The sequence below is a fragment of the Vibrio nitrifigilis genome, assembly GCF_015686695.1.
GTDB lineage: Bacteria > Pseudomonadota > Gammaproteobacteria > Enterobacterales > Vibrionaceae > Vibrio > Vibrio nitrifigilis.
Genome location: NZ_JADPMR010000001.1, coordinates 692,059 through 1,153,431 on the forward strand (window position 1 = coordinate 692,059; position 461,373 = coordinate 1,153,431).

382 protein-coding genes, 8 tRNA genes, 1 other RNA gene, 14 pseudogenes and 1 riboswitch (2 of these 406 cut by a window edge) are annotated in these 461,373 nt (G+C 42.3%); of the genes and pseudogenes, 235 read left to right on the forward strand and 170 right to left on the reverse strand.

Annotated elements, in window-relative coordinates:
- The 3 genes from I1A42_RS03180 to I1A42_RS03190 all read right to left on the reverse strand — a co-directional run.
- A protein-coding gene (locus tag I1A42_RS03180; protein WP_230389331.1) for an HD-GYP domain-containing protein crosses the window boundary here: on the reverse strand, positions 1-769 show its 5' portion. 632 nt of this gene lie to the left of the window's left edge; 769 of the gene's 1,401 nt are visible here — the first part of the coding sequence; the start codon lies at positions 767-769; its stop codon lies off the left edge, out of view.
- A gap of 304 nt (positions 770-1,073) precedes the next feature.
- Positions 1,074-1,493: a DoxX family protein gene (locus I1A42_RS03185; protein WP_161153455.1), complete on the reverse strand. Its 420-nt coding sequence runs from the start codon at positions 1,491-1,493 to the stop codon at positions 1,074-1,076.
- A gap of 124 nt (positions 1,494-1,617) precedes the next feature.
- Positions 1,618-2,508 (reverse strand): LysR family transcriptional regulator, encoded by an 891-nt coding sequence (locus I1A42_RS03190; RefSeq protein WP_196122624.1) that lies wholly within the window; start codon positions 2,506-2,508, stop codon positions 1,618-1,620.
- 147 nt (positions 2,509-2,655) lie between these two features.
- Between I1A42_RS03190 and I1A42_RS03195 the strand changes: the two genes are divergently transcribed.
- Positions 2,656-3,870: a multidrug effflux MFS transporter gene (locus I1A42_RS03195; protein ID WP_196122625.1), complete on the forward strand. Its 1,215-nt coding sequence runs from the start codon at positions 2,656-2,658 to the stop codon at positions 3,868-3,870.
- Positions 3,871-3,918: 48 nt separating this feature from the next.
- On the opposite strand, the gene I1A42_RS03200 is transcribed toward I1A42_RS03195, so the two are convergent.
- Complete coding sequence (locus tag I1A42_RS03200; RefSeq protein WP_196122626.1) at positions 3,919-5,169, reverse strand: glycosyl hydrolase; 1,251 nt, start codon at positions 5,167-5,169, stop codon at positions 3,919-3,921.
- A gap of 331 nt (positions 5,170-5,500) precedes the next feature.
- Between I1A42_RS03200 and I1A42_RS03205 the strand changes: the two genes are divergently transcribed.
- From I1A42_RS03205 to I1A42_RS03240, 8 genes and pseudogenes are all read left to right on the forward strand, one after another.
- Positions 5,501-5,591 (forward strand) — tRNA-Ser (locus I1A42_RS03205).
- A 271-nt stretch (positions 5,592-5,862) separates the two neighbouring features.
- Positions 5,863-6,843: pseudogene (locus tag I1A42_RS03210) on the forward strand (IS630 family transposase); the annotation flags it as partial.
- 462 nt (positions 6,844-7,305) lie between these two features.
- On the forward strand, positions 7,306-8,505 hold the full coding sequence (locus tag I1A42_RS03215; RefSeq protein WP_196122627.1) for an N-6 DNA methylase: 1,200 nt from the start codon (positions 7,306-7,308) through the stop codon (positions 8,503-8,505).
- A complete protein-coding gene (locus I1A42_RS03220) occupies positions 8,492-9,403 on the forward strand; it encodes a phosphoribosyltransferase-like protein (RefSeq protein ID WP_196122628.1) in 912 nt (303 codons plus the stop codon). Before I1A42_RS03215 ends, I1A42_RS03220 begins: the two co-directional genes overlap by 14 nt.
- The gene (locus I1A42_RS03225; protein ID WP_196122629.1) at positions 9,404-11,434 is read left to right on the forward strand and encodes an ORC-CDC6 family AAA ATPase; all 2,031 of its coding nucleotides are present in this window, start codon (positions 9,404-9,406) and stop codon (positions 11,432-11,434) included.
- Positions 11,431-12,381: a hypothetical protein gene (locus I1A42_RS03230; RefSeq protein WP_196122630.1), complete on the forward strand. Its 951-nt coding sequence runs from the start codon at positions 11,431-11,433 to the stop codon at positions 12,379-12,381. Before I1A42_RS03225 ends, I1A42_RS03230 begins: the two co-directional genes overlap by 4 nt.
- A gap of 492 nt (positions 12,382-12,873) precedes the next feature.
- Positions 12,874-14,742, forward strand: a complete 1,869-nt coding sequence (locus I1A42_RS03235) for a beta-glucoside-specific PTS transporter subunit IIABC (RefSeq protein ID WP_196122631.1) — start codon at positions 12,874-12,876, stop codon at positions 14,740-14,742.
- Positions 14,743-16,200: a glycoside hydrolase family 1 protein gene (locus I1A42_RS03240; RefSeq protein ID WP_196122632.1), complete on the forward strand. Its 1,458-nt coding sequence runs from the start codon at positions 14,743-14,745 to the stop codon at positions 16,198-16,200.
- A 13-nt stretch (positions 16,201-16,213) separates the two neighbouring features.
- Here I1A42_RS03240 and I1A42_RS03245 read toward each other — a convergent pair whose 3' ends face one another.
- From I1A42_RS03245 to I1A42_RS03285, 9 genes are all read right to left on the reverse strand, one after another.
- Positions 16,214-16,882 carry a tetratricopeptide repeat protein gene (locus I1A42_RS03245; RefSeq protein WP_196122633.1) on the reverse strand — a complete coding sequence of 223 codons (669 nt, stop codon included), beginning with the start codon at positions 16,880-16,882 and terminating at the stop codon, positions 16,214-16,216.
- Positions 16,883-17,030: 148 nt separating this feature from the next.
- The gene (gene aphA, locus I1A42_RS03250; RefSeq protein WP_196122634.1) at positions 17,031-17,741 is read right to left on the reverse strand and encodes an acid phosphatase AphA; all 711 of its coding nucleotides are present in this window, start codon (positions 17,739-17,741) and stop codon (positions 17,031-17,033) included.
- 199 nt (positions 17,742-17,940) lie between these two features.
- A complete protein-coding gene (locus I1A42_RS03255) occupies positions 17,941-18,405 on the reverse strand; it encodes a DMT family transporter (protein WP_196122635.1) in 465 nt (154 codons plus the stop codon).
- Between the two features lie 253 nt (positions 18,406-18,658).
- Entirely contained in the window at positions 18,659-18,949 is a 291-nt protein-coding gene (gene cowN, locus I1A42_RS03260) for a N(2)-fixation sustaining protein CowN (protein WP_161153464.1), read from the reverse strand.
- 137 nt (positions 18,950-19,086) lie between these two features.
- Positions 19,087-19,464: a DUF1360 domain-containing protein gene (locus I1A42_RS03265; protein WP_161153465.1), complete on the reverse strand. Its 378-nt coding sequence runs from the start codon at positions 19,462-19,464 to the stop codon at positions 19,087-19,089.
- Between the two features lie 71 nt (positions 19,465-19,535).
- Complete coding sequence (locus I1A42_RS03270; RefSeq protein WP_161153466.1) at positions 19,536-19,973, reverse strand: Rrf2 family transcriptional regulator; 438 nt, start codon at positions 19,971-19,973, stop codon at positions 19,536-19,538.
- A gap of 117 nt (positions 19,974-20,090) precedes the next feature.
- A tRNA-Pro gene (locus tag I1A42_RS03275) sits at positions 20,091-20,167 on the reverse strand.
- Between the two features lie 62 nt (positions 20,168-20,229).
- Positions 20,230-22,038: a DUF3413 domain-containing protein gene (locus I1A42_RS03280; protein WP_196122636.1), complete on the reverse strand. Its 1,809-nt coding sequence runs from the start codon at positions 22,036-22,038 to the stop codon at positions 20,230-20,232.
- A 36-nt stretch (positions 22,039-22,074) separates the two neighbouring features.
- Positions 22,075-22,290 (reverse strand): YejL family protein, encoded by a 216-nt coding sequence (locus tag I1A42_RS03285; protein WP_161153468.1) that lies wholly within the window; start codon positions 22,288-22,290, stop codon positions 22,075-22,077.
- Positions 22,291-22,374: 84 nt separating this feature from the next.
- Here I1A42_RS03285 and yejK point away from each other — a divergent pair, with 84 nt between their 5' ends.
- Complete coding sequence (gene yejK, locus I1A42_RS03290; RefSeq protein WP_161153469.1) at positions 22,375-23,376, forward strand: nucleoid-associated protein YejK; 1,002 nt, start codon at positions 22,375-22,377, stop codon at positions 23,374-23,376.
- Positions 23,377-23,440: 64 nt separating this feature from the next.
- Here yejK and nhaC read toward each other — a convergent pair whose 3' ends face one another.
- On the reverse strand, positions 23,441-24,898 hold the full coding sequence (gene nhaC, locus I1A42_RS03295; protein ID WP_161153470.1) for a Na+/H+ antiporter NhaC: 1,458 nt from the start codon (positions 24,896-24,898) through the stop codon (positions 23,441-23,443).
- Positions 24,899-25,318: 420 nt separating this feature from the next.
- Between nhaC and asd the strand changes: the two genes are divergently transcribed.
- Entirely contained in the window at positions 25,319-26,431 is a 1,113-nt protein-coding gene (gene asd / locus I1A42_RS03300) for an aspartate-semialdehyde dehydrogenase (RefSeq protein WP_196122637.1), read from the forward strand.
- Positions 26,432-26,655: 224 nt separating this feature from the next.
- Here the strand turns inward: asd and I1A42_RS03305 are convergent, their stop codons facing one another.
- Positions 26,656-27,294, reverse strand: a complete 639-nt coding sequence (locus tag I1A42_RS03305; protein ID WP_161153472.1) for a YchE family NAAT transporter — start codon at positions 27,292-27,294, stop codon at positions 26,656-26,658.
- 661 nt (positions 27,295-27,955) lie between these two features.
- On the opposite strand from I1A42_RS03305, the gene adhE reads away from it, so the two are divergent.
- The gene (gene adhE, locus I1A42_RS03310) at positions 27,956-30,712 is read left to right on the forward strand and encodes a bifunctional acetaldehyde-CoA/alcohol dehydrogenase (protein ID WP_161153473.1); all 2,757 of its coding nucleotides are present in this window, start codon (positions 27,956-27,958) and stop codon (positions 30,710-30,712) included.
- A gap of 173 nt (positions 30,713-30,885) precedes the next feature.
- Here adhE and I1A42_RS03315 read toward each other — a convergent pair whose 3' ends face one another.
- The 3 genes and pseudogenes from I1A42_RS03315 to I1A42_RS03325 all read right to left on the reverse strand — a co-directional run.
- Entirely contained in the window at positions 30,886-32,445 is a 1,560-nt protein-coding gene (locus I1A42_RS03315) for a SulP family inorganic anion transporter (RefSeq protein WP_161153474.1), read from the reverse strand.
- Positions 32,446-32,744: 299 nt separating this feature from the next.
- On the reverse strand, positions 32,745-35,873 hold the full coding sequence (gene rne / locus I1A42_RS03320) for a ribonuclease E (RefSeq protein ID WP_196122638.1): 3,129 nt from the start codon (positions 35,871-35,873) through the stop codon (positions 32,745-32,747).
- 732 nt (positions 35,874-36,605) lie between these two features.
- Positions 36,606-37,526 (reverse strand): annotated as a pseudogene (locus tag I1A42_RS03325) (ribonuclease E/G); the annotation flags it as partial.
- Between the two features lie 88 nt (positions 37,527-37,614).
- Here I1A42_RS03325 and I1A42_RS03330 point away from each other — a divergent pair.
- Both I1A42_RS03330 and rluC read left to right on the forward strand, forming a co-directional pair.
- Positions 37,615-37,809, forward strand: a complete 195-nt coding sequence (locus tag I1A42_RS03330) for a hypothetical protein (protein ID WP_196122639.1) — start codon at positions 37,615-37,617, stop codon at positions 37,807-37,809.
- Between the two features lie 80 nt (positions 37,810-37,889).
- Positions 37,890-38,843 carry a 23S rRNA pseudouridine(955/2504/2580) synthase RluC gene (gene rluC / locus I1A42_RS03335; RefSeq protein WP_196122640.1) on the forward strand — a complete coding sequence of 318 codons (954 nt, stop codon included), beginning with the start codon at positions 37,890-37,892 and terminating at the stop codon, positions 38,841-38,843.
- Between the two features lie 88 nt (positions 38,844-38,931).
- Here rluC and I1A42_RS03340 read toward each other — a convergent pair whose 3' ends face one another.
- The gene (locus I1A42_RS03340) at positions 38,932-39,513 is read right to left on the reverse strand and encodes a Maf family protein (protein ID WP_196122641.1); all 582 of its coding nucleotides are present in this window, start codon (positions 39,511-39,513) and stop codon (positions 38,932-38,934) included.
- Positions 39,514-39,660: 147 nt separating this feature from the next.
- On the opposite strand from I1A42_RS03340, the gene yceD reads away from it, so the two are divergent.
- From yceD to I1A42_RS03420, 16 genes are all read left to right on the forward strand, one after another.
- On the forward strand, positions 39,661-40,185 hold the full coding sequence (gene yceD / locus I1A42_RS03345; protein WP_161153479.1) for a 23S rRNA accumulation protein YceD: 525 nt from the start codon (positions 39,661-39,663) through the stop codon (positions 40,183-40,185).
- A gap of 36 nt (positions 40,186-40,221) precedes the next feature.
- Complete coding sequence (gene rpmF, locus I1A42_RS03350; RefSeq protein WP_021019534.1) at positions 40,222-40,392, forward strand: 50S ribosomal protein L32; 171 nt, start codon at positions 40,222-40,224, stop codon at positions 40,390-40,392.
- Positions 40,393-40,401: 9 nt separating this feature from the next.
- A complete protein-coding gene (gene plsX / locus I1A42_RS03355; protein WP_161153480.1) occupies positions 40,402-41,427 on the forward strand; it encodes a phosphate acyltransferase PlsX in 1,026 nt (341 codons plus the stop codon).
- A gap of 5 nt (positions 41,428-41,432) precedes the next feature.
- Positions 41,433-42,383 (forward strand): beta-ketoacyl-ACP synthase III, encoded by a 951-nt coding sequence (locus tag I1A42_RS03360; RefSeq protein ID WP_161153481.1) that lies wholly within the window; start codon positions 41,433-41,435, stop codon positions 42,381-42,383.
- Between the two features lie 68 nt (positions 42,384-42,451).
- Positions 42,452-43,375 (forward strand): ACP S-malonyltransferase, encoded by a 924-nt coding sequence (fabD, locus tag I1A42_RS03365; protein WP_196122642.1) that lies wholly within the window; start codon positions 42,452-42,454, stop codon positions 43,373-43,375.
- Positions 43,376-43,403: 28 nt separating this feature from the next.
- Positions 43,404-44,138 (forward strand): 3-oxoacyl-ACP reductase FabG, encoded by a 735-nt coding sequence (gene fabG / locus I1A42_RS03370; RefSeq protein ID WP_161153531.1) that lies wholly within the window; start codon positions 43,404-43,406, stop codon positions 44,136-44,138.
- Between the two features lie 232 nt (positions 44,139-44,370).
- On the forward strand, positions 44,371-44,604 hold the full coding sequence (gene acpP / locus I1A42_RS03375) for an acyl carrier protein (RefSeq protein ID WP_014204679.1): 234 nt from the start codon (positions 44,371-44,373) through the stop codon (positions 44,602-44,604).
- 91 nt (positions 44,605-44,695) lie between these two features.
- Positions 44,696-45,943, forward strand: coding sequence for a beta-ketoacyl-ACP synthase II (fabF, locus tag I1A42_RS03380; RefSeq protein WP_161153483.1), 1,248 nt, complete (start codon positions 44,696-44,698; stop codon positions 45,941-45,943).
- Between the two features lie 213 nt (positions 45,944-46,156).
- A complete protein-coding gene (gene pabC / locus I1A42_RS03385) occupies positions 46,157-46,963 on the forward strand; it encodes an aminodeoxychorismate lyase (RefSeq protein ID WP_196122643.1) in 807 nt (268 codons plus the stop codon).
- The gene (gene mltG, locus I1A42_RS03390) at positions 46,957-47,973 is read left to right on the forward strand and encodes an endolytic transglycosylase MltG (protein WP_196122644.1); all 1,017 of its coding nucleotides are present in this window, start codon (positions 46,957-46,959) and stop codon (positions 47,971-47,973) included. Before pabC ends, mltG begins: the two co-directional genes overlap by 7 nt.
- Entirely contained in the window at positions 47,970-48,596 is a 627-nt protein-coding gene (gene tmk / locus I1A42_RS03395; RefSeq protein WP_196122645.1) for a dTMP kinase, read from the forward strand. Before mltG ends, tmk begins: the two co-directional genes overlap by 4 nt.
- 10 nt (positions 48,597-48,606) lie before the next feature.
- Entirely contained in the window at positions 48,607-49,572 is a 966-nt protein-coding gene (locus tag I1A42_RS03400; protein ID WP_196122646.1) for a DNA polymerase III subunit delta', read from the forward strand.
- Complete coding sequence (locus I1A42_RS03405; RefSeq protein ID WP_196122647.1) at positions 49,563-50,435, forward strand: TatD family hydrolase; 873 nt, start codon at positions 49,563-49,565, stop codon at positions 50,433-50,435. The genes I1A42_RS03400 and I1A42_RS03405 overlap by 10 nt, the downstream gene beginning before the upstream one ends.
- Before the next feature lie 339 nt (positions 50,436-50,774).
- Entirely contained in the window at positions 50,775-52,400 is a 1,626-nt protein-coding gene (locus tag I1A42_RS03410; protein ID WP_161153489.1) for a PTS transporter subunit EIIC, read from the forward strand.
- Complete coding sequence (locus I1A42_RS03415) at positions 52,400-52,879, forward strand: RDD family protein (RefSeq protein ID WP_161153490.1); 480 nt, start codon at positions 52,400-52,402, stop codon at positions 52,877-52,879. Before I1A42_RS03410 ends, I1A42_RS03415 begins: the two co-directional genes overlap by 1 nt.
- Positions 52,880-53,093: 214 nt before the next feature.
- Positions 53,094-53,510, forward strand: coding sequence for a hypothetical protein (locus tag I1A42_RS03420; protein ID WP_196122648.1), 417 nt, complete (start codon positions 53,094-53,096; stop codon positions 53,508-53,510).
- Between the two features lie 70 nt (positions 53,511-53,580).
- Here I1A42_RS03420 and I1A42_RS03425 read toward each other — a convergent pair whose 3' ends face one another.
- Both I1A42_RS03425 and I1A42_RS03430 read right to left on the reverse strand, forming a co-directional pair.
- Positions 53,581-53,670, reverse strand: coding sequence for a MetS family NSS transporter small subunit (locus tag I1A42_RS03425; protein WP_161153492.1), 90 nt, complete (start codon positions 53,668-53,670; stop codon positions 53,581-53,583).
- Positions 53,667-55,133 carry a sodium-dependent transporter gene (locus I1A42_RS03430; protein WP_196122649.1) on the reverse strand — a complete coding sequence of 489 codons (1,467 nt, stop codon included), beginning with the start codon at positions 55,131-55,133 and terminating at the stop codon, positions 53,667-53,669. Before I1A42_RS03430 ends, I1A42_RS03425 begins: the two co-directional genes overlap by 4 nt.
- Before the next feature lie 704 nt (positions 55,134-55,837).
- On the opposite strand from I1A42_RS03430, the gene cydH reads away from it, so the two are divergent.
- The gene (cydH, locus tag I1A42_RS25265; RefSeq protein WP_161153532.1) at positions 55,838-55,927 is read left to right on the forward strand and encodes a cytochrome bd-I oxidase subunit CydH; all 90 of its coding nucleotides are present in this window, start codon (positions 55,838-55,840) and stop codon (positions 55,925-55,927) included.
- A gap of 18 nt (positions 55,928-55,945) precedes the next feature.
- The gene (locus tag I1A42_RS03440) at positions 55,946-57,145 is read left to right on the forward strand and encodes a patatin-like phospholipase family protein (RefSeq protein WP_196122651.1); all 1,200 of its coding nucleotides are present in this window, start codon (positions 55,946-55,948) and stop codon (positions 57,143-57,145) included.
- 62 nt (positions 57,146-57,207) lie between these two features.
- On the opposite strand, the gene pyk is transcribed toward I1A42_RS03440, so the two are convergent.
- Positions 57,208-58,653 (reverse strand): pyruvate kinase, encoded by a 1,446-nt coding sequence (gene pyk, locus I1A42_RS03445; protein ID WP_196122652.1) that lies wholly within the window; start codon positions 58,651-58,653, stop codon positions 57,208-57,210.
- 279 nt (positions 58,654-58,932) lie between these two features.
- On the opposite strand from pyk, the gene mlc reads away from it, so the two are divergent.
- Positions 58,933-60,150 (forward strand): sugar metabolism global transcriptional regulator Mlc, encoded by a 1,218-nt coding sequence (mlc, locus tag I1A42_RS03450; RefSeq protein WP_196122653.1) that lies wholly within the window; start codon positions 58,933-58,935, stop codon positions 60,148-60,150.
- A 97-nt stretch (positions 60,151-60,247) separates the two neighbouring features.
- Complete coding sequence (locus I1A42_RS03455; RefSeq protein WP_161153497.1) at positions 60,248-61,189, forward strand: chemotaxis protein CheV; 942 nt, start codon at positions 60,248-60,250, stop codon at positions 61,187-61,189.
- A 64-nt stretch (positions 61,190-61,253) separates the two neighbouring features.
- Here the strand turns inward: I1A42_RS03455 and I1A42_RS03460 are convergent, their stop codons facing one another.
- Genes I1A42_RS03460 through imuA form a run of 3 tightly spaced genes read right to left on the reverse strand, consistent with a single transcriptional unit; the run spans position 61,254 to position 66,412 of the window.
- Positions 61,254-64,325, reverse strand: a complete 3,072-nt coding sequence (locus I1A42_RS03460) for an error-prone DNA polymerase (protein WP_196122654.1) — start codon at positions 64,323-64,325, stop codon at positions 61,254-61,256.
- Between the two features lie 11 nt (positions 64,326-64,336).
- Complete coding sequence (locus tag I1A42_RS03465; RefSeq protein ID WP_196122655.1) at positions 64,337-65,734, reverse strand: Y-family DNA polymerase; 1,398 nt, start codon at positions 65,732-65,734, stop codon at positions 64,337-64,339.
- Positions 65,735-65,737: 3 nt separating this feature from the next.
- Entirely contained in the window at positions 65,738-66,412 is a 675-nt protein-coding gene (gene imuA / locus I1A42_RS03470; RefSeq protein ID WP_196122656.1) for a translesion DNA synthesis-associated protein ImuA, read from the reverse strand.
- A gap of 878 nt (positions 66,413-67,290) precedes the next feature.
- On the opposite strand from imuA, the gene I1A42_RS03475 reads away from it, so the two are divergent.
- Genes I1A42_RS03475 through I1A42_RS03485 form a run of 3 tightly spaced genes read left to right on the forward strand, consistent with a single transcriptional unit; the run spans position 67,291 to position 71,130 of the window.
- Positions 67,291-68,019 carry a gluconate 2-dehydrogenase subunit 3 family protein gene (locus tag I1A42_RS03475; RefSeq protein WP_196122657.1) on the forward strand — a complete coding sequence of 243 codons (729 nt, stop codon included), beginning with the start codon at positions 67,291-67,293 and terminating at the stop codon, positions 68,017-68,019.
- Between the two features lie 16 nt (positions 68,020-68,035).
- The gene (locus tag I1A42_RS03480) at positions 68,036-69,805 is read left to right on the forward strand and encodes a GMC family oxidoreductase (protein ID WP_196122658.1); all 1,770 of its coding nucleotides are present in this window, start codon (positions 68,036-68,038) and stop codon (positions 69,803-69,805) included.
- 5 nt (positions 69,806-69,810) lie between these two features.
- Positions 69,811-71,130, forward strand: a complete 1,320-nt coding sequence (locus I1A42_RS03485) for a c-type cytochrome (RefSeq protein ID WP_161153502.1) — start codon at positions 69,811-69,813, stop codon at positions 71,128-71,130.
- 124 nt (positions 71,131-71,254) lie between these two features.
- Here the strand turns inward: I1A42_RS03485 and gstA are convergent, their stop codons facing one another.
- Positions 71,255-71,857, reverse strand: coding sequence for a glutathione transferase GstA (gene gstA / locus I1A42_RS03490; RefSeq protein WP_196122659.1), 603 nt, complete (start codon positions 71,855-71,857; stop codon positions 71,255-71,257).
- Between the two features lie 127 nt (positions 71,858-71,984).
- Positions 71,985-72,728, reverse strand: a complete 744-nt coding sequence (locus tag I1A42_RS03495) for a YciK family oxidoreductase (protein WP_161153504.1) — start codon at positions 72,726-72,728, stop codon at positions 71,985-71,987.
- Between the two features lie 88 nt (positions 72,729-72,816).
- Here I1A42_RS03495 and sohB point away from each other — a divergent pair, with 88 nt between their 5' ends.
- Entirely contained in the window at positions 72,817-73,878 is a 1,062-nt protein-coding gene (sohB, locus tag I1A42_RS03500) for a protease SohB (RefSeq protein WP_196122660.1), read from the forward strand.
- A gap of 250 nt (positions 73,879-74,128) precedes the next feature.
- Positions 74,129-75,088, forward strand: a complete 960-nt coding sequence (locus I1A42_RS03505; protein ID WP_196122661.1) for a transposase — start codon at positions 74,129-74,131, stop codon at positions 75,086-75,088.
- A gap of 221 nt (positions 75,089-75,309) precedes the next feature.
- On the opposite strand, the gene fes is transcribed toward I1A42_RS03505, so the two are convergent.
- Together fes and rrtA are read right to left on the reverse strand one after the other, a co-directional pair.
- The gene (gene fes / locus I1A42_RS03510) at positions 75,310-76,626 is read right to left on the reverse strand and encodes an enterochelin esterase (protein WP_196122662.1); all 1,317 of its coding nucleotides are present in this window, start codon (positions 76,624-76,626) and stop codon (positions 75,310-75,312) included.
- A gap of 95 nt (positions 76,627-76,721) precedes the next feature.
- Positions 76,722-77,276, reverse strand: coding sequence for a rhombosortase (gene rrtA, locus I1A42_RS03515; RefSeq protein ID WP_196122663.1), 555 nt, complete (start codon positions 77,274-77,276; stop codon positions 76,722-76,724).
- A 3-nt stretch (positions 77,277-77,279) separates the two neighbouring features.
- Here rrtA and I1A42_RS03520 point away from each other — a divergent pair, with 3 nt between their 5' ends.
- Positions 77,280-77,888: a tRNA-uridine aminocarboxypropyltransferase gene (locus I1A42_RS03520; protein WP_196122664.1), complete on the forward strand. Its 609-nt coding sequence runs from the start codon at positions 77,280-77,282 to the stop codon at positions 77,886-77,888.
- Between the two features lie 4 nt (positions 77,889-77,892).
- On the opposite strand, the gene I1A42_RS03525 is transcribed toward I1A42_RS03520, so the two are convergent.
- The 3 genes from I1A42_RS03525 to I1A42_RS03535 form a co-directional block, all read right to left on the reverse strand.
- Positions 77,893-79,209 (reverse strand): anti-phage deoxyguanosine triphosphatase, encoded by a 1,317-nt coding sequence (locus tag I1A42_RS03525; protein WP_196122665.1) that lies wholly within the window; start codon positions 79,207-79,209, stop codon positions 77,893-77,895.
- 43 nt (positions 79,210-79,252) lie between these two features.
- Positions 79,253-79,837 (reverse strand): 5'-deoxynucleotidase, encoded by a 585-nt coding sequence (gene yfbR / locus I1A42_RS03530; RefSeq protein ID WP_196122666.1) that lies wholly within the window; start codon positions 79,835-79,837, stop codon positions 79,253-79,255.
- Positions 79,838-79,977: 140 nt separating this feature from the next.
- Positions 79,978-81,192 (reverse strand): pyridoxal phosphate-dependent aminotransferase, encoded by a 1,215-nt coding sequence (locus tag I1A42_RS03535; RefSeq protein ID WP_161153511.1) that lies wholly within the window; start codon positions 81,190-81,192, stop codon positions 79,978-79,980.
- 219 nt (positions 81,193-81,411) lie between these two features.
- On the opposite strand from I1A42_RS03535, the gene I1A42_RS03540 reads away from it, so the two are divergent.
- The 7 genes from I1A42_RS03540 to I1A42_RS03570 all read left to right on the forward strand — a co-directional run bounded on the left by I1A42_RS03540 (position 81,412) and on the right by I1A42_RS03570 (position 89,060).
- Positions 81,412-82,716: an isochorismate synthase gene (locus I1A42_RS03540; RefSeq protein WP_196122667.1), complete on the forward strand. Its 1,305-nt coding sequence runs from the start codon at positions 81,412-81,414 to the stop codon at positions 82,714-82,716.
- Positions 82,713-84,428, forward strand: a complete 1,716-nt coding sequence (gene menD / locus I1A42_RS03545) for a 2-succinyl-5-enolpyruvyl-6-hydroxy-3-cyclohexene-1-carboxylic-acid synthase (RefSeq protein ID WP_196122668.1) — start codon at positions 82,713-82,715, stop codon at positions 84,426-84,428. Before I1A42_RS03540 ends, menD begins: the two co-directional genes overlap by 4 nt.
- A gap of 3 nt (positions 84,429-84,431) precedes the next feature.
- On the forward strand, positions 84,432-85,217 hold the full coding sequence (gene menH / locus I1A42_RS03550; protein ID WP_196122669.1) for a 2-succinyl-6-hydroxy-2,4-cyclohexadiene-1-carboxylate synthase: 786 nt from the start codon (positions 84,432-84,434) through the stop codon (positions 85,215-85,217).
- A 45-nt stretch (positions 85,218-85,262) separates the two neighbouring features.
- Positions 85,263-86,129, forward strand: a complete 867-nt coding sequence (gene menB, locus I1A42_RS03555) for a 1,4-dihydroxy-2-naphthoyl-CoA synthase (protein ID WP_161153515.1) — start codon at positions 85,263-85,265, stop codon at positions 86,127-86,129.
- Between the two features lie 244 nt (positions 86,130-86,373).
- Positions 86,374-87,375 carry an o-succinylbenzoate synthase gene (menC, locus tag I1A42_RS03560; RefSeq protein WP_196122670.1) on the forward strand — a complete coding sequence of 334 codons (1,002 nt, stop codon included), beginning with the start codon at positions 86,374-86,376 and terminating at the stop codon, positions 87,373-87,375.
- Entirely contained in the window at positions 87,348-88,769 is a 1,422-nt protein-coding gene (gene menE / locus I1A42_RS03565) for an o-succinylbenzoate--CoA ligase (RefSeq protein WP_196122671.1), read from the forward strand. Before menC ends, menE begins: the two co-directional genes overlap by 28 nt.
- A 105-nt stretch (positions 88,770-88,874) precedes the next feature.
- Positions 88,875-89,060 (forward strand): hypothetical protein, encoded by a 186-nt coding sequence (locus I1A42_RS03570; protein WP_196122672.1) that lies wholly within the window; start codon positions 88,875-88,877, stop codon positions 89,058-89,060.
- On the opposite strand, the gene I1A42_RS03575 is transcribed toward I1A42_RS03570, so the two are convergent.
- The 3 genes from I1A42_RS03575 to I1A42_RS03585 form a co-directional block, all read right to left on the reverse strand.
- Positions 89,011-89,934: a YeiH family protein gene (locus I1A42_RS03575; RefSeq protein WP_196122673.1), complete on the reverse strand. Its 924-nt coding sequence runs from the start codon at positions 89,932-89,934 to the stop codon at positions 89,011-89,013. The genes I1A42_RS03570 and I1A42_RS03575 overlap by 50 nt on opposite strands.
- A gap of 418 nt (positions 89,935-90,352) precedes the next feature.
- Positions 90,353-92,221 (reverse strand): MFS transporter, encoded by a 1,869-nt coding sequence (locus tag I1A42_RS03580; RefSeq protein ID WP_196122674.1) that lies wholly within the window; start codon positions 92,219-92,221, stop codon positions 90,353-90,355.
- Positions 92,222-92,237: 16 nt separating this feature from the next.
- Positions 92,238-92,828, reverse strand: coding sequence for a TetR/AcrR family transcriptional regulator (locus tag I1A42_RS03585; protein WP_161153520.1), 591 nt, complete (start codon positions 92,826-92,828; stop codon positions 92,238-92,240).
- A 189-nt stretch (positions 92,829-93,017) separates the two neighbouring features.
- On the opposite strand from I1A42_RS03585, the gene I1A42_RS03590 reads away from it, so the two are divergent.
- On the forward strand, positions 93,018-93,881 hold the full coding sequence (locus tag I1A42_RS03590; protein WP_196122675.1) for a Tim44 domain-containing protein: 864 nt from the start codon (positions 93,018-93,020) through the stop codon (positions 93,879-93,881).
- Between the two features lie 73 nt (positions 93,882-93,954).
- On the opposite strand, the gene I1A42_RS03595 is transcribed toward I1A42_RS03590, so the two are convergent.
- Positions 93,955-95,256 (reverse strand): cation:proton antiporter, encoded by a 1,302-nt coding sequence (locus tag I1A42_RS03595; protein WP_161153522.1) that lies wholly within the window; start codon positions 95,254-95,256, stop codon positions 93,955-93,957.
- 413 nt (positions 95,257-95,669) lie between these two features.
- On the reverse strand, positions 95,670-96,188 hold the full coding sequence (locus tag I1A42_RS03600) for a copper resistance protein NlpE (RefSeq protein ID WP_196122676.1): 519 nt from the start codon (positions 96,186-96,188) through the stop codon (positions 95,670-95,672).
- A 469-nt stretch (positions 96,189-96,657) separates the two neighbouring features.
- Here I1A42_RS03600 and I1A42_RS03605 point away from each other — a divergent pair, with 469 nt between their 5' ends.
- Both I1A42_RS03605 and I1A42_RS03610 read left to right on the forward strand, forming a co-directional pair.
- Positions 96,658-97,116 carry an Lrp/AsnC family transcriptional regulator gene (locus I1A42_RS03605; RefSeq protein WP_196123770.1) on the forward strand — a complete coding sequence of 153 codons (459 nt, stop codon included), beginning with the start codon at positions 96,658-96,660 and terminating at the stop codon, positions 97,114-97,116.
- 240 nt (positions 97,117-97,356) lie between these two features.
- Positions 97,357-99,279: a methyl-accepting chemotaxis protein gene (locus I1A42_RS03610; protein ID WP_196122677.1), complete on the forward strand. Its 1,923-nt coding sequence runs from the start codon at positions 97,357-97,359 to the stop codon at positions 99,277-99,279.
- 533 nt (positions 99,280-99,812) lie between these two features.
- On the opposite strand, the gene tesB is transcribed toward I1A42_RS03610, so the two are convergent.
- Complete coding sequence (gene tesB / locus I1A42_RS03615; protein WP_196122678.1) at positions 99,813-100,676, reverse strand: acyl-CoA thioesterase II; 864 nt, start codon at positions 100,674-100,676, stop codon at positions 99,813-99,815.
- A gap of 65 nt (positions 100,677-100,741) precedes the next feature.
- Complete coding sequence (locus I1A42_RS03620; protein WP_196122679.1) at positions 100,742-101,053, reverse strand: MGMT family protein; 312 nt, start codon at positions 101,051-101,053, stop codon at positions 100,742-100,744.
- A gap of 53 nt (positions 101,054-101,106) precedes the next feature.
- Between I1A42_RS03620 and I1A42_RS03625 the strand changes: the two genes are divergently transcribed.
- From I1A42_RS03625 to I1A42_RS03650, 6 genes are all read left to right on the forward strand, one after another.
- On the forward strand, positions 101,107-101,856 hold the full coding sequence (locus I1A42_RS03625; protein ID WP_196122680.1) for a VP0952 family biofilm-associated protein: 750 nt from the start codon (positions 101,107-101,109) through the stop codon (positions 101,854-101,856).
- 145 nt (positions 101,857-102,001) lie between these two features.
- A complete protein-coding gene (locus tag I1A42_RS03630) occupies positions 102,002-103,975 on the forward strand; it encodes a GGDEF domain-containing protein (RefSeq protein WP_196122681.1) in 1,974 nt (657 codons plus the stop codon).
- A 164-nt stretch (positions 103,976-104,139) separates the two neighbouring features.
- An RNA gene (ffs, locus tag I1A42_RS03635) (signal recognition particle sRNA small type) lies at positions 104,140-104,236 on the forward strand.
- A 124-nt stretch (positions 104,237-104,360) separates the two neighbouring features.
- Positions 104,361-104,984 (forward strand): TnsA endonuclease N-terminal domain-containing protein, encoded by a 624-nt coding sequence (locus tag I1A42_RS03640; RefSeq protein ID WP_196122682.1) that lies wholly within the window; start codon positions 104,361-104,363, stop codon positions 104,982-104,984.
- 7 nt (positions 104,985-104,991) lie between these two features.
- Positions 104,992-106,899, forward strand: coding sequence for a Mu transposase C-terminal domain-containing protein (locus I1A42_RS03645; protein WP_196122683.1), 1,908 nt, complete (start codon positions 104,992-104,994; stop codon positions 106,897-106,899).
- Positions 106,896-107,882: a TniB family NTP-binding protein gene (locus tag I1A42_RS03650; protein ID WP_196122684.1), complete on the forward strand. Its 987-nt coding sequence runs from the start codon at positions 106,896-106,898 to the stop codon at positions 107,880-107,882. Before I1A42_RS03645 ends, I1A42_RS03650 begins: the two co-directional genes overlap by 4 nt.
- 3 nt (positions 107,883-107,885) lie before the next feature.
- Here I1A42_RS03650 and I1A42_RS03655 read toward each other — a convergent pair whose 3' ends face one another.
- Complete coding sequence (locus tag I1A42_RS03655) at positions 107,886-108,188, reverse strand: helix-turn-helix domain-containing protein (protein ID WP_196122685.1); 303 nt, start codon at positions 108,186-108,188, stop codon at positions 107,886-107,888.
- A 104-nt stretch (positions 108,189-108,292) separates the two neighbouring features.
- On the opposite strand from I1A42_RS03655, the gene I1A42_RS03660 reads away from it, so the two are divergent.
- The 9 genes and pseudogenes from I1A42_RS03660 (at position 108,293) to cas6f (ending at position 121,972) form a co-directional block, all read left to right on the forward strand.
- On the forward strand, positions 108,293-108,856 hold the full coding sequence (locus tag I1A42_RS03660) for a hypothetical protein (RefSeq protein ID WP_196122686.1): 564 nt from the start codon (positions 108,293-108,295) through the stop codon (positions 108,854-108,856).
- Entirely contained in the window at positions 108,850-110,229 is a 1,380-nt protein-coding gene (locus tag I1A42_RS03665) for a DEAD/DEAH box helicase (protein ID WP_196122687.1), read from the forward strand. Before I1A42_RS03660 ends, I1A42_RS03665 begins: the two co-directional genes overlap by 7 nt.
- A 243-nt stretch (positions 110,230-110,472) precedes the next feature.
- Positions 110,473-113,346, forward strand: a complete 2,874-nt coding sequence (rdrA, locus tag I1A42_RS03670) for an antiviral RADAR system adenosine triphosphatase RdrA (RefSeq protein WP_196122688.1) — start codon at positions 110,473-110,475, stop codon at positions 113,344-113,346.
- The gene (gene rdrB / locus I1A42_RS03675) at positions 113,346-116,063 is read left to right on the forward strand and encodes an antiviral RADAR system adenosine deaminase RdrB (protein ID WP_196122689.1); all 2,718 of its coding nucleotides are present in this window, start codon (positions 113,346-113,348) and stop codon (positions 116,061-116,063) included. The genes rdrA and rdrB overlap by 1 nt, the downstream gene beginning before the upstream one ends.
- A 23-nt stretch (positions 116,064-116,086) precedes the next feature.
- A complete protein-coding gene (rdrD, locus tag I1A42_RS03680; RefSeq protein WP_196122690.1) occupies positions 116,087-116,815 on the forward strand; it encodes an antiviral RADAR system accessory protein RdrD in 729 nt (242 codons plus the stop codon).
- A gap of 210 nt (positions 116,816-117,025) precedes the next feature.
- A complete protein-coding gene (locus I1A42_RS03685) occupies positions 117,026-118,237 on the forward strand; it encodes a TniQ family protein (RefSeq protein ID WP_196122691.1) in 1,212 nt (403 codons plus the stop codon).
- A gap of 3 nt (positions 118,238-118,240) precedes the next feature.
- On the forward strand, positions 118,241-120,331 hold the full coding sequence (locus I1A42_RS03690; protein WP_196122692.1) for a type I-F CRISPR-associated protein Csy2: 2,091 nt from the start codon (positions 118,241-118,243) through the stop codon (positions 120,329-120,331).
- Positions 120,332-120,337: 6 nt separating this feature from the next.
- Positions 120,338-121,367, forward strand: a pseudogene (csy3, locus tag I1A42_RS03695) (type I-F CRISPR-associated protein Csy3).
- 2 nt (positions 121,368-121,369) lie between these two features.
- Positions 121,370-121,972 (forward strand): type I-F CRISPR-associated endoribonuclease Cas6/Csy4, encoded by a 603-nt coding sequence (gene cas6f / locus I1A42_RS03700; protein WP_196122693.1) that lies wholly within the window; start codon positions 121,370-121,372, stop codon positions 121,970-121,972.
- Positions 121,973-122,096: 124 nt separating this feature from the next.
- Here the strand turns inward: cas6f and I1A42_RS03705 are convergent, their stop codons facing one another.
- The gene (locus I1A42_RS03705; protein WP_196122694.1) at positions 122,097-122,330 is read right to left on the reverse strand and encodes a hypothetical protein; all 234 of its coding nucleotides are present in this window, start codon (positions 122,328-122,330) and stop codon (positions 122,097-122,099) included.
- Positions 122,331-122,666: 336 nt separating this feature from the next.
- On the opposite strand from I1A42_RS03705, the gene katG reads away from it, so the two are divergent.
- The 14 genes and pseudogenes from katG (at position 122,667) to I1A42_RS25275 (ending at position 142,947) form a co-directional block, all read left to right on the forward strand.
- Positions 122,667-124,841, forward strand: a complete 2,175-nt coding sequence (gene katG, locus I1A42_RS03710) for a catalase/peroxidase HPI (RefSeq protein WP_196122695.1) — start codon at positions 122,667-122,669, stop codon at positions 124,839-124,841.
- Positions 124,842-125,235: 394 nt separating this feature from the next.
- Complete coding sequence (locus tag I1A42_RS03715; RefSeq protein ID WP_196122696.1) at positions 125,236-126,339, forward strand: HNH endonuclease; 1,104 nt, start codon at positions 125,236-125,238, stop codon at positions 126,337-126,339.
- Positions 126,340-126,435: 96 nt separating this feature from the next.
- Positions 126,436-126,777, forward strand: a complete 342-nt coding sequence (locus I1A42_RS03720) for a DUF6602 domain-containing protein (protein WP_196122697.1) — start codon at positions 126,436-126,438, stop codon at positions 126,775-126,777.
- Positions 126,778-126,893: 116 nt separating this feature from the next.
- Positions 126,894-127,124: a hypothetical protein gene (locus I1A42_RS03725; RefSeq protein ID WP_196122698.1), complete on the forward strand. Its 231-nt coding sequence runs from the start codon at positions 126,894-126,896 to the stop codon at positions 127,122-127,124.
- Between the two features lie 250 nt (positions 127,125-127,374).
- Complete coding sequence (locus I1A42_RS25135; RefSeq protein ID WP_329604797.1) at positions 127,375-129,756, forward strand: DUF4238 domain-containing protein; 2,382 nt, start codon at positions 127,375-127,377, stop codon at positions 129,754-129,756.
- Positions 129,757-130,474: 718 nt separating this feature from the next.
- Complete coding sequence (locus I1A42_RS03735; protein ID WP_161157188.1) at positions 130,475-130,993, forward strand: Hcp family type VI secretion system effector; 519 nt, start codon at positions 130,475-130,477, stop codon at positions 130,991-130,993.
- A 267-nt stretch (positions 130,994-131,260) separates the two neighbouring features.
- Positions 131,261-133,321, forward strand: coding sequence for a type VI secretion system tip protein TssI/VgrG (tssI, locus tag I1A42_RS03740; protein ID WP_196122699.1), 2,061 nt, complete (start codon positions 131,261-131,263; stop codon positions 133,319-133,321).
- Between the two features lie 2 nt (positions 133,322-133,323).
- Positions 133,324-133,620: pseudogene (locus I1A42_RS25270) on the forward strand (PAAR domain-containing protein); the annotation flags it as partial.
- Between the two features lie 382 nt (positions 133,621-134,002).
- A complete protein-coding gene (locus tag I1A42_RS03750; protein ID WP_329604798.1) occupies positions 134,003-134,911 on the forward strand; it encodes an ankyrin repeat domain-containing protein in 909 nt (302 codons plus the stop codon).
- Positions 134,908-135,891, forward strand: coding sequence for a DUF4123 domain-containing protein (locus tag I1A42_RS03755; RefSeq protein WP_196122701.1), 984 nt, complete (start codon positions 134,908-134,910; stop codon positions 135,889-135,891). The genes I1A42_RS03750 and I1A42_RS03755 overlap by 4 nt, the downstream gene beginning before the upstream one ends.
- Positions 135,888-136,799 carry a DUF4123 domain-containing protein gene (locus tag I1A42_RS03760; protein ID WP_196122702.1) on the forward strand — a complete coding sequence of 304 codons (912 nt, stop codon included), beginning with the start codon at positions 135,888-135,890 and terminating at the stop codon, positions 136,797-136,799. The genes I1A42_RS03755 and I1A42_RS03760 overlap by 4 nt, the downstream gene beginning before the upstream one ends.
- Positions 136,796-141,616: an RHS repeat-associated core domain-containing protein gene (locus I1A42_RS03765; RefSeq protein WP_196122703.1), complete on the forward strand. Its 4,821-nt coding sequence runs from the start codon at positions 136,796-136,798 to the stop codon at positions 141,614-141,616. The genes I1A42_RS03760 and I1A42_RS03765 overlap by 4 nt, the downstream gene beginning before the upstream one ends.
- Positions 141,606-142,169, forward strand: a complete 564-nt coding sequence (locus I1A42_RS03770) for a hypothetical protein (protein WP_196122704.1) — start codon at positions 141,606-141,608, stop codon at positions 142,167-142,169. Before I1A42_RS03765 ends, I1A42_RS03770 begins: the two co-directional genes overlap by 11 nt.
- A gap of 214 nt (positions 142,170-142,383) precedes the next feature.
- Positions 142,384-142,947: an RHS repeat protein gene (locus I1A42_RS25275; protein WP_196122705.1), complete on the forward strand. Its 564-nt coding sequence runs from the start codon at positions 142,384-142,386 to the stop codon at positions 142,945-142,947.
- A gap of 173 nt (positions 142,948-143,120) precedes the next feature.
- Here the strand turns inward: I1A42_RS25275 and I1A42_RS03785 are convergent.
- Positions 143,121-143,961 (reverse strand): annotated as a pseudogene (locus I1A42_RS03785) (hypothetical protein).
- A gap of 263 nt (positions 143,962-144,224) precedes the next feature.
- Between I1A42_RS03785 and I1A42_RS03790 the strand changes: the two are divergent.
- Positions 144,225-144,470 carry a hypothetical protein gene (locus I1A42_RS03790; RefSeq protein ID WP_196122706.1) on the forward strand — a complete coding sequence of 82 codons (246 nt, stop codon included), beginning with the start codon at positions 144,225-144,227 and terminating at the stop codon, positions 144,468-144,470.
- 274 nt (positions 144,471-144,744) lie between these two features.
- Here the strand turns inward: I1A42_RS03790 and I1A42_RS03795 are convergent, their stop codons facing one another.
- A complete protein-coding gene (locus I1A42_RS03795; protein ID WP_196122707.1) occupies positions 144,745-145,707 on the reverse strand; it encodes a transposase in 963 nt (320 codons plus the stop codon).
- 263 nt (positions 145,708-145,970) lie between these two features.
- On the opposite strand from I1A42_RS03795, the gene I1A42_RS03800 reads away from it, so the two are divergent.
- From I1A42_RS03800 to I1A42_RS03835, 8 genes are all read left to right on the forward strand, one after another.
- Positions 145,971-146,261 carry a hypothetical protein gene (locus tag I1A42_RS03800; RefSeq protein ID WP_196122708.1) on the forward strand — a complete coding sequence of 97 codons (291 nt, stop codon included), beginning with the start codon at positions 145,971-145,973 and terminating at the stop codon, positions 146,259-146,261.
- Positions 146,262-146,677: 416 nt separating this feature from the next.
- Positions 146,678-147,514 (forward strand): hypothetical protein, encoded by an 837-nt coding sequence (locus I1A42_RS03805; RefSeq protein WP_196122709.1) that lies wholly within the window; start codon positions 146,678-146,680, stop codon positions 147,512-147,514.
- A gap of 184 nt (positions 147,515-147,698) precedes the next feature.
- A complete protein-coding gene (locus tag I1A42_RS03810; RefSeq protein ID WP_196122710.1) occupies positions 147,699-147,839 on the forward strand; it encodes a hypothetical protein in 141 nt (46 codons plus the stop codon).
- Between the two features lie 159 nt (positions 147,840-147,998).
- Entirely contained in the window at positions 147,999-148,145 is a 147-nt protein-coding gene (tnpB, locus tag I1A42_RS03815; RefSeq protein WP_196122711.1) for an IS66 family insertion sequence element accessory protein TnpB, read from the forward strand.
- A gap of 145 nt (positions 148,146-148,290) precedes the next feature.
- Positions 148,291-148,650: a hypothetical protein gene (locus I1A42_RS03820; protein ID WP_196122712.1), complete on the forward strand. Its 360-nt coding sequence runs from the start codon at positions 148,291-148,293 to the stop codon at positions 148,648-148,650.
- Between the two features lie 416 nt (positions 148,651-149,066).
- A complete protein-coding gene (locus I1A42_RS03825) occupies positions 149,067-149,777 on the forward strand; it encodes a hypothetical protein (protein WP_196122713.1) in 711 nt (236 codons plus the stop codon).
- 183 nt (positions 149,778-149,960) lie between these two features.
- Entirely contained in the window at positions 149,961-152,804 is a 2,844-nt protein-coding gene (locus I1A42_RS03830) for an RHS repeat-associated core domain-containing protein (RefSeq protein ID WP_196122714.1), read from the forward strand.
- Positions 152,798-153,148: a DUF7716 domain-containing protein gene (locus I1A42_RS03835; RefSeq protein ID WP_196122715.1), complete on the forward strand. Its 351-nt coding sequence runs from the start codon at positions 152,798-152,800 to the stop codon at positions 153,146-153,148. The genes I1A42_RS03830 and I1A42_RS03835 overlap by 7 nt, the downstream gene beginning before the upstream one ends.
- A gap of 380 nt (positions 153,149-153,528) precedes the next feature.
- On the opposite strand, the gene I1A42_RS03840 is transcribed toward I1A42_RS03835, so the two are convergent.
- The gene (locus I1A42_RS03840; RefSeq protein ID WP_196122716.1) at positions 153,529-155,646 is read right to left on the reverse strand and encodes a diguanylate cyclase; all 2,118 of its coding nucleotides are present in this window, start codon (positions 155,644-155,646) and stop codon (positions 153,529-153,531) included.
- A gap of 359 nt (positions 155,647-156,005) precedes the next feature.
- Here I1A42_RS03840 and I1A42_RS03845 point away from each other — a divergent pair, with 359 nt between their 5' ends.
- A complete protein-coding gene (locus I1A42_RS03845) occupies positions 156,006-157,988 on the forward strand; it encodes a diguanylate cyclase (protein ID WP_196122717.1) in 1,983 nt (660 codons plus the stop codon).
- Between the two features lie 407 nt (positions 157,989-158,395).
- Positions 158,396-158,740, forward strand: coding sequence for a hypothetical protein (locus I1A42_RS03850; RefSeq protein WP_161157378.1), 345 nt, complete (start codon positions 158,396-158,398; stop codon positions 158,738-158,740).
- A 76-nt stretch (positions 158,741-158,816) separates the two neighbouring features.
- On the opposite strand, the gene I1A42_RS03855 is transcribed toward I1A42_RS03850, so the two are convergent.
- Positions 158,817-160,934 (reverse strand): TonB-dependent siderophore receptor, encoded by a 2,118-nt coding sequence (locus tag I1A42_RS03855; RefSeq protein ID WP_196122718.1) that lies wholly within the window; start codon positions 160,932-160,934, stop codon positions 158,817-158,819.
- 200 nt (positions 160,935-161,134) lie between these two features.
- Here I1A42_RS03855 and I1A42_RS03860 point away from each other — a divergent pair, with 200 nt between their 5' ends.
- From I1A42_RS03860 to I1A42_RS03885, 6 genes are all read left to right on the forward strand, one after another.
- Positions 161,135-162,025, forward strand: a complete 891-nt coding sequence (locus I1A42_RS03860; RefSeq protein WP_196122719.1) for a LysR family transcriptional regulator — start codon at positions 161,135-161,137, stop codon at positions 162,023-162,025.
- A gap of 394 nt (positions 162,026-162,419) precedes the next feature.
- A complete protein-coding gene (locus I1A42_RS03865) occupies positions 162,420-162,941 on the forward strand; it encodes a sugar dehydrogenase complex small subunit (protein ID WP_196122720.1) in 522 nt (173 codons plus the stop codon).
- Positions 162,941-164,524 carry a GMC family oxidoreductase gene (locus I1A42_RS03870; RefSeq protein ID WP_196122721.1) on the forward strand — a complete coding sequence of 528 codons (1,584 nt, stop codon included), beginning with the start codon at positions 162,941-162,943 and terminating at the stop codon, positions 164,522-164,524. Before I1A42_RS03865 ends, I1A42_RS03870 begins: the two co-directional genes overlap by 1 nt.
- 2 nt (positions 164,525-164,526) lie before the next feature.
- Complete coding sequence (locus I1A42_RS03875; protein WP_230389332.1) at positions 164,527-165,867, forward strand: cytochrome c; 1,341 nt, start codon at positions 164,527-164,529, stop codon at positions 165,865-165,867.
- 144 nt (positions 165,868-166,011) lie between these two features.
- Positions 166,012-166,872: an NAD(P)-dependent oxidoreductase gene (locus tag I1A42_RS03880; RefSeq protein WP_196122722.1), complete on the forward strand. Its 861-nt coding sequence runs from the start codon at positions 166,012-166,014 to the stop codon at positions 166,870-166,872.
- Between the two features lie 291 nt (positions 166,873-167,163).
- Positions 167,164-168,006 (forward strand): mechanosensitive ion channel family protein, encoded by an 843-nt coding sequence (locus I1A42_RS03885; protein ID WP_161157384.1) that lies wholly within the window; start codon positions 167,164-167,166, stop codon positions 168,004-168,006.
- A gap of 73 nt (positions 168,007-168,079) precedes the next feature.
- Here the strand turns inward: I1A42_RS03885 and I1A42_RS03890 are convergent, their stop codons facing one another.
- The gene (locus I1A42_RS03890) at positions 168,080-169,933 is read right to left on the reverse strand and encodes a hypothetical protein (RefSeq protein ID WP_196122723.1); all 1,854 of its coding nucleotides are present in this window, start codon (positions 169,931-169,933) and stop codon (positions 168,080-168,082) included.
- Positions 169,934-170,386: 453 nt separating this feature from the next.
- Between I1A42_RS03890 and I1A42_RS03895 the strand changes: the two genes are divergently transcribed.
- Positions 170,387-170,623 carry a hypothetical protein gene (locus I1A42_RS03895; protein WP_161157386.1) on the forward strand — a complete coding sequence of 79 codons (237 nt, stop codon included), beginning with the start codon at positions 170,387-170,389 and terminating at the stop codon, positions 170,621-170,623.
- A gap of 46 nt (positions 170,624-170,669) precedes the next feature.
- Here the strand turns inward: I1A42_RS03895 and I1A42_RS03900 are convergent, their stop codons facing one another.
- Both I1A42_RS03900 and I1A42_RS03905 read right to left on the reverse strand, forming a co-directional pair.
- Positions 170,670-172,256 (reverse strand): phosphoethanolamine transferase, encoded by a 1,587-nt coding sequence (locus tag I1A42_RS03900; RefSeq protein ID WP_196123774.1) that lies wholly within the window; start codon positions 172,254-172,256, stop codon positions 170,670-170,672.
- A gap of 224 nt (positions 172,257-172,480) precedes the next feature.
- Positions 172,481-173,689, reverse strand: a complete 1,209-nt coding sequence (locus tag I1A42_RS03905; RefSeq protein WP_161157387.1) for a glycosyltransferase family 9 protein — start codon at positions 173,687-173,689, stop codon at positions 172,481-172,483.
- 222 nt (positions 173,690-173,911) lie between these two features.
- On the opposite strand from I1A42_RS03905, the gene I1A42_RS03910 reads away from it, so the two are divergent.
- The gene (locus I1A42_RS03910; RefSeq protein ID WP_161157388.1) at positions 173,912-174,271 is read left to right on the forward strand and encodes a diacylglycerol kinase; all 360 of its coding nucleotides are present in this window, start codon (positions 173,912-173,914) and stop codon (positions 174,269-174,271) included.
- Between the two features lie 45 nt (positions 174,272-174,316).
- Here the strand turns inward: I1A42_RS03910 and I1A42_RS03915 are convergent, their stop codons facing one another.
- Entirely contained in the window at positions 174,317-174,631 is a 315-nt protein-coding gene (locus tag I1A42_RS03915) for a hypothetical protein (RefSeq protein ID WP_161157389.1), read from the reverse strand.
- A gap of 444 nt (positions 174,632-175,075) precedes the next feature.
- Between I1A42_RS03915 and I1A42_RS03920 the strand changes: the two genes are divergently transcribed.
- A complete protein-coding gene (locus I1A42_RS03920) occupies positions 175,076-175,744 on the forward strand; it encodes an OmpA family protein (RefSeq protein WP_161157390.1) in 669 nt (222 codons plus the stop codon).
- 101 nt (positions 175,745-175,845) lie between these two features.
- Here the strand turns inward: I1A42_RS03920 and I1A42_RS03925 are convergent, their stop codons facing one another.
- Together I1A42_RS03925 and I1A42_RS03930 are read right to left on the reverse strand one after the other, a co-directional pair.
- Complete coding sequence (locus I1A42_RS03925) at positions 175,846-176,175, reverse strand: hypothetical protein (RefSeq protein ID WP_161157391.1); 330 nt, start codon at positions 176,173-176,175, stop codon at positions 175,846-175,848.
- Positions 176,176-176,582: 407 nt separating this feature from the next.
- A complete protein-coding gene (locus tag I1A42_RS03930) occupies positions 176,583-178,232 on the reverse strand; it encodes a BCCT family transporter (protein ID WP_196122724.1) in 1,650 nt (549 codons plus the stop codon).
- A gap of 313 nt (positions 178,233-178,545) precedes the next feature.
- Between I1A42_RS03930 and I1A42_RS03935 the strand changes: the two genes are divergently transcribed.
- The 9 genes and pseudogenes from I1A42_RS03935 (at position 178,546) to I1A42_RS03975 (ending at position 192,024) form a co-directional block, all read left to right on the forward strand.
- Positions 178,546-179,418: a hypothetical protein gene (locus tag I1A42_RS03935; RefSeq protein ID WP_161157393.1), complete on the forward strand. Its 873-nt coding sequence runs from the start codon at positions 178,546-178,548 to the stop codon at positions 179,416-179,418.
- Between the two features lie 152 nt (positions 179,419-179,570).
- A complete protein-coding gene (locus I1A42_RS03940; protein ID WP_161157394.1) occupies positions 179,571-181,082 on the forward strand; it encodes an EAL domain-containing protein in 1,512 nt (503 codons plus the stop codon).
- 216 nt (positions 181,083-181,298) lie between these two features.
- Positions 181,299-185,381 (forward strand): PAS domain S-box protein, encoded by a 4,083-nt coding sequence (locus tag I1A42_RS03945; protein WP_196122725.1) that lies wholly within the window; start codon positions 181,299-181,301, stop codon positions 185,379-185,381.
- Positions 185,378-186,337 (forward strand): diguanylate cyclase domain-containing protein, encoded by a 960-nt coding sequence (locus I1A42_RS03950; protein ID WP_196122726.1) that lies wholly within the window; start codon positions 185,378-185,380, stop codon positions 186,335-186,337. Before I1A42_RS03945 ends, I1A42_RS03950 begins: the two co-directional genes overlap by 4 nt.
- 123 nt (positions 186,338-186,460) lie before the next feature.
- Positions 186,461-187,057: a hypothetical protein gene (locus tag I1A42_RS03955; RefSeq protein WP_161157397.1), complete on the forward strand. Its 597-nt coding sequence runs from the start codon at positions 186,461-186,463 to the stop codon at positions 187,055-187,057.
- 146 nt (positions 187,058-187,203) lie between these two features.
- A complete protein-coding gene (locus I1A42_RS03960) occupies positions 187,204-188,070 on the forward strand; it encodes an SDR family oxidoreductase (protein WP_161157398.1) in 867 nt (288 codons plus the stop codon).
- A gap of 112 nt (positions 188,071-188,182) precedes the next feature.
- Complete coding sequence (locus tag I1A42_RS03965) at positions 188,183-188,947, forward strand: ferredoxin--NADP reductase (RefSeq protein ID WP_161157399.1); 765 nt, start codon at positions 188,183-188,185, stop codon at positions 188,945-188,947.
- Between the two features lie 389 nt (positions 188,948-189,336).
- A pseudogene (locus I1A42_RS25280) lies at positions 189,337-191,030 on the forward strand (ABC-F family ATP-binding cassette domain-containing protein).
- A gap of 502 nt (positions 191,031-191,532) precedes the next feature.
- Positions 191,533-192,024 (forward strand): hypothetical protein, encoded by a 492-nt coding sequence (locus I1A42_RS03975; RefSeq protein WP_196122727.1) that lies wholly within the window; start codon positions 191,533-191,535, stop codon positions 192,022-192,024.
- Between the two features lie 66 nt (positions 192,025-192,090).
- Here the strand turns inward: I1A42_RS03975 and I1A42_RS03980 are convergent, their stop codons facing one another.
- Positions 192,091-193,332, reverse strand: coding sequence for a carboxylesterase family protein (locus I1A42_RS03980; protein ID WP_196122728.1), 1,242 nt, complete (start codon positions 193,330-193,332; stop codon positions 192,091-192,093).
- Positions 193,333-193,628: 296 nt separating this feature from the next.
- On the opposite strand from I1A42_RS03980, the gene I1A42_RS03985 reads away from it, so the two are divergent.
- On the forward strand, positions 193,629-193,982 hold the full coding sequence (locus tag I1A42_RS03985; protein WP_196122729.1) for a hypothetical protein: 354 nt from the start codon (positions 193,629-193,631) through the stop codon (positions 193,980-193,982).
- A gap of 72 nt (positions 193,983-194,054) precedes the next feature.
- On the opposite strand, the gene I1A42_RS03990 is transcribed toward I1A42_RS03985, so the two are convergent.
- The 9 genes and pseudogenes from I1A42_RS03990 to tsaA form a co-directional block, all read right to left on the reverse strand.
- Positions 194,055-195,158 (reverse strand): NADH:flavin oxidoreductase/NADH oxidase, encoded by a 1,104-nt coding sequence (locus tag I1A42_RS03990; protein WP_196122730.1) that lies wholly within the window; start codon positions 195,156-195,158, stop codon positions 194,055-194,057.
- A 240-nt stretch (positions 195,159-195,398) separates the two neighbouring features.
- Positions 195,399-196,315, reverse strand: a pseudogene (locus I1A42_RS25285) (malate:quinone oxidoreductase).
- Entirely contained in the window at positions 196,281-196,913 is a 633-nt protein-coding gene (locus I1A42_RS24990; RefSeq protein WP_268982042.1) for a malate:quinone oxidoreductase, read from the reverse strand. Before I1A42_RS24990 ends, I1A42_RS25285 begins: the two are co-directional and overlap by 35 nt.
- 540 nt (positions 196,914-197,453) lie before the next feature.
- Positions 197,454-197,966: a PepSY domain-containing protein gene (locus I1A42_RS04000; RefSeq protein ID WP_196122731.1), complete on the reverse strand. Its 513-nt coding sequence runs from the start codon at positions 197,964-197,966 to the stop codon at positions 197,454-197,456.
- A gap of 31 nt (positions 197,967-197,997) precedes the next feature.
- On the reverse strand, positions 197,998-198,153 hold the full coding sequence (locus tag I1A42_RS25290; RefSeq protein WP_196122732.1) for a PepSY domain-containing protein: 156 nt from the start codon (positions 198,151-198,153) through the stop codon (positions 197,998-198,000).
- A pseudogene (locus I1A42_RS04010) lies at positions 198,134-198,511 on the reverse strand (PepSY domain-containing protein); the annotation flags it as partial. The pseudogene I1A42_RS04010 and the gene I1A42_RS25290, both read right to left, overlap by 20 nt.
- Before the next feature lie 59 nt (positions 198,512-198,570).
- A pseudogene (locus I1A42_RS04015) lies at positions 198,571-198,907 on the reverse strand (DUF533 domain-containing protein); the annotation flags it as partial.
- Positions 198,908-199,125: 218 nt separating this feature from the next.
- Positions 199,126-200,842: pseudogene (locus I1A42_RS04020) on the reverse strand (proline--tRNA ligase).
- A 97-nt stretch (positions 200,843-200,939) separates the two neighbouring features.
- Positions 200,940-201,635 (reverse strand): tRNA (N6-threonylcarbamoyladenosine(37)-N6)-methyltransferase TrmO, encoded by a 696-nt coding sequence (gene tsaA, locus I1A42_RS04025; RefSeq protein ID WP_196122153.1) that lies wholly within the window; start codon positions 201,633-201,635, stop codon positions 200,940-200,942.
- Positions 201,636-201,777: 142 nt separating this feature from the next.
- On the opposite strand from tsaA, the gene I1A42_RS04030 reads away from it, so the two are divergent.
- Positions 201,778-202,023, forward strand: a complete 246-nt coding sequence (locus I1A42_RS04030; protein ID WP_161154988.1) for a type B 50S ribosomal protein L31 — start codon at positions 201,778-201,780, stop codon at positions 202,021-202,023.
- 191 nt (positions 202,024-202,214) lie between these two features.
- Positions 202,215-202,340: a type B 50S ribosomal protein L36 gene (ykgO, locus tag I1A42_RS04035; RefSeq protein WP_161154989.1), complete on the forward strand. Its 126-nt coding sequence runs from the start codon at positions 202,215-202,217 to the stop codon at positions 202,338-202,340.
- Positions 202,341-202,504: 164 nt separating this feature from the next.
- Here ykgO and I1A42_RS04040 read toward each other — a convergent pair whose 3' ends face one another.
- Together I1A42_RS04040 and I1A42_RS04045 are read right to left on the reverse strand one after the other, a co-directional pair.
- Positions 202,505-202,954, reverse strand: a complete 450-nt coding sequence (locus tag I1A42_RS04040; RefSeq protein ID WP_161154990.1) for a YaiI/YqxD family protein — start codon at positions 202,952-202,954, stop codon at positions 202,505-202,507.
- The gene (locus I1A42_RS04045; RefSeq protein ID WP_196122140.1) at positions 202,951-203,247 is read right to left on the reverse strand and encodes a hypothetical protein; all 297 of its coding nucleotides are present in this window, start codon (positions 203,245-203,247) and stop codon (positions 202,951-202,953) included. Before I1A42_RS04045 ends, I1A42_RS04040 begins: the two co-directional genes overlap by 4 nt.
- Before the next feature lie 977 nt (positions 203,248-204,224).
- On the opposite strand from I1A42_RS04045, the gene I1A42_RS04050 reads away from it, so the two are divergent.
- On the forward strand, positions 204,225-204,749 hold the full coding sequence (locus I1A42_RS04050) for a GNAT family N-acetyltransferase (protein ID WP_408063524.1): 525 nt from the start codon (positions 204,225-204,227) through the stop codon (positions 204,747-204,749).
- Here the strand turns inward: I1A42_RS04050 and I1A42_RS04055 are convergent.
- Positions 204,706-205,008, reverse strand: coding sequence for a DUF3301 domain-containing protein (locus tag I1A42_RS04055; protein ID WP_161154996.1), 303 nt, complete (start codon positions 205,006-205,008; stop codon positions 204,706-204,708). The genes I1A42_RS04050 and I1A42_RS04055 overlap by 44 nt on opposite strands.
- A gap of 10 nt (positions 205,009-205,018) precedes the next feature.
- Positions 205,019-206,056, reverse strand: coding sequence for a DUF3549 family protein (locus I1A42_RS04060; RefSeq protein ID WP_196122734.1), 1,038 nt, complete (start codon positions 206,054-206,056; stop codon positions 205,019-205,021).
- 142 nt (positions 206,057-206,198) lie between these two features.
- Between I1A42_RS04060 and I1A42_RS04065 the strand changes: the two genes are divergently transcribed.
- Entirely contained in the window at positions 206,199-206,513 is a 315-nt protein-coding gene (locus I1A42_RS04065) for a YqcC family protein (protein WP_196122735.1), read from the forward strand.
- Positions 206,513-207,238 (forward strand): tRNA pseudouridine(65) synthase TruC, encoded by a 726-nt coding sequence (truC, locus tag I1A42_RS04070; protein WP_196122736.1) that lies wholly within the window; start codon positions 206,513-206,515, stop codon positions 207,236-207,238. Before I1A42_RS04065 ends, truC begins: the two co-directional genes overlap by 1 nt.
- A 144-nt stretch (positions 207,239-207,382) precedes the next feature.
- On the opposite strand, the gene dxs is transcribed toward truC, so the two are convergent.
- The 3 genes from dxs to xseB are packed head-to-tail and all read right to left on the reverse strand — an operon-like array spanning position 207,383 to position 210,416.
- Positions 207,383-209,248, reverse strand: a complete 1,866-nt coding sequence (gene dxs, locus I1A42_RS04075; RefSeq protein ID WP_196122737.1) for a 1-deoxy-D-xylulose-5-phosphate synthase — start codon at positions 209,246-209,248, stop codon at positions 207,383-207,385.
- Between the two features lie 20 nt (positions 209,249-209,268).
- Positions 209,269-210,153, reverse strand: a complete 885-nt coding sequence (gene ispA, locus I1A42_RS04080; RefSeq protein WP_161155006.1) for a (2E,6E)-farnesyl diphosphate synthase — start codon at positions 210,151-210,153, stop codon at positions 209,269-209,271.
- A gap of 20 nt (positions 210,154-210,173) precedes the next feature.
- The gene (xseB, locus tag I1A42_RS04085) at positions 210,174-210,416 is read right to left on the reverse strand and encodes an exodeoxyribonuclease VII small subunit (RefSeq protein ID WP_161155147.1); all 243 of its coding nucleotides are present in this window, start codon (positions 210,414-210,416) and stop codon (positions 210,174-210,176) included.
- Between the two features lie 810 nt (positions 210,417-211,226).
- On the opposite strand from xseB, the gene pomA reads away from it, so the two are divergent.
- The 7 genes from pomA to rlmM all read left to right on the forward strand — a co-directional run bounded on the left by pomA (position 211,227) and on the right by rlmM (position 218,134).
- A complete protein-coding gene (gene pomA / locus I1A42_RS04090) occupies positions 211,227-211,991 on the forward strand; it encodes a flagellar motor protein PomA (protein WP_161155008.1) in 765 nt (254 codons plus the stop codon).
- Positions 211,992-212,005: 14 nt separating this feature from the next.
- Positions 212,006-212,998 carry a flagellar motor protein MotB gene (locus I1A42_RS04095; protein WP_161155010.1) on the forward strand — a complete coding sequence of 331 codons (993 nt, stop codon included), beginning with the start codon at positions 212,006-212,008 and terminating at the stop codon, positions 212,996-212,998.
- Positions 212,999-213,223: 225 nt separating this feature from the next.
- Positions 213,224-214,672: a tRNA uracil 4-sulfurtransferase ThiI gene (gene thiI / locus I1A42_RS04100; RefSeq protein WP_161155012.1), complete on the forward strand. Its 1,449-nt coding sequence runs from the start codon at positions 213,224-213,226 to the stop codon at positions 214,670-214,672.
- Between the two features lie 455 nt (positions 214,673-215,127).
- The gene (locus tag I1A42_RS04105) at positions 215,128-216,036 is read left to right on the forward strand and encodes a transcriptional regulator GcvA (RefSeq protein ID WP_161155014.1); all 909 of its coding nucleotides are present in this window, start codon (positions 215,128-215,130) and stop codon (positions 216,034-216,036) included.
- The gene (locus I1A42_RS04110; RefSeq protein WP_196122738.1) at positions 216,029-216,655 is read left to right on the forward strand and encodes an alpha/beta fold hydrolase; all 627 of its coding nucleotides are present in this window, start codon (positions 216,029-216,031) and stop codon (positions 216,653-216,655) included. Before I1A42_RS04105 ends, I1A42_RS04110 begins: the two co-directional genes overlap by 8 nt.
- The gene (locus I1A42_RS04115; RefSeq protein WP_196122739.1) at positions 216,645-217,046 is read left to right on the forward strand and encodes a DUF423 domain-containing protein; all 402 of its coding nucleotides are present in this window, start codon (positions 216,645-216,647) and stop codon (positions 217,044-217,046) included. The genes I1A42_RS04110 and I1A42_RS04115 overlap by 11 nt, the downstream gene beginning before the upstream one ends.
- On the forward strand, positions 217,043-218,134 hold the full coding sequence (gene rlmM / locus I1A42_RS04120; RefSeq protein WP_161155020.1) for a 23S rRNA (cytidine(2498)-2'-O)-methyltransferase RlmM: 1,092 nt from the start codon (positions 217,043-217,045) through the stop codon (positions 218,132-218,134). Before I1A42_RS04115 ends, rlmM begins: the two co-directional genes overlap by 4 nt.
- 64 nt (positions 218,135-218,198) lie before the next feature.
- On the opposite strand, the gene xni is transcribed toward rlmM, so the two are convergent.
- The 5 genes from xni to queF form a co-directional block, all read right to left on the reverse strand.
- Positions 218,199-218,984, reverse strand: coding sequence for a flap endonuclease Xni (xni, locus tag I1A42_RS04125; protein WP_161155022.1), 786 nt, complete (start codon positions 218,982-218,984; stop codon positions 218,199-218,201).
- Positions 218,985-219,073: 89 nt separating this feature from the next.
- Positions 219,074-220,432, reverse strand: a complete 1,359-nt coding sequence (ppnN, locus tag I1A42_RS04130) for a nucleotide 5'-monophosphate nucleosidase PpnN (RefSeq protein WP_196122740.1) — start codon at positions 220,430-220,432, stop codon at positions 219,074-219,076.
- A 372-nt stretch (positions 220,433-220,804) separates the two neighbouring features.
- Positions 220,805-222,103: a GGDEF domain-containing protein gene (locus I1A42_RS04135; protein ID WP_196122741.1), complete on the reverse strand. Its 1,299-nt coding sequence runs from the start codon at positions 222,101-222,103 to the stop codon at positions 220,805-220,807.
- A gap of 292 nt (positions 222,104-222,395) precedes the next feature.
- Positions 222,396-224,663 (reverse strand): tetratricopeptide repeat protein, encoded by a 2,268-nt coding sequence (locus tag I1A42_RS04140; protein WP_196122742.1) that lies wholly within the window; start codon positions 224,661-224,663, stop codon positions 222,396-222,398.
- A 15-nt stretch (positions 224,664-224,678) separates the two neighbouring features.
- Entirely contained in the window at positions 224,679-225,527 is an 849-nt protein-coding gene (queF, locus tag I1A42_RS04145; RefSeq protein ID WP_196122743.1) for an NADPH-dependent 7-cyano-7-deazaguanine reductase QueF, read from the reverse strand.
- Between the two features lie 96 nt (positions 225,528-225,623).
- Here queF and syd point away from each other — a divergent pair, with 96 nt between their 5' ends.
- On the forward strand, positions 225,624-226,169 hold the full coding sequence (gene syd / locus I1A42_RS04150; protein ID WP_230389333.1) for a SecY-interacting protein: 546 nt from the start codon (positions 225,624-225,626) through the stop codon (positions 226,167-226,169).
- Between the two features lies 1 nt (position 226,170).
- The gene (locus I1A42_RS04155; RefSeq protein WP_161155038.1) at positions 226,171-226,947 is read left to right on the forward strand and encodes a Zn-ribbon-containing protein; all 777 of its coding nucleotides are present in this window, start codon (positions 226,171-226,173) and stop codon (positions 226,945-226,947) included.
- Positions 226,948-227,182: 235 nt separating this feature from the next.
- Here I1A42_RS04155 and I1A42_RS04160 read toward each other — a convergent pair whose 3' ends face one another.
- Entirely contained in the window at positions 227,183-228,241 is a 1,059-nt protein-coding gene (locus I1A42_RS04160) for a potassium channel family protein (protein ID WP_196122745.1), read from the reverse strand.
- Between the two features lie 322 nt (positions 228,242-228,563).
- Between I1A42_RS04160 and I1A42_RS04165 the strand changes: the two genes are divergently transcribed.
- The 11 genes from I1A42_RS04165 to I1A42_RS04215 all read left to right on the forward strand — a co-directional run bounded on the left by I1A42_RS04165 (position 228,564) and on the right by I1A42_RS04215 (position 238,376).
- Positions 228,564-228,950 carry a DUF2170 family protein gene (locus tag I1A42_RS04165; protein ID WP_161155044.1) on the forward strand — a complete coding sequence of 129 codons (387 nt, stop codon included), beginning with the start codon at positions 228,564-228,566 and terminating at the stop codon, positions 228,948-228,950.
- A 17-nt stretch (positions 228,951-228,967) separates the two neighbouring features.
- Positions 228,968-229,654, forward strand: coding sequence for a PspA/IM30 family protein (locus I1A42_RS04170; RefSeq protein ID WP_196122746.1), 687 nt, complete (start codon positions 228,968-228,970; stop codon positions 229,652-229,654).
- Positions 229,655-229,682: 28 nt separating this feature from the next.
- Positions 229,683-230,336 (forward strand): DUF2491 family protein, encoded by a 654-nt coding sequence (locus tag I1A42_RS04175; protein ID WP_196122747.1) that lies wholly within the window; start codon positions 229,683-229,685, stop codon positions 230,334-230,336.
- Positions 230,337-230,774 (forward strand): DUF350 domain-containing protein, encoded by a 438-nt coding sequence (locus I1A42_RS04180; RefSeq protein WP_408063514.1) that lies wholly within the window; start codon positions 230,337-230,339, stop codon positions 230,772-230,774.
- A 10-nt stretch (positions 230,775-230,784) separates the two neighbouring features.
- The gene (locus tag I1A42_RS04185; RefSeq protein WP_196122748.1) at positions 230,785-231,699 is read left to right on the forward strand and encodes a DUF1190 domain-containing protein; all 915 of its coding nucleotides are present in this window, start codon (positions 230,785-230,787) and stop codon (positions 231,697-231,699) included.
- Positions 231,700-231,726: 27 nt separating this feature from the next.
- Positions 231,727-232,893: a glutathionylspermidine synthase family protein gene (locus I1A42_RS04190; RefSeq protein WP_161155052.1), complete on the forward strand. Its 1,167-nt coding sequence runs from the start codon at positions 231,727-231,729 to the stop codon at positions 232,891-232,893.
- Between the two features lie 627 nt (positions 232,894-233,520).
- Positions 233,521-233,970 carry a hypothetical protein gene (locus I1A42_RS04195; protein WP_196122749.1) on the forward strand — a complete coding sequence of 150 codons (450 nt, stop codon included), beginning with the start codon at positions 233,521-233,523 and terminating at the stop codon, positions 233,968-233,970.
- Between the two features lie 119 nt (positions 233,971-234,089).
- Entirely contained in the window at positions 234,090-234,593 is a 504-nt protein-coding gene (locus I1A42_RS04200; protein WP_196122750.1) for a DUF4145 domain-containing protein, read from the forward strand.
- Positions 234,594-234,709: 116 nt separating this feature from the next.
- Positions 234,710-236,032, forward strand: a complete 1,323-nt coding sequence (locus tag I1A42_RS04205) for a hypothetical protein (protein WP_196122751.1) — start codon at positions 234,710-234,712, stop codon at positions 236,030-236,032.
- A gap of 89 nt (positions 236,033-236,121) precedes the next feature.
- Positions 236,122-237,558: an SEFIR domain-containing protein gene (locus I1A42_RS04210; RefSeq protein ID WP_196122752.1), complete on the forward strand. Its 1,437-nt coding sequence runs from the start codon at positions 236,122-236,124 to the stop codon at positions 237,556-237,558.
- A 26-nt stretch (positions 237,559-237,584) separates the two neighbouring features.
- Entirely contained in the window at positions 237,585-238,376 is a 792-nt protein-coding gene (locus I1A42_RS04215; RefSeq protein WP_196122753.1) for a hypothetical protein, read from the forward strand.
- Between the two features lie 170 nt (positions 238,377-238,546).
- On the opposite strand, the gene I1A42_RS04220 is transcribed toward I1A42_RS04215, so the two are convergent.
- The 8 genes from I1A42_RS04220 to metN all read right to left on the reverse strand — a co-directional run bounded on the left by I1A42_RS04220 (position 238,547) and on the right by metN (position 246,896).
- Positions 238,547-239,005 carry a hypothetical protein gene (locus I1A42_RS04220; protein WP_196122754.1) on the reverse strand — a complete coding sequence of 153 codons (459 nt, stop codon included), beginning with the start codon at positions 239,003-239,005 and terminating at the stop codon, positions 238,547-238,549.
- Complete coding sequence (locus I1A42_RS25160; RefSeq protein ID WP_329604803.1) at positions 239,002-240,270, reverse strand: site-specific integrase; 1,269 nt, start codon at positions 240,268-240,270, stop codon at positions 239,002-239,004. Before I1A42_RS25160 ends, I1A42_RS04220 begins: the two co-directional genes overlap by 4 nt.
- Positions 240,249-241,055 carry a hypothetical protein gene (locus I1A42_RS25165; protein WP_329604804.1) on the reverse strand — a complete coding sequence of 269 codons (807 nt, stop codon included), beginning with the start codon at positions 241,053-241,055 and terminating at the stop codon, positions 240,249-240,251. The genes I1A42_RS25160 and I1A42_RS25165 overlap by 22 nt, the downstream gene beginning before the upstream one ends.
- Positions 241,055-242,800, reverse strand: a complete 1,746-nt coding sequence (locus I1A42_RS04230) for a hypothetical protein (protein ID WP_196122755.1) — start codon at positions 242,798-242,800, stop codon at positions 241,055-241,057. Before I1A42_RS04230 ends, I1A42_RS25165 begins: the two co-directional genes overlap by 1 nt.
- Complete coding sequence (locus I1A42_RS04235; protein ID WP_196122756.1) at positions 242,793-244,115, reverse strand: tyrosine-type recombinase/integrase; 1,323 nt, start codon at positions 244,113-244,115, stop codon at positions 242,793-242,795. The genes I1A42_RS04230 and I1A42_RS04235 overlap by 8 nt, the downstream gene beginning before the upstream one ends.
- Positions 244,116-244,307: 192 nt before the next feature.
- Positions 244,308-245,114, reverse strand: coding sequence for a MetQ/NlpA family lipoprotein (locus I1A42_RS04240; protein WP_161155055.1), 807 nt, complete (start codon positions 245,112-245,114; stop codon positions 244,308-244,310).
- An 83-nt stretch (positions 245,115-245,197) separates the two neighbouring features.
- The gene (locus tag I1A42_RS04245; RefSeq protein WP_161155057.1) at positions 245,198-245,872 is read right to left on the reverse strand and encodes a methionine ABC transporter permease; all 675 of its coding nucleotides are present in this window, start codon (positions 245,870-245,872) and stop codon (positions 245,198-245,200) included.
- The gene (gene metN / locus I1A42_RS04250) at positions 245,862-246,896 is read right to left on the reverse strand and encodes a methionine ABC transporter ATP-binding protein MetN (RefSeq protein WP_161155062.1); all 1,035 of its coding nucleotides are present in this window, start codon (positions 246,894-246,896) and stop codon (positions 245,862-245,864) included. Before metN ends, I1A42_RS04245 begins: the two co-directional genes overlap by 11 nt.
- A 545-nt stretch (positions 246,897-247,441) precedes the next feature.
- Here metN and gmhB point away from each other — a divergent pair.
- Positions 247,442-247,993, forward strand: coding sequence for a D-glycero-beta-D-manno-heptose 1,7-bisphosphate 7-phosphatase (gene gmhB / locus I1A42_RS04255; RefSeq protein ID WP_196122757.1), 552 nt, complete (start codon positions 247,442-247,444; stop codon positions 247,991-247,993).
- 135 nt (positions 247,994-248,128) lie between these two features.
- On the opposite strand, the gene I1A42_RS04260 is transcribed toward gmhB, so the two are convergent.
- The 5 genes from I1A42_RS04260 to I1A42_RS04280 form a co-directional block, all read right to left on the reverse strand.
- Positions 248,129-248,213, reverse strand: a tRNA-Tyr gene (locus tag I1A42_RS04260).
- 70 nt (positions 248,214-248,283) lie between these two features.
- Positions 248,284-248,368: transfer RNA gene (locus tag I1A42_RS04265), tRNA-Tyr, on the reverse strand.
- A gap of 69 nt (positions 248,369-248,437) precedes the next feature.
- Positions 248,438-248,522 (reverse strand) — tRNA-Tyr (locus I1A42_RS04270).
- A gap of 69 nt (positions 248,523-248,591) precedes the next feature.
- A tRNA-Tyr gene (locus tag I1A42_RS04275) sits at positions 248,592-248,676 on the reverse strand.
- A 272-nt stretch (positions 248,677-248,948) separates the two neighbouring features.
- Positions 248,949-249,548 carry a YitT family protein gene (locus tag I1A42_RS04280; RefSeq protein WP_161155066.1) on the reverse strand — a complete coding sequence of 200 codons (600 nt, stop codon included), beginning with the start codon at positions 249,546-249,548 and terminating at the stop codon, positions 248,949-248,951.
- A 444-nt stretch (positions 249,549-249,992) separates the two neighbouring features.
- Here I1A42_RS04280 and glyA point away from each other — a divergent pair, with 444 nt between their 5' ends.
- Positions 249,993-251,243 (forward strand): serine hydroxymethyltransferase, encoded by a 1,251-nt coding sequence (gene glyA / locus I1A42_RS04285; protein ID WP_161155070.1) that lies wholly within the window; start codon positions 249,993-249,995, stop codon positions 251,241-251,243.
- Positions 251,244-251,336: 93 nt separating this feature from the next.
- Here glyA and I1A42_RS04290 read toward each other — a convergent pair whose 3' ends face one another.
- The 13 genes from I1A42_RS04290 to leuS all read right to left on the reverse strand — a co-directional run bounded on the left by I1A42_RS04290 (position 251,337) and on the right by leuS (position 264,507).
- Positions 251,337-251,663, reverse strand: coding sequence for a hypothetical protein (locus I1A42_RS04290; protein ID WP_161155072.1), 327 nt, complete (start codon positions 251,661-251,663; stop codon positions 251,337-251,339).
- A 217-nt stretch (positions 251,664-251,880) separates the two neighbouring features.
- Positions 251,881-252,846, reverse strand: coding sequence for a lipoyl synthase (gene lipA / locus I1A42_RS04295; protein WP_196122758.1), 966 nt, complete (start codon positions 252,844-252,846; stop codon positions 251,881-251,883).
- Positions 252,839-253,492, reverse strand: coding sequence for a lipoyl(octanoyl) transferase LipB (gene lipB, locus I1A42_RS04300; RefSeq protein ID WP_161155077.1), 654 nt, complete (start codon positions 253,490-253,492; stop codon positions 252,839-252,841). Before lipB ends, lipA begins: the two co-directional genes overlap by 8 nt.
- Positions 253,493-253,688: 196 nt before the next feature.
- Complete coding sequence (gene ybeD / locus I1A42_RS04305; RefSeq protein ID WP_196122759.1) at positions 253,689-253,967, reverse strand: DUF493 family protein YbeD; 279 nt, start codon at positions 253,965-253,967, stop codon at positions 253,689-253,691.
- Positions 253,968-254,086: 119 nt separating this feature from the next.
- Complete coding sequence (locus tag I1A42_RS04310) at positions 254,087-255,265, reverse strand: serine hydrolase (protein ID WP_161155081.1); 1,179 nt, start codon at positions 255,263-255,265, stop codon at positions 254,087-254,089.
- Positions 255,266-255,357: 92 nt separating this feature from the next.
- Complete coding sequence (locus tag I1A42_RS04315) at positions 255,358-256,143, reverse strand: septal ring lytic transglycosylase RlpA family protein (RefSeq protein ID WP_161155083.1); 786 nt, start codon at positions 256,141-256,143, stop codon at positions 255,358-255,360.
- Positions 256,144-257,262: a rod shape-determining protein RodA gene (rodA, locus tag I1A42_RS04320; RefSeq protein WP_161155151.1), complete on the reverse strand. Its 1,119-nt coding sequence runs from the start codon at positions 257,260-257,262 to the stop codon at positions 256,144-256,146.
- A complete protein-coding gene (gene mrdA, locus I1A42_RS04325) occupies positions 257,262-259,145 on the reverse strand; it encodes a penicillin-binding protein 2 (protein WP_196122760.1) in 1,884 nt (627 codons plus the stop codon). Before mrdA ends, rodA begins: the two co-directional genes overlap by 1 nt.
- Before the next feature lie 6 nt (positions 259,146-259,151).
- A complete protein-coding gene (rlmH, locus tag I1A42_RS04330; protein ID WP_161155087.1) occupies positions 259,152-259,622 on the reverse strand; it encodes a 23S rRNA (pseudouridine(1915)-N(3))-methyltransferase RlmH in 471 nt (156 codons plus the stop codon).
- Between the two features lie 3 nt (positions 259,623-259,625).
- Complete coding sequence (gene rsfS, locus I1A42_RS04335; RefSeq protein WP_196122761.1) at positions 259,626-259,943, reverse strand: ribosome silencing factor; 318 nt, start codon at positions 259,941-259,943, stop codon at positions 259,626-259,628.
- Between the two features lie 131 nt (positions 259,944-260,074).
- The gene (gene holA, locus I1A42_RS04340) at positions 260,075-261,100 is read right to left on the reverse strand and encodes a DNA polymerase III subunit delta (RefSeq protein ID WP_196122762.1); all 1,026 of its coding nucleotides are present in this window, start codon (positions 261,098-261,100) and stop codon (positions 260,075-260,077) included.
- 21 nt (positions 261,101-261,121) lie between these two features.
- Entirely contained in the window at positions 261,122-261,757 is a 636-nt protein-coding gene (locus I1A42_RS04345; RefSeq protein WP_161155093.1) for an LPS-assembly lipoprotein LptE, read from the reverse strand.
- A 176-nt stretch (positions 261,758-261,933) separates the two neighbouring features.
- Complete coding sequence (leuS, locus tag I1A42_RS04350) at positions 261,934-264,507, reverse strand: leucine--tRNA ligase (RefSeq protein WP_161155095.1); 2,574 nt, start codon at positions 264,505-264,507, stop codon at positions 261,934-261,936.
- A gap of 122 nt (positions 264,508-264,629) precedes the next feature.
- On the opposite strand from leuS, the gene I1A42_RS04355 reads away from it, so the two are divergent.
- Positions 264,630-265,100, forward strand: coding sequence for a zinc ribbon-containing protein (locus I1A42_RS04355; protein WP_196122763.1), 471 nt, complete (start codon positions 264,630-264,632; stop codon positions 265,098-265,100).
- Between the two features lie 43 nt (positions 265,101-265,143).
- On the opposite strand, the gene lnt is transcribed toward I1A42_RS04355, so the two are convergent.
- The 5 genes from lnt to miaB form a co-directional block, all read right to left on the reverse strand.
- On the reverse strand, positions 265,144-266,703 hold the full coding sequence (gene lnt / locus I1A42_RS04360) for an apolipoprotein N-acyltransferase (RefSeq protein WP_161155100.1): 1,560 nt from the start codon (positions 266,701-266,703) through the stop codon (positions 265,144-265,146).
- Positions 266,704-266,743: 40 nt separating this feature from the next.
- Positions 266,744-267,619, reverse strand: a complete 876-nt coding sequence (gene corC / locus I1A42_RS04365; protein ID WP_161155102.1) for a CNNM family magnesium/cobalt transport protein CorC — start codon at positions 267,617-267,619, stop codon at positions 266,744-266,746.
- A gap of 253 nt (positions 267,620-267,872) precedes the next feature.
- Positions 267,873-268,337, reverse strand: a complete 465-nt coding sequence (ybeY, locus tag I1A42_RS04370; protein WP_161155104.1) for an rRNA maturation RNase YbeY — start codon at positions 268,335-268,337, stop codon at positions 267,873-267,875.
- Positions 268,338-268,339: 2 nt separating this feature from the next.
- Positions 268,340-269,446: a PhoH family protein gene (locus I1A42_RS04375; RefSeq protein ID WP_161155106.1), complete on the reverse strand. Its 1,107-nt coding sequence runs from the start codon at positions 269,444-269,446 to the stop codon at positions 268,340-268,342.
- A gap of 70 nt (positions 269,447-269,516) precedes the next feature.
- Positions 269,517-270,941: a tRNA (N6-isopentenyl adenosine(37)-C2)-methylthiotransferase MiaB gene (gene miaB, locus I1A42_RS04380; RefSeq protein ID WP_161155108.1), complete on the reverse strand. Its 1,425-nt coding sequence runs from the start codon at positions 270,939-270,941 to the stop codon at positions 269,517-269,519.
- 302 nt (positions 270,942-271,243) lie between these two features.
- On the opposite strand from miaB, the gene I1A42_RS04385 reads away from it, so the two are divergent.
- Positions 271,244-272,395 carry a 2-octaprenyl-3-methyl-6-methoxy-1,4-benzoquinol hydroxylase gene (locus I1A42_RS04385; protein ID WP_196122764.1) on the forward strand — a complete coding sequence of 384 codons (1,152 nt, stop codon included), beginning with the start codon at positions 271,244-271,246 and terminating at the stop codon, positions 272,393-272,395.
- 82 nt (positions 272,396-272,477) lie between these two features.
- Here the strand turns inward: I1A42_RS04385 and crr are convergent, their stop codons facing one another.
- The 5 genes from crr to cysZ all read right to left on the reverse strand — a co-directional run bounded on the left by crr (position 272,478) and on the right by cysZ (position 277,529).
- Positions 272,478-272,987 (reverse strand): PTS glucose transporter subunit IIA, encoded by a 510-nt coding sequence (gene crr, locus I1A42_RS04390; RefSeq protein ID WP_161155111.1) that lies wholly within the window; start codon positions 272,985-272,987, stop codon positions 272,478-272,480.
- 107 nt (positions 272,988-273,094) lie between these two features.
- Positions 273,095-274,819, reverse strand: a complete 1,725-nt coding sequence (gene ptsI / locus I1A42_RS04395) for a phosphoenolpyruvate-protein phosphotransferase PtsI (protein ID WP_161155113.1) — start codon at positions 274,817-274,819, stop codon at positions 273,095-273,097.
- Between the two features lie 134 nt (positions 274,820-274,953).
- The gene (locus tag I1A42_RS04400) at positions 274,954-275,211 is read right to left on the reverse strand and encodes an HPr family phosphocarrier protein (protein WP_196122765.1); all 258 of its coding nucleotides are present in this window, start codon (positions 275,209-275,211) and stop codon (positions 274,954-274,956) included.
- A gap of 297 nt (positions 275,212-275,508) precedes the next feature.
- Positions 275,509-276,474: a cysteine synthase A gene (gene cysK, locus I1A42_RS04405; RefSeq protein WP_196122766.1), complete on the reverse strand. Its 966-nt coding sequence runs from the start codon at positions 276,472-276,474 to the stop codon at positions 275,509-275,511.
- A 308-nt stretch (positions 276,475-276,782) separates the two neighbouring features.
- Positions 276,783-277,529, reverse strand: a complete 747-nt coding sequence (cysZ, locus tag I1A42_RS04410) for a sulfate transporter CysZ (protein ID WP_161155119.1) — start codon at positions 277,527-277,529, stop codon at positions 276,783-276,785.
- Positions 277,530-277,780: 251 nt separating this feature from the next.
- Between cysZ and zipA the strand changes: the two genes are divergently transcribed.
- The 3 genes from zipA to cueR all read left to right on the forward strand — a co-directional run bounded on the left by zipA (position 277,781) and on the right by cueR (position 281,432).
- A complete protein-coding gene (gene zipA / locus I1A42_RS04415; protein ID WP_196122767.1) occupies positions 277,781-278,647 on the forward strand; it encodes a cell division protein ZipA in 867 nt (288 codons plus the stop codon).
- A 76-nt stretch (positions 278,648-278,723) separates the two neighbouring features.
- Positions 278,724-280,748 (forward strand): NAD-dependent DNA ligase LigA, encoded by a 2,025-nt coding sequence (ligA, locus tag I1A42_RS04420; protein ID WP_161155123.1) that lies wholly within the window; start codon positions 278,724-278,726, stop codon positions 280,746-280,748.
- Positions 280,749-281,018: 270 nt separating this feature from the next.
- Positions 281,019-281,432 (forward strand): Cu(I)-responsive transcriptional regulator, encoded by a 414-nt coding sequence (gene cueR / locus I1A42_RS04425; RefSeq protein ID WP_161155153.1) that lies wholly within the window; start codon positions 281,019-281,021, stop codon positions 281,430-281,432.
- A gap of 32 nt (positions 281,433-281,464) precedes the next feature.
- Here cueR and I1A42_RS04430 read toward each other — a convergent pair whose 3' ends face one another.
- The 3 genes from I1A42_RS04430 to I1A42_RS04440 all read right to left on the reverse strand — a co-directional run bounded on the left by I1A42_RS04430 (position 281,465) and on the right by I1A42_RS04440 (position 284,393).
- On the reverse strand, positions 281,465-282,319 hold the full coding sequence (locus I1A42_RS04430; protein WP_161155125.1) for a co-chaperone YbbN: 855 nt from the start codon (positions 282,317-282,319) through the stop codon (positions 281,465-281,467).
- 308 nt (positions 282,320-282,627) lie between these two features.
- Positions 282,628-283,458, reverse strand: a complete 831-nt coding sequence (locus tag I1A42_RS04435; protein ID WP_196122768.1) for an SDR family oxidoreductase — start codon at positions 283,456-283,458, stop codon at positions 282,628-282,630.
- A 20-nt stretch (positions 283,459-283,478) separates the two neighbouring features.
- Complete coding sequence (locus tag I1A42_RS04440) at positions 283,479-284,393, reverse strand: TIGR01777 family oxidoreductase (RefSeq protein WP_196122769.1); 915 nt, start codon at positions 284,391-284,393, stop codon at positions 283,479-283,481.
- A 306-nt stretch (positions 284,394-284,699) separates the two neighbouring features.
- Between I1A42_RS04440 and yfcE the strand changes: the two genes are divergently transcribed.
- Entirely contained in the window at positions 284,700-285,248 is a 549-nt protein-coding gene (yfcE, locus tag I1A42_RS04445) for a phosphodiesterase (RefSeq protein WP_161155131.1), read from the forward strand.
- Between the two features lie 38 nt (positions 285,249-285,286).
- On the opposite strand, the gene I1A42_RS04450 is transcribed toward yfcE, so the two are convergent.
- The 3 genes from I1A42_RS04450 to I1A42_RS04460 form a co-directional block, all read right to left on the reverse strand.
- Positions 285,287-285,580 (reverse strand): SelT/SelW/SelH family protein, encoded by a 294-nt coding sequence (locus I1A42_RS04450; protein WP_196122770.1) that lies wholly within the window; start codon positions 285,578-285,580, stop codon positions 285,287-285,289.
- A gap of 90 nt (positions 285,581-285,670) precedes the next feature.
- The gene (locus I1A42_RS04455) at positions 285,671-286,186 is read right to left on the reverse strand and encodes a regulatory protein ToxS (protein ID WP_161155135.1); all 516 of its coding nucleotides are present in this window, start codon (positions 286,184-286,186) and stop codon (positions 285,671-285,673) included.
- A gap of 10 nt (positions 286,187-286,196) precedes the next feature.
- Positions 286,197-287,126: a transcriptional regulator gene (locus I1A42_RS04460; RefSeq protein WP_161155137.1), complete on the reverse strand. Its 930-nt coding sequence runs from the start codon at positions 287,124-287,126 to the stop codon at positions 286,197-286,199.
- A gap of 270 nt (positions 287,127-287,396) precedes the next feature.
- Between I1A42_RS04460 and htpG the strand changes: the two genes are divergently transcribed.
- The 3 genes from htpG (at position 287,397) to hemH (ending at position 291,364) form a co-directional block, all read left to right on the forward strand.
- On the forward strand, positions 287,397-289,298 hold the full coding sequence (htpG, locus tag I1A42_RS04465) for a molecular chaperone HtpG (RefSeq protein ID WP_161155139.1): 1,902 nt from the start codon (positions 287,397-287,399) through the stop codon (positions 289,296-289,298).
- Between the two features lie 260 nt (positions 289,299-289,558).
- Entirely contained in the window at positions 289,559-290,203 is a 645-nt protein-coding gene (gene adk / locus I1A42_RS04470) for an adenylate kinase (RefSeq protein WP_161155141.1), read from the forward strand.
- Between the two features lie 198 nt (positions 290,204-290,401).
- Positions 290,402-291,364, forward strand: coding sequence for a ferrochelatase (gene hemH / locus I1A42_RS04475; protein ID WP_161155143.1), 963 nt, complete (start codon positions 290,402-290,404; stop codon positions 291,362-291,364).
- A gap of 91 nt (positions 291,365-291,455) precedes the next feature.
- On the opposite strand, the gene dtpA is transcribed toward hemH, so the two are convergent.
- Positions 291,456-292,940, reverse strand: coding sequence for a dipeptide/tripeptide permease DtpA (gene dtpA, locus I1A42_RS04480; protein WP_161155145.1), 1,485 nt, complete (start codon positions 292,938-292,940; stop codon positions 291,456-291,458).
- A 429-nt stretch (positions 292,941-293,369) separates the two neighbouring features.
- Between dtpA and rfaH the strand changes: the two genes are divergently transcribed.
- Complete coding sequence (gene rfaH / locus I1A42_RS04485; RefSeq protein WP_161154776.1) at positions 293,370-293,867, forward strand: transcription/translation regulatory transformer protein RfaH; 498 nt, start codon at positions 293,370-293,372, stop codon at positions 293,865-293,867.
- A gap of 59 nt (positions 293,868-293,926) precedes the next feature.
- On the opposite strand, the gene asnB is transcribed toward rfaH, so the two are convergent.
- The 4 genes from asnB to nagA form a co-directional block, all read right to left on the reverse strand.
- On the reverse strand, positions 293,927-295,591 hold the full coding sequence (gene asnB, locus I1A42_RS04490) for an asparagine synthase B (RefSeq protein WP_161154778.1): 1,665 nt from the start codon (positions 295,589-295,591) through the stop codon (positions 293,927-293,929).
- A 309-nt stretch (positions 295,592-295,900) separates the two neighbouring features.
- Positions 295,901-297,496 (reverse strand): cation:proton antiporter family protein, encoded by a 1,596-nt coding sequence (locus I1A42_RS04495; protein ID WP_161154781.1) that lies wholly within the window; start codon positions 297,494-297,496, stop codon positions 295,901-295,903.
- A gap of 161 nt (positions 297,497-297,657) precedes the next feature.
- Positions 297,658-298,881 (reverse strand): DNA-binding transcriptional regulator NagC, encoded by a 1,224-nt coding sequence (nagC, locus tag I1A42_RS04500; RefSeq protein ID WP_196122771.1) that lies wholly within the window; start codon positions 298,879-298,881, stop codon positions 297,658-297,660.
- A gap of 2 nt (positions 298,882-298,883) precedes the next feature.
- Positions 298,884-300,023, reverse strand: a complete 1,140-nt coding sequence (nagA, locus tag I1A42_RS04505; RefSeq protein WP_196122772.1) for an N-acetylglucosamine-6-phosphate deacetylase — start codon at positions 300,021-300,023, stop codon at positions 298,884-298,886.
- 736 nt (positions 300,024-300,759) lie between these two features.
- Between nagA and nagE the strand changes: the two genes are divergently transcribed.
- The 10 genes and pseudogenes from nagE (at position 300,760) to purF (ending at position 315,568) form a co-directional block, all read left to right on the forward strand.
- The gene (gene nagE / locus I1A42_RS04510) at positions 300,760-302,346 is read left to right on the forward strand and encodes an N-acetylglucosamine-specific PTS transporter subunit IIBC (RefSeq protein WP_161154787.1); all 1,587 of its coding nucleotides are present in this window, start codon (positions 300,760-300,762) and stop codon (positions 302,344-302,346) included.
- A 262-nt stretch (positions 302,347-302,608) separates the two neighbouring features.
- Positions 302,609-304,279, forward strand: coding sequence for a glutamine--tRNA ligase (gene glnS, locus I1A42_RS04515; protein ID WP_161154789.1), 1,671 nt, complete (start codon positions 302,609-302,611; stop codon positions 304,277-304,279).
- A gap of 235 nt (positions 304,280-304,514) precedes the next feature.
- Complete coding sequence (locus tag I1A42_RS04520) at positions 304,515-309,575, forward strand: FimV/HubP family polar landmark protein (RefSeq protein WP_196122773.1); 5,061 nt, start codon at positions 304,515-304,517, stop codon at positions 309,573-309,575.
- A gap of 102 nt (positions 309,576-309,677) precedes the next feature.
- Complete coding sequence (gene truA, locus I1A42_RS04525; RefSeq protein ID WP_161154795.1) at positions 309,678-310,475, forward strand: tRNA pseudouridine(38-40) synthase TruA; 798 nt, start codon at positions 309,678-309,680, stop codon at positions 310,473-310,475.
- A 168-nt stretch (positions 310,476-310,643) separates the two neighbouring features.
- Positions 310,644-311,570 (forward strand): acetyl-CoA carboxylase, carboxyltransferase subunit beta, encoded by a 927-nt coding sequence (gene accD, locus I1A42_RS04530; RefSeq protein ID WP_161154797.1) that lies wholly within the window; start codon positions 310,644-310,646, stop codon positions 311,568-311,570.
- Positions 311,571-311,613: 43 nt separating this feature from the next.
- Entirely contained in the window at positions 311,614-312,891 is a 1,278-nt protein-coding gene (gene folC, locus I1A42_RS04535) for a bifunctional tetrahydrofolate synthase/dihydrofolate synthase (RefSeq protein ID WP_196122774.1), read from the forward strand.
- Positions 312,892-313,111, forward strand: a pseudogene (locus I1A42_RS25295) (cell division protein DedD); the annotation flags it as partial.
- Positions 313,112-313,230: 119 nt separating this feature from the next.
- Positions 313,231-313,467, forward strand: a pseudogene (locus tag I1A42_RS25300) (SPOR domain-containing protein); the annotation flags it as partial.
- A gap of 61 nt (positions 313,468-313,528) precedes the next feature.
- Positions 313,529-314,020, forward strand: coding sequence for a CvpA family protein (locus I1A42_RS04545; protein WP_161154803.1), 492 nt, complete (start codon positions 313,529-313,531; stop codon positions 314,018-314,020).
- Between the two features lie 33 nt (positions 314,021-314,053).
- Entirely contained in the window at positions 314,054-315,568 is a 1,515-nt protein-coding gene (gene purF / locus I1A42_RS04550) for an amidophosphoribosyltransferase (RefSeq protein WP_196122776.1), read from the forward strand.
- A 141-nt stretch (positions 315,569-315,709) separates the two neighbouring features.
- Here purF and I1A42_RS04555 read toward each other — a convergent pair whose 3' ends face one another.
- Together I1A42_RS04555 and rnt are read right to left on the reverse strand one after the other, a co-directional pair.
- The gene (locus tag I1A42_RS04555; protein WP_196122777.1) at positions 315,710-317,035 is read right to left on the reverse strand and encodes a Na+/H+ antiporter family protein; all 1,326 of its coding nucleotides are present in this window, start codon (positions 317,033-317,035) and stop codon (positions 315,710-315,712) included.
- A 113-nt stretch (positions 317,036-317,148) separates the two neighbouring features.
- Positions 317,149-317,802 (reverse strand): ribonuclease T, encoded by a 654-nt coding sequence (gene rnt, locus I1A42_RS04560; RefSeq protein ID WP_161154809.1) that lies wholly within the window; start codon positions 317,800-317,802, stop codon positions 317,149-317,151.
- Between the two features lie 406 nt (positions 317,803-318,208).
- Between rnt and motY the strand changes: the two are divergent.
- Positions 318,209-319,030 (forward strand): annotated as a pseudogene (gene motY, locus I1A42_RS04565) (flagellar protein MotY); the annotation flags it as partial.
- A 64-nt stretch (positions 319,031-319,094) separates the two neighbouring features.
- Here the strand turns inward: motY and I1A42_RS04570 are convergent.
- From I1A42_RS04570 to I1A42_RS04615, 10 genes are all read right to left on the reverse strand, one after another.
- On the reverse strand, positions 319,095-319,532 hold the full coding sequence (locus tag I1A42_RS04570) for a DUF2753 family protein (RefSeq protein ID WP_161154813.1): 438 nt from the start codon (positions 319,530-319,532) through the stop codon (positions 319,095-319,097).
- A 190-nt stretch (positions 319,533-319,722) separates the two neighbouring features.
- Positions 319,723-320,139, reverse strand: coding sequence for a lactoylglutathione lyase (gene gloA / locus I1A42_RS04575; protein WP_161154815.1), 417 nt, complete (start codon positions 320,137-320,139; stop codon positions 319,723-319,725).
- A gap of 9 nt (positions 320,140-320,148) precedes the next feature.
- Positions 320,149-320,790 carry an endonuclease III gene (nth, locus tag I1A42_RS04580; protein ID WP_161154817.1) on the reverse strand — a complete coding sequence of 214 codons (642 nt, stop codon included), beginning with the start codon at positions 320,788-320,790 and terminating at the stop codon, positions 320,149-320,151.
- 124 nt (positions 320,791-320,914) lie between these two features.
- Positions 320,915-321,610, reverse strand: coding sequence for an electron transport complex subunit E (locus I1A42_RS04585; RefSeq protein WP_196122778.1), 696 nt, complete (start codon positions 321,608-321,610; stop codon positions 320,915-320,917).
- Position 321,611: 1 nt separating this feature from the next.
- Positions 321,612-322,244 (reverse strand): electron transport complex subunit RsxG, encoded by a 633-nt coding sequence (gene rsxG, locus I1A42_RS04590; RefSeq protein WP_161154821.1) that lies wholly within the window; start codon positions 322,242-322,244, stop codon positions 321,612-321,614.
- Positions 322,245-322,252: 8 nt separating this feature from the next.
- A complete protein-coding gene (gene rsxD, locus I1A42_RS04595; RefSeq protein WP_161154823.1) occupies positions 322,253-323,299 on the reverse strand; it encodes an electron transport complex subunit RsxD in 1,047 nt (348 codons plus the stop codon).
- Positions 323,299-325,983 carry an electron transport complex subunit RsxC gene (gene rsxC / locus I1A42_RS04600; RefSeq protein ID WP_196122779.1) on the reverse strand — a complete coding sequence of 895 codons (2,685 nt, stop codon included), beginning with the start codon at positions 325,981-325,983 and terminating at the stop codon, positions 323,299-323,301. The genes rsxD and rsxC overlap by 1 nt, the downstream gene beginning before the upstream one ends.
- An 8-nt stretch (positions 325,984-325,991) precedes the next feature.
- Positions 325,992-326,576, reverse strand: a complete 585-nt coding sequence (gene rsxB / locus I1A42_RS04605) for an electron transport complex subunit RsxB (protein ID WP_161154827.1) — start codon at positions 326,574-326,576, stop codon at positions 325,992-325,994.
- Positions 326,576-327,157, reverse strand: coding sequence for an electron transport complex subunit RsxA (rsxA, locus tag I1A42_RS04610; protein WP_161154964.1), 582 nt, complete (start codon positions 327,155-327,157; stop codon positions 326,576-326,578). The genes rsxB and rsxA overlap by 1 nt, the downstream gene beginning before the upstream one ends.
- A 461-nt stretch (positions 327,158-327,618) precedes the next feature.
- Positions 327,619-327,694: transfer RNA gene (locus tag I1A42_RS04615), tRNA-Asn, on the reverse strand.
- A gap of 686 nt (positions 327,695-328,380) precedes the next feature.
- On the opposite strand from I1A42_RS04615, the gene uvrB reads away from it, so the two are divergent.
- The 3 genes from uvrB to luxU all read left to right on the forward strand — a co-directional run bounded on the left by uvrB (position 328,381) and on the right by luxU (position 332,448).
- A complete protein-coding gene (gene uvrB / locus I1A42_RS04620) occupies positions 328,381-330,411 on the forward strand; it encodes an excinuclease ABC subunit UvrB (RefSeq protein ID WP_196122780.1) in 2,031 nt (676 codons plus the stop codon).
- Positions 330,412-330,693: 282 nt separating this feature from the next.
- Positions 330,694-332,103, forward strand: a complete 1,410-nt coding sequence (gene luxO, locus I1A42_RS04625) for a quorum-sensing sigma-54 dependent transcriptional regulator LuxO (protein ID WP_196122781.1) — start codon at positions 330,694-330,696, stop codon at positions 332,101-332,103.
- Positions 332,104-332,109: 6 nt separating this feature from the next.
- On the forward strand, positions 332,110-332,448 hold the full coding sequence (gene luxU / locus I1A42_RS04630; RefSeq protein WP_196122782.1) for a quorum-sensing phosphorelay protein LuxU: 339 nt from the start codon (positions 332,110-332,112) through the stop codon (positions 332,446-332,448).
- On the opposite strand, the gene I1A42_RS04635 is transcribed toward luxU, so the two are convergent.
- A complete protein-coding gene (locus I1A42_RS04635) occupies positions 332,440-333,327 on the reverse strand; it encodes a YvcK family protein (protein ID WP_196122783.1) in 888 nt (295 codons plus the stop codon). The two genes, luxU and I1A42_RS04635, sit on opposite strands and share 9 nt — an antisense overlap.
- A gap of 179 nt (positions 333,328-333,506) precedes the next feature.
- Positions 333,507-333,646, forward strand: a riboswitch (molybdenum cofactor riboswitch).
- Between I1A42_RS04635 and moaA the strand changes: the two genes are divergently transcribed.
- From moaA to udp, 8 genes are all read left to right on the forward strand, one after another.
- Complete coding sequence (gene moaA, locus I1A42_RS04640) at positions 333,635-334,624, forward strand: GTP 3',8-cyclase MoaA (RefSeq protein ID WP_161154837.1); 990 nt, start codon at positions 333,635-333,637, stop codon at positions 334,622-334,624. (Overlaps the previous riboswitch by 12 nt.)
- 71 nt (positions 334,625-334,695) lie before the next feature.
- The gene (gene moaB, locus I1A42_RS04645; protein ID WP_161154839.1) at positions 334,696-335,202 is read left to right on the forward strand and encodes a molybdenum cofactor biosynthesis protein B; all 507 of its coding nucleotides are present in this window, start codon (positions 334,696-334,698) and stop codon (positions 335,200-335,202) included.
- An 11-nt stretch (positions 335,203-335,213) separates the two neighbouring features.
- Positions 335,214-335,693, forward strand: coding sequence for a cyclic pyranopterin monophosphate synthase MoaC (gene moaC, locus I1A42_RS04650; protein ID WP_161154841.1), 480 nt, complete (start codon positions 335,214-335,216; stop codon positions 335,691-335,693).
- Entirely contained in the window at positions 335,690-335,935 is a 246-nt protein-coding gene (gene moaD / locus I1A42_RS04655) for a molybdopterin synthase sulfur carrier subunit (RefSeq protein ID WP_196122784.1), read from the forward strand. Before moaC ends, moaD begins: the two co-directional genes overlap by 4 nt.
- 1 nt (position 335,936) lies before the next feature.
- The gene (moaE, locus tag I1A42_RS04660; protein ID WP_196122785.1) at positions 335,937-336,389 is read left to right on the forward strand and encodes a molybdopterin synthase catalytic subunit MoaE; all 453 of its coding nucleotides are present in this window, start codon (positions 335,937-335,939) and stop codon (positions 336,387-336,389) included.
- A gap of 302 nt (positions 336,390-336,691) precedes the next feature.
- On the forward strand, positions 336,692-337,108 hold the full coding sequence (locus I1A42_RS04665; RefSeq protein ID WP_161154847.1) for a CBS domain-containing protein: 417 nt from the start codon (positions 336,692-336,694) through the stop codon (positions 337,106-337,108).
- Positions 337,109-337,510: 402 nt separating this feature from the next.
- Positions 337,511-339,814, forward strand: coding sequence for a zinc/cadmium/mercury/lead-transporting ATPase (locus I1A42_RS04670; protein ID WP_196122786.1), 2,304 nt, complete (start codon positions 337,511-337,513; stop codon positions 339,812-339,814).
- A 227-nt stretch (positions 339,815-340,041) separates the two neighbouring features.
- Complete coding sequence (gene udp, locus I1A42_RS04675; protein ID WP_196122787.1) at positions 340,042-340,803, forward strand: uridine phosphorylase; 762 nt, start codon at positions 340,042-340,044, stop codon at positions 340,801-340,803.
- A 50-nt stretch (positions 340,804-340,853) separates the two neighbouring features.
- Here the strand turns inward: udp and I1A42_RS04680 are convergent, their stop codons facing one another.
- Both I1A42_RS04680 and metG read right to left on the reverse strand, forming a co-directional pair.
- Entirely contained in the window at positions 340,854-341,660 is an 807-nt protein-coding gene (locus I1A42_RS04680) for a hypothetical protein (protein WP_161154853.1), read from the reverse strand.
- A 304-nt stretch (positions 341,661-341,964) separates the two neighbouring features.
- On the reverse strand, positions 341,965-344,016 hold the full coding sequence (gene metG / locus I1A42_RS04685; protein ID WP_196122788.1) for a methionine--tRNA ligase: 2,052 nt from the start codon (positions 344,014-344,016) through the stop codon (positions 341,965-341,967).
- A 155-nt stretch (positions 344,017-344,171) separates the two neighbouring features.
- On the opposite strand from metG, the gene apbC reads away from it, so the two are divergent.
- The 3 genes from apbC (at position 344,172) to I1A42_RS04700 (ending at position 348,340) form a co-directional block, all read left to right on the forward strand.
- Entirely contained in the window at positions 344,172-345,245 is a 1,074-nt protein-coding gene (gene apbC, locus I1A42_RS04690) for an iron-sulfur cluster carrier protein ApbC (RefSeq protein WP_196122789.1), read from the forward strand.
- A 186-nt stretch (positions 345,246-345,431) separates the two neighbouring features.
- Positions 345,432-346,073: a uridine kinase gene (udk, locus tag I1A42_RS04695; protein WP_161154859.1), complete on the forward strand. Its 642-nt coding sequence runs from the start codon at positions 345,432-345,434 to the stop codon at positions 346,071-346,073.
- Positions 346,074-346,198: 125 nt separating this feature from the next.
- Positions 346,199-348,340 (forward strand): AsmA family protein, encoded by a 2,142-nt coding sequence (locus tag I1A42_RS04700; RefSeq protein WP_196122790.1) that lies wholly within the window; start codon positions 346,199-346,201, stop codon positions 348,338-348,340.
- Positions 348,341-348,391: 51 nt separating this feature from the next.
- Here I1A42_RS04700 and I1A42_RS04705 read toward each other — a convergent pair whose 3' ends face one another.
- Genes I1A42_RS04705 through I1A42_RS04720 form a run of 4 tightly spaced genes read right to left on the reverse strand, consistent with a single transcriptional unit; the run spans position 348,392 to position 351,589 of the window.
- Entirely contained in the window at positions 348,392-349,111 is a 720-nt protein-coding gene (locus I1A42_RS04705) for a DUF554 domain-containing protein (RefSeq protein ID WP_161154863.1), read from the reverse strand.
- 12 nt (positions 349,112-349,123) lie between these two features.
- Positions 349,124-350,626, reverse strand: a complete 1,503-nt coding sequence (locus I1A42_RS04710; protein WP_161154865.1) for a UbiD family decarboxylase — start codon at positions 350,624-350,626, stop codon at positions 349,124-349,126.
- 31 nt (positions 350,627-350,657) lie between these two features.
- Positions 350,658-351,020 carry a prenylated flavin chaperone LpdD gene (gene lpdD, locus I1A42_RS04715; RefSeq protein ID WP_196122791.1) on the reverse strand — a complete coding sequence of 121 codons (363 nt, stop codon included), beginning with the start codon at positions 351,018-351,020 and terminating at the stop codon, positions 350,658-350,660.
- Positions 351,017-351,589, reverse strand: coding sequence for a UbiX family flavin prenyltransferase (locus I1A42_RS04720; protein ID WP_196122792.1), 573 nt, complete (start codon positions 351,587-351,589; stop codon positions 351,017-351,019). Before I1A42_RS04720 ends, lpdD begins: the two co-directional genes overlap by 4 nt.
- A gap of 66 nt (positions 351,590-351,655) precedes the next feature.
- Between I1A42_RS04720 and I1A42_RS04725 the strand changes: the two genes are divergently transcribed.
- Positions 351,656-352,552, forward strand: coding sequence for a LysR family transcriptional regulator (locus tag I1A42_RS04725; protein ID WP_196122793.1), 897 nt, complete (start codon positions 351,656-351,658; stop codon positions 352,550-352,552).
- A gap of 39 nt (positions 352,553-352,591) precedes the next feature.
- On the opposite strand, the gene I1A42_RS04730 is transcribed toward I1A42_RS04725, so the two are convergent.
- Entirely contained in the window at positions 352,592-354,370 is a 1,779-nt protein-coding gene (locus I1A42_RS04730; protein WP_161154873.1) for a tannase/feruloyl esterase family alpha/beta hydrolase, read from the reverse strand.
- Between the two features lie 105 nt (positions 354,371-354,475).
- Here I1A42_RS04730 and I1A42_RS04735 point away from each other — a divergent pair, with 105 nt between their 5' ends.
- Positions 354,476-355,279, forward strand: a complete 804-nt coding sequence (locus I1A42_RS04735) for a MerR family transcriptional regulator (RefSeq protein ID WP_161154875.1) — start codon at positions 354,476-354,478, stop codon at positions 355,277-355,279.
- A 154-nt stretch (positions 355,280-355,433) separates the two neighbouring features.
- A complete protein-coding gene (locus tag I1A42_RS04740; RefSeq protein ID WP_196122794.1) occupies positions 355,434-356,246 on the forward strand; it encodes a recombinase family protein in 813 nt (270 codons plus the stop codon).
- 102 nt (positions 356,247-356,348) lie between these two features.
- Here the strand turns inward: I1A42_RS04740 and cobO are convergent, their stop codons facing one another.
- Complete coding sequence (gene cobO, locus I1A42_RS04745; protein ID WP_161154879.1) at positions 356,349-356,954, reverse strand: cob(I)yrinic acid a,c-diamide adenosyltransferase; 606 nt, start codon at positions 356,952-356,954, stop codon at positions 356,349-356,351.
- Between the two features lie 378 nt (positions 356,955-357,332).
- Between cobO and I1A42_RS04750 the strand changes: the two genes are divergently transcribed.
- Positions 357,333-358,478, forward strand: a complete 1,146-nt coding sequence (locus I1A42_RS04750; RefSeq protein ID WP_161154881.1) for a pectate lyase family protein — start codon at positions 357,333-357,335, stop codon at positions 358,476-358,478.
- 116 nt (positions 358,479-358,594) lie between these two features.
- Positions 358,595-359,068: a low molecular weight protein-tyrosine-phosphatase gene (locus I1A42_RS04755; RefSeq protein WP_161154883.1), complete on the forward strand. Its 474-nt coding sequence runs from the start codon at positions 358,595-358,597 to the stop codon at positions 359,066-359,068.
- 638 nt (positions 359,069-359,706) lie between these two features.
- Here the strand turns inward: I1A42_RS04755 and I1A42_RS04760 are convergent.
- Positions 359,707-360,981 (reverse strand): outer membrane protein transport protein, encoded by a 1,275-nt coding sequence (locus I1A42_RS04760; RefSeq protein WP_196122795.1) that lies wholly within the window; start codon positions 360,979-360,981, stop codon positions 359,707-359,709.
- Positions 360,982-361,865: 884 nt separating this feature from the next.
- Between I1A42_RS04760 and fadI the strand changes: the two genes are divergently transcribed.
- The 3 genes from fadI to I1A42_RS04775 all read left to right on the forward strand — a co-directional run bounded on the left by fadI (position 361,866) and on the right by I1A42_RS04775 (position 366,155).
- Positions 361,866-363,173, forward strand: a complete 1,308-nt coding sequence (gene fadI, locus I1A42_RS04765; protein WP_196122796.1) for an acetyl-CoA C-acyltransferase FadI — start codon at positions 361,866-361,868, stop codon at positions 363,171-363,173.
- Entirely contained in the window at positions 363,173-365,290 is a 2,118-nt protein-coding gene (gene fadJ, locus I1A42_RS04770; protein WP_161154889.1) for a fatty acid oxidation complex subunit alpha FadJ, read from the forward strand. The genes fadI and fadJ overlap by 1 nt, the downstream gene beginning before the upstream one ends.
- A gap of 316 nt (positions 365,291-365,606) precedes the next feature.
- Positions 365,607-366,155: an NAD(P)H nitroreductase gene (locus I1A42_RS04775; RefSeq protein WP_161154891.1), complete on the forward strand. Its 549-nt coding sequence runs from the start codon at positions 365,607-365,609 to the stop codon at positions 366,153-366,155.
- 54 nt (positions 366,156-366,209) lie between these two features.
- Here the strand turns inward: I1A42_RS04775 and I1A42_RS04780 are convergent, their stop codons facing one another.
- Positions 366,210-367,085, reverse strand: a complete 876-nt coding sequence (locus I1A42_RS04780; protein ID WP_161154893.1) for a LysR family transcriptional regulator — start codon at positions 367,083-367,085, stop codon at positions 366,210-366,212.
- A gap of 241 nt (positions 367,086-367,326) precedes the next feature.
- Between I1A42_RS04780 and I1A42_RS04785 the strand changes: the two genes are divergently transcribed.
- From I1A42_RS04785 to recR, 6 genes are all read left to right on the forward strand, one after another.
- On the forward strand, positions 367,327-368,448 hold the full coding sequence (locus tag I1A42_RS04785; protein ID WP_161154895.1) for a response regulator: 1,122 nt from the start codon (positions 367,327-367,329) through the stop codon (positions 368,446-368,448).
- Positions 368,449-368,537: 89 nt separating this feature from the next.
- Positions 368,538-368,945 carry a YbaN family protein gene (locus I1A42_RS04790; RefSeq protein ID WP_161154897.1) on the forward strand — a complete coding sequence of 136 codons (408 nt, stop codon included), beginning with the start codon at positions 368,538-368,540 and terminating at the stop codon, positions 368,943-368,945.
- Positions 368,946-369,088: 143 nt separating this feature from the next.
- On the forward strand, positions 369,089-369,634 hold the full coding sequence (apt, locus tag I1A42_RS04795) for an adenine phosphoribosyltransferase (protein ID WP_161154899.1): 546 nt from the start codon (positions 369,089-369,091) through the stop codon (positions 369,632-369,634).
- 21 nt (positions 369,635-369,655) lie between these two features.
- Positions 369,656-371,731, forward strand: coding sequence for a DNA polymerase III subunit gamma/tau (gene dnaX / locus I1A42_RS04800; protein WP_196122797.1), 2,076 nt, complete (start codon positions 369,656-369,658; stop codon positions 371,729-371,731).
- A gap of 75 nt (positions 371,732-371,806) precedes the next feature.
- The gene (locus I1A42_RS04805; RefSeq protein WP_161154903.1) at positions 371,807-372,139 is read left to right on the forward strand and encodes a YbaB/EbfC family nucleoid-associated protein; all 333 of its coding nucleotides are present in this window, start codon (positions 371,807-371,809) and stop codon (positions 372,137-372,139) included.
- Between the two features lie 19 nt (positions 372,140-372,158).
- Positions 372,159-372,761: a recombination mediator RecR gene (gene recR, locus I1A42_RS04810; RefSeq protein WP_161154905.1), complete on the forward strand. Its 603-nt coding sequence runs from the start codon at positions 372,159-372,161 to the stop codon at positions 372,759-372,761.
- Between the two features lie 44 nt (positions 372,762-372,805).
- On the opposite strand, the gene I1A42_RS04815 is transcribed toward recR, so the two are convergent.
- Positions 372,806-373,054: a YkgJ family cysteine cluster protein gene (locus tag I1A42_RS04815; RefSeq protein ID WP_161154907.1), complete on the reverse strand. Its 249-nt coding sequence runs from the start codon at positions 373,052-373,054 to the stop codon at positions 372,806-372,808.
- A 213-nt stretch (positions 373,055-373,267) separates the two neighbouring features.
- On the opposite strand from I1A42_RS04815, the gene I1A42_RS04820 reads away from it, so the two are divergent.
- The 5 genes from I1A42_RS04820 to I1A42_RS04840 are packed head-to-tail and all read left to right on the forward strand — an operon-like array spanning position 373,268 to position 379,675.
- Positions 373,268-373,720, forward strand: a complete 453-nt coding sequence (locus I1A42_RS04820) for a YcgN family cysteine cluster protein (protein WP_196122798.1) — start codon at positions 373,268-373,270, stop codon at positions 373,718-373,720.
- Between the two features lie 56 nt (positions 373,721-373,776).
- Entirely contained in the window at positions 373,777-375,372 is a 1,596-nt protein-coding gene (locus I1A42_RS04825) for a tyrosine-type recombinase/integrase (RefSeq protein ID WP_196122799.1), read from the forward strand.
- On the forward strand, positions 375,369-377,231 hold the full coding sequence (locus I1A42_RS04830; protein ID WP_196122800.1) for a hypothetical protein: 1,863 nt from the start codon (positions 375,369-375,371) through the stop codon (positions 377,229-377,231). The genes I1A42_RS04825 and I1A42_RS04830 overlap by 4 nt, the downstream gene beginning before the upstream one ends.
- Positions 377,232-377,234: 3 nt before the next feature.
- Positions 377,235-379,217, forward strand: coding sequence for a site-specific integrase (locus I1A42_RS04835; RefSeq protein WP_196122801.1), 1,983 nt, complete (start codon positions 377,235-377,237; stop codon positions 379,215-379,217).
- Entirely contained in the window at positions 379,214-379,675 is a 462-nt protein-coding gene (locus I1A42_RS04840) for a hypothetical protein (RefSeq protein ID WP_196122802.1), read from the forward strand. The genes I1A42_RS04835 and I1A42_RS04840 overlap by 4 nt, the downstream gene beginning before the upstream one ends.
- Positions 379,676-379,861: 186 nt before the next feature.
- Here I1A42_RS04840 and I1A42_RS04845 read toward each other — a convergent pair whose 3' ends face one another.
- Positions 379,862-380,179, reverse strand: a complete 318-nt coding sequence (locus tag I1A42_RS04845) for a helix-turn-helix domain-containing protein (protein WP_196122803.1) — start codon at positions 380,177-380,179, stop codon at positions 379,862-379,864.
- A 104-nt stretch (positions 380,180-380,283) separates the two neighbouring features.
- Between I1A42_RS04845 and I1A42_RS04850 the strand changes: the two genes are divergently transcribed.
- The 5 genes from I1A42_RS04850 to I1A42_RS04870 all read left to right on the forward strand — a co-directional run bounded on the left by I1A42_RS04850 (position 380,284) and on the right by I1A42_RS04870 (position 383,391).
- Entirely contained in the window at positions 380,284-380,829 is a 546-nt protein-coding gene (locus I1A42_RS04850; protein ID WP_196122804.1) for a hypothetical protein, read from the forward strand.
- Between the two features lies 1 nt (position 380,830).
- Complete coding sequence (locus I1A42_RS04855; RefSeq protein ID WP_196122805.1) at positions 380,831-382,207, forward strand: DEAD/DEAH box helicase; 1,377 nt, start codon at positions 380,831-380,833, stop codon at positions 382,205-382,207.
- 45 nt (positions 382,208-382,252) lie between these two features.
- Positions 382,253-382,558: a hypothetical protein gene (locus tag I1A42_RS04860; RefSeq protein ID WP_196122806.1), complete on the forward strand. Its 306-nt coding sequence runs from the start codon at positions 382,253-382,255 to the stop codon at positions 382,556-382,558.
- A 142-nt stretch (positions 382,559-382,700) separates the two neighbouring features.
- Positions 382,701-383,069, forward strand: coding sequence for a hypothetical protein (locus I1A42_RS04865; protein ID WP_230389335.1), 369 nt, complete (start codon positions 382,701-382,703; stop codon positions 383,067-383,069).
- A gap of 16 nt (positions 383,070-383,085) precedes the next feature.
- Positions 383,086-383,391: a hypothetical protein gene (locus I1A42_RS04870; RefSeq protein WP_196122807.1), complete on the forward strand. Its 306-nt coding sequence runs from the start codon at positions 383,086-383,088 to the stop codon at positions 383,389-383,391.
- 42 nt (positions 383,392-383,433) lie between these two features.
- On the opposite strand, the gene I1A42_RS04875 is transcribed toward I1A42_RS04870, so the two are convergent.
- On the reverse strand, positions 383,434-383,730 hold the full coding sequence (locus I1A42_RS04875) for a cyclic-phosphate processing receiver domain-containing protein (RefSeq protein ID WP_196122808.1): 297 nt from the start codon (positions 383,728-383,730) through the stop codon (positions 383,434-383,436).
- A gap of 357 nt (positions 383,731-384,087) precedes the next feature.
- On the opposite strand from I1A42_RS04875, the gene I1A42_RS04880 reads away from it, so the two are divergent.
- From I1A42_RS04880 to I1A42_RS04890, 3 genes are all read left to right on the forward strand, one after another.
- Complete coding sequence (locus I1A42_RS04880; protein WP_196122809.1) at positions 384,088-385,842, forward strand: hypothetical protein; 1,755 nt, start codon at positions 384,088-384,090, stop codon at positions 385,840-385,842.
- Positions 385,843-385,949: 107 nt separating this feature from the next.
- Complete coding sequence (locus I1A42_RS04885; RefSeq protein ID WP_196122810.1) at positions 385,950-386,678, forward strand: hypothetical protein; 729 nt, start codon at positions 385,950-385,952, stop codon at positions 386,676-386,678.
- A gap of 371 nt (positions 386,679-387,049) precedes the next feature.
- Positions 387,050-393,127, forward strand: a complete 6,078-nt coding sequence (locus I1A42_RS04890) for an ATP-binding protein (RefSeq protein ID WP_196122811.1) — start codon at positions 387,050-387,052, stop codon at positions 393,125-393,127.
- Between the two features lie 594 nt (positions 393,128-393,721).
- Here the strand turns inward: I1A42_RS04890 and I1A42_RS04895 are convergent.
- The 4 genes from I1A42_RS04895 to gap all read right to left on the reverse strand — a co-directional run bounded on the left by I1A42_RS04895 (position 393,722) and on the right by gap (position 397,548).
- On the reverse strand, positions 393,722-394,111 hold the full coding sequence (locus I1A42_RS04895; RefSeq protein WP_161154911.1) for a hypothetical protein: 390 nt from the start codon (positions 394,109-394,111) through the stop codon (positions 393,722-393,724).
- 294 nt (positions 394,112-394,405) lie between these two features.
- The gene (gene rlmA, locus I1A42_RS04900) at positions 394,406-395,227 is read right to left on the reverse strand and encodes a 23S rRNA (guanine(745)-N(1))-methyltransferase (protein ID WP_161154913.1); all 822 of its coding nucleotides are present in this window, start codon (positions 395,225-395,227) and stop codon (positions 394,406-394,408) included.
- A gap of 102 nt (positions 395,228-395,329) precedes the next feature.
- Positions 395,330-396,214: a D-hexose-6-phosphate mutarotase gene (locus tag I1A42_RS04905; RefSeq protein WP_161154915.1), complete on the reverse strand. Its 885-nt coding sequence runs from the start codon at positions 396,212-396,214 to the stop codon at positions 395,330-395,332.
- A 338-nt stretch (positions 396,215-396,552) separates the two neighbouring features.
- Positions 396,553-397,548 (reverse strand): type I glyceraldehyde-3-phosphate dehydrogenase, encoded by a 996-nt coding sequence (gene gap / locus I1A42_RS04910; RefSeq protein WP_196122812.1) that lies wholly within the window; start codon positions 397,546-397,548, stop codon positions 396,553-396,555.
- A gap of 334 nt (positions 397,549-397,882) precedes the next feature.
- Between gap and msrB the strand changes: the two genes are divergently transcribed.
- Complete coding sequence (gene msrB / locus I1A42_RS04915) at positions 397,883-398,290, forward strand: peptide-methionine (R)-S-oxide reductase MsrB (RefSeq protein ID WP_196122813.1); 408 nt, start codon at positions 397,883-397,885, stop codon at positions 398,288-398,290.
- 92 nt (positions 398,291-398,382) lie between these two features.
- Here the strand turns inward: msrB and I1A42_RS04920 are convergent, their stop codons facing one another.
- Positions 398,383-399,228, reverse strand: a complete 846-nt coding sequence (locus I1A42_RS04920) for a DUF2989 domain-containing protein (protein WP_161154921.1) — start codon at positions 399,226-399,228, stop codon at positions 398,383-398,385.
- 123 nt (positions 399,229-399,351) lie between these two features.
- Here I1A42_RS04920 and I1A42_RS04925 point away from each other — a divergent pair, with 123 nt between their 5' ends.
- Positions 399,352-399,633, forward strand: a complete 282-nt coding sequence (locus I1A42_RS04925) for a YeaC family protein (protein WP_161154923.1) — start codon at positions 399,352-399,354, stop codon at positions 399,631-399,633.
- A 91-nt stretch (positions 399,634-399,724) separates the two neighbouring features.
- On the opposite strand, the gene ansA is transcribed toward I1A42_RS04925, so the two are convergent.
- The 3 genes from ansA to purU form a co-directional block, all read right to left on the reverse strand.
- The gene (ansA, locus tag I1A42_RS04930; protein WP_196122814.1) at positions 399,725-400,738 is read right to left on the reverse strand and encodes an asparaginase; all 1,014 of its coding nucleotides are present in this window, start codon (positions 400,736-400,738) and stop codon (positions 399,725-399,727) included.
- 159 nt (positions 400,739-400,897) lie between these two features.
- Positions 400,898-402,751, reverse strand: a complete 1,854-nt coding sequence (gene sppA, locus I1A42_RS04935) for a signal peptide peptidase SppA (protein WP_196122815.1) — start codon at positions 402,749-402,751, stop codon at positions 400,898-400,900.
- 557 nt (positions 402,752-403,308) lie between these two features.
- Entirely contained in the window at positions 403,309-404,142 is an 834-nt protein-coding gene (purU, locus tag I1A42_RS04940) for a formyltetrahydrofolate deformylase (protein WP_196122816.1), read from the reverse strand.
- A 231-nt stretch (positions 404,143-404,373) separates the two neighbouring features.
- Here purU and I1A42_RS04945 point away from each other — a divergent pair, with 231 nt between their 5' ends.
- The 9 genes from I1A42_RS04945 (at position 404,374) to I1A42_RS04985 (ending at position 414,251) form a co-directional block, all read left to right on the forward strand.
- Complete coding sequence (locus I1A42_RS04945; RefSeq protein WP_161154931.1) at positions 404,374-404,583, forward strand: hypothetical protein; 210 nt, start codon at positions 404,374-404,376, stop codon at positions 404,581-404,583.
- A 139-nt stretch (positions 404,584-404,722) separates the two neighbouring features.
- Complete coding sequence (locus I1A42_RS04950) at positions 404,723-406,651, forward strand: ATP-dependent DNA helicase (RefSeq protein ID WP_161154933.1); 1,929 nt, start codon at positions 404,723-404,725, stop codon at positions 406,649-406,651.
- Positions 406,652-406,659: 8 nt separating this feature from the next.
- Complete coding sequence (gene tsaB, locus I1A42_RS04955; RefSeq protein ID WP_196122817.1) at positions 406,660-407,361, forward strand: tRNA (adenosine(37)-N6)-threonylcarbamoyltransferase complex dimerization subunit type 1 TsaB; 702 nt, start codon at positions 406,660-406,662, stop codon at positions 407,359-407,361.
- A 50-nt stretch (positions 407,362-407,411) separates the two neighbouring features.
- Positions 407,412-407,711 (forward strand): chromosome partitioning protein ParA, encoded by a 300-nt coding sequence (locus tag I1A42_RS04960; RefSeq protein ID WP_161154937.1) that lies wholly within the window; start codon positions 407,412-407,414, stop codon positions 407,709-407,711.
- Positions 407,712-407,740: 29 nt separating this feature from the next.
- Positions 407,741-408,298, forward strand: a complete 558-nt coding sequence (locus tag I1A42_RS04965; protein WP_161154939.1) for a Slp family lipoprotein — start codon at positions 407,741-407,743, stop codon at positions 408,296-408,298.
- Entirely contained in the window at positions 408,298-409,209 is a 912-nt protein-coding gene (locus I1A42_RS04970; protein ID WP_161154941.1) for an alpha/beta fold hydrolase, read from the forward strand. The genes I1A42_RS04965 and I1A42_RS04970 overlap by 1 nt, the downstream gene beginning before the upstream one ends.
- A 144-nt stretch (positions 409,210-409,353) precedes the next feature.
- Positions 409,354-411,042 (forward strand): long-chain-fatty-acid--CoA ligase FadD, encoded by a 1,689-nt coding sequence (fadD, locus tag I1A42_RS04975; RefSeq protein WP_161154943.1) that lies wholly within the window; start codon positions 409,354-409,356, stop codon positions 411,040-411,042.
- Positions 411,043-411,197: 155 nt separating this feature from the next.
- Entirely contained in the window at positions 411,198-412,322 is a 1,125-nt protein-coding gene (rnd, locus tag I1A42_RS04980) for a ribonuclease D (RefSeq protein ID WP_196122818.1), read from the forward strand.
- 81 nt (positions 412,323-412,403) lie between these two features.
- Positions 412,404-414,251: a M3 family metallopeptidase gene (locus tag I1A42_RS04985; protein WP_196122819.1), complete on the forward strand. Its 1,848-nt coding sequence runs from the start codon at positions 412,404-412,406 to the stop codon at positions 414,249-414,251.
- A 62-nt stretch (positions 414,252-414,313) separates the two neighbouring features.
- On the opposite strand, the gene minE is transcribed toward I1A42_RS04985, so the two are convergent.
- Genes minE through minC form a run of 3 tightly spaced genes read right to left on the reverse strand, consistent with a single transcriptional unit; the run spans position 414,314 to position 416,080 of the window.
- Positions 414,314-414,577: a cell division topological specificity factor MinE gene (minE, locus tag I1A42_RS04990; protein ID WP_161154949.1), complete on the reverse strand. Its 264-nt coding sequence runs from the start codon at positions 414,575-414,577 to the stop codon at positions 414,314-414,316.
- Positions 414,578-414,583: 6 nt separating this feature from the next.
- Complete coding sequence (minD, locus tag I1A42_RS04995; RefSeq protein ID WP_161154951.1) at positions 414,584-415,396, reverse strand: septum site-determining protein MinD; 813 nt, start codon at positions 415,394-415,396, stop codon at positions 414,584-414,586.
- Between the two features lie 21 nt (positions 415,397-415,417).
- A complete protein-coding gene (gene minC, locus I1A42_RS05000) occupies positions 415,418-416,080 on the reverse strand; it encodes a septum site-determining protein MinC (RefSeq protein ID WP_161154953.1) in 663 nt (220 codons plus the stop codon).
- A gap of 201 nt (positions 416,081-416,281) precedes the next feature.
- Between minC and I1A42_RS05005 the strand changes: the two genes are divergently transcribed.
- Together I1A42_RS05005 and I1A42_RS05010 are read left to right on the forward strand one after the other, a co-directional pair.
- On the forward strand, positions 416,282-416,584 hold the full coding sequence (locus I1A42_RS05005; protein WP_161154955.1) for a YcgL domain-containing protein: 303 nt from the start codon (positions 416,282-416,284) through the stop codon (positions 416,582-416,584).
- 24 nt (positions 416,585-416,608) lie between these two features.
- Complete coding sequence (locus tag I1A42_RS05010) at positions 416,609-417,580, forward strand: lytic murein transglycosylase (protein WP_196122820.1); 972 nt, start codon at positions 416,609-416,611, stop codon at positions 417,578-417,580.
- Positions 417,581-417,655: 75 nt separating this feature from the next.
- On the opposite strand, the gene folD is transcribed toward I1A42_RS05010, so the two are convergent.
- Complete coding sequence (gene folD / locus I1A42_RS05015; RefSeq protein ID WP_161154959.1) at positions 417,656-418,516, reverse strand: bifunctional methylenetetrahydrofolate dehydrogenase/methenyltetrahydrofolate cyclohydrolase FolD; 861 nt, start codon at positions 418,514-418,516, stop codon at positions 417,656-417,658.
- 202 nt (positions 418,517-418,718) lie between these two features.
- Between folD and I1A42_RS05020 the strand changes: the two genes are divergently transcribed.
- From I1A42_RS05020 to I1A42_RS05035, 4 genes are all read left to right on the forward strand, one after another.
- Positions 418,719-418,795 (forward strand) — tRNA-Arg (locus I1A42_RS05020).
- A 558-nt stretch (positions 418,796-419,353) separates the two neighbouring features.
- Positions 419,354-419,536, forward strand: a complete 183-nt coding sequence (locus I1A42_RS05025) for a DUF2986 domain-containing protein (protein ID WP_196122821.1) — start codon at positions 419,354-419,356, stop codon at positions 419,534-419,536.
- Between the two features lie 197 nt (positions 419,537-419,733).
- A complete protein-coding gene (locus tag I1A42_RS05030) occupies positions 419,734-420,327 on the forward strand; it encodes a TetR/AcrR family transcriptional regulator (RefSeq protein ID WP_161154159.1) in 594 nt (197 codons plus the stop codon).
- Between the two features lie 199 nt (positions 420,328-420,526).
- A complete protein-coding gene (locus I1A42_RS05035; RefSeq protein ID WP_196122822.1) occupies positions 420,527-420,883 on the forward strand; it encodes a hypothetical protein in 357 nt (118 codons plus the stop codon).
- Here I1A42_RS05035 and I1A42_RS05040 read toward each other — a convergent pair.
- On the reverse strand, positions 420,877-421,446 hold the full coding sequence (locus I1A42_RS05040; RefSeq protein WP_161154157.1) for a TetR/AcrR family transcriptional regulator: 570 nt from the start codon (positions 421,444-421,446) through the stop codon (positions 420,877-420,879). The genes I1A42_RS05035 and I1A42_RS05040 overlap by 7 nt on opposite strands.
- A 125-nt stretch (positions 421,447-421,571) precedes the next feature.
- On the opposite strand from I1A42_RS05040, the gene I1A42_RS05045 reads away from it, so the two are divergent.
- Positions 421,572-422,033 (forward strand): HPP family protein, encoded by a 462-nt coding sequence (locus tag I1A42_RS05045; protein WP_196122823.1) that lies wholly within the window; start codon positions 421,572-421,574, stop codon positions 422,031-422,033.
- Positions 422,034-422,097: 64 nt separating this feature from the next.
- Here the strand turns inward: I1A42_RS05045 and I1A42_RS05050 are convergent.
- The 3 genes and pseudogenes from I1A42_RS05050 to I1A42_RS05060 form a co-directional block, all read right to left on the reverse strand.
- A pseudogene (locus tag I1A42_RS05050) lies at positions 422,098-423,561 on the reverse strand (sodium:solute symporter family protein).
- A complete protein-coding gene (locus tag I1A42_RS05055) occupies positions 423,558-423,770 on the reverse strand; it encodes a DUF3311 domain-containing protein (RefSeq protein ID WP_202436366.1) in 213 nt (70 codons plus the stop codon). Before I1A42_RS05055 ends, I1A42_RS05050 begins: the two are co-directional and overlap by 4 nt.
- Before the next feature lie 41 nt (positions 423,771-423,811).
- On the reverse strand, positions 423,812-424,993 hold the full coding sequence (locus I1A42_RS05060) for a M20 aminoacylase family protein (protein ID WP_196122824.1): 1,182 nt from the start codon (positions 424,991-424,993) through the stop codon (positions 423,812-423,814).
- A 155-nt stretch (positions 424,994-425,148) separates the two neighbouring features.
- On the opposite strand from I1A42_RS05060, the gene I1A42_RS05065 reads away from it, so the two are divergent.
- The 7 genes from I1A42_RS05065 to I1A42_RS05095 all read left to right on the forward strand — a co-directional run bounded on the left by I1A42_RS05065 (position 425,149) and on the right by I1A42_RS05095 (position 436,052).
- On the forward strand, positions 425,149-426,051 hold the full coding sequence (locus tag I1A42_RS05065) for a LysR family transcriptional regulator (RefSeq protein ID WP_196122825.1): 903 nt from the start codon (positions 425,149-425,151) through the stop codon (positions 426,049-426,051).
- Between the two features lie 482 nt (positions 426,052-426,533).
- The gene (locus I1A42_RS05070; protein ID WP_196122826.1) at positions 426,534-427,787 is read left to right on the forward strand and encodes an MFS transporter; all 1,254 of its coding nucleotides are present in this window, start codon (positions 426,534-426,536) and stop codon (positions 427,785-427,787) included.
- A gap of 564 nt (positions 427,788-428,351) precedes the next feature.
- Positions 428,352-429,668: a CitMHS family transporter gene (locus tag I1A42_RS05075; protein ID WP_161154151.1), complete on the forward strand. Its 1,317-nt coding sequence runs from the start codon at positions 428,352-428,354 to the stop codon at positions 429,666-429,668.
- A gap of 584 nt (positions 429,669-430,252) precedes the next feature.
- Entirely contained in the window at positions 430,253-431,644 is a 1,392-nt protein-coding gene (locus I1A42_RS05080; protein ID WP_161154150.1) for an MFS transporter, read from the forward strand.
- Positions 431,645-431,656: 12 nt separating this feature from the next.
- On the forward strand, positions 431,657-432,592 hold the full coding sequence (locus I1A42_RS05085; RefSeq protein ID WP_161154149.1) for a glycoside hydrolase family 43 protein: 936 nt from the start codon (positions 431,657-431,659) through the stop codon (positions 432,590-432,592).
- 429 nt (positions 432,593-433,021) lie between these two features.
- Positions 433,022-433,273, forward strand: a complete 252-nt coding sequence (locus tag I1A42_RS05090; protein ID WP_161154148.1) for a hypothetical protein — start codon at positions 433,022-433,024, stop codon at positions 433,271-433,273.
- 13 nt (positions 433,274-433,286) lie between these two features.
- A complete protein-coding gene (locus tag I1A42_RS05095) occupies positions 433,287-436,052 on the forward strand; it encodes a beta-glucosidase (RefSeq protein ID WP_196122827.1) in 2,766 nt (921 codons plus the stop codon).
- 91 nt (positions 436,053-436,143) lie between these two features.
- Here I1A42_RS05095 and I1A42_RS05100 read toward each other — a convergent pair whose 3' ends face one another.
- A complete protein-coding gene (locus tag I1A42_RS05100; protein WP_161154146.1) occupies positions 436,144-436,764 on the reverse strand; it encodes a LysE family translocator in 621 nt (206 codons plus the stop codon).
- A 183-nt stretch (positions 436,765-436,947) separates the two neighbouring features.
- On the opposite strand from I1A42_RS05100, the gene grxB reads away from it, so the two are divergent.
- Positions 436,948-437,586: a glutaredoxin 2 gene (gene grxB / locus I1A42_RS05105; RefSeq protein ID WP_196122828.1), complete on the forward strand. Its 639-nt coding sequence runs from the start codon at positions 436,948-436,950 to the stop codon at positions 437,584-437,586.
- A 125-nt stretch (positions 437,587-437,711) separates the two neighbouring features.
- On the opposite strand, the gene I1A42_RS05110 is transcribed toward grxB, so the two are convergent.
- The 4 genes from I1A42_RS05110 to I1A42_RS05125 all read right to left on the reverse strand — a co-directional run bounded on the left by I1A42_RS05110 (position 437,712) and on the right by I1A42_RS05125 (position 443,775).
- Positions 437,712-439,631 carry a putative bifunctional diguanylate cyclase/phosphodiesterase gene (locus I1A42_RS05110; protein WP_196122829.1) on the reverse strand — a complete coding sequence of 640 codons (1,920 nt, stop codon included), beginning with the start codon at positions 439,629-439,631 and terminating at the stop codon, positions 437,712-437,714.
- 24 nt (positions 439,632-439,655) lie between these two features.
- Positions 439,656-440,141: a molybdopterin-dependent oxidoreductase gene (locus I1A42_RS05115; protein ID WP_161154143.1), complete on the reverse strand. Its 486-nt coding sequence runs from the start codon at positions 440,139-440,141 to the stop codon at positions 439,656-439,658.
- A gap of 590 nt (positions 440,142-440,731) precedes the next feature.
- Positions 440,732-442,273, reverse strand: a complete 1,542-nt coding sequence (locus I1A42_RS05120; RefSeq protein ID WP_161154142.1) for a bifunctional GNAT family N-acetyltransferase/carbon-nitrogen hydrolase family protein — start codon at positions 442,271-442,273, stop codon at positions 440,732-440,734.
- A 134-nt stretch (positions 442,274-442,407) separates the two neighbouring features.
- The gene (locus tag I1A42_RS05125; RefSeq protein WP_196122830.1) at positions 442,408-443,775 is read right to left on the reverse strand and encodes an L-serine ammonia-lyase; all 1,368 of its coding nucleotides are present in this window, start codon (positions 443,773-443,775) and stop codon (positions 442,408-442,410) included.
- Positions 443,776-443,943: 168 nt separating this feature from the next.
- Here I1A42_RS05125 and I1A42_RS05130 point away from each other — a divergent pair, with 168 nt between their 5' ends.
- The 4 genes from I1A42_RS05130 (at position 443,944) to I1A42_RS05145 (ending at position 448,767) form a co-directional block, all read left to right on the forward strand.
- Positions 443,944-445,410, forward strand: coding sequence for a protein adenylyltransferase SelO (locus I1A42_RS05130; RefSeq protein ID WP_196122831.1), 1,467 nt, complete (start codon positions 443,944-443,946; stop codon positions 445,408-445,410).
- A 245-nt stretch (positions 445,411-445,655) separates the two neighbouring features.
- Positions 445,656-446,654: a TRAP transporter substrate-binding protein gene (locus I1A42_RS05135; RefSeq protein ID WP_161154139.1), complete on the forward strand. Its 999-nt coding sequence runs from the start codon at positions 445,656-445,658 to the stop codon at positions 446,652-446,654.
- A gap of 70 nt (positions 446,655-446,724) precedes the next feature.
- Entirely contained in the window at positions 446,725-447,402 is a 678-nt protein-coding gene (locus tag I1A42_RS05140) for a TRAP transporter small permease (RefSeq protein WP_161154138.1), read from the forward strand.
- A 3-nt stretch (positions 447,403-447,405) separates the two neighbouring features.
- Positions 447,406-448,767 carry a TRAP transporter large permease gene (locus I1A42_RS05145; protein WP_196122832.1) on the forward strand — a complete coding sequence of 454 codons (1,362 nt, stop codon included), beginning with the start codon at positions 447,406-447,408 and terminating at the stop codon, positions 448,765-448,767.
- Positions 448,768-448,828: 61 nt separating this feature from the next.
- Here I1A42_RS05145 and I1A42_RS05150 read toward each other — a convergent pair whose 3' ends face one another.
- Both I1A42_RS05150 and I1A42_RS05155 read right to left on the reverse strand, forming a co-directional pair.
- Complete coding sequence (locus I1A42_RS05150; protein ID WP_196122833.1) at positions 448,829-450,172, reverse strand: sigma-54-dependent transcriptional regulator; 1,344 nt, start codon at positions 450,170-450,172, stop codon at positions 448,829-448,831.
- Entirely contained in the window at positions 450,165-451,991 is a 1,827-nt protein-coding gene (locus I1A42_RS05155; RefSeq protein ID WP_161154135.1) for a sensor histidine kinase, read from the reverse strand. Before I1A42_RS05155 ends, I1A42_RS05150 begins: the two co-directional genes overlap by 8 nt.
- A 572-nt stretch (positions 451,992-452,563) precedes the next feature.
- On the opposite strand from I1A42_RS05155, the gene tig reads away from it, so the two are divergent.
- From tig to I1A42_RS05190, 7 genes are all read left to right on the forward strand, one after another.
- Positions 452,564-453,868, forward strand: a complete 1,305-nt coding sequence (tig, locus tag I1A42_RS05160) for a trigger factor (RefSeq protein WP_196122834.1) — start codon at positions 452,564-452,566, stop codon at positions 453,866-453,868.
- Positions 453,869-453,973: 105 nt separating this feature from the next.
- On the forward strand, positions 453,974-454,600 hold the full coding sequence (clpP, locus tag I1A42_RS05165) for an ATP-dependent Clp endopeptidase proteolytic subunit ClpP (RefSeq protein WP_161154133.1): 627 nt from the start codon (positions 453,974-453,976) through the stop codon (positions 454,598-454,600).
- Between the two features lie 118 nt (positions 454,601-454,718).
- Entirely contained in the window at positions 454,719-455,999 is a 1,281-nt protein-coding gene (gene clpX / locus I1A42_RS05170) for an ATP-dependent protease ATP-binding subunit ClpX (protein ID WP_161154132.1), read from the forward strand.
- 119 nt (positions 456,000-456,118) lie between these two features.
- Positions 456,119-458,470 carry an endopeptidase La gene (lon, locus tag I1A42_RS05175; protein ID WP_196122835.1) on the forward strand — a complete coding sequence of 784 codons (2,352 nt, stop codon included), beginning with the start codon at positions 456,119-456,121 and terminating at the stop codon, positions 458,468-458,470.
- A gap of 198 nt (positions 458,471-458,668) precedes the next feature.
- The gene (locus I1A42_RS05180) at positions 458,669-458,941 is read left to right on the forward strand and encodes an HU family DNA-binding protein (RefSeq protein ID WP_161154130.1); all 273 of its coding nucleotides are present in this window, start codon (positions 458,669-458,671) and stop codon (positions 458,939-458,941) included.
- Between the two features lie 148 nt (positions 458,942-459,089).
- Positions 459,090-460,940 (forward strand): peptidylprolyl isomerase, encoded by a 1,851-nt coding sequence (ppiD, locus tag I1A42_RS05185; RefSeq protein WP_196122836.1) that lies wholly within the window; start codon positions 459,090-459,092, stop codon positions 460,938-460,940.
- 142 nt (positions 460,941-461,082) lie between these two features.
- A protein-coding gene (locus I1A42_RS05190) for a ComEA family DNA-binding protein (protein ID WP_196122837.1) crosses the window boundary here: on the forward strand, positions 461,083-461,373 show its 5' portion. 6 nt of this gene lie beyond the right edge of the window; 291 of the gene's 297 nt are visible here — the first part of the coding sequence; its start codon is at positions 461,083-461,085; its stop codon lies beyond the right edge, outside the window.

The following is a 461,373-nucleotide window of genomic DNA, read 5'->3' on the forward strand; positions in this document are numbered from 1 at the left end:
TCGCTTGAGCTGGCGACATAGACAGTACGAAAGGGGTGATCGAAGATGACTTGAGCGCAGCAGTAAAAGAGGATGTTTCTTTTAGTTGTCTACATAAAGCGACGAGGTGGGGATCTAACCAGGCTCCGGAACGATTTTCTACTTCCTCAAATGCAGCATTTAAATCGTGTTCACTTTGAAATACATCCATGACTTGCGCAAGCAAGGCAATTCGAGAAAATAGCGGAATATGTTCGCCTTCCAAACCATTGGGTTTCCCTGACCCATCCCAGTGTTCATCTAAATATTGTATCCCCTGAGCGACTTGTTCACTAAACCCCAATTCTCTAGCGACTTCAGCGCCTTGGGTACAGCGAGTTTGAATGAGTTCTTGAGCGTAATCCGATCCATTTTTTAATATATCAATCGTTGTTGAGATACGCTTGCGCCAATTTTCGCCAGAGCCTGCGTTTTTAATCACAAAATTAATGGCACTGGTTAGGCTGGTACCCACTGTTTTATAACGATGTTTAAACGTTCGATCATCGGTTGCATAGAGCTCACAGATGCGGGCGGCATTACTGCTACAACCCGCATCTTTGAGTAATAAGACGAAATATAAATCATACTGATCTGATAACGACAAGTGTAATAATTGTCCAATATTCATCCCTATCCAACAACAGCGCATACAGTGTTCTGGAGGCTGGCCTTCCGTCATATCTAGGGCAATGGTCAGCGATGAAATAAGCTCAGCGAGCGGCATATTGTGAGAGGTGAGTGCAGACATAGTCTTTGGCCGATATGGTGTAAATAACCTTATAAGTATAGTTGTTATTGTTTTTTACACAGGAATAACCGACGACTGATTTGGAAGTGATTTTCGAGCGTCTGGTTAAGTATGCAAATGTAACAAAAGTATTGAGTCTGGGTATTTTTGCCAGAATGCCATGGGATGACTACTGATCACTAGGCTTAAAGCGAAATAGCCAGTAAAAAGGATAAAGCAGACATAAAAATACCTCCGCAATGAGTAGCAACAATAATCACGGAGGTCATTTGAGTGTATGTATTTTAGTGACTAGGTATATCGATTAATCTGGTTTTACTGCGTATTTACCAGAGCCAAGAAATGCAACGGCAATACCTGCGAAAAGATAAACTGCAATATCTTCAACTATCCAACCACCCACTTTTGATAGCGTGAAGAAATCGCCCAAATGCACTAATCCGATAACCACAACACTCGTGCCAACAATCAATACCGCGCCAATACGGCTGTACCAACCTAAGATCATCATTAGGGGAGCCAAAATTTCACCGATAAATACCGAATAGGCGAACCAAGCGGGCAGTCCAAGATCAACAAATAGACCTTCAATAAATCCGGTACCATGCATCGCTTTATGGATGCCATGAAGTAGCATCATAGCCCCAAAACCGACACGTAAAATGAATTTTGCTGCATCTGGGTGGCTTAGCCATTGATTGGTTTTTTCAACGAGAGCATTCATCGCCATTCCTCAATTCAGTGAATGATAACTGTTAATAATAAAACGTATTTTTAATATAAATTATGTTTCATTGCTCACATAATGATTAACCGATTCAACAATAGCTTACGTGATAAATTTGATATCAATAAGATTCCATTAATGCATGGATATGGTCAATAAAAGTGTTCAAAGATGGTCGATGTATTGCTTTGGGATGAGCAAGCGATATTTCGATACACGCATCCACATGATGCAGTGGTTTAAAGATCAATCCTGGCTGATGAAGCGTTTTACTCAAGATGTCGGGGACTATTGAGATACCCATGCCACTGCCGACTAATGCTAAGACTGACATAATGTTCGATTCACGGCTGATAATGTTCGGTTCGTAATTCGCTAACTGTCTAATTGCAGCGGCACCGTCATCTCGATGAGAGCTGGAATAAGTAATAAAAGACTCATGTTTAAGAGCTTGCATCGTTAATTGGTGACGCTCAGACAAAGGATGATTGGCCGGCATTGCGACACAAGGTGGCCATTGTGACAGTGCGGTTGTGTGAATGGTATCGGGTACTGTGAGTGAGTAAGTGGTCAGAAAACCTGCGTCGATATCTCCACTGGCAAGTTGCTCAAGTTGAGTAAATGGATCGAGTTCTTTAAGGTGCAATTCAATATAAGGTTTGCTTTGGCGAAATGATTGCACAAATTGGCCTAATAACCCTGAATAGGTGACGCTACCTGAATAACCGACGGTTAATCTGCCAGTATCACCGGCAAATACACTTTTGGCAACGAGCTCTGCCCGAGAAGCATGCTCAAGCGCTAATTTTGCTTCAATTAAAAATTTCTCTCCTGCTTCAGTAAGCGTCACGCTGCGACTGGTACGTTTAAATAAATCGCCGCCAAGATTTTTCTCTAGTGCTTTGATTTGAATACTCAGTGCAGGTTGGGCGATATGCAATTTATTCGCAGCTCTACCAAAATGAAGCTCTTGAGCCACCGTAACAAAATAGCGTAAATGACGAAGTTCCATTGTTTATCTTTTATATATCAATTGATGGTTAATTATATATTGGTATTTATCAGTTGGGGTGAATAAAATGTGACTCGTGGCATAAAAAATACGCATCAATGGCGAGTCACACTTCTCGTGTTTTTTGACATTTTAGAAGGGTAATATATGACGGATACACACACGATGGCATCGGCTGGGGGAGAAACGAAGTCTCGAGCTATGCTGACATGGATATTAGGGGCATTATCGATCTTTGCCCCTTTTTCTACTGACATGTATTTATCTGGATTTAACTTAATGGCGAGCGATTTTGATACGTCAATGTCGCAAGTACAATTGAGCTTATCGACCTTTTTCGTTGGCATGGCTATCGGCCAATTACTGTATGGGCCTTTAATCGATCGATATGGTCGACGTGTGCCGCTCTTAGGTGGTGTTGCTTTATTCATTGTGACGTCTTTGGCGATTTTGTATGTTCCGAATATTGAAGGCTTGATTGGATTGCGTTTTTTCCAAGCAATTGGCGGCTGTTCAGGTATGGTCATTAGCCGGGCGATTATTCAAGATTTGTTTGATGAGCAAGAAGCGGCGAAGGCTTTATCACTCATGATGGTCGTACAAACCGTGGGGCCGATTACCGCTCCTGTAATTGGTGCTTACCTGTTAGTGTTTGGTGGATGGAAGGCCGTATTCACCTTTTTAGTCGCATTTGGTGTGATCTGCTGGTTGATTACCGCTAAATGGGTCCCAGAATCTTTACCAGTAGAACGCCGGCAGAAGCAAAATATCGGTGAAATGATGACGGTGTTTAAACGCTTTCTTTGCGATTGGCGTTTTATGTCGCCAACTCTAGCCGGAAGCTTTTCCAATTCTGTTATGTTTTGCTTTATCACCGGATCGCCATTTGTACTGATGCAATTATTTGGTATGGGGCGAGAAACTTACGGTTGGATGTTTAGTGGAACCGCTGCTGGTATGGTGATTACCAGCCAAGCGAACCGAATGTTATTAAAACGCTTTACGCCTAAATTATTGTTTACAGCATCGATTATTATTTCTTTAGTTGCTAGTGTCGCGTTAGTCCTAGTCAGAAATACCGATCAGCTTTGGTTATTCATGATTCCACTGTTTGTTTGTGTGTCTATGGTGCCAATGGTTTGTGCCAACTCCATTGCCATTGCCATGTCCGTAAGCGGCAGAGATGCAGGTTCGGCATCGTCATTAGTTGGGGTATGTCAATTTGCCTTTGCGGGTGCAATCAGTGCGATTGTCGGCGCGTTGCATAATGGGACTTCTCTACCAATGTGTGGCATGATTTTGGTCTGTACGGTACTGGCTTTTGTGGTGAACTATCTGGGTCACAAAGCACCAGCCAAATAAATTCACTTAACAGAGGGGAAGGGTAATTAAGCCCTCCCCGTCGTTATTTTACTCAAATTTAAACCAGTCAAACCCAGGTTGTCCGCTGGTGGACTTGATAGTGATGGTATGAGTCCCTGAGCTCAAATAAAGCGAAGTGGTTGCTGTCTCCCAAAAGTAAACGCCGCCAGTATTGGGCAAAAACAGACTTTGTGAGCTGTCACTATCCACTTGAATTCTAATTTGAGCGTTACTGGAAGCGGCATAGCTGACGCTCATGGAATAGGTTTTATCACTACTGGATTGAACCTGATAAGTCATGGTTTGTTCTGTTTCGTCTTGGTCGGAAAATAGTTGAACGACCGGGTTCCCATCACTATCTGTTGTTGCCCTGTGGTGCATTCCCGTCATGGTATAAGCATGTTCTGCCTGCAATGTCCCAGGTAGTTGAGCATAGTAATTACTTCCTGGAATCCCTTTATATAAAGATCCTAATGCACTCCATGAGCCGTAATCTGAACCTAAGATATCGACATAGGGTGATGCACTGGCCCCGCCACTGGTACGCCCGATAAACCAAGCGTAGCGGAATACATAATCTTGTTGTTCCATCCAACGTACCGTATCAGCCATGTAATCCATTTGGTTTTCTAACGTTTCATTACCACTATCACTGTAATTCCACTCAGTCACCCAAACTGGCTTATTGTATCGGGTATTAAACTTTTTTACGTATTCTTTAAACGAAGCAGTCGTCGCCATGTAGCTATGCACTGCAATATAGTCGACACGACAATCGCTGCAGTCGTCAAAAAAAGCATCAAGATATTCATAAGGGCTACCATCGTTATCTGTTCCCGGTATATCGACATCTCCTGGACTGTAATTGACTGCTGGTGCGACGAGTTTTAAATCAAAATCGTCCGCAATGGATTCTAGGGTAGGCCAAGCATCGGCTGCTTCTTGTGGGGTTAAGTTTGCTTGATCAGTAAAGTTAGGCTCGTTAAAGGCTAAAAGGTACTTTACTTCTGGGTGGTTCGTTAAATAGCTACGTAGTGCATCTTCATCAAAATTGGCATTGAAGGCCATAGGAACGTATTCAACACCATATTGGGTGTAATCATCACCCACGGTATCTTCGGGCTCTGCTGACCAGTTATACCACCAAGCAATATGCCCGCTCATGGCCGCGAGATCGGCGGCTTGGGTATTGGCGTAGGCGAGTCCACGTTTGTCGCTAATAGTATCGGCAAAGGCGCTTGATGAGAAAAGACCGACCAAAAAGCTGCAATATAAGAGAGGAGTTGTACGAAAAAACATTGAGTGAGTTACCTATAGTCAAAGGAATAAAAAAAGTGGGGCACTTTTGCATAACTCGTAAACTTTAGGTAAAGCGATAGTGATGTGTGCGTTAGAAGTCGCTAAATTAACTCTAATTTGGAATGCAGTTAAAATTTATGTGGCAAAGGCTACTCGGCTATATCTACGTTATTGTCGTAAAATTGTTGAGTATTCCTGTACTTAATGTAAAAAACAGCATTAAAAGTGAACAGAACGAAAAAAAACTCAAAATTACGCACATTATTTCAGCAAACGGACCTAATAGGGGTTTACAAGTTTTATTACCCCGTATAATATGCGCCTCAACAACGGAGAGATGGCTGAGTGGTCGAAAGCACCGGTCTTGAAAACCGGCAACCGTTAATAGCGGTTCTAGGGTTCAAATCCCTATCTCTCCGCCACATTCGAAAAGCCCGCTGAGAAATCAGCGGGCTTTTTTCGTTTTCTACAGCTTATTTATCAATATCTAATATTCCCCCCAAAAAAATTTCGGTAAGACATTTTTTGTTTTCGTCTTCGCTCTTTTAGTCGCTACCATCCAGATTGTCTGAATGCCGACGGCAGAATGCCTGTTTCCCCAAAGATAGAAGAAATGTTGCCTTTGCTGTGATCCTGTTCTGAACTTAGGTTTTTAAGAAAAATGAATGGGTTACTACCAATTACATTAATTTTATGAATCATGATTTTCACAGTCTAATTAAATCGACTTCGAATGCTCGGTTGCGTATTCGATACCCCCGCTCTCGCACATTTCTTTGAAGGGGAAAGCAGAACTGAAATCGCTCAGTTTCTTAAAGTCAGTAGAACAAGTGTCAATAAAGGGGTTAAATCTTATCTTGATTCTGGATTGGAAGGCCTCCAAGAAAAAGCTTATACTGGTCGTCCTCATCGGTTGTCTCAACAACAATTAAACCAACTTAAAAAATTCGCTACAGATACAGCGATTAAAGATAACGGCGGTCGCCTCCAAGCAAAAGACATCGCTAGTTATATTGCACAAAATGTTGGCATTCAATATCGACAGGCGAATATCTATCGTATCCTTCATGGTATCGGATTGAGTTGGATCACCACCCGCTCTAAACATTCCAAGCTGTCACTGTTACCCAAAAAAACCTAAAAAATTCCAAATCGAAACGATCCTTAAGATCCCCGGACATGTCGCTTTATCGGATGTACTGGTGTGGTTCCAATATGACGCTCGGTTTGGTCAACGCAATACGACAACTAGAATTTGGACAGAAAAGGGAAGTCGACCTAGGGCCATTCAGTAACAACAATTTGAATATGCTTATCTATACGGCGCTATTTGTACCAACACAGGAGAAGGCGAAGCGATAGTCTCACCCGTCAATAATATGGAAGCGATGAGGGAACATTTAAAGCTTATTTCTGATGCCACTCCAGTAGGAAAATATTCAGTTATCGTTATGGAAAGTTATCTTGTTAAAGAGTATTTCAACTGAACGATTATCCATATTCCACTCTATTAACCAGAGCTGAATCCAATAGAACAAGTATGGAATTGGCTAACCGATGTTTTGATAGTTACGAAGATATTGTTGATAGTGTTTGTGGTGCTTGGCATCGTTTTTCAGAGAACAAAAATAGAGTCATTGCATGTGCTCTAGAAGCTGGGCAAAGTTGACCACTAAATTAATGTTATTGGTATTACAAAAAGCGGCTGATGGCGTATCTCAAACCAGAATTTGTACGTCTAAACCACTACTTGCGTTTGGTTATATTTAAATATCACAAATTTAGTTTGTTAACTAATTGAGCGCTCAGATGATGCGATAGAGCCCCATTTTAAAGTAACATTTGAGAAGACGATTTAGGATCTACGTTTCTCATTTCCGGACTACTGATGGTCTATTATATTATTACATCGTATGTTTTTAGTTCTAACTGAACAAGCTTTTTAAATCATGCTAGAATTTTATCGACTAACTGAAATTATGTATTCATAGTAAGTAAGCGGGTAATAATCCTACTTGCTAGTCTAAATGAATCTTGCTCCGAAATGAGTTTAAGTTGTATTATCAACAGCCGCCATAATGTGGCACGAAGTCAAATATACCAGACTAAATGTCAGAAGCATAATATGATAAGCACATGAATTCCAATGCTATAGTGAAAAAAGAACAACGAGATGAACATGAGCAATTCTATACAAGTAGAGAACTTGGACGATTGCTGCTTTCTCATCTACCAGACAAAACTTGGCTCAAAAATGAGCTGAGCGTCTTGGATTTGTGTATGGGACAAGGAGCGCTTTTAGAATGTGTATCGGAAATTGCTCCTCAAGCTTTACTTTCTGGTATCGATATAGATCAACTCAATGTTGATGCAGTAAATGTAAACTCACAGCTTGATATTAACACACTATGTATTGATGCAACCACCCCTGAACTGAGTAAGTTATACGCGAAAAAATCCTTTGATATTATCGTTGGAAATCCACCCTTCAAACTAATTCGTAATGATGATCATATAAAAGCTGAGCTGGGGAGTATTGGCTATTATTCTTCATCAAAATATATAGAAGCAGAAATATACTTCTTGCTATATGGCCTTAAACTTTTAAGAGATGGTGGTTACTTAGCCTATATTTTACCTGACGGAATATTTACAAAGCTATCACTAAAGTCGCTTCGAAAATTTCTAGTTAGTAAATTTTGTATTCATTCCATTATGGAAATTGAACCTAAATCCTTCGAGGGAACTGAAGCAAGAACTCATTTGTTAGTCATAAAAAAAAGTAATCCTGATAAATCACTAGTTTCGTTGTTTAAGGCTAACCGCTCAACACAGGTAATCTCTAAATCCGAGTTTGAGAATAGAGGTGATTACTCTTACTATAGAAAGGCTTATCCTTTAAAAATGAAAACATTAGAAAGCCTCGGTGCTAAAATTTTTCGGGGTAGGAATACAAAGAAAATGCTTTTAAACATGGAAGTTAATAACTACATCCATACGAGTAACATTAGCCATTTGGGTTCTACTTTAAGAACTACACTCTGTGCTAACGATAAATTGGTTGCTATCAAAGGCGATATTATAATTGCGCGTGTTGGCACCCGATGTCTAGGTAAATTTGGTATGGTAGAATCTGGAGAGTTTTTTGTATCTGACTGTGTTTTTATCGTTAGATGCGAAAATATCTATTACCAAAAACTAATCTTGAATACACTTTCATCCCCTTTTGGTAAAAGCTGGATTGATTCAGTTTCTAAGGGGGTTGGGGCAAGACACATAACAACTAAAGATTTATACCAATTACCGATTATTGTAGAAAAAAATGAAAATACCTGAAAAACACGAGCAAATATATGATTATGCTGTAAACGTTACTAAACAGCTGATAAGGTTTAATTATTGGGATAGACTAGAAATTTCAGATCTCAATGCTTGGTTAGATAATTTTGAAAGTGACGAAGAAAAATATTTTGCCTCAGGGATTTTGTTATCTATTATATATAGAAGCAATAAATCTATAAATACCTTTGGTGCTAATATTATCCAAATAAAACTTCCCAATATTTTAAAAAAATATGATATCTATAGTATAGAATGTATTGAATCTTGGGAGGAAGACCTAAAAAAGGGACAAACTAATAAACTACCAATAAGATTTTCGGCAATTGAAGGCATTGATGGTAAGCCAGGTAAAAGTGGGTCTGCATTATATAGAGCAATATGTAATAAATACTTTCACTCTCGTCTCGGTATCTTATGTAATGAAGTATCAACAAAATTGAAAAGTGACGATAACTTTAAAGTTCTTGTTTTGTTTGATGACATTCTTGGCACAGGAACACAATTCAGAAATTATATTGATAAATTTAATATTGATAATCTGGGAATTAAAATAATATACTTCCCTTTTGCTGCATATCAACAAAGCATTGATTCAATACATGAAGATTATAAAAATATTATAGTTTGCCCTGTTGAAGTTTTAACAGAGAGTGAATCATTATTTTCTGAAGATAATTTGGCTTTTTTTAATAAATTTCATAGAGAAAACACTAGTGAAGAGCTTAAAGAATTTTATTTAAAAATGTGTAAGAAAAAAAACATTAAAACGAAAGATACTCTTGGGTTTGGAGAATTAGCACTTACATATTTTTTTAGCAACTCCGTTCCAAATAATAATATTGCAGCATTATGGTATGATAGTGAAACATGGACTCAATTGGTAGGAAGATAGATGGAAAAGAAATTATCTGACGTTGTATCAAAAAATCGCGCGGAAGAGTTCCCTGATGATCTCTGGGGCCAATATGTTCTACCTTTAGAATATGAAGCTGCAAACCTGCATAAGTTGACAAAGGGTGCTGTTATAGAAGGAGGTAGAGGCTCGGGAAAAACAATGTTCTTGAAGTATCATTGTCACGAGACGATGTTTAGTCAGCTGAGAGTGGAGTTACCGGATTATATTACTAATCATATAGGTATTTATTGGAAACCCGATACTTCATTTACTCAGATGATTAGAGATGAATGGTTAGACGAAACGTGGAGTTCAGCATTTAATACATATGCATCTCTATGTATAGTGATTGAGTTTTGTAAGCTCTGCAATAGTATAGCTAATTCTAATCTGTCAAACCAACGTATAAAAGACGGAATTAAAAAGGTTAAAATACCTAAAATGCTAGCTGAGGATATTAGCGTCGATCACATAGAACTAATAAGGTTAGAATCAGAAATAAAGTCTTGTTTATATAGATTGACTAACTGGATTAATCTGCCAAATACAAAAAATCCTCCTTATAATCTTGCGCTAAAATCCGTGATTAGTTTAGTCAGTGATGCTATAAGAAGCGTTGATGAAGCACTGAATGATACAACTTTTCATATTTTAATTGATGAATTTGAAAATTTATCATTCGATCAACAAAAAATAATAAACACTTATTTGAAACACAGTGAGAAATCTTTAATTTTTAGTATTGCATATAAAAAGAATGCTAAGGTCAGTAATGAAACTTTAAGCCAAGAAAAAATAGTAGATAGAAATGATTTTAGGCGTATAGACTTAGAATCTATTTACTTGAACGATTTAAATCCTAAATCTTATGAAGTTCTCGCTGCTGAAATATTAGCATTAAAATTATTTGAAGCTAATTGTTCATCTAGTAGTGAAAATGATGAAATAATACAAAACTATTCTAATCCTGATTTTTTGACTATACGGAAAGACACTATATACCAAAGTAGGTTGAAAAATAGTGTTAAATCACTATTTGAAAGTATGAGTCTTACTGAAGTTAGTAACCTCATCCTTTCAGATAAAGTTCTACTAAATAAACTGAAAACTACTTTAGTATTAGAAGGGTTGAAAAAACACAAGGACCACTCTTTTTCAGAACTTGATTTTATTGATGCAAGTTACCCAGAAGCTAGTATAGTAAATGGGGCAATTTTAAATCGTAGCTCTACTGATTTGGTTGCATTGAAAAATGATTTTGAGAATTATAAATCAGGTAGCAATGATACCCCCTATAAAGGTTGGATAAGCAATAATTTATACGGCGTAATCTTATATATATATAATACATTACCACAAAGAGAATGTCCTTTATATGTGGGGTTTAACCAGTTTATTTTGATGTCTAGAGGTAACTTAAGGTACTTTTTAGAGTTATGTTACCAAACTTTCATCAGAGCAGAAGTACAAAGTGAAGTCACAGAAACTTCAAGTGCTATTAATGTCGATATTCAAGGAAAAGCTACCAAAGCTACAAGTACTGCACAACTAGAGAAAATAGAGGAACTTGGCTCAAATGGAATTCACTTAAAAAGGCTAGCAAAAAGACTGGGAAGCTTGTTTTCGTTATCCCAAAAAAGAAAATCTCAAAGTGAATCAGAAGTTAATCACTTTACAATAGCGTTATCTGATATTTCTCTATTAAATGATGATACAAAGAAACTTTTAAACGAAGCGTTGGTTTGGTCAGTTCTATTTCAAGCTAGAGGAACAAAAGCTAAATCAAATAATGATATAGAAATGATAGATTATATACTCCACCCTGTACTATCTTGTCATTTCGGTATTAGTCCTAGGAAGAAAAGAAAGTTGAAGTTTAATGTTGAACAAATTGAAACTATTTGTTATGGAAAAGAATCAGATTTTAGCGATCTAAAAAATAAGTTTAATAAGCAATGGGGGTTAGATAGCAAAAAATCAGTAGATAATGAATCAAACAATAAAAATGGGCAGTATTCATTATTATGATTAAAATAAAAAATATTAATGAGCATTGCACTCTCGATGATTTATCAATTTCTCAGCATGATGTTGTTTTTCACGGAAGAGAAGTCGACATAAGAACGAAGGAAATACTGGATAAGATTAATAACGAATGCCGTGATATTGCTTTCTCTGTGAAGTATAACAAAGATACTTTTCGTTTAAAAATTGGAAATGAAGATGTAAGTCCCAGAAAGCTTGAAGAGTTCTTTTCCACAAAGATGTACAACTCGGTTTTCATCGAAGCAACTTCATTGGATTTGCCAGAAATAATTTACATATTTTCTGGAATTACTTTATCGAAGTCTTTTTGCAATATCACTATTTCCTATTTAGAGCCTGATGATTACCAACGTTCGACAAATACTAGTGATAGTCAACAGTCAGGAATTCAAGAACAGGAATTCAACCTTAGTGATAATCAGGGTAATTTCGGATATTTACCTTTGTTTGCTGTAAACAACTCGCAGATGGAAAAGTCAACTCTCGTGACAACTTTGGGATTTGAAAGTAGTAGACTTGGGCAACTACTTGCTCAAGACGACGGCTATGCGTATGAAAGGATAGAAGCTTATGTCGGCCTTCCTGCTTATAAACCTGGTTGGGAGAACCGTTCTATTTACAAACATATGAGATATTTATCACCAGATTCAGCGGAGTTAAAACTATTTCCTGCATGTAATCCATATGAATTTACCAAACAACTCTGCAAGCTTACTAGAAGAGGACAAAAGAAGCAGCTAGTTTTTGCTCCAATGGGAACAAAGCCAGCTGTAATAGCAATATCTACTTTTTTGGTAAATGAGTGCTTGGGACAAGATGAAAATTCTAAATTTGGTGCTCTCTATGATTTCCCTGAGAAGTCCCAAAATCGTAGCTCTGGAGTAGGTAAAATATATTCCTATAACCTTGAGTCAAAGAGCAACGAGTAATCAAATGAAAGAATACAATCAACGAGTGTTCAAGTATTTAACACATGGTTTTCGTTTTCTATAGCTTATTTATCAATATTTAAGATTTGCCCTAAACTTCGGTAAGACATTTTTTGTTTTCGTATTCGCTCTTTTAGTCGCTACCATCCAGATTGTCTGAATTCCGACGGCAGAATGCCTGTTTCCCCAAAGATAGAAGAAATGTTGCCTTTGCTGTGATCCTGTTCTGAACTTAGGTTTTTAAGAAAAATGAAAGGGTTAAATTGTGAAGAAGGCTGTTATTAGTCGAGATGGGATGTGAACTTTGTATCACTTTGATGCGATAGCTATTGTGTTAAGAAACCGGTTGCAATATTTCTTTATCTAAAGCGATAGCTAAGTTGCTAGAAAGGGCGTGTTACTGGTCAGCAGGCAAAAACCCAATATTACAGGTCATTTCTATGGGCCGTAATGTTGGGTTTTTTTGTATACAACAGCGCACAGGGTGATGGTATGAACTACAAAATAACCGCAGATAACATTCTGCAATGCGTAGGTGGTAAAGAAAATATCGCACATTTAACCCATTGTTCGACAAGGGTCAGGTTGAGTCTAGTTGATGATGACATCGTTGATTACGAAGCACTTGGACATGTTGATGGCGTAATTGGTGTTCGGCGTAATGTGCAATGCCAAATTATCATTGGTAATGAAGTGGTCGAAGTGTATGAGGCGCTTGCTGAGCTGGTGGGAATAGATGTTCAAAGTACTCATCAGCCTAAATCGAAACAATCTTGGGGTGCCTTTATTCTTGATTTTGTCATCAGTATTTTTCAGCCATTGGTGCCAGCTATCGCCGGTGGTGGGGTTTTAAAATCCATATTAATGCTGTTGGCAGTATTGGGGTTAGCGGATAAAAATTCGAATACGTTTCAGGTTCTTGATCTTGTTGGCACCGCTCCTCTGTACTTTCTCCCCCTATTGGTGGCAGCAACAACGGCAACCAAACTTAAAGTGAATATGCTGGTGGCTATCTCGACAGTGAGTGCGCTGCTCCTACCGAATATGAGTCAGTTACTTTCTTCTGGCATTACTCTAGGCCATTTGCCGGTGCAGCCTATTGCTTACGCATCTCAAGTTTTTCCGGCCATTCTATGTGTTCTGTTTTATGCGTTAATCGAAAAGCGCATTACTCAATATTCACCTAAAGCAATCCGCATCTTCTTTGTGCCGATGGTTTCGATGGCGATAACCGTGCCCGTGACTTTATTGTTACTTGGTCCTATTGGTTATTATGCTGGGGAACTAATGGCAACCGTTATTTTATTTCTGTTTGCTAAACTGGGGTTTGTTGCTACCGCGTTATTAGCGGCGATTTTGCCTTTTATGATTGCAGCGGGAATGCATAAAGCTTTAATCCCTTATGCAGTCGCCAGTTTTACGCAAATCGGTAAAGAACTCCTTTATCTGCCAGCTTCTTTAGCTCATAACATTTCCCAATCAGGTGCCAGTTTTGCTGTGGCCTTAAAAACCAAAGATTCTGCTCTACGTTCTACTGCAATTTCTGCAGGTATCTCAGCATTTTTCGGGATTACTGAACCTGCCATCTATGGGGTAACACTGATTCGTAAGCAGGTGTTGTACAGTGTTATGTTAGGCGGCGCAGTGGGCGGAGCATTCATTGGCTTCACTGCAATTGAAGCATTTGCATTGGTTGGGCCTGGCATAGCAAGTATTACAATGTTCACCTCTCCCGATAATGCGATGAATCTGGTTTATGCCTTAATCGCTATTCCTATCTCATTTTTCACTGCTTTTGCTGGTGTACTCATCATGTGGCGAGAATCTTCTGGTGAAGCAGAAAATCAAGATCCTAATTCTAAATCAACGCATGCGACGCCCGCTGGAACTGAGCAACATACTTACTCTTTTTGGGCGCCAGTTATCGGGAAAGTGATTCCTCTTGAAGACGTTAAAGATGAGGTCTTTGCCAGCAAAATGGTAGGGGACGGAATTGCAGTGATTCCAACCGAGGGCGTGTTGTATGCCCCGATTGATGGCGAGATTTCAAGTGTGTATGAAACGGGGCATGCCATCAATATGATGAGTGCAAATGGGGCAGAGCTGCTGTTTCATATTGGTATTAATACGGTGGAGCTAGAGGGAAAATTCTTTTCGGTAAAAGTGAAGCCAGGTGATGAGGTTAACGCGGGTGATGAATTAGTCCGGTTCGATTTAGAAGCAATCGTCAAAGCGGGTTACGACCCGACAGTGATGGCTATCGTAGCTAATTACGAACACTTTCAAATTGAACCGGTGGCGGTACAAAAACAGGCCGTCGATAAAAATCAAACCCTATTTATGATAGAGGAGCTAGTTTAAATGAGTAATAAACGCTTTCCGGATGGATTTTTATGGGGCGGTGCTATCGCTGCAAACCAAGCTGAAGGGGCTTGGAATGAAGGTGGTAAGGGGTTATCTGTTGCTGATGTTGCCATGTTTAAAGCGAACGTCGATGTGAAGGATTACGCTAAGCATGTCGCGATAAACACTCAAACCATTGCTGCTGCTATGCAAGATGAGAGTGATGCCGACTACCCTAAACGTCGTGGTATCGATTTTTATCACCGTTACGCAGAAGATATCGCCCTGTTTGGTGAGATGGGGTTTAAAGCATTACGACTTTCTATTGCGTGGTCACGTTTGTTTCCAACGGGTGAAGAAGCTCAGCCCAATATGGAAGGGGTTCAGTTCTACATTAATGTGTTCAAGGAAATGAAAAAACACAATATAGAGCCCATCGTCACTTTGTCACACTATGAAATGCCGCTAGCACTTAGCGTTAAGTACAACGGGTGGGTTGACCGTCAGGTGATTGATTGTTTTGTGCGTTTTTCTAATGCATGTTTTGATTACTTTAAGTCTTATGTGAAGTATTGGCTAACGTTTAATGAAGTAGACAGTATCTGCCGCCATCCTTTCACTACGGCAGGCATTATTCCTGACAAACTGACGCTAGGAAAAGAAAAGCAAGAGATCTATCAGGCGCTCCATCATCAACTGGTGGCATCGGCCATGGTGACGAGAGATTGCCATGAGAAAATCCCTGAAAGTATGGTCGGATGCATGTTGACTAAATTGACGACCTATCCACACACCTGCCATCCGAAAGATGTTGAACTGACACTATTAAAAAATCTGGATAACTATTTTTACGCTGATGTACAAGTATTTGGTGAATATCCGCCGCTGACTTTAAGCCGCTGGCAACGAGAAGGCATTAAGGTTGAAATGACTCAAGCTGATTGTGACGTGTTAAAAGCGCATACCGTAGATTACGTTACGTTTAGCTACTATATGTCGATGACAGAATCGGCAAGCGATGATGTAGAACGTGCCCCAGGAAATACCATCATCGGGGTTAAAAACCCGTATCTGGATGAAACAGAGTGGGGATGGCAGATTGACCCGGTCGGTTTGAAAATTTCGTTGCTTGAACTGTACGACCGTTATCGTAAGCCGCTAATGGTGGTGGAAAATGGGATGGGAGCAAAAGATACTGTTGAGAATGGCAACATTCATGATCCATATCGTATCAAGTATTTCAAAGAACATTTTGAGCAGATGCGTGAAGCGATCAATATGGGCGTTGATTGTATTGGCTATACCTGTTGGGGACCGATTGATATCGTGAGTGCTTCGACTTCTCAAATGTCGAAACGTTATGGCTTTATCTATGTGGATCAAGATGATTTTGGCCAAGGTTCACTGGAACGTATGCGGAAAGATTCGTTCTATTGGTATCAAGATGTCATCAACACCAATGGAGAAAGCTTGTAATTATGTGATGAAACTAGTGGCCTTGAAGCTTATTTAGCAGCGTTTCGATGTCTTTCTTTCGCCCAGCGTTGGTAACGGGATAATCGGGGTCACTGGGATAAGTCAGCGTTTTTTTGAGAACGATGATCGCTTGCTGCTTTTCTCCTTGCTCGGCAAGAAAGTCAGCATAAAAATAATTGGTGGTACTATTGTAGGGATTCAGTTTTAAGCCCTCTTCCAAGAGTGTTTTCGCTTTGTCATCATTCCCAAAACTGATCGGCCAGCCGGGTGCTCGGTAATATAATGCGCCTAGGGTCACATAAGGAGCGCCATGCATTGCGTGCGGGTGCTTCTTGATCACCTCTTCCAAAATTCCTTTTGCTTCTTTGATCAAACCTAATGCTTTTGTAACGCCGGATACTCCCGCTAAAGAGGCGATATTAATCGCAAGTAACGTATTGACATTGGGATTATCGGGCGCTTTCTTTGCTGCTTCACGCAGTTGAGTGATCAGTGCTGAAAAACACCCTGCCTGCTGTTTCTTTTCGGTGACTTGGTATTGGCACTTTGCCCACTGGATTTCATAGGTATAGGTAGCGCTAACCTGATGAGCTGGCGCTGCTTGGCTGGTGGTGGCGAAGCCAATGAAGATTAGGTTCAAAAGTGCAAATAGACCAATAACGCGAACAAAAGAGAGCAACATGGAGATACCTTATCCTTGATAACCAATATCGAGTTTTTAATGATCACATAAAGAGAATGACAAAGTGATGACCACAGTGTTGAGCATAGCAAAAGAGCAAGGTTTACCTTGCTCTTAATTTGATATTCCTGCGAATAACGACGAGAAATTAATATTGAGAATCTTTCAGAATGCGTTCGCCGTAGATACCGTTTTTAGGAATAGGTTTGTAACTAGAGTTCGCTGAGCGCATAACACGAATCCCTTCCGCGCCGGCTTTACGAGCAGAGATGATATCGCCATCGGCATCGCCATAGTAAATTTTGATGTTATTGGCTTTGATGTACTGCGTTTTCATATATTTAGTGTGGCTAGAGCCAGAGAAAATAACGTCGTGCATATTTTTTATGTGGAACGTTTTTTTCAGGTAGTCAGTCGTGAAGTGACATTTCGACGGAGTACGTGCTGTAATGAAATAGATATCGTCACCACGTTCTTGGTGCATCGCAATGATTTTTTTCGCAATCTCTTTTGGCATACTGAACGCATCCCAACCACAGTTTGCCTTGTCCCAGAATTTTTGGTTACTTAGGTAAGAATAACCGCCGGGAGAAAATTCTTGTTGGCCACGGTAAAAGACGGGGGAACTAAATAGCGTTGTATCATCAACGTCTAGGCCAACAGCAATATGTTCTTTACCTTTTAGCTCATTTTTTATGTCGTCGACTGTGACCATTTTTAGATCTTTAGGGATACCATTATTGACTAATTCGATGGTTGAATAGCCTTTATGTGTGCCTGGTGTTTTTGGGTCAGCATTAGCCCCGGTACTAACCAAAGCACTAACGAGTAATGAAGTAACAAGAAGTGTTTTTTGCACCTGATTATCCTTAATATATAGCGAGTGTGACTTAATCTACATTAAAGACTGGATGCTATGTTGAGTTCCATAGAATGTCTGTGATCTATAGCTAACTATACTTAAGTTATTGAAATATGATGAGACCTAATCAAATGACGTCAAGATTCAGCTTATTGAGGCTGTTTGGCTATCATAAGGATTAATTGATTTATTCCGATTATGCTTTAAAAAATCGATCGCCAAACATGAATAATGCCAAACCTGTTAGCATGACGGCGAGCCCCGCGTATTTCCACCAATAGACTGGCCGGATCGGCATTTGAATTAAGCCAAAACTGTCGATCAACATTCCTGATATCAGTTGACCGATGATAAATAAAAACATGGCGTTAGTTATACCGATGCGGGGGGCTAAAAAAATACTGGTAAATACGGCTGCAGCACCAAAGAAGCCACCGGTCCAACGCCACCAAGGCTGTTGCGTTAATTGATTCGCCATACCAGACCATTGCACTTGGGTGGAAACTAAAATACCTAAGCAAAGCGAGCCAATACAGAAGGAGATAAACGCTGCCATCAATGGTTGATGGTTTACTCCTGTACTCAAACGGCTGTTGACGGCGGCTTGAATTGCTAAACCAAATCCACTGGCAAGTGCCATTACAAAATACAGCCAATTCATAATTCCCCCTAGAGGTTGACTTATTATTTTCGATACATCAATCGAGTCGTGCGTGAGATTTTAAGTAAGGTGCTGATTTGTAATTATAGACACTGAAGTATCTGAGTAGACAAGTAGGGGGAGCGGATAAAATAGTCAGAGACAGTGTGGTGCCAATAGCAAAGCGAATGAGAAGCTTAGTGGTCGCAAATTGGTGTCATTATTACTGGCTCTGACTTTCTAAGAATAGCGATTTGTTGATAATGTTACAAAATCAACAGCATTCTTGTTCGATCTTGTACAACAGATCCAAAGCTGGTTGATCCTCACATTGCTTAAAGTATTCAAACAGCATATTAAGTTGGTTCCCAATGAAATGCAGATTGTCGTGTCCTCTCTGATGTTGCTGGTTACGTTTGTCGCTAAAGTATGTGTGCCAACGGTCATCGCCTAATTGGTTGTTTAGATTACTTTCTAGCATACCAATTAATAGGTCGGCATTTTGGTTACATTTAATTCCTTCAAATGACACATAGCGGTCTACGGTATTGTCTGATTTTTCCATCTTATACTTCCTTTTTATGTAAAACCGTTCGTATAGGAACTCTTTCTATTGCAAACCTAATACCAACTTTCTAAAAAAGAAAAGCGAGCAATAAGCTCGCTGATAAAAATGCGTTGAGATGAATTCAGTTAGAAAGGTTACTGCTCTTTAGCCGCTGCCATCTCTTGTTCGCGTGTTTTCTTAGCCATCGCAGTGAGAAAGACTTTAAAGAGGATGCCACTGAAGTAGCCACTCAATGTTACGGCGAAAAATATGGACACAATGCAATCTATCCATAGGTAGTCGCTGGTGATGATTCGTGGTTGATAGATGAGAACTCCAAGAATGACGACCCAATGGCTCATGCAATAAAAGCAGCGGAATAAATAACTGATCATATGACCGCATTTACTTGCAAGCTCGCGAATCGGAACAAAAAGTTCGGTTTGGGTAATGGTGATAGAAATACTCGCTGAAGCAAGTGCAAGTACGATACATACCCAAAGTGCATGCAGTGATTCGGTAAAGAGTGCCATTATTGTGCCTTATTGATTTCATGTAACTTGATAAGTTACATGAAAAATTGATGTAGATCAATTTCGATCAACTATTGAATAGCAGCACAATAACGTTGGATAAAGTCATCATTTAAATTGGCCAAGCTGATCGTTTTAAATCGTTCTAAGATCAGATTCTTAGCTTGTTGCAATGTGTCGTCGAGTGAGTGATTGACGGTTTGTTCTACAACACAATTAGGTTCATGCTGTTCAAAGCCAATAGCGAATAATTGAGGACTACCCACTGCGTGGTAAATATCAAGTAGTGTTATTGTTGAAAAGTCACAGGCAATTGACCAACCACCGCCATGCCCCTTTTCTGAGCTAACGTAACCGGACTTTCTTAGCCCTGCCATGGTGCGACGAATGACCGCTGCGTTGGTATTTAACATGGCAGCTATCTGATCAGATGTCATTGGATGATCGGGTTGGCGTGCAAGGTGCAGCAAGATGTGGAGAACACGAGAGAGGCGACTATCGGTACGCATGAATAGGATCTTGTTTACTGAGGATATGATCACTGAGAATAACAGCCTGTGATCGTTTGTCTAGGGAGTCACGTTTAGATAGTAAAAAAGAGAGCCGAAGCTCTCTTTTTAGGTGTATGGTCGGACTGAGAGGATTTGAACCTCCGACCCCCGACACCCCATGACGGTGCGCTACCAAGCTGCGCTACAGTCCGATGAAAACACTCTAATCAACTTTAAGTTGAGCGTCAAGCTAAACCATATCTAAGAGTATGATTTAATTATCCTTTGCATAAAAGCGTTGTAGCTCTGTTAGGCCTTGTAATAATACTGGCAAGGTCGGGCTTTCATGCTTAATCCGATGGTAATGTTTATCGTATAACTTAAAGTTACCGAATTTGTCGACTACGGTTGTTTTATCACCAGTAATGAGTGCCAGTTCTCGTTCATCACCAGCTAGAATCCATTTTCGTTTTGTCTCATCAAATAAACTACGACCGCTACTAAAATCACTTGGGTTAGAAGAAACACCCATCAGGTCTTGTAAAATAGTGACGGAAAAGTCTAAGTGACTTGAACGATGTTTGAATTGTGCCGCCAATTTCCCCGGCCAGTGAATGACCATCGGTACTTTTATTTGGTATTGGCTGTAGTTACTGTTCGAGCCCCAACTGTTGGTGTTTGTTTCATCAAACTCCATACCATGATTTGAGGTGATAACGACAACGGTATCTTTTAGTAGAGCCATCGCTTGGAGTTTATCCAGCACTTTACCCAGTTCAGCATCCGCAGCTTGAACGGAGTGTTTGTAATCGGCTAACAGGCGTTTTTGTGTAGACTGCTCTGATGAATCACCATTACTAAAATCTTTAAAGTTTTCGACAGAGGTGAGCTCCATATAGCTAAACCAGTGATGAGAGCCTTGTTCAGTCGCCCACTGCGCCCAACGATTTATCGTTTGTATGTCTGGGTTGATCCCTTGTTTGAATGGCGTTCTTACCATAGGAAGCCCACGGAACATGGTCTCTTCGTATAAGGTGTCATCAAAGTTAGTGCCACTAAACAAACCGAAGTGATATTTGTGTTCTTTTAGCACATTAAGCATGACTGGCGACGCTCCTTGAGCAGTAATGCTGCTCGCGTAGCTGCTTGGTAGCCCGTAGAACAAACCAAATAAGCCAAACATGTCGTTACTAGAACTATAGTGGTCAAGAAAATTGAGATTATTTTGGGCAAATGCATAAGTGTTTGGCATATCTTGCTCATTCAATGCATCAGCACGCAAATTATTGACACTTATCACTAATACATTGAGTTCATTCGCTCGACGACCAAATTCAATTTTCTCAAGAGGGTAGTTCACTAAATCAACATTGTGTTGATTCTCTTCAAGACGTTTCAAGTACTCGTCGCGATCCAATAAACCATGCTTTTCCATAAAGGATTTAGCGGTCATTGGGTAAGACAACGGGAAGTTCGATTTTTGGCTGGTGACTGGCGTATAAAAATACGCATCAGACCAAACATAGATTAAATGGCTTGCAATAAAACAGACAAAAAAGACGGCCGCCATTGGGCGACCAATCCTTTTATGGGATAGTTTACGCTGTTTACGCCAAACCCATTCCGAAAGGCCGAGCTCTAAAAGGAAGATCAATGGCAACACCACGAAGAGGTGTTGCAAATCAGCACTGATACTGCTGGTTTCGTCGCTAAATAATAGCTCCCATACAACCGGAGTTAGGTGCAGATTAATAATCTGATAGGCTTGAGTATCCACTAACAGTACTGTGAGTCCAAAGGTGGAAAAACAGACTGCGAAAAAGCGGAATACTGCGCGTGACGGAATAATAAAGGTCAGCGGAAACAGAATCAGCAAATATAAAGCGAAAACCAAGAAACCAAAATGACCCACCCAGGAAACAGACAAATAGAGCTGCCCTAAAAAGGTATCAGGCCATGGTGATTGGGCAATATAACGCGTACCTATCAGCATCGCTGCAATGATATTGAAGAAGGCAAACCAGTGCCCCCAACCGACTAAACGTGATACTCGTTCGCCGTATGTGTTTCCGCTATCTACCATGTGATGTTCTGTTATTTATCCGTTTTTATGATGAACTCAATCTTCTAAAGATGACACCAAAGCTTGTGCGAATTTCTCTGCAATGGCTTTACGCTGCGCAGCCGCGACGTTCTGATTGATAACATTTGTGGCAATGTTGCCCGCGACCATCAAGGTTAACTCTGATGATGCTTGATGTTTTTCAAGAACAGCAGCAATTTCAGTCAAAATTGTTTCAACTTTTTCGTCACTATATTTCGATGTAATAGGCATAAATACTCTGATGATGATAGTAAAAGCGGCTTATGATAACCTACTATGCCTTACAACTGAAACCACAACGATGATAATTTCACTATGAGTCTGCACCTTTCTAATGTCATTTTGCATCAATTGCGTAAAAATGATAACGACGAGCTTGTCGTAAACTTTAGAGCACAAGCCCTTGATAATGATAACTCAACTGAGAACCTAGTGGCTGAATTGCATCGAGTTTTTAATGCAAAAGCAGGTAAAGGTTTTGGTTCTTTCCAATCTGACAGCGATTTTGAACTGTGGTTGCAAGAACTACGTCAGGGAACTCGCAATTTTTACGATTTCTCACAAATTAGCGCTCAGCGCCTAAAAGATGAACTATCTAAGTATCCATTTGCCGATGAAGGTATTTTGGTGATGGCTGAATATCAATCATTGGCGACAGATTACTTGTTTATTGGTCTTCTTCCTATGCACCAAAGCCTTAAAGTAACCGAAAGGCTTGATATCAGTGCAACCGACTACTTAGATATTAGCAAAATGGACATTGCTGCGCGTATAGATATTTCGAGTTATGAGACAGATAAAGAGTCAAACCGTTATCTAGCGTATATCAAAGGACGAGTTGGACGTAAGGTAGCGGACTTTTTCCTCGACTTTTTGCAAGCCGAAGTGGGCCTAGATACGAAACAGCAAAATCAGGTGTTAATGCAGGCCGTCGAAGATTTTTGTACCGATTCTCAACTGGAAAAGAGTGAAGCAATTAGTTACAAAAAACAGGTCTACGATTACTGTAATGAGCAGATTAAATCAGGTGATGAGATTGAAATTAAGGAATTGTCTGGTGAATTAGAGCCGACAACCGAAGGTACTAGCTTTCTAGATTTTACTCAGCAGCATGGTTATGAATTGGAAGAGAGCTTCCCCGGCGATCGAAGCACAGTACGTAAGTTAACGAAATACGTCGGTGCTGGTGGTGGTTTAAATATCAGTTTTGATAGTTTATTGATGGGCGAACGAGTGTTTTATGATCCAGAAACGGATACTTTAACGATTAAAGGTACGCCACCTAATTTACGTGACCAATTAACTCGTAATAAATAACGTTATACACATAAATAAAAAAGAGCGCGGTGCGCTCTTTTTTAATATTGGTTACTAATGTCGTTTATGCAGGTGTATTTTCTGAGGCCAGCACACTGTCATCATCACTACTTTGTGTTGCTTGTTTGGAATCAGTCGTCACCGGTTGGCATGGGTTAACAAACCAGCCCATATAAGAACAGACAATGGTAATAATGATACAAACAAAGCTTAACCACATGTAGGGGGCATAGGAGAGGGTTGCGACGCCTAAGATACTTGCCATATAAATACCGTTATCGCTCCATGGCACCATCCCTGAAGTTAATGTGCCGCCAAATTCTGCGTTACGCGATAGGTTCTGGCGTTCATACCCGAGGCGATCGTAATTTTTCGCACAGATTTTTGGTGTGAGGATCAGTGATACATACATGGCTGAGCCAAACACATTACCCAAGAAAGCGGTTGCGATCGTACTGACTGATAAAGAACCGGCACTTTGGACTCGATGCTCGAACAGTTTTGCGACGGTTTCCAGCACGCCTACTTTATCGAGTAACCCACCAAAACCTAAACCGAATACAATAACAGCGACCGAACCTAGCATGGATGACATTCCGCCGCGGTTTAAGATTGAATCAATGAACTCGACGCCAGAATGAATGCTAAATGGTGCCCATGCTGTTCTGAAAGCTTGCAAAAAGTCGACATCTTGGATCATGACTGCCCAAACAATACCGAGTAGCGAGCCGAAGCTAATAACAGGGAAAGAAGGCATCCTTAGCGCGAGTAAACCCAACACAATGACGACAGGTACAAATGAGTAGGGAGTAATGTAGAACTGATCTTCCATGGCATGCATCACGCCTTGTACTTGCGACATGTCTACTTGGCCGGAGTAGTGGAAGCCAAACAGCGTAAACATAATGGCGGTAATAATATAGCTGATAGTTGCAATCGGTAACATGCCACGGATATGTTTTACGACTTCTACGTTAGACATGGTAGAAGCCAAAATGACAGAATCAGATAATGGTGACATTTTATCGCCAAAGTAGCATCCAGAAAGCACAGCCCCTGCAGTAATAGCGGATGGCACTCCCAACCCTTGACCTATCCCCATCATAGCGATACCAGCCGTGCCGGCTGCACCCCAAGATGTACCTGTTGCTAAAGCGGTTAGTGAACAGATGATCATGGTGGCAAGAAGGAAAATAGACGGGTGAATGGCCTTTAATCCATAGTAGATAATCGTGGGTACGATACCACCAGAAATCCATGTGCCGACCAAGGCCCCTACAGCTAAAAGAATTAAAACAGCACCTAGGCCGTTTGATATGCCGTTTAATGCTGCTTTTTCTAAGTCTTGGTACTTATGACCAAGGCGAATTCCAAGAGTGATAATAATAAACCAGCCAATATACAGTGCGAGCTGAATTGGCAGATCCAATTTTGCGGTAAACGAAAATGCGAGTAGCAAAAATAAACCCAGTGATACCACTACCTGTAGCACGCTAGGTAAACGTTTTGGGGCCAGTGCCATTATAAATGCCTCTTGCGAATGGTTATGCTATTGGATGAACAGTAAAGCCGATTAAAACAAGCCGACACTCTACAGTAGTTGAATAAATATATCGAGTTTTGGCTTATAAAATGTAGATTACACTACGAAAATCGATTACTTACGACATGAAATGTTGTTTATTTGGGGTTGTTTTAAAATAAAGTGTTATGAGCTGTAAGCTCTCTGTAAACAAGTAGGAATCCATCCATGTGTTAGAGGGACATGCGTTTTAAACCGACCGATTTTGGACTTTTTGCCTAGTTGAGCTGGTTTACGGCAGAAATCATGTTCGTCGGATAGAAAAAGTTTGGGATTTTATCAAGAAACCCTTGAGATTTTATGCTGAACCACTTATAGATGGGGGTAAGTTTTTTAGGAGATAACACGGAGAGTGCAAGAATGAGAGTTGGTCTAGTTGGTTGGCGCGGTATGGTTGGTTCGGTACTGATGCAACGTATGGTAGAAGAAGGCGATTTCAATTTTATTGAAGCCGTCTTTTTTAGTACTTCGCAAATCGGTATTGCTGCGCCAAACTTCGGTAAAGAAGCGGGCACACTACAAGATGCCTTTGATATCGAAAGCCTTAAAAAATTAGATGTAGTCGTCACCTGTCAAGGTGGTAGCTACACAGAAAAAGTGTACCCAGAGCTTCGCAAAGCTGGCTGGAAAGGCTATTGGATTGATGCAGCATCAACATTACGTATGGTTGATGATTCGATTATCACGTTGGATCCTGTGAACTTAAAACAAATTCAAGCAGGTATTCATGGTGGTACTAAAACCTTTGTAGGCGGTAACTGTACGGTAAGCTTAATGCTCATGGGCTTAGGTGGTCTATTTGAGCGTGGTTTGGTTGAATGGATGAGCGCCATGACCTATCAAGCAGCTTCAGGTGCTGGCGCAAAAAATATGCGCGAACTCATTTCTCAAATGGGCGTGATTGCTGATTCTGTAAGTTCTGAGCTGGCGAATCCATCAAGTTCTATTCTAGATATCGACCGCAAAGTTTCTGAAACAATGCGTTCTCCTAGTTTCCCAACTGATCAATTTGGTGTACCTCTAGCGGGTTCATTGATTCCTTGGATCGATGTGAAACGTGAAAACGGTCAAAGTAAAGAAGAGTGGAAAGCAGCCGCAGAAGCTAACAAAATTTTAGGCATTCAAGATTCACCAGTGCCAATTGATGGAACTTGTGTACGTATAGGTTCTATGCGTTGTCACTCTCAGGCGTTAACCATCAAGCTAAAACAGAATGTGCCGCTGGATGAAATTGAAGAGATGATTGCTTCTCACAATGAATGGGTGAAAGTGATTCCAAACGATCGCGATATTACCGCACAAGAACTGTCTCCAGCAAAAGTGACTGGTACGCTTTCTGTTCCTGTTGGCCGTCTACGTAAAATGAGTATGGGTGATGATTTCTTGAATGCCTTTACTGTCGGTGACCAATTATTGTGGGGGGCGGCTGAACCTTTACGTCGTACTCTACGTATTATTCTGGCTGAAAAGTAAGCGTGTTCTAACGATCGGGGTTACTTACCTATAGAGCAGCCGACAAGGTTTAGTGAATAGGGAAGGGAGACAACAGCGAAACGCTGGTTTGCAGTGCTTCATGTTGAAAGTAATACCGTCATAGCGAGCAGCTCACTGACAATGCCAGTGCATGTTTATCTCCGAATCTGCACCAACAAAAGCGCCCAGTTAGGCGCTTTTTTCGATCATGAGTTATATAGGATTTAACCTAACCCCGGTAATAAGCTACGCAGACCGTTCGTAATAAACTCAATGCCTAAAGATCCAAGAATCAACCCCATAATACGTGTGATGACGTTAATGCCTGTTTGTCCGAGTAGTTTGACGATATATGGCGCCGAGCGAAACAATAACCAACTAGCAAAGCAGAATAGGCAAATGGTTATGCTGATACCTATGGTATCCCATGTGCTAGGGTAGCGTGCGCCATAGACAATTGTAGAACTGATCGCTCCGGGGCCTGCCATTAATGGCATTGCGAGTGGAACGACACCGACTTGCTCACGGCTTATGTACTCATTTTTTTCTTGTTTGTTCTGTTTATCTTCACCTAACTTACCGCTCATCATTGAGAAAGCAATGCTAATCAGCAGTAAACCGCCAGCAACCCTGAAAGAGTCAAGAGAGATACTAAACATATCAAGTAGCATCTGACCGCCGAGTAGAGAGCAAATTAGAATAACCCCAACAGAAATATTGGCAGTGCGAGCCGTTTTAAGGCGCTCTTCCTGTTCCATATGACTGGTAAGAGAAACAAACACGGGCATGATGCCAACAGGGTTCACTGCGGCCACCAGACCGAGAAAAAATTGCAAAAAAATGGCGAACTCAACACTGTTCATTAGGTCATCTCATTAAACGATTAAAAATCGTATGGCAATTGACTCATGATGAGCCAGAAAGGATACGAATGAAAATTGGCCGCTAATGTAAGGCAAAATATCGGTAACGACGAATGAAAAAAATTATGGTCGATTTTTGTCCACGCATTACAAAAAATAATAGGAAAAGACAATAATGCTGTTCAGTCGTGGTGGAGCAAGGCATGAAGTCTATCTAAGTTATGCGTTTGTTATCAAATTGACTGCATTATGTAGATATATTGGTTGACCTTAAATCAGTTGCAGTGTTTATATGTATACTACTAGTAGCACATTTGTTGTGTGTGGCGGTTGTTCCCATGTAGCAGAATGAAATTTTTTTACATAAAGGTGTAATTTTATTATTAGTTGTTGCTAAATTGCACATTAATGTGATTTTCTTCTAAAAATAAATTCTATTAATTTTCAAAGACTTATATATTTTTTACGCTGTAAATAAAATTTGTGTGTTTTTAATTTGAGGAACTGATCTGAGTCAATTTTTTTCAAAAGATGAAATATTATACTCAAGCCATGAAAGCAATTTACTAAGTATGTAGTCGTTTAAGTTGTTGAAATTCATGTGTTACTAGGGCGAATACTTACTAAAAAGTTTTTATATTTTAAATTTAGGAGATTCATTATGCCTGTAACTAACTTGGCAGAACTCGATGCTCTTGTGGCTCGCGTGAAAAATGCACAAGCGGAGTTTGCAACTTACTCTCAGGAGCAAGTCGATAAGATATTCCGTGCCGCATCACTCGCTGCAAACCAAGCTCGGATTCCATTAGCACAGCAAGCGGTTGAAGAGTCAGGAATGGGGATTGTTGAAGACAAAGTTATTAAAAACCACTTTGCTTCAGAATATATTTACAACAAGTACAAAGATGAAAAAACGTGTGGTGTTCTAGAAGTCGATGACAGCATGGGCACTATGACTATCGCAGAACCGGTTGGTATTATTTGCGGTATTGTTCCAACCACTAACCCAACATCTACAGCGATCTTTAAATCGCTCATCTCACTAAAAACTCGTAACGCTATTATCTTTTCACCTCACCCACGTGCTAAACACTCGACTAATGATGCGGCAAAATTGGTTCTTGATGCAGCTGTTGCTGCTGGTGCGCCAAAAGATATTATTGGTTGGATTGATGAGCCTTCAGTTGAACTGTCTAACGCACTGATGCGCCATGATGATATTGCCTTGATTTTGGCAACGGGTGGCCCAGGTATGGTGAAAGCTGCATACTCTTCTGGTAAACCTGCCATCGGTGTTGGTGCTGGTAACGTACCGGTTGTGATTGATGAAACCGCAGATATCAAACGTGCAGTGGCTTCAGTGCTCATGTCAAAAACCTTTGATAATGGTGTGGTTTGCGCATCTGAACAAGCCGTCATCGTTGTTGATGATGTATATGAAGAAGTAAAACAACGTTTTGCGACTCACAAAGCTTATGTGTTAAGTAAAGATGAAGCAGCTAAAGTGCGCGGCACATTACTTATCGATGGTGCACTTAATGCGAAAATCGTTGGTCAACCAGCAACTAAAATAGCAGAGATGGCCGGTGTTACGGTTCCATCTGATACTAAAGTGCTTATCGGTGAAGGTTTACACGGAAAAGTAACGACAGAAGATGCTTTTGCTCACGAAAAGCTTTCTCCAACGTTAGGTATGTTCCGTGCAACCAATTTTGAAGATGCTGTCGAACAAGCTATTCATATGGTTGAAATCGGTGGTATCGGGCATACCTCAGGTCTATATACCAATCAAGATAAGAACCAAGATCGTATCTTGTACTTTGGTAACAAGCTAAAAACATCTCGTATTTTGATTAATATTCCAACGACTCACGGTGGTATCGGTGATTTGTACAACTTCAATGTTGCACCATCATTGACACTAGGTTGTGGTTCTTGGGGTGGTAACTCGATTTCTGAAAACGTAGGACCTAAACACTTAATCAACAAAAAAATCGTCGCAAAGCGGGCAGAGAACATGCTGTGGCATAAACTTCCAAAATCCGTGTACTTCCGTCGCGGTAGCTTGCCAGTCGCTCTGGGTGACTTGGAAGGTAAAAAACGTGCATTCCTTGTGACCGACCGTTTCCTATTTAACAACGGTTACGCTGACGAAATTGTCGAGCTATTAAAAGCTCAAGGTATGGAAGTACAAACGTTCTACGAAGTAGAAGCCGATCCAACACTGTCTATTGTGAAGAAAGGTGCAGACCAAATGCACAGCTTCAAACCTGATGTGATTTTGGCTCTTGGTGGTGGTTCACCAATGGATGCAGCTAAAATTATGTGGGTTATGTATGAACACCCTGAAACTGAGTTTGAAGAACTTGCGATGCGCTTTATGGATATTCGTAAACGTATCTACAAATTCCCTAAAATGGGTCAAAAAGCAGAATTGGTTTGTATCACTACCACGTCAGGTACTGGTTCAGAAGTTACCCCATTTGCGGTTGTGACTGATGATGAAACAGGTGCTAAATACCCATTAGCAGACTACGAATTGACCCCTAACATGGCCATTGTTGATGCGAATTTAGTGATGAATATGCCTAAATCGTTAACTGCGTTTGGTGGTTACGATGCGGTGGTTCACGCATTAGAAGCCTATGTTTCTGTGATGGCGAGTGAATACTCTGATGGTCAAGCACTACAAGCTCTTAAACTATTGAAAGAGTACTTACCATCTAGTTATAAAAATGGTGCTAATGACCCAATTGCTCGTGAACGCGTGCATAATGCCGCAACTATCGCGGGGATTGCCTTCGCTAACGCATTCTTGGGTGTATGTCACTCAATGGCTCATAAATTAGGTGCCGAATTCCATATTGCGCATGGTTTAGCGAACGCGCTTCTAATGGAAAACGTGGTTCGTTACAACGCGAATGATAACCCAACTAAACAAACAGCGTTCTCGCAATACGACCGTCCTCAAGCACGTCGTCGTTATGCAGAAGTCGCTGAGCATCTTGGTCTAGCAAAACCTGGTGACCATACTGCAGAGAAAATACAAGCACTACTATCTTGGTTAAATGAGTTGAAAGTTGAATTGGATATTCCAATGTCGATTCAGGCGGCTGGCGTTAATGAAGCTGATTTCTTAGCAAAATTAAATGAGTTAGCGGTTGAAGCGTTCGACGACCAATGTACAGGTGCTAACCCTCGCTACCCATTGATTAGCGAGCTTAAAGAAGTTCTTCTTGCGTCTTACTACGGTAAAGCTTATGTAGAAGGTGAAACTTTTGAAGGAACAACTGTCATCAAGAAAAAAGCTGACCAAGTGGAAGCCGTAAAACGCGCCCACGAAGCAGCAAAGGCAGAAGAAGCCTCTAAAAGCAAACCAGCAAAAGCTGGATCTAAAAAGGCGAGAGAAGAAGCTTAAGCAACAGCTCTAACGTTCAAATATCTTTAACTCAAAGCTCTACATATGTAGAGCTTTTTTTGTGCATCAAGTAACCAAGTATTTACAAGGACAGGCAAAGTAACAATAAGATCTAATGTTATGAATGCACAAACAAAAACGCTCTTCATAATGAAGAGCGTTTAATAAGTCAATTAGTCTGCTAAGACGTTGGTCACGACTTTATACGTTGGGTCTTGTTGAACATCAATTTCAACCAAGCTGCCCGCCTTTTTAAGCAACTTATGACAATCTTGGCTTAGATGACGTAAATGAACAGTTTTACCCAGTGCTGCGTAACGGCCTGCAACTGTTTCTATCGCATCAATCGCTGAGTGGTCTACGACACGTGACTGTGCAAAATCGATAATGATGTCTTCAGGATCGTTTTGTGCATCGAATAACTCCATAAAGTTCGCTGCTGAGCTAAAGAAAATAGGGCCATTGATTAAGTATTCTTTAGTACCTGTGTCAGTTGTTTTAGTCACTGCGTGAATTTGTTTGGCATGTTGCCAAGCAAACATCAGTGCACACGCAACAATACCTACACCGACCGCAATTGCTAAATCAGTAAAGACGGTCACCACTGTAACCAGCAAGATCAGGAAGAAATCTTGTTTCGGTACGCGGCGTGCAAGTTTAAAGGTTGCCCATTCAAATGTGCCGATAACCACCATAAACATAACGCCAACCAGCGCGGCTAATGGAATCATTTCGATAAGAGATGATGTGAACAAGATAAAGATCAGTAAGCCAACAGCAGCGGTAATACCCGATAAGCGACCACGACCACCTGAGTTTGTGTTGATCATAGATTGACCGATCATGGCACAGCCACCCATAGCCCCAAACACTGAACAACTGATATTAGCAATGCCTTGGCCAATACATTCACGATTAGACTTACCGCGAGTATTGGTCATTTCATCGATGACCGATAAGGTCAGTAATGACTCAATCAAACCAACTGCAGCCAGAATGACCGAGTAAGGTAGAACAATCTTCAATGTTTCCCAAGTATACGGAACCTGCGGTAGAGCAAAGGTCGGTAAATCACCTGCTAAGGTTGCACTATCGTTACCTGCCATAGAGCGTAAGAAATCGACAACAGTTCGAGTATCTAGGTGGAATACTTGAACTAAAACCGTGACAACGATAATAGCGGCGAGTGAAGATGGCACCGCTTTAGTGAATTTCGGTAAAAAGTGGATGATCGCCATAGTCAAAGCAACCAGCGCGAGCATGATCCACATTTTATCTTGTGGCAACCAATCCATGACACCCTGTGCATTAGGCATTTTGAATTGGGCTAATTGGGCAAGGAAAATGATAATCGCTAGACCATTAACGAAGCCAATCATCACGGGGGTTGGTACGATTCGAATGAATTTACCCAATTTAAAGATGCCTGCGAGAACTTGAAGTACTCCCGCTAAGAAGACGGCAACAAACAGATATTGAACACCGTGATCTGCCACTAAAGCGACCATTACCACAGCCATAGAGCCAGTTGCGCCAGAAATCATGCCTGGACGACCACCAAAAATTGATGTCATTAGGCCTACTAGGAATGCGGCATATAAGCCGACCATTGGGTCGACACCAGCAACAAATGAAAAGGCAACGGCTTCAGGAACGAGGGCGAGTGCCACTGTGATTCCTGAAAGCACATCGTTTTTCACCGAGTGCGTTGAAAACTTCGGAAATTCAAACATGTCTATTGCTTACTTATTTTTAAAGGTGCTAGGTAACCAAATCAAGTGGATATGAGGTTATTCACTTAAGTGTAGACGATATCAACCCTGTGGGGGGATAGCAGTTGTTCTACGTAACGATTGGTATTGTGAACGGGGAATGCTACAGAAATGTTGCCAAGAGTTCAATATACAAGCAGTGGATTAACGCTTGTAAGTACAAGAAAGTGGCAAAGTATACCTAAGTAACCTTAAAAAGCTTAAAAAAAAGAGGCCACCATAAAGGTGGCCTCTGAGTTCTTTTCACCAAGTTACGTTAATTAGTAACCTTGAGGTTTGGTCATTTCAGCGCTAGCTTTTGAGCGAGCCGCTTGACTACCTGCACCGATAGAGTGGTAACGTTCACTTCTAAACGGTGCAGCCACAACAGTGATATCTTTCACTTCATGTGTGCCTGCTGCTTTAGTCATTGCTGACGATGCATGGCCTTTGTGATTCCAAACTACAGTACCACTGCTTTGAGATGGTGCCTCATCGCTGTCGACTGTAACTGTGCCCATTTCTACCTCAGTAGATTGAGCCTCTTCCACAACGTTTGCTTGCTCAGTCACTGGCGCTTCAATAGCTGATGCTACTGCTACTTCAGTTTCATCTACAGCTGGGGCTTCAACGTGACCTGACTCTTCGATAGTATCGACTAAAATCGGTGACTCTTCAACAATTGGTGCAACTTGTGATTCTTCCACGACAGGTGTCTGTACAGGTTGTTCCGTTACTGCTGGCTGTGGTTCACGACGAACAATCACTTTACCCATTGCCATTTCAGGACAAGCAAACCCGCCGAGCGAAGCAACGTCTACTGGTTTAGTTTCCATTGCTGGTGTTTCTGCTGGTTTTTGTCTAGTTTCTGGCTTAGTGATGCCATAACTTGGCATCACTTTACCCATCGCCATTTCTGGTGACGCTACACCACCTTTACGTAGGCGGAATGGGTTAGGGCGACGATCGCGACCGCGACGACGGCGTTGACCACTTGCGCGTAGATGACGAGGAGAGCGACGATTACGGCGTTGTTTAGGCTTGTCCTCAGATTCTACTTCAGAGCTTGCATCTTGGACGGGTTGTTCAACAACACTTGCAGGTGATGCTTCAGCCACTGTTTCAACCGGAGTAATAACATCTTCAACCGGAGTAATAACATCCATGACCTCTTCAGGCTCTTGGCTGTTCTTACGCACTTGTTTCGTTAGCTTACGGCGTTGACGACGTTCTTTAACCTTAGCTGCTTTCGTATCGTTTTGTTTATCTTGGCTAGCATTGTCTTTTGCCGCTTCGCCTTTCGCTTGTTCCGCTAATTGACGGCCTTGCTCTTGCAGTTTGCTGTCTTTTGCATCCTCATGAGCTTTGTTGTCATCGCGTTTGTTATTACGACGATCTTGCTTAGGCTTACGATCTTGACGCTGCTTGCGATTGTTATTGCTGTTGTTATTGCTGTCTTTTTCTGCGTTCGCATTGTCTTTGTTATTGCGATTATCGCTGCTCTTCTCGTTTACATCATTAGCGTTGCGATTGTTACGCTTGTTTTTGTCACGATTGTTACGGCGACGATCGTTATTGCGATCGCGACGAGGCTGGCGCTGCTTTTGTTCTGAGTTTTGTGTCTGCTCAGGTTCAACACTTTCAACACTTTTCGCTTCGGTCTTTTCAGCAGGTGCTTCTTCAGCAGAGAAGAAACTTGCCAATGCTTTCATAAAGCGACTAAACAAGCTTGGTTTAGCAGGCGCTGTTTCTTTAGGTGCTGCCGGTTTTTCAGCAGGCTTAGTTGCTGTAGTTGGCTCAGAAGGTGTTCCGAATCCTTTTAGCATTGGCTCTTCAATGCGTTTTGGTTTCAGTTCAGTGTCTGTTGTTTCCAAGCCTTCTGCTTCTTTCATGCTTTCCAGTTTCTTAGGAATCAAGTAAGACAGCAGTTTTTGTTCTTCACCCTCACGGATACGGATCACTTCAAAATGCGGAGTTTCCATATCAGAGGTAGGAACGATAGTAATCTTAACTTCTTGGTTGCGTTCAATGTGGTTAACAGAACGACGCTTTTCATTCAACAAGTAAGAGGCAATCGATACTGGAACGACAGCAAGAACTTGTGCTGTGTTGTCTTTTAGTGCTTCTTCTTCGATAAGACGTAAGACAGACAGAGCCAAAGATTCGTTGTCACGAATTACACCCGTACCGTTACAGCGCGGACAAATATGGTGACTTGCTTCAGCTAGAGAAGGGCTCAAGCGCTGGCGAGACATCTCTAAGAGGCCGAAACGAGAAATACGACCGATTTGAACGCGAGCACGATCCATGCGAACCGCTTCACGTAGACGACTTTCTACTTCACGTTGATGGCGTACTGGCGTCATATCGATAAAGTCGATAACAACCAAACCACCTAAATCACGTAGACGAAGTTGACGGGCAATTTCATCTGCTGCTTCTAGGTTGGTATTAAGTGCGGTTTCTTCAATATCGCCACCTTTGGTTGCGCGAGCAGAGTTGATATCGATAGAGGTTAGAGCTTCTGTAGGGTCAATAACGATTGAACCACCAGAAGGCAAGCGCACTTCACGTTGGAAAGCTGATTCGATTTGGCTTTCAATTTGGTAATGACTGAATAGTGGCACGTCACCATCGTATTTTTTAACTCGACTAACAAAGTCAGGGCGAACGACGTTGATGTGTTCCATTACTCGATCAAAGATCGTTTGGCTATCAATTAAGATTTCACCAATATCACGACGTAAATAGTCACGAATAGCGCGAACTACCACGTTGCTTTCTTGGTGAATAAGGAAGGGTGCAGGTTTGGATTCTGCCGCTTCTTTTACACGACTCCAAAGGTTGAGCATGTAGGATAAATCGCCCTGCAGTTCTTCAGCACTTTTACCGACACCCGCTGTACGAACAATTAAGCCCATACCTTGAGGTGTTTCTAGTGTTGATAATGCTGCTTTTAGAGCTGTACGCTCTTCACCTTCGATACGGCGAGAGATACCGCCTGCACGAGGGTTATTTGGCATTAATACTAGGTAGCTACCTGCTAGTGAGATAAAGGTAGTTAATGCTGCCCCTTTGCTGCCACGCTCTTCCTTTTCTACTTGGACAATGACTTCTTGGCCTTCTTTAAGCACTTCTTTAATGCTTGGACGACCTTGGTAGGTATATCCGTTTGGAAAGTATTCGCGGGCTATTTCTTTGAGGGGAAGGAAACCATGTCGTTCTGCACCGTAATCAACAAAAGCAGCTTCCAGACTTGGCTCAATACGGGTGATTCGTCCTTTATATATATTTGCTTTTTTCGATTCATGACCGGGACTTTCGATATCCAAATCGAAAAGTCGCTGGCCATCAACCAACGCGACACGCATCTCTTCTTTTTGAGTTGCGTTTATTAACATTCTTTTCATTGAAAAAATCTCGTTATCTTTATCTTTCGTTTTGATTTTCGTTCTTACTGCTGTGATTCGCTTTCAAGGTGCCTGATCCCATGGCTTATATGTACAGCCTCCCGGCTGGAAGGGATGCTCTAAGGGCACATCAGTTACCACAGACACATTGGTGCCTGTGATCCGCATCGTATGGCGGAGGATACTCAACATGAAAAGGCGATGAGTAGAGCAGTAAGAGGACGTTAACCAACCGTGTCTTACGCCACATGCTGCACATTGATTTCGGCCAACTACTCATTAACATTGCGCACAGTTGAAACACACAAAGTAAACTATAAGGCGTTTAACTATGGACAGGTGTGAACTATAGCAGTGACTGTGTAACACAGCAATCTGCTTTATTCGAAAGGACACAAAATTTTGCTTTCTGGCCCAAAAATGAGGTGCAGAGCGGGATTGAGTACAAAAAATACACATAAAAAGAGAGGGTTTTTTGTGCGGTTTTATCGTACATAATTCTGCTTTGGCGATTGGAGTTGTTGTCATTTTCTCCACTCTCAGTGCAGATTTTTAAAAAACAGTCATTTTTATACCCAAATGACCTCAAGGTGTTGTTTCAGTGAGAATGCATTTGCCCTTAGGCAAAGTACTGATTTAAAAATCAGTAACTCATCCTAGGGCGAGTATATCTAGTCACCGTAACGATAGTTTTTTGAGTAACACATTGAGAAATCCCCCCAAATTTCTAGGCTGAGCAGGTTTGGTCTCGATAGAAGTTAATGTTTCATCGGGAGCTACAATTGTTGGGTCTTCTGCTGGTAAATGGTTTCTTTGTTGTAGCTCTAATTCAATCTGGTTCGCAATTTCAAAATGGCTGAATAGTGACTCTTCACCATTGTATGATTTTACGCGATCGGTAAATTTAGGGTAAACCGAATTAACGTGCTCTAGCACACGTTCATAGATGGTGTCGCTGTCGATAAGAATTTCATCAATATCATGATGCAAATAGTCGCGAATCGCACGGTTCAATACGTTACTTTCTTGGTGAATTAAAAATGGTGCACTGTTTGAATCAGCTGCGTTTTTGATGTCTGCCCAGTGGTTGAGTATCACATTAAGGTCCCACTTTAGATCTTCGCCATTTCTTCTTATGCCTGCATTACGAACGATAAGACCCATACCCAGTGGAAGTTCCAGTGTGCTTAGTGCTGCTTTTAGTTTAATACGTTCATCACCTTCAATGCGGCGAGAAATTCCGCCAGCACGAGGGTTATTTGGCATTAATACTAGGTAGCTACCTGCAAGTGAGATAAAGGTGGTTAATGCTGCGCCTTCGCTGCCACGCTCTTCCTTTTCTACTTGGACAATGACTTCTTGGCCTTCTTTAAGTACTTCTTTAATGCTTGGGCGGCCTTGGTAGGTATATCCGGCTAGAAAGTATTCGCGGGCAACTTCTTTGAGGGGGAGAAAGCCATGTCGTTCAGCGCCATAATCAACAAAAGCAGCTTCTATACTTGACTCTATACGGGTGATTCGTCCTTTATAGATATTGGCTTTTTTCGATTCATGACCGGGGCGTTCGATGTCCAACTTGATGAGTTGCTGATCGTCTATTAGAGCGACATGGATTTCTTTTGTTTGAGTGGTATGTATTAATAGTCTTTTCATCGAAAAATCTCATTATCACCTTTTGTTGTCAGTTATCGGCTCATTAGCCATACCAAACTGAATGATTTTTAGTCTTCTGCAGGAAGCGATGAACTATAGCAATGACAATAATCCTCGCCAATTGGCTTTAGATTTGAGGTGTGAAATTTTGCGTCTTGTTCCCAAAAATGGCGAACTGAGCCAACTAAAGTATGAATATCAATTGGACACAGATGGTGTGTTGATGTTTTTTCAGCGTTTAAGCCGTTCTAACAAGAATATTGCTGTTATTTTTACCGTTTGAGACAGGAATAAACGTAAAAGCTCGCTTTTTGATAAACACCCAAATAGGTTTTTGGCTGAATTAAGGTTAAAATAGCTGCCATGAGTGAAATTAAAACACAAGTCCAGTTCGTTGATATTGACGAAGACATGGCTGGTCAACGTATAGATAATTTCTTACGTAACCAATTAAAAAGTATTCCTAAAAGCATGGTGTATCGCATCTTGCGTAAGGGCGAAGTGCGCGTTAATAAAAAGCGAGTGAAAGCAGAATATAAAATTGCAGCTGGTGACGTTGTACGTATTCCTCCGGTTACGATACAAGAACAAGATGTGAATGCGCCTGCTCCAGTTAGCACTAAACTCAATAAAGTGGCTGAACTTGAAGACCGTATTATTTATGAAGATGATCATATGCTCATCTTGAATAAACCATCAGGTACTGCGGTTCATGGAGGAAGTGGGCTAAAATTTGGCGCGATAGAGGCGTTGCGGGCGCTGCGTCCTCAGGCTCGTTTTCTTGAATTAGTGCATCGTATTGACCGAGATACATCAGGTATTTTGTTGGTCGCTAAAAAGCGTTCTGCACTACGTCACCTTCAAGCTCAGTTTCGTGAAAAGACCGTGCATAAGTATTACTTTGCATTGGTGATGGGGCAGTGGAAGAATAACTGTAAATCAGTTAACGCACCGCTTTTGAAAAACGAAGTGAACAGTATTGTACGTGTTAACCCTAAAGGAAAACCTTCAGAAACACGTTTCAAGATTCTAGAAAAATTCAAAGAAGCGACGTTGGTGCAAGCAAGCCCGATTACTGGCAGAACTCACCAAATTCGCGTGCATACTCAGTATATGGGGCATCCTATTGCGTGGGATGACCGTTACGGAGATCCTCGTTTTGATGCCTACACGGCTCAATTTGGTATTCAGCGTCTATTTCTCCATGCGGCGAATATTCAATTTACTCATCCGGGTAGTAATGAACGTGTTGAAATACATGCGCCTTTAGAAAGACGATTAGAAAAAGCATTGGAGCAAATGCGTAAAGATCGTTGAGCCAAGGTTTGAGTTGCAGGTTTATTGATTAAGAAGGCTTAGTTAACGTAAGCCTTCTTTTTTGACAGCTACTAATCGCTCATAATCATTAGATGGCACGTAAGCCTTGCTTTTCTAACATGCTGATAAGAGTGATGAGAGGTAGACCGATAAGGCTATTGGGGTCTTTCCCTTCAAGCTTTTCGAAAAGAGCGATGCCTAACCCTTCACTTTTAAAGCTGCCCGCACATTGTAGAGGTTGTTCTTTACGAACATAATTTTCGGCCATTTCACGGGTCAGTTCGCGAAAGTGAACATTAAACGCCTCACAGGTCGATTCTGTTTCGCCTGTCTGTGTGTTATGAACCGCCAGCCCGGTATAAAAAGTGATGCATTGGCCACTTTGACTCAATAACTGTTCTACCGCTTTTTCCTCTGTATGAGGTTTACCGACGATTTGCTCGTTAATCACACATACTTGATCACTGCCAATGACAAGGCTTGGACAATTAATGGCACAAGATTGTGCTTTAGTGATCGCCAAACGTGTTACAAGTTCTTGAGCGCTTTCATTTGTGAAAGGCGTTTCGTCACAGTTTGGTTTTGCTGTGATAAAAGGAATTGCGAGTTTTTCAAGCAATTGTTGGCGAAAAACCGAGGTAGAGGCTAAAACAAGTTGGTAATTCTGCATTTTAATTTACAATGTTCGTAGGTTTTGTAGCAGCATATCTTATTCACTATTGCTGTTCATAACTATCGACGTGAAAAGGGAAAAAAAAGTAACTTTTTTGCCTTTTTCTTTGACTAAACTTGTTTAGGAAGATAATATTCGCGCCCTATGCAAAAGGTAAAAATACCGCGAACGGTTGATCCGGGCAAAGCGGCTCAGAAACGACTTGATTACGATGGCATCATCCAAGTCAGTCTTTTCAAGCGCTTAGCTGAATCAGTCGAAGGCGTAAAACGCGACGCTCAAGTAACATTGTCATTTGGGTTGGATGAACAGCGACTCGTTGTTATCTCTGGTAAAGCTAACATCGAAGTTGATTTAGAGTGTCAACGCTGTAACGAGGTTTTCGCATATGAATGCGATGTCGAGTTTACTTATACACCGTATTACAGTGAAAAAAGTGAACAAGACGCACCGGAAGAGTATGATTTGGTAGATCTTAACGAATACGGTGAAGTGGACCTTATACAGTTAGTTGAAGACGAGTTCATCTTAAACTTACCCCAAGTTGCAATGCACGATGAGTCAGAATGTAGCGTTGAATCAGACAACTTGGTGTTTGGTGAACTTCCGAAAGAAGTTGCGGAAGAAAAGCCGAATCCATTCGATGTTTTAAAAAGTTTGAAGAAATAATCGCTTCAAACGTTACTTAACATAGGAGTAGGGTCAATGGCCGTACAACAAAACCGTAAAACACGTTCTAAGCGTGGCATGCGTCGTTCACACGATGCGCTAACTACAGCTGCTCTATCTGTAGACGCGACTTCAGGTGAAACTCACCTACGTCACAACGTGACTGCTGACGGTTACTACCGTGGCAAAAAGGTTATCAACAAGTAAGGTTGACCTTTGCTTTATTTAACCGTTGCACTTGATGCAATGGGCGGTGATTTCGGTCCCCGTGTCACAGTGCCTGCCGCCGTGCAGGCACTGTCGCATTTCCCGGAGCTGAAAGTGTCTCTTGTAGGCGACCAGTCACAAATTGCCCACCAACTATCTCTACTAGGTTGCAAGCCAAATTCTCGTTTGAGTATTGTGCATAGCGACCGAGTTATTTCTAACTCAGAGAAACCTTCTTTAGCACTTCGTCATAGCGTTGGGACATCCATGGGAATTACCGTGGATCTTGTTGCGAATGGCAAAGCAGACGCTTGTGTAAGTGCTGGCAACACCGGAGCTTTGATGGCTCTCTCCCGTTTTAGACTAAAATTGTTACCAGGCATTGATAGGCCGGCACTTGTGTCAGCGTTACCAACGGCAAGTGGTAAAAAAACGTGGATGCTAGACTTAGGCGCGAATGTGTCGAGTGATGCAGATTCATTGTTTCAATTTGCAGTAATGGGAGCAGCGTTAGCAGAAGAACATTTAGGCCGTCCCCCGCGCGTGGCAATATTAAATATTGGCGCTGAGGAAATAAAAGGCAATGATCTTGTCAAACGTTGTGCAGAGATGCTTAATCAAACTCAAGCAGTGAATTACATTGGTTATATTGAAAGTAATCAATTACTTCTCGATGTTGCAGATGTTATTGTTAGCGATGGCTTTGTCGGTAATGTATGCCTTAAGGCATGCGAAGGCACAGCACAACTCTTTATTGATAAGCTTAAAGATAGATTTTTAGCTTCATCCATAAAGGGTTGGATTGCTCGAAAACTGTTTTCGGATTTATTTACAGAACTAAAAACGTTGAACCCCGACCAGTATAACGGTGCAAGTTTGTTAGGATTGCGCGGCATTGTCATAAAAAGTCATGGAAGAGCAGATGTATCCGCTTGCGTTAATGCAATTTCTGAGGCGGTACACGAAATCAAACGACAAGTACCCAGCCGGATAAGCGATCGTTTGGAAGCGGTTTTACTCGAGAGGCATTATTAGTCTTCATGTATAGCAAAATATTAGGTACAGGCAGCTACCTGCCATCTCAGGTTCGTACGAATGCGGACTTGGAGAAAATGGTAGATACAAGTGATGAGTGGATTGTCACTCGCACCGGAATCCGTGAGCGCCGTATTTCTGCTGAAAACGAAACAGTGGCAGATATGGCAACCATTGCTGCGCGTAATGCGATAGAAATGGCTGGTATCGATAAAAACGATATCGATATGATCATTGTCGGTACGACTAGTGGTAGCCATAACTTCCCATCATCTGCTTGTCAGGTTCAGGGGCAATTAGGTATCAAAGGTTGTCCAGCATTTGATATTGCTGCAGCGTGTTCAGGCTTTATTTATGCGTTATCTATCGCAGATCAACATATTAAATCAGGTATGTGTAAAAACGTACTTGTGATCGGTGCTGATGCATTGTCAAAAACCTGCGATCCGACAGACCGTTCTACTATCATTCTATTTGGTGATGCAGCGGGTGCAGTAGTACTTGGTGCAAGTGAAGAGCCTGGTATCATCTCAACGCATATTAATGCGGATGGTGCATTCGGTGATTTATTAAGCCTTGAATCTCCAGAACGTGGTGGTGAAGCTGATAAATGGCTACACATGGTCGGTAATGAAGTATTTAAAGTCGCAGTGACTCAATTGTCTCGTTTAGTGAAAAACACACTAGCGGCTAATAATATGGACAAGTCAGAGTTGGATTGGTTGGTTCCGCATCAAGCGAACCTTCGTATCATTTCTGCGACAGCAAAGAAATTATCAATGTCACTAGATCAAGTGGTTGTGACACTAGATCGCCATGGTAATACATCAGCAGCAACTGTCCCGACTGCTCTCGATGAAGCGGTTCGTGACGGACGAATTCAACGCGGTCAAACGTTGCTTCTTGAAGCATTTGGCGGCGGCTTCACTTGGGGCTCTGCCCTCGTTAAGTTCTAGTTAGACATTCGATTATAAGAGGCCAATTTGTGCTTCTTATAGTCATTCTTATTGAAAGGAAAAAAACAATGAGCAAGTTTGCTATCGTCTTTCCAGGTCAAGGTTCTCAAGCGGTTGGAATGCTATCTGATCTTGGTGAACAGTATGATGTCGTAAAACAAACATTTGCTGAAGCATCTGAAGCGCTAGGCTACGATCTATGGGCTTTAGTGCAAGATGGCCCTGCTGAAGATCTAAACCAAACTTTCCGCACACAGCCTGCATTATTAGCATCATCAGTGGCTATTTGGCGTGTATGGCAAGAACAAGGTTTAGAACAGCCTGAAGTTTTTGCAGGTCACAGCCTAGGTGAATATTCTGCGCTTGTTTGTGCTGGAGTTATCGACTTTAAAGAAGCGATTAAGTTAGTTGCTCTACGTGGTGAACTAATGCAAGCTGCGGTTCCTGCAGGAACTGGCGCAATGTACGCTATCATCGGTCTAGGTGATGACGAAATCGCGAAAGCATGTGAAGAAGCTGCACAAGGTGAAGTGGTTTCTCCAGTTAACTTTAATTCTCCTGGTCAAGTCGTTATCGCTGGTCAAAAAGCAGCAGTAGAACGTGCAGGTGCTTTGTGTAAAGAAGCGGGCGCTAAACGTGCTCTTCCTCTTCCTGTTTCAGTACCTTCGCACTGTGCTCTAATGAAACCAGCAGCGGATAAACTTGCTGAAGCATTAAAAGAGATTGAATTTAACGCACCGCAAATCCCTGTTATTAACAATGTGGATGTAGCGGCTGAAACTGCACCAGAAAAAATTAAAGATGCGCTTGTTCGTCAACTTTACAGCCCAGTTCGTTGGACTGAAGGCGTACAAAAAATGCATGAGCAAGGCGTTGAAAAATTATTCGAAGTTGGTCCAGGTAAAGTTCTTACTGGTCTAACGAAACGTATTGTTAAAGCCCTTGACGCAGCCGCCGTGAATACTGTGGCTTCACTTGAAGCGGTTAAGTAAAGAGTAGGATATAAACATGAGTAATTTCATGAGCCTTGAAGGTAAAGTTGCCCTAGTTACTGGCGCTAGCCGTGGTATCGGTCGTGCGATCGCTGAGCATCTTGTTGCTCGCGGTGCGACCGTTGTTGGTACTGCAACTAGTGACAATGGTGCTGAAGCAATCAGTGCTTATCTAGGCGACAATGGTAAAGGTCTGGCACTTAACGTAACAGACGTTGCTTCTATCGAAGCTGTATTAAAAAGCATTAACGATGAGTTCGGTGCGGTCGACATTCTTGTCAATAACGCGGGTATTACTCGTGATAACCTATTGATGCGAATGAAAGATGATGAGTGGACAGACATTCTAGACACTAACCTAACATCGATCTTCCGTCTATCTAAAGCAGTGCTACGTGGCATGATGAAAAAACGCCACGGTCGTATTATCAACATCGGTTCGGTTGTTGGTACTATGGGCAACGCGGGTCAAACTAACTACGCTGCAGCAAAAGCTGGCGTGATTGGTTTCACTAAGTCAATGGCACGCGAAGTTGCATCTCGTGGCGTAACAGTGAATACTGTGGCTCCTGGTTTTATCGAAACAGATATGACTAAAGCGCTAAACGATGAACAACGTGCTGCTACACTTGCACAAGTTCCTGCGGGTCGTCTGGGCGATCCTAGTGAAATTGCTTCAGCGGTTGCTTTTTTAGCATCTAACGAAGCGGGGTACATTACTGGCGAAACATTGCACGTTAACGGCGGAATGTACATGGTTTGATACCATTTCTTACTGAGTCGGATATAAACTTGTGTTAGAATTCCGTCTCTTTAAGAAGATTGAAAGTTATTTGGACATAATCTGTGCATGATAACTCTCAATATTGGTATGAATTTCGGTTAAAATCGTCAAAATTGTGGTTTGACCAGCAAGGTCCCCCTTGCAACTTTCCCTAGTTCTAATAAACTACGGAATCATCGCATTAGGCGAAATCTGTAAAGGAAAAGAAAAAATGAGCAACATCGAAGAACGCGTAAAGAAAATCATTGTTGAACAGCTAGGTGTAGACGAAGCAGAAGTTAAAAACGAAGCTTCTTTCGTTGAAGATCTAGGTGCTGATTCTCTAGACACTGTAGAGCTAGTTATGGCTCTAGAAGAGGAATTCGACACTGAGATTCCTGATGAAGAAGCAGAGAAAATCACTACTGTTCAAGCTGCGATCGACTACGTTAACAGCGCTCAGTAATATCTCTCCCCAGGCGGCCCTCTGGCCGCCTGAGTTTTTTATAACTCATCTATACCTCTCATAGAATTTTTCAATTCCGGAGAATATGATCGTGTCCAAGCGTCGTGTCGTTGTCACTGGCATGGGTATGTTGTCACCGGTAGGCAACACAGTAGAATCTTCTTGGAAAGCCCTGCTAGCTGGTCAAAGTGGTATCGAAAATATCGAACACTTTGATACTACTAATTTTTCAACTCGTTTCGCAGGTTTAGTTAATGATTTTAACTGCGAAGAGTACATGTCTAAAAAAGATGCTCGTAAAATGGATTTATTTATCCAATACGGTATCGCTGCGGGTATTCAAGCTTTAGACGATTCTGGTCTAGAAATCACCCCAGAATTTGCGCCACGTATCGGTGTGGCAATTGGTTCTGGTATTGGTGGTTTGGATCTTATCGAGAAAGGCCATACCGCTTTAGTGGAAAAAGGCCCACGTAAAGTAAGCCCATTCTTTGTTCCTTCAACTATTGTCAATATGGTTGCGGGTAACCTTTCTATTATGCGTGGTCTGCGCGGTCCAAATATCGCGATTTCTACTGCATGTACAACTGGCCTACATAACATCGGCCATGCTGCACGTATGATTGCTTACGGTGATGCAGAAGCGATGGTGGCAGGTGGTGCTGAAAAAGCATCTACACCTCTAGGTATGGCTGGCTTTGGTGCTGCAAAAGCGCTTTCTACTCGTAACGATGAGCCACAAAAAGCTTCTCGTCCATGGGATAAAGACCGTGATGGTTTTGTTCTGGGCGACGGCGCTGGCATTATGGTTCTAGAAGAGTATGAACATGCAAAAGCTCGTGGTGCGAAGATTTACGCTGAACTTGTTGGCTTCGGTATGTCTGGTGATGCTTATCATATGACTTCACCTAGTGCTGATGGGTCTGGCGGCGCGCTAGCGATGTCTGCGGCTATCCGTGATGCAGGTTTAGACGGTGCTCAAATCGGTTACGTGAATGCTCACGGTACATCAACTCCAGCGGGTGATGTGGCTGAAGTGAAAGGTATTAAATTGGCATTAGGTGAAGAAGGGTCGAAAAGCGTTCTTGTTTCTTCAACTAAGTCTATGACTGGTCACTTATTGGGTGCTGCAGGCTCTGTAGAGTCAATCATCACTATTATGTCGCTTGTTGATCAAATCGTTCCACCAACCATTAACCTGGACAACCCAGAAGAAGGTTTGGATATTGATTTGGTTCCTAACACTGCACGTAAAGTGGAAGGCATGGAGTACGCAATGTGTAACTCATTTGGTTTCGGTGGTACTAACGGTTCACTGATTTTCAAACGCGTACAATAAACCAATAGTATTAATTGGTTTAAGTCTACCTTATCTATATGATGAATTGAGACTTGAGTTAGAACGGCTTGATGCATAGCATTAAGCCGTTCGTTTTTCTGGTCTATAACATTTTAACCCGCATCAAGTTATAAGATGGTAGGCTTTTCATTCTACTTATAATGATTAGATAATTAATAGATTGGGTATAACGACTGTAAGCAAGGATGAGTCATGGTTTGGGTAAATGGCAAAGTGAGCGAACATGTCGCCGTAGGTGACCGCTCTTTCCAATATGGTGATGGATGTTTCACTACTATCCTGACTTGTCATGGTCAGATCCAGCGTTGGGAATTGCATTTAGAGCGGATGCGCTCATGCATCGATGCGTTGGGAATGACTCAACCTGATTGGACTCTCATCGAGCAATGGTTAGCAATGGCCATTTTACCAGATGCTAAAGCCGGCCTAAAATTGCACGTTAGCCGCGGTAGCGGTGGGCGTGGCTACAGTCCTGCTCAAGTTAGCCATCCCAATGTTACTATTAGCAACTTTGCATTTCCTGAGCACTACATTCAATGGCAACAGTCAGGGATAACGCTTGGGATCTGCCAAAAAAAAATGGGGTTAAATCCTTTACTCGCAGGTCATAAACACAACAATAGGCTCGAGCAAGTATTGCTGAAAGCTGAGATGGAACAGCACGGCTTTAGCGATGGGATCTGTGTTGATCTTCGCGACTATATTGTTGAAACAACAATGGCAAACGTATTTTGGTTCAGTAATAGGCAGTTATTTACTCCTGATTTGACGATGGCAGGAGTAGCCGGTACGGCACGAAAAACTGTGTTAGAACTTTGTTCGAAACTAGAAGTTGATGTTCATATTGGGCATTATACTCTGCAAGATATAAAACACGCTGAAGAGGTGTTTGTGTCGAATGCGATTATGGGAATTGTTCCAGTTTGCCAGATTGGTGAACAAGAGTATTCAATAGGAAATCAAACACGACGTCTTCAGGAGAATTTTCATTCGTGCTAAAGAAACTCGCCATTATTGCTATCGCTCTCATTATTGTTATGACGGGTGGTTATCTCTTTATCAATTCAAAAGTGACGCAGTATCTGCAACAACCTCTGGTGATTCAAGATGCTAAGGTCATTACTATTCCTTCTGGCGCGAATATTAATCGTGCGCTCTCCATTTTGCAGAAGCATCAGTGGATTCACACCAGCTTTTCTGAACGTTTTGTGCGAAGGGTTAGGCCCGATCTGGTCAATATCAAAGCTGGCACTTATCAGCTCACGCCGAAGATGTCTCTGACTGATGCTTTACAGGTATTTAACTCTGGTAAAGAGCACCAATTTGCGATTACTTTCGTCGAAGGAAGTCGTTTTTCGGAGTGGCGACAAATACTAGACAATACCCCATATCTCAAACATACGATTAAAGATGAGAGCGAAGCCGATATCGCTAAGTCTTTAAATATCGAGCACGATAAGCTCGAAGGTTTATTTCTCGCCGAAACATATCACTTTACCGCAGGTGAAAGCGACTTAGATATTTTACGTCGTGCGCATAAAAAGCTTATGGCCTACTTAGATAGCGAATGGCAGAAAAAAAATAAAGATTTACCGCTTAAGTCACCTTACGAAGCATTAATTCTCGCCTCGATCATCGAAAAAGAGACCGCTATTGAGAGTGAACGTGAGAGGATCGCTTCGGTATTTGTCAATCGCCTGAATAAACACATGCGCTTACAAACGGACCCAACTGTCATTTATGGCATGGGAGATCATTACCAAGGTAATATACGTCGCCAGGATTTACGCCATAAAACACCATACAATACGTACGTTATTTATGGGCTGCCACCAACGCCAATCGCCATGGTGGGTAAAAATGCAGTGAATGCCGCTTTGCATCCAGAAGATTCAGATTATCTCTATTTTGTCGCTAGTGGTAATGGCGGACATGTTTTCTCGAAAACTTTAAACGAACACAATCGCGCAGTACGCGCTTACTTAAGATATCTTAGAAGTCACAAATGAACGGTAAATTTATAGTCATTGAAGGTCTTGAAGGGGCCGGTAAAAGCACGGCAATCGAGGCAGTCCTTGCGACCTTAACAGCGCATAATATTGATAATTTGGTTCGTACTCGTGAGCCTGGTGGTACGGTATTGGCCGAAAAAATGCGTGCTTTAGTAAAAGAAGAGCATGAAGGTGAAACGCTTCAAGATATGACGGAGCTATTGCTCATGTACGCTGCGCGCGTGCAATTGGTTGAAAACGTGATTAAGCCAGCTTTAGCGCAAGGGGCGTGGGTAGTCGGCGATCGTCATGATCTTTCATCACAAGCTTATCAAGGTGGTGGTCGTCAGATCAGTACCGAGACGATGGACAGTTTAAAGCGTACGACTTTAGGTGACTTTAAGCCTGATTTTACGTTGTACCTTGATATTGATCCTCGAGTCGGATTAGAGCGTGCCCGTGGGCGTGGTGAGTTAGATAGAATTGAAAAAATGGACATCAGTTTCTTTGAACGTACTCGAGCACGCTACCAAGTATTAGCCGCTCAAGACGATTCTATTGTTACGATCAACGCTGAACAATCGATTGAACAGGTCGCAGCTGATATTCGTAGAGCACTAGAAAACTGGTTAAAGGAATAAGGTTAGGCGTATGTCTTCGTTATACCCTTGGTTAGCTGAACCTTGGCAACAGTGGCAGCAGAGGTTAGACGACGGTACTTTTGCTCATGCGACATTAATACTAAGTCAGCAGGGGATGGGGGCCTTTCAGTTAGCGGAGCAGTTTGCGCGCGCTCTGATGTGCACGACCTATACCAGCGAGCCATGTGGATTTTGCCATGGATGTGGGCTGATGAATTCAGGCAGCCATCCTGACTACCACGTGGTTCGCCCTGAAAAAGAAGGGAAGGCGATTACTGTTGATCAGATAAGACAGTGTAACCGGTGGGCGCAGGAGTCTTCGCAGCTTTCTGGCTATCGCATTATTGTGATTGAGCCTGCTGAGGCTATGAATGAGTCGGCAGCAAATGCCTTGCTTAAAACTTTGGAAGAGCCTCCTGAAAAGTGCGTGTTTGTTTTATTGACTCACCAAGCTAATCATTTGTTGCCAACAATAGTCAGCCGTTGTCAAAAATTAATTATCCAGACACCAGCTGCGCAGAATGTGAGTGATTGGGTCGGCACGACACTTAACCAAGCCATTCCACCATTTGCGGCACATTTACATGATAACTCCCCATTGCTTACCAAAGCATTTATAGAAGAGGGAGGAGTCAAGCAATATAACGCAGTAGAGCAAAGTTTTATCAGTTCTCTTGCTGGTGATATGAGTGCCGCTTTAGAATGTGCAAAATTGATCGCTCAATCACCCACCAGACATTTAAGCTGGTTATGGTATTTACTCAGTGACGCACAGAAGGTTCAGTTTGCTGTCAGCCAACCTGCGCAATTGCCGGGGGCTCAAGCTGTCTCTGAACTCCTGAGCTACAATGTGTTGTACCAACAAAGCCATAAGCTACTTGAAATGATGGAGCAATTGCGAGTCTTTAGTGGTTTAAATGCAGAACTTCTTATTACTAACTGGCTATTTAATATTAACGAGGAAACATGTTTGTAGATTCTCACTGTCATCTCGACAAGCTCGATTACGACGAGTTACATACTGGTATTGACGATGTCTTAAATAAAGCGGCAGAAGTGAACGTTAATGAGTTTCTATCAGTCAACTGTACGTTAGATAGCTTCTCTGAAATGTTGGAATTGATTGAGCCACATAAAAATGTACACGCGTCATGTGGAGTGCATCCTCTCGATGTTGAAAGCGAATTTTCGCTCGATATTTTTCGTCGTTATGCTCAGCATCCGCGAGTTGTGGCGATTGGTGAAACAGGATTAGATTACCATTACAAACCTGAAACAGCCGATTTGCAGAAATTGCGCTTTAAGCAGCAAGTTGAATTGGCCGTGGAGCTTAATAAGCCACTAATTATTCATACCCGTAATGCCCGACAAGATACATTGGACATTTTACGCGCAGGTGGGGCAGAGCGCTGTGGTGGTGTTATTCACTGTTTTACCGAAGATTTGGCATTTGCTGAAGCGGCGATGGAACTTGGGTTTTACATTTCAATTTCTGGTATTGTGACATTTCGCCAAGCTGATGAATTAAAAGAAGTGGTTAAACAGTTGCCACTTGAGCGTTTGCTTATTGAAACAGATTCTCCTTATCTTGCGCCCGTACCGCATCGTGGTAAACAAAATCAACCGGCTTATGTCGTTGAGGTTGCGGCTTATATTGCGCAATTGAAAGGAATTTCTGTTGCGCAAGTGGCTGAAACTACAACGAAAAACTTCAAAACGCTTTTTTTTGCGTTAGAAAATTATGTTGCGTTAAAAGGGAGCCGTCGCTCCCTTTTTTGCTATAAAACTGGTTTTATAGTGTGGTGTATGTGTTTATTCAACAAACTGTTCAATGCGTAAGCAATTAAACTCCATGGATAAATTTGCTGGACGAAAAAGCTTGTCTACGTCATTTCTTTGTATCGCGAAATTATTACTTTTAAGTAAAAAATAACAGAAAAACAAATGGTTAGATTTACATTTGATTGATTGTTAGCCGTTGCTTATTGTGATCTGTTTATTACTTTGCAACTAAATTTCGTTACTCGCTGGAAAGTTTGAGGCTCATCAAGATATATTTAGAGCCGGAAAATATAATGCATCATGCAGTTACATTTCCTTGGGGACTAACACTATGGCTACGGGGGTGTGCCGTTAGAACCCAAACTATTCTAATAACTCAATCAGGAGCATAAATCTATGAAAGGTTTCTTTAGTAAACTTTCTCAAGCAATCATGCTACCGATAGCTTTGCTTCCAGCTGCCGGTATTATGTTGGGAATCGGTGGTAGTTTCACCAACCCAACCATGGTTGAAGCTTACCAAATCTCAATTTTGCAAGACGGCACTGCGCTAAACAGTTTCTTACAAGTTATGACAGCCGCAGGTAACATCGTTTTTGCTAACTTGCCTGTAATGTTCGCACTGGCTATCGCGATTGGTTTCGCGCGCGCAGAAAAAGGTGCAGCAGCATTGGCAGCATTGATTTCATACCTAGTAATGAACGTTGCTATCGCGAAAACATTGGTTGTTGGTGGGATGATCGACTCAGCATCAAACACTGTTATTCTGATGGGCAGCAATTATTCGGGTATCCTTGCTGATGTTCTAGGCATTCACAACACACTAAGTATGGGTGTGTTTGGTGGTTTGATTGCCGGTGCTGTTACTGTTGTTCTACACAACCGTTACCACGATGCAAAACTACCTGATTACCTAGGTTTCTTCGGCGGCGCACGTTACGTTCCAATCATCAGTGCATTTGCTGCATTGTTCTACGGTATCGTTTTAACCTTTATCTGGCCATTCTTCGGTGCTGCATTTGGTGCTATCGGTGTTGCTCTAGGTGATCTTCGTGCTTCTGGTCTTGGTTACATTGCATCTTTCATCTTCGGTATCATTGAACGTTCATTGATCCCTGTTGGTCTTCACCACGTATTCTACTTGCCACTATGGCAAACAGAAATCGGCGGTACTGCTCATATTGCTGGTGAAGTTGTAAAAGGTACTCAAAACATCTTCTTCGCTTCTCTAGCGTCTGGCGATTTCTCACAATTCTCTTCTACTAACTTCATGACTGGTAAATTCCCATTCATGATGTTTGGTCTTCCAGCAGCTGCTTACGCAATGTACACACTTGTTGACCCAGAAAACCGCAAAGCAGCGGGTGGTCTATTGTTCTCTGTTGCGTTAACTGCATTCTTGACTGGTATTACAGAGCCAATTGAATTTACATTCTTGTTCTTGTCACCAGCTCTATACTACTTCTTACACGTGCCATTGGCAGGTATTTCATTCCTATTAATGGACCTTCTAGGTGTTAAAGTAGGTATGACATTCTCTGGCGGTTTTATCGATTTCTCCCTATTCGGTATTCTTCCAGGTGTAACTGGTGTTAATAACCACTGGTACTACATTATTGCCGTGGGTATTGTTTACGCGTTCGTTTACTTCTTCTTGTTCCGTTGGTACATCGTTAAATTCGATGTTAAAACTCCAGGTCGTAAAGGTAGTGCAGTAGCGGTGGTATCTAAACAAGATTACCGTGATGCAAAAGCCGGTGGTTCTGCTGGCGGCGATGACGGTAAAGCTGAAGCAATGATCGATGCTCTAGGTGGCAAAGATAACATTGTTGACGTTGATGCTTGTATCACTCGTCTACGTATTACAGTTAAAGACGCAGGTCTAGTAAAAGAAAATGATTACTGGACAACTCAGCTAGGTGCTCGTGGTTTGGTTAAAGTGGGTGAAACTGGTATCCAAGCTATTTACGGTGCACAAGCAGCAACTTACAAAGCACAGATTAACTCTAAACTTGGTAAGTAATGAGCGTTAAAGAGAAATTTAAACGCACAGGGGCATTCGTTATTGATTTTTCAATCGTCAAAATGTTTGCCCAAGTTCTCATCGGTGGCGTGTATTACGCCATCATGGGCGTTAGCTTAAGGCATCCACAGGCGTCAGGGTTACTGTCGTCTTATGGAGAAGCCGCTTTACCAATTTTGCTTGCTATCTGTGTGTTTATTCTCATTATTTTTATTGGTATGTATTTGGGGTATCACTGGGTGTGTTACCGTTATTTAGGTAACTCCCTAGCGCGCTTTTTTATGAGAGTGAATGTGGTATCCAGAGCGGATGGCAAACCTGTCGATAAAAAGACGTATTTTGAACGTGAGTTTTATAAGATTGCACTGTGTGTTTGTACTATTGGTATTTATGCCTTGTATAGTGCAGCTCAACTCTATGCTTTTGAACGTTCGCCTTATCATGATAATCGTTACTCAACACGCGTTGATGTAGATTAACCAAATACCATAGTGATACTAAAGCCAGCACCGAGTGCTGGCTTTTTCTTTTTTATCTATGTGCAATGTCATTCGCTTTAACTTGTCTGTCCTTATAAATACGTTTGGGTATAAATACGAGGACAGGTTTTTGGATTCCCATTACTTATTACTGACAAAATAATCATTGATGAAAGTTAGAGTTCTCCTAGGTTTTAATCCGTTGGAAATAAGAATGAAAAAACTAGCCATTTTATCGTTAAGCCTATTAGGTGCCTCTATGTCGACTTATGCAGCGCAAGAGTCTGGACCTAAACTAGCAGTGGGTATGGCGATTGACCAACAGCTTAGTGCAGTCCTTTCTATTGAAGATACTTACCGTTTTACATTAGGGAATAGGGGAGCGGCGGCTGACTATCTATTTAAGCGTGGCCGCTTTGATGACCCACAAATTCCTGTTACTTGGTATGTAGGCGCTGGTGGCTGGACACATTGGGATCATGATGATTATGGTGTTCGCGCTCCGATTGGTTTGAACTGGGCGGCAAACAAGCATATTGATGTGTATGGTGAAGTGCAGCCTGAAGTCGATTTACACTCAGGTCCAGATTTGCAGTTGGGTGCGGCCGTGGGTGTTACTTACCGTTTCTAATCCATGATCGATGGATATAAAAAAACCGATACGACATCGTATCGGTTTTTCTGTACAAGAAATTTGTAATTTATTTCATCGCTTTGCGAATACAGATGGCGGCACCGCCCCAAGTAATTCCCAACCCGATAACTAACATTATGATTGCGCCTGTGGTCATGCTTGAACTCCTTTATCTTTACTCGATACGTTGATAGCCACGCCGATTACAAATAGTACGGCGATCATTACCCAGCCTAGAGTTAGGTCGTAGCCGCCGTAACCAACAGTAAGTAATGTGTTTAGCTTAGTCACGATAATCACGGCAAGGATCGCTGGTGAAATGAAGCGTAGGCAGACATCAAACCAGAAGCCAATGTGGAAATCTGAATGTTGGTTTGTGTATTCACGTGATTCAGCAATACTCATCATCCAAGTCATTAGAATCAATTCAACTAGACAACTTGCGATAATACCAATGTTATTTGCGAAGTGATCGACAAGGTCAAGTAGTAGTAGGCCACCATTAGTTGCAAATGCCATTGATAGGACAAAACCGACACCAACCACAACGTTTGCTGCTTTTCGACGACTCCAATGCAGCTTATCGATGATTGCTGATGTTACTGCTTCAAGTAGAGAAATGTGGGAGCTTAGACCCGCGACAACTAAAGCAAAGAAGAACAGCGGACCAAGGATGTAAGGCATTGGTAGTAAGTTGATTGCTTCAGGTACCGTGACAAATGCCAGACCTACGCCTGCAGATACCACATCGGTAATGGGTTTACCTTGTGAAGTCGCCATATAACCTAAAACTGAGAAGATCATTATGCCAGATACGATTGAGAAACCACAGTTAAGTAGCACTGTCATGAACGCATTATTACTAATATCTGATTTTTCAGGTAGGTAGCTTGAGTAAGCTAACATGATTGAGAATCCGATACTTAGAGTAAAGAAGATTTGACCATAGGCTGCTGCCCATACTTTAACGTCCCAGATTTTGCTGAAATCTGGTTGGAACATATAGTTCACACCTTCTAATGCGCCAGGAAGCGTAATCATACGAGCGATGAGCGCAAGAACCATGATAAATAGAACTGGCATCATGATTTTTGATGCACGTTCAATCCCCGCTTTTACACCGCCAGCAATAGCGGAATAAGTGATCGCCCATGCAATCAACATCGCAGCCGCAATCCCCCATTGAATACTACCTAAATTGGTCGGAGAATTATCTCCTAGGTGTAGATAGCTCTTAAAGAAATATGCGTTTGTATCTGCGCCCCAACTTTGAGTGAACGACATCCCAAAGTACGAAATTGCCCAGCCGATAACCGCTACGTAGTAAATTGCGATAACAGCAGCCACACCTACTTGGAACCAGCCTAACCATTCGAATTTAGAACTGATTGCTTTAAGTGTTTTTGGGGCGCTACCACGGTGTCTTTGACCCATACTAAATTCAAGGATCATGAAAGGAATACCCGCGGTGATCATCGCGAATAGATAAGGGATAAAGAATGCCCCACCGCCATTTTCATAGGCCATATATGGAAAACGCCAAATGTTGCCTAGTCCGACTGCGGACCCAACCGCGGCCATAATAAATCCAACACGGGATCCCCATTGTTCGCGCTTCATTGTTGACTCCTTACAACTCTGAGTTATGAAGCATCTCTTGTGACTAGTTCTGCTTAAATATTGAAATTAAGAGTTTTAGTTCCAATCTTAGCAAAAAGTTGGTTATAAATTTTGTTAACCAGTCGAGAGCTTAGAATATTATGCTAAAAATTATGATGTGTGTTTGCGAATTCTGAAATATTCAGCTGCGCATTAGCTTCGAGACTACAATTTAATCCTAACTAAGGCAATAGAATATAAGTGAAAGGAAATGTGCCTTAATTGGTATTTAATGCGATATTTACAGTTGTTATTTGGTGTTAAATACCAAATGTAATCCATATATATAGTTGTAAGTTCTGTAAAATGTTTAATTGATAATGAATTAACCTTTAATTTTATTTGGTGCTAATGACTGATTTTTACTCAAAATACAGAGCTTATGACCTAAATCAAAAACTTGTTTTGTAAATACCAATACTGTTTTCCTGCTTGGAGCAAATACGTTGTGATTTTAGTCGCTTTGCCGAATAACAAGACACTACATTAACGCTATCTATTGCTATGCTATTAATGTAGTGGTTGTGATGGTCATCGATACCAATAGTGTGATCGGATGATGATGTCAAAGGTGAAGAGATTGTTTAAAATTACGGCACAGGGTAACAACAGAATATAAATTCTGTCCGTCTATTTGCTTTCTACTTAACTATTTGGAGAATATGATGAACTACGACCTTAAGTTTTCTTTGATTGTTACTTTGATTGCATTTGTCGTTTTTATCGGCAGCGGGTTGATTGCAATCGCACACTAGCCTGAAGGAGTTCTGCTGATGGGACGTAATAGTGGAACGGTTTCTGATACAACGGTAAATATTGATGAACAACGTTTATCTAAATTTATCGGCGGTAAAAGCGCTTTAGTCGCACAGGGGGGAGGTCAACGTGGAATTTTCACTGCGGGAGTCTTTGATGCGTTTCTCCTCTCTAATTTTGATCCTTACAATGAATATTTTGGTACCTCAGCAGGTGCATTAAACCTGTGTCCTTTCCTTTGTCGTCAACACGGCTTAAGTAAATCTTTTATTTGTGAATTAACGACAGATCCTTCTTTTTTCCATTTTTTTAGTTATATCAGGCGTAAACAATACCTTAATTTGGATTGGGCGCTGGATCAGATATTGGATTATCCATATAAGTTAGACGTCGATATGGGGCGTCAAGTTCTTGGTAATCAACGTAAAGCTTTTGCTGCTGTTACATCAACAACGAGCCTTAATGATCATTACTTCCCCATGTTACACGACAATTGGCGTGAGGTTCTGACTGCAACTTGCGCTATTCCGGGTTTGTATCCTGGTTTTGCATCGGTTGGGGGGGAGTTATACATGGATGGTGGGGTTTCTGCCGCCATCCCTGTTCAGGAGGCGTGGCGTCGAAGCTCTCGCTTTATTACGGTGGTTCGAACTGAATGTGTGAATGACAGTTTAGAGCAGCAATTGAAGCGTGATGTTCATCATCAAGAAGTGACTTGGTTTAAAGACTCTCTTAACAATATTCAATTACAGTGGCAAAACAAACTGCAGAGTTGGAAAAACGATTGGGGGTCATTTCTTCAAGAGAAGCAGACCAGAGCACAGCAAGCGAATGCGTTGGATATTATGAACGGCGGACGCTGGTTTTTTGGTGCTGGTGATATCTATCGTATGGGACATTTGCTTGGTCAGAAATTTGATTCTGGTTTTGCTGATATGTTGATGGTTCACTATCAGACGTATTCACTAACGCGCGAGTTTTTACAATCTCCCCCTGATGATGTCTTTATTGTACAAATTGCCCCTCAAGAGCCACTGAAATCGGGATCATTAATGAGTAAAAAAGAGGACTTACTCCATGATTACCGTTTAGGGTTGCAGGCAGGATTTCGTTTCATTGAATCTTATCAGCGTGCTGTACATATTTGGTCAACTCGGACTATCTATGAACAGCTTGGCATTGATGAAGAACCAGCCCCTGATACCGATTCTGCCTAAAGTCTGTTGGAATCGTTAAACAGCGAGACGTTAGTCGTCTCGCTGTTGTGAAGCATTGCTCGTTATAGAACAGGTAAAATACGCATGGTGTTAGTGGATCCTTCAACATCCATAATGTCACCTTGAGTAATAATCACTAAATCACCAAATTCTAGTAGCTTATGCTCTTTAAGTGATTCTAACGCCGCCTGGGCTACCTCATGGCCTTCTCGACCTTTACTATCAAAGTAGAGTGGAGTCACTCCGCGATAAAGGGCGCAGCGATTAAGGGCGATATCATTTTTCGATAAAGCAAATATTGGAAAATGCGTATTTAAGCGCGATGTCATCAGAGCCGTTCTGCCTGATTCTGTAAAAATGACCATGGCTTGCACCCCTTCAAGGTGGTTAGCCGCATAGATTGTCGACATGGCAATGGCTTCTTCTTCTGTCGCAAAAACCCCTGAAATCCGATAGTTCTGTTTATCTGATTCAATCATCTTCTCGGCGCCAACGCATACCGCTGCCATGGCCTGAACGGTTTCTAATGGGTATTTACCTGCTGCTGTTTCACCGGAGAGCATCACCGCATCAGTCCCATCAAGAACGGCGTTTGCGACATCCATTACTTCAGCTCGGGTTGGCATTGGGTTCGCAATCATTGATTCCATCATTTGTGTTGCCGTGATAACGACACGATTAAGGGCTTGGGCTCGATTGATGAGCTTTTTCTGAACCGCAATAAGTTCAGGATCGCCGATTTCGACACCCAGATCGCCACGTGCGACCATAATGACATCGGAGGCGCGAATAATATCGTCAATATTGTCGTCGGTAGCCACCGTTTCTGCCCGTTCGACTTTTGCGACCATACGCGTAATTAGCCCAGCATCTCTCGCTAGACGGCGGGCATACTTCATATCTTCGCCGTTACGCGGAAATGACACAGCAAGGTAATCTACTTTGATTTCTGCTGCTAGTAAGATGTCGCGCTTATCTTTTTCTGTAAGCGCATCGGCGGATAGCCCACCGCCTTTTTTATTAATGCCTTTGTTATTGGAAAGAGGGCCGCCGACGGTGACTTGAGTAAAGACTTTGCTCTCCTCAACCGAGATGACTTGCAATTGTACTCGGCCGTCGTCTAACAGCAAAATATCGTCACGGCGTACATCTTGTGGGAGTTTTTTATAATCTATCCCAACGGCTTGTTGATTTCCGGTGCCAGGAAGCATTTCAGCATCTAAAATAAAACGGTCGCCTTCTTGTAGTAGAATACTTCCTTCAGCAAAGGTGGATACGCGAATTTTAGGTCCCTGTAAATCGCCTAGTATGGCAACTGTTCTGCCTAATGATGCGGCGATTTCCCGAACTTTTTGTGCACGTAATTTATGATCGTCAGCACTGCCGTGAGAAAAGTTCATGCGTACGACATTCACTCCCGCGCGAATAATGGATTCCAATACACCGCTCTTATCGGTTGATGGGCCTAGCGTTGTCACTATTTTGGTTCTTCTTTGAATGGATGACATACCGTTTCTCCTGCACTTAACTCAGAGGCATAATATTGATGTAGTCCTTAGCTAAAGTTTGGAAGTGATTGAAAAATTTACCAGTATCAGAGCCAAAATTTATGGCGTAAATTCCCATTTATTTTTGTGTCGGTATACGATTTATTACGCTAACTATTTGACTAAACGCGCAAACTTCTATTTCTATACGTGATGGTTGTCACGTGGAGCTATCAAATCGCTTCACAATTAGTTTGCAAAGTAAAAAAATTAGCGTGTTGTTTTTTTCTGGAGTGTGTCATGTACATGGCCCAACCCGGTCACATTGATCATATTAAGCAGATCAATGCTGGCCGAGTGTATAAACTCATAGACCAAAAGGGTCCTATTTCTCGTATTGATTTATCAAAAACGAGTGAGCTTGCTCCCGCGAGTATTACTAAAATTACTCGCGAGCTTATTGATGCCCATTTAGTGCATGAGACCACTGTTCAAGAAGCGATTTCTCGAGGCCGACCAGCCATTGGTTTGCAAACGAATAACGAGGGATGGCAATTCTTATCTCTGCGTTTAGGCCTTGGTTATTTAGTGTTAGCCCTGCATGAGTTGGGGGGCGAAGTGCTGGTGGATAATAAAATAGATATCCACGAAATTGATCAAGATGATCTTTTAGAACGGCTGCTATTTGAAATCAAAGACTTTTTCCAAACGTATTCGGCCATGGTTGATCGCGTTACCAGCATTGCTATCACTTTGCCCGGGCGAGTTAATTCAGAGCAGGGGATTGTGCTCACAATGCCCCATTATCATGTGAAGAATTTGCCTCTTGGTGAGGAAATCTATCGCGCAACTGGTTTACCTGTTTTTCTAGCGAATGATACTCGTGCGTGGGCGTTGGCTGAAAAGTTATTTGGTCATGCACAAGATGTTGAAAATTCAGTTTTAATTTCTATTAACCATGGAGTCGAAGCTGGGATTATTCTTGATGGTCGGGTGCTACAAGGTCGCCATGGTAATATTGGTGATCTTAGCCATGTACAAACTCAAGCTCATGGTGGTGTGTGTGAATGTGGTAATGTGGGGTGTTTGCAAACGGTCGCCAGTGCAGAGGCTATTTGTGCGGAAGCGTTACGGCGTTTAAATGACGGCGAATCCTCTTCACTTAACCCTAGTCATGCGATGTCGATCGATGCGATCGCATTAGCAGCAGCCGATGGCGATCCGCTATCATGTGAATTGATTGAAAAGCTTGGTCATGATCTTGGTGCTGCGATCTCGATCATTGTTAATTTGTTCAATCCTGAAAAAGTGCTGATTGGTGGTGCAATCAACTTAGCAAAAAACGTCCTTTACCCTGCTATGCAACAATGTATTCGTGAACAGAGCTATCCTGATTATCAACAAGAGCTACACTTGATAGAGTCTCGTTTCTATAAGCAAGCCACTATGCCTGGTGCAGCCCTTATAAAACAAGCACTTTACGACGGATTGTTATTGATGAAAGTTGTTGAAGGGTAAGGTTCCTTTCTATTGATCAATTTATTCTTTAGTGACATTTACAAATTGGTTAACTGACTATAATGTTATGTAAGTCTATTCATTTCTGGGAATCCTTATGTCAGGTGTGTTAAATACCGTTGATGCTCGTACGAACCTTGTGGGCGAGAACCGACTAGAGTTGTTACTCTTTAGTCTTAATAGTTCCCAAGTGTTTGCTATTAACGTGTTTAAAGTTAAAGAAGTCATTCAAGTTCCGGTTCTAACTAAGATGCCTGGTTCTCACTCTCATATTACTGGAGTTGCGTCACTTCGTGGTGAAGCCGTGCCAGTGATTGATTTGCGACAAGCGATTGGATTCCCAGAAAGTCGTCTAGAAAAACCAGAACAGAATTTGATCATCACGGAATATAACCGTTCGGTACAAGGATTCTTAGTTGGGCAAGTGCGTAATATTATTAATACCACTTGGACCGAGATTCAACCGCCGCCAAGAACGTCAGGGCGTTCTAATTATTTGACAGCGATTACGCAAGTTAAAGAGAACGAGAAATCTCATATTGTAGAGATCATTGATGTTGAAAAAGTGTTGGCGGAAATCATTGATTACGATGTATCTATCTCTGAAGAAGTGTTAGATAGAGATTTATTGACCGAAATGGACGGTCGTCGCGTTTTGATTGTGGACGACTCAACTACGGCACGTAATCAGGTGAAAGGAACGTTATCTCAACTTGGTCTTCAAATCATTGAGTGCCGCGATGGTATGGAAGCTCTTAACTTGCTCAAACGTTGGTGTGATGAAGGTAAGAACATCAATGATGAGCTGTTGATGATGATTACTGATGCTGAGATGCCTGAAATGGATGGTTATCGCCTGACTTATGAAGTTCGCCAAGACCCACGTATGAAGGATTTACATATTGCTTTGAATACTTCATTGAGCGGCAGTTTCAATGAAGCCATGGTACAGAAAGTAGGGTGTAACCGCTTTATCTCAAAATTCCAGCCTGACATGTTGGTTGAAATTGCTCAGGAACGGCTGAAAGAGTTGCTGTAACTTTTTATACCGATGTAGTTTTGTAGGAAAGGCGCACAAATTATGTGCGCCTTTTTATTTACTGTCAGTGAAAGTCTCGTGAAGGGGCTTGGAGTGTGTGAAGTTGAGGTGTTAAATCGATTAATCGTCCAGCAATCACATGGCAGACGCTGCCTTGTTTTTCCAAAATACCTTTCACCATGAGAATCTTAGCGTTGAGATAGGCTTCTTTTTGTGCCCGTGCAGTCGCTCCCCAAACCACAACATTGATATTGCCCGTGTCATCTTCCAAAGTAAAAAAAGTCACCCCTCCAGCCGTTCCCGGCGATTGCCTACCAGTGACAACACCTACTACAGTGACTAACGATTGATGCTCTTTATGGATGAGATCTTGCTGACGAACAAAACGTCCAAGTAATCCTGCTTTTTCTAGTAAAGGAATCGGATGGTGCTCTAAAGAAAGTCCTAGCGCGGCATAATCTTCAATTAAGTTGTCACTGTCGCTGGGCGGAGCGGTATAGTTTGGCGCAGGTTCATGTACATCGCGAAACAAGGGGAGGTCACTTAACGTATCCATCATTTCCCAGCGTGTTGCATAGCGGTTGTTCGCCAGACTATGCATGGCATTAGCAGATGCGAGCGCTTCTATGTCTTTGCGGTTCAGCCCTAAAGATTTTATCGTGTTGATATGTTGATATCCTGATTTAGGACGACTGTCGAGCAGTGTGGTCGCGCCTTGAAGGCTTAAACCACGCACTAAACGTAACCCCAGTTGGATTGCCTGTCCTTGTAAATGAGGAACGATGGTGTGATCGTATTGAGAGTGATTAACACAGACGGGCAATATGGTTAATTGGTGGCGCTGAGCATCTTGGATTAACTGTGAAGGGCTATAGAATCCCATTGGCAGGCTATTCAGAAGGGCGGTATAAAATGCTTCTGGGTAGTAGTATTTAAGCCAAGCCGAGCAGTAGGCTAATACTGCAAACGAAGCCGAATGACTTTCGGGGAAGCCATATTCACCAAACCCACAAATCTGGTCATATAAGGTTTGTGCAAACTCATGGCTATAGCCGCGAGACTCCATTCCTTTGATCAGTTTATCCTTAAATTTTGCGAGTTCTCCTGTTTTCTTCCACGACGCCATAGCACGACGTAGTTGGTCTGCTTCGCCACCACTAAATCCCGCCGCCACCATCGCTAACTTAATGACTTGCTCTTGAAATATTGGTACACCCATCGTGCGCTCAAGTACTGAACGTACCTCTTCTGAAGGGTAAGTGATCGCTTCTAAACCATCACGTCGTTTTAGATATGGGTGAACCATATCACCTTGAATTGGACCTGGACGGACAATTGCGATCTGTACAACGAGATCGTAATAGCAGGCTGGCTTGAGGCGTGGCAGCATACTCATCTGAGCGCGTGATTCAATCTGAAAAACACCCACGGTATCCGCTTGTTGAATCATGTGATAGACATTCATGTCATCTTGCAGGCATGTAATATCAGCAATGCTAAGGTGCCTGTTATAGTGATGAGCGACTAAATCGAAACATTTGCGAATTGCAGTGAGCATGCCTAGTGCTAACACATCGACTTTCAGCAACCCTAAACTTTCAATATCATCTTTATCCCATTGAATAATGGTGCGGTTTTCCATGGCTGCATTTTCAATTGCCACCATTTCATAAAGGGGACCTGCAGAGATGACAAATCCGCCCACATGTTGCGAAAGATGGCGAGGAAATCCTAAGATCTCATTGACCAAAGAGATAAATTGTTCACCTTGCAAAGAATCTGGTTGTAGGCCTAATTCAACAATCTGTGCTTGCCACCCTTTTGCACGGTCACGACGATTGATTTTTTTTATAAAAAACTCTAATTGAGACTCTTCAATACCTAACGCTTTTCCTACATCGCGCACCGCACTTTTAAAACGATAAGAAATAACAGTCGCAGCAATGGCGGCTCTTTCTCGGCCATATTTGTTATACAAATATTGAATTACTTCCTCGCGACGTTCATGTTCAAAATCAACATCAATATCGGGCGGTTCGTTGCGTTCTTTACTAATGAAACGTTCAAAGAGTACCGATATCTGTCTTGGGTCAACGGATGTGATGTCTAAACAGTAACAAACGACGGAGTTAGCTGCGGAGCCTCGTCCTTGATAAAGAATCTTTTGCTGCTTGGCGAAGCTCACCATATCGTGAATGGTAAGAAAGTAATAGGGGTAGTTGAGCTCTTCAATGAGTGAGAGCTCCTTATCAATAGTGGCCTGAATATCATTAGGGACAGCATTAGGAAAACGGCGAGCTTTTCCTTTGCTGACTAGATGACGGAGATAGTTCATTGCCGTATAGCCATCAGGTACGAGTTCACTAGGGTATTCGTAGCGTAAGCTATCGAGCTGAAATTGGCAGCGCTCGGCAATCGCAATACTTTCTTGTCGCCATGCTTGAGGAAATAGCTTCGCTAATTTATTTTCACTGCGTAATGCTCGTTCTGTATTGGTCAACAGGCTGCCCTGAATATTTCGCAGTGCTTGATTTTTTTTGATGGCTGTTAAGACATGTTGTAACGGCAAGCGTGTCGCATTATGCATAAGAACACCACCACAGGCGGTGATGGGAAGAAGCAGTTGCTGTGCAAGTTGCTGACAATACTCGATATATTGATGTTCATTTTCTTCAAGATGGCGCTGTACACCAATCCATAAGCGGTCTTGATGATGCTTTTTGAGCCAAACTCCCCAATGTTGATCTCTCTTTTGCTGTTGTGGGATCCATAAAAAGAGACAGTGCTGAGCGGACATCAAATCCCATTCTGAAAGTTGATAATGACCTTTTTCACTGCGGCGGCGAGCGTTAGTGATAATGCGGCATAATTCTGCATAAGCAGGTCGAGTTGGACAAAGTAAGACAACTTGGCACTCATCATTAAGCCAAAATAGGCTACCAATAATCAGTTTAATGGTGAGCTGATGTTCTTTAATGGCAGTATAAGCACGAACGACGCCAGCCACAGAACACTCATCAGTGATTGCCAGCGAATGGTAGTGGAGAAAATCTGCCTGAATCACCAGTTCTTCCACGTGGGAGGCACCGGTGAGAAATGAGAAGTTACTCTGACAAAAGAGTTCAGCATAAGCCATAAGTCATTATCCTAGCTAAATATACCGTGAACGAACCAATGTTGCTCTGGGGTACGAAATACCCATAACCAGCGACCATCCGCTGATTGAGCAATAAAATAGTCGCGAGTGATCGCTTCTCCATCCCACCATCCTGTTGCGATGCGTTCAGGACCATGGATAAGTGTTATTTTGTCATTGAGAGGTTGTGGAACAGGGTAAAGCAAGCTCGGTCTGAGCCGGTTAGCCTGAATGGTATGTGAAATAGGTTGAGTTGGGTCGAGATATTCCGTTGTCTTCTCTGGTCTCGGATCTTGGCTTATGTAAGGAGCCACTACATGCTGTTTACCTAACTTAGCTTGTAGGGTACCAATCAAATCCAACGCACTTTGTTGCCCCTGTATTCCACGAAAAAGATCATGGCTGTCTTGAGCCTGAGAACCTGACCGCTTGACCTTTAATGTTAACGCTAAGACAGGATGATTCAGATTAAGCGATTCTAATGTTAATCGACACAGCTGCATCCAGCGTATTGCTTGATCATCGCCTCGTGCTGATGAGAAAACGATGGTTTCTTGCTGTTGGTCACGTTGGGTCAGAGTAAGCTCTAGCTCATAGGCCACTTGATTACGTAAGCGTAGATATGGCTCCAACTGGTTTAACAAACGCTGTAAGGGTTTTTCTAACCATGAGATGCGTTCGATTTCGTAAAGTAAATCAATATGTGCTTGAAACTGAACTTGTGGATGATAAAAGCACAATGGATGGTGAAATTGTCCAAGAAGGCGTCCCACATAGTTCACTAAGTCAATATTAAATCGCCGTGCAATGTCTTGCATCGGTAAGACAAGTAAAGCACCAAGGGTCTTAATTCCGACTCGATGTAATTTTTCAATATCTTGAGTCGCCAATTCAGTTGCAGTAAGCGGGTAGGTTTTTATTTGTTTCAGTAATTGTGCTTTGTCGCAGGTTAATTGGTTTGCACCTGATTTGGCTAATAACATCGCACTAAGTGGTGAAAATCCCACAGCATAATGATAGCGAACATCAAACTGGTTCAAATGTGAAGAAATCGCCTGCCAGTAATGATCAAAGCCTGCATATAGACTCAGCATATTGGAGACTTTAAGCAGTAAACCTTGTGGGGGAAATAGTACGATGTCAGATGTCACCAAATAAAGCCACTGAGCTAAGCTTTCTAAAGTGTGAGTTTCGCCTTGATGGTCGTAATTGACCACCTGCAAATCACGGCACAAGGTCGCAGCACCAGCTAATCCCATTCCTAGCTTAATTCCATGGTTTAGAGCGACGGTGTTTGCTTGTACAACATGGTGATCTTGACCTGTAACCAAGATAATAGGCTGCTTTTCGTGAGTGAATAACGTATCCAACTGTAAATGCGAAAAATGCAGATAAAGCCATATTTGCATTGTTCACCCCTGTTTGCGGATTGGAAAAGGCACCACGACAGATGTGCTTTTTGGTACCGTTAAATTCTGCCAGTAATGATCAAAGCTGACTAAAAAGGGTTCGGCAGGCCAGCCACCTTTGCGTTTAGTAATTGAAATGGTGATGCCTTCATCATTCGCTTTAAGCCGCATACTCAAGGTGACGGGTAACGAAAATAGAGGTTTCGTAACTGAGCGAAATAAAAATTGTAGGCATTGGCCTGTTTCACTCGCGACTTGTAATCTGCGAGCTTGATGTACCTCTATCTCATCCTGCCATAATAATACGTGTGCACAGGCGCCGCTTTTTAGACATTGCTCGGCAGCCCATAGCGCTTCTTTGCTGCTGGTTGGAGTTAAGATCAAGATCTTATCAATAGGCATTCCTGCATGGTGGAATGCTTCTGCAGATACGTTTCCTGGTGGATTAATGAGCACTGTTAAACGTTCACTATCCTGACTTAAATAAGGCAGCAATAAACGTATTTCACCAATACCAACTGGAGTTTTGAGTTCCACGACACCTTGAGTTGGAAATCCTCCGCCCAACTGCTGATCGAGTTCCGGATAGCCGGAAGTTTGGCATTCACATTCGAGACTTGTCTCGCTGCCCCGCCAAAGCCAGTGTTTATTTTTTAGATGTTCAATAAGTTCATACATAATGCGATACCTGTATATATGTACAGTATATTTCGCATGGGAAAACATTCAAGAAAAATTTAAGGCGCTACCGGTAATCATCCTTACTTATCTTGTCTGTCCTAATAAAATCACATGAGCCTTAATATGTCGGTCCAATAATCGTCATGTGTCTGTCCTGTTAATAATGACAATAACTATGTGTGAAAAATGAACAGAACACTGCATTATCAATATGATTTATCAAACCATGAATGAATCATTGATAGCTGAAAGTTTTTATTTACATTTATTTAACCAGAAAGGCATAAATTGAAAGAAAAAAGCAGGTATATCATGTACGTCAGTTGCTGTTTATTTTACCGGTGATAGCTGTATCTTGTTGAAGGTGAAGTAAAAATGACACATGGGTAGGGGAAATGTTTGATAATGTGAGTATTCTTTGTATTATGAACTTAGTTAACTATCAATTTTCTACAAATGTTACGTGCTAGAAACGTGTTGTTGCATAACAGTGAAGTAAAAATACACATTTTGTGATTAAAAGATAAGCTGTTGAAAAAAATCAGTTTGATAATCAAATTATATTGTTGTGCTTATTTTTTAACTGTAAAAAACTATCACTAAGGGGTTAACAAGATGTTGTTATTTAGTACCTGTAGTGTATTTTATTAAGGAGTTGTAGTATTTCGTTACAACTCCTTTTTCTCACAGCGTCCTTGAGACTTATGCCTGTCAGAGGTCTGACTGTGATTTCTGTTTTATCCTACGTATCACTTTCTGTGACGTTAGCGATAGTTAGCTATCTTTTGTGGTGTTGGTTAACACTAACATTGATAAACGACGAGCATAATATCATGGGAAAAGGTTAGGTAATTCTCCCTGTAAAGGATAATCATATGGATAGAAGACACGCGCTTAAGTTTTTAGGCCGCGCTGCATCTGCACTGGCTATTGCGCCACATGTTGTTAATGCGAAAGAAATGCATGGGGTGCCACTAGAAACAGCAATGAATGCTGACCATTTGCCTCAGCCTGCGCAAGCTGGATGGCAAGTATTGACGGATCCGAAAGACCGTGCAGCACTTTCGGCAATTTTTGACCGTATCATTCCTGCGGATCAATATGGCCCATCTGCAACAGAAGCGGGTTGTATCGAGTTTCTTGATGACCAGCTTGCTGGTGATTATGGCTCAGGTAAAGCGCTTTATTTAGAAGGTCCAATGGACCGTAAAAATGAAGAAATGCTGATGGGTAAGCCGCAGTTCTTAGCAACGCCTAAAGAACGTTATATGACCGGTATCAAAGCTCTAGAACAATACTCTCAATCTCATTTTGGCAGTTCTTTAGATGCTTTGTCTCCAGATAATATGGATCAGTTCTTATTGAACCTAGAAGCTGGAAAAATTGATTTAGGTAAAGACGTTGATGGTAAGGCTCTATTTGAGCTGATGATCCAAAACGCACGTGAAGGGTACTTATCTGATCCGCTTTATGGCGGTAACCGCAATATGGCGGGTTGGAAGATGATTGGCTTCCCAGGTGCTCGTTATGATTACCGTCCTTACTTAAGCCGTCCAGGCGAAAATCTAGAACTAATTCCAGTAAGTTTAATCCCGAACGATTAAACCGGAGCAAATAATAATGGCAATAGAAAGAGCAAAAGCCGATGTCGTGATCTGTGGTTTGGGGTGGTCTGGTTCGATCATCGCAGAAGAGCTGACACGAGCTGGCCTAAATGTCGTGGCAATTGAACGTGGCGCATGGCGCGATACGTCGACGGATTTCCCACCAGCTGTCGACCCTGATGAATTACGTTGGCAGACTCGTCGTGCAATGACTCAGCCAATGAGTGTTGAAACAACGACTTTCCGTAATAATCCAAAACAAGATGCAGCACCAGTACGAAACTGGTCAGCGTACCAATTTGGTTGGAACGTTGGTGGTGCTGGTACCCACTGGGCAGGCATGTCTTGGCGTTTCACTCCTTGGGACTTCGAAGTCGCAACCAAAACTCGTGAACGTTACGGTAAAGATAAAGCGAAAGGCCTACAGGTACAAGACTGGGGCGTGACTTACGACGAAATGGAACCTTACTACGACCGCTTTGAACGTATTGCTGGTACGTCTGGTAAAGCTGGTAACATTAAGGGTGAAAAAATCCCAGGTGGTAACGTATTCGAAGGTCCTCGTTCTCGCGATTATCCAACTCCGCCATTGCAAGACACAAACTGGACAGCGAAATATCGTAAGCTGACTACTGATCTGGGCTACCACCCATTTAGTGTTCCTGCTGGTAACCTTTCTCAGTCTTATGTAAACCCACTAGGGGTTTCTATGGGACCTTGTACTTACTGTGGTTTCTGTGATTTCCACGGCTGTGGTAACTTCTCTAAATCGTCACCTCAAGCATGTATTTTACCTGCATTGATGCGTCGTAAGAACTTCACGCTATTAAGTGAAACAGAAGTACTTCATGCTGTGAAACACAAAGACGGTAAAACAGTAAAAGGTGTTAAATTCATTACACGTGATGGTAAAGAAGGCTTCCAGCCTGCTGATATCGTGTGTATCACCGCTTACCAAATGGATAACGTTCGTCTAATGCTTCTTTCTGGCGTAGGTGAACAGTATGATCCTCGCACTGGTAAAGGAACGATTGGTCGTAACTACAGCTACCAAACGTGTTCAAGTGTGACGGGTTTCTTCGATAATGAATACATGAACCCATTCATCGGTGCAGGTGCTCTTGCGGTGCAAATCGATGACTTCAACGGTGACAACTTCGACCACAGTAACGTCGATTTCATCGGTGGTGCCGGTATCATGGCGTTCAACACCAATGGTCGCCCAATTCAAAATGCGGATGGCATCCGTCCAGGTACTCGTCGTTGGGGTACTGAATGGAAGAAAGCCTTCTCTCGTGATTACCAAAACGCAGCGACGCTATTCTGTCAGGGCACTTCAATGCCAACGAAGAATGCTTTCCTTGATTTAGATCCTCGTTATAAAGATCGTCACGGTCAGCCACTGCTTCGTGTAACTTTCGATTGGAATAAAAACGACCAACGTATGTCTAAATACATGACAGAACGTGCGGTTGAACTCATGAAGAAAGCGGGTGGTAAAGATCTGATGATCGATAACCAAGCCGAAGCTAGCTGGAACCCATACAAACAACACAGTTCACACACTATCGGTGGTGCTGTGATGGGCGCAGATCCAACAACATCTGCATTGAACCCATACTTACAAAGCTGGGATGCGCATAACCTATTTGTTGTAGGTGCTTCTGCATTCCCTAACAACGGTGGTTATAACCCAACATTGACCGTAGGTGCACTATCTGTTCGTGCTGCTCGTGCGATTCATCAAACCTACATTAACAATCCTGGTCAGTTAGTGAGAGGTTAAGGACGATGAGTACGAAAAAAGGAAAAATCATTCGCATTATCGTGCTACTCGTCGTTATCGTAGCGATTGTAGCTGGTTGGATGCTATGGAAAACGTTTGATCTGTCTCGTTCCGATGCGGCTGACGACACAGTAAAACTTTCTGAATTTAAAACAGATGATACTGCGGCGATTAAGCGTGGTGAATATATCATGCGCCTTGGTGACTGTTCTGCTTGTCACACTGAAGGTCATGGTGAAATGGCGGGTGGTTACGATATCGAAACTCCGTTCGGTTCACTATATAGCTCAAACATTACACCCGATCCAGAAACTGGTATTGGTAATATGACTGAGCGCGATTTCTTCAATGCGGTACGTCAAGGTATTGGTTCACATGGATTCTTATATCCTGCAATGCCTTACACTGCATACGTGAAATTCACTGACCAAGATATGCATGACCTATGGGCTTACTTCTCAACAGTGAAACCTGTGAAAAACGACATTGAAGAAACGAAAGATATGCCTTTCCCATTCAACGTTCGCCTATCATTGGCTGGCTGGGATATGTTGTTCTTCGACAATACTGGTTTTACTGAAGATAAAGCAAAAGGTGATGAATATAATCGTGGTAAATACCTTGTTGATGGCGGCGGTCACTGTTCTGCGTGTCACAACCCACGTAACTTCATCGGTGCAGAAATTAAGAGTAAGTATCTGCAAGGTGGTAACTTAGGTACATGGTATGCACCAGATTTAACGCCAAATCCACATAATGGTATTAGTGAAATGAGCGTTGATGGTATTGCTGAATACCTAAAAACAGGCTCAAACGGTATTGCTGTTGCATCAGGCCCTATGGCAGAAGCTGTTCAGCACTCTACTCAATACTTCACTGATAGTGATTTGAAAGCGATTGGCGTATATCTAAAAGCGTTACCAGCGTCTGAAGGTGGTAAAACTTATCCTAAACTGGATGTGACTAAACGAGCAGGCCTCGACTACGAGGTAAACTGTTCAGCATGTCACGGCCTAGAAGGTGAAGGTATTACTGGTATGGTTCCTGCGTTTGCAAAAAATAAAACGATTGCAGCGGAAGATCCAACAAACCTTATCCATGCAATGCTAAAAGGTACTCGTGCACCGTTTACACATGTACGTACTACTGCAGCAGGCATGCCATCATTTGCTTGGAAAATGAACGACAAAGAAATTGCTGACGTTCTAAACTATGTTCGTAACTCTTGGGGTAATACCGCAAAAGAGATTACGCCTGACCAAGTAGCAGAGATGCGTAAGACTGTTGGCGCTCGAGATAAAATGGCGACACCACTACAGAAATAATCATGTGGTGAGCTAACTCTAGCTTGAAATATAAAAAGGTCGAACTGTATTCAGTTCGACCTTTTTTATTGCACTCATCATAAGGGCGGTTAACGATGTGATAACCACTGGTGGTGGCTAAATGTTAGATTAACCCTTCTGCTTTTAGTGCTGCTTGAGCGGCTGGACGCTCTGCAATACGAGCTGCAAATGCTTGCAGTGTAGGCCAAGGAGAAAGATCAAATTTCACAAAGCCTGCCCAGTTTAAAACGGTAAACAAGTAAGCATCAGCGATAGAAAATTGATTATTGAACAAGTAATCGTTATTTCCTAGAGTGTCAGCAATCCAAGTTAAACGTTTGTTGAGCAGTGTTTCAGTGCTGGCACGGGCATCCGCCGATTGTTTAGGATTGAACATCGAGCCCATTGGTTTGTGAATTTCAGTAGAGATGAACACCATTAAGCTTTGTAACTGATAACGTGCTTCACCAGAGGATGGAACAAGATTCGCTGCTGGTTTTAGATCGGCGATGTATTGTGAAATCACCAATCCTTCAGTTAGAAGATCACCATTGTCTAATTGCAGAGCCGGTACATAACCTTTGCTGTTGATCGCTAGATAATCTTCGCCAGTCGCTGTTTTTTTCTCTTTAAGATCGACTTGAACAAGTTCAAAGGGGAGACCTAGCTCTTCTAATACGATATGTGGAGCGACAGAACAGGCTCCTGGGGTGAAATACAGTTTCATAATGAGACGCTTCCTTGTTGGCTAATTGCTTGATAACAAGCATTAGTGAAGAGTCTTAGTCTAAACACCACATTAGAACAAACAAGTACTTACCTTTTAGTAAGTACCTGTATGCATATTCATGTTTTTAGCGCTTGGGTTGCGCATCGATGCATTGACCGTGTATCGCCTGTCCTTCTGGAGCCATCAGATATACATACAATGGAATAATATCTTGCGGGGTTTTTAGCGTATTGGGATCTTCTGCCGGAAAAGCAGAGGCGCGCATGTCTGTACGAGTGCCACCCGGGTTAATCGCATTAACACGGACCGATGTATTGCTTAATTCATCCGCCAAAATCTGCATCATACCTTCTGTGGCAAATTTAGAGATGGAGTAAGAGCCCCAATAAGCACGACCTTCATGGCCCACTGTAGAACTGGTAAAGACTAAACGTGCGTCCTTGGATTGACGTAGCAGAGGCAATAAAGCTTGAGTCATCAAAAACTGGGCTTTGACATTCACTTGCATGACATCATCAAAGGTCGCTTCTGCGATTTGTTCTAATGGGCACAATTCACCGAGTAAGCCTGCATTGTGTAAAACACCATCTAATTGGCCAAATTGCTCTTCGATGGTGGATACCATTGCATGATAATGTTGCGATGTTGCACCTTTTAAATCGAGAGGAATGAGCGCAGGTTTTGGGTATCCTGCGGTTTCTATTTCATCGTAAGTTTGTTCTAATTTAGCCACGGTACGGCCAAGTAAAATGACTGTCGCCCCATGTGCGGCATAGCTTAGCGCGGCTTGTTTACCAATACCATCACCAGCACCTGTGACAAGGATGACTTTACCTTTTAAAGTATCGGGAGAGACGGAATAATCCATATGTGACTCCTAATTGTTAGAATTTCGTTTCAGTCTGGGTGACAAGATGGTTACAATACACTAATTCGCATTAAAGAGGATATGAACATTGGAATTTTTGATGGACTATGGTCTGTTTCTGGCCAAGATAGCGACGATTGTTGTTGCTATTGTTGTGTTGTTAGTCATCGTCAAATCCGTCGGTGGAAAACATCATAGTGCGAAAGGGGAATTAGTTGTTACTAACTTAACCGAAAAGCATAAACACACTGTTGAAGAGTTAGAGCACCATTTGCATGACGATGCATTTTTAAAAGCACGTCATAAAGCTGAAAAGAAAGCTGAAAAAGAGAAAAATAAAGCTCGAGAGAAAGACGTTAAAAAATCAGCGAAAGCGGGTGAATTAGTTTCTACTCGTGCTCCTTATGTTTTTGTCTTGGAATTTAATGGCAGTATCGATGCAAAAGAAGTTGGCGCTTTGCGTGAAGAAATCACAGGTATCTTAGCGGTTGCGCAAGAGGGTGATGAAGTGCTGCTGCGCTTAGAATCAGGTGGTGGCATGGTTCATGGCTATGGTTTGGCTGCGTCTCAATTAGATCGCATTAAAAACGCGGGTCTAACACTGACTATCTCAGTAGATAAAATTGCGGCAAGCGGTGGCTACATGATGGCATGTATCGCTGATAAAATCGTTTCTGCGCCCTTTGCTATTGTGGGATCAATTGGTGTGGTTGCACAGCTACCAAACTTCAACAAGTTGTTGAAAAAACATGATATTGAGTACGAACAGCTTACTGCAGGTGAGTATAAACGTACCTTAACTATGTTTGGTGAAAACACCGATAAAGCGCGCGATAAATTCAAACAAGAACTGGAAGAAACGCATGTTCTTTTTAAAGACTTTATCCGTACTCACCGCCCTGAACTAGAGCTTGATAAAGTGGCAACGGGTGAACACTGGTTTGGTACTCAAGCATTAGAGCTTGGTCTAGTCGATGAAATCAAAACATCAGACGACTTAGTGGTAGATGCCTGCAAAGATAAAACCGTTCTTGCGGTGCAATATGTGCAGAAGAAAAAGCTCACTGATAAAATTTCTGGTGTTGCTGGTGAAGCTGCCGACAGCGTATTTCTGAAACTTCTAAATCGCGGTCAACGCCCAATCGTATAATACCTTCCAAGCCCTGCCCAGCAGGGCTTTTTACTGCCCATTTTTTATCAGGACAGACACATTACTGCCGCTCTTTTTAGTAAGGACAGTCAACATAAGTTGCGGCCTGTTACCATTCTCATTTGCAAGGACAGACAAATTAATTTCGTCTGGTCTTTTTGAATTCTCTCGCAGTTTTATCGCTCACAAGGCAATAGGTTCAGTTTTTGATGTAAAACATTGATATCCCCTTTTATCAAGGATATTGATTATGACAACCGCCCGAAAACATACTGTGGATCTTAATGTTACACCTTATTATCACTGTGTTTCTCGCTGCGTTCGTCGCTCATATCTTTGCGGCTTCGATGAGTTTTCTTGCAAAAGTTATGAGCATAGAAGGGCATGGGTTGAACAACGTATCTTACTACTAGCCACAATCTACTGTATTGATGTCTGCGCTTATGCTGTGATGAGTAATCATTACCATTTGGTTGTTCATGTGAACAGAGAAAAAGCACAGCACCTTTCTGATCATGAGGTTATTGAACGTTGGGGAAAAATTCATAGCTTACACCCTCTGACCGTCAGATATCTGTCTGGGGAACTGATGACGAAATCAGAGAAGAGAGCGGCACAAAAGTTGGTTAATCAGTGGCGAGAACGTTTGTATTCATTGAGTTGGATGATGAAAGATCTCAACATGGATATTGCCAAGCAGGCCAATGTCGAAGATGGTTGTACCGGGCATTTTTGGGAAGGACGATTTAAGTCTCAAGCTTTATTAGATGAGCAAGCATTATTGGCAGCTATGACTTACGTCGATTTAAACCCTGTGCGAGCGAAAATCGCGCCAACACCAGAAATGTCCAATCATACATCAATTAAATATAGACTTGATTCAATGGCACTTCATCAGGCTAAACCAAACGAATTATTTCCTTTTTCTGGCAATGAACACCAAGAGAAAAATCAAGGTATTCCGTTTAATTTCAATGAGTATTTGGAATTACTTGATTGTGTTGGTAGGCAACATCGAGATGATGAGAGAGGGAAAATTGATAACACTATGCCCAATATTATGCGGCGAATTCATACCGACAAAAACACATTCTTATCGATATGTTCAGCAATAGAAGGAAAACGTACTCAGTGGGTTGGATCTCAACATCAACTCAAGCAAGCTAAAGCCCATCTCAAACAGCATCGAATCCACGGAATCTGTTTATAACATCTTCTCTTCGGTGGTTAACTTCTCACTGACATACCACTTCTTCACAACTCGAACCAGATATAAACAAGAAAGTACGTTGAGTTGCTCATGTACCTCAATAAGAAAATGACAATTAACGCTCTTACTTGCTTAATTTATCATGACTGTCCGAATAGGAGCTTATTACTAACTTGACTGTCCTTGTAATAAGCCCTTCAAAATAGCTAATCAGTCAGTAATTAATCTGTGTGTCCTGATAACACGTAATGTAGCCCTTGCATTAATCCACCACGCCAACAGAGGCGTTCATGACCGCCGTCGTAGACAACGTATTTAGTGTGTGATTGACCATGTTGAAGTAGGGCATCGGCAACCTGTTTGTTGAGTTCTACCATACGTTTTTCACGTAACCCAACGTCAAGATAAGAGCGAATCACGGCCTTTTTATCGAGTTCATTTTCAATAAAATCAACAAACTTCGCATCTAACTCTGGTAATGATTCATCTTTGGATGTTTGGCGAATTTGTTGGCGATGAGGCCACCAAAATGACCCTGATGAGCTCACTACGCAACCGAAGCGATGAGGCCAATTTAGCGCAGCATACATTGATGTTAAACCACCATAACTTTGCCCAGCAACCACTGTTTTTAGCGGGTCTTTCGTTACTGAATAGTAAGTGTCCACTATCGGCAAAAGCTCTTGCTGAATCGCCTGCCAAAACGCTGGATTGCAGGGAAGATCTTCACCTCGATGGCGTGGGTTGATAGCATCAATCATGACATAGACTGCTGGGGGTAAGTACCCACTATGCGTATTGTCATCTAGGGCTGAGAATATCGGCAACTCTTCTGCCCAAAAATCCCCATCTTGAAGAATAACCAAAGGAATATCTGATGTTCCTTCTGGTGCTGTGCTGTATAGCCAAACGCGGCGAGATTTTTTCATGATCTCGGAGTGCCAGTTGAACGTTTCTAAATGTGTCTGTCCTCGTAATTGGCCGCCGCTTTGGTCGAAAGGTTGCCAGCCGGGTTGAGAAGGCGCGTCAGGCATCGAGTAAGGGGAAAATTCTTGGCCCCATGGGCAATGGGGAAGGTTGCGTTTTTGTAATGGGTCAACAACGGCGAATTGGTGCATGGTCGTCAATAGCCAGCGGCGATGCTGCTGTTTTTGTTCTGCTAAGGGGCCTTGATACGTAGGCTGTAATCCTAACTCAGAAACAGGAACTATTGCGTAAGCACCACGCCATGCATGAGGTAGCTGACAACAAAAATAATAAAGGTCAGTCTCTTTATAACGAGTAAATGTATCAGGATTAAAGCTGTGGTGATCGGTAATACCATGGATATCGACATACACGGCTGCAACATCGTAATCGACTGTGTTACGCCAAATAAAGCAGGCCTCAGATAAATCTTCCGTCATCTTCACCAATAGTGGTGTCCCAATTTCAGCAGCAGTTTGCCACCATTGTTCTGATGCAATAGGTAGCGAATTGAGCTCTGGATATTGAGCAATAAAAGTCGGTAAATCTGAAGAGGCTTGGCTAAGTTGCATGAATCTGTCCTTACCACGGATAGCTCGTTAATGACTTGGCAAAGGTTAATCAATTCAGAAAGATAAAGCTAGAATAATAATTATTATCAATTGTATCATTTGATTTCACGATGATTTTGATACCACCACAGAACCATACTAATCAGGCATCCACCACAAAGACCGATGAGGTGTGCTTGTATCGCGACTTGGGCTCCGATGAGTCTAGCGGTTTCTTCTGGAGCTCCGAATGTTTGCTCCCACATCACTTTAGCAATGGCACCAAAGAATAATAACCAGCTTGACTTGCGTCCTTCTAAGGCTTCTTTTAGCGCTAAACTGACGAACAATCCGTGCAATGTACCAGATAGCCCCACATACCAAGTAAGGGAGGTAAAGAGGAGTAAGGTTCCGACAATGAGGCTAATACTGATCAATAGAACCGCAAGTCTCTTGGCTGAGGGCTTGAAAATAAAGCCAATGAGCCATAAAGCTGCTAAATTCATTCCAAGGTGAGCAAAGTTGGTATGAACGAAGTTTCCTGTTAGGATGCGCCACCACTGGCCGTGCTCAATCGCAGGTAGTGTCCACACCGTGAAGTGAGCCAGTGGCTCATATTGAAGCCCTAGGCAAACAAAACTGATTAACAGCAGTAATAGGTAAAGATTCACATTATGTCCCGATATTGTTCCCAGTGTGGTAAAGCACTTAAAGTCTGTATTTGCTCATCAATTGAGTCGATTCAAACGGATGTTGAGCTTATCATTCTTCAGCATCCGACAGAAGAACATCGTCCTATGGGATCGGCGCGGATTCTATCGCTCTCGTTGCCGAACAGTCAGTGCTTTGTTGGGGAAGATTTTCGTGAGCATCATGAGTTACAGCAACTGTTGAATGAAGATGGCGTGGATCATTATGTGCTTTATCCCAGCGATGTGTCTGTTGTCGCCACTGAGATTATGTCTGTAAGTGGAGACACTAAAAAAACACGTGTCATTTTGCTTGATGGCACGTGGAAAAAAGCATTTAAGATGTGGCAAATTAACACTCAGCTACATCATTTACCCTGTTTGCATTTACCGAAAGAGTTATCAGGCAATTACCGGATTCGTAAGGCGCCGAGTGAGAATGCTCTATCGACAGTAGAAGCGGGATATCATGTTCTTTCGTTGATTGAGCCAGAACGAGATTTCACTCCTTTAGTGCGTGCATTTGAACAAATGATTGATACGCAGATACGCCACATGCCGCCGGGTGTATTTGAACGTAACTATTTGCAGTAATGACCTAACAACTAAACAGCTCTTGGTGTAGACGCTGCGCGTAGCCGTCGGTCATGGCGGCAATGTAATCGCACAATACGCGCATGCCATCGCTGTTGGCTGCCTCTGCTTCCAACCATTTTTCTCTAGTGGCGTCTGGAAGAAGACGCTCTGGGTCAGCACTAAGCGCTTCAAAGAGATCCATGATCATTTGTTGCCCCTTGTATTCAAAGCGTTGTACTTGGGGAATATGGATCACATATTGATTGACGAATTTTTTTAATACCTCAAGGGCGTAGGCCATTTCTGGCGCGAGATAAGCGTTATAAGCGAGCAGTGGATTTGTGAATTCACCCGCGACTTCTTCTACGCTAATACTCGTCAGTAAGGCATTAACAATTCCACCTATCGCATCTTTACGAATGTAATGTTTACCAGAAAAAAGCATATTGGTGAGTTCATCAATTTGGCTGGCAAACCAACTTTCGGGATAGTGACTCAGTGCCAAGTGAGCACTTTCATCCCATTGTGATCGAGTGACCATACCGAGAACGATGGCGTCTTCGAGATCATGGACACCATAGGCAATATCATCGGCAAGTTCCATTATCGAGCAATCGAGTGATTTGTACTGAGTCTTTCGGTGTTCGTAAGGTGAGTTAGGCGCTTCGCGCATCGTGCCTAATCGCTGTTTATCGTCCGCAGAGAGAGGCTCGCATACCCAATCAAATAACGCTTTATCACAGTCATATAACCCTTTAGCGGGCATCCAATCTCGTGCTTTTAATTGACGGGGATTAGTGACTGCTTCGGCTTGTTTTTCAGCGCGAGTTTCACTCAATAGCGCAGGGTATTTTAATAAACCTAACAGCGTGCGCCGGGCTAAATTCATCCCGTGATGTTCAGTATAAGGCTCAAGGCTGGTTACGATCCGAAAAGTTTGTGCATTACCTTCAAATCCACCATGCTCACGCATCATAAAATTTAATGCAATCTCACCACCGTGACCGAAAGGGGGATGCCCAATATCGTGAGCAAGACACAGCGAATCAATCAAGCTATCGGATGGCATTAGCGGGCGAAACTCAGGCTGCTTATTTTTAAGCTGCGCCACAATACCTGTGCCTATTTGAGCAACCTCGAGTGAATGAGTTAAACGAGTACGGTGGAAGTCGTTCAGGTTGGTGCCGTGAACCTGAGTTTTGGCCTGTAAGCGGCGAAAGGCAGCAGAATGTAAGACTCGGGCGCGATCACGCTGAAATGGGCTGCGATGATCATTACGTCGAATCTTATGTTCGTCGTTATTGCGTTCTTGCCAGCGTTCATCAATTGAAAAAGGCATAAAACCTCCTTTTGCCGCAGATATTATTCGAATTTACAACTGGTTAACTTATTTCGTCCAGTGTTAATTCAAAACTTGGGGCGAATGTGTGGAGAAAATAGTCCATTTCTTCGGTATAACGCTCTTTCAGCGTGACATCGAGGCGTTTTTTCGCCAAGGCATATTCTTGGTTACCCGCGCTAAGTTCTTCCAAACATTTCAAATAGGCACATAAGCAATCGGCTTGTTTTACGACCGCTGCTTCAATGGGATCGGCTGCTTCGGCTAACAAAAAGGGGGTAAAATCTTCTTGAAGCTCTTCTGGAAGCATGGCTAAGAGACGTCTTTCTGCCGCAGACTCGATCTTTTTATATTCTTTAGCAATCTCAGGATTGTAGTACTTGACTGGGGTAGGGAGGTCACCAGTGAGCACTTCACTGCTGTCATGATACATGGCTTTAATTGCGATTCTTTCTGGATTGAGATTACCGCCAAATTTTTTATTTTTAATGACCGCAAGTGCATGAGCGACAAAAGCGACTTGCAGACTGTGTTCGGAAATATTTTCGCTGGAGACAGAACGCATCAATGGCCAGCGTTGAATCAATTTCATACGAGCAAGGTGAGCAAAAAAATGGCTCTCTTTCATAGCGATTTGACATCCTTTATAAAACACATAGGCACAGTGTACAAAAGACGAACGTATACACCAACCTCAGTATTGAAGAACTGACCATAAAAAACGGGCGTTAAGCCCGTTTAGAAATTTCAATCAATTGCCAGCAATGATTATTGACGATAAGTGCTTAAGAAACGCTCGAATCGGCTGATGGCAACTTCTAATGTCTCGACATAAGGTAGGGTGACGATACGCACGTGATCAGGTTCTGGCCAGTTAAAACCGGTACCTTGTACCAACAGAACTTTTTCCTGAATTAAGAAATCTTGCACCAGTTTTTGGTCGTCTTTGATGTTAAATTTCTTTTTGTCCAATTTAGGGAATAAATACATAGCCCCTTTCGGTTTGACACAGGAAACCCCCGGGATCTGATTGATCATTTCCCATGCTCGGTCGCGTTGCTCTAGCAAACGGCCGCCAGGGAGGATCAGTTCATTAATGCTTTGGTAGCCACCCAGCGCGGTTTGAATCGCGTGTTGCATCGGTACGTTGGCACATAGACGCATTGACGACAGAATATCAAGACCAGCCACATAACCTTTGGCAAGGTGTTTTGGTCCGGTTAAAAACATCCAGCCCGCTCGGAAACCACAAACGCGGTAAGCTTTAGAAAGTCCGTTAAATGTTGCTACAAGTACGTCGTCTGTTAGTGACGCGACGGAAGTATGCGTCGCACCATCATAGAGAATCTTGTCGTAGATTTCGTCGGCAAAAATAATAAGATTGTTTTGTCGAGCGACCTCGATGACCTCTAATAGAAAGTCACGAGAGTAGACCGCACCGGTTGGGTTATTCGGGTTGATAAGGACGATACCACGAGTTTTTTTCGAGATTTTCTTCTTAATATCATCAATATCTGGCATCCAATCTGCTTGTTCATCACAGATGTAATGCACAGCGTTACCGCCAGCCAAAGAGGTTGCTGCAGTCCAAAGAGGATAATCAGGTGCAGGAACAAGCATTTCATCGCCATTATTAAGCAGTGCTTGCATTGCCATCACAATCAATTCAGATACACCATTGCCCACATAAACGTCTTCTACATCGAGATTACGCAGACCTTTTTTCTGGTAGTGCTGAACGACTGCTTTACGCGCTGAGTAAATACCTTTGGAATCACAGTAGCCTTGTGAGGTCGGTAAGTTGCGAATAACGTCAACCAGGATTTCATCAGGGGCATCGAAGCCGAATGGGGCGGGATTTCCGATATTTAGCTTCAGAATTTTATTCCCCTCTTCCTCCATGCGCTTAGCATGTTTGAGTACTGGACCCCTAATGTCGTAGCAGACATTATCGAGTTTTGACGACATCTCGATATTTTGCATTGTCTTAATCCTGATTGTGAAATTTTTGTATTACCAACCTACACTAAATAGCTATTTTTTAGAATAAAAATCTGAAAAATTATTGTTATTGATAAGTAACCAAAATTGAGCTGGAACAATCAAGGGGGAAAAAGATGTTGTACAACCTTGATTTAAGTGTGCTCTCTCAATAGAGTAGCTCAACTGAAACACCGAATCCCTTGTTCTCCCGAGGTTGCTTTGCCTAACTTTCACCAATTTATTCATCAGCTAATTACCCGTATTCAGCAAGCGAAAGAATATGATGTTCGTATTGAACTGCCTTTAGATACTGCCCCTGAATGGTCATTGATTGATTGGCTTGATGCTCAGCCTATTTACCCGAAATTTTATTGGCAGTCACGCGACGCTAGTGAAGAGGTGGTAGCATTAGGAGCATTGGCAACATTTACTGAGCCAACGCCAGCCTATGCGATTTTGGGAGAGCAGCAACGAGTATGGGGTGGCCGTTCATTTGATGGGCGCACTAATAAAAATCGCCGTTGCATGTCAGCCCTCTTCTTTTTGCCACAGATTGAAGTGATCCGTCGGCAAAATGGGTGGTTCTTGGCTGCTAATATCAATCATGACGTTGAAAAGGTTATTCAGTCACTACAAAGTTTAGTGATGAAGGACATTGAGCAGCAGAAAATTAATACTGAGATTGTTGATGTCACGCATTCTCCAACCGAAGCACAATGGGCGTCTTTAATTGATGATGTGCTTTGCGGTATCGATAAAAATGCGTTTAAGAAAGTCGTATTAGCGCGTGAAACTCGTTTAGCCTTGTCTAACCATCTAAGTGCAGCTCAGTTATTGAACGCCAGCAAAGCGGCGAATCACCATAGTTTTCACTTTATGTTGGTGTTGGACGATAAACACAGCTTTATGGGGTCGACACCTGAACGTTTATATCAACGTTCAGACAATCAACTCTATACCGAAGCGTTAGCCGGTACGATTGGCCGCGGTCAAGATCGGACAGAAGACGAGCAGTTATCGACTTGGTTGTTAAATGATGAAAAGAACGTAAATGAAAACCAATATGTAGTGGATGATATCGTCGATCGCATTACGCCATTAGCGAATAAGATTGAGGTGGAAGAGCAAGTCTCATTGGTGAAATTACGCAAAGTTCAACATTTACGTCGTAAAATCGCCGCCACACTCAACACTGATATGCAGGCACAATTGCTTGACGCATTGCAACCAACGGCAGCTGTTGCTGGCTTACCACGTAAAGAAGCGTATGATTTTATTTTAGAAAAAGAGCCGTTTATTCGCGGTTGGTATGCAGGCTCTATGGGGTATTTTAGCCTAGATAGTGCCGAGTTTTGTGTCGCGATACGCAGCGCTTTGGTATTAGAGAATGAAGTTCGCCTATTCGCTGGGGCGGGTATTGTTCCTGGATCGATCGCTGAGCATGAATGGCAAGAATTAAACAAAAAAATGTCTACATTAAAAAGTCTTATTGAGCAAAGTCAGCCGCTAGAGGTGGCAGTATGAGCCACGATCAAGCGGTACTTAACCGAATTTGGAGCCGAACTCTTTTAGCCGAGTTCGCGCGTTTAGGAGTCAAGCATGTATGCGCTGCTCCTGGATCACGTTCTACGCCACTAACATTAGAGGCCGACCAAAATAGCCAATTTACTCTGCATACTCACTTTGATGAGCGTGGACTGGGTTTTATGGCGCTGGGGCTAGCAAAGGCAAGCCAAGAGCCGGTCATTGTTATTGTGACCTCAGGAACTGCTGTAGCGAACTTATTGCCTGCGATTGCTGAGTCGAAATTAACCGGTGAGCAACTGATCATTTTGAGTTCGGATCGACCGGTTGAGCTGGTGGATTGCGGAGCTAATCAAGCAATTAACCAAGTCGGCATTTACTCGTCGCATGTGAATCATAGCTTAAACTTACCGTCACCGAATACTCAGGTGCCTTTGGCCTGGTTGTTAACCTCGATTGATAATGCTTATTTTCAGCAGCAACAAACGGGTGGCAGTATCCATATCAACTGCCCATATCCAGAGCCGCTTTACTCAAATGGTAGCGATGATCTTTACCAAGATTATTTAGCGCCGCTGCAAGATTGGACTCAATCATCCGCCCCATACTGTGAACGTTATGTTGATAATGCATTGATGGTTCCACAAACCTTGCCTTGGTTAGAGAAAAAAGGTGTCGTTATTATTGGTGCTGTCGAATTGAACGAAGCGCAAGCCGCTAAGCAATTTGCTGATGAATTAGGTTGGCCTTGCTTGTGCGATCCACAATCAGGGGTTGGATCTGAATGGGCTTTTTTCGATATTTGGTTGCAAAATCAGTGTGCTACAGACAAACTAAGCGAATGTGAGCATGTTGTGCAATTTGGTGCACGTATTGTGTCTAAGCGATTGAATCAATGGCTCAGTCAACAGGTGCAGTCACATAAAGTGGGTTACGATTATATTTCGAGCCAAGCTGAACGCCAAAATCAAACGCATCTGCCACAGCATCATTGGGTGTGTGACATTGCTCAGTGGGTTGAGCAGCGGTTGAACCAACGCTCCCTATTTGAGCATCAGAATGCAGGGTGGGGCGATGAGCTTAAACGTTATTCAATGCACTGTCGTGAACTCTCAGCTTTACATCTAAATAGTGACAAAGTAAGCGAAGTGGCTATCGCACTAGATTTAAACCGTAAGCATACTTCACATACGCTCTTTTTAGGTAATAGCTTGGTGATTCGCCTAGCCGATATGTTCAGTGATTTACCAGGGTTACCTGTTTATGCTAACCGTGGCGCTTCAGGGATCGATGGCTTGGTCGCTACAGCAGCCGGTGTGCAGCGAGCGACGCAACAGCCGCTCTTAATGCTTATTGGTGATACGTCATTATTGTATGATCTTAATTCACTCGCGATGATGCGTCATACTCAGCAACCAACGGTTATCGTTGTCACTAATAATGACGGTGGCGCTATTTTTGATTTGTTGCCTGTACCAGCAGAAAAACGGCAAAAATTATATCAAATGCCACATGGTATGGATTTCTCTTATGCTGCGGCGCAGTTTGGTTTAGCTTACTTGTGTCCAGAAACCGTTACCGCTTATCAAACTGCAGTCGATACCCACTTAAGTTCAGGGCGCGGTACGTTACTGATTGAAATAAAGAGCCAACCAGAAGAAGCATCGCAACATATCAAGCAGTTGGTTGGTCAAATTAAACAGTTAGGATAATTCATGCTCAGTAGCCGCTGTTCTCAGACATCTTTTTCATCGCAACAACCGGTATTGGTCTTTTTGCATGGTTTACTCGGCAGTGGCTCTGATTGGCAACCGGTATTGGAACACATTGATTTACCATGGATAACGGTTGATCTGCCGGGGCATGGACTTAGTCAATCGGTCTCTTGTTCAGGATTTGAGGATTGTTGCACGATGGTCGCTCAGGTTGTAATGGCACAGCTAGGGAGTGAGACGCCATGCTACATCGTTGGCTATTCATTAGGGGCGCGAATCGCCATGGTAGCAGCTGCAAGCGGCGCTTTTTCAGAGCTTAACGTTAAAGGTTGGCTCATCGAAGGCGGCAATTTTGGCCTTATTGATGAAGAGGCCAAACAGACTCGTTGGGTGAATGATACGAACTGGGCGACGCGTTTTGAGCAAGAGCCTCTTGAACAGGTTTTAAGCGATTGGTATCAGCAACCGGTGTTTAGTTCGCTAAACCATGAGCAAAGACAAATAATGATCACAAAACGTAGTGATAATCTTGGTAACAAGGTAGCAGAAATGTTGCGTGCAACGTCTTTAGCGAAGCAGCCTTATCTGTTATCAACCTTAAAGACGCTCACTTTACCTATGCATTATCTCTGCGGGGAGCGCGATGCTAAGTTTCGCCAACTTGCTCAACAAAGTGGTTTGCAATACAGCCAAATAGCGCAGGCGGGACATAATGTTCATCAGGAGCAGCCTTTGGCATATGCTGCTGAACTTCAACAATTTATTCGTCAACATTGTGGCAGTTAATTTTATTGAGCGATAATGTTGGCCACAACAACAATGGGAATCACCATGGCTAAAACGGTAGGCATTTCAGAAGAAGAGCTTTACGCACCAGTTGTTTGGAAAGACTGTAGCGCAAGCTACGAAGATATTCACTACGAAAAATCAGAAGATGGTATTGCACGTATCACCATTGCGCGTCCGCAAGTGCGTAACGCGTTCCGCCCTCAAACAGTGAAAGAGATGATCAATGCATTGGCCGATGCTCGTTACGATGAAGCTGTTGGCGTGATCATTCTGACGGGTCTTGGCGAAGATGCATTCTGTTCTGGCGGTGATCAGAAAATCCGTGGTGATTACGGCGGTTACAAAGATGAAACAGGGACTCACCACCTGAACGTATTGGACTTTCAACGTCAAATCCGCACTTGTCCAAAACCTGTTATTGCTCAAGTGGCTGGTTGGGCTGTTGGTGGCGGCCACGTACTGCACATGATGTGTGATCTTACGATTGCTGCTGAAAACGCTCAATTTGGTCAGACTGGCCCTAAAGTTGGCTCATTTGACGGCGGTTGGGGGGCATCTTACATGGCTCGTATCGTTGGCCAAAAGAAAGCACGTGAAATCTGGTTCCTTTGCCGTTTCTACGATGCTCAAGAAGCATTGGATATGGGTCTAGTGAATACGGTTGTGCCGCTTGCTGATCTGGAAAAAGAAACCGTTCGTTGGTGTCGTGAAGTGCTACAACACAGCCCAATGGCACTACGTTGTCTAAAAGCGGCATTGAACGCAGACTGTGACGGTCAAGCAGGGCTTCAAGAGTTGGCAGGTAACGCAACTATGCTGTTCTACATGACTGACGAAGGTCAAGAAGGTCGCAACTCGTTTAACGAAAAACGTCGCCCAGACTTCAGCAAATTCCCTCGTAACCCATAGAGAGAATTGACCTCATTATTTAAATGGGGCTGCAATGACGGTGGGGAAGCCTTGTCCCCACTGTTTTATCAAGTGATGATATGTCGCTGAGTTAGACCAAGGTGTCATTTACGCCAGCTCATCGACATCTCATTATTTAAGGCAAGCAGCCGTTAGTTAATCGCTGCTGTCTCGCATTAAGTATTTGATTCGTAATTTACTCGTACTTAATGAACTTTGACTTACCCAATGTATTAGGATTGATATGCGCAGCGCAAAACTGTATCGCTACACCCTGCCAATGGACAGTGGTGTGATTCTTCGTGACAACAGACTAAAAGAACGTGAAGGTTTCATTGTTGAATTATGCGAGCAGGGGAATATTGGCCGCGGTGAGATCGCGCCATTACCCGGCTTTAGCCAAGAAGGCGTTGAAGAAGCAGGAGCATTAGCGAAGGAACAGCTCGAACTTTGGCTACAAGGGGAAGCACTCGATTATGATGCTTTGTTCCCATCTGTTGCTTTTGGGCTTTCTATGGCAGAGCTCGAACTCGCGGGTGAATTGCCAGTAGAAGGTAATTACCAAGCTGCGCCTTTATGTACTGGCGATCCTGATGATCTTCTTCCTGCATTAAATGCAATGACAGGTGAGAAAGTGGCAAAAGTGAAGGTGGGGCTTTACGAACCTATCCGAGATGGAATGTTGGTGAATTTATTCTTAGAGTCGATGCCTGATCTTAAGTTACGTTTAGACGCCAATCGCTCCTGGACCAAAGAAAAAGCAGAAAAATTTGCTCAATATATTGCGCCGTCAATGCGCCATCGCATCACGTTTCTTGAAGAGCCGTGTCGTTCTCCTTCTGATAGTATCTCGTTTGCGATTGATACGGGGATTTCTATCGCTTGGGATGAAACGCTGCAAGAATCTGTGCGTAACCCTGAGTTTCGTTTGGGGGATTTGATGGGCGGTAAGGCGATTATTATTAAGCCAACGTTAATAGGCTCAATACAGCGTTGTATCTCCTTGATCAACACGGCAAAAGAAGCAAAACTGCAAACCGTGATCAGCTCCAGTATTGAATCAAGCCTCGGATTAAATCAACTTGCCCGTTTAGCTCATTGGCAACTGCCTAACGAAGTACCTGGATTGGATACAATCGGGTTGTTTGCTGAACAGTTAGAAGTGCCATGGCCGGGTTGTTCCTTACCTGTGGCCGAGTTAAATAGTCAAACTATCGTATGGCAAGCGGAGTCTCAGTCGCTATGACGCCTTGGCAACAGTGGTGTCAGCAAGCGCCAAATCGAGTTGCACTGCAAAGTTCAGAGCAAACACTAACTTGGCAAATGCTGTGCGATCAGGTAAATCAGTACGCTTCACAGTTAACGGCTCAGGGAATTCGTTCTGGCGATGTTTTAACTATCGTCGGTAAGAACCATCCTTCAACTCTGATGATATTTTTAGCGGCTCACCAAGTTGGCGCGATCTGCGCGCTGACGATGCCGCAACCCGTTGCCCAACTGCAGCCTAAACTGGATACCTTATATAAAGCAGGCCAATCAGCATGGGTATGGTTAGCACCTTCTGCGCAAGTATCTCGTGAAGAAATCGTGGCTTTAGAACGTGATGTGTCGGTCATCGAATTAGTTGCAAAAGATAAGAGGGATGATCCAGAAGATCATTACGATATCAATAACCTAGCAAGTCTGATTTTTACCTCAGGTTCCACAGGAACTCCTAAAGCTGTGGCGCATAATCACCAGCAGCATTTTGCTTCTGCTCAGGGATTATTAGAGTGGTTTACCTTCTCTGAACAGGACAGTTGGTTACTTAGCTTGCCTATGTATCATGTTTCGGGCTTATCGATCATTTATCGGTGGTTAGCGGCAGGGGCGTGCTTAAAACTTGGTAATGGCGATTTACTCTCTGATATTCATGGAGTGAGCCACGCCTCTCTGGTTCCAGTGCAGTTAAAGCGGCTTCTCGACAGTCGTCAACCTTTGACATTAACCCATGTGCTATTAGGGGGAAGTCATATTCCTCAAGAGCTTGGTATGCGAGCGGCGCAGCTCGGTATTGAAACTTGGCTGGGCTATGGCATGACAGAAGCTGCGTCGACAGTGACTGCTCGTAAAGTAGAAAGTGGTGAAGGTGTCGGCCGTATTATTCCTAATCGTGCACTTGAAGTTCGAGGAGAACGCATTTTTATTGGTGGTCAGACGCTAGCCTCGGGTTACTACCGTCAGGGATATCTGGTGTCTATCACAGACGATTTGGGCTGGTTTGACAGTAAAGATCTCGGTTATTGGCAAGGGGAAGAATTAGTGGTCATCGGACGTGCAGATAATCTATTTATATCAGGTGGAGAGAATATTCACTGTGAAGAAATAGAAGCCGTATTAAATGCACATCCGCACGTTCAGACAGCAATGGTCGTTCCTGTTAAGGATGATGAATACGGACATCGCCCCGTTGCTGTATTGCAAGGTTGCGAAACCATAGACAAAGCAAGCTGGGATCACTGGTGCCAAGAGAAACTAGAGAAATTTAAATGGCCAATTGTGTATTACGTGATGCCGGAAGTATTGACTCAAACGGGGATTAAAGTGTCTCGCAAAGCCCTGAGTCAGTGGGTTGATGAGCAACGCCACACCAATTCTTAGACTCTTTTTAAAGAAAAGTTATGAGATAGATGAAAACAGAATTTTCTCTTCTTATAACCTCAACGCATAATAATCCTAGATATCAGTGAATTTAGGATAAAGACTGTGTTAGCGAAAATTCTGTTAGTTGTTACGATTGTTCTTCAATTAGTTGTAGCCATCACACAGCAAGGATGGCTACGTTCCGTGTCTGAGCTCTCTGCATTCCTGCTGGTGGCGACTTTGGCTTATCTATTCCAAATTAAAGCGGGTGAGTTAAAAGCCAAGCAAGAGACGAGCAAGATATTGTAATCCACAATGATACGCCGAAGATAAATGGCTTAGGGCCAGATTGTTTAAGGCGACCAATCGATATACCACATCCAATTAAGTACAAGCACACCACCAATAGTTGTTTCGATACCATAAAAATTCCATGGTAAAAAACTTGCCACTGTGGCAGGAGATCGGTAATCGCTATCGCCAAGCAATAAAACAAAATGAAGTAAGGGATCGTGATTTTTTTCGATTCACTACGAAATAAAAAAGCACTAAAGAAAGCCACAGGAATGATCCATAAGGCTCGCGCCAGTTTGAGCGTTGTTGCTGTTTTCAGCGCTTCAGTCCCATAGGCCGACGCAGCACCAACGACTGATGATGTGTCATGAATCGCAATCGCAGCCCATGTCCCAAAAGTTTGTTGGTTAAGTCCGACTAAATGCCCAATCATCGGAAAGACAAACAGCGCCACCGAATTTAAAACGAATACAGTCCCTAGCGCTAAGCCTATTTGGTCATCATCTGCCTCAATAGCTGGGGCTACCGCTGCTATCGCACTCCCACCACAAATTGCCGTACCGGATGCAATTAGGTGTCCTGTTTTACTATTTAGTCCAATGACTTTTGCCACCATCGATCCAATCACTAACGTACCGATAATTGTGAAAATAACGATGCCAATGCCATGGCTGGTCACGCTTAAGGCTTGCTGGAGCGGAATACCAAACCCCAATCCGATGATGGAGTAAGAAAGCAGCTTCTTGGTCATTTTAGTAATGGCAAGTCCTTCTGGAATTAACCCCAGTGAGGAGATAAAAAAACCAAGCACGAGAGCAGTAGGAGACGTCAATACGGGAGTAAGACAGAGTAAAAGCCCTGCCCAAAAGAGAATATGCTTAAGTTTCATAAATCAGGCCAAAAAGTAATAACGAGTGAGACGCCATTGTAACGTAAGTCACACTGTCAAAAAGTCTTAATGTTTTGAACAAGTGTTCAGTAAAATTGAACGAAAAGGTAAAAGCAACGTATTACAAAGTGTTACCTTAATTTAACAGGACAGACAACATAAAAAGGAGGAGTTTTAAAAGGACAGGCAATGTACGAGACACTTCTTTCGTTATTTTTTACCAGGACAGACAGTTTAATTAGATAGCTTAATCAGGGCGAAGTAGAACGATGACAGTATTAATCATTCATAGTTACGGTGAGTGATTAGGGCTGGCTGGGGGAAGGAAATAACCGAAGTGACTATTCAAGATAAAAAGATTACAGAGTGAGGGCAGTGGTGTCACAAGCGCTCACTCATTTTGCATCAATCTTTTTGTTTATTCTGCCGCGCCGCGCAAATTAGTGAGGGCAAGTTGAAGCTTCTCGATATTGGCGTGTTCTGGCGCGATAGGTTCACCAACTTCTATGGCAACTTTTGCTAACCAGCATGAAGGCACACCTTTACAGGCTCGTCCTTTGTACCGGCTAAAATAACTCCCCCATAGCCCTTTTAAAGCGATCGGGATGACTGGTGCCTTACAACGGCTCAGAATGATATCTAATCCGCGCATGAAGGGTTGTATGTTTCCATCTGGTGTGAGGCGACCTTCTGGAAATATACAGACGAGTTCACCATTTTTTAAAGCTTGTTCTACTTCGCCAAATGCGCGGCGAATGGTGCTTCCACGGCGTGCATTAATTGGAATCACGCCAGCCCGACGTAGGAATCCAGCAACAACAGGGAAGTTCGCATAATCTTCTTCCATCACAAAACGAATAAGGCGATTTGAGGCTGCACTGAGAAGTAATGCGTCCATATAACTGACATGGTTACAAATTAATAAAGCACCGCCTTCTTGCGGAAGCTGTTCTAGATTCTTTTCTCGCACTCGGTAGAGGGTTCTCGTCATCAACCAGACAAATAACCGCGTTACATGCACAGGAAACTGATACAACAGAGCGATGGAAACAATAAGATTAAAAATGGCCAATAAGCCGAACAGTTGTGGGATAGAAAGGTGAATAAGGCTTAATGCGACGATCCCTAAAATGGCGCTTAATACCATAAATAGTGAATTGTAGATGTTGAGGGCTGCAATCACTTGAGCACGCTCGTTTACTTTGGCTTTTTGTTGCATTAAAGCATAGAGAGGCACAATAAACATTCCTCCGCTCATCCCGAGTAGAAATAGATATCCAAAGGTAGGCCATAACACGCTAGCGCTAACAAAACGGGTGAAGTTTGCGTAATTAGGTAAGGCCTCCGGAATCTGTGTGGCAAAAAGATAGCCAAATAAAGTGATCGCAAAACCGCTAAGAGGAATCAACCCAAGTTCGATACGATGCTTGGTTAATCGATCATACAGCAAAGATCCTAAAGCGATACCCACTGAGAATAATGCGAGTAAAAATGAAACGGCGGTCTCACTGCCATGCAGATATTGGTGGGTAAAGTTTGGAAATTGGGTTAGATAGGAAGCCCCTAAAAACCAAAACCAGCTTATGGCTAAAATGGCGCGATAAATGGTGCGATTACTTTTCGCAATCGCAAGGGTACGCTTAGTGTGGGCAATAGGTCGCCAACGAAAACGCAGTTCAGGTGCACTGGCTGGTGCTTGAGGAATCCAGCGGCTAGCCAAATAACCCAGAAAGGCAAATATGACGACGGCTCCAGCGGCTATCTCTGCGGAGAAATCAAGCGAGGCGATGATCCCTGCACCAATCGTACCTAATAAAATCGCCATAAATGTCCCTGTCTCGACGAGCGCATTTCCTGGAACTAATTCACTTGGCTTTAATTGCTGAGGGAGCAAGGCATATTTTACTGGACCAAAGATGGCTGATTGAGTACCCATCAAAAAAAGAATCAGTAATAATACGCCATAACTGTGGGTCACAAATCCAATGGCTCCCAATAGCATTATCGCTATTTCCAATAGTTTGACTTTACGGATAAAGGCGGACTTTTCATATTTGTCTGCAAGGAGCCCTGCTGAGGCAGAAAAAAGAAAAAAAGGGAGAATGAATAAGCCAGCAGCAAGATTAATAAATAAGTTACTTGAAACGGGGAGTGATTCTGCACCAGCAAAGGCAACAAAAAGCAGTAACACGTTTTTAAAAATATTATCGTTAAAAGCTCCGAAAAACTGGGTGACAAAATAAGGGAAGAAGCGCCGTTGAAATAGCAGTGAAGAAGATTTTGTCATGCCAGTTCCTTTGGGCTTACCAGTTAGTCAGATAGTGGGACAATAAATTTTCTATCAATTCTTTACCGTCGATCGGCTCTGCAGCGAAAAATTTGTCGTCGACGCTGAGTAGAGTGATGCCGTGAACGCCTGACCATAATACGCGGCTTGCTTGTAATACCTCGTAATCTGTCCGTTGGGGGGCAATCACTTTAAGTAATGTCTCCAGCATAGTTGTCATATTATCGATGCGGTCTTGTTGCCATTCTGGCAATACTTCACCATTCATATTGTGCTCAAAGATGAGCTGCCAACGAAATGGGTTAGCTTGAGCAAAATCGTGATAACAATAAGCTAATTGATATAGAGCCTGTTCCGGATCTTTACATTGGCTTACTACATCTTTCGCTTGAGTGGAAAGGTTATCCAGTGTCTTCGCTACCACATGCAATAGTAACAAATTGTAATTGCCAAACACGTTGACAAGCGTACTAGGAACATAACCAATCATGCCTGCAATCTTGCGTAAGCTAAGATCGTGATAGGAATGCTCTTCTAAAAAGCCATTTACGGCGTCGAGGGTCAGATTAATCAACTCTTCCCTTGTATGATCGTTTCTTCTTGCCATGCGAAATAGTAAAATTATGTACAATGTTCAATATTTTAATGGTGTGCTACCTGAGCGTCAACATATCTGCCTGCAATATTCTGATACAAGTCCATAACATGAAAAGATTTTCATGTTTACTCAGAGCCGCTATCATTTCATTGTTAGAAAAAGTCTGGTTTGAGCCAGTTCATTTAAAAAAGGAAGTCTATGAAACGTTTTTTCTCATTCGTTGCTCTACTGATGGTATCCGTGATGGTTGTTCCTCACGTGGATGCCAAGAAGTTTGGTGGCGGCGGTTCGTTTGGTAAAAGTTTCAAAACTGCACCATCACCGAAATATTCAAACAACAGCACAACAACTAAAAATAAAACAGCAGCAACCCCTAATAATAATCGTAAAGGTTTAATGGGTGGCTTACTTGGTGGTTTATTAGCTGGCGGTCTGTTAGCAGCTTTCTTTGGCGGGGCCTTTGAAGGTATCCAATTTATGGATATTTTAATTATTGGTCTTATTGCGTTCTTCATTTTCCGTTTACTGCGTGGAGTCTTGGCTTCTAAGCAAGCAAGTATGAACCAGCAGCAACCGGCATTTGGCGGCGCGAATCGTAACCAGTATGAACAGCCAAATGTGCATAATTTCGAACAGCCACAAAATGCGGGTGGATTCGGTACTCAAGCACACAGCGATGTGCCACATAATTATCCCCCAGGTTTTGATCAAGCAGGTTTTGTTAACGGTGCTCGTGAGCATTACCGCGTGATACAAGGCGCATGGAACTTCAATCAGCTTGACAAGATTCATGAGTATGTTTCAGAAAGCTTATTTGAAGATTTAAAAAATGAACGAGCGAAGCTTCATGGTGAGCAGCATACCGATGTGATGTATGTTGACGCGGAAATCGTACGCTGTGATTACGATGCGCAAAAAGCGCAGCTAAGTTTACAGTTCTCGGGACGTTACCGCGATGCCGTTGAAGGTGTTGAAGAAGATATTGAAGACATCTGGCACTTAGAGCGCGATTTAACCGTGCCAAATGCACCTTGGTTAATTGTTGGTATTCAAAACAGTTAACAATTGATGTGATAAAAGAAAGGCCCAGTCTTTGACTGGGCCTTATTATTTTGCAGCAATTAAAAGAGTCAATTTAAGCGTGAGACTCTTTGGTTGTTGCTGATTGTGCGTCAATTTTCTTTGCTTTTGAGATCATGGGTGTAATGGTTGAACCTTGCACAATGATAGAGAACAGTACAACGGCATAAGTCATTAATACGATAATCTCTTTTAGTTCAACATGAGCAAATGGCGTTTGGATACCTGAAGGTATTGCCATCGCCATTGCGAGAGCTAAACCACCGCGTAAGCCACCCCATGTTAAAATTTTCACGGATTCTGAGTTGTAACTCCGGAAACGATTAAAACAAACATAGGAAAGGCGAACACTAAGAAAACGACCGCAAAGAACCAAAGGAATAGCAATCATAACGGCGACAAGGTCGACTCTGTGGAAAGTAAATGTCACCATAATTAGGCCGATAAGTAGGAACAAAATCGCATTTAAGAATTCATCCGCTAATTCCCAAAAGTGACTTAATTGGAAAGATTCTTCTTCAGTCATGATAGTGCGGGTGATATTACCGACAATAATGCCTGCCACAACCATCGCTAGGGGGCCGGATACGCCTATATGTTCCGCCATGACATAACCTGCTGTAGGAACTAGCATGGTTAAAATAATACGCATTAAGCTATCGTGAGCTGTTTTAATCAAGAAGTGGAATAGAGCACCTAACACTGCACCAAAGAGTACACCGCCAATAGCTTCGTGAGCGAAAAGTTCAATAGTGCCACCAATGGTCGGCGTATCCGAACTAAAAGCAATTTGGAAAATAGTGACGAATACGACGAGGCCAACACCGTCATTAAATAATGACTCCCCTTCAATCTGAGTCGAGATTCGTTGTGGCGCTTTCATTTTCTTGACTATCGCAAGTACAGCAATTGGGTCGGTTGGTGAGATTAATGCACCAAATAGGCAGCAATAGATAAAATCAATGTTGATACCTATTTCACCAAAGATAAACCAAAGAGCGCCACCGATAAAGAAAGTAGAGAATAGTGTGCCCGCTAATGCAAGAAATGCAATTTCGAACTTTTGGTCTTTTAGGTGGTTAAGGTTGATGTTTAACGCGCCGCCAAACAGTAAGAAACCAAGAACGCCTTTTAATAGAAAATCGTCAAATTGAATGTTATTCAACATATTAACGATAGGTTGTTCATTTCCAACCGAAAGTAACCCTGTGTAACTCAGTGTTAGAAGCACAGCAGAAATAAGAACTGACCAACCAGTGATTGCGATCGTAGTTTGGAATCGACCGAATCGATGGTTTATCAAGGAGATGATGATAGCGACAGCGGCAATCATACAAACTGTGTCATAGACAGACATAGAAAGGTTCCTTGTGAAGTACGTTAAGAGAGTTCTCTCAACATCTATGAAAAGGAAATAAGGCCTACTTCGGGTGAGAGAGCTAGAGGACGGCTAATCTTGCCGAAAAAAAGGTAATTTTGCTATGGTTGGATGGGTAAAAAAGGTACGTTTTCCGGTTAAATAAGCAAAAAAAAACTAAAATCTAATTTTTATATACTTAGTAGTTATGTAAAAATTATTTTTGATAATTTAAATTCATAAAGTGCACTGTCTCAATTTACATGCTGTGATCCTGACCAATAAGAATAGTGTTTAATATTGATAAATTAGAAAACGCTGACATTAGCCAGCGTTTTTGTTATGAATAAGCGCATGTATTCACTAATAATGAATGTATTAATAAACATTCAACTTATTGTGCTATTTGATGCTTATTTTTTATGTAGCTCGTATTGAGCGGCCATATCACCAGAAACTTTATTGCCTGCTGCATCTAGCTTAATGAGCGTGCCATCTTCGATAGCATATTGCTCTGGTTTTCCTTTCCCGTTATCTAAGCTTAATGTAGTCCCTTCTGGAGACCAAGCAAACTTACCTTCGGTCTTTTTATCTTTACCATCAATCTGTTGAGTCATGGTAAAGGTTTGATCTTCATTTAAAGTGATTGTGGTATCCACATTTTTACCATCAGCACCAGGTAGTGAACCTTGGTAACTTCCTTGCCAATCTAGATCACTTGTTTTTTTCTGTAGGGGATCAACAGCCGTAGGGGCAGAGCTAGTTGGCTCATTAACATTTGGTGAAATATCACCAGATGCCGCAGGTGAAGCGTTTTGTTCAACAGCAGCTGATGGTTGTTGGTCTGCTTTAGGTTCAGTTTTATCTGAATTGCCATCACAACCAGCCAAAATTACAGTTAATACACTCAATGCCAAAATCGACTTTTTCATCGTTTAATCCTTTCTCTGTTTGAAATACAAACGGATGTGTTGTTGTTTTGTGGAATGCATTATCCTGCAAACGAATGTTAGGAGAGTCAGGTGGTAGTCATCCTTTCAACAGCGGCTGTAAGAAGGTTGTCAGTGATGTGTTAAGACCTCAACCTAAGATTTACATAGCGATAAAATTCCATATTTATCAGCGTATTAATGCCTGTTGGTCTATAAACCTGCGAGCTATTCAAATTTGTTGCTTTTTTAATGGTCGTTAAGAAGCAGATGAACAGGCTGGATACTCACACATAGATTGGAAAATCCGGACTAGATAGATGTTTTATTACGCCAAAAATAACAAGGTAGTTGTTCAATTACTTGTTTATGATAGTTTGGAGAATATTTTTCTATATCCCAATAACTTTAAGACTCAGGATTCAGAACTTAATCTTGTGGTTACTAGGGTATATAACCGATGAGTCAGATGATGGAATTAGATAGAACAGATCGACACCTATTGTCGTTATTGCAAAGTAACAGCAATTTATCACTGAGCGAGTTAGCAGAAGCTGTAAACCTAACCACAACTCCTTGCTGGAAGCGATTGAAGAAGCTTGAAGAGAGTGGGGTTATTAAGAAACAGGTCGCTTTATTGGATGCAGATAAATTGAACTTGTCATTTATAGCTTTTGTGATGGTTAAAACGAATGACCACTCACATGAGTGGTATCAAAACTTTGTCCGCGCTGTTGAAGAGTTTCCTGAGGTAATGGAGTTCTATCGCATGGCGGGTGAGTATGATTACATGATGAAAGTCATTACAAAAGATATGAATAAATTTGATCTTTTTTATAAAAAACTTGTTAATAGCATCGATGGAATAAATAATGTTACCTCAACATTTTCAATGGAGTCATTAAAATATACAACGGAGCTCCCTATTTAATATATTTTGATCTAAACATATAAATATCTGATGGTTGTATTAATTGTTGTTATATTGATAAGGTATAAATACATTTATTAATAAAACTATTTGTTATTTTAAATTATTTTGTATTAGTTTATTCGTTGTATATAATGGCCGGCCATTGTGTCAGGTTGTTTATTCGCACGGATTACAATTCTTCCTTGTCCTCTTCATCAGCTCGGCATAATTCCTCTAATTATAATTAAGGTTTAAAGTATGTCGTTCATTATTTCTTGGTTCGAGAATCGTTCGGTAGGCTACAAGCTAGGTGTAGGGTTTGGTTTAGTCCTTATTCTTACTGTGGTGGTTGCGCTGGCCGGAGATTATAGCCTTCATATTGTAAAACAGCGCGGAAAAAAAGTATCCGCAGCACTAAGTATGAATCTTTTACTATCACAAGCTAAATTAAATTTTAATGACTATGTGATGAAAGATAGTGATAAAAACAAGCAAGCAACGTTAGATATCTTAGCTAAGTTGAAAAGTGAATTAGTGAATGAACGTCAACTATACGTTGATCAAGAGGACCTTGATGAATTCGACCAGTCAATAAAAAATACCGATGTATTGGTTAATAATATCTATTTGCAAATTAAAAAGCTCAATGAAAAAAATAAATTAAAGCAAGATATTGATAGAAGTTATGTTAGTGGTGTGAAAGATGTCAAAGCGGCGTTTGAAGCTATATCTGCAAATGATAAAGCATTCACGAATAGTGAAATAGAACAAATCCGAACAATACTTTTTGACCTAAGCAGATATTTAAGCGAAACGGCTATTTTTGCTCATACGTCAGAGAAAATTGACATTAGCAGCACACTTTTATTAGGTGAAAAAATTCAAGGGTTAATTAACGCTTTACCGAGTAGTGCGTTAAGCCTGTTCACTAATGACGGTATGAAATCACAGATAGTTGCTTATCAAGAAAAAGTGCGCCGATTCGATAAACTCAATAGTGATTATCAAGTGGCATCGAAGGCAGTAGAGGATAAAGGGGGGCAAATATTTTCTAGTCTAGGTCGTTTAATCGATAGCCAGAATAAAAAAACGGAACTTGATGGAACCAAAGCGATAGTGACCTCATCTGTTGTCACGGCTATTGCTGTGATTCTCGGTGCTATTGCTGCTTGGATTATTTGGCATATGATCACCAAGCCATTAAATGAGACAGTAAAAATTGCCCGCCGTATTGCCGATGGTGATTTGACTCATACAGTATCGACAAAACGTAAAGATGAATTGGGACAGCTGCAAAGCACCATCGGGCATATGACTGAAATGTTGAACGGGCTAATCAGTGAAATTTCTACTTTATCGGGTGAATTAAGTGCTGCCACATCGCAGTTCTCTAAATCTTCCAAAGATAATTCAGCACGTATGCAGAATCAGCAAAAAGAGAGTGAACAAGTCGCAACCGCGATGAATCAAATGAGTGCAACAGTCGCTGAAGTAGCAAAATATGCAGAGCAAGCTTCGCATGCGACACAAGAAGCAAGCACGATTGTATTTGATGGCCATGAAATGGTGAACGATACCACGCGTCAAATGCGCTCTTTGGCTGAAAACGTCGAACGCAGTACTTTGTCTATGCATGAACTAAAACAGCAAAGTGATGATGTGGGTAAAATATTGGATGTGATTAACGGCGTGGCTGAGCAAACTAACTTGTTGGCGCTGAATGCCGCGATTGAGGCCGCTCGGGCGGGGGAATCAGGTCGAGGGTTTGCCGTTGTGGCTGATGAAGTGCGCAATTTAGCGAGTCGAACTCACCACTCAATTCAAGAAATCGAAACCTTAATTGGTCGCTTGCAAGTCGGCGCGGATGAATCGTTACGTTCAATGGAAGAAAGCCAGCAATTCTCGCAAGTGACTATCTCTCGTGCTCAAGAATTACAACAAGCGTTTGAGCAAATTAGCGAAACAATTAAACGAGTGGAAGACATGAGCACTCAGATTGCGACCTCATCAGAAGAACAGAGCCTAGTATCGGATGATATCAGCCGCAGTATGGAACGAGTGAATGAGATCACTCAGCAAGTTGCGGAAGAGGCGCTAGAAGGTGAGCGCGGTATGGATTCATTGTTAAATCGTACACAAGATTTACACGCGTTAACGGCGCGATTCAGTATTTCTGCTTAGTTCTAATATGCAAGCCCGCAATAATATCCCCAAATGACCTCAAGATGCAGGATTCAGAGCTTCATCAACGAGCCCAGGTCAAGCTCAATCACGGCAGGAATGGTTATTCCCTTTCAACGTGATTGAGCGCAGAAATAGGTTTGTTGATGAGCTCCCGAAAGGCGAGTTTTATTCGCTCCTAGGCTGTGTTACTGATTTTCAACGTAGAATGACTATGTCTTCAAATCAGTGCCTTGCCTAAGAGCGAAACCATTCTCGCTGAAACAGCATCTTGAGGTTACTTGGGTATAATAGCGGGCCTTTTATATCCAAATTAACTAAACAATGGTTTAGCCAAAAATCCAAGCGATTAGAAAAACGACAACCAGTAAACCAGCAAATACTTTCAGTAATGGGCCGATTTCCGGAGTACCGCCTGCTGGTGGTTTGTTACAGCAGCTCATATCTCTTCCTCCTTAAGTTTGTCACTGAATTCACTATAAAGCTTCCCCTTAGGGAAAGGTAAAGAGGTATAAGAGAACTTTTTTATCGAATTACGTTTGCTTAAATCTCATCACGCCTTCTTGAACCGCAGAAGCGACTAAGGTGCCGTCTTGGCGATAAATCTCTCCACGAACAAGTCCCCGCCCATTTGAGGCAGTTGGGCTATCAATAGCAAACAGTAGCCATTCGTCCATTTTGAAAGGGCGATGGTACCAAATAGAATGATCGATTGTTGCCACCTGAAATTTTGGGGTCAGCAGTGAAACACCGTGTGGCTGTAGCGCTGTGACTAAAAAGCCCCAGTCAGATGCGTATCCGAGTAAATATTGGTGAATTAACTGGTCGTCGGGTAATTCACCCGTTGCGCGAATCCAAAGATACTGTTTAGGCGCCATTTTTTCTGGCTTAATTGGATTTACGATATTCACAGGCCGCACTTCAATTGGGCGTTCACCACAAAATGTTGTTTTAAGTGGCTCGGGTAATAAGTGGGCAATCTGCGAGGCGATATCGCGTTCAGACGCTAAACTCTCCGGTTCAGGTACTTCAGGCATTGCAGATTGATGTTCAAACCCTTCACTGATCTCTTGATACGATGCGGTTAGATAGAAAATAGGGCGATCATTTTGCATCGCTTTCACACGTCGAGTACTGAAGCTTCTTCCGTCACGCAGGCGCTCAACATCGTAATAGATAGGTTTGGATATATCACCTGGGTAGAGGAAATAGCTATGGAAGGAGTGAACGGTGCGAGTATTCTCTACCGTGTAACGTGCCGCTGACAATGCTTGGCCGATCACTTGACCGCCGTAAACCTGGGGCAAACCGAGATTTTCACTTTGACCTACGTAGGTGCCATTTTCGTGTGGCGTTAACTTCAGTAAGTCCAACAATTCTGAAAGGGCTTGGCTCATGAATAAGGAAATTCCTTTAAACTAACATTGTTAAACAGTACGTCACTCTATGCGATTTAAGCAAGTTAATCCTGATTTGGATCCCAGCGAAATCGCTTCAATGATATTTTTCCATCTGGCGAAACGTCGACCCCTTCTGCTAGAAGTTTCTCACGTTGACGTAAGAGATCGTCCCCTTTTAGAGAGATTCTCCCTTGGCTATTTACAACTCGGTACCATGGCAAAGTCGAGCCAACTGGTAAGTTAGACAAGGCTTTACCGACTTGTCGAGCATAACCGGGAAAGCCCGCCATTCGGGCAACCTCACCATAAGTGGTTATACTACCTTCGGGTATTCTCGCTATAACATAGAAGATATGTGCAAAAAATTGATCCATACTAAAAAAGTCCTACTACGATTATTTACCAAGGAAAGGTACAGGGGATCAAAATGGTATTTTCTATTCTTCAATTTGGAATGACAACCTTATTGGCGATTGTTTGTGCGAGAGCGATGGGGTTAAGCGGTAATGACATACCGTTTATTTCGTTATTGATTCCGGCTTTGTGGGTTTTACCACGAGGTGGAATATCAGGATTTGTTTTATTGGCATCGATGGCAGCGTATGGAATGACGCTCGCTTATCAACCCGCGTCTTTATCAGTGAGTGTTTGGGTGTTATTCCCACTGCTGATGGTTGCGTTTTCACCGCGCAGCAATATTGGCGTCATTGCTTGTTGTGCGCTAATTACCATAACGCTTGAAGTGGGGATTATGGTGACTCAATCGGCTGGGAAACTAGGCGGCACACCTTGGGTTACCGTGGTTCAATTGGTTTCTGTTTCGCTCATGTGGTGGGCTGCGCGCAGTTGGAAACCTAGAAAAGGTCACAGTTGGTGGACGCTTCTTTTAGTCGTACCTCTGTGGATGGCAGGCTTGGAATATTCCGCGCTCTTGTCATTAACAGTGGTGGGTATTATGGCTTCTATGGAAACGATTCGTTCAACATTTAAAGATACGGAATTTTGTTGGCACACGTTATTGTGTTGGACGTTACCTTCGGTTGGGTTTGCAACATTTGTACTATCTCCCGATTTAGACGTACCCAATCCCGTGTTTGTGGTTTGGATGTGCTTACTGGTTACCGCATGGATGACAGATTATATTTTGCGAAGTAATGAAGAACAGATGGAACAATAAACAAAATACATTGTTGCGTGAAATCGATTTCTTGCAAATAAGTGTAAAAAATTAATGATATGGGCGTGTTTAGTTTAGGTATTGCTGAGATGTTTCTATATAATGCATTCACAATATACTGATAACAAAATAAACAACAACGTCCATGCATTATAAACTGATCCTTAGCGGTTGGTTGCTTGTACTTTTGTGTTCGTTCCAAGTACACGCCGATATTACGCCTAATCAAAAAAGTTACACCGTTGCTTCTCAATCTGATGATGTCGTTGCGCGCATTATGTTCGACGCAATAGCCCATCAGTTTAATCTTGATATTCGCTTCAAAACGTACACCAGTTTTGAAGCGATGCTGCATTCTGTTCAGGTTGGAGACAGTGATTTTGCTGCGAATGTGACATTCACGCAGCAGCGCGCGAAAGTATTCGACTTTTCTAGCCCAACTAACATTGACTATACCTATTTGTTTAGCCGCGAGTTTCGTCCGTTAGAGACGATGAAAAGCATAGCTGTGCCTGAAAAATCTGTCTATGACGAACGTTTAAAATCAACATTTCCATTTATACATATCAAATACTTCCATGGCATATTTGAAGCGCAGAAGTTATTAAATTCTGGCAGTGTTGATGGTGTAATTGGTCCGATAAATAGCCTCAAGCCAATGTTAAAACACGGCTACAGTGCGCAATTAGTGAATAAAGAACTTCATGTTCAACCTGTGTCGATTATCGCGACCAAAGGTAAACATCAAGAAATGTTAAAAGTGATGGAGCATTTCCTTTATTCTTCGGAGTCTCAAGAAATATTGCGTCATACCGTGCGTAATTATCAGTTTGAATTACGCCGAAAAGCACTGCGTCAAGCTGTTAATGAAAGTGGTTTGGATTTACAGCTGCCACTTAAAGTTAAGTTTGAAAATTTACCACAGTATGCCACTTATCATAGTAACGGTAATGTCGAAGGTATCAGTGCTGATGTCGTCATGAAGGCGTGTGATGTGCTGCTGATAAGGTGTGAAATCATTAGTAAACCATCAGAAAGTTGGGCAAGTATGTTCAACGATCTACGTAATAATAAAATCGATATATTGGCGCCTATTACCGTTTCGCAGCAGCGTAAAAGCATCGTGAATTTTAGCGATAGTTATTATCATCCTAAGGCATTACTGATTAAGCGCGAAGGATATAAAGAAGGTACATATAAAGATATTTCTGAACTGATCTCTGAACGTATCGGAGTCATCAAAGAAGATTATTTTGAGGAAATGTTGCATCAAATGTTGCCTCATAAATCTTTGGTGCGTTTTACCTCTCAGAAAAAACAGATCCAAGCGCTGCTTGATGGCGATGTTGATTATATCGTTTTAACTGAGGCGAACTTTTCTGAAGTGCTGCGTGAATCACCGAAAATATTGCCACTAGAAGTGGATAAATTAATCGGTCAATTTAGCCAGTTTGATATTGCTGTCGGTTTTACTAAAAATGACAGAGGCGCTAAATTATCGAAACTGTTTTCACAAGCAATTCAAATTATCGATACCTCTAGAATTGTTGCCAAATACGATTTTCGACCGGATTGGCGTTCTAATCTTGCACTGCAAAAACATTACCAAAAAAATGATCAAATAAATTTAGTAATGGTGGTTATTTTACTTATTGTTACGGGGTATTTGATTCAGCGCCAATTCATCATGGATTCCTTAACAAAATTACGTAACCGTAATAGTTTGTGTCGCCGTTTTGCAAAAGGTGTTTCTAAAGATATCAGTATTGTTTATGTTGAAATTGAGCAATTTAAGAAAATTAATGAGACATATGGTTTTGAAGTGGGTGATAAGGTACTGAAAGAACTGGCTAAAAGGATGAAGAAAAATTGGCCAGGTCACTGTTACCGGTTTAGCGGTGATGAATTTGTTGCAGTCGATGTTATTAGTCCTGATAACGTGAACACTTTTATAGAACGCATTGAGAACTTTATTTATGTTGATTCAGAACGAGAGCAAAGTTTTCCTGTGACGTTGTCTCTGGGAGCGTCGTTTAGCCGCAAGAAAACGATACCACTAAAAGAAGTCTTAGGGGAAATATACGCTGATATGGCTCAAGGGTGGTCGGGCAATCACTAAATATCACGATTGGCGTTGGTATTTTCAGCGGGTTGTTTAAATGCTAAGCATTTGAATCGCAAACCCTGTAAATTCTTTGTGATAGGGTTGCATTCAGTCATGGGATGATTGATAATCCTCATCACTCTTCGGTAACCGAAAAATACTGAAGTGACCTATGGAGGCTCTGGTCCTCCCGCAACACTAGTTCGTAAACCTGGTCAGGTCCGGAAGGAAGCAGCCACAGCGAATGACGTGTGTGCCGGGATGTGGCTGGGGCCTCCACCCATTTTGGTGTCGCTGAAAGCATAAAGTGTCCAATTAAAAGCATAAGCTGTCCTTTTAAAACTCATAAAGTGTCCTAAACTTAATTTGGTTGTTTTATTACAACGTTAAGGGACAAGTTATGTACGTTCGAAATCTCCGCAAACCATCTGCAACAAAAAATGTGTACAAGTTTTCGAGTTCTAAAAACCGAAGTGTCATTTTGTGTGAAAGTTCTTTAGAACGAGATTGTTGTTACCATCTCGAATACTCAAAGGACGTTATTTCATTCCAATCACAACCCGAAGGCTTCTATTATTCTTCAGGTAACAAACGTTGTCCCTATACTCCTGATTTTCTCGTCCGAAACCAAGATGGTTCAGAGTATTACCTTGAAGTCAAACCTCTCGCTAAAACCTTTTCTGAAGATTTCAAACGTTCCTTCGCTCTAAAGCGTATCGCAGCACAGCATCAAGGAAAACCATTGGTATTAGTCACAGATAAGCAGATACGTAATGGAGTGTATCTAGAAAACCTTAACTTAATACATCGATATAGTGGGCTAGTGGATTTCAGCTTGTCCTCAACAAAAATTGTTGAGGAGTTGAGTGTTGCAGGAAGAATGTGTATTCGTTCGCTGGCGTATAACCTGAAACTATCGATTGGTGAAGTGATAGCAGTCGTCTTTCGTTTAATTGGATTAGGCAGAGTTAATGTGCCTTTAGATTCTGCAATTAATGAGATGTCTGTGATCTCGGTGAATTGAAATGGTCATGCCTTTTGATGATGAGTTTGAATCCATAACAGATGATACTCAGGCCGAATATGATGCATCTTCTGAGGCTAAGCTAGCTCGAAAACAATACCAACCACTTGATTCAGTTACTATTCATGAACGAGACCTGTCATCTTTTTCTGAAGAACAGAAAAATAAGGCATTGGAGCGATACAAACTTATTTCTGCTGTCGCTAAAGAGATATCTGGTGGTTGGACACCTAAAAATATTAACCCTTTAATTGATAAATACAGTCCCAACTTATCGATCAAACGGCCAAGTTACAAATCAGTTATTCGTTGGTATAAATCCTTTTGTGAGAACGATGGAAACATTGTGTGTTTAGTTGATCACAATCACTCAAAAGGAAATAGAACCAAACGTATTATTGATGATGAAGCTTTTTTTGTTGAAGCCACTGAACGTTTCCTTGATGCAAAAAGACCCAACTATTCACAAGCATATCAGTTTTACTGCGACAGAATCGAAATTGAAAACAGCAATATTATCTCCGGTCAAATATCCAAAGTTAGTTATCAGGCGTTTAAAGAAAGATTGAAAAAACTTCCTCCTTATGAAGTTGCATTAAAACGATTTGGTCAAAATTATGCGAACAAGCTTTTCAACTATTACCAATCATCGGTTCCAACCTCAAGAATATTGGAACGTGTAGAGATAGACCATACACCACTCGATCTAATCCTTCTTGATGATGACTTACTGATACCTTTAGGTCGAGCCTATTTGACGTTACTGGTCGATGTGTTTAGTGGCTGTATTATTGGTTTCCATCTTGGTTTCAATCCCCCTAGCTATGTATCTGTTGCTAAAGCGATCATCCATTCAGTAAAAAGCAAAGACTATGTTCATGATTTGAATATTGAGCTCACTAATGACTGGTTATGCCACGGGAAAATGGAAACACTGGTTGTTGATAATGGAGCTGAGTTCTGGTCAAAAAGCGTAGATCAAGCCTGTATGGAAGCTGGAATACACGTTGAGTATTGTAAAGTGGGGCAACCGTGGGAAAAGCCTCGGGTTGAAAGGAAATTTTTAGAAATTATTCAGGGAATTGTTGGATGGGTTCCGGGAAAAACTTTTTCGAATATATTGGAAAAAGATCGGTATGACCCACAAAAAGACGCCGTAATGCGGTTTAGTAGTTTTGTTGAAGAGCTACACCGTTGGATTATTGATGTTCATAATGCCTCCCCTGATTCTCGGAATACGAAGATTCCCAATTACCATTGGAAAAAGAGTGAAGAAGCCTTGCCACCTGCGGCGCTCAGTGACCGAGATGAAAAGCAGTTTCGAATCATTATGGGAGTTATTCATGAAGGCGTTGTGACAACTAAAGGTATAAAATATAAGCACTTAATGTATGACAATGTGGCGTTAGAACAATATCGGAAGCAGTACCCACAAACAAAAGAGTCTCGTAAAAAAACTATAAAAATTGACCCCGATGATCTGTCTAGCATATTCGTTTATCTGGAGGAAATCGGAGGATACATCGAAGTTCCCTGCAAATATGATCCTTTGGGATACACAAAGAATCTGTCACTAAGTGAGCATGTTCGCATAACTAAAATACATCGTGATTTTATAAAAGGCCAAGTGGATTCTTTATCATTAGCGAAAGCTCGGCAAGCACTTCATGAACGTATTAAAACGGAGCAAGAGCACCTTTCTTTAATGTCGGTTGAGAGTCGAGCAAAAAAAGCCAAACATGGTAAGAAAATGGCAGCTCTTTCAGGTATATCAAATGAGCAACCTATGTCCATACAGAATGCTTTAGAAAACAAGAATAAGCCGTTAGATGAAAACCTTGACGAGCCTACTCCTGTGGACAATCTCAAATCGCTCTGGAATAAACGTAAAGCGATGAAAAGGTCTAAAGAATGAATCTATCTGGTGAACAAAAAATTGTTGTCGATGAATTACTAACTCAATACCACAATTCATTCGTTATTTATCCAGATGTGCAACAGATATTCGATGGCCTTGATTGGATTGTACGTCGTAGTCAATTTGGCAATTTTACGCCATCGATGCTTATAACTGGTGGCACTGGGGCAGGTAAAACATCACTCATTAACTATTATCTAAAACACCATTTTAATGATAATGAAGTCTTGGTGACTCGTGTCAGACCGAGCTTTATCGAAACATTGATTTGGGCGATTGATAAGTTAGGTCTTCCTCATAATACCCGTTCGAAAGGTTCTGAAATTGGCTTACAGGATTATTTCATTAACAGTGTTAAAAAATCCAATCTTAAGCTCTTAGTTATCGAAGAAGCTCAAGAATTATTTGAGTGTGCTACTACCAAAGAAAGACAAAAAATTCGTGACCGGCTCAAAATGATCAGTGATGAATGCCGGTTACCTATCGTGTTTATAGGAATTCCGACTGCTAAACTTATCTTGGAAGACTCTCAGTGGGATAGACGAATTATGGTCAAAAGAGAATTACCATATATTCGAATCACATCCGCATCATCAGTAGACGTATACATCGATTTACTTGAAGAGCTCGAAAAGCAACTTCCAATTCCAGTTGAACCGGAACTTTCGGATATGGATACAGCGATGAGATTACTAGCAGCGACCAAAGGTATGCTTGGAGCTATTAAAGAGTTAGTTGGTTATGCATTAGAACTCGCTTTACTAGCAGGTAAATCAGCAGTGACCAATGAAGACTTTGTATTGGCATTCGAAACAATTAATGGCCCTGATGTTCTTAATCCATTTACAACCAATATCGATAACCTATTGATACCGCAGGTTATAGAGTACGAAGGATTTATCATTGACCCTGAAAGTGGGGAAATCAAATTTACTAAACAGCTATTTCAAGATATGCCGTTAGCGGCGCTATTAGGGTAACCCTTACCTAGACTCAATCAATTTTTCTAATAGTTCCTGTTTCTCCTCTGCACTCAGCTTATCAATCAAGCACGCAAGTTCAGCAGACATCTCATCCTTACAGAAAAAGTAGTTCAGGGGCACATCGAGCTCTTCTGCCATTCGGGTTAATGTACCAATATCGGGTACATGGCGACCTTTTTCGTAATGGTTCATTCGACCGCTTGCTGAACTTTCTTCCATACCAATTCTTACACCCAAATCTTTTTGGGTGATCTTGGCTTTTTTACGTGCTGCTTTGAGCCTCGCTGGGATTGGGTTTTCCACTTAGACATTCTTTTCAGTACCTATAGATAACTTAGATTGTCTAAGTTTTACTTATTTTTGTATACTTAGCAATCCTAAGTTTTTAAGTGCTAAAGATAGTCGTGATGAACAAAACACCGAAGTTATTAAAACCGATGTATAACCTTTTGATTGAAAAGAACATGGATAGCTTTTCTATCCTTCAAGCTAGGGATGAATTATTAAAATCGACGGATCGGTTTAGTGACGAAACCGAAGCAAGAAAGTTCGTTCATAGGCAAGTTCATCATTTAGCTTCAAAAGGATATTTGGTCATACTGGGAACGGGTAGGCAAAAGCGGTTTAAGAAGACTGAGTTGTTCCACAAAACAGACTTTTCAGTGAGATCTGAACAATCTAAACCTAAGTCAGTTAGAATCAAGCATGAATCAAATGAGCCGCCAACTAAGAGACTTGATGACCATATTGTTCTGATCAAAGAACGTAACCAATATCAAGGCGAGTTAGCTATTTCGTTAGCTGAAGCGGAAGAGTACAAAGCTTTACTGGGACGCTTTCCTGATCGTTCAACACTCCTATTTCCACTGCATTCGGCAGCTAAAGAGAAAGCAGCGACCATCTTAGGAAAGATGAACGCAGTTAATGCGTTAATTGCATCGATTGAGCAAGATGGAACCTCAACGTGTTAAGAGAGTGGCAAGAAGGCTGCGTTAAAGCGGCTATCGAAAAATACCAATCTGGACAACGACATTTTTTGTGTCAGGCGACACCTGGTGCTGGTAAAACGGTCATGGCAGCTGAATTGGCAAAAGCACTAATTGATATGGGCAACGTTGATCTGGTTTTATGTTTTTCTCCATCGATTTCTGTTGCAGAAAACATGAGGTCTACTTTCTCTTGGAAGCTGGATTGCCAATTTAGCGGTAGCTTAGGTGAGATGGGCTGCTCTTATACTTACCAAAGCCTCAAATATCAATCCGATGGATTTTGGAAAACCATTCGCAAGTATCGTGTGTTGGCAGTGTTTGATGAGATACACCATTGTGCTGCTGATGAAGATGGTCGAAGTAATTCATGGGGTGAACAAATCGTCTCTAAACTTCAGCATGAAGCAGAGTATACCTTGGCCTTGACGGGAACACCATGGAGGTCTGATAAAGCTTCAATTGCTTTGGCAAGCTACACCAATCCTGAAGGGCAGATTATTTGTGACTATCAGTACAGCTTGCGAGAAGCCATACACGAGAAAGTGTGTCGAGTCCCTAAACTGGTTTTGGTCGATAACGACAATCTAACTATAACAGAAGGGGCTCAGCGAAAGTCATTTTCTTCTATCGTTGAAATGCTTAAACAATCTCGTAGCTCATATCAGGACATCATTCAGAATGAGCAGGCATTGGGTTACTTAATTTCTTTAGGTTGCCAGCGTTTAGCCACGATTAGGCAAGTTAATAAAAATGCGGGAGGGTTGATTGTTGCTGCATCTGTTAAACATGCACAGAAGATACAAAGCATGTTAGTGAACCGTTTTAAACAGACGGCAACGATAGTGACTTATCAGCACGATAACCCACTTCAAACGATAGATCATTTTCGTGAAAGCGACTGCCAATGGATTGTTAGCGTTGGAATGATCAGTGAAGGTACGGATATTCCTAGGCTGCAAGTCTGTTGTCATCTCAGCGCAGTAAAAACCGAGCTCTATTTTCGTCAGGTACTCGGCCGAATTTTGCGAACTAATGGAGAGCAAGAACAAGAAGCATGGCTCTATACGTTTGCAGAAGAATCATTAGTGGGTTTTGCTGAGCGTATCGAGCAAGACATTCCAGAAACTTGCCAGTTTATTAACTTAGCTGAAGTTGAAAACAACAATACTGAAGTCGAATTTGCTGTTAGTTCACCAGGAATATCATCGGGTGGAATGTCTACAGCATCAAGTCGATCGACGTTCTCTTGGGAGCTCTTTGGGAATGGGGAAGAACTTGGTGACTCCCATCTTTCGCAACAAGAATATGTGCTCATGGGAACGTTTAAACAGAGAGTGATTGCTGCGTTTAGTTGATGATTATCGGGCAATGAGCAGGAAATGAGAAATAACCTAATCTTTCCTTATCAGCAGCTTAAGATTACTACCTAAGCGAGATTTCCTATAAATAAGTGGCTCCGAAGTTATTTGTTGGTAATCACTTCGCGTAAGTGTTTGTTTATGCAAAACCAGTCACATGATACTAAGTGCGCTTTGTGCTTATCGTGATAGAATGAATTAACATTTCCTATATAAAAATCAGCTAGCTAGGTGCAATTTATGAGCCAGAACAAGCTATACATCCCCCTCAATGCCGGTGAGTCTGCAGTCTTGCCAGAAGCAAACACCCTGCTTCCTCGTAAAGAGGTTTACGAGCCGTTGGCAAAGTTGATTATTGAAGCGGTAGAGAAGGTAGATGCCGCTCATGGCAGATCACTGAATGAACTGAGAGAACACAGTGCTATCTCGATAGACGGAGCTCGCGGGACTGGCAAGACCGCTGTACTGGTCAACTTAAAGAGCTATCTTAAAGAGCAGGACGTCTTGAAAAATGTCCATATCCTCGAACCAGTAGACCCGACCCTACTGGAGGACTGTGACTCACTGTTTCTCCATATTATTGTCGCGGCAGTACTGCACGACAAAGACGTTAAAGAGGCTCAAAGAAAAGACCCGAACAAAGTCCGCTGTCTTAACCTAGCGCTTGAGAAACTCGCTCAATCTCTGGAGGCTGTAGAAACTCAGAAAGAGCGTCACGGGATGGACAAGGTGCGCGCGATGTACAGCAATGAAAATCTAGCCGACTGTGTGCAAGATTTCTTCCGTGAAGTGTTGAGTTTGTTGGAGAAAAAACTATTAATTTTGCCTATTGATGATGTTGATACTTCGTTGAATCGTGCTTTTGAAAACCTCGAAATTGTACGCCGTTATCTAGCCACCCCTTATGTGTTACCTATCGTCTGTGGCGACCGTGAACTATACAACGATGTGACCTGGCGTGATTTCCATGGACGGCTGACGAACGATTCTAAGCATTTGTCTGAAGCTGCCTATGAAAGGGCTGTAGAGTTAGCCTCAGAGTATCAGCGCAAAATTCTTCCATTCCCACGACGTTTGACCATGCCGCCAGTTAGCAATTATTGGCAACAGAGCAATATCTACTTGGGTGATAATGAAATAAACGAAGTGATGCCATTACGTAATTTTATTGCTTGGTTGGAAATATTTCTGTCCGGTCCAGTGAATGGCCTAGGCGATAGTCAATTGTCATTGCCGATTCCATCGATGCGCGCGCTAACCCAGTTACTAAATCAATGTCAGGGTCTGATTCCTACGTTGCCAAATATCATCAAAATGGGCGTCTCTGCCTTGGCTGTAAAACGAGCATGGCAAATGCCGAACGTCCCTTTAAAAGCGATTGAAGAATTTGAAAAGGAATATTTGAAACGACATAAGGACGAGAAGCGTGAATATGGTTCTGCATATGCCCAGTTTGCTGAACTAGCCAAGACATCACCTACTTCAAATTCAGATATAAGTGAGGAAAATGTCGATCACGTTGCATGGGTATCAAGTTTAGAAAAACACTTCAAGTATGAATCTACGGGGGGCGCTGCATATCTAGTTTTACTGGCAAAGCGGCATTGGCAGCAATGGCAAAATGCAGCCGTGGGGCAACCTAGTTGTAGTGTTTTTGACACGCCATTATTCCAACCGCGTATGCATGGTAATGTGAGCTACCAACATTTTGAACGAAATCATAACTTGTCTGATTGGCAAGATTTGCTTAGCAAAAAACTGCCGAATGTATGGTTTCGCGACTTGTTAGGAGTTAAAACTATCCTGCAATACCCGCTAGCTGAGGTGGGGTGTAACATTAATGGCGATTTGCAAAAGCAGCTTACTAACAGTCGTAAAGTAGATAATAAGGACTGGCTGGTTGCGCTTGGCAAGATCCCAGAGGGATTATCTTCAAGTGAACAACTCTCTCGTAATGCCGGTTTATTATTGAATTTGCTGGCAGAGTATTATTTCTATACTCCAACGAGTCGTACTTTTGTACTGAATATTGGACGTATTTTCGAACTAATTATTACTAGCCTACTTGGTCAAGTGAGGTTGGTCGACTTGCAGCGTATCCTTTACTCAGCTCCATTCTTCTCTGCTAAATCACAAGCACAAGATATTGCTAATTCAGGTCAGAACGGTATTAATGAAGAAGACGATATTTTCGAGGAAGGTCTTGAAGACAATACCGTAACTCCTATTGACAAAGCACTTAGTCAACTGGTGGTGGCAATTTCAAATTGGCGTAAAGAACATGCAATTGAGCTATTAAACCCATCGCCTTGGTTGATCTATAAGGTCTTCGAAAAGGTTTACTCTATGGTTTCTGATAATGGTAATCATGGGAATGGAGAAAGTGATTTGGCAGTGGTTTTGAACAAGGCAGGTCTGGTGTTTTATGCAACCTGGTCGGCATTTGGCAGCTTTGAGAAAGGTCGTCTGTTTGGTTTGCCTGAACTGGTTACAAGTGATGCGTTGCGTAAAGCGACCAATTTTGAGCAGCAGAACCATTTTAAAATGAATATTGGTCATCTTGCTCCATATGATGGGCATATTCGTAGTAGAGGAAAGTCTAAAGGTTCAAATGAAAGCGATATTGATAAAGAGAAAGCAAACCTTGCCAATAGCCGTTGTGAATTTGGAGACAAAACCAGAACAATTACTAATGCTTTGGCTTATCACCCATTGAGAACGTTGATCGATGAAGTAATGGGCTTGATTGATGCACAAAATAAGGAAAAACAGCCTGAAGATAATTCTAAAGGTAAAGCGGAAAACAAGAATGCTGATTGGCATTACATGTTGGAAGAATTGGAACTTTCCAAGAGAACAAGGGCTAAAAAGACTATCAAGGAGGCTGCTGAGACTAAGTCGAAAGACAAGCGTGATCAAATTCTGAAATATATGCAGCAAAGCTATAGTGATCATGATAGTACTGCTATGTTTACAGAAATTTGCACAGAGCTGGACAAAATCGAATCATCAAAGCTGTTGAATCACGAGTCTACTGTTGACTCTGGGGTGGCAAATGGGGTAGGTGGGGCCGAACAACAGTCATCTACAGATCCAAAGCAGGATAATGAGTAATGCTCCAGCGTTCCCTAACTGAACACGCTGCTGAGTGTTTTTTCGGTGATGAAAGATTGTCCGCTCGACTGTGGCAGCTATTGCAGCATCCTGCTGAAGGTTTGGATTCAGATCGTTGGCAATTGTTGCAGGATGATTTTTACCATTTACTGGTTGAAGGGGTGGAGACACGTTATCCACGTGAACACCGTTTGACCGATGTGCGCCAACTTATGGACCATTTAGTCGATGGTCATTTGCTACTGACTCCAGTCCTGCCTTGGCTGGACGAATTACAGCAGCGGCTGATGCAGCGCAATGGTGATTTACTCTGTTATCGCGAGAGAGAAGTTCAGGCCTATGTACGTCTCGCTGCAGGAATTGACCCGACGCTATTAGCTGGTTGGCACTTAGCTCAATGGCTTAATGAGATGCCGTTACTTCAGGCGCATGATATTCGACGCGTTGTATCGGCCCAACCCCCCTTTTTCTCGCCACAGAGCAAATCATCACTGCCATTCGCTGAGGGTCATGTACATTTTTGGGGTGTTACCGCTGATAGTGTGATTCTTGATGATTATTTGTTTGAAGATAGTGAGTTGATATTGGGTGAAAAGTCAACTCTGTGGCAGAAAGAACAACGTGACAGTCTGCAACCACTGTTGAAACGTGCGCGGAAATTGCTGATACTCTTGTTGGAACCTAATCAACAGCAGTGCTCTCAGGAAGATGGGCTGCAACATTGGGCTCGGCTAAATATTGCTATGCAAGAGTCCAATCATAAGCCAGACTGGAATTTGCTGTCTGCCAGTTCTCATGCTGCAAGCGTAGGTAGTGCAGATTGGTTGATAGGTCAGTTCGCAACGGCTATGGGGCTTGGCGAGTCTAATCGCTGGCTATGGCTAAATTTCTATCTTTGTAAGCGTTATATTGAGTTTGATACCCATCCGGATCAACGCGCAGCTATCTTGTGTTTTTGGCAAACGGTAAATCAGCTACGCCGAAGTTTGATCATGGACGGGCAAGGGTTAACTCGTTTTGCTGAACGTTCTTTTAATTCAGTACTGCAACGTCACTCAAAAGGTCATGATAATATCCGCCGAGTGTGGCCTGCTAAGGCTGATGTTGCGGAGATCAAGTCTGGACCGATGGCATTCAAACCTAAGTTAGTTGGTGAAATTGCTCGTGGTTTGATTTCGACTTCTGACTTATCCCTACCAAAACCGCCTTATATCTTTGGTGAGTCTGATATTCAGCTCGATATGCAGGCTTTGGCCACAATGCAGGCTCTAGAACGTTGGCAATTTTGTGGTCATTTCTCGCGCTCGCAGGCGCACAAACAAAACCAGCGCCCTAGACCGGACTGCAAAAGGCTGTGGCAAGAAGCTGAAAAACTGGTACGCAACTTAGAAAGTACTTCTGGTTGGAATGCTTCCGAGTTTATGGGGGGAAAACTGAATCCGAATTTCCATTTTCAGCCTGCTAGATGGTTTCGTGGGCTGGATGTGGCAGGAGATGAAAATGCTTTAAAAATCGAGTGGTTTGCGCCTGTACTTCGATGGCTACGCTGTGGCTTTAAATCACGGCCAGATGGTGAGCGAGCAAGTTCAGGATTTCATCTAAGCATTCATGCTGGAGAGGATTACGCTCATCCAGCGTCAGGTATGCGCCATATTGATGAGACAGTACGTTTTTGTGAAATGCGAGAGGGTGACCGATTAGGTCACGCGCTGGCACTTGGCATCATGCCAAAACAGTGGGCTGCACGGCAGGGCGAAATGATGCTGCCTCTGGATGAACATCTGGATAATCTTGTGTGGCTCTGGCATCACGCAAGTATCTTGAGTGGTGTTTTGCCATTGGCACAGCAAGTATTACCGCTGTTCGAACGACGCATTGCGCATTTCTGGCATAAGTCGTATTGGTGGCAGGTACCGGATTGGATGGAAGCCACAGACGACAATGAGAACCAGTCTAAAAATCAAGCTGAAGTTTCTGATATACCGTCTTTGAGGAACGCAACGCCGGGAGATTTGTATCAGGCTTGGTGGCTGAGGCGTAATTGCCATTATCGCCTGAAATCCTTGAGTGGTTCTTGGCCGATAGATTCCAGAGAATTGTATGCCTTGCCTGATCATCTAGAATTGAGCGAGTGTCACACACTAGCAAGTCGGCTATATCACGCTCGCCATACTTGGTTGAGTAATGTAAAAGAAGTGCCTTTAGTGATTGTGCGTATGGGCGATGAAGCTGCTGCTAATAGAGGATTTCATACGAAGAGCTCTGGCCGTAAGAATAATGAAAACATTTTGGAAGATGTCGATACTCCAGCCGAGCTGGATTTTATGCATGCGCTACAAGACTGGCTTCTAACGGAGTACGATAAGCTTGGGCTTATTATTGAAGCCAACCCGACCTCCAATGTCTATATTGCACGATTAAAATCCTACGCCGAACACCCGATTTTTCGTTGGTGCCCGCCAGACGAATCAGTATTAGAGCCAGGAAAACCGGCTAACCTTTATGGAATGCGCCGAGGCCCAGTACGCGTACTAATAAATACCGACGATCCCGGCATTATGCCAACGACATTGAGAACTGAGTTTCTGTTGCTCAGAGAGGCATCAATAGATTTAGGCATTGGCCGAACTGTCGCGGAACGCTGGCTAGAAGAGCTTAGAATATTTGGTATTGAGCAATTTCAAAGAAACCACTTACCTGTTTTTGAAACTATCTGACCTCATAAGGAGATCTTTAGTAAATGCAACCAGAAGACATTAAAACACTCACAAGCTTTGACGACATTATCAAATTGATGGATGAGGAATCGACTTATCTAAAAAAGAAATCACAAGAAACTGAGTGGCAACGTTATGTTTCGCGCCGTATTCCTGTATACGCCGGAATAGTCACGGTGCTTTTCCTTATCAGCTTGCTGATGACAACAATAAAAGCAGTATCACCGGAGCAGATGGACCAATTTCTTGCTAAGTTAAGTCTATTCACGCTAAGTCCATTCACGCTATCGTGGTATGGAGTCTTAGTACTAGTAGTATCAATTTCCATCATTATTTGGTCCACTTATAGCAAACGGACCCGTCATAAAGAATTAAAAATTGTCCTGTGGTCTCTAGTGCTAAAGGTGATCACTATAGGTTTGTTTTACTGTGTAATTATTTTCGAAAATAAAGCGCACTCGTTTATTAGTGGGATTGTTCTATTTGGTACTGTTACACTTTCAGTTATGTTGGCAGATCGCACATTCGGCTATACTCGTCGATATGAGCGTTATGATTTTTTTAGTCAGCAAGCTGAAGCTCTTGCAATAAAGTTTGCGTCTTTGAAAGCAATATCTAAAAGTTCTTTTGACGAACAGCATTTAAACGAATGCTTAGCGTTTTATGAGCAGTTACGCCTCAGTAAATACAAAGATACAGTCTCAGACTCTTTTTACCTGCTAAGTCAGATTGAAAAGAAAGTGGCTGGATAAGCAAGCTAGAACCCAAAAATACAAGAGCATCATCAATTATGGTGCTCTTTTTGATCATTGAACTAAGCAAATACATTATGTCATGACACAATTCTGTTTTTATCACCTATGTGCGAGAAGTAAAATTGTGACACTATTCAAACTAACTCCTTGATTTTTCCTGCTCATAGTTAATACTAAAACTTAGATATTCTAAGTTTTAGGTTGACAATGGACACGGAAATCGAACTTTACAGAGATGAATCACTCGAGAGCTTTTTGCTGCGGTTGAGTAAGTATCGCGGCTATGAGCGGTTTGCTCATTTTGCTGAAGATATTTGGCATGATACTCTGTTGCAGCATGATGCTACTCCCGGTGCTTTCCCGTTTGAACTGAGTCGAATTAATCTCTTTAAAGCTCAAACAACCAGCCAGATGCGGGTTCGTGTTCTACTTGATTTAGAAAAGCAATTTAGTCTAGATAATTTTGGCATTTTGCGGCTAGCGTTAGCCAATTCTAAAGCACTATTTTCACCAGAAAAAAAAGCCCTTCATCGTGCTGGTATTGACTACCCCTATGTTTTCTTGCGTAAAAATAGTACTCCCATTTGCCCTGAGTGTTTGAAAGAAGCTCCCTATATTCGGCAGCTATGGCACTTCATGCCTTATCAGGTTTGCCATAAGCACCAATGTAAACTTGTCCATCAATGTCCCCAATGTGGAAAAACAATTTCTTATCAACAATCCGAACTGATTGAGTCTTGTGAGTGTGGATATAGGTTCACAGCGTATGAAGCGGAAAAGCCGGAACAGTCTGCGCTGATAGTGGCTCAATGGCTGGCGGGTTCGCAGGCCTCACAGTTAGGTTTACTCAGCCATAAACTATCGCTATCGAGTAGGTTTGGCTTTTTGCTTTGGTACGTTAATCGCTTCGGGGATACACAAGATATTTCCTTTGATGATTTCGTTAATTGTTGTGAGACATGGCCTCAACGTCTTAATGAAGACCTAGATAGCATCGTTCATAAAGCCGACTTAATAAGAACGTTGCCTTGGAATAAAGCGTATTTTAGAGAGGTGTTTGGAGAATTACTCAAAGAGTGCTGTCGCTTGCCCTACCGTGAGTTAAGCAAGAATCCTGTGTTACTTGCCGTTGTGCAATATTTCACTTCATTAGTTAGCCATTATCCTCGATCCAAGTCATCCAACATTGCCGATATCCTTGTTAGCCCACTAGAAGCCGCCGCATTACTCTCTTGCACATCTGAAGAGATTATTCACCTCTATCAATTTGGTGAGCTTAAAGCACAAATCAAACCCAAATTACACAGTAAACTGGAGAACCATCAATCCGTTTTTACACTTCGCAGCATTATCGAATTCAAATTGGCGAAGATGACTAGTGAAGAAGATGGAGCAGTTAACTTTCTACCAGAGTGGTAAGTTATGAGAACATTGCAGGACCTTATCAAATTAGAAGATCCAAAGTTGCGCTTTAGCCAACTGAAAAAGTCGTTTATGCCTTATACCGCTCCGATTCAGATTGATGGGGATGAAAGGCAAGCTCTCACTGTATTGCTCAACCTGTCTTTGAGTACTCCAACGTGCAAGGATTGCCTCGACATGGATAGGGCCATGAAGTACTTCTCCGACGAGAAAAATCTGCAAACTGCGGAAGAGGAAGTTAAATGGTATCACACGCATAATCTTAAATTTCCAGATTGCCGCGTAGCAAACCAACGCATATTGGCTACACCGATACCTAGTAATGAAGTAACGTTAACCAGCCAGTCGTTATTACCTCAATTGGGTTGGGCTCATAATTCTGCAAAGTATAAACACACCATCTGGCTACTGAATAACTTTGTTTGGCGGGGAAGTAATGCGAATGTGCTTAATCTCATCCGTAATCAAAATGAATTATGGTCAGAGCTTTTGGTTGAGATGGGTTTGTCATTAGAGAAACAAGAGCAACTGCGAGCCATTTGTGAACGAAGTTTACCGGAAAGTGAATTGCCTACGGAAATAAGTCAGTTTAGTAAACAAGTTCGTTTTCCATGGCGAGGTGAGTACCTATCTATAACACCAGTAGTCAGTCATGCAATGCAGCAACAACTGGAAGTTCTTGCTAGAGACAAGCATTCCTCGTTTCGGTTTAAAACAATGAACTATCCCAACCCTGCTAGTATTGGCAATCTATGTGGTGCTCTTGGGGGGCACGTCAATGTGCTGAACTATCCTATCGGTGTTCGTAAAGACTCACAGCGGACATTATTGGTAAGTAGGGAAAAATCACAACACTACTTTGATGACTACCAGTTAACATCGAAAAAGACTGGCTTTGTTTTGGCTCATCTTATTGGTTTTGAGAAGCTTGATGATCGAAAAGCTCAAAAGCATGTTAGGAAATATCAGCTTAAGATCATTCGACGGCAGATAGCACGCTGGTTACTTCCTCTGATTGAATTAAGAGAGCAATTAGAGACAGAATCGTACCGACATTCCATGGATATTGCTGATCCGCTGGTAAAACAATTTCTAACCATTCCAGAGGCACAATTTAAGGAACTAGCATCAGAGCTTAATCAGAGAGTGCATCTGAGTTTACAAAGCAATCGCTTTTCATCGCGCTTTGCCTATCACCCGAAGTTGATGAGAGTGCTTAAAATCGAGCTGAATTGGGTGCTAAAACAACTTAGCCGACCAGAATCTGAACTCACGCACACAACAGAACAAAGAGAGCAGTATATTTATTTGTCATCAATGCGCGTTTTTGATGCAAATGCTAGAAGTTGCCCTTATTTGATGGGATCGCCATCGTTAACGGTATTTTGGGGCTTTGTTCATCGATATCAACGTGATTTCCAAGAATTATTGTTTGAGGATGATGAGAATGTGAGTTTTGATGAATTTGCTGTTTTTATACGTGATGAGGTAATGCAAACGACAGCAAAGTTAACCGAACCCAGTGTATTGGCGAAGAAGCGTGAAATATCACCAGTGAAACGCACAACTATTATTCGAGATGAGTATGCAGACCTTGAATTTGACTTGGTGATTAAAGTCAGCACCGGCGGTCGACTGTCAGATTACATTAATCAGTTAAAGGCGGCGCTCCCTAATAATTTCGCCGGTGGTGCATTATTTCAACCTGATATTGAACGGGGAGTAAGTTGGTTAAAGACGTTTGGTTCGACCTCTGAACTCCTTCATATAGTCAAAGGGCTATCAGGTTCTGGAACTTGGTTAGTGCCACATTCGGACCAGCCTGAAAGCTTAGAAACGTTGGAAAAACTGTTATCTAATGATGATACTCTCTTGCCTGTTTCAAATGGCTTTCATTTTCTGGAGTTACCCAAGCTAAGGGATAATTCCCTAACAGCACAGCATGCCTTTGCTGAAAACAATATTGGTATAGCAAAGCGAATTAGCCCCATCGAAATTAGACTTGGGGCACGGAATGCTTTTATTGAACGTTGCTTTTGGGCTCTAGAATCAACAGAAAGTACTATCCTTATAAAAAATAAAAGGAAATAGTACATCATGAAACTATGTAGTCAGTTGAATTACGTGCGTTCATTATCTTCTGGGAAAGCCTATTTCTATTATCTTGAAAATGAACGTCTAAGGCCTCTTAAAGTAGACCTAACCCATATTAGGGGGGCCAAATCGGCTTATTCATTAGCTTTTACGGGCGATTTCAAACCTAATAATTTAGCTCCGCAAGACTTAGCACACGCTCATCCCCAGTTTGTCGAGGAGTGTTACGTTCCTCCTGGAGTGAACGAAATTTATTGTTCATTTTCTCTTAGGATTCGAGCTAATTCATTAGCACCAGAAGTATGTTCGGATGCTGAAATACGAGACATTCTCCATCGACTTGCCGAAAGTTATCAGCGTTTGGGTGGGTATCGAGAACTAGCAAGGCGTTATGCAACGAATTTGTTGATGGGAACTTGGTTGTGGCGTAATCGTGAATGCAGAAATATTTCGATTGAGGTGAAAACAGAACAGCAACAATGGCAGATTGATGATATTCGGTATTTGGAATGGTGATTGGGAAGGCGATGCTGCAGTAGCACTGAATGGGTTGAGTGAATATCTTAGTAAAGCCTTATCGGACAAAACTCATTATTTCAATATGGATGTAAGAGCAAAACTGACTGTTGGATGGGGGGATGAAATTTATCCGAGTCAGGAGTTTATTGATGTCAAAGTGGTTGGTCAGCCAAGTAAACAGTTAGCCAAAGTTCTTATTGACGGTGAAGAGTCGGTGTCATTCCATGCTCAAAAGGTAGGTGCAGCCATTCAGTTAATTGATGATTGGTGGGCGGATGATGCCGATAAACCATTAAGAGTAAACGAATATGGTGCGGATAAAGAATATGTCATTGCGCGTCGACACGTGGTTGATAAACGGGACTTTTATTCTTTAATCATAAGAACAGAGGAGTTTCTCGAGGTTATGAATACCAGTGGTGAAATTCCCAATGACGTTCATTTTATTATGGCTGTTCTAGTAAAAGGTGGAGTATTCAGCGGCTCGAGTAAAAAGAAGAATAAGGATGAGTAACAATGAAGAGATATTACTTTTCGATTCGATTTTTACCTGAAAGAGCTGATTATGAGTTTTTAGCCGGACGTTGCATTTCAACGATGCATGGCTTTTTATCACAAGAACGAAATCATTCGTTTAAGAATAGTGTTGGTGTAGCATTTCCTCGTTGGAATGAGAAAAATATTGGTGATCTCATCATGTTTGTTTCTGAACATGAAAATATCCTTACAGGTCTTTGTTACCAACCATACTTTTCAACCATGATGAACGAAGGGTTGTTCGATGTATCACCAATAGCGCTAATCCCCAAAGATGTGATAGACGCTCGGTTTGTATACAACAAAACCATTCAGAAAATGTTTAATGGCTCTAAAAAGAGACGAATTAAAAGAGCATTAGCAAGGGCTGAAGCTCAAGGAACAGGCTACGTTCCCAAACCGGCTGAAGAGCGTGAGTTTAAGCCTTTTCACTGTATACCCATAGACAGTCATTCAACAGGACAACAATTTATTCTTCATATTCAGAGACAATTTACCAATGCAGTAGGTGATGAAAATCAGTTCAATAGTTACGGCTTTGCTTCCAACGAGCGTTGGACAGGTACAGTGCCTATATTTTGATTTTGACCTTATTTTTAGAGCAGATATTTATTCTTTTAAAATTCATAAAGTTATAACGTGACCAAAAAATAAGGGTATATTAGCTAGATTGTGACGAATAGCAAACTAATCAGAGCGTTAGCGTCTAAGGTTTATAGTGAACCGACGGATAGGCGGCTAAGAATAACAGGCTTTGAGGATAGTAAAGTAAATCTGTGTGAACCGCCGGATAGGCGGCTAAGAATAGGTCAGGAAGAAAGCAACCTAAAATCGCTGGGCTAGCGGAAACTAAGCCAAAAAATAAAAATGCGGTTACTTTTGTAGCCGCATTTTTTTGTGATTGATAAAGAACTATCAGCGTAAAAACATCAGTCGTCATTCAAACTCGTTTTTGCCCCTAAATGAGTTTCAACCTTTCAATTGCTAGCTTCAGCGAGTTACACTTTTACTTACAATTTCTAATATTAGTAATAACGAACTAATCGAACGTCTAAACTGTTTCAGCAAAAAAGTTCCGTATCAGGAGTTCGGTCAAATTTCGATCCGACTACTATAGTGTGTTGGTGTCTACAAATAACAAATATTTTCAGTCTATTCTTACAACTAGCATTAAGCTAATTGTTGTAAAGTTCAATAAATAACCATGGATTTAGTTTTATATCAATTAGATGTTAAATTTGTTAATTAAATCGTTCTTCGTAGAAAGGAGACCATAATGACTAATAAAGATAATCCGTCATCAGGAAAATGTCCGGTGATGCATGGCGGTATGACTTCAACAGGTTCCACGGTAATGGATTGGTGGCCTAATGCTCTAAACCTAGACATTCTTCATCAACATGACAAGAAAACAAACCCTCTTGGTGAAGATTTCAACTACCGTGAGGAACTGAAAAAGCTTGATGTAGAAGCTTTAAAGAAAGACTTAAAAGAACTGATGACAGATAGCCAAGAGTGGTGGCCAGCAGACTGGGGTCACTACGGCGGCCTGATGATCCGTATGGCTTGGCACTCTGCGGGTAGCTACCGTACTGCGGATGGTCGTGGTGGTGCTTCTACCGGTAACCAACGCTTCGCTCCACTAAACTCTTGGCCTGATAACGTCAACCTAGATAAAGCGCGTCGTCTACTATGGCCTATCAAGAAAAAATACGGCAATAAAATCAGCTGGGCTGATTTGATGATTCTTGCGGGTAATATGGCGTATGAATCAATGGGCTTAAAAACTTTCGGTTTTGCATTCGGTCGTGAAGACATCTGGCACCCAGAGAAAGACATTTACTGGGGTTCTGAAAAAGAGTGGTTAGCACCATCTGGTGGTGAAGGTAGCCGTTACTCTGGTGAGCGTGATCTGGAAAACCCTCTTGCAGCTGTAATGATGGGCTTAATCTACGTAAACCCAGAAGGTGTAGATGGTACCCCTGACCCACTAAAAACTGCCGCAGATATGCGTGTAACATTTGCCCGCATGGCAATGAATGATGAAGAAACCGTAGCACTAACTGCCGGTGGTCACACTGTAGGTAAGACTCACGGTAATGGTGATGCTGCTGAGCTTGGTGCTGACCCTGAAGCGGCTGAAATTGAAGAGCAAGGTCTTGGCTGGAACAACCATACGTCTCGCGGTATTGGTCGTAATACGGTATCCAGTGGCTTGGAAGGTGCATGGACAACTCATCCAACCAAATGGGATAACGGTTTCTTCAAAATGTTGCTTGAGCATGAGTGGGAACTGAAGAAAAGTCCGGCTGGTGCATGGCAATGGGAACCAGTAGATATCGCAGAAGAAGATAAGCCTGTTGATGTTGAAGATCCATCAATCCGTCATAACCCTATGATGACAGATGCAGATATGGCGCTAAAAGTTGATCCTGAATACCGTAAGATCTCAGAACGTTTCTACCAAGATCCCGGTTACTTTGATGATGTGTTTGCTCAAGCATGGTTTAAACTTACACACCGTGATTTAGGCCCTAAAGCAAACTACGTTGGTCCAGATGTACCAGCAGAAGATTTGATTTGGCAAGATCCAGTGCCAGCGGGTACAACAGGTTACGATGTTGAAGCAGTTAAAACGAAAATTGCAGCAACAGACCTAACGATTTCTGAGCTTGTATCAACAGCATGGGATAGTGCACGTACCTTCCGTGGTTCTGACCTACGTGGTGGTGCAAACGGTGCTCGCATCCGCTTAGTTCCACAAAACGCATGGGAAGGTAATGAACCCGAGCGTTTGGCTCGAGTGCTTGCAGAGTTAACTAAGGTTGCTGAAGAGTTCGGTATTAGCATTGCTGATACTATCGTTCTTGCGGGTAACGTAGGTATCGAGAACGCGGTGAAAGCAGCAGGTTACGACTTTGAAGTGCCTTTCGCTGCGGGTCGTGGTGATGCAACGGCAGAGCAGACTGACGCAGAGTCATTTGATGTTCTTGAGCCTGTTGCTGATGGCTTCCGTAACTGGCAGAAGAAGCACTACACAGTGACTCCTGAAGAGATGTTACTAGACCGTGCTCAATTACTAGGTTTGACAGCTCCAGAGATGACTGTGCTAATTGGTGGTATGCGTGTGTTAGGTACTAACCACGGTGGCAGCAAGCACGGTGTGTTTACTGACCGCGTAGGAACGTTGACCAATGACTTCTTCGTGAACCTAACGGACATGGCTTTCACCTGGAAACCAACAGGTCGTAACTCTTACGATATCTGTGACCGTAAGACGGGCGAGGCGAAGTTCACTGCAACTCGTGCTGATCTGGTATTTGGTTCAAACTCTATCTTGCGCTCTTACGCTGAAGTGTACGCTCAAGATGATAACCAAGAGAAGTTTGTAAAAGACTTCATCGCAGCCTGGACTAAAGTGATGAACGCGGATCGTTTTGACTTAATCTAATACGATTAAATCAATATGAAGAATGAAAGCTCCTGCCATTGGCAGGAGTTTTTTTATTGTCAGACACTACAGAAGATGAGGAACTTGAAAGGCTAGCTGCATTGGTTGAGGAGTATGAGGAAAAACACTTCCCCATTTAAGAACTGTAACGCACTTTTGCCCCAAATTGTGCCAGCCTAAGATTTGGGACACATTTCTTTTGTCATCATTTGACCTATTTATTCTAATATCTAAACATGTAGTTAGTTTTGTGTGGGATGTCATACTGATACTGTCTTCACTTTGAATTTTGAGTTTGTTTTTTAATCAAGAAAAACAATATGATAAGTGAATTTGTTCGGTATTTCCCTCTACACTTATATGGAATGAGATACTGTTATGTTTCTGGAGGAATATGAGCAACAGGGATAATTTTACACCTTCGGTTAAGAAAACAATGGCCGAAAGAGTTGCGTGGAGATGTAGTTTCCCTAATTGTGGAGTAATTACTGTCGGGCCGAAAATGGGAGATGACTCTAAGTCAATGAATCTTGGTGAGGCTGCTCATATCCATGCAGCATCGCCAGATGGGCCCCGCTATGATGCAACGATGTCCTCTGTTCAAAGAAAAGCTATTCAGAATGGAATTTGGATGTGCCGTAGTCATGCAACATTTATAGATGCGGATTTTACTGAATTTTCAGCTGAAACTCTTCGATTGTGGAAAGCGCAAGCAGAAGAGCATGCATATAATAATCTGAAGTACCAAGAGCGATATGTTTTTGAAGACAACAGCACCTTAATAGCCATTGGTTTTAAAATCATTATAAATGGGCATTGGGAATCGGCTGCTCAAAATGAATGGCGATTCAAGCTGGACTCGTTTCTAAAAGGCTCAAGAAATGAATTGGATAATTATATTTCAAATTTATCTTCGATAAAGACAGAAGATAAATTTGTTCTTGTTGAATCTCAAGGAGATGCTAGAAAAATAAAAGAGCCAATTGAAATCATTTATGGAGAGGATGGAAAGATTTCACTCGTCATAAAAGTAGAGAATAAGTATGAACCCATAGATCCAAACTTATCAGGTTGTGATTTGGCAATTGGGGATGATGGCGATATCAGTTTCGAAAATGGCGATCTGAAAATGGTTTCCGGCATGGATGCCGCGATTCAACATCTAACTGTTGCAACGGGTACTGTATATGGTGAGTGGTGGGGAGACCCTACTGTGGGGTCATTTGTTTCAGAATACTACCGTGATTATCATGAAGACTTAGAGACTTTATCCAAGTTGATTAAGCTCGAATTTATAAGGCTATCGTTGATACCAACACCCGATGATGAAAATAACCCAGACTCTAGGCCGGCTTTGGGGTTTGTAAATAGATTTGAAAGGGTAACAATCAAGTCTCCTCTGTTAGTCGATCATAAACTAAGTGTAGACGTTGAGTTAGAGTGGGGTAATCATGAAAAGTGGGCTGGGAACGTACCAATATGGATTAACGAAACATAAAAAACGCATGTTGACGGACTGGTTTTCCGCTTAGCTCCAAACCAGCCGCAAATGCGGGCGTTAGGCTAATCATGAAATTCGAGATATAGGTAACTAATGAGTAATTTATTCAAAGAAAAATTAGAAAATTTGCATAGTGCTTTAATGAGTACACACAAAGATACCATTGGTTATACGTCTCCTGTACTTGGCGCTGAAAGAGAGATTGTAACTAAGCAACTTTTGTCACATATTCTACCTCCGTCCTACAGAGTTGGCTCTGGTGCAATTATCGATGAAGATAATCGAAATACAGGGCATGTTGATGCAATCATCGAGCAGCCTTTCTCGCTGAGCTTTCCAGTAGCTTCGGAAGCTAACAGACTGTATGTTGCGGGTGCAGTAGGTGCTGCTTTTGAAATAAAGTCAGACTTATACAACCAAAAAAAGAAGCCCTAGATAAAGTTAAAGAAATCAAAAAAATTCAGAGGTATGCTGTCACTGGCAGTGAGTTTGTTATGAATAGCACTTTGCGTATACCAACTTTCATAGTTTCGTTTAAAGGTTATAGCAAAATGTCTTCATTAACGGATCATTTCATCAAACCAACAGATTTTAGCTATCCTGACGGCGTTTTTGTTATAGAAAGTGAGTTATTTTATGGTCGCTCTGCGGCAGGGAATTGGTACGAAGGGTCTGGGAAATCACAGTCAATGTTGGCATTTATTTCTTGTGTAACTGAATCGTTAAAGGTGTCTAACCAGCAACGGTTCTCTTTATCAAATTATTTTTCACTACTGGACTAGCCGTACGTTTAAGGTTTCAAGCCACTTTTTCTTATGTGAACTAATGCCACCACGTCATTTAATCCAAGAAGCTTTTGCCCCAAGGCGTTCTAGCCGAGGTATCATTATGGCGTGATTAAGTCGTGTTATACCCTAATATAAGTAATGTGACGTACTTTGAGTAACTAAATTGTTTGTCCGCTTCCGATAACCAAATTATTGCGATACGCTACCCATATGTATGAAGATGCTTTGATATGATGGCGATAAAGTGACTAAAACAAGAGATAACCATTTTGTGCCGCAATGGCACCAAAAAGGCTTTATGGATGAGCGAGATAATCAGCTTTGCCATTTAATGCGCCGAGACCTTGACCTGAAGAATGGTGAAACCAAAACGGTCTATTCCAAGAAATGGCAAACTTCCGCTCAACGTTTCTATAAAAAAGATCTCTATTCAACATTTTGGGGAACAGAAGTTAATGATGAGATCGAACAAAAACTCTTTGGTCCTATTGATGACAATGGCTCTATAGCTATTCGTGCATTCCTAACTGACGACCAATCTCAATGGCATCAGAATTTTCAGAATCTATTCATTTATCTTGATGCTCAAAAGCTAAGAACACCAAAAGGTTTAGACTGGATTCAGAGTAAATACCCAGAACTAACTCAGCTACAACTCATGATGGAAATGCAATCTCTGCGGTCTATGCACTGTACTTTCTGGGCTGAAGGTGTACGGGAACTAGTATCTGCTGAGAATTCTGACGTTAAGTTTATAGTGTCAGACCATCCAGTGACAATTTACAACTATGCCTGCTCTCCAGATTCTGAGTTGTGTGGATACCCTAGTGATCCTGATATTTCCTTAAAGGGGTCGCAAACCATATTTCCTTTAGATAAGAATCGATGTTTGATTCTGACGAACCTTGAATATGCTCAGGACCCAGATAACGTAAATCCGCTTCAGCAACGAACCAATGCCACCCGTATTCGTCAAAGCATGGTCAACACCATTGAGTTTATCAACTCTCGTAAATTAACCTCAGACGAAGTGAGCAAAATTAACTACGTTATTAAAAATAGAGCTCAATCATCAGTTGCAGCAGGCAAAGAGGAATGGCTATACCCTGAAAATGATTTAACTTGTGATTGGGCTGATATAAGGCACATCCTGTTGCCTCCATCTGGTGAACTGTACAGATATGGTGGTGAAATGTTTGCCAAGTTTGAAGATGGATCCGTTCACTATCAGGATGCATTTGGCCGGATTACACCTCCAAATGATTACCTGAACAAGAATATCGACGAAGCTCAGATTGGTCGAAATTCCCTTTGTGGTTGTGGTAGTGGCCGAAAGTACAAGAATTGTTGTCGTAACGTTCCTGTAGACCTGCGCGCTACTTGGGATGTCGCAAGTATTCGTGAGCGAAATCTAGCATTTTGCAACTGTATTCGTAATGTTCTTGGTTTAGATAGCGGTAAAACATGGTTGGATGTCAGGCGCGAACTATCTGACGATCAGATATCCAAAATCTACGGTTTCTATTCATCCTTGTGGCCTCGTGAAACTGATATTTACTCGCTGCTTCCCAAGCCCGATGGAAAATTTAGAGGGCTGTATACAGGCCCATTAGACGTGCGGGTGATTGGTGCTCATGCATTACCGTTGGCGTCTGCATTTGACGAATTTTTGATAGAAACACCAATAACCAATCCTAACAATATCAGGCCAGAATTTAGCCCAACAGAATCACCAAGCAAGTATAAATATCAAGCATTAAAGGATTTTTTATTCATGCTTGAGATAGAGCCGTTTATTGGGCTCGGCCTAGTTAACCTTATTCCCAATCCAAGCGAATTTGACCTCAGTCTAATGAGAGCCATGATGGACATGGCTAGAGATCGGGCTCGTCCAGACGAGATAATCTGCGAGCAAGATCGGCGACTATACCTTTGTCTGTCAACTGAAGACTTGCTAAATTCAATAGCGATGATGCCTAGAGGCGCGAAAATCCAAGTGCTAATGCATCAGTTTGGGTTAACTGAAGAAATGGCAACAGAGAGCATTTCCGAATTAGAACTCCATGCAGAGGCTTCACCACTGATGATGTTGCAACAGATGAATGCTGGAGAAGGAGGGCAGTTCATGCAGTTTAGAATGGGGCCAAATTATGAAATGGCACTGTTTGTTGCACAGGTAACAGGTTCAGTAATAATCACAGACAGTAATTCGAGATGGCGAGAATTAGTTTCAGCACAACACAGGGAGCAGGGAGTAATAAACTATCCATGGTTCGATGCTTTGAGTCAATTAAGCTCAATTCCTATCGATTACCAGTTCCTAGAAACGTTTCAGAAATCTCAACGTCACTTCGCTATAGCCAGAAATCTTATACAGACGGCAGATCGTATGGTCTTGGGCGACGATCGTGATGTAGCTAAATTGACTCGATTAGCTGGTCAGGCTAGAGAGCTTGTTGACCAACTCGAACAAGTTAACGATCAGTTAGTGACCAGTTCATTCAAAGTACTCTGCCCAGAGGGTGGATTCTATGACACTAATGTTCAACGGTTATTGGCTCAGTCTGGATGTCTGAGATATGACAATCGAGTCAGGTCGATTTACGGTATTGGTCTTCCAGAATAAACTATATTAAGAGCCGACAGCTAATTCGGGTAAGTACAGAACTGTACCACCTATGCTAGACACGCCTTTAGGAGACTTTCCATACCTGAAATAATTCACAATTTGCTAAATTAGCAAAGTTACTAAAACAGTTTTGTCCAGAAATCAGTTACAGACACGTTGTTCATGTCTGTAAATCTATATGTAATTTTCCTACATTCACTATCACTTGAAATTACACTACTTCAAAATGGGACAACTTATGCTTTCAATTTGGGACACGTTATGGTTTCAGGGTGTTGTTAACTAATTGATTGTAGGTAGGGTAGTAGGACACTATATGCTTTCAGCGACATTTGGCTCCGTAAAAATTCCCCTTTCTTTTTCACATAGTTAGTTTAGTACACTCTGTCAGATCTGTCTTTAATCTCCATATCTTCTATTAAATTTTTCATGATGGTGATTCGCGTTATTTCTTGTCATTCGAGTGAGTACCCATACTCTTTATTATCTGATTATCCTTGCCGGTTAAGATCACCAATAACAGCATTAGATCCCGACGACCAAAAAAATGGTCGTTTCAAGCAATAAGTTGCCTAATAAAACCAAAAATTGCCCTACTAGTTCCTTTATTAATATAACCCATTGATTTTATTGTGCATAAAAATGGCACTGCAATTGCTTTAGTAGATATAGCGCATTATTTAGCGTCCCAACTACTTATTGAAAGGAATTTGCAATGCCAACTCCATGTTATATCTCTATCGAAGGTCAAACCCAAGGTCTTATCACTGCAGGCGCATGTACTGCAGATTCAATCGGTGACTCTTATGTTGAAGGTCACGAAGATGAAATGTTGGTTCAAGAGTTTGACCACAGTGTAACTGTACCGACTGATCCTCAATCTGGTCAGCCTTCTGGTCAACGTGTACACAAAGCATTTAAATTCACTGTGTCATTAAATAAAGCGGTTCCTCTACTTTATAACGCACTGGCATCGGGTGAAAAAATGTCTTCTGTGACATTAAAGTGGTACCGCACTTCTATTGAAGGTAAGCAAGAAAACTTCTTCACAACGACTTTGGAAAACGCATCAATTGTTGATATCCGTTGTGAAATGCCACACTGCCAAGATCCAACAAAATCTGATTTCACACAAAACCTAACTGTGTCTTTGACTTACCGTCAAATCACTTGGGATCACGTGAACGCAGGTACTTCTGGTTCTGACGACTGGCGTAAGCCTGTTGAAGCGTAATTCGCTTTAAAAGATAAATATCTATCTAGATAGCATGATAAAAGCGCCAGTAATATTGGCGCTTTTATCGTCTTTATGAGCGTAAGTTTGTGATTTTGCTTCCGAAATAGAAAGCATTAGCGAAATTCTCAAACGCCGTTTGTGGTGGGCAAACATTTCTTTTAAAGCCAAACGATAGTGTAAACCCGATAAGGCGTTATTGCCGAGTTTATGGGGTTTAGATTATTAAAATATAGCACAACCAATTTGGTTAGGGGTAAGCATTCAATGGCAACATTAGGTTATACATTTACCGTCGATGGTCAGGACGATGATGCATTACTTGTCACTCGTTATGAGGGGCAAGAATCTATTTCTGACTCGATCACACAATCGGGATCACCTTGCTTTGGTTTCCGTTACCAATTGGAGTTAGCGAGTCGCAATACCAGCCTTAAAGCGGAAAACATTGTCGACAAAGCCGGCTTATTGACAGTATGGCTTAATGGAGAACCCGTTCAATATGTGCACGGTATTGTGCGTTCTTTTACGTTGGGTGATATCGGCCATAACCACACCTTTTATAAATTGACGCTGGTGTCAGCGTTAGAACGATTATCTCTCCGTCGTAACAGTCGTATTTTTCAAACGAAAACGGTTCAAGACATCATTTCAACGTTACTCGATGAAATGAAAATTACCGATTATTCATTCTCTTTGAAACGTACTTTATCGCAGCGAGAGTTTTGTGTTCAGTATCGTGAAAGTGACTTGGAGTTTATGCATCGTCTCGCGGCAGAAGAAGGGATTGTGTATTACATCAAACATGAAAAAGGTAAACATACCGTGATGTTTACCGATGATACTTCCAAGTTGAAAAAGTCAGTTGAAGTGCCATACAACGTACTCTCAGGTGGTGCGACTGATACCCCTTATATCTCAGCGCTTGAAGTGGATTACCAAAGCGAATCAAGCAGTGTTGTCATGCAAGATTACAGCTTTAAAAAACCGACATACGGTTTTTTGCAGGAGCAAAAGGGGCAGAATCTCGATCATCAGCAAACGATGTATGAGCATTTTGATTTTCCTGGGCGCTATAAAGACGATACGTCAGGTAAAGCCTTTAGCGAATTTCGCATGGAATATCTGCGCCGTAATGTGATTTTAGGCAAAGGATTATCGAACGAACCTGCTTTACAAGCCGGCGTGAAATTCGCACTCACCGATCATTTGCAAGATTCGATGAACAGTGAATGGCTGGTGACGGTAATCACCCACCAAGGGACACAACCTCAAGCATTGGAAGAGGAAGCAGGGAGTGGCGGCACCACTTATTCCAACCAATTCCAATGTGTTCCGGGCAAAACGTTATGGCGAGCCGCTCCTCAGCCGAAACCGCAGGTTGATGGCCCGATGATAGCTAAGGTGGTTGGCCCATCAGGAGAAGAAATCTTTTGTGATAAAGATGGCCGCGTGAAAGTGCATTTCCCATGGGATAGAGAAAGCCAACAAAATGAAAAGAGCTCGTGTTGGGTGCGTGTTTCTCAAGGCTGGGCCGGCGGACAATACGGCTTTATTGCGATTCCTCGCATCGGCCATGAAGTGATCGTGTCATTTTTACATGGCGATCCAGACCAACCCATTATTACTGGGCGTACTTATCATGCCACTAACGTCGCTCCTTATTTATTACCCAATCATAAAACGCGCACAGTACTGAAAACTCAGACCCATAAAGGTGATGGGTCAAATGAAATTCGTTTTGAAGATGAATCCAGTATTGAGCAAATTTATATTCACGCACAAAAAGACCAAGATATTGTGACCAACAATATTCATCGCGAGTCAGTGGGCGTTGATCAACACACCCGCATTGGGCGCCATAAATACGAGATGATTACAGAAAATGAACATCGTCTGGTTGGCAAAAATGTCACCGAAGAATATGGCCAAGACCACCACCAAAAAGTGGGGAGAAATATTGTGCAGCGCGTGTTGGGGAAAGTCAGTCGTTATATTACTGGCGGGGTGATCAATAAGATTGATGGCAGTTCTGTTACCCAAGTGGCCGCTTCTGAAGAGAAAGAAATCGGCGCAAATCAAAGAATTAAAGTGAGTAACGAAAGTTATCTCAATGCGAAAACAGTGGTGTTAGAAGCCAATAGCTCACTGACCATAAAAGGGCCGGGCGGTTTTGTGAAAATCGATAGTGCGGGCGTGACGATCTCTGGAACCAAAGTGAAAATCAACGAAGGTGGCTCTCCTGATACAGGAACAGCGCCGACTATGGTCACGCCAGATGATACAGATAAACCGCAAGAACCAGATAAACCGGATCAAAGGGGTTAAATATGCCTAAAGCAGCAAGGCTTGGCGATACTGCGGGGGGGCACGGTTGTTTTCCACCAACCGCCATTATTGCCGGTAGTTCCGATGTATCGATTAATGGTAAACCGGCTGCTCGAAAGGGGGATGCCGCTCTATTGCACTCTTGCCCGTGTCCTTATGTGGTTCATGGTGTGCATGGACGAACGATCAATGCTGGCTCTTCAACGGTGTCGATTAACGGTAAACCCGCGGCCCGCGTGGGGGATGCGATTGATTGTGGTGGTTCGGTTGCTTCTGGTTCGGGTGACGTTTTAATTGGTGACACGCCCTACAGTTCTACAACGCAATCATGCGGTGAAGGCGCGGCGCAAGAGCAATCTACATTCTTAAAGATATTGCCATTGGCCGAACCCATATCAGCGGTCTGGAATAGTCCTGTATTCTCTTCCGATATGTTCAGTGACCTGATTCAGGAACAATTAACGAGTACGGCAGTGGATTTAGCGGTAGATAACACCTTGTCAAAATCAGCTTCAACGTCAGCAAGTTCTAGCAAGTTAACCAGCAGTTCGAGTAACAAAGCTAGTTCGACATCTTCTACGTCAAAAATGTGAGAGTAGAAAGTGCAGCCATTTCCACTTGTTAATCGCTTAAAGAACTCAAAGTGGGCGATTTGCACCAATTAGCAAGTGAGGTGAAGCAGTGATTAAGTGGGTAATTGTTGCTGTTATCGTGATGGCACTGACCATAGTTGTTGGCGGAGTAGTTAAAAAAATGAGTAATAAAATCAACCCGAAAGATCTATTTTCTGGCCCCATGCTAGAGGTGGCGCAAGCCGTTAATAGTCAGGATATTGAAAAAATAAAGCAGCTCGCATCGCAACTGGATGATATTAATGCACGGGGTGAGCATGGAGTCACATTATTAGTTTATGCGGTTATTGCCAATAAATTGGATGCAATTAAGGTGTTGATGGAGCTGGGCAGTGATCCTTCTATTGACATTCCCGAACAAGGTAATGCGGGTTACATTTCTATGTGGCACCCTGATGCAAAGGCGTTAGAGGTGCTATTGCAATCAGGCATGGATCCTAATTTAAACGAAGAAGGAGATCCGCTGATATTTCATAGTCATAATATCGATGAATCGAACTCATTGCCGGTGTTGGTGCAATACGGAGCGGACGTGAACGCTCTTAATGAAAAAGGAGAAACTCCGATATTCGGTATGCTATCGGTTCAATTTAAAAATGCTTTGTACTTACTCGACCATGGCGCTGACGGTCATTATGTTACCTCAGCAGGAATATCGGTAGCTTATAGTGTGGAGTTCGAATTAGAGCATATAGATCCTAACTCAGAAGCTTACCAGACGATGTTACAGATTAAGGAAAAACTAATATCTCAAGGTGTTAAGTTTCCAGCCCTTTCTCCATGGGGAGAGCGCTTTGTTCGCGATATTGTTTTCTGTAAGGAGCCTTCAGGGGATTACCCACGTAGTGAATGCAAAATAGAAGGGGTGAATCCTTTTGTAAAAGAGCCTTCGGATGAGATCAAACGCCAAGATGAGGCAATTTTGAAAGAACGCTACGGTATAGAGCATCAGTTTTGAACCAATTCCCACTTGTTGAACCACATCCAAATCCGCTATTCCCTGTGCTCGATAACGCTGCGGGGAAATTGGTGTATTTGTTGTTTGAGCAAGCGCTCTTTCCCGCTGCCAAAGAATTCTGGGACACCATGCAATATCGAGATGATGTGCAGTGGTGCTCGTTAGTCGCTGGGACACCTCTGGCTTATTTGGAAAAGGTGGCTCCCATTTTAATCTCAGTCACTGATGGTAATCCCGGAGAAACATTGTATTACTGGCTGTGTGAAAATGAAGATTTAGTAGAGCGTTTGGGTTTTGTGGGGGTATTTGATGGTTCATTTGAATCGCTCGCTCAACATTGGCAGCAGTGGGTTTATTTTATCAGTGCTAACGACAAGACCATGATGCTGCGCTTTTATGACGAAAAAGTGCTGCCTCGTTGGTTTGAGATATTAACACCAGCGCAAAAGCTGGATTTTATTGGTCAGCATGAGGCAGTTTACTATCCGATCCGAGAAGACGGCGTTATCCGGTTGCGTGAGTGTGAAATTAAGCAAGGCGCTGTCAAACGTGATGAGCTTAGTGAAGAAGATGCTGCGAGTTTTCCGATTACTCTGACTCAAGAGCAGCATGACCAATTTTATTATCCCGAACAGCTTGAAAGAATCATTGATCAAACCTATCGCAAAATTGCCCCTAACTCGGCGTGGATCTTATCTAGAGATAAGGTGGCAGAGCAATTCTACGAGGGAATGGAGATAGCCACCCAGCGATATCGAGATGTTTCCAAGTTGGATGCTCAGACCTTTGCGTTATATCGCTTTTATATTGCTGACCGTTTCTATGAACACCCGCTATTTCAGCAAATGTTAGGCCATTTCACACTGCGCAAAGCGATCGGTAAATTTTATGAAAAAGTGCAGGCTGGTGAGGTTGAGCTTGAAGACTACCGAACCGAATTTTGGTTAGGCATTGAAGGCGAGGCGAGATTATTACCATGAACGAACATCTAAATGGTACCGCTCTCGTCGCGATGGGAGACTGGAAGAAAGACCTGCAACAGCCGGGATGGTTTATTATCGCGGATGCTGCGATAAACAGTAACGTACGCAGTTTGGTCGCCGATGACAGAGCTATCGAACAACGCCTTTATTGGGGAAAAATGGGAGAGCAACATGCCTCCATTTCTCCCTACTTATTGCCAATGCCTGAGTGGCAATGGTTGAGTGACAATATTACCGCCATACCCCATTGGGGCGTAGCCGTGCAGCTTCATGAGTCTTTCCATTCTTATAAGCTTGATGAACAAATTCGGTTGGTGATGCAGCATTTTCGCGCATGGACATTGGTTGAGCTGCCAAATCAAGACACCGTCATTTTGCGATTAACTGATTGGGATATTTTTAACGTGTTGTGGAACGCGACACCAAATGAACGCCTTCCTGATCTGCAAGGGCCACTTAAAACGATCGGATATTGGTCAACTGGGGATGACAATGCAATGGTGCGCCATTGTGATTTCCCACTCTCTAGCACACCAATGGTGATGCCTAATCGCTTAGATGACACTCAATATCAAGCTTTAAGCTGGTGGAATGAACGTAAGATCTTCCAACAGTATCAGGATCACCTCTTTCAGCAGCACAAAATTACCCATGACTGGGACCAAGATGCTTGGCAAACCTTTATTCAAACCCATGTGGAACAGGCGCGCCAGTTGGGTTTTCAACAACAGGCTGAAGTCGCCACTTTTTTAAGCCTAACGGTGCTATTAGGCGACACATTTTATCTCGCCCCTTGGGCGCAACCCATTTTGCAATCGCCCCAATTTGTGGGCAATGAAAGCCGCATGGATCGCTTAGTCGCAGAGGCGGTCAACCATATCGATGAGGAATCAACACCATCATGAGTGACAGTAAAAAGGCCGAATTGTTGTCTAGTGCAGAGGCCGCGAAACAAAACTTTTCTACTGACAATGTCCTTGATGGCGGTTGTGTGGAATGTGGGTGTGAAATTTTTATTCGTTATCACTATGACAATGATAAGCCCATTGGGAATGCTTCTTTTGTTCTAACCGATAGCAATAAAACGGAAATTTCCGGACAAACTGATGCTAATGGGATGTGCAAAGTCACTAACATGGGCTGTGGTGGTTACGAATTGTTGCTTGGGGAAGGGAGTGATGAATTCAAGCCAACGTCAGTGGCTGAAAATAACCCTGTCATCCAAAAGAACCCTCAATATGCAGCACTCGCTGGTGAATATTTTGCGCTCTTTACCTTACTGCGTAAGGCGGGATGTTTGGTTTACGATGCGGATGATAGCAGCAATAGCCATGTTGATGTCGATCGCGATACTTGGAATGTGCCTGATAAGTATGAAAAAGCCTACGACCGTTTCTGGAAACTGTATTACAAGATAAACCAAGGCCCGACAGAACTGCGCATAGCGGTCAACAAAATGCACTGTAGTTTGGCTGGGGAATTAGCGGGTCATGCTCAAGATAACAGTGCGATTTTGCTATTCTGTCAAATTGCTTTGGGGTTTGTCCCTGTCGTTGGGCAAGCCATGGATCTTTACGATCTAGGCGACTGGGGTTGGCGAACCTATGAAGGAAAAAATCTCGATACTTGGCACTGGGCTGAAGGTGCTTTGGTGTTGATTGGTTTTATTCCGGGCCTTGGTGATGCGACCAAAAAAACCGGCAAAGCGATCATTAACGCCTTAAAAAAATCCGATTCACGGTCGATTCAGTTTGCTATCAAAGTCCTGCGCGGGTTATCAAACGGCAATATCGTTAAGTACTTAAAAGGGTTAGCTAGCACATTAAAAGAATACGCTAAAAAAGCACTCAGTCTGCTGGATCAAATTATTGATGGCTTAAAGAAAGTCGTCAACGAAAGTGACAGTTGGATCGTCAAACTCGCTGCGGGTGCTTTTGAAGGCATCATTAAAGCGATGGAAACGCTTGAGAAAAAAATCGATCAAATGATCAACTGGCTTATCAAGCAAGTGGAAAAATTCATTGGGAAAGTGACCACGCGAATTACCGGAACGAGTGCGCCGAAAAAAACATTGAAAGATGCTCAGCAACTCAATGCTGGTAAGGCGGACTTAACCCATGGCGATGGTAGTGCACAAGCGTCCAGAGAAGCTAAGGTTACAGAAAGTGAATCGGCAGCAAGCACCAATACACATGAATGCACTGGAACGGAACCTATCGATTTAAACACGGGTAAAATGCTAGAAACTCGTACCGATTTCACCGTCGATGGTCTAATGCCTCTCTCGATGACTCGTTATTACCAGTCGACAGGTAAACGCGAAGCAGGATTGCTGGGACGTTTGTGGCGCACCAATTGGGATATTAGCTTAGAGATTAATGGTGAAGAAGCGGAATGGGTCGATTATGATCATAGTCGAGCACTGTTCCCACTGCCTAGCGCAAATGAACCAGCACTTTCTATACGCAAACCCGGTTGGGTTCTGCAGCGTGATGGGTTTGATTTCACCCTAACCAATGTGTCTGGCCTGCAATATCGGTTTGGGTATGCATTGGGCAATACCCTTAAACTGAGCAAAATTACCGACGGGTTTGGTCATGAAACCGAATTCGTTTACGACCGCGGTACACTAAAAGGTGTGTTGTTGGCCGATGGTCGCTATGTCAAAGTCGCGACCCAGCACCGCCGAATTGAATCGGTGACCTTGTGTGATGCAAATGGTGAGCCTTTAGAAACATTGGCGACGTACGATTACGATGCGTATGGCAGTCTATTACAAGTGCGCGCAGGCCCCGGCTGTAACTTTGATTATCAATACGACAAACAAGGTTACCTCATTCGCTGGGATGACTTAGCGCATACCTGGGTTGAGCACGATTTTGACGAACAAGGGCGGGCGATTGCGACACGCTGCTCGGGCGATTTTTGGTGGGATAAAGTGCGCTATGATGATGAGCGCCATATCACCTACCATAACGATGCGTTGGGCGGAGTGGTGCAATACCATCTGGATGAGCGAAACCGAGCTATAAAAGTAGTGGCTGCCGATGGCGCTGAAACCTTGCAAGAGTGGCAAGGCGAGTTGCTTTCAGCCATCGTCAATCCACTTGGAGAGCGCACGGAATACACTTACGATGCGTTAGGTAACCTTACTTCGGTCACATTGCCTTCAGGCATTGCTCACCAATATCAATACAATGATGTTGGGCAGCTAACAGCTTATATTAATCCATTGGGCGCTAGTTGGGCGTTAGAGTACCACGCAGCAGGCACTCTCAAATCGGTAACCGACCCGGATGGTCATCAATGGCATTATGAATACAATGAGCACGGTTTACGCACGTTAAGTCAAGGCCCTGATGGGCTTGCGGTTCGTTATGATTATGACGACTTTGGTCGCTTAGTGCAGTTACGCCCAGAGATGGGTGAAGCGGTGAGTTTTGCTTATGACACGTTAGGCCGCTTAGAAGCGCGCACTATCGCCAATCAAACCCGTCGCTGGCGCTATGAAGATGCGCAGCGCATGCCAAGCCAAGTGTGGTATGAAGATGGTACCCACGCCAGCTTTAAATACGACATTGAAGGCAACCTTATTAAGGTAACGGATGCGCTGGGTAATGCATCAACCTTTACTTATGGGGCGTTTGATAAACTGCTCTCGGCGACGGACCCAATGGGGTCGGTCACCCAGTATCATTACAACCCGATGGCGGAGTTTGCTGGGGTCACCAACAGCCAAGGTCGCCAGTGGCGTTATGAGTTTGATGCCTGTGGTCGCATTCATACCGAGCGCCATTACGATGGACGTCAAGAGCGTTACCAATATGATTTGGCAGGGCGTTTGGTGCAACACACCAAACCCGACCAACACGCCTTAACCTACCTCTATAACCAAGATGGGCAGTTAACCGAAAACCACACCTTCGACCCACAGGGTGAACGCACCAGTCGCACTTGGTATGAGTATGACGATGCCGGGCGTTTAATCAGTGCGGAAAACGGCGATATTGACGTGGTGATGCAATACAGCTTGGGTGGCCAACTGTTGCAAGAGAGCCTAGGTGGCGTGCCGCTGACTCACCATTATGATAAAGCGGGCTATCGCGAACAACTGACCGGCACTCACACTCCACGCCAATACCAATGGCAACAAGGTCAGTTAGCTGGGCTGCAAGTGGGTAACCACCAAGCGTTACAGTTTAACTACACCCCCATGGGGTTAGAGCAGCAACGTTTAAATGGTCAAGGTTTTCACTTGCATCACGATTGGGATGAGAAAGGGCGATTACAAGCGCAGCGCTTAGGCACGCAAACTATCACGGGGATGCCACAAGCATTACGGGAATACCACTACGATAACCTCGACCGTTTAGTGGGCATTGATGATAACCACTGGGGCAGTGAACGCTTTGAGCTTAACCGCAATGGCCAAATTACCCAACGCACCTTTACGCCACACAAGGGCAGCCTACGCCAGTTTGTGACCTTGTTTGGTTACGACAGCGAACTGAACTTAAATGAAACGGCCAGCGCAACACAATACACCGATAATGTGGTGCCAATTAGCCAAGCGATACTGACCAAAGAAGCACGCCACTACGATAATGCAGGGCGAGTGGTGCAAGTAGGGCGCTTTACCTACCATTACGATGAGTGTGGTCGGGCAATACAGAAAGTAGAACGCAAAGAGGGCTTTCGCCCGCAAGCGACCCGCTTTACGTGGGATGAGCATGACCGCTTAACCCGGATTGAACTGCCTAATGGTGAACGCTGGCGCTACCGCTACGATGCCTTTGGTCGACGAGTTGCCAAAGAGTGTGAACAAGGCGCACAAGCCAGCCACCAAGTGCACTATCTTTACGATGGCGCGCAAGTGATTCAGCAAACGCTGAAAACGGCCAATGGTGAAGCCTTACAAAGCACAGAATACATATATGAACCGGGTTCGTTTAGACCGGTTGCGCAAGTCGATACCAACCATACGCTCGCTATTGAAAAACTGCATTACGTGGTGACCGACCACGCTGGCACCCCTCGGGAGCTGTGCGCGGAAGACGGTGATATTGTGTGGCGTGGTGAGCAAGGCTTATGGCATCGCCATACTCAGACATTACAAAGTAATGTGAAGCGGCTATTTGAAGATGCAGCCAACGACCCAGTACACTGTGATCTGCGTTATCAAGGTCAGCTTGAAGATAAAGAATCTGGGCTTTACTATAACCTAAACCGTTATTACGATGCGGACAGCGGCCAATACCTCAGCTCAGACCCAATAGGTATGCTGGGCGGCTTGCGACCTCAAGCGTATGTGCATAACCCAATGGAATGGGTGGATCCGTTGGGGTTATATTCTTTATTAAAACATTCTGGTATGGGGCATCATTTATTACCAAGATCAGTAGCGAAAAAATTAGCTTTAGATGATTTTTCACACAATAAAGCTATTGCTTGGTATCCCAATAGAGTCGCAGGAAGCGATGACTTACATAAGCAACTTCACAGACTATTGATCAATGAAGGTGTCCCATTTCATGGCAGTAAATTTGAAGGCTCTGTTAAAGATTTTTTTCAGCGAGCAAGAAAAGCATATTCAGGTATAAGTGAAAAAGGATTCTTAAAAATTCCTTATACAGATGAAATAATTAAGAGAAATGTAACACCAATAGAAGCGTTGAACATAATTGAAAAACATATATTAGAGGCACCTAAGCATGAACACTAACGTATTATCCCTTTCAGATTATGGTTTTTTCTTGATTTCACCAGAAAAAATGAAACAATTTTTGAAAGAAAAAAGGATTCGAGGTAAGAAAATATTAACAAAGCTAAATGAACATAATGATCTATATTTAGAATCGTTGAAGTTTGGGGCATGGTTGCCAATAGTGGAAGTTGATGCGATTGATTATACAATGATATTCAATCGTGATGAGTGTGTAGAAAACTGGGCAGTAGTTTGTGAAGTAGGTGAGTTTAATTTGTCTGTTGGAAGTGATAATGAAATTTGGTTAGGTAGTTTAATTAGCTTAGATAAATGGGATGCTAATAACTTTAAAGTAGAAGATGATGTTATATCATATTCTACCTTTTCAGGTGAGGTTTTAAATAAATTTATTAGGTATAGAATTAAAGAAGGTGAATATAAAGTTAAAATATCATCCTTAAAAAGAAGCAGGTCCGATGAGTATGGATTTTATTTTGATTTTAAAGAGGTTGATTTCTTTGATTGCATTATAGACCCACGCGATGAAAATTATGATTTTAATATCAAATAATATTATTAAGGTGTCTTTTACTGTAAGGAGTGTATTTGTTTTAAAATTGATGGAGGAAGTATATATTGTAGAATAAAATTTAATTCATTTTAGCTTGCATCATTGCGTTTAAATAGCAGATATTTTATTTATGAAAGTATCTGCCATCGTCAATCCACTTGGATAGCGCACGGAATACACTTACGATGCGTTAGGTAACCTTACTTCGGTCACATTGCCTTCAGGGATTGCTCACCAATATCTATACAATGATGCTGGGCAGCTAACAGCTTATGTTAATCCATTGGGCGCCAGTTGGGCGTTAGAGTACCACGCAGCAGGCACTCTCAAATCGGTAACCGACCCGGATGGTCATCAATGGCATTATGAATACAATGAGCACGGTTTACGCACGTTAAGTCAAGGCCCTGATGGGCTTGCGGTTCGTTATGATTATGACGACTTTGGTCGCTTAGTGCAGTTACGCCCAGAGATGGGTGAAGCGGTGAGTTTTGCTTATGACACGTTAGGCCGCTTAGAAGCGCGCACTATCGCCAATCAAACCCGTCGCTGGCGCTATGAAGATGCGCAGCGCATGCCAAGCCAAGTGTGGTATGAAGATGGTACCCACGCCAGCTTTAAATACGACATTGAAGGCAACCTTATTAAGGTAACGGATGCGCTGGGTAATGCATCAACCTTTACTTATGGGGCGTTTGATAAACTGCTCTCGGCGACGGACCCAATGGGGTCGGTCACCCAGTATCACTACCAATTTAAATGGGACACACACCGTTAAATATTGTTGTGTTAAAGGTTCTAACTCAAAGAGCCTGCAGGTAAAGTAATGCAAAGCCTATTCAGGCATGAATGTAAGTATTGATATCGGTTAGGTTGTTGTTGTTTTGAATAGAAAGGTGATTATAGGTGTAGTGAAAAAGCAGAATATGCTGTCGCAGTCTGTTCTATTTATTAAGAAATCGTCAGACCCAGCATTCTTTTTCTACCGAGCTTAGCTTTGGCATTTTGGAGTTCTATGGTTGAACCAACCCAAGCTCTGGGCTTCTTCTCTAGTTCAGTACATAGCGTTAAACACTCTTGTTGGGATAGGGAGAGCCGTTCGAGTATGATTGGCATGCGGTTATTGATATGCCCGCGCTTATCGTCTCTTATTTGCCTTCCTACCCAATCGAGCTTGTATCGAAGTGTGATCGGATTGTTCAGGTGAGTCAGCCATTTTTGCTCTCATAGGATTGAGATCGACATAAGCCATGGCGGAAAGCAGCGCTTTTTCGTCTAATAAGGCTTGAGATTTAAATCGCCCTTCCCAAAAACGGCCAGTGCATTGGTCTTCTTTATTAGCTTGCACGGCAATGTCATAGTTAAGCTCTCTCATAAACCAACTTAGGGAATACAAGCGGTGACGCCAAGTCTTAATCAGTTGGCTGCAAGTGTGTGATTCGGCTTTGGACGAGATTTGGTTTGCCAGCCAACGTTGAATAATGTTAGGGGTTTGATGTTCACTGCACCATCGTTCAACGATTTCGAGGTCTGAAAGGGAGAGAGCGGTTTCTTTATCAATCAATGCCACGAGGTGGTAATGATTACTTATAATGGCGTAAGAACAAATCCGAATACAATAGACGGAAGTGAGAGCCAGCATCCGTTCTTCAACCCAAGCCCTGCGGTGTTCGTAAGACTTGCCGGTGACACCATCTTTGCCACAGAGGAAAGAGCGGCGTACACAACGCGAAACACAGTGATAGTAAGGTGTCACTTCAGGGCAAATGAGTTGAGATCTGGCCGTTGTCATATGTTGTCTCGGGCAATATAAGAGTTATCAATTATGATGAATTTACGATAGATACGATATAAAACGAGCGACAACTTACGACTGAAATCAAAGAAATATCGGGTAACTAGAGTGGTTTAGTGAACCCATGTTAAGATGTGTGTCCAAATTAAATTTAATCTTTGACTGGGCGGTTAAATTTCATCGGGTTAGGAATAACCATTATCCAACAGATAGGGACGGTATGGTATAATACCGTTTTTGTGTCCGATCATATAAAATGGATGAAAGAATCTTCCTGGGGAAAAGATAGTAAAAATTTATCTTATCAGGAAAGTAAATATGAATTAGCAAGTATAACGTCATTACCATTCATTCAAATAGAAGATAAAGTTAATGACAAAGATAGATCATTAAATATAATTTTCCCAGCATTAACTAAGGATGAAGTAGAAAAGGGTAATATAAAAATAGGGTTTTATATAAAAGATGTCAAATGGCGAGATTATACTGAATTATTTCTTATGTAAAGTATACTTAATGTTTCAACTAATGGAGTGTCTCTATCCTATGAAATAAATAATAATGATATTGAAATTTAAATGGGACACACACCGTTAAATATTGTTGTGTTAAAGGTTCTACCTCAAAGAGCCTGCCGGTAAAGTAATGGAAAGCCTATTCAGGTATGAATGTAAGTATTGATATCGGTTAGGTCGTTGTTGTTTTGAGTAGAAAGGTGATTATAGTTGCAGTGAAAAACAGGATATGTTGTCGCAGTCTATAGGTTGGTTGTTCTATTTATTAAGAAATCGTCAGACCTAGCATTCTTTTTCTACCGAGCTTAGCTTTGGCATTTTGGAGTTCTATGGTTGAACCAACCCAAGCTCTGGGCTTCTTCTCTAGTTCAGTACATAGTGTTAAACACTCTTGTTGGGATAAGGAGAGCCGTTCGAGTATGACTGGCATGCGGTTATTGATATGCCCGCGCTTATCGTCTCTTATTTGCCTTCCTACCCAATCGACTAACTCAATATAATCCATCAAACGAAATGGGATCCCCTGATGCTTATCTTGGTGTTCATGTCCCATAAAGTTAGCGAGCGATGGCGTGTGGGTTTCGCCACGTTCTAAGCTACCCAATCGAGCTTGTATCGAAGTGTGATCGGATTGTTCAGGTGAGTCAGCCATTTTTGCTCTTATAGGATTGAGATCGACATAAGCCATGGCGGAAAGCAGCGCTTTTTCGTCTAATAAGGCTTGAGATTTAAATCGCCCTTCCCAGAAACGGCCAGTGCATTGGTCTTCTTTATTAGCTTGCACGGCAATGTCATAGTTAAGCTCTCTCATAAACCAACTCAGGGAATACAAGCGGTGACGCCAAGTTTTAATCAGTTGGCTGCAAGTGTGTGATTCGGCTTTGGAGGAGATTTGGTTTGCCAGCCAACGTTGAATAATGTTGGGGGTTTGATGTTCAGTGCACCATCGTTCAACGACTTCTAGGTCTGAAAGGGAGAGAGCGGCTTCTTTATCAATCAATGCCACGAGGTGGTAATGATTACTCATAATGGCGTAAGAACAAATCCGAATACAATAGACGGAAGTGAGAGCCAGCATACGTTGTTCAACCCAAGCCCTGCGGTGTTCGTAAGACTTGCCGGTGACACCATCTTTGCCACAGAGGAAAGAGCGGCGTACACAACGCGAAACACAGTGATAGTAAGGTGTCACTTCAGGACAAATGAGTTGAGATCTGGCCGTTGTCATATGTTGTCTCGGGCAATATAAGAGTTATCAATCATGATGAATTTACGATAGATACGATATAAAACGAGCGACAACTTACGACTGAAATCAAAAAAATATCGGGTAACTAGAGTGGTTTAGTGAACCCATGTTAAGGTGTGTGTCCAAATTAAATTTAATCTTTGACTGGGCGGTTAAATTTCATCGGGTTAGGAATAACCATTATCCAACAAATAGGAACGGTATGGTATAATACGGTTTTCGTATCCGATCATATAAAATGGATGAAAGAATCTTCCTGGGGAAAGGATAGCAAAAATTTATCGTATCAGGAAAGTAAATATGAGTTAGCATGTATAACATCACTACCTTTTATTCAAATGGAAGATAAGATTAATAGAAAAAATAGATTGTTAAATATAAATTTCCCAGCCCTAACTAAGGATGAGGTAGAAAAGGGGAATGTAAAAATAGGTTTTTATATAAAAGATGTTAAATGGCGAGATTATACTGAACTATTTCTTATGCAAAGTATACTTAATGTCTCAACTAATGTAGTGTCTCATATCCTATGAGATAAATAATAATGATATTGAAAAAATTGATAAGTATGAGATAGCTATTGAGTATCTTCCCATTCCTGGTAGGAAAAAGAAAAAAGTATATTTCCAATTAGGTAATGGTTCAGATGGTTCAATTGTTAAAGATAATGATTTTTCTGAACTTGAATATAAAGAAATAACGTTAAAGAAAATTGATTTCGTAGATATGGTGAAATCATAATGTCATATGATTATAAAGGTATTTATTCTGGATCTATAAAAAAACAGCAACTGGAGAGTCCTTGTTTTTTTCCCCTAAGCCTATCCCTTCAACATCTATTAAAAAAGGAGAGTTAGGTAATCAGCCAGAAGTATTAATGATTAATGATACTGTTATGGATATTGGTTCACCCTAAAACGGAGCTGTATTACAAGCTAGAATTTCAGCTATGCTAACTTCCCTGATGTTTTTAGTATTTGTTTTTATTATATTATTTATATCATTTTTATCGATGGCTAGAGAAAACTATAACTACAACTATTATTATTATATAACTAAGTCATTTAGAGAATATCCCAATGGATTGATTTTTTCTTTTATATGCTTAATTTTATTTGTTTGGGCGTTTCTATTTAAATCTGCATTTTGGGATAAGCGTAAGTCTCTACCTGTAAGATTTAATAGACAGAAACGTGAAGTGGCATTTTATACAAAAAAATCATTAGATCCGATTATCGTTCCTTGGGAAGACGTAATTTGTTGGGGGAGTTCGGACAAATTATTCACTGGCAGCGCTGTCGGTTCGTTAGCTATGTTTGGTTTGGCTTTCATGAAAGAAGACTCGGATCAATATTGGACCATCAAAATGCCAGTGCCACTTATGATGTCTGCGCAGAGACGTTGGGAAACAATTCGCTGCTTTATGGATGAGTCACCTAAATACTGGCCTAAAGTCGGTACCGAAGAAACGAGAGAAACCTACTATCAAGAGAAGACAGAGTTCTTTAATTCTGTCGAGTTTAAATTTTCTAAATCTAAAAAGATTAAAACCTTCTGGTTTCATTTTTATAGAATAATAACATGGGGTAAGTTTCCATTTTGGTTCGCGGAAATTGATAACAAAATATCAACTCCAAAACATGCAAAAGTGGTTGAGGAGTGGTCTAAGCCTATTCCTGAGTCTGAGTGGGCGAAACCTAGCCAAGAGTTAATCGATCTAAGAGAAAAAGCACTTAAGCATTATCAAAATGGTGGCTCATTCTATGATTTGGATTTAGGTCGATAGTATATAAAATTCCTTTTAAAATGAAATAAAAGCCATCTTGAATGATTATATTTAAGATGGTTTTTTTTAAATTTCAAAATTAAATGTTCGGTGTCAACTATTTTGAAAAACACCGCAAACACCACATCCTAATGTGGCTTTACATACTCAATGATCACATCTCGAGTCCCAAAGGACATGTGATATGAATAAACGACGCATCGAGCAAGAATGGCTTTCTCTGATTGAGCAATGCGAATCCAGTTCGCTCACGCGATCAGCCTTTTGTACAACACAATATCAGTTTATCAACGTTTCATGCCAAGCGGCAAAAGCTGAGCATTAACCCATCCCCAAATCAGAGTGGTTTTGTTAAGGCCGAAGTCATTGAAAAACACGTGTCGTAAGGTGACACAGACGCTGGTCGTCAACATGACTTTAATGGTGTATTACATCGCCCTCAAGGCACGTCGCGGTGGATTGGCGCCTTGTAATGAAATGCAAGATGAGCGCACCAGTTGCGTATTTATACCGCGGGTTTGTCGATTTTAGAAATTCTATTAATGGTCTGGCGCTGTTAATTGAATCGGAAATCGAACTTGAGCTGGTCTCGGGGGATTGTCTCTCTTATACCAATAAACAACGCGATTAAAAAATTAACTGGGACACACACCCTTAAATTTTGGGATGAAAATGATTGGGTTCGGCCTAAAGGTCATCGACTACCTTGTAATGGTTCATGGAGTGGTACTCCAGGTCACTCTACTTTTACGCCACATAACCCTAGAGAGCTGGGATTGAAAGATGGAGATACTATAGAATTTTATCAAGGGTATCCAGATTTTGCGCCATACTCCAAAGGAAATATAAGAGTCAAAGGTTTGGACGGTGGTAAAAACGATATGGACAAGATATATGCTGCTATAGCTAAAGAAGAGGGTTTTATCACTGCACGAGGAGCACTTGATAAAAAAGCCGCAAAAGACTTTTTGAAAAATCGTGGACTAATAGCTCATCATGATCCATTTGACCATGAAAATGTGCTGTATGTACCAGGTAAATTACATGGTTGGTCTGGAAAATATAATGGTGTACGACATATGGGAAGTGCATCAATGATGAGAAATGGAATATTGGCAGTGGAAAGAAAACGATGAGAAAATATACATTGTTTTGTGATAGACCTATTTTTCTACCTGAAGTCCAATTGGAAAAGATAAAAATGGATTCGACTCTGATTTATAAAGATAGTAAAATTATTTTTAAATGGGATGATTTAATTATAAATATTTATTAAAGTACCGAACTGGATGTTATTGAAAAAATGTAAGATATATTTCAGATATTGTGATTAGGAAGTTATATTTTAATAAATTTAAACATAATTCTGAATTGTTTAGAAAAATAAAGAATACGAAAATTATTTTAGGTATTGAAATTATTCCTGATGTTGATTGGAGAGCTGATGATATAATTTCAACTATTGCTTTTAATACAAATTCCTTATTGCTTTCTGGTGATTCTGTTTTTGATAATAATATGATTCTTATCATATAATATAGCGAGTTTTAAAATGGAAAATTTAAGTTTAATAATTGATGTTCTAAAAGAAAATTTAAAAAGATATGGTAGGAATGTTTTTTATTTTCCTATTAATGAATTGTCTCCTTTTGACGAAGGTGTCGTTGAAGATTTCTATTTAGATAATGAGGTAGATTATATCGATTCTGATAAAGGTTTTGTTTTCATAGGAAGTAATATATTTGGTTCAGGTGTATGTGTTTCAATAAAAAATAATGATTTTGGGCATGTTTACTATTATGACAATGAATATCGAGCATCTTGGGATAATGAGCAATTTGAAAGGTTCGGAAATAAAAACGAAAAAATAAATAATTATATAAAAAATAGAAGTAAATTAAATAATAAATCTGGATTTGATGACTATTATTATATTGCTGATTCTTTGAGTGAGTTTTTTCAACTTTGCAAAATATATGAAGGTGATAATTCTTCGACAATAGATGATGAATCAGATGAATCTATATATGAAGCTATCGAAAATTGTGATATTAATTATTTAGGTGAATTTTTAAAGGCTAATCCTAGATGGAAGTCAAAATTTGATTTCACATTAGCTGAAATTGCTTCATCTACTGGCAAGTTGGATACGTTAAAATATCTTTTAGAACAAGGAGCTTCACCAGGTAGGTGTTTAAAATTTGCAAGGAATAATAATAAGTTAGATATTGTAGATTATTTAACTTCTATTGGTATTGAATAATAATTAGAAAAATTTAAATGGGACACACACCATTAATTAAATAGTAACTTTGATTATCAATACGACAAACAAGGTTACCTCATTCGCTGGGATGACTTAGCGCATACCTGGGTTGAGCACGATTTTGACGAACAAGGGCGGGCGATTGCGACACGCTGCTCGGGCGATTTTTGGTGGGATAAAGTGCGCTATGATGATGAGCGCCATATCACCTACCATAACGATGCGTTGGGCGGAGTGGTGCAATACCATCTGGATGAGCGAAACCGAGCTATAAAAGTAGTGGCTGCCGATGGCGCTGAAACCTTGCAAGAGTGGCAAGGCGAGTTGCTTTCAGCCATCGTCAATCCACTTGGAGAGCGCACGGAATACACTTACGATGCGTTAGGTAACCTTACTTCGGTCACATTGCCTTCAGGCATTGCTCACCAATATCAATACAATGATGTTGGGCAGCTAACAGCTTATATTAATCCATTGGGCGCTAGTTGGGCGTTAGAGTACCACGCAGCAGGCACTCTCAAATCGGTAACCGACCCGGATGGTCATCAATGGCATTATGAATACAATGAGCACGGTTTACGCACGTTAAGTCAAGGCCCTGATGGGCTTGCGGTTCGTTATGATTATGACGACTTTGGTCGCTTAGTGCAGTTACGCCCAGAGATGGGTGAAGCGGTGAGTTTTGCTTATGACACGTTAGGCCGCTTAGAAGCGCGCACTATCGCCAATCAAACCCGTCGCTGGCGCTATGAAGATGCGCAGCGCATGCCAAGCCAAGTGTGGTATGAAGATGGTACCCACGCCAGCTTTAAATACGACATTGAAGGCAACCTTATTAAGGTAACGGATGCGCTGGGTAATGCATCAACCTTTACTTATGGGGCGTTTGATAAACTGCTCTCGGCGACGGACCCAATGGGGTCGGTCACCCAGTATCATTACAACCCGATGGCGGAGTTTGCTGGGGTCACCAACAGCCAAGGTCGCCAGTGGCGTTATGAGTTTGATGCCTGTGGTCGCATTCATACCGAGCGCCATTACGATGGACGTCAAGAGCGTTACCAATATGATTTGGCAGGGCGTTTGGTGCAACACACCAAACCCGACCAACACGCCTTAACCTACCTCTATAACCAAGATGGGCAGTTAACCGAAAACCACACCTTCGACCCACAGGGTGAACGCACCAGTCGCACTTGGTATGAGTATGACGATGCCGGGCGTTTAATCAGTGCGGAAAACGGCGATATTGACGTGGTGATGCAATACAGCTTGGGTGGCCAACTGTTGCAAGAGAGCCTAGGTGGCGTGCCGCTGACTCACCATTATGATAAAGCGGGCTATCGCGAACAACTGACCGGCACTCACACTCCACGCCAATACCAATGGCAACAAGGTCAGTTAGCTGGGCTGCAAGTGGGTAACCACCAAGCGTTACAGTTTAACTACACCCCCATGGGGTTAGAGCAGCAACGTTTAAATGGTCAAGGTTTTCACTTGCATCACGATTGGGATGAGAAAGGGCGATTACAAGCGCAGCGCTTAGGCACGCAAACTATCACAGGGATGCCAAAAGCGTTACGAGAATACCACTACGATAACCTTGACCGCTTAGTGGGCATTGATGATAGCCACTGGGGCAGTGAACGGTTTGAGCTTAACCGTAATGGCCAAATTACCCAACGCACCTTTACGCCACACAAGGGCAGCCAACGCCAATTTGTGACCTTGTTTGGTTACGACAGTGAACTGAACTTAAATGAAACGGCCAGTGCCACACAATACACCGATAATGTGGTGCCGATTAGCCAAGCGATATTGACCAAAGAAGCACGCCACTACGATAACGCAGGGCGAGTGGTGCAAGTAGGGCGCTTTACCTACCACTATGATGAGTGTGGTCGGGCAATACAGAAAGTAGAACGCAAAGAGGGCTTTCGCCCGCAAGCAACCCGCTTCACATGGGATGAGCATGACCGCTTAACCCGGATTGAACTGCCTAATGGTGAACGCTGGCGCTACCGCTACGATGCCTTTGGGCGACGAGTCGCCAAAGAGTGTGAACAAGGCGCTCAATCTAGCCACCAAGTGCACTATCTTTATGATGGCGCGCAGGTGATTCAGCAAACGCTGAAAACGGCTAATGGTGAAGCCTTACAAAGCACAGAATATATATACGAACCGGGCTCGTTTAGACCGGTCGCGCAAGTCGATACCAACCATACGCTCGCTATCGAAAAACTGCATTACGTAGTGACCGACCACGCTGGTACGCCTCGGGAGCTGTGCGCAGAAGACGGTGATATTGTGTGGCGCGGTGAACAAAGCTTATGGCATCGCCATACCCAAACATTACAAAGTAATGTGAAGCGATTATTTGAAGATGCGGCCAACGACCCAGTGCACTGTGACCTGCGTTATCAAGGTCAGCTTGAAGATAAAGAATCCGGGCTTTACTATAACCTAAACCGTTATTACGATGCGGACAGCGGCCAATACCTCAGCTCAGACCCAATAGGCATGCTGGGCGGCTTGCGACCTCAGGCGTATGTGCATAATCCAATGGAATGGGTGGATCCGTTGGGGTTGGCTAATCGTCCTAATAATGGGAAATATCATATTTTCTTTGATCATCAAGTAGATCCTTCTAATAGATACGCTAGTGATTCCATTCAATTCAGAGCGGCAAATAAGGAATTATTATCACAATTAGAAACTGATGCTGCATTTCGTAGAGATATTCTAGGTAGATATCCAGAATTATATGATTGGATTAACTCTCCGGATTCAAAAAGACTGGCTCGTAGCCCAACAGGGCTAACATGGCATCATCATGAAGAGACTAATCGACTTGTTTTAGTTGATAGAGCGGACCATGCTTCTAACCATGCTTTATATCATCCCACAGGAAAAGGTGGTCGGGATATGTGGGGTGGCGGTAAGCTTGGTAGAACAGGTAAGCTTGACAAAGTTACTGGTGAGAAACTTACAGAACAAAGTACAAAAAGGAAAAAATCATGTTAGTTAATAAAATGCAAGCATATTCTTTTGAAGAAATTATACAAATATTATTAGCTTCTGATGATATTAGTTTTATGGATTCTCTATGCTTTTATACTCGTGATGCTGATGACGAGATTTCCAGACTAACAAAAGTGTTTTTGGATGATTATCCTGATGAAGATGATGATGGAGACGATTTGTTTTCTGATTTTGTTTTAGATAATGATCTCGAATTGTTTTTTTACGGTGAGCAGTTTATTGATGTGATTACCAATTTGAAGGAGCAAGGAAAAACACTAAATGTAGACCTTATTATTTCTGCATGCAATTATTATTTGGAAAATGATTCTTTTTTGGATGTTTGAAAAAAGAATCAGCACAGGTTAAAAACTATAGTGTTAGGCCTTTAATATTGCTTATGTCTAGCCGTATGATTGATCAATAAATTAGAGTCAATCTAATCGCATTACTTTTTTGAATGGCAGTTATTTTTATTATGAAAATAACTGCCATTTTTGTTTTCTTTTTAAGCACTATTAAGACAATTCTGGTTGTCATACTCAACTGCTTGGAACCCACGCTCCCTGACAATACCAACAGTAAAAAGGGCAGTTACCCATGCTACAGGCGTTCAATCATGCAGCAATGAAAAAATATCACCATCAGTCAGATGTCTCGATTCTTTACTATTCAAGCTAATACCGAATTGAAATGATATAGGGTAGGATCTTAATTTATTAAACAGCTATAACATTGACATCACACGGTTTCTGCCTTGCTCTTTTGCCACATAGAGAGCTGCGTCAGCTCGTTTGAACACGTCGTCGATATCGATGTCTTCCACCTTAAATAAGGTCACACCGAAAGAACTGGTGATGTGCCCAACATTGTTAAAGTGATATGTTGCAATTAAATGCCTTAGTCGCTCGGCTAATTCAATCGCGGCATTTAAATTAATGCTTGGGCATACGATGAGAAACTCTTCGCCTCCCCAGCGGCCTATACAATCGGAGGTTCGACAATTATTTTTGAGAATATGACTAATACTTCTCAATACGTCATCGCCAGTTAAATGACCAAAGTTATCATTAATTGATTTGAAATGGTCAATATCTAGAATAATGATCGCTGATTGTTGTTTGTATATTTTAGCTCGTTCAATTTCCGCTTTCGCCACTTCATCAAGGTGAGTTCGGTTGTATAAATCCGTTAATGGATCCGTGTGAGCTAGATACTCAGCTCGTTTTTTATCGGTAATTTCTTGGCTTATTTCTGAATAGCCAATTTTGACATTAGACTCATCAAATATTGGGCTGTAGTGAGATTTTAACCAATATTCTCGCCCTTGTTTGCTGCGGTTTTTTACTTCGCCAGACCATGATTTATCTGCATTTAAGTTCAACCATAAGGTATCATAATAGGATTTAGGCGTGTCAGGGTGTGCAACTAAGCGATGTTTGTGGCCGATTAGTTCCTCTTTGGTATATCCGGTTAAGCGGCAAAAGGCGAGGGAGACTTCGGTAATAATGCCATTAAGATCCGTCGTTGAAGATATGATGTTGTTATCAATCAGTTTTAAATAGCGTCCTTTTTCATTCTCCATTCGGCACCTATCGGTAATATCTAAGTTAGTGCCAATTAACATGATGTTCTCACCATGATCATCAAAGAAAGGTTTCGCTGTCGCTTGAATGGTGCGAATAGAGCCGTTAGAAATTTTGATAGAAAATGTGGTTTGGAAATTGTGATTGTTTCTAATGGCACTTTCTAGTTCAGAGACAGCTCGCTCTCGATCAGTATCAATCAGCTTTTCTCGCCAATCATCAAAACTCAAAACATTGTCTACGTCGTAAATGGCAAACATTTTTTCATCCCAAACCATGTCTCCATTCGCCGGGTTCCATTGCCAAATTCCCATATTGGCGGATTGTGCGGCAATTTTTAACTTCATCGCAGAAAGTTCTCGCTCTCTTTTCATCTTGTTGAGTGAGGTGACATCTTTAACGGTCGCATAGATCATCTGTTCGTTATCAAGCTGAATGAGCCGAGCACTGATGAGCGCATCATAGGTAGAACCATCTTGCCGTAAATGTTTGGTTTCAAATAAAGTGATGTTGTCCTCAGAGAGTTCGTCGAGTAAGTTATCAAGCTCAGAAGGGGACAATTTACAATCCCAGTCCAAAATCTTTAGTTGTTTCATACGTTCATAAGGGTATCCCAACATCTGAGAAGCCATCTCGCTAAATAAGCGAATGTTCCCATTCATATCAATTATTTGAACTCCATCTGGAGAGAGTTCAATCAAACGCTGAAAGGTTTTCTTGCTTTTTAATAGCTGAGATTCGTTAGCCTTTAGCTTTTTTAGAGTGGGTAAAAAAATCGCAATAAACTCGATTAGAACAGTACATAAGGTGCCAAAGACTATCCAAAGCTCACGTTGTTGAACTTTGAAAGTAAGGTCTTGCGCCTTGTTTTGAATTGCACTAACCGCCACATCTAATTTACCAAGTAACTTAGAGGAATGACTTGCTATTTCTTTTACATAACTGGCCTGTTCGGAAATGTCCGGGACTGTAGATGCGAGCGTAATATAGTTTTTAACACTCTGATCGATTGAGTAGGGAGGAGAATAATAGATATCAAGAATATCGCTATCGTGGATCTGCGCCAAAAGATACTCGTGGTTTTTTAAGAGGTCGTTAATTGAATCTTGTTTTTGTTGTAACAAACGAGCACGTTCATCTCCTTCAGTATGAACTAACAAGGTAGTGCTTAAAGCGATTTTTTGAGACAGCATTCTTTGTTTGCCACTGGTATTAATCATCTCAGACAGTTGGTATTGCCTATCAATTTGGTCACGCACCGTCACGTAGCCTAATACAACCCAGCCGGTAAGGGATATTAATATCAATGTGTAAAAGGAGGACACGCGATTCAAAACTAGCCCTTTGAATGAAAGAGTTATGTAATAATCATAGTCAAAACTAGGTATCAAGCTTTGTTTTTGTCGATCCAAAATTCATTTTTGTGGAGAGCGTTATCAAATCGGTCAGCAGACATGTTTTGATAGATTTGAACAGATTTTCATAAGGTTAATTTGCTTAACCATTCTCAAAAGTGGAGCAAAATACAGGATTATGCGCTTTTGGATCAGGATTGCTAGGGATATAGACTAATATTTTATGAGGATAAAATATTGGTGAAAAAGAAAGGACATAAGTCTTGAAGCATAAGCTTTATAATCGTTTCTCACTTTTTCTACTTAGCTATTTGACCTTATCTCTTATCGTAGGTTTGCTTTCAATATCTTACTATCGTATTGATGGTGAACATCAGATGAGGCTAGTAGAAAAACAAGAAGATGCCTCAGTCGCATTGCAGCAAGTCATCATCAATAGTGAAATGAAATCGATTATCTCTGACCTTATTTCATTGTCGAATGTTCCCTATCCAGTAGGGCGTCAAAGTGCTTACAGTGAGGATATGCTCCTTGTTAAGCAATTTTTCTTGCGCCTCATCCAACAAAATAGCCACTACCAGAGTATTAAATTTATTGATTTGAATGGTAACCCCATGACGCAGGGAGCTATCAGCGAGTTTGGTGTACCAGTATTTAATTTTATTTCGAATGTGACTCTCGATACAGCAGTTGAGCGTCAACTATTTGATAAAACAATTAATTTGTCTCGTTCTCATCTCTATATATCCGCGATTTCGTTTCTCTCATTTGATAAAAGAACCAACAGAAGACCTGCCGCTATCACTCAATTTGCTACTCCGGTATTTACTCGCGCAGGTCTGAAAAGTGGTGTGGTTGTGATAAGTATTTTTATGTCAGATGTGTTTAAACAATTATCTGAAGTTGATGTACACGGTGTAGGGCGCCATATTTTTGCGGATGCTCAGGGAGTGGTGATTGTTTCTCAAAATAAAGGGGAAAATTGGCGTTTCAATCTAGCTGAAGGAGAACGAACATCAATAGCAGATAGGTATCCGCTCAGTAGTGATTACATACTTAATAATGATAAGGGCCAGAAGCTAACAACAGAAGGATTAATTAGCTTTGTTACATTACGACCTTTTGAAAAAAATATGTCGATTAGCTCTGATTCTTTTGATGGACGGGCCAAAAATACCAGCGAGTATATATGGAAAGCCGTTAGTTTCATTCCGGCAGCTTCACTAGAAAAACTGGTGCACCCAAACGCCAAGCTCTACGTGTTAGCCAATGTTATATTACTGATCGTGATGGCTGTGATTAGTGCCGTTATCGCTGAAATAAGCGTTAAGCGCATACATATTGCGCAGCGATTGAAAGAAGAGCGGCAAAACTTCAAGGCCATAGCCGATTTCACCTACGATTGGGAAACATGGAAAACACCAGATGGTAGTTATAACTATGTTTCACCATCGTGTGAACGTATTTCTGGTTACTGCGCAGAAGATTTTATTGAGCATCCTGAGTTATTTTTTCAGATTATTCACTCTTCCGATCGGCCAAAAGTGAAATCGGCAATCCGAGCATCTGAACAGCAGCGAGAATTTGTCCATGTCGATTTTCGTATTCTTAGACGTGATGGCACTGAGAGGTGGATAAGCCATACAGGAAAGCCTGTATTTAACAAAGAACAACAATTCTTAGGGTGGCGTGCAAGTAATTCGGATATCACTGAAAGGAAGCATTTTGAGCTGCAAATGTCTGAACTAGCGATGCATGATCAACTCACCGGATTACCTAATCGAAAACTGCTTTATGAGCACTGTCAGCATATTTTGGCCCAGGCTATTCGAGAAAGTCATAAGGTAGCACTACTGTTCATCGATTTAGATAACTTTAAATCGGTGAATGATATTTTAGGGCATGCCATCGGTGATGAATTTCTGCAACAGGTAGCGAATGCTATGAAAGACAATATTAGAGCTGAAGACATCGTATCAAGGGTTGGGGGGGATGAATTTATTGCTGTGTTCCCTAGAATAGACAATCTTGCTGTTGCGAAAGAGTTGGCGAACAAGTTGAAAATGAGCATTAACGAATTAGCTCAATCAATTGACATAGAGGGAGAAAAAGTGAGTGCAAGTATTGGTATTGCGTTGTTTCCTGATCAAGCTACGACAATTGAAGAGATGGTGATTGTTGCAGATAAAAACATGTATAAGGCGAAGCGAGGGGGGAAAAATGCAGTATGTACGTCTGGTCAATAGTCCAAAACTGGTTATTGTCGATGTTGTCTACCAAATCCTAATCTTGCTTACATCGAAAATAGCCCTTTGCTCACTTCCAAACAAGTAATCCACTTTAATTCTCAGTAGGTTATCGTCATCAAGTTGTTCCCCCGTTTGATGGGGAAACTCTATCTTGTCTAGGTATATTCTCTGTGATGTACAAACTATCGAAAATAAAAGTGTGATTGTGCCTCGATATTTAAGATACGTACCGTAAAGATTCGAAATTCCCGAAGGTCTTATTAAGTGATTGGTCACATAATAGAACGAAGATTTCCTCAAAATATGAGGAGTGTGAATCAATATTCAATTACTGAGTTGTTATTCACTTAGACTCGATAACGAAATAAGCAGTATTAACGTTCTAACTGATAGAGGGCGTCGATATGTTAAACCACATTAATCGAGAAAAAATTTCGATAAAAGAACCAGTTAAACTAAATCCTATGGTGTTTGATTGGGCAACGTTTATTGCTTTCACCATCACTTTTTGCATTATGGAATTGGCCACTCCACTGACCAGTAATTTAGGGGATGGAATGCTCTTTTTTATGGTCGGTGTTTTAGTCAGTTCATACGGTATTTTGCCACTATTTGAGAATGCTCAAAGGCAGTATCCTCGACAATCTGTCCTTTGGTTGATCTGCGATATCGTGGTTATCGTAGGGGTGACCTTTGGGGCCTATTATCTCTGTTTTTCTCATTACAACATTCTTGATTTTATGATGTAAAAAAAGTGATCCAACGAACGTGGATCACTGAGTTGTAAAATGAATTTAGAGTGTACTTGTAACTTGTACTTTGTACTTAAAAGTTATGTTGTACGCTCAGTGTAAAATTCATCGGGTCGCCGTAGTTGTAGCCATCGGCGTAAACAGAGCTGTAATATGTTTTATCAAACAAGTTGTTGATATTAAGTTGGATATTCGTTTTTTTCGTAATATCGTAACGGCTCATTAAGTTGACGACTGCGTAGTTAGACTGCTCGGTACGATTACCGCTGGTATCATCTTGGTAGATTTTGCTTTGCCAGTTTACGCTCCCGCCCACGGTCAGTTCAGGTAATAGAGAAACAAAGTTGTAGGTGGTAAATACCTTAAATTGTTTTTTAGGGTAGGTGGTACTTACATCATCGCCATTGGTATCATGTGCTTTATATTGAGTATAACCAGCGCTGATTTTTAAGCCCTCAGTAATCTGACCTGTTGCTTCTAACTCAAAGCCTTTACTCGTCATATCTTTTTCTTCGTAGATGTAATTGCCGCTTGAAGTATAGCTTCCTGTGGCTTCGGCATAGTTATCTTGCTCAGTTCTAAATAGCGCAATTGTCGTGTGCAATGTGTTATCTAATAATGCACTTTTTAGACCTACTTCGTAGTTATGACCTTCTAGAGGTGAAACTAGGTTATCGTCGGCGTCGTATTTATCTTGAGGGCTAAATATCTCTGCGTAGCTGACATAAGCACGATGTTGTGGGGTGATATCGTAAAGTAATCCAGTGTAAGGGGTAACTTTACCATCTTTACCATAGTCAGATGTTCCCAAACCATCTCGGTTCCAGTTTGATACACGACCACCAATAATCCATTTTAAATCTTCAGTGAGGTGGAAGCGCGCTGCAGCGTAGAAACCAAATTCACGGGTTGTGTAGTCTGCCGTCAGGGATGGATTGGCAAATGTTGTTGCATAATCGCCGTCATAATCGTACAGGCTTTGACCAAATTCAGAGCCGCTCGCACCGTAACCGTAATAACGTTTTAAGGTTTGTTCGCTGTAGAGCAGGCCAGTTACAAACTCGTGAGTCTGTCCTAGCAACTGGAAATCGCCATTTAACTGCATATCATAACTATCGATGTTATTTTCTGAACGACTTTTTAGTGCATAAGTCCCTAATGAGGCGCCTTCATCAGAGGTATCAACAATACCGCCGACATAGAGAAGTTGGCTATGTTGCTTATATTGGGTGTGGTTATAATCAGCTTTAAACAGCCAACCGTTATCTAAGTGGTGTTCTAAGTTAGTAAAGTAATAGGTTGAATCCGTATTGTAGTAACTCCAATTTGCCGCCATTGATTTTGAGCGGCTCCAATCAATTTTGTTACCATCTGAGTCAAAAGCGTTGAGTCCACCCCAAGTTGCACCTGGCGCATTATTGTTTTGCATACCAGCACCAACGCGGATCAGAGTATCCTCGGTTATATCGGCATCGACAACACCATACAGCACGCTGGTTTCTTTACTGTAGCGGTCCATAAAGGAATTGTTTTTATGATATTTAGCAACAACGCGGCCGCGAACTGTACCTTCTTCATTTAATCCATTCGATAAATCGGTACTCAGTTCACGCTGATCCCAACTTCCGGTTTTTACGTTCACGTAGCCAGTGAAGTCTGAGCTATCAGCATGCTTTCGCGAAAAGTTGATGGCAGCGGCAGGGTTGCCGGCGCCAGTCATTAAACCGGTTGCCCCACGCACAACTTCAATACGGTTGTAGGTAGAAAGATCAATAATGGATTGACCAATTGAACCACCGAGATCGCCTAGTGGTTGCGGCACGCTATCGACCATATAGTTACTGACTTCAAAACCACGAGAAATAAAGGTGTTTCGCTCAGTATCGGCAGGAATCGTCGATAGACCAATGGAGTTATCAACGACATCTTTGATGTTATTTAAGTTTTGATCTTGTATGCGCTGCTCTGTCATTACGCTAACGGATTGTGGAATCTCATTATCTCGTAACCCTAAACCGACGGCACTATCGACCGGTTCATCTGCAGTATATTGACCAGTGACGACGATGGTATCTTGGGCCTTATCGTCATTACTTGGGGTTGAATCATTGGCAAGGGCATACTGATTCATCGATACTGTAGTTACGATGCTTAAACACAACCCTTTGATAATTATTTTATTTTTATTCATGATGCACGTCTTTATTTTTAATTTTTACGTTTGTTAAAGGTGAATACCACTGCGAATTCATTAGAAATACGATTTATTTCAGGGGGGAGGTGAATTCTTATATAATGGAGCATTCTACTTGGAAGATGATAATGCTTCCTATTTGTAATTAATGTAATTGATAAATAGTTATCAACCGATGCCGTTTTGGAAGTGCCCTGATGGAATTACGCCACCTAAAATATTTTTTGGCTGTTGCTGAAACTCAAAATATTCGTCTCGCTGCGAAAAAAGTGCATGTTACACAACCGGCGATATCAAAAAAAATCAAAGAGCTAGAGACAGAATTAGGTGTACAGTTATTTGATCGCTTACCCAAGGGGTTATCGTTAAATAAAGCTGGCGAGACTTATCAGAAAAGGCTAGGACCAATTATGGTACAGATTGCCGAAGCGAATGCGAAAGTGCGACAGTTTGCGAATACGGAATATGGCTCGTTAGGGCTTGGTGCTCCTGATTTTTTAATGTGGGGAGGCGAAGTGACACAAGTGATGAATCAATTTCGTAGCAGTAACGATAAAGTGGAACTGGAGATGTTTTCTGACAGCCCCGCGGTATTGCTCAAACGCCTAGAACTTGATCAAATTGATGGTACATTTATTTATTCATTCAGCCCACTTCCTAGTGAATATGAGGCCAAAGAAGTGGCACGTGATCGGTTAGTTCTCGCTTATCCAGTCAGTTGGAGCAGTAAGGTCTCTTCATCCATGAGTATCGATGATCTTAACCAACTACCAGCCGTGCGTTTTGCCAGAAGTGCGGATCCGCAATATTTTGAGTGGCAGGAAATGGTGTTGCATCAGCTAGGTTGGCTACCTAGTAACGTTCAATGGGCGCATGGTGAAGGAACTATGTTGGGATTAGTGGCGGCACAAGCCGGTATTGCGTTGGTGAATGAACGACATGCTTCACGGCCTTCTCCATTGGTTGAGTTTATGCCATTAGATAATCTCACCAAGACAATCACGCTCAATTTTGTTTATAAAAAATCGGCTGACAATCCAGCTCTTAACACATTTTTAACGTTATTGCTGGCTCATCATTCCAATTAGATTTTTTATACTGCCTAGTGGTGCCGTTTAAATAATAGCGGCATACTACCTCTGATCTATTCTCTTATTATAAAGATTTCCTTAATATTTTTATATTAAAGTATTGATATTAAGATGCTTTTTAATAATATCAGCTTGTTTATTTTTATCTGTTATAATATTCATTATAGGTATGATTACGTAGCTAATATTATTGATAAAATTTATAAGTTGTTGTTTTCGATTACTATTTATACAGTTGATAAGTTTATTTGTCACAAACATTAACATTTAGGTGGTTTTGCTATACCATTTAATAACTCGTTAACAAAAAGTGACAATAATTAATGTGATGTAATTATTGTTAACTTACTTTTTGATGACCATTTTTAACATTAAAGTGTCAGAGTGAGCTATGTATAACAAAAAATCTCCGGCGTTGAGTGACTTACAAGTCGCGAGACGTAAGGTGCTAAAAGGTGCGGCTTCGTTAGGCGTTGTATCTTTAGTCTCTGCTGTTCCTGTGAAAGTAATAGCAAGCCCCTTGAATGTGACCCACGATAATGTGTTCGTCACTGTGTCTAAAATATTAACGGGTCGTAGCGACCTATTACCTATTCTTCATGATCGTTTTTATGAAGCGTTAAGTCACCAAATTCCACAATTTGATTCAGATCTAAATGCGTTAGCGAAGGAGCTCGCAGCGCTGACACCAACGAAAATTGAATCCTCTTTAACACCACATTCTTTAACCACAGCCAAAGCTATTCTCTCTGCTTGGTATACAGGTATTGTTGGTCAAGGCGTGAATGCCAAAGTGATTACGTATCGGCATGCTCTGGAATTTGAAGCTGTAGATGATGTATTGCAGATTCGTTCTTATTGTCCAAATAAACCTGGCTACTGGGCCGCTAAACCTGTGGAGAAAAAAGCATAATGACCACGATTAAAAAAGCCGATTACGTTATTGTGGGTTCCGGTGTTGCTGGTGGCCTAGTTGCCAACGAATTGGCGCGCGCAGGTAAAGATGTTCTGATTTTGGAGGCAGGGCCTCGCTATACCCGAGGTGAAATTGTTGAGCGTTTTCGTAATCAGCCCAATAAGATGGACTTCATGGCGCCGTACCCATCAACGCCATATGCGCCTCACCCTGAAATGAATCCAGATAACGGTTACTTGATCCAAAAAGGTGAGCAAGCTTACGATGCACAATATATTCGTGCTGTCGGGGGAACAACCTGGCACTGGGCGGCATCTGCTTGGCGTTTTATTCCTAGTGATTTTAAATTGAAATCCATATATGGCGTAGGGCGTGATTGGCCTTTGGAATATAAAGACTTAGAGTCTTGGTATCAGCGAGCAGAAGAAGAGCTCGGCGTTTGGGGGCCAAGTGATGAGGAGTTAGGTTCACCACGTTCTAAACCTTACCCAATGTCACCATTACCTATTTCGTACAACGAAAAAACGATCAAAGACCGATTAAACAATAATGGCTTCTATGTTGTTACCGAGCCTGTTGCTCGTAACAGCCGTCCTTATGATGATCGACCAACATGTTGTGGTAACAATAATTGCATGCCAATTTGTCCAATTGGGGCGATGTATAACGGCATTACTCATGTGGAGAAAGCCGAAGCGGCTGGTGCTCGGATTATCGATAAGGCTGTGGTCTATAAGATAGAAAAAGGCGCGGATAACCGTATTGTAGCTGTGCATTATAAAACGCCCGAAGGTGAATCGGTAAAAGTAGAAGGTAAGTACTTTGTGTTGGCTGCGAACGGCATTGAAACACCAAAACTCATGTTAATGTCTGATGTGGGTAATAGCTCAGATATGGTTGGTCGAAATCTGATGGACCACCCCGGAACAGGCATCCGCTTTTTTGCTAATGAAAAGCTGTGGCCTGGCCGTGGCGCTCAAGAAATGACGTCTATTATTGGCTGGCGTGACGGTGACTTTCGTTCTGAGTATGCTGGTAAGAAAATTCATTTATCCAATTTATCGCGTACGGATCAAATGACCCAAGAGATCCTAGCGGAAGATACGTTCTTGATTGGTTCACATCTTGATGGAGAAATCCGCGACCGAGCTTCGCGTTACGTGCAATTTGACAGTTTTCATGAGCTGTTACCACATCCAGAAAACCGTATTATTCCAAGCAGTAATGGTAAAGACGCATTAGGGATCGCTAAGCCGGAGTTTTATTATGCCATTGACGATTACGTAAAACGCAGCGCGGTGCATACTCGAGAAGCTTATACCAAAATTGCTAAGTTAATGGGCGCTACAGACGTTCAATATAGTGATTCATTTGCTAACAACCAACATATTTGTGGCACAGTCATTATGGGTGATGACCCCAAAGATAGCGTTGTAGATAAAAACTGTCGTACTCATGATCACCACAACCTGTTTATTGCCAGCTCTGGCACTATGCCAACTGTCGGCACGGTCAACTGTACCTTAACGATTGCAGCATTATCACTACGTATTGCTGATACGCTAATGAAGGAGGCATGATCATGAAAGTAAAACACTATTTAATGATTGTGGTTCTTTTGGGATTAGCAGTCGTGGCCGCGATTGTTTCTGGTGTTTTGGCACCTAAAACGGTAAATCCACCTAAGATTGAACAACTCAGCACTACCGAGGTGCCGAAGGGAATGTCTCGCGGTGAGTACATCGCTAAAATGTCTGATTGTACCGCGTGTCATACGACGCAAACAGATAAGCCATTTGCAGGTGGGTTGGCCATGCCATTACCCATGGGTACTCTGTATTCCACTAACATCACTCCAGATAAAGAGACTGGGATTGGTCGTTACACATTGGCGGATTTTCGTCGCGTTCTTCGTGAAGGGATTCGTAAAGATGGCAGTCGCCTTTACCCAGCGATGCCTTATACGGAATACACTAAGTTATCCGATGCCGATATCGAATCTTTATATGATTACTTTATGAACCAAATTAAACCGGTGCATCAAGCAAATAGAGAGAATGATATTCCGGCTGTTATGTCGATGCGCTGGCCACTGGCTTTGTGGAATTGGATGTTCCATAAACAAGGGGCATATCGAGTGAAACCTGATGAAAGTGCGCAGTGGAATCGCGGTGCTTATTTAGTGCAGGGGGCAACCCACTGCGGTACTTGCCATACACCACGAGGTTTGGCAATGCAGTCGTTAGCTAGCGATGAGACAGAGCATTCATTTCTTGCGGGATCAGATCTGGGTGGTTGGCACGCGTTTAACATCACCAGTGATGAGACGGCTGGCATTGGTAAGTGGAGTCAGGCTGAAATCGTACAATATTTAAAAACTGGCTCTGTACCGGGTAAGGCACAAGCCGCCGGTCCAATGGCAGAAGCGGTTGAGCATAGTTTTCAGTATCTTACGGATAGTGATCTCAACTCTATTGCGACGTACCTGCGATCAGTCACGCCATTTAATGATGACAAAAATAAACCGTCACGATTTGAACAAGGTCAGCCGGTTTCTCAAGATCTGAAACTGCGCGGTGTTCCTGTTGATGTTGCGAGTAAAAAAATGCCAGGAGCTTCACTTTACATGGGCAACTGTAGTGTATGCCATGATGCTGATGGTAGCGGCTCACCGGATGGTTATTATCCATCGCTTTACCATAATAGCGTCATCGGTAGCGAACATACTGGCAACTTAATTCAGGTTATTTTGCATGGCGTCAAGCGTCACACTGCTTCTGGTGATGTAATGATGCCAGCGTTTGGTCAACACTTAAGTGATAAAGAAGTGGCAACACTAGTGAATTTCTTAACCAAAACGTATGGAGCAAAAGACGCCAATATCTCAGCATCCGATGTGAAGGCTCTGAGAGTGAGTGAATAACACTTAATAAAAGTATTTTATAACGCCAAAGTGAGGTCATATGACCTCACTTTTTTATAAGTACGTAATCAAGCATAATGGTACCAATTTCGACGATTCAGCCATGGATATAGGCTGAGACACAATCACAATAAGGAGTAAATCATGGCAAGTTTTGGATTTTTGGGCCTAGGTATTATGGGCAAAGCCATGGCTATAAATTTGGTAAAAGCGGGATTTGACATCACTGTTTGGAATCGTAATCCAGAAAAATGTGCAGAGCTTATCGCTTTAGGGGCTAAACATGGCGATTCGCCTAAAGAAGTCGCCGCTACCTGTGATATCACATTTGCTATGGTTTCCGATCCAGCGGCAGCTTTGGCGATTTGTCAGGGTGAAGATGGTGTTGCCGCTGGTATTGGTAATCAACGCGGTTATGTTGATATGTCGACAGTGGACGCCGCAACCTCACAAGAGATTGGCAACGCTGTGACTCAAGCTGGAGGTCGCTTTTTAGAAGCGCCTGTATCGGGAACGAAAAAACCGGCTCAAGATGGTACCTTAGTTATCTTAGCGGCAGGTGATCAATCTTTGTATCAACAAGCGGTGCCCGCTTTTGAAGTGATGGGGAAAATGTCGCCGTATCTTGGCGAAGTGGGCCAAGGTGCCAACATGAAGTTGGTTGTGAATATGATGATGGGGGGCATGCTGAGTATTTTTAGTGAAGGTATGTCGCTTGGGATGAAATCTGGATTAGAGGGTGAAAAAATCTTAGAAGTATTAAGCGCTGGTGCCATGGCCAACCCTATGTTTTCCATCAAAGGGGCGATGATGCTTGCAGAGGATTACACGACAAGTTTCCCATTAAAACATATGCAAAAAGATTTGCGTTTAGCTGTTGAGTTAGGAGATAAATTAGCCCAGCCGATGCCAACAGCGGCAGCAACTAATGAGGCATTTAAACTGGCTCGCAAAGAGGGGTATGCTGACGAAGATATTGCTGCGCTGTATAAAGTTGTGAAATAAGCGCGCATCGTCGTTGCCCAGTATTACTTAATAAGCTCAAGTTTTTTACTTGAGCTTTTTTGTGCGTGTTAATCACTCACTCACCCTTTTAGTGTGTTGTGCAGAACCTGTCAGTCCTAATATTAAAGATATTGATAAATATAATGTTTATCCTTAATAAAGATATGGTGTTTATCGGTTGTTACATCAGCTATGCTTAATATTCACGAAACATTAAATTCTTTCATTTGCAGTGATATTTCGCCGAAGAGGAACAATGAAAGCCGTTAATTTTCGGTTTTTGGAGTATATATGGACGCAATTATTAATTTTTATTCCACACATCAGATTATCATCATGGATACTCTGAAAAACTTGCTGCTTGCAGTCATGGTGCTCGTCTTATCCATCGTGATTTCTAAGCTAATACGCAAAGCTGTCTTTGCTAGTATCATGAAAATCAGCAACAGTGATGAAATCGTGTCACGCCTATTTTCGAAAGTGACCTCGTATGCCATTTATTTAATCGCGATTGTGATCATTTTGGATTTGTTTGGGGTGAACACAACGAGTTTAGTGGCATTGGTCGGTGCGACAGGTTTAGCGATTGGTTTAGCGTTGAAAGACACCCTAAGTAATATCGCTGCAGGGATTATGCTGTTGATCCTTAAGCCGATCAAAAAGGGCGAATTCGTTGAGTTTAGCGGTTTGTCTGGCAGCGTAAAAGATATCGGTTTGTTTACGACGATTCTGGAAACCGGCGATGGTTTATTTATTTCTAGTCCAAACCGGATTGTATGGGGCGCGACGATCAAAAACTACAGCCGTAACAGCCGTCGCCGTATGGATATTACGGTCGGCATTTCTTATGATGATTCAATTGAAGTGGGGCTCAATGTGCTCAAGGAGCTGGCCTTAAGCCACGAAGCAGTATTACAAGATCCCGCACCTAAGGTACTCGTGCAGATGTTGGCTGATAGCTCAGTGAATCTTCAGTTACGAGCATGGTGTCCGATCGATACCTACTGGGATACATATTGGAGTATTCAACGTCAAATTAAGCCTAAGATCGAAGAAGCGGGGTTAAGTATTCCTTATCCACAGCGTGATCTACACCTTACGGTGACTAATAAAGATGGGATGCCATCATTGTAAGAACACGGTAATTAAGCCTTAAATGAAAGCGCTACTTCGTTTTGAAGTGGCGCTTTTCGTTGAAGAACAGTCATCAGCTTTGTGGCGAGTTTGTTGACGGCGCCGATGACAATGGCTGCTGAGCAGTGTCTTGAGTGGTTTGAGGTGTAGATTCTTCCTCTTCATCCGATGGACCATCTGTCACACGCATGGCACAGAATGCAATCACAAAATACGCAAATGTAAGCGCAATGGCGGTGTAGAAGTAATCTTGTTGCATGGTTTTCAATGCTTCACCACTCGGTGCTAAGCACACTAAACGCACGGCTAAAACGACCATAAAGATTAAGATGGCACCAGCACCGACCAGTAATACCTTGGCGATATTTGCCGTATGAGCATCTGATGGGTCTTCCTCTTCATCGTCACTGTTCGCGTTTTCTGCAAGGCGTTTTTGCTCAAAATTAATCAATACTTGTTCTTTCTCTTCTTGACGCATTTCATGTGTAGGCCACGAGTCTTTTGCGCCCATGAAGCTTGCAGCAATAGGATACAGAATTAAGGCGATTAAATATTCGGGCAAGAATATGTAGTAAAAGCTGATTGCCTTAGTCACAACCATCGTAACTGCAAAGGCTAAAGCAATCCCCCACGCTAAAAGGGCGGCAAGGTTGAGTTTTTGCCCCAAATAGCGTGACCAGTAGCGAGTTAATCCAAGTTTGGGTAGTAGGTAATGTTCTGCAATGGTTATTGCGCCAACTGGACTGAGCAAAATAGCGCCATAAACAGTTAACGGCATCACCGATTGTGCAACGAATGGGAAACAAGCTGCAGCAGCAATGACAATGCCGATAATCGCTGTGACTTTACTGCGTGTCATGGATGGCATCAGTGCACTTGCAGCAAGGCCTGCACGGTATAAACAGGCATTCGCGGTGGTCCAGCCTGCGCAGATAACCGCCAGTAACCCCACATAACCGAGAGTGGCGAATGCAACATCAGCGGAGTCGAGATTAATGAGTGATTTACCGACTAATACCGCTGCACCTGCGCCCATTAGACCAGCTGAAATCCAGCCAATATAGTGACCTAGGAACATACCGATACTCGAAAATACCCCATACCATTTACGATGTGCAAAACGGAAGGTCGCCATATCGATTAGACCTAAATGCACCATTGCACCATTTGCCCAAGCAAAGGCGGCCACTTCCCAAGTCGATATACCGGGCTTGCCTTCTGGTGTTGTTCCAGTCCAGATAGAGTCACGAGCAACAGAAAGAAAATCGGAAAAACTCGATACTTCTGTGCTGCCATGAACATGCATCGCTAAGGTTGGAAGTGCGATGGCTGCACCGCAGATAAAGCAGGTGAGCATCCAAGGTGAGCAGATAGTGGCAAAGTTCGCCATTGCCTCAAAACCTCGCGCAGCAACAATCACCACAACGGCACTGAGCAAGAGGGTGACGATAATAAAGGCAATCGACGTTGGGTAGGCTTCTAATTGCACTGGCAAATCGAGAGCAAAGCGCACAGCATAAGCTGAGACGGTAATCATGGCGGCTGCGAGTGAACCATAGAAGAGCAGAATGGCACTGTTATAAATTTTGCTGAAGTGCGATCCAGTGATTTGTTCTAAATAACTAAACAGAGATCGCCGGGTTTCAACGGCAATGGGGGTTGTCACAATCATCCAACTGGCAACGGCAAGTAGATTACCAATTAAAAGGCCTAGTAACAGTTCCTTAGTTCCGACCCCCATGGTGACAAAGGTGACACCAATGACAAATTCAGTGGCAGCGATATGCTCTCCGCCAAATAAACCAGCGAAGTAACGCCAGCCCTTAACATGACGAGCTGCTGGGGGAATCGCGTTGCGCAGATAGCGACGCTTATGTTTGGGTAATTGTGGACCAGGTTGGTGATGTATTCGTTGTTGCTGACTCATTGATGCAGACTCCAAAAAAATGAGGTCGTAGCGTTCTACCTGCTATTCGTAATAGACGGAAGAGCTGGGTATTAAGTTAGGTACGTAGATACCGATGCGATACGACAAATCCTACTTTTATCGGGGTGCTGCTTCGGAAAGCTTAGAGGCTTTTCTCGTTACAGCTGATTACATATCAATCATAGACTTATTCAAAATAAGACATCTTTTTTAACATATCAATAGATATAAAGTTAAAAAGGAGCGTTGCCAGTTAACAAAAAAATTCATTATGAACAGTATCTTTGTGATGAGGACTGCATAAATATAGCAGAGCACGGACTATTTGTGAGACTGAGTCACGACCCAAGATAATGTCACTATACTGTCATTATCTCATTGTAGGGTGTGCCCGAAACAAGTTGTGGCATTGTACTAAACGCAATGCATTAGTCGTTTTTGGTGAAGGACGTTATGGCTAGAAAAATAGCAGATGCTGATAAAGAAATTATAAAATTACTCCAAAATCAGGGCTTAATAAGACAAGAAGCAGAAGCAGTATTAAAACGTGAAGTGTACCAACTAAGACCAGATGAAATTGCGATGGTCAAAAATTACGCCACCCACTTTGGTATTGCGAATCAAGATAAGTATATTCAGGAAATTTTGGAATTACGGCGCGAATTATTGTTAACTCGATTAGAGCCATAGATGACGCAAGCCGCAACCATTTAAATAGTTGAGGCTTGCTGATTTCTTATGCGTGACACTTCGCAGTTATATCAAGCTGTTTGTTATCTGCACTGGTCTGAATACCATATAGGCCGAGTAGAGAATGAAATAAATTATCGTGGGAGAGATTCTGAGTTGTCGCTAAGTTCTCTAAACACGATTTATTAATGTGTTTTTGCTGCGCATAGTTTTGTGGTATCCACACTAGCCATGGAACATGAGTTTGCTCAACAGGCGCGATTGAATATGGAGTGCCGTGCAAGTACAGGCCATTTTCGCCAAGCGATTCTCCGTGATCGGAAATGTAGGTCATCATCACATTGTACTGTTTAGAGGCTTGTTTCAGTTGTTCAATAACTTGCGATAGCACGTAGTCGGTATAAACCAACGTATTGTCATAGACGTTCTTAATCTCTTTATCGCTGCAATTTTCTATATCGCTACGGTCACATGCCGGTTGGAAAGGGGCATGACTTTTCGGGTAACGTTGCCAGTAGGTGGGACCGTGACTACCAATAGTATGTAACACCAGTAATTTGTTTTTCGTGTCTTTGTTGATGAAGGTTTGTGCTTTTTTCAGCATGACCTCATCAAAACAAGTACTGCCGTTGCAATCGACATCTTTTAAAGAACCATCAATTCTCTGGTGAGGAAGATTATCCGCAACGCCTTTTGAACCCCCATCATTATCAAACCACATCAGTTCTACGCCAGCATGATTCATTACATTGAGTACGTTATCTTGGCTTCTGGCGCGTTCTTTATCGTAATTATCTCGGTTTAGGTTGGAGAACATACAAGGAACGGAAAGAGCTGTGTAGGTTCCGCATGATGACACATGTTTAAAAGAGATTAGCCCCATATCTTTGGTATAAGGATCGGTGTTACGTTGATAACCGTTTTGCGCAAAGTTCATCGCACGAGCAGTCTCACCAAGCACAACCACCATTAATGTCGGCTTACCATTGGCACTAGGCATTAACTTCGCATCTTCACCTTGGGGCTTATAAGGGTAGGTTTTGGCAAAATACGTTTTATCAAAGTAACGGACACCATTATAAATATGAGCAGGAATGATCATTTTATTCAGATATTTATTGTTACGTCCTACGGATGCGTAATTTTTGTAGTTGGTCGCCGCAATTAACAGGATTCCGACGATAGCAAGAACAACCAAGCCAACACGTGTGATGGCCGCTTTTTTCCATGAAGGCTGAGGTTTGATTTTCACTAAAAAAACCAGAACGGTGGGGATAAGCCCCAGTATCAACATATAGCCAACAGAAGCGCTATTGAGATAAAACGCAGCTTCAGAGCTGTTAGTCTCAAATATACTTTCCATCATGGAACTATCAAATAATGTATGAAAGCTCATTTGGGCGTAAAGCGCTGCTGCCGACGTCAAAATCACGAACGCCATAAAGGGTTTAAAAAAGTATGGGATTGCAAAGACAGAAAAAATAATTGTAAAGCAAAAAATTAGGAACAGCGGCGCGGTGTAAGGGAACGACACGTCACTAACACTATGGCTTAATTCGAAAATTTTTTTTATCACCGGGTAATTCATTACCGTGCCAAAATAGAGTGCGAGGAGCACGATGAGCGATGGCATAGTCAGAGATATTCTTGGAATGCGAGTAACATTGATGTTCATCTATGTCATAACCTTTTTGATACTAGACAAGTTGAACTCAGTGTATTGAGCAAACCTTAAGATTGACTTAATACTTAGGGGACTTTCCCGTTATTTTAGTTGATTCGCTATCCTCAAGCGGCAGGTCTTTTTCGCCATTAAAAAAGGGCATGAGAATGCAGACTCATGCCCAACGCTTTTGTTCACCATGGCATAGATGAAATAGAAGCTTTAATTGGGGGCGACGTGGTCGTGTTGAGCGGATTCAGATCTTTTTCGCTCGCAATCGGCTCGGAAAAAGAGGAAACGGTTTGTGATTGAGTGGTGTCTTGTTTCACTCGCACAATATGATTTAAGACCAATTTAGGATCGAACGCTGCGATATCTGAAACAGTTAAACCGCGAGAACCGAGTAGACCATAGGTGGCAGGATCTGTATGTGAATAGAGCCCGATACAGGTTGCGCCAGCGCTATCCGCAAGATGCAAAGGCCCAGTATCGCAACTGATAAAACCGTCGACATGATAAAAAAATGCACTGAGTTCTCGAAGATCGGTTGAACGACAGTGACAGATATCGCCTTCTAATGGCTGACTAATTTCAGGGCCAAGTATTTCGACCCATGTGATCGGGTGAGCAGAAGTGCGATTGCAGCGTTCAATGATGGTTAGCCATTGCTCATCACTTAGACGTTTTTCTCCTCTAGCGCCGCGAAAAAACGCGATACAAAGTGATGATTTATCGACAATTGCAGCGCGAACGGATAACCCCAGTTCTAGTTCATTATCATTTAAGCCAAGGTGGTGATCTAGTGGGCAAAGAGGGATAGACCACATTTGAGCTAATAAACTCAATGGTTGCAAGGCTGCGTGACGATACAGAGTACTTTTGGGATACGTGTGCGTAAAACCGAATTGATAATGGCGGTGTTTAAAGGAGACTTTATTTACAGAACGGATAAACGCACATGTGAATGCATCTTGCGCAGATCCACATGGCATCAAGCACAAATCAAAACTTTGTTTTTTTAAACTCAATAGTTGGCGTAGAGATCTGAATGCACTACGAAATTTAAGATGAGTAAAGTAAAAATTATCCACTCCACAGTCTTGAAGCAGATCCTGTTGCCACTCATTTTTGCTTACTAAAGTAATGTTCGCCTCTGGCAATATTTCTCTGAGTTGTTTGAGAAATGGAATCAAAAAAACAGTATTTCCCAAACGGCTATTGTTTCTGACCACAACGACGCTTTTTACTGCAGCAGGTTTGATCAACATGGCGTGAGAAGGTTGAGCAAAAAAATAGCTCGTCATCTTACTTAATAGCGATAGCATCGTCTTTTTTCGTTGCTTATCAAAGCGACGTAACACGGTTTTAAAAGTCAAAAATGAGTCGAGGTTTAATTTATACATACTGCAAGCTCTTTGCTATGTGTCTAAGGCATCGATATTAGATACTGAGAGTTAAGATTTACTTAAGAGAGTGATCAAATGAAAATTTTTGGTCGATTTCCTAGTATTTAATAAACGCTATGATTATTAAGAGTTTCTTAAGTAATACTGTGTAATTTATCCATCCATCTTCGCTTAGCAGAGCGTGAACAATATTGAGCATAAAATTAAGGGTTGCTCGTAATGAAACCAGGAAATACAGGGATTAAACGAGTCGTAAAAGCGGCGTATTTTTCTTATTTAGGAATAAAAGCTGCTTGGGTACATGAAGCGGCATTTCGTCAGGAGTCTCTGGCGTTTGTGGTGTGCACTATTATTGCGTTGATGACGAATGAATCAGTGACGTATAAGATCTTGATGGTTGGTGTTATGGTCTTGGTGTTGATCGTTGAATTACTGAACTCAGCAGTTGAAGCGGCTATCGATAGAATAGGACCTGAGCATCATGAGTTAAGCGGTCGTGCGAAAGATTTAGGTTCAGCTGCGGTGTTGATATCCATTTTATTCGCGATGGGTGTTTGGGGAGCGATTTTACTGGCGTAAAACTATCAATGTAACGCTCAAGTATGATTGAGCGTTAGTTTGACGTCATTTAATGTGGATCATTTGATAAATGGACGCGAGTGTCTTTTTCAGCTCTTCTTTAAGTTGCGTTTGATAACATGGATTACATTGAGTTTGTGCAATTAAATAGAGCAATTGAACGTAATCTTCATAAAGTTCAATGAGTGTTTGTTGGGTTTTACCATTGCGTTTCTGACAAGCAGAATCGATATCACTTGCATCAATTTTATATACCATATCAGGTACATAGCCGTTAGTAATATGTAAAACAATCTTACGGCTTAAGCTCGGATAGTCTTTGGCTACTTTTGGTAGTGCGATGTTTTGCATGATTCCCATCTTTGTCTCCCAACTACGCTTTCCATTGTTATGGATATCAACTTCAACTGAGTATGAGCTTAACGCCTTATTCTTAAGGTTTACTTAAATTTCGTTACTGCGGGCAACTTTTTGCTCGGTATGCATGGCATTATAGAGATATTTGCACATTTTCAGAGTAAAGATATGTATCTAAATATGTAAGCTTATTGATGCAAGGAGATATTAGGCACTTGCGCCGATGTTAACGGAATCTTATAAATGATATTGCAATTGTATGACTTTGTTTTCTATCATTTACTTATTCTATGTTTGGTGCCTAAATGGTGATCAAACTACATGTATATTTTCAACGTAGAATGACTCTATCTTTAAATCAGAGCTGTGCCTAAGAGCAAATACATTCTCGCAGCAACAGCCGCTTAAGGTCATTTGGGTATAGATACACATTAAATAGGATAAACAATGAAAAAATGGGCAATGTTGTTAATTGCAACAGTCACACTTGCTGGTTGTGAAGCCACCCAGCGGCAGAATGCAACAACAGGTGAAAATGAGACAAACTCTACCACTAAAGGTGCCGTGGTTGGCGCTGTTGTGGGTGCATTAACAGGCTTAGCAACGGGCGGTAATGCGACGGAACGTCGTCAGCACGCGTTAATCGGTGCAACTGGTGGTGCTGCAGTTGGCGCTGGCGTCGGTTACTACTTTGATCGTCAAGAAGCCCAATTGCGCAAATCTTTACTTGATTCAGGTGTTCAAGTTCAACGTGTCAACGATAGCCAGATTAAATTGGTCATGCAAAATGGTATTGGCTTTAATAGTGACTCTTACCACTTAGATTCAAGTATTTATAAATCATTGAACGGTGTAGCTAAAGTGTTAGTGGAGTATCCGAAAACCCGCTTGCGAATTAATGGTTATACCGATAGCACTGGCAGCCAATCTTATAACCAATCTTTATCTGAGCGTCGTGCAAATTCGGTCCGTGAATACCTGATTAATCAAAATGTTTCGCCTCAGCGTATCGGTATTTATGGTCATGGTGAGAATGCACCGTTATGCAGTAATGCTACAGCTCAAGGGCGAAAGTGTAATCGTCGAGTTGAAATTCAAATCACGCCAAATCAATAAATTTATGATGAGCACGCCCACGAACTTTGTATTCGTGGGCAAACGATCGTTGTCACCATGGATAATGAGGTGATAACAGAGAGTAACATGCTAAAAGACACCTAGAGAAAGTGGTGTTGCGCGCACTGACCAGTTGGACACTTAAGTAGTAACTCATAACCCATTTCGAAGTTAATGTTTTCAATACGAGCGAGTAGTCGTTGCAATTTAGGTAATGTCATATCCGAACGATGAGGAAAATTAGGAATAGCGTCTGATTTTAGCAACTTAAAAAAGTCATACTCTAAATCGGTTTCGTCATATTCACCCGACTGGCATTTCCTACAAATAGTTTGTTTATTTTTGGATGTAATGACTTCTAGCATTAAGAGTGTTGCGAACTTCTCACGAGCCTTTTCTACAGATGAGCTTTTTTTTCGCAAAGATATCATAGCGGACTCCTTAGCCAGTGGAGACCATTATGATCAATAAACATTATTTTCATGATATTACCGACGTTGTTTGTTCTCTACTATTCCTCATGGTTATAAATCACGAGTGATATAGAAAACAGATTGTTATATGTTTGGCTTTTTGATTGACTCTAAACATAGAGATATTTATGAAATCTAAGCCATATTGGAGTGTTTTATACGGTAACACAAAAATAATTCTGAAACAGTCAATATTGAGTGGTGATGGGACAAAAAATGTCTGGTCGGATCATGTTTTAGCAAATATTAATACAATGATTGTGTGGCTTATTAAGGTCTAAGGGACAATAATGCACAACAAAAATGGCCTATTCAAAACAGAATAGGCCATTTTTTGTCCGGGATGTCACTGATAAATGAGTCTGCTATGGTTTATTGGCTCTAGGTTCACTCATTAGACCTTTAATGAGTGACACGGTGGCGACCAACAATACAATCGTAAATGGAAAACCAGTGGCAACAGCCATCGATTGAGCAGCTGTTAGCCCCCCTCCGAGCATTAAGGCAATGGCGACCAAACCTTCAAACGTACACCAGAAAACTCGTTGTGGAGTTGGCGCATCCACTTTACCACCTGCAGCAATCGTATCGATAACCAAAGACCCTGAGTCTGAAGAGGTGATAAAGAACACCACTACCAAAACAATACCGACAAAAGATGTGATGGCATGCCAAGGCATGACCTCTAGCATTGAGAACAGTTTCAATGATAGCTCTGCGTTTTTGACCGCATCATAGCCATCATTGACATACTGGCTAATTGCTGTACCACCAAATGCAGTCATCCAGAACACACACACAATGGATGGGACGATCAATACGCAAGTAATAAACTCACGGACAGTACGGCCACGGGAAACTCGAGCGATAAACATGCCCACAAATGGTGACCATGAAATCCACCATGCCCAATAGAAGGCCGTCCACCCTTGCGAATAGTTAACGTCTTGACGCTCAAATGGCATCGATAGTGCAGGAATATATTCAACATAGTTAACGATATTGTTAACAAAGCCACTTAAAATGTCCCAGGTCGGGCCGACAATGACAATAAACATCAGCAACACTGCAGCCAAGAGCATGTTAACTTCAGACAGCAGTTTGACCCCACTGTCTAAGCCCGCTAATACTGAGGTGAGGGCCATGGCGGTGATACAAATGATAAGTACTATTTTGGTGGTATCGGTTAATGGGATATCAAATAAGAAGTTCAATCCAGTCGCCGCTTGCGAGGCGCCATAACCCAGTGAAGTTGCGAGCCCAAATACGGTCGCGACTACGGCTAAAATATCAATAATGTGACCAGTCCAGCCCCAAACCCTTTCACCAAACAGCGGGTAGAAAACCGAACGCATCGTAAGTGGCAGCCCTTTGTTAAAGGAGAATATTGCCAAGCCTAACGCTAATAATGCATAGATTGCCCACGGGTGTAATGCCCAATGGTAGATGGTTGCAGCCATGCCTAATGCTTCCGCTGCTTTGGTGTCGCCCAATGCTCCACCTAAAGGAGCCCAATCGGTTCGGACGCCATTTTCTACCGTTGTTCCGGCTAAGGCAGTGCTAAAGTGAGACATGGGTTCAGACACACCAAAGAACACCAATCCAATCCCCATCCCTGCAGCAAACAGCATGGCTAGCCAACCTGAATAGGAATAATCAGGAGTAGCATCGGTGCCACCAATGCGGACGCTTCCGAGCGGCGAGACAATCAGGCCTAAACAGACAATGACAAAAATGTTACCCGATAAAAGGAAGAACCAATCTAAGTGAGTGACTAACCAACCTTTTAGTGATGTAAAAATAGGTTCGACTTGCTCGCGAAATATCAATGTGGCAAACACGAAAATAACGATAGCAAGTCCTGAAATAGCAAAGACGCGGTTATGAATATCAAGCCCAAAGGGGCCAACAGACACCACCACATTATCTTGTCCCACGGTGTAATCGGTATCGATAGGGTTTGCTTTCCCACTTGGTTCTGGGATGCCACCATTATCGTTATTATCACTACTCATGAATTATTGCCCCTCTAAACAAATAATTAACAGAATTAAGAGTAGATGAGGACTCACTGTTTTTGTATTTTTTATACTGTAACGATGAACGAAATTGAGAAACTAGTTAGTTTGATCGAAAAATTTATGCAAATGATATCGAACAATATTTGGGCGTGGTCTAGGATTACTCTACCAAGTGGTACTTAAAAATAAGCCACAGATATCCCAATGACCTCAACAAATAGCACCTTGAGGTTACTTGGTTATACATTAACAAGGTCAGTTATCTATTGTTAGTCGCTTGAATTAAGCATGGAGACTGGACCTGTTTATGAATGAGCCTTTAGCAAACGGTATTGTTACATTGTCAGGTTTTTCTGCAGTAATGAACCCTGTCGGTGTCGAGTTTGACGGTAAAACTTGGGTGAGACGCGTATTATCAAGCGTTTTTAGTAACTTAGAACAACCTAGTTACTGTATCATTATCGACCGAACCGCTTCATTTAAAACCCTGTTGATTGATCAAATTAATCAACTCACCCAGTTTATTGTCCGCTTGCAGCAAAACGCGCAACAAAATAAAACGGCTGATCGCTATTTGCAAGAAAACACCGATTACCTAATAGGGTTATTGGTGTGTCATTTTGGTCTCGACTTTCTGCCCCATCCACACACGGATCTTAATGGTCTTAACATCAATTTAGAGCAATTACTGACTCAAGTGCACAGCAGTGCGGAACAAAGCCAAGATAAAGAGTGGTGTGAACGGATACAGGTGGTTTTTCGCTTGAGTTCGGGACAAGAAAGTCTCAAGCAGTATGTGTTGTTACCTGCCGATAATGCCTCGCAAGTTATCCAACGCTCTCTATTAACATACCAGCGCTATTTAGGGAAAGTGCAGCACTTCTGTCCGGTCTGTAATTTAATGTCGCAAATTCATTTTTTAATTGAAAGTCTCGACATGAAATCTGGACAGAAAAGCGTGACGGATGAACAGGTGAGAGACACGATTGAAATTATTATTGCGGTGATCATGATTGTTTCAGATTCCTTGCCTCGCTTTGAGCAACTTGACCATGCGATACGTTTGACCGTCAATTTAGATTGGATCGGGCAAAAAGTGGATGAGTTAATCGCTGAAGATGCGTTTGATTATCGAGCTAAACACGCTCGTTTTATGGCATATCTCCATAATGAGAATTGAGAATAAATTACTCCAAAGTAGCATGGGGCAATGCCACGAAGATGACTACATTGGAGAGCAGTTTAACGTTAGTGTTCAGCGTGAAAACTTAGAATTAAGAGTTTATATGTCGGTCATTTCACTTTATGTTGGGCCAGTAGGATAGCAGTTGTATGACAACACGATATCAATCTAGACGACTATTTAAAGCACGAATGGCGACTTACTTCGTGTATATAGTATTGGTCGCACTGTCTACTATCTTAGCCTATCAGGTGATGAGAAAAGATATTGAACGCCAAGTTAAACATAATATCAGTAATATTATTCAGCACATTGATTCCGTATTAGAACACGTAGATGAAGCCGCTCGTTATATCGGCCATTATTCGAACGTTCCCTGTTCTGGTGTACAAAGAATGATGACGATTAGAACGTTAAGCATTCCTAGTGGACTTTCGATGGAAGTAAAATGGAAAGATGGCTATTGCAACACTATTGATGGATTCAGCACGTTTCCTATCCACCCACAAAATACCGCGTCTTTGTTTGTCGATAAAGGCTTTATATCGACCAAAGCGCTCTATTATCGCATTGGAGATACGACTGCCGAACTCAATATCTATTACGTGTTAGACCAGCTCCAAATTCAACCAGACTATGTTCATTTTCATCTCGTAGCCGATGGGTTGGAATTACCTGCGAGTGATTTGGGGCAGGAAGGTATTGTTGATGGGATTAGTGTCAGATCCTCTTCTTATTCCTATGCCATCCATACCGATTATCAATGGACATTAATGATTTCGACTATAGCAACTGAGCTACTGCTAACGCTGCTGTTTTCAATCCTTGTGCCAGCCTTGATCTGTTATCAATTTTATAAATTTATTAGTCAGCCCAAATATCTGGCAAGAGAGTTACGCCATGCGATCAAACTAGGGCAACTCAAAGCCTATGTTCAACCTGTTGTGACTCATGATGGTAAGTTGAAAGGGGGCGAGGTGTTAGTTCGGTGGCATCATCCTAAAAAGGGGGTGATTGGCCCGTACGAATTTATTGATTTGCTGGAAAAAGCCCAATTAGCCTCAGGGTTATGTCATTCGTTATTTTCACAAGTGAGTGAACAGCTTAAAGGTTGTCTTGAACATATTGCGAATCCTTTGCATTTGTCATTTAACTTGTGTGGTCAGCAATTATTAAATCGCCGTATTGTTGATGACGCCCTGAGTTTTTATCGTGAGGTGCATAACCCTAACATTAAGCTTATTTTAGAGCTGACTGAGCGTGAACAGATTTTTGAAGATGAAAGAGTTAGAGATATCTATAACGATTTATACCGAGCGGGAGTTCGTTTTTCGATTGATGACTTTGGTACAGGTCACTCTAGTTTGATTTATTTGCAAATGTTTAAAATCAGTTATATCAAAATTGATAAACAATTTATCGATTTAATCGGCAAAGATACAACGTCAAATAATATCGTTAACAACTTGCTCGATTTATCTCGACGTTTAGAAATTCCCACCATTGCTGAGGGTATCGAGAACCAACAACAGAAAGAATACTTAGAAAAAAATGGCGTGGATTATTATCAGGGCTATTTGTTCAGTAAACCCATTGTCTTGAATGAATTTATTCAACAGTGGCTGTTAAACAGTGATAAAAAGTTTGTCTCTGAGCCTTAGATCTATTTTGTTGATCAGTAATTGCGATGTAGGTGGAGAATTACCGTCTACACTAATTAAATACCCTTCGGCATCGGTGTTGCTTTAAGCGCGACCTTTGGGTGGTACATCGAAAAATGTTAAGTACTTACGAGGCTCTCTTTATTATCAATTAGCTGGGATTTATTAACATATTTAGGGAGCGTCGATTTATTTTATTGATCATGCAGGAGTTATATGGAAGGCATCTCTGCAACTCAGTTTAAGTCAGCTGGTTCATTCTATTCCCGGTATCGTTTGGCATTGATCGTCTTTCTGGTAGGAATAATCGCTACTATTGTTGTTAATCAACTAATTATGTCTTCTAATCAAAACCACATTAAAGAATCGGTTGATGAGAAATTTGATCAGTTATATGCATCAGTCTCTGAACGCTTTAGCTTGTATCGCTATGGTTTGATGGAAGCACGCACTGCTATTTTGTCTGGTGGTGGTGTGGATGTAACGCGTGCAGAAATAAATCAGTTTGGTACCACATTAAACCTTGATGAATTTTTCCCTGGAGCGAGGGGGTTTGGTTTTATTCGACGAGTACCTCGCAATGAGGTAAAAGCATTTCTAGCGAAAGCAAAATCAGACGGTAAACCCAATTTCAAAATCAATCAATATGCTCCTAATTTTGGTGATTCGTATATTGTGCAATATATGGAACCTGAGTTTTATGAGGTGAATGCTGAAGCAATTGGTTTTGATATTGCGTCGGAGCCCAAACGGCGTAAAACGGCCAATAAAGCACTGATCGAAGGGAAAACGCAAATCACACCGCCGATCCGTCTTATTACTAACCCAGGTGGGCAAATTGATTCTCTACTCATTCTACTGCCACTTTATAAAGGTGGGGTGATTCCATTAAACAAAGAGCAGCGTTTAGAGAAAGGGTTTGGTTGGATTAGCGCGCCATTGAACTTGTCTAACGTGTTGAAAGATATCATCCCCCATCCAGAAAAGTTGATATTTTCGATTACTGACGTTACTGAGGCGCCCGATGCCGAGCCTTTTTACAGTAATAGTAAGGGGAAAGGCGATTATCGTCAGGAGAAAGAGTTAGACATAATGGGCAGAAACTGGCGTTTGGAGTTGTCGGTTACACCCGCCTATATTTCCAGCTTACACCTTCACTCTCCTGCCGCGACTTTAAGTATCGGGTTGGCAATGAGTATTCTCTTAGCATTAGTCGTTGGCATGTTCACCACTCAGCGAGCTAATCGTTCTCGTCTTATCCATGAGCAAACAAAATTACATGCCATCGTAGAAAGCTCAGCCGATGGCATTATTGGCAAAACATTGGAGGGGAGAATTATTAGCTGGAACGCAGGAGCAGAAAAGATATTTGGTTATAAGCGAGAAGAGGCCATAGGGAGACTGCTAAAAGAGTTAGTGATACCTGAACGGTTGCAATATGAAGAAGATGATATTTTAAGTCGGATCACTAACGGTGAAACCATCGCTGCTTTTGAAAGTATTCGACATCGTAAGGATGGCGCTGAATTTCCTGTTTCTGCCACGGTATCTCCAATTTTGAACTTTAAGGGGGAAGTCGTTGGTGCCGCAAAAACCGTGCGTGATATCTCAATGCAAAAGGCGGCTGAAAACAAAATTCGCGAGCTCAATGCCAACCTAGAACAGCAAGTTGCCCAACGCACCGCAGAGTTAGAAGAGCTCAATGTCTTACTGTCTAATGTTCTTTCTGCCGCCTACGAATACGCGATTGTGGCTACTGATACGACCGGTCTGATTAAGCTTTTTAATCATGGTGCAGAGTTGATGTTGGGGCTGAAAGCGGAAGATGTTGTGGATAAGGAATACCCGGTCATCTTCCATGATATAGAAGAGGTGAAAGAACGAGGTGAGGAATTATCTCGTATTCATGGTCGTCCGATTGAAGGTATCGATGTCTTTTTAACCAAGGCAAAAGAGAATCGCTCGGAATCCTCGGAATGGACCTACATTGACTCAGATGGGCACCGGTTCCCGATTAATTTGGTTGTCAGTGCTATGCGTGATAATCAAGGAGATATTGTCGGTTATTTGGGGATTGCTGCTGATATTACTGAGCAGAAGAAAGCCGAACAGGCATTAAAGGATGCGAAGGAGTCTGCAGATGCGGCGAACCAAGCAAAATCCATGTTTTTGGCCAATATGAGCCATGAAATTCGCACCCCGATGAATGCGGTTTTGGGCATGCTGCAACTCTTACTCAAAACGTCATTGAGTCAAAAACAGTATGATTTTGCGTCAAAAGCAAAAATGGCTGCCACCTCTTTGCTTAGTCTACTTAACGATATTCTTGACTATTCCAAAATTGAATCTGGCAAACTTGAGTTAGACCCGCATCCCTTTAATTTTAACGGATTAATGGAACATTTGGCTGTGGTGATGTCTGGAAATTTACGAGACAAATCCATTGAACTTTTGTTCGATTTAGATGAAACCGTACCGTATCACCTCATTGGAGATGAATTACGATTACAACAGGTTTTGCTCAATTTAATTAGTAATGCGATTAAATTTACGGACGTGGGTGAAGTTGTTGTTAACACGCGGTTACACGCCTACCAAAATGGTCAAGCAACGATTCGAATTGGGATTCGTGATAGTGGTATTGGTATTAGCCCTGAACAGCAACAGAAAATTTTTGAAGGGTTTACGCAAGCAGAAGCGTCAATCACTCGGCGTTATGGCGGTACAGGCCTTGGCCTGGTTATTTGTCGGCGCTTATTAGATCTAATGGGAGCAGACTTAAAATTAGAAAGTCGTTTGGGTGAGGGGAGTGAGTTCTACTTTACCGTGACACTTCCTGTTAATAACAACATACATTGGCAACCTGAGTTGTTTGAAAATGCACCGAAGATTTTGGTCGTCGATGATAATGAGGTCGCCAGAATGATGGCAGCGGATACGCTGGTTCGGCTATGCGCGAGGGTGGAGTCTGTCACGTCGGGTAAAGAGGCGTTTGATGCGATTAAGCGTGCGGTACAGAAAAACGATCCTTTTGCGTGTGTGTTGCTGGATTGGTTAATGCCTGATTTGAATGGTGTTGATGTTGCTAAACATATTCACGCTTTTATGGAGCCTCACCCACCAAAGATTATATTGATTAGTGCAGCGAGTCAGGGGGATTTGCCTGTTGTAGAAGAAGGGACCCCATTTAACCTAGTGTTGGCAAAACCGGTAACGCCACATCAGCTGTTTACTAGCGTGCTTGATGTCTTAGAAAATCGCGCTCTTGCAAGTGCGGATATAGAATCTGAAGAGCAAGCTGAGCCATTGCCGTTATCCGGATTGAACATCTTATTGGTGGAAGACAATACCTTTAATCAAGAAGTTGCGACTGAATTACTCGAAAGTGCTGGTGCACAAGTGTATTTGGCAGGGGATGGTAAAAAAGGCATCGATATATTATTTGCCAATCACTGTCACTTTGATTTGGTGCTGATGGACATGCAAATGCCCAATATGGATGGATTAACGGCAACCCGAAAAATTCGCGAACATGAGGAATATCAGCAATTGCCTATAGTGGCGATGACCGCGAATGTGAGTCCGGAAGATCGTGAAGCTTGTTTCAACGCAGGTATGAATGATCATTTGGGTAAACCACTTGATTTCACCACAGTGATTCATGTTATTGAAAAAAATATTGGCCTGCAGAGAGACGGAGTGACAAAAGCGCCTCAAGGTATGAGTTCAATTGATGCAGTGATCCAGAGATTTGGTGGAAATGAAGCGCTGTATCGCTCTATTTTAAACCGATTTATGGAATCATTTGATGAGTTGGTGGTTGAGTTACAAGAGCAGATAGAGCATCGCCAATGGCAGCATGTGATGGCGAGTATACATACGATAAAAGGTTCGGCGGGAACCGCAGGATTAGACAAACTGTACCGATTTATCATCGATATAGAAAAGCAAGCGAAACAGTTAGATTTAGACCAGAACGGGAGGTCACTTTTCAACGTGGATTTTGCGGATTCTCTCCTCAAAATGGCACAGGATGAACATTCGATGTTGGCGGCATTACTTGGTGATGAACAAGAACAACGACACACTCATGAAGAAGAACCGTTGGATGTGGCCCTATTATTGGATGAATTAGAAAATAATTTAGCAATGAACAATATGAATGCTCTATCTTTAGTTGATACGCTCAGTCAGCAGTACCCGAATAATAAGCATATCAGTGCGCTACACAAGGCGGTTGATGATTTAGATTTTGTGCAAGCACAGGCTTATATTGGGCCGGTAAGGGAGAGTTTATGAAACGTCTCGAGTTTCTCGAACAATTTAGGCACGATAAGCGCAGACCGGTTTTGTTGATCGTTGATGATCAGCCCATCAACATTAGAGCGCTAAACGAAATATTTAAAGATGAGTTCGATGTGGTTATGGCCACCAGTGGCGGACAAGCCATTGAGCAAGCAAGGGCGCAGCAACCAGATATTATCTTACTCGATATCGTAATGCCTGAAATGGACGGCTATGAGGTCTGTCGGTTACTCAATCAAGATCCATTAACTCTGGATATTCCAATTATATTTGTGACGGCCGAAACGGAAGATAACGTCGAGGCTCATGGCTTTGAAGTGGGGGCGGTGGATTTCATTACCAAACCTTTTAACCCACTGATTGTGCGAGCTCGAGTCATGACCCACCTGACGCTTAAGCTGCAAATGGACATCATGCGAGATATGGTATTGATTGATGGCCTAACGGGCTTAGCCAATCGGCGCCGTTTCGATCAGGCATTAAAAGGTGATTGGAACCTATGTCAAAGAGAGCATAAGCCGCTTGCTTTGCTGATGGTGGATGTTGATTATTTCAAACGTTATAACGATACCTATGGGCATATTGCTGGGGACGAATGTCTGAAATTGGTAGGAAAAGCGTTGCAGTCATCAGTGCGTCGCACGTCAGATATTTGTTGTCGTTACGGCGGCGAAGAATTTTGCTGCCTATTGCCATTTACTGATGAAGAAGGGGCAACTATCTGCGCGAATAATATTTTACAAGCAGTCCGAGATTTGAATATTGAACATGAATCTTCCGACGCAGCCAAGGTGGTTACAGTGAGTATCGGACAAGCGTTTGTCGTGCCTAGTGCTGCCATAACCGCAGAACAATTACTCTTGTATGCCGATCAAGCACTATACGTCAGTAAGCAACATGGTCGTAATCGCACGTCGATATTTTGTGAAACGGAAACGAAAGATAATTAAGCGCGGTTATTGACGAAATATTCTGCGATTGAACATTCCAATTAGCATTTTTACCTAGATATTACCTTCTACAGTCCCTTATTTGCTAAGTTTATTGGGTAAGTATGAATAAGGACTAGCCCGGTGAAAACTCCACTATTGATTGTATCGATGCTATTTGCTCAACCAAGTGGTGCGAATCAAACTCCGATCGATCAACTTCACTTCCAAGATGCAAAGCTCGAACAGTGCGTATCTTATATGGCGAAAGAGGCACATGTCAGCAGTGCTGATCAATTAGAATATCTCCAATGCGCATTTAAAGGTGCATTGTCATTAAAAGGTATCCAACAGTTACCCGCATTAAAATCTCTCGTGCTAAGTGGTGGTGAAATTAAGGACTTAGGCGCTATCAATCGAATCACTAGCTTGCGGGATATGCTATTGAATGATGTCTATGTAAGTAATTTTTCATCGTTGAATAATAAAGATCTCGATGTAGTACTTAGCCGAGTCTCTACGCGAAATTGGCAACAGCTTAGCCGCGTTCATGTGAGTACTATTTCAATCAAGTCTCCAGGTCAATGCAATCAATATAAGTCACTCGCAAATAACGAAAAAGTAGTGCTTGCACCACGAGGCACAAGTGATAAAAGAATTTCAGTTGGTATGCAACAGGTATATAACGGCAGTAAAAATGTCTTTATCTCTCTCGATTGTGATTCTAATGATTTGAATTAAGATCAAAGAATAAAGTTGCATATTTTTTCGACGCCCGCTAGATTGAGATATTGAAAAGTTGGTTTGCACACATCGTGCTGCACTCAAGGAAACGTTGTGACTTACTAGGAAGACGAGTCACTATTGATGGATCATGAGGTAACACCATGGCAAAGACGGTTTTACTGGCAGGTGCCACAGGCTATTTAGGCAGCTATGTAGCAAGAGAGCTACAAGAGCGTAACTTTCAACTTAGGGCATTAGTTCGCGATGTAGAAAAACTTCAGCAGAAGGGACTGAATCCTGATCAACTTTACGTGGGAGAAGTCACTGAGCTGAATACCATCAGTGGGTGTTGTGATGGCGTTGATACGGTAATCTCCACCATTGGCATTACTCGCCAAAATGATGGCTTAAGCTATATGGATGTAGACTTTCAAGCCAATTTAAATTTATTGCAGGAAGCAAAAAGAAGTGGGGTGCGTAAATTTATTTATGTTTCCGTGCTTGATGGAGATAAGTTGCGCAAAGTATCTGTATGCGCAGCCAAAGAAAAGTTTGTTGATGAACTGAAAAACTCGGGACTAGAGTATTCAGTGATTCGCCCGAACGGATTGTTTTGTGATTTAGATGATCTTTATCATATGGCGGAAAATGGCCGGGTGTTTTTGTTTGATGGCGGTCAGTTAAAGTCTAACCCAATCCATGGTGCCGATATGGCGCAAATTTGTGTCGATGCCATAGATGCGCCTCGCATGCATATTACTGCTGGTGGCCCGGATCAAATGACCCATAAAGAGATCGCTGAATTGGCGTTTAAATACGCAGGTAAAGAGCCACGTATTACTTATATTCCAAGCTGGTCTCGTGGCATGTTATTGGGAATGTCACGCTTTTTTACCAGTCGCTCCACATATGGTCCATTGGAGTTTTTTATGACGGTCATGTCTAGAGACATGTTAGCACCACCGAAAGGGCAACACCGCTTAGAAGAATACTATCGACATATGCATCATAGTCAGCCCAGCAAATAGATCGAATAGGTAGCCGAGCTTAAGCTCGGCTTTTTTCTATACGCTAACCACTGATTTGAGATACGTCTTTAGCCGTGTTAGCCTAAATTGTCACCATATGAGGAGGTTTAATATGCATCCACATAGTTTAGTGGCCGGGAAAGTGACCCACCGTATTGACTGGACTGAAAACGAATTTTCACTGACAATTCAAGCGCCTGTGGCCCCATATATTGCAGGGCAGTTCACCAAACTGGGTTTATGTAATCAGCAAGGAGAGTGGGTTCGTCGCGCCTACTCAATCGTCAATCCTCCCTCTCGCCCTCATCCTTCTACTGCGCAAGTGGAATTCTTAATTATTACCGTTCCTGACGGTGAACTATCCAATAAACTGTATGGACTTAATATTGGCGACACGGTTTATGTCGGTGAAAAGCCGTCTGGATTTATGACAGCAGAAGAAATCCGTCCAGACGCTCAAGAGCTATGGTTGATAGCAACAGGGACTGGAATTGGCCCTTACTTAGCCATGCTAGAGGATCATTTAATGCCGTATCAAAACATCGTGTTAGTTCATGCAGTGCGTAAGCAAAAAGAATTGGTTTATCGCGATCATATTCATCAGTTGCAGGAACGTTATGCGGGGCGTTTACACTACATACCCATTGTCTCACGAGAAAAAGTAGACGGAGCTTTAAGCGGCCGCATTCCCGCACTCATTGAATCTGGTGTTCTAGAAACAACGGCCGGGTTAACTATCGAAGGGGACAAAAGCTTTATTTATTTGTGCGGTAACCCTGACATGATCCGTGACACCAACCGAGTGTTAAAGAATAGAGGTTTGCGTAAGCATTTACGTCGTAAACCTGGTCATTTTAGTTACGAAAATTATTGGTAGTGAGTGAGTCATTTAAAAAGAGAGCGTGAGATGAATCTGATTGGGTCGACCAGTTGCGCTTCTTGAACGCTGTTCGTCGATTAGGCTCTGACCTCTGTATCTTGAGGTCACTTATGTATATACTTGATTTACCGATAGTAATGAAAAATAAGGAGGCGTTCTGTATGTTATTGTGGACTCGTAAAATTAATCCACACTTTTATGGCACTAAATGTCGCTCAAGAGTTTGTAATATCGCGCTGCGATAATCTCAGCTTGAGCGAAAATGTCATGATCATTTATCCTATTTCGTCTAGAAATTAGCCCATAGAGTTCCTTTCCCTCGAGCTCAGAGAATTATTGTCAGCAAATGACAACGGGCGCTTACGCCTAAAATTCTTGAGTTTATTATGAGTACCTATTTAACCACCCAACAATTAACTGTTTGTTATTCCCATGCACCGCTGTTTAATGATCTTTGCGTCACTATCTCGCAAGGAGAAAAGATTGGTCTGATTGGCCATAATGGTTGCGGTAAAAGTACCTTGATCAAAGTATTAAGTGGTCGCCAAGAAGCAACTCTAGGTCAGGTTTCAGTGTCACAACGTTGCTTATTGGGATATGTAGAACAATCTTTACCTGCAAACCTTCTACAAAGTACAGTATTAGAAGCGTTACAAGAACGTTTATTAGCGACTGACCACTGGCAAGCTGAGTGTCTATTAGCGGATTTAGGTTTTGCCGAAGCCGAGTATCAACGTACTGTAAACCAACTTAGCGGTGGACAGCAAATACGTTTACTACTGGCAAGGGCTGTGATTACAAAGCCAGATTTATTGTTACTTGATGAACCAAGTAACCATTTAGATCTTCCCTCGATGTTGTGGTTAGAATCATTTTTATCCCAATGGAAGGGCAGTTTTGTCTTGGTTTCACACGACGATGTGTTGTTAGACAAGGTGACTAATTCCACTTGGATTATGCGTGATTCCTCGCTGTATTATTATGATTTACCCTGCTCACAAGCAAGAGAACAGTTAGCTGCCAAGGATTGCGCGGACGAACAACGTTTTGCTAGTGAACAGCAAGAGATTGAGCGCCTTGATCAAAGTGCAAAACGGTTAGCTCAATGGGGTAAAACCTACGATAACGAAGATTTAGCTCGAAAAGCAAAAACCATGCAACGGCGTAAAAACGCGTTTAATCGAGCAGCAAACTGAGTTAAGTGATGGTACGCCGTGGATATTATCGTTAAAGGGTAATGCTTTGCCCGCGAATCGTTTAGTTGAATTTTCTACGTGGAATGTTTGTGTTGAGCAGAGCTGTATTCCACTGTTTGTCGCTCCTTTTATGCAGGTTAAAAGTGGTGATCGGATTGCTATCATGGGCGCAAATGGTTGCGGAAAATCAACGCTATTACGTCATTTATATCAGCACTATCAACAACCCATGATTGATGAGGTCAGCCTGCATGACCAATGTCGGATTGGTTATTATGATCAATCGTTACAGCAAGGTGAGTAGTGAGGCGTCATTAAATAACGCTCTACGACCATTTGCGAATGTCAGTGATGATGGTGCGTAAGCAAGCGCTGATTAATGCGGGTTTTACTTATGAACGACACCAGCAAATGGTCAGTGAATTAAGTGGCGGTGAACGAGCGAGATTGTTGTTTACAGGATTGTCGTTGGCTCAATATCATCTTCTCATGCTTGATGACCGACTAACCACCTTGATTTAGAGGGTAAAGAACAACTTGCCGATACCTTATCGCATTTTGCCGGTGGTGTTTTGTTGGTCAGTCATGATCGCCGACTTATTGAAACCTGTTGTACTCGGTTCTGGGTTATTGTTGATTAACAAGTTATGTGAATATTTGGACGTTAACGAAGCTTATTCCCACCTAGATACAGCGGTTAAACCGTCCAGTAAGCCTAGTGAATCGCACGATCACATAAGTCAGACTGACTATGAACTCGTTGATGAAGAAGCACTTCTGGTACGTTTAGGTTGAATTAGAACAGCGATTAGCCGATGACTTAAAAACGGAAACCACGTCATCAAAAAGTGCGAAACCAGCAACGCTGGCAAGAAGAAATTTGAACAAATCGTCAATAAAATCCGTTAAACTAGCGCCCCGAGGCCATTCCTTGGGGCCTATTTTTGTTCGTAACGTGCGACTAAATTTGTTCTAGTACTCAAGTTATGGATAATAGACCGCTTAGGTAGAAAAACCTTATGTTTACTGACAACAATATCGTTGTTTAATACTAATAAGCTGGGTTTTTCAATTGGATTTGTTAGAGTGTGTCCCCATATAACGTAGAAGGTCTTCATTTAGAGGCTGAACTCTCTTATTGATCTGATTAATGATATTTTTATGTATTAATCACCAATGTGTTGGACACTGATAAGCCCTCTATAGTCGAAGTTGTAGCGAATAAGTGATTGCTCAATGCAATGGCCTTTCGTTGCCACTCCCACTGTAATGGGAAAAACAGTCAAATTAAATTGCTGACTTCTGATTTAACGCATTGTCGCTATATCCAAAGCAATTTAAATTGTTGGACGAACTATTTAAAGAATTTTAAGGTTGGAATGATTGATGTCTGATGTATCAACAAACGTAGCCGATACCGCGCCTGTAATGCAAACCGTGTTAGACACGTTAAATTCCGGCTGGGGGTATTCAATTGGCGGTATCATTTTAGTGATTGCTGCTGGTTATTTTGTGGTGAAAAAACTGAATACACCACGTTTTGTTATTGCGCAAATTCGCCGCCGTAACATGAAAGAGATGAAAAAGCTTGGTACTACTGAAAATACCGAAGCAATGGTCGATTTAGATAAGCTGCTCGATTCTGTAGAAGCTTACGCGACTAAACAAGGTATGAGCGGTAATGATATGGCGAAACTATTAACGCCACTTCAGCAAGTTAGCCAAAAGAAATCGGCAACGAGTTTCTATCACTCTATGGCTCACATCGCAAAAAATATTGGCGATACTGGCCTAGCTAACACACTGACGCAAAAATCTAAGCAAGTGAAAGCAAGTTCACCTTTAATGGCTGGCTTGTTAAAACGCGCTGGCGTTTAATTCTAGTCAGTACTAGTAATTCATAAAAAAGAGCCTCAATCTGATTGCGGCTCTTTTTTATTCAATTTATGGACGGCGCTGTGCATAAACCCAATTAATAATCCGGGCATTATCCAGTGTTGGTACCCAAGAAAAATGATTATAAGGTGTGTTATAAGCATGCATAATGTCATCACTATATAAGGTGATATGGATGTTTTTCGCCCCTTTACGTTTCAAAATATCGTACATCATCGTCGAGGTGTAACGTGTACAGATATGATCGTTGAGAGCATGCGCGAACCACATTGGTACTGAGGTAATATCGCTGTCAGAAAGTGCGTTTTCCATTTCCTGATAGCTTGATTCATATTCAGCTTGGCTCAAACGTAACGCATTTGGGCCCGCATTAAATTTGTATGCTAAATCATAACGATCTGACAATGGGACGATCGTATCTTTTGGTGCAATCACCAGCGCGGCAGCAAACAGTTTTGGATATTGCATGATGAAGCGTAAAGCTGCGCCACCGCCAGAAGATGCTCCTGAAATATAAACGCGGTTTGGTGTGACTTCACCACTCTTAATAAGAGTTTGGATGAGTTCATACTTTGCTGTGTTATAACGCTGCATTTGTTCAAATTGGTCGGGAACATCAGCAATACCAAAACTGTAATTTTCTGGATATTGAACCGACAAAACCGCTGTTTTTTCGTGGTGCTCTATCCAAGTGGTGGCACCGCGATTCGCTTCTAAGTTAGCACGTGGATAAGACGATTTGAGCACTTCACCTCCACCATGTTCCCACACCATAAGCGGAGTCGGTGATTGACTATTGGGTAGGTAGAGCCAATATGAAAGTGTTGTACCATCTTTTGCTGTAAAGGTGTGGTGTTTGAATTCATCAACAGTACGAATCTTAGTGTAATAGTTCAATTGAGAAGTGCTAAGAGCCTTAACGGAACTGTCGATTTGGAGACGCTCCAAGTTTTGTGTATCAAAGTCTGATAAACCGATCGTAAGATTTTTCCCATGGACTTTAACACTTGTCACCTTGATGGCTTTGGATACCGTCGATGGAGTGTCATTTGTGGCACTAAAGATAGCATGGACGATAAAGCGCATTCCTTCGAAATGATTTATATTGACCGGGTGTTGGAATTCATAGGTTAAACTATCTAAGCGTTTACCAAAGTCACCAATATACATATTGGCGTTGACTTGCTGTATCGCTAATTCATCGGATGATGGGGTGGCCTTATTATTCGTTTGGACACAACCAGTTAGAACTAAACTGATTCCTAGAATGATGGATAAAATACGTAACATTGAGGTGTCTCATGGGTGTTGATGAGCATTAACATAAGATGAAACTGATAAAATTATAATAACTGCTTGTTTAATCAAACATTAATGTTCAATTTAATTACTTAAATTTAAAGTTGATCATACTCTTTTCTGACGTGAATAACTTCCACTTTTTTTCAAAATGCTGTCATAATTGCCCACAGTTTTATTCATTTATAAGTGATCTATATCATACTTTGGCAACTTGAATTTAGACTGTCATAAACCACTGCTATGCTCAAAATATGAGTTTAACTTTCACTGTTTTGGGAGTTGCTATGACAGTTTTAGCTGCGGTTTCGATGAGTATTGGCTGGTTAATGGGTAGTAAGAAAAAGCAGGCAAGTTTTGCCGTTTCTTCTATCAGAAGTAAAATAATCAGTTGTTTACGAACTCGTGATTTTTCATCACCGAGTCACCGTATCACATTGCTAGAGCTGGAAAGTCTACAAGATGTATTGTCACACAAACAATATTACAAAGTAGCGTCCATGTTTGAAGAGTATATTGTTTTATTGCGTTTGTCTGAATATAAAACCGAGCAGAAAAAGGGATTTAGGTCTCGTTGTGGTCAGCCCTACCAACAGCTGTTGAAAAACAGCCTTTGCCAGATTTATCGTCAGCTCAACTAGTCAATGGTTGGGTTGTTTCATAGATAAAAAGACTCTCAGTAACCTGAGAGTCTTGTCCTAAGAATCCATTAATTAGCGTGTCAGTAGCTCTTTTAATCCATGAGGCTGACAGCGTAAGTATTGTGGGCTCACCGAAATGGTCGCGCCTAATTCTGCCGCCGCATGCCATGGCCAACGTGGGTCATACAAAATACCACGAGCTAAGCCTATCGCGTCGGCTTTATCTTCTACAAGAATCTGTTCTGCTTGCTTCGCATCAGTGATAAGACCAACGGCAATGACCGGCATTTCAACTGCTGCTTTAATTTGCTCGGAGAAGGGGACTTGGTAGTTCGGGCCAACCTGGATTTGCTGATGCTCAGTTAAACCACCGCTAGATACGTGAATATAGTGACAACCGCGTTTATCCAATGCTTTTGCCAACTCGATGCTTTGTTCCACATCCCAACCGTTGTCTGCCCAGTCTGTGGCACTAATACGAATACCCACCATAAACTCTTCAGGTACTGCTGATTTAATCGCATCAAATACGGCCAATGTTAAACGCATCCGATTTTCGAGGGAGCCGCCAAATTCATCATTACGTTGGTTACTAATTGGAGATAGGAATTGATGCAATAAATAGCCATGAGCAGCATGAATTTCAACGCCTTTAAAACCAGCAGCTAGAGCGCGTTTTGCACCCGCAACAAACTGATTAATGATGGTATCAATTTCGTCGGTGTTTAATGCTCTAGGCGTTGGATCTGTTGCCGCGAAAGGAACAGCGCTTGGCGCTACTGTTTGCCAGCCATTTTCATCTGTTGGTGCGATAGGCGCGCCATTGTTGTTCCATGGCTTGTCTGTTGACGCTTTACGACCACCAGCATGGGCGAGTTGCATTACGAGCGGGGTTGAGGAGTAGCGGCCGACATTTTCCACGACATGCTGCCATGCCGTTTGGCATTCTTCGTTCCAAATGCCTGCGTCTGCGTAGGATATCCGTCCTTCAGGAGCAACGGCGCTGGCTTCAACAATAAGCAATCCTGCACCGGATTGGGCAAGAGTTCCGTAGTGTTGCTCATGCCATGGTCTTACGACTCCGTTTTCAGCAGAGTACATACACATAGGTGCAATGATGATTCGGTTATTGGCTGTCAGTGGGCCAAATGAGATAGGTGTGAATAGCTGAGCCACGTCGCCTCCTTATAGAGATTTTGTGAGTAGCCACAGAGAGTCGTAAGAAACCGTAACTCTGTGTAAGTTGTTAAGGAAGATATGGGGATAAAATTAGAAGAATAAAGGGGGAGATGATTGCCAATTTAATGATAGAAAAACCTACCATTGCCACTAAGTATGATTAACCCCAAATACTATTGATATGGTTTATACCCAAGTAACAAGGTTACTTGGGTATAAGGTATAGAAAGCTAGGCTTTAAGCGTATTGAATATGGCTGTCAGGTTGCGCTTCAGATGGTTGTTCTTCTGCAGTATCAAGCTCGCCAAGATGGTGCTCTAATCCAAGTACCTCACTGGTTTGGCGTAGAACTTGTTGGTTGAGTTCTGGATCATCATGCAAGGAACGACCAAATGATGGAATCATTTCTTGGATCTTGCTTTGCCATGAATCACTTGCCATCTGTTCACCAAAACATTGCTGAAGCAAATTAAGCATAATCGCAGCAGAAGTCGATGCGCCAGGTGATGCGCCGAGCAACGCGGTTAAACTACCATCGCTAGAACTTACTAACTCGGTACCTAAACGTAGTTGGCCACCTTTCCCAGGCTCTTTTTTAATGATTTGTACGCGTTGACCTGCTTGGCATAGTGTCCAATCATTGGCTTTAGCTTGTGGGAAAAAGTCACACAGTGCTTGTGACGATCAGCATCGCTTTGACGTAGTTGCCCAACTAAGTATTTGACTAAGTTGAAATTATGTACGCCAACTTGAGCCATGGGAACCATGTTGTATGGCGTTAATGATTTGAACAGGTCGGTCAGAGAACCATTTTTAAGGAACTTGCTGGAAAAGCTCGCGAAGGGCCCAAACAACAACATACGCTTGCCATCAATAACTCGAGTATCAATATGTGGTACGGACATTGGTGGTGCGCCAACAGAAGCTTTGCCGTAGACTTTCGCGCTGTGTGCTTGCACAACGTCAGGATTCGTTGTGACTAAAAATTGTCCGCCAACTGGAAATCCTGCGTAATTTTTCGCTTCAGGAATGCCAGATTTTTGTAGTAGGCGTAATGAAGCGCCGCCGGCACCAATGAAGACATGTTTGGCTTTAACTATGCGAACTTGGTTATGTTGGTTACCATCCGCAACGGCTATCGACCATGAGCACATCTGCTAAACGTTCAATATCGCGAACTTCGTGATTGAGATGTAAGTTAAAGCCAGCACTATCTTTTAGTTGGGTGATCATTTGGCGAGTGAGTTCACCGAAGTTTACATCAGTGCCGATGCGCATACGAGTCGCAGCGATGGTTTGCTTTGGATCGCGCCCAGCCATCACTTCTGGAATCCATGAAGCAATTTGTTCTGGATCTTCAGAGTAAGCCATACCATCAAAAAGTGGGCTACGGTGAAGTGCTTGATAACGCTTGCGTAAAAAGTTCACATTATCGTCGCCCCAAACGAAGCTCATGTGTGGGACACTGGTGATAAATTCAGATGGATTATTCAGCCAACCTTGCTCGGTTAAATAGGCCCAAAATTGACGAGATATTTGGAATTGTTCATAAATAGCGATGGCTTTATCAATATTGATCTGACCATCTTTCTGTTCAGGGGTGTAGTTAGCCTCAGCCAACGCAGAATGACCAGTACCAGCGTTATTCCAGCCGTTTGAACTTTCGAGAGCAACATCGCCTAGTCGTTCGAATAATTCAATTTTCCAATTAGGTTCTAATTGTTTTAACAAAGTTCCTAAGGTTGCGCTCATTATGCCGCCACCGATAAGAACTACGCTGCCAGCTCGTCTTCCTTTGCGTCAGAATCTTGCTGGTTCAATCCATTATGACAGTTACATTTTTCATTGGGGATTACATCTCTTCACTTGCTAATGTTCGAATTAAACCTGTCCGCTACTTTTTTTGTCCAAACTTACCGTAAGACACACGTCAAAAAGCGATGCAATAATCAATCGCTAAATATAATGATGTTCAACTATGAAAACCGCCGGATGTTGTTTCGGAGGAAGTAAGAGCATCGAGTCTGTGTTTCATGTGGGTAAATTCACTGCTGCTTTTTGTCTACGTCAAAATTTGCTGCAGGAAACTTCAAGTCAATATACCACCATCAAAACCAGTAACAAGTGGTTACGAATTTATTAATGCTGTTTACATTGACACACACCACAAATGCGATATTTATCACTTATGTCTTAACATAAGAAAAGGCACTTAATGTGCCTTTTTTTTGTCACAGCTCATGATATTAAACTAGCTCAGCCCTAACAGACGTTAACTGCCACCGAATAACATCAAAAACACAAAATAAAATCACGCTGATTCCAAGCACTGGAAGTGCCAAACTTAATACCAAAGTTGTTAACGCAATCAGACACTTTATTGGTATTGAAAGTGGAGCCCAAGCTTGACGTAATGGTGTAAAACCATTGCCGGCTTGTGGTCGTTTTTTTTTCCACCACATGGCGTAGCCGAAAAACGATAATACAGCAAAGAGAAATGCCAAACAGAGCCAAAATGATCTGATTTATCAGGCCAAAAAGAACGCCCATATGGGCATCGATACCCCAGCGAATTAGCTTGGCGACTAGAGGGAATTTCTCAAACTCGGCATGGCTGATCACTGACAAATTTTGTGGATTAATTGCGACTGAATCGACTTGTGTTGGCCAACGACGATCAATCTCTTTTACCATCCATGCTTGGTTCTTTTGGTAGGCTGGAACGATCTCAATTTTATTGGCATCAATACCAAAATGTCGCGCTGTTGCCTGTATTTCATCAAACTTTTCCGTTTGAATCGTCACTGGTACGGCTTTAGCCTGTGGGATGTGACGGCTAGGAGTAGGAGTTACCCAACCGATGGTGTGACGCCATTGGGCGCATATTAGCGCCGGCCCATTTAGACCAAGTTAATCCCGTTGCAGAAAAGAACAGGAGTCCAAGGCTTATCCATATACCGATTCGGCTGTGATTATGACGATGACCGGGCATAGGTGTTGAACTTAGTGCGACGTTTGGGGGCCTTCTGTCGCCACCACAAGATAATGCCACCCAATGCGGCTATCCACATCCAAGAGGCTGCTAATTCACTGTAATACCTTCCGACATCACCAAGCAATAAATCTTTGTGCATAAAATCAATGGCAATTCGCAGCGGCAATACACCACTTGTACCATAACTGGCTAACGTTCCACGTATTTCAAGCGATACGGGATCAACAAACACGGTACGGGCTCGATATTTTGTTAACGTAGGGTCACGAAAGAGTACTCGTGTGGTATCTCCGGGCTGAGGCGCCGGACGAACAGACTTAATAGTTAATGGTTTATCAAGCGACTGCAGTGCTGCATTGACTTGTGTGCTAAGTGGGTTGAACCTTGCCTTGAGCTGGGCGGCGGTTAATTCATGATGACAGCCTTGAGGATGATCAGCTCATGTCGAGGGTTGTGCTCATCAAAAGTAATCGTTGGGTTCGGTATTTTTTGTTTAGCTTGATAGTCGTTGTAAACTTTATAGGCCAGAGCGCCTAAAGCTGCCGCACCACCGACTTTTAATGCAGTACTCCCCATTTTTTGGTCTTTTTTGAGCCAAGTAATGCACCAACCAAGCCACCACTGGCTGCGCCTAGACCAAAGGTTTTTAATTGATTTGTATCGGTTTTATGACTGAGTTCAGCCGCTTTTGCTTTCCTTGTTTAACAAGATCTGAATTGAGTGCCTGATTAAGAAGACTTTTTAAATCCATAGTTCACCTCATGCCATACATGCTATATCAAACAATAGGTTTGATTTAATGTCAGTAATATAGCAATTGGAGCCTGAACCTAGGATTAATGAGGGGGTTAGGTTTGTATGTTAAGAGGCTCAGCTGTGGAGAAGAGGGTGACACCATTGGGTTAGGTGATATGTATAAAAAAGGGCCGGAAACTCCCAGCCCTTTATCAGTATGGCGTTAAAAGATTATTACGCCAATTGAGCTTTAATGTGCTCAACGATATCAGTCATTGCGATTGGTGTTTTATCACCAGTGCGACGATTTTTGTATTCGAAGTTACCTTCATCCATACTGCGATCGCCAATGACGATAGTGTGAGGTACACCAATCAATTCCATGTCTGAGAACATCACACCTGGACGTTCTTTACGGTCATCAAACAGCACATCAACACCAAGATCTTTCAGTTCTTGATACAGTTTTTCTGCAGCTTCTTTTACGCGCTCAGATTTGTGCATGTTCATTGGTACGATAGCCACTTGGAATGGCGCGATAGCGTCAGGCCAAATGATGCCGTATTTATCGTTATTTTGCTCGATAGCAGATGCAACCACACGGGAAACACCGATACCGTAACACCCCATTTCTAGGATAACGTTTTTGCCATCAGGACCAAGCACGCCACAGTTCATTTTCTCAGAGTAGTTTTTACCTAGCTGGAAGATGTGACCGACTTCGATACCACGTTTTAGCATCAGTGTGCCTTTACCGCATGGGCTAGGATCACCTTCTACCAACGTTACGTAGGTCTGCTACTTTGCCTAGCTCAACGTCGCGACCCCAGTTAATACCGAAGTAGTGCTTACCGTCGATGTTTGCGCCAGCGCCAAAATCGCTCATTACTGCAACAGTGCGGTCAACAATCACTGGTAGTTCTAGGCCTACAGGGCCAAGAGAACCTGGGCCTGCACCGATTAGAGCGCGGATTTCTGCTTCTTCAGCCATTTCTAGCGGAGATGCGACTTCTTCTAAGTGCTCAGCTTTGATTTCATTTAATTCATGGTCGCCACGAATTATCAACGCTACGATCGGTGCGTCGATTGCGTCAGATGCCTTAACAAACAGAGTTTTCACTGTTTTTTCAATCGGTAGGCCGTGTTGTTCTACCAACTCTGCAATGGTTTTCGCGTTTGGAGTTTCAACTAGCGTCATCTCTTGAGTCGGTGCTGCTGCTTCTGCTGCAGGAGCTACTGCTTCTGCTTTTTCAAGGTTTGCTGCGTAGTCTGACTCAGTTGAGAAGGCGATAAGATCTTCACCGCTTTCTGCTAGCACGTGGAATTCTTGTGAACCATTACCTCCGATAGCACCGCTATCTGCTAATACTGGACGGTAATCAAGACCCATACGATCGAACGCATTACAGTAAGCGGTATGCATAGCATCGTAAGATTTTTGTAGGCCTTCTTTGTCAATATCAAAACTGTAGGCATCCATCATGCAGAATTCACGTGCACGCATCACACCAAAACGTGGGCGGCGTTCATCACGGAATTTAGTTTGGATTTGGTACAAGTTCAGCGGAAGTTGTTTGTAAGAACTCACTTCATTACGAACAAGGTGAGTGATCACTTCTTCTGCTGTTGGGCTGAGTACAAAAGGACGAGTGTGACGGTCAGTAAAGCGTAATAGCTCTGGCCCCATCTTTTCAGAACGTCCAGTTTCTTCCCACAGTTCAAACGGCTGCACTACGGGCATTAACGTTTCGATTGCCCCGGCATTGTCGATTTCTTCACGAACAATTGTTTCGACTTTACGCAGTACGCGCAGACCAGTAGGTAGCCAAGTATAAAGACCTGAAGCTAACTTACGGATCATACCTGCACGCAACATAAGCTGGTGGCTTACGATTTCTGCGTCGTTTGGAGTCTCCTTCAGAGTAGAAAGAAGATAATTACTGGTACGCATTTATGGTATCCGTTCATCAAAGTTGAGGGGATTTATCGTGTTACTAGCGACGATAAATGGGTTATTAGCCGCTAATAATATCAGTCAAATGCTTTTGTCAAAAGGGGTCAATCGCAGTAACTGTTACTAAGTTGTCCTGAACGGTGAATTTCACATTTAAATCGAACAAATTTACTGCATATTCTTTACTGTCAGGTTTGTTTTTCTTATAAGCGGGGCGCGGGTCTTGCGCCAGTACTTGTTCAATAACTTGCTGCTCTTGTACACCGTTAGTTCGAGCCAAAATAGACAGCGTTGCTTCGTTACTCCAGGCCACACTGATCGTATTTGGCTGTTGTGAAGCGTAACCGCCAATGGCTTCTGGAATGGAATCCGAGTAGGGAATATATGGTTTGATATCGACAATTGGGGTGTTGTCGACCAAATCGACACTGCCTACTTCGATGTAATATTGATTGCCTTCTTTTATTACCCCTTTAAGTTCGACTGCCGACATACCAATGCCATTGGGGCGGAATGTTGCTCTTGAGGCAAGTACTCCAATTCTTTCATTACCACCTAATCGAGGCGGGCGAACGGTTGGCTTCCATCCTGCAGCTAAATTTTGATCAAATAAAAATAAAAGCCATAAATGACTAAATTGTTCAAGTCCACGCACTGCTTCTGCGCAGTTAAGTTCATCAACCAAACGGATGCGAGCGGTTGCTGCTGGCACTAACCGCGGCTGACGAGGAACAGCAAACTTCTCTTTGTAAGGGCTTTCAACGAAAGCTATGGGGTGTACTTCGAACATATGATCGATCATCAATATAGAAATGCCAGAAAAAATATCACAATTTTTTTAATAAATCCCTTGCAATCAATTGAGAGTTGTTGATAATGCTTATCACTTAATATGTTATAACATAACAATTTGAAACGCAGATGAGGATACCATGAAAGAAGGCATTCATCCGGAATACCGTAAAGTTGTATTTCACGATACCAGCATTGATCATTACTTTGTTGTGGGTTCTACAGTACAAACTAAAGAAACGATTGAGTATGAAGGTGAAACTTACCCATATGTGACTATTGAGGTGTCTTCTGAATCACACCCATTCTTCACTGGTAAACAACGTGTTGCTCAACAACAAGGCCGTGTTGCGAAATTCAAAAAACGTTTTGGTCAATTTAGTTAAGAGTGACGTGCTATCCCTTAGTTATCCTTTGATAGTGATGTCGATTTAGCGAATTTGGCATGCGCTTTGGGATAGGACGAATTACTGCTTTTGCTGCGCTGTAAAGAATGCAGAAGAGCGAAGTGTATCTGAAGTTGAAGATAAATTTTGGGCTGTGCAACGCTAGCGCAGCTAAATTTTAGGAGATCACAATGAAAGTCGTAAAATCATTAAAAAGTGCTAAAAATCGTCACCCAGATTGCCAAATCGTAAAACGTCGTGGTCGTATGTACGTTATCTGCAAAACGAATCCACGTTTTAAAGCAGTGCAACGTTAATTCCAATATGACTGCTGACTATGAATCGACTCGAAGACCTGATTCATGATCGGCTTTTTGCAATACTTGCTAATGCCATAACAAGCCCAAAAATAGCCCTACAACAAGACGTTGTAGGGCTATTTTATGTAAATACGATCTGTTTTAAATTTACAGCTTGTAGATTACCGTTTGGCTTTCGCCAGAAAACGATCGAGTTGATTGGCAAATTCTCGACGATCGGTTTGTGACAGGCCTGCAGGTCCCCCTGTTTGAATGCCGCTCGAGCGTAATGTATCCATAAAATCGCGCATGTTTAAACGAGCGCCAATCGTTTCTTTCGTGTAGAGCTCTCCTCGAGGGTTAAGTGCATGAGCACCTTTGGCGAGGACTTCCGCTGCTAACGGAATATCAGCTGTGATAATTAAATCACCAGATTCACAACGTTGCACAATTTCATTATCAGCCACATCAAACCCACTTTGTACTTGTAGGCGGTGGATGTTTTGTCTTTGCGGTAACGGGATTGCATGATTGGCTACGAACGTACAGTCGATACCTGTTCGCTCTGCGGCACGGATTAACGTGTCACGGATAACTTTTGGACACGCGTCTGCATCGACCCAAATATTCATTCTTTGTTTCCTGATAATTGTGCTTCTAATGCGATGACACGTTGGGTTAAGTCTTGGACTTGTTGCTCGAGTTGGGTGATTTTTTCTTCAGCCGTTTTTTCTATTTGCGCCGCAATTTCGACTTTGGGAATTCGGGCTGCGCTTTTCCAAGATTTTATAGCGGAGATAATTGCAGGTATTGGCACTGAACTACTAAGACGAGCTTTTACTAAAGCAACCGTAGGGGTTTTTCCCTGCGCTTCAATACTAGAAAAAATCTGTTTAAGCTCATCGGAGATATCTTTTGTGAGCATAATGGTTCCCTTTGATGTAATTTTGCGGCCAGCGTAGCCAAAACTCTAGCTGTTATTCTAACGGTGAAGCCTCATAATCCCAAATAACTTCGGTAGTTCGTGAGGTGTGCACAGGTTTTTAATATGAGTGAAACGAATGGCTTAGAGCAAAAGAGGTATTTACTTGTAAGAGATCTCTCACATGTGTTGTAAGAAAAATCATTTTTAAATAGGGTAATTTAACTGAATATTACTTTAACTATATGATTTTATTTGTTTAATATCTACTTAATAAAACTGACACAGAATTTTGTGCTCTGAGTCCATTGTTTTAAATACTCAGAGCGGTAGATTGAACGGGTCGGAAGGATACTGACAAGGATAAATTGCTACGGAACAGTGGCGGCTTTGGGATGAAGCATCGATAACAGGAATTGTCGTAGCAAGGAAGTATTAGGACTCAGTACGGATACTTTCAATCAACATGGATAAGTTGATTGCAGGGATGAGCATGGACACACCTAAGGATTAGCGGAGTACCATCAGGATGATGGCAAGGACACCGCTCAAGGAACAAGTGATGTGCGCGATTCCGGATTGAGGTCGCAGTATGGATGCAAAGGACACCGCTAGGAAGGCGATGGATGGATATGGCAAAGGGCAATGCCGCTATTATGGATGATGCATGGAGCTTTTTTGTGGCCGGACTGCTGCGAGTGAGAATCAAGCCCCGATACTTTTGTGTCGGGGCTTTTCTTGGTTTGTGTTTAGCTAAAGGCAATGGGTATTAGCCCCGTTAACTGCTGGTTTTTTGATCTAGCTGCCTTTCATATGCACTAAGAAAGACGACAATATAAGCACCGATTGATTAAAACAATGATGAAAGCGATAACGCTGTGGTCGGTGACTTCTAATGATGTGACTCCCCAGGTCAGTGGATGACAGGGAGATCGCTCAAACTTAAAGAACATTTGTATCAACAAGGATAGTCCGTGACTATAGTGACACGCAGGACGCTATTAGTGCCCTATACCGACGCATTAGAATCTGAATTTTTAATGCTAAATTGTTGCGCCAAAAACCGAGCGCAAATGAATGGCCCTAAAACCGTTGCTTCTGCTCGACGTTTATTTAAAACGGTATTACACGATCCTGACATGCATTCTATGGCCGTTTTAGATAACTATAACCGTGAATACATGGGGCATGTTGTCATTGAAACTGACCGTAACGGTGACGCGGAGTTATCTTACCTCTTTGATAAAGCGTATTGGGGAAATGGTTATGCTTCGGAAGCCCTTAAAGCTTACTTTCCCCATATTTGTAAACAGTTAGCACTATCAATGGTGGTTGCAAAGGTAAATATTGGGCATGAGCCAAGCATTGCTATCCTTAACAAGCTAGGTTTTAAGCTGCAAGGTAAAGAAGAAAATGAATTCGGCCCTTATTATCGTTTCGAGTGGCATCAACGACCTGTGGTTAAGGAAGATGATGAGGTGGCAAGTGAAATTTTTGGGCTCTGAATCCTTGCATGACTAACTGACCTTGGTAGCAATCGTCTCCAAGGGCGGAAAACTCAAACCAGTAAACGGTATGCCAACGCCACTCTCCTTGTGGCGTTTTTAAATGATGACGACCAAATGAGACGCTCACTAGTTGTAAATTGAGTTGGTCGCATTGGCGTTTAATGACATGTTTAGCGATTTCTGCCTGACGACGTTGTTGCCAAAATGCGTAAGAGAAAAGGCATACCAGCAGTATCCCCAGCAGATAATCATTCATTCCTAATCTCTCAACTTTTGGTATTACGCTGCAATTCCATCAGCGCCTGTGTGAGCTCTGGTGATGGGCTTGCATGCAATAGTGGCAGGATCACCATTCGCAGTTGAGGGAGCATCACTAAATCAGCGAACAACTGGTTGAATAGGGCTTGATTCCCTGTTTGTGCTAAACGCAGCAAGAAACGTTGTGCTCGGCCGCTATCAGCGAGTACATGCCATGAACGTCCCGCGATACCGATCAAAATTTCCTGATGGCTTAATTGCTCTGAACTTAAAAGTTTATCGACAATGTCTGTCAGATGTTTTTCAGGAGCGCCAGCTAATGCTCTCACTAAGGCGGAAAGTAAAAACAGATCGGGCTTATCACTGACGATCTCTTTATTCGCCATTTCAACGATTCGATCAGCTAATTTTTCAGGAAGATCAATGTGTTCTAACGCACCAAGTAAGGCATAAAGTGGCTGGGTTGGTAAATGCGCGATGGCCTTACGCAGTAATACGCCATTCTGTTCTTGTCCGATATGAGTACAGATATCAGTGATACCTTGTAGCCCAACTGTTTGCCAGTTATCCCATCCTAATCCACCTTTGAAGTAGTGCTGGGCATGCTCATAATATTGACTGCATGGCAGGGCTAAGTGAGAACGAATTAGGCTATGAAAGAGCGCCATTTTATCTTCATGGGGTTTGAAGGTGTATGGGTTGTTAGTCAGTTTTTGTTGCTGTTCTTCACTTAACTCATTCGTGAGCCGAGAGCCCATAGCCTCTAATACATATTGAATAAATTGGGTGACGTGAGATTGCTGTAATAAACCGCGTTCGTCTAATTCAAATTTTAAAAACCAGATCCAAGGTTGATTCGCTTCGTTCCAATAAGCAATGGCAATTTGCGCACTGCGCTGCACCGGATATGGATAAGGTTGAGACCCTTGTTCAACTTGGTGAAATTGTTCATTGGGAATAACTTGGATACGTCGACCGAGGTCGAAAACTTTATAATGATTGCCACTGGTTTGCAGTAGCTGACTTAATGTTGCGATGTTGTCCATGATACTCAATGGTCCGGAATGTCTTATCTAAGGCAATGGTAACCTATACTGAGGTCAGAATAAAATGTTCTCCAGTGATTGCATTTAAAGGTAAATTGAATACTATCGGGCACGATAGAAAAACAAACACCTTAGGACAGGAATGAGTAGATCTGTAGAAAGTTTGGTTACCATGCTAGAAGAGCTGGAATATGAATTACGTCGTATAGGCTTGTGGCAAACCCAAGTACCAAATATGGCGGCACTACAAAGTGAACAGCCATTTGCCCTAGACACGCTAGAGCCTCATGAGTGGTTACAATGGATCTTTATTCCTCAAATGCTTCGTTTGTTAGAACACGATCAGGTTCCGAGTGGTTTTGCTATTACTCCGTATTTTGAGCAGGTGTGGTCTGGTAAATATGAATACCGAGCTATTCTACGGGTATTAATGTGTATCGATGAAGTGGGGCAATAATGTTAGAAATCATTTATCAAGATGAACATTTTGTTGCCGTAAATAAACCGGCAGGAATGCTAGTACATCGCTCATGGTTAGATAAACATGAGACGCAATTTGTGATGCAGACATTGCGAGATCAAATTGGTCAACATGTATTTCCTATTCATCGTTTAGACCGACCAACATCAGGGGTTTTGCTGTTTGCCTTATCGAGTGAAGTGGCGCGAGATGTTATGCCAATGTTTGCTAATCACGATATTGAGAAAACCTATCATGCGGTCGTTCGAGGTTGGCTAAAAGAAGAAGGGGTGCTTGATTATCCTTTGAAAGAAGAACTGGATAAAATTGCTGATAAAAAGGCAAAGCAGGATAAAGAACCGCAAGAAGCCATCACTCACTATCGGCCCATTGCACAAGTGGAGGTTCCACACTCCACTGGGCGTTTCCCGACGACACGCTACGGAATGGTTGAACTCAAACCTAAAACTGGTCGTAAACATCAATTGCGTCGCCACCTAGCCCACCTTAGACATCCGATTGTCGGTGATACTAACCATGGGGAAGGGCGGCATAACCGCTTATATCGTGATCATTATGATTCACATCGCTTGCTATTACACGCTAGCCATATGAGTTTCAAACATCCTTATTCAAAACAAATCATAGAGTTACGAGCTGAGTTTGATGAGGTTTGGCATCGATTGTTTGGTGAATTTTCCTGGACGCATCCGCACCGTTAACTGATGGACATACCCAAAAATGGCCGCAGGATGAAGCGCTTGATAAGCGATGACAGGTCAGTTCATACGCTATTGATATCGATACAGAGATAAAAAATGCTCAGCCTTAGCTGAGCATTTTTTGTATTCAATACAACCGAAGTTCTATTTAGCTAGATAATCACGAATGGATTTTTCGATACCAGCGCCATCAAGGTCTAACTCTGCATGCAGCTCTTGCTGAGTTCCCTGGGCAATGAAGCGATCCGGTAAACCAATGTTTAGTACTGGTTTTAGCAGTTTCTCTTGCATCAGAAATTCGTTCACACCAGCACCGGCACCGCCTGCGATAGTATTTTCTTCTACAGTGACCAAAACATCATGTTCAGCGGCTAATTGACGAATTAATGCTTCATCTAATGGTTTTACAAAACGCATATCAGCAACGGTCGCATTTAATGTTTCTGCAGCTTCTAGAACACTTGGTAAGAAGGTACCAAAGTTAAGAATCGCCACTTTTTCTCCACTGCGCACCATGCGGCCTTTACCAATGTCGAGAGCGGTAAATTGAGTCTCAATTTCTGCACCCATACCACTGCCACGAGGGTAGCGCACCGCACAAGGACCTTGATGTTGATGACCGGTATACAGCATCTGACGACATTCATTTTCGTCTGCTGGAGTCATGATGGTCATATTAGGGATACAGCGCATAAAGCTAAGATCGAACGCACCTTGGTGGGTTTGGCCGTCTGCACCCACGAGGCCTGCGCGGTCAATTGCAAACATGACCGGTAAGTTCATGATTGCAACATCATGGATAAGTTGATCATAGCCACGTTGCAAGAACGTCGAATAGATAGCAACGATGGGGTGATAACCACCAATAGCCATCCCTGTCGCTAGCGTCACTGCATGCTGCTCTGCAATAGCCACATCAAAGTATTGTTCTGGGTATTCTTTGGAAAAACGAACCATCCCTGAGCCTTCGCGCATTGCTGGTGTAATAGCAAGCAGTTTTGGATCTTGCGCTGCCATATCACATAAGAAATCGCCAAAAATGTTCGAAAACGTTGGCTGGGTCGATTTACTTTTCGGCAGGCTATCCGTATTTGGGTCAAATTTAGGGACGCCGTGATAACCAATCGGATCTTTCTCGGCTGGTTCGTAACCTTTCCCTTTTTTGGTCATGACATGCAGGAACTGAGCGCCTTTCAAATCGCGCATATTTTTGAGGGTTTTAATCAGTTCTAGAACATCGTGACCATCAACAGGGCCAATATAGTTAAATCCCAGCTCTTCAAATAAAGTGCCCGGTACTACCATACCTTTAAGGTGTTCTTCGGTGCGACGAACAAGCTCTTTGATTGGCGGAATTCCGGAAAGCACCTTCTTACCGCCTTCTCGAATAGACGTATAGAAGTTACCGGATAACAATTGAGCAAGGTGGTTGTTTAATGCGCCAACGTTTTCCGAGATCGACATCTCGTTGTCGTTCAAAATCACTAGCATATCAGGGTTGATACCACCGGCATGGTTCATGGCTTCAAATGCCATACCCGCCGTAATCGCCCCATCACCAATCACGCTAACAACTTTACGTCCTTCACCTTCTTTCTCTGCTGCAACGGCCATACCAAGTGCAGCACTGATAGACGTTGATGAGTGACCCACTGACAGCGTATCGTATTCGCTTTCTTCACGCCAAGGGAAAGGATGTAAACCGCCTTTTTGGCGGATAGTACCCATCTGTTCACGACGGCCAGTCAAGATTTTATGCGGGTACGCTTGATGGCCAACATCCCAAATTAACTGATCATTAGGAGTATCGTACACATAGTGAAGTGCCACGGTTAATTCGACGGTACCTAATCCGGAAGCCAAGTGACCACTGGATTGACTGACTGAATTAAGCAAAAATGTTCGTAGCTCATCGCACAACTGAGGCAGAACCTCCTTTGGCAGGCTACGTAAATCATCCGGAGTGTTAACAAGTGCTAACGTCGGATATTTAGAGATATCTAGAGTCATAGTTATGCGCGCTGATTGTGTTAGTTTTTGCGCTCGATAACGTATCGTGCGAACGCTTCGAGATACTCTGTGTCATAGGGAATTGCTTCTAATGCTTGAAGCGCTTCTTGCAACAGAGTTTGCGCTTTATCTATTGCACCTTCGAGCCCTAAAAGAGCCGGGTAAGTGCTTTTATGTAATTGTTGATCTGAGCCTTGTGGCTTTCCTAGTGTTTGTGTATCACTAATAATGTCGAGGATGTCGTCCTGAACTTGGAAAGCAAGTCCCACTGCGTCAGCATATCGATCAAGTTGAGGGAGAACCTCAAGACCTTTTTCGCCAGCAGCCATCGCACCAAGGCGAATAGCGCAACGCATTAGCGCACCAGTTTTATTGCGGTGGATATGTTCCAATTCTTGTAAACCAACCGAGCGATTCTCTGCCGCTAAATCCAGTGCTTGGCCAAGGCACATACCTTGCGCACCAGACGCTTGAGCTAAGGCCTGAATCATTTTCACTCGATTTTTTTCACCATTTAGGGATAAAGCGCCTTCAGATAAAATGGTGAACGCCAGAGTTTGCAGAGCATCTCCGGTTAAAATGGCTGTCGCTTCATCAAACTTAATATGGCAAGTGGCTTGGCCGCGACGCAATTCGTCATCGTCCATTGCTGGTAAATCATCATGAATCAGAGAGTAAGCATGGATACACTCTATGGCTGACGCTGGTGTATCGAGATCGTCTAACTCACAATTGAGCATCTGACCCGTGATATAAACCAAAAATGGGCGAGCACGTTTCCCTCCCAAAAGCAGTCCATAACGCATTGCCTGAATTAGGCTTTGGTTCTGATCTGGTAAATGGTTTAACCATAAATCAAGCTGTTGATTGTTTCTTTTCTGTAAAGAGGTTAAGGCCTCATTCATAGAGCTCTTTTCATCCATCATCATTCTTGCGAGTCGGCAAAATCACTCAGTGGTGCTTCATCACTATTACTAAGCAGAATACTGACACGTTGCTCTGCTTCATCAAGTTTAGTTTGTCCTGAACGTGCGAGGGCGATGCCTCGTTCAAACTTTTTCAGAGCATCGTCCAGAGGAAGTTCACCATTTTCTAGCTGCTCAACCAGAGTGTCGAGTTCGGTTATGGTTTCTTCAAAGGACATATTTTCCGGTTTTTTACTCGCCATAATGATTTTACCTTGAGAAAGATGCACGAAAGTTACCTTAGGGATTACCTACGGTCAAATTTAACCAAATAATTTTGTCACAAATAAACAAACTCTGTTAGCACTTAACGTGAAAAAATGCCTAAGTTGTTTAACAGACATAATGATGCAACATGGTGAATTGCAATATTTGTAAGCGAAAATTAGTTAGAGTGTTTAAAGAGTGACCTATCTGATTGAGTTGCAGAGCATTCTATCATGTTTTCAGGTGACACCGGTGCGTAGTTATGCAACGATTTATTGGTTAATCTATTGAGCTTTAACGTTAATACTTAAATTGTCAGCTTATCTTATATGTACGATGCTGTGTGTGAATTTACGATAGAAATGAGATTACTGAACGGTGTTCACAAACCCTTATCATTAACACGGGCATCAGGTTCATTTATCTATAGTTTTCTTAAAGAGCATCGTAATGTGGCATGAATGGAACTGTACTAAGAGCGAATACATTCTCGTTGAAACAGTATCTTGAGGTTATTTGGGTATATATTAAATTTAACGTATCGCATGTTTCGGTTATCAAGGTGCGCTTCTATACTGCGTAGCTAATTTTTTACATAGAATGACGATGTCTTCAAATCAGATTTTTACCTCAGAGTGAATACTTTCTCTTTGAACCCAAATTCTTGGGCTGACTTGGGTAGATAAGGTGAGAAAATCTGCATTTTACATTGCACTATATATAATTAACTCAAGGATTTGATAATCTTGCCGATAACGTTGAGTAAACACTTAAACGCGAATAAACAGTAGCATGAGGAGTGCTTCGTGGATTTAGCAACGCTAATAGGCCTTATTGGTGGCTTGGCTTTCGTAACAATGGCGATGATTTTGGGCGGCAGCATTATGATGTTCGTCGACGTCACCTCGATTTTGATCGTAGTTGGTGGGTCTATCTTCGTTGTTATGATGAAATTTACCATGGGGCAGTTTTTTGGTGCCGCAAAAATTGCGGGCAAAGCTTTCATGTTTAAGGCAGATGAGCCTGAAGATTTAATCGCCAAAGTGGTTGAAATGGCCGATGCTGCTCGTAAAGGGGGGTTCCTTGCCCTTGAAGAAATGGAAATTACCAACTCTTTTATGCAAAAAGGGATTGATTTACTTGTCGATGGCCATGATGCCGATGTCGTTCGAGCCACACTGCAAAAAGATATTGCACTGACCACTGAACGTCATGAAACTGGCGGCAATGTGTTCCGCGCGTTTGGTGATGTAACGCCAGCAATGGGGATGATCGGTACACTCGTAGGTTTGGTGGCAATGCTATCTAACATGGACGACCCTAAATCGATTGGCCCTGCGATGGCAGTCGCCTTGTTAACCACGCTGTATGGTGCTGTGTTGTCTAACATGGTGTTTTTCCCAATTGCGGATAAGTTAGCATTACGTCGTGATCAAGAAACGTTGAATCGTCGTTTGATTATGGATGGAGTGCTGGCTATTCAAGACGGTCAAAATCCTCGAGTTATTGATAGCTACCTGAAAAACTACCTCAATGAAGGTAAACGTGTGTTAGATGTTGATAACGAATAGTGGAATAAGTAGATATGGATGACGAAGAAAAATGTAAATGTCCGCCCCCCGGTTTACCTTTATGGATGGGAACATTTGCGGACTTAATGTCATTGCTGATGTGCTTCTTCGTACTGCTCCTTTCGTTCTCAGAAATGGACGTGCTGAAGTTTAAGCAAATTGCTGGCTCAATGAAATTTGCCTTTGGTGTGCAAAATAAACTGGAAGTGAAAGATATCCCAAAAGGGACCAGTATCATTGCGCAAGAATTCCGTCCAGGTCGTCCAGAACCTACACCTATCGATGTTATTATGCAGCAAACCATCGATATCACTCAGCAAACCCTAGAGTTCCAAGAAGGTGAATCGGATCGTGCTGGTGGTAGTCAGCGTGATGCAGGTAAACTCGATGGGGGACAATCGCCTGAAACTTCAACGGAAATGAACCAGAATACGGAATCGGTTCAACAGCAACAGCAATCTGAAGCGATGTCGGAAGAAGATGTTGATTCAACCGTTGAGAAGATTCGTAAAGCACTTCAGCGAGAAATCGCGGAAGGGGCCATTGAAGTTGAAAATCTTGGCCAACAAATTGTTATCCGCATTAAAGAGAAAGGGGCTTTCCCTGCAAGCTCGGCATTTTTACAGCCGAAATTCCGCCCATTGGTTCGCCAAATTGCTGAGTTAGTCAAAGATGTTCCGGGTAAGATTCGAATTACAGGGCATACCGATAACCAACCGATAGATTCGGAACTGTATCGTTCACTATGGGATCTGTCTGCTCAACGCGCGGTTTCAGTGGCACAGGAAATGGAAAAAGTGAAAGGCTTTAACCATGATCGCTTGCAAGTTCGTGGTTTAGCCGATACCGATCCATTGGTTCCCAATGATACACCTGAACATCGTGCGGAAAACCGTCGGGTTGAAATCAGCATTATGCAAGGTGAACCTCTATATAGTGATGAAGTGCCATCCATTCCCGGAGATGGGGGCGCTGGGCAAAATGCGCCAGCAACACCGAATCAATAATTCTGGTTATTGAACCCTTGTATACAAAGCGAGCTATGGCTCGCTTTGTTATTTTTAGTGAGTAATTTACTTACTCAAGCGCCTTAATCACAGCCATTTAGGCATAAAGCTTTTGACGCTATTCGAGATCGTGTATAATCCCGCCCCCTTAGCGGTGACGCTTGAGTCCTCGATTACTGAAATACTCTGCGTACCTGATGTCTAACTGAGATTGCGAATACACCTATGAAATTTATTGTTAAGCCTCATCCAGAAATTTATGTTAAAAGTGAATCAGTTCGTAAGCGTTTCACTAAGATTCTAGAAAGCAATATTCGCATCATTGTTAAGCGCAGAACGGAGTCTGTTTCGGTATTTAACCGTCGAGATCATATTGAAGTGGCCGCTGAAAGTGATGAATATTTCAACGAAGTATTGGAGATTTTGACCCATACTCCGGGCATTCACCATATCCTTGAAGTGAAACAATCGACTTTTACCGATTTGCATAATATCTACGAACAGGTTCTTGAGCACAGCAAAGATAAAATCGTAAATAAGACCTTTGCGGTACGGGCTAAACGTCGTGGTAAGCACGATTTTACCTCCATTGAACTTGAGCGTTATGTTGGTGGTGGTTTAAACCAAGCGGTAGAAAGTGCGAGTGTTAAACTGAAAAAGCCAGATGTGACTATCAATATTGAAGTTCGCGATGAGCTGTTGAATCAAGTTGATGCCCGTCATAAAGGGTTAGGTGGCTTCCCTCTTGGTACGCAAGAAGATGTATTAAGTTTGATCTCGGGTGGTTTCGACTCAGGTGTATCGAGCTACTTACATATTAAACGCGGTTCAAAAGTTCACTACTGCTTCTTTAATTTAGGTGGGCCTGCTCACGAGATTGGTGTGAAGCAAGTAGCACACTATCTTTGGAATAAATATGGTTCATCTGCCAAAGTGCGCTTTATTGCGATTGACTTTGAACCTGTTGTCGCTGAAATCTTGGAAAAAGTCGATGACGGCCAAATGGGTGTGGTGCTAAAACGCATGTTCATGCGTGCTGCTGGAATGGTGGCTGAAAAGTTCGGCATTCAAGCTTTAGTGACCGGTGAAGCGTTAGGTCAGGTATCGAGCCAAACCTTAACGAACTTACGTCATATCGATGGCGTAACCGATTCTTTGATTCTTCGCCCACTGATTAACTGGGATAAAGAAGATATCATTAATCTAGCGCGTGATATCGGCACGGAAGATTTTGCGAAAACCATGCCTGAATATTGTGGCGTGATTTCTCGTAAACCAACTGTAAAAGCGGTGAAAGAGAAATTAGAGAAAGAAGAAGCGAAATTTGATTTCGGTATTCTTGATCAAGTGGTTTACGACGCTCGTCAGATGGATATTCGTGATATTGCTAAAGAGAGTGAAGAAGCTGCTCCAGAAGTGGAATTAGTTTCTGCCGTGCAAGATCAAGCCGTCGTTCTTGATATTCGTAGCCCTGATGAGGAAGATGAACAGCCGCTAGAAATTGAGGGTGTTGAAGTTACCCATATCCCATTCTACAAACTGTCGACTAAGTTTGGTGATTTGGATCAGTCTAAAACTTACTTGCTGTATTGCCACCGTGGTGTCATGAGCCGTTTACAAGCGCTGTATCTAAAAGAGCAAGGGTTTGAAAACGTGAAGGTGTATCGCCCTTAATCGATAGAAATAATTCATCTATCACAAAAATTCAAACGTCACTGACATTATGCAGTGGCGTTTTTTTATGTCGGTAAAAGGGTATGTAGTAGGTGAATTATCAATAATGGATTGATAGATTATTGTGATGATTTTAATCTAATCTATTGAAATTTAGATAAAAAAACACCGCCCTGTTAGGCGGTGAAAATAAATTTGACAGACAGGTCAAAAAATAAATACAGGAAGTAAGTTCTGCACAGGGGATAACTGTACAAAACTGGATGGTAGAAACTACCTAACTCGAAATTCGAGTTTGCAAACACAACATCGCAACAAAAACCAATTGATTCAAAAAGAACCAAGCCGTTCAGGTTTTCGTTGCGGGGTGAAATATAGATTTTCTCTGGCTCGTTAGCAACGGACAATTTATAATGTTTCAGATAAGAAAAACTAATCCATGATAGAGCAAGCTAATGTCTAGAAGATTACCGCCACTGAATTCGCTCAAAGTGTTTGAAGCCGCCGCTCGACATTTAAGTTTTACCCGCGCAGCAGAAGAGCTGTTTGTGACTCAAGCGGCAGTGAGTCATCAAATTAAAGCGTTGGAAGAATTCCTTGGTTTAAAACTCTTTCGCCGCCGTAATCGCTCTTTGCTGTTAACAGAAGAAGGGCAAAGTTATTTTTCGGATATTAAAGATATTTTTACCTCTATCGCAGAAGCAACGGACAAGCTATTAGAGCGGTCTGAAAAAGGGGCGTTGACTATCAGTTTGCCACCAAGTTTTGCTATCCAGTGGTTGGTTCCTCGTCTATCGGATTTTAACCAGCAGGAGCCAGATATTGATGTTCGAATAAAGGCAGTAGATTTAGATGAAGGTTCATTAACCGATGATGTTGATGTTGCCATTTACTATGGACGTGGCAATTGGCCGGGCTTGCGTTCGGATCTTTTGTATCAAGAATATTTAATTCCTTTGTGTTCACCCACGTTATTACTTGGTAATAAGCCATTGGATAAATTGGCAGATTTAGCTAATCATACCTTGCTCCATGATACCTCTCGTCATTATTGGAAACAGTTTGTGAAAGATAATCACTTAGAAGGGGTGAATGTGAATCATGGCCCCATTTTTAGCCACACGACTATGGTGCTACAGGCGGCAGCTCACGGTCAGGGCATTGCATTAGGTAATAACGTATTGGCTCAGCCTGAGATGGAAGCCGGTCGCTTGATTGCGCCATTTGATGAAATATTGATGACCCCTAATGCTTTCTATGTCGTGTGTGATGAGAAACAAGCCGACATGGCGAGAGTAGCGACTTTTCGCGACTGGATGATTAAAAAAGCCCGAAGTGAGCAAGAGGAGATGTTAGATGAGTAATGAATGGCAAATGAATGGTGAGCCAGAGGCTCCCCTGTTTATATTTGCTCATGGAGCTGGCGCAGGAATGAATCACGAATTCATGGAAAATGTTGCGTTAGGATTAGTCGATAAGGGCATTCGTGTCTTACGGTTCAATTTTCCATATATGATTAAACGCGCTGAAGATGGAAACAAACGTCCGCCAGATCGTGCACCAAAGTTATTGGCTGCATTTGAAGACTGGATTGATAAGTTTGCCGATGAGAAGGTGGTCATAGGTGGTAAGTCGATGGGAGGACGTATGGCCTCTCATCTGGCAGAACATCCTAAGGTTGCTGCAATTGCGTGTTTAGGGTTTCCTTTTCATCCTCCGGGCAAGCCGGAAAATTTTAAAGGCGAACATTTAGCGACAATCACTAAACCTTGCCTTATTTTACAAGGTGAGCGAGATACCTTTGGCAAACGTGAGGAGTTCGCCGATTTTACGTTTAGCGATAAGGTGCATTATGAGTTTCTGCCTGATGGTGACCATAGCTTTAAACCTCGTAAAGCATCGGGTTTTACCGAGCAAGGTAATATTGCACTTGCTGTAGAAAAATTAAGTCAGTTCATTTTTGAGGTGTACGATGCAAGCTAAATCTTTACTCGCGATTGGTGGGATATTTTCAGGATTAGGCGTTGTTTTGGGGGCGTTTGCTGCCCACGGATTGAAGAGCATCGTTACCCCAAAAATGGACGCAGTTTTTCAAGTGGGCGTACATTACCAATTTATTCATGCAGCGGCGATTTTGCTGGTAGGCGTGCTGATGTTATTGCCTAACTTTAGTGCCGCGGCGCAAAAAAATTTCAGTCGTGCGGCGATTTGCTTTATCATCGGCATCTTTTGTTTTAGTGGTAGTTTGTATGCCCTTGCCTTAACCGGTGTGAAGTGGATTGGCCCGATTACTCCTTTGGGCGGATTACTGTTTATTCTAGGTTGGGTATTCTTTGTGGTAGCAGCGCTAAAAAGTAATGAGGTGAATTCGTGAAACAAGTCATGCTCTATTGTCGCTCTGGTTTTGAAAAAGAGTGTGCGGGAGAGATTCAAGATAAAGCGACGCAGTTGGAAGTATTTGGTTTCCCGCGGTTAAAAAGTAATAGCGGCTTTGTTTTATTTGAGTGCTACCAAGATGGCGATGCTGAAAAGCTGATTCGCCAAATCGATTTCCAAGCGCTGATTTTTGCTCGTCAAATGTTTGCTGTAGCGGCAGAGTGGCAAGATCTACCAAAAGAAGACCGTATCTCACCTATGTTAGCTGATCTGGCTGATGTAGAGTCTTTACCGCGTTGTGGTGAGCTTCGTATCGAAACACCAGATACGAATGAAGCCAAAGAGTTATTGAAGTTTTGTCGCAAGTTTACTGTGCCACTTCGTCAAGCGATGCGTGGTAAAGGTTTATTGCACAAAACAGAAAGCAATAAAAAGCCAGTTATGCACGTGTGCTTTGTTGCGCCTGGTCACTGCTTTGCCGGTTTCTCTTATCCAGGAAATAACTCGCAGTTCTTTATGGGGATTCCGCGTCTGAAGTTCCCTGCGGATGCACCTAGCCGTTCAACGTTGAAACTGGAAGAAGCATTTCATGTTTTCATTCCTCGTGACGAATGGGAAGAGCGCTTGGCGCCCGGTATGTGGGCGGTCGATTTAGGTGCTTGTCCGGGAGGATGGACTTATCAACTCGTCAAACGTTCGATGTTCGTTCATGCGATTGATAACGGTATGATGGCCGATAGCTTGATGGAAACAGGGCAAGTTCATCACCATATGGTTGATGGGTTTAAATTTGAACCTCCGCGTAAGAATGTTACTTGGATTGTGTGCGACATGATCGAGAAGCCATCGCGAGTTGCTCAGTTAATGGGAGAATGGCTTATTTCTGGCTGGGCGAAAGAAGCTATCTTTAACCTTAAGTTGCCAATGAAAGGTCGTTACGACGAAGTGTTAGATGATATTGAGAACTTGAAGGTTTTCTTGAAAGAAAATGATGTGAAATTCCGTCTTCAAGCGAAACATCTTTACCATGATCGTGAAGAGATTACGGTTGCGGTACAAGTGTTATCGAATATTTCGCCACACTAATTAAGAATGAATAAAGAAAGGGCGCCGCAGTGACTGAGGCGCTCTTTTTATTTCTACTCGGTGGTTATGCTTGTTCGTTATCCGCTGGGTTAAAACGAATATCTTGCAGGTTAAATCCAAGCTCGATATCGGTTTTAAGCTTTGAAACCTGACGGCAAATACGTGCCATTTCTATATGTTCATCCAACTTTTTACGATATTTTTTTGGGAGTTCTTCACTGGCATAGGCACTTTCGATATCTGGAAATTGGGTTAAGATCTCTTTGGCGGCTTTAGGACCAATTCCCGGTACGCCAGGTACTTGGCTTGAGCTTACCCCGGTTAATCCCCAGTAGTCTGCAAGCTGCTCAGGTTTAACGCCAAATTCATCGGCAATAAACGGGGCATCTAACCAGCGTTGCTGAAAGTAATCTCTGATTTGTAGTGTAGGAGAAAGAATTTGGCAGTAACCTTTATCGGTAGAAATGATGGTCACTTTTTCTTGATGAGCAGCCACTTTTGTCGCTAGTGTCGCAACCAGATCATCAGCCTCATCTCCGCTAGAAAGCAGTGAATCAACGCCTAATTCCCACCATGCATCTTGAATGGACTCCAGTCCTTGTTGTAGTGGTTCAGGCATCGGTTTTCTTCCTGCTTTATACTCGGGTAGGAGTTCCGCGCGCCAACCTCTATCTTGTAAGTGATGATCAAATACCGCAATGATATGGGTAGGATCTGATTCGTTGATGATACGAGTGAGTGTTTTACTGGTGGTATCGATTGTGCGGGCAATATCCGTCGGATCCGTTTGGACCGCGTGATTGCGACGAATAAGGTTGAGAGCATCGATAATAACCAGATGAATAGACATAATAAATAAACAATAAGGGCTGATAAGCCCTTATTGTAATGATATTAAATGGAATTACTACCAGGGATAGTGGTTAGACATCTCAGGTATTATTGCACGATTTTATAGCAGGGTTCGTAGGCACTTCCTCCAGGAAGCTTCATACGATTTTGCGCAACAAAATCTTTGAGTAATGTATCCATTTTTTTCATTAATGATGGTTCTCCATGGATTTCAAATGGGCCATGTTGTTCAATTTCGGCAATCCCTTCGGATTTAACATTACCTGCAACAATGCCAGAAAATGCACGCCGTAAGTTAGCGGCTAACTCCTGCGGGGCCTGGTTAAGGTGCAAGTCCAAATTGGCCATATTTTCATGGGTCGGTTCAAATGGCATTTGGAATTCAGGAGCGATCTTTAATGACCAGTTAAAGCTGTATGCATCTTCCATATCTTTACGATGTTGACGAACCATAGGCATGGATTTTTTCATGATACGAGCTGCTTCTGCGGGATCGCCAATTACAATTTTATACAGTTTTTGGGCATCTTGGCCTAATGTATCGCCAACAAATTGATCGATAGAACGGAAGTAAGCTTCACTCTCTTTCGGCCCTGTCAGTATGATAGGCAATGGTTGTTCTGAATTATCAGGATGCATCATTATACCTAAGATGTAGAGCAACTCTTCAGCAGTGCCCGGCCCCCCAGGGAAGATAATAATGCCATGGCCCAAGCGAACAAAGGCTTCCAGACGTTTTTCAATATCTGGCATGATGATTAATTCATTCACAATCGGGTTTGGTGGCTCAGCCGCAATAATTGATGGTTCGGTTAGGCCGATATAACGTTGGTCGGCATAGCGCTGCTTTGCATGACCGATAGCTGCGCCTTTCATCGGGCCTTCCATCGCACCAGGGCCGCAACCAGTACAAACATTGAGTTCGCGCAATCCGAGCTCGTTGCCCACTTCACGAGTGTACTGGTACTCAATGTCGTTAATAGAATGTCCGCCCCAACATACCACTAGATTTGGAGTTAAGCCTGGAATCAGTGCGCCTGCATTACGTAAAATGGCAAAGACTAAGTTAGTGAGGTAAGTGGTATCTGAATTATCGGCATTCGGACCACTTTGCAATTGCATATTGACGTAAACAATATCGCGTAGCACAGAAAAAAGGTGCTCTTGAATGCCGGTAATGATTTGACCATCAACAAAAGCATGTTCTGGTGGGTTAACCAGTTCTAGTTTTATGCCTCGTTCGCGGCGCATAACGTTGATGTCGAAGTTTTTATATTTATCAAGCAGCTCTTTTGAGTTATCGGTGTGGCTACCTGAATTAAGAACAGCGAGGCTGCAATTACGGTACAGTTGGTACAGTTCGCTAGTCGCTGTATTTTTAAGTTGTTCTACTTCCAGCTGCGATAACAAATCCATACTGCCTGCAGGGCTGACTTGTGTAATCATACTGGCCTCCTTACTACGAGGAAAATAAAACCACTTCTGTGTTAGCCGCTTTGAGCGCTCAGAAATGGAAGTGGTCGGTTAATTAAAGCTCAATATGTCCAATAAAGAAATGTGACCGTCGGTTACGCCTAAATCTTTGTTGGTTAGAAAGTGGATTAAATATAGCGAATATCACTTATTCAATCACTTAGCTCGTATAGTTAACAATCTAGTGTGCATTTTTAGTGATCGGGAATCGTTCATTTATCAGGATGTGAGAGGGCGCACGTTATTCTTGCTAAATCGCTGGTTTTTTGTACACGGTGTGTTTAGGCGGGGTTATGCGAAAAAACCAGCATTGAATGTGCAAAGTGATTTGAGAGTAGGAGTCTCTTATGTCCAAGCTAATTGATTAGAGCCAAAGTTCTTTATTTCTGTTAATGATTTTCCGAGTTGATCGAGCAAAATATCAGGAGTGTCAGCATCTTGGAATGCAGAACATGCAACGCTTACTGTGATTTGTAAACTACGGTCGCGAAACTTAAATGGTAATAACGCGATGTTACGTTGGATTTTTTGTATCAACACAAGTGCTTCTTTATCTGAATGATTGGGCAGAATTAGGCTAAATTCTTCTCCACCGAAGCGTGCTAACACATCGTTTTGTTTCAACTCTTTATTGATGGTACGAGTGATTATTTTTAATGCCTTATCACCCGCACTATAGCCAAAATGTTCATTCACCTGTTTAAAATTATCAATGTCGATTAAGGCAATACGCAGGCTATGTTGATTACGAATCCAGCGGCGATACTCAATTTCTAACTGATCGTTAAATGCATTGCGATTTAATGTATTGGTTAACGGGTCCATTAACAGTCGTTGAGCTTGGTCTGCTAGACGACGACGATATTCTTGCGTGCTATCACTCAACGCTTCTATTTGTCTTTGTGAATATTGAATTTGTTCAACTAACAATTGTTCTCTGCGTTGGGCTTGCTCAAGTTGATCGGTTAGGCTGGCCAGCTCGCTTATCAAGGGAGTCATACGAGTTTGTAAAGATGAAAAGTCTTTATCGTTTACTAATGATTGCTGACTGCGGTGTACGACACTTTTCAGACTTTTTTTGAGTGCTTGTCGATGTATCAGATCCGATTGGCTTTGCTGTGCGACTTGTTCGGTTCCGTGGCGCAATTTCTGCAATGATTCATTCGTTTGATCAAGAAAACGTTCCGAGCTTTTCCGTTCACTTTCGGTACCTAATACCACCAATTGAAGTACCTGAAGTGTGAGTTCTAGTAATGCGCTCGCACTCACACCAAGTAGCAATTTGGCACGGATGTCGACTAAAAGATCGCCATATTCCCCTTCAAAATCCAGTTCAGTAATGACATGTTGTAGCTCCTTATTCAGGCTCTTTAGCTGTTCACTACTGGCCTCATATCCCACTATTTCTTGGATAGTGCTTTCACGATTTGAGGTTAGGATCTTAATTGTAATGTCATAAAGATTGAGTAACTGGCATGCTTTTTCTGTATCTGAACTTTGATGAGTTGACGCAAAACTCAGCAAGTTATGCAAGTCACGTTTTATACGTTCTGGGAGGTTAGGAACTCGGAGTAAACAATCACTACTGCGCTTTAGCTGAACCGCTAATTTAGTAGGGGACTCTGTTGTAGAGCTGTACTGCATGACCAAGTTTCCTGAAACAGTTCAAACGGCATACTTGCAAGTCAACGTTAAGACTGCAAGTATGCAAAGAAGAGGATGAGATGGGCGTTGTGCTTACTTAATAATATCTAACGATCGTACGATTTTCGGTGAAAATGTGTGGGGTAAGCCGACTTAATGGGTGGCTTATCTAAGCATCAACTTGAAATCAAAAGAAAAGAAACAACGCTATTCATAAAAGTAATGATATCAAATAATAATGGTTTACGACAAGGAACATCTCCATTATTAGTACGATATACGCTTTGTCGATTTATCCTTCTTTAAGTAATTTTCTTAAGGTCTCTTCATTCTTGTAAGAGGATTGAATTTTCACCAAACCTTGGTTAATCGCATACTTACAGGAGCGTCGAATATTATTCGAAGCAAAACTTGCCGCGGGTGCGTTATCAATCGCTTTGAAATATACCCATTGGCTCGTATCTTCAAGGAGGCTTAAACCGCGCGCCAGATCAGTGGCCATCAGCAAAATATCTAAAAGCTCTTTATCATCAATGGCGGTATAAGCTCGTGGTAAGAATGGGTAATCAGCTACACCAACCCGAATATTGCGATTTAAGTGGCGATGAGGTTCGAATTCATCTATCCATGCTTGAAACTGCTCGAACATCTCTTCTGGTGGACGGTTGCGATCAGTATTGGTTTCAATATAAAGAAGGTTCGAGTCTGAAAAATGATAGATGCGTTGATCATCATTGAGTTTGGATTTTAAAAATGCGCCAAAAGCATGTTCTAATTCTAAACCGACGATATATCCGTGTTGCAGATACATATTGCGCATAAACGGAATATCAATCATGACAAAACGTAGCCGGTCATTGAGCGGTTCGTTAATTAATTCACCAATATGCCACTCTTCAAAACTGCGGCTGCTTTTCTCTAATGATGTAGCCAAACGAGCGTTAAGCATGCGCAAGTTACGTAAGCGCGAGCGTGAATGGGTAAACAGGTTGCTGTTTAGTTCCTCAATCTCATCTTTTTGGCGCTGAATGACATAACCGCGGCGCAGTAGTAACAAGAAAAACAGGGCAGAGGTAATAAAGAGACCAAACGCTATTTTTTGGAACTTACTGTATTCTTGTTTCAGTTTTTTCAGCTGCTGTTCTTGTCCTGCCATATGCAGTGTTTGCTCGACGAACTCTTTCTGCTGACGAAATGCATCTTCACTGATTCGGTTAAGCTTTTCTTGTCTTAACTGAGATAAGTGGTTGTGGTATTTCATATTTTGTAATGCGAGTGCGTATTGCTCTGATTGCTCATAGCCTTGAGACAGTAAAAGGTAAGCTTGTTCTTCCAGCGCTTTGTTACCCAATGCTCGGCTTATTTGTAACCCTTTAATCGCGTATTTGATGACATCATCAGTTTGTTTCTGATGAAACGCCAGACCGGCATTGAGCAAGGCTACTTTTGCTTTTAATAGTGGGATATCACTATAACTTAGGAGCTCTTCAGCACGTTTAAGATATTGGTCGGCTAATGGGTAGTTGTACAACTGCAAATAGGTTGAGGCTAGGGATAGACGTGTTTCGATGACATCGGCAATATCACTGTTGCTGGTTTCATGATCGATCACATTGAAGTAATGAACTAAAGCAAGGTTGAATTTACTTTGCAGAAAGTAGGTGTCTCCCATGCGTTTCAGCACTTTCGCTAACAGCGGTGATTTGTCGTATTTACCATAGAAATCAGCTGCCTGAGAGAGGTGAACTAACGCTTTATCGAGCACTTGTCGTTCGAAAAATAGCCGCCCTAATAGCGCATTGGTTTTGGCTAACATTGCACCCGAATCACTTTCGATTGAATCCCAATACGATTTTAACAATTCGGAAAGCGCTAAATTGTATCTTTCATGGTTTAAGTAATGTTGGCCGACTAATAGGTGATAGTCGATGTTTACACGTGTGGATTTAGCAATGTTTAAATAGGATTTTGCTTGATCAAATAATTTGTCAGCAATGGAAGTTTGGTCAGCTTTAGACGCGACTTCTGCCCGTAACATAGTCAGTTTGTAGTTAACACCAGCGGCGAGTTGGTCAGAGTTTTTGATCTGTTTAAATTGTTTCTCGATCTTATCAATTCGTTCATTGGCATTTGCTGCACTTTCATCATCGAGCCAATGCAGCTTTGCTTGCAACAGTTTGACGTCTAAATGCAGATAGGGAAGTTGATAGTCATGGGTCATTTTTTCCGCATGATCGAGTGTGTCGTATGCTGTGAGGGTATTACCTAAATTAAATTCCGCTTGTGCGAGCAATTGTAATGCGTCAACCGTACTCCCAGGTGTTCTGATTCGTGTATCAGTTTCATCTCTTGCGATGGTATTCGGTGCTTTTTCTGCTTTATCGGTTAAGCGGCGGTTTTGCAAATACTCGCTGGTCAGCTTTTTTGCTTGAGCAGGACTGATATCAATCAATCCTGCGGCTTCATTGAGAGAGGGCGCGGAATAAATGGTCGCGTAGGCTCCACAAGAAAACCATATCAGAAGCAACGTAAAACAAGATTGCCAGCGAGTAAAAGTCATTATGTAATCAGTCCTTTATTGACGAGCTAGACGTTGAGTATTAGCGGGAGTTGCCGTTTCTGTTGAGCGGAATGGGTTGATATCCAGCCCTCCACGACGAGTATAACGAGCATATACCGTCAGTTTGCTTGGCTGACAGAAGCGCATGATATCGGTGAAAATACGTTCTACGCATTGCTCATGAAATTCGTTATGTTCACGAAAAGAAACAATGTAACGCAATAGTGCTTCACGGTCTATTTGCTTGCCGGTGTACTCTATTTCAACACTGCCCCAATCTGGTTGACTGGTAATCAAGCAGTTCGATTTCAATAAATGGCTATGTAATGTTTCGGTAACCGAATCACCGGCTAATGTTGCGCCTTCTAACAATGAGGTGTCGAATTGATAATCGTTGATCTCAATGTCTTGTTCATCGATGCAATCACCGCGCATGGTGGCGATAGGTTGAGCGGTAAAATGTTCAACAGGCATGATTTCAACAGTAACGTTTTCACCGGCACATGCTGATAAATCATTGATCAAAGTGGTTTGTACTTCGTTCCAATCAGCAAAGCGAGTTTGGTTAAAGCTGTTCAGATATAACTTAAACGACTTAGATTCGATCAGATTCGCACTAGTAGCAGGAATAGCAACGTGCCCAAGCGCAACTTGAGGCAGTCCACGTTGGTTTAACCAAGAAAGCTCATACAATGTCCAAATATCACATCCCTGAAATGGAAGAGCCTCACCTAGATGTAGATCATCACGGTTTAGACTCCGCGGGACGGGTTGTAATAGAGTTACATCGTATTGAGTCGCGTACGCGGTTTTTTTCCCAAGTGTTAGACCAGCTAACTCTTTTGCATCTGAATATTTGCTCATTTTTTACTGTTAATTCGATTAGAATACTGAGAATTTTACGCAATCCCTGCGCGTGTGTCATTAACGAGTAGAGGACAAATAACAATGGAGAAGAATATGTCGTCAGCAGATTCGGCTTTATTTTCGTTGAGCCAACGATTTGTTGAGCTATGCCAACAACAAACTGGCCACTTACCACAAGATAATGATTTGGTAGGTTTACCTTCTCCCTGTATTGAAGAAACCACCGATCATAGCGTGTATTGGTTACCTGTTGTGCGCGACTCTCAGGCTGATTTTTCTAATATAGAAGAGGCAATAGAGCTGACGTTACATCCTGATATTGCTTTGTTTTATGGAAGTCAATATAGCGCAGATATCCCCGCTCAGTGGAATAATAACGCGTTGACTTTGTTGCAAGTATGGAGCGATGACGATTTCATTCGGTTACAAGAAAACATTCTTGGACATTTAGTCATGCAAAGGCGTTTGAAACAAAAACCGACGGTATTTATTGCTACGACCGATGATGAAATGCAGGTTGTTTCAATCTGTAATATAAGTGGTGAAGTTATTTTAGAAACGTTGGGAAGTAAAGAACGTCAAGTATTAGCGCCAACGCTGGTGGAATTTTTGACCCAAGTAAATCCTGTGGTGTATTGATATGTATGTAGTAGAGCTTGAATTTGAGTGTTTTGACAACACGACCATTAGTGCCGTTGAAAAATCGATTAATGGCTTGATGGAAGCGTTACGCTTTAATGGCCAGATCCTTGGACGTGAATTTCCTGTTGTTATGGGGGAAGGGGAGTTTTTTGTTCGCGTCGTCTGCCCAGAAAAAGAGAGCTTACATCCTCGTAATCACTCCGATTATGTTCATGTCTGCCTTGAACGATTGAATGATGCTTGCTTACTCGCACCAAAAGTTCGTTTATTAGGCCGAGATATGAATTCAGAGCAAGCTGCTGAGAATATGGCTCCCAGTTGGCAAGTGCTATATACCACTTATGTGCATACTTGTTCACCATTGCGTAGCGGTGAAAACTTATTGCCGATCCCTCTTTACCGCAATAAGCCGACGTTTAATGGTGACCATAAGTCTGTTGTGAAATGGCAAACGGAATGGCAGGCGTGTGATGAAATCCAAATGGCGGGCAGTTGCAAGGCAGAGCATGCTGCGCTGCATGAAATCTGTGATGTAGATAGTGACTTGTTTATTCGTGGTTGGGATATTCGTGGGCGCATTGAGTATTTAACTAAGGTGCCAACGTACTACTATCAGTATCGTGTCGGCGGCAAAAGTTTAGCGGAAGAAAAATCACGCCGTTGCCCTAAATGTGGTGGGGAATGGTTGCTTGATGAACCGCTTCATGACATTTTTCATTTCAAATGCGACAAGTGCCGGATTGTTTCTAATATATCTTGGGATCATTTGAAATAGAGTTCGAGTAAGAGCGAACAAGAGCAAATGGGTTGGCTGGAAGCCAACCCATTATTTCCAAGTAACCTCAAGATGCGATTTCAGTGAGAATGTATTCGCTCTTGTTCAATGCAAAGATGTGCGGATAGAGTGATTCTATGTTGAAAGGGGATGACCATTCTTTCCGTGATAGAGCTTGACCTAGGTGTATTGATGATGCACTCACTCCTGCATCTTGAGAACATTTGGGTATAGGCTATCTACACTGCCAGTCGAGTTGCTTCGAATGTAAGCGCTCACTTGCAATATAATGTAGATACATTCCCGAGGTAACCAGAGTTTCTGGTGCTGGATTCAGCACCACATCATCACCTGATTGCATGTGAGCAATGGCAATGAGCATCGCATTATAGTGTTCTTTAAAGTAGCGAGAAATCTCTGCAACAGATACAGGTTCTATATCTGGTACTTTGAGTGTGTATTGAGTTGCGCCAATATTTGGGCTCAATAACTGGTTTAGTACACGTGACGCACCTGGGTCTTGCATTGAACGTGCTAATAATTCTGCAGCTCGGTTAGTGCTACATTCGATATTTTTGTAGTGTTTATCCAAAAGAGCGGCTTTAGCTGCATCGTTGAAGTAAGCGACAATGTGGCACTCGTCTTTCACTTGGTTTGCTATACTCAACGCCGTAGTTAATGTTCGTTCATCATTTTGATCATAGATAATAACTCGATTGGCTGTATTTAAAGCTAAGCGCTGCTGCTCGCTACTATCTGCAAAACTGCTCACGACAGCAAAGTCGACTTCTTTATATTCTTGTAAAGGGTGGAGCATAGTTTCATCTTCAACAGCGAGTATGATGCGGCCATTTTCGCGTTTTTTATCTGCCAAAATGCAATCCACGAGCGTTTTGGTGTGAGGAACATGCCAGCCGATGATAATCACGTGTTGTTGATAGTGAGCGAAATCTTTCATACCTTTTATATTCCTTTCAATAAAATCTCTAATTTGGCTTGATATTTTTGCAAGAACTACACCAAATAATGCAATGCTAACCGGCATTTGATACCAAGCTAAAAACTGTTGTCCTGCTGTGGTTATTGGTGAGTAATCACCATAACCAACTGTTGAGCCAGTCACATTCATAAAGTAAAAAAAGCGAGGTATTTGAGTTAGCTCGTTTTCTCCTAATGCATTGAATGTTAACCAGCAGATTCCATAGTGAAAGAGTGTCGTAACCAATATTCCTAGCCATGTAACACGCTGCAAATGTAATGCAACGAGTACCGATATGCGTTTGAGTATGTGCATGTATCTATCACCTATTTTTGGTGTTTTTATTTTTCTCTCCCAGAGGTTAATCGAGTATCAATTGCTATCGTATAACCTAAATTTAGGGAACCTTTGCCAACGCAGCGAAGTGTACATGAAAGTGAAAAAGAGGCTCCACTCCCTTATCGAAGTATCCCCAACATGGTGTACTATTTGGAACACACCTCTAGGTTTTACCTGCTGCCATTTTTAATTTTAGACGTAGAATTGCCTTAGTTTCGGTTAACGAATATTATCCGAAAAAAATATTAAAAAGTGATTTATCACACGTTAACGTCAACGGCTAAAAAGAGAGATATTAATGAATATCGAATTGATCAAGAGTAGCTTGTCTGAAGCTTACCCAACATGGAATATTAGCGACAATGATTCATGTTTAGTTATTACTAATCATGATGGTATTACTGCTTACTTAGCAGTGTCTGGTAGTCAAATAGTTGTAGAAACTCTACTATTTCCAGTGAGTAAAGTTAGCGATAAAACTGCATTGAACACATATATCCTTCAAACGCATAAAATTATTCCATTAACAACAGTTGGTTTATCTGAAGTTGATAGTGAATGGTATTATTCAGCGTTTGGTACTTTATCTTCCCAATCAAAATTAGAAAGTGTCCAGATTGAAGTGGAAACATTATTTAATAATGTTGCTGAGCTGATCGGTATGTATGAAGAGTTTTTAATTTAATTGAGAAGGTAACCACAATGTCTGTATTTAAAAAATTATTTTCTGCCTTTAAAGGCGGTATTAATGATGCTGCTGAATCAGTAGTAGATGCAAATCAATTACGTATTCTAGAACAGGAAATTCGCGAAGTTCGTTCTGCTATTCGTGATGCTGATGAAAGTTTGGTATCAATTATGGCTAAGCGTAAAATAGCGGAGAAGAAAGTTTCTGATATTCAATTAAGCATTACTCAATATGAGCAAAATGCTTTGTCAGCAAGTGAAAAGGGTCACCAAGATCTTGCGCTTGAATGTGCTCAGCGAGTCGTTGAACTTACCCAAGAAAAAGATGTTGAGCAGTCTCAGCTCGATGTTTTTCTGCAAGCAGAAAATAAGCTTCGTACCAACGTATCATCGTCCAAATCTAAATTGAAACAACTAGAACAACAGTTGGATTTAGTCAAAGCGACGGGTCAGGTACAAAAAGCCCAAGCCGCTACAAATGCTTCCGTTTATGGAGCCTCCTCAAAAACCTCAACAGCACTGGATTCATTAAATAGAATCAAGGAATTACAATCACAGAAGCAAGCTGAATTGGAAGCTCAAGAAGAGCTACATGACGCTGAGTCTGGTCAAGATTTAGATAAGAAACTGGCAGATGCCGGTATCAATGGCGAACGTTTGGATGCGCAATCTGAACTTGAGCGAATTCTCGGTAAAAAGTAACCAATGATCTGACAGTTGAGGTATTGTGATGAGCTTTTTTAAAGCCTTATCTGGTCTCTTCTCCGGTGATGATAAACAAGACAAGCAACAGGCAAGTATCCCTGAGGTACTTGGCTTACGTCTTGGTGGTGCAATTGAGCTAGATAGTTTAATGCTCAAACTCAATGAAGAGTTCTATACCTTTACGGGGGCTGCAACCATTCAGTTTATTCAGGCTGTCGGAGTCGTAGAATTAGGTGAAAATACACGTTTAGTTCGTTATTACACTGATGACGAAGGGTATATTCAAATTCTACAAGAAGGTAAAAGTGATGCTGGAGTTATTGAAGTTAGCTTATGGTATTTTTTTGATACGAAAGTCGTGGATTATGAACCGGCTTGGAATGAATTATTACAACAAGAACTTATAAATACATCGGCTCAATTAGATGGTGAGACGTTTAATAAATATTGGCAAGATACAAGGCCGGTATTTATGAAGGAAACGACATATAGGCAAAGTGCTGATTTAAATACGACTGATCAGTTCGCCATGCTTTATTCAAGACCTTTAGCTAATGGGCAACATGAAGAACTATTACTCGTGGCAGAAGAAAGGCTCATTAATAAAAATTTTGAACGGTCTTTCGTACGTTCAACAGGTATTCAATTAAAACAAACAGATTTTAAAGCGGTGGCTTAAATGATTGAACTAGCAAGTGAGAAAATGGCAATGGATACATTTATTCATGGCTTAACAAATTTTGGTGCTTATTTCGCTCTATCAATTCTATTTTTAGTGGTTTTTAAAGTTATTTATCTATTTGTTACTCCATACGATGAGTGGAAACTCATTAAAGATAACAAAAATATTGCAGCCGGAATTGCACTCGGTGGCGCAATTATTGGTTATTCAATTGCTATTGCGGGGGCGGCAAGTAACTCTGTGGGGTTAACCGACTTTGCACTTTGGGGGCTAGTCGCTTTAGTTGCTCAAATTTTAGGTTTTACTGTTTTACGTCTGATTGTGATGCCTAAATTGGTTCAACGTATCGAATCTAATGAAGTCGCGGCTGCAACTATTGTTGCTTCTGTCTCTATTGCTATCGGTTTGATGAACTCAGCATGTATGAGTTATTAAGGAGATAGTGATGACAGAGCATAAAATTAAACGCAGCCATAGGACGAGCTTTCCTGCAAAGAAAAAGCAATTGGCCTATTTTGCCATTCCATCCGTCGCTATGGTTGCCCTTACCGGGTGTGGTCCTGAAAAGCCTAAGTTCTCCATTTTTGATGATGAGCAAGCTTGTAAAGATACTAAAGCCGTAAATGCTGCTGAATGTGAAGCGGCTTATCAGAAAGCGGTCAAAGAAGCACAGCGCACGGCGGAGAAATTTTATAAGCAACAAAGTTGTGAAATAAAATATGGCGTAAAAAACTGTATTGCGACTGCTGACGATAAAGGGTTTATGCCTAAAATGTCGTCCTTTATTTATACCCATATTGATAGTGATGAGGTCGCTGAATATTTTGGATTTTCTCCTTACTGGGAACATATTTATGCTCAGCCGCTTTTTTCTGAGGTCAATGAATATCAGCAAGATGCACCAAAGCAATTAGTATTGGCTAATGGTGATGCAATTGGGTTAGACCAAGATACAAAATCACTAAAATATGCACTGCCAAAAGATTACCTTAAACGGTTTCCTACGGTAAAACTGGGAGAAGTTCTGGTCAGCTATAACGGTCAACAAGATGTGGTGTCCGTACAAAAAGATGATCAGCATACTGGCAATATGTTTAATACATTTGCGGCGGGCTATTTAGTTAGCCGAATTATCGATCATCATCGTTATCGTCAGCGCGATCGTGACCGTGATAATGATTATTACACAACGTCCTCTTCATCTTCTTGGGGGGGAGGAAGCAGTTCCAGTTCTCACTATTCGAAATCAAGTAGCAGCTATAAGTCGAGCTCTTCTTATTCTTCTAAATCTAGTTATTCAACCAGCTCTCGTGGTGGGTGGGGCTCGACATCGTCAAGTCGCTCATCTTGGGGTGGGTAATCGGTCTTTGCAAGAGAGGAATTGAATATGTTTCAAATTGCTACCGCACCAAGATTTGATTGGAAGGAAACAGCTAGGCAGTATGGTTTTGGCTTTCATACCATTGATGGCGAACCTTATTGGACTGAAGATCATTACTATCAATTTAGTTTACAACAGATTGAGAATGATCTTGAAGATCCAACAGAAGAGCTTCATCAAATGAGTTTGAAAGCGGTTGAACGTGTGGTGAATAGCGATGAATTACTCCGTAAGTTTCAAATTCCTGAATTGATGTGGCCTTTAGTTCGCCGTTCATGGCAGCGTCGCGAACCTTCTTTGTATAGCCGGTTGGATTTTGCTTATGATGGAAAATCACCAGCAAAGTTGTTGGAGTTTAATAGTGATACACCTACGTCGGTATTCGAACTTGGCTTATTTAGTTGGGTATGGTTAGAGCAAAAAGTTGATCGGGGTGAAGTGCCTCGCCATGCTGACCAGTTTAATTTGTTGCAAGATCTACTGGTAGCGCGCTTTCGCCAGTTTAAAACAGAACTAAAAGATAATGTGCTGCACTTTTGTTGCTGTAAAGATACAGATGAGGACCGGGGTACGGTTCAGTACTTGCAAGATTGTGCAGAGGAGGCTGGCTTAGAAACTGCATTTGTGTATGTTGAGGATATTGGCATTAGCACTTGTGGCCAGCACTTTACTGATTTAAACGATAAATCGATTGATGCGATGTTCAAACTTTATCCTTGGGAATTTATGTTACGCGAGGAATTTAGTCAGTATCTACATACGGCTGAGGTACAGTGGTTTGAACCTTTATGGAAGTGTATTACTTCGAATAAGGCGTTGTTGCCGTTATTGTGGGACATGTTTCCTAATCATCCTAACCTACTTGAGGCGTATTTTGAGGATGACCCAAGAGCTAAACACATGACTCATTACGTACGAAAGCCGATATTTAGTCGAGAGGGCAGTAATGTTTCGATTCATTTTGGCGATGAAATGGTAGAGGAAGTCGCTGGGCCTTATGGTGAAGAAGGCTATATTGTTCAGGCTTATCATTCGTTACCGAGGTTTAATGAGCATCATGTATTAATCGGCAGCTGGCTGGTGGATGATAAAGCAGCTGGAATTACGATTCGTGAGGATATTGGACGTATCACCAAGGATACCTCATTATTTGTTCCTCACATTATTGGATAATATTGCCTATGACTTCCAATATGCAGGATTCAGAGTTTTATCAATGAGTTTGGATAAGCTTAATCACGAAAAGGAATGGCCATTCCCTATCAACGTGGTATGACTTGGATATTAAAAGACATAAATTAGGTAATAAAAAAGGTTAGCAAGTGCTAACAGTTTACCACGACAGGTCGATTCTGAAATAAATCTGGAAAGGTATGTGTGATAAGGCTTCTCAGCCATTTCAAGAAAAACAGTAGTTTTTGACTATTTTCCCTAAAACTCGAATTTTTAGAATACCAATTTCCAGATAATTTGTCACTTCCCAAAAGGCGAGGCTCAAGGTATGGTGGGCTGATGGATAGCGCCACCAAACTCATTTATGCCCCAAAATCGTTTAACACGAGCTTCTTGACCACGTTCTCATGTCAGTTCTTGACCTACTTTCCCTAATAGCAGATTATGAACCCAGTTGTTTAAGTGCAACTATACAGACATATTCTGTAATTTATGAGAGGAAAGATAAGACCTATAGAACAGTATATTGTTGCTATGGTGTCGAATTTCCTAAAAATATTATAAAGACAATGTCTGCTGAAAAGACACTGTTAGGCTAATAATCACATCTTGAAGTTCAGAGGGCTTATGGCTGATATTGTTGAAGAAATGGATATATATTATGAGACCCTCAATGAACGCCCAGATCTTGGATGGTTCCTACAGGGGCACATGGTTGTTGAGTTCATGCTTAGAAAGCGCTTGAGTGAACGGAACCCTGAACTTGCACATCAGCTAAGAAAGGCTAGCTTTTTTAGTATTCTCAAAGCAGCTCTCAATAACGATATAGTTAGTCAAATTGCATATGACGTACTTAGCCAAATAAACAGCATTAGAAACAAATACGCACATGAACTTAGCTATCGTCCTACATTAGAAGAATGGATAGGCCTGTGGTCTTCAGCTCAAAATGCGTTTTCTGATATGACGGATGGCATCGAACAGGGCTTAGCAGAATTAGAGTCTGTTCAAAGGCTTGAGGACGCGAATAGATTTAGCTTAAATGAACTTTTTGTTCAAATCTGTCATGACATTTAAGGCATTAGCCTGACAAAGCAAATCAATGGACGCTTAACGCTTGGGTGTTTGTGGTTTAAAGGTTTTTTTGTTGCGGCATTGGTGTTAGCGCCACTGTTTGCGGCGTTAGGAGTAAAAGAATGACTGATACTTGGGAAGGACGAGTCCGCCCAAAAATTGAGCATGTTACTTCATTATTTGAAAATGAAGTATTAGGTGCATTTATGTCTGGTCACCTAGTTCTTGAATCAATACTTGTTCTGATGCTCGAGTCTAACCCCAAAGACTGTGATAACGGGCGTTATTTTGAGTGGAGCTTTCGAAGGAAAGTTGATGCTTCTGAAGCTAGAGGAATTATTGATCAGCACACAGCAGAGTTTTTGCGTGGCGTGAATAACATTCGAAATCGTTTGGCTCACAAACTTGATATACCTATAACTTTTGATGAAGCCTTTGAGTTAGCCGAATTAGCTGCTGCCGGTGGTATCGATTTTTCTGATAGCACTATCTACTTGGACCGAGAAAAATCAGAGCAGTGGTATGGTATTGAGGGCATAGTTCAGGAAGTATTTCAGAATGCGGCTCAAGACCTATTGTTTCTTTTGGATGATGACAGATTCATTAACGACTTTGTCAGCCAGTAAAACTCCATACAAGTCGCAGCAATTGACAAAAATACATGTCACGAATTTTGGTACCCAGAATATAGCGCCATATATTTTTGCAACTGTGCTCATTCGTTAAATACCCAAGGAAGCTCGTGGATATTCTAAATAATCGAGAAATTGCAATTGCGTTATGGCTTCTGGTCATTTCGATTTACATTATTTCTTCATCGAAAATGGCAGAAGTCAGAAATGCCTTCAAAGGCGTCCTAGCAGCTTTATTTGTTAGACAAATAATGACGGTTCTGTGTTTGATGGTTACTTACATGGCAATTGTTATTTACTGGCTTTCTGAGTTGGAACTATGGAATTTAGAACAGCTAAAAAATACTGTTTTTTGGTGCGTATCTGTTGGTTTCATGTCGCTATATAAGCTTGAACAAATCAAACAAAATAAACGTTTTTTCAAGTACTCAGTTTTAGATAACTTGAAACTACTAGCGATTCTTCAATTTGTCGTTGGTGTATACACTTTCTCTCTTTCAGTCGAGGTTCTGCTAGTTCCTGTTTTAGCATTATTGGGAGCTATGATAGCGATTGCTGAAACCGACAAAAAACATCATCAGGTAAAGCTTATTCTAGGATATTGCCTATCCTCTTTCGGGGTAGTCTTAATCGTTTACACTTTATACATGTTAATGACCGATTTTAGTGAGTTTGGGAAAGAAAAAACAGCATACGACTTCTTTGTTCCACCATTGCTGACATTCTGTTACTTACCATTCGTTTTCTTTATGTTGGTTTATTCAACATATGAGCAAGCCTTTCTTCGTCTAAGGTTTTCAATAAAGAGTCGGTTCCATAGAGCTATGGCTAAAATCTATGCATTTATATTGTTTAATGTTCGGCTCAGTCTAGTTGAGCGGTGGTCATTTCAAGTCGCCCAAGCAAACATAGAATCACACTCGGATCTGATTGATACCTTTAAATATATATTTAAAGTGAGATATTCTGAGAAAAATCCAAAAGAAGTACCAAAAGAGCAAGGTTGGAGCCCTTTCAAAGCCAAAGAATTTCTCGTAAACGAAGGGTTGAGTACTGGATTCTACAATAGATCTTTCGAAGAAGAATGGTTTGCATCATCCCCTATGAAAGAATTTGGCGATGGTATTATCCCTGATAATATCGCTTATTATGTTGAAGGTTCTGAAGACGTTGCAAAAGTACTGAAGCTTAAAGTGAACGTGAATGACTCTTCCAGAACCTATCAGGCATGTGAAAAGTTAGAAGCGATGGCAGAAGCTTTGAGTATCTCTAGTTTAAGTCGACCTTTATCCGATGAGATGAAAAGTGCTATTTCCAGTTGCAATTCATATTCTGAGAAAGTTGAGGATAAAACAATCGCCTTGGTTGTAGAGCATTGGCTAAATCATCAGTTGAATGGGTTTGATCTCAAACTCCTGATATCAAGTATTTAACAAAGCGCTGCTACGGAAAATTTACTCGCTGGCGCTCCCAAATTTTCACAGAGCGCGGCGTTATGCTCTAATCGCAGGAGGTAAGATTAGTGGAACATCCAAAATTATTCATTTCGTATTGCTGGTCAACTCCAGAACACGAGCAGTGGGTTATCGATATAGCAACGGAGCTCACTGATTCAGGTGTACATGTGATTTTAGATAAATGGGATTTAAAAGAAGGTCATGATGCATTTGCATTTATGGAAAAGATGGTCACAGATCCATCTGTTAAAAAGGTAGTGATGATTTGTGATGAGTCTTACGCTTCTCGTGCTGATGGGCGTTCTGGTGGTGTGGGTACAGAGACTCAAATTATTTCTCGTGAGGTTTATGAGGATCAAGAACAAGATAAGTTTGTCGCGATTATTCCGAGCCGTGATGAAAATGGGCATGCTTTCCTTCCTGCTTATTATAAATCGAGGATTTATATTGATCTTAGTGAACCTGATAAGTATTCCGAGAACTTTGAAAGACTTCTTCGCTGGATCTATGACAAGCCTCTATACACTCGACCTGAAATAGGGACCCCCCCAGTTTTTCTAGAAGAGACAGACGCAGTTTCTTTAGGTACATCAACTACTCAAAAACGAGCTTTATCAGCTATTAAAGAGGGGAAATCTTTTGCGTCAGGAGCACTCGACGAGTATTTGCAAACATTTTCTTCAAATCTTGAGCGGTTTAGAATAACTGAAGTTCAAAGTGAATTTGATGATTCTGTTGTAAAAAATATCGATAATTTTTTGCCTTTTCGTAATGAATATATATCAATAATTCTTTCAATTTCTCAATATTCTGCAACTGAGGAAAATATTCACAAAATCCATCGATTTTTTGAATCTTTGCTTCCATACATGGATAAGCCTAGCGACGTTACCTCATGGAAAGACACTGATTTTGATAATTTTAAGTTTATTATCCATGAGTTGTTCTTATACACAGTTGCCATACTTCTTAAAAATGAATTATTCGGACTAACTGGTAAGTTATTATCTCAGCAGTACTATATAGAGGGTAAAGTCCAATATGGGCAATCAGCAATGTGCGGGTATTACGTATTTAGAGAGTATATAAAATCTTTAGAACATAGAAACAAACGATTAAAACTAAACCGTTTGTCGGTTCATGCAGATTTACTTAAGGAACGTGTAAAAGGTTCCGGATTAGATTTTAAGCATTTGATGCAGGCTGATTTTTTGTTGTTCATTCGGGCTGATTTGCATAAGGACAACTATTACACTGACTGGTTTCCAGATACGCTTTTATATTTGGGACATTTTAATAATTCATTTGAAATATTTGCTAGGTCTTCATCTTCAGCATATTTTGAGAAAGTTAAAGAGGCTTTAGGCATAAGCGATATTAGTAAATTAAGTGATTTGTTGGAAGACTATGCAAAACATCCTCAAAATCTACCACGTTGGCTACATCATTCGTTTAGTCCCAAAGCTTTACTTGGTTATGAGCACTTATCAACACGAGCATAACATTAGGCGAATAGAGTAAGTTGATTATGAATGATGTTTCTTTAGCTATTGCTAGAAATATGTTTCATCTGCAAATTCATGAAGCAGATGGTCAAAGATTTGAGGATCTTTTCTCAAAAATAATGGGCTATAAAAGCCGTGATTTTCAACCTGTAAAGCCACATGGGAACATTGGTGACCGTAAAAATGATGGTTGGATACAAAGTGAAAATACTTATTTCCAAGTTTATGCCCCTTCAAATATTGAAAAAAGCATCAACGATGCAGTAAATAAACTTGAAACTGACCTTGAGGGGTTACTCAAACAATGGAATGAGTTATGTCCTGTTAAAAATTTTTACTTTGTATTAAATGACAAGTACAAAGGTGCTCCTCCTCAGTTGCAACAAAAAATGCTTTCTTTAAAGTCAAAATTTGGGTTGGAAAAAACAGGTGTTTTGGTTGCTAAAGATCTTGAATTTGACCTTTTTGATTTACGCAGTGACATTATTCTCTCTGTTGTTGGCCATTTGCCACATATAAACAATGAGGAGTATATGTTTGTTTCTGGTTTCACTTGTTTTATTACTGCGTGGATAGATTTCGAGAAAGTTGGTCGTAAAAAGCTACAGCAAATAGCAACAACTACAAATAGACGCCCAATAGTTGGTAAATTTTTAATAAAAGAGCTTAATACACTGGGTTTGGTAAGTACCAATGATGCTGATTTTCTGGGTCAAATGGCAGATAAGCGAAATCGTTTAGTTCATGGTGATTCGTTAGATATACCTAAAAAATCTGATATTGATGACTTGGTAGCAATAACAGAGCGCCTATAAAATTAGCCATATAAACGTCTAAGACCTCAACATACTTTTCCTAATCTGACAGAAACGATTTAGAACAATAGTTCTAGCTCATTTCTGTCCAAAAGTGAGCTAGGGAAGAAATGGCAGTCGTGTGGAGTGTTTGGTAGCCTACATCAATATAATAGTGGGCTACTGGTGGATTACTTGATTGGCACGACCTGACTTCTTTTCTGCCTAGAAAGCTCCTCCCGAAGCTCTGCATTTTCATGCTCCAACTCATCCACACGAGTTAACGCCTGAACTAGCTTATCATTCAAGTGATGCTGCGCAGCCGCAAATAAGGCTAACTTCTCTCGCTCCGTCTCATACTTAGCCTTGTAGTTATCCTTGATACGCTTTTGCTCTTTGAGCTTAGTGCGCACGGTCTGGATCTCTGGCCGGATTATTTCACCGTTGCCTGCCGCGATTTCAACTTTAGTCTGTTTAACCTTATCAACAAACTCGGGGTAGTAATAGCCACTGCCGTTGCCCAGGTTCGCTTCCTCCTCAACAGCGCGTACACTGAGCTTGCGATGGGCAGGGATACGCTTAGGCTTACCCTGTTTAATGCGTTCTAGAGCCCCTTCAAGCGCTAGTAATGTGTTTTCGCTCTTACTCATGAGTTCGCTACCTTTAAGTCAGGTTCGAAAGGGGTAAATGGCAGTTCAAAATCAGCCATCACTATCTCTGCGGCTCTTACTTGGGTGATGTAGTGGCTACGCTCACTCACCGAAATATCTTCGTCGGATTCCATGTAAGCAACCAAACTGTTGTGCTTTTTCTGCCACCACCGAGCTTGTTCCTCATCAATGATGCTGCTGCCTGAGCCGCAATCGACACAGAATTGAGGCATGACCACACCATCCATATCGCAATTGTATCCATTTTTACAATAGCTATGAGTCGAGCCATGCAGGGTGAGCTTACCATCCTTGACGGCTTTGTAGATGACATCCCACGAACTGTAGATGGTTGGGACATCTCCTCGCATTTGCATGATCGCTTTGCCATGTGAGCCTGATAATTTTTCATTAGAGTGCCACTGTTTGAAGATTTTATTTGCCGTGGTTTCAGCGTTAATGTCCTCAAGCATGGACTGGATTTTTTCATCCACAACAAGGCTTCGATAACTGGCTAGCTTGCCACCGTTGGTGTACCACTCGGTCATAGCAAGATATAGGTGCTTGAACTGCTGTTTGAGAGCGACCATTGTGCCAAAACGGTTCTTAATACAATAGAATGCCAAAGAGCGCCTAAATTGGTGTGTAGTCATGTGCCAAGGCTTACCGACTAGGACATACTTTTTAACCCTCCCATGTGATTGAGGGTTAGAATCTAGGCATTCTTGGTAGTCTTCCTCTGTCACAATAAAATTGAATTTCTTGCAGAATATCTGAAGACGTGCATGCCAGAATGAGATTAATGTGGGTGGTTTAGAGCGAACTGACTGGTTAACCCAAAGAGTGTTTGTGTACTTTTTATCTGGATAGGTAACTTCTTGTCGCCACCTTTCAGTTAGCGTTGTCATGAGTTCAATTGCGATCTTAGATGAACTGGCTGTTACCCATGTTTCTCGTTTTTCACCCAACTTAAAGGTGTGTGATTGGAGCATATGATACTCACGACCTTCAAAAGTATCCTTGTAATAGCTATTTGGCGTGAGCTTATCTAACTCTGAATCACGCATACCACTAAAACCGCCACACACGATGTAGCTTGCATTGATTAACTGCTCTCGATATCGCTTAAATTCCGAGCTATTGGCAAGTGGTATGTTCGGCAGTTTTTGTGCAAGAGGCGAAATAATATCACTTGGGTTTCGAGGTTTGTTTTCACGTATATAAGCAGCACGTATATTTTTATTTATTTCGCCATTAGCCGACATAAAGGGGAAGCTTTCACCACTCGCCACCTTTTCATTGAGGCGTCGATAACCTTCACGGTGTTCTCTTGAAGTTCACTCTCGACTTGAGCAATTAGCTTCCTATTAGGGTGTGCTTCCTCAATCAGTTCAATCGCTTTGCCATAAATAGCATCGCACAAACGCTCTGGAATGGTCAGTGTTTGTTGTGCCTCTAACTGAATTAATCTTCTAGCAACAACGTCGGGCTTTAAAGGTCCAAGAAACTCATGCTTAACTTTATGCCACGCTGTATCTCTAATGATTGAATTGATAGAGACAACACATGACCTTATTGAAGATTGAGAGTATGGTTTTTCAACCAAATACCCTTCAAAGTTAGTCCAATTTGATGATTTCGAAAGAGCACTTATAGAATCAAAGCCTTGCTCTACCAAATGACTGTAAAGCATGCTCGTATATTTGAGCCTTGAAAGTATACTACTAAACTTCAAAGCCTTACGCTGTTTTGGACCTTTATTGAATAACCAACCGTAGGTAAAAAGTTTCAACTCTCGCTGTAAGTCTTTATTGTTATTGAATTGATTGAAATTAAGAGTGTTCTTATGCTCACTTTTGTTTCGTGAAAACGCAAAGCAATACCAAGCGCTATCACCGAAGTAGGCTGTTACCTTGCCTGATTCATCCTTGCAGACAACAACCTTATCAAGCTCATCAAAACGTTCTTCATGATAGAGCGTGACCACATCGGCTTCTTCTACTTTATGCTGCTCTGGGAACCTATCTAAATATAAGTGCTGATCTAGCATTACACGCTCTCCTGTTGACGATTAGGGATTAAGAAAAGAATGGATTCAGGCTCATTCCACTCTGGGTGAAGCCCTTCATCATTTAGTTTTTCTTCAGCTTGTTTTAAGATTTTAGAATTGATCTCGGGAAGAATTTTAGAATCTATAAACACTATGACTTGTTCAAAATTCTTGCGGTAATGGTGAGCATCCAAATGTAGGTACAGCGACTCTTCAATGCACGCCCTAAATGACAGCAAGCACCAAATATCCGCAACGGATTGAACGATAACTTGATAAGGACAACCAAAACACGCCAATAAATCTGCACAAGCCAATCGCTCTCCATCCTTAGCTAACCCATGCTTCAGCGCCTTTTTGGTGTGCTTTTCTGACTTACTACCAAAAGGGTCACTACAACTGCCACCATTAGATGTGCGGCTGAGATTTGGTATTTCAATCGCATTCTCTTTTTCAATCACAAGCACATCAATACCAAGGTTTTCTTGTGCTTCCTTGGGGGATACGCCTTGTTTTATTTGTTCTTCAAGAATGGAGAAAGTGTCTTGCAGCATCCCATTGTTACTGTGTTTATTGCCTTCACTGTAACTCTTTTTTCGAGTATTGGATGTATTCCCAAGCATGATGTTATTTACGATTTCCCCCTGATGATAAGTGGTTAATCGTGCGCCTGTTTCACGAAAACGACTTATCATAGGACGTAATCGTCGCCCCGTTTGATCGTTGAAAGTGAAGTACCTTTCCACCCAACGTGTAAGGAAAGTATTTAAGGTATTCCTTTTGAGAGGCTGTACTTTTTTCATGGCAATAGTTTGCAGTAGTAGGGCATCTTCCCCAGTAGAAATTAATCGTGAAGCCTCAAGTAAATTATCAAAAAAGTCCATCGAATATTTTGGGATTTCTAGTTCGTGTTCACCCATTTCAACGCGAATGGTTTTAAACGCTCTTCGTTTAAATGCTGGCATCGTATACCATACCTCACCAATGGTGGTTGAAGCGTTCTCTGGTTGCTTTAACTTGAACAAATCACTTGTGTTTGCGTAGGTGTAATACCCCATTAGATATGTAGCAGCGGACATCATCTTGGAGATAGCTGCACATAATTTGTATTCACATCCTTTCCAGTGAAAGGTCATGGTTGGTATGTTCCGATACGCCTGAATATGTTTCTCAGGATTATCTATAAACTGTTGATGCGTTTGCTTAAATAATGCTCTCAAAAAAGGGAGTATTTGCTTTAAGTCACTTCGAGTGTAGGCTTCAAAAGGTTCGGCATCATCATTATATCGCGTAGCAATATTATCAAAATACGAGTGGGGTAAATCTAGATATTGAGTAAAGATGACCTGCAATAATGCGTGGCTTGTTCTATAGGTTGAGTTTTTGATTTGCCCTAGCATGACACGCTCATCTTCAAAATTCATATAGCCTTCGATTGATGATTGAGTAAAGGTTTCAACATCCCTCTTGTCACACCACCGAATGTATTGAGATAACTTTACGAAATAGCCGTATAGCTTTTCATGGCTACCACCTTCCTCGATAATTTCGTCATATCGAGCTTTTATTTGATGAATAAAGTCTTTCCTATCGGCATCTTTAAACTTTTTACTTTTCTTTAAATCTTCAGTAGATGGAAGGTTTTTTATCAATAAACGATTAAAATCAACTAGTTTTTTACCGTCTATCGTCAACTGAATACACAAGTCGGGATTCCACTTAGGACGGTGCGTGACGTTACTCATTCTCACCCTCCCAAACTTCATGCATGATACTGTCTAATATGCCAAATTTAACCTTGAAGACTTCTTTACGTTTGAGGTAGCGCAAATATTTCAAAGTGGTTGATTCGTTTTTATGTCCCATCCACCCCATAAGTAGCTCCATGCATTCCACGACAGGTAAGCCAGCCTCAAGAAGGTCATTGAGGCGATATGTGGCATACGTTGAACGAAAATCATGAAAACGATGTTCAAAAGCTGGGGTCGTTTGTTTGATTGTCGCTCTTAGCTCCCTCCACCTAGCTTCAATGGACTTAGGTGATACAGGGTTGCCTTGCTCACTCACAAACAAGGGTTCATGATTTAAGCAAAACTCTAGTGCTTCAACGGTTTCGTAGCTTAATCCCTTTGCTGATTCTTCTAGGTTATCGAGCTTGGTATTTAGCTTGATAACTCGTTTCAAACGTCGCTCAGAAGTACGATAAACGTCTAGTTTGTCGAGCAAAGTCTTCGATATTTCAATCGTCCTCTCTTTGCTGTATTTCGTTTGAACACCATTTCGTTGAGGTGAAACCGCTATCTCATAACGATGCACAGATTCAGTAAGTGGTTTTGCAATATTGAGAGCATCAAGTGTTAGTGTGGCAACCTCTTGAATTCGGAGTCCAGTATCAATGGAGATTAAAATTTGAAGCCCTAGTTCTTCGGATGCTACAGGTAGATAGGTGGTCAGTGTCGATAACGCATCCTGACTTAATGGCGTTAAGGGGCGAATGTTTTTGCTGTCACTGTCTCGTGGTACTTTGATTCTTAAATCACTAGTTTCAATGATGGAGTTTGGAGCAATATGAGCCAGCATATCGGTTCGCTTAATTGATATGAACTCCATTCTAAAGGGCGCTTCTTTCTCATTTTTAATCTTTAGATAACCATCATGCATCAACCACTTATAGTAATTAACTACTTGGTTCATACGTACACTTGCTGTGGAATGAGCAAGCTTTCCCTTTTTTATTAACTTCAATAAATGGGATCGAAATAAGTAAGTTGGCTTTAAACGCTTAACTGGTGGGAACATATCCCATTGAAGGTTTTCATCCTCAAGAAACTGATAGTAGTCCTTTAAAGCTTGAGCGCAGGGTTGTAAGTCTATCGCTTTCTTGATTGCCTTTTGATAGAAGAAGTAGCTATTGGCTTGGTGATTAAATTCACCATGTTCGGAATAAAGCGTTGGCAGTGAACCAATGTTATCAGTGGTAGGTGTAACAGAACATTGCCCATTACTTATAGAGAGATTTGTTTCTTTAAAAACATCACTAGATCTGATTAAAAACGCCATAAAATCCTCACGGAAAACACTGGCTATACATACAGCATAGCCAGCAATGAATTATTTTCCAGATTTATTTATGTGTGTAAGATGCTTTTCCTACATCGACCTGTCATAGTAACCTTTTTTACTATTTGGCAGAAGCGATTTGGGAAACAACAAGTCGCTTGTGGCACCTTAATTCCTGTCAGGGAAATAGGATTACCAACCTTTAACGATACCGCCAAATGCTTTTTGCGCAGCTTGGTAAACTTCGTCAGTTTGGTAAGCTTTCACAAATGTTTTTACGTTTTTATTGTTCACGTTGTCTTGACGAGCAACGATTAGGTTCACATATGGTGAATCTTTGTCTTCAACGAAAATACCATCTTTGTTCGGTGTTAGGTTGATAGAACTTGCAAACGTGTTGTTGATGATTGCTACAGTTACATCGTCTAATGAACGAGGAAGTTGTGACGCGTCTAGCTCAACAATTTCAAGGTTTTTAGGGTTTGATACGATATCACGAGTAGTCGCGTTAAGATCTGCGCCATCGCGTAGCTTGATCAGACCTTGTTTTTCTAGCAGCATTAAAGAACGACCTAGGTTGGTTGGATCGTTAGGTACTGCAATACGGTCACCGTCTTTGATTTCAGAAACAGATTTGATTTTGTTTGAGTAACCAGCAATTGGATAAACAAATGTGTTACCTGCAATCGCTAGTTTATAACCACGGCTTTCCATTTGTTGATCTAGGTATGGTTTGTGTTGGAATGCATTCGCATCAATTGAACCATCGGCTAGAGCCGCATTAGGTGTTACGTAGTCGGTAAAAGTAACCAGTTCAACATCTAAGTTGTATTTTTCTTTGGCGATTTTCTTCGCTACTTCAGCAACTTGTGCTTCAGCACCCGCGATAACCCCAACTTTAATTTTGTTTTGGTCTGCTGTTTTGTCGCCACAACCGGATAGCACAAGTGTAGATGCTACTGCTGCGACTGCTAATAAAGCTTTAACGCTAAATTTCATTCCTGTTCTCCTGTTAAGATTTTTATTTTTAACTTTATACTTATTTTATACCTGAGCATGAGTCATGCTCAGGCTTTTTAATATTATCGATGATCTACTCGGTGTACTAAGGCATCACCGATTGACTGAATGATTTGCACTAAGATAATCAATAGCACCACAGTCACCGCCATAATAACGACATCGTAACGGTAGAAACCGTAGCGAATTGCAACGTCACCAAGGCCACCGCCGCCCACTGTTCCCGCCATTGCTGAATAGCTCACTAATGTGACTAGCGTTACAGTTACGGTGTTAACAATTGTCGGTAGTGCTTCAGGGATCAGTACCTTACGAATAATTTGAAGTGGGCTTGCTCCCATTGATTGTGCCGCTTCAATCAGACCTGCGGGTACTTCCATCATTGCCCCTTCAATTAAGCGAGCAACAAATGGAATTGCACCGATGGTCAGAGGGACAATCGCTGCGGTGGTGCCGATAAAGGTACCGACAACCATTTTAGTGACAGGAATAATCGCTACCATTAAAACCAAGAATGGCACTGAGCGACCAATGTTTACAATTGCGCCTAACACGTTGTTTAGTGCAGGGTTAGAAAGTAGACCACCCTTTTTAGTCGTGTGTAAAACGACACCAAGTGGAATGCCAACAGCAAAGCCAACAATCCCTGATACCGCTACCATATAAATTGTTTGCCATGTTGCTTTTAAAATCAGGTCACTGTTGAGTGATACCCATGATGCTAGTTCATGAAACATAACCAAGTACCTCAACTTTTACTTTGTTGTCGCGAATGTATTGAATAGCAGCTTGGGTGTCAGCCGGCTGGCCAAGAATTTCTGCTACCATCATGCCGAATTTAACCCCGCCTGCGTAATCTAAATCTGAGTTTAGAATGCTGACATCAATATTAAATTCGCGAGATACTTGTGAGACGACTGGCGCGTCAACACTTGCGCCGGTGAACTCAAGTCGAACCAATGGGTGTGTTCCTTCAACTTGTTGTTCTTTCAAGCGGTTTTCATAATCTTCTGGAATAGAAAGATCCAGTGTCGAGCGAATGAATTCGTGTGCAAGTTCTGTTTTCGGATATGCAAAGATATCGCCTACAGTGCCTTTTTCTACCAATTCACCACCACCGATGATTGCCACTTCGTGACAGATGCTTTTAACCACATCCATTTCGTGTGTGATCAAGAGCATCGTAATATTAAGGCGGCGGTTAATTTCTTTTAATAGTTCTAAAATTGATTGAGTGGTTGCAGGGTCTAGCGCACTGGTTGCTTCATCACAAAGTAAAACTTTAGGATCTGAGGCCAGTGCACGTGCAATCGCCACACGCTGTTTTTGACCACCACTTAAATTCGCAGGGTAGGTATCTTTTTTATCCGCCAAACCGACAAGATCAAGCAACTGAGAGACTTTCTCTTGGATGTGGTTGTCATCTTTTCCTGCAAGCTCAAGAGGTAATGCAATATTAGCAAATACGGTACGAGAAGCGAGTAGGTTGAAGTGTTGGAATATCATGCCGATATTGCGACGAGCGTGTGAAAGCTCTTTTGATGATAGCTGAGTTAAATCTGTACCATCTACGACAACAGAACCAGAGGTTGGACGCTCTAGCATATTCACACAACGGATCAGTGTACTTTTCCCTGCACCTGAAGAGCCGATTACACCAAAGATAGTGCCTTGTGGTATTTGAAGGTCAATATTCTTAAGAGCATGAATTTCCTTTTCACCCTGGTAGAATACCTTGTTGACATTAGTTATTTGAATCATTCGAAAACCTGTGCAGGGAAATACTTAAGTTACCCCATTTTTTCTGTAGTCTTTTCGACCCACAGAGTAATGTATTTGTGACTTCTATTATGGATGATGATGCTATGGTTTCTGACCTTTCAAGTCAATAGATATTTTTACGTCTAGACGTCTAAATAGTGAAAATGTCAGAACTGAATGGAATGAGATATTGATGAAAGCAATAAGTTATCTTTATAACCCCAAATAACCTTGATATGCAGGATTCAAAGCTCAATCAACGGATATAGATCAAGCCCTATCACGGAAGGAATGAGCATTGTGTTTTCGTGTGATTGTCTACCTCAAGATTCCAATATCATCCTCGTGTAGGAATAGTTTTATCGTTTAAGAATGACTATGAATTATCTAACATTGGATTTTTTGATGCTATTCTGAAATCTGTATCTTGATGCTACTTGAGTATAGAATACCTCTATTCACATGCATTCATCTCTATTCGTTATCTCAGCGCTGGCGCTTGAGATTAATCGGTAGTTTAACACAGCTCGTAAGTGAGAGTAATTTTGGCTAAACCTGCGGTATTTTTGGACCGTGATGGCGTGATTAACGTCGATCATGGTTACGTACATGATGAACACGATTTTGAGTTTATCGATGGAGTTTTTGAAGCTACAAAAGCTTTGCAAGATATGGGCTACCTTCTTGTGTTAGTGACTAATCAGGCAGGTATTGCACGTGGATTGTATAGTGAAGATCGCTTTCTTTCACTGACGCAGTGGATGGATTGGAACTTCGAAGATCATGGTGTCGAGTTTGATGGTATCTATTATTGTCCACATCATCTTGAACATGGGATTGGAGAGTATAAGCAAGATTGTGATTGTCGGAAACCAAAACCAGGCATGTTTATTGATGCGCGTAATTTCCTAAAAATAGACATGGAAAACTCGGTTATGGTTGGTGATAAAGCTGAAGATTTGATGGCAGCAGAAGCGGCAGGAGTCGGAACTAAAATTTTAGTTCGTACCGGAAAGCCTGTGACTGAGAAAGGTGAAGCGCTGGCATCGATAGTATTGGATAGTATTGCGGATGTGCCTGCGTATTTGAAAAAATAGCCATGACGTACGTCATCATTATAAAAAGGTTGCGAATGCAGCCTTTTTTGTTGGCTATGTATGGGCAAATAAATCACTGTTATAAGTTAAGTGCGAAAATGCAAAAAGCCAGCTCAATGAGCTGGCTTTCTAATATGGTGGAGGGGGACGGATTCGAACCATCGAAGGCGGAGCCGGCAGATTTACAGTCTGCTCCCTTTGGCCACTCGGGAACCCCTCCAGGGGATTTTTATACTTAATTGAGGTTTTCCCAACACATTCAATCAAGTGTTTCTCATAAGAGAAGAATATGGTGGAGGGGGACGGATTCGAACCATCGAAGGCGGAGCCGGCAGATTTACAGTCTGCTCCCTTTGGCCACTCGGGAACCCCTCCAGGGCTTTTTATACTTAATTGAGGTTTTCCCAACACGTTCAATCAAGTGTTTCTCATAAGAGAAGAATATGGTGGAGGGGGACGGATTCGAACCATCGAAGGCGGAGCCGGCAGATTTACAGTCTGCTCCCTTTGGCCACTCGGGAACCCCTCCAGGGCTTTTTATACTTAATTGAGGTTTTCCCAACACGTTCAATCAAGTGTTTCTCATAAGAGAAGAATATGGTGGAGGGGGACGGATTCGAACCATCGAAGGCGGAGCCGGCAGATTTACAGTCTGCTCCCTTTGGCCACTCGGGAACCCCTCCAGGGTATTTTTATACTTAAGTGATGTTTTCCCAACTCATCCCTCAAGTGCGGAGCGCATCATAGCAAACTCTTTGAAGCTGTAAACCCTTTTTTTATGATTTTGAATTGAATGCTGGCTTTTTGGGCAAAGATGCCAGTTATTCGCCATTTTTATGGTTTTTTATCTCCAAGAGTTTGTTTTGTCGAAGATTGAAGTCAACTGGCTCTAATGAGGTTATTGGGTTATACGCAAGTAACCTCAAGATGCTGTTTCAGCGAGATGTATTTGCTCTTAGCGGTAATTAACGGTGTAGCGGGTGGGTTTATGGTTCATTGCGAGAACGCTATTGACAACAATTGCGCCAAATACAGAGAGTACAAGTAACCAGACAGGAACATAGAAGTATGAAATGAGTAATATTGAACAGTCAATAAACACCTGTGTTTTACCCACTGAAATGCCCCATTTGTCCTGAATCGCCAAACACATCACATTAAATCCACCTAGACTTGAACGATGGCGAAATAAAATCAACATGCCAATCCCCATTAGTAACCCACCAGCAAATGCACAATAAACATCATTGATTTGATCAAGATGAATAATATGGTGAAGTTGGTCTGTAAAAATTGACACTAATGCGCCGGATACCACGCTATTGATGGCGAATGCTTTACCAAAACGTTTCCACGCTAAAAAGTAAAAAGGCACATTTGTGACAAAATACAATGTGCCGAAACTGATAGGGATAAGTTTTGCCAACAGCAAAGATAAGCCAGCGGTGCCGCCTGTGAGTAAATGGGCGGCTTGAAGAAAGAAAACGCCTTGCGCTGTGATTATCGAGCCTGTAAGCATTGCTATAGCGTCTTCTTTAAGTGTGTGTTTTTCCATAAATGTGTTGTAGTCCTGCAGTGGCTCTGTGTGATCACACAGTAAAAATCTGAGATTTGATGAGATAAGAGGCGATACTAATAAAAAGATACTTTTTCCGGTAGATAGTGAGGGGAAATTAAGGTACATCTATGTAACGGCCAATTTACAGGGCGTAAAGTGGTAAGTTGACAGTCAGAAGAGACACAAAGAAGAAGGTGCACGGTATTGAGTGAGCCCTTGCTGATTAATGTTGATAGTAAGCCTTTCTGCCTATTTACAAGGTTTATGAAACGATTTGTCACTCATTATGAAAAAACTGCATAATAAATTGTGTAAATTGTGCTTTATGATGAAGATCAATTTATGTAAAATGCGCGCCATTACGGTGACGAAAACGTTTGCGTTTAGTCGTTGTGCGGTTTTTTCCCTAAAATTTCAGTTAATCTGAGTCAGGAGATACAGATGCTTAAGCGTGATATGAACATCGCTGATTACGATCCGGAGCTATACGCTGCCATCCAGGAAGAAACTCTTCGTCAGGAAGAACACATTGAACTTATTGCTTCTGAAAACTACACAAGTCCACGTGTAATGGAAGCACAAGGCTCTCAGCTAACTAACAAGTACGCAGAGGGTTACCCTGGCAAGCGTTACTACGGCGGTTGTGAGTATGTTGATAAAGCAGAAGCATTGGCTATTGACCGTGCTTGTAAACTGTTCGGTTGTGAATACGCAAACGTACAGCCACACTCAGGTTCTCAAGCAAACAGCGCAGTGTATATGGCGTTGTTGAACCCTGGCGACACCGTTCTAGGCATGAGCCTAGCACACGGTGGTCACTTAACTCACGGTTCACCAGTTAACTTTTCTGGCAAACACTACAATGTGATTCCTTACGGCATCGATTCTGATGGTCAAATCGACTACGATGAAATGGAAGCGCTAGCACTACAACACAAACCTAAGATGATTATTGGTGGTTTCTCTGCTTATTCTCAAGTTGTAGATTGGAAACGCATGCGTGAAATCGCAGACAAAGTAGATGCTTACCTGTTTGTTGATATGGCACACGTTGCCGGCCTAATTGCTGCTGGTGTATACCCAAGCCCAATTCCATTTGCTGACGTTGTAACAACGACAACTCACAAAACATTGGCAGGTCCTCGTGGTGGTCTTATCCTTTCTAACGCAGGTGAAGATCTGTACAAGAAACTAAATTCTGCAGTGTTCCCTGGTGGTCAAGGTGGTCCTTTGATGCACGTTATCGCTGCAAAAGCGGTTGCTTTCAAAGAAGCAATGGAGCCAGAATTTAAAGCCTATCAAGAACGTGTTGTAGAAAACGCTAAAGCGATGGTTGCTCAATTCCAAGAGCGTGGCTACAAAATCGTATCTAACAGTACTGAAAACCACCTGTTCCTTGTTGATCTGATCGATAAAGACATCACTGGTAAAGAGGCTGATGCGGCTCTTGGCGCTGCTAACATTACAGTTAACAAAAACTCTGTACCAAACGATCCACGTAGCCCATTCGTAACGTCTGGTATTCGCGTTGGTACTCCATCAATTACTCGTCGCGGCTTCAATGCTGAAGATGCAAAAGAGTTAGCAAACTGGATGTGTGATGTACTTGATAGCATCAATGATCAATCTGTTATTGATGCAACAAAACAGAAAGTTTTAGAAATCTGTAAACGTCTTCCTGTTTACGCTTAATTTCTATACTTAAGTTATAAAACAAAGGGCCCGCATTAATATGCGGGCCCTTTTTGTCTGTTTGTAAGCGATTAACTGTAGTGTTGCTCTATGTTATTTTGCAACACTAAGCAATGCACCTGATTTACATTGGAACATATAGTAGTTACTGCTTTCAGAAAATTTTCCAAGCCCTTCGCCAGAACAATAATCCGCGTTGATATCACGCATGGTATCAAGAGTTTGTTCGCTTTGAAGTGAGAACTTAGATCCATCAGCACACACGATACGAACTCGGCCGTCATCACTAACTGAATAGATTTTGACGTCAGTATTACAGAGCTCGAACGACGCTTCTTGGAAGTTATCTCGTTGCTCGTTCGATGCACATCCCGCCAACACTCCTGTAATAATTAGAGCCAAGAGTCCAAATTTATTCATGATGAAATCCTTTACGTTGTTACGTGTACCGAACCGATGATAAGAAATCATCGTTGCTCCTATGATTTTTACCCGGTCGCGGTTAATTAATATCTACATTTTAGTATAAGCCAACGCCAGCGTATAAAACTTGTTCGAGAGCTGCAAGTAGTGAATGCCGATAAATGAAAAAAGCCGATATGGATTCCATATCGGCTTTAGTACTCAGGAGTATGAATTATTTAACTTCCATACCTTGAGCTTGGAGATCTGCATGGTAAGAAGAACGTACGAACGGGCCGCAAGCTGCATGAGTGAAGCCTAACTCTAATGCAACTTTTTTGAGTTCTTCGAATTCTTCTGGTGGCACATAGCGAGCCACTGGTAGATGGTGGCGACTTGGTGCTAGATATTGACCGAGAGTCAGCATTGTCACGCCATGAGAGCGTAGATCTTTGAGTACTTCAATGATTTCTTCTTTGGTTTCGCCCAGCCCCATCATCAAACCTGATTTAGTTGGAATGTCTGGATGCTGTTCTTTGAATTTACGTAGAAGTTCTAGTGACCATTTATAGTTTGCACCTGGACGAGCCTTACGATATAGACGTGGGGCAGTTTCTAAGTTGTGGTTGAATACATCTGGCGGATTGTCTTTCATTAACTCAAGCGCAGTATCCATACGACCACGAAAATCAGGTACGAGTGTCTCAATACGAATTTCTGGGTTAAGAGCGCGAATTTCACGGTTACAGTCTGCAAAGTGTTGTGCGCCACCATCACGAAGGTCATCGCGGTCAACAGAGGTGATCACCACATACTTCAACTTCATATCTTTGATGGTTTGTGCCAATTTTTGTGGTTCATTAGCTTCTGGTGCAACAGGGCGACCATGGGCAACGTCACAGAACGGACAACGACGGGTACAGATAGCACCTAAAATCATGAAGGTAGCAGTACCATGATTAAAACATTCGGCGAGGTTAGGGCAAGAGGCTTCTTCACAAACAGAGTGAAGGTTGTTCTTGCGCATCGCTGATTTTATGTCTTTGATACGTTGACTATCAGAAGGCAGCTTGATTTTCATCCACTCAGGTTTACGTAGAACCTCAGTTTGTTCTTCAGGCATGTTCTTAACTGGAATCAGTGCCATTTTGTCGGCATCGCGGTATTTAACACCACGTTCCATCTGAATTGGTTTACTCATGATTATAGGCTTCTGTGCTGATTTCGACTTTCTCGTAGCCTAGCAGGCTAACAAGTTCTTTGACTAGTATATGCTCGACATGTTCAATGTCGGTTGGTCCCTTTAAATCGCTCACTTGAACCATTTCCATTCCCGCATAGCCACATGGGTTAATACGTAGAAACGGCGATAAATCCATATTGACGTTGAGTGCCAACCCATGGAAAGAACAGCCTTTACGAATACGTAGGCCGAGTGAACAAATTTTTCTCCCGTCGACGTAAACGCCAGGAGCATCAGGTTTCGCTGCTGAGTCAATCTGATAGTGTTTAAGCGTGTTGATCACGAGTGTTTCTATATCGGTGACTAATTCGCGAACCCCAAGTTTTTTACGACGTAGGTTAATTAAAAAGTAGACGACGAGTTGACCGGGGCCATGGTAGGTGACTTGTCCGCCGCGATCACTCTGAACAACGGGAATATCCCCCGTATTCAATAAGTGTTCAGGTTTTCCCGCTTGGCCTTGGGTGAATACAGGGTTGTGCTCCACTAGCCAGATTTCATCCCGGGTTTCTGAATCGCGTTGATCAGTAAAGTCATGCATTGCTTGCCAGACCGGTTGGTAATCCCGGCGGCCTAAATGCCTGACGACCAGTTCACTGTCCATTATTACGTCCATCGGTCTTATATAAAGTTTTTGGATTATAAACTTCTTAGATGCTTTGAACTACTTTTTATAGCGTTTTTTTTAACACTTGTGAAACGTGTTGTTTTTAACTGTCTGATAAAAAAGGGAAAAGCAGCTTTCGCTGCTTTAAAAAAAAGTTTACTCATTTCAAATAAAATTGAAAATGATTGGGCGTTTATAGTACTAAGCGTACGATTTCGATATCGCCTAACTCTTTATAAAGGGTTTCTACTTGCTCGATAGATGTTGCTGTAATCGTTACCGAAACTGAATGGTAGTTACCTTTGCCGCTTGGCTTTACTCGAGGGCTGTAGTCACCTGGAGCATGGCGTTGAATGACTTCTAATACCAGTTCAGGTAGTTCTGGTTTCGCATGGCCCATGACTTTGTATGTAAATGAGCAAGGGAACTCGAGAAGGTCTTTCAATTTTGCATCAGAGTTGAGTGTCAACATAAGGAAACTCCAAGGTTTACTAATAATAGAAGCGGTGCAGAATAGTACAGCCAATTGATGTGGATCTCAAGTCAACAAAAAAGCCGCGTTAGCGGCTTTTTTAAAGACGATGAGAGCCTTTAGAATAAGCCTTTGAACAATAGAACAATGTAGTCCCAAAGACGGCTGAAAATGCCACCTTGGTTAACATCTTCTAAAGCCATTAAAGGATATTGAGCAACATCTTTACCATCAACTTGGTAGAAGAGTTTACCTACTACGTCACCTTTTTTGATTGGCGCTTTTAGCTGTTTATCCAGCACAAAGTTTGCCGTCAGATCTTTAGCTTGTCCGCGAGGTAAAGTGACATAAGTATCTTCATTGACACCTAGAGCAACTTTGTCTTTATCGCCCATCCAGATGCGTTCTTTAACAAATGTTTGGCCTTTCTTATGTGGCTCAACAGTCTCAAAGAAACGGAAGCCGTATCCTAGTAGTTTTTTACTTTCTGCTTTACGTGCATTAGAGCTCTTTGTACCCATTACAACAGAAATAAGGCGCATTTTACCTTCGTACGCTGATGTCACCAGGTTGTAGCCTGCATGGCTAGTGTGGCCTGTTTTGATGCCATCGACGTTCATACTTTTATCCCACAGTAGGCCGTTACGGTTGTACTGTGTGATACCGTTGTAGGTAAATTTCTTATCTGAGTAGATTTTATACTCTTCAGGAACGTCACGAATTAACGCTTGCGCAAGTACTGCTAAATCGTGTGGTGTAGTGTACAAGTTAGGGTTATCAAGCCCGTGTACGTTAGCATAATGAGTGTCTTTCATGCCTAGCGTATTCGCCCAAGCATTCATAAGATCGACAAATGCATCGGTAGAGCCAGCGATGTGTTCTGCCATAGCCACACAAGCATCGTTACCTGAATCAATAATAATGCCTTTGTTTAGTTCTCCCACTTTTACAGTGGTACCAACTTCGATAAACATTTTTGAAGATTCTGGGAAGTTTTTCGCCCAAGCATTGCGACTGATGACAACGTCGTCATCACGGCTAATGTTACCGCGCTTAATCTCTTGACCGATAACGTAGCTCGTCATCATTTTTGTCAAACTAGCTGGCGGTAGTTTCTCGTTCATGTTTTTTTGAGCAAGAATTTTACCGGAATGGTAATCCATCAAAATGTAGCCATTTGCTGCAATTTGAGGTGCATCTGGTACAACAACTGGAGAGGCAGCCACTGCTGAACCCGAGAAACTTGCTGATAGCGCAACAGAAGACGCTAAAACAGTATTTAAAATCGCTTTTTTCATGGTGAGTTTGACTTTTTTACTTAATTATCCGTTATCTTATCAGAAATGATGCCTTAAAACAGACCCTGTCACTTCTGATCCGATCCAGTGTATCAATGCGAATGGATGTGCTTTCTAACGAATGCTGTCTCATAGCCGAGAGATTTTACTCGTTCAAGGCTTTGTTGCGTCAGAGTATAGTCAACAAACGGACCTAAAAAGACACGGTGGTTACTTTCTTTGCTATCAACAAAAGTACGCACTGATAAGCTTTGACTTAGTTTTTGCGCTAAAGTTCGCGCATTTTTTTCATTTTGTGTCGATGCCACTTGTACGTAGTACTTATGGCCTGCATCTGATGGTTCTTTACTCTTTGATTTTCCTGGAGTAATGACCTCAATTTTTACATTGGCTGTACCTGTTTGCAGCACACCTAATTTATAAGCTGCCGCATAACTTAAATCAATAATCCGCCCTGTATGGAATGGTCCCCGATCATTGACCCGAACAATAGCCGTTTTGTCGTTATCGGTATTGGTCACTTTCACATAGCTTGGTAAAGGCAGTGTTTTGTGGGCTGCTGTCATCGAATACATATCGTAAATTTCACCATTCGACGTTAAATGTCCGTGGAATTTTTTACCGTACCAAGATGCTTTGCCTGTTTCAGTATACCCTTCAGTATTTTTTATAATATGGTAAGTTTTACCACCAAGTGTATAGTCCTTATTACCACCAAGACTATAAGGCTCATTTTGTGGATGAGCATCCTCCACATGATCTACAGAGATGGGCGCATTTGGCGCCACATCATTATCAATCGAGTATCGTCCAGACGAACTACAGCCGGCCAGTAGCAAAGCTAACATGGCCGAGAATGGCAACAGTAACTTTGTCATTTAGTTCGCCTTTGAAAATGCTTTTCTGTGAGTGTGTATTGACATTAAAATCCCAAATCCTGCAAGTAGTGTCACCATAGAGGTACCACCATAGCTGATTAATGGCAGAGGAACGCCAACAACAGGTAAAATTCCACTCACCATGCCAATATTAACAAACACATAAACAAAAAAGCTTAACGTTATGCTCCCTGCCATCATACGACCAAATGCAGTTTGTGAGTTGGTAGCTAAATATAATCCGCGTCCAATCACAAATAGATAAACAGAAAGTAATACCAACACACCAATCAGTCCCCATTCTTCTGCAATCACTGCGAAAATGAAGTCAGTATGTCTCTCTGGTAAAAATTCTAGTTGAGATTGCGTGCCATGCAACCATCCTTTTCCAAGTAACCCGCCAGAACCAATCGCAATTTTACTTTGAATAATGTGATAGCCCGCACCTAACGGATCGGACTCTGGATTAAATAATGTCCTAACTCGCGTTTTTTGGTAATCGTGCATCAGGAAAAACCACAGCACAGGGATAAAGGCGCCGACAGCAACACAAGCCGCGATAATGTATTTCCAGCTAATACCAGCGAGGAAAATAACAAACACGCCAGAAGCAGCGATCAATATAGAGGTACCAAGGTCCGGTTGTTTTGCTATCAGAATGGTCGGAACGAATACCATCGCGAGCGATAGAACCAATGTACGAAAGTCTGGCGGTAGCTGACGATGACCAATAAAACGCGCCACCATCAGCGGTACTGCTAATTTTAGTAGCTCTGAAGGTTGAAAACGGACAAAGCCCAAGTTCAGCCAACGCTGAGCACCTTTAGATATTTCACCAAACAGCAGAACACCAACGAGAAGGATAACCCCAACAAAAAAGAGTAGAGGAGCCATTCGTTCATAGGTGCGTGGAGGAATCTGAGCAATGCCGATCATGATGCCAAGCGCGAGTAGCATACGCATTGCTTGGCGTTCCATCATTGCCATGTTCTGCCCACTAGCGCTGTACATAATGACCAGACCAAAAAACATCAGTAACATCACTGCAAGAAGCAGTGGTAAATCAATATGAATACGCTGGAAAAATGAGCGGTTCTCTTGAGTAGGATCGATATTCATCATTTGTCGCTCTTTCCTTTACCAAGTAGCATATAGTCAAAGATTTTACGCGCCACAGGTGCACCATGACTCGACCCGCCCCCCGCGTTTTCTAATACAATAGTCACGATTGCTTTTGGATTTTTTACAGGTGCAAATGAAATAAACAAAGCGTGGTCTCGTAAGTGCTCGGCCAGTTCTGCTGCATTGTATTTTTGACCCTCCGCTAAACCAAAGACCTGAGCCGTACCTGATTTACCTCCACTGGTATAAGGTGCACCATGGAATGCGCGGCGAGCGGTACCACGAGGACCGTTGTTCACCAAATACATACCGTGCAGTGCGATGTCCCAGTATTTTTCCGGTACATTTTTTATAGGGGGATAGGTCACGATCTCCGCATCGCGTCGAGTAGAAAATGCGTCACCATTATTGATGGTCGAACGGAGTAAGTGAGGTGCGATGACTTCGCCATGATGTACGAGCACCGACAACGCTTTAGCCAATTGAAGCGGAGTTGCTGTCCAGTAACCTTGCCCGATACCAACAGGGATAGTATCACCCTGGTACCAAGGCTGATGGAATTTTGCATGTTTCCATTCTCTGGTTGGCATATTGGCTTTACTTTCTTCATAGATATCAATACCGGTATAATCGCCAAAACCAAATTTCTTCATCCAAGTCGAAATACGGTCAATACCCATCTCGTATGCAACGTGATAGAAGAAAGTATCGACAGACTCTTCTAAGGCTTTGGTGACATTTACTTTGCCATGTCCCCAACGTAACCAGTCGCGGAAAGGGCGAGTGTTCGAGTTAGGAATTTTCCAATAGCCGGGGTCGTTACGGGTATACGTTGGTGTAATAACACCTTCGGTCAATGCCGACACTGCCATAAACGGTTTCACTGTGGAACCCGGAGGGTAGATACCTAATGTACTGCGGTTAACAAGAGGTCGATCTTTATCATTCAGCAATTTAGCGTACGCTTTTCCTGAAATACCATGAACAAATGCATTCGGGTCATAACTTGGACTGGATACCATAGCAAGAACACCGTTGTCTTTAGGATCGAGCACAATGGCTGAGCCGCGACGTCCGTCTAATAACTTGCTGACATACAGTTGTAAGTTGATATCGATGTTTAACACGATATCTTTCCCTGGAATTGGCGGTACGTACTTCAAGGTACGAATAATGCGCCCTCGACTGTTCACTTCTACTTCTTGATAACCGGCCGTACCATGTAGGACATCCTCGTAATATTTTTCAATACCTAATTTACCGATGTCCCTCGTTGCTTGATAGTTAGCGGTTTTTCCTTCGCGCTCTAAGCGTGACATGTCTTTATCGTTGATACGAGACACATAGCCTAAAACGTGGGTGAGAACGGAACCATAAGGGTAGTAACGTTTCAAAGCTGCAGTGACTTGCACGCCAGGAAATTTGTATTGATTGACTGAGAATTTAGCGACTTGCTCATCAGTTAGCTGAGAAAGTAGTTGGACCGAATCAAAGCGACGTGTACGCCGGCGCTCTTTTTGAAACTCATCAATATCGTCTTGGGTAATGGGCAGTATTGTCTGTAAACGCTTGAGGGTATCGTCCATATTTTTCACCTTTTCAGGGGTGATTTCTAGACTGAATACAGGGCGATTTTCTGCGAGTAGTTTACCATTTCGATCATAAATTAATCCGCGGTTAGGAGAGATTGGGACTATTTTGATTCGGTTATCATTGGAACGGGTTTTATAATCTTGGTATTGATTGACTTGGATATTGTACAAATTACCAATCAATACAATAACTAATAGAATAATGCCAACAAAGGATACTACCGCACGGCTACGAAATAGCCGTGCTTCTGCTAAGTAATCTCGAATTGGGCTACGTTTGCGTAACATCTATGCCTATTCTCGATGGTAAGGGTGATTGGCGGTTATGCTCCACGCTCGATACAGGCTTTCAGCCATCACCACCCGAACGAGTGGGTGAGGGAGCGTTAACGGCGATAAAGACCAAGATTGGTCTGCGGCTTGTTTACATGCTGGAGCAAGTCCTTCTGGACCACCAATTAAGATAGAGACATCGCGTCCATCTAATTTCCAACTTTCCAGTTGACCAGCCAATTGCTCGGTATCCCAACGTTTTCCGGGAATATCGAGCGTAACAATACGGTTGCCTTTTGGCACAGCCGCTAGCATGGCTTCGCCTTCTTTTTGCAAAATTCTTGCAATATCGGCATTCTTGCCTCGTTTACCGGCTGAAACTTCAATGAGATCGAGCGGCATATCGTGGGGAAAGCGACGTTTATACTCTTGAAAGCCTTCCTCTACCCACTTGGGCATTTTAGTTCCAACAGCGATTAATTGAATCTTCAACGCTTAGCTCCAGAGCTTTTCTAACTGGTACATCTCGCGTTGTTCTTCCTGCATCACATGGATCATTGTGGTGCCCAAATCAACAACTACCCATTCTCCCTCGGTTTCACCTTCAATACCAAGCAGATCTAGGCCTGATTTACGAGCTTCACTGGCCACATGGTCGGCAATGGAAGCTACGTGGCGTTTAGAGGTGCCAGTACAAATGATCATAAAATCTGTGATACTAGATTTACCTTGCACATCAATAGTAATGATGTCTTGTGCTTTCATATCATCTGCTTTATCAGCAAGGAATGCGGTTAATTCTTCGCGTTGCAAGTAACTATCCTCTGAAATTTATCGTTGTTCTAAGTAAAAAGAGCGTCGGAGTATACCATACCGATCACTGTATTTATCCGTACGATATTACGTGTTAGGGACATCGTAGCGTATTGAGTCAGTCTTTACTCTTACAGTGGTAACGGTATGTTTGCATCAGTATGACAACACTCAAGGGTGATTTGTTGCAATAAAGGCCAAACAGGTTGCTCATATTGAGTTTTTGTCAATATTTCGCATTGGGCAAGTAATTGCACCAAATGGCGCAGTTTTTTTGTGGAAAGACGCTTTAATGCTGCAGCGTACAGGGGGCGTTTATTTTGCCAGATACGAAATTTTTCCATCACAGAGCCTAAGGGCATTGTCGTTAAAGCTTGCTGCATTTGAACTAATTGCATCAGCTCTTTTTGAATGGTTCGAATCAGGATTATAGGTTCCATATCTTCCGCTTGTAACTGGCGTAAAACGCGTTGTGCACGTTTCTCTTTTCCTTCCAGTAAAGAATCAGTCCAATGAAAAGCGGTGTAGTGGTTATTACGACTTAATGCTTCCTCTAGGCGAATCATCGTGATTTGTCCGTCTGGATAGAGCAACACGAGTTTTTCTAAACTCTGAACGAGGGCAAATAGATTCCCTTCATGCCAATGGGCTAACATTTGCACAGCTTCAGTATCAGGAGTCAGCCCAATCTGTCGGCAGCGAGTGATTACGAATTGTGGTAAGCGACTAATATCTGGAGTTAAACAGTTAACCAAGCAACCTTGATTTGCTATCGCTTTACACCAAGCCGAGTTCTCTTGTGCCTTCGTCAGCCTGCCACCAATAATCACTAACATCACATCAGGATTAAGGCTTTCGACGAGCGTTTTAATTTCTTTACCTATTGCCGCATTGATTCCTGCTTCCGGTAAAGTTAGCTCGATAAGCTGACGATTTGAAAATAAGCTCATTGACTGACAACAGTCGTAGACCTCATTCCAATCTAGACTTGCATCAACGGCAAACCGATGTTTTTCTTCAAACCCTAGGGTAAGAGCTGCTTTTTCAATCGCAATCCGTGATTCATCTAACAGCAGCGGCTCGTTGCCGAAGACCAAATAGCTCGGCAACAGCTGCTTGTTTAATAAATCCGCTAACTTATCTGCGTATATTCTCATGACCAATCAAAGTGCTCAGTCTTAGTCGACAGAATCAGAGTTAGAAAGATCACTGCCTAACTCTTGCTGTTTTTTCTGTTCTTGCTGCTGTTCATGCAGCTCCTTGGTTGTGATCTTATTACCGTCTTTATCCAAATTCATAGTGCCTGCTTCGATGTTCGCTTTTAAGCGTGCCATTTGACGGATAATTTGGCTTGCTGCGAGGTGGCGCATTTCATCTTCAAGTTTGTCTTGTTCGACCGATTTTGCCAATGCACTGAGTGGGTTATCCAAATAGCTTCGTGTCACACTGGTGGTAAAGGTTCTATCACCAATATCAGGGATAGTAACTCGATAACTCGCGGAAAAGGTTAGCTCAATTTCTGCTGCACGAGTGCTTTGATAAAGGGACAGCGTACGATCACTCAGACTTTCACTTAACAGGTGAAGGTTCGGTATATTTTCTGCTGGTGGCACTATGTTAATGTCATTCATACGCAACTGACGAGTGATAATACGCGTAAAGTCGCTGTACTGGTCATAACTGGTAAATGACATCGTATCTAGAGCTTCAGGAACATCATAATCACCACGAAGGTGAAAGCCACAAGCACTCAAAAGAGTGGCAAGAAAAAAGACCAAAGAAAATTTAATTGGAGAAAACTGTGTTAAGCGCATTGGTTATCTATTCTCTATTATCGAAAGACTTAGGTTAATTCACCCAAAGGGAAAACTAACGTAAGGCTTTGCCGTCGTATAACGCCTTAGCTCAGACGCAGGAAAAGTTGCCGCAAGCGGCAACTTTAGTCATGAAGTCTGTCAATGTAAAACCGCAGACCTTAGTGTGTAATCACTTAGTTTGCAACGATATTCAATAGCTTACCAGGAACGTAAATGACTTTACGTACTGTTTTGCCATCTGTGAATTTCTTCACGTTTTCATCATTCAAACCAAGCTCTTCCACTTGTTCTTTTGGCGCATCAGCTGCCACGGTGATTTTACTGCGAAGTTTACCGTTCACTTGAAGGATGATCAGTTTTTCATCTTCAACCAATGCAGCTTCATCGAACGTTGGCCATTGAGCATGGTCTGCATCTTGCTCACCTAGCGCTTCCCACATTTCGAAACAAATGTGTGGAGTAATAGGGTAAAGCATGCGAACGATAGCTTTTAGTGCTTCGTCCATGATGGCACGATCCTGACCTTCCGCCAATGGCGCTTTAGTCAGTTTGTTCATCAGTTCCATGATTGCAGCGATTGCAGTGTTAAATGTTTGACGACGTTCAATATCGTCTGTCACTTTTGCGATCGTTTTATGTACTTCGCGGCGCAGTGCTTTTTGATCTGTCGTTAGAGTTGCAGCATCAAGCGCAGGTACTTCACCGTGTTGAATGTGCTCATTAACCAGTTTCCATACACGACGAAGGAAGCGGTTAGCGCCTTCAACACCAGATTCTTGCCATTCTAAAGTCATGTCGGCTGGAGACGCGAACATCATGAATAAGCGCACGGTATCGGCACCGTACTTATCAACCATTTCTTGTGGGTCAATACCGTTGTTTTTAGACTTAGACATTTTGATCATGCCTGAGTGTTCAACGTCACGGCCAGTGCTGTCTTTCGCTGATGTGATGTGGCCTTTACCGTCACGCTCAACTGTCACGTGAGTAGGTGCAACCCACTCTGTGCCACCTTTCTCGTTCTCGTAAGAGAATGCATCAGCCAATACCATGCCTTGACATAGTAGACGCTTGAACGGTTCATCAGAGGTTACGTAACCGGCATCACGCAGCAATTTGTGGAAGAAGCGAGAGTACAGTAGGTGCATACATGCGTGTTCGATCCCACCCACGTATTGATCGGCTGGTAACCAGTAGTTTGCTTTTTCTGGATCTAAAATGTCATCCGCTTGTGGAGAACAGTAGCGCGCGTAATACCAAGAGGATTCCATAAAGGTATCAAAGGTATCTGTTTCACGTAATGCTGGTTCGCCGTTAAAGGTGGTTTTTGCCCATTCTTTATCGGCTTTAATTGGACTAGTTACACCGTCCATTACCACATCTTCTGGAAGAATGACTGGTAGTTGGTCTGCGGGTACTGGATGAACTTGGCCGTCTTCAGTGGTTACCATTGGGATTGGTGCACCCCAGTAACGCTGACGAGAAACACCCCAGTCACGTAGACGGAAGTTAACGGTCTTCTTACCTTTTCCTTCGGCTTCTAGTCTTGCTGAGATAGCATCAAATGCTGCTTGGAATTCAAGACCGTCGAATTCACCTGAATCAAACAGTACGCCTTTCTCGGTGTATGCTTCTTCAGAGATATTGAGTTCGCTGCCGTCAGCAGGGCTGATTACAGGAATGATATCTAGACCGTACTTAGTCGCGAACTCGTAGTCACGTTGGTCGTGCGCAGGTACTGCCATTACAGCGCCTGTACCGTAATCCATTAGTACGAAGTTAGCGACGTAAACAGGAACCTCACGGCCGTTCAATGGGTGAATAGCAGTAAGGCCAGTCGCCATACCTTTCTTCTCCATTGTTGCCATTTCAGCTTCTGCTACTTTGTTGTTCTTACACTCTTCAATGAAAGCTGCTAGCTCAGGGTTTGTTTTCGCTGCTTCTGCTGCTAGAGGGTGGCCTGCTGCGATACCAACATAAGTCACACCCATTAGCGTGTCTGGGCGAGTCGTGTACACTTCTAGGTCTGCTTGACCTTTCACTTCAAACTTAAGCTCTACGCCTTCAGAGCGACCAATCCAGTTACGCTGCATGGTTTTAACCATTTCTGGCCAGCCATCTAGCTTGTCTAAGTCATCGATCAGTTCTTGAGCGTACTCAGTAATTTTGATAAACCACTGAGGGATTTCTTTTTGCTCCACGATTGCGCCTGAACGCCAACCGCGACCATCAACAACTTGCTCGTTCGCAAGAACTGTCTGGTCAACTGGGTCCCAGTTAACCGTTGACATCTTCTTGTAAACGAGACCTTTTTCGTAAAGCTTAGTGAAGAACTCTTGCTCCCAGCGGTAGTACTCAGGACGACAAGTGGCGAATTCGCGGTTCCAGTCATAACCAAAGCCCAATGATTTAAGCTGGTTTTTCATGTATTCGATGTTTTCGTATGTCCATGGTGCAGGCGCTGTATTGTTTTTCACAGCTGCGTTTTCTGCTGGTAGACCGAAAGCGTCCCAGCCAATTGGCTGCATGACGTTTTTACCTTGTAGGCGCTGGAAGCGTGAGATTACGTCACCGATGGTGTAGTTACGCACGTGACCCATGTGGAGTCGACCACTTGGGTATGGGAACATTGAGAGACAATAGAATTTTTCTTTGTTAGGGTCTTCAGTAGCAGCGAACGTTTCGTTGCTATCCCAGTGCTGTTGAACTTTTTGTTCAATATCTTGCGGGTTATATTGATCTTGCATCGATGATATCCGGTTATCTTGGAATTTGTGAGTTCAATTAGAACTGATACTAATAGATCGTCATAGAATACCTAAAGGTTGACAGCACAACAATAGCCAATCCACTTTGATGGGGGTGACTTATGCCAAAACAGAAACAAGGTTACGAAGCTTTACTCGAAGAAGTCATTGAAACGCTGAAAAAGAGTCCTGATGAAATTTCCAAGATATTGGATAAATCAGAGCAAGTTGTCAGTGCCGCCAATAACTTAACCAAAGATGAGTTAGCATTAATTTCTGAATATGTTAAAGCAGACCTCAAAGAGTTCTCAGATTCTTTTGAAGAGAGCAAAAATGGGCCTTTTTATCTCACAATTACTAATTCTATATGGCAAGGGTTAATGGACATTACCGATAAAACCAAGCTTGAGTGGTTAGAGTTAGGTAAAGAACTTGAACAGCAAGGTGTGTATCAGGTGGGAGATATGATCGGGTTAGGGGTTTTAGTCTGTGAAAAATGTGGGCATAAAACGGAATATATCCATCCCACAGAGGTCATCCCATGTCCGAAATGTGGCCACCAAAGTTTTCATCGTCAGCCGTTAACACCCTAAATAAAAAACCGCAAACTGATGTTTGCGGTTTTATTATGAAACGTTAAACGTCGTTTTGTTCCGTCTTCTCAAGTGACATTGAGTGGTTGGGTGGCGTCTTTTGGCGTCGCCAAGCCCATATCAGACTGATCACTAACCATAAATATAATGGCCATGAGCCCATGACATAATAGGGTGTTTCACCTTCAGTAGGGTGAATATCTGCTCTTAATACACCAGTTTCAAATTGTGGAATGGTGTAGGTCATGTTGCCCAGATAATCGGTGATCGCGGTGACGCCATTGTTTGTCGAACGAATCACAGGCTTGCCCAATTCTAGCGCTCGCATTCGCGCAATTTCCATATGTTGTAATGGACCAATTGAGTGGCCAAACCAAGCGTCATTAGACTGTGTGAGAATAAAATCAGTGGTGTCATTGACGTTTGCGCGGATTTGATCGCCAAAAATAATTTCGTAACACAGCGCTGGGGCAAAAGAGAAGCCATGAGCAATAATATTTGGCTGAATATATCGACCTGCGCTAAACGATGACATGGGGAGATTAAATAATGGCGCAATAGGACGAAGCAGGCTTTCAAACGGGACAAATTCACCAAATGGAAGCAAATGGTGTTTGTGGTAACGAGCGCTCACATCGTAATGATAGCCATCTCCTGGAGTATCCCCTAAGGTAAGAACACTATTATAAAAACGTTTGTGGTCATCGATGTTAATAACGCCGGTAATTATACTGCTGTTATGAATACGAGCAGCGTGGTCAAGATTGGTTAGGAAAGTACCAACCTGAGATTCAATCGCTGGAATCGCCGCTTCCGGCCAGATGATGATATCTGCGTCCCAATTTTGTCGGGTTAAATCGACGTATTTCATCAAAGTTGGCCAACGCTCTCCGGGTAGCCATTTTTTGGCTTGATCGATGTTACCTTGAATAAGCGCAATTTTAGCTACGCGATCAGTGTCTGGGGTTACCCAGTGAGCCGATTTTAACCCATACCCGGTGGCGAGTATGATGAGTGGAATAAGGGCGTAATTCCAATTGCGTTTTAGCCACATATAACAGAACGCAGCTGAGCATATTAAAGTAAGTAAAGTGAGTAACTTAACCCCACCTATTGGCGCAAAATAAGCCAGTGGACTGTTGATTTGGCTGTATCCTAGCCATAACCAAGGGAAGCCAGTAAAAACCCAACCTCGTAACCAATCACAAATTAGCCACAGTGTGGGGGCCGCGAGGAAAAATCGGGTTTGATCGGTATGAGGAAAAAAGCGGTTTAATGCCCAACCAAATAGTGCGGGGTAGAACGCGAGATAAGCGACCAGTAAACTCATCAAAATAATGGTGGCGATCTCTGGCATACCACCAAAGCTGTCAATGCTGACGTGAACCCAGCTTATGCCAGTACCAAATTGACCGAGTCCCCAGCAGAACCCGATCCATCCAGCTTGCTTACGAGATTGATTCTGAAATAACAATAAGAGCAGTAATGGCGAAAGAATGGCTAAGGGCCAAAAATCATAAGGGGCGAAAGCGAGGGTGGTTAAAGCGCCAATAAAAGCGGCCGCAATGGGCCGCTTAAGGCGATGAGTTACAATTTTAATCATCTGCAATTTTCTGAAACTCTACATTTATCAGAGTGGGAAGTTACTCTTCAGTTGCTTCAGCCTGTGCCTCTGTATCAGGAATCGTAACATGAAGCTGCACGACACGGCGGTTATCAGCTGAGGTGACTTTAAAGGTGTATTGACCTATTTCAACAACTTCACCGCGATCGGGTAAGTGCCCAAATGCAGTAGTCACGAGGCCACCAATGGTATCGACTTCGTTATCGTTAAAGTTGGTATTGAAGGTTTCATTAAAATCTTCAATGGTGGTCAATGCTTTAACAGCGTAGGTGTGTTTACTAAGTTTCCGAATTTCAGATTGGTCGTCATCGTCAAACTCATCTTCAATATCACCAACAATTTCTTCGAGAACGTCCTCGATTGTGACAAGGCCAGAAACACCACCGAACTCATCTACGACAATCGCCATGTGATATCGTTCCTCACGGAACTCTTTTAAAAGACGATCGACTCGTTTACTTTCGGGTACAACGACCGCTGGGCGGATAACTTCTTCGATGTTGAAAGGAGAGCTACTTGAGCCCAAGTATTTTAGTAAGTCCTTCGCGAGCAAAATGCCTTCTACGTGATCTTTATCTTCGCTAATGATTGGATAGCGAGAGTGCTGTGCATCAGTGATGAGTGCGACTAGAGCATCTAGGTCATCATTACGATCCACTGTCACCATTTGGGAACGTGGGATCATGATATCGCGAACACGCATTTCAGAGATTTCCATGACACCTTCTAACATATCTCTGGTGTCATGATCGATTAGGTCATTGATTTCAGAATCACGGATGACATCCACTAACTCTTGGCGATCTTTAGGATCACCTTGAAATAGTTGACCTAAGCGCTCAAAGAAGGACTTTCTACTCGGACCTTCAGAACTTTGCGAATTATCTTCGTTCATTGTTTCTCAGTTAAATTATGCTATCAGACGTGTGATAGCTCACATGCTATACCCAAATAACTTCACCAATCAGTATCAAATAAGTGTTTGAGTACTACTATGGCCAGCGCCATATAAAGTCATTTGGGTATACACCTAAATACGCTAGGGGAAAGGTGGCACATCACTAAACAGAGTCTGTTATTGCAATGTACCGCACCTTGGTATCCTGCTAACGGAAAAAGGTAAGCAATAAACTTAAACCTTGCGGTGTTTATTCTTTTTCAGCAGCATAAGGATCTTCGTATCCCATGCTTTGCATGATTTCCGCTTCGAGTGACTCCATGATTTCCGCTTCATCATCCTCGATATGGTCATAACCTAGCAGATGAAGACTACCATGTACAACCATATGAGCCCAGTGTGAGGCAAGGGGCGTATTTTGCTCTTTTGCTTCACGCTCAACAACTTGACGACAAATCACCAAATCACCCAGCAAATCAATCTCCATCCCCGGTGGTGCTTCAAATGGAAAAGAAAGCACATTGGTTGGACGATCTTTACCACGATAGTCGAAATTAAGCTGATGACTTTCCTGCTCATCCACAATCCGGATGGTGACTTCTGCTTGCTCTTGAAAACGATTAACAGCCTCAGTTAACCAGCGAGAAAAATCGGCTTGTGAAGGTAAGTCTGCATCACTTTGACTCGCAATTTGTAAATCTAGCTCGATACTCATGATTACTCGCCAGATTCCTGAATTGCAGTGCGCAGAGCTGCGATTTCAGCTTTTTGTTGCTCGAGCTTTTTCACTTCACGCTCTTCACGGCGGCGCTGTTCGTACTCTTTACGTTCTTTTTGATCTTGAGCTTCCCATTTTTCGTACGCATTGACAATGCGGGCAACCACTGGGTGGCGTACTACATCATCGGCTTGGAAAAAGTTAAAGCTGATTTCATCCACGTCGTTCAATACTTCGATTGCATGACGTAAGCCTGAACGAGCACCACGAGGCAAGTCGATTTGAGTCACATCGCCAGTAATGACAGCACGTGAGTTAAAACCAACGCGAGTTAGGAACATTTTCATTTGTTCCACTGTGGTGTTTTGGCTTTCATCCAAAATAATAAACGCATCATTGAGAGTACGACCACGCATATAAGCAAGAGGCGCAACTTCGATGACGTTACGTTCAATGAGCTTTTCTACACGCTCAAAGCCCATCATCTCAAATAGGGCATCGTATAGAGGGCGTAAATAAGGGTCGACTTTCTGGCTTAAGTCACCGGGTAAGAAACCCAGTTTTTCACCCGCTTCAACAGCAGGACGCGTCAGTAGAATTCGGCGTACTTCTTGGCGTTCAAGTGCATCAACTGCTGCTGCAACAGCCAAGTAGGTTTTACCCGTACCCGCAGGGCCAATACCAAAGCTAATGTCATGAGTGACCATGTTCATTAGGTAATGCGCTTGGTTTGGTGTACGAGGTTTAATTACACCTTTCTTCGTTTTAACAAACACTTCTTTGCCGTGCTCGATAGACGACTCAACGTTTTGTTCGAGTACACCGTGCTCTTTAATCGCTAGGTGAATCTGTTCCGGCTCTATATCCGGAATCTCACCTCGTACGGGGGCCGTGTCAACATATAATGTTTTGATGATATCCAGCGCAGCAGCTGTCGTATGAGGTTTACCGACAATTGTGAAAAGGTTGCTACGGTGGTTAATTTCGACACCTAAGCGGCGCTCGATATGTTTGATGTTGTCGTCGAAAGGACCGCACAGACTTGCCAGGCGGCGGTTATCAGAAGGTTCGAGATTGATCTCTACAGTAACGATTTTATTGCTCAAATTAGCCTCTCAGTTTGTCATTCAAGAATGCCCGATTACGACCGGGCACCTAATGACAGTTTATACGAGCTTAAGGAGTAAAAGTAGCAACTCCTAGCTCATCTTCGCGACGAGTCTTCGCCATCATTTCTGATGGAGAAGTTACAACACGAAGGTCCATCTCTTTTTCAGTACGAATTAATTCACCGCGCAATGAGTTAGGGAAGACATCAACGATGTTTACATCGACAAATTGGCCAATAAGGTCAGCTGAGCCTTCAAAGTTCACAACTCGGTTGTTTTCAGTACGACCGCGAAGTTCCATTAGGTTCTTCTTCGATGGGCCTTCTACCAAAATGCGTTGCTCGGTGCCTAGCATCTGACGTGAGTAACGCATTGCTTGACTGTTGATCTGCTGTTGCAGTTCATACAGACGTTCTTTTTTCACTTGCTCAGTTAAATCACAAGGGTAATCCGCGGCTGGAGTACCTGGACGTGGTGAGAAAATGAAGCTAAAGCTCATATCAAAATCGACATCGCGGATCAGTTTCATGGTGTCCTGGAAGTCTTTATCAGATTCGCCAGGGAATGCCACGATAAAGTCGGAACTGATTTGGATGTCAGGACGAGCTTTGCGTAGTTTACGAATAATCGATTTGTATTCGATTGCGGTATGTGGGCGTTTCATCATAGTCAAAATACGGTCACTGCCACTTTGAACTGGCAAGTGCAAGAAGCTTACAAGCTCAGGCGTATCTTCATATACTGCAATGATATCGTCCGTAAATTCTAGTGGGTGGCTTGTGGTAAAGCGAATACGGTCGATACCGTCAATCGATGCCACTAGGCGCAGTAGCTCTGCAAACGAGCAGATACCGCCATCAAACATTGGGCCACGGTAAGCGTTTACGTTTTGGCCCAGAAGGTTAACTTCACGTACACCTTGTTCCGCTAGTTGCGCAATTTCGTACAACACATCATCCATTGGACGGCTGACTTCTTCACCGCGTGTATAAGGAACGACGCAGTAAGTGCAGTATTTTGAACAACCTTCCATAATGGAGACGAAAGCAGTTGGCCCCTCAGCGCGAGGTTCTGGTAAGCGGTCAAACTTTTCAATCTCAGGGAAAGAAATATCCATGATCGGAGCATGATCGTCACGTGATTGTTTGATCATCTCTGGTAGGCGGTGTAGCGTTTGTGGACCAAAGATAACGTCAACGAACGGTGCGCGTTCACGGATGTGATCGCCTTCCTGAGTTGCAACACAACCACCGACGCCGATAACGACACCCGGTTTTTTATCTTTTAGTGTTTTCCAGCGACCTAATTGGTGGAACACTTTTTCCTGCGCTTTCTCACGAATAGAACAGGTGTTCAATAGTAGGACGTCTGCTTCCTCAGGTTCTTCTGTTAGCTCATAGCCATTCGCAGCGTTAAGCAGGTCGGCCATTTTAGACGAATCGTATTCGTTCATCTGGCAGCCCCAAGTTTTTATTAGCAGTTTCTTACTCATCTCACTTTCGCTCGTTTAATAGTTCATCTGTTTGATTATACCTAAGCCACCTCTATTTGAAGAATAGCAGGAGGAAGAGGCTTAGGTATCGCTTATTTTTACGCCACCCCAAGGTGAGTAAGCGGCGTATTGTACTTCTTTCAAAAGGCACTGACTAGTCATGACACGAAATCTATTAAAAGCATTGTCATATCTGGGTTTTACCCATTGCAAAAGCAAGGTTTTTTTACAAAATAATTCGCAATAATTGATGGGCTACGTACAATACCCACAGAGATGGTTTTGGTTAAGAAATAGGACATATGAAGACATTTGACGTAGTAATAATCGGTGGCGGCATGGTCGGAGCTGCACTTGCTCTTGGTTGGGCGAAACAAGGGCATACGGTCGCGCTGGTAGAAGGGCACTCTCCTCAAAAATTTGCGCCAGAGCAACCGATGGACGTCAGAATTTCCGCTATTTCAAAAACATCTGTTGATTTGCTAAACCAACTTGGCGCATGGGAAGCGATTAAAGCGATGCGTGTTTGCCCTTATCGAGGTTTAGAAACGTGGGAACATCCTGATTGTCGTACACGATTCCACAGTGATGACCTTGGTATTGATCTACTGGGTTATATGGTAGAAAACCGGGTTATTCAGCTTGGATTATGGGCTCAATTTGCACAGCACCCGAATCTCACTCTATTTTGCCCTGAACGGTTAGATTCAATTACTGGTGATGAACGGAAACGCATCACTCTTGAATCCGGTGAAGTGTTAGAAGCTGATTGGGTTGTTGGTGCCGATGGTGCCAACTCCAAGGTTCGTCAATGTGCTCATATCGGAGTGACCGTTTGGGATTATCGCCAACACTGTATGTTGATTAATGTTGAAACCGCAAAGGCTCAACAAGACGTCACTTGGCAACAATTTTTTCCAAGTGGACCTCGCTCTTTCTTACCTCTTAATGGTCACCAAGGCTCGCTAGTTTGGTATGACTCACCAGCAAGAATTCGACAGCTTTCTTCACAGACACCAAATCAGTTACGTGAGGAAATACTGGCTCATTTTCCCGCTGAGCTTGGTGATATAAAGGTTCTTGATAAAGGGAGCTTCCCACTTACTCGTCGTCATGCTCAGAAATATGTGAGTCATGGTTGTGTGTTAGTTGGGGATTCTGCTCATACAATTAACCCATTAGCAGGGCAGGGGGTTAATCTGGGCTTTAAAGATGTGGCAGTGCTGTTAGAAGAAACAGCAAAAGGGTCAGCCCTTACTTTATCTCAATTCCAAGGTTACGAACGCCGTCGTCGCCCAGATAATCTACTCATGCAATCGGGAATGGATTTCTTTTACAAGACGTTCAGTAACGAATTACCGCCACTGAGAGCTGCACGGAATGCATTATTGAAAGTTGCGGAAAATGCTGGACCTATTAAAAAGCAGGTATTGCGTTACGCGTTAGGTCTCTAGGCTACTGTGAATTTGAGTAAAAAAGTACCACAAAAAAACGCTGCGAAAGGCAGCGTTTTTAATGCATGTTAACTAAAAAAACTTATTTAGTTACACGTAGTACTGGTGTTTCACCAACAGTGACAGAACCAGAAAGTTTGTTCAACTCTTTGATTTCATCCATGTTAGAGATAACGACAGGTGTTAGCGTTGATTTTGCTTTTTCTTGAAGAAGAGCAAGATCAAATTCGATAACAGTATCACCAGCTTTTACGCTTTGGCCTTCTTCAGCGATGCGTTTGAAGCCTTCGCCTTTCAGTTCAACAGTGTCGATACCGAAGTGAACGAATAGTTCTACGCCATCGTCAGACTCGATTGAGAAAGCGTGGTTAGTTTCAAAAATTTTGCCGATAGTACCGTTAACAGGAGCTACCATCTTGTCACCAGAAGGTTTGATAGCGATACCGTCACCAACGATTTTTTCAGCGAACACGACATCTGGCACATCTTCAATGTTTACGATTTCACCAGAAAGTGGCGCAATAATTTCGATTGCACCTGCGTCAGCGCTGTCGTCAGAGACTAGCTTTTTAAGTTTGTCAAACAGACCCATTGTGTCATGCTCCTAACGTTTAAAAATATTTCTGTCGAAGTATAGTATACCAATCGAGGACATTAGACGACTACTTTTAATCGTCTAATGTATTGGTGTCACTTCAATTATTTGATTTTTTCGGCAATGAATTTTTGCACGCAAGCGTCAATTTCTGCTGCTGTTGCCAGTGTTAGAGCTTCATCAGCCATTGCTTTTACTTCAGCGAAGTTTGTGTTGCGAATTACTTTCTTCACTTTCGGAATTGAGATGCCGCTCATAGAGAACTCATCTAGACCCATACCCAGAAGTAGTAGAGTTGCACGTTCGTCACCTGCTAACTCACCACACATACCAGTCCATTTACCTTCTGCGTGAGATGCGTCAATCACTTGCTTGATCACATTAAGCACTGAAGGTGACAGCGGGTTGTATAGGTGTGAAATCATTTCGTTACCACGGTCAACTGCCAATGTGTATTGTGTTAAGTCGTTGGTACCGATTGAGAAGAATGACACTTCTTTTGCAAGGTGGTGAGCAATTGCTGCAGCAGCAGGAGTCTCAACCATTACACCGATTTCAATGTTTTCATCGAAAGCGTAACCTTCGCTGCGAAGTTCAGCTTTGTATTCTTCTAGGGCTGCTTTAAGTTCGCGGATCTCTTCAACAGAGATAATCATTGGGAACATGATGCGTAACTTACCGTGAGCCGATGCGCGTAGAATACCACGTAGCTGAGCACGTAGAATTTCACGACGTTCAAGGCTGATACGGATAGCGCGCCAACCCAAGAATGGGTTCATTTCTTTAGGCAGATCCATGTATGGTAGGTCTTTATCACCACCGATATCCATAGTACGGATAATCACGGATTGACCAGTCATTGACTCTGCAACTTCTTTATAGGCTTCGTATTGCTCTTGTTCTGTAGGGAAAGCATCACGATCCATAAATAGGAATTCAGTACGGTACAGACCAACGCCTTCGCCACCGTTGCGTTTGATACCGTCACAGTCTTTTACAGTACCAATGTTACCGCATAGCTCAACAGTGCGGCCGTCGGTAGTTTCTGCTGGAAGGTCTTTTAATTTCGCTAACTCTTCTTTTTCAGCTAGGAAAGATTGCTGTACACTTTTCGCGTCAGCAAGTTCAGCGTCTGATGGGTTAACAATGATTTTGTTATTCATTGCATCAAGGATCAGAGTATCGCCGCTTTTTACTTTCGCTGTGATGTCGTTAGTACCTACAATCGCTGGAAGTTCTAATGAACGTGCCATGATTGAAGTATGAGACGTACGACCACCGATATCACAAGCAAAACCTAGAACGTAATCTAGGTTGATTTGAGCTGTTTCAGATGGAGTGAGATCGTATGCAACAAGAATGACTTCTTCGCTGATATCGCTAAGAGAAATGATGTTGATACCCAGTGCGTTTTTCACGAAACGAGTACCGATATCACGGATGTCTGTTGCGCGTTCTTTTAGGTATTCGTCGTCTAGTGATTCAAGAGCAGAAGCTTGTTCTTCAATGACGGTATGGATTGCGTTGTCTGCGTGAAGTTTTTCTTCTTTGATAAGAGTAAGAATTTCTTCTTCTAACTCTTCATCTTCCAGCAACATGATGTGGCCTTCGAAGATTGCTTCTTTTTCCTCACCGAATGTCTCAAGTGCTTTTTGTTTAACAACTTCAAGCTGTTGTGCTGACTTGTTACGAGCGTCGTAAAAACGTTGAACTTCAGCGTCTACTTGGTCATCGGAGATATGAGTGGTGTTGAGGACAATGTCATCTTCTTGAAGTAGTAATGCTTTACCAATAGCAATACCAGGAGATGCTAGGATGCCTGAAATCATAGCCTTACCTTAAACTGGTCATCTGTAAACATGAAATGGAGGTATGACTACTGTCAGATATTCAGTATTGTCATACCTAATTTCTAACAAAGCCATTTTGCACGCGCAAAATGGCTTGAATAGAAATGATCTGATTAGTGAAGTTGGTCCATAAGAGCAACTAGGTGATCAACCGCTTCTTGAGCTTGTGCACCTTCAGCTGAAATAGTCACTAAAGTACCTTTAACAAGGCCTAGTGTTTGCAGTTTGAAAAGGCTTTTTGCACTAGCGCTTTTACCATTTGAAGTTACAGTGATGTCCGCGTCAAAAGCTTTAGCTTCTTTTACGAATTGTGCTGCTGGACGAGTGTGAAGACCGTTTTCTGCAGTAATTTCTACTTGCTTCTCGTACATGTGATATACCCCAATTAAATTATTTTTTTGTAAGATTGTTAATCGTTCTTACTTTACCTTGATAGAGAAAAATTCGCCATAGTGGCGTACATTTTCCTGTCACAGTAATGAGAATGATTATTTCTATGCGAGCGCTGTGCCTATAGTGGTCTTGGGCGATCGCGGGACAAACTTGTACGCCTCTTTATTTTGAAGCGAAAAATAAAACACGCTCGATATTACCAAAGGTCAAGCTAGAATCAACAAAAAAGCCCCTAATAGGGGCTTTTTTCAATCAAAATTTGATTTCACTACATATTACTGTTGATTCTCTTTCTCAGAGAAAAGGCCTGCAAATAGCGCTGTAGATAGGTAACGTTCGCCAGAGCTTGGAAGGATAGCAACGATAGTTTTATCTTTGTATTCAGGTAGTTCTGCTAGGCGGTTTGCCGCAATAACTGCTGCACCTGATGAAATCCCAGCAAGAATGCCTTCTTCTTCCATTAGACGACGAGCCATTGCGATCGCATCGTCTGAAGGGATAGTCTCTACACGGTCGATGATTTCTAAATCTAAGTTTTCAGGAATGAAACCAGCGCCGATACCTTGGATTTTGTGTGGTCCTGGTTTGATTTCTTCACCAGCAAGAGCTTGAGTGATTACTGGTGATTCTGCTGGTTCAACCGCTACTGAAGTAATCTCTTTACCTTGTTTTTTAAGGAAACGAGAAGTACCAGTCAATGTGCCGCCTGTACCTACACCTGCAACAAATACGTCTACTTTACCTTCAGTCGCTTCCCAAATTTCTGGCCCCGTTGTTTTTTCATGAATAGCAGGGTTCGCTGGGTTGTTAAATTGTTGTAGCATCAAGTATTTTTCTGGGTTGCTTGCGACAATTTCTTCTGCCTTGCTGATGGCTGCTTTCATACCGCCAGCTGCTGGAGTCAATTCAAGATTTGCGCCTAGTGCTTTTAGTAGCTTACGACGTTCAAGGCTCATTGACTCAGGCATAGTTAGCGTTAATTTGTAACCACGAGCGGCAGCAACGAAGGCGAGAGCAATACCTGTGTTACCACTTGTTGGTTCAACAAGTTCAACACCAGCTTTCAGTTTTCCTGATTTTTCTGCATCCCAAATCATGTTAGCGCCGATACGGCATTTAACACTGAAACTAGGGTTACGAGATTCTACTTTGACCAGAACATTGCCTTTGCTAACTTTATTTAGGCGAACGAGTGGTGTGTTACCAATAGTGAGTGAGTTGTCTTCGTAGATTTTGCTCATTGTGATGTTCCTTCATTTCGCACGGGTTCGTGTCGATATCTGTATATCGAAGTGAATATGTGAAAAGCATATTCACTTCACCAATAAGGTAAAAGAACTAAAAAGTTATATGATATATATCCAAATTCCATATGAAACGCTAATGTTAATGAATTAGCTTGTATGGTGAATTTATATATCTAACAATAAGTTACTTATTAATTTCCTGGCCACAATATCCCCTGTATTACACATTCGCAATACTGTTGGGTTATCACGCAGACTCTCTTTTTGTTACTGCTTGAACAAAACAACCTGCTGGAACTAGGCTATTTTGTTTTATGTTGATGCTGGAATTCCGCTACCCACATCGCTGTTGCACCACATACCGCAACGGGAACCACAAAAAGGTTAACGATGGGAATCGTCGTTAAAACTGAAACGATAATTCCAAAGCCATAGGCTTTACCTTGTTTTTGTTTCAAATCATTTCGCATCGCATGAAAGTCTATTTTGTGATTATCAAATGGGTAATCACAATATTGGATAGCGAGAGTCCAAGCTGTAAAAATAAACCAAGCGATTGGGCCTATCGTTTGTCCCAATGCGGGAATAAGCATTAAGATAAACAAGCCAAGTGCTTTGGGGACGACATAAACAAGTTTACGCCATTCTCGACTCATCACCCGTGGAATGTCTTTAATAACATCCAATACCCCATCATCGTTGGGCTTGCTTTGAGTAAGCTTTATTTCTACTTTTTCTGCGAGTAGTCCATTGAAAGGTGCCGCAATAAAGTTGGCTAACGTACTGAAGAAATATGAAAACGTGGCTAAGATCGTAATAACTAATAGCGGCCAAAGTAGATAGCTTAACCAGGACAAAAAGTCAGGCAGCTGTTGCATCCACTGATCAATCCAAACACCAAGATGGTCAAATAGAAAATAGAGCGCCCCTCCAACTAAGATTATATTAGCGAGCAGTGGTAATATGACAAAGCGTCGGATATCCGGAGCAAAGGCAAGCTCTAGTCCAAAGAAAAAGTAGCCAAAGCCTGAACGTTGTTTTGGTTGCATTTATATCTTCCGATTAGCGAATTACTCAATTTTGAGCTGTTATTGTATGGCATCTAACCCATAGATACATAAAAGTTGTGCAAAAATCACCACTTCCCTTTAACTTCTAACATTAAGTTGTTCTAAATAGGGGGGGAGTTTTGGTAAAGTATTCCAATACACTGACTGATAAGCCTATCTTGGTCAACGAAGTTCAACAACAGGCGCAGAGCTCAGCAGAACATCAAAAATCGAGAAACTGAGAGTTAAAAATGCAGGAATTGCGATTCGTACTCATAATTGTTGGCGGGCTAGCGATAGCCGCTTTGCTATTTCACGGTCTTTGGACCTCAAAAAAAGAAGGAAAGTCCAAATTTGGTGAAAGGCCGTTACGTAAAATAGACGTAGACCAAGATGAATCGTCTTCAGTAAAGGAAGGCGAGGAAGACGAACGAGAGATCAACTTTGCTGGTGAGTCTTCGAATGCGGATGATGACCCGCTGATTGGATCATTTAACGCGGATAGATCAGACGCTGATGTCGATGCTGAACCAGTGGTATTTAATTCACTTGAAGAAGACGATAACACGGCAACTGAGGATGTTATCCAAGAACATCATGAGCAAACAGAGCCTAAAGCATTTGATGAACCTTTGGTTTCTCCACTCGCAGCAGAAGAGCCGGTTATCGAGCCTGAACCAGAAGAAGAGCAACTTGAAGTCTTAGTTTTAAATGTGCATTGTGCGGGCAATGAACCGTTTGTGGGCACGAAGCTATTTGATAGTATGCAACAAAATGGCTTGTTGTATGGCGAGATGAATATTTTTCATCGTCATGCGGATCTGTCTGGTACAGGGAAAGTGCTCTTTAGCGTCGCGAATATGATGCAGCCTGGTACATTAGAGCATGATGATCCGGACACCTTTACCACCAAAGGTATTTCATTTTTTATGACCCTGCCGTGTTTTGGTGAACCGGAGCAAAACTTTAAGCTTATGCTCAAAACCGCTCAGCAAATCGCGGATGATATGGGTGGTAATGTACTCGATGATGCTCGTAACCTAATGACGCCAAATCGCTTAGAAGTTTATCGCCAGCAGATTCGTGATTTTAAAAGTAAAACTTCGGCTAAGGGATAGTACTCTCTAGCTAATCGACCTTTTATTAAGGCTCCGTGTCGGGAGCCTTTTTTCATCATTCGAGAGAATAATAACGATGCAGAATGTAGAGCAACGACTACAAGAATTACGCGAGACCCTGAATTATCATGCTGTCCGTTATTACGTAGAAGACGATCCTAGTATCCCAGATGCGGAATACGACCGCTTAATGCGTGAACTGCTTAATATCGAGCAAGAACACCCGGAGCTAATTACTCCTGATTCTCCTAGTCAACGTGTTGGCGGTGCTCCATTATCGGGTTTTGAATCGGTGACTCATGATATTCCGATGCTGTCATTAGATAACGTCTTTGATGACGATGAACTTGACGCTTTCTTTCGTCGCATGGGAGAAAGAGTGCCAGCAGTCAAAGAAAGCCGAATTTGTTGTGAGCCAAAACTTGATGGGTTAGCGGTAAGCCTTCTTTACGAAAATGGAGTGTTAGTTCGCGCGGCGACTCGTGGTGATGGGGCGACGGGGGAAAATATCACCGAAAATGTCCGTACCATCAAATCGATTCCGCTCAAACTAAGTGGATCGGGTTGGCCAACTCGTATTGAAGTTCGCGGCGAAGTCTTTATGCCTAAAGCTGGCTTTAATCGTTTAAATGAAGAAGCGATTAAGCGGGGGGAAAAAACCTTTGTTAACCCTCGTAATGCTGCCGCTGGGAGTTTACGTCAACTAGACTCGCGTATTACAGCAAAGCGTCCACTGGCATTTTATGCTTATAGCGTGGGTGTCATTGAAGGGGGTGAACTCGTTGATAGTCACTATGAACGCTTTTTACAGCTGAAAGGCTGGGGGCTGCCAATGAGCCCAGAAACCAAACGAGTCAATAATGCGGAAGAGGTAAAAGCATTTTATCAAGACATTATGGTGCGTCGTCCCGATCTCCCTTATGAGATTGATGGCGTCGTTATCAAAGTGGATGATATCGATATTCAAGAGCAGCTTGGGTTTGTAGCACGAGCTCCTCGCTGGGCTATTGCTTATAAGTTCCCGGCTCAAGAAGAGATGACTCGTTTGAATGATGTGGAGTTTCAAGTGGGGCGTACGGGGGCCATTACTCCTGTTGCCAAGCTCGAACCTGTATTTGTCGGTGGAGTGACCGTCAGTAATGCAACACTACATAATGCGGATGAGATTGCGCGTCTTGGTGTGATGATTGGTGATACAGTAATTATTCGTCGCGCAGGGGACGTTATTCCACAGGTTGTATCAGTCGTTGAAGAGCGCCGTCCGGAAGATGCAAAAGCGATTGTGTTCCCTACAGGGTGTCCAGTGTGTGGTTCTGAAGTAGAGCGGGTTGAGGGTGAAGCGGTAGCCCGTTGTACTGGTGGGTTAGTCTGTCAGGCGCAACGTAAAGAAGCTTTAAAGCATTTTGTCTCTCGTAAAGCGCTCGATGTGGATGGTTTAGGCGACAAAGTGATCGAACAATTGGTCGATAAAGAGATGGTACATACGCCAGCTGAGCTGTTTAAATTATCCGCAGGGCAACTGACCATCTTAGAGCGAATGGGACCTAAATCGGCACAAAATGTCGTCGATGCATTAGAGAAAGCAAAAGCAACAACGCTACCTCGTTTTTTGTATTCATTAGGTATTCGCGAAGTGGGTGAAGCAACAGCACTTAACCTAGCCCAGCATTTTTTGACGTTAGAAGCCGTCATGGAGGCTAATGTTGAACAACTCGTTGCTGTTCCTGATGTTGGTAATATTGTGGCGAACCATGTGCAGACTTTCTTTGAGCAAGAGAATAATCAGAAGGTTATTGCACAGTTACGAGAATATGGTGTGCATTGGCCAGATATTGCTGCCAAAGACGAACAAGCAGAAGCCTCTCAACCATTGGCGGGTAAGACTGTGGTACTTACTGGAAGTTTATCGCAGATGACTCGTAGTGACGCTAAAGCGGCTCTACAATCTATGGGAGCGAAAGTCACTGGCAGTGTATCGAAGAATACGGATATCTTGTTTGCCGGTGAAGCTGCGGGTTCTAAATTGGCAAAAGCGCAAGAGTTAGGTGTAGAAGTGAAAACAGAACAAGACTTATTAGATTTGTTTAACGCTAATTCCTAAAATCTCTATATTCAACTTGTTGTTAATCAAAACCTCGCGAAATAGCGGGGTTTTTTGTTTGAGTATTTGGTAATTTTTATTAATTATCTGATCATTCGTGCTGAATAAAATCACCAATAATGGCGTTAGAGTTTTTATCATCAGCATGACTATTACTGTTATTTTTCCTTGTTTTTGATGATTTATGCTAAGCAATAATATGATTACATCATCAGTAGAATTGGTATAAATTGGGTCGAGTTTAATGAATGAAAGAGGGCGCTCAGGATGATGAATATCAGTGAAGTGGCAAAGAAAACAGGTTTAACCGCTAAATCTATCCGTTTGTATGAAGATAAAGGGTTAATTAAACCGCCATTACGTTCTGATAACGGTTATCGTACCTATCAGCAAACTCACATCGATGATTTATTGCTTATTGCACGTTGTAAGCGGGTTGGGTTCAGCTTGGATGAGTGTAAAGCAATGATTAACTTAGCTAATGATCCACAACGTCAAAGTATGGCGGTAAAAGAACGTGCGCAGCAAAAATTAGAGCAAGTCACGAAAAAATTACAAGAGTTACAGTTAGTACAGCAACAATTGCAAGAGTGGGTTAACGAGTGTCCAGGAGATGAAAATAGTGAATGCCCGATTATTGAAGATTTAAAAGGGCATTGTTGTCACTGTAACACTGAGTCGTAAATCGCTCAGTGTTACATGGATAAGTGAAATACTTAGTAAAGTAATGAATAAAGTTTGCGACGATATTGACTTGCTAATGCGTTGCCCTGACCAAGGGCGTTGAGAATATCCATAAAGGTCTTTTTCATATCACCATCTTGAGTGTTAAGGTCTTTTTTCAAGAATGACCACAATAGGTCTAATGCTTCTTCATCACGTGATACTTCATGATATTGTGTCGCTAATTCACTGGCAATTGCTGCATCCCCGGGATTAGCTTGGTAGGACTGTTCTAACGCTTGTAACTCAGGGCTGTTAGACGCTTGTTGGTGAAGTTCAAGCTTGGCACATAAACTTTTGTAATACCCGTCTTGGTATTCAAGTGGAATCGCTTTTAATAAAGACTCTGCTGCGTCAAATTGTTGAGTCTCTAGGTAACAATCAGCCAGAGCCAATTTAACCTCGCCCTTTTTCTGCCAATCTTCTGCTACGTTCAGTAACAAAGGCAAGGCTTGAGCATGTTTTTGCTCTTGTATTAGGGTTAAGGCTTCTTGCACATTGCGCTCATCCTGACTTGGCAAGTGACGAGATAACATCGCTTCAATTGCTTCGAGTGGTTGAGGGCCACCAAGACCATCAACAGGTTGACCTTGAATAAAAACAGCAATGGTTGGTAGTGCTTGGATACCAAACTGACCAGCGATCGCTTGTTCCTCTTGACAATTTAGCTGTGCTAATTTGAATGCACCATTATATTTCTGCACTAATTGCTGCATTTGTGGCAGCATTTGCACACTTTCCTCACTCATTGGTGCCCAGAAGTAAAACACGATTGGGCTCGCCATCGAGCTCTCTAAAACGTCACGAAAGTTGGTTTGGTTTACTTCAATAATGTGTGGTGATTGCATGGTGAATCCTTATAACTCGGCAGAATGCGGAACCTATCGATTAGATGGGGTTAAGTTAGCAGAATTCAAGGTAAAGTGAGTAATCTCTTTTAGCTGTGAGGGGAAAATATCCGGATCTTGTGATGCAATAAGATCCGGAATCCGATGGCTATGGCGCTAGAATACGATAAATAATATTACCGCGACGAAGACACCAAGCCAGTTCCATTGATTGAGAGACATAATGGCGTTTCTACTCACACAGCTAATCAAGCATAGGATTAGCATTGTGCGGTGGAAATGTGACCAATTAATGACAACTTTATCGTTTAAGAGGATTTAAGCAAAATTTTGTCGATTGTCCTTCCCGGAAGTAGACGTTTTAATATTGCAATCACTTTGGTTGGCGTGGTAATTCGATAGCGTAATTTAGGTTTTGGTGATTCTAAAGCATGAATAAGAGGGGCTAAGCATGCTTGTGCTGGTAGTGCGTATTTATTACGAGATTGAGACCGAGATAGGCGATCGATTTGGCTTTGATACTGCTCTTTATGAATACTGGACTCAATATCAATCCATTGTTTAAACGCCGCTAAAGAGTTGGCTCTAAATTGAGTTTCTATCGCCCCTGGTTCGATAATGCACACATGGATACCTGTTCCAGCAAGTTCAAGCCTTAGTGTGTCACTCCAGCCTTCAATCGCAAATTTTGAGCTGTTATAAGCGCCTCGATATTTCATGGCGGCAAAGCCCAGCACTGAGCTGTTTTGGACAATGCGGCCATAGCCAAGTTGGCGAAAGTGAGGAATAAGTTGTGTGGTTAAGTGATGCCAACCAAATACATTGGTGTTGAACTGTTCTCTAAGGCCTGCGGTAGAAAGATCTTCTAATGCACCGGCTAAGCCAAAAGCGCCATTGTTGAACAGAGCGCTAAGTTTATTATCTGTGAGCTCTAAAGCCTGTTTGACGCCAGAATCAATACTTTTTTCATCGGCTAAGTCTAAATGAATACAAGTGAGGCCTTCGGCAATTAACCGTTCTACATCACTTTGCTTGCGACATGAAGCAATCACCTTGTAACCTCGTTGATGCAATGCATGAGCAGCCATGTAGCCAATGCCTGTTGAGCAGCCTGTAATGAGAATGGCGTGAGTTGTCATGGTGAAGATCCTATAGAAAATTAATGGTGATGATGCAGTAAGTTACTCAAAGCGGGTTCTATTCGGGAAAAATGAAATTGAAAACCGGCATCGATCAAACGTCTTGGCTTTGCGCCTAGGCTATCAAGAAGAAGTTCGGAAGATTCCCCCATCAGTAACTTAATTAACCATTTGGGAGTAAATAATAAACGTGGTCGCCCTAACGTGTGGGCAAGTGTTTTACTAAATTCTTTATTACTAACAGGATTAGGGGCTGTAATGTTAAATGCGCCATGAGCATATTCACATTCAAGAAGATAAACGATGGCCCTAGCCATATCGACCATATGTATCCACGGAAGTAACTGTTTGCCATTACCAATAGGGCCACCTAACCCGAGTTGATAAGGCAGCAGCATTTTTTTCATTGCACCGCCGTCCATTGAAAGCACAACCCCAGTTCGTAAAAGAATCACTCGGGTGTTGTCACTTTTCGCGTTTAAGGCGATTTTTTCCCAATTAGCACAGACATAGTGAGAGAATCGTTCGCTATGAACTTCCACACGTTCATCAAAACGACTGGCTTGATGATCACCATAGTAACCGACAGCTGAACCACTTATAAAAACGCGAGGCGGATTGCTGCTAGCTTGAATCAAGGAAACGAGCTGTTGAGTGATGGACCAGCGACTATCGCATATCCGTTTTTTTTGTTGTTTGGTCCAGCGCTTATCTGCAATAGGTTCTCCCGCCAGATTAATAACAGCATCAAAGTCATCAAGCGTTGAAAGTTCATCTAAAGAGCGGATGAAATTGAGATTGGAGTTACTAATGTGAGCCAGTTTTTGCCTAGCCTGATAAATGTTTCGCGTTAATACCACCAAATGATGGGTCATGATAAGCTTTATCAGTTCCCTACCGATGAGTCCCGTTCCACCGGTAATTAAAATTTTCATTATGCCTCCCTAAGTGAATTGAAATGGTGGTTGATGACTATTCATACTTACTGAGTAAGGTTAGCCCTGCCTATATCCTAAAAGATAGAAAAAGTGCGCGAAGCGTATAAGAAAGTTTAATTATAACAACCCTCAAGCGATTTGGGTGTGTGCTGAGTGTGAGTTCTTGATATGACCACTTATATTAAAGCTTATGATAATCATAAGCTTCTGCCAATATTTGTCTTGTCTTCGTTTACTAGGGTCTCTAGGTGACGATTTAGCACTAAATACGTACAATGCGGATAAATCACAACGAGGTAAACTATGAAATTATTTTTTGCATCTGATCTACACGGTTCTTTGCCCGCAACAGAGAAAACTATTGCTGCGTTTTTACAGTCAGGAGCTGAAACTTTGGTCTTACTTGGTGATGTGCTAAATCATGGCCCACGTAATCCGGTTCCTGAAGGGTATAATCCACCAGCTGTTGCTGAGCGATTAAATGAGTATGCCGACCGTATTATAGCCGTTCGTGGCAACTGCGACAGTGAAGTAGACCAGATGTTACTCTCTTTCCCTATGATGAGTGATTTTGCTTGGGTTCTGTTGGAGTCAGGGCAACGATTATTTCTTACTCACGGACATTTATATAACCAAAATAAACTGCCACCACTACGTGAAAATGACGTTGTTGCTCATGGACATACTCATATCCCGGTGGCGGAAAAAATAGAGTCACAATTTATTTTTAATCCCGGTTCTGTCACTTTTCCACGTAATGAGTTTGCAGCAAGCTACGGAATTTTAGATGGTACTGAACTGTCGGTGATGAGTTTTAATGGGGATGTAATTAAACAGACTCAGATAGCCTGAGCACTGATTTTGAGAGGGATGAGTGCTCCCTCTCATTACTATGCTTCTGGCGGGGTGGTTCGGTCTGCGTGGCCTAGATCTCGTTCAGGATCTATCTCGTCCCGTACCTTCTGTTTTAGTATTTTTGCTTCAGGAAATCCGCCATCTTTTTTTCTTTCCCAGATAGACTTTCCATTACAAAAAATTTCGAAATGACCGCCGGTATCGGGATGTAAAGAAACACTATCGAGTTCTTCACTGAAGGTATGCAGTAACTCTTGAGCCATCCAACTAGCTCGAAGCATCCAATTGCATTGACGGCAATAGTAAATTTCAATCTTAGCTTTCGTCATATTTGCTCCTTAGATAGATAATAGAAAGGGTAGCTGAGCTACCCTTTCTATTATCAGCAGTATATTTGCTGGATATTGGTGCCATCTTAATCAGTTACTAAACAAAAGTTGAGAACCATGATTAAGACTGGTCAGTAACAGCGTCTTGTCATTGACAATATCGATACGACGGCTTTGCTCGGCATCCATTTTAAAAAATTGCGTTATGAGTTTCAGCTGATCTTTAGAAAAATCACGGCTGTGGCTCGTAGAAACGTCTTTAAACTGTTTCGGAGTAACGAGTAGATAGTTGTCGCTCATATCCCACTCTCCCGTCTCTGAAATGTTAACGACACTATCCGGTTTTTCTGGGCTATCTTCGGCGGAATAGAGTTTCATAACAGAAACACGAATGTAGGTACCGTTCGGTAAATATTTCATGTTTGATGTAACATCGACGAGGGTTAATGGACCCACTGAACGGTCAGGTTCAAGCTTGGTTAAGATGCGAGATTGCCATTCACGAGACGACAGCAATTGTTCAACTTTCAAGTCACTATAAAGGTAAAGCCAAAGAGAAAATAGGACTGAAATGGACAAAATAATCGTTGCTAATTTTTTAGTCATACCCCACCACTTATCGGCAAATCTTCGTGAGATCGCTCTGGTTGGCCAAAATTCGCACGGTAAAGTTATCGTCGGAGTCTTCTGGAACATGTATGTAGTTCAGAACTAAAACGTTATCTTGCCCGGCTGTAGCGATGATTTTGGTGGCTTTTGACGAATCCGTATGTCTTTTCGTGTATGAGTCAATACACAGTTTTATAGAAGGTAGCCACTCTGATAAATCAGGTTGGTTAGTTGCTGTCGTTACTTCAATACCGTTATAAGAGGTTAAGTCGCGAAATTTAGAAGGGGTTGGTCCCATTCCGATTAAAACGACAATTGGTAATAAAATAGCGAAAACAATCATAACCTTGGTCAATAAATCGCTGCGTTTAGATTTTTTTTGATTTACTGAGGTTTGATTTTCATCATTTTGTAAACTAGTTGAACTAACCTCAATCGCAGTGTCTGGTTCTGTAACGTTTGCATCATGGTGAATCTCGACATCTTGAGAGTCTGGCAGTGACTCTTTTACTGATGTGGTTTCTTCAACGTCTACAGGCTCTGCTTTATCGTGGGTGTCTATGTCATCTAGGGGTAATTCAGTCAGCTCTTCATTGATAATATTAACATTACAGATGAGCTGATACCCGCGTTTTGGCACCGTTTTGACAAATTGAGGTGATTTGGTTGAGTCTTTTAGATTTTTTCGAAGGGTAGAAATAGCTTGAGTCAAGCTTGAATCATCCACTTCAAAACCTTGTTCCCGCCAAACAAAATCATGTAGCTCATTTCGAGTTACTACTTCATTTGGACGTTGCGACAGCATTAGTAAAATACGACTTTCATTGCTACCTAAGCGTACAATTTCATCGTCAGCTTCTTTATCAACTAATGAGTTACTCGTGGGATCAAAGGAAAATCTATCATCAAGAATAAACTTTGGACCAATGTTACTCATCGATATCTTCTTTTATAAGTATTAGATTTTTTGACTTTTTACCTTTAGGTATCTTCCATGTCAATGAGTTAAGAGAGAGTTAAGATTCTAGCATTATTTTATCTTCCTTGATAAAAACTCTGCTAAGCATAAACAAAACAAATGCAAAAAACATTGTTTTTATGCGCTTTGACCTTGAATTTACATTTACTGTCCTCATCTATTTAGCAAAGTTTGACCGAACATTTCACAGTGAGTGAAATGCAATTGTTTTGATGTAATGGAGCGGATATGAGCGAAACTGCTACAACAAATAAAGAAACACGTGGTTTTCAATCAGAAGTAAAACAATTACTTCATTTGATGATTCACTCTTTGTATTCCAACAAAGAAATTTTTCTACGTGAACTTATTTCTAACGCGTCTGATGCGGCAGATAAGCTGCGTTTTCAGGCCCTGTCAGATCCAGAATTGTATCAAGGCGATGCTGATTTAGGCGTTAAACTCTCATTTGATGCCGAGGCAAATACCATCACTGTTTCAGATAACGGTGTCGGTATGACCCGTGATGACGTGATCGAAAATCTAGGTACAATCGCGAAATCAGGTACTGCAGAATTCTTTTCTAAACTTTCTGAACAGCAAACTAAAGATTCACAGTTAATCGGTCAGTTTGGTGTTGGTTTCTACTCTGCATTCATTGTTGCTGATGCAGTAACGGTTCGTACTCGCGCTGCGGGTGTGGCAACCGAAGAGGCTGTGCAGTGGTATTCAAAAGGCGAAGGCGAGTATACCATTGAAACTGTTGATAAAGAATCCCGTGGCACGGATATTATCCTACATCTCCGTGAAGAGGGTAAAGAGTTTCTATCGGAATGGCGTTTACGTGATGTGATTTCCAAATATTCAGATCACATTAGCATTCCAGTTTATCTTCAAGTCGCAGAAAAAGATGAAGAAGGTAAAGAAACGGGTAAGACTAATTGGGAACAAGTTAACAAGGCGCAAGCGCTTTGGACTCGCAACAAATCTGACGTAACAGATGATGAGTATAAAGAGTTTTATAAACATGTTACCCATGACTTTGCTGAGCCACTTGTATGGGCACATAACCGAGTTGAAGGTAAAAATGATTACACCAGCTTGTTATACATTCCATCCAAAGCGCCTTGGGATATGTTTAACCGTGACCACAAACACGGCCTTAAGCTGTATGTTCAACGCGTGTTTATTATGGATGACGCAGCGCAGTTTATGCCGTCATACCTACGTTTCGTGCGTGGCTTGATTGATTCGAACGACTTACCATTGAACGTATCTCGCGAAATTTTACAAGATAATAAAGTGACTCACTCATTACGTAGTGCGTTAACTAAACGTGTCCTTAAGATGCTAGAAAGCTTAGCGAAAAACGATGCGGAAAAATATCAATCATTCTGGAAAGAATTTGGCCTCGTACTAAAAGAAGGCCCAGCGGAAGACATGTCTAATAAAGAGAAAGTGGCAGGTCTATTGCGCTTCTCTTCAACCAATGAAGACTCTTCAGAGCAGAATGTATCGCTTGCTGATTACGTTTCTCGTATGAAAGAGGGTCAAGATAAGATTTATTACTTGACTGCAGACAGTTACAGCGCTGCAAAAAACAGCCCACACTTGGAGCAATTCAAGTCAAAAGGGTTGGAAGTCGTACTGATGTACGATCGCATCGATGAGTGGTTGATGAACTACTTGACTGAATTTGATGGCAAACAGTTCCAATCAATCACTAAGGCTGGTCTGGATCTGAGTCAGTTTGAAGATGAGCAAGAAAAAGAGAAACACAAAGAGACAGAAGAAGAGTTTAAGTCTGTTGTTGAACGTGTGAAATCTTACTTGGGCGAGCGTGTGAAAGACGTTCGTACTACTTTCAAATTGGCATCGACGCCAGCTGTTGTTGTGACCGATGATTTTGAAATGGGTACGCAAATGGCCAAATTGTTGGAAGCAGCAGGTCAAGCTGCTCCTGATGTGAAATATATTCTTGAGATCAATCCTGAACATACCATGGTGACACGTATGGCTGATGAGCCAGACGAAGAAGCATTTGGTCGTTGGGTTGAGGTACTACTTGGGCAGGCTATGTTAGCTGAACGTGGCTCAATGGAAGATCCATCTCAGTTCTTGACGGCGGTAAACCAACTATTAATTAAATAGTCGGTTTATAAACTTATCGAGGCTCGCCCAACAGCGAGCCTTTCTTTTCTCTATAACGAGGCAGTTTGCAGTAATAACGATGTGATTGGACGTCTGTAATGAGAAAAGTTGTGATAGAATGCCCGACTTGAATGTGAATAATATCGCGTGTATTTTTACACGCCGTTTAGGGATTGATTTCCTTATACCGAAACTTTCCGTTATTACGTAACAGGCTGTGAGCTTCGGTATAACTATTAAGTTTATTAAGAGGATTTAACATGCGCATCATTCTTTTAGGTGCTCCAGGTGCTGGTAAAGGCACGCAAGCTCAATTCATCCAAGAGAAATACGGTATTCCACAAATTTCTACTGGTGATATGCTACGTGCTGCAATTAAGGCAGGTACTGAGCTTGGTAAAAAAGCAAAATCTGTTATTGATGCAGGTCAGCTTGTTTCTGACGATATCATTCTAGGCTTGATCAAAGAGCGTATCGCTCAAGATGATTGTGAAAAAGGGTTCCTACTAGACGGTTTCCCTCGCACAATCCCTCAAGCTGATGGCCTAAAAGAGCTTGGCGTTAATGTAGATTACGTTATTGAATTTGATGTTGCTGATGATGTAATTGTTGAGCGCATGGCTGGTCGTCGTGCTCACCTTGCTTCTGGTCGTACTTACCATGTAGTGTACAACCCACCTAAAGAAGAAGGTAAAGATGACGTAACAGGTGAACCTCTTGTTGTTCGTGATGACGACAAAGAAGAAACTGTACGTGCACGCCTTAACGTGTACCACACTCAAACTGCACCTCTTATCGAATACTACGGTAAAGAAGCTGCGGCAGGTAACACTAAGTACCTAAAATTTGACGGTACTAAAGCGGTTGAAGAAGTGAGTGCTGACATCGAGAAAGCTCTGTCTTAATCACCCCAAAATGTGATTAATTTGTTATAGTTAGAAGCGGCCAGTCGGTCGCTTTTTTTATGGTTTGTTGATTAGATCGCCACCCGTTAAAAAATAGAGCGTGCCTATAGTAACAATCGTTGATTTCACCTTGAGCTCTTCGCTAAGTAATGGTGAGATAGAGGTATTATGTTCTCTGTTTGTAAATAGAAGGATACCATGCAAAATAATAAAAAAGTGGGCATTTTGTTAGCTAACTTGGGAACCCCAGAGGCTCCTACAGCACCTGCAGTAAAGCGGTTTCTTGGTGAATTTCTGCATGATAAACGCGTTGTTGATTTAACTCGCTGGGTATGGTGTCCAGTTTTACATGGCATTATTTTACCGATTCGATCGCCCAAAGTAGCAAAGTTATATCAGTCTATTTGGATGGATGATGGTTCTCCTCTGCTGGTGTATTCTAAACGCCAACAAGAAAAATTAGCCAATGCATTGTCACTGCCAGTTGAGCTGGGCATGACTTACGGGGAACCTAGTTTAAATACAGGGGTACAGGCATTACTTGCTCAAGGTGTGGAACGAATCATCGTTCTTCCTTTATATCCTCAGTACTCAGCAACAACAACGGCAGCTGTGTTTGATGGTTTAGCTAAAGTATGCAAAACGATGCCAGTAGTACCTGAGCTGGTGTTTATTAATCACTATCATGATCATCCTGGTTACATTAAAGCGCTAGCGGATAAAGTTCGGAGCTCTTGGCAGCAAAATGGACAAGGCGAGAAGTTGGTCTGTTCTTATCATGGCATTCCTAAGCGCTATGCAGATAATGGTGATATTTATCCTCAGCACTGCATACAGACGACCGAGCTACTGCGCCAAGAATTAGGTCTTGAGGCTGACCAAATAATGATGACGTATCAGTCTCAGTTTGGCAAAGAAGAGTGGTTACAGCCATATACTGATAAGACATTGGCGTCTTTACCTGAGCAAGGTGTTCGACGAGTCGATATCATTTCACCTGCGTTTTCAGTAGATTGTTTAGAGACACTGGAAGAATTAAAAGTCGAGAACCGCCATATATTCGAACAAGCAGGTGGGACAGATTTTCATTATGTTGAATGTTTAAACGACAGTGACTTACATATAGAAATGATGAAAGCGTTAATTGAAGCTAACCAGTAATAAACCTCAATAGTCGCTCTGAACATTGCTTTGTTGCTAATAAAAAACCTCGTGAGATTCACGAGGTTTTTTTGTTCATGAGATGAACGGATTAGGCTTCTGCTGGTTGAGCTACAGAAGCACTCTCACCACGACTCACCTTCGTTAGTTTTGGTGCAATGATGAAAGTGATGACAGCAATTGCGGCAGTGGTGTAGCCGATTTTACCAAATACATCGCCATAGATAACAAGCGATTGGTTTGCGTCAGTAATGTTCGATGGTACAGAAGTTAAACTTGCTACCCAGCCTGCGATAACGGCTGCTGTGGCTGATGTTAAGAACCACATACCCATTGCGAAGCCCATCATACGCTGAGGGACTAATTGGGCAACCATGGCTAGGCCAAGACCTGAAACCAACAGTTCACCAATCGATTGGAATAGGTAACTTAATACCAACCAGTTTGAGCTGATGATACCTTGACTATTAGCGAAACCTGCACCCCAAGATAGAACAAGGAATGAAAGCGCACATAATGCCATACCAATAGCAAATTTAAATGGCATAGACAGGCTATCGCCTAATTTTCCGTAAATAATTGCTAGTATCGGACTAGCAATCATAATCCAAAACGGGTTAAGTGCTTGGAACTGTTCAGGTTCGGCACTAAAGCCAAATAGATCATGGCTTACGTTATGAATAGCGAAGAAGTTCAGTGACGTCGGCATTTGGAAGTAAAGAACGAAGAACACAATGCCTTGAAGCATAAGTATAAATGCGACAAACATTTTTTGGCGCTCAATACCAGTCATGCTTAATGCTTCTTTAAAGTAGAAGAATAGAATCGCCAGCCCAGCAATGACTAAAATGCCATGCGCAAGGAATAGGTTTTGTAATAAGTAGCTGCAAATGAAGCTCGCAATCACGGAGCCTACAATGACCATCAGCATTTTACTTTTGTTCACAGGCGCGAGATCGGCAGGAGAGCCCACTGATTTTAACATTTTCAAGTAAGCTAAGAAGATAACAACGGTAATTGCTAGGCCGATTGCACTCACACCAAACGCCATGCCGTAGCCTGCTTTTTCAGCAATAATTGGTGTTAGAATCATAGAGATCAATGAACCGATATTGATGGCCATGTAGTACATAGTGAACGCACCATCTAGTCGAGGGTCGTTTTCATCGTACACTTTTGCTAGCAAGCTTGATGGGTTCGCTTTGAACAAGCCATTACCGACAGTGATAAAGCCCATTGCGATAAAGATGAGGGTTGAACCACCAATATGTTGGCTTGTGGTTGATACACCTAATAGTGCGTAACCCACCATAAGAATAATCGCACCGAGTGTAATGGCTCGTTTCGTTCCAATGACTTTATCACCTAACCACCCACCGGCAGCAACAAAACCGTAGATCAGTGCCGAAAAAGCACCAAATAGCACGAATGAAGTTGATTCATCCATGCCTAAAATTTTCACTAAGTAAACCGTTAGGATGGCTTGCATCCCATAGAAACCAAAGCGTTCCCAAAATTCTATTGAAAAAATCAAATAGAACGACTTAGGTTGCTTGAAAGTGTTCAAGTCAGACATCTGGAAGTTCCTGTATAGAATCCGCTGGCGCGGAGTGTGTTATGCATCTGTTTGGATCGGACTCAAAAGAAGTGATCCTAAAAGGAGTAAGTTAATTACTACTATATTTGTCTATATTTAAAGACTTTTATTCGGATTGTACGTATACAGGTTGAAATAATTAATCGCAACTATGTAATTTTGTAGAATATAAAACTAATTAAGAAATTTTATAAAATTCAATTGCTTATCAATTATGTGATTATTTTTCACCCATCGAAAACTAAAGTTTCATTTATGGAATAAAAGGCAGTATTAGTGATGTTTGTCTCAAAATTGAGTGACGAGGGGGTTGTCTGTCTGCCTCAAAGGTATTAGCGGGGGGAAGAGATTTCAACTGGCATAGGATATGTTAGGATGGGTGAAAAAATACAATAGAGTGGCTAGATTATGAAACGTTGGTACTTATTATATTGTAAGCGGGGTGAGCAGCCGCGCGCGAAGCTTCATCTGGAAAACCAAGGGGTAGAATGTTACTACCCAGAAGTCGTGGTTGAAAAGATAGTGCGCAATAAGCGTCAAGAAGTCACTGAACCTTTATTTCCATCATATGTGTTCGTCAATTTTGATTATGAAGTAGGCCCTAGTTTTACTTCAGTGCGTTCAACTCGAGGCGTTGTCGATTTTATTCGGTTTGGTCCTTTACCCAAAGAAATTAATTCAACATTAATTTCAGAGTTAAAGATGCTCGAACAGAATGATCTTCACGTTCAGAATACATTACCAGAGAAAGGGCAGATACTCGAAATTACAGGCGGTCAATTTGCGGGTATTGATGCTATTTATCAAGAGCCTGATGGGGAAACTCGATCAATTTTACTGGTTAAAATGATTAACCAAAATGTAGAGATCAGTGTCGATAATAAAAATCTCGCAATGGGCGGTTAAATTAGATTAAAAAAAAGGTGCCATTTGGCACCTTTTTATATCTGTAGCGCGAATCAAGCTTAGTAAGCTTCTTGGTGAACGTTTTTGACAGCACGGCCTGATGGGTCGAGGTTGTTTTTGAACGATTCATCCCACTCGATGGCTTTCGCTGAAGAACAAGCAACCGATGGGCCACCAGGTACACAATGCGCTGCTGATTCTAGAGGGAAAAGCTCTTCAAAAATTTCACGATACAAGTAGCCTTCTTTAGTGGTTGGCGTGTTGTAAGGGAAACGGTATTGAGCAGTTTCCATTTGTTGATCTGAAATTTTCTCTGCTGCTTTTTCTTTCAGAGTATCAATCCAGTTGTAGCCCACGCCATCAGAGAATTGTTCTTTTTGGCGCCATGCAATGGATTCTGGTAGGTAATGTTCGAAACATTCACGCAGAATGTGTTTTTCCATTTTACCGTTACCACACATCTTATCTTTAGGGTTTAAGCGCATCGCTACATCAATAAACTCTTTATCTAAGAAAGGTACGCGTCCTTCAACTCCCCATGCTGCCAGAGATTTGTTGGCACGAGCGCAATCGAATAAGTTCAGTGCGAGTAGCTTACGTACTGTTTCTTCATGGAATTCTTTAGCGTTTGGCGCTTTGTGGAAGTATAAGTACCCCCCAAATATTTCGTCTGCACCTTCACCTGACAATACCATTTTTATCCCCATTGCCTTGATCTTACGACCCATTAAGAACATAGGAGTTGATGCACGAATGGTAGTGACATCATAAGTTTCGATGTGATAAATCACATCACGAATCGCATCAAGGCCTTCTTGAATGGTATACGTCATTTCGTGGTGCACGGTACCGATTTGATCGGCAACTTCGCGTGCGGCTTTAAGATCCGGAGCGCCTTCAAGGCCGATTGCAAATGAGTGCAGTTGTGGCCACCACGCTGCTGATTTTTCATCATCTTCAATGCGCATTGCAGCAAAACGTTTTGCAACGGCAGATGTGATTGAAGAATCCAAACCGCCTGAAAGTAAGACACCGTATGGTACATCGGTCATTAATTGACGTTTTACCGCTGCTTCAAGAGCTTCAGTTAACTCTTCTTTTGAAGTGACATTGTCTTTCACATTGTCATATTCAAACCAGTCGCGTTCATAGTAGCGTAGTGGTTCTTTATCGCCTGAACGATAAAATGAACCTGGAGGAAACTCACTAATAGATTTACAAACTGGAGTCAGTGCTTTCATTTCTGAAGCTACATAGTAGTTACCATGCTCGTCATGGCCTTGGTATAGAGGAATAATGCCAATATGATCGCGACCAACAAGAAACTCATCTTTTTCTTCATCATAAAGAACAAAAGCAAAGATACCGTTAAGCTCCTCAAGTAGATCCGCCCCTTTATCACGGTAAAGAGCCAAGATGACTTCACAGTCTGATTCCGTCTGAAAATCATACGTATCTGCATAGCGAGCACGGATTTCTTTGTGGTTATAAATTTCCCCATTCACGGCAAGGATCAGTTTTCTATCAGGACTGTAAATAGGTTGAGCTCCGCTATTTAAGCCCACGATCGCTAAACGCTCATGAGCGAGTATAGCGTGATCTGATGCATAAATACCTGACCAATCTGGTCCACGGTGACGAAGTTTTTTAGACATTTCTAACGCGACAGGGCGCAATGGAGCTGCGTCACTTTTAATGTCTAGAATGCCAAAGATAGAACACATACGACTTCCTTACTTGAATAGGTTTTAATCCGATGTCTTCAATTTGCCACTTTGACTAAAAAAAGCAACCAATAATTGGGTAAATAATTATATAAAAGCGCTTAAGGTGAATTAAATTTAATTTAATGGCTAAATATGTGAATGGTGTCTATGTTAAGGTGAAAAAACTAGCGATATCGTCATTAAAATGTCGTTTTAAACTCATTATTAATGGTTTTATCGTTATGATTTTTAAACAAAATATTTTCTTTTAATTATTGTACACGTATACCTCCAACAGGCGTTGAAGGTTAAAGATAACCGGTGAGGTTATTTAGTACTGGAAGGTTCGAATTTAGGTTTAAGTTGTTGGCAAACATGACGAGCGAACCCTGTTCCGGCTTCACTGTAGATGTTGAAAGCCGCATGAGCACCGCTATTAAGCATATCTTCTTTTTGGTCGTTATATTCTGCAATCGCGGCAATCTGCCCATTAAAGTTGTTTTGCTGCAAAAGATCTAAAGCCACTTTATTACCTTGATTATGCGGCATAGCAAGTAAAATAAGCTTTACTCTATCTTTATCGAGTATGCGTTCCCAAAAATCTGGGTCAGTTGCATCACCATTAATGACATTTCTCCCTTCTTCTCGTTGTTGAGCAACCGATTCTTCCTTGAGTTCAATACCCAGACAAATATTACCGTGCCTTGAATAGAGTTCATCATAAGCACCTGTTCCAATACGGCCCATCCCTAAGATGAGCACTTGTGCATTACCCGGGTTAATGAGTTTGTCTTTCGGATTGAGTGTTTCCGCAAGTTGTGGTTTTAACCAATGAGATGCTCTTCTGTACAACTCATGACCTTTTTTACCAATCGGAGCGGCGACAATAAAGGAAATAGGTACCGCAATAGCGATGGTGACTAATATGTCTCCAGGTAACCAACCCTGATGATAGGCTAAGCCACCCACAATCAGCCCGAACTCACTGTAATTAAATAAACTTAATGAAGCGAGCAATGTCGTTCTGACTCTAAAGTGGAATCGATTTAATACCCAAAAATAGAGCACGCCTTTCAGCGGCAAAAGCACAATAAGCACAAGCGCTAACAACAATCCGGTTAGTGTTGGTTGGGCTGATAAACCGATGTTTAGGAAAAAGCAGACTAAAAAAAGCTCTTTTAAATTGAAGAGTGACTTAGATAACTCAGAAGCCTTACTGTGATCAGATAACAGCATACCTAAAATAATGGCACCTAAATCTGGCTTTAAACCGACAATTTGGAATAGCCCTGCGCCCATGACGAGCGCAAAGAAAATGCCAAATAAAACCAACATTTCTCCGTGCCCAACCCAATCTAAAAGCTTGTAAAACACTGGGCGAATAAAAGGTAATAAAAACAACGCAACTGCATACCAGTGTGGTAGTTTCCCGGTCGATGCAGAAAGGAATATGACCGCAAAGATATCTTGCATTACCAAAATACCAATTGCGAGAGTGCCGTAGATGGCATTCATTTCGCCTTTTTCCTGTAATGATTTTACCGCGAATACAGTGCTGGAAAAGGATAGGGCAAAGCCAATAATAAGCAGTTGAGGGATTCCCAAGCCAGACAAACTGTGCAACCCCAAATACTGCAGAGCTAAAAGAGCAGCCGCAAACATTAAGGTGCACAAGAGGTTATGTAATGTGGCCCCTGCCCATACTTCTTTGGCTAGCAGGGTTTTAATATCCAGCTTTAGGCCTATAGAGAAGAGTAGTAACGTTACCCCTAAATCTGCCAGAGTAGTAATCATTTGGTTCGATTCATAACCAAAATAATGAAGGATAAATCCGGTAACTAAAAAGCCGACTAGAGGAGGTAAGTGGCACTTTAGGGCCACAAAACCGGCTAAAAAGGCACAGGAAATAAATATAAGATCCATAATAGTGTCTGTAATATTGGTAGTGTTTGCTAACTACTTGGGATAACGAGAGCTCACGTATATAGATAATAGCTTAGTGGACTAGTGGAAGTGGATGTTTAACAAGATAAATTTGCTCTCCGTGATGAAGAGCAAATTTACATTATTTTATGCCTTCTAACTTAGATCGTCTCTTCTTCAAGCAATTTTTGCAGCAGTTCGCCGTTTAACATCGCTCGTTTGATTAGGGCAAATGCGCTCAATGTTGGTTGATGGTCTAGCTGGGATGCGACTATTGGTAGGTTGGCATTAAAAGCACCTAGTGATTGGGTAAGAACATTGCGCTCGATCGCTGGGAAAAGAACCGAAGAGGCTTGAGTTATTTGCCCTGCAATAATTATTTTTTGCGGGTTAAATAAGTTGACTGTAATTGCCACGGCTTTCCCTATGTAATTGCCAACACGCGTTAGTGACTCCATTGCTAACGTATCACCTTGCTTGGCATGCTCACAGACGGCTTCAATGGTAATGGTCTCTTCTTGCGTAAGTGACGAAGGATACCCTTGAGCCAGTAAATGTTTAATATGGGCAAGAATGGCTGGGTTAGTTGCTATGGTCTCAAGGCAGCCAAAGTTCCCACATTGGCAACGTTCACCAAGCGGATCCACTTGGATATGACCAATTTCACCCACATTCCGGTTATGGCCAAGAAATACTTGCCCATTAACAATGATACCTGCACCTGTGCCGCGATGAACGCTAATTAATATCGAATCTTGACAGTCTTGACTGGTACCAAAATAGTGCTCAGCTAGAGCCATTCCCCGGACGTCATTACCCACGAAACACTCAACGTGAAAGTGATTTTTAATGGTATCTCCGATGGTCATGGTATCGATATCAACATGGGGCATATATTCAACAACGCCACTTTCTGGGTTCACTAGCCCGGGTAATGCAACCCCAATTGCAATAAGCTGTTTGATCTGAGTTTGTTGTTGGCTAATAAAAAACTCAATGAATTGGATAAGGCCCTCTACCAGTTGGAATTGGTCGGTATAGGGAAAGTCTTGACTCAGACTGGATAGCTGCTTGCCACTGAGATCGTATAAACCAATCTCAATATAATCACGACCAAGTCTAACCGCGATAGAGTGGAAAAGAGTGACTTCTGTTTTCAAAGAAATCGCTCTGCGTCCACCCGTTGACGCTTGCTGCGCCACTTCTTTGATTAGACCGCGCTCTAATAGCTGGCGAGTAATCTTAGTGACGCTGGCAGGGGCTAATTGACTTACGTCTGCTACTTGAATTCGAGAAATAGGCCCATGTTGATCGATTAAGCGATATACCGCCGCGCTATTTAATTGTTTTACCAGATCTACGTTGCCTATTTGTCCGCCATTCATGCCTAGTTCTGCTCGTATTGTCCATTAACAATTGTCGCTTTGACTGTGAAGTCTCGATCGAAAATCGCTAGATTTGCCACCATGCCAGGTTTAATTTGGCCAAGCTTGTGATCTAAGCCAATGGCTCTAGCTGGATAAAGTGTGGCCATTCTGAGCGCTTCGTCTAAAGCGATACCTACATGCTCTACTGCATTTTCAATGGCTTTCATCATCGTTAACGCAGAGCCGCCAAGTGTGCCATGTTCATCAACACACTTACCATCTCGGTAATATACTTTTTTGCCCACAAAAATAAAGTAATCCATTTCAGCGCCTGCAGGAGCTGTGGCATCGGTCACTAATATCAACTTGTCTTGCTTGATTTTTTTTGCAATACGGATGTTGGCAAAGTCGACGTGAAAGCCATCAGCAATAATGCCAGTGTAGACATCTGGTGAGTCATAAACCGCGCCGACAGCGCCAGGTTCACGGCCAACAATTGAAGACATCGCGTTAAATAAGTGAGTCGCAAATGTCATACCGGACGCAAAACCTTCACGTGCTTGTTGGTAAGTGCAGTTGGTATGACCAAGGGAAACCACAATATTGGCGTTGGCTAACTGAGTGATATGTTGGTGATCGTTCACTTCTGGAGCCATGGTTACTTGTGCAATAACATCACTGTTTTTGCATAGGTAATCCACCATTTCTTGATTCGATGAACGAACATAATCAATATTGTGGATGCCTTTCTTTTCTGGGTTTAGGTAAGGTCCTTCCATATGCAGGCCTAATACTTGATTCGGCTTCGCTGACATATAACGGCGTGTGGTTTCAACCGCTTGACGCATATCCTCATCAGGAGAAGTGATGAAGGTGGGTAAAAAGCTGGTACATCCAGATTTCAGATTCGCTTTATGCATGATATCGAGAGCACTTTCAGAGATATCATCGTTAAACATGACCCCGCCACAACCATTAAGCTGTAAATCGATGAAGCCAGGGGAAACAATAGCACCTTCAAGATCAATTGTTTGGACATCTTCAGGTAGTTGTTGTTCAGGTACAATATTAGTGATCACATCGTTGTTTATAATCACTGCATAACCTTCTAATCTATCTTGCCCGGTATAAACAATGCCGTTGGTAAGTGCGTACTTCATTTGTTAATCCTTCATTTCTATATCTTAATCGACACAGAAAAAGCCTAGCTTTTTTATAGCCGGACTTTTACATACGTTGTGCCGTTATACCCAAAGCATCTCTGTCTAAATTTGCGTCATTTTTAACGCTATTTGGTGTTAACTGGCGCCAAACCCAGCTGGAAATGACTTGGGTATAAATGTTAATCGGAGGCTTTACCTTTTAGTTCCCTATAGGGGAGCTTAAATGACAATTATCCAATATAAATTGTTTAACTGTGAAAAGAATCAAAATATTTTTACTTTAGAATTCAATAAAATATAAAAAATCTAATCACTGACTGTCGTTATGGACACTTTTGTTTAATAGCGAAATAACTTTCAGTGTCACTGAGAAGTAATGAATAGCCGAGTAATCAATACCTGACTTCCAGTTTACAACTTGCCATTAAGTTACCGTAACTTGACGGTATTTTACTCGGTAATGGATTTTTTATTCATCAAGTTCAAATTTAGTATAGCGTAAAATATTGATATTTTATAATGTAAAATAAGTTATGACATAGTCTTCTTTTTTATGAGAATTTAATCAAATTAAAGTGATAGGTATCACATTTAAAAGGGTGGGTGGTTTGCTCGGTATGTTGTTCTGCTTACACTGAACCAACTAAATTGAATGACTAAAATAAGTTATAAGTTACACAAAAAGATGCGTGACAGCATTAAAGATACGGAAATCTAACTGGAGAGAAAATAAGTGAATATACTTGGATATGCACAAAAGCTCGGGAAGGCATTGATGCTGCCTATCGCGACTTTGCCTGTTGCGGCTTTATTACTTCGGCTTGGTCAAGGTGATTTGCTCGACATTCCTTTCATGGCGAACGCTGGTGGCGCCATTTTTGATCACCTTCCACTTTTATTTGGGCTCGGTATTGCCGTTGGTTTATCGGTAGATGGTGCTGGCGCTGCGGGTATTGCGGGCGCTGTTGCCTACTTTGTGGTAACGGCTACGGCAAAAACGATAGACGACTCTATCAATATGTCATTCTTCGGCGGTATATTCGCGGGGATCATTGCGGGCCACTCTTACAACGCTTTTTATAAAACATCTTTACCGCAATGGTTAGCGTTTTTCGCTGGTAAGCGCCTGGTGCCTATTATGGCGGGACTGTTCTCTTTAATTGCTGGTGCAATTTTAGGTGTGATTTGGCCTCCTATCCAAGGTGGCTTGGATGCATTAGCTCATGCTATTTCCTCATCGGGCTCTATTGGTCAATTTGCTTATGGGGTGTTAAATCGTGCACTGATTCCAGTTGGTTTACACCATGTTCTTAATTCATACTTTTGGTTTGGTATGGGGTCATGTCAAGAAGTGGTTGTGCATGGTGCGCATGCCGCAGCGAAAGCATTACCTTCATTGACCAAACTGTGTGTTGATCCAAGTATCGCGAAATCTTTGGTTGTTGGCGATATGCACACATTCCAATTTAAAAATGTAGTGACACCTGAAGTAACCGCTGTTGTTGACCGGGTGACAGACATTGTAAAAACCGGGGATCTAAATCGCTTCTTTGGTGGAGATTTAAGTGCTGGTACTTACATGAATGGTTTCTTCCCTGTGATGATGTTTGGTTTGCCTGGCGCTGCATTTGCGATGTACCTAGCCGCGCCAAAAGAAAAACGTACGGAAGTGGGGGGCATATTATTTTCTGTTGCGTTCTGTGCTTTTCTAACCGGTATCACTGAACCATTGGAATTCCTATTCGTATTTTTAGCACCGGCTCTTTATGCGATCCATGCTGTCTTTACGGGGTTATCTTTAGTCATTGCTAATATGTTTGGTACGCTAGACGGTTTTGGTTTCTCTGCCGGCTTACTTGATTTCGCTCTGAACTGGGGACTAGCAACCAAACCATTTACTTTATTGCTGATTGGTATTGCTTTCTTCTTCTTGTATTTCTTTACGTTCAGCTTCGCGATTCGCTTCTTTAATTTGAAATCACCTGGTCGAGAGGAAGATCCGTCAGCAGCACCATCTCCCGCAGATAAAGGTCACGTTCCTGCTACAGACAATGGCATACTTGCCAAGCAGTATTTAAAGGCATTAGGTGGTCACGCTAACTTAGCAAATATTGATGCATGTATTACACGGTTACGTTTAACGGTGAATGATACTTCAGTGATTGATGAAAAAACGTTGAAACATCTTGGTGCCATGGGCGTAGTCAAATTAGGCGAAAATAACTTGCAGGTTATTCTGGGGCCGTTGGCAGAAATTATCGCTGGAGAGATGAACACGATCTCGCCAGATGAAGACTTATCCGATGTGACATTGCCATAAACGGCAATCAAGCATACTATGCTGCCCTCCCTAGTGGAGGGCTTTTTTGTAAAACAAAGTGGTTTATTTCAACGAATAGCGCTTTGAAAAGCAACAAACCATAAATAATCATAAGAAAAGCCATGCTTTTTATTGTGCATTACTTAATAATTGTGGATCATTAACCATAATAGTTTCTGTAGTGGTGGTGAAATAAACTGAAACCGCCATAAATCACAGAGAACTTTGTCTGACAATACTAAATAAACTTGAGGTGCTATAGATGAGTGAAGCTGAGGCTCGTCCATCGAACTTCATTCGCCAAATCATCGATAAAGATTTAGCGGATGGTAAACACACTAGCGTGCATACTCGTTTCCCACCGGAACCAAACGGTTATCTACACATTGGGCACGCAAAATCTATCTGTTTGAACTTTGGTATTGCTCAGGACTATCAGGGACAGTGTAACTTACGTTTTGATGACACTAACCCAGAGAAAGAAGATCTCGAATACGTTGAGTCGATTAAGAAAGATGTAGGCTGGTTAGGCTTTCAATGGTCAGGGGATATCCATTATTCTTCTGATTACTTTGATAAGCTATACGAATATGCAATCGAACTGATTAACAAAGGCTTAGCGTATGTCGAAGAGCTAAGTCCTGAGCAGATTCGTGAATACCGCGGCACATTGACTGCACCGGGTAAACACAGTCCATACCGTGACCGCAGTGTGGAAGAAAACCTAGCATTGTTTGAAAAAATGCGTGCTGGTGGTTTTGCTGAAGGTACGGCATGTCTACGTGCAAAAATTGATATGTCTTCATCATTTATGGTGTTGCGCGATCCTGTTATCTATCGTGTGCGCTTCGCAACTCACCATCAAACTGGTGATAAATGGTGCATTTATCCAATGTACGACTTCACGCACTGTATTTCTGATGCGTTAGAAGGGATTACTCATTCATTATGTACGCTTGAATTCCAAGACAACCGTCGTTTGTACGACTGGGTATTGGACCACATCGATATTGATTGTCACCCTCGTCAATACGAATTCAGTCGTCTGAATCTTGAATACACGGTAATGTCTAAGCGTAAGCTAAACCAACTTGTAACCGAAAAATTGGTTCAAGGTTGGGATGACCCTCGTATGCCGACTATTTCAGGTCTGCGTCGCCGTGGTTTTACTGCTGCATCTATTCGTGAATTCTGTAAACGTATTGGTGTGACTAAACAAGACAATATGATTGAATTCAGTTCACTTGAGTCTTGTATTCGTGACGATTTAAATGAAAATGCACCTCGTGCAATGGCCGTACTAGATCCTGTTAAAATTGTGATCGAAAACTACGACGCCGATAAAGTAGAAGTATTAAACCTGCCGAATCATCCAAACAAGCCTGAAATGGGCGAACGTGAGGTTCCGTTTACTCGTGAAGTTTGGATCGAGCGTGAAGATTTCCGTGAAGAAGCAAACAAGAAGTACAAGCGTTTGGTTCTTGGTAAAGAAGTTCGTCTTCGTGGTGCTTATGTGATTAAAGCTGAACGCATTGAAAAAGACGACGCTGGAAATATTACGACTATCTACTGTACTTACGATTCAGAAACATTAGGCGCGAATCCATCTGATGGCCGTAAGGTTAAAGGCGTTATTCACTGGGTATCTGTCGGTGAAGGTGTACCGGCAGAATTCCGTTTATACGACCGCTTGTTTACAGTGCCAAATCCAGGTGCTGCCGATGACTTTGCTGCGACCATCAATCCCGAATCATTAGTGAAACAGCAGGGCTTTGTTGAACCAAGCCTGGTATCTGCTGAAGCTGAATTTGGTTACCAATTTGAACGTATTGGTTATTTCTGCGCTGATAACAAAGATTCTAAGCCAGAGGCTTTAATCTTTAACCGTACTGTTGGCCTGCGTGATACTTGGGCCAAGATTGAAGCAAAATAACTTGTTGCAGTAAGAAAATGTTAAAGCCAGCGTCTCCGCTGGCTTTATTTTTTTCACAAGATTAATTAACCTTTTTGCAGGGAAAACAAAGGAGATAAGGAAAATTGTGTGAGATTTATGCGATTATTAGCCGTACCACACATTTTTTGGGTTTGTCCCTATAGTTTTGTCCCGCATTTCCGATATATTTAACAGATCTGTTTTTAATTTTTCCAAGCACATAGCTGAGCCTTATATGCGTCAATTTTTTAAGCGTTTGCTACTCCCTGTTGCAATAGCAGTCGCGACTCAGACTTCATTGGTCAGTGCTGAGGGGATTCGTCTTATTGGCCCGAGTGGTCAAGTTCAATCGTCGCCTCAATATAACACCGAAGTCCTTCGTAATTCGCAAACTACGGCGGGTGAAACACAACCGGCTAAATTTTTTGGCCCGACTAGTGAGCAAGATACTCTCTGGTCTATTGCGTCTCGTCTGCGACCTTCCAATACTGTTTCGGTTCAGCAAACGCTGTTGGCGATTTATCGTTTAAATCCTCAAGCATTTGAAAATCAAAATATTCATAGTTTGCTACCTGGTAGCACCTTACGGATTCCATCTTTAGCTCAGGTGCGCAGTGCAACGACGGCTGAAGCCATACGCATAATGAAAGCGCATCAAGCTCGTTTGGATGCGCAAAAAGCACAACAGACGACAAAAGCACCAGTAGCCAATCAAAACGCTGCGCCAGCAAATAATGAATCGCAAACCAATAAGTCAGCTACCACGGCTAATCCAACGCAAACACCAGCAAAAGCTTCTGACATTGAACAACAAATAACCTCATCAAAGAGCGAGGTTATGGCTCTTGAAGAGAAAAATCACCATCTTCGTTTGCAAGTGTCACAACTTCAAACCGAGATGGATACGCTAAAGAATCAGCTGTCCGATGAAGGGCGTATTCGTCAAGAAATAGAAAAAGCCTTACAGGAAAAACGAGTTCAGCAAGAAGAAGCGGCTCGAATGAAAAAGTCAGGTTTGGACGAATTGGTTGAAAACCCATGGTTAGTTGGGGCTCTAGCTCTCATTCCTGGACTTTTAATCGCGTTATTGGTTGTTTGGTTGTTGGGCCGTAAACGTAAAGATGAACCAGAAGAGCAAGTCGTACCAGAACAAGCCATTGTTGCTGAAGAGCCTATCACGCTAGGTGATGAACCTCTTGATATGGATGATGATGAGCTCAAACTGGATGAAGATCTGTTTGGTGAGTCGAGCAGCGATGAAGAGATTCTTTTCGATGATGAATCATTATCAGAAGAAGATGATAAATCAGCAGAAGATGACCTCTTTGCTGAAATGGCCGATGATGATATGGATTTCGATCTCGGGGACGAAGATGGTGAAGATCTGTTCGCGGGAATTGGCGATGATGGTGATCTCGATGCAGATCTCGCCAGCGACGGTGGAGATGAAGCACTCGGTTTAGATGAAATGCAAGATGCTTTAGATAAAGCATCAGAGCTGAGCGATGATGATCTGTTCGATTTGTCCAGTGATGATGATGGTTCAATCTCGCAAGATGATATTGAAGCATTGTTAGCTGAAGGAGATGATGAAGACCTCGCCGGTGATGAGCTTGATCAGTCGTTACTTGATGAACTACTTGCGAGTGGTGAAAGTGATCCTACTGATGAAACCGTTGACTTTGATTCCATGGTCGATGAAGACTCGCCATCGGCAGATGAGCTCGATTTAGGTCTAGATGGTGATCTTGATTTGAGTGACAGTGTTGCATCTGACGAGGAGTTGGATGAACTGTTTAACAATATCGAAGCTCAAGCTGACATAGAAACTTTAGAAGCGCAGGCAACTGAAGCAGAGGCATCTGATGATGATTTGCTTGATGATATGTTAGAGCCATCAAGCGATGAAACGACAAAAGAAAACAATTCGGTTATTGATGAAAATAGTGCAGCTCTACTCGATGAATTGCTGCAAGAGCCAACAGAAACTGATGAAGATGCAGACTTATTGTCACGTCTTGAATCAAGTGACGAGATGTTGGATGAGTTGCTCAATGACGGGGAAGAAGCAGAAGATGTTTTCGACCTGAGTGATAACAGTACCGAATTACTTGATGAGTTATTGGATGAAGGGCCATCTCAAATCGGTATTGATGATTTGGTTGAGGATCCTGAAGTTGAGGAGTTAAATTCTGAGGAGAATTCAGAAGATGATGGCACTGAATTGTTCGATGAGTTACTGGAGATAGAGCAACAAGCAGCATCCGACGAACCATTCGATAGTGAACATTTCATTGATGATCTAATCAGTAACGTCCCAGAAAAAGATCCTTTAATGGAAGACTTTGCTGAGGAGCAATCCGATGATAATCCAGTTGAAAATAGTTTTGACTTTGAACCTGAGATAGAAGGAAGCTCTGAAGAGCCAGAGCCAGAGCCAGAGCCAGAGCCAGAGCCAGAGCCAGAGCCAGAGCCAGAGCCAGAGCCAGAGCCAGAGCCAGAGCCAGAGCCAGAGCCAGAGCCAGAGCCAGAGCCAAATGAATTCGGTGTTCCTCAAGATGATGATTGGTTAATCGAAGAACCTGAGCAACAGGATGATGGCGAAGATAGTAGAGTGTTTGACTTGGCCGAGGAAGAATTGCCTGAGAGAACAGAGTCTGATCCTGAATCTCATGCACATTCTGAAGAAGCGCATAGTGAACAACTTGACACAGTTCAGCCAAACATTGAATTAGATGAACAGACTCCAGCAATTGATGAAGTTGCTGCAACGGAAAGTGAATCTGTATTAGCTCAACAGCAAGCCGATGAAGACCAATTAACCGATCAGGAATCGGAGGTGTCTGCTGGTGACGTAAGCGAACCTGAGGAAGAATCTGTAGCAGAAACTTTAGCTACAGAGGATGTTGCTCCTATCACTGAAGCGGTTGGGGAACAAGAGGTTACTGAAGACGATGCGTTAGCGGCAATTGAAGAGCCTGAGGTTACCGCAGAAGCGCCAACGCAAGCAGAGACTGATGATGAATTCGCTCTGGACGATTTCGACCTTGGCGATGACGAGCTTCCTGAATTCACTGAAGACGATGCGTTAGCTGCTGTTGATGAGCCAGAGGCTCCGATTGAAGAGCCTGAGGTTACCGCAGAAGCAGAGGCTGATGATGAATTCGCGCTGGACGATTTCGACCTTGGCGATGGCGAGCTTCCTGAATTCACTGAAGACGATGCGTTAGCTGCTGTTGATGAGCCAGAGGCTCCGATTAAAGAGCCTGAGGTTACTGCAGAAGAACCAACGCAAGCAGAGGCTGATGATGAATTCGCGCTGGACGATTTTGACCTTGGCGATGAAGAGCTTCCTGAATTCACAGAAGACGATGCGTTAGCTACTGTTGATGAGCCAGAGGCTCCGATTGAAGAGCCTGAGGTTACCGCAGAAACGCCAACGCAAGCAGAGGCTGATGATGAATTCGCGCTGGACGATTTCGACCTTGGCGATGAAGAGCTTCCTGAATTCACTGAAGACGATGCGTTAGCTGCTGTTGATGAGCCAGAGGCTCCGATTGAAGAACCTGAGGTTACCGCAGAAGAACCAACGCAAGCAGAGGCTAATGATGAATTCGCGCTGGATGATTTCGACCTTGGCGATGAAGAGCTTCCTGAATTCACTGAAGACGATGCGTTAGCTGCTGTTGATGAGCCAGAGGCTCCGATTGAAGAGCCTGAGGTTACCGCAGAAGAACCAACGCAAACAGAGGCTGATGATGAATTCGCGCTGGACGATTTCGACCTTGGCGATGGAGAGCTTCCTGAATTCACTGAAGACGATGCGTTAGCTGCTGTTGATGAGCCAGAGGCTCCGATTAAAGAGCCTGAGGTTACTGCAGAAGAACCAACGCAAGCAGAGGCTGATGATGAATTCGCGCTGGACGATTTTGACCTTGGCGATGAAGAGCTTCCTGAATTCACAGAAGACGATGCGTTAGCTACTGTTGATGAGCCAGAGGCTCCGATTGAAGAGCCTGAGGTTACCGCAGAAACGCCAACGCAAGCAGAGGCTGATGATGAATTCGCGCTGGACGATTTCGACCTTGGCGATGAAGAGCTTCCTGAATTCACAGAAGACGATGCGTTAGCTGCTGTTGATGAGCCAGAGGCTCCGATTAAAGAGCCTGAGGTTACCGCAGAAGAACCAACGCAAGCAGAGGCTGATGATGAATTCGCGCTGGACGATTTTGACCTTGGCGACGATGAGCTTCCAGAGTTCACAGAAGACGATGCGTTAGCTGCTGTTGATGAGCCAGAGGCTCCGATTGAAGAGCCTGAGGTTAGCGCAGAAGCGCCAACGCAAGCAGAGGCTGATGATGAATTCGCGCTGGATGATTTCGACCTTGGCGATGAAGAGCTTCCCGAATTTACTGAAGAAGACGCTTTAGCAAATGCTGAAGAGCCGACCAGAGAAGAACCTCAAGCCACAGCAGCAGAATTTGATGAATTTGATCTCGGTGATGACGCGTTACCCGAATACACAGAGGAAGATGCCTTAGCTGAATTTACTCCACCGGAAGAGCGATTAGATTCGGATGGGGAGTTTTTAGCAGAGGATGACACTAGGTTAGAAAAAGGGACGGGTGAAGAACCAAAAACAAATGCGGAAGATTTATCAAATTTAACCGATGGGTATGAAGAGCAATCATTATCCAATTGGTTAGATGAATCGGATAGCGAGCAAGACGGTTTTGACTTTGATACCCCAATAGATGCCCTAACCATAGATAGTGCCGGTATGGATATCGACGCTATGTTAGAAATGGGAGGGGAAGATTGGAATGGTTTCAACTTAACACCAGAGCAACAAGCTGATATATCGGATGATGTTCCGGATGAAGAAGCGGCTGTTTGGCAGTCTGATATTCAAAATCAAACGGCGGATGTTGTTGAAGAAAACTGGGGTCAACAAGACGAAATTGATGATATTGAACCCAACAATAAGAAGTTCATGACAATTGATGAGCTGATGGCTCAAGTAGAAGGTGATGAAGACGGTTTCAATCCAGATGAAGAAGATTTAAAACTGGACGTCGGTTTGAATGAATTTCCAGATGTCATCGGTGATATTTCCGATGTTGATGTTGATCTTAATGCTGCCGCTGCAGGTAAACTAGATTTAGCTAAAATGTACGTCGAAATGAATGACAGTAAGAGTGCAATTAAGCTATTAGAAGAGGCGATTGTTGATGGTGATGATAATATCCGTCAGCAAGCCAAATTGCTTATTGATAAGCTAAATGGTCGAGCATAGGACATAAAAGGCAGGGAAATCCTGCCTTTTATGCGTACAAATTAGAAATTCTAATCAATTGATATTATACTTCTCGCCCCCATTTTTAATGAGAAGAACATCATGAGAATTGCTTTAGGTATTGAGTATGATGGTGCTCAGTACTATGGTTGGCAACGACAACGAGAAGTACCCAGCGTCCAAGAGCATTTGGAAAAAGCGCTAAGCGTTATTGCTAATCACCCTGTTGAGGTGCAATGTGCGGGACGCACAGATGCCGGTGTTCACGGAACAGGGCAAGTTGTCCACTTTGATACCTCAGCAGAGCGCAAAATGGTAGCTTGGACGATGGGGGCCAATGCTAATATGCCAAAGAATATTGCGGTACGTTGGGCTAAAGCTGTGCCTGAAGAGTTTCATGCTCGTTTCAGTGCTACGGCGCGCAGGTATCGTTATATCATCTATAATCATGCGTATCGTCCAGCGATTTTAAATCAGGGCGTGAGTCATTATCACGGTGATTTAGATGAAGAAAAAATGCAGATAGCAGGACAATATCTGTTAGGTGAAAATGATTTCACATCGTTTCGAGCCGCACACTGTCAGTCACGTAGCCCATGGCGTAATGTGATGCATTTAAATGTGACTAGGAAAGGACATTTTGTTGTTGTGGATATTAAAGCGAATGCTTTTGTACACCACATGGTTCGTAATATCGTTGGCAGCTTAATTGCTGTCGGACGAGGTGAGCAACCACCCGAATGGATTCAGTGGTTACTTCAAGCTAAAGACCGTAACTTGGCTGGTGCAACAGCAAAAGCTGAAGGTCTCTACTTAGTTGAAGTGGATTATCCACAAGAGTTTAATTTGCCTAAAGTTCCTGTTGGACCTTTATTTTTACCTGATGAGTTACTCGGTTAAGTTTTAGGCAATAAACTCCCCAAAGTCATGCGTGTGCCCTGTGTGAAAAATAGGTACAACCAGTTTTTTGTGCACAGTTAGGCGGTTATGTGGTTTAATCCTCACGCATTAATATTCGATTTGTATCTTTCGCGATGGCGCGGGAGAGTAGAAAGAAAAAGGTCTTCCATGAGTTGGCTCGAAAAGATTTTAGACAAAACCCATATCGTAAGTTCTCGCAAAGCAAATATCCCAGAAGGGGTATGGACGAAATGTACCTCATGTGAGCAGGTATTGTATTACGCGGAATTAGAACGAAATCTAGAAGTTTGTCCTAAGTGTAATCACCATATGCGTATGACCGCTCGTCGTCGCTTAGAAACCTTCTTGGATGAAGATAATCGTTACGAAATTGCTGCAGAACTTGAACCACAAGACAAACTGAAATTTAAAGATCAGAAACGTTATAAAGAACGTATCGCAGCAGCACAGAAGAAAAGTGGTGAGAAAGACGCTTTAATCGCGATGAAAGGTGAAGTGATGACGGTGCCAGTTGTGGCATGTGCTTTTGAATTCTCTTTCATGGGCGGCTCGATGGGCTCGGTAGTAGGTGCGCGTTTTGTTCAGGCAGTTAATGAAGCTATTGAGCATAACTGTGGTTTAGTTTGTTTCTCTGCAAGCGGCGGTGCTCGTATGCAGGAAGCGCTAATGTCACTGATGCAGATGGCGAAAACCAGTGCGGCTTTAGAACGTCTATCGCAAAAAGGTTTGCCATTTATTTCTGTTTTGACTGACCCAACCATGGGTGGTGTATCTGCAAGTCTAGCGATGCTAGGGGACATCAATATTGGTGAACCGAAAGCTCTTATTGGATTTGCAGGTCGTCGAGTTATTGAACAAACAGTACGTGAAGATCTACCAGAAGGTTTCCAACGTAGTGAATTCCTGCTTGAGCATGGTGCTATCGATATGATCGTTGATCGTCGTGATATGCGTGATCGAGTGTCTGGTTTACTCGCAAAAATGACTGGTCAAGAATCACCTTTTGCTCATCAAGTAGAAGAAGAGCAAAATGATGAATCATATTCTGTACCAGAAGCAGATAAAAAAGGGTAAAGTAGTCACTAACTAAACCAACGCAAACATGGTTATACGTTAGATGAAACAAAACCTAATTCCACAAGCCACATCTCCTCTTACGGTGTGGCTTGATTATTTAACTCATATTCACACTTCTGCTATCGAGCTTGGTCTTGAACGCGTCTCTGCAGTGGCTGAAAAAGCCAGATTGACCAAACCTGCTCCTACAGTTATCACCGTTGCTGGTACTAATGGCAAAGGCTCCACCTGTGCTTTAATGGAAGCTATTTTACTTGATGCTGGCTATAAAGTAGGTGTTTACAATTCCCCTCATCTTATTCGCTACAACGAACGTGTGCGTGTAAACGGTCAAGAGCTTGCAGATGAAAAACATACTGCGGCTTTTGCATATATCGAAGAACAACGCGGAGATGTTTCGCTCAGTTTCTTTGAATACGGCACATTGGCTGCCTTAAGAATATTTCAGACCGAAAAAGTGGATGTTGTATTACTTGAAGTGGGACTCGGTGGGCGCTTAGATGCGACAAATGTCGTTGATCACGATGTTTCTGTGATCACTAGCCTGGCTATCGATCATGTTGATTGGCTAGGGGATGACATCAATGTCATTGGCTATGAAAAGGCCGGGATTTTCCGCGGTGGCAAGCCTGCGATTTGCGGCCAGCCCACTCCTCCTGCCACTGTAGCGGCTCATGCTGATGATATCAAAGCAGATTTCTACCAAGTTGGCATCCAGTTTGATTATGAAAAAACGTCGGATACAAGTTGGCGTTGGCATAGTGGCAGTTTTGATCTCGATGATTTACCGTTACCTTCGTTACCATTGCCGAACGCTGCCACATCGTTGATGGCATTAGGTAAATCTGGGCTAGAGATTACCGATATCAATATCACGAATGGATTAAAAAACGCCCAACTGGCTGGTCGAATGCAACAAATCCACAGTTCACCCGTGATTTTGCTGGATGTGGCTCATAACCCACACTCCGCTGGATACCTTGTCAGTCAACTTGAGTCACGTTTAAAAGGGCAAAAAGTTCATTTAGTTGTCGGTATGCTGCATGATAAAGATATCAAATCAACGATGGGAATTTTGGCTCCTGTAGTGGACTCTTGGTATCCGGCTTCTTTGCATGGACCTCGTGCCGCGACTGCAGATGAGCTTTGCAGTTACATACAGCCATTTACCAGTCAAACATTAGTTGAATATCCAACACCAGTGCAGGCTTTTGAAGCAGCGTTGACACAAGTTTCGGACGAGGATGTCATAGTCGTCGCCGGTTCATTCCACACAGTTGGTGAAGTGTTGGAGCATTGGCAAACTAAAGGAGTATAAATGGCGAGCAAGTTTCAAAGCCGTTTGGTAGGTACTATTGTTTTAGTCGCAGTTGGCGTTATTGTCTTACCTGACGTCCTTGATGGGCAAAAGACACACTATAAAGAAGATGTAGCGAGTATCCCTATTAAACCAGAGCTGGATAGTAATTCTGAGCAGTTCGAGGTATTGGACCCTGTTGAAGATAAAGCCGAACTTCCTAAATCTCCTGTTACTGTCACCGAACAGAGTAACGTAGATAAAGGCAAATCGGTGAATGCATCTCAGCCGAAGAAGAGTGATCAGGTGAAAACCGTTGTTACTCAATCTGCGAATAACCCAGACGATGCTCAGTTTAAAGATAATGCCTGGCTCATCCAGTTAATGGCGTTGAAAAATGCTGATAACGCTCAGAAGGTGGTTGCTGACCTACAAAAACGTGGTTATCAAGCACACACGAAAAAGGAAAACGGATTTACTCGGGTAATCATTGGGCCTGATGTTTCAAAGAGTAAGTTAGAGCAGCAGCTTGATGAATTAGAGAAAATTACCGGTGCAAAAGGTCAATTGCTCAAATTTAAGCCGCTAAACCCATAAGAAAACGTTTGCGTCGCGCATTTTTCTGTTAAAATGCGCCCAAACTTAAGATGTAGAATTCATGAATTGGTTAGATATTGTCATTTTAAGTGTGATCGGCTTGTCTGCGCTGATCAGTTTGGTACGTGGCTTTGCTAGGGAAGCATTGTCGTTAGTGATTTGGTTTGGAGCGTTTTATATCGCTTCTCAGTATTACGCAAAATTGGCAGTATACTTTACCAATATCAAAGATGAGGTATTCCGCAACGGCGCAGCGATAGCTGCATTGTTTGTCGCTACACTTATCGTCGGAGCCATCGTCAACTACGTAATATCGCAGTTGGTGCAAAAAACAGGTTTGTCCGGTACGGATCGGATCCTTGGCGTTGTATTTGGCGCCTTAAGAGGCGTACTTATTGTCGCTGCAGCCTTGTTTTTTTTAGATGCGTTCACCGCGTTTCCGGACTCAGAGTGGTGGAAAAACTCGCAATTGGTTCCTGAATTTAGTCGAATCATTTCGCCGTTTTTCGAACACTTGCAAGCAACATCAAGTTTTCTTTCTGGCGCACATTAGCGCCAGTTATCGTCGCAAATCGAGGATTAGCACATGTGTGGTATTGTAGGAATCGTGGGCACAACGCCTGTAAACCAGTCTATTTATGACGCGCTAACGGTATTACAGCATCGTGGCCAAGATGCCGCGGGTATTTGTACCATAGAAAGCAATCGTTTTCGTCTGCGTAAGGCGAATGGGTTAGTGAAAGATGTCTTTGAAGCAAGACATATGCAACGTCTCCAAGGCACTGTCGGTATCGGCCATGTTCGTTACCCAACTGCAGGTAGCTCAAGCGCTTCAGAAGCTCAGCCTTTCTATGTTAACTCTCCTTTCGGTATTACTCTGGCTCACAATGGTAACTTGACTAACGCAAGTGAAGTTCGCCAGCGAGTTTATGATAAAGACCGTCGTCACGTTAATACGACTTCAGATTCTGAAGTGTTATTGAATGTATTAGCTCATGAAATTGATACAGTTCGTGGCACCGTAAATGAAGATGACGTGTTCCGTGCTGTTGCTAATGTTCACCGTACTATTAAAGGTGCTTACGCTGTTGTTGCAATGATCATCGGTCATGGTTTGATTGCTTTCCGTGACCCACATGGTATTCGCCCACTTTGCTTAGGTAAACGTGAAGTCGCTGGTCGTACAGAGTACATGGTTGCCTCTGAATCAGTAGCATTAGATGCGGTCGGTTTTGATTTTGTTCGTGATGTTGCTCCAGGCGAAGCGGTATACGCAACATTTGATGGTAAGCTATACACGAAACAATGTGCTGATAATCCGACGCTAAACCCATGTATTTTTGAATTCGTTTATTTTGCTCGTCCTGATTCATTTATCGACAAGATCTCTGTGTACAGTGCTCGTGTTGAAATGGGTAATAAATTGGGTGAACGGATTAAAAATGAATACTCTGATCTTGATATTGATGTCGTAATTCCTATCCCAGAAACATCAAATGATATCGCTTTACGCATTGCCCAAGCCATTAATATTCCATACCGTCAGGGGTTTGTGAAAAACCGTTATGTTGGCCGTACTTTTATTATGCCAGGGCAGCAACAACGTAAAAAATCGGTACGTCGTAAATTGAACGCTATCCGTTCTGAGTTTAAAGGCAAAAACGTATTATTAGTGGATGATTCCATTGTACGCGGTACCACATCAGAACAGATCATCGAAATGGCGCGTGATGCAGGTGCAAATAAAGTGTATATGGTATCTGCGGCTCCAGAAATTCGTTTCCCTAACGTTTATGGTATCGATATGCCAAGCGTTAATGAATTGATAGCGCATGGTCGTGACAACGAAGCGATTTGTAAGCAAATTGGCGCAGATGCATTAATTTTCCAAACGTTAGATGATTTAGTGAACGCTGTCGGTTGTGGTAACCCTGATATTACTCAGTTTGAAACATCAGTCTTCAATGGTGAGTATGTCACAGGAGATATCGATCAAAACTATCTTGAGTATCTTGAGTCAATGCGCAACGATGATGCGAAGCTACAACGCGAAATCCAACAAGATTTAGCAAACTTAGAGTTGCATAACGAAGGTGCGTAAGGTGTAAACCGAATTAACTTCTTGAAAGGGCTTCCACGAGGAAGCCTTTTTTATATCGGTTGCAGTGGTACGAGCATAAAAAAACAGCGTTAATTAACGCTGCTTTTGAGGTCATTTGGGTATAAACGATGAGCTTAACAACTATAAAACCATAGCAGCTATCCAGCCGAAGATGATCAATGGGATATTATAGTGAACAAAAGTGGGAACCACGGTTTCCCATATGTGCTCATGCTGGCCATCAATATTTAAACCCGACGTTGGGCCTAAGGTAGAATCGGAAGCTGGTGAACCCGCATCCCCCAACGCTGCTGCAGTACCTACCAGAGCAATGGTCGCCATTGGTGAAAAGCCAAAAGCGAGAGCGAGAGGTACGTAGATGGTTGCGATGATTGGAATGGTTGAAAATGATGAACCAATACCCATAGTTACAAGTAGACCGACAACCAACATCAATAGCGCAGCTAGAGGACGGTTATCGCCAATACTCGTTGATAATGCCTGAACTAATGATTCAACGCCACCAGACTGTTTCATTACCGCTGCGAATCCCGCTGCTGCAATCATGATAAACCCGATCATTGCCATCATATGTACACCTTGGGTGAATACATCATGAGTTTCTTTCCATGCGATAACACCACCAAAGGTGAAAACCATGAAGCCGGCTAGGGCACCAATAATCATAGACCCTGTTGCTAATTGAACTGCAAGCGCCGCAATAATACCGATAATAGCAACGACAATATGTTTTTTATTTAACGTAACATGTTTTTGCTCAGTAGACGTATAGTGCGTTTCTTTATATTCACGAGGTTTACGGTAACTAAAGAATATGGCGACTAAAAGACCGAATACCATTCCCGCACCTGGTAACAGCATTGCTGTTGGAACTTGTGCAGCCGTTACGTGAGCTAGGCCGTTATCGTGTAGGTTTTTGAGCAGAATGTTATTTAAGAAAATGCCACCGAAGCCGATAGGCAGGATCATATAAGGTGTGATTAAGCCAAAAGTGAGTACACAAGCAATTAAACGGCGATCGAGTTTAAGTTTTGCAAAAACGCCAAGTAATGGTGGAATTAAAATTGGGATAAAGGCGATATGAACAGGAATAACATTTTGAGACGAAATTGCCATCAAAAGTAGGGCAACAAGAACTAAGTATTTTAGGCCAATAGTTGCAGCGCCGTGCTCTTTGCCATGTAATTTCTTAATGACGTATTGAGCAAGTAAATCAGTAATTCCCGAGCGCGAGATAGCGACAGCAAAGGTCCCTAACATAGCGTAACTTAGAGCAATAGTGGCACCGCCACCTAAGCCACTTTCAAAGGCAGCGACAGCATCGGTAAGGCTCATACCCGAGACCAAACCGCCGACGATGGCACTAAAAGTAAGTGCAACGACGACATTGATGCGCATCAATGCTAGAAGTAGCATGATACAGACAGAAATAACGACAGGATTCATTTTATTCTCGAACAGTTGTGCTTCAACTATGCAAAATGTACTCAAATACACTTAAAGTCCCACTGATTGAATGAGGACAAAAATGTTCAGAGCCATTTCAACTAGATAATTATTTAATTTTTTTCATCATCACTAATTAATGGCCAGCCACCGAGTGCTTTCCATTTATTAACGATACCGCAAAAGAGCTGTGCAGTTTGCTCAGTATCATACAACGCAGAATGAGCCTCTTTATTATCGAAGTCCATTCCTGCGGTACGACACGCTTTTGCTAACACAGTTTGCCCATAGGCAAGGCCAGCTAAGGTGGCTGTATCAAAGGTAGCAAAAGGATGGAAAGGTACCCGTTTAAGCTTACAACGCTCATTGGCTGCCATAACAAAACCGTGATCAAATGCTGCGTTATGTGCCACGATGATTGCTCGGCTGCAATCGGCATCTTTTTGCTCTTTACGCACTTGTTTGTAGATTTCTTTAAGCGCGTAATCTTCACTTACTGCCCCACGCAGTGGGCTAAAAGGATCGTGGATACCGTTAAATTCAAGAGCGGCAGGCTCCAAATTAGATCCTTCGAAAGGTTCAACATGAAAGTGAATGGTTGAGGCTGGATGGAGATCGCCATGTTCGTCCATGCGAAGTGTAACAGCACAGATTTCTAACAAGGCGTCGGTTTTGGCATTAAACCCCGCAGTTTCTACATCGATAACCACTGGAAAATAGCCACGAAAGCGTTTTTTCAGGGTTAGAGCTTCATCGGTATTATTCATGTTTACCCTAGTGTGTGTGACAGGGGCAGCATTATTGCAGATTATGCTGATAAAAAAAATCCGCATGGCTATTTTGAGTGTAATTTCTGCTTTTTTATTGGCTAAACATACTAGAAATATTTATATAACTAGATATTAAATCTGGAATGTTAGGGTTTGGTGGTTATGACACTAATAATTCTTTCTCAAAGGTAATAGATTCTAGTGTGGGTTAAAAATGTACGCATGTTGGGTGAGATACGATGAATTGGCGAGATTTTTGCATCCTTATTGTCATAGCGAGCGCAGTGGCAACTGTTGTCTCATCATTACCGCGTTGTATTAAGAGAAAAGCTTTATGAATAAATGGGTTGTGTCAGGTTTAATGACCGTCGGAATGATGACGTCGTTAGCGGCATATGGGTTCGAAAAACACTATGTGGCAAAACCAGAACAGTCTAAATGGGAACTCAAAACGAATACTCCGCTTGAGTGCCGCTTAGTGCACCCCATTCCAAACTATGGTGATGCCGAATTTTCCTCTCATGCGGGTAAGAAAATTAATCTAGATTTTGAATTAAAGATGTTACGTCCTATGGGGGCAACACGAGATGTAAGTTTAGTCTCTATGCCTCCGGCTTGGCGCCCAGGAGAAAGTGCTGAGCGCATGACAACCCTAAAATTCTTTAAACAGTTTGATGGCTACGTCGGTGGGCAAACCGCTTGGACTATGTTAAGTGAATTAGAGCAGGGGCGTTATCCTACATTCAGCTACTCAGACTGGCAAAGTGGTGATAAACGTATTGAAGTTGGGCTATCTTCGGTGTTGTTCCAGGCGCAATACAATGCGTTTAGTGATTGCCTGTCAAAATTACTACCCTACAGTTTTGAAGACATTTCATTCACTATCTTGCACTATGATCCGGGCAATAACGTTGAGTTAAATAAAGCATCACAGAGACGTTTGGCGCAAATAGCTAATTACATTAAGTACAACAATAATATCGATTTAGTCTTGGTTTCGACTTATACGGATTCCGCAGAAACGAAAAACGTTAGCCAAGATTTATCTGATAAACGTGCTGAATCATTACGTAAGTATTTTGAGTCATTGGGATTGCCGCAAGATCGTATCCGTGTAGAAGGTTACGGTAAACGTCGTCCTATTGCCGATAATGCGTCGCCGATTGGTAAAGCGAAAAACCGTCGGGTTGTGATATCGTTGGGCCGTACAGATATGTACTATTAACCGATGCTTTTCTGATTAGTCGCAGGATAAAAGGTGAGTATCACCTTTTATCCTAAGTTCTGAGCTAGTTCAAACGGAATTTAGCTATTAAATTGCACGTCGATGCGCTATCTACATCTTTGACCAGTTGGGCTAATTTAGGATTAGGGTGGCGTTTCATAAATTCTACCAGCGCTTTTTTACAGCAGCCGAGTGAATCAATAAATGCTTCACAGGTCCGATTCTGGCATTGAGGGATTAAGGTAAATACCCGTTCAGACGCCAATTCGAGATATTTTAATTCGTATTGGTCATCACCCACCTGACGCCAAAAATCAGCCATATTATGGCAGGAGATAACCGAAATCATTAAGCGTTCTTCGAGCTCAATTTCTTCTACATCAGCTAGGCGTTCACTAAGAGTTAACGCTTGCTGGTAATGTAAAATACTGCGGATATGATCGGTTTCTTGCATCGCATTATCAGCGAGTAACGTATGTTTTTCCCACTCTTTAATTGTCATGAGTTAACTCTCCATTAGACTCAATATCTCAAAGATTAAATGATAATTATTTTCAAGTAAACCATTACTGATAGATTAAAATGTTTCTTTCATGCCGTTTTAGTTATAAAAAAACCGCTCAAAATAAGCGGTTTTTCAATAAGTTACTGATTATGCATTGAATCTATTCAGGCTAAGCCATACTGGCGTGTTAGCCTTCTAGGCCTGAATTAGCCTGGGAATTTTGAATTAATTCGATTTTGTATCCGTCTGGGTCTTCAACAAATGCGATGTGTGTGCTGCCACCTTTAACAGGGCCTGCTTCACGGGTTACTTTTCCGCCAGCGGCTTTAATGGCATCACAAGTTGCGTAAATATCGTCAACACCAATCGCAATATGACCATAAGCGTTACCTAGGTCATAGCTTTCAACTCCCCAGTTATAGGTCAGTTCGATAACGGCAGTTTCTGATTCTTCGCCATAGCCGAGAAAAGCGAGAGTATACTTATATTCGGTATTTTCGTTTTTGCGGAGTAACTTCATACCCATGATGTTGGTATAAAATTCGATCGAGGTGTCGAGGTTACCAACGCGTAACATAGTATGTAGGATGCGATTGTTTGACATTTGGAGCTCCTATTCTTCAGGGTAGACTTTATCTTTAAATTCACACAAATCCTCAATAATGCAGCTACCACAGCGAGGCTTGCGCGCAACGCATGTGTAGCGACCATGGAGGATTAGCCAATGGTGAACATCCAGTTTGAATTCTTTAGGCACGACTTTCAGCAGCTTTTCTTCCACATCATCTACGGTTTTTCCCATCGCAAACTTAGTCCGATTTGAAACACGGTAAATGTGAGTGTCAACAGCGATAGTCGGCCAACCAAATGCAGTGTTGAGCACGACATTTGCAGTTTTTCGCCCTACACCGGGCAATGCTTCAAGCGCTTCGCGGTTTTCTGGAACTTCGCCGTTGTGCTTATCAATCAAAATACGGCAGGTTTTGATGACGTTTTCTGCCTTTGAGTTAAATAAGCCAATTGTTTTGATGTATTCTTTCACACCGTCAACGCCTAACTCCAGTATCGTTTGTGGAGTATTGGCTATTTTATATAATTTATCTGTTGCTTTATTCACGCTCACATCAGTTGCTTGAGCGGACAATAATACGGCAATTAGAAGTTCGAATGGTGAATTCCAATGCAACTCTGTTTGTGGATGGGGATTGTTTTCCCGCAGTCGTTCAAGAATTTCTCTTCTTTTGGTGTTGTTCATTTGGCTGCTTCCAGTGTTGAGTGTTCGCTAGTCTATAAGCGCCCATTCCTTTGATTATTTTGATTTTATAATAATTTTAAAAGCGCCGACGATCATGTGCCAGCGCTTTTATAGCCAAAATTGGTTAGGCATTGGTAACGCGAGCGCGTTCGATTTCAGGTTTACTTTCTTGAGGGTGGCGTTGAGCCATTTTTTTATCTAGTACATTTTTAGCGGCAATAAGAAAACCGACTCCAAAAAATGCCCCAGGCGGTAATAATGCCAGTAAGAAACTGCTATCAAAGTGGAAAACTTCGATACGGAGTACTTTGGCCCAGTCACCTAATAACAGATCGGCACCATCGAATAACGTTCCGTTGCCAATAATTTCACGTAAGGACCCCAAAACCATTAGCACTGTAGTCATACCTAGCCCCATCCAAAAACCATCTAAGGCCGATGGCAGAACAGCATTTTTAGAGGCAAATGCTTCTGCGCGACCAATGATGATGCAGTTGGTGACGATCAAGGGGATGAATATGCCTAACGATAGGTAGAGTCCGTAAGCATAGGCATTCATTAATAGTTGTACGCATGTCACCAAGGAGGCGATGATCATGACAAAAACGGGAATACGCACATCTTTTGGTACGTAGTCACGAACTAATGAAACCACGACATTCGAACTGACTAGAACGAGCATAGTCGCAAGGCCGAGCCCTAACGCATTCGTGATTGTTGATGATACCGCCAGTAGAGGACACAATCCTAACAACTGGACTAAGGCAGGGTTGTTATCCCACATGCCATTTTTCATCAATAGTTTGTTTTCACTGTTCATATTATTTCACCTCGCAATGATGCGCTGCGCTGTAGAGTTCGTCACGATGCTGATTGACGTATTCTACAGTGTTACGTACAGCCTTGACGACAGCCCTTGGGGTTATAGTCGCACCAGTAAACTGATCAAATTCTCCGCCATCTTTACGCACTTTCCAAGTGTCATAATTCTCTTTTGTCACTTGTTTCCCCGTGAATCCGAGAATCCAATCGGTGACACGAATATCTATTTTATCACCGAGTCCGGGGGTTTCTTGTTGAGACAATACACGAGTACCGGTTATCACGCCTTGGTAATTGATACCGACAATAATCTTTATAGCTCCGCTGTAACCATCGGGAGCGATAGATTCAATCGCAACTGCGCTTGGTTTTCCATCGAGAGTCCCAATATAAGCGGGCATGGCATCTGTCGTCCCCAATAACGCTTGATTGGTGACATAAGTGCAGGTGTTCGCTAGTGGATTATCATGCAAATGTTTCGGTACCACTTGATTCAAAATAGAAAGTAATTGTGCCTTTTCTTGCGCTTTAATTTGTCCGGTGGTCAGGTAATTCGTTAAAGCGACGATACCTGTCGTAATACAAGCGAAGATGGCAAGAATGGCACCATTTTTTCGTATTGCGTTAAACATAATTATCCTTAGTGACCGTAGGCGCGAGGTTTAGTGTAGTAATCGATCAGTGGCACACTCATATTAGCAAGTAGTACAGCGAAAGCCACGCCGTCAGGAAATCCACCCCAGCTACGAATAATGACCACCATAGCGCCAATAAATGCGCCATAAATCAAACGGCCTTTATTGGTTGTTGATGCTGTCACTGGGTCAGTCGCAATAAAGAAGGCGCCAAGCATGGTTGCTCCAGACAATAAATGGATGATAGGAGAAGCGGTTGCTCCTCCTGTCGCTAAGGTGCATACCAATGCCGTTACCAATAATCCACCTAAATACGCCACTGGAATATGCCAGTTGATTACTCGAAGACGGAGCAATATTAATCCACCAAGCAAATAGGCGAGGTTGACCCATTCCCAACCAACCCCTGCAATACCATTAAATTGTGGTTTACTCATGATTTGTGGCAACGTTTCGCCAGCTTTCACGAACGTTTTAATGGTATCTAATGGTGTTGCCATTGTGGCACCATCTATTCCTGAACGTATTTGCTGCAGTGACAGCCCATCAATGGTATATCCAGTGAAAATGAGCGACGCTGAATCATGAAAAGAAACGGCTTCTGGTGCTAGCGGTAATGGAGCCATCCAGCTTGTCATTTGCACTGGGAATGAGATAAGCAGGACCACATAGCCAACCATGGCAGGGTTAAATGGATTTTGACCAAGGCCGCCGTAGAGTTGCTTACTGATCAAAATGGCAAATAGCAAGCCGATCACGATGATCCACCAAGGTGACATTGGAGGAATGGCAACGGCAAGTAACCAGGCTGTAACCAGTGCGCTGTAATCACCGATCGTTCTTTTAATTGGGCGGTGACGTAACTTCATTACACCGGCTTCGATTGAGAGCGCAACGATAATGCCGAACACTAATTGAATCAGCGTACCCCAACCAAAAAAGTATGTTTGTGCAATCAAACCCGGAACCGCACAGAGTGCGACCCATTTCATTATGTCTGATGTACTACGCTTCACATGAGTATGTGGTGAACTAGCTATAAAAAAGGCCACTAGTTGTTCTCCTCAGAATCATTCATGTCATTTTGCTCTTTTTGTACTTTACGCGCTTTGGCTCGGGCGATTGCAGCAGCAACGGCGGCTTTTTTGGGATCGTCTTGTCCAGACGTGTCATGTTCCTTAATGGATGCACGTTCTTGTTCCACCTTACGTGCCTTAGCTTTAGCCACAGCGGATGCTACTGCAGCGGTTTTTTCTTCTGCAGCGGTATCAGTCGTGTCTTCTGCAGATTCTGCTGCTATCTCATTCTCCCGGGCAGCTTTACGTGCTTTAGCACGAGCAATAGCGGCAGCCACAGCGGCTTTTTTCGGATCTGGCTCAGTATCGGCCTCGACTGATTCAGAGTCTGGCTGCACATCTGTTGCTTCAGCTTGTTGAGCGGCTTTGCGCGCTTTAGCGCGAGCAATCGCGGCAGCTACAGCGGCTTTTTTCGGATCTTGTGCAGCGTCAGGTTCGACTGATTCAGAGTCTGGGTGGACATCCGTTGATTCAGCTTGTTGAGCGGCTTTGCGTGCTTTAGCACGAGCAATCGCGGCAGTTACAGCGGCTTTTTTCGGATCTTGTGCAGCGTCAGGTTCGACTGATTCAGAGTCTGGCTGGACATCTGTTGCTTCAGCTTGTTGAGCGGCTTTGCGTGCTTTAGCACGAGCAATCGCGGCAGCCACAGCGGCTTTTTTCGGATCTTGCGCAGTGTCGGTCTCGACTGATTCAGAGTCTGGCTGGACATCTGTTGCTTCAGTTTGTTGAGCGGCTTTGCGCGCTTTAGCGCGAGCAATAGCGGCAGCCACAGCAGCTTTTTTCGGATCTTGCGCAGTGTCGGTCTCGACTGATTCAGAGTCTGGCTGCACATCTGTTGGTTCAGCTTGTTGAGCGGCTTTGCGTGCTTTAGCGCGAGCAATGGCAGCGGCAACCGCGTCCTTTTTACCATTGGAATCAGATTCTTCTTGCTGTGCAGGTTGTTCTTGGGCTGCTTTTGCTTTACGTTCTCTGGCTTGACGTTTACGCTCTTCACGTAATTTTGTCATTTCACTGTTATCAGGTTGCTCGGCACCATTTTGCATTGCTTCAGCCTGTTTAGCTTTTGCTTTTGCAATAGCAGCGGCAACCGCTGGTTTTACCTGAGGTTCATTGGCAGCTTGAGATTTCTGCGCTTTAACACGAGCAATCGCAGCCGCAACCGCATCATCACCTCCGCTAGATTTTGTCATTTCTGCTCGGCGGTTTTCGGCGGCTTTCTTAAAGCGATTTTCTCTTTCTGCTTTATCTCGCTCCATTCGTGCTTTTTTCTCTTCAAAGCGCTGTTTAGCCCGCTCTGCAGCTTCAGCTTCGATACGACGCGTCCGAATTTCCGCTTTAGCTTGTCGGTAGTATTGCACTAATGGAATGTCACTTGGACATACATAGGCACAAGCACCACACTCAATACAATCTTTTAAGTCAAGAGATTCACATTTCTCATACTCTTCTGCTTTGGCATGCCAATAAAGCTGCTGTGGGAGTAGAGAGGCAGGGCAGGCGTCGGCACAAGCACTACAGCGAATACAGGCTAGCTCTTCCTTGGCCGGAGAAATTTCTCGGCGAGTCGGTGCCAAAATACAGTTTGCAATTTTGGTAATTGGCACTTGAGCATGCGGCAGAGTAAAGCCCATGAGAGGGCCACCCATAATTAATCGAGGTAGCTTTTTATCTTCTTTGTACCCAAACTCATCTAACAAAGATTGGATTGGTGTGCCCAATAATGCCCAAACATTTTGCGGACGTTTAAAAGCTTTTCCGGTGAGGGTCACGACACGGCGAATGAGCGGTTCACCATCAATGATTGCGCGTTTAATCGCTTGAATCGTACCCACGTTCATGACCATCTGGCCAATATCCGATGAACGACCACCACTTGGCACTTCAAGGTTGGTTAGGATTTTAATGAGCTGTTTCGCACCGCCTGACGGGTATTTGGTAGGGACGACACGTATTACGATATTGTCGAAACCTTGAGCGGCTTTTTCTAATGCGGCCACCGCTTGAGGTTTGTTGTCCTCAATACCAATAATGGTCAACTTAGGTGCCAAAATATGCTCAACAATCTGAATACCAGAGATGATTTCATCTGCGTATTCACGCATTAAAGCGTCGTCGGCAGTAATGTAAGGTTCGCACTCAGCAGCATTAACAATCAATATGTCAATTTTGGATTGGCCCGATTCGATTTTTCGTGCCGTTGGAAATCCTGCGCCACCCATACCGGAAATACCGGCTTTACGCACCAGTTCAATTAAATCGAGTGGTGATTGATCGCGGTAATTAGGCTGAGGAAATAATTCAGTCCACTGCTCTGCAAAATCGGGTTGAATAACAATACAAGGCTCTGCTAACCCTGACGGATGAGCTACTGTGCGTGGTTCTATCGCAGTAATGATTCCTGAAGTCGGCGCGTGTACCGGTACTGTAAACGCAGTATTGCATCTGGTCAGAGGTTGACCTTTCAATACTTTCATGCCCGGTTCGACAAGTAAATCTCCGGCTCGCCCAATATGTTGCTTGAGTGGCAAGATCAACTCATCTGGAATTTTAGCTTCTGTTAGCGGTGTTTTTGTCGATTGTTTTTTATTCTCAGGTGGATGAATGCCTCCGGGAAAATCCCAGATTTTACCTGATTTAATTTGTTCGATTAATGACAACATACCCACCCTTACTTCACACTGCTCTGAGCGTGAGACTCAGTTTCGGTAACATTAACAACTGGAATCGCATTAAGCTGCCACTTCCAAGTATCGGGAGTCGCTTCAATGGGAATCATTTCGATGCAGTCGGTTGGACACGGAGCGACACAAAGATCGCAACCGGTACACTCGTCTTTGATAACGGTATGAACCGCTTTCGTGCCGCCAACAATCGCATCAACGGGGCAGGCTTGAATGCATTTTGTACAGCCGATACACATGTCTTCATGAATAAAAGCAACTTTTTTGACGTCTTCTAACTCATGGGCTGATTCTTGAACTTCCACGCCCATGAGGTCGGCCAGTTTTTCAATTGTGGCTTGACCACCAGGAGGGCACTTATTGATATTGTCACCATTGGCAATCGCCTCTGCATAAGGTCGGCAACCAGGATAACCACATTGGCCACATTGAGTTTGTGGCAAAATGGCATCAATTTGATCGACAATTGGATCCGCTTCAACTTTGAAGCGTACAGAAGCAAAACCGAGAATGGCACCAAATATGGCGGCAAGTACAGCAAGAGCTAATACCGCGATTAGTATTGTACTCATTACAGTTTCACCAGTCCGGTAAAGCCCATAAAGGCAAGTGACATTAACCCGGCTGTAATCATCGCAATAGATGCCCCTTTGAATGGAGCGGGAACGTCGGCAACGTTAATCCTTTCTCGCATCGATGCGAATAAGATCAGTACCAGAGAAAATCCTACAGCAGCGCCGAAACCATAGATAATCGATTCAACGAAGTTATGATTTTCATTGACATTGAGCAGAGCAACACCGAGAACCGCGCAGTTGGTGGTAATGAGTGGGAGAAAGATCCCTAGTAAGCGATAAAGCGTTGGACTCGTTTTGTGGACCACCATTTCTGTAAATTGCACGACAACTGCAATTACCAATATAAAGCTCATCGTCCGTAGGTAATCGATACCCAGTGGTCGTAAGATGTATGTCTCAACAAGATATGAACACACTGAAGCTAAGGTCAGGACAAACGTTGTTGCCAACCCCATACCAATCGCTGTTTCCAGCTTTTTCGACACGCCCATGAAAGGGCACAAGCCCAAGAATTTTACCAGTACAAAGTTGTTAACCAGTACAGTGCCAATTAACAACAACACATATTCGGTCATAGTTATTTTTGATTGATATTTTGATCTCGGCATTATCATGCTTTGTGAAGCCAATAACAACCAAGGAAAGTTAAGGTTTTAGGTATCTGAGTAAAAACTACACATTAAAGCCATGATAAGTGTGCAGATATTGAGAAAAAACAACACTTACTGATATAACACAAAAAAAGTACTGGCAATGAATAGGACTCAAAGGAGTCTCATAGCCATATTAAATATGTGGTTTTGGCAGTTTGGTTTTATTTCTATAAAGAATCGATGTGGGTAAGCAATCCCACATGAGTGTGAGTTTTACTCTCATGCTTAAAGTCTAACACATGGCGCCAATAAAAACCGTCAAATTGTGGTTTTACTCAATAGACACTATATCCAAGTAACGAATAAAACTCGCCCCTTGGGGCCCAGGTTACATTGCGGTAAATACAAAAAAGCCCAATCAAAAGATTGGGCTTTCTTAAATTTGGCTCCCCCTGCAAGACTTGAACTTGCGACATACGGATTAACAGTCCGCCGTTCTACCGACTGAACTAAGGGGGAATTGCTTAATGCGGAGCGCATCTTATCGACCAGTAAGTTAAGTGTCAAGCACTTAGCATTGAAAAAATGAAAGTTTTTCTAAACAAAAAAGCTTTACTTTTCTGTAAGCCTTATCCTGATTGAGCTAGATTTAGTTATCCACTAAATTTGTGGATAAGTGTGTGAATTAAATCTTAGTAATTATGTTTTTCTCAACAAGCGGTGTAAGTTATAACATTTCATGATGTTATTTTTATTGTTTAAGTGATTGTTTTTATGTTTAAAAATTAATTTATAAACAGAATTTTCTTTGTTGTATAAAAGCTCATTATAATGTCATGAAAATGTTAATTTTAGAAAAACTGGGGAAAAGCCGTGGATTAAATGTTGGGAGTTTTGAAGGGGAGTCCCGAGCGGGGCAGGGATAATAACAGAGTGAAGTAGAGGTTTCTACCCTCATGGTAATCTTTTTGTCGCTTTAACCATATTTTATGGGAGTGCAATGCATGATAAAGGCTTAACCGCCTTGTCCTTGACCAGTGAACATATAGAACGACACAGTATTGAAATCATTTGGACTACTGATTAAAGATAGACAACTTGTTGAGTATTGCAACGATGGGTTACGTTAAATAGTAACTTCTACTTGCCATAATAAAGGCCATACAGCGACAATAGATAAAGATAAATTAGAGAATGAGGACGTCATGAATAAGGTATTTGAGTTGGTATCTGACTATCAACCATCAGGCGATCAACCTGATGCAATCCAATCTCTTATTGAAGGAATTGATTCTGGCTTAGCACATCAAACTCTACTTGGTGTTACTGGCTCGGGAAAAACGTTTACCTTAGCCAATGTGATTGCTCAATCTCATCGGCCCGCTATTTTGTTAGCACCGAATAAAACGCTTGCTGCGCAGTTATATGGTGAAATGAAGAGTTTTTTTCCAAATAATGCGGTCGAGTATTTCGTTTCTTACTACGATTATTACCAGCCAGAGGCTTATGTGCCAACCACGGACACATTTATTGAAAAAGATGCCTCTGTTAACGCTCATATCGAACAAATGCGTCTTTCCGCAACTAAAGCTCTATTAGAGCGAAAAGATGCGATTATTGTCGCGTCGGTATCTGCTATTTATGGTTTGGGCGATCCTGATTCTTATTTGAAAATGATGCTGCATTTGCGTCGTGGTGATGTCATCAATCAACGAGACATGCTGCGTCGTTTAGCCGAACTACAATATTCGCGTAACGATGTGGGTTTTGAACGTGGTCAGTTCCGAGTTCGTGGTGAAGTTATTGATATATTCCCTGCTGAATCAGAGCAAGAAGCCGTCAGAGTTGAGATGTTTGACGATGAAGTCGACTGTATCAGCTTATTTGATCCGTTAACCGGCGTTGTTAACCAGAAAGATCTGCCGCGCTTTACCATCTACCCTAAAACTCACTACGTAACCCCTCGTGATCGTATTCTCGAAGCCATAGAAAAGATCAAAGTCGAACTTGAGTCACGTAAAAAATATTTATTAGACAATAATAAGCTACTAGAAGAGCAGCGTATTAGCCAACGTACTCAGTTTGATATTGAAATGATGAACGAACTAGGTTTTTGCTCTGGTATTGAAAACTACTCTCGCTATCTTAGCGGGAGAGCAGAGGGTGAGCCGCCACCAACCTTGTTTGATTATCTTCCTCATGATGGATTATTGATTATCGATGAGTCGCACGTCACCGTGCCACAGATAGGTGCGATGTATAAAGGTGACCGTTCAAGAAAAGAAACCTTAGTTGAGTATGGATTTCGTCTTCCTTCTGCTTTAGATAATCGTCCTTTGAAGTTTGAAGAGTTTGAAGCTTTAGCTCCACAGACTATTTTTGTTTCTGCCACTCCTGGTCATTATGAACTAGAAAAATCTGGTGGTGATGTTGTTGATCAGGTTGTGAGACCGACCGGCTTGCTTGATCCTGAACTTGAAGTTCGCCCAGTTGCAACGCAAGTGGATGATTTGCTCTCTGAGATTCGTATTAGGGCTGCAAAACAAGAGCGGGTACTAGTTACGACATTAACGAAGCGTATGGCAGAAGATTTGACAGAATATCTTCATGAACATGACGTAAAAGTGCGTTATTTGCACTCAGATATTGATACGGTAGAACGTGTTGAAATTATCCGTGATTTACGCCTTGGTGAGTTTGACGTTTTAGTTGGAATTAACTTATTACGAGAAGGCTTAGATATGCCAGAGGTGTCTTTGGTGGCTATTCTTGATGCAGATAAAGAAGGGTTTTTGCGTTCTGAACGTTCGCTAATTCAGACTATAGGGCGCGCAGCACGTAATATCAAAGGTAAAGCCATCCTCTATGGAGATTCGATTACTAAATCGATGAAAAAAGCGATGGATGAAACCAATCGTCGTCGCATTAAGCAGCAAGAATATAATGAGCAAAATGGTATTACCCCACAGGCTCTCAAACGCAATATCAAAGATATTATGGAATTGGGTGACGTGACTAAGTCTCGTAAGCAAAAATCTCAACGCCCAGTCCCATTAAACAAAGTTGCGGAGGAATCTGGAAGCTATGGCTCATTAACGCCTCAAGAGCTGGAAAAAGAAATTCAAAAACTCGAAACTAAGATGTACAAACATGCTCAAGACCTTGAATTTGAACTGGCTGCTCAAGTTCGTGATCAAATAGAACAGCTGCGTGCACAATTTATTGTGAACAGTTAGTACATTGAAATTTAGATAAAAAAATAGCCAATAGAAACACTCTATTGGCTGTAATACTGTGAACATATAATTCACTAACAACGTCAGTTGGCTAGGTGACCCGTTAGGGTCATAGTTAATAAAGCATATACCATGCCAACTTTTAAATTGGATTAAAGTCCCTAAATCCAATACTTTTTGGCTATATTTGGTCAAAAATGCATTTGAAATTTGCAAAATGCAATTCCTAATGCGATTATTATAAGCAAAATGCGAATAAGACATTCATGACTAGGCTAGGTTATGCAATTAGATTACCCAATTCAGAAAGCAAAATACTTGCTTATGGTTGAGGATACAGCATCAGTTGCGGCTTTATACCGTTCTTACTTATTACCGTTAGAGATTGATATTAACGTGGTGGGAACGGGTAAAGAGGCTATTGAGAGTATCGCTCAGCGAGAACCCGATCTCATTCTACTTGATTTACGTCTACCCGATATGACAGGGATGGATGTACTGCATGCTGTTAAACAGAAGCACCCTGACGTGCCTGTTGTCTTTATGACGGCCCACGGCTCAATCGATACGGCTGTGGAAGCAATGCGCCATGGCGCACAAGATTTCCTTATTAAGCCATGTGAAGCTGACCGTTTGCGTGTCACTGTGAATAATGCGATTCGCAAGGCAAGCAAACTTAAAAATGAAACCGATGACCCTGGCAATCAAAACTATCAGGGATTCATTGGTAGTAGCCAAAATATGCAAGCGGTTTATCGAACCATTGACTCTGCGGCCACAAGTAAAGCCAGTATTTTTATCACTGGTGAAAGTGGTACAGGTAAAGAAGTCTGTGCTGAAGCTGTACACGCAGCAAGCAAACGTGGTGATAAACCTTTTATTGCTATCAACTGTGCCGCAATTCCTAAAGACCTGATTGAAAGTGAACTATTTGGTCACGTAAAAGGGGCATTTACTGGCGCGGCGACTGATCGCCAAGGTGCTGCAGAGTTAGCGGATGGCGGTACACTCTTCCTTGATGAATTATGTGAAATGGATTTGGACTTACAGACCAAATTGTTGCGTTTTATTCAAACCGGTACATTTCAAAAAGTCGGTTCATCCAAAATGAAAAGCGTTGATGTCCGTTTTGTCTGCGCGACCAACCGTGATCCCTGGAAAGAAGTTCAAGAAGGCCGCTTTCGTGAAGATTTATATTACCGCCTTTATGTAATCCCTTTGCATTTACCCCCTCTACGAGAGCGGGGCGATGACGTCATTGAAATTGCTTACTCTTTACTTGGTTTCATGTCTAAGGAAGAAGGGAAAAGTTTTGTGCGGTTATCTGCCGATGTTGTGGAGCGTTTTAAACATTATGAATGGCCTGGTAATGTTCGCCAATTACAAAACGTATTGCGCAATGTTGTGGTACTCAATGAAGGTCGTGAGATAACAATCAATATGTTGCCGCCTCCATTGAATCAGCCTATCGAGCCAAGACCGAATGTTACCCTTTCGGCAAATTCAGACGCGACTTTTTCAGTGCACGATATTTTCCCTCTGTGGTTGACGGAAAAGCAGGCAATTGAAAAAGCGATTGAAGCGTGTGATGGCAATATTCCCAAAGCGGCAGGTTATTTAGATGTCAGTCCTTCTACTATTTATCGGAAATTGCAGAGTTGGAATGACAAGGTTAAAGAAAAGGAAAAGTAAGTATCTATGGAGCTGATGAATCAACATAAAATCGATGGGCTAGCTCAAGAGATAGGTCAAGAAAATGTCCCAGTCTTACTTGAGATTTTTCTAGGTGAATTGACCGGTTATCAGCAGCAGTTAACTGATGTAAGTCAGGCCGATAAACAAGAATGCCTCAAAGATATTAGCCATGCGTTGAAAAGTAGCGCAGCGAGTTTTGGCGCTGATAAACTCTGCGCTAAAGCAATTGAAATTGATGGGATGGTGAAATTGGCGTTAGAGTTTGACGTCAACGCTGAAACGGAAAATATCATAGCACTGATGGAAGAAACACATCAGTGCTATGAGCAGCTCTTACCTTAACTGCTCTTCGATTGCCAACTGAAGTTTTGCTCGATCGTGTCGCCATACTCGATTGGGCGAAGCTAGCTCTTTTGTGACACAATTCCAACGATCCGCTAACTCTGGGTGAGGTTGTTCGCCCAAAACGACATCAATTTGGCGTGCGTGACATGAACGCTCGCACCATTCTAGTTTTTGCTTTAACGACATTCGACTTGCGGGACCAAATTCAGGCGATAAGTTCTCGATGAACAAGAGTTTCGCACTAGCGTTCGTGGCAATAGCATTAGCGAGTTCGGGCAGCAATAAAGGTGGCATTACACTGGTTAAGAAACTACCAGGCCCAAGAATGATTGAATCAGCGTCTAAAATGGCCTGGGTGGCCTCTTTTGTCGCTGGCACTTCCGGTTCAAGGTCGAGCCGGATCAAGTCGCCTGTCATTTCATCAACGTTTGTTTCGCCGGTGACTTTTTCTCCTTTTGTGGAGAGTGCGGTTAGGTCGGAAGGGTGCTCTGACATGGGCAGAATATTCACATCAACCTTTAGCATGTTGCGGATCAAATTGATGGCTTCTAATGGACGGACAGATAGGTTATCCAGTGCTGTTAGCATCAGGTTTCCTAAATTGTGACCATTTAACTCTCCTGAACCTTTAAAGCGATATTCAAACATCATTGAGCTAATTGACGGTTCAGTAATCAATTGATTGATACAGTTGCGCATGTCGCCCCAAGCAATCCCGCCTTGGCATGAACGGATGCGACCTGTTGAGCCACCGTTATCGGTTGTGGTAACGATGCCTGTTGCATTAGGACCAAAATTTTTGAGTGCGGCGAGCACGCGTCCTAGGCCATGACCACCACCGATAGCGACTACTTTGTGACTAGTATGTAAGTCCATTGATTCTTCTTGGTTAACGAAGTTAAAAACAGCATTAGATTATTTTAACACCCCATGGGCTTTATAAAGAAAATCACACGGAAAGCAATATTTTTTGTCCTAGAGGGTGGAAAGACATACAAATATTAAGTATTTTAGCCCACATGCTGCTGAGTGTACGACTGTTCATGTTATGCACTCAGTTGCCATAGCTCCGAGCTTTGCTACCTAAGTCTAATCGTGGATAAGGTGGTAAAGCCAAGTGGCAATAATGCCACGAGGGCGTGATCAGAAATGATGAGGCCTCCCGTGTTTGGAAAGGTGTTTCGTGGCGCAACAATTTCATGATAATTATGAGCGTAAGTTCTATTACTTGCGCTTGTCTGTTACAGATGTCTGTAACTTTAAATGTACTTACTGCTTACCTGATGGTTATAAGCCTTCGGGGAGTCGTAACTCGTCTTTTTTAACGCTACCAGAGATAAAGCGTGTGGTTAGTGCGTTCGCTGCAAGTGGAACGTCTAAAGTACGTATTACTGGTGGTGAACCTAGCTTACGTAAAGATTTTACCGATATCATTGCAACGACAGCGCAAACGTCAGGTATTGAGAAAGTCGCGACGACGACCAACGGCTACCGAATGGAGAAGCACGTTGGTGAGTGGCGTGAGGCTGGGTTAACACATATCAATGTCAGCGTGGATAGTTTGGATCCGCGCATGTTTCATCAAATCACCGGACAAAATCGTTTCCATCAAGTCATGGCAGGAATTGACCGTGCATTTGAAGTAGGGTACGAGCAGGTCAAAGTTAACGTTGTATTGATGAAAAACCTCAATTACCAAGAATTGCCCCGTTTTCTTGATTGGATCAAACATCGGTCTATTCAGTTACGTTTTATCGAATTAATGCAAACTGGTGAAATGGATGACTTATTTCAAAATCATCATGTTTCGGGTACGTCGATTCGTAATCATTTGATTGCTAACGGATGGCTGTTAAAAGCCAAAGAGAAAAATGATGGTCCTGCCCAAGTGTATGTGCATCCTGATTACCAAGGTGAAATAGGGTTAATCATGCCTTATGAAAAGCATTTCTGCGAAACATGTAACCGACTACGTATCTCAGCATTGGGTAAATTGCATCTCTGCTTGTTTGGAGAAGAGGGCGTAGAGTTACGCGATCTTTTACAGACCGAAGACCAACAACCAGAGCTTATCGCACGTATTCAAGCGCATTTAAGAACAAAATCTGTTAGTCATTTTTTACACGATGGTCATACAGGCATGACGCCTCATTTGGCATCGATCGGCGGCTAACTCGCTCCAATTAACTGGTAAGCCAGCATGCGATAGGCTTGCCTTACATTTTATGCATTAGAGGTGAACTTATGGGTCACGCAGCAAGTGAATTTAAACCAGCAAATATTGCAGTGCTAACTGTTTCTGATACTCGTACTGAAGAAAATGATACGTCAGGTCACTACTTTGTTGAGCAGTTAAAAGAAGCGGGCCATCACTTGGCCGATAAGAAAATCGTGATTGACGATATGTACCAAATTCGTGCGATTTTGTCGCAGTGGATTGCCGATGAAAATGTTCAAGCGGTACTGATTACTGGTGGAACGGGTTTTACATCCCGAGATAGCACTCCGGAAGCTGTAAAACCTTTGTTTGATAAAGAAGTTGAAGGCTTTGGTGAACTGTTCCGTATGGTCTCTTATGAAGAAATTGGTACGTCAACGATTCAGTCACGTGCTGTTGCTGGATTTGCCAACCATACTGTGATTTTTGCTATGCCAGGTTCGACCGGTGCGTGTCGTACAGGTTGGACTAAAATCATTAAAGATCAATTGGATGCTACACACCGTCCATGTAATTTTATGCCACATCTGTAAGAGGTTACACCATGTCTGAGTTAACTCATATTAACGCTGCCGGTGAAGCCAATATGGTGGACGTCTCTGCAAAAGCGGAGACAGTACGTGAAGCTCGAGCAGAAGCCTATGTACAAATGTCTGCAGAGACATTAAATATGATCGTTTCTGGTCAGCATCATAAAGGTGATGTCTTCGCCACGGCTAGAATCGCTGGGATTCAAGCTGCGAAGAAAACATGGGATTTGATCCCTCTTTGCCATCCATTGCTGCTTTCTAAAGTTGAAGTGCAACTCGAAGCTCTAGTCGCTGAAAATAAAGTACGTATTGAATCTGTATGTAAATTGGCGGGTAAAACAGGGGTTGAGATGGAAGCTCTAACGGCAGCGTCAGTGGCCGCGTTGACTATCTATGACATGTGTAAAGCGGTGCAAAAAGACATGGTGATTGAGCACGTTCGGTTACTTGAAAAAACCGGTGGTAAGTCTGGACACTTTAAGGCGCACTCATGATAAACGTTTTATTTTTTGCCCAAACCCGCGAATTGATTGGCCTCGATTCAGTTACTGTAGAGCAACCATTCTCGACCGTTGATGAGTTGCGCGCTTATTTGGCGAGTCAACCTGGAAAATGGGAATTGGCCCTTGAGAGTGGTAAGTTGCTAGCGGCAGTTAATCAATCAATTGTTCCCATGGAATATTCGCTCAACGATGGTGATGAGGTCGCTTTCTTTCCACCTGTAACCGGAGGTTAATATGGACCTCAAAATCTCTGTTCAGCAAGAAGATTTTTCTTTGGCACAAGAATATGAACATCTTGCTTTAGGCACTGATGCTGGTGCCGTTGTCACTTTTGTCGGCAAAGTACGCGATATGAATTTGGGTGATAATGTTCAAGGCTTACATCTTGAACATTACCCAGGCATGACCGAAAAATCATTGACCTCAATAGCGGAACAGGCCGCTGAGCGTTGGCCAATACTTCGTGCGACGATCATTCATCGCATTGGTGATTTAGATATTGGTGATCAAATCGTTTTGGTAGGCGTTTCTAGCTCTCATCGAAGTGCTTCTTTTGCGGCTAGCGAATTTATAATGGACTACTTAAAAACAGAAGCGCCATTTTGGAAAAAAGAGCGAACCACGACAGATAATCGTTGGATTGACTCTCGCGAATCGGATAAAAAATCGGCTGAGCGTTGGAAGTAAAGCCATTTTGTAACGAATTATGAATAGAGAAAATCTATAGCACGATTTTTATGTAATAGTGAATCAGGCATATGCCTGCATAACCGATAAAAATTATTGTTAATGATTTTCTCTACTTACCCCTTTCTGATTAGTTAACCCCACTATTTTTCTCATTTCTAAACCTCTCATGACTGTTAGTCTTGAGCATCATAGGGTTCTCCTTTTGCAATAATTGGCTTTTTCTATTTAGTAATTTATCAAAAGTGGTTAACACTTAGGGAAAGAGCAACATACCGTTGCCGGTTGAGGAGAGTGCCAATATGGATTCCATTCAAGTTAGAGATTATATGACGCTGCATCCGGTTACCTTTACCCCGGAAATGCCTTTGACGGCCGCATTGGCAAAGTTGTTGCGTTCTGACAACCACGGTGGTCCGGTCATTGACGATAAGGAGCATGTTATTGGGTTTATTTCAGAGCAAGATTTATTGGATAAGTTGGTGAAGGCCAGCTATTTTTGTCATGATTCTCATGTAGTTGGTGAGTGTATGCGTGATGAAGTGTTGACGGTTTCTCCTGATATGACGATTATCGAATTGGCCGATCTAATGCAAGTGGGTAAACCCAAAGCGTATCCAGTCGTCGATAACGGAAAATTGTTGGGAATGATTTCACGCAGTGAAGTATTAAAAGCTTTAGGGAAAAATCTCGCATCCTGTTTCCAGCACCCTGTTTAATCATGGGGAATAACTTATCTAGCTATACGCAAGTAACCTCAAGATGCTGTTTCAGCGAGAATGTATTCGCTCTTAGGCAAGGCACTGATTTGAAGACATAGTCATTCTACGTTAAAAATCAGTAACACAGCCTAGGAGCGAATAAAACTCGCCCTTTGGGAGCTCATCAACAAACCTATTTCTGTGCTCAATCACGTTGAAAGGGAATGACCATTCCTGCCTTGATTGAGCTTGATCTAGGCTCGTTGATGAAGCTCTGAATCCTGCATCTTGAGGTCATTTGGGTATATTAAGCTCCTTTTTTACTTCTTTTCAATGTGATTGGGCCATATAAATAGCTTGACCTTAGAGTTAACTCCAAGCTGTATGCTTTAGGGAGTTAATTGATAAGGAGACTTATTTATGTGTTCTAAACATTCAGAATGTTGCTCTACTAAACATAGCCAACCTGCGCAGCGAAATGACTCATGCTGCCACTCTTCACCTAAGATACTATCGATTCGTCCTATGGGGACATCTAGTAGTGAATCTCATGTTGGCGCGACTTGCTCTACGGATTCCTTAGCAGGGGATAGTGGAGGCGACGAAGACCCTGTCCGGCATCTGGGAAAATATCAATCGAGTTGGCGTGTGGTGGGGATGGACTGTCCTTCTTGTGCAAGAAAAGTAGAAACTGCTGTTAATCAATTAACCGATATCATCTCTGCCAAGGTAGTTTTTAGCACTGAGAAGTTAGTTGTCGAGTACAACCAGCCAGCAACAGAGCAAGCCATTGAAAGCGTCGTCCAACGCACTGGTTACGATGTTCATAACTTAAATCAAGCCACTCACTCGCATAAGTCTGAGAATACGCCTTGGTATCGTCAGCGCGATACACAACAAATCATAGTGATAGGCATTGGTATTTTATTTGGTGCTTTAATAGGAAACTGGCATAGAGAATTAGGACAGTGGGTTGATGTTATCGTTTGTATCGCGGGGTTATTGCCGATAGCAAAAAGTGCGTTGAGAGGTGCGCAATCGGGTTCTCCGTTTACGATAGAAACACTGATGACAGTAGCATGCCTCGGTGCTTTATATCTCGGTGCATACACAGAAGCTGCGATGGTTATTTTTCTCTTCTTAATAGGGGAACGTCTTGAAGGACTTGCAGCAGAAAAGGCTCGTAGTGGTGTTCAATCTTTAATGAAATTATTGCCAGAACAAGCAACAAAAATTATCGATGGGCAACGCATTAACGTAGATGTGGCAAGTTTAAACCTTGGTGATGTGATTGAAGTTTCTCCTGGAGGTCGTTTACCTGCGGATGGCATTTTATTGACAACGGCTGCCGCGATTGATGAAAGTGCGTTAACCGGCGAATCTGTTCCGGCAGAGCGCCAGCAAGGTGAGTCGCTATCGGCTGGTGGGGTCGTCGTCGATCGGGTCATTCAGGTACGTGTCACCTCTCGCCAAGGGGAAAATGCCATCGATCGTATTCTGCATATGATTGAAGACGCAGAATCACGTAAGGCACCTTTGGAGCGATTTCTTGATAAATTCAGCCGTTGGTATACACCGATGATGATGGGAGTTGCCTTAGCGGTGGTTTTGATTCCGCCACTTATATTCTCTCAACCGTGGGATACATGGCTCTATCGAGGTTTGGCGACGTTATTGATAGCTTGCCCATGTGCGCTCGTGATTTCAACGCCTGCCGCGATAACCTCTGGGTTAGCAACGGCGGCTCGGTATGGTGCACTGATTAAAGGTGGTGCTGCACTCGAACAATTGGGACGAATTAAAACGATTGCGTTTGATAAAACGGGAACGTTAACCCAAGGCCAACCTCAAGTGACTGACGTTATAACATTGGGGAACGAAACTGAGGAAAAAATATTGCAGTATGCCGCTGCAGTAGAACAAGGCTCTGTTCACCCTTTAGCCAAGGCATTAGTTAATTACGTTGAAGGCCAGAAAATACCACTCCCTGAGGCTAACAATAAAAGCGCTCAAGCGGGGAAAGGGGTATCTGGTGTTGTTAATGGGCAAAAGGTACAGCTCCTCGCCCCTCGCCATAGTCATTTAGTGGATGAACATGCTCAATCCATCGTTGAACGGCTGGAGTTACAAGGTAAAACCGTTGTGTATCTTCAAATAGCGTCTGAGGTTGTAGGGATCATATCCTGGCAAGATCAGTTGCGTGACGATGCGCAAAAGGCGGTGCACAAGTTAACGTCAATGGGCATTTCAAGCGTGATGCTGACGGGTGACAATCAACGTTGCGCAGCGGGAATGGCCGAGCAATTGAATCTAGAGTATCAAGCGCAATTGTTGCCAGCAGATAAAGTGGATTGGGTAAGAAATATGGCACAACAAGGCCATGTAGCGATGGTAGGTGATGGTATTAATGATGCGCCAGCGATGAAATCTGCCAGTGTAGCCATCGCGATGGGGGAAGGCAGTGATGTTGCACTAGAGACGGCAGATGCGGCTTTAACGCACAATCGATTATCCGGTATTCCTACTATGATTGCTTTATCTCAAGCAACATTGGCTAACATCAGGCAAAACATTACCTTAGCTTTGGGATTGAAGGCGATTTTTCTCGTAACGAGTTTGTGCGGTATTACCGGCTTGTGGTTAGCGGTATTAGCTGACAGCGGAGCGACTGCATTAGTGACGTTGAATGCATTGCGTTTACTGCGTTTTAAAGCAGACGACTAAGGCTTGCGATTCATGACTATACTCAAAAGCACAGTGCTTACTGTGCTTTTATTTTTGTCTTTACCAATGAATTAGTGTGATATTTATCACATTAGTGTGTAAATATAAAAATTGTTGCTTTTATTTTTGTGATAATCATCGGTTTTTAAAAATGATGGGTCGGATACAGTTATCTGGTACCCAAAAAAATCAGAGCTAAAAACAAGCCGTAATAAGGAGTATTTTTTATGACTCAAGCTGTATTCCATTTAGGTGTCACAAAAGAAGATTTACAAGATGCAACACTTGCGATCATTCCTGGTGATCCTGCTCGTGTAGAAAAAATTGCTAACTTACTCGAGAACCCTCAATTTCTAGCAAGTCAACGTGAATACACACTGTATCGTGGCCAACTAGACGGTCAATCGGTTGTTGTCTGTTCTACTGGTATTGGTGGACCATCAACGTCGATCGCTGTGGAAGAATTAGCGCAACTGGGTGTACGAACATTCCTTCGCGTCGGTACCACTGGCGCAATTCAACCACACGTTAATGTGGGTGATATGATTGTAACGACAGGTTCTGTTCGCCTAGATGGCGCAAGTCTGCACTTTGCTCCAATGGAATTTCCAGCCGTTGCTGATTTTGATGTAGCCACTGCAATGAAGAAAGCCGCAGTAACGAGTGGTGCAAATGTTCATACCGGTGTAACAGCATCCAGTGATACGTTCTATCCAGGGCAAGAGCGTTATGACACGTTTACTGGTCGAGTAGTCCGTCGTTTTCAAGGCTCAATGAAAGAGTGGCAAGAAATGGGCGTATTAAACTTTGAGATGGAATCGGCAACCTTACTGACTATGTGCGCCAGTTCTGGTCTGAAAGCTGGGTGTGTGGCCGGCGTTATTATCAACCGTACACAAAAAGAAACCCCTGACCATGAAACACTGAAATTGGCAGAAACTCGTGCAATTCAAGTGGTGGTGGATGCAGCGCGCGAATTACTCGCTTAATTCATTAATGACAGAGAAAGGCTTGGTTTACCAAGCCTTTTTTGATTGCCTTATGCTAAAACTAATTTAGGCAGGGGAATATATAAGGTTTCGATCAGTTCGCTGAGCATATGGTCATATACTTGCGCGATCGCCAGAGATAAAGCTGTCGTCACAGCGTAGAGTTCTTCTGCTGAAGGTAAAGGAGAGTTCTGGTGTTCGAATGTGAGGAGTTGTCGCAGCGCCTTGGCACAATGTGGTGAGGCGATGGTTAGACTGCTGATCATCGAGAGTTGAGTGACTTTTCGGTAAACCGACCCAGCGTTTAGAAAAAAGCGCTTTTTGTCATTGGGTTTTTCCAATACATCAATGGTGATGCGTAATTGAGTTAAGGCATCCATTGCATCAATTACTTGTTGCCAGTTAATGTGGTACTCATCTGAAAGATCTTCCCTTCCAGCCTCTAATAGCCATGCCAAGATCACTTCATCAAGTAGGAACATACAGTGCCTAATCGCTCGCCCATGCAACATTTGATTACGAGCAACAGAGCGGTCTTGCCAATCTTGAGTTAGCACTTCAAGTTTACGCTGCAAAATACGATACATCGGCTTAGTATCAAGGTTTGCAATATGAATCAAATGAGTGACATGTTGCTGCAGTTGGTGCTCTAGTTCTAACGCTTGATCGTGGTTGTTTTCACCAAACATCAGTTGATGGTGAGTTGCGCTGCGGTGTTGTCGACAAATCGAGAGCACCTCACGTAATTCAACGAGTAATTCATATTTACGTTGTGACACGTTCTCACGTTGTTTGGCATAGAGATACATCAAGCCTAAAATCGCGAGAGAAATAGCCATGGCTAAAAGCACAAACATATAAGAGCAAACTCCTGTAACTTATATCGGGAGTGGGCTGTGTGATACTTCATCAGTACCGACAACGCACAGCATCTGATAATCAATAAGCAGTCTTAATGCCAACTTTATTTATATTATTATTCAGCAAGTTATTTTTTACCTGTTGAATGCTTGCACTAATCTGGTGCTAGTTTGCCTTTAAATGAACGTATTTGCATAAAATTTGATATAAAAAACGCCGTGATTAATACGTTAATCACGGCGTTTAATAGGTGTTCTATCAATCGTAAATGGTAATGATTGACGTAACGGCAATCGTCGATTACATGACGCGCATGCCAGGTTGAGCGCCTTCGTGTGGTTCAAGAATCCACAATTGGTCGCCACCAGGGCCAGCTGCGAGAATCATGCCTTCAGACATACCAAACTTCATCTTACGAGGTTTCAGGTTTGCCACCATCACAGTGTATTTACCCACTAAGTCTTCTGGTTTGTATGCTGCTTTGATACCAGAGAATACTTGGCGAGTTTCGCCACCTATATCCAATTGGAATTTAAGCAGTTTATTTGCTTTAGGCACTTCTTCACAAGAGATGATTTTAGCGATACGCATATCCACTTTAGCAAAATCATCAAACTCGATTTCGTCAGCAACTGGATCTTTGTCCAATTCTGTTTGTTGTGCTTTTGGTGCCGCCGCTTCAATTTTTGCTTTTTCTTCAGCTGCTTCTTTCTTAGATGCTTCAATCATCTCTTCGACGTGTTTAGGATCGATACGATTGAATAGCGCTTTGAACTTACTGATTTCATGGCCAGTAAGTGGCGCTGCAATACCTTCCCAAGTGAGTTCTTGGTTTAGGAATGCTTCAGAGCGAGCAGCGAGTGAAGGCATTACTGGTTTCAAGTAAGTCATTAATACGCGGAATAGGTTAATGCCGACAGTACAAATGTCTTGCAGATCTTGATCACGACCTTCTTCTTTCGCCACAACCCAAGGTGCTTTCTCATCTACGTATTGGTTTGCTTTGTCTGCCAATGCTGTGATTTCACGAATAGCACGACCAAATTCACGTGTTTCGTAAAGGTTTGCAATACTCTCTGCTGCATCGGCAAACTCTTGGTATAGAGCGGGCTCTGTAAATTGAGTGGATAGTTGACCTTCAAAACGTTTAGTGATGAAGCCTGCGTTACGAGACGCTAGGTTCACGATCTTGTTGACTACGTCTGCGTTTACACGCTGTGTGAAGTCTTCAAGGTTTAGGTCTAAGTCATCGATACGGCTATTGAGTTTCGCCGCGTAGTAGTAACGCAGACACTCAGGATCTAAGTGTTTTAGGTATGTACTTGCTTTAACGAAAGTCCCTTTTGATTTCGACATTTTCGCGCCGTTAACCGTTACGTAACCGTGCACGAATACGTTGTTTGGTTTACGGTAACCAGCGCCGTCTAGCATGGCTGGCCAGAACAAGCTGTGGAAGTAAACGATGTCTTTACCGATGAAGTGGTAAAGCTCTGCTGAGCTGTCTTTGTTCCAGTATTCAGCGAAGTCTAGGTTGTCACGTTTGTCACATAGGTTTTTGAATGACCCCATGTAACCGATAGGTGCATCTAGCCAAACGTAGAAGAATTTGTTTTTCTCGCCAGGGATTTCAAAGCCGAAGTAAGGTGCATCACGTGAGATATCCCACTGTTGCAGGCCTGACTCAAACCACTCTTGCATTTTGTTCGCCGTTTCTGTTTGCAGCGAACCAGAGCGGGTCCACTCTTTCAACATGCTCTCAAATTGAGGTAAGTCGAAGAAAAAGTGTTCAGAATCTTTAAGGACAGGTGTTGCACCAGATACTGCTGAACGAGGATTGATCAGATCAGTTGGGCTATAAGTTTCACCACATACGTCACAGTTGTCGCCGTATTGGTCTTCTGCTTTACATTTAGGACAAGTGCCTTTTACAAAGCGGTCAGGCAAGAACATCTCTTTCTCAGGGTCGAACAATTGAGAAATTGTGCGGCTAGAGATAAAGCCATTTTTTTTCAGCTCAAGATAAATGTGTGATGCGAGCTCACGGTTTTCATCGCTATGGGTGCTGTGATAGTTATCAAAGCTGATGTCGAAACCGGCGAAGTCTTTTTGATGTTCCTCGCTCACACCTGCGATCATCTCTTCTGGCGTGATACCCATCTGTTGCGCTTTAAGCATAATTGGCGTGCCGTGAGCATCGTCTGCACAGATGAAGTTAATAGTGTTGCCACGTAGTCGTTGGTAACGTACCCAAATATCCGCTTGGATATGCTCAAGCATATGACCCAAGTGAATAGAACCGTTAGCGTACGGAAGGGCACAAGTTACCAAAATTTTTCTTGGTTCAGTTGCCATACTTAATAATTCGCTTTCTTGATAGGTATAAAAAGATTGGTCGTTAATACTACCTTATGATGCCTGTAACGCCAAGGTGAACGGGGGAATATCTTAATTTTTCAGGCTTCTTTCTCAAGAGATTGAATGATAGCATACGCCAAAAAGGAGGACTTATGCATTCGTTGACGTCCAAGCACGACTTTTGCGCGTGGCTAAATCAATTTTCTCACCCTAATTTAATTACTGATTGGGCTTTACAGCCTAATTTGGTTTCTCTTTCTGATGCCGGTGTTTACCAGATTACTTTCCCTTTTGCTGCTCAGAGTATTATCCGTGAATTGCAAGACTGGATTGAAACTCAGCGACAAAACGGAGAGGTATCATCGTTCGAATACACAGTGTCTGTATCGCCAAAGCCACTTGAAACTCATGTTGGTAAATCCATTGCGGGTGTGAAAAACATCATCGCAGTCACGTCTGCAAAAGGTGGGGTGGGTAAATCAACAACCGCCGTTAACCTAGCCTTAGCGCTCTCTCAGTTAGGTGCTAACGTTGGGTTACTTGATGCCGATGTGTATGGCCCGTCTGTACCGCTGATGTTGGGTACAACCGATGCTAAGCCAGAAGTGATTGATGATAAATGGATGAAACCGATTAAGGTTCACGGTATTCACACTCATTCAATAGGTTATTTGGTTGATAAACAAGAAGCGGCAATTTGGCGTGGTCCGATGGCATCTAAAGCGTTAGAGCAGCTATTGAATGAAACCAAGTGGCCAGAACTCGATTATATGGTAATTGATATGCCGCCAGGTACTGGTGATATACAGCTGACATTAGCTCAGCAAATCCCTGTTACCGGCTCTGTGATTGTGACAACCCCTCAGGATCTGGCTTTGGCCGATGCTCGTAAGGGCGCTGCGATGTTTGAAAAAGTGGATGTTCCGGTCGTCGGGCTCATTGAAAATATGAGTTACCACATTTGTTCGAATTGCGGTGCGAAGGAATTTATTTTTGGTACGGGGGGCGCGCAACAATTAGCTGGGGAATATGGCCTTGCTTTGTTAGCGCAGATTCCGCTGCATATCGCAATGCGTGAGGATATTGATGCGGGTATCCCGACCGTAGCTCGTCGTCCTGACAGTGAACATGCTGGGTATTATTTGGATCTTGCGGAGCGCATTAGCTCAACACTCTATTGGCAAGGGAAAGTAAAACCTGAGGCGATTGATATAAAACTGGTTTAATTATACCGCAGCAGGCTCTAAATAAAAGCAGAGTGAATGTAATCGTTTACTCTGCTTTTTGTTTAATCAAACAGTCAGAAATAAAGGGAATTTCCCTTAATCCTAGCTGGTATCTCTGCAATGAACTCCCTATAATCAGGCGGTTTACCTTAATTCCTCACATTTACACGTATCGGGTGCAAATACATGTCTGATAATAATCAATGCGTCATCATCGGAATCGCTGGCGCTTCCGCTTCTGGAAAAAGCCTTATCGCGAGTACTATTTATAAGGAACTTCGCGCTAAAGTTGGCGATCATCAAATTGGGGTGATTACGGAAGATTGCTATTACAAAGATCAGAGCCATCTAAGCATGGAAGAGCGTGTAAAAACCAATTATGACCATCCAAATGCGTTGGATCATGATTTGTTGTGTGATCATCTAGAGCAACTACTGCGTGGCGAAGCCGTTGATGTTCCAGAATACAGCTATAAAGATCATACTCGTACAGCTAATACCACTCAGCTGACCCCTAAAAAAGTCATCATTCTGGAAGGTATTCTTCTGCTAACGGAACCACGTCTACGTAAGTTAATGCATGCTAGTGTCTTTATGGATACACCACTAGATATCTGTCTTTTACGTCGTCTGAAACGTGATGTAGAGGAACGTGGCCGTACTATGGAATCTGTTTTGGTTCAGTATCAAAAAACAGTACGTCCAATGTTTTTACAATTTATTGAACCGTCGAAACAACATGCCGATATCATTGTGCCTCGTGGCGGTAAAAACCGAATCGCGATTGATGTTTTAAAAGCTCATATTTCTAAGTTACTTAAATCATAAAATTGACTCAGAAATAGCAAAAACCTGTGATATTTTCATAAGATTAAGTGGCACATAGTTAACTATGTGCCACTTTCTTTTTGGGTTGACCATTATTTTCTCTTGCAACAACAAGGAACGCGCAGATGAAAAAGCTTTCGATGATTCTTATCGCTATTTTGGTGATCGTATTCGGTTCTGCTTTTGCTCTTGTTATGTTTGTAAACCCCAATCAGTTTAAGCCTCTGCTGGTGGAAAAAGTAAAACAACAGACGGGATTAGACTTAAATATCGAAGGTGATATTAGCTGGCAGTTTTTCCCAGCGATTGGTTTAGAGTTGGGCAAAACGGAACTCAAAAATCCAACAGGGTACAGTTCAGTCAATTTATTGAAAGTCCAACACGTGGATATCGATGTATCACTGTTTGCGTTGTTAGAGCATAAATTGCAGATTGGCAATGTGCGAGTTGAAGGTGCTGAAGTGCATCTAGAAACCTTGGCCAATGGTCAATCGAATATTGACGCGTTAAAGAAAAAACCGAATGACACGAAGCAACCCCAATCAACAGTGTCATCGAGTAATACCACGCCTCAATCATCTGTTACCCAGCCAGCAGAAACAACCACAGAAAATAGCCAGCGTTGGCAAGTCTCATTAGAAGGTGTTGATATTGTTAATGCTGTGCTCGATATTCAAAATCAGCAAACGAACACTTATACCAAATTATATGAGGTGCAATTGAGTTTGACTGAGTTTGCCGTTGACGAGTGGACCAGCATGACGTTTGGTTTTAAAGGTCAACATAACAATCAGCAATTTGCATTGTCGGGGACCAGCCAAATTAAGCTTGCTGATGATCCGATTCGTTCACAACTTAAGGATCTGAGTATTAAAGCCAGTTATAGCAGTGGCGATACTCAAATCGATAGTGCACAACTAGATATTGCGGCATTTCAACTGGGTAAAGCAAATACTATTGAGTATCAAGCTAACGGGACCAGTGGTACAAATACGTTTGATTTGAAGGGAAAAACGTCGGTTATTGTTAATAAAGATTTCAACAAAATTGGTGTCGATGCTTTTGGTGTTGATGCAAATTTATCAGGAGATGGATTACCTCAGTCACCATTAAAAGTGTCGTTCGAGGCGAACATGGCCTATGACCTAGACAACCAAACTATCAAATTATTACTGACGAAGGCTGCGCTAAACGACGCTGTATTAACTGGCAATATGACGGCAGAATTAACCGATATACCTAAGGTTAGGTTTGAATTAGCCAGTGATAAAATCGATGCGGACGTGTTTTTAGCACAGAAGAACGATAAATCTGGGGAAAAAGCTAAGCCGAATGCAAAAGGTGAAGCTCCGTCTGCCAGTGGTAGTCAAAAACCAGCGCCAACTGCTGAAAAAGAGCCTGACTTGTCTGTATTACAAAATCTAGATATTGCGGGCCAGATAAAAATAGGACATTTGATTTTGCAGCATGCCCAAATGAGTAATGTTGCAATGAAGCTAGCGATTAATCGAGGTCAGGTTTCGATTAATCCGTTCTCCACTGAACTTTACCAAGGCAACATGACGACAAAAATCACACTTGATGTACGTCAAGCGCCGGCACAATATCATCTGATTGGCACGATTAAAGATGTAAAAGCGCTTCCTCTACTTAAAGATGTGGCAGACAAGGATATCCTTGAGGGGACAGCAAATGCTACCTTCGATCTTTCAGGGTCAGGGTTGGCGTCAACGGCTATACAGAAAAATCTAGTGGGTAAAGCTCGCACTGAGTTTACCGATGGAGCAATTAACGGCATTAATATTCCTCAGCTCATCCGCACGACCTATGCTCGTATTAAAGGTGAAAAAGTGACGGAAACCGAGTCTAAAAAAACAGATTTTAGTGCCCTCACTGCGACATTGGCATTGAGTGGAGGGAAGGTTAAAACTGATGACTTATCGATGATGTCACCATTATTGAGAATTCATGGTTCAGGTAATGCTGATTATATTAATCGTGATATCGATATGTTGGTGCGCACTTCAATTGTCGGTTCGTTAGAGGGGCAGGGCGGAAAAAGCATCGATGCTCTTCGTGATGTCACCATCCCTGTTAAGATTACCGGCTCATGGGAAAAACCTAAATATAAACTCATTTTTGATGATGTGATGAAAAAGAAGGCTGAGAAGGAACTTGACCGAGGGTTGAAGAAACTCGATGACAAAATCAAGGATGAGAAAACCAAAAAAGCCGTTAATAATTTACTAAAAGGGTTGTTCAATTAGCCATCATCAACAAGGAAAAAGAGGAGAGCGAATGCTCTCCTCTTTTGGATTTTAGTGGCCCGTAAATGCAACCCAGTAGTAAGACACTGGCATCGCAATAAACAGTGCAGGTAACATATTCGCAATCGCGAAAGATTTAATACCAGCGATACGGAACCCCGTTGCAAACATGATCAATCCACCAACAGCAGAGAAATCCGCAATCATAACAGGGTTGGTTAATGGCATAATTGAAGCCGCACCAAAATATAGCAATGCCTGAATAATGAATTGAGGAATTGCAAGTACCATAACAGGCAAACCTAAGGTGATAGCGAAAATACCAGCAGTACATAGGTCTAGGAATGCTTTAATAATCAACATGGTTGGATCACCAGTCATACCTTCGTTCATTGAACCGAATACTCCCGTACCACTTGCACAAAGCAGCACGAGAATCGCAATGAATTTTTCCATGTACTCTTCTTGGCTTAGACCAGCACCGGCAGGGCTACCAAAACGTTCCATAGCGCCTTTTACTTTGCCAGCCGCTGTCTGGATGTGTTTTTCCAGGTTAATGACTTCGCCAAAGATTGAACCAATCAGAATAGAAAGAACAACAGCTGATAGATTTTTTACGTGACCAGTCATTGCCAGACCAAGTCCCATAGAAGCTAGACCAAAGATAAGTGGTAAACCGTTACGAACGCGTTCGCTTACTTTGCTACCTAGAAAACTCCCGCCAGCTCCGCCAATAATAACTGCGGCGCCATTAATAAATGGACCTATCATGTTATGTTTTCCTTATTTGTTTTTTGGAAGGAAGCGTTCGTAATCAACTTCCATGAACTGTGAACGTTGGAAACGAGTATCTTTTAGCTCGAATGGAACAGTACAGTCATAAATAGTTTTACAAGAAATACCGCGGCCTTTGATTGATGGGCTCATGTCAGGCATTTGTGATGGATCAAGAACGTGAGTTGATGCGCCAGGGATCACTATGGTATCTACATCAGCTTGGTGACGAGTGTTAAGAGCCCAAAGTACATCGTTTGAGTCAAAGAGATCGACGTCTTCACCTACGATGATTACGTTTTTCAATTCTGGGAACGCACCAAATGCAACAAGTGCTGCTTGACGTTGACGACCTTCGTCTTTTGGCGATTGTTTTTCGAATTGCATTACAGCCATCAATTTACCGCCGCCTGAAGAGTGCGCGTAAACGTTTTTCACACGACCTGGCATTGCACGTTCAGTCATAGACAGAATGCTTGCTTCAGTACAGATACCCGCTAGAGAAACGTGCTCTTCACTGCAACCAATACAAGTTTGAGTGATTGGGTTTGTACGAGTGGTCACAGATTTCACTTTGATCACAGGAAGGCTAGGGTTTGCACCGCCAGTGTATCCTGGGAATTCAGGCATTGCTTTACCAGTGTTGCTGTTTTGGTCTTCAACAACGCGGTAATCCGGCATGATTTCGCCTTCAATAACGATTTCAGCGTGAGCAATTGCTTTAGTATCCACTGTTTTAGCTTGTACAAGTTCGACTGCTTTGTTACGGAAAGCACCAGCGATTTCTAGTTCGTTAAAACCAATTGGAGTTACTGGTGGCTCGAAACATGCTGAAACGTATACCGCTGGGTCTAGACCAATGTTCACCGTGATTGGTAATGGTTTGCCTGCTGCTTCCGCTTTTTGACGGAATACGTCGATGTGACGACCGGGGGAGAAGAAGATAGACACTTCATCACGAGCTTGGAAACATTGACGGTGGATAGTTACGTCACTTTCGCCAGTTTCTGGATCTTCTGCGTAAACAAGACCTAGAGTGACGTATGGACCTGCATCTTCAACAGTGTTTGTTGGTGCTGGGATGATTTTACGGATATCAAAATCAGGATCGCTTGCTAGGTGAACTACTTCTTGACATGCTGCCTGGTCAACAACAACCGGTTTGATTGGGTTGTTTACAGCGTTCATCATGGCACGGCCAAGGTTTTCAGGTTTGTGACCTAGAAGAAGCGCAGTACGAGCACGGCTAGCAAGAACACCGATAGCAACAGGAGATTTAGTGAAGCCTTTCACGTTATTGAAAAGCATCATTGGACCTTCTTTAGTTGGACGCATAGTTGTACCTGCTGCGCCAACGTGACGGTAAACACCAGATAATTCACCAACTGGATCGACTTCAACATCAGTTTCTAGTAATTGACCTTCGTATTTAGAAAGAAAATCAATTGCTGTACGTAGGTCAGAGATTGACTCACGCGCTAGAAGATAATCTTGATCTTTATATGTTTTCATGTTTTTTCCTTCAAAAAGTGGAATTTTTGATCTAGATAGCAATAAGTTTTTCAATTAGTTTGTTCACTAATTTCTGAATCACTTTTATCTGATCTGGATGAGCATCATCGATGTGAATACCACACGTCACACACACGACTGCGTTAAGGTGTGAGGCCAACCGCAGCGCGATAGAATGCGCAAGTAAATCTTCTTTATGTCCCATCACTGTGAGAACAGAGACAGAAGCACTTGTTTGAGTTGAATCTTGTAAGCTCGGTCTTGGTTGTGCCATCGCCACCGCACCAATATGAGGGCATTCACCCCCATAAATAACTACACAATAATCAGGGCCAGCCTCGATAAGTTGTAAAGTGACGGTAATGTCAGTCAGCGTTTCAGTGAGGGTGATCATTTGTCTTCACACCAGCGTTTGTAGTGAGTCGCTTCAATATCGAACTCATGTAAAATCTTGCCGACGATATGGGTTTCCATATCTTCAATCGTTTCAGGATGGTTATAGTAAGTGAGCATTGGTGGCATGATGATTGCGCCATATTCGGTCGCAGTCAGCATATTCTTGAGGTGCAATCGGCTGAGAGGCGTTTCGCGAGTCACGAGCACTAATTTACGGCGCTCTTTGATATTCACATCAGCCGCACGAAGCAATAAGTTATCAGAATAACCGTGAGCGATTCCTGCGAGGGTTTTCATGCTACATGGCACAACAATCATACCGTCGACACGGAAGGTACCGCTAGCAATGCTCGCACCGATATTCTCATTGTCGTGTAGGACATCGGCTAGGCAGTGTAGCTCGAGAAGGTCATAGTCGGTTTCCATTTCAATGGTTCGTTCAGTACCACCAGATACTACGAGGTGTGTTTCTATTTCAGAATGATTTCTTAATTCTTTCAGTAATTTGAACGCAAGTGGGACACCACTGGCTCCACTCACTCCAACAACGATTCTGCGTGTAGTCATGTATTTCCCCTTTAATTACTAAGGTTTCTAGTATAGAGATTGTTGTGATCATGGCTATAACGTAATATGAATTTGTTAGTGCCATTAAATGCATTGTTAGAATATCGCAGCGTGACAGCCGCAGCTGACCATCTCGGTATTGCTCAGCCAACCATGAGTAAGCACTTGGCTCAACTTCGTAAGATATTGAATGATAAACTGTTGGTGCGTGTAGGAAGTCATATGCAGTTAACCCCAACTGCGCACAATATCCAAGCGACCTTGAGTGGCGTTCTTTCTGGATTAAACGATATATTTGCTGCCAGTTATGACCCTTTGAAAGACAAGCGTGAGTTTATTATTGCTTGTCCTGATTATGTTAGCGTGTACATCATGCCAGACGTTATCAAACCCTATTTACACGATGAATCGCAGCTCTCTTTTCACATTATCAACTGGGATGTTCAGGCACGTAGTTTACTGCTGGAAGGATTGATCGATTTTGTGATCACCATTGATGAAGATTTTGCACCGAACTTTATCCGTAAGGTCATTGATAAAGACGATTGGGTTATGGTGATGAGTGAAAAACACCCGCTAGCGAATAAAGAAACCATCACTATGGAAGAGTTTTTGGCTCAGCCTCACGCTCAAACCATTACTGGAGGGGGGAGTTCTAAACAGATCGATCGGTATTTAAAAAATCATCAGCTTAAGCGTAACGTTCGATTGATTACCCAAGGGTACATTCAGATGTATGTAGCCATTCGTGATAGTGAATTAATTTCAGTTGTCCCTAAACATCAGGCGGCCAATATGGCAAAAGATTTTGGACTGACATACCGCTCACTCCCTTTCGATGTTGCACAGTCACAGCATTCCGTGTACTGGCATGAAAAATTTAATAACGACAGCTCTCACCAATGGTTTCGCGATCATATTATTAATGAAATCGTCAATCACCCGTGTCATCGAGTGGATTAAAAAGGATAGGGCCAATAGCCCTATCCAGACACATAATGTTTACTCAATGATTTCTTTTCGGGTTGTACATTGCAGCTGATTATTGACCGGTTGACAGTTTAACTGTTTGTTAGTGTCATAATATTCTGCACCTGCCCAAGAATAAGTAGCCGGTCCTTCAGTCCCCATCGCTTTATGGAAATTGACGGCTTGATTTACATCGCCACTCCCGTTATATACCGCGACATAAGGGAATGGGTAAACTGGGCGAGTACGTAGCACTTTGCCCTGTTTAGCATGTCCAGGTTTGCCTTTACGTTGCGCTTTTTTCTTTGCGAGTTTTTCAGGCGCGCCTGCACCATCCCATTTCGGTTTTGATGTTTGAGTGGTTAAGATGCCATCAGGCTTCTGACCTTGTTCTACCCATTTAGTTAGTGGCGTCAACAAATCAAACGAACTTGGACCATCCCCACCAAAGCAGTGGTGCATACCAGGAATCAAATAGAAGTTCATAAACTCGCTTTGTTCTTTTGCTCCCATGTAATTCTTCACAGCTTCGTAGTAAGCAATACTATTGATCGGTGAAATGTGCTGATCAGACCAACCATGCCATAAGATTAATTTACCGCCATAGGCTTTGAACGCTTTTAAATCAGGATCCACGGCGCTATACATGCCGTATAGAGGACGCAATTTATCAAAGGTTGCGAGATTAAATTTTAAATCGCTTAAACTGAAGTGCTGCGGATTGTGTTCAAATAGCACTTTTTGTAACGCACTTTCAGCAATCATGGTGCTGAAAATTTGGCTAGAATTTTTGCGCGGAACAAATACCCCTGGCCATGCTAACTCAGAGCCAGGAAGTGGGGCTCCTAAGGTAAGTGCTATTCCTGTTTTGGGATCATGAGGGCCCGCATAGATGCGCTTCAATGCTGTGATTTGATCCTGAGTTAGACACTGTTCGGTCTGGCCCTTTTTACACGACAGAACTTGAGGATTAAAGTGACATTGGCGTGGGTCGCTCAACAAGCCATCTTTAAGGCCGTCTAATGCGTCGCATTGATCAAGCACTGCTTGATGGATAAGAGGCACGTCATCGGCAGTAATTAGCGGTTGACCATCTTTACCTGTATTCACAGTGGCTAACCAACCGTGATGCATGGAGTTTTGTACCGAAAAGTTCATTGCAGGTGCTCCCGCAATAATCCCGTTAAAATCTTTAGGGAAGCGTTGGGCTTCCATCAAGGCTTCTCGCCCGCCATCTGAACACCCGTTAAAATAGGAGTACCGGGCATTTTGGCCGTAATAGTGACGGATTAATGTCTTGGCGGCCAACGACGTGATGTGCACTGAACGATAGGCAAAATCAATTCGTTTTTGAGCGTTATCGCCAAAATCACTACTTGGACCATCATGTCCCATATCTGTCGCGGCTAACACCATATTTGAACCGAGTACCAGTGGGCATTGGTCTGCTGCACCGACACGTAAGTCGACACGGCCACATAAGCCACCACAACCTAACTGCATATAGCGTTGGCTCCAGCCTTGCTTAGGAAGTTGTACTGTAAAACTGATGGTCGGAGCCAGTGTCCCTTTCACCTGACAGACCACGTGTCCTTGTTGATCTTTGGTCTCTTTTGCACTGAGCACTTGACTGCCTTTGCCCCCTAAAGCGACCAGGTCAACTTGGCTCAGTGAAGCGCAATCGGCGACAGGAGACACTTCCGTTAAGGTGTCCGTTGTGGTGGCGTGATTTTGTGTCGCCTTGTGCTGGTGACTGCACCCCACTAACACCATGAGCGCAATAGCAGCGCTGAGCAATATTTTTATTTTCATTAATCACCTCAATCGATTATTGAACATATCTAATAGTGAAAAGTGTAAAGGTTAGAGTTACTCTAAGGTAAAGAGCTATTTTGCAAATTAGTGAGGTTGTCACACTTGGGTATCAGACTGTTTTCTATTCAAGAATTTTCTCGAATAACGGATATTTCACCTCATACACTGCGTTTCTTTGACAAAATTAATTTGTTAACGCCTTTGCGCCAGCCCAATGGGTATCGGCAATATACAGTGAAACAAATTGCTCAGGCTGAAGTGATTACGCTGTTACAAAAGGCAAAAATGTCAAATACGACGATTGCCTCGTTACTACAAGGCGGCATGACCAAAGATATGATCGCACAATTCAAAGAGAGTCATCTCGCTTTGAGAGAGGAAATGCGTCAGTTGGAAATAGCGCATAATCAGCTTGGCGAGGCTATCCATCGCCTCGAAGAGATGGCCTTTGTCAAAGATAATCTTAATCAGCCATTTTGTGTATATCGGGATGCCACGACGCTTGGTTATGTAGAGAGTGGAACGGAACCAACTCATATAGTGGATTTGTTTGCCACAATTCACCGCATTATTGGTGAACCTTCATGGGCGTATTTAAAAACTCACGGTGTGATCACCGCCAGTAGTGCCGTTAATGGCAACGCCTACCCATTGTTAGCGATGTATGTTGATGATGCTCGCTTGATGAAGCACCGTACCATGATGATGCCTGCTGGGCGGTATTGGTCGGTATACAGTGCGGGAAGCATGGAGAACAACCCGGCGGTAGGGGAATTAATTCAATTAGTGCATCAGTCTGGTCATTCGATCCCAGAAACAATTTACATCCAGCAAGTGAGTGGGCCGATGATGGAACAGAATAAACAAAAATTCATTGTGCAAATTTTGCTTCATATCGGTAAATAATTCATATAAATCATATTAATAGTGAATTTATAACCCCATTCTCTTTTTTTGATTTTGCTTAGTCACTGCATTTTTTGGTTCATTAGGTTGACTGGTCCATAAATAGGTTCTAATATGAACCACATGATCAAATGAACCAAAAAAGGAAGAAACTATGAGTCATTGTTATGGTTACATTCGTGTATCACCAAAAATTAAAGATATTGATTCTCGTATCGAAGCATTGAAAACCCAGTATCAAGACATTGAATTATTTGTAGAGACTGGCATAAAAGGGGGCGTTCCTCTCAGTGAGCGACCTAAGTTCCAAGAGCTTGATGCCAAATTAGAAAACGGTGATGAGCTTGTTGTTTGGTGGATTGATGAATTAGGTAAAGAGTTTTCACATTGCCTAAACAATATCAAGACGCTGATTGATAAAGGCATTACGATCAAATCGAATGTGGAATCACTAGAATTTAAGCTAAACGATAACATCAGTGATGCGTTGATTAAAATGCTAAAAGGTTATGCTGAATCTGAAAAACATCGCCGCTTGTTTGCTGCAGAACTCGGTCGTCGCGCTCTAAAACAAGAGCCGGGTCACTGGAAGGAAAAGTTCCGTGGTCGCCAGAAAAACGAAGGTCAGCATCAAGAAATCGCTCAAGCCTTGTTTGAAGGTAAAACGTTGCAAGCCGTCGCTGATGAAACTGGTGCAAGTTTATCTACAGTTAAACGTGTTAAAGCGAAAATTAAGCAGCAAGATGAATTAGGCACTTTGCGCGGTCGTGGGCATGGTGGCAGAGGTCATGGTGGTAAAGGCCACGGTGGTAGAGGTCATGGTAGTCGAGGTGATGGTAGTCGCGATCACGGTAAAGGCATGGGACACGAAAAAGGTCGAGGCCACAAAATGTACGGTGAAGGGAAAGGTCGCCGTCGTGGTCAGGGCAAGATTGTTCCAGAAACTGAGAGTACAGAAAGCGAATAAGTCTTACATAGCCTTGAATAGGCATCGCTGAAAATGAAAGTGTCGGTTCTGCGGAGGGTGAAGAATTGACACTTACCTTTTAGAGAGTAAGTGTCTAATTAATTACCAATCGACGCCTTGCAAGGCTTTTACACCGGACTCAAAAGCATGCTTGATATTTTTCACTTCGGAAACAGTATCGGCAATCTCTATCAATTGGCGGTGTGCGGCTCGGCCTGTAATGATGACCGATTGCATTGCTGGGCGATGGGTTAACGCTTCAATGACTTCATCTAAATCGATATAACCGTAATTCACCATGTAAGTGAGTTCATCAAATAGTACGACATCGAGCGTCTCATCTTTTAGCATACGCTGACACTCTTGCCATACCACCTGAGCCGCTGCGGTATCCGTTTCTTTATTTTGAGTTTCCCAAGTAAAACCAGTGGCCATGACTTGGAACTCAACCCCTAGTTTTTCTAGTAGGTTACGCTCACCATTATCCCATGTTCCTTTGATAAACTGTGCAACAGCACATCGTTTACCGTGCCCTAACGCACGAGCGACGGTACCGAATCCTGAAGTCGATTTCCCTTTTCCATTACCCGTGATAATCAGCAGTAATCCTTTGACTTCTTGAGCTGAGGCGATTTTTGCATCTACTTTATCTTTTACTTTTTGTTGTCGAGCTTTGTGGCGCTCTTGTTTTGTCTTGTCCTCAGACATAATCCATCCTCATCGTTCGTATTTAAGAATAATAACCCAATATGGTCACTACAAAAAACCATGAAGAACCAAAGGGCAACTGCTCAGTATTGATGAACAGATCATTGTTCATAATTAACCGTTTACTGTTCTGTAAGTTGATGAATTGTATTCTTTTTTTGTTATCGTATTTGATAGGTTTATAGCAAGATCTGTGTGATATTTAGCCGCGCTATGGAATTAGTTGGAACCCAATTCATTCTTTTTAAATAACAATTTTATTTTCTTGTAAGAAAGTATTACTCAACTAAATACACATAAACTAAGTGCTTATTTGTGTGTATGGGTGTGACTAAGGGAAACCTTAACACGAATTGTGTGATACACGGGAGACGTTCAATGAATGTCCAAGCGTTAAAAAAGAGCGCTGTTGCGTTGTGTTTTCTTTCCAGTTTATCTTTGGGAGTAGCGCAAGCAGCGGATACAGGTGGCTATGCCACTACAACGGGTGGTGATAGCTATACGTCTACAACAGTAACGACACTAGCAGAACTTAAAGCCGCGATTGCTAATGGTTCTCACCACATTATAGTTAAAGGTACGATTTATGGCGGTAGTTCTCTAACTACCCTTACCTTTGCCACAACTGACTGGAACAACACCACGATTGAAGGCGCTTCAGGTGGTAATGCTGCTCTAGAAAACATCCAACTGAAGTTTGATGGGGAGCAACTGAGTACCGGTACCAATATTGAAAATATCAAAATTTCCAACCTTTCTTTCTACGGCAATATCTCTGATTTACAAAATCTACCAACACAGATTTATGGTACTGATGACAACGTTGGGATTAACTACGAAGGCGTTTCATTGCGCCGTATTACCAACGCCTACATTACGCATTGTAACTTCTTTGATACCAGTGATGATTTAATGAGTGTGACGCTTTCATCTGACGATGTCACTATTTCCTATAATCATTTCTATTTTACGGACGATTGGGCAAATATGAGTCCTGACCCTCTCTGGAATTGGGTGGGATCGTATACGGATTTAGCTGGTGAGCGTCTGGCGATGGTTATCGGTGCAAATTATTCTGACTCTTATGTAGCAACTGGATATTTACATGTGACGGTCCATCATAACTGGTTTGGACCTAATATGCGTGGACGTCCTTTGTATCGTGGATGGGTTCATCAATATAGTAATTTATTTGATAACCATCCGGCGTTAACTGGCACGGTCACGGCTGAAGATGGTAATGAGTACACGCAGAAACAATACGAGGCCGATCAGATTGTAAGTGGTGGCGTGCTGTATTCTGAATCGAATTATTTCTATTACACCAATAATACTAATACGATCTCAGAGGACTCCAGCGGTTATGACTATAAGTTCTACGAGAAGAACAATACGTACAGTAACACGACGGGTACCTCAAGTACTGGGGACAGTTTCTCTTCCTTCCCTGGTGATTACAGTTATACGGTGACGTCTGCGAGCAATGTACCGAGTGTGGTTGAAGCGAGTGCCGGGCCACAATAATAGAACGTAATCAAGAACACTTTTCCTTTATTGGTAGAGACTGCTATTTTGATTACGCTGCATAAGCAGTCACTTTCGGTAATGGGAAAGTGTTTACGTGTGATGAGGAGTCGTTAATGGTAGATAAACCCGTGTCTATTTTAGTTGTTTGTATGGGGAACATTTGTCGTTCGCCAACTGCTGAAGCTGTGTTTAGAGTCAAAGCGGAGCAATTAGGTATAAAGGTAGATATTGATTCTGCAGGAACGATTGCCTATCACCAAGGCGAGTCCCCAGATCCACGGGCACAAGCAGCAGGTCAAGCTAGAGGTTATTCGTTTAAAGGCATCCGGTCGCGGCAAATACAGAAGCAAGATTTCGTCGATTTTGACTATATTTTTGCTGCTGATGAACAAAATAAGCGTGACTTATTGCATGATTGCCCAAAGGAATTTCAACACAAGATTTCATTATTATTGAGTCACATAGCGTCAGATTATCATGAAATTCCCGATCCCTATTATGGGGGAGATAAAGGGTTCGATTTAGTGTTAGATTTATTGGAACTATCGGCCGAAGCAATTTTAAGAAAGGTGTGCGAATGTCACTAGCTATGAATAGATATGTAAAATTTAGGTAAAAATCTATTTGATTTTTGTGTCGATCCAGACAACACTAGTACAATATGAAAAAATGTTAATATAACACTTACTAATTAATATACTACTAAAGTGGTGTGGTATTTCCATTGAACGTGTGTAACTATCTGATTGTAAAACAACTAAGTTGTAAATAGATGATACTAATCACGCTTTTGGGGATGCAGGGTAATGATATCCGTTATTAAATAATGTGTTTTATGTGAGCTGCTAAAGCGATCTCTTATGAGTAATTAGCGTAAGCTAGTGAGTAAGGTGATAGGGTGTTAGCCATTAGGTTGCGGCTAAACACAATAAGTATTTTGATCACCTGAGGTTTTTTCTCGGGTAGGTAAGAAAGAATATTGCTCAGGTCGTGCAAGCGAACAGTGAACAGCGTAGGCGAAGACAAAATTTTAAGGCCTTTTGATTTTCGTGATCTCACGGTGTTTTCTGCCATTGGGGAGGTGGCTGAGCAATCCCTCATCGTTGGAGTGTCATCCTGTGTCGCTCCAATCATCTCAACTTTTTTCTTGTCATTTAATGAGAGAGTTTTCTTTTAGTACAGAGTAAAAAGGCCGCTTAGCGACCTTTTTACTAACTGGAAGAGCTTAGAAAGTACGGCTGTATTGCAATCCCATCAAAACAGCATCAGCACGAGTTGTTGCTGTTAGGGTTGTACCTGCAGACGTTTCTTTAACATCGACATCTTTACCTAGTAGGTAAGTGACCCCGAAGTCAACATTTGACTGATCGTCAATCGTGTAGGTTAGGCCAGTTGAGAACCATTGGCGATCTGAATCTGGTACTGAAATCGAAGTAACGGAATCTTGAGCGCTGGTATCGTACATATAGCCTGCACGTAGAGTCCAAGTCTTATTCACGTAGAAAGTACCACCAATCGCATAGTGCCAGCCATCTTGCCAGTCATACTGTTTTTCGTATGTTTCGCCAGCTGATGTCATAGCAACAATAGGTGAACGGCTTGAATCTAGGTTATCAAAGTCGATATTGTCAAATGAACTCCAACCGATCCATTGAACGCTGTAGTGCACGGCAAAACGAGTGTCTTTAATACGGTGGTAGCCAGAGAATTCTGCGATGTCTGGTAGTGGTAGAGTGATCTCTTGGCCATAATCGTCTTTCGCTTTGAATTCAGGGCTGTAGTGGTAAGCAAAGCCAAAACGGTTATTTTCATCCATTTCGTACACTGTACCAAGGTTAAAACCGACAGCCCAACCATCCGCTTTGTCTACGTTTACTAGCGCAGTACCGGCAGTAAGAGACGTACCTAATTTGTAGTTTGTTGCTGCTGCAAGTGTCGCACTTGCTTTGCGCTTCATCGTGCCTTGACCATAGATAATGTCTAAGCCTGCACCAAAGCTCCATTCTTTGCTTAAACGGTATGAGCCAGCAAGGCCAAAGTTAAAGCTTTTAAGGTCAGTCAAACCACCGTATTCAGAGGCGGTGTAATCACTAGAGAATTCTGTTTTTGTACCGAAGTTTGAATAAGCATCGATACCCCAAGCAAATTTATCATTCACTGGTACGATCAAATGAATGTTAGGGGCTACGGAGGTGCCACCAACGTCGTCCGTATCATCAATCGATGTCGTCCCATTATAGGTGGCATCTTTAACATCGATCATGGTCGTGATCGTTTCAAAACCCAAAGAAAAAGAGGTTTTGTCAAATAGCGCCATTGTTGCAGGGTTACGAGCCATTGATGCAGCGTTATCTGCAATGACCGCGTCACCAGCAAAAGCACGGCCAAGGCCTGTTGCTGATTGGGCATTAAGTTGGAACCCGGCAGCAGCAGCTTGCTGAGTCGCTAGACATATGGTCGAAGCAATCAGTGTTTTGGTAAACAGACGCGTCTTTTTCATGTGTATTTCCTATAAAACTCCGCCTCTTTTGGGCGTTATTTCGAGCAATTGCTCAAGAAGGTGCAGATACTAGTCGTTAGTGTAAAGGATACATATCCGACCATTGGCTAATTTGGCGATAAATTTGCCAAACTGACGGCTAAATGAGGTAAATAGGCTATGAAACTGAATGAAATAGAGTTTATGCTCTAATGGGGTTTCCCCAGTTTTTGACGTGCTGCTTGTGGTTTAAAATAGGAGTATATGCACCACGCTAACGAGAAAAGAGAGATTTTCTGGTAAAACGTCATTTTGAGGTGAAAAAATAGATTTTTAATATAAATATCCCCAAATGCCCTCAAGATGCAGAAGTCAGAGTTTTATCACGCTAGGAATGGTCATTCCCTTTACGCGCGGTAGCCTTGCTGGTAGTGAGTTGTAAAGAAAAATATGCACAGAGATTGTTTTGAATCAAATTTCAATTTCATGCTGCTTATAAATCACCTTAAAATTGATCTAATTCAAATTTTGTTGTGTTGAAGCCGTTATAGTTGTTCATGTCATCTAGTTAGCCGTAAGGCTAGCGTGTTGAGCAAGATGACACTTCCTTTTGAAGGCTGACTTTACTTTCTCCTAATCAGGAAACTGATTATTTTCAATTGGCGTAAGTTAATTGCTTTATAATTCCGACCACACAAAGCATTGTGTGGTTTTTTTTTGCCTATTTTATGCTTGGCGGTCGCTTATTTGTCGAGCCTAGTTATATCTCACGTTTATTCTAGCCCGTATTTGCCAACCCTAACATTCTGATTACACTTTAAATCATAGAAATTGTGTATTGGTTTAGGAAGCAGCAGTAGGGTTTAAGCTGCATTTCGAAGTAATTTAACTACCTAGGAATGGATATGGCGCGTCAAAATGTTTCTACACGTTCTGGTTGTCGGGTTGCGATTGTAGCAGGACTACGAACGCCTTTTGCCCGACAAGGTACTGAATTTAAAAACCTAACTGCAATCGATCTCGGGCAAATGGTGGTAAGTGAATTAGTCCATCGATACGATCTTAACCCCATTCCTATTGATCAGGTCGTTTTCGGTCAAGTCGTACAGATGCCTCAGGCCCCAAATATTGCCAGAGAAATAGTGCTAGCATCACAATTGCCTGTTGCTACCGATGCGTTTAGTGTAAGCCGAGCGTGTGCAACGAGTTTTCAAGCCATCATTAACGTTGCTGAAAGTATTATGGTAGGCAGTATTGAATCAGGCATAGCCGGTGGCGCTGATTCTTGTTCAAATTTGCCGATAGGCGTCACGCAAAACTGTGCTGCAACGTTACTCGCGATGTCAAAGCAAAAGACGTGGTTGGGTAAAGCTAAATTGTTGCGCCAATTGTCATTGAAAGATTTTCTTCCTGTTCCCCCTCCTATTGCAGAATATTCGACCGGCCTCTCAATGGGAGAGACCGCTGAGCAGATGGCGAAGACCTATCATATTAGCCGCCAAGAGCAAGATGAATTGGCGCATCGTTCACATCAACATGCCGAACAGGCTTGGCAAGAAAAACGCCTTGATCAGGAAGTGATGACGGCTTTTCTTCCTCCGTACCAACAAGTACTAGCGAAAGACAATACCATTCGAGCTCACTCTACATTGGAAGAACTCGCTTTGTTAAAGCCCGTTTTTGATCGCCGTTATGGGAGTGTGACTGCGGGTAATAGCACACCACTGACTGATGGGGCAGCTGCAATAGTGTTAATGGCTGAAGATAAAGCGCGAAGCCTAGAGTTACCTGTATTGGGCTATATTCGCTCTTACGCGTGGTCAGGGCTTGGTGTTGAAAAAGATATGTTATTAGGCCCTGCCTATGCGGTGCCGAATGCATTAGACAAAGCAGGGATTCAACTCAAGGATCTCACGCTGTTCGATATGCACGAAGCATTCGCTGCACAAGTGCTTGCTAACTTAAAACTATTTGCCAGTGAGCATTTTGCAACTCACCAACTGAGGCGTTCGAAGGCCATTGGTGAGGTAGATATGGATAAATTTAACGTTCTCGGAGGATCCATTGCATATGGACACCCATTTGCTGCGACAGGAGCACGTTTAATTACTCAAACGTTGAATGAACTACAGCGTCGTGGTGGAGGATTGGCCCTTACAACAGCATGTGCTGCTGGTGGACTTGGTGTTGCGATGGTATTGGAGAGTGAATAATGGCATCTGAAAATCGAGGCTTTAGTTTATCAATCGATAACCATTCAGTTGCGTGGTTACAAATCGATTTACCTAATGAAGCGGTCAATACCTTGCGTGCTGAGTCTGTGACTCGGATTAATGAAATACTTACTGAGTTACAAAATCAGCAACAACGCATCAAAGGATTAATCATTTACTCGGCAAAGCCGGATAACTTTATTGCCGGGGCTGATATTAACATGATCGACCGATGTCAATCTGTTGATGAGGCGCGTCAATTAGCTCACACCGGACAAGATGTCTTTAATCAGTTACAGAGCCTGACTTTTCCCGTCGTTGCGGCTATTCATGGTTCGTGTTTAGGAGGAGGATTAGAGTTAGCGTTGGCATGTGATTATCGTGTTGTTAGTGATGATGACAAAACACGGTTAGGCTTTCCTGAAGTTATGCTTGGACTACTACCTGGCGCAGGTGGAACCCAACGATTGCCAAGGTTGGTTGGTTTGATTCCCGCATTAGATCTCATACTGACTGGGCGTTTGTTGAGAGCTGGAAAGGCGAAAAAACTGGGGTTAGTCGACGATGTAGTCCCGCAAGATATTTTGTTAGAAGTCGCGCAAAGATGGCTAGAAAAAAAGCGGCCGAAGAAACCTCTGTCTTCCATGTTTGAACGTATGCTAACTCACTCTAATTTTTTACGGCGACTTGTGTTTGATAAAGCGGCGGCAAAAGCCTTTGAAAAAAGTCGCGGCAACTATCCAGCGATTGACGCGATTTTTCAGGTCATGCGGGTCGGTATGCAGCAAGGAATGAAAAAAGGTTTGCACGAAGAAGCGAAGCAATTTGCTGATTTGGTTATGACCAAGCAGTCGCGCGCTCTTAGGCATCTGTATTTTGCCAATAATATTCTCAAGAAACACTATCCGAGTGATGGCTTAGTTCCGATTGAAAAAGTGCAAGTTGTTGGTGGTGGTTTAATGGGGTCTGGGATTGCCTACGTGACTGCCACCAAAGCACAAGTGATGACTCGCATTCAAGACGTGAGTGAACAAGGCGTGCTATCGGCGTTACAATACAGTTATACTCGGCTTCAAGATAAACGTACTAAACGTCATTTAACATCGCGGCAAGTAAAACAATCCTTGAGCCGTCTCTCTGGCGATCTCTCTAACGCGACTCTACCTCAGGCTGATTTAGTCGTAGAAGCTGTGTTTGAAGATTTAGCGCTTAAGCAGCATATTGTCAGCCAGTTCGATCAATTCGCGCCTCAACAAGCCATTTTTGCTACCAATACGTCCTCATTACCAATTAGCCAAATCGCTGAAAATTCATCTCGTAGTGAGAATGTGATTGGCTTACATTATTTTAGTCCAGTAGAAAAGATGCCGTTGGTTGAAGTCATACCGCATAAACATACTTCTTCTGAAACGGTTGCCAAAACCGTAAGTTTTGCTCGTCGCCAGGGGAAAACGCCGATTGTTGTCAAAGACAGTGCTGGATTTTTTGTAAATAGGATATTAGCGCCATATTTAAATGAAGCTGCGCAGTTAATGCTTGATAACCAACCGATAGAAGAGATAGATGCGGCATTGACCAACTTTGGATTTCCGGTTGGGCCGTTATGTTTGCTTGATGAAGTCGGTTTAGACATTGGTGCAAAAGTTAGCCCGATACTCGTACAAGAATTAGGGGATCGATTTAAAGGGCCAGATATTTTTTCGGTGATGCTTAATGACGGCAGAGTAGGGAAGAAGGTCAGAAAAGGGTTTTATCATTACCCAGTAGACAAACCTAAAGAGGTCGATCGTCAGGTCTATCGGTTGTTTGGTTTGTCGCCAGAAAGTTATTTAACGCCTAAAACAGTGGCTATGCGCTGTTTATTACCAATGCTCAATGAGGCTGTTCGATGTCTAGATGAGGGAGTGATAGCTGCGCCCGAAGATGGTGATATAGGTGCAGTTTATGGAGTCGGTTTTCCGCCATTCTTAGGTGGTCCATTCCATTACATGGATGGATTAGGGTTAGTTTGTATTTCTGAGTTAATGACTCGTTATGCTGATACTTATGGACCCAGGTTTTTTCCTTGTGAAGGCATTATCCAACGAGCAGAACAAGCGAAAGCATTTTATGACTAAATAATTACGCATCAAGGTGCTTATATGAGGTTGTTGCTCTTATCTTGAGAGCCAAGAAAAAGGCAACTTATGCCGTAATAGCATAAAAAGTTAGTTTTTTATTTTGAATGAGAATGTGAAATGTAAGTTTATAACTCGCTTTTAATGTTGCTAAATTGCTAAGCTATTGCGTTGAAAATTTAGCATAGCTAACAAGATATAGGTCACAGTTATCAGTGTATTTATAATTTAGAGTGATAACTCTATCAATGTAATAAGCTGTCTTTATCTGTACTTATTGAATTCTCCCCAATTCGCGCGTTGATAAGGAATCTGTATGGACGCATTAGATTTATTACTCTCACGTCGTTCTATGGCGAAGCTTACGTCACCAGCTCCTGAAGGTAAGATTCTCGAAAATATAATCCAAGCAGGCTTGAGAGCTCCTGATCATGGCAACCTAACGCCATGGCGTTTTGTTATTGCTCAGGGTAGTGGTCTACAAAAACTATCAGATATATTGGTGAAAGCGGCTGTTGCAGAGCAAAGTGATGAGTCGGTCGTTACTAAATTAAAAAATGCCCCATTTCGGGCTCCGATGGTGATTACTGTTATCGCTAAGGTCACGCCCCATGAGAAAGTGCCAGCTCTTGAACAGCACCTGTCGGCAGGATGTGCGGTTCAAGCAATGCAAATGGCTGCAGTGGCTCAGGGGTTTCAGGGGATTTGGCGTTCTGGTAATTGGATGTTCCATCCTGACGTTCATCATGCATTTAAGCTAGAAGGTGAGGATGAAATTGTCGGGTTTTTGTATTTAGGTACGCCTACCGGAAGCGCTATGGCTCCACCTAAAAGAGCATTGGGTGATTTTGTAGAATTTTTATAATTGAGTGACGGAGAGGGCCTTGGTATGTAAGGCCCTTTCGTTCTCTATTAGTATTTAGTGAATGTGGTAACTAATCACAAAGTCAATGAATAAGCGGACTTTTTCCGGTAGATGGTCTTTGTGGTTATATAACATATAAATATCACGAGGATTCGCGGACCAGTCGTTCAGTACGCGAACTAATTTGCCTGCTTGGATGTATTCATCCAGCATGACATCAGGCATTAATGTAATGCCTAACCCTTGTGTGCAAGCATGACGCACAACGTCAATAGTATTGGCCTGAAAACGGCCTTTATCTAAATTGACAACGGATTCGCCTTTATTGTTAGTTAATTGCCATTTAATCAGTGGGTAACCTTTCAATAAAGAATGTTGGGTGAGTTCTTCGGCGTGATTCGGTGTCGGGTTTTTTGCTAAATAGTCTGGACTTGCTACTAATATGTCTTTCACTTCACTAATTTTACGGGCAATCAAGCTTGAGTCCCGTTGAGGACCTACTCGGAAGATAACATCCCATTCAGTGGGGTCGAGGCGGTCTGCGTGATTACTTGTCGTCAATTCAATATTGATTTCTGGATATTCCTGCATGAAATCAATAAACATTGGCATCATTAATCGTTTAGTAAGGTTGGAAGGAGCAGAGATTTTTATTTTCCCTGACGCCCCACGGCACTCATCGGTGATTTCTTCTGCCATTGAGGCTAGCCGTTCTAGTAATGGAGAACATTCACCAAAGAAGCGTTCTCCTGCTTCGGTCAGTGATAGCTTGCGGGCATGGCGATTCAAAAGTCTAAGATTCAACGAATCTTCAAGCGCTTGAATGCGTCGGGTGATGGTTGCTACGGGGATCATAGTCTTACGTGAAGTTGCGGTGTAGCTGCCATTTTCGACAACCAGTCGAAAGAGGTTTAGGTCATCTAATTTCATAGTTCCTGACACATTATTTTATGAGTTGGAGTAATTTATACGCATATCGGATGTCAAAGTTTGAGACATATCAACGACTAGTATGATATGTCATATTCCATACATATAGTATGCAACTATGTGTAAAACCGGAATATTTGTATAAATGTTATTTCAAGACTACCTTAATAGGTAACGTATGAAACTATCCTATAACAATAAAAAAATTTGTGAACAGGAAGAGCATAGTGAGGTAGATGCTATGTACAAAACTAATGTTCAAAATGATGATGGAGCTGAGGGGCAGGTGAACCTGAACCAACAATCTAAAGTCATTATGCTTGTTGACGACGATCCGATCTTTCGTCGTATTACAGGCGCGTTTTTAGCGGCTCAAGGATATGAAGTCGTTGAGGCTGAGGATGGACTCGATGGATTACGTAAATTACAGGAGGCGCAGCCGGATCTCATTTTATGCGATCTCTCTATGCCCGTGCTAAACGGTATTGAGTTTGTTGAAGAAGTGAGCATGGAATATCCGTCCATGCCTCTCATTGTGGTATCGGCGACTCAAGATATGTCGGAAGTCGCGAAAGCGCTGCGTTTTGGCATTAAAGATTTTCTGCCTAAACCTATCAATGACCACCAACACTTGAGTTGCTCCATCGAAAGTACTTTAGAAGCGACAGAAAATGCTATGGCCAGCCATCGCGATTTTTCTAGTCAGTGGTTTCGTGTTGATGGTGAAGGTGAGTTACCTGAAGAGCGAGAGTTGCATTGGCACCTTGATTACTTACACAAGAATCCAAATGCAGCGAAAGAGTTACTTCATGCACTGTTACCTGACAATGATACGGCGCAAGGTGCCTGGCACTGCAGTTATCGCTTGCTGCAATCAACAGAAACGATGCCATTAGTGTTTGATTATGTATGGCTGTTAAACGGTCAAATGGCCTTTTACATTGTTGATTCCTCAAGTAACGATGAAAGCGGGGTAGGGACAACCTTACTTGTACGGGCCTTGTTCCATGATTACTTACGTAATTTACGACGTAATAGCGTTGATTTAAAAGACATGGCGGCCATATTAGAACGTGGAATTAAATGTTCAGAATGTGCTGGGCCGGTGACTGCCTTGTTTGGACTTGCTGATTTTAACGATGGCTCGCTATCGATCTTACCTGCAGGATTAGACAGCCAATGGTCAAATGAAGTTAAAAAGCATCATATTGCTGGTAATGTGTGTTTGGGTAACAATTGCTTGAAAAACTTTGTCACTAATGACTTGTCGATTACCAAAGGCTGCAAAGTGGCGATACATAACACCGGAGCTAGCAGTTTTACCTTCGATATTTATACTAACCAAGATCTATACGAAATATAACGTGTTATAACGATCGCGCTTATTAGGGGGAAAGACCAATAAGCGCGACCCATTTCTGTGTTCTCTACCTTCAGTCCCATGTTAAATATATGTCTCTGATTCGAAAATCTCTCACGCGTTTTGCGTGTCTTCTCTTAGGATGGATTGCACTCTTATTAGGTATTGTTGGCATTGTATTACCTGTTTTGCCAACCACTCCTTTTATTTTATTGGCTAGCTTCTGTTTTATAAGGTCTAGTCCACGTTACCATTCATGGCTACATCAACATCCTTGGTTTGGGCCGATATTAACCAATTGGGAGAAAAATCGATCTGTATCAAAAATAACCAAACGGCGCGGTTTGGTTGTTATTGTTCTAAGTTTCTGTTTTTCAATTTATATTGTTCGGTATTTATGGCTTAAAGTGCTATTATTTGTCGTTTTTGTCGTTCTTATAAGCTGGTTTATTAAGCTACCAGTGAACGAGCTAGTTGATAACAGGCGTGAAAATCACTAGCATTATGAAGAAGTGTGCCCACTCTTCGAGTGGGCGTTTGTTTTTTCAGCGCTTAGAAATTATTGTATTTCGGGCGAAGAACCATAAACAGCAATGCTGTGATTATTCACGGGAGCATTGTCTCAATCGAAGTTAATTTTATTATGACAACCGAAACTCTTTCACTTATTAAATCAAGCATTAAAAGCATTCCTGACTACCCAAAACCAGGCATTCTGTTTCGTGACGTAACCAGTTTGCTAGAAGATGCAAAAGCTTATCAAGCGACCATTCAACTTTTGGTAGATAAGTATAAAGCTCACGGTTTTACCAAGGTGGTAGGTACGGAAGCTCGTGGTTTCCTTTTTGGTGCCCCATTAGCGCTTGAATTAGGTGTGGGTTTTGTACCTGTACGTAAACCAGGCAAACTACCTCGTAAAACTATCGCACAAACCTATGATTTGGAATATGGTACAGATACCTTAGAAATTCATGTTGATGCGATTCAGCCTGGCGATAAAGTGCTTGTTGTTGATGACCTTCTGGCGACTGGTGGCACAATTGAAGCGACCACTAAACTGATTCGTCAATTAGGCGGCGAAGTGGAGCATGCTGCATTTGTCATCAACCTACCAGAGATCGGTGGAGACAAGCGCCTGGAAGGTTTAGGCTTGAACGTTTACAGTATCTGTGAATTTGACGGTCACTAAACACCCAAAACGGAAGTATTCATGAGTTATCTTGCTCTCGCGCGTAAATGGCGGCCTACTCAGTTTAAAGAAGTAGTTGGTCAAGCCCATGTTTTAACTGCATTAGAGAACGCTCTTGCACAAAATCGTCTTCATCATGCTTATCTGTTCAGCGGTACTCGCGGGGTAGGTAAAACATCTATCGCTCGTTTATTAGCGAAAGGGTTGAATTGTGAGACTGGCATTACAGCCACACCTTGTGGTGAATGTGCAACTTGTCGTGAAATCGATCAAGGTCGCTTTGTCGATCTACTCGAAATCGACGCAGCTTCTCGCACTAAAGTAGAAGATACGCGTGAGTTGCTGGATAATGTACAGTACAAGCCTGCTCGGGGCCGATTCAAGGTTTATTTGATCGATGAAGTACACATGCTCTCGCGCCATAGTTTCAATGCGTTACTTAAAACGCTTGAAGAGCCGCCAGAGTATGTGAAATTTCTTTTAGCAACAACGGATCCACAAAAGCTTCCTGTGACGATTTTGTCCCGTTGTTTGCAGTTCCACCTGAAACCTATCAGTGTGGACGATATCCAGCATCAGCTTGCTCATATCATGCAGCAAGAGCAAATAAGTAGTGAAGCCAAGGCGCTGAATATGCTGGCTCATGCTGCCGATGGCAGTATGCGTGATGCGCTTAGTTTAACTGACCAAGCGATTGCGTTGGGGAACGGTAATATTCAAGCCGATATTGTTTCTCATATGCTTGGTACGTTAGATACAGACCAAGCACTGCACCTGTTGCAAGCCATTAGCTCTCAATCACCTCAAATCGTTTTAGACAGTATTCAGTCACTGGCTGAAATGGGTGTTGAGTGGGATGGTCTATTGCAACAATTAGCAACGCAGTTGCATCGTGTTGCAATGTATCAAGCTCTACCCGCTACACTCGATAAAGAACTCCCTGATGCCGATAAAATAATGCATCTAGCTCAGGTGTTAGCGCCACAAGATGTTCAACTTTATTACCAAATGGCACTGAAGGGACGGCAAGATCTACCGCTATCGCCTACCGGACGCGTGGGTATTGAGATGATTGTCTTGAGAATGATGGCCTTTAAACCCTCTCAAGTTGCTGTCGCGCAGTCTTTGACCACTCAACCAGCGGTAAGTCAGCCTGCGCTAACTAACGATGTGATGCCACCTCAGCGAAACAAAGCACCAGCATCTGAACCGTTGCGTGCGCAACATAGCCCGATGAATACGGTGGCGAATCATGCGCCAGACGCTACGCCGCTAAGTCCATCTGTGCCAGAGGCTGCACCACAAAATGACGTACAAGCTGTACCTCAACCATCGGAATCTACGCCAGAGCCGACACCGAGTGTGTCTCACTCACCGGTGGGTGGTTTACGTCATCAATTACGTTCACAGCGTAAAGGGTTAAATCAACCGAAAGAAGGACCTGGCGTAAAAAAGGCCCAAGCGGTATCTGAAAAGCCTGTTTCTGTACTAGAACGGGTAGCCCAACGAGGTCATCAGAATGGCCACCAGATGCCGCACAATGCTCATGCTAATGAAGCTACTATTGAACCTGAAGTGGTTGATGAAAGTAACTATCAATGGCGTCCATCTCAACCACAGCAGCAAGTTCAACCAAAAAAAGAACTGACACCAACGCAGTTAAAACGTGCATTGGAGCATGAGAAAACGCCAGCGATGGCAGAGCGTCTGATCGCAGAAGCTTCGCAGCAAGATGAATGGGCGGCGCTCATTCAGCGTCTTGATACGGCAAAGTTGGTGGAGCAAATCGCATTAAACTCTACATTTCATAAAAACGGTTCACTCATAGAGTTGGTGTTGCGACCGACTCATGCGCACCTCAACACAGACAAAGCTCAGAGTGAACTTCTCGAAGCGATTAATGCCCAATTAGGTGAAGATTGTCAACTGACGGTTACGATTGGAGAGTCTGGCGAAACACCTCTAGAATTACGTGAAAGGTTGTATCAAAGCAAACTTTCACAAGCGATGGAAAGCCTTGCTTGCGATCCTAATGTACAATTTATTGAGCGCCGCTTTAATGCGGAGTTGGATAAAGATAGTGTAAGACCGATTTAATTGTGTGGGGTTGAATCTACAGCAATACGACCCCACAATATGTGAAACAATTCAAGACGAACCAGAGAGAATAAGATGTTTGGTGGAAAAGGTGGAATGGGCAACCTAATGAAGCAAGCCCAGCAAATGCAAGAGCGTATGCAACAGCTTCAAGAAGAAATTGCAAACATGGAAGTCACCGGTGAATCTGGTGCTGGTCTTGTTAAAGTTACCATCACAGGTAGTCACAACACTCGTCGTGTTGAAATTGACGAGAGCTTGATGGAAGACGATAAAGAAATGCTAGAAGACTTGATCGCAGCGGCATTTAACGATGCTGCTCGTCGTGTCGAAGAAACTCAAAAAGAGAAAATGGCGTCTGTCACTGGCGGTATGCAATTACCACCAGGCATGAAAATGCCGTTCTAAATCTTAGAGAAGGTTAATAATGCGAACCAGTCCTATGCTGGAGCATTTGATGGAGGCCTTACGTTGTCTGCCTGGGGTTGGCCCCAAATCAGCGCAACGTATGGCCTTTCATTTGTTACAGCGCGACAGAAAAGGCGGCTTACAACTGGCGGATGCTTTGAGTAAAGCAATGACAGAAATTGGCCATTGTAAGGAGTGCCGTACTTTCACCGAAGAAGACGTATGTAACATCTGTAATAATCCGAAGCGATGTGAAAATGGTCTGCTTTGTGTGGTTGAAAGCCCCGCAGATATTGCTGCTTTGGAAGCCACTGGTCAATATTCAGGACGTTATTTTGTCTTAATGGGGCATCTCTCACCACTCGATGGTATTGGTCCTAGTGATATTGGCTTAGATGTGTTGGATTTTCGTCTACAACGAGGGGATGTGACAGAAGTAATTCTGGCCACTAACCCAACTGTTGAAGGTGAGGCCACGGCACATTACATCGGTGAACTATGTCGAGAGCATGGTGTAAGCGCGAGTCGCATTGCCCATGGTGTTCCTATGGGTGGTGAACTAGAACTTGTCGATGGTACAACTTTGTCTCATTCGCTGTTAGGTCGTCAAAAACTCTCTTAATAAAAGGCCGCATTTCAATGCGGCCTTCCTGTCTTCATCTGTGGTTAGGTTATTGCTTCTAACTCGGTAATTATAGTAATTGCCTGATGTGACGTGTCACCACAAATGTCTGAACTGGCTTTGAATTGATGGCACACCTTAGGGCGCTCAGGCTTACCGAATAAACGACATAAATTTTCTTCGTTAAGCTGGATACAACGCACGCCAGCGGGCTTACCCTTTGGCATCCCTGGAATGGGAGAAGAAATACTGGGTGCTATACAGCATGCACCACATCCAAGACGACATTCCATCATTCACCTATAATGAATATGACAACAACTAATACGCCGTTAAACCAATCTTTAGCAGCGCAGACAATTTTAAAGAGCGCGCATCCTATCAGAGTTTTAAAAGGGAATCGACAGAAACCTGTCTGGTCATTTCTTGCCTGATAGTTGCACTTTCACGACAACACAGGTATAAATGCCCCCCCATTTATTAATATCTAGTAAAGAGACTAACGTATGACCACACCATTCTGGCAGACCAAATCATTAGCTCAGATGACAGAGGATGAGTGGGAATCATTATGCGACGGTTGTGGCAAATGCTGCCTACATAAATTGCTTGATGATGATACGGAAGAGGTCTATTACACCAACGTTGCATGCAGTCTTTTAAATGATAAAACGTGCAGTTGTAAAGATTATCCAAATCGTTTTGCGTCAGGGGAAGAATGCTTAAAATTGACGCGAGATAAAATCAGTGAATTTAACTGGCTACCTGATACATGCGCCTATCGATTACTTGCTGATGAGCAGCCATTACCAGAATGGCACCCACTGATCACAGGCTCAAAAGCGCAAATGCATGCTTGTGGTGAAAGTGTACGTAATAAAGTGGTTTATGAGATAGATGTGATTGATTGGGAAGACCACATCCAAAACTTACCTGATAGACTAAAACCTCATAATTAACTTTCAAAGTTGAGAATACTGTGTATGCTGGTTGTATACACAGTATGAGGTTTAGTATGTCAGATAGCGATGAAAATCAGAAAAAGATCATACGAAAAGAAGTAGAAATTTCGACTATCTCTAATTTCGTTTACGAGAAACCATTGGTATCTATTGATGAGAATGGCGAACCTCAGGTTACCTACCGTGCTAATGGCAACAAGATCCCCATTAAGAAACTTCCCTTACTCAATATCGCCGGGTATGACAACAAAGACAACCTAATTTGCTACCAGCCATTAGATATGGTCAATGAGTTCTTATTGTCGAAAGCAATCGATGATGGTGTGCTTGAGCTTGGTACAGATGCGCAGGGGCTTGCCCATTACTTCAGTTTTGTCTTGGACAAACAGGCTGAGTGGGATGCTGAATGCGATGTAGAGGACTTTGACCCTCTCTATGATGACCCCCGCCCAGAATGGAATGTCTTTCCTCGCAATAAACAAGAGCGCTTAACCTACCAATATCGAGACGGAATCAAGCAGCTCGCTATTGAGGGTGTATTGGCTAAAACAACAGCCAGGCAATACATGAGCAGTGTTGTTAGTTTCTATAAACATTGTCTTCGCCAGGGCATTCGCTTCAATAACCCTCCCTTCCAGTTTGAGACAGTGAATATCCATTTCGAGGCGTCTGCATCCAGTATGAAAGCATACCAACGCAAGCAGGTGCACACGACAGATATGCGGATTAAGTTTTCTAAACCAGCTTGCAGTGGCGGCACAAACCTCAGTAATCTGCGCCGTGACTTAAAACCGTTTACCAATAATGAATGGAACCTCCTGCAAACCATCTTAATGAAATCCCGTAGGGTGATTCGCCATGGTGACAACAATAAACTGCATTCATTACCGATTGAGTTCTGTCTGCACCCCATGATTTGCCGTAATACTGGATTGCGGAGAGAAGAAGCAGCGAGCCTTCACTTAGGACAGATAGTTAACCCCGAAACCATGATTCAGGATGGCAAAGAGGTGTTTAAAAAGCCCGTGATGAATTTGGGTGTTGGTGATAAGTACCAGTCACTCACAAAGACAGCTGAGGGCTTCGCAGAGAAGAACAAAAGCCGCGTTACCATTATCCCCGCGACATTGATGAAGATTCTTTACGATTACTCCCAGTCCGACAGGTATCAAAAGCGCCTTAAGAAATTCAAAGCATGGTGCAAGGAGCAGTCTGAGGCAGGTAATACGCATTTTTTTGAGGGTGATGATGCCATTAACCCTAAATTGGAATACCTGTTTATTACCCAATCCGGGAAACCCATGTTTACGCGGCTACAAGACTTTACCGGGCGCTGGGTAGAGATACGTAACACTGCAAATATAACCCGAGGTCTTGACCACCCTATTGTCGGCTCCCTGCATAATTTACGTTCAACTTTTGCCGTGAATATCTTCCGCCACCTTTTAAATAAAAAAGATGAGTATGGCAATCCCTCTATCACGCCCGATGAGGCATTAGATAGGGTGTCAGCTCTGCTAGGCCATGAAGATAGATCAACGACGATAGAGTACCTGAAAATTGCACAGGATATGCCCTCTGCCGATGAAATCTACGAGGACGTACTGGATTATATTGGCGCTTTTGATGACTTGGAGGCGGCAGTATGATGCTAGGACGTAAGCGTACCAAAATTACAACAAAGAAGACCAGCGCACCTATCATCCCACTTCGCTTTGAAGATATGGTATTAGACTGTGGCAATGGAATGAAAGCCTACACCCACCGCCTACGCTACCGTAATGTCCCGACAGTGAAACAGATTGAATCAGGGAGTGGCGTGTTGGCAAATCGGGATGATATCGTAAGGGATATTCACCAAAGGCTATATCCCTTACCTGAAAATAGGTCAAAGCAGAGTTATTTTTCTGGGCTTGTTAATTACTTCCAGTATCTTGACGGCATTAGCTATCAAGGTGACTTATTCAGTAATGCAGCCATGATTGATTGTATTAAGCACTTCAATAAATTACGTGAAAAAGGTGAGCGGCTATCGGTAGTAATGTCGATTAAAATCAGCTTATCTTTCCTATTAAGGCTGTGGAATCGAGAATCCGACCTCAAGACGTTGCCAGAAGTTGCTGCATCTCCTTTGGCTGAAAATAAGGCGTTTCATGTGGAAACAGAGTTGAAGCCGTTATCAAAAATATTGGTTAAAGGCGCTCTGACCTTTCAAGAAGCGATTGAGAAGAATGAGTTACTAGATATCCATCCGTTCTTTGATGAAGAACGGTTTGATGAACAAGCAAAATGTCTTGGCTGGACATTAAGGCAATGTTCAAACAAGAAAATGGGCTTAAAGAGTTGCATGAAACCCACGTCTCTAACTTTAAAGAGAAGCCCGCTTCCACGTGAGCAACTTCATCGGCAGGTTTTTTATAATCAGGCATCGCGCAATTGGTTTTTCGTATTCTCAATGCTGACAGGCATGAATACATCAGTGCTCGCTAACGTGCAGCATAAGGACGTTCAATTTAAAAGTATTGGCAGTGGACGGTTTGTTTTTGACGGTGAAAAGTTCAGGGCAGGCTATAAGGGGTTAGATAATAGCGCTGGATTTAGCCTGCGAACCAAAGAGCTTATCACCCGTTGGCTTAAAACATGTAAAGAGATGTACCAATCATTGGGTATTCCGTTGTCAAATGAGCTTCCTCTTTGTCCTTTCTTTAGTGTCAGCGGTGAGGTATGGACATTCAATACCCATGGTTCAAATATTGGCTACATTAATATTCAGCTTAAGAAGATAACGGGCTTGACCGTTAATGCAAGCCGATTCCGGGCAACAAAATCAGATGTACTGATGCGAGTCACTGAAGATATTTTCCTTGTGTCACAGGGGCTGAATGATACCGTAAATGTTGTTGCCAAACGGTATTCTAGCGGTGTTCAGGCAGACCACGATAATAACCTCAATGCCACGTTTGGCGCGTTAAGCTCAATTGCTAAGGGTGAGGAAATTGGTAAAGCCATTGAGGACGCTAAAGTGATGCGCAGCGATATTTTATCAGATTATGATTATAAGAGTTTGCGTAATCGTGTAAGTAAAGAGCAACCATTAATGACAACACCCACTGGTATCAGATGTGCTGGATCAACACCAGAGAAGCTCGTTGCTGAGGCGAGGCGCATGAAGCAGTTGGGTATTGATTTTTCCCAAGATACTGGGCGTTGCACTGATTTTCTTGGTTGCTTTGATTGCGACCGCCATAAATTGGTGGCGTCAAAAGACGATATCTGGCTGATGTTGTCTTTTCTAGAGCAAATTGAAGACCTTAAAGAGATGGTAGCGCGTAATTCCACACCTAAGGATGAGTATTTTGTAGTGGAAGGTATGTTGAAAAAAGTCCTTCGCAGGATGAAACAAAAAGCACCTAAAAACTACGCTCAAGCAAAGCAAAAAGTGGATGACGGTGATTACCACCCGCTTCACCAAGACCGAGCCAGCACAAGTCAATTCTTTAAGGGATAATCTATGTCTAAAAAGCTTATACAACTTCGCCAAGAACTCGCTGAAAATCCATATGTGACGTTTGATTCTAACGGTAATGGTGTGTCACGAGTTTTTGACGAAAAGTGGGACTTTACCGCCCTGAACCAGAATAAAAAAACAGTCTCTTTTGGATATATTGATGAGAAGTACCGTCACGATATTCAGTCTTATCTCTATGCACTGATTCAATACCAAAAGGAAAAATCAAACTCTGGCTCCCATGGAGCTGTTAGCTCGTTGATAAAGTGTAGGAATCAATTAAACACACTTGCAATACGTTGGGGAAATAGTGAGTTCAGTTCGCTTTCGAGCGAGCGAGAATGGAAAAGGTGTTCCCAAATGTTGCATGGGGTTGGCGGTGAAAGTGTGTGCCGATACATTGCGTCGACGATTAATGCACTGAATAGAGCCGGTCTTGTAACGCGTTATGTCAATAAAAAAGAGTATATCAAGTGGAATAACCCTGATGCTGGTGAGGGGCAAGCGATAGCATTTCCTGAAGCTATTCATGTCAGTATTTTAAGGACAGTTGTTGATTTTGTGGAAACCTATCACCCCTATCGCCATCAGATTTCAGATGCGATGGAAAAGTTATATGCCTATCAGGATGAAATGTACAATGTTGAGTTTGAAGCTCTGGGTTGGAGAACCCTAAACGAGAGGCAAATGCAGGTATTCTCCAGAAGGATAGCTAGAAGAACAAGGAGGTGGCCTGAACGAAATGCCATTCCTAATTTCTCTTTTCACAGGCGAGGAAATTGGTTAGGTAAATTGCTCAGGATGTGCTTTATCTGTGTGGGGATATTCTCCGCTGCCCGAAAGGAAGAGTTGCTTTCCATGAACAAAGATAGCTATGACGATTCACTGGCTGATGTACCGAAGGTTTCAGGTTTTTCTACAAAAGGAAATAAGGGCGAAAAGATATATACATCGTGGAATACTGCCCCTATCGCAAAACTGGCACTGGAGTTAGCTTTTGACGCCACGCAAGCCGCAAGGAAATATTCGTTAGAGAAACTGGATGACGCCTATCAAAATGGTCAGTTAACTAAAGACAAATATAATGCAATGCGACAAGATCTTGAGAGTGCTTTTATTTCTTCTGATATTCCTTATGGCAGTGAAGCACTCATAAATAAAGCATCGTTACAATACAGTATTGACGGGGCGGTTGATGCATTAAACATGAATGAGTTCAACATTACTGCGACCGCTGAAGATGTTGAAGAATTCGATCTGTTAAATCCAGACCGCGCAGGGAGCTTAAAAGTCGGAGGCGGTTTACCAAGGTTTAGTCCACATGATTTAAGGCGGAGTTTTGTGGTTTTTATGGTGAAGAACCGTCTGGGCAACGCACTCACAGTCAAATATCAGCTTAAACACCGCAATATTAATATGTCCAATTGGTATGCGAATTACTCCGAACTGGCTCGTACTAACCAACTGCTAATGGATACAAAGCTGATGAGTGAGTTTGATGAAGCCATTGAAAGTTCAGCGGTCGATGCATGGGATGATATTTACAATGTATCCGACATTTTAAGTGGTGCAGAAGGCGAGCGTATAGCCCAGAATAAAGCTGAGCGGCTAGCACAAGGTGAACAAATCGTTATGTCACGAAGTGAATTGTTAGCTTTGGTAAGGTCTGGTGACAAATCCATTGTATTACTGCCTACGGGGGGGTACTGCACCAACCGCAATTGTGAGCGCCTCTGCTCACTGATGGATATCGTTGAAGCTCCTTGTACGCATAAGATTATCACTGATAAAGCGGCTAAAAGGCTTTCAAGGGAGCGGGACAACCTCATTGCTTCATTCAGAGCAATCAATGACATGGGTGATTATGCCAATGAGTTGATTCTGGATGCCAGAAAAAAGAAGATTCAGTCTATTGAACCAACTCTAGTCAAACACAGCATCCCTTTTGATAACTTCAATGATGATATTAAGGCGGTGTGGTCATGAAAGTAGAGTATAAGGCAACCTGCAAGGCCGAGGGGTTACTGGTCAATGCGTTTCAGCGACTATTAGATGGTAAGCCAATTCATGTCAAGGCGATGGGTAAGCTCACGTTAAACCGGATCAATAATGAAGCCCAGCTTGGCAATAGCTATGTCCATAAGTTTAAAGAGTTTGTGGCTTACGCTAAACCTGTGATCGACGAATACAACCACAACCGCGATAAGGCTATGACAACGGGCTTAGATATTGAGTTGGATGTCCCTTTGTCTGAGCTTGATAGGCTAAAACACGACTTAAAAAAAGCCAATGAGCTTAAGGATAAATACAGGGTGCAACGAAACAATGCAGTTGAAGCCAGAAAGCAGTTAGAGGCTGAAAATGCTAGGCTTCGCTTTAGGGTATTTGACCTCCAACAAGAGCTGTTAGAACAAAATGCAGTTGTAACACCGATTAAACTATAATACTGATTTAGCAAGGTTTTCTCCCGATTAAAAAGTGTAAGTATAATCGGGAGAGTTGATGTGAGGGCGTACAGAATTTTGTGTAATCTAATTTTGACTAGATATCCAAGGTGTCATCCAGGCGACTTTCAAAGTGGATCTTCAATCCAAGTAATTAGATAATCTAGTACAGATCAACATTAAATCTTATATATCCTCTTTTTGCAGGTTATGAATAAACTCAATCACTTGATTCTTTTGTTCTATCGTCAGCTTCGAAATCGCAGTAGCTAACTCAGCAGATTCATTGTCCTCACAAAAAAAGTAATTCAACGGAACGCCAAGAGCATCAGCCATTTTTTTTAATGTGCTGATATCTGGTGTATGCCGCCCTTTTTCGTAATGGTTCATTCGGCCGCTTGCCGAGCTCTCATCCATACCGATCATTATTCCCAAGTTTTTCTGGGTAATTTTGGCATGTTTACGAGCTTGTTTAAGCCGTGTAGGTATCGGGTTGTCTTCCACAGACGATTCATTTCTCTTAAATCCTTCGATAACTTAGATTGTCTAAGTTTTACTTATTTTTGTATACTTAGCAATCCTAAGTTTTTGGTGTTTTGGAGTTGTATGTGAAACATTCTCAAAAAATAAATGAATATATTTATAAGTTGTTGATAGAAAAAAAGATGGATGGGTTTTCCGTTGTTGAGGCCCGAGATATCGCTCGCTTGTTCCCTGAAAGTCCCAAAGATATCAATGAACTTCGAAAGATTGTTTATCGACAATTATTAAAGTGCATAGAAAGTGGATGGTTGCGCTGTGAAGGTTCTGGTAGAGAAAAACGTTACTTTAAAACGGACGAATTTAATGCTCTCTCTTTTGAGCCTCGGAAACCTAAATCACGTGTAAGAAAGAGCCACCCAAAAGTATCAGTTACAAATCATGATAGTAACGACTACTCAGAATTAACGGTTGAGCGCAACAGATTAAAGGGAGAACTGGAAGTTACTTTGGGTGAGATAGATAAGTACAAAACGTTAAAAGAACAATATCCTGAGCAATTTCAGCTTCTTGAACGTCTGAACGTTGCCGCTAATGAAAAGGCAGCTTTGTTTATGGGCAACATTAATGCAATTACGAATATGCTGAATTCATTGTCACATGAGCGAGCGTAGTATGTTAAGAAAATGGCAAGCAGAATGCATTACTCATGCGATGGAAAAATACGAATCTGGTTCTAACCATTTCTTCTGTCAGGCGACACCTGGAGCCGGTAAAAGCATTATGTCAGCGACACTCGCTAAGACATTACTCGATAAAGGTATGATTGACCTCATTCTTTGTTTTTCACCTTCTGTTTCTGTAGCTGATGGCATGAGGGCTACGTTTTCGATAACCATCAATTGCCCATTCAACGGAAGTCTAGGCTCAATAGGTCAGTCACTCACTTATCAGTCAATCCAGTATTTAGGCGATGACTTTTTGCGAACTATTGAAAAATATAGAGTTCTTGTCGTGTTTGATGAGATTCACCATTGTTCTGGCGATGAACCAGACAGAGCTAATATTTGGGGGCAACAAATATTGGCTCGTATTCAAGGTGTAGCTACCTATACGTTAGCTCTGTCGGGAACTCCCTGGCGTTCAGATAAATTTCCGATTGTTTTGGCGGAATATAGTGATCCGGAAGGCAAGCTATTTTGTGATTATCAGTATGGCTTAGCCCAAGCTATAGCTGACAACGTTTGCCGTAAGCCAAAATTAGTTTTGGTTGATAATGAACATTTAACGATTTCAGAAGGTTCGGAGAGAAAATCATTTGCTTCTATTCTTGATCTCCTTAAGCAATCAAAGACGTCGTATCAGGATGTAATTCATAATACTCAAGCAATGGAGTATATCCTCGGCTTAGGATGCCAGAAACTTAATGAAATCCGGAAAGAGTCTTTTAATGCAGGAGGTCTTGTTGTTGCGTCATCAGTGAAGCATGCAAAACAAGTACAAAAAATATTGACTGAAAAATTTGGTCAGTCAGCAACATTAGTAACCTACCATCATGATGATCCTCAATCTGAAATTAAGGCTTATCAAACAGGAACGACCCAATGGATTGTGAGTGTCGGCATGATAAGTGAAGGTACCGATATTCCCCGCTTACAGGTGTGTTGTCATATCAGCGCTGTAAAAACAGAACTTTACTTTAGACAGGTGCTTGGCCGGATATTGCGAGTCAACGATAGTCCAAATCAGCAAGCCTGGCTTTATACATTTGCAGAGCAGAATTTAATTGAATATGCGGAGCGTATAGAGCATGACATTCCTGAAACATGTCTCTTTGCCAAAATCGGTAAAGAAGAGTGCGCTCCAGAGTTACAAGCAACCAATCAATGCAGTGAAGTTGAATCTGTGCCCGCAAAAACTATCAAAGGATATAGCCAGTTAGATTGGGGAATTCAATCCAAACCTTCCTCATCAGGCCGTGGGGCTGACGATATTTTTGATGAAATCTGGTTGGGACGATTTCGTGAACGTGTAGTTTCAGTATTTTTATAATCGGCAATGATATTTCATCAAGCAATAAGCTTCTAAGGAGTTGATATGTTCTACATCGGTGTTAGCCATTATTATGCGACGGGCGAAGGCGTCACGATTTATGTTGCTAGCGGTAGCGAAGAATCAATACGCGCAGCGGTTCCTGAGTATTTTCATCAATCACTAACCATTTTAACCCCCGCAGAGTGGCTAAAAGCTGCAACTGGAGACTGTGTGGATGAATACCACCAATCGGATGCGGAGGTTCTTAAAACCTATTTACCGGTGTTATGGAAGCAAATTGAAGAAAGAGCTTTAGAAAGAGGATGCTATCTGGACTTTTTCATGAAGCACCATTTTAATTATGCCTAATACGTACTAGGTGGTTTCAGTGAAGGTTTTATATTTTGACATGCTTAGTTTGTTCTATTCGAATGAATATTTTCACCGTAATGCAAGTGTACATGCCAAGTATCAAGAATAGTTCAATACTCGAACAAAGACACTTTTAGAAATGGTAGAACCGGATTGTCAGGCTATCGAAAAGCTAAGAAATGCGGCATCAGAAGCGGGGCTACTACTTTACCCGTTGGGGACTTTTTACAATCGAGCATACCTTATTGAACATGGTGTGTTTCCCAGTGATGAATTAGCGCCTGACACAGAGTTACCTTTCAGGATGCAAATGGACGATAACGACCCTGTGCGTCGGATGATAGCTCACGCACATGGATTAAATGCCCAATGGTACGTCTGTGGTGATGTCGGCTCTGAAGAGCTATTGCAACATTATCTGGATCGTTACTTACGTTCAGAGTCTGGAAAGGGCGTTACTAGTGAACTGATTTCTAAAATACGCGCCTTAAAATCAGCGGATTATTAATTAACTTACTGGGGCAATGCCGGTGCTTTTGAAAAAGAGACGAACTGTAGACCAGATAGCGGCTTCAATCAGAAGCAGAAACCACATTGATGATTTCCCTTCTGCTGAAAGATTGAAATTTTATGAACAGTGGGAATCAGGAATGGTTTCAAAAATACTTGATGGCATATTGTTATATCAAGAAAAGCGTACAAAGATTGAACTACATGAACTTGAGCAAGGGATTTCTTATAGATACAAGGGACAATTGATATTGTTTTCGCTAAAAGTAGCAGCAATTTTCGTTATAGCCGCTACTGTTTATGTAATTCAACTTATGTAGATACAGATAAATAGAGCGTGGCGAATCTTTTATCATATTGATTCAAGCTAACATACTTAAGCGTTTGATATTAGCAATCCCGAACTCCATTTTCTGCCTTGCAGATGAGTTCGCACTGTGAACCCGTATTATAGGTGGTTGAAAACCTTGAGTTGCAACCGCCTCTTCAATCCACAAAACCACATCATATCCAGTGCCGTGCTCATCATCACCTAGATCATGATCAAGACTAATTTCCGTTACTGTCCCTTGCTTGAGTAATGCAATGGCTTCTTCAGGCCAGTAAACTCTGTGCCATCCATCCGGAGTTTGTCGTTCATCATCGAGGTAGACTTTCATTCTAACTCCTTATCTTATGGGGCTTTACTTAAATAAAAATATACCTTTTGGCTAATTGTGACAGAAGCGCTTTGGGTTTTATGCTGTAAATGAGTTTTGCCCCAAACCTTCTCAGAACCTGCATACGGAACACCTGCGCAGTACTCCAATAGACCAAGCTAATCTAATCCATACTTTGATCTCTTATAAGGGATTTTTCCGTAATTCGACTCGACAACTATATGCCGATTCACATAACAGTTTTATACTAGTTGAGTTTCATAATAAATGGCTGCAACATAGACGGAATGTAAGGACGGAAAAAGTCCGTCTATAAAGCATTAGAAGCCCTCAATACTCAAACATCGGAGAAATAGAGTGAATCAAGAATGGTTTGAAATGCAAGATATCCGACGTAAAAGCTTCAGCAAGTCAGTCTGGATTCCACTGCGCTCAGTATTAAATAAAGAGAAGAAAGGGAGATATGGCTACGAGGGCTACAAGGAGGACTTTTTCGGTAGTGGCTCAATAGCTGTGCCGAATGATAAAGTTGAAGAAGCAAAGAAACTTGGCTGGATGGATATTGGAATCAGTCATAATCACTCGGGCTGGGTTGATGATGGTAAATATATACCAGCAGAAGTTTATCAAGATTACGGTGGTGAGTTTGAAGGAGTCCACCTTGTCTTAGACCAAATGTCTCAAGATGATGGCCCCAATGTTTGGCATCTGAATCAAGATTTAGTAGTCACACTTGGATTGAAACGAGAAGGTAATTCTTGGGTTTGCCCAAATGATGGCTATGTTGAAGTTGCGCGACTGGATCTTTCTGAAAACAACAAGCCTGTTTTATTGGAAATCAAATCTCAATATTTGAAAGATTATCTCTGCGCTAGAGATATGGCACTCTATATGACGCATTACTTTAATAGAGATACCATTCTTAGCGATGCGTCCCATATTGTCTGGGAAAATGGAAATAATAAATACGAAGATGAGCTAAATCGCTGGGAAGGCCGAGTCGCAGAGATTCATGAAGGTGGAAATCCGTTTGGTGGAAAGATGGCTGTCTTTCATGTGGCTAGAACGGATGTGGATGAAACTGATGATGTACCAGAGATATCTGGTATTCCTACCGACGAAAATACTCATGGAGAGTCTTGGGAAAGAGAGTTCGAAGGTCGAAAACTCTATAGGGTATCTGGCGAACTATGGCGAAACGAAGTGATCCTGCCAGGGGCAATCAGCCCCAAGGTTCGTGGAGATGAGACACAGCCGACTACATTTTTTGTGGTCGATGCAGAAGGCAACAAGTCATGTGGGCGAGATCTCATTGATTCTGGCAAGTGGGTGTGGTTTAAACCCGAGGTTATAATGGCTTTATGCCATAGACGAGGTGGTCATCTCTCCTTTTATACCGCGCAAACTGGTAGTGTTTCTTGTAGTCATGGTTACGGTGTCCATTTTGGAGTTAACGAACTCGGCTTAATTAACGTATATGCAAAAGATATAGGGCTTCTGCCAGAGTGGCAGCAACAGATTTGGGCTGGCTACAACATTACTCCAGAAGGAGGAGTTTCCAATGAGTTACTTGCATCTCAAGTGAAAGCCCAACCCGCTGATACGAAAGCTCCAGAACAATTTTTAGGTCAAGGTATTGAGCTTGTAAACAAGTTGGCAATGGAGAAGCTTAATATCCAGATATTTCGCGAGCATGATGCAATCCCTCAACTCATTGAGAAAACCCATCGTTTTAGAGCTGTAGATGAACAGTCTTTTTTTGCATTAGCAAAAGATCTTGCGAGACTAATTGCAGATAGCCTTGATGCCCAAGCAATGCAAACTATTGTTACCCCACCGAAAAAGGAAAAATGGGGGTCATTGAAGTCTTTGGAGAATTTATTGGCTTCAAAATATGACAGGGAATTGGTTCGAAAGATTACCTCATCATTGGTTGGTGTATACGAATTACGTCATGCTGATGCACATTTGCCTAGCAGCAAAATTGAAGAGGCATTTAAGCTTATCGAAATTGATAGGGCTGCACCTTTTGTTTATCAGGGATTTCAAATGTTACACCATGTTGTGTCTAGCTTGTTTGGCATTGCCGAAGGTCTTGAAAAATGGAAGTAGCGAAAAGCTGCTAACAAGTTGCTGTACGTGGAAAAATTACTCGCTACGCTCCTAGTTTTATGGTGAGCAAGGCGTTTTGCGCTATGGATAGTTCATATGAGGTAGTTATGACAATTAATGCAAACAAGATCCCATACGTTAATGTTCTACAGTTTACTGACGAAATTATGTTATCGCTTGTCAGCCAAACTGAAGCAACAATTTCAGCTGAAATTGGAAAATTCAAAGCTAATGGTCCAGAGAGCTTTGAAATCGAGATAAGCGCAGAAGACGAGATATATGACCATATTGAACATTACCATGGTTTATCTGATAAAGATGTTTGCTTAGAGGAAACCTTCCTTGAGTTCTTTCCCAGCCTCAATAGAAGATCAGTATTTCAAACAATTTACGGTATATATGAAGTGGATTTGCTTGGCTTATGCCGTAGCTATCATAAGGAATTAGCTGGTAAGAAACCTGATAACTTTGATGGCAATGGGATAGTTAAAGCTCATAACTTTTTATCTCGTCATTATCCTGAGATATCGTCATCTCAAGAATGGTTGGCTATTGACCAACTTCGAGTGCTGAGAAATAAATGTGTCCATAGTAATGGTTGTATTTTTAACAAAGGCAATCGCATTGAGATCATCAATGACCTTATTCAATCACTTCCTAATCTATTCCATCATGACGGCTTACAAGATCCTGATGGGGCTAAGTATCCAAATGGTTCAATAAGACGTTTAGGGCGTAATATAGTGCTAGAAAAAGGTAGTTTAGATTACATAATCCATTCTTTTCAAGCGTATGTGAAATTAGTAGACTCTTTACATACTAAAGCACGCGCATAACAAACATTTAAGGTTTCAAGATACTTTTCTAATTTGAACGAAGTACTTTAGGGCAACATACCTAAAACGCTTGTATCCAGAATTGTTACATTCGGCACTTTTTAGTGCAGAAGTTCTCCCAAATCATTTAGCCTTCGATGAGAGACATGTTTTCTGTTGGTAATTCTTGATCTAGTTATACAAATAGTGGACTGTGCGCTTAGTTTGTTATGATGTTCGTAGCGGCATAATCTCATGGTCGCAAAGCTAAGGGTAAGCCATCTATATGTTAACAGAGCACAAGCCATACTACTTACTCCAGATATGACTCAAACTGAAGTAGCTTAAAAAAAGCATTGATTGGGCATGAAACAACTATATAAAAGAACAAGATGATTAAAAATAAAGGGAATTTGAAGCCTGCTCATTCAGGGTATCGGTATCAAGACATTGCTACAGCTCATTTTTTAATTCAGAGCATCTTAGGTAAGTGTGGAAGTGTTACCGTAGATAAGAAGCAAGTTGAAGATGATCGATTAGATGACTTGGAAGTTACCATATCAGATAAGGTATTTCGAAAACAAATAAAGTCTAGTCCCGATGCATCAAGAACTATAAAGCGACTCGATTTTACTGGCAGTCAGTCAACGCTTCGTATAGACAGATTAGTGTTAACTCACGTTCGAAGCCCTTACGCTGTGGAAGAGTATAGGTTAAGTGCAACTTGGCAATCACCAAATGCATCAGACGAACTAAGTAACTTTATTAAAGCTGTTGATGCGGAGCCTACATTTGAAGGTACAAGTGTAAGTTTTTTTAAGTTAAGGCCAGAGAAAATATGGCCAGTAAATGATGCGCCTATATGGGAAGTTCTAGATAAATCGACAGATGCTGCAGCAGAGTTTGAAAGAGGTGACTTCGTTGATTTTTGCGACAAATTTATCATTGAACTTAACCTACCTCTTGCTTCAACGGATCTTCTAGCTCCCGGCCCCTTAGAAAATTCAGTTATTAAATTACTTAAGGAATCAGTAGGCATAGGTCAGTATCCTAATCTAGGTAGACAAAGCGAAGATGTTGCTGCTTTAGCTGTTTCGTTAGCTAACTTGGCTCGAACGCAAGAGGCTACTTTATATCCCGAAGATATAGCCAAAAGTTTAGAGATTAGGACGGACTTTGGTCGTGTTTCACAAGCTTTCCCTTTAGATAAAAATCACTTTTATAACCGACCTGCATTTAGGCAAAAGCTAAAAGATGAGATCTCTAATGATGGATTTCACATCTTAACTGCGCCACCTGGTGCTGGAAAATCCTGGGATTTAACCTGTCTAGCCGAAGAACTTGCAAATGACTTTATAGTAGCTCGCCACTATTGCTACCTAGAGCCTGGTGATGAATTAATAGAGCGAAGGGTCACAACCGATGTGTTTTTCGCAAATATCATTGCTGAGCTACACGAAGTTGCGCCGGAGATAAGCCATGGTTTAAATCGGCTTGCTGCAGACATGGATACACTTGAATCTGCACTAGAGAAAGCAACTTCATTAGGAAGAGAGGTGGTTGTCATAGTTGATGGCTTAGATCATATATCTAGAGTCAGATCGTCATCAAATACGCTTAGTGATGATGAGACTGATATAATAGAACGTCTATCTTCTATGTCACTGCCCCAGGGGGTAAAGATAATTGTGGGCTCACAGCCCGGTGAACACTTAAAACCAATAGTATCTAGGCGTGAAAACGATGTTTTTATATATAACCTACCCAGTTGGAGTAGCGCAGAAGCTAAGGCTTTAGCAAAAATACATGGTGTTAAGCAGGCCATAAAGTCTATTGGAATTGAAGCTGACGAAAAAGTAGATGAAATTCTTTCAACTATTTCTGATAAAAGTGATGGGAATCCTCTTTACGTAAGGTACCTGTGTAAAGGGCTAATATCTGAGATTAAGAATGGAATATCAGATACACCACTAGATTGGCTTCAACTTTCACCATCTATTGATGGGGATATTGCGGTTTATTATCAATATTTATACAAGAAGATATCTACACAGACTCAAATTATAGCTGACCTATTCAGTGTCATTGACTTTTCAGTTAGTGAAGCAGAACTGACTGAAATAGTCCCGTTAATGTCTTTCTATGTTCCACAAGCCCTAAGTGCTTTGTCTCCAGTACTGACAGACATCTCTGGTCAGGGAGGTGTACGAATTTTTCATGAAAGCTTTAGGCGCTTCATGCTAGATGAGCTAGAGAGGAAGGGGCATAACTTAAATAGCGTTCTGACTCCAGTCATTACCTGGTTAGAGCAACAAGGTTTTTATAGGAGTTCTAAAAGCTATCGTTTTTTGTTACCTGCATTGAGAAGAGCCCAAAAACACGAGGAGCTATATAAGTTAGTAAGCCATTCATTTGTAGCTGAAAGTGTAAGCAATGGGCACCCAATAAGTGCTATTCAGTCAAACATAGCTATAGCGGCAGATATAGCTGGTAGGGAGTGTAATTGGCCGATCATTGTTCGTTGTGCCGAGCTTAGACGAGCATTGGCAACATGTTTTGATGAAGGACATTCATGGGGAGATTTTTGGGCATCATATGGAGAGCTGTTTGGTAGCGAGAGTCTAGCTGAGCGTTTACTGTTTGATGGAAAGCCAACCTTAGCCCGTGAGGATGGCTTAATGGCATGTTTACTTGTTGATGATTCGGGTGGAGTTGCCCCTTGGAACGAGTATCTATACCTTGAAAATAGTCCGGGAGAGTCAACTTATGGTGAAGAATTTGACACCAATAAACAACTAACAGAAGAAGAAGTAATAAATCTTGCGATAATACAAGGTCGTATTACTTTGGGCGGGGCATGGCCTATGTTACGCAGATTCTATGAGTATTTGTTAGACACTATTGATGCACCCAGACTCTGCTTCATTAGAAATGTATCCAAGCGTTTTGCTAAAAATGGATACGAAAACACGATGCTTAAATTAGCTCGTCGATTCGACACAGAATGTCACGTTATAAGCATAGCGCTCAGGCTTGGAGTCGCTGACGAGCACAAGCTAAACGGAAACGCTAACTTGGCGATGGAGGTTGCTGTTGAAGCAAATACTATTATTACTTCCTCACCTATATTAGCGGTGATGTGTATGGAGTTTGGGGCTAAACCTGTAATTGATTCAGGTAATATCCCTACGCTTGAAACTTTTGATATAGGACTAGACTCTCACTGGCCTGAGGCTCATAACATTGACAGTTGGCAAGCAACGTTACGTATACTCACATTTAATAGCTCAGGAATAGGCATAATTGCAAATGAATCTAATAGGTTGAACGGCATTGGCTGGTATAAGTGCTGGTTACGATATGTGATTGAACTGACAATAGCTGAGTCAGCTAAACGTTCAAACACTCCCTATGATATTTGTTCAATATTCTCATTGCTAAACGAAGATGTCCGTCCGTTTGCAGGTAATCCGCGAGCTTGTGACTTATACAAAATCCATGGCCTAATAAAGGAAAGTTTAGCTCGAGGTTTAACCCTGATTGAAACTGAGGATGAGTGGAGAAACGTATTAGAAATAATCCAAAATGTTAGTACAAGCACTGCTACACGGTTCGATCAAGAAGATGGCGGTCCAATATCTGTAGGTACGGTCATTGACCTATTACTCCCTTATGCAGACTCTGAAAGTGCGAGTGAAATAATATGCTCAACAATAGCAGAACAAATTAATTACCTTAATTGCAGAGGGTCCTATTATTCAATTCACGCTAGCTATTCTATGCAGCGAGCTCTAATGGAATTTAAAACTGGCCATAGAGAAAAAGCCTTTGAGTCTTGGTCCGAAGTAGGAATTTACTTAACAGGCTACGGATGGCGAAAAGATATTACGTTGTTTGACGTAATAGAAACAATTCCGGTACTTATCAATGTATCTACTAGCTTGGCTTTAGATGCTTTAGAGTACATTCAGCCTTACGTGGGAGCAGTGCTTCGGCATACTGATGGGCGCTCTACTAAACACGCCCCAAACGCATGGTTTGATGCCTTACTAGAAGTGAATCCAGTAAACGCACTTGTTATTCTTGCACGAACTATAGCTGAAGAGGATGGAATAGAAAGTTGGCCAACGATTAATGCTTTGAAGTCTGTCGCTACCCACCTTCAAGGTAAGGTTCATCCAGTTCTTATCAACGCTCTTTGGGAAACAATCCCATTCAAAGTCGAATATGAGAATGAGGGTGAGGAAGTTGCTAAAGAACGGTTGGAGCCAATTGAGTCTCTGAACTCAGTTATGCCTCAACTAGTGAGTGAACGGCTCGTCAAATTGTCAGCTGAAGCTTCGAATGATGCTACAAGCTATAAGGAAAGTGCGGTTAAGGTCATCGAAAGTACTGCGGCTAAGTATAACCTTTTAATTGATTTCAACATAAAGTCTTCAGCTGGACGCTACCAACAAGGAAGCAATTCAAACCCCAAAAAGTTGGTAAGTGGTTGTGAACTGATATTCGACTATCCCCTTTTCCCTCAAAATCCAACCAGCATTGATCTTATTAAGGGACTTAGGAAAGTCGCTGAAACGGTTACATATAAAGAGAAATTAGCATTGCAGAAGCTTTCAATCTATTTGTCTTACAAGCTAGATGAAATGTTTCATAGTGGAGATCATGCCGGAGCTAAAAGGATACTGTATTTTTACGCCAGAGAGGTCTCAATACTTTCAACAGATGCGCACCCGATCGTTTATCTTGCGGAGTGCTTGGAAAATGTTGAATTATACTCCCTTGCTACAATAGCTTACGCCTTAGCCTATACCCAGTCGAGAGGAGGCGGAGGTTGGTATAGTTTTGGAGGGGAATCACATAAAGAAATTCTCAATAAAGGTCTTGCATTAGATAAAGCTCTAGCTGAAAAAACGGTCTCTGAGGAGGTGTCTTACCGGTTAAGAAATACAGATTACGGAGCAGGTATTTCTAAAAATTTAATCTTCAGGATCTCTGAGTGGGGAGATCACCAAGTAGCGGCTGATGCCTGGAAAGAGGCATTTGAAGTAATCTCAAAGCGTCTGCCCTTGACCTCTGAAAACACGTGGTTTGCCAAATTTGATAAATCGGATCTGGTTAATTGGGAGTTAGATGAGGGCGTTGTTTTATTATTACTCGCTAGGCTATCAGAACCTAGAGTTTCGAGAAAACTCTCTGCCCTCGATGGTTTGATTAAAGCCATCACCTACACACCGGAATCAATAGCACGGCCATTGAGTTGGTGGTTAAGTCGAGATACAAAAACAACTGATCTTTTGTTAGTTCTTTATCTTTTAGTACGTAGTGAGAAAGCTCCTTATGATGTAACCAATCAATCTAAAGATGTATTGATTGGTTATGCTAATTCTCAAATTTTTGGGGCTTCAGTTCTAGCTTCTACATTGCTGAAAAGGGCTAATATAGACTTCACGTATAATACAAACATTCATCCAACCGATGTCAGCAACCTCCCTCCATGTAAAGCTGAAGATGCAAAAGACATCTTTAATTATGATCTCAGTAGTTCTCTGGAGTGGTTATGTTCTTGTGACAAATCATTAGCTGAAAGAATGTGGAGACAGTTTAGCTGTTTAGAAAATGAAGAAATTAATACCGAAAGAACTCGTGAACGACTAAAATTATCGTTAGGGAGAGAGGGAAAAGGCTACCCTCCCGTAGAAATAGTCTTTTGGCAATATGAATTGTTTTTTTCAGTCTTAAATGACCAAATGTTGAGTTTAAGATGTGAACTAGAGTCAAGTGATGAATTATTGTTTGCTGAAGGAATATTACCTGATGTCCGCATGCACCTAGCCATTTACAATAGTAGAGTACCACGACCCAACTGGCCGACACCCAATAAGTTGAAACCTGATTCTCTGGAGCTCAAAGTTGTAACTGGCGACTCAAGATATGAAGGGTGGCTACAACTAGGCTGCATTGAAGAACAATATGTGAATGAAAAACATAGTTTTTCAAGGCCTCAACAGCTGTTGACGTTATTTTCTGGTGCTGCTGTTGCACCAGAAGGCTCATATCTTCGCGAAGGACACTTTCCATTTTTACCGCTTGATAATTCTCTATGGTGGTGCGAGGGAGATATAGTAATTCATTCAAGGCCAACGAATATCTGGACGCAACTGCTGGGCATTCATAAGTATAAGGATTGGCTGGGTAGTCAACTTTTACTGGTACCACCACCGGAACTATTAATGATTCTGGATATCGTAGCTCCCGATTTTGGTGAAAAGCTTGAGTGGAAGGACCAACTTGGAGAACCGATATTAGCCTGTCGTCATTGGTGGATTAGAGGTAAACAATTTGATGTTGAATCAGTTCAAATTAAAGGTTCAGATATTATTGTAAGGCCTGATGTCATTGAGAAACTGGAGCACATGTTTGAAAGTCAAATACGACTGGTTAGTACCGTAAAAAAAAGTGAAGTCTGAAATTGAACAAGAATAGAAGTGAGCTTTGTTTTCTGACCAACTTATTTGTCGCATCGTTTCAAAAAGACATAAGTGATTCAGATACATTAGAACAAGCCGGCCTACCATACTTTTCCTAATCCCAAACTTGCATATTAGGGAAAGTGCGCTAATTCACTTTTGTCCAAAAGTTACTTACGAATGCGGTACCGCTGATTGTGATCACCAAGCGATTTTGTCATTACAATAACTACCGCTATGATAGTATGATGCAAAAAAATAGCTATGAGGACGAGTGCTTCCTTGTACAGCAGAACGCTAGCTAGCCACAGAGTGTCGAGAATTGCTTTAATTGACTTGATAGGAAAGTTGAGAATTTTTGAGTGATTTTCTCAGGTTCTTATTAGATAAAGGGCTTTTGGTTGAGAACATTGTGAATCTATTGGTATTAGTGGCTTCTCTCATGATTCATAAAAACAAAAATTAATTCTTGCAGCTTATTAACCACCCTCATAAATAATGCTTGTTTAGCAACGAAAAAAAGGCACTGAGAAGTGCCTTTTTCGACTGAGCTTAAAAGAAAAAAGAGAGAAGTTAGGTTTCGTTCAGCCGTTATTACACGACAGCAAGCAGAATACCACCAATGGTTGCTGCTGCTTTGAGGTAGGTCCCCGCTGAATATGAGCCGTCTTTCTCCGCTTCTTCGCCTTTTTTATCAGGGTTTTCCAACCCCAATGCTCCGTATGTAAAGGATTCAACCTTGTCACCTAAGCTCTTTTCTTTAGCGGGAGTTAGCGTGCCTGTCTTATCAATCTGATTTAAGGTTTTTAGTAACACTTTTCCTTCTTCAGAGAGGGAAACCTTGTCACTGCCTTCCTTGCGTTCGACAAGTGGGGCGGGGCTAAAGCTGCTATCCGATTTCGAGCTAGAATGTGCCGCTGTGTTTTGAGATTTCACCGGTTGGGTGGAATGCAGATGTGCTGATCCTGATCCTACTGGGTTCATTCTTCTCTCCTAAGTCAATCCTCAAAGTAGTTATCGACCATTACAAGAAAAACTTGCGTAGTTTTAACATTGTTTGAGCACTTTCTTAAACAGCAAGCTTTATGCCTACTTTAGGTAAAAATAAGGTTAATTATTAATCTTGTTAGCTAAAGTTATATTTAGTGTGATAATTATCGGATTTTTTGCCGACTATGAGTGAGTAAAAACAATGACTCACAACAATTTTCAAGCACAGAACAGCGCTTTTTACCTTATTAAATTGTGATTTAAATCACGATAATTGCCACGTGTTGGTTAATGAGGTTTACGATAGATTCGTAACATAAAATCAGCTTCACAAGAGAATACACCGGTTGCTTCAAGCTGTGCGCGGAATTCATCGCTAGCATGCCATTCAAGCGGGGTCATTTGTAATAAATCGCGTGCTTCACTACCGGGTAAGCTCATGTCGTAATGTATTTTTTCGCTGTGCTCTAGAACAAAACCAGTTAATAGTTCAGGGGTTTCATCATGTAAGCGAACAGATTGATAAATTTTTTCTTTTAACTGATATAGATGGCGTGCTGCTGGTGTCACTGTAACTATGATGCCTCCGGGCTTAACACAGCGTAATAACTCTTCCGGTTTACAAGGAGCATAAATACGTATTACTGCATCCAACGACTCAGAAGCAAAGGGCAGGCGGTGACTTGATGCCACGGTAAATTGGCAATTGAGGTAACGTTTTGCCGCGTAGCGAACGGCAACCTTTGAAATATCTAGGCCATGAACTTCCATGTTGTGTTCATTAGCCAGTAAAGTATCGGCAATATGTGAGGTGTAATAGCCTTCGCCGCATCCGATATCTAATAGGGCGCTCGCTGGTTGATATATGAATTGTTCAACCAATTCGGCAACACGCGCGCGCATTGGATGGTAATGACCACCATTAAGAAAACGACGGCGAGCTTGGGTCATCTCTTTATTGTCACCAGGATCTTTAGAGCGTTTGTGGTGAGCTGGCATTAAGTTCACATACCCTTCTTTGGCAATATCAAACTGATGATGATTCTCACAGGTGTAGGCGTGATTCTGTTTCGTGAGTGGTTGCTGGCAGAGGGGACACAAATAGGCCATGGGGATCTCGGTTGTTCAAATAAAGGCCGTAGTTTAATACCAAAGAGGGGAATGATCTATGGATAATCATTCCCCTTTCTCTATTCGGTCGATTAAACGAAGTTACGCTTCAACTAAGCGGATAGTCGTTGCCAATGTATGGCTTTCATTGGGTGCTAGTGTATGTCCAGCAGAGATGCATGGTGCGTAGATGGTCGATTCAACACATAGCATCGTAGCGTAACCATCATCGGTCATATCTGCCATGTGTCCATCTGCCCAAGGGTTCCATAACACTGCGGTATTGTGGCCATGATTTTCAATGGTGATCTGGCGAGAGAGCTCTGGGTCGTGAATGGTGATGATCGGTTCAGGTTGTGTGTATACCCGATCAATAGGGCCTGTTAAGGCTAAAACATCTGGGCCTTCACACTCTTTGCTGTCTTGTAATTTATCAATGTAACGTTCGCCCATACCGGTCGTTTCTACTTGATGAATGTCGCCAACATTCAAGTAGGAATGTAATGCTCCTGAGAACAGCCAAGGTTTCTCATCGGTATTGGTAACCTCAAGAGAGACATTTAACTCGTCACCGATTTCCACGTATAGGCGAGTCGAGAATTGGTAAGGCCATAATTTTTGAGTCTCTTCGCTATCTTCTAAGCCGAGACAGATCACGACACCTTGGTCGTTTTCACGGTGTTCGATGAGTGTCCATTCGCTAATGCGGGCAAAACCATGGGAAGGAGAACCAATTGGCCCAAACCAAGGCCAGCAAATAGGAATGCCACCGCGTATAGAGGCTGTACCATTAAACTTTGCTTTGCTACTCATCCAAATGACGTCGGCATGGCCGGCAGGTCGAAAAGAGAGAATATGAGCACCGTGCAATGAAATACCAGCGCTGGCTTTAGGGTGGGTAACACGTAGAATTTTAATATCGTCTTTTTCGACTACATCAATGTGGTCAGAGAGAGTAGAGACGACAGGAAGGGTAAGTAAATCCATTGTTCAGTTCCTTATTTGCACTTTTGCAGTGTCTGGTTTTATCTGGAGCGACGCATACCAAAATAACATAGCCAGCATAAGCCGTCTCATGTGCTATTTTGTTTCCTCAAATTTATTACTCAGTTTGTGAATCCTACATCGTTACGTTGCTGGGTAACATGAGTGTATCAACTCAATATATGAACGATGGTTAACTTAGCGGTTACTCACGAATAAGTGCATAAATAAGACGAGATAAGGGGTGGTTCATATTTTATGAGAGCTGATCCAGAGGGCTGATCAACAAAAAAGGGCAGCGTAATCGCTGCCCTTTGCAAGTTTTAAGCTAACAGCTTACATTATTTAGAAATGTGAGCGATTAGGTCTAGAACTTTGTTTGAGTAACCGATTTCGTTGTCGTACCAAGATACAACTTTAACGAATTTGTCAGTTAGAGCGATTGCAGCGCTTGCATCGAAGATAGAAGTGCGAGTGTCGCCGTTGAAGTCAGTTGAAACAACTGCGTCTTCAGTGTAACCAAGAACGCCAGCTAGTTCACCTTCAGCAGCAGCTTTCATTGCAGCTTTGATTTCATCGATAGATGCAGCTTTAGAAAGGTTAACAGTTAGGTCAACTACAGAAACGTTAGCAGTTGGTACGCGGAAAGCCATACCAGTTAGTTTGCCGTTTAGTTCAGGTAGTACTTTACCTACAGCTTTAGCAGCACCAGTTGAAGATGGGATGATGTTTTGAGCCGCACCACGACCACCGCGCCAGTCTTTGTGAGAAGGACCGTCAACAGTTTTTTGAGTAGCAGTAGTTGCGTGAACTGTAGTCATAAGACCAGATTCGATACCGAATTTGTCGTTAAGAACTTTAGCTACAGGTGCTAGACAGTTAGTAGTACAAGAAGCGTTAGAAACGATGTCTTGACCAGCGTAAGTTTCGAAGTTTACGCCGTTAACGAACATTGGAGTTGCGTCTTTAGAAGGACCAGTCATTACTACTTTTTTCGCACCAGCTTCGATGTGTTTACGAGCTGTTTCGTCAGTTAGGAATAGACCAGTTGCTTCAGCAACAACGTCAACACCGATTTCATTCCATTTAAGGTCTGCTGGGTTGCGTTCTGAAGTTACGCGAACAGTTTTACCGTTTACAACTAGGTTACCATCTTTTACTTCAACTTCGCCGTTGAAACGACCGTGAGTTGAATCGTATTTCAACATGTAAGCCATGTATTCTACGTCGATAAGATCGTTGATACCTACAACTTCGATGTCATCACGAGTTTGTGCTGCACGAAATACGAAACGACCGATACGGCCAAAACCGTTAATACCTACTTTGATAGTCATTATAGTTGCTCCACAACTTAATTTCTGATTAAAGATAACTGGTAGTAAAATTACAGAATCCAGTTAGGGTCTGCAACAGATAATCCTTCTTAACTTGTTTAAAGTCAAAAAAAAGTGCTCGTTTTTTTAGATTGAGTCATGAGTGATTATTTTTTGCACGCTAGATGGATTCTTTTTACTAATAAGAACAATATTAAATCATGAACAGATAGGTATTTTGTCAATAAAACCCTAACTGTCATATAGATACAAAGTATGTGCTACAAAGCATTTACCTGACAAGCTCGATGAGAGAGAATTACCACATTAATTAGCCGAATAAAGAGAGCTTAACGTGAATAATAAAGGAAAAAGTGATTTAAAATCAGAAGAATACTGGCGAGATAAACTGACCGATGAACAGTTTCGAGTCTGTCGAGAACACGGTACGGAGATGCCTTTCTCTGGCACGTTGTTACATAACAAAGAAACTGGGATTTACCACTGTACTTGCTGTCAGGCTCCTTTATTTATCTCTGACAATAAGTATGACTCTGGTTGCGGTTGGCCTAGTTTTGACGCGCCGATAAATGAAGATGCAATACGGTATATTGAAGATCGCAGTCACGGAATGATACGTACTGAGATCCGTTGTGCACAGTGTGAAAGCCACTTAGGGCACGTTTTTCCTGATGGGCCACAAACAACCGGTGAACGCTACTGTGTGAATTCTGTGTCGTTAATTTTCAACAAAAAAGAGTAATTTGTACAAAATTTAGTAATTAAACGTTGTTCAATTAAAGAGCAAACAAAAAGAACCTCCATAAGGAGGTTCTAGGTTGGGTAAGAAAGTGACTATGGATTTATACTAATTTTTAGTTGTTTCAAAGCATTAGGGATTAAGTCTTTAGAATAGTTACCCTGTTTAAGAGCATCGACCACATTATCTGCAATGTTATTTAATTCATCATATTGTTCATCGCTGTAACCAAATAACAATTTCATATCTTCGCTGTCCGCAACAGGAACACCGTAGTGCTTACTGACCATTGCCCAGATATAAGCGTAATGACGCTGGTTAAGCAGTTGGTAGTTACTTGCCAAGGCTTTAAAAATATCCAGATTAACGTCGTCGTTTTTGGCCAATTCTAGGGCGTGATTCAATAATCGAATGGTTTTTCGATTGTCTCTAGAGGTATAAAAAGTAGCGAGAGCGTATTGCATTTCTGGAGTTTCAAGAGCAGGCTTTCCTTCCATTTGAAGAAATTCTCTTTGCGCTTGTTTATCACCGATCTGACTCCAAAGAAAGTAAAGAGCCGTTGGAGAATGACTATTACGAATCGTTTCAACTAATTGTTCTTCGTCTTCACTGGCATTTTGCACGGCAGCGAAACGCAGTTGCTTTAACTCTGCCTGATCAATAGCTCGAATTTGAGCTGCTAAAGACATGCATTTTTTGTATGCTGCGAGGTAGTGATACTCGCTGATGAGATTAGAGACCGTTTCATTTTTTAACACTTGATAACGGTGCCAAATTAAATCGGTCCGGGCTACTCGGCATTGTCCATCATCCATGTTGAGTCGTTCGCAGCGTAGATTTGGATTGTCCTTGCACAATTGCTCGGTATTGCTTTTATTTTCAAAACAGCCGCTCAAGCTAACAGTTAGAAGCATAAGCAGCATAAATTTTATGCTATTCATAAGGTTCGCTTGTGATCAATAACACTTAACTATTTAGTCTTTCTTGACGGAATATGCCAGAAAGATATCGTGTTGATGTTCAGACTTGAGCCCCCAAGCTTAATACTAAAAGTGGAGAACATCATGGATAGAGAACAATTAGTTAATTCCATTACACCAGAAGCTTACGAACGTCTATTGTACGCAGTAGAAACGGGTAAATGGCCTGAAGGAACGTCGTTATCAAAAGAGCAGCGCGATTCTTGTATGCAAGCTGTGATGCTTTATCAAGCCAAGCATAATAACAATCCCGATCATATGACCGTTGGCACTGATGGTGAAATAACGTTCAAGTCTAAGACTGAACTTAAACAACGTTTCCAATCAAATCAGAGTGATATCTTAAGAATAAACCCTAATAAGTAAGCGGTATATGTTATAGCGCAATAGAACATAAAAAAGCCCCGATATTTTCTATCGAGGCTTAATAAACGTGATCTTCTGAGCAAATTCTAGGTTATAAACTCATCTCACCGCGTAGAACTTGCTGCATTTTTTCTTTGATCTGCTCGTAACTTAGGTTCTGGCTAAGTAGGTAGTGCAATTTTGCTAAAGCCGCTTCAGGGGTCATATCGAAGCCACTGATAACACCAGCATCATGCAGAGCGCACCCTGTTGCATATCCCCCCATATTGACTTTACCTGCCAAACATTGCGTAAGGTTAACAACGATAACGCCGCGCTCTGAAGCATCATGCAAATGGGCTAACAACTCTGGATTTTGTGGCGCATTACCTACACCAAATGTTAACAAAATCATTGCATTAACGGGTTGAAGTAGTGTGTTGCGAATAACTTCATGAGAAATGCCAGGGTACATGGTAATCACACCAATAGGTTGAGGTGTAATGTCGTGTACGCGAAATTCTCCCTGAGGCTTTTCATCAACTTTGACGAAATTACTCACTTGAATGTTAATACCTGCTTCCAGCAGCGGAGGTAGGTTGGGTGACGTAAAAGCATTAAATCCATCAGCATGAGATTTAGTGCTGCGGTTACCGCGCATTAATTGATTATTGAAAAATAACGTTACTTCATTAATCGGGTAGTTAGCAGCAATGTGCAGAGCGTTAAGCAAGTTAGCTTGACCATCTGAACGTAATTCTGCCAAAGGGATTTGTGATCCTGTGACGATAACGGGCTTACCAAGGTTTTCCAGCATAAATGATAGGGCTGAAGCGGTATAAGCCATGGTATCAGTACCATGTAAAATGACGAAACCATCGTACTTATCGTAGTTATCACGAATGTCATTGGCGATATATTGCCAATCTGACGGTGTCATATCAGACGAATCCATCAGTGGATCGTATTCATGAATGGTGAACTCAGGCATTTCCTCGCGGTGGAATTCTGGCATGCTTGCCAGTTGTTTTTCCATAAATCCTGCAACGGGTATGTAACCATGATCAGACTTGGTCATACCGATTGTGCCACCAGTATAGGCGATATAGATATGTTTTCTGGCCATTGCTAGAAATCACTCATTAAGGGAACAGACTCGCGATTATAGCGAAAATGACAAGAATAAAAACAGGCGCATTCGTTTGCGCCTGTATTTTAGTGATCTCCGATTTAGTGGTTTTCAACGCTAAGAATCCACGTTGATATGAGTAGTCAGAGACATTACCTACTCAACTTGGCAATTTAAGCAAAATGCATAAACACCTTTAGGATCATTAAAGCTATTCAGTAAACTAGCACTTTCTGTCAATTGCTTTGCAGCCGGTTGTAACGCTGCTGGGACCATACTGCTGAGGTTTAATCCCAAACTGGTATGAGCTTCACTCAGTACATCTTGAAGTAGCTGTTGTGCGGGCGTCAATGGCTCTGCAATCCAATCTAAATCATAAGATTGGAGATTCGCTAATTTGGCAGCCACAGTCACAGCATCATCAAAGTCACCAAGTTGATCCACTAGACCAATCTTAAGGGCGTCTTGACCAGTCCAAACACGACCTTGCGCAATGTCATCGACCTGATCGAGAGTCATGTGGCGATTTTTACCGACTAATGAGATGAAACGTTGGTATCCGTGCTCGATTCCCATTTGAAGTGCTTGTTTAGCACCATCACTTAACCCGGTGGTTACCCCTAAACCAGAAAATGGTGTTGTACCAACGCCGTCGGTAGAAACGCCCAGTTTAGAAAGCCCTTTTTCAAAGGTTGTGATCACGCTAAAAATACCAATAGAACCTGTCAGAGTTGTCGGCTGAGCGATGATTTTATCGGCGCTCATAGAAATCCAATAACCCCCTGAAGCGGCCAAGCTGGACATCGACACAACGACAGGTTTGCCTGCGGCTTTAAGCGCATCAATTTCTTCACGAATGACTTCAGACGCGAACGCACTACCACCTGGGCTATCTACTCGTAGAACCACGGCTTTTACTTGGTCATCATTGCGCGCATCACGTAACTGAGCGGCTAACGTATCCCCACCCACGCGGCCACGAGGTTGTGTTCCATCCATGATGGCACCGCTAGCAACAATGACGGCAATATCGTTTTTCGAATGGTGTGGTTTGCTTGGTACCTGACTTTGATAATCGTAGTAACTGATGGCGTTATAACTGTCGATACCATCACTACCGAATTTACGTGTGAGTTCCGCACGGATTTTAGGGCGAGTAGCTAGCTCATCAACCAGTCCTGCATTTAACGAAAGCTGAGCAAGGTTGCCATTGGCTTTTTTAAACATTGCGAGGAACTGTTGCATATCTGGAGTGAGTGTCTTAACTTCGATATGACGATTGGTTGCGACATCATCAATGTATGCCCCCCACAATTGTCCTAACCAGCGAGAAGAAGCTTCTTTTGCAGCTTTTGACATGTCATCGCGCATAAAAGGTTCTACGGCTGATTTATAGGTTCCGACGCGGAAAATATGTGTGTTCACGTCAAGTTTATCTAGCAGCTTTTTAAAGTACATTGAATAAGCACTGTAGCCTTTCAGCATTACGCCGCCATCTGGAGACAGAAATATCTTATCTGCGTAGCTTGCTAGGTAATATTGGCTTTGATTGTAGTAATCACCTACGGCGAATACTGGCTTGCCAGAGGCTTTAAATTCGTTAATTGCTTTGGCGATATAACGCAATTTTGTCAGGTTCGTCTCAGGTAAGTTCTTAAGTGAAAGAACCAAACCCGTGACGTTGGGATCGGTTTTAGCGTAGCGAATAGTATCGACCAGTTTGAATAAAACATTCTCTTTAGGTAAATCTTCACCTAATACAGACCCTGTAATGGAATCTACCGGATTCGAGTAAGTGCTCTGTTCCACAATAGGTCCCGATAGGTTCAGCACTAAGGCTGAAGGCGTTGTTGCTTCTTTGGGAGTGGAATCGATACTTTGCGTGTAAGCGAAATAGAGCACTGCAATAAAAGCCAAAAAGATAACGTTGAGCAGAGCAATTCGAATAAAGGTGATGGTTTTCCATATGCCTTTAAAGATTAGCCCGATGATATGAACGATTTTTTTCATTGTTTCTCCATCACTAAGTCTTTATCGCGTGACGAGCAATTAATTGGATTTGAATAAGTTAGGGTTATCATCCTACTGGATCCGTTATAGCCAAACAACTAAGGATCACCGAAGTTGACTTACCTGTCTCCAGTAATTGAGTGCCTTGGCTATAAAGAATAGAGGGTTTATACCCAAGTAACCTCAAGATGCTGTTTCAGCGAGAATGTATTCGCTCTTAGGCAAGGCACTGATTTGAGGACATAGTCATTCTACGTTGAAAATCAGTAACACCGCCTAGGAGCGAATAAAACTTGCCCTTCGGGAGCTCATCAACAAACCTATTTCTGCGCTCAATCACGTTGAAAGGGAATGACCATTCCTGCCGTGATTGAGCTTGACCTAGGCTCGTTGATGAAGCTCTGAATCCTGCATCTTGAGGTCATTTGGGTATAACGTTGAATGGATCAAAAATCGGTCAGAATGGAGTGAAAAGCAGGGGGGGGGGAGAGCCTCTCATCAGCACTAGGTACGCGAGATTGCGCTGATGAGAGGGAGAGGGCAAGCTAAGTGGTCAATTACAAAATGATGGTTTTATTTCCTTGGACTAAAACATGATCATTCAGCACCTTACCTAAAGCTTTACTCAGGACATTCTTCTCTACATCACGTCCTGCTTGCGCCATATCTTGGGCGCTAAAGGTATGATCGACCGGAATCACATCTTGTTTAATGATAGGGCCTTCATCTAAATTACTGGTAACAAAGTGAGCGGTTGCACCAATGATTTTAACCCCGCGCTCATAAGCCTGTAAGTACGGTTTTGCGCCAATAAATGCAGGTAAGAAACTGTGATGAATATTGATAATACGATGCGGATATCGATTAACAAATTCAGGGGTAAGAATGCGCATGTACTTGGCTAACACCAAATAGTCGGGTTCGTACTGGTTAACCACTTCTAACATTTTCTGATCGTGTTGAGCACGCGTTAGACCTTCGTGAGAAACGAAGTGGTAAGGAATATCAAAACGTTCGGTTAAGGTTTGCAGTTTATCGTAGTTACCGACTACCGCAGCGATCTCAACGTCGAGGCTACCATCATAGTTTTTCATTAGAATGTCACCTAAACAGTGAGATTCTTTAGTCACTAAGATAACGATACGTTTGCGACCAGAGTTAATTAGGCGATGCTCTGCACCTGTTGGCAGGGCTTGATCCAGATCGGCAATAAATGTGTGATCATTAAAGTAACCTTCAAGTTCTGTACGCATAAAGAACTGGCCGGTTGTGTTATCCACAAATTCGCTATTGTGAATAATATTTAACTGATGCTTGTAACAGATATTCGTTATTTTAGAAATAAGACCTGGTTCATCAGTACAATGCGTGAGGAGAGTTTTCTTTTCCATCAATTACAACTTCCGTGAAAGAATTTTTTATAGTCAAAAAATAAATCGAACGGCCAAAACGGCAGAGGCACGCTCGATAATAGCCACTATAATTAATCCATAATCATTACAGATTCAACCAATATCAAAAATCAGTTCGGTAATAGCTGGGTGACTTTAACCATAAATGAAGGGTGAAAGCCGCTTATATGAAGGCGAAATAACATTTTCTTGTCTCCAAAGGTGACTGTTATGGACAAAGATTTATTGGCACACAAACTCTATGTTGAGCGTGTGACCGCTTTGATGGGGGATAATCTGATTGATTATCAAATTTTGGATCAAATGTGGGAGGCAAAAGCGTCACCAAGTGATGCCGCCAAAGCCATGCTGATGCAACAACAAGGTGATTCCAACTTTGAATGCCCAGCTTGGTTGAATCGTTATTTAACGAGAAAATAACGATTTTTCTACTTTCAATCGCCTTGGTTTAATATCAGTAGCAAAGTGAACTGTGTCGACGCGCTTGTCATTACAAGTCGCGTCGATGACTGAAACCTGCCATAATTCCCGCCACAGATGATTCCAAACCTGACGTATAATGATCGAAAAAACCTTTTCTGAGCAAGGCGCTTTGGGGCAAGCTATTCCGGGCTTTCAACCTCGCCAAGCACAAGTAGATATGGCGCAAGCCGTGTATAACGCCATCAAAACAGATGGTCAGTTAGTGGTTGAGGCTGGAACAGGCACAGGAAAAACCTTCGCCTATCTAGTACCAGCACTACTTAGTGGAAAAAAAATCATCATTAGTACTGGATCAAAAAATCTTCAAGAGCAGCTATTTCACCGAGACTTACCATTGATGAGCGGGGCGTTGGGCTTTCTGGGGAAGGTCGCGTTATTGAAAGGGCGTGCTAACTATCTATGTTTAGACCGCCTTAGCCGACAGATGGTAGAAAGTCATACTAACGAAGCCGATCCCACACTGTTAACCCAGCTAGTTAAAGTTCGTTCTTGGTCATCAGAGACCAAAACAGGTGATCTGGGCGAATGTGAAGCGCTTCCTGAAGACAGTATTATTATTCCGACCATTACATCAACAAACGATAATTGTTTGGGTAAAGAATGCCCGAGTTATCAAGATTGTTTTGTGTCTAAAGCGCGACGCAAAGCAATGGATGCGGATGTTGTTGTCGTGAACCACCACCTATTTTTAGCCGATTTGGCGATAAAAGAGACAGGGTTTGGTGAGCTGATTCCTGAAGCCGATGTCTTTATCTTTGATGAAGCCCATCAGCTACCAGATATAGCCAGCCAATATTTTGGTCAATCGTTGTCTAGCCGACAAATCCAAGATTTGGCCAAAGACATTGAAATTGGTTATCGCACTGAAGCGAAAGATATGCGTCAGTTGCAGAAAATCGCTGCAAAGCTTCATCAAAGTGCGATGGATTTACGCATCGTACTAGGGGATTCCGGTTACCGAGGTAACTGGCGAGAGGCCATGGCATCGCCATCAATTCAACGTGAAGTCGAACGTCTTCAAGAGGGGATCGATTTTGCGATTGAGGTATTGAAGCTTGCTTTGGGGCGCAGTCAGTTATTAGATACGGCATTTGAACGGGCTAACTTAATTAAAGGGCGTTTAGATCGAGTATGCGATGTTTCCATCACCGGATATTCATACTGGTTTGACACCACGCCACGCCATTTTAGTTTGCATATTACGCCACTTACTGTGGCTGATAAGTTTCATGAACAAATGGAAATGCATCCTGGCGCTTGGATTTTTACTTCCGCTACGTTAGCTGTGAATGACGATTTTGGTCACTTTACCCAGCGATTAGGCTTAAAGCCGCAAGCTCAATTTTCGTTGCCAAGCCCTTTCGATTATCAGCATCAAGCCAAATTGTGTGTTCCTCGCTATTTACCTGAACCGAATAGCCCAGGATTAGCCGATAAACTCGTGCGTATGCTAGCGCCTGTGATTGAAGAGAATGGCGGTCGCTGCTTTTTTCTCTGCACGTCACATAGCATGATGCGGGAATTAGGAGAAAAGTTTCGCGAGCGTTTGGACTTACCTGTTCTTTTACAAGGTGAAACCAGTAAACAGAAAACGTTGGCAGAGTTTATGGAATTAGGCAATGCGTTGCTGGTGGCAACAGGTGCATTCTGGGAAGGGATTGATGTTAGAGGTGACGCCTTAAGCTGTGTTATCATTGACAAGCTTCCATTCACGGCTCCGGATGATCCTTTGCTAAAAGCACGCATTGAAGATTGCCGATTACGTGGCGGTGACCCTTTTGCTCAGGTGCAATTACCTGAAGCGGTTATCACGCTTAAGCAAGGGGTTGGCCGACTCATTCGTGATAAAAATGACCGGGGAGCATTGATCATTTGTGATAACCGTCTGGTCACGCGCGATTATGGTGGGATATTTCTCGCCAGTTTACCGCCAATCCCAAGAACTCGGGATTTACAACTCGTGAAAGATTTTCTTCACCATTTATCTGAAACAGCAATAAATTAGAGAAATTAATGAGCGCAAAAATTCTTGCCATCGATACCGCAACTGAGATGTGTTCTGTTGCGTTAATGGTGGGTGACACACTATATAGTCGCAATGAAATTGCCCCACGAGATCACACGAAGAAAATTCTTCCTATGGTCGATGAGGTGTTAAAAGAAGCGGGGATTTCCCTGCAAGACGTGGACGCTCTAGCATACGGGCAAGGCCCAGGTAGTTTTACCGGCGTACGTATAGGCATCGGGATTGCTCAAGGGTTAGCGTTAGGTGCAGATCTGCCCATGATCGGCATATCCACATTAGCTGCCATAGCGCAAAATGCCTATCGTCAAACGGGAGCAACTCATGTTGCCACCGCGATTGATGCCCGTATGAGTGAAGTTTATTGGGCACAATATCAACGTCAACAAGATGGTAGCTGGATCACAATTGGAGAGGAATGTGTCGTTCCACCGAGTGACTTAGTGGCACATTTAGGTCAGGATGAGTTCACTTGGGCTCAAGTAGGAACCGGCTGGCAAGCTTATGCACAGGATTTTGCTGAATTAGCGTTGAATCGTATTGAAACGCCCGTGTTATATCCTGAATCGCAGGATATCGCTTTTCTTGCTAAATTTGAGTTAGAAAAAGGCAACACGGTTGCTGTTGAAGATTCTAGTCCGGTGTACTTGCGCGATACTGTGACATGGAAAAAGCTACCAGGGCGTGAATAATCTCACAGAGATGAGGTGAATCATGCCTCATCTCATTGTTGAGGAATTGTATGGTATCAATTAACGGTTTACCCCCATCCATATCCGGTCCTAATCGAACGACGAAAAGTCGTAAAGGGCGCAAGGTTGATAATAGTGAAGGCGCTGATCATGCTCAGCCCTCAAAGGTAGCCAATGCCGTTTCGCAATCGATTCGACATGTCAAAGAAGCCGATATTCGCGGTGCTCAGCTCCATTATGATTTGCCAGAGGGGCGAGCGCGTTACGCGATGCAAGAGTATTTAGATGTTATGAATCAGGCTAAACGGGAGGAGTTGGCGCAAATGCTGGGCGTTGATCTCTATATTTAATCACCAGCAAATTCGATGAAAGGTGGCCGATGAAAATAATAAAACTGCAATGGCTGATAGCCTTACTACCTTTTCTATTTTTAACTGGCTGTGTCTCGATGCCGCCTGAATTGGCAGGTCATCAAGAGGCAGTTATTACTGATTACCACGCATGGACGAGTCATTTAACAACGAACAGTGAAGTTCGCCTTGGCGGAGTAATCGCGGGAGTTTCCAATCTTGCCAATAAAACACGTTTGGAAATCGTTAATCTCCCCATAGATAAAACAGGACGTCCGAATTTATCTGTTGAACCTAAAGGTCGATTTATTGCTTATGTCGATGGCTTCTTGGATCCGGTTAGCTATTCCAAAGGTCGATTAATTACCGTTATTGGTCAAACCATGACGGCAGAAAAAGGACATATTGGCGACTACAAGCAGACCTTTCCAGTAATGCGCGTAACTGGTGAACACTTATGGAAAGTGGAAGAGCGCGTGATTATGGACGATCTTGGCCCTAACTTTTATCGATGCCGGGGATTTTACTGTCGACACTTCGAAGATTCTTATTATAGTGAAGGTCGCGTCATCAAAACGGTAAAATAATGTTAGATGAAACAATAAGTTCAGAAAGTGTTTCTGCCGAAGAGAGCTTATTCTCTGAAACCACCTATGATCTTGCTGATGGTGAATTGAGCGCCGTTGAAATTGGCGATGCCCAAAGTGCAGAAACCACGATAGTGTTTCTCCATGGATGGTTAGATAACGCAGCAAGTTTCTATTCTGTGATGGAAGCGTTTCATGCGCTTGCGCCACAATACCACCTGTGTGCCATTGATCTTCCGGGTCATGGCATGTCATCAAATAAATTGGGTAGTAACTTCTATCTATTTCACGATTATATCGATGATATTTATCAGTTGATGCCTAATTTTTCGCCGAACAAACGTATTTTGGTAGGACATTCACTTGGTGCATTAATCTCTGCTTGTTATAGTGCCGCCTTTCCTGAACAAGTCTCAGGATTAGTTCAGATTGAAGGATATGCCCCTTTGTCTGAAGCGCCAGAAGAATGTGTGACAAGATTGCGAGAAGGTGTCATTAGTCGTCATCAATATCGCAGTGTTCCAGCCCGTGGCTATGACTGTGTAAAAACGGCTGTTCGCCATCGCGCCCAAGTCAATAAAATTGCGCCAGCTTTGATATCGCCAGTGATTGAACGAGGTATCAAACAAGTCGGTGATTTATGGTATTGGCGCAGTGACGGTAAGCTGAAGTGCGATGCGTTGTATCGTTTAAGCCCAATGCATGCCAAACAAATTATGGAGCAGGTCACTTGTCCACAACGGGTTATTATTGGTGATGAAGGTTTTCCGTATTTACCACAACAATGCAGAGAGTTGACGGAAAATCCACCGGAAGTCTTTACCATTGAAGGTGGACACCATTGCCATTTAGAACAACCTGAACAGGTAGCGGAACTTATTCTAGGCTTGGTTAATCAAACACAACAGTAGTAGTGGTTTGAGTTCAAGTTATCCAAATGACGTCCAGAGTTGATCGGACGTTGTTTGGACATGCTACTCAGACCCATTGAACTGACTGGAAGATATTGCTGTTCATTCAGCATTACGGTGAGTTCAATAATGAGGAGTATGACAGTGGATAAACCTTGGCTTTCACGTTACCCAGATGATGTACCTGAAACCATCGATCCCGATCAGTATCAGTCATTAGTTGAGCTGTTTGAACGTTCTGTTCGACAATTTTCTGACCAAGCTGCCTTTATTAATATGGGCACTGTCATGACATTTCGTAAGTTAGAAGAACGCAGTCGAGCGTTCGCCGCTTACTTACAAAATGAGCTTAAGTTAAAAAAGGGTGACCGAGTCGCCTTAATGATGCCCAATTTATTGCAGTATCCCGTGGCGCTATTTGGTATTTTGCGAGCAGGGCTAGTTGTGGTAAATGTCAACCCGCTATATACCCCTCGCGAGTTAGAGCATCAACTTAGGGACGCGGATATTGAAACCATCGTTATTGTTTCAAACTTTGCTAGCACACTTGAATCTATCGTTAAAAACACCCCAGTCAAACACGTCATTCTAACCAGCCTTGGGCAGATGTTACCTCGCGCCAGAGGAACCATGGTTGATTTCGTGGTGAAATACGTCAAACGGTTGGTGCCTAAATATCATCTTCCTGGCGCGATTTCGATGCGCCAAGCAATCCGTAAAGGTCGTCGCCTACAATATGTAAAGCCATATCTAGAAGGTGAGGATGTCGCATTTTTGCAGTATACCGGTGGAACGACAGGTGTCGCAAAAGGCGCCGTTCTAACTCACCGAAATATGGTGGCGAACGTGCTGCAGGCTAAAGGTGCTTATGGGCCGGTATTAAGAGAAGGTCGAGAGCTGGTGGTTACGGCTTTACCGCTTTACCATGTTTTTGCTTTATCTGTGAACTGCTTACTTTTTATTGAGATGGGTGGTGCAAACTTACTAATTACTAATCCGCGGGATATCCCTGGATTTGTAAAAGAGTTAGAAAAGCATGATGTTACGGCGATAACTGGGGTAAATACTCTGTTTAATGCTTTGGTCTCTAACGAAGATTTTCATACCCTAGATTTTGGTCATCTCAAATTGTCTGTGGGTGGCGGTATGGCTGTGCAGCGCGCCGTTGCCGAAAAATGGAAGAAAATCACGGGGACACATTTACTCGAAGGGTACGGACTCACGGAGTGTTCACCTCTTGTTGCGGGCAACCCTTATGATTTGACGGATTATTCCGGAGCCATTGGGTTACCCGTGCCTTCAACAGAAGCTCGGATTGTGGATGAAGAGGGTAATGTGCTGGGATCTGACGGCGTCGGTGAATTGCAGGTCCGAGGTCCACAGGTGATGAAAGGATACTGGGCGCGACCAGATGCAACACGCGAAGTAATGACAGAAGATGGTTGGCTTTCCACTGGCGATATTGTTCGGTTTGATGAGCTGGGGATGCTCTATATCGTCGATCGAAAAAAGGACATGATATTAGTGTCTGGCTTTAATGTTTATCCTAATGAGATTGAAGATGTTGTTGCGCTGCATGACAAAGTTCTGGAAGTGGCCGCTATTGGTCAGACCCATGAAGTGTCTGGTGAGGTGGTGAAATTATTCGTGGTTGCGCGTGATCCTAGTGTCACAAAAGATGAGCTTATTGCACATTGTCGCCAATATTTGACTGGCTATAAAATCCCGAAAGTGATCGAATTTCGCGATGAGTTACCAAAGAGTAATGTTGGTAAAATTTTACGTCGAGTTCTACGTGAAGAAAATGAAGCGAATATGAAAAATAAATCGTAGAGGCTCTCTTTGACTTAGTTGTGCTGTAAATCCGTTATTTAGGTGCGGTGTGACACGTCAATGAAGTGAAATAATGTTACAATGCCGACAGTCAACGTCGGCATTTTTATTGGTCGTTAATTTGCCGCTAATCTAAAGTAAAAAGTGAGCCTTGTGTGAAATATCAGATTATTACTACTTTTAGCGAACTGGAACAGGTGTGCCAAGCTGCACGTCAAACAGATGTGGTTATGCTGGATACAGAGTTTGTCCGCACTCGCACCTTTTACCCACAGCTAGGTCTGATTCAGCTTTATGATGGACAGCAAGTCTCTCTGGTCGATCCACTTGCACTAGAAGACATGACCCCTTTCGTACAGTTATTGAAAGATGTCAGTGTCGTCAAGGTATTGCATGCTTGTGGTGAAGATATTGAAGTGTTCTATAACGAGTTTGATTGTGTACCTACACCTATGGTTGATAGCCAAATTATGGCGGCGTTTATTGGTTATGGGTTATCCACTGGTTTTGCCGCATTGGTGAAAGAAATTGTTGATATTGAACTCGATAAAAGTGAATCACGTACCGATTGGTTAGCACGCCCGTTGACGGAGAAGCAGTTAGAATACGCGGCAGCAGATGTTTTCTATCTACTGCCTATCTACGAGCAATTGCAAGCGAAAGTCTCGGCAGCGGGGTGGTGGCAAGCCGCTCAGCAAGAGTCTCAATTACAATGTGAAAAGCGGACATTACAAATTGATCCAGACCAAGCCTACCTCAATATCAAAGGTGCATGGCAACTCACACCACAGGAATTAGCCTTATTGAAACCACTAGCGACTTGGCGATATCAAGAAGCGGTGAAACGTAATCTAGCGTTGAATTTTGTGATTCGTGAAAATGAGCTTTTATCGATTGCTAGAGCGATGCCTCTGAGTGCAAAAGAGATGGAAATGGCGGGCGTGGACAGACACGCAATTCGTCGCCATAGCAGTAAAATTATTGCGATGGTAAAAGCCGCTCAGCTTGTCGACGAAGAAGATTATCCAGAAGTCATCGTACCGTTGATGGATTATCCAGGTTACAAGCAACTATTTAAGCAGTTAAAAGACTTAGTGAAAGTCGCTGCGGAAAAACAAGGTCTAGCCACTGAGTTTATTGCGTCAAAAAAACAGTTAAACCAGTTTCTTACTTGGGTATGGAAAAAAGACCGCGATCCTGTCGAGTTACCCGATGTGATGCAAGGATGGCGACTTGACGTTATCGGTAATAAACTCAATGAAAAGTTAGCAAATAATTAAAATATAGCCGCCTATCAGGCGGTTATTGTTATTTTAAAGCGAGGAGACTCGCTGTTTTATGGAAAAAGAAGAAGGATTGTCATGTCAGCGACCGAATTTCTAAACGATCTTAATCAGCGTTACCTTCATATCCACCGTGTAAAAGAAGACTTCTTCTGGGAAACTTACATGGGGATCAGTGATGATCATGAAGGTTCAGCTAAAGCTCAGACTGAGTGGACTAAATTCATCAGTTCAGCCGCTCAAATTACCGCAGTAAAAGAGCAGCTAGAAGCGGCAAAATCCATTACGGACGAACAAGAGAAGCAGCAAACCATTACGGGTCTTACTGGCTGGCTAGAAATGTTTCAGGCCCATGCGATTGAATCTTCAGAAGCACAAGCGCTTAAAGATGAACTGATTCAGTTTGAAGCCGATCTGTTCGAGAAGAAAAAAAACTACGTGATGACATACCAAGATGAAAACGGTGAATCGGTAGAAGCCTCGTTAGTGACTCTTGGCTCAACGGTTCGTACCAGTGATCATGAGTCAGTACGTCAAAGTGCTCATCAGGCTTTGCTTGGCCTAGAGCAGTGGGCATTAAATAACGGCTTTATCGAATTGATAAAATTGCGTAACCGTTTTGCTCGTCACTTAGGTTTCGCGAACTTCTTTGATTATTCGGTGAAGAAAGGCGAAAAAATGTCGAGTGATGAGTTATTTACCATCCTTGATGATTTTGAGCAGCGCACTCGTGATGCCCATCTAAATAGCTTAAAACAGTTGGCTGATGAGAAGGGTGAGCAGTCACTGCGTGGGCATAACTTTATCTTCTCTTTCGCTGGCGATGTAATGCGAGAGTTGGATCCTTATGTCCCTTTTTCTAAATCATTGCGTCGTTGGGTCGAGTCATTTGGTCGTTTGAATATCGATTATTCTGGTGCAGAATTAACACTTGATCTCTTAGATCGTAAAGGAAAATATCCGAATGGCTTTTGCCATGGGCCTATTCCATCGTTTTATGATCAAAACAAGTGGGTCGCGGCGAAAGTCAACTTCACAAGTAACGCCAAACCAGACCAAATTGGCAGTGGTTACGATGGTATTAACACCTTGTTCCATGAAGGTGGCCACGCGGCGCATTTTGCCAATGTAAAAATGAACGCGCCATGTTTCTCGCAAGAGTTTGCACCAACGTCCATGGCATACGCAGAGACACAATCGATGTTCTGCGATAGCTTGTTAACTGATGTCGATTGGCTTAAAACCTATGCGCTTGATAAAGAAGGAAAGGCGGTTCCTGATAGCGTGATTCAAGCGATGATTAATAGCCGCCAACCCTTTAAAGCCTACGAAGAGCGCAGTATTTTAGTGGTGCCTTATTTCGAACGCGCTCTGTATCAACTCTCTGATGATGAATTAACACCAGAGCGTGCGACAGAACTTGCTCGTGAATGTGAACAAAAGATTCTTGGTTTAGCGTGTAGTCCACGACCACTTATGGCAATTCCTCACTTATTGTCTGACGAGTCAGCATGCGCTTATCACGGTTATCTGTTGGCTCATATGGCTGTATATCAAACGCGCGCTTACTTCCTGGATAAATTTGGCTACCTGACTGATAATCCAAATATCGGGCCTCTTTTGGCGCAACATTACTGGAATAAAGGTAACTCTCAATCGCACAATGAGACGATTATATCTCTGACTGGTGAAGGGTTTAATGCCAAATATTTAGCGGATATCTGCAATTTATCGCCAGAACAAGCTTGGCAACAACAGCAAGAAAAAATTGCTCAGTTAGCGGAGCGAGAACAGGTTAAGCCTGAGTCTCTCAATGCCACGATTCGTGTGGTTGATGGGGCGAAAGAGCTGGCGAGTAATACGGAATCTGACCAAGTATTGTGTGAGCAGTTTGAACAGTACATTGCTGACAATTACGGCTGTTAATACTTTAGGTAAAAAAAGCCGTTACTTAGGTAACGGCTTTAATTTCAGGAATGACAATTTAACTATTTTTCTTCTTCTGGAAGTTTTACGTTCAGTTCCAAAACAGAAATATCATCATCTTTTTGTTCAAAGCTAAGCTCAACCATTTCTGGATCGATAGCAACATATTTGGCTATCACCTTCAAAATGTCTTCTTTTAATTGAGGTAGATAATTTGGTGCTGGGTCACTACCGCTGCGACGTTCAGCCACAATAATTTGTAAACGCTCTTTTGCTAAGCTGGCTGTTGTCTTTTTCGGTGGACGGAAAAACTCTAGTAATGACATGCCTTGTTAGCCTCCAAACAGTCGTTTAAAAATTCCTTTCTTAGGCTCAGTCAGAAAACGGAATTCGATTTCCTGTCCGAGTAATCGTTCTACAGTATCATCGTAAGCTTGGCCTGCATCTGACTGTTCGTCAAAAATAACCGGGATCCCTTTGTTCGATGCATTCAGTACGGCCTGACTTTCTGGAATCACACCGAGTAATGGAACATGCAAAATATCTTCTACATCGTTCACACTTAACATTTCACCTTGAGATACTCGAGACGGATTATAGCGAGTTAGTAATAGGTGTTGTTTAACTGGCTCTTTGCCTTCTTCTGCGCGTAATGATTTGGAATCAAGAATACCAAGAATACGGTCTGAATCGCGCACAGATGATACTTCAGGGTTTGTCGTTACGATGGCTTCATCAGCAAAGTAAAGCGCCATTAATGCGCCTTGTTCGATACCTGCTGGAGAGTCACAAATAACGAAATCAAAACCCATCTCATCCATCTCACCGAGTACGCGTTTTACGCCATCTTTAGTGAGTGCCTCTTTATCACGTGTTTGAGACGCTGGAAGAATAAATAAGTTCTCGTTACGCTTATCTTTGATAAGAGCTTGATTTAACGTGGCTTCACCGTTGATAACATTAACAAAGTCATACACAACGCGGCGCTCACAGCCCATGATCAAATCAAGGTTTCGTAGGCCAATATCAAAATCGACCACTGCAGTTTTCTTGCCTTTAAGGGCTAATCCCGACGCAATCGCTGCGCTAGAGGTGGTTTTACCAACACCGCCTTTTCCTGACGTGACGACAATAATGCGTGCCATTTTTTCTTTCCTTTAAACTTTTTATAGAGTCAGTAATTCAAAGTGAAGTGATTCATCATTCATACTAAGCATCACTTTTTTTTGCCAGTACTCACTTTCAATTTGGTCACTAAGCCAGTAGTTCCCTGCAATAGAGACTAGCTCAGCTTGTAAATCTTGACAGATAATTTTTGCATCACGTTGCCCGCTCGCTCCGGCGATAGCGCGCCCACGTAGCGTTCCGTAAATATGAATTGACCCATCCGCAATCACCTCAGCTCCAGGGCTAACATGATTGAGAATGACCAAATCACAATCTTTAGCGTAAACTTGTTGACCAGAGCGAATCGGTGTATGAATCACTTTCGTTGGCTCTAGTACAGCTGGTGCATTAGCGGGTGAATTATTGGTGGTCATCACTGCAAACCCAGCTTCTTTCGCTAAGTTTTGGCTGCGCTTGTCTTGGCAGCCGGTGATTCCAACCGGAATCAAACCTGCTTCGGTAATTCCGTCCTTTAGCTTGGTAAATTCAATATCACCGTCGACTTTGGCAATATTGATCACTACAGGCGCGCCTGCAAAAAAGGCGGGAGCTTGTTCCACCTTCTGTTTTAAAAATTCTACGCTATTCGCGACTTGATTGTCAGAAAGGTGTAATACTGACAAAGTAAAACTACTACCTTTTAGGTCAGGTATATTAGACATCGTTACTTTGACCTCGATAAACTCATGGCTGATTAAGAATTGGCATTGCCTGAGACTAGGGGTGTCATGTTATATTTCATGATTGACCACAGCAAGTTATCTTACAACCTTTTGTGTAATTTGCTGTTAATTTTATCGAAACTTGACGGTTTCTAAACAAAACCGCGATTAACGCGGCGAATTTACAATTAAAGGCTTGTCATGCTTTGCTCTATCTATAAAAGTTCTAAAAAAGAAGGCACCTATCTTTACGTGCCAAAACGTGACGATTTTTCACAGGTACCTGACACTCTATTGCAGATGTTCGGTAAACCTATTTTCGTTATGTTAGTGAATCTGGAAAACCGTCAATTAGCGTTGGTCGATGTGGACAAAGTAAAAGCATCGATGGATGAGCAAGGCTTCTTCTTGCAGCTTCCACCACCTCCAGAAAATTTACTCGAAAAATATAAGCAAGATCGAGATCGCGCTAAATCATCTCAATCAGACGACGAACCATCATAATCCTCAATGCTCAAGGAGGAGATCTTGAGAAAGTTACTTTCGATTCTTTTAGGTATGTCACTCGCTTCACCTGTATTAGCTGAAAATGTTAGTTTTGATAAATACATTGAGGGGCTTAAGCAAGAAGCTCGTCAAGAGGGCATATCTGAGCAAGTGTTAAACAGTGCGTTTAAAAATGTGCAGTATCGTCCTAGAGCTGTCGTGGCTGATCGCAATCAACCAGAAAAAAAGCTCACCTTAGACGAGTATATTCCACGCGCTGTCCCGCAGTGGAAGGTGCAAAAAGCGAAAGCGTTGTATAAACAGTATTATGACCAATTGCATGATATCGGGGCTAAGTATGGTGTTCAGCCACGCTTTATTGTCGCCCTTTGGGGAATTGAAAGTAATTTTGGTTCTTTAACCGGCGGTTATCATGTCATTGATGCGCTTTCTACTATGGCTTACGACGGTCGCCGTGAAAAATTCTTCCGGAATGAGACGATGGCCGCGCTTAAAATTCTCCAGCAAGGACACATTAGTGCTGCGAATATGAAAGGCTCATGGGCTGGGGCTATGGGACAGTGTCAATTTATGCCTAGTTCATTCTTGTCATTTGCGGCTGATGGTAACGGCGACGGCAAAAAAGATATTTGGAGCTCAAAAGAAGATGTCTTTGCTTCTACGGCAAACTATCTGAGTAAATCAGGTTGGAATAGCCATCGAACTTGGGGGCGACAAGTTAAATTGCCGAAAGGGTTTGATGTGAGTTTAGCTGGTCGTCAGGCTAGCCATGGAAAATATCTTGCTGAATGGAGCAAATTGGGGGTGACACGTTATGATGGCCGTCATTTACCAAAACTCAAAGATGATATTAAGGCGTGGTTAATCGTTCCTGATGATGAAAAAGGGCGAGTGTACTTGGTATACAACAACTACAACGTACTGATGAAATGGAACCGATCCTATTATTTTGCTCTTGCTGTGTCTCACCTCGCTGATGCTATAGTGTTTTAATCGGCTTTAATATATTTGATGATAAAAAAACGGCGACTCAATTGGTCGCCGTTTTTATTGGAAGCTCTGTTTTGTTTATGCACGTTTCTCGTTGAGTTCACATGCAATAAGGGTGTTTTCAATCAAGCTTGCTACCGTCATTGGACCTACACCGCCAGGAACTGGCGTGATAAAGCTCGCTTTTTCCGCTGCGACGTCATAATCCACATCGCCGACTAATTTACCAGTATCTAAACGATTAATACCGACATCGATCACCACCGCTCCGTCTTTCACCCATTCGCCTGGAATAAAGTGAGGTTTGCCGACTGCGACCACGAGAAGGTCAGCTTGGCGCACATGATGTTCTAGATCTTTAGTAAAACGGTGACAGGTTGTTGTCGTTGCACCCGCTAACAATAATTCCAGTGTCATTGGGCGACCTACAATATTTGAAGCGCCAACGATCACGGCGTGTTTACCACGCGCATCAATATTGTATCGTTCTAATAGAGTCATAATGCCTTTAGGCGTACATGAACGTAACGTTGGAATGCGCTGTGCTAAACGGCCCACATTATAAGGGTGGAAACCATCAACATCTTTTTCCGGGATGATTCGTTCTAGCACGTGAGTACTGTCGATGCCAGCAGGAAGAGGCAGTTGAACCAAGATACCATCGATTTCTGGGTCTTGATTTAACTGATCAACAAGTGCAAGCAACTCTTCTTCGTTCGTGGTCTCTGGCATGTCATAAGATTTTGAAATAAAGCCAACTTCTTCACATGCGCGGCGTTTACTGCCAACATAAACTTGAGAGGCTGGATCTTGACCTACTAACACAACTGCGAGGCCCGGAGCTCGTAGTCCTTTTTTGATACGTGCAGACACACGTTCAGCAACTTCTGAACGAACAGTTTGAGATATGAGCTTTCCATCAATATTTTGGGCAGTCATGACTTTCCTTAACACTTATAACGTGAAAATTTTTGCGCGCATTGTCGCAGATAATTCGTTGAACATCTATAAGCAAACGTTTGCTTTGGGCTGTTTTTATACGGAATCTAATAAATTGGTAAAATTTTAGTCATTTGAAACAATTTGTTAGATAAACTCGTTGATTTACACACTTTAACTCGTATAATCCTTTCCCTGTAGCGCGCCCTTAGCTCAGCTGGATAGAGCACCTGCCTTCTAAGCAGGTGGTCACAGGTTCGAATCCTGTAGGGCGTACCACATTTCAAGCGCTAGCAACTTGTTGCTGGCGCTTTTTCATTTCTATCTTCTTGATCATTCCGTTATGGATATACCCAAGTAACCTCAAGATGCTGTTTCAGCGAGAATGTATTCGCTCTTAGGCAAGGCACTGATTTGAAGACATAGTCATTCTACGTAGAAAATCAGTAACACCGCCTAGGAGCGAATAAAGCTCGCCCTTCGGGAGCTCATCAACAAACCTATTTCTACGCCCAATCACGTTAAAAGGGAATGACCATTCCTGCCGTGATTGAGCTTGACCTAGGCTCGTTGATGAAGCTCTGAATCCTGCATCTTGAGGTCATTTGGGTATATCACCCCACATACAAAGTTGAATACCTCTAACAACGGTTTAGCCCTGTAGAACAGGCACCACAAGAACAGGAGATGTACTAGGATAAATAAGCCATCTTTTTATGCAACTAGTTATTTATGTTATCAGAGTGCGTTTGTCTGGTTTTTATGCTGAATGATAATTAGCTGCTTCGACGTTTAAATTCTGGTAAGGTACAGCGCCTTTTTTGTGAGCTAGCAACTATGAACCGTAAGAAAAAAATTAATCAGATTCTAAAAAAGAAGATAAAGAAGCAAAATTCAAAACTACATCGCTCTAATAAGCCGCGTTACATTTCTAAAGCGGAGCGTGCCGCTATGGAACAGCAAGATGCCCCAGCACTGGATATCGAAACGCAGCCATCGCAAGTATCAGAAGCTGAATAAAATGACTGAGTTTGTACCAATATTAGCTATGCTTTTTCTGTGATATTGGTACAATAAAAACCGAATCAAAATTCAAATACTCTTTATGTTTTAAATACTTATGTATCTCTTATTTATTAATAGCTTCAACTAATATATTTAAGAGATGGTTCGGGTTTTTATATAAGCGGCAATAATAGAGATGAGAGGATCACATAATGACTCGAGTCGGTAGACCGAGAAATTTTGATCGAGATGAAGCTGTTATTAAGGCAATGCACTTATTCTGGGAAAAAGGGTATGAGCCAACGTCTTTAAAAGATCTGAAAGGGTGTCTTGGTAACATTTCTTCTGCGAGTTTTTATGCCGCTTTTGGCTCCAAGCAGCAACTGTTTGAAGAATGTCTTGCTCGCTATATGGATCTAAATAGTGAATGGTTAAAGTCGCTTAAAGATTCCCAGAGTTGTGCTCGAGACGCTTTATATCAAATGCTCAGTGATACGATTCAATGTCAGTTAGATAGTCAGACACCAAAAGGGTGTATGACAGTGTTAGCTGGCTTGAATTGTTGTGATGAAAACCATGAAATCCAAGTTGTCTCTGCACAAGCTAGGCACGCCGTACGTTTAGCCATTATTCATTGTGTGGAACGTGGTGTTGCTCAACAAGAATTGCCTGCCGATACCAATGTGAATAGTTTTGCCATGGTATTTGATTCTTATCTTAAAGGACTGTCTATCGAAATTCGTGATGGTGCGACATATGAAGAATTACAGTCGTCTTTAAGATTTATTATGAAGCTATGGAAGTAATATATTTATTATTTTAATTCTTACTTATTTAAGTATAACTATTACGACTTATTGTTGCGTTTTAAATAAAGAATCAATTGCTTATATAAACTGATTTAAAAATGAACAAAACTCTGACAATTAATTGTTACAGTTTTGTCTCTGAATGATGACGCAGTGACTATAGTGAACTTGTTTAAAGAATACAAAGGAGTTTGCAATGCATTTACCACAAGCCTCAACAACTTGGCGAGTCACTGCGCTTGGCTCTGTATTATTAGTTTTATTTGCTGGTGCGTATATTCCTGAAGTAGGTAAGCTCGCATGGCCATGGCACTTCCAATTGCATTTCCTTGCTTTTATGATTGTTGGTGGCGTGATCAGTTGGACCATGTCGTCTATTGGCTGGCGTTGGCATACCTTTATCGCCGTATTGATTCCTCTTGCCCATGAAACTTGTGAAATTTGGGGTCACAGCCACGGTTTAGAAACTAAAGATATCGCTATTGACGTTGTTGGTAGCCTAGCCGGTGTTTTGTTAATTAATCTTTACCAAAGGATGGTAAAAGCTCAATGATGTTTAATTTTTTCATGATTTAAATGTGGTGAGATTAGCTGAAAACATTTATCAGCCACATTTAAATCATGGCAAACATACGCCGCCGTAATTGCCCCTTCTTTTAGAATACATACCCAATCTAAAATATCCTTATTGGTAAAGTTTACACTCGACTGAATATGTTTTTTGACTCTTTCTTTGTGCAGTAAGCAATATTGACTGATGACATTGTCTGGTTGTGAAAATTGTGCCGAAGTATTGATAAATAGACATCCTCTGAATTCACCTAGAATTAAATCCCGCCCATGGAACCATTCAGTTAAGTTATAAAATAGTGATTGAACTTTTTCATATTCTGAATTTCCATTTAATAGAATACGATCCAACCAATCGATAAAGTGATTGTCTCGCTGTTGCAGAGCAGCCAGTACTAAATCTTCTTTGCTTTTAAAATGGTTATATAACGTTTTTTTTGCAATTCCAGACGTTTTTAAGATCTCATTAATCCCAATATTGCCGACACCATGTTGATAAAACAGGTCGAGTGCTGTGTCTATGAGTTGCTGTTTTTTATCGTTCATATTCTTCGTGTTACCCAAACTCAAACTCATTAAAGTTTGACATGAGTAGACAACTTTGTCTACTCTGTTGAGAAGAAGGGGAGACAGAGTTGTCTACTTGGGGTAAGAGAATGAGGAATCATGAGATGAACAGATATCATCGGGCAATTTTTTCTGGGGCTGGAGCTTTTATTGCTATCAGCATGTTGTGTTTTGCGAGTGATTTGCAATCCCAGTGGTTGTTTATTATGGCTCCATTTGGAGCAAGTGCAGTATTGGTTTTTGGTGTGCCAGCAAGTCCACTGGCGCAGCCCAGAAATGTCATTTTCGGGCATTTATTAACGGCTTTTATTGGATTGCTTTTTGTCCAATTTATCGGTGTGTCTCCGATGAGTTTGGGGTGTGCCACGGCGTTAGCGGTAAGTGGAATGTTGGTAACAGAAACCACGCATCCACCTGCAGGTGCTAATCCGCTATTAATCATGATGACAGGGCAAACGTGGTCATTTCTGTTCACTCCAGTTCTGGTTGGTGCGATATCAATAGTCGTTATTGGTAAAGTGATGCAGCAAATCAATGCTCGAATTGAACACAAACCACTTTCTTAACACATCTTTTGAAGCTGCAAACAAAAAGAGGCTAGATGATTTCTAGCCTCGTTGGTAATAGTTGTTATGCATCTTGAATAGGAGATTGCGCTGTTTGTGTGGCATGACCTTTTAAGCTAACAGCAACAAAAACGATAGTGTTAACAATCAGTCCAACAAAGCCGCCATTCCAACCGAATGGACTGTTGCCAGAAAGTTGAAAGTAAAGGGCAAGTATTGACCCGACCACTAAACCAGAAATAGCGGCGGGTGTTGTGGCTTTTTTCCACCATAAAGCGCCAACGAGCATTGGGAATAACTGTACGATAATACCGTATGCTGCAAGCAACAAAGCCGCTAAGGTTGGGATTTTCGCCATTGCAAGTGCATAAGCTAGAATAGAGACAATGATGACACCGATGCGAGTAGTAAGCAGCATTTGATGTTCATTCATGCGATTGAATTTAGGCAGCGGGTACAATACATCCCGAGCAAAAATAGACGCACTTGTATGCGCAAGGTTAGATGCAGTAGACATCGCTGCAGCTAATGCACCAGAAAGAACAATACCAATGATCCAATCGGAAAATCCCACTCGGTTAACGACCAATTCAAGTAGTACATCATCGGCTTTAGCTAGCGGTTGTTCCTGAAAGACCAAAATACCTGCAAAACCAATGAACATGAGTGGCACCATGATCACTCCGTATAATGGTTAGAAAACAAAAACACGTTTTAAAGTTCGACCACTTTCGGCTGTGTAGAACTTCATAAAAATATGAGGCCACATCACAATGCCTAAGGTACTAACCAAAATTGCCGTTGAATAAGCTCCCCATCCCATACCACTTGCGCCTGGCATGGTAAGGTATTCTGGTGCCTTCTCTTTGATTTGTTCAAACATGGCACCCACACCGCCAAAGAAGTGCTCTGGTGTCACTAATCCTAAATACCAAGCGATTGCGACCATCATGATGCCTTGTAATAAGTTGGTCCACCCGATCCCGCTTAATCCGCTGACAAAAACATACACAGTGACAACAGCGGTCGCCACAAGCGCACCCAGCCAAAACGGCACGATGCCACCAGTCGCACTTTCAAATAGCATGCCTGCACCGGCAATTTGTACAGTCAGATAGGGAATCATGGCACACAAACTTATGATGCCAATAAACACGCCTAATATTTTATTGGGATAGCGGTCAGTAAAAAACTCAGCTTGGGTTAATAAGCCTTTCTTACGGCCAGATTTAGCGATAATCGGCCCCATTAGCCACCATACGACAATACCCAAAGTAAGATAGGCGATGATGTATAAAACAGGCATGCCTTTACTGTAGGCCCAACCTGGCGTTCCCAAAAAAGCAGAAGCGGAAAAACACTCAGCACCAAAGATGAAGAAAAGAACAATGAAGCCGACATTACGTCCGCCGGCTACGTAATTTTCGAGTGTTGATTTTTGCCCCCGTTTAGCGGAAATCCCCACCAATAAGATGACGATCAAATAGGCCACAGTAATTGCTGTGATTAACATTGAAGATCCATTCATGCGTCGTCTTCCTCCGTTCTAAAGCAAATAACTAAGCCGATAAAGGTCACCATCAGCCACGCCAAATACCAAAAGAGGTAAAAGGGTAAGCCCAAGATCATCGGTTCAATACGATTAGCCAGTGTCGCTCCAGGCCAGATCATGGCTAATGTGCAGATAAGAAAGTAGAGCATCATGACAGGATGCATAGGATATTTACGGTTCTTCATGGTTCCCTCCATATGAATGAACAGTAGAAACAACAGGTTGTTTAGTCTTGGCGATTAACCGCTCTTATTGCCGTTGATGCCAGTAATTTGGCTCCGATTGGAATAACCGCGTCATTGAAGTCGAAATGCGGGCTATGCAGTGGATGGTCATGCTCATGGCGTCCGCTGCCTAAGAAAATATAAGCCCCCGGTACTTGATTGAGCATATAGGAAAAATCTTCCCCTCCTAGGGTAGGTTTTGTCTTTAGATCAAGAGCTTGCTTACCAAACTCATCAATGATCGTGTCGCGTACAAACTGAGCGCATGCCGGATCGTTGACGGTGGCAGGGATGATCCGCTCGTAATCGACGGTGATCTCGGCGCCAAAACTTTGTGCGATTCCAGCACAGGTACGTTTGATCGCGGCTTCCATAAGATCTTGCACCTCGGGGATAAACGTTCTGACGGTACCGTTGACTTGCGCGGTATCAGGAATCACGTTAAAGGCTTCTAATTCTCCCGATTGAATGGCACACAAACTAAGGACGGCTCGATCCATTGCCGAGACTTCGCGGCTGACAATCGAATGTAACGCAGTAACTAATTGAGCACTAATACGAATGGGATCAACCGTTAAATGTGGGGTCGCCCCACCATGTCCGCCTAACCCTTTAACCGTGATTGATAGACGATCGCCAGCAGCCATCGCGGGTCCATCAAGTACCGCAATTTTTCCAGCGGGAATATAAGGCCAATTATGTAAACCATACACTTCATCCATCGGAAAGCGTGTGAATAAGCCTTCTTTTACCATGGCGTCACCGCCGCCTCGGCCTTCTTCTGCGGGTTGAAAAATAAGGTAGATCGTGCCGGAAAAATCACGGTGTTGTGCAAGATATTCGGCCACTGCGATGAGAATAGTCGTATGGCCGTCGTGACCACACGCATGCATGCATCCCTCATTGGTTGAACGATGAGCGTGAGGTGATTTTTCATGCAGTGGTAGCGCGTCCATGTCAGCTCTTAAGCCAATTCGGCGACCGTTATCAGGCTGCTTGCCATTGACGGTTGCAACAATACCCGTTGTTCCGATGTTATCGACAAACGGTAGGTCGAGCTCTGTGAGTATCTCTTTGACTTTCTGGGAAGTTTTAAACTCTTCAAAACCAAGCTCGGGATTCTTATGAAACTCTTTTCTTAGCTGGGTCAGTTGATCATGATGCTGTGCAAAAAATGCGTCCATATGCCTTTCCTTGTCTAATTTCACGTGCTTCCTTACACGGTATGGGGCGGATAATTAACGCCTGTTATGAGTGTTACATCCTGTTACCAAGATGAAAAATATTAAATAAGTTAGTTATCCATACCGAATTGGTATGGGACGGAGTGAATATAGAAATGGAAATCAGACAACTGCGGTACTTTATTGCTGTCGCTCGTGAATTATCTTTCTCTGCTGCAGCGCGGAAAATACATATTGCTCAACCCGCTTTGACCCGGCAGATTCGCTCATTAGAGGAGTCTGTAGGGGTCGGACTGCTAGAAAGACAGGCGCGTGGTGTCACCTTAACTCCGGCTGGAAAAGTGTTTTTGCAAGACGCTGAACGAATTTTATCGTGTTTAGAAGAAGCGAAGCATAACGCGATTAAAACAGAAAAGGGGATGCAGGGAGAGTTAAGGATGGGCGTCACTGTGATGTTATTGTGGGTTAAGGAGCTGAGTGGATTATTAAAAGAATTTAGACGCCGATATCCTAAGGTCATGCTTAAACTCAACACTATGTTATCTGGCCCGCAAATTAACGCTTTACGCGAAGGAAATATGGATCTCGGTATCTTAATATTTCCGCCAGAGGGAGAAGAATTTGGCCGTTTGAAAATATATCAAGATCATTTGGTGCTGGTGGCGCCTGTATGTTCAGAGATTGCTTCAAATCCGCCGCAGTGTTTAGCGGACATAAGAGATTATGATTTTGTTTGGTTTGATAGAGAAAATAGCCCCAATTATTATGACCGTTTAATCGGCTATTTTAATCAATGTGGGTTCACGCCGAATATCGTTGAAACCGGTAATGATAGCGTCACTATGTTATCGGTGGTGGCATCAGGAGTTGGGTGTACGATTGTTCCTAGCTCGACAATCAATGAATGTCCAGCAGGGTTAACGGTCATTGAGGTAGTCGATCTCAAATCATTACCGCTCGATTTACAGTTGGTGTGGCGCCAAGATTGTGCCAATCCGATGCTAGATAATATGATTAAAGTTGCTCATGAATTGGTCTGTGGCGATGATTACCATTAACCACTCGAATATGAAGGGGGAGGGGTTCTATAATTTTATTGGAAGTGAATACTCTAAAAATCAAAATTGACCTTCATTCTATCTGTTCTGATAATAAAACTGTTCGATCAAGCACACTTTGATCATTTTTAGTAAAGTATGAACCTATTAAAAGTGCGCTTGGTTGAGTGTTTTCGCTACGTAACCTGTGCTGTTACATAGTGTTGGCCATAAGTATTAATGACTATACTTGAGCCGCAGATAATGCCCGTGTGATGTCAGCGTCATACGTCCATTCTATACAGCTCATAGCTGTTGGTGATCAGATAAATGCATCCTCTGCATTATGTCTCTGGTCATAATCGAAATTATCACTGTTAATTAGCTATGATTAGCGACGTCAACAAGCGCTTAGATTCACTGACCTAAACGTAATTTCTCCCGAACCATCAAATGGTTGGGGGCCTTGTGTGTTGCCGCTATATTATTAGCAAGGAAAAATTATGTCAGAACGTCAAGATATAAGCGATAGTTCGCTGTGGAGTGGCAACTTCATCGCGTTAATTATTACTAACGGCATTTTCTTTGCCGGATTTCACTTATTGTTACCAGTATTACCGCTATATGTTTCCCAGATGGGCGGTTCTGCAACTGAAGTCGGTTTAGTTGCGGGGATCTTTGTGTTTTCAGCCATCATTATTCGACTGTTATCCGATGTAATTAAACAATGGCTTGGAACGATGGGGTGCTTGTTTTTAGGTATCGTTATTTCTCTAATTTGTGCGCTTGGCTATGCCATGATCTCAAGTGTCAACGGTGTGCTTGCTATCCGCATCCTCCATGGGGTTGGCTTTGGCGTCGCAACGACTTTCTATGCCACATTAGCGGCGACCATTATTCCTAAGCTACGTAAAGGTGAAGGCATGGGATATTTTGGTTTAGGGACCACTGTCGCAATGGCGATCGCCCCCGCTGTAGGATTATGGTTGGCGTTAGATTATGGGTATGACTATGTGTTTTATTTCGCGTTATCGTGCCAAATTGTAGCCTTAGTTTGGACCTATTTTTGTCATTTTAGCCGTCACTATCAATTTAATGATCGTACGGCAAAACAAAAAGTTTCCATTATCGATCAGTTTGCCGTTAAAGGTGCTCGTTTCCCTGCGTTTTTGACTCTGCTCTTTGGTATTGGCTATGGAAGTGTTTTAAACTTTGTTTCGATTTTTGCTAAACAAAACCATATTGGGAGCCCTGGCTATTTCTTCTTAGTTTCAACAGTTTGTGTCTGTATTGCCCGCTTATTTTCAGGACGCATTTATGATAAGCAAGGGCCTGCATTTGTTATTGTCCCCGGCATCATTTTATTTCTCGTCTCATTTTTTGGTATTGCGCATACCAGTGGTGAATTCGGATTCATTCTCTGCTCTATTGCCTACGGTTTTGGCTTAGGAGCGTTGTTCCCAGCATTCCAAACTCAAATCTTGACTCGTGTTGCTGAAGATAAAAGCAGTGCTGCCAGTGCGACATTCTATAACATGTTAGATATCGGTAATGGGTTAGGGGCGATTGCTTACGGTATGATTGCAGTCACAACGGGCTATACCTTCCTATTTACACTATCAGGCTGGATTATGGTGTTGATGCTAGTGCTATTTACTGTTGTTACTTTAGGAGTTGGTTTTCATTCAACTCGGGCAAAAACCTATATCAACGAATTGGCCTCTGAAGAAGCGGGATCTTCGATTAACCGCGACTAATCGTACTCGATAACATCTTATAGTGGTGAACATCCGCGAGCTTATCAAACTAGGCTTGCGGATTCCTTGTATAAAGATAAATTGTTAAAGTCATTGAAAAGCAGATAAAACTGCGAGGCCACATACGAACGATTACAGGTGTTTTTACACTTATTCATTTATCATTCATAACTATTCATCTTGGTGGTGTCGAAATGACACTGGTTTTGAGGAGATGATTAAGAGGATACGATGTCTTAATTTACCGGCAACTTCGCATTATCGACTATAGAGCTTATCAATGAAATATTAACGAACGATAAAAATAATCCAATTGAAATCTATTTTTCTCACTGAGCGAGAATTACTCTTGATGGATTTTTGTACTTCAAATAGCTAAAATAAACCATACAATTAAACTATTTGTTAGCATTTAATTAACAATTTGCCTATAAAATTAAACATTTGGCGTTTTTTAATTGTTTGACTTCACATTTCCGTTTGATTGAAAAAAATAATATAAAAATTCAGTGTTAACCTCTCCGCCATTCAAAAATTATAACAACGGATGTTAACGAGGTATGTATGTTATTGGCGACTTGTGGCTTTTTAATGCTTTTTGCCATTTTATTTTTGTTATTCAAGAGTAAAACCCTTCCTGTCGTAGTATTCATCACCATTCCTGTCATTGCTGCATTTGCAGCTGGATTTTCTGTCGATGAAGTGGTTGGTTTTATCAATTTTGGTATTCAAAAAACCAGCAAGATGGCGGTGCTATTTATCTTCTCTGTTACTTTCTTCGGCGTGATGTCCGATGCGGGTATGTTTGATGGATTGGTAAATAAGCTCGTCAGTAAAGCGGGGACTAATGTTGTTGCTGTCGCATTAGCCACTGCCATTATTGGTATCTTTTCTCATTTAGATGGGGCTACAGTAACCACGGTATTGGTCACCGTTCCTGCTATGTTACCTATCTACAAAAAATTGAATATTCGTCCGCATTTGTTACTGATGATTGTCGGATGCGGCATGGGGGTGATGAACTTACTTCCATGGGGCGGCCCGGTTATGCGTGAAGCGATTGTCTTAAAGATGGATGCAGGTGACTTGTGGCATATTCTTCTGCCTCTGCAAGGCGCAGGAATTGTTGCCACTCTCGGTCTTGCTGTTGTCATGGCGCTGCGTGAGAAGAAATTCCATGGCGCAGGTAACGTTCAATTGGTTGAAACCGCTGAGCATAAAGTTCAAGTTGCGGATGAAGACGAAGAAGTGACTCGTTTAAAACGTCCTCGTTTGGCATGGGCTAACTTAGGTATTCTGGCTATTATGCTAGCCGTGCTAGTGGTGGATATTTTCCCAACGTATTTTGTGTTCATGGTTGGGTGCTGTGCGGCTTTATTGCTCAACTACCCAAATATGAAAGATCAAAAAGAGCGTGTTATGGCGCATGCGCCAGCAGCGATTGATGTTTCTTCTGTGATGCTTGCTGCCGGCATTATGGTTGGGGTATTAAGTAAATCGGGTATGTTAGAAGCAATGGCTGTGCCTTTATTGCACATTATACCGGCCTCTATCGCTCAGTATTTGCACATCATTATGGGTGTTTTGGCTTTCCCATTGGGTACGATGTTAGGCACTGACTCGTATTTCTATGGGTTGCTGCCACTCGCGATTGAAGTGGGTAAAAACTACCATATTCCTGGTTTAACAATGGCCATCGCGATGCTTGTTGGTAAAAACCTCGCTTTATTGATTAGCCCGCTAGTTCCGGCCACTTTCCTTGGTATCGGATTAGCAGAGATTGAACTTAAAGAACATATCCGGTATAGCTTTTTAGGCTTGTGGATTGTAGGGCTAATTATGCTCGTGTTCGCTTTTTCAATTGGTATTATTACCATCTAGTTGCATGAAATGTCATTGACCTAAGGCCCTCTAATTAGAGGGCTTTTACTATTCTACTCTGCCACAACCCAACTCTTCTTATATTGTGTTAATGTCTTAATAGTCATAATGTTAAATATATAGAGATATTTGCTATACCTAAATTAGAATTCAATCAGTATCTCTTGGTGATTAATCTGATCTATTCTGCCGCATAGATGGGTAAGTACTGCTATTTGACATCATTAGCTATTGTTGGGTTAAACGATAAAGATCTGATAATTTATGTAATTATTTTATTCTCTATTTATTATTAGCCTCTACTAGTATGATTTTATTGATTTATTTTAGTAGGTAAAATAAAAACAAATCCTCAGCATGACGCGAAGACTTTTGCGATATAGAGTCAAAGAATGAACTAGTCCCTGGCATAGATTATTATTTAGCAAACGGTTTTGTGATAAAGATCGTTAATATAATGGCTGAAAATATGGATTAATTCGCTGTACTTTTTCTTGTTAGAATCGTTTAACAGTTAAAAGAGCCTTAAAAGTTAAAACTACTGTTACAAAAAATAAAACAGCGTTTTTCCTACGAGGTCTCCTATGTACAAATATAAATTGTCGGTCCTTGAAAAAGTTGGGTTCGGCTCCGGTGATATGGCGGTTAACGTCGTCATATCATCAATGATGCTCATCATTACTTTTTTCTATACAGATATTTTTGGTATAAAAGCGTCTGATCTGGCGATGCTATTTATCGTAGTGCGACTTATCGATGCGGTGACCGATCCTTTGATGGGGATCATTACCGATAAAGTCACTACTCGTTGGGGACGTTATCGTCCATACCTTTTGTTTATTGCGATTCCTTTTGGCATTTCTGTTTACCTAACGTTTAGTACTCCCGATTTGGCTTATAACGAAAAGCTAATTTATGCCTACGCGACCTATATTTTGGTTACCATTATGTTTACCGCGGTAACCATTCCTTATATTTCGTTAATCAGTGTATTAACCGATGACCCTCAGGAACGACTCTCTGCAAACGGCTACCGATTGTTCTTTGCTAAAATTGCCGCTTTCTTAGTGACCATTATTGTTCCGACTCTTGCAGCATCTTGGGGTGAAGGTGGTGTTCAGGCCGGTTATAAATATGCGATGGGTTTGATGGGCCTAATGGGCACATTACTCTTCCTATTCTGTTTCTTCACAACAAAAGAACGCGTAGAGCACGAAGTAGAAACGAAACCTCTGCTGAAACAAATCAAATTATTGGCGGTTAACGATCAGTGGGGCATTTTGTGGTTAGTATGTATTACGGGTACCGTAGGTTATGTTATTCGCGGTTCTGTGGGGGCTTACTACGCAAAATATTATCTGGGTGGCGATGCCAGTATGATTTCTGCATTCCTTGCTACAGGGGTTACCGCCGCTATTTTGGCGATGGTTGCATCAACTTGGATTACTAAACGTTTTTGTAAAATCAAACTGTTCCGCTACAGCCAAATTACAGTGATGGTATTAAGTGCATTGATGTATCTTGTTGTTGGTCGTGGTGATGTTGCCTTAGCCTTTATCTTCTATTTCCTAATCTGTTTTGTGGTCGATTTACATGCGCCTGTTTTCTGGTCTGCCATTGCTGAAGCTGTCGATTATGGTGAATATAAATCGAAAGAACGTGTGGCTGGCTTAGCCTTCGGTGGTATTTCATTTGCACAAAAATTTGGTATGGGGATTGCGGGTGCAATCGTGGGCTGGTTGTTAACGTTCTTCGACTATGTACCAAACCAAGAACAGAGTTCTATGGCATTAACCGGTATTGCTTTAATGCTGACGATTATTCCGGGTGTTTTCCACTTCATCATGGGCGCTTTGATGTTCAAGTACAAAGTGACTGATGATTACTATCACAACATGATGGGGCAAATGCCAACTGAATCCAGCGAAGATGTTGCTGGTGAACCATCACACGTTTCTCATGTGGCTTTAAAATAAAAAGGATATTCGATGAAATTTGAGAATCCAGTTATCGAACAACGCGCAGATCCGCAGGTTTATTTGCACACCGATGGCTATTATTACTTTACGGCATCTGTGCCACAGTACGATAGGATTGAGTTGCGCCGAGCTAAAACCTTAACTGGGTTAGCGCAACCTGAATCGATAATTACGGCTTGGACTAAACCCGATGAAGGGGCTTATTCTGACTTAGTATGGGCTCCAGAAATTCATTATGTGCAAGGGCGGTGGATGATCTATTTTGCAGCGGCTCCCAGCCGTGAAATTAAAGATGATCTATTCCAACATAGAATGTACGCCATTGAGAATTTAAGTGCGGATCCTATGTCTCCAGAGTGGACCTTCTGTGGTCAGGTGGATTCGGGTATTGATGCATTTTGTTTAGATGCAACAGTATTTCATCACCAAGGCAAAGATTATTATATTTGGGCACAAAAAGATCCTGCTATTGCTGGAAACTCAAATTTATACATCGCTGAGATGGAAACGCCAACCCAACTTAAATTGCCAGGAACCTTACTGTCGAAACCTGAGTTTGAATGGGAAACTCGCGGATTTATGGTGAATGAAGGCCCATATTTGCTTAATAGTCATGGCAAAGTTTGGTTAACCTATTCTGCGAGTGCCACTGACGAGAATTACTGTATGGGTATGCTGTGGGTTGATGAAAATGCCGATCTGCTCGATGCAGTGAACTGGACGAAGTCACCAGCTCCGATATTCCGCACTAACTGGCCTGAAAAGGTTTATGGTCCGGGTCATAGCTGTTTTACCAAAGATGAGAAAGGGCAAGATGTGTTGGTTTATCATGCCCGTGATTATACTGAGATTGAGGGGGACCCTTTATGGGATCCAAACCGCCACACTCGTATGAAATCAATCGCATGGGTTGATGGCTTCCCTGACTTTGGTGCGGCAGTGTAACTGTTTCCAATCGTAGAGAAATTCTTATATGCAACCCCATACCGAACGGTGTGGGGTTTTTAGATCTACATTCCAAACTTATGAATTTTATAAGAAAGATTTTTGTGAGTAAAAAGTCAGGTTGGTGTAAAAAATAGGGGTGTATTGTTTATAAATTCATCATTAGTAGTCAATCACAAAGTGTTCACTTCACGGCAAAAGGCAGCCTTTTCCCTCCTAACTCTATGAAATTATGGTTGTAATACATATGGTATTCAGAACCATGACATTCCAAAAGATCTAGTTATTTGACTTAATTTTCGCGCTGGAGTTCCATCTTGTTCCTTTCAAATTTACGTGGTTTTATAACCGTACGGTCTGGTCTAGTTTTGGTTGGCCGTGAGGTTTCTCGTATTTTCCAAAACATATAAATGAAAGTGAGGTTATGACATGGCGACATCAGCATTTCGATGGTCAAGCGTGTGTGTGGCGTTACTCTTTGCTGCTACAGGTATGGCTCAAGCACAGAATGCCCAACAGGGCGAAGTAGCAAAGGAACGTGCTCAGTTTGAACAACAAAAAGACAACATCACTTATGCCAGTGAATACATTAATAAAGATAAAAATGGGCCTAAAAAAGACTTATTACAATCGGCGCAGAAACATGATGATGCGTTGAGTGTAAAGCCTGCGACTAATTAGTGGTGAATGAATAATGAGATTAAAACAATACGGATCCCTAATTTCTCTAGGGTTGCTTGCGTTACCAGGGATGGCACACGCAGATTATAACGGTAAGACTTGGTCACAAGTTGAAGCGCGCGTCAGTTCGATTCTCGACAACATGTCGCAATCTGAAAAGTACAGTTTTATTCGTGTCGACGATGGTCACATGATCCCATCTCTTGATCGTTTCGGTATTGACGGCACCGTCGCTTATGACTCATCAATGGGTGTGTATGTCGATAGCACTATCTTCGGTGCTAGCTATCCTTCTCAAAGTCTACTTGCTGCAACTTGGGATATAAACCGAGCCAAACAAGTGGGGATGGCTTTAGGGTATGAAACACGCTCTGCTGGTGGTGAACAAATGTTATCTCCAGTAGTGAACCTCTATCGCACTCCGTTTAATGGCCGCGCAGCTGAATCCATTTGTGGTGAAGACCCATTTTTATGTGCGGTAATGGCACCGGCAATTACCAACGGTATTCAAGTGCAAGGGGTACAAGCTGGCGCCAAACACCTGATTGCCAATGAGCAAGAAGCGAACCGCCACAATGTTGATATTGAAGTGGGTGAGCGTGCACTGCGTGAAATGTACTTAGTTCCGTTTGAATCCTTGGTTAAAAATTCGGATATCGCATCACTGATGTGTGGCTTTAACAAGGTAAATGGCGAATATGCATGTGAAAATCACCATATCATTACCGATATTGTGAAAGGTGAGTGGGGCTATCAAGGCTTCGTTCTTTCAGATTTCAACTCGATTCAAAATGCATTTGAGGGCGCTTGGGCGGGCACTGATCTAGATATGCCTTCTGGTCTCAAATTTACTGAAGATAAATTGTCGCCTTATGTGGCGAGTGGTGCGTTAACTCAAGATGTTATTGATGACAAAGTAAAACGTAATTTGCGTGCGCTAGTTCGGTATGGTTTTGATGAATCGACTTACGAAGCGCATACGCTTGATTATCCGGAATACGGTCAGGAAGCAGCATTGGATGCCGCTCGTGAAGGCATTGTGCTACTGAAAAATGAGTCCGGTAACAGTGGTCAAATTTTGCCACTTAGCAAATCAGCAAACATTGCGGTTATAGGTAACGCTGCGCAGAAAGCACCGAGTTCGCCATTTGGTACCGCAAATTCTGATCCGGATTCAGATTACGTAACAGAACTAAGCGGTTTACAACAACTGAACACCAATTCGGATAACGTCACCTTCATTAAAAGTATGTCACTCACACCAAGCACTGCGTTGTTTGAACAACCGAGTTGTACCAGCGATGATGACGAGTGTGCTGTTGGGGTAACGGTTGAATACTATGACAATACCGATTTTGAAGGTGACCCTGTCTTAACTCGTAAAGAGCTTGGAGTAAACTTTGATTGGAATGCGATGACCAACACGGTGGTTAACCCATGTACTGATGACGATGAGGATAACGATCAACAAATTGATTGCTCAACCGTTCCTACTGATGCAGAAGATGGCGTTCGAGAAATTAGTGATTTCGAGCCAACTCAAGGTTCGTTCTCGGCCATAGTACGCGGTAAGTTCCGTCCAACGATCAGTGGTAAGCATGTCTTCAAAATCCGTGGTGATGGTCCATTTAAATTGTACATGAATGGTAACCTGATGATGGAAAGTGATGGCGAACCACGTGCGTCTGATGAACCTAACGCTGTGCCAGTCACCGTAAAAACATCGGCTTTGAAAGCGGGTCGTTTATATTCTTTCCGCATTGAATACAGTCGTGAGCAATACTATCAATCTAACCTTGGTGGGATGAATGGGCTTCAATTTAGCTGGGCTTCGTTAACGCCACCATCGAATCTATCTGATTACGATGCCGTGGTTGCGGTCGTGGGTCGTAACTATGAATATGAAGGCGAAACACTGGACCCATACTTTGATTTACCTGATCAGCAAAAAGTCATGTTGAATAAAGTGATCAAAGCCAATCCAAACACGATTGTTGTTATGCATAGTGGTGGTGGCATGAACATGATGCCATGGGCAAACAACGCTGCTGCAATCTTGCACGCTTGGTACAGTGGTCAATTTGGTGGTCAAGCATTAGCTGAAATTTTATATGGTGATGTTAACCCTTCAGGTCGTTTACCTATCACTCTGGATAAGAAAATTAAGTTTAATCCTAGTTATGATTCTTACTCTGATCCTGATGATTATGTTGGTGATGATGCGAAAACAACCATGACTTATTCGGAAGGTTTATTCCTTGGCTATCGTGGCTACGATAAATCAAGCCATAAGCCACTGTATCCATTTGGTTTTGGTTTGTCTTACACCACATTCAGTTTTTCTGATATTGCGTTGAGCAGTAGCAAGGTGTTGGATGATGATACAATGTATGTCACCTTTACGGTCACTAACTCAGGTAGCCGTGCTGGTTATGCGGTTCCAGAACTGTATATTAAGCCAATTAACCCAACGGTCAGCCGCCCGAAACATGAGCTAAAAGGTTTTAGCAAAATATACCTAGAAGCTGGGGCAAGTAAGTCCGTGACTATTCCTCTTAATGCGCGTTCGTTTGCACATTATACGCAAAGCACCGACAGCTGGGATGTGGATGCGGGTAAATATCGCATTCAAGTTGGGGACAGTTCAGATAATATCTTACTGCGCGCCACAATGACGGCAGACGATGAGATCACGATGACAACGAAAGACTCTAACCCGTTACCAGGACCGCTACAAAGTGCTGTTCAAGTTGCTAAATCAGAAGCTTACGCATACTAAGTGGTAGACGTTAAATAAATAAAAAGAGCTCTGCGGAGCTCTTTTTTATATCTCTTTGTAACGGAGGTCATTGGGAAGAAAGTCGACATAATTAACTACAAAATAGCCAAATACCCACACCAATCATTAAGGTTCCTGCAATGCGATTCAGTAAGCGGATATTCTTTTCTTGGCCCAGAGCCTTACGTAACCCTTTCCCCCCAGTGGCATAAAGAGACATACAAATAAATTCGGATAGCATAATGATCGAGACTAAAAACGATAACTGCGGCGTTAAGTTCATGGAGCGGTCAATAAAAGGCGGCAATAAAGAGATCATAAATGCCCAACCTTTAGGGTTGGCAATGGCAGTTACAAAACCTTGCACAATCAAATCCCAGTCACTGCCTTCAAACTGTTCATGATCATCAAAGCTAATCGCCAGCTTGCCTTTTGATAACCACATTTGAATACCAAGATAAGCTAAGTAGCTTGCGCCAACCCATTTAAATACCGTAAATAGCCATGGGTAATTAAGCATGACAGCAGCAATGCCTACTACTGCTGATATGGCAACAACAGCGACCCCAATCACTTCACCAATCATCATCCACAATGTGCGTTTATAACCGATACTCATGCCGAGCGTGAGAGCGAGAGTCATACACATACCAGGGGTAATTGAAACGAAGAAAAAAGTCGGAATAAACATTCCCAATATTGCGGTGTTCATGCAAGAAATCCATATCAGAGTGAAAGTGAGTAAGTCACGAAGCCCTGATGGGATCAGGGGTGACGGCTATACATTAATCTGATCAATCATTGCTGGCAATATAAAAATAGCGCGATAGCTCTTTTACCCGCTGTTAATCGTTTTGTGTATACTAGCGCCAGTAGAATCAATCATGGAATCTTTATGCTAACGCTTTATATTTATGAACATTGTCCGTTTTGTGCACGCGTACGCTATGTCGCGGGGTTACTACAAATCCCTTTTCAAGAAAAAGTGCTTTCTTATGATGATGTCGATACACCGACTCGGTTAGTAGGAAAAAAAGCCGTCCCAATTTTGCAAAAAGAAAATGGTGAAGCGATGGCTGAGAGTATGGATATTATTCATTACTTTCTTAGTTTACGTATTCCAGCAGCACCTGAGCTTTCATTAAGCGAAGACGTCGCCAATTGGCAAACAGAAGCCTTTCCTTTATTACAACAAGTCGGCTATCCGCGTTGGTCTTCACTTGGTCTAGGGGAGTTTCTGACCTTAAGTAGCCGTGAAACATGGCAAAAGAATAAAGAGACCGATGTGCTTAATTTCGAGCGTTTAATTGCAGATTCTAAGGAGATTGCTGAGCAGGTTTCTGAGCATATTGCACGAGTTGAGTCATTGCTATTTCCGTCACAGGGCATACCAACTTTGATTGATGAAGCCGTTATTTATTCTCTGCTACGTGGTTGGGTATGCCAGCCTGAGATTGAATGGCCTGAATCTGTGATGACTTGGTTGCGTCGTCGCTCGCTAGCAACAGGTGTCAGCGTTATGATGGCGGATTAACTACCGAAATAGTTCTACCTATGTAACGAATAGAACTCGCCCTTTGGGTATAGAATGCCAAGGCGTGCTGCGCTCCTTGGCATTATGATTGGTTAAGGTAGGTATGGATTCTCGAACGTCATTGATCAATGTAAATGGCGAATTTCAGATACCGAGTTGACGTCAAAGTACTGCACACAGAATTTAGCAAATTTCTGCTTTGTTATCGGTTTTGAGAAGTAATAGCCCTGATACTCATCGACACCTAACTCCATCAGTTTGTTAAGCTGACTTAACTGCTCGATTCCCTCTGCTACTACCTTAATTCCCAATTGATGCGATAAAGTGACAATCGCCGACACAAAATACTCCTGATTCTGTTTTGAGTTGATATCACAGACAAAGGATTTGTCGATTTTCAGTTTAGTAAAGTGCAAGTGGTTCAAGTTATACAGTGACGACCACCCTGTCCCAAAGTCATCGAGCGACATTCTAATATTGAGTTGTTCAAGTTTTCTGATAATGGCCGAGCTACGTTCCATCTCATCTAAGGTCATTGTTTCAGTGATTTCTAGTACTATCGATTCAAGGTAATTATCTTTTGAAGCGAAAATTTTGGATAACACTTGGGGAAGATCTTCATCAAACAGTGAGTCTGAGAGGTTAATTGACACTTCAATACGGTGACTAAACTCGGCCCATTCTTGAGTCAGAGCCAAATAGACTTGTTGCATGATCCAGTGGCCCAATCGTTTCGCTACGCCGGCTTCTTCTGCAATTTGAATAATATACTGTGGATCAATGAATCCGTAGGTTGGATGATTCCAGCGCAGTAGCGCTTCACAACCTAATTTAGGTGCATGACGTGCAATGATTGGTTGGAAGCACATATACAGTTCATCTTGGCGCTTATTTTCAATGAGTTTAGCAAGCTCGCTAGTGAGCTGGCGTTTTTTGCGATGTTCCAACTCAATACGTTGACTGTAGAAAACAATAGAAGGATGTAACGTGGGTTGGCGTTTTGCAATGTTCAACGCTAAATCAGCGTTATTAAATAAATTGGCCGAACGTTTAACATATTGGTAAGCATCTTCCATGGCGTGAGAAGACGCAACGCCAAACGAGAGCGATGTTTTTTTTGTTGGGTCTATGGTCATTAGCACTTTGGTCAGTTCTATTTCTAGCTCTTTGATCATTGCTTTCGTATTGACTTGGTTTTTCACAATCAATATTGCAAATTCATCTCCTCCAACGCGAGCGCAATACATATTTGGGGTTGTGCAAAGTTCACCTAAAGCTTGAGAGACTGTTCTCAATACTCGATCGCCAAAAGGGTAGCCAAAGGTGTCATTAAGATCTTTAAATCCATTGATATCAAATAAGACCAGTGTGGATGGTGTTTGAGATTTTTTAAAACGTTTGATCAGCTGAAATAGGTAGTTACGGTTCTTTAACTCAGTCAGTGCGTCATCCCAGGCCATTTTTTGCTGGTAGGTGTTGTATTTATAGTGACGAATAGTGAGATAGGTGAGCACCACAAAAATAAAAGCCATGTCGCAATATATTTGAATGCGGGTATCTTGAATGATCTGGCGGTGCTCGATGGATTGTTGGCCAGTGAAGTTCACAATCATCAAATTTCTTATTTTGGGTAGAATCTGAGCGAGATCGTTTTTCAATTTTCCGATACCAATGCGATCCCCTTCGACAACGGCTTTCTCATGTTTTTTCAAGATAGCGAATGCTTGATGAACCGTTGCGTTGCTATCATATTGATTCCTGACTGCAGCCATTTCATCACTGGTCAGAAAGGTTTTATAACGACTCCACAAAACGTCAAATTTTAAATTAAGTGGTTTCTTAGAGGCTGTTTGATCAAGTAAATACACATCAATTTGATGGTCTAGCTCTATCGTCTCAACCTCCATTTGAGTCAGTGACCAAGCGGAAAGCTGAGTGTTTTTCGTTAGCATGTTATAGGTGTTATTAAACTTAAATAACGTCATCATCGTAAACACAAACAGTGCGAAGATGACAACCACATACCAGAGGAAACTTTTGTTCATATCAGATAGGAGCCTAACGTTTGGTTAGTGAAGCACTTCGATACGATTGACCTGCCAAACCATCCGACTATGCAATAATTCGCTGGTCAATTGGTTAGTCTGTGAGAGAGGGTAAATCACCCATAATGGTCCTTTGTCGCGCACACTCATACTTTTACCATTCATTTTAAATGCCAAAATAGGGTCGTAAGTCGGGATATCTTGATAGGGGATATTGGCCCAATAGTTATTGATTGCCCCAACTTTGATATTTTCGTTTTCGATTCCTGATTGTTCGAGCAATTTTTTCAGTGTAATACCAGTGAATTGAGTGTTTCCTTTGGTCCACGGTGTTTCAGTTGTAATAGTATCCTGAGCCATGTTCTCTAGTTGTTCCATGGTATAACTGACCTCTTGGTTATCTCCCGATACCGTGAGTACTGTATCCTCTTGAGCTTGAGCGTGACCAATAAACAATGCAATGATGGAAATAAACAAAGCCCCGCGCTTTAGTGAATGGCAAAACATCATATCTATATTACCCTTGATTTGACTCTATTAGATGTTGGAAAAGTATAGTCAGTTTTATTGATGTGTTTATTAAATTGGGGCTGGTGAGCACACGATTAAATCACTCATTAATGAGATGTAAAAATAATACTGTTATTTAATTGTTTGAAAGATAGATTGTTTTTTATTTTATCTATAGGGGTTTAACAGGCTTGTTTATAATTAGTGATAGCTAAAATAATGTGGGTAGTAGGATTAAACATCTAAATATGAGAAGTACAGCCTCATTTTAATGTATAGAGGCTGTAATATACCCAAGTAACCTCAAGATGCTGTTTCAGCGAGAATGTATTCGCTCTTAGGCAAGGCACTGATTTGAAGACATAGTCATTCTACGTTAAAAATCAGTAACACAGCCTAGGAGCGAATAAAACTCGCCCTTTGGGAGCTCATCAACAAACCTATTTCTGCGCCCAATCACGTTGAAAGGGAATGACCATTCCTACCGTGATTGAGCTTGACCTAGGCTCGTTGATGAAGCTCTGAATCCTGCATCTTGAGGTCATTTGGGTATAATGCGCAAGGCTGGCGTGCGACGGAAAGTCTAATGATTATTTTTCTGTATGCTGCGGTTTAGTAAAATTACCATAGAGATCTAAGCGGCGATGACGCAAGTTAGTCACCGAACCTTCGGTATTAAGTTCTTTGAGTTTGTCTAAATCAACATCCGCGAAAATAATCATTTCGGTATTTGGGCTTGCCTCAGTGATGGTGGCATCGTGAGGGAAGAAAATGTCCGAAGGTGAAAATACCGCAGACTGTGCATATTGAATATCGACATTGTCTACACGAGGTAAGTTACCAACACTGCCGCCAATTGCGACATAACATTCATTTTCTATTGCTCTGGCCTGAGCACACAAACGAACGCGCTGATAGCCATTTTTAGTATCGGTCCAAAATGGAACGAATAGAATCTGGGCGTCTTTTTCTGACATCATCCGGCCGAGTTCAGGGAATTCACTGTCATAACAAATCAGTATCCCAACGCGACCCGCATCGGTTTCGAACACTTTGACTTCGTTACCACCATCAATAACCCAATCTTTTTGCTCGTGTGGCGTGATATGAATTTTACGCTGTTCATCGACTGAACCATCGCGATGGAGCAAGTACGAAATATTATATAAGCGTCCATCTTCTTCTACCGGCATACTACCGGCAATAATATTGATGTTGTAAGACACGGCAAGTTCAGCAAAGCGCTGCTTAATTTGCTCACTAAATGAGGCGAGAAAACGAATCGCTTCAACCGAGCTTTGATCGTGTTTCAATCCCATTAGAGGTGCGTTAAAAAACTCAGGGAAGAGGGCAAAGTCTGCTTTATATCCGGAAAGGGAGCGCACAAAAAATTCAGCCTGTTCCATGAGATCTTGAACACCAACAACAGCACGCATTTGCCATTGAATGATACCAATACGAATTAACGTTTTTTCAACATCGTGAATCGATGCAACGTCTTCTTCGTAAAAAATATTATCCCATTCAAGTAGGGTGGCATAACCGCGGGAGCTGTCATCTTCTGGGAGATAGTGTCGCATGACACGTTTAACATCAAAATCGTTGGAGAGTTGGAAGGAGAGGATATGGTCGTAGATTTCTTTTCGTTTCACCTTTTCAATGTATTCTGAAACACTAAGCTCGTCGGCATAATCTTTATATCTTGGTATTCTTCCTCCAGCTAATATCGCTTTTAAGTTATTGCTGCGGCAGATTTCTTTGCGAGCTTCATAAAGGCGTCGGCCTAAACGTAAGCCACGGTAGTCTGGGTGAACAAACACATCCAAACCGTATAGTGCATCACCATGGCGTTTATGTTGAATGACATTATGTTCATCAACGATATCGGTATACACATGAGGTAGAGACATCCGGTTGTAATCGACTTTTATCGTCAGTGCTGCACCTATAATTTGTCCATTATCTTCAATACAAACTTGGCCATCAGGGAATTGATGAATTAAGTCCATAATGGTCATTCTTGGCCATGCGCCACCCACGTCTGGAAAAACTAAGTCCATAAGTTCGGCAAGTTGTGGATAATCACTCTTCTCAATCACACGCAGTGTTAGACGTGGTGTTGGATTCCTCATAAATCCTAATCCTCTGTTGCTAATCCGTTTTCATATTGAACATCTTGTTTCATCAATTCAAGGGGAATTACTAGGATTCACTGTTTATTGACGATAATAATCAACTGCTTGCCTATTTGGCGACGAAGTGACCACTATTCACACGGTGGTGCAAGGTGAATCAATGCCAAACCACCGAGTGACGTCTCACGGTATTTTTCATGCATATCTTTGCCGGTTTGGTACATGGTATCGATAACCTTATCTAGTGAGATCAAACATTTGCTGGTTCGTTTTAATGCCATTCGAGAAGCATTAATCGCTTTCATCGCACCCATAGCATTGCGCTCTATGCAGGGAACTTGAACTAGACCGCCAATCGGATCACAGGTCATGCCTAAAGAGTGCTCCATCGCTATCTCAGCAGCCATGCATATCTGTTCATTACTGCCTCCCCACAAAGACGTGAGTCCCGCGGCTGCCATTGACGAAGAGACGCCAATTTCACCTTGGCAACCTACTTCCGCACCGGAAATGGATGCATTGGTTTTGTAAAGCATGCCAATAGCTCCGGCAACAGCAAGAAAATCGCGCATCTGTTTGGTGTCGAGCTGGTGGACGAATTTGTTGAAATACATCAATACAGCGGGTATGACTCCTGCAGCACCATTGGTTGGCGAGGTGACTACCTGACCGCCAGCGGCATTTTCTTCACTGACTGCAAAGGCAAATAGGTTAACCCAATCTAATATCGCCATTGGATCATTTTCGATTGTGATATTGGCCTCAAGTTTTTTTAGTAGTGCAGGAGCACGTCGAGTCACGCTAAGCCCTCCCTCAAGCACGCCTTCTTGATTAAATCCTTTTTCCATACATTGCTGCATCACCTGCCAAATAAGATCCACTTTTTGGTCAATTTCAGCCATATCACGTAGGGTTAACTCGTTACGTAGGACCAACCCACTGAGGCTTAAACCATTTAACTCTGCCAATTTAAGTAATTCATGCGCACTGGTGAAAGGATAGGGGACTGGGTTAGAGAGCATCGGTGTAGGAGAGAGCAGTTCTTGCTCTGAGACGATAAAGCCACCGCCAATCGAATAATAAGTCTGTTTTGCAATAGGTTGATTCTTTGCATCACTGGCGGTAATAGTTAAGCCGTTTTCATGATGGGACAGCCGAGTAGGGTGAAAAATAATATCTTGTTGAGGGTTAAATGCGATGGTGTGTTGGTTGGGCAGTGTCAGCCTATGGTGCTGGATAACGTGTTGCCATTGGTTCTTTGCTAAGTCGCCATCCATGGTATCAGGCTGTTGCCCATGTAGACCCACAATGATAGCGCGATCGGTGTGATGTCCTTTTCCTGTCAGTGATAAGGATCCGTAGAGATCCACTGTGATCTGATGGACGTTCATATTGGTTGGAAGTTGCTGTGAAAATCGTGCCGCTGCCAGCATTGGGCCGTTGGTATGAGAGCTGGAAGGGCCGACACCAATTTTAAAAATATCAAACATCGATAGCATGACAGTTTCCTTGTGTAATTGCTCCTGAGTAACACTCAGGGTGATAAATTGCTGCTGTAACTATGGCACATTAAGCACGACTCTTCTTATGTAAAGACCTAGTTATTTAGTCAAGTATTTGCTACCGTTTGGCTAACTGTTGTCAATCACTTAACGAAGAGTGTGATTATGTCTATTTGGGATTCGGTTAACGTAACGCATCGTTTTAGCCAGCTACCTTCACTGTTTTATACCCGAGTCATGCCTCAACCATTAGATAACGTCAAATGGGTTGCGTGGAATAGTAAATTGGCTGTGCAATTTGGTTTGCCAACCACACCAAATGAAGAGCTTCTCCAAACTTTGTCTGGGTTAGAGATTCCAGGCCATTTTGATCCTCTCGCCATGAAATATACCGGTCATCAGTTTGGTGTTTACAATCCCGATCTTGGTGATGGGCGTGGACTGTTGCTAGCAGAGATGACGACGCTCGCAGGGGAAGTGTTTGATATCCACCTTAAAGGCGCAGGATTGACTCCTTACTCTCGAATGGGTGATGGCCGAGCAGTTTTACGCTCAACAATCCGTGAATACTTGTGTAGTGAAGCCATGGCTGGCTTAGGGATTCCAACAACCCGAGCATTAGCCATGATAGATAGCGATACACCCGTTTATCGAGAAACGGTAGAAACCGGAGCGATGCTGGTACGTTTAGCGAATACACATATCCGTTTTGGGCATTTTGAATATTTGTTTTATAGCAATCAAATCGCTGAATTGAGACTTCTCGCAGATAAGGTTATTGAGTGGTATTACCCGGAATGTCAAACCGCTGAGTTGCCTTATGTGGCTATGTTCCAAGAGATTGTGACTCGAACTGCTCATATGGTTGCTCATTGGCAAGCCGTTGGTTTTGCTCATGGCGTAATGAATACTGACAACATGTCCATCCTAGGCCAAACCTTTGATTATGGTCCTTATGGTTTTTTAGATGATTATGACCCGACCTTTATCTGCAACCATTCTGATTATCAGGAGCGCTACCGGTTTGATCGTCAACCACGGATTGCTTTGTGGAATTTATCCGCTTTGGCTCATGCGTTATCACCACTTATTCAGCGCGATGATCTTGAAGCTACGTTAGGGCTATTTGAGACGGAACTTAATGAAGAATATAGCCGTTTAATGCGCGCAAAATTAGGGTTGTGGACTCGTGAGAAAGGGGATAGCGAACTGTTTGATGAACTCTTTACTATGCTCACCGCAAATCATACGGATTACACCCGTTTTCTTCGTCAGTTGTCTTGCCTGGATCGGGATGGAGAACAACCTGTCATTGACCTTGTGCTCAACCGTGATCAAGCCAAACAGTGGATGACCCTTTATCAAGAGCGTTGTGATTCTGAACGCGTCAAGGGAGAACCAGTGAGCGCGTTTCTGCGTTGTGAAAAAATGCGGCAAGTGAATCCTAAATTCATACTGCGTAACTATTTAGCTCAGCAAGCAATAGAGCAAGCAGAGCAGGGCGATTATAGCCAAATTGAGCAATTAATGAGCGTGCTTGCCAAGCCGTTTGATGAGCATCCGAATAATGAAGATTTGGCAAAACTTCCTCCAGAATGGGGCAAGCATTTGGAGATCAGCTGTTCCTCTTAATAGGTAGAAAATGGCGGGAAATGACACAAACGCGTAATTTTCGTGGGTCATTTCCCACCCATTTTGAAAAAAACTGTGAATTACAACGTGATGATTTTTTGAACAAAAAATAGAGATCTTTTTCTAAGTTATTGAAATGAAATAATTGTTAATAAATTGTTTCATATTGGCTTGGTATTTGCTCCTCAATAGGTAGTCAACCTGCATTAAATGCTGGGCTGATAACACTATTAAGGAGAATAATAATGCTAAAACCAATGACCCTACTGACTGCCTCCATCCTTGCTGCTACAAGTTTTTCTGCGCTAGCTAAATGTGATCCCGGTGAAATCGTTATCAAATTTAGCCATGTGACTAACACGGATAAGCATCCTAAAGGCATTGCTGCTTCGCTGTTGGAAAAACGCGTTAATGAAGAAATGAATGGTAAAGCTTGCATGCAGGTTTTCCCTAACTCCACTCTTTATGATGATGACAAAGTGCTTGAAGCAATGCTCAATGGCGACGTGCAGATGGCAGCACCTTCGTTATCCAAGTTTGAAAAATTCACCAAAAAGTTCCGTATTTTCGATCTCCCTTTCCTTTTTGATGATGTAGACGCAGTAGATCGTTTTCAAAACTCTGAGTCTGGAGAAAAACTGAAGAACGCGATGAAGCGTCGTGGTATTCAAGGGCTTGCTTTCTGGCATAACGGTATGAAACAAATGTCGGCCAATAAACCACTTATTGTACCTAGTGATGCTAAGGGATTGAAATTCCGTGTACAAGCTTCTGATGTTCTTGTTGCTCAGTTTGAACAGCTTGGTGCTAATCCTCAAAAAATGTCGTTTGCTGAAGTGTATGGAGGATTGCAAACGAAAGTGATTGATGGTCAAGAAAACACCTGGTCGAACATCTACGGTAAGAAATTTTTTGAAGTTCAAGATGGCGTTACCGAAACCAATCACGGCATTCTCGATTACTTAGTAGTGACGTCTAGTAAGTGGTGGAGCAAATTGCCGAATGATGTTCGTGATCAGTTAGCACAAATCATCGCGGAAGTGACTGCAACACGTAACGCTGAATCCAATAAAGTGGAAAAAATGAACCGTCAATATGTGATTGATGCGGGGGGTGTAGTTCGTGAATTGACCCCAGAGCAACGGCAACAATGGGTGGATGCGCTGAAACCGGTATGGAAGAAATTTGAAAAGAATATTGGCTCTGATCTTATCAATGCAGCGTTAGATTCTAATCAGAAATAACCTGCTGAGCTCGTGGCCTTTCGTTAAGGGAAGGCCATTGATAACAACGATTAATAGAGCGATGTATCTTATGGAAAAGTCTTTCTTCAACAAAGTCGGCGATTTTACAGATAAAATCGAAGAGACCTTGATTGCCTTTTTTCTCGGGGCGATGACCTTACTTACCTTTATCAATGTTCTCATGCGTTACCTGTTTAACGATAACATTCTCTGGGCATTAGAACTGACCGTATTTATGTTCGCGTGGATGGTGCTTGTTGGCGCCTCATATGGGGTGAAAAAGCATTTTCATATTGGCGTAGATGTTGTTATCAACATTGCACCACCACCAATGCGTAAATTGCTTGCTTTGCTGGCTGTCGCCAGTTGCCTTGCTTTTTCTATCTTACTGCTGATCGGTGCTTGGAACTATTGGTATCCATTTGCAACTGAGAGGGCATGGTATGAAACCGATGATGTTCCGATGCCTGAGATGTTGCAGTTTCTTGCTGAGTGGCTCAACGAAGGCGAGATGTATGAAAAAATGCCGCGTTTTATCCCGTATATGGCATTACCAATTGGTATGGCATTACTGACTTTGCGTTTTGCTCAAATTGCTTGGCAGATTTTAACTGGACAGTTGGATCGTATGATTGCTGGCCATGAAGCTGAAGAGGATCTTGAATCCCTCAAACAAGATCTTGCAGAGGCTGAAGAGGCGATGCCAGTGCCGCAAGCAGAGCAACAAAAAACAGGTAAGGAGAAGTAAGTCATGACAATTTTGATCTTATTTTTAATGGTCATCGGCTTTATGCTTATCGGTGTGCCGATCGCTATTTCACTTGGTTTATCTAGTGTTCTGTTTTTACTTTGGCATTCTGACACCTCGTTAGCTTCAGTGGCTCAAAGCCTGTTTAACGCATTTGAAGGTCACTACACCTTACTTGCCATTCCGTTCTTTATTTTGGCATCCAGTTTTATGTCTACTGGAGGGGTGGCTAAACGTATTATCCGATTTGCTATCGCAATGGTGGGATGGTTCCCTGGTGGGTTAGCAATGGCATCTGTTGTGGCGTGTATGATGTTTGCAGCTCTATCGGGGTCGTCACCTGCAACAGTCGTTGCCATTGGCAGCATTGTTATTGCAGGCATGGTCAAAAATGGTTACACCAAAGAATTTGCGGCTGGGGTCATTTGTAATGCGGGAACACTCGGTATTCTGATTCCACCTTCTATCGTGATGGTGGTGTATTCAGCCGCAACTGATGTTTCAGTAGGGCGCATGTTTTTGGGCGGTGTTATTCCTGGTCTATTGGCTGGGTTGATGCTGATGGTAGCAATCTATATTACTGCTCGGGTAAAAAATTTACCGAAACAACCTTTCGTTGGTTGGGGAGAAGCATTTCAAGCTGCTAAAGATGCAAGCTGGGGGTTATTACTCGTTGTTATTATTCTTGGTGGGATTTATGGCGGTATATTCACCCCAACAGAAGCTGCTGCGGTAGCTGCCGTTTATTCGTTTTTGATTGCTAATTTTATCTATAAAGACATGGGGCCGTTTGCAGATAAGACCAATACTAAGCCTATGGTCGTCAAAGCAGTGCAGTCACTGGTGCACAAAGATACGCAGAAAACGTTGTTTGATGCGGGTAAATTAACCATCATGCTGCTGTTTATTATTGCTAATGCTCTGATTCTTAAGCATGTATTGACCGAAGAACGCGTACCGCAAATGATCACTGAATCAATTTTGGACGCAGGACTAGGTCCGATAACATTCTTGATTGCTGTCAACGTGTTATTGCTGATTGGTGGTCAGTTTATGGAGCCTTCGGGTCTATTGATCATTGTCGCGCCATTGGTATTCCCAATTGCGATTGCTCTGGGAATCGACCCAATTCACCTTGGTATTATTATGGTGGTGAACATGGAAATTGGCATGATAACGCCCCCAGTAGGACTCAACCTCTTCGTGACGGCTGGTGTTGCTAAAATGTCGATGATGAGGGTAGTGAAGGCAGCCTTGCCATGGGTGGCGATTATGTTCCTATTCTTAATTATTGTGACTTATGTACCTGCGGTATCGACGTGGCTACCGACTATGTTGATGGGGCCAGAGATTATTACTAAATAGTTGGGATATTTCACTCATAAGGCCTCGCGATGCGAGGCCTTATTTTATGACTTCAAGATGGTTAATTTTCTTTAAACATCTCTTTATCTAGGCGATAACGCTGCATTTTGTCATATAAAGTTTTACGTGCGACCCCAAGTCTTTCCATGGTCTCTTTGATACTACCTCCAGTCTCAAGTAAAGCTTGTTCGATGACTGATTTTTCAAATTCCGCGACTTGATCAACTAAGTTGGTAGTGACTGGAGAAGATAGTGGTGCTTCACCTAACTGAATCATTTTACCTAATAATACATAGCGCTCGGCAGCGTTACGCAGTTCGCGAACATTACCAGGCCATGCATGATTGAGTAGCGTTTGTAGAGCTTGACGATCAATCGATTGGGCTGCTTTACCGTACCGAGCGGCTGCCACGAGTAAAAAGTGATGGAATAGGGCCGGGATATCGTCTTTACGCTCTCGTAGTGGCGGAATATCAAGGGTAACGATGTTCAATCGGTAATAGAGGTCTTGACGAAACTTTCCGTCCTCTGACGCTTGTTTAAGATCGATCTTGGTTGCTGCAATAACCCGAATATCAAGTGGCAGCAATTCGTTAGAACCCACGCGTTCGATAACCCTCTCTTGCAAAACCCTTAACAAACGAATCTGAGCTTGCATGGGCATGGACTCAATTTCATCTAGAAAAAGAGTCCCACCTTGCGCATGTTCAAATTTACCAATACGTTTGGTTTCAGCGCCAGTGAAGGCACCTTTTTCGTGCCCATAAAGTTCACTCTCAATCAAATTTTCGGGTACGGCACCGCAGTTAACCGCGACAAAGTTATTTTCCCTTCGTGAACTTTGCTCATGAAGAGAGCGGGCAACTAACTCTTTACCTGTTCCTGTTTCACCAAACAGCAGAATATCGGCATTGGTATCAGCAACATGAGAAATTGTATCGCGTAATTGTTGGATGCTTGCAGTTTCGCCGATGATACGTGGGCCGAGTGTTTGGCTTGCTTTTAGACTGCGTTTTAAACGTTCATTTTCAGTCGTCAGTTGCCGCTTTTCAATCGCTCGGGTTGTCGTTTCGATTAAGTGCTCAGGAGAAAATGGCTTCTCGATAAAATCGTAAGCACCATCATGCATAGCCTGTACGGCCATCGATATATCACCGTGACCGGTGATTAACACAACGGGCAAGTTGGGGTCTTGGTGGTGAATGGTGGTCAGTAAATTTTGCCCACTTAAACCGGGTAAGCAGATGTCACTGATGATCACCGTAGGTAACCCCTCTTTTTGAATCTCCAGCAGTGCATCCTCTGCACAGGAAAAGAATCGTGCATTGATGTCTGCCAGTTCAAAGCTCTGCTCTATGGCAGTACGCAAATCCTGCTCATCATCAATAAAAAATACATCACACATCGGCTGTCCTTAGATTTGAATCTGGTGGTGTTGATGGTTGCGATAAAACACAGGGTAAACAGATGATAAAACGCGCACCTCCGAAGGGAGAATCCTCAATCAGTAATCGACCATCGAAACCTTTAATGATCTGGTAAGAGATAGAGAGCCCTAAGCCAAGCCCATTTTGTTTAGTCGTGTAAAAAGGATCAAATAGGTGAGGTTGTTGTTCTTGGCTAACGCCAGGACCATTATCGTCAACATACACTTCAACTGTATCTTGCTGTAGAGCAAAGGAAACCATCACTTTTTTGTCACTTTGTGTGTTGAGAGCCTGCTGAGCGTTGGTCAATAAATTTATCAATACCTGCTCTAACTGAATAGGGTTAACTTGGACATTTATCGGCGATTGCGGTGGGGTGATGATCAGAGAAACTGCGTTGTTTTTAAATTGTTGCTGAATGAGTTCTTTTGCTGAAAGCACTATAGGAAACAATTGTGCTTCTACGGTTTCATGAGAATCACTTCTGCGAGCAAATAATTTTAGCTGCTCACTGATTTTCGCCATTCGTTCAGTTAAGGAGGAAATTCGAGTTAAGTTGTCATCCACTCGGTCGGTGGAGCCCCTATGCAAAAATCGCCGTGCGTTATCAGCGAAACTGCGAATGGCTGCAAGGGGGTTATTCAGCTCGTGGCTAATACTGGCAGACATCTGACCAAGCATCGCCAACTTAGCTGTTTGAATTAGTTCATCTTGAGCCTGGCGTAACGCCTGCTCGGTTTTAATTCTTTCGTCGATTTCACTATGCAGCTCTGCCGTTCGTTCCATGACTAAAAATTCCAATTTTTGTTTCGCTTCCTGCTGGATATGTTCGATTTGGCGCTGTTTAGCGCTACGGTTTCTCACGAGTAGTGTGGCTAGATAGATAATGGCAAAAAGCATTGTAAGAACTAACCCAAAGCCAAAGGTATTCCAAAACACATCTATTTTGGGGGAAAGAACGCGGATATTAAGGTCAAGTTCTGGGATGGGTCTAGTCGTGACAATCATATCGCCTTGTAACCAACCTTGCTGTGGGTTCTCCCATTCAGCTGGTGAGTGAATGGTATTGGTCTTAAAACCAAGTGATGGGATGTCTTTATCTAAATATTGCCTGCTGCGGCGGATGCGATCCAATTCAGTCTCATTTAAATGGCTCACACTGCGAAATAACCACTGTGGTTGGCTCGACATAAAAATGACATTGTTATCATCGGTAGCCACAAAGTAACTGTCTTGGCTTTGCCAATTTTCCTCAATACTGTTGAGATCCATTTTGACTACCACAGCCCCGATGGTTTCTGCAGCATAAATAACAGGATAAGCATAATAGTAACCACGTTGACCAGACGTAGAACCTAATGCAAAGTATTGACTGCGTTTGCCTTGAATCGCTTGTTTAAAGTAAGGACGCCAGGCGAAGTTACGCCCGATAAAACTGTGTTCAGAGGCCCAGTTACTGGCGGCAATAGTTGTACCTGATACGTTCAATAAATAGGTATCTGACGCTTGAATCACTTCATTAACTTGAGCGAGATAGCGGTTAGTGACTTCAATTTGTGCGGTATTTCGCGGGGTTTTCAGTGCGTCAATCAATTCTCGATCTTTTGATAGCAATCGAGGAATGTTGGCATATTTATCGAGTTTGGCAGCAATATGCCCAGAAAATCGCTCCAACTGAGCTTGATGTTCGTTGAGTAATGAGTGATAGCTATATTGCCAGACCCAATGACACCCTAACGTTAATACCAAGAGGTAGAGAAGGATAAACCAAAGATGGAAACGACGAAGTGGCTGCATATTTTACCCAATAACAAACACGGATAGATACCCAAGTAACGTCAAGCTGCTGTTTCAGTGAGAATGTATTTACTCTTAGGAACAATCTTATAAGAAATTGGTGGTGAGTGAGAGAAGAAAGCGACATTTGGTGTTCACACTCTTGAAGGAGATCGCTTTTTGTTCATTCTGGTAAAAAAAAGCACCAAATCACTTGAAAATCTTTTTGTTGACCCCATTTTTGAAACCATGCCATGTGACTTTGGTGCTTTTTTTAGCACTTGGTTGGGTTTTTAGGACATAACAAGGCTCAATGTCGGCAGATGCTCGACAGGAAAAGCTGAGGTCGTTAGAATGTCGCGTCTATAATTTTTGTCCTGAGACTAATCGGAGATACCTTTCTTACGTTCTATTCGGATGTAGCACATAAAGATATCACTCATTAGTCCGATGTACGTCTTTTAAAAACTCGTACATCTACGCTCAATTTATACATTAAGTGCTCACATTGAGCACATAACATGGATGCAGCCAAAAGAGAGTTTTGGCTCATGATGCTCAGCAAACTGAGCAAGTTTTGAGGTTTAAATATAATGCAAGTTACTGTTGAAACGCTAGAAGGCCTACAACGCCGTCTTAACATTACTGTTCCTGCTGCAAACGTTGAAGATGCAGTGACAGCTGAACTCCGCAACATCGCGAAAAACCGTCGTTTCGATGGTTTCCGTAAAGGCAAAGTGCCTTTGAAAATGGTTGCTAAAATGTACGGCAAATCAGTTCGTCAAGACATTCTAGGCGAAGTAATGCAACGTCATTTCATCGAAGCGATTGTTAAAGAAAAAATCAATCCAGCTGGCGCACCAACTTTCGCACCTGTTGAAACTGAAGAAGGTAAAGACGTTGTATTTACAGCAACTTTCGAAGTTTACCCAGAGGTTGAATTGAAAGGTTTAGAAAACATTGCTGTAGAAAAACCAACAGCAGACGTGACTGATGCTGACGTTGAAGAAATGCTAGAAACTCTTCGTAAACAGCAAGCAACTTGGACTGAAGTTGATGAAGCTGCTGGCGAAGGCAAACGCGTAACTATCGATTTCCTAGGCTCTATTGACGGTGAAGAGTTTGAAGGCGGTAAAGCTGAAAACTTCCCTCTAGAAATGGGTTCTGGTCGTATGATTCCTGGTTTTGAAGACGGCATTGCTGGCAAAACTAAAGGAATGGAATTCGACATCGAAGTAAACTTCCCAGAAGATTACCACGCTGAAAACCTAAAAGGTAAAGCAGCGAAATTCGCTATCAAAGTTCATAAAGTAGAAGCTCAAGAGCTTCCAGAACTGACTGACGAATTTGTTGCTAAATTTGGTGTTCAAGAAGGCGGTGTTGAAGCTCTTAAAGCTGAAGTTCGTAAAAACATGGAACGCGAACTTAAACAAGCGATTAAAGCAAACATCAAAGAACAAGCGATTGAAGGTCTTGTAAAAGAAAACGAAATCGATGTTCCTTCTCCACTAATCGATCAAGAAGTTGAAGTTCTACGTCGTCAAGCGGCACAACGCTTCGGTGGCAACGTTGAAGCTGCAGCACAACTTCCACGCGAACTATTTGAAGAACAAGCAAAACGTCGCGTTGTTGTTGGTCTATTATTAGGTGAAGTGATTAAAGCGAAAGAGCTTAAAGCTGACGAAGAAAAAGTAAAAGCGCTAATCGAAGAGATGGCGACTGCATACGAAGACCCATCTGAAGTGATTGCTTACTACGAGCAAAACGAACAAATGATGGACAACATGCGTAACCTGGCTCTAGAAGAACAGGCTATCGACGCGATCATTGCTGATGCAAAAGTATCTGAGAAAAAAGTTGGCTTTAGCGAGCTAATGAACGCTCAAACTGCTGCTTAATAAGCAATATGTAGCGTAGAAGGTTGACGGAACGTTGACTCTTCTGCTAACAATGGTCCGTATGATATCCATCATCCGGGCCATTTATTTTAGGGATATAAGACTATGAGCAACCAAGAAAAAAACTCAATGCCATCAATTATGGATGCGCTAGTGCCGATGGTCGTCGAACAAACGTCTCGCGGCGAACGTTCTTATGACATTTATTCTCGCCTGCTAAAAGAGCGTGTTATCTTTTTAACGGGTCAAGTAGAAGATCAGATGGCGAATCTGGTTGTGGCTCAGCTGCTTTTCTTAGAATCTGAAAACCCTGATAAAGATATTTTCCTATACATTAACTCTCCTGGTGGTAGTGTAACTGCAGGGATGTCTATTTATGACACCATGAAGTTCATCAAACCAGATGTAAGTACAGTATGTATGGGCCAAGCGGCTTCTATGGGCGCATTCCTACTTGCTGGTGGTGCTCAAGGCAAACGCTATGCACTGCCAAACTCACGCGTGATGATTCACCAACCATTGGGTGGTTTCCAAGGTCAGGCTTCAGACATTCAGATTCACGCGCAAGAAATTCTGTCAATTAAACAGAAATTAAACCGCCTGTTGGCCGATCATACTGGCCAACCGCTAGAAGTTATTGAACGAGATACTGACCGTGACAACTTTATGTCTGCTGATCAGGCAGTAGAATATGGTTTAGTTGACTCGGTTCTTACTCACCGCGGTGAGTAACAATTCAAGTGATAAACTTGATGACTGCTGTGTAACAGTTTCTGAAATTGGTTCACGCAATTTAAATGAAATTGTTATACACTCAAACCTATATGTGTAAAGGCTAAGAGGTTAGCGAATGACAGATAAAAGCAAAGAGGGTGGTAGTAGTAAACTGCTTTACTGCTCTTTCTGTGGCAAAAGCCAGCACGAAGTTCGCAAGCTAATCGCAGGTCCTTCGGTGTACATCTGTGACGAGTGTGTCGATCTCTGTAACGACATTATTCGCGAAGAAATTAAAGATGTTCTTCCTAAGAAAGAGTCGTCGGCATTACCAACGCCACGTCAAATTCGTGAACACCTAGATGACTATGTGATTGGCCAAGAACAGGCTAAGAAAGTGCTTGCGGTTGCGGTTTATAACCACTACAAGCGTTTACGTAACGGTGACACAACAAGTGAAGGCGTTGAGCTAGGTAAGAGTAACATCTTGCTGATCGGTCCAACTGGTAGCGGTAAAACCCTTCTCGCAGAAACGTTAGCGCGTTTCCTTGATGTTCCGTTTACGATGGCCGATGCGACAACGTTGACTGAAGCGGGCTATGTGGGTGAAGACGTTGAAAACATCATCCAAAAACTGCTGCAGAAATGCGATTACGACGTAGCGAAAGCAGAGCGTGGTATCGTGTATATTGATGAAATCGATAAGATTTCTCGTAAAGCAGAAAATCCATCTATCACTCGAGATGTTTCCGGTGAAGGGGTTCAACAAGCGCTTCTAAAACTGGTTGAAGGCACGGTAGCTTCTGTTCCACCACAAGGTGGCCGTAAACACCCACAACAAGAGTTCCTTCAAGTTGATACGTCTAAAATCCTATTTATCTGTGGCGGTGCATTTGCTGGCCTAGATAAAGTGATTGAACAGCGTGTCGCTAAAGGTACAGGGATCGGATTTGCTGCCGAAGTTCACTCTAAAGATGAAAGCCAATCAGTGAGTGAGTTATTCACTCAAGTTGAGCCACAAGATTTAGTGAAATACGGTCTCATTCCAGAATTCATTGGTCGTTTGCCAGTCACGGCAACGCTTACTGAGTTGGATGAAGATGCGTTAATCCAGATTCTTAACGAACCGAAAAACGCACTTACGAAACAATACTCAGCACTGTTTGATTTAGAAAATGTTGAGCTAGAGTTCCGTGAAGATGCATTACGTGCGATTGCTGCTAAAGCAATGCAGCGTAAAACGGGAGCACGTGGCCTACGTTCAATTCTTGAGAACGTGTTACTCGAGACCATGTATGACCTTCCTTCAATGACGGATGTCAGCAAAGTTGTGATTGACGAGTCAGTGATTAATGGTGAATCTGAACCATTGATGATTTACTCAACCAATGACAATCAAGCGGCCGGAGCTGAGTAAGTTCGGTACAAAATTAAAAAAGGAGGTAGAAATACCTCCTTTTTTTATGTTCTGTTATTGATTCCAGTAAGTTAGCCCCCATATACTTCCATATGAATGAAAGCGGAAGAGAGAAAAATATGAACTTGGAACGTTCCGAGCGTATCGAGATCCCCGTACTACCTCTGCGCGATGTAGTGGTTTATCCACACATGGTTATCCCTTTGTTTGTTGGCCGTGAAAAATCTATTCAGTGTCTTGAAGCTGCAATGGATAACAACAAACAAGTTCTCCTTGTCGCACAAAAGCAGGCGGAGACTGATGAGCCTACAGTATCAGACCTATTTGAAGTAGGTACGGTAGCAACGATCCTACAACTACTTAAACTGCCAGATGGTACAGTGAAAGTGTTGGTTGAAGGTCAGCAGCGTGCCCGTATTAAAGAATTTATCGAAGGTGAATATTTCTCTGCTGATGCAGAGTTTTTGGTCACACCTGAGCTTGATGAAAAAGAGCAAGAAGTGATTGTTCGAAGTGCGATCAATCAGTTCGAAGGCTTTATCAAGCTGAACAAGAAAATCCCACCTGAAGTGTTGACGTCGTTAAATGGTATCGATGAGGCAGCTCGTTTAGCTGACACTATCGCTGCTCACATGCCACTAAAACTTGAAGATAAACAACAAGTTCTAGAAATTCTTGATGTCACTGAACGTCTAGAGTTCTTGATGGGCCAAATGGAATCGGAAATCGACTTGCTGCAAGTTGAAAAACGTATTCGTGGTCGCGTTAAGAAACAGATGGAAAAATCTCAACGTGAGTACTATCTGAATGAGCAAATGAAAGCGATTCAGAAAGAACTGGGTGAGATGGACGATGCGCCAGATGAATTTGAGACTCTGAAGAAGAAAATTGAAGAGTCTAAAATGCCAAAAGAAGCTCGTGAAAAAACCGAGCAAGAGTTACAAAAGCTGAAGATGATGTCGCCAATGTCGGCTGAAGCGACAGTGGTTCGTAGCTACATTGACTGGATGGTGAATGTCCCTTGGCATAAGCGTTCAAAAGTAAAACGTGATCTATCTAAAGCGGAAGAAATTCTAAACTCAGATCACTACGGATTAGAGCGTGTTAAAGAGCGCATTTTAGAATATCTAGCGGTACAAAGTCGTATCAATAAATTGAAAGGTCCGATTTTGTGTCTAGTAGGGCCTCCAGGTGTTGGTAAAACGTCATTAGGTCGCTCAATCGCAGCGGCAACGGGGCGTAAATATACCCGTATGGCACTGGGTGGCGTGCGTGATGAAGCGGAAATTCGTGGACACCGTCGTACTTATATCGGTTCACTACCTGGCAAGTTGATTCAAAAAATGTCGAAAGTTGGTGTGAAAAACCCACTGTTCTTACTCGACGAAATCGACAAAATGTCAGCAGATATGCGTGGTGACCCAGCATCAGCATTACTAGAAGTACTCGATCCTGAACAGAACAATTCGTTTAATGACCACTACTTAGAAGTGGACTACGATTTGTCTGATGTGATGTTTGTTGCTACATCGAACTCGATGAACATTCCAGGTCCATTGCTTGACCGTATGGAAGTCATTCGTCTGTCTGGTTATACCGAAGATGAAAAGCTTAACATTGCGAAACGTCACTTAGTAAATAAACAGATTGAACGTAATGGATTGAAACAAAAAGAAATTACGATTGATGACTCCGCGATTGTTGGTGTGATTCGTTACTATACACGCGAAGCAGGTGTTCGTGGTCTAGAGCGTGAGATTTCAAAAATCTGCCGTAAAGCAGTGAAGAAAATTCTCCTTGATAAAGAGATCACTCATGTGACGGTAACAATGGATAATCTAAAAGATTATCTTGGTGTACAGCGCTTCGATTACGGTAAAGCAGACGAGCATAACCGCATCGGTCAAGTGGTCGGCTTAGCGTGGACTGAAGTTGGTGGTGATTTGCTGACTATTGAAGCGCAGTCAATGCCAGGTAAGGGGAAAATGACCCAAACTGGTTCGCTAGGGGATGTGATGCAAGAATCCATTCAGGCCGCGATGACTGTTGTACGTTCTCGTGCAGATAAGCTAGGAATCAACCAAGATTTTTACGAAAAACGCGACATTCACGTTCACGTTCCTGAAGGTGCGACACCAAAAGATGGTCCAAGTGCAGGTATTGCGATGTGTACTGCATTGGTGTCTAGCTTAACGGGTAATGCTGTAAAAGCTGATGTTGCTATGACGGGTGAAATTACCCTACGTGGTGAAGTACTTCCGATTGGTGGCCTTAAGGAAAAATTACTTGCGGCACACCGTGGTGGTATTAAAACAGTGCTTATTCCAAAAGATAACGAACGCGATTTGGAAGATATTCCAGCCAATGTTATCGCTGATCTTGATGTCAAACCTGTGCAATGGATTGATGAAGTTTTGAAGGTTGCATTGGTTAAAGACCCAACAGGTGTTGAGTTAGAGCCTGTAAAATAGTGATGTGTAGCAAAAATAAGTAAAAGATTATGCTGATAAGTGGAAAAAACGCTTGTCAGCATTTTTTTTGGAAGCTAACGTTAAGTTCGGTAGCGTTAAGCCCTGTATTGACAAGGCTTTCGCTGCTATTTTTTGGAAATTAAATGGAACGAACCGGCGCCTAACAAAATAATAACTGGTGGCCAAAGGGGAATTAAAGTGAATAAAACACAATTAGTAGAAAAAATCGCATCTAACGCGGATATCTCAAAAGCATCTGCAGGACGTGCCCTTGACGCATTTATTGAAGCTGTGTCTGATACTCTTCAATCTGGTGACCAAGTTGCGCTAGTTGGCTTTGGTACATTCCAAGTACGTACTCGTGCTGCACGTACTGGCCGTAACCCTAAAACGGGTGAAGAGATCCAAATCGCAGAAGCAAAAGTTCCAGCATTTAAAGCTGGTAAAGCATTGAAAGACGCTTGTAACTAATTCGACTTCTATCAGTTTGACTGGTAAATAAATCGAACCTTTTTAAATTATGCGCATCCTACTGATGCGCATTTCTTTTTCTGTTATTATCGCGCTATTCAATTTTGTACGAAGTAAACAACTTCACTATCCGGAGAGCAGTAACACTATGATGGATCGACTACGCGAGGGCGCTAATAGCATCGCGATTAAAGTTATCTTAGGACTCATCATCCTATCCTTCGTTTTTGCTGGCATTGGAAGCTATCTTGTTAGTGGTAGCAACAACGCAGCAGCGAAAGTAGGCGACAGCAAAATCAGCCGTCAAGATTTTGAGCAGGCTTACCAAAATGAACGCAACCGCATGCAACAGCAATTGGGTGATTACTTTTCCAACTTGCTAAGTGACCCATCTTATGTGGCTTCTTTCCGTAAATCTGTTTTAGACCGCATGATCAATGATGAGTTGATTCAGCAGCATGCTCAATCACTCGGCTTGACAGTAAGCGACAGCCAAGTGCGTCAACAATTATTGAGTATTCCTGCTTTCCAAAAAGATGGTAAGTTCGACAAAGAGCTATATCAAGCGGCATTGCGCAGAGCGGGCTTTACTGCTGACGCTTTTGCAGAATATCTACGTAAAGAACTGCTACGTGATCAATTAGTGAATGCCTTACAAAGCAGCGAATTCGCTTTAAAAGGTGAAATTGACCACCAAGCCGAACTGATTAATCAAACTCGTAGCATTCAAACAATTGAACTTGCAACGAGTACGTTTGCAAAAAAAGTAAAATTGACTGACGAAGAAATTCAACAGTACTACAAAGAGCATCCGCAGGCATTTACACGTCCGGCACAGAAGAAAATTTCTTATCTTGAAGTGTCTGCTGATGACCTTAAAGATCAAATTACCATTTCTGATGCAGATGCGAAGAAATACTACCAAGACAACATCAGTAAATACTCTACGCCTGCTCAGCGCGAAGTTAGCCATATTTTAATTAAAGGTGATAAGCAAAAAGCAGAAGCAATCCTTAAACAGCTTAAGGCGGGCACTGATTTTGCTACATTAGCGAAAAAAGATTCGCAAGATGTTGGTAGTGCTAAACAAGGTGGCTCACTTGGTTGGGTTGAAAAGGGCACAATGGATCCGGTTTTCGAACAAGCTGCATTTGCACTGAAAAAAGCAGGTGATATTTCTGACGTCGTCAAATCATCATTCGGTTACCACATTATTAAGCTTGATGCGATTAAAGCTCCGCAAGCTAAACCGTTTAAAGAAGTGGCTGAGCAGATTCGTTCTGATCTCAAAGACCAGAAAGCGGTTGATAAATTCTATGACTTACAAGATAAGCTAGAAAAAGTGGCATTTGAATCACCAGATTCATTAGATGCAGCAGCAAAAGCGGTTAATGGTAAAGTACAAAAAACCGATTTTGTTTCTCAGGCTGATGCACCGAAAGTATTGCAAAATTCAGATGTACAAGATGAGTTGGCAACACCAGAAGTCAGCGAAGACCGTTTGAATTCAAAAGTCGTTCAACTTGCCCCTGAGCACGTCATTGTGGTTCACGTTGATGATTCTCGCCCAGAAAAAGTATTACCACTTGAAGAGGTAAAAGCGAAAGTGGTGAAACAACTAACAGCAATGAAAGCAACAGAAAATGCTGCAACCTTAGCGGATCAACTCGTTGATAGCTTAGCCAAAGGCGACCAAAGCGTATTGAAAGAGAATAAGTTAAGTTTCTCTGCCGAAAAATCAATCGACCGTCAAGACCCGCTAGCAGAAGAAGTATTTGCGATGGCGAAGCCACATGATGGAAAAGCAACTTATACTCGTACCCAAGATGCGAATGGTAATACTATTGTTGTTAAGTTGACTAAAGTCGCGACTAATAAAGACAGTAAGTACCATGATCAAATTGGTCAGCAGTTAACTCGCTTATCCACACAGCAAGATATTGCTGGTGTTATCTCAGTTCTGCGTGCGCAGACGGATATCAAGTATTACGTGAAATAACTCGCAATAGCGCTGTTAGCACACTGCACAATAAGACGGACTTCATTAGAAGTCCGTCTTATTTTTTTAGAAGATCAGTGGGCATCGTTTGGTGTTGAATTTATTTTTCTAGTTCCCCAAAGTAAAGACTAGGAAAACAGCAATGAAAAAAATTTTGTTACTCTTGAGTTTGATTTTTGCCTTTTATACACCGAGCCAAGTGGTATGGGCGTCGAATAGCAGTACTAAGGCTGATGAGATTAAAATCACCGTCAACATAAACACCGCCAGTGCTGAAGAGTTATCAACACTGCTCAAAGGTGTTGGACTGACTAAAGCTAAGGCGATTGTAATGTATCGCCAAGCGAACGGCCCTTTTAAAAGCAAAGATGACTTAACGAAAGTGAAAGGTATTGGGAAATCAACAGTGAAAAAGAACGAAGAGAGAATTTTA

Coding starts and splice junctions, on each gene's coding strand:
- rnt (WP_161154809.1), bottom strand. CDS start 317,802: ATGAATAATACCGATGAAGCTCTAACCCTGAAAAAACGCTTTCGTGGC.
- I1A42_RS04315 (WP_161155083.1), bottom strand. CDS start 256,143: ATGACAAAGTTACTGTTGCCATTCTCGGCCATGTTAGCTTTGCTACTG.
- I1A42_RS04460 (WP_161155137.1), bottom strand. CDS start 287,126: ATGAGTAACATTGGTCCAAAGTTTATTCTTGATGATAGATTTTCCTTT.
- I1A42_RS03935 (WP_161157393.1), top strand. CDS start 178,546: ATGAATGAGCCTTTAGCAAACGGTATTGTTACATTGTCAGGTTTTTCT.
- I1A42_RS03760 (WP_196122702.1), top strand. CDS start 135,888: ATGAACGAACATCTAAATGGTACCGCTCTCGTCGCGATGGGAGACTGG.
- rsxA (WP_161154964.1), bottom strand. CDS start 327,157: ATGACCGAATATGTGTTGTTGTTAATTGGCACTGTACTGGTTAACAAC.
- I1A42_RS03795 (WP_196122707.1), bottom strand. CDS start 145,707: ATGACAACGGCCAGATCTCAACTCATTTGTCCTGAAGTGACACCTTAC.
- clpP (WP_161154133.1), top strand. CDS start 453,974: ATGAGCAACCAAGAAAAAAACTCAATGCCATCAATTATGGATGCGCTA.
- I1A42_RS04385 (WP_196122764.1), top strand. CDS start 271,244: ATGAAGACATTTGACGTAGTAATAATCGGTGGCGGCATGGTCGGAGCT.
- I1A42_RS04215 (WP_196122753.1), top strand. CDS start 237,585: ATGAATGATGTTTCTTTAGCTATTGCTAGAAATATGTTTCATCTGCAA.
- I1A42_RS05035 (WP_196122822.1), top strand. CDS start 420,527: ATGCATTTACCACAAGCCTCAACAACTTGGCGAGTCACTGCGCTTGGC.
- I1A42_RS05110 (WP_196122829.1), bottom strand. CDS start 439,631: ATGAACAAAAGTTTCCTCTGGTATGTGGTTGTCATCTTCGCACTGTTT.
- I1A42_RS05150 (WP_196122833.1), bottom strand. CDS start 450,172: ATGTGTGATGTATTTTTTATTGATGATGAGCAGGATTTGCGTACTGCC.
- htpG (WP_161155139.1), top strand. CDS start 287,397: ATGAGCGAAACTGCTACAACAAATAAAGAAACACGTGGTTTTCAATCA.
- I1A42_RS04945 (WP_161154931.1), top strand. CDS start 404,374: ATGGACAAAGATTTATTGGCACACAAACTCTATGTTGAGCGTGTGACC.
- yceD (WP_161153479.1), top strand. CDS start 39,661: ATGCAAAAGGTAAAAATACCGCGAACGGTTGATCCGGGCAAAGCGGCT.
- I1A42_RS03705 (WP_196122694.1), bottom strand. CDS start 122,330: ATGACGACTGATGTTTTTACGCTGATAGTTCTTTATCAATCACAAAAA.
- I1A42_RS03950 (WP_196122726.1), top strand. CDS start 185,378: ATGAAACGTCTCGAGTTTCTCGAACAATTTAGGCACGATAAGCGCAGA.
- I1A42_RS04195 (WP_196122749.1), top strand. CDS start 233,521: ATGGCTGATATTGTTGAAGAAATGGATATATATTATGAGACCCTCAAT.
- I1A42_RS03220 (WP_196122628.1), top strand. CDS start 8,492: ATGAAAATACCTGAAAAACACGAGCAAATATATGATTATGCTGTAAAC.
- I1A42_RS03965 (WP_161157399.1), top strand. CDS start 188,183: ATGCATCCACATAGTTTAGTGGCCGGGAAAGTGACCCACCGTATTGAC.
- I1A42_RS25165 (WP_329604804.1), bottom strand. CDS start 241,055: ATGCTAGATCAGCACTTATATTTAGATAGGTTCCCAGAGCAGCATAAA.
- I1A42_RS03980 (WP_196122728.1), bottom strand. CDS start 193,332: ATGTTACGTATTTTATCCATCATTCTAGGAATCAGTTTAGTTCTAACT.
- I1A42_RS04220 (WP_196122754.1), bottom strand. CDS start 239,005: ATGAGTAAGAGCGAAAACACATTACTAGCGCTTGAAGGGGCTCTAGAA.
- I1A42_RS05100 (WP_161154146.1), bottom strand. CDS start 436,764: ATGAACACCGCAATATTGGGAATGTTTATTCCGACTTTTTTCTTCGTT.
- I1A42_RS03920 (WP_161157390.1), top strand. CDS start 175,076: ATGAAAAAATGGGCAATGTTGTTAATTGCAACAGTCACACTTGCTGGT.
- moaB (WP_161154839.1), top strand. CDS start 334,696: ATGGGTCACGCAGCAAGTGAATTTAAACCAGCAAATATTGCAGTGCTA.
- I1A42_RS03610 (WP_196122677.1), top strand. CDS start 97,357: ATGTCGTTCATTATTTCTTGGTTCGAGAATCGTTCGGTAGGCTACAAG.
- menH (WP_196122669.1), top strand. CDS start 84,432: ATGCTCAGTAGCCGCTGTTCTCAGACATCTTTTTCATCGCAACAACCG.
- I1A42_RS03640 (WP_196122682.1), top strand. CDS start 104,361: ATGTACGTTCGAAATCTCCGCAAACCATCTGCAACAAAAAATGTGTAC.
- I1A42_RS03805 (WP_196122709.1), top strand. CDS start 146,678: ATGCTAACTTCCCTGATGTTTTTAGTATTTGTTTTTATTATATTATTT.
- I1A42_RS04355 (WP_196122763.1), top strand. CDS start 264,630: ATGCCAAAACAGAAACAAGGTTACGAAGCTTTACTCGAAGAAGTCATT.
- I1A42_RS04925 (WP_161154923.1), top strand. CDS start 399,352: ATGGATAGAGAACAATTAGTTAATTCCATTACACCAGAAGCTTACGAA.
- I1A42_RS03915 (WP_161157389.1), bottom strand. CDS start 174,631: ATGGGAATCATGCAAAACATCGCACTACCAAAAGTAGCCAAAGACTAT.
- I1A42_RS04175 (WP_196122747.1), top strand. CDS start 229,683: ATGAGCTTTTTTAAAGCCTTATCTGGTCTCTTCTCCGGTGATGATAAA.
- I1A42_RS03270 (WP_161153466.1), bottom strand. CDS start 19,973: ATGCGTACCGATAGTCGCCTCTCTCGTGTTCTCCACATCTTGCTGCAC.
- ansA (WP_196122814.1), bottom strand. CDS start 400,738: ATGGCCAGAAAACATATCTATATCGCCTATACTGGTGGCACAATCGGT.
- I1A42_RS04115 (WP_196122739.1), top strand. CDS start 216,645: ATGCAAGCTAAATCTTTACTCGCGATTGGTGGGATATTTTCAGGATTA.
- purU (WP_196122816.1), bottom strand. CDS start 404,142: ATGGAAAAGAAAACTCTCCTCACGCATTGTACTGATGAACCAGGTCTT.
- I1A42_RS03595 (WP_161153522.1), bottom strand. CDS start 95,256: ATGTCTGTCTATGACACAGTTTGTATGATTGCCGCTGTCGCTATCATC.
- I1A42_RS04895 (WP_161154911.1), bottom strand. CDS start 394,111: ATGAACCCAGTAGGATCAGGATCAGCACATCTGCATTCCACCCAACCG.
- I1A42_RS03880 (WP_196122722.1), top strand. CDS start 166,012: ATGGCAAGTTTTGGATTTTTGGGCCTAGGTATTATGGGCAAAGCCATG.
- cas6f (WP_196122693.1), top strand. CDS start 121,370: ATGAAGAGATATTACTTTTCGATTCGATTTTTACCTGAAAGAGCTGAT.
- I1A42_RS04985 (WP_196122819.1), top strand. CDS start 412,404: ATGTCAGCGACCGAATTTCTAAACGATCTTAATCAGCGTTACCTTCAT.
- menE (WP_196122671.1), top strand. CDS start 87,348: ATGGCAAGCGGAGTCTCAGTCGCTATGACGCCTTGGCAACAGTGGTGT.
- I1A42_RS03240 (WP_196122632.1), top strand. CDS start 14,743: ATGAGTAATAAACGCTTTCCGGATGGATTTTTATGGGGCGGTGCTATC.
- I1A42_RS04825 (WP_196122799.1), top strand. CDS start 373,777: ATGTCAGATAGCGATGAAAATCAGAAAAAGATCATACGAAAAGAAGTA.
- I1A42_RS04835 (WP_196122801.1), top strand. CDS start 377,235: ATGTCTAAAAAGCTTATACAACTTCGCCAAGAACTCGCTGAAAATCCA.
- I1A42_RS03925 (WP_161157391.1), bottom strand. CDS start 176,175: ATGATATCTTTGCGAAAAAAAAGCTCATCTGTAGAAAAGGCTCGTGAG.
- I1A42_RS05130 (WP_196122831.1), top strand. CDS start 443,944: ATGTCTATTTGGGATTCGGTTAACGTAACGCATCGTTTTAGCCAGCTA.
- I1A42_RS03895 (WP_161157386.1), top strand. CDS start 170,387: ATGGCTAGAAAAATAGCAGATGCTGATAAAGAAATTATAAAATTACTC.
- I1A42_RS03235 (WP_196122631.1), top strand. CDS start 12,874: ATGAACTACAAAATAACCGCAGATAACATTCTGCAATGCGTAGGTGGT.
- yfcE (WP_161155131.1), top strand. CDS start 284,700: ATGAAATTATTTTTTGCATCTGATCTACACGGTTCTTTGCCCGCAACA.
- luxU (WP_196122782.1), top strand. CDS start 332,110: ATGGAGCTGATGAATCAACATAAAATCGATGGGCTAGCTCAAGAGATA.
- I1A42_RS04865 (WP_230389335.1), top strand. CDS start 382,701: ATGGTAGAACCGGATTGTCAGGCTATCGAAAAGCTAAGAAATGCGGCA.
- I1A42_RS03800 (WP_196122708.1), top strand. CDS start 145,971: ATGAAAGAATCTTCCTGGGGAAAGGATAGCAAAAATTTATCGTATCAG.
- I1A42_RS04190 (WP_161155052.1), top strand. CDS start 231,727: ATGTTTCAAATTGCTACCGCACCAAGATTTGATTGGAAGGAAACAGCT.
- I1A42_RS03200 (WP_196122626.1), bottom strand. CDS start 5,169: ATGTTTTTTCGTACAACTCCTCTCTTATATTGCAGCTTTTTGGTCGGT.
- I1A42_RS05145 (WP_196122832.1), top strand. CDS start 447,406: ATGACAATTTTGATCTTATTTTTAATGGTCATCGGCTTTATGCTTATC.
- ptsI (WP_161155113.1), bottom strand. CDS start 274,819: ATGATTTCAGGCATCCTAGCATCTCCTGGTATTGCTATTGGTAAAGCA.
- cydH (WP_161153532.1), top strand. CDS start 55,838: ATGAACTACGACCTTAAGTTTTCTTTGATTGTTACTTTGATTGCATTT.
- tesB (WP_196122678.1), bottom strand. CDS start 100,676: ATGAGCCAAGCCCTTTCAGAATTGTTGGACTTACTGAAGTTAACGCCA.
- I1A42_RS03660 (WP_196122686.1), top strand. CDS start 108,293: ATGAACAAAACACCGAAGTTATTAAAACCGATGTATAACCTTTTGATT.
- nhaC (WP_161153470.1), bottom strand. CDS start 24,898: ATGGCACTGGCCCCAAAACGTTTACCTAGCGTGCTACAGGTAGTGGTA.
- I1A42_RS03330 (WP_196122639.1), top strand. CDS start 37,615: ATGAACTATAGCAATGACAATAATCCTCGCCAATTGGCTTTAGATTTG.
- I1A42_RS04520 (WP_196122773.1), top strand. CDS start 304,515: ATGCGTCAATTTTTTAAGCGTTTGCTACTCCCTGTTGCAATAGCAGTC.
- mrdA (WP_196122760.1), bottom strand. CDS start 259,145: ATGTTACGCAAACGTAGCCCAATTCGAGATTACTTAGCAGAAGCACGG.
- I1A42_RS03505 (WP_196122661.1), top strand. CDS start 74,129: ATGACAACCGCCCGAAAACATACTGTGGATCTTAATGTTACACCTTAT.
- I1A42_RS04345 (WP_161155093.1), bottom strand. CDS start 261,757: ATGCGCTTAACACAGTTTTCTCCAATTAAATTTTCTTTGGTCTTTTTT.
- lipA (WP_196122758.1), bottom strand. CDS start 252,846: ATGAGTAAACCAATTCAGATGGAACGTGGTGTTAAATACCGCGATGCC.
- I1A42_RS04060 (WP_196122734.1), bottom strand. CDS start 206,056: ATGGACAACATCGCAACATTAAGTCAGCTACTGCAAACCAGTGGCAAT.
- grxB (WP_196122828.1), top strand. CDS start 436,948: ATGCTAACGCTTTATATTTATGAACATTGTCCGTTTTGTGCACGCGTA.
- I1A42_RS05085 (WP_161154149.1), top strand. CDS start 431,657: ATGAAATTTGAGAATCCAGTTATCGAACAACGCGCAGATCCGCAGGTT.
- zipA (WP_196122767.1), top strand. CDS start 277,781: ATGCAGGAATTGCGATTCGTACTCATAATTGTTGGCGGGCTAGCGATA.
- I1A42_RS05040 (WP_161154157.1), bottom strand. CDS start 421,446: ATGAACGATAAAAAACAGCAACTCATAGACACAGCACTCGACCTGTTT.
- hemH (WP_161155143.1), top strand. CDS start 290,402: ATGCAAAATAATAAAAAAGTGGGCATTTTGTTAGCTAACTTGGGAACC.
- rne (WP_196122638.1), bottom strand. CDS start 35,873: ATGAAAAGAATGTTAATAAACGCAACTCAAAAAGAAGAGATGCGTGTC.
- I1A42_RS03255 (WP_196122635.1), bottom strand. CDS start 18,405: ATGAATTGGCTGTATTTTGTAATGGCACTTGCCAGTGGATTTGGTTTA.
- I1A42_RS03415 (WP_161153490.1), top strand. CDS start 52,400: ATGAGCGTTAAAGAGAAATTTAAACGCACAGGGGCATTCGTTATTGAT.
- I1A42_RS03585 (WP_161153520.1), bottom strand. CDS start 92,828: ATGGCAAGAAGAAACGATCATACAAGGGAAGAGTTGATTAATCTGACC.
- I1A42_RS03215 (WP_196122627.1), top strand. CDS start 7,306: ATGAATTCCAATGCTATAGTGAAAAAAGAACAACGAGATGAACATGAG.
- I1A42_RS04180 (WP_408063514.1), top strand. CDS start 230,337: ATGATTGAACTAGCAAGTGAGAAAATGGCAATGGATACATTTATTCAT.
- lipB (WP_161155077.1), bottom strand. CDS start 253,492: ATGGACAGTGAACTGGTCGTCAGGCATTTAGGCCGCCGGGATTACCAA.
- tig (WP_196122834.1), top strand. CDS start 452,564: ATGCAAGTTACTGTTGAAACGCTAGAAGGCCTACAACGCCGTCTTAAC.
- I1A42_RS03885 (WP_161157384.1), top strand. CDS start 167,164: ATGGACGCAATTATTAATTTTTATTCCACACATCAGATTATCATCATG.
- ybeD (WP_196122759.1), bottom strand. CDS start 253,967: ATGTTGACACTCAACTCTGATGCAAAATTGAAAGACCTTCTCGAGTTC.
- I1A42_RS04870 (WP_196122807.1), top strand. CDS start 383,086: ATGCCGGTGCTTTTGAAAAAGAGACGAACTGTAGACCAGATAGCGGCT.
- yejK (WP_161153469.1), top strand. CDS start 22,375: ATGAGTCTGCACCTTTCTAATGTCATTTTGCATCAATTGCGTAAAAAT.
- I1A42_RS04820 (WP_196122798.1), top strand. CDS start 373,268: ATGACCACACCATTCTGGCAGACCAAATCATTAGCTCAGATGACAGAG.
- tnpB (WP_196122711.1), top strand. CDS start 147,999: ATGAGCGCACCAGTTGCGTATTTATACCGCGGGTTTGTCGATTTTAGA.
- nagA (WP_196122772.1), bottom strand. CDS start 300,023: ATGAAGTACGCACTTACCAACGGCATTGTTTATACCGGGCAAGATAGA.
- I1A42_RS03870 (WP_196122721.1), top strand. CDS start 162,941: ATGACCACGATTAAAAAAGCCGATTACGTTATTGTGGGTTCCGGTGTT.
- I1A42_RS04680 (WP_161154853.1), bottom strand. CDS start 341,660: ATGTTTGTGCTTTTAGCCATGGCTATTTCTCTCGCGATTTTAGGCTTG.
- I1A42_RS04740 (WP_196122794.1), top strand. CDS start 355,434: ATGAGTCATTGTTATGGTTACATTCGTGTATCACCAAAAATTAAAGAT.
- xni (WP_161155022.1), bottom strand. CDS start 218,984: ATGTCTATTCATCTGGTTATTATCGATGCTCTCAACCTTATTCGTCGC.
- lon (WP_196122835.1), top strand. CDS start 456,119: ATGAACTTGGAACGTTCCGAGCGTATCGAGATCCCCGTACTACCTCTG.
- I1A42_RS03620 (WP_196122679.1), bottom strand. CDS start 101,053: ATGGATCAATTTTTTGCACATATCTTCTATGTTATAGCGAGAATACCC.
- I1A42_RS03575 (WP_196122673.1), bottom strand. CDS start 89,934: ATGAAACTTAAGCATATTCTCTTTTGGGCAGGGCTTTTACTCTGTCTT.
- I1A42_RS03625 (WP_196122680.1), top strand. CDS start 101,107: ATGGTATTTTCTATTCTTCAATTTGGAATGACAACCTTATTGGCGATT.
- I1A42_RS04710 (WP_161154865.1), bottom strand. CDS start 350,626: ATGAAAACATATAAAGATCAAGATTATCTTCTAGCGCGTGAGTCAATC.
- I1A42_RS03865 (WP_196122720.1), top strand. CDS start 162,420: ATGTATAACAAAAAATCTCCGGCGTTGAGTGACTTACAAGTCGCGAGA.
- I1A42_RS04890 (WP_196122811.1), top strand. CDS start 387,050: ATGATTAAAAATAAAGGGAATTTGAAGCCTGCTCATTCAGGGTATCGG.
- ybeY (WP_161155104.1), bottom strand. CDS start 268,337: ATGAGTATCGAGCTAGATTTACAAATTGCGAGTCAAAGTGATGCAGAC.
- I1A42_RS04570 (WP_161154813.1), bottom strand. CDS start 319,532: ATGACAATTAAAGAGTGGGAAAAACATACGTTACTCGCTGATAATGCG.
- I1A42_RS03600 (WP_196122676.1), bottom strand. CDS start 96,188: ATGAAAAAGTCGATTTTGGCATTGAGTGTATTAACTGTAATTTTGGCT.
- I1A42_RS03900 (WP_196123774.1), bottom strand. CDS start 172,256: ATGCCATCGCTCATCGTGCTCCTCGCACTCTATTTTGGCACGGTAATG.
- I1A42_RS03440 (WP_196122651.1), top strand. CDS start 55,946: ATGGGACGTAATAGTGGAACGGTTTCTGATACAACGGTAAATATTGAT.
- I1A42_RS03245 (WP_196122633.1), bottom strand. CDS start 16,882: ATGTTGCTCTCTTTTGTTCGCGTTATTGGTCTATTTGCACTTTTGAAC.
- rdrD (WP_196122690.1), top strand. CDS start 116,087: ATGCAACCAGAAGACATTAAAACACTCACAAGCTTTGACGACATTATC.
- I1A42_RS04105 (WP_161155014.1), top strand. CDS start 215,128: ATGTCTAGAAGATTACCGCCACTGAATTCGCTCAAAGTGTTTGAAGCC.
- dtpA (WP_161155145.1), bottom strand. CDS start 292,940: ATGTCTGACTTGAACACTTTCAAGCAACCTAAGTCGTTCTATTTGATT.
- nth (WP_161154817.1), bottom strand. CDS start 320,790: ATGAACAACACCAAAAGAAGAGAAATTCTTGAACGACTGCGGGAAAAC.
- I1A42_RS04200 (WP_196122750.1), top strand. CDS start 234,090: ATGACTGATACTTGGGAAGGACGAGTCCGCCCAAAAATTGAGCATGTT.
- luxO (WP_196122781.1), top strand. CDS start 330,694: ATGCAATTAGATTACCCAATTCAGAAAGCAAAATACTTGCTTATGGTT.
- tsaB (WP_196122817.1), top strand. CDS start 406,660: ATGAGCGCAAAAATTCTTGCCATCGATACCGCAACTGAGATGTGTTCT.
- I1A42_RS03230 (WP_196122630.1), top strand. CDS start 11,431: ATGATTAAAATAAAAAATATTAATGAGCATTGCACTCTCGATGATTTA.
- sppA (WP_196122815.1), bottom strand. CDS start 402,751: ATGAAAAAAATCGTTCATATCATCGGGCTAATCTTTAAAGGCATATGG.
- truC (WP_196122736.1), top strand. CDS start 206,513: ATGTTAGAAATCATTTATCAAGATGAACATTTTGTTGCCGTAAATAAA.
- I1A42_RS04805 (WP_161154903.1), top strand. CDS start 371,807: ATGTTTGGTGGAAAAGGTGGAATGGGCAACCTAATGAAGCAAGCCCAG.
- I1A42_RS03305 (WP_161153472.1), bottom strand. CDS start 27,294: ATGAACAGTGTTGAGTTCGCCATTTTTTTGCAATTTTTTCTCGGTCTG.
- I1A42_RS04705 (WP_161154863.1), bottom strand. CDS start 349,111: ATGATAGGTCCATTTATTAATGGCGCCGCAGTTATTATTGGCGGAGCT.
- pyk (WP_196122652.1), bottom strand. CDS start 58,653: ATGTCATCCATTCAAAGAAGAACCAAAATAGTGACAACGCTAGGCCCA.
- I1A42_RS04855 (WP_196122805.1), top strand. CDS start 380,831: ATGTTAAGAAAATGGCAAGCAGAATGCATTACTCATGCGATGGAAAAA.
- I1A42_RS03855 (WP_196122718.1), bottom strand. CDS start 160,934: ATGAATAAAAATAAAATAATTATCAAAGGGTTGTGTTTAAGCATCGTA.
- rodA (WP_161155151.1), bottom strand. CDS start 257,262: ATGAATATCGATCCTACTCAAGAGAACCGCTCATTTTTCCAGCGTATT.
- I1A42_RS03195 (WP_196122625.1), top strand. CDS start 2,656: ATGACGGATACACACACGATGGCATCGGCTGGGGGAGAAACGAAGTCT.
- I1A42_RS04815 (WP_161154907.1), bottom strand. CDS start 373,054: ATGGAATGTCGTCTTGGATGTGGTGCATGCTGTATAGCACCCAGTATT.
- I1A42_RS04950 (WP_161154933.1), top strand. CDS start 404,723: ATGATCGAAAAAACCTTTTCTGAGCAAGGCGCTTTGGGGCAAGCTATT.
- I1A42_RS03285 (WP_161153468.1), bottom strand. CDS start 22,290: ATGCCTATTACATCGAAATATAGTGACGAAAAAGTTGAAACAATTTTG.
- imuA (WP_196122656.1), bottom strand. CDS start 66,412: ATGTATGAACTTATTGAACATCTAAAAAATAAACACTGGCTTTGGCGG.
- I1A42_RS04905 (WP_161154915.1), bottom strand. CDS start 396,214: ATGGATTTACTTACCCTTCCTGTCGTCTCTACTCTCTCTGACCACATT.
- folC (WP_196122774.1), top strand. CDS start 311,614: ATGAAACAAAACCTAATTCCACAAGCCACATCTCCTCTTACGGTGTGG.
- I1A42_RS03360 (WP_161153481.1), top strand. CDS start 41,433: ATGTATAGCAAAATATTAGGTACAGGCAGCTACCTGCCATCTCAGGTT.
- leuS (WP_161155095.1), bottom strand. CDS start 264,507: ATGCAAGATCAATATAACCCGCAAGATATTGAACAAAAAGTTCAACAG.
- accD (WP_161154797.1), top strand. CDS start 310,644: ATGAGTTGGCTCGAAAAGATTTTAGACAAAACCCATATCGTAAGTTCT.
- I1A42_RS04065 (WP_196122735.1), top strand. CDS start 206,199: ATGAGTAGATCTGTAGAAAGTTTGGTTACCATGCTAGAAGAGCTGGAA.
- I1A42_RS03770 (WP_196122704.1), top strand. CDS start 141,606: ATGAACACTAACGTATTATCCCTTTCAGATTATGGTTTTTTCTTGATT.
- I1A42_RS24990 (WP_268982042.1), bottom strand. CDS start 196,913: ATGAGCGCAACCTTAGGAACTTTGTTAAAACAATTAGAACCTAATTGG.
- I1A42_RS04790 (WP_161154897.1), top strand. CDS start 368,538: ATGTCTCTGATTCGAAAATCTCTCACGCGTTTTGCGTGTCTTCTCTTA.
- I1A42_RS04045 (WP_196122140.1), bottom strand. CDS start 203,247: ATGCTCACAAAAGATATCTCCGATGAGCTTAAACAGATTTTTTCTAGT.
- I1A42_RS04450 (WP_196122770.1), bottom strand. CDS start 285,580: ATGACGAAAGCTAAGATTGAAATTTACTATTGCCGTCAATGCAATTGG.
- I1A42_RS03875 (WP_230389332.1), top strand. CDS start 164,527: ATGAAAGTAAAACACTATTTAATGATTGTGGTTCTTTTGGGATTAGCA.
- I1A42_RS03630 (WP_196122681.1), top strand. CDS start 102,002: ATGCATTATAAACTGATCCTTAGCGGTTGGTTGCTTGTACTTTTGTGT.
- I1A42_RS03735 (WP_161157188.1), top strand. CDS start 130,475: ATGCCAACTCCATGTTATATCTCTATCGAAGGTCAAACCCAAGGTCTT.
- I1A42_RS25290 (WP_196122732.1), bottom strand. CDS start 198,153: ATGCCCGGTCATCGTCATAATCACAGCCGAATCGGTATATGGATAAGC.
- I1A42_RS03905 (WP_161157387.1), bottom strand. CDS start 173,689: ATGTATAAATTAAACCTCGACTCATTTTTGACTTTTAAAACCGTGTTA.
- lpdD (WP_196122791.1), bottom strand. CDS start 351,020: ATGATCACCCTCACTGAAACGCTGACTGACATTACCGTCACTTTACAA.
- menB (WP_161153515.1), top strand. CDS start 85,263: ATGGCTAAAACGGTAGGCATTTCAGAAGAAGAGCTTTACGCACCAGTT.
- I1A42_RS04785 (WP_161154895.1), top strand. CDS start 367,327: ATGTACAAAACTAATGTTCAAAATGATGATGGAGCTGAGGGGCAGGTG.
- I1A42_RS03835 (WP_196122715.1), top strand. CDS start 152,798: ATGTTAGTTAATAAAATGCAAGCATATTCTTTTGAAGAAATTATACAA.
- I1A42_RS04860 (WP_196122806.1), top strand. CDS start 382,253: ATGTTCTACATCGGTGTTAGCCATTATTATGCGACGGGCGAAGGCGTC.
- I1A42_RS05030 (WP_161154159.1), top strand. CDS start 419,734: ATGACTCGAGTCGGTAGACCGAGAAATTTTGATCGAGATGAAGCTGTT.
- I1A42_RS04245 (WP_161155057.1), bottom strand. CDS start 245,872: ATGTTTCATGAACTAGCATCATGGGTATCACTCAACAGTGACCTGATT.
- I1A42_RS04755 (WP_161154883.1), top strand. CDS start 358,595: ATGGTAGATAAACCCGTGTCTATTTTAGTTGTTTGTATGGGGAACATT.
- I1A42_RS03475 (WP_196122657.1), top strand. CDS start 67,291: ATGGATAGAAGACACGCGCTTAAGTTTTTAGGCCGCGCTGCATCTGCA.
- I1A42_RS03945 (WP_196122725.1), top strand. CDS start 181,299: ATGGAAGGCATCTCTGCAACTCAGTTTAAGTCAGCTGGTTCATTCTAT.
- asnB (WP_161154778.1), bottom strand. CDS start 295,591: ATGTGTTCTATCTTTGGCATTCTAGACATTAAAAGTGACGCAGCTCCA.
- pabC (WP_196122643.1), top strand. CDS start 46,157: ATGGTTTGGGTAAATGGCAAAGTGAGCGAACATGTCGCCGTAGGTGAC.
- I1A42_RS03605 (WP_196123770.1), top strand. CDS start 96,658: ATGGAATTAGATAGAACAGATCGACACCTATTGTCGTTATTGCAAAGT.
- rsxB (WP_161154827.1), bottom strand. CDS start 326,576: ATGAGTACAATACTAATCGCGGTATTAGCTCTTGCTGTACTTGCCGCC.
- holA (WP_196122762.1), bottom strand. CDS start 261,100: ATGAGAATATACGCAGATAAGTTAGCGGATTTATTAAACAAGCAGCTG.
- I1A42_RS04235 (WP_196122756.1), bottom strand. CDS start 244,115: ATGGCGTTTTTAATCAGATCTAGTGATGTTTTTAAAGAAACAAATCTC.
- I1A42_RS03930 (WP_196122724.1), bottom strand. CDS start 178,232: ATGAGTAGTGATAATAACGATAATGGTGGCATCCCAGAACCAAGTGGG.
- I1A42_RS03985 (WP_196122729.1), top strand. CDS start 193,629: ATGACAGTTTTAGCTGCGGTTTCGATGAGTATTGGCTGGTTAATGGGT.
- I1A42_RS03190 (WP_196122624.1), bottom strand. CDS start 2,508: ATGGAACTTCGTCATTTACGCTATTTTGTTACGGTGGCTCAAGAGCTT.
- I1A42_RS03340 (WP_196122641.1), bottom strand. CDS start 39,513: ATGCAGAATTACCAACTTGTTTTAGCCTCTACCTCGGTTTTTCGCCAA.
- I1A42_RS04585 (WP_196122778.1), bottom strand. CDS start 321,610: ATGAACAGTGAAAACAAACTATTGATGAAAAATGGCATGTGGGATAAC.
- dxs (WP_196122737.1), bottom strand. CDS start 209,248: ATGACTCTAGATATCTCTAAATATCCGACGTTAGCACTTGTTAACACT.
- crr (WP_161155111.1), bottom strand. CDS start 272,987: ATGGGTCTGTTTGACAAACTTAAAAAGCTAGTCTCTGACGACAGCGCT.
- fadJ (WP_161154889.1), top strand. CDS start 363,173: ATGGCATCTGAAAATCGAGGCTTTAGTTTATCAATCGATAACCATTCA.
- I1A42_RS03790 (WP_196122706.1), top strand. CDS start 144,225: ATGAAAGAATCTTCCTGGGGAAAAGATAGTAAAAATTTATCTTATCAG.
- I1A42_RS03535 (WP_161153511.1), bottom strand. CDS start 81,192: ATGCAAAATATCGAGATGTCGTCAAAACTCGATAATGTCTGCTACGAC.
- I1A42_RS04720 (WP_196122792.1), bottom strand. CDS start 351,589: ATGACTACACGCAGAATCGTTGTTGGAGTGAGTGGAGCCAGTGGTGTC.
- ispA (WP_161155006.1), bottom strand. CDS start 210,153: ATGAATGAGGCCTTAACCTCTTTACAGAAAAGAAACAATCAACAGCTT.
- xseB (WP_161155147.1), bottom strand. CDS start 210,416: ATGGCGAGTAAAAAACCGGAAAATATGTCCTTTGAAGAAACCATAACC.
- syd (WP_230389333.1), top strand. CDS start 225,624: ATGTCGTCAGCAGATTCGGCTTTATTTTCGTTGAGCCAACGATTTGTT.
- I1A42_RS03455 (WP_161153497.1), top strand. CDS start 60,248: ATGTCAGGTGTGTTAAATACCGTTGATGCTCGTACGAACCTTGTGGGC.
- truA (WP_161154795.1), top strand. CDS start 309,678: ATGAGAATTGCTTTAGGTATTGAGTATGATGGTGCTCAGTACTATGGT.
- I1A42_RS03185 (WP_161153455.1), bottom strand. CDS start 1,493: ATGAATGCTCTCGTTGAAAAAACCAATCAATGGCTAAGCCACCCAGAT.
- adhE (WP_161153473.1), top strand. CDS start 27,956: ATGCCTGTAACTAACTTGGCAGAACTCGATGCTCTTGTGGCTCGCGTG.
- I1A42_RS03430 (WP_196122649.1), bottom strand. CDS start 55,133: ATGAAGCGCGAACAATGGGGATCCCGTGTTGGATTTATTATGGCCGCG.
- I1A42_RS03410 (WP_161153489.1), top strand. CDS start 50,775: ATGAAAGGTTTCTTTAGTAAACTTTCTCAAGCAATCATGCTACCGATA.
- I1A42_RS03485 (WP_161153502.1), top strand. CDS start 69,811: ATGAGTACGAAAAAAGGAAAAATCATTCGCATTATCGTGCTACTCGTC.
- metG (WP_196122788.1), bottom strand. CDS start 344,016: ATGGCAACTGAACCAAGAAAAATTTTGGTAACTTGTGCCCTTCCGTAC.
- I1A42_RS04435 (WP_196122768.1), bottom strand. CDS start 283,458: ATGACAACTCACGCCATTCTCATTACAGGCTGCTCAACAGGCATTGGC.
- I1A42_RS03940 (WP_161157394.1), top strand. CDS start 179,571: ATGACAACACGATATCAATCTAGACGACTATTTAAAGCACGAATGGCG.
- menD (WP_196122668.1), top strand. CDS start 82,713: ATGAGCCACGATCAAGCGGTACTTAACCGAATTTGGAGCCGAACTCTT.
- I1A42_RS03225 (WP_196122629.1), top strand. CDS start 9,404: ATGGAAAAGAAATTATCTGACGTTGTATCAAAAAATCGCGCGGAAGAG.
- I1A42_RS03495 (WP_161153504.1), bottom strand. CDS start 72,728: ATGGATTATTCCGTCTCTCCCGATACTTTAAAAGGTAAAGTCATCCTT.
- adk (WP_161155141.1), top strand. CDS start 289,559: ATGCGCATCATTCTTTTAGGTGCTCCAGGTGCTGGTAAAGGCACGCAA.
- I1A42_RS05115 (WP_161154143.1), bottom strand. CDS start 440,141: ATGATGTTTTGCCATTCACTAAAGCGCGGGGCTTTGTTTATTTCCATC.
- folD (WP_161154959.1), bottom strand. CDS start 418,516: ATGACTGCCCAAAATATTGATGGAAAGCTCATATCTCAAACTGTTCGT.
- I1A42_RS03910 (WP_161157388.1), top strand. CDS start 173,912: ATGAAACCAGGAAATACAGGGATTAAACGAGTCGTAAAAGCGGCGTAT.
- I1A42_RS04040 (WP_161154990.1), bottom strand. CDS start 202,954: ATGAATATTTGGGTCGATGCAGACGCGTGTCCAAAAGTTATCCGTGAC.
- I1A42_RS03715 (WP_196122696.1), top strand. CDS start 125,236: ATGAGCAACAGGGATAATTTTACACCTTCGGTTAAGAAAACAATGGCC.
- fabG (WP_161153531.1), top strand. CDS start 43,404: ATGAGCCTTGAAGGTAAAGTTGCCCTAGTTACTGGCGCTAGCCGTGGT.
- I1A42_RS04495 (WP_161154781.1), bottom strand. CDS start 297,496: ATGGATCTTATATTTATTTCCTGTGCCTTTTTAGCCGGTTTTGTGGCC.
- I1A42_RS03580 (WP_196122674.1), bottom strand. CDS start 92,221: ATGACAAAATCTTCTTCACTGCTATTTCAACGGCGCTTCTTCCCTTAT.
- I1A42_RS03265 (WP_161153465.1), bottom strand. CDS start 19,464: ATGGCACTCTTTACCGAATCACTGCATGCACTTTGGGTATGTATCGTA.
- tmk (WP_196122645.1), top strand. CDS start 47,970: ATGAACGGTAAATTTATAGTCATTGAAGGTCTTGAAGGGGCCGGTAAA.
- apt (WP_161154899.1), top strand. CDS start 369,089: ATGACAACCGAAACTCTTTCACTTATTAAATCAAGCATTAAAAGCATT.
- I1A42_RS04030 (WP_161154988.1), top strand. CDS start 201,778: ATGAAAGAAGGCATTCATCCGGAATACCGTAAAGTTGTATTTCACGAT.
- I1A42_RS03480 (WP_196122658.1), top strand. CDS start 68,036: ATGGCAATAGAAAGAGCAAAAGCCGATGTCGTGATCTGTGGTTTGGGG.
- I1A42_RS04725 (WP_196122793.1), top strand. CDS start 351,656: ATGAATTTGTTAGTGCCATTAAATGCATTGTTAGAATATCGCAGCGTG.
- cysK (WP_196122766.1), bottom strand. CDS start 276,474: ATGAGCAAAATCTACGAAGACAACTCACTCACTATTGGTAACACACCA.
- I1A42_RS05060 (WP_196122824.1), bottom strand. CDS start 424,993: ATGGACGCATTTTTTGCACAGCATCATGATCAACTGACCCAGCTAAGA.
- I1A42_RS03405 (WP_196122647.1), top strand. CDS start 49,563: ATGTTTGTAGATTCTCACTGTCATCTCGACAAGCTCGATTACGACGAG.
- I1A42_RS05120 (WP_161154142.1), bottom strand. CDS start 442,273: ATGAGGAATCCAACACCACGTCTAACACTGCGTGTGATTGAGAAGAGT.
- I1A42_RS04730 (WP_161154873.1), bottom strand. CDS start 354,370: ATGAAAATAAAAATATTGCTCAGCGCTGCTATTGCGCTCATGGTGTTA.
- mlc (WP_196122653.1), top strand. CDS start 58,933: ATGTACATGGCCCAACCCGGTCACATTGATCATATTAAGCAGATCAAT.
- katG (WP_196122695.1), top strand. CDS start 122,667: ATGACTAATAAAGATAATCCGTCATCAGGAAAATGTCCGGTGATGCAT.
- rdrA (WP_196122688.1), top strand. CDS start 110,473: ATGAGCCAGAACAAGCTATACATCCCCCTCAATGCCGGTGAGTCTGCA.
- udp (WP_196122787.1), top strand. CDS start 340,042: ATGACTCAAGCTGTATTCCATTTAGGTGTCACAAAAGAAGATTTACAA.
- I1A42_RS03960 (WP_161157398.1), top strand. CDS start 187,204: ATGGCAAAGACGGTTTTACTGGCAGGTGCCACAGGCTATTTAGGCAGC.
- I1A42_RS03425 (WP_161153492.1), bottom strand. CDS start 53,670: ATGACCACAGGCGCAATCATAATGTTAGTTATCGGGTTGGGAATTACT.
- purF (WP_196122776.1), top strand. CDS start 314,054: ATGTGTGGTATTGTAGGAATCGTGGGCACAACGCCTGTAAACCAGTCT.
- I1A42_RS03850 (WP_161157378.1), top strand. CDS start 158,396: ATGTTAAACCACATTAATCGAGAAAAAATTTCGATAAAAGAACCAGTT.
- minD (WP_161154951.1), bottom strand. CDS start 415,396: ATGGCACGCATTATTGTCGTCACGTCAGGAAAAGGCGGTGTTGGTAAA.
- queF (WP_196122743.1), bottom strand. CDS start 225,527: ATGAGCAAATATTCAGATGCAAAAGAGTTAGCTGGTCTAACACTTGGG.
- I1A42_RS04185 (WP_196122748.1), top strand. CDS start 230,785: ATGACAGAGCATAAAATTAAACGCAGCCATAGGACGAGCTTTCCTGCA.
- I1A42_RS04135 (WP_196122741.1), bottom strand. CDS start 222,103: ATGCAGTACAGCTCTACAACAGAGTCCCCTACTAAATTAGCGGTTCAG.
- I1A42_RS04635 (WP_196122783.1), bottom strand. CDS start 333,327: ATGGACTTACATACTAGTCACAAAGTAGTCGCTATCGGTGGTGGTCAT.
- thiI (WP_161155012.1), top strand. CDS start 213,224: ATGAAATTTATTGTTAAGCCTCATCCAGAAATTTATGTTAAAAGTGAA.
- metN (WP_161155062.1), bottom strand. CDS start 246,896: ATGATTCAAATAACTAATGTCAACAAGGTATTCTACCAGGGTGAAAAG.
- I1A42_RS04290 (WP_161155072.1), bottom strand. CDS start 251,663: ATGAATAAATTTGGACTCTTGGCTCTAATTATTACAGGAGTGTTGGCG.
- tsaA (WP_196122153.1), bottom strand. CDS start 201,635: ATGTTCGAAGTACACCCCATAGCTTTCGTTGAAAGCCCTTACAAAGAG.
- moaE (WP_196122785.1), top strand. CDS start 335,937: ATGGACCTCAAAATCTCTGTTCAGCAAGAAGATTTTTCTTTGGCACAA.
- I1A42_RS05095 (WP_196122827.1), top strand. CDS start 433,287: ATGAGATTAAAACAATACGGATCCCTAATTTCTCTAGGGTTGCTTGCG.
- I1A42_RS05055 (WP_202436366.1), bottom strand. CDS start 423,770: ATGAAGAACCGTAAATATCCTATGCATCCTGTCATGATGCTCTACTTT.
- I1A42_RS04140 (WP_196122742.1), bottom strand. CDS start 224,663: ATGACTTTTACTCGCTGGCAATCTTGTTTTACGTTGCTTCTGATATGG.
- I1A42_RS03685 (WP_196122691.1), top strand. CDS start 117,026: ATGGACACGGAAATCGAACTTTACAGAGATGAATCACTCGAGAGCTTT.
- recR (WP_161154905.1), top strand. CDS start 372,159: ATGCGAACCAGTCCTATGCTGGAGCATTTGATGGAGGCCTTACGTTGT.
- I1A42_RS03520 (WP_196122664.1), top strand. CDS start 77,280: ATGTCCCGATATTGTTCCCAGTGTGGTAAAGCACTTAAAGTCTGTATT.
- cobO (WP_161154879.1), bottom strand. CDS start 356,954: ATGTCTGAGGACAAGACAAAACAAGAGCGCCACAAAGCTCGACAACAA.
- asd (WP_196122637.1), top strand. CDS start 25,319: ATGAGAGTTGGTCTAGTTGGTTGGCGCGGTATGGTTGGTTCGGTACTG.
- ppiD (WP_196122836.1), top strand. CDS start 459,090: ATGATGGATCGACTACGCGAGGGCGCTAATAGCATCGCGATTAAAGTT.
- I1A42_RS03400 (WP_196122646.1), top strand. CDS start 48,607: ATGTCTTCGTTATACCCTTGGTTAGCTGAACCTTGGCAACAGTGGCAG.
- I1A42_RS05140 (WP_161154138.1), top strand. CDS start 446,725: ATGGAAAAGTCTTTCTTCAACAAAGTCGGCGATTTTACAGATAAAATC.
- I1A42_RS04750 (WP_161154881.1), top strand. CDS start 357,333: ATGAATGTCCAAGCGTTAAAAAAGAGCGCTGTTGCGTTGTGTTTTCTT.
- I1A42_RS04545 (WP_161154803.1), top strand. CDS start 313,529: ATGAATTGGTTAGATATTGTCATTTTAAGTGTGATCGGCTTGTCTGCG.
- I1A42_RS03315 (WP_161153474.1), bottom strand. CDS start 32,445: ATGTTTGAATTTCCGAAGTTTTCAACGCACTCGGTGAAAAACGATGTG.
- I1A42_RS04965 (WP_161154939.1), top strand. CDS start 407,741: ATGAAAATAATAAAACTGCAATGGCTGATAGCCTTACTACCTTTTCTA.
- I1A42_RS04430 (WP_161155125.1), bottom strand. CDS start 282,319: ATGCAATCACCACACATTATTGAAGTAAACCAAACCAACTTTCGTGAC.
- I1A42_RS04055 (WP_161154996.1), bottom strand. CDS start 205,008: ATGAATGATTATCTGCTGGGGATACTGCTGGTATGCCTTTTCTCTTAC.
- I1A42_RS03720 (WP_196122697.1), top strand. CDS start 126,436: ATGAGTAATTTATTCAAAGAAAAATTAGAAAATTTGCATAGTGCTTTA.
- I1A42_RS03645 (WP_196122683.1), top strand. CDS start 104,992: ATGCCTTTTGATGATGAGTTTGAATCCATAACAGATGATACTCAGGCC.
- I1A42_RS05045 (WP_196122823.1), top strand. CDS start 421,572: ATGAACAGATATCATCGGGCAATTTTTTCTGGGGCTGGAGCTTTTATT.
- rluC (WP_196122640.1), top strand. CDS start 37,890: ATGAGTGAAATTAAAACACAAGTCCAGTTCGTTGATATTGACGAAGAC.
- I1A42_RS03890 (WP_196122723.1), bottom strand. CDS start 169,933: ATGAGTCAGCAACAACGAATACATCACCAACCTGGTCCACAATTACCC.
- apbC (WP_196122789.1), top strand. CDS start 344,172: ATGCATTCGTTGACGTCCAAGCACGACTTTTGCGCGTGGCTAAATCAA.
- I1A42_RS03810 (WP_196122710.1), top strand. CDS start 147,699: ATGAATAAACGACGCATCGAGCAAGAATGGCTTTCTCTGATTGAGCAA.
- I1A42_RS03725 (WP_196122698.1), top strand. CDS start 126,894: ATGTCTTCATTAACGGATCATTTCATCAAACCAACAGATTTTAGCTAT.
- gap (WP_196122812.1), bottom strand. CDS start 397,548: ATGACTATCAAAGTAGGTATTAACGGTTTTGGCCGTATCGGTCGTTTC.
- fadI (WP_196122796.1), top strand. CDS start 361,866: ATGGCGCGTCAAAATGTTTCTACACGTTCTGGTTGTCGGGTTGCGATT.
- I1A42_RS04775 (WP_161154891.1), top strand. CDS start 365,607: ATGGACGCATTAGATTTATTACTCTCACGTCGTTCTATGGCGAAGCTT.
- rdrB (WP_196122689.1), top strand. CDS start 113,346: ATGCTCCAGCGTTCCCTAACTGAACACGCTGCTGAGTGTTTTTTCGGT.
- I1A42_RS05025 (WP_196122821.1), top strand. CDS start 419,354: ATGAACCGTAAGAAAAAAATTAATCAGATTCTAAAAAAGAAGATAAAG.
- I1A42_RS04970 (WP_161154941.1), top strand. CDS start 408,298: ATGTTAGATGAAACAATAAGTTCAGAAAGTGTTTCTGCCGAAGAGAGC.
- lnt (WP_161155100.1), bottom strand. CDS start 266,703: ATGATTAAAATTGTAACTCATCGCCTTAAGCGGCCCATTGCGGCCGCT.
- I1A42_RS03525 (WP_196122665.1), bottom strand. CDS start 79,209: ATGCCTTTTTCAATTGATGAACGCTGGCAAGAACGCAATAACGACGAA.
- I1A42_RS04155 (WP_161155038.1), top strand. CDS start 226,171: ATGTATGTAGTAGAGCTTGAATTTGAGTGTTTTGACAACACGACCATT.
- miaB (WP_161155108.1), bottom strand. CDS start 270,941: ATGAGTAAGAAACTGCTAATAAAAACTTGGGGCTGCCAGATGAACGAA.
- moaC (WP_161154841.1), top strand. CDS start 335,214: ATGTCTGAGTTAACTCATATTAACGCTGCCGGTGAAGCCAATATGGTG.
- I1A42_RS04830 (WP_196122800.1), top strand. CDS start 375,369: ATGATGCTAGGACGTAAGCGTACCAAAATTACAACAAAGAAGACCAGC.
- I1A42_RS03460 (WP_196122654.1), bottom strand. CDS start 64,325: ATGGCTTATGCTGAACTCTTTTGTCAGAGTAACTTCTCATTTCTCACC.
- fabD (WP_196122642.1), top strand. CDS start 42,452: ATGAGCAAGTTTGCTATCGTCTTTCCAGGTCAAGGTTCTCAAGCGGTT.
- rpmF (WP_021019534.1), top strand. CDS start 40,222: ATGGCCGTACAACAAAACCGTAAAACACGTTCTAAGCGTGGCATGCGT.
- I1A42_RS04230 (WP_196122755.1), bottom strand. CDS start 242,800: ATGAGTAACGTCACGCACCGTCCTAAGTGGAATCCCGACTTGTGTATT.
- udk (WP_161154859.1), top strand. CDS start 345,432: ATGTCTGATAATAATCAATGCGTCATCATCGGAATCGCTGGCGCTTCC.
- I1A42_RS05125 (WP_196122830.1), bottom strand. CDS start 443,775: ATGCTATCGATGTTTGATATTTTTAAAATTGGTGTCGGCCCTTCCAGC.
- I1A42_RS03590 (WP_196122675.1), top strand. CDS start 93,018: ATGAAACGTTTTTTCTCATTCGTTGCTCTACTGATGGTATCCGTGATG.
- I1A42_RS04760 (WP_196122795.1), bottom strand. CDS start 360,981: ATGAAAAAGACGCGTCTGTTTACCAAAACACTGATTGCTTCGACCATA.
- ligA (WP_161155123.1), top strand. CDS start 278,724: ATGCAGAATGTAGAGCAACGACTACAAGAATTACGCGAGACCCTGAAT.
- I1A42_RS04455 (WP_161155135.1), bottom strand. CDS start 286,186: ATGACTAAAAAATTAGCAACGATTATTTTGTCCATTTCAGTCCTATTT.
- I1A42_RS03650 (WP_196122684.1), top strand. CDS start 106,896: ATGAATCTATCTGGTGAACAAAAAATTGTTGTCGATGAATTACTAACT.
- I1A42_RS03420 (WP_196122648.1), top strand. CDS start 53,094: ATGAAAAAACTAGCCATTTTATCGTTAAGCCTATTAGGTGCCTCTATG.
- I1A42_RS03975 (WP_196122727.1), top strand. CDS start 191,533: ATGTCTGATGTATCAACAAACGTAGCCGATACCGCGCCTGTAATGCAA.
- I1A42_RS05155 (WP_161154135.1), bottom strand. CDS start 451,991: ATGCAGCCACTTCGTCGTTTCCATCTTTGGTTTATCCTTCTCTACCTC.
- glnS (WP_161154789.1), top strand. CDS start 302,609: ATGAGTGAAGCTGAGGCTCGTCCATCGAACTTCATTCGCCAAATCATC.
- I1A42_RS04840 (WP_196122802.1), top strand. CDS start 379,214: ATGAAAGTAGAGTATAAGGCAACCTGCAAGGCCGAGGGGTTACTGGTC.
- moaD (WP_196122784.1), top strand. CDS start 335,690: ATGATAAACGTTTTATTTTTTGCCCAAACCCGCGAATTGATTGGCCTC.
- I1A42_RS04875 (WP_196122808.1), bottom strand. CDS start 383,730: ATGAAAGTCTACCTCGATGATGAACGACAAACTCCGGATGGATGGCAC.
- rlmA (WP_161154913.1), bottom strand. CDS start 395,227: ATGGCCTATTTGTGTCCCCTCTGCCAGCAACCACTCACGAAACAGAAT.
- dnaX (WP_196122797.1), top strand. CDS start 369,656: ATGAGTTATCTTGCTCTCGCGCGTAAATGGCGGCCTACTCAGTTTAAA.
- cueR (WP_161155153.1), top strand. CDS start 281,019: ATGAATATCAGTGAAGTGGCAAAGAAAACAGGTTTAACCGCTAAATCT.
- corC (WP_161155102.1), bottom strand. CDS start 267,619: ATGAACGAAGATAATTCGCAAAGTTCTGAAGGTCCGAGTAGAAAGTCC.
- I1A42_RS03465 (WP_196122655.1), bottom strand. CDS start 65,734: ATGCAAATATGGCTTTATCTGCATTTTTCGCATTTACAGTTGGATACG.
- I1A42_RS05075 (WP_161154151.1), top strand. CDS start 428,352: ATGTTATTGGCGACTTGTGGCTTTTTAATGCTTTTTGCCATTTTATTT.
- rsxC (WP_196122779.1), bottom strand. CDS start 325,983: ATGTTGTCATTAATCGAACAAATTAAATCAGGTAAAATCTGGGATTTT.
- I1A42_RS05080 (WP_161154150.1), top strand. CDS start 430,253: ATGTACAAATATAAATTGTCGGTCCTTGAAAAAGTTGGGTTCGGCTCC.
- I1A42_RS05070 (WP_196122826.1), top strand. CDS start 426,534: ATGTCAGAACGTCAAGATATAAGCGATAGTTCGCTGTGGAGTGGCAAC.
- I1A42_RS03765 (WP_196122703.1), top strand. CDS start 136,796: ATGAGTGACAGTAAAAAGGCCGAATTGTTGTCTAGTGCAGAGGCCGCG.
- tssI (WP_196122699.1), top strand. CDS start 131,261: ATGGCAACATTAGGTTATACATTTACCGTCGATGGTCAGGACGATGAT.
- I1A42_RS04920 (WP_161154921.1), bottom strand. CDS start 399,228: ATGAATAGCATAAAATTTATGCTGCTTATGCTTCTAACTGTTAGCTTG.
- I1A42_RS03860 (WP_196122719.1), top strand. CDS start 161,135: ATGGAATTACGCCACCTAAAATATTTTTTGGCTGTTGCTGAAACTCAA.
- I1A42_RS05090 (WP_161154148.1), top strand. CDS start 433,022: ATGGCGACATCAGCATTTCGATGGTCAAGCGTGTGTGTGGCGTTACTC.
- I1A42_RS04110 (WP_196122738.1), top strand. CDS start 216,029: ATGAGTAATGAATGGCAAATGAATGGTGAGCCAGAGGCTCCCCTGTTT.
- I1A42_RS03825 (WP_196122713.1), top strand. CDS start 149,067: ATGGAAAATTTAAGTTTAATAATTGATGTTCTAAAAGAAAATTTAAAA.
- I1A42_RS25160 (WP_329604803.1), bottom strand. CDS start 240,270: ATGTCGGCTAATGGCGAAATAAATAAAAATATACGTGCTGCTTATATA.
- I1A42_RS04160 (WP_196122745.1), bottom strand. CDS start 228,241: ATGCACATACTCAAACGCATATCGGTACTCGTTGCATTACATTTGCAG.
- minC (WP_161154953.1), bottom strand. CDS start 416,080: ATGTCTAATATACCTGACCTAAAAGGTAGTAGTTTTACTTTGTCAGTA.
- I1A42_RS04095 (WP_161155010.1), top strand. CDS start 212,006: ATGGATGACGAAGAAAAATGTAAATGTCCGCCCCCCGGTTTACCTTTA.
- I1A42_RS04280 (WP_161155066.1), bottom strand. CDS start 249,548: ATGGAAAAACACACACTTAAAGAAGACGCTATAGCAATGCTTACAGGC.
- I1A42_RS04440 (WP_196122769.1), bottom strand. CDS start 284,393: ATGAAAATTTTAATTACCGGTGGAACGGGACTCATCGGTAGGGAACTG.
- uvrB (WP_196122780.1), top strand. CDS start 328,381: ATGAATAAGGTATTTGAGTTGGTATCTGACTATCAACCATCAGGCGAT.
- I1A42_RS04665 (WP_161154847.1), top strand. CDS start 336,692: ATGGATTCCATTCAAGTTAGAGATTATATGACGCTGCATCCGGTTACC.
- rfaH (WP_161154776.1), top strand. CDS start 293,370: ATGAAACGTTGGTACTTATTATATTGTAAGCGGGGTGAGCAGCCGCGC.
- gstA (WP_196122659.1), bottom strand. CDS start 71,857: ATGAAACTGTATTTCACCCCAGGAGCCTGTTCTGTCGCTCCACATATC.
- ppnN (WP_196122740.1), bottom strand. CDS start 220,432: ATGATTACACAAGTCAGCCCTGCAGGCAGTATGGATTTGTTATCGCAG.
- cysZ (WP_161155119.1), bottom strand. CDS start 277,529: ATGCAACCAAAACAACGTTCAGGCTTTGGCTACTTTTTCTTTGGACTA.
- fes (WP_196122662.1), bottom strand. CDS start 76,626: ATGCAACTTAGCCAAGCCTCTTCAGATTTACCGACTTTTATTGCTCAA.
- acpP (WP_014204679.1), top strand. CDS start 44,371: ATGAGCAACATCGAAGAACGCGTAAAGAAAATCATTGTTGAACAGCTA.
- I1A42_RS05065 (WP_196122825.1), top strand. CDS start 425,149: ATGGAAATCAGACAACTGCGGTACTTTATTGCTGTCGCTCGTGAATTA.
- I1A42_RS04780 (WP_161154893.1), bottom strand. CDS start 367,085: ATGAAATTAGATGACCTAAACCTCTTTCGACTGGTTGTCGAAAATGGC.
- I1A42_RS04700 (WP_196122790.1), top strand. CDS start 346,199: ATGAAAAAGCTTTCGATGATTCTTATCGCTATTTTGGTGATCGTATTC.
- I1A42_RS04170 (WP_196122746.1), top strand. CDS start 228,968: ATGTCTGTATTTAAAAAATTATTTTCTGCCTTTAAAGGCGGTATTAAT.
- cowN (WP_161153464.1), bottom strand. CDS start 18,949: ATGGAAAAATCAGACAATACCGTAGACCGCTATGTGTCATTTGAAGGA.
- yfbR (WP_196122666.1), bottom strand. CDS start 79,837: ATGAAAGAGAGCCATTTTTTTGCTCACCTTGCTCGTATGAAATTGATT.
- gloA (WP_161154815.1), bottom strand. CDS start 320,139: ATGTCAAACAATCGCATCCTACATACTATGTTACGCGTTGGTAACCTC.
- I1A42_RS04555 (WP_196122777.1), bottom strand. CDS start 317,035: ATGAATCCTGTCGTTATTTCTGTCTGTATCATGCTACTTCTAGCATTG.
- I1A42_RS04240 (WP_161155055.1), bottom strand. CDS start 245,114: ATGAAATTTAGCGTTAAAGCTTTATTAGCAGTCGCAGCAGTAGCATCT.
- rsxG (WP_161154821.1), bottom strand. CDS start 322,244: ATGTTTAACGCAATACGAAAAAATGGTGCCATTCTTGCCATCTTCGCT.
- ykgO (WP_161154989.1), top strand. CDS start 202,215: ATGAAAGTCGTAAAATCATTAAAAAGTGCTAAAAATCGTCACCCAGAT.
- I1A42_RS05005 (WP_161154955.1), top strand. CDS start 416,282: ATGCTTTGCTCTATCTATAAAAGTTCTAAAAAAGAAGGCACCTATCTT.
- I1A42_RS04885 (WP_196122810.1), top strand. CDS start 385,950: ATGACAATTAATGCAAACAAGATCCCATACGTTAATGTTCTACAGTTT.
- nagC (WP_196122771.1), bottom strand. CDS start 298,881: ATGAATGGCGGACAAATAGGCAACGTAGATCTGGTAAAACAATTAAAT.
- I1A42_RS04960 (WP_161154937.1), top strand. CDS start 407,412: ATGGTATCAATTAACGGTTTACCCCCATCCATATCCGGTCCTAATCGA.
- I1A42_RS05135 (WP_161154139.1), top strand. CDS start 445,656: ATGCTAAAACCAATGACCCTACTGACTGCCTCCATCCTTGCTGCTACA.
- I1A42_RS03690 (WP_196122692.1), top strand. CDS start 118,241: ATGAGAACATTGCAGGACCTTATCAAATTAGAAGATCCAAAGTTGCGC.
- I1A42_RS04165 (WP_161155044.1), top strand. CDS start 228,564: ATGAATATCGAATTGATCAAGAGTAGCTTGTCTGAAGCTTACCCAACA.
- I1A42_RS04400 (WP_196122765.1), bottom strand. CDS start 275,211: ATGTACGAGAAGCAAGTAGAAATTACTGCAGAAAACGGTCTTCACACT.
- I1A42_RS03280 (WP_196122636.1), bottom strand. CDS start 22,038: ATGGTAGATAGCGGAAACACATACGGCGAACGAGTATCACGTTTAGTC.
- menC (WP_196122670.1), top strand. CDS start 86,374: ATGCGCAGCGCAAAACTGTATCGCTACACCCTGCCAATGGACAGTGGT.
- clpX (WP_161154132.1), top strand. CDS start 454,719: ATGACAGATAAAAGCAAAGAGGGTGGTAGTAGTAAACTGCTTTACTGC.
- I1A42_RS04310 (WP_161155081.1), bottom strand. CDS start 255,265: ATGAAAAAAGCGATTTTAAATACTGTTTTAGCGTCTTCTGTTGCGCTA.
- minE (WP_161154949.1), bottom strand. CDS start 414,577: ATGTCATTACTAGAGTTTTTCCGTCCACCGAAAAAGACAACAGCCAGC.
- I1A42_RS04670 (WP_196122786.1), top strand. CDS start 337,511: ATGTGTTCTAAACATTCAGAATGTTGCTCTACTAAACATAGCCAACCT.
- glyA (WP_161155070.1), top strand. CDS start 249,993: ATGCTTAAGCGTGATATGAACATCGCTGATTACGATCCGGAGCTATAC.